454 protein-coding genes, 1 tRNA gene, 3 pseudogenes, 5 riboswitches and 1 other annotated feature (2 of these 464 cut by a window edge) are annotated in these 461373 nt (G+C 44.9%); of the genes and pseudogenes, 323 read left to right on the top strand and 135 right to left on the bottom strand.

The genetic code is table 11. The annotated features are described in order from the left end of the window. The 10 genes from ACSFXN_RS04585 to ACSFXN_RS04540 all read left to right on the top strand — a co-directional run. A protein-coding gene (locus ACSFXN_RS04585) for a b(o/a)3-type cytochrome-c oxidase subunit 1 (RefSeq protein ID WP_437148999.1) crosses the window boundary here: on the top strand, positions 1–1401 show its 3' portion. Its footprint begins 252 nt before the window's first position; only the last 1401 of its 1653 coding nucleotides appear in the window; its start codon lies off the left edge, out of view; its stop codon occupies positions 1399–1401. 231 nt (positions 1402–1632) lie between these two features. Then, the gene (locus ACSFXN_RS04580; RefSeq protein WP_437148998.1) at positions 1633–2115 is read left to right on the top strand and encodes a GNAT family N-acetyltransferase; all 483 of its coding nucleotides are present in this window, start codon (positions 1633–1635) and stop codon (positions 2113–2115) included. Next, positions 2115–2255 carry a hypothetical protein gene (locus ACSFXN_RS04575; RefSeq protein ID WP_437148997.1) on the top strand — a complete coding sequence of 47 codons (141 nt, stop codon included), beginning with the start codon at positions 2115–2117 and terminating at the stop codon, positions 2253–2255. Before ACSFXN_RS04580 ends, ACSFXN_RS04575 begins: the two co-directional genes overlap by 1 nt. Positions 2256–2371: 116 nt before the next feature. Then, positions 2372–2563 (top strand): DUF3934 domain-containing protein, encoded by a 192-nt coding sequence (locus ACSFXN_RS04570; RefSeq protein ID WP_437148996.1) that lies wholly within the window; start codon positions 2372–2374, stop codon positions 2561–2563. Between the two features lie 128 nt (positions 2564–2691). Then, positions 2692–3111 carry an organic hydroperoxide resistance protein gene (locus ACSFXN_RS04565; protein ID WP_300990694.1) on the top strand — a complete coding sequence of 140 codons (420 nt, stop codon included), beginning with the start codon at positions 2692–2694 and terminating at the stop codon, positions 3109–3111. A gap of 22 nt (positions 3112–3133) precedes the next feature. Beyond that, a complete protein-coding gene (locus ACSFXN_RS04560; RefSeq protein ID WP_437148995.1) occupies positions 3134–3571 on the top strand; it encodes a MarR family winged helix-turn-helix transcriptional regulator in 438 nt (145 codons plus the stop codon). A 31-nt stretch (positions 3572–3602) separates the two neighbouring features. Beyond that, complete coding sequence (locus ACSFXN_RS04555; RefSeq protein WP_437148994.1) at positions 3603–4079, top strand: glutathione peroxidase; 477 nt, start codon at positions 3603–3605, stop codon at positions 4077–4079. 180 nt (positions 4080–4259) lie between these two features. Next, the gene (locus tag ACSFXN_RS04550; RefSeq protein ID WP_437148993.1) at positions 4260–4817 is read left to right on the top strand and encodes a cysteine hydrolase family protein; all 558 of its coding nucleotides are present in this window, start codon (positions 4260–4262) and stop codon (positions 4815–4817) included. Positions 4818–4916: 99 nt separating this feature from the next. Beyond that, positions 4917–5657: a class I SAM-dependent methyltransferase gene (locus tag ACSFXN_RS04545; RefSeq protein ID WP_437148992.1), complete on the top strand. Its 741-nt coding sequence runs from the start codon at positions 4917–4919 to the stop codon at positions 5655–5657. A gap of 38 nt (positions 5658–5695) precedes the next feature. Continuing rightward, positions 5696–5977 carry a GNAT family N-acetyltransferase gene (locus ACSFXN_RS04540; RefSeq protein ID WP_437148991.1) on the top strand — a complete coding sequence of 94 codons (282 nt, stop codon included), beginning with the start codon at positions 5696–5698 and terminating at the stop codon, positions 5975–5977. Positions 5978–6232: 255 nt separating this feature from the next. Here ACSFXN_RS04540 and ACSFXN_RS04535 read toward each other — a convergent pair whose 3' ends face one another. Continuing rightward, complete coding sequence (locus ACSFXN_RS04535; protein WP_437148990.1) at positions 6233–7534, bottom strand: MFS transporter; 1302 nt, start codon at positions 7532–7534, stop codon at positions 6233–6235. Positions 7535–8002: 468 nt separating this feature from the next. Here ACSFXN_RS04535 and ACSFXN_RS04530 point away from each other — a divergent pair, with 468 nt between their 5' ends. From ACSFXN_RS04530 to ACSFXN_RS04500, 7 genes are all read left to right on the top strand, one after another. Further along, positions 8003–8830 (top strand): undecaprenyl-diphosphate phosphatase, encoded by an 828-nt coding sequence (locus ACSFXN_RS04530; RefSeq protein ID WP_300990686.1) that lies wholly within the window; start codon positions 8003–8005, stop codon positions 8828–8830. Positions 8831–9122: 292 nt separating this feature from the next. After that, positions 9123–10394 (top strand): Nramp family divalent metal transporter, encoded by a 1272-nt coding sequence (locus ACSFXN_RS04525; RefSeq protein ID WP_437148989.1) that lies wholly within the window; start codon positions 9123–9125, stop codon positions 10392–10394. A gap of 199 nt (positions 10395–10593) precedes the next feature. Further along, a riboswitch (cobalamin riboswitch) is annotated at positions 10594–10776 on the top strand. A gap of 155 nt (positions 10777–10931) precedes the next feature. Further along, entirely contained in the window at positions 10932–11417 is a 486-nt protein-coding gene (locus ACSFXN_RS04520) for an acyl-CoA thioesterase (protein WP_437148988.1), read from the top strand. 1 nt (position 11418) lies between these two features. Further along, on the top strand, positions 11419–13701 hold the full coding sequence (locus tag ACSFXN_RS04515; protein WP_437148987.1) for a ribonucleoside-diphosphate reductase subunit alpha: 2283 nt from the start codon (positions 11419–11421) through the stop codon (positions 13699–13701). A 12-nt stretch (positions 13702–13713) separates the two neighbouring features. Then, a complete protein-coding gene (locus ACSFXN_RS04510) occupies positions 13714–14760 on the top strand; it encodes a ribonucleotide-diphosphate reductase subunit beta (protein ID WP_437148986.1) in 1047 nt (348 codons plus the stop codon). Beyond that, the gene (locus ACSFXN_RS04505; RefSeq protein ID WP_437148985.1) at positions 14741–15229 is read left to right on the top strand and encodes a flavodoxin domain-containing protein; all 489 of its coding nucleotides are present in this window, start codon (positions 14741–14743) and stop codon (positions 15227–15229) included. Before ACSFXN_RS04510 ends, ACSFXN_RS04505 begins: the two co-directional genes overlap by 20 nt. A gap of 29 nt (positions 15230–15258) precedes the next feature. Beyond that, entirely contained in the window at positions 15259–15453 is a 195-nt protein-coding gene (locus ACSFXN_RS04500) for a hypothetical protein (protein ID WP_437148984.1), read from the top strand. 330 nt (positions 15454–15783) lie between these two features. Here the strand turns inward: ACSFXN_RS04500 and ACSFXN_RS04495 are convergent, their stop codons facing one another. From ACSFXN_RS04495 to ACSFXN_RS04460, 8 genes are all read right to left on the bottom strand, one after another. Next, entirely contained in the window at positions 15784–16977 is a 1194-nt protein-coding gene (locus ACSFXN_RS04495; RefSeq protein WP_437148983.1) for a thiolase family protein, read from the bottom strand. Then, positions 16974–18113 (bottom strand): muconate cycloisomerase family protein, encoded by a 1140-nt coding sequence (locus ACSFXN_RS04490; protein ID WP_437148982.1) that lies wholly within the window; start codon positions 18111–18113, stop codon positions 16974–16976. Before ACSFXN_RS04490 ends, ACSFXN_RS04495 begins: the two co-directional genes overlap by 4 nt. A 46-nt stretch (positions 18114–18159) precedes the next feature. Then, a complete protein-coding gene (locus tag ACSFXN_RS04485) occupies positions 18160–18804 on the bottom strand; it encodes a 3-oxoacid CoA-transferase subunit B (protein ID WP_437148981.1) in 645 nt (214 codons plus the stop codon). Beyond that, on the bottom strand, positions 18801–19487 hold the full coding sequence (locus ACSFXN_RS04480; protein WP_437148980.1) for a CoA transferase subunit A: 687 nt from the start codon (positions 19485–19487) through the stop codon (positions 18801–18803). Before ACSFXN_RS04480 ends, ACSFXN_RS04485 begins: the two co-directional genes overlap by 4 nt. Before the next feature lie 20 nt (positions 19488–19507). Next, positions 19508–20227, bottom strand: a complete 720-nt coding sequence (locus tag ACSFXN_RS04475; RefSeq protein WP_437148979.1) for a carboxymuconolactone decarboxylase family protein — start codon at positions 20225–20227, stop codon at positions 19508–19510. Positions 20228–20248: 21 nt separating this feature from the next. Then, positions 20249–21910, bottom strand: coding sequence for an SLC13 family permease (locus ACSFXN_RS04470; protein ID WP_437148978.1), 1662 nt, complete (start codon positions 21908–21910; stop codon positions 20249–20251). Positions 21911–21942: 32 nt separating this feature from the next. Next, a complete protein-coding gene (locus ACSFXN_RS04465) occupies positions 21943–22776 on the bottom strand; it encodes an alpha/beta fold hydrolase (RefSeq protein ID WP_437148977.1) in 834 nt (277 codons plus the stop codon). A gap of 80 nt (positions 22777–22856) precedes the next feature. After that, positions 22857–23624, bottom strand: a complete 768-nt coding sequence (locus tag ACSFXN_RS04460; protein ID WP_437148976.1) for a dioxygenase — start codon at positions 23622–23624, stop codon at positions 22857–22859. Positions 23625–23826: 202 nt separating this feature from the next. On the opposite strand from ACSFXN_RS04460, the gene ACSFXN_RS04455 reads away from it, so the two are divergent. The 24 genes from ACSFXN_RS04455 to ACSFXN_RS04340 all read left to right on the top strand — a co-directional run bounded on the left by ACSFXN_RS04455 (position 23827) and on the right by ACSFXN_RS04340 (position 44026). Next, complete coding sequence (locus tag ACSFXN_RS04455; RefSeq protein WP_437148975.1) at positions 23827–24636, top strand: IclR family transcriptional regulator; 810 nt, start codon at positions 23827–23829, stop codon at positions 24634–24636. A 231-nt stretch (positions 24637–24867) separates the two neighbouring features. Continuing rightward, positions 24868–25470 carry an anthranilate synthase component II gene (locus ACSFXN_RS04450; RefSeq protein ID WP_437148974.1) on the top strand — a complete coding sequence of 201 codons (603 nt, stop codon included), beginning with the start codon at positions 24868–24870 and terminating at the stop codon, positions 25468–25470. Further along, entirely contained in the window at positions 25470–27206 is a 1737-nt protein-coding gene (gene pabB / locus ACSFXN_RS04445; RefSeq protein ID WP_437148973.1) for an aminodeoxychorismate synthase component I, read from the top strand. Before ACSFXN_RS04450 ends, pabB begins: the two co-directional genes overlap by 1 nt. 360 nt (positions 27207–27566) lie before the next feature. Beyond that, positions 27567–27764: a hypothetical protein gene (locus ACSFXN_RS04440; RefSeq protein WP_300990668.1), complete on the top strand. Its 198-nt coding sequence runs from the start codon at positions 27567–27569 to the stop codon at positions 27762–27764. A gap of 42 nt (positions 27765–27806) precedes the next feature. Continuing rightward, positions 27807–28223 carry a DUF1259 domain-containing protein gene (locus tag ACSFXN_RS04435; RefSeq protein WP_437148972.1) on the top strand — a complete coding sequence of 139 codons (417 nt, stop codon included), beginning with the start codon at positions 27807–27809 and terminating at the stop codon, positions 28221–28223. 44 nt (positions 28224–28267) lie between these two features. Next, positions 28268–28636, top strand: a complete 369-nt coding sequence (locus ACSFXN_RS04430) for a GNAT family N-acetyltransferase (protein WP_437148971.1) — start codon at positions 28268–28270, stop codon at positions 28634–28636. 137 nt (positions 28637–28773) lie between these two features. Then, positions 28774–29517, top strand: a complete 744-nt coding sequence (locus tag ACSFXN_RS04425) for an SDR family NAD(P)-dependent oxidoreductase (RefSeq protein WP_437148970.1) — start codon at positions 28774–28776, stop codon at positions 29515–29517. A gap of 319 nt (positions 29518–29836) precedes the next feature. After that, positions 29837–30574, top strand: coding sequence for an SDR family oxidoreductase (locus ACSFXN_RS04420; RefSeq protein WP_437148969.1), 738 nt, complete (start codon positions 29837–29839; stop codon positions 30572–30574). A 92-nt stretch (positions 30575–30666) separates the two neighbouring features. Continuing rightward, a complete protein-coding gene (locus ACSFXN_RS04415) occupies positions 30667–31413 on the top strand; it encodes a GntR family transcriptional regulator (protein ID WP_437148968.1) in 747 nt (248 codons plus the stop codon). Positions 31414–31710: 297 nt separating this feature from the next. Next, positions 31711–32133: a phosphonate C-P lyase system protein PhnG gene (gene phnG, locus ACSFXN_RS04410; RefSeq protein WP_437148967.1), complete on the top strand. Its 423-nt coding sequence runs from the start codon at positions 31711–31713 to the stop codon at positions 32131–32133. Between the two features lie 36 nt (positions 32134–32169). Beyond that, positions 32170–32763 carry a phosphonate C-P lyase system protein PhnH gene (gene phnH, locus ACSFXN_RS04405; RefSeq protein WP_437148966.1) on the top strand — a complete coding sequence of 198 codons (594 nt, stop codon included), beginning with the start codon at positions 32170–32172 and terminating at the stop codon, positions 32761–32763. Then, positions 32764–33879, top strand: coding sequence for a carbon-phosphorus lyase complex subunit PhnI (locus ACSFXN_RS04400; RefSeq protein WP_437148965.1), 1116 nt, complete (start codon positions 32764–32766; stop codon positions 33877–33879). Next, complete coding sequence (locus ACSFXN_RS04395; RefSeq protein WP_437148964.1) at positions 33869–34735, top strand: alpha-D-ribose 1-methylphosphonate 5-phosphate C-P-lyase PhnJ; 867 nt, start codon at positions 33869–33871, stop codon at positions 34733–34735. Before ACSFXN_RS04400 ends, ACSFXN_RS04395 begins: the two co-directional genes overlap by 11 nt. Next, positions 34728–35567 carry an ATP-binding cassette domain-containing protein gene (locus tag ACSFXN_RS04390; protein WP_437148963.1) on the top strand — a complete coding sequence of 280 codons (840 nt, stop codon included), beginning with the start codon at positions 34728–34730 and terminating at the stop codon, positions 35565–35567. Before ACSFXN_RS04395 ends, ACSFXN_RS04390 begins: the two co-directional genes overlap by 8 nt. Positions 35568–35580: 13 nt before the next feature. Beyond that, on the top strand, positions 35581–36762 hold the full coding sequence (gene phnM, locus ACSFXN_RS04385; protein ID WP_437148962.1) for a phosphonate metabolism protein PhnM: 1182 nt from the start codon (positions 35581–35583) through the stop codon (positions 36760–36762). 24 nt (positions 36763–36786) lie between these two features. Beyond that, entirely contained in the window at positions 36787–37515 is a 729-nt protein-coding gene (gene phnL / locus ACSFXN_RS04380) for a phosphonate C-P lyase system protein PhnL (RefSeq protein WP_437148961.1), read from the top strand. Then, positions 37505–38320: a PHP domain-containing protein gene (locus ACSFXN_RS04375; RefSeq protein WP_437149162.1), complete on the top strand. Its 816-nt coding sequence runs from the start codon at positions 37505–37507 to the stop codon at positions 38318–38320. The genes phnL and ACSFXN_RS04375 overlap by 11 nt, the downstream gene beginning before the upstream one ends. Positions 38321–38423: 103 nt before the next feature. Then, positions 38424–39467: a PhnD/SsuA/transferrin family substrate-binding protein gene (locus tag ACSFXN_RS04370; protein ID WP_437148960.1), complete on the top strand. Its 1044-nt coding sequence runs from the start codon at positions 38424–38426 to the stop codon at positions 39465–39467. 76 nt (positions 39468–39543) lie between these two features. Further along, positions 39544–40326 (top strand): phosphonate ABC transporter ATP-binding protein, encoded by a 783-nt coding sequence (gene phnC / locus ACSFXN_RS04365; RefSeq protein ID WP_437148959.1) that lies wholly within the window; start codon positions 39544–39546, stop codon positions 40324–40326. Between the two features lie 81 nt (positions 40327–40407). After that, positions 40408–41127, top strand: coding sequence for a PhnE/PtxC family ABC transporter permease (locus tag ACSFXN_RS04360; protein ID WP_437149161.1), 720 nt, complete (start codon positions 40408–40410; stop codon positions 41125–41127). Beyond that, on the top strand, positions 41127–41975 hold the full coding sequence (locus ACSFXN_RS04355) for an ABC transporter permease subunit (protein WP_437148958.1): 849 nt from the start codon (positions 41127–41129) through the stop codon (positions 41973–41975). Before ACSFXN_RS04360 ends, ACSFXN_RS04355 begins: the two co-directional genes overlap by 1 nt. Before the next feature lie 129 nt (positions 41976–42104). Continuing rightward, positions 42105–42803: an aspartate/glutamate racemase family protein gene (locus ACSFXN_RS04350; protein WP_437148957.1), complete on the top strand. Its 699-nt coding sequence runs from the start codon at positions 42105–42107 to the stop codon at positions 42801–42803. Between the two features lie 115 nt (positions 42804–42918). Continuing rightward, a complete protein-coding gene (locus tag ACSFXN_RS04345) occupies positions 42919–43596 on the top strand; it encodes a hypothetical protein (protein WP_437148956.1) in 678 nt (225 codons plus the stop codon). A 226-nt stretch (positions 43597–43822) separates the two neighbouring features. Then, a complete protein-coding gene (locus tag ACSFXN_RS04340; protein ID WP_437148955.1) occupies positions 43823–44026 on the top strand; it encodes a thioredoxin family protein in 204 nt (67 codons plus the stop codon). A gap of 119 nt (positions 44027–44145) precedes the next feature. Here ACSFXN_RS04340 and ACSFXN_RS04335 read toward each other — a convergent pair whose 3' ends face one another. Further along, positions 44146–44964, bottom strand: coding sequence for a squalene/phytoene synthase family protein (locus tag ACSFXN_RS04335; RefSeq protein WP_437148954.1), 819 nt, complete (start codon positions 44962–44964; stop codon positions 44146–44148). A 165-nt stretch (positions 44965–45129) separates the two neighbouring features. Next, positions 45130–45486, bottom strand: a complete 357-nt coding sequence (locus ACSFXN_RS04330; protein WP_437148953.1) for a winged helix-turn-helix transcriptional regulator — start codon at positions 45484–45486, stop codon at positions 45130–45132. Positions 45487–45621: 135 nt separating this feature from the next. Between ACSFXN_RS04330 and ACSFXN_RS04325 the strand changes: the two genes are divergently transcribed. Next, entirely contained in the window at positions 45622–46179 is a 558-nt protein-coding gene (locus tag ACSFXN_RS04325; RefSeq protein WP_437148952.1) for an NADPH-dependent FMN reductase, read from the top strand. A 544-nt stretch (positions 46180–46723) separates the two neighbouring features. Here ACSFXN_RS04325 and ACSFXN_RS04320 read toward each other — a convergent pair. The 7 genes from ACSFXN_RS04320 to ACSFXN_RS04290 all read right to left on the bottom strand — a co-directional run bounded on the left by ACSFXN_RS04320 (position 46724) and on the right by ACSFXN_RS04290 (position 52289). Beyond that, on the bottom strand, positions 46724–47323 hold the full coding sequence (locus ACSFXN_RS04320; protein ID WP_437148951.1) for a polysaccharide deacetylase family protein: 600 nt from the start codon (positions 47321–47323) through the stop codon (positions 46724–46726). A gap of 60 nt (positions 47324–47383) precedes the next feature. Continuing rightward, a complete protein-coding gene (gene phnC / locus ACSFXN_RS04315; RefSeq protein ID WP_437148950.1) occupies positions 47384–48154 on the bottom strand; it encodes a phosphonate ABC transporter ATP-binding protein in 771 nt (256 codons plus the stop codon). A gap of 14 nt (positions 48155–48168) precedes the next feature. Next, positions 48169–48924 carry a phosphonate ABC transporter, permease protein PhnE gene (gene phnE / locus ACSFXN_RS04310; protein WP_437148949.1) on the bottom strand — a complete coding sequence of 252 codons (756 nt, stop codon included), beginning with the start codon at positions 48922–48924 and terminating at the stop codon, positions 48169–48171. A gap of 12 nt (positions 48925–48936) precedes the next feature. Continuing rightward, on the bottom strand, positions 48937–49842 hold the full coding sequence (phnD, locus tag ACSFXN_RS04305; protein ID WP_437148948.1) for a phosphate/phosphite/phosphonate ABC transporter substrate-binding protein: 906 nt from the start codon (positions 49840–49842) through the stop codon (positions 48937–48939). 69 nt (positions 49843–49911) lie between these two features. After that, positions 49912–50961, bottom strand: coding sequence for a selenide, water dikinase SelD (gene selD / locus ACSFXN_RS04300; protein ID WP_437148947.1), 1050 nt, complete (start codon positions 50959–50961; stop codon positions 49912–49914). A 57-nt stretch (positions 50962–51018) separates the two neighbouring features. Continuing rightward, positions 51019–52008, bottom strand: a complete 990-nt coding sequence (locus ACSFXN_RS04295; protein WP_437148946.1) for a glycosyltransferase family 4 protein — start codon at positions 52006–52008, stop codon at positions 51019–51021. Between the two features lie 184 nt (positions 52009–52192). Further along, positions 52193–52289, bottom strand: a tRNA-Sec gene (locus tag ACSFXN_RS04290). 188 nt (positions 52290–52477) lie between these two features. On the opposite strand from ACSFXN_RS04290, the gene selB reads away from it, so the two are divergent. From selB to selA, 3 genes and pseudogenes are all read left to right on the top strand, one after another. After that, positions 52478–54388, top strand: a complete 1911-nt coding sequence (gene selB / locus ACSFXN_RS04285) for a selenocysteine-specific translation elongation factor (protein WP_437148945.1) — start codon at positions 52478–52480, stop codon at positions 54386–54388. A 77-nt stretch (positions 54389–54465) separates the two neighbouring features. Beyond that, positions 54466–54648: pseudogene (locus ACSFXN_RS04280) on the top strand (Rdx family protein); the annotation flags it as partial. Positions 54649–54709: 61 nt separating this feature from the next. Then, positions 54710–56122: an L-seryl-tRNA(Sec) selenium transferase gene (selA, locus tag ACSFXN_RS04275; protein ID WP_437148944.1), complete on the top strand. Its 1413-nt coding sequence runs from the start codon at positions 54710–54712 to the stop codon at positions 56120–56122. A 53-nt stretch (positions 56123–56175) separates the two neighbouring features. On the opposite strand, the gene ACSFXN_RS04270 is transcribed toward selA, so the two are convergent. After that, on the bottom strand, positions 56176–56619 hold the full coding sequence (locus tag ACSFXN_RS04270) for an NUDIX hydrolase (protein WP_437148943.1): 444 nt from the start codon (positions 56617–56619) through the stop codon (positions 56176–56178). 563 nt (positions 56620–57182) lie between these two features. Between ACSFXN_RS04270 and ACSFXN_RS04265 the strand changes: the two genes are divergently transcribed. Beyond that, positions 57183–57839 (top strand): potassium channel family protein, encoded by a 657-nt coding sequence (locus ACSFXN_RS04265; protein WP_437148942.1) that lies wholly within the window; start codon positions 57183–57185, stop codon positions 57837–57839. A 58-nt stretch (positions 57840–57897) separates the two neighbouring features. On the opposite strand, the gene ACSFXN_RS04260 is transcribed toward ACSFXN_RS04265, so the two are convergent. After that, entirely contained in the window at positions 57898–58293 is a 396-nt protein-coding gene (locus ACSFXN_RS04260) for an SRPBCC family protein (RefSeq protein WP_437148941.1), read from the bottom strand. A 242-nt stretch (positions 58294–58535) separates the two neighbouring features. Between ACSFXN_RS04260 and ACSFXN_RS04255 the strand changes: the two genes are divergently transcribed. From ACSFXN_RS04255 to ACSFXN_RS04245, 3 genes are all read left to right on the top strand, one after another. After that, positions 58536–59195, top strand: a complete 660-nt coding sequence (locus ACSFXN_RS04255; protein WP_437148940.1) for a GntR family transcriptional regulator — start codon at positions 58536–58538, stop codon at positions 59193–59195. Continuing rightward, complete coding sequence (locus tag ACSFXN_RS04250) at positions 59192–60541, top strand: MmgE/PrpD family protein (RefSeq protein WP_437148939.1); 1350 nt, start codon at positions 59192–59194, stop codon at positions 60539–60541. The genes ACSFXN_RS04255 and ACSFXN_RS04250 overlap by 4 nt, the downstream gene beginning before the upstream one ends. Before the next feature lie 619 nt (positions 60542–61160). After that, a complete protein-coding gene (locus tag ACSFXN_RS04245; RefSeq protein ID WP_437148938.1) occupies positions 61161–61721 on the top strand; it encodes a maltose acetyltransferase domain-containing protein in 561 nt (186 codons plus the stop codon). Between the two features lie 85 nt (positions 61722–61806). Here ACSFXN_RS04245 and ACSFXN_RS04240 read toward each other — a convergent pair whose 3' ends face one another. After that, the gene (locus tag ACSFXN_RS04240; RefSeq protein WP_437149160.1) at positions 61807–62355 is read right to left on the bottom strand and encodes a GNAT family N-acetyltransferase; all 549 of its coding nucleotides are present in this window, start codon (positions 62353–62355) and stop codon (positions 61807–61809) included. Between the two features lie 322 nt (positions 62356–62677). After that, positions 62678–62784: riboswitch (SAM riboswitch) on the top strand. 121 nt (positions 62785–62905) lie between these two features. Between ACSFXN_RS04240 and ACSFXN_RS04235 the strand changes: the two genes are divergently transcribed. Further along, positions 62906–64297: an LLM class flavin-dependent oxidoreductase gene (locus tag ACSFXN_RS04235; protein WP_437148937.1), complete on the top strand. Its 1392-nt coding sequence runs from the start codon at positions 62906–62908 to the stop codon at positions 64295–64297. Positions 64298–64414: 117 nt separating this feature from the next. After that, positions 64415–65920 (top strand): sodium:solute symporter family transporter, encoded by a 1506-nt coding sequence (locus ACSFXN_RS04230; protein WP_437148936.1) that lies wholly within the window; start codon positions 64415–64417, stop codon positions 65918–65920. Between the two features lie 59 nt (positions 65921–65979). Here ACSFXN_RS04230 and ACSFXN_RS04225 read toward each other — a convergent pair whose 3' ends face one another. Further along, a complete protein-coding gene (locus tag ACSFXN_RS04225) occupies positions 65980–66339 on the bottom strand; it encodes a hypothetical protein (RefSeq protein WP_437148935.1) in 360 nt (119 codons plus the stop codon). 148 nt (positions 66340–66487) lie between these two features. Then, entirely contained in the window at positions 66488–67150 is a 663-nt protein-coding gene (locus ACSFXN_RS04220; protein ID WP_437148934.1) for a TetR/AcrR family transcriptional regulator, read from the bottom strand. A gap of 146 nt (positions 67151–67296) precedes the next feature. Here ACSFXN_RS04220 and ACSFXN_RS04215 point away from each other — a divergent pair, with 146 nt between their 5' ends. The 4 genes from ACSFXN_RS04215 (at position 67297) to ACSFXN_RS04200 (ending at position 71872) form a co-directional block, all read left to right on the top strand. Continuing rightward, positions 67297–68907 carry a BCCT family transporter gene (locus ACSFXN_RS04215; protein ID WP_437148933.1) on the top strand — a complete coding sequence of 537 codons (1611 nt, stop codon included), beginning with the start codon at positions 67297–67299 and terminating at the stop codon, positions 68905–68907. After that, on the top strand, positions 68907–70952 hold the full coding sequence (locus tag ACSFXN_RS04210; protein ID WP_437148932.1) for a CocE/NonD family hydrolase: 2046 nt from the start codon (positions 68907–68909) through the stop codon (positions 70950–70952). Before ACSFXN_RS04215 ends, ACSFXN_RS04210 begins: the two co-directional genes overlap by 1 nt. A gap of 30 nt (positions 70953–70982) precedes the next feature. Beyond that, complete coding sequence (locus ACSFXN_RS04205; RefSeq protein WP_437148931.1) at positions 70983–71522, top strand: DUF2179 domain-containing protein; 540 nt, start codon at positions 70983–70985, stop codon at positions 71520–71522. Positions 71523–71635: 113 nt separating this feature from the next. Continuing rightward, positions 71636–71872 (top strand): hypothetical protein, encoded by a 237-nt coding sequence (locus ACSFXN_RS04200; protein WP_437148930.1) that lies wholly within the window; start codon positions 71636–71638, stop codon positions 71870–71872. Between the two features lie 83 nt (positions 71873–71955). On the opposite strand, the gene ACSFXN_RS04195 is transcribed toward ACSFXN_RS04200, so the two are convergent. Further along, positions 71956–73665 carry a sigma-54 interaction domain-containing protein gene (locus tag ACSFXN_RS04195; RefSeq protein WP_437148929.1) on the bottom strand — a complete coding sequence of 570 codons (1710 nt, stop codon included), beginning with the start codon at positions 73663–73665 and terminating at the stop codon, positions 71956–71958. A 432-nt stretch (positions 73666–74097) separates the two neighbouring features. Here ACSFXN_RS04195 and hutU point away from each other — a divergent pair, with 432 nt between their 5' ends. From hutU to hutH, 6 genes are all read left to right on the top strand, one after another. Next, positions 74098–75816: a urocanate hydratase gene (hutU, locus tag ACSFXN_RS04190; protein ID WP_437148928.1), complete on the top strand. Its 1719-nt coding sequence runs from the start codon at positions 74098–74100 to the stop codon at positions 75814–75816. A gap of 204 nt (positions 75817–76020) precedes the next feature. Beyond that, the gene (locus ACSFXN_RS04185; protein ID WP_437149159.1) at positions 76021–77352 is read left to right on the top strand and encodes a YjiH family protein; all 1332 of its coding nucleotides are present in this window, start codon (positions 76021–76023) and stop codon (positions 77350–77352) included. A 41-nt stretch (positions 77353–77393) separates the two neighbouring features. Then, entirely contained in the window at positions 77394–78692 is a 1299-nt protein-coding gene (gene hutI, locus ACSFXN_RS04180) for an imidazolonepropionase (protein ID WP_437148927.1), read from the top strand. Next, positions 78661–79824 (top strand): M20/M25/M40 family metallo-hydrolase, encoded by a 1164-nt coding sequence (locus tag ACSFXN_RS04175; RefSeq protein WP_437148926.1) that lies wholly within the window; start codon positions 78661–78663, stop codon positions 79822–79824. The genes hutI and ACSFXN_RS04175 overlap by 32 nt, the downstream gene beginning before the upstream one ends. A 168-nt stretch (positions 79825–79992) precedes the next feature. Beyond that, entirely contained in the window at positions 79993–81336 is a 1344-nt protein-coding gene (locus ACSFXN_RS04170) for a Na+/H+ antiporter family protein (RefSeq protein WP_437148925.1), read from the top strand. A 112-nt stretch (positions 81337–81448) separates the two neighbouring features. After that, positions 81449–83002 carry a histidine ammonia-lyase gene (hutH, locus tag ACSFXN_RS04165; protein ID WP_437148924.1) on the top strand — a complete coding sequence of 518 codons (1554 nt, stop codon included), beginning with the start codon at positions 81449–81451 and terminating at the stop codon, positions 83000–83002. A gap of 209 nt (positions 83003–83211) precedes the next feature. Here hutH and ACSFXN_RS04160 read toward each other — a convergent pair whose 3' ends face one another. After that, positions 83212–84084 carry a DMT family transporter gene (locus ACSFXN_RS04160; RefSeq protein WP_437148923.1) on the bottom strand — a complete coding sequence of 291 codons (873 nt, stop codon included), beginning with the start codon at positions 84082–84084 and terminating at the stop codon, positions 83212–83214. A 403-nt stretch (positions 84085–84487) separates the two neighbouring features. On the opposite strand from ACSFXN_RS04160, the gene ACSFXN_RS04155 reads away from it, so the two are divergent. The 8 genes from ACSFXN_RS04155 (at position 84488) to ACSFXN_RS04120 (ending at position 90088) form a co-directional block, all read left to right on the top strand. After that, positions 84488–84790: an urease subunit gamma gene (locus ACSFXN_RS04155; protein ID WP_437148922.1), complete on the top strand. Its 303-nt coding sequence runs from the start codon at positions 84488–84490 to the stop codon at positions 84788–84790. Between the two features lie 24 nt (positions 84791–84814). Next, entirely contained in the window at positions 84815–85138 is a 324-nt protein-coding gene (locus tag ACSFXN_RS04150) for an urease subunit beta (protein WP_437148921.1), read from the top strand. Then, on the top strand, positions 85135–86847 hold the full coding sequence (gene ureC, locus ACSFXN_RS04145) for an urease subunit alpha (RefSeq protein ID WP_437148920.1): 1713 nt from the start codon (positions 85135–85137) through the stop codon (positions 86845–86847). Before ACSFXN_RS04150 ends, ureC begins: the two co-directional genes overlap by 4 nt. An 11-nt stretch (positions 86848–86858) precedes the next feature. Beyond that, the gene (gene ureE, locus ACSFXN_RS04140) at positions 86859–87314 is read left to right on the top strand and encodes an urease accessory protein UreE (RefSeq protein WP_437148919.1); all 456 of its coding nucleotides are present in this window, start codon (positions 86859–86861) and stop codon (positions 87312–87314) included. Further along, entirely contained in the window at positions 87307–87993 is a 687-nt protein-coding gene (locus ACSFXN_RS04135; RefSeq protein WP_437148918.1) for an urease accessory protein UreF, read from the top strand. Before ureE ends, ACSFXN_RS04135 begins: the two co-directional genes overlap by 8 nt. Before the next feature lie 35 nt (positions 87994–88028). Continuing rightward, positions 88029–88640, top strand: a complete 612-nt coding sequence (gene ureG / locus ACSFXN_RS04130) for an urease accessory protein UreG (protein WP_437148917.1) — start codon at positions 88029–88031, stop codon at positions 88638–88640. Position 88641: 1 nt separating this feature from the next. Then, complete coding sequence (locus ACSFXN_RS04125; RefSeq protein WP_437148916.1) at positions 88642–89466, top strand: urease accessory protein UreD; 825 nt, start codon at positions 88642–88644, stop codon at positions 89464–89466. Positions 89467–89614: 148 nt separating this feature from the next. Further along, positions 89615–90088: a hypothetical protein gene (locus ACSFXN_RS04120; protein WP_437148915.1), complete on the top strand. Its 474-nt coding sequence runs from the start codon at positions 89615–89617 to the stop codon at positions 90086–90088. A gap of 239 nt (positions 90089–90327) precedes the next feature. Here ACSFXN_RS04120 and ACSFXN_RS04115 read toward each other — a convergent pair whose 3' ends face one another. The 5 genes from ACSFXN_RS04115 to rpoN form a co-directional block, all read right to left on the bottom strand. Further along, on the bottom strand, positions 90328–91896 hold the full coding sequence (locus ACSFXN_RS04115; RefSeq protein ID WP_437148914.1) for an ABC transporter substrate-binding protein: 1569 nt from the start codon (positions 91894–91896) through the stop codon (positions 90328–90330). Then, complete coding sequence (locus ACSFXN_RS04110; RefSeq protein ID WP_437148913.1) at positions 91889–93487, bottom strand: ATP-binding cassette domain-containing protein; 1599 nt, start codon at positions 93485–93487, stop codon at positions 91889–91891. Before ACSFXN_RS04110 ends, ACSFXN_RS04115 begins: the two co-directional genes overlap by 8 nt. Then, complete coding sequence (locus tag ACSFXN_RS04105) at positions 93468–94316, bottom strand: ABC transporter permease (protein WP_437148912.1); 849 nt, start codon at positions 94314–94316, stop codon at positions 93468–93470. Before ACSFXN_RS04105 ends, ACSFXN_RS04110 begins: the two co-directional genes overlap by 20 nt. Then, entirely contained in the window at positions 94316–95269 is a 954-nt protein-coding gene (locus ACSFXN_RS04100) for an ABC transporter permease (RefSeq protein WP_437148911.1), read from the bottom strand. The genes ACSFXN_RS04105 and ACSFXN_RS04100 overlap by 1 nt, the downstream gene beginning before the upstream one ends. A 344-nt stretch (positions 95270–95613) precedes the next feature. Next, entirely contained in the window at positions 95614–96918 is a 1305-nt protein-coding gene (gene rpoN, locus ACSFXN_RS04095) for an RNA polymerase factor sigma-54 (protein WP_437148910.1), read from the bottom strand. A gap of 212 nt (positions 96919–97130) precedes the next feature. Here rpoN and ACSFXN_RS04090 point away from each other — a divergent pair, with 212 nt between their 5' ends. The 4 genes from ACSFXN_RS04090 to ACSFXN_RS04075 all read left to right on the top strand — a co-directional run bounded on the left by ACSFXN_RS04090 (position 97131) and on the right by ACSFXN_RS04075 (position 100144). Next, positions 97131–98492 carry a copper amine oxidase gene (locus tag ACSFXN_RS04090; protein ID WP_437148909.1) on the top strand — a complete coding sequence of 454 codons (1362 nt, stop codon included), beginning with the start codon at positions 97131–97133 and terminating at the stop codon, positions 98490–98492. A 317-nt stretch (positions 98493–98809) separates the two neighbouring features. Then, a complete protein-coding gene (locus ACSFXN_RS04085; protein ID WP_437148908.1) occupies positions 98810–99256 on the top strand; it encodes an Ohr family peroxiredoxin in 447 nt (148 codons plus the stop codon). A gap of 157 nt (positions 99257–99413) precedes the next feature. Further along, positions 99414–99890 (top strand): quercetin 2,3-dioxygenase, encoded by a 477-nt coding sequence (locus ACSFXN_RS04080; protein WP_437148907.1) that lies wholly within the window; start codon positions 99414–99416, stop codon positions 99888–99890. Between the two features lie 50 nt (positions 99891–99940). Beyond that, entirely contained in the window at positions 99941–100144 is a 204-nt protein-coding gene (locus ACSFXN_RS04075; RefSeq protein WP_437148906.1) for a hypothetical protein, read from the top strand. Between the two features lie 385 nt (positions 100145–100529). On the opposite strand, the gene ACSFXN_RS04070 is transcribed toward ACSFXN_RS04075, so the two are convergent. The 4 genes from ACSFXN_RS04070 to ACSFXN_RS04055 form a co-directional block, all read right to left on the bottom strand. Next, positions 100530–101303 carry an NADPH-dependent F420 reductase gene (locus ACSFXN_RS04070; protein WP_437149158.1) on the bottom strand — a complete coding sequence of 258 codons (774 nt, stop codon included), beginning with the start codon at positions 101301–101303 and terminating at the stop codon, positions 100530–100532. Between the two features lie 118 nt (positions 101304–101421). Further along, entirely contained in the window at positions 101422–102165 is a 744-nt protein-coding gene (locus tag ACSFXN_RS04065) for a glucose 1-dehydrogenase (RefSeq protein WP_437148905.1), read from the bottom strand. 58 nt (positions 102166–102223) lie between these two features. Beyond that, complete coding sequence (locus tag ACSFXN_RS04060; RefSeq protein ID WP_437148904.1) at positions 102224–102982, bottom strand: SDR family NAD(P)-dependent oxidoreductase; 759 nt, start codon at positions 102980–102982, stop codon at positions 102224–102226. A gap of 81 nt (positions 102983–103063) precedes the next feature. Beyond that, on the bottom strand, positions 103064–103834 hold the full coding sequence (locus tag ACSFXN_RS04055; RefSeq protein ID WP_437148903.1) for an SDR family NAD(P)-dependent oxidoreductase: 771 nt from the start codon (positions 103832–103834) through the stop codon (positions 103064–103066). A 174-nt stretch (positions 103835–104008) separates the two neighbouring features. Here ACSFXN_RS04055 and ACSFXN_RS04050 point away from each other — a divergent pair, with 174 nt between their 5' ends. Then, on the top strand, positions 104009–104623 hold the full coding sequence (locus ACSFXN_RS04050) for a TetR/AcrR family transcriptional regulator (protein WP_437148902.1): 615 nt from the start codon (positions 104009–104011) through the stop codon (positions 104621–104623). A 246-nt stretch (positions 104624–104869) separates the two neighbouring features. Here the strand turns inward: ACSFXN_RS04050 and ACSFXN_RS04045 are convergent, their stop codons facing one another. Then, positions 104870–106525, bottom strand: a complete 1656-nt coding sequence (locus tag ACSFXN_RS04045) for an alkaline phosphatase (protein WP_437148901.1) — start codon at positions 106523–106525, stop codon at positions 104870–104872. 252 nt (positions 106526–106777) lie between these two features. Between ACSFXN_RS04045 and ACSFXN_RS04040 the strand changes: the two genes are divergently transcribed. After that, a complete protein-coding gene (locus tag ACSFXN_RS04040; protein ID WP_437148900.1) occupies positions 106778–107296 on the top strand; it encodes an N-acetyltransferase family protein in 519 nt (172 codons plus the stop codon). Between the two features lie 90 nt (positions 107297–107386). On the opposite strand, the gene ACSFXN_RS04035 is transcribed toward ACSFXN_RS04040, so the two are convergent. Next, on the bottom strand, positions 107387–107698 hold the full coding sequence (locus tag ACSFXN_RS04035) for a hypothetical protein (protein WP_437148899.1): 312 nt from the start codon (positions 107696–107698) through the stop codon (positions 107387–107389). Positions 107699–107995: 297 nt separating this feature from the next. On the opposite strand from ACSFXN_RS04035, the gene ACSFXN_RS04030 reads away from it, so the two are divergent. Together ACSFXN_RS04030 and ACSFXN_RS04025 are read left to right on the top strand one after the other, a co-directional pair. Beyond that, complete coding sequence (locus tag ACSFXN_RS04030; protein WP_437148898.1) at positions 107996–108478, top strand: DUF2975 domain-containing protein; 483 nt, start codon at positions 107996–107998, stop codon at positions 108476–108478. Positions 108479–108493: 15 nt separating this feature from the next. After that, complete coding sequence (locus ACSFXN_RS04025) at positions 108494–108715, top strand: helix-turn-helix domain-containing protein (RefSeq protein ID WP_437148897.1); 222 nt, start codon at positions 108494–108496, stop codon at positions 108713–108715. Between the two features lie 184 nt (positions 108716–108899). Here ACSFXN_RS04025 and ACSFXN_RS04020 read toward each other — a convergent pair whose 3' ends face one another. Beyond that, a complete protein-coding gene (locus ACSFXN_RS04020; protein ID WP_437148896.1) occupies positions 108900–109727 on the bottom strand; it encodes an alpha/beta fold hydrolase in 828 nt (275 codons plus the stop codon). Positions 109728–110035: 308 nt separating this feature from the next. Here ACSFXN_RS04020 and ACSFXN_RS04015 point away from each other — a divergent pair, with 308 nt between their 5' ends. After that, positions 110036–111289, top strand: a complete 1254-nt coding sequence (locus ACSFXN_RS04015) for an MFS transporter (RefSeq protein ID WP_437148895.1) — start codon at positions 110036–110038, stop codon at positions 111287–111289. A gap of 94 nt (positions 111290–111383) precedes the next feature. Here the strand turns inward: ACSFXN_RS04015 and ACSFXN_RS04010 are convergent, their stop codons facing one another. Then, on the bottom strand, positions 111384–112145 hold the full coding sequence (locus ACSFXN_RS04010; RefSeq protein ID WP_437148894.1) for an IclR family transcriptional regulator: 762 nt from the start codon (positions 112143–112145) through the stop codon (positions 111384–111386). A 145-nt stretch (positions 112146–112290) separates the two neighbouring features. On the opposite strand from ACSFXN_RS04010, the gene ACSFXN_RS04005 reads away from it, so the two are divergent. From ACSFXN_RS04005 to ACSFXN_RS03990, 4 genes are read left to right on the top strand one after another with little or no spacing between them, the layout of a single operon-like run. Next, positions 112291–113196 carry a dimethylarginine dimethylaminohydrolase family protein gene (locus ACSFXN_RS04005; RefSeq protein ID WP_437148893.1) on the top strand — a complete coding sequence of 302 codons (906 nt, stop codon included), beginning with the start codon at positions 112291–112293 and terminating at the stop codon, positions 113194–113196. Next, on the top strand, positions 113189–113950 hold the full coding sequence (locus ACSFXN_RS04000; RefSeq protein WP_437148892.1) for a dimethylarginine dimethylaminohydrolase family protein: 762 nt from the start codon (positions 113189–113191) through the stop codon (positions 113948–113950). Before ACSFXN_RS04005 ends, ACSFXN_RS04000 begins: the two co-directional genes overlap by 8 nt. A 48-nt stretch (positions 113951–113998) precedes the next feature. Then, a complete protein-coding gene (locus ACSFXN_RS03995; protein WP_437148891.1) occupies positions 113999–115417 on the top strand; it encodes an amino acid permease in 1419 nt (472 codons plus the stop codon). A 13-nt stretch (positions 115418–115430) separates the two neighbouring features. Then, positions 115431–117050: a M20/M25/M40 family metallo-hydrolase gene (locus tag ACSFXN_RS03990; protein WP_437148890.1), complete on the top strand. Its 1620-nt coding sequence runs from the start codon at positions 115431–115433 to the stop codon at positions 117048–117050. 77 nt (positions 117051–117127) lie between these two features. Here the strand turns inward: ACSFXN_RS03990 and ACSFXN_RS03985 are convergent, their stop codons facing one another. The 3 genes from ACSFXN_RS03985 to ACSFXN_RS03975 all read right to left on the bottom strand — a co-directional run bounded on the left by ACSFXN_RS03985 (position 117128) and on the right by ACSFXN_RS03975 (position 120643). Further along, positions 117128–117871, bottom strand: coding sequence for an ABC transporter ATP-binding protein (locus ACSFXN_RS03985; protein WP_437148889.1), 744 nt, complete (start codon positions 117869–117871; stop codon positions 117128–117130). Position 117872: 1 nt separating this feature from the next. Continuing rightward, positions 117873–119504, bottom strand: a complete 1632-nt coding sequence (locus tag ACSFXN_RS03980; RefSeq protein WP_437148888.1) for an ABC transporter permease — start codon at positions 119502–119504, stop codon at positions 117873–117875. Between the two features lie 71 nt (positions 119505–119575). Beyond that, a complete protein-coding gene (locus ACSFXN_RS03975; protein WP_437148887.1) occupies positions 119576–120643 on the bottom strand; it encodes a Fe(3+) ABC transporter substrate-binding protein in 1068 nt (355 codons plus the stop codon). Positions 120644–121353: 710 nt separating this feature from the next. On the opposite strand from ACSFXN_RS03975, the gene ACSFXN_RS03970 reads away from it, so the two are divergent. The 4 genes from ACSFXN_RS03970 to ACSFXN_RS03955 all read left to right on the top strand — a co-directional run bounded on the left by ACSFXN_RS03970 (position 121354) and on the right by ACSFXN_RS03955 (position 124322). Then, positions 121354–122556: a CaiB/BaiF CoA transferase family protein gene (locus ACSFXN_RS03970; RefSeq protein ID WP_437148886.1), complete on the top strand. Its 1203-nt coding sequence runs from the start codon at positions 121354–121356 to the stop codon at positions 122554–122556. A 15-nt stretch (positions 122557–122571) separates the two neighbouring features. Next, positions 122572–123420 carry an HpcH/HpaI aldolase/citrate lyase family protein gene (locus ACSFXN_RS03965; protein WP_437148885.1) on the top strand — a complete coding sequence of 283 codons (849 nt, stop codon included), beginning with the start codon at positions 122572–122574 and terminating at the stop codon, positions 123418–123420. A 199-nt stretch (positions 123421–123619) separates the two neighbouring features. Next, positions 123620–124099, top strand: coding sequence for a DUF2975 domain-containing protein (locus tag ACSFXN_RS03960; protein WP_437148884.1), 480 nt, complete (start codon positions 123620–123622; stop codon positions 124097–124099). Positions 124100–124109: 10 nt separating this feature from the next. After that, positions 124110–124322, top strand: coding sequence for a helix-turn-helix domain-containing protein (locus ACSFXN_RS03955; RefSeq protein ID WP_300990585.1), 213 nt, complete (start codon positions 124110–124112; stop codon positions 124320–124322). Between the two features lie 80 nt (positions 124323–124402). On the opposite strand, the gene helD is transcribed toward ACSFXN_RS03955, so the two are convergent. Both helD and ACSFXN_RS03945 read right to left on the bottom strand, forming a co-directional pair. Further along, positions 124403–126739, bottom strand: a complete 2337-nt coding sequence (helD, locus tag ACSFXN_RS03950) for an RNA polymerase recycling motor HelD (RefSeq protein ID WP_437148883.1) — start codon at positions 126737–126739, stop codon at positions 124403–124405. 302 nt (positions 126740–127041) lie between these two features. Then, positions 127042–127386: a hypothetical protein gene (locus ACSFXN_RS03945; protein ID WP_437148882.1), complete on the bottom strand. Its 345-nt coding sequence runs from the start codon at positions 127384–127386 to the stop codon at positions 127042–127044. Positions 127387–127655: 269 nt separating this feature from the next. Here ACSFXN_RS03945 and ACSFXN_RS03940 point away from each other — a divergent pair, with 269 nt between their 5' ends. Beyond that, positions 127656–127952, top strand: a complete 297-nt coding sequence (locus ACSFXN_RS03940; RefSeq protein ID WP_437148881.1) for an antibiotic biosynthesis monooxygenase family protein — start codon at positions 127656–127658, stop codon at positions 127950–127952. A gap of 229 nt (positions 127953–128181) precedes the next feature. On the opposite strand, the gene ACSFXN_RS03935 is transcribed toward ACSFXN_RS03940, so the two are convergent. Genes ACSFXN_RS03935 through ACSFXN_RS03915 form a run of 5 tightly spaced genes read right to left on the bottom strand, consistent with a single transcriptional unit; the run spans position 128182 to position 132161 of the window. Beyond that, positions 128182–128964 (bottom strand): adenylyltransferase/cytidyltransferase family protein, encoded by a 783-nt coding sequence (locus ACSFXN_RS03935; protein WP_437148880.1) that lies wholly within the window; start codon positions 128962–128964, stop codon positions 128182–128184. A gap of 21 nt (positions 128965–128985) precedes the next feature. Continuing rightward, on the bottom strand, positions 128986–129993 hold the full coding sequence (dmpG, locus tag ACSFXN_RS03930; protein WP_437148879.1) for a 4-hydroxy-2-oxovalerate aldolase: 1008 nt from the start codon (positions 129991–129993) through the stop codon (positions 128986–128988). A 12-nt stretch (positions 129994–130005) separates the two neighbouring features. After that, entirely contained in the window at positions 130006–130887 is an 882-nt protein-coding gene (locus ACSFXN_RS03925; protein ID WP_437148878.1) for an acetaldehyde dehydrogenase (acetylating), read from the bottom strand. Continuing rightward, positions 130884–131675: a 2-keto-4-pentenoate hydratase gene (locus ACSFXN_RS03920; protein WP_437148877.1), complete on the bottom strand. Its 792-nt coding sequence runs from the start codon at positions 131673–131675 to the stop codon at positions 130884–130886. Before ACSFXN_RS03920 ends, ACSFXN_RS03925 begins: the two co-directional genes overlap by 4 nt. A gap of 12 nt (positions 131676–131687) precedes the next feature. Further along, a complete protein-coding gene (locus ACSFXN_RS03915; RefSeq protein ID WP_437148876.1) occupies positions 131688–132161 on the bottom strand; it encodes a flavin reductase family protein in 474 nt (157 codons plus the stop codon). Positions 132162–132572: 411 nt separating this feature from the next. Here ACSFXN_RS03915 and ACSFXN_RS03910 point away from each other — a divergent pair, with 411 nt between their 5' ends. The 5 genes from ACSFXN_RS03910 (at position 132573) to ACSFXN_RS03890 (ending at position 139571) form a co-directional block, all read left to right on the top strand. Further along, positions 132573–134393: a XylR N-terminal domain-containing protein gene (locus tag ACSFXN_RS03910; protein WP_437148875.1), complete on the top strand. Its 1821-nt coding sequence runs from the start codon at positions 132573–132575 to the stop codon at positions 134391–134393. Between the two features lie 329 nt (positions 134394–134722). Further along, entirely contained in the window at positions 134723–135928 is a 1206-nt protein-coding gene (locus ACSFXN_RS03905) for an acyl-CoA dehydrogenase (protein WP_437148874.1), read from the top strand. 23 nt (positions 135929–135951) lie between these two features. Continuing rightward, the gene (locus ACSFXN_RS03900) at positions 135952–136929 is read left to right on the top strand and encodes a catechol 2,3-dioxygenase (protein ID WP_437148873.1); all 978 of its coding nucleotides are present in this window, start codon (positions 135952–135954) and stop codon (positions 136927–136929) included. A 98-nt stretch (positions 136930–137027) separates the two neighbouring features. After that, positions 137028–137858, top strand: a complete 831-nt coding sequence (locus ACSFXN_RS03895) for an alpha/beta fold hydrolase (protein ID WP_437148872.1) — start codon at positions 137028–137030, stop codon at positions 137856–137858. Between the two features lie 213 nt (positions 137859–138071). After that, positions 138072–139571 (top strand): BCCT family transporter, encoded by a 1500-nt coding sequence (locus ACSFXN_RS03890; RefSeq protein ID WP_437148871.1) that lies wholly within the window; start codon positions 138072–138074, stop codon positions 139569–139571. 150 nt (positions 139572–139721) lie between these two features. Here ACSFXN_RS03890 and ACSFXN_RS03885 read toward each other — a convergent pair whose 3' ends face one another. The 4 genes from ACSFXN_RS03885 to ACSFXN_RS03870 form a co-directional block, all read right to left on the bottom strand. Further along, positions 139722–139847: a hypothetical protein gene (locus tag ACSFXN_RS03885; protein WP_437148870.1), complete on the bottom strand. Its 126-nt coding sequence runs from the start codon at positions 139845–139847 to the stop codon at positions 139722–139724. A gap of 93 nt (positions 139848–139940) precedes the next feature. Next, positions 139941–140081, bottom strand: a complete 141-nt coding sequence (locus tag ACSFXN_RS03880) for a hypothetical protein (protein WP_437148869.1) — start codon at positions 140079–140081, stop codon at positions 139941–139943. 67 nt (positions 140082–140148) lie between these two features. Further along, entirely contained in the window at positions 140149–140652 is a 504-nt protein-coding gene (locus tag ACSFXN_RS03875; protein WP_437148868.1) for a DUF6241 domain-containing protein, read from the bottom strand. Positions 140653–140708: 56 nt separating this feature from the next. Continuing rightward, positions 140709–140924: a hypothetical protein gene (locus tag ACSFXN_RS03870; protein WP_437148867.1), complete on the bottom strand. Its 216-nt coding sequence runs from the start codon at positions 140922–140924 to the stop codon at positions 140709–140711. Between the two features lie 125 nt (positions 140925–141049). Here ACSFXN_RS03870 and ACSFXN_RS03865 point away from each other — a divergent pair, with 125 nt between their 5' ends. The 13 genes from ACSFXN_RS03865 to ACSFXN_RS03805 all read left to right on the top strand — a co-directional run bounded on the left by ACSFXN_RS03865 (position 141050) and on the right by ACSFXN_RS03805 (position 154628). Then, positions 141050–141736: a FusB/FusC family EF-G-binding protein gene (locus ACSFXN_RS03865; RefSeq protein WP_437148866.1), complete on the top strand. Its 687-nt coding sequence runs from the start codon at positions 141050–141052 to the stop codon at positions 141734–141736. A 211-nt stretch (positions 141737–141947) separates the two neighbouring features. After that, positions 141948–142844: an AEC family transporter gene (locus tag ACSFXN_RS03860; RefSeq protein ID WP_437148865.1), complete on the top strand. Its 897-nt coding sequence runs from the start codon at positions 141948–141950 to the stop codon at positions 142842–142844. A 113-nt stretch (positions 142845–142957) separates the two neighbouring features. After that, positions 142958–143710, top strand: a complete 753-nt coding sequence (locus tag ACSFXN_RS03855) for a sigma-70 family RNA polymerase sigma factor (protein WP_437148864.1) — start codon at positions 142958–142960, stop codon at positions 143708–143710. Between the two features lie 419 nt (positions 143711–144129). After that, positions 144130–145161, top strand: coding sequence for a TRAP transporter substrate-binding protein (locus ACSFXN_RS03850; protein WP_437149157.1), 1032 nt, complete (start codon positions 144130–144132; stop codon positions 145159–145161). After that, the gene (locus tag ACSFXN_RS03845) at positions 145161–145628 is read left to right on the top strand and encodes a TRAP transporter small permease (RefSeq protein ID WP_437148863.1); all 468 of its coding nucleotides are present in this window, start codon (positions 145161–145163) and stop codon (positions 145626–145628) included. The genes ACSFXN_RS03850 and ACSFXN_RS03845 overlap by 1 nt, the downstream gene beginning before the upstream one ends. A gap of 4 nt (positions 145629–145632) precedes the next feature. Next, positions 145633–146925 (top strand): TRAP transporter large permease, encoded by a 1293-nt coding sequence (locus ACSFXN_RS03840; protein WP_437148862.1) that lies wholly within the window; start codon positions 145633–145635, stop codon positions 146923–146925. Between the two features lie 57 nt (positions 146926–146982). Beyond that, positions 146983–147714 (top strand): FadR/GntR family transcriptional regulator, encoded by a 732-nt coding sequence (locus ACSFXN_RS03835; RefSeq protein ID WP_437148861.1) that lies wholly within the window; start codon positions 146983–146985, stop codon positions 147712–147714. Continuing rightward, positions 147711–148676, top strand: a complete 966-nt coding sequence (meaB, locus tag ACSFXN_RS03830) for a methylmalonyl Co-A mutase-associated GTPase MeaB (RefSeq protein WP_437148860.1) — start codon at positions 147711–147713, stop codon at positions 148674–148676. Before ACSFXN_RS03835 ends, meaB begins: the two co-directional genes overlap by 4 nt. 20 nt (positions 148677–148696) lie before the next feature. Further along, a complete protein-coding gene (locus tag ACSFXN_RS03825; protein ID WP_437148859.1) occupies positions 148697–150409 on the top strand; it encodes an acyl-CoA mutase large subunit family protein in 1713 nt (570 codons plus the stop codon). Between the two features lie 29 nt (positions 150410–150438). Next, positions 150439–150831, top strand: a complete 393-nt coding sequence (locus tag ACSFXN_RS03820; RefSeq protein WP_437148858.1) for a cobalamin B12-binding domain-containing protein — start codon at positions 150439–150441, stop codon at positions 150829–150831. A gap of 75 nt (positions 150832–150906) precedes the next feature. Continuing rightward, complete coding sequence (locus tag ACSFXN_RS03815; RefSeq protein WP_437148857.1) at positions 150907–152298, top strand: phenylacetate--CoA ligase family protein; 1392 nt, start codon at positions 150907–150909, stop codon at positions 152296–152298. Positions 152299–152327: 29 nt separating this feature from the next. Continuing rightward, positions 152328–153065: a 3-oxoacyl-[acyl-carrier-protein] reductase gene (fabG, locus tag ACSFXN_RS03810; protein ID WP_437148856.1), complete on the top strand. Its 738-nt coding sequence runs from the start codon at positions 152328–152330 to the stop codon at positions 153063–153065. Between the two features lie 372 nt (positions 153066–153437). Continuing rightward, on the top strand, positions 153438–154628 hold the full coding sequence (locus tag ACSFXN_RS03805; RefSeq protein WP_437148855.1) for a CaiB/BaiF CoA transferase family protein: 1191 nt from the start codon (positions 153438–153440) through the stop codon (positions 154626–154628). A 250-nt stretch (positions 154629–154878) separates the two neighbouring features. On the opposite strand, the gene ACSFXN_RS03800 is transcribed toward ACSFXN_RS03805, so the two are convergent. Next, a complete protein-coding gene (locus tag ACSFXN_RS03800; RefSeq protein WP_437148854.1) occupies positions 154879–156006 on the bottom strand; it encodes a 2-methylaconitate cis-trans isomerase PrpF family protein in 1128 nt (375 codons plus the stop codon). A 130-nt stretch (positions 156007–156136) separates the two neighbouring features. On the opposite strand from ACSFXN_RS03800, the gene ACSFXN_RS03795 reads away from it, so the two are divergent. After that, positions 156137–157000 (top strand): LysR family transcriptional regulator, encoded by an 864-nt coding sequence (locus tag ACSFXN_RS03795; RefSeq protein ID WP_437148853.1) that lies wholly within the window; start codon positions 156137–156139, stop codon positions 156998–157000. Positions 157001–157187: 187 nt separating this feature from the next. After that, a complete protein-coding gene (locus tag ACSFXN_RS03790) occupies positions 157188–158495 on the top strand; it encodes a CitMHS family transporter (RefSeq protein ID WP_437149156.1) in 1308 nt (435 codons plus the stop codon). A gap of 45 nt (positions 158496–158540) precedes the next feature. Here the strand turns inward: ACSFXN_RS03790 and yyaC are convergent, their stop codons facing one another. After that, complete coding sequence (gene yyaC, locus ACSFXN_RS03785; protein WP_437148852.1) at positions 158541–159131, bottom strand: spore protease YyaC; 591 nt, start codon at positions 159129–159131, stop codon at positions 158541–158543. A gap of 252 nt (positions 159132–159383) precedes the next feature. On the opposite strand from yyaC, the gene tcuA reads away from it, so the two are divergent. After that, positions 159384–160880, top strand: coding sequence for an FAD-dependent tricarballylate dehydrogenase TcuA (gene tcuA / locus ACSFXN_RS03780; protein WP_437148851.1), 1497 nt, complete (start codon positions 159384–159386; stop codon positions 160878–160880). Positions 160881–160944: 64 nt separating this feature from the next. Here the strand turns inward: tcuA and ACSFXN_RS03775 are convergent, their stop codons facing one another. Next, positions 160945–161841 (bottom strand): LysR family transcriptional regulator, encoded by an 897-nt coding sequence (locus ACSFXN_RS03775; protein WP_437148850.1) that lies wholly within the window; start codon positions 161839–161841, stop codon positions 160945–160947. A 132-nt stretch (positions 161842–161973) separates the two neighbouring features. Between ACSFXN_RS03775 and ACSFXN_RS03770 the strand changes: the two are divergent. The 5 genes and pseudogenes from ACSFXN_RS03770 to ACSFXN_RS03750 all read left to right on the top strand — a co-directional run. After that, positions 161974–162243 (top strand): annotated as a pseudogene (locus tag ACSFXN_RS03770) (HU family DNA-binding protein); the annotation flags it as partial. A 498-nt stretch (positions 162244–162741) separates the two neighbouring features. Beyond that, positions 162742–163404: a GntR family transcriptional regulator gene (locus ACSFXN_RS03765; protein WP_437148849.1), complete on the top strand. Its 663-nt coding sequence runs from the start codon at positions 162742–162744 to the stop codon at positions 163402–163404. A gap of 168 nt (positions 163405–163572) precedes the next feature. After that, positions 163573–164676 carry a tartrate dehydrogenase gene (locus tag ACSFXN_RS03760; RefSeq protein WP_437148848.1) on the top strand — a complete coding sequence of 368 codons (1104 nt, stop codon included), beginning with the start codon at positions 163573–163575 and terminating at the stop codon, positions 164674–164676. Between the two features lie 136 nt (positions 164677–164812). Further along, on the top strand, positions 164813–166180 hold the full coding sequence (locus ACSFXN_RS03755) for a 2-hydroxycarboxylate transporter family protein (RefSeq protein WP_437148847.1): 1368 nt from the start codon (positions 164813–164815) through the stop codon (positions 166178–166180). A gap of 92 nt (positions 166181–166272) precedes the next feature. Beyond that, positions 166273–167439 carry a glycerate kinase gene (locus ACSFXN_RS03750; protein ID WP_437148846.1) on the top strand — a complete coding sequence of 389 codons (1167 nt, stop codon included), beginning with the start codon at positions 166273–166275 and terminating at the stop codon, positions 167437–167439. Positions 167440–167590: 151 nt separating this feature from the next. Here ACSFXN_RS03750 and ACSFXN_RS03745 read toward each other — a convergent pair whose 3' ends face one another. Beyond that, positions 167591–168028, bottom strand: coding sequence for a hypothetical protein (locus ACSFXN_RS03745; RefSeq protein ID WP_437148845.1), 438 nt, complete (start codon positions 168026–168028; stop codon positions 167591–167593). Positions 168029–168206: 178 nt separating this feature from the next. Between ACSFXN_RS03745 and ACSFXN_RS03740 the strand changes: the two genes are divergently transcribed. The 19 genes from ACSFXN_RS03740 to ACSFXN_RS03650 all read left to right on the top strand — a co-directional run bounded on the left by ACSFXN_RS03740 (position 168207) and on the right by ACSFXN_RS03650 (position 194488). Next, positions 168207–168611: a (deoxy)nucleoside triphosphate pyrophosphohydrolase gene (locus ACSFXN_RS03740; protein WP_437148844.1), complete on the top strand. Its 405-nt coding sequence runs from the start codon at positions 168207–168209 to the stop codon at positions 168609–168611. Between the two features lie 24 nt (positions 168612–168635). After that, a complete protein-coding gene (locus ACSFXN_RS03735; RefSeq protein ID WP_437148843.1) occupies positions 168636–171527 on the top strand; it encodes a DUF3427 domain-containing protein in 2892 nt (963 codons plus the stop codon). Between the two features lie 26 nt (positions 171528–171553). Beyond that, positions 171554–171880, top strand: a complete 327-nt coding sequence (locus tag ACSFXN_RS03730; RefSeq protein ID WP_437148842.1) for a nucleoside triphosphate pyrophosphohydrolase — start codon at positions 171554–171556, stop codon at positions 171878–171880. A 680-nt stretch (positions 171881–172560) separates the two neighbouring features. Beyond that, entirely contained in the window at positions 172561–174735 is a 2175-nt protein-coding gene (locus tag ACSFXN_RS03725; RefSeq protein ID WP_437148841.1) for a DEAD/DEAH box helicase family protein, read from the top strand. Then, a complete protein-coding gene (locus ACSFXN_RS03720) occupies positions 174722–174895 on the top strand; it encodes a hypothetical protein (RefSeq protein WP_437148840.1) in 174 nt (57 codons plus the stop codon). The genes ACSFXN_RS03725 and ACSFXN_RS03720 overlap by 14 nt, the downstream gene beginning before the upstream one ends. Positions 174896–174907: 12 nt before the next feature. Beyond that, entirely contained in the window at positions 174908–176893 is a 1986-nt protein-coding gene (locus ACSFXN_RS03715) for an AAA family ATPase (RefSeq protein WP_437148839.1), read from the top strand. Beyond that, positions 176894–177412: a hypothetical protein gene (locus ACSFXN_RS03710; protein WP_437148838.1), complete on the top strand. Its 519-nt coding sequence runs from the start codon at positions 176894–176896 to the stop codon at positions 177410–177412. Positions 177413–177486: 74 nt separating this feature from the next. Then, entirely contained in the window at positions 177487–178374 is an 888-nt protein-coding gene (locus ACSFXN_RS03705; RefSeq protein ID WP_437148837.1) for a DUF4007 family protein, read from the top strand. After that, a complete protein-coding gene (locus tag ACSFXN_RS03700; RefSeq protein ID WP_437148836.1) occupies positions 178358–181789 on the top strand; it encodes a hypothetical protein in 3432 nt (1143 codons plus the stop codon). The genes ACSFXN_RS03705 and ACSFXN_RS03700 overlap by 17 nt, the downstream gene beginning before the upstream one ends. 11 nt (positions 181790–181800) lie before the next feature. After that, positions 181801–182604 carry a hypothetical protein gene (locus ACSFXN_RS03695; protein WP_437148835.1) on the top strand — a complete coding sequence of 268 codons (804 nt, stop codon included), beginning with the start codon at positions 181801–181803 and terminating at the stop codon, positions 182602–182604. 142 nt (positions 182605–182746) lie between these two features. Then, positions 182747–184675, top strand: a complete 1929-nt coding sequence (locus tag ACSFXN_RS03690; protein WP_437148834.1) for a hypothetical protein — start codon at positions 182747–182749, stop codon at positions 184673–184675. Between the two features lie 696 nt (positions 184676–185371). Further along, entirely contained in the window at positions 185372–185764 is a 393-nt protein-coding gene (locus tag ACSFXN_RS03685) for a hypothetical protein (protein WP_437148833.1), read from the top strand. Between the two features lie 152 nt (positions 185765–185916). Next, positions 185917–187374 (top strand): excalibur calcium-binding domain-containing protein, encoded by a 1458-nt coding sequence (locus ACSFXN_RS03680; RefSeq protein WP_437148832.1) that lies wholly within the window; start codon positions 185917–185919, stop codon positions 187372–187374. 422 nt (positions 187375–187796) lie between these two features. Beyond that, positions 187797–187898: riboswitch (purine riboswitch) on the top strand. A 242-nt stretch (positions 187899–188140) separates the two neighbouring features. After that, positions 188141–189076: a nucleoside hydrolase gene (locus ACSFXN_RS03675; protein WP_300990529.1), complete on the top strand. Its 936-nt coding sequence runs from the start codon at positions 188141–188143 to the stop codon at positions 189074–189076. A 48-nt stretch (positions 189077–189124) separates the two neighbouring features. Further along, positions 189125–190390 (top strand): nucleoside permease, encoded by a 1266-nt coding sequence (locus ACSFXN_RS03670; protein ID WP_437148831.1) that lies wholly within the window; start codon positions 189125–189127, stop codon positions 190388–190390. Between the two features lie 261 nt (positions 190391–190651). After that, complete coding sequence (locus ACSFXN_RS03665; RefSeq protein ID WP_437148830.1) at positions 190652–191602, top strand: ribose-phosphate diphosphokinase; 951 nt, start codon at positions 190652–190654, stop codon at positions 191600–191602. 243 nt (positions 191603–191845) lie between these two features. Continuing rightward, positions 191846–192535, top strand: a complete 690-nt coding sequence (locus ACSFXN_RS03660; protein WP_437148829.1) for a GntR family transcriptional regulator — start codon at positions 191846–191848, stop codon at positions 192533–192535. 95 nt (positions 192536–192630) lie between these two features. Further along, complete coding sequence (locus tag ACSFXN_RS03655; protein ID WP_437148828.1) at positions 192631–193059, top strand: isocitrate lyase/phosphoenolpyruvate mutase family protein; 429 nt, start codon at positions 192631–192633, stop codon at positions 193057–193059. Between the two features lie 118 nt (positions 193060–193177). After that, positions 193178–194488, top strand: coding sequence for an MFS transporter (locus tag ACSFXN_RS03650; RefSeq protein ID WP_437148827.1), 1311 nt, complete (start codon positions 193178–193180; stop codon positions 194486–194488). A 310-nt stretch (positions 194489–194798) separates the two neighbouring features. Here the strand turns inward: ACSFXN_RS03650 and ACSFXN_RS03645 are convergent, their stop codons facing one another. The 4 genes from ACSFXN_RS03645 to ACSFXN_RS03630 form a co-directional block, all read right to left on the bottom strand. Continuing rightward, positions 194799–195149 (bottom strand): DUF2178 domain-containing protein, encoded by a 351-nt coding sequence (locus ACSFXN_RS03645; RefSeq protein ID WP_437148826.1) that lies wholly within the window; start codon positions 195147–195149, stop codon positions 194799–194801. Beyond that, entirely contained in the window at positions 195139–195378 is a 240-nt protein-coding gene (locus tag ACSFXN_RS03640; RefSeq protein ID WP_437148825.1) for a helix-turn-helix transcriptional regulator, read from the bottom strand. Before ACSFXN_RS03640 ends, ACSFXN_RS03645 begins: the two co-directional genes overlap by 11 nt. Before the next feature lie 214 nt (positions 195379–195592). Continuing rightward, complete coding sequence (locus tag ACSFXN_RS03635) at positions 195593–196543, bottom strand: SDR family NAD(P)-dependent oxidoreductase (protein WP_437148824.1); 951 nt, start codon at positions 196541–196543, stop codon at positions 195593–195595. Next, entirely contained in the window at positions 196540–197145 is a 606-nt protein-coding gene (locus ACSFXN_RS03630; RefSeq protein ID WP_437148823.1) for a hypothetical protein, read from the bottom strand. The genes ACSFXN_RS03635 and ACSFXN_RS03630 overlap by 4 nt, the downstream gene beginning before the upstream one ends. A 144-nt stretch (positions 197146–197289) precedes the next feature. On the opposite strand from ACSFXN_RS03630, the gene ACSFXN_RS03625 reads away from it, so the two are divergent. Together ACSFXN_RS03625 and ACSFXN_RS03620 are read left to right on the top strand one after the other, a co-directional pair. Then, positions 197290–197961: an HAD family hydrolase gene (locus ACSFXN_RS03625; RefSeq protein WP_437148822.1), complete on the top strand. Its 672-nt coding sequence runs from the start codon at positions 197290–197292 to the stop codon at positions 197959–197961. 265 nt (positions 197962–198226) lie between these two features. Beyond that, positions 198227–198298, top strand: a complete 72-nt coding sequence (locus ACSFXN_RS03620; protein WP_437149155.1) for a hypothetical protein — start codon at positions 198227–198229, stop codon at positions 198296–198298. Positions 198299–198355: 57 nt separating this feature from the next. On the opposite strand, the gene ACSFXN_RS03615 is transcribed toward ACSFXN_RS03620, so the two are convergent. Beyond that, positions 198356–198940 (bottom strand): TetR/AcrR family transcriptional regulator, encoded by a 585-nt coding sequence (locus ACSFXN_RS03615; RefSeq protein WP_437148821.1) that lies wholly within the window; start codon positions 198938–198940, stop codon positions 198356–198358. Between the two features lie 147 nt (positions 198941–199087). On the opposite strand from ACSFXN_RS03615, the gene ACSFXN_RS03610 reads away from it, so the two are divergent. Beyond that, the gene (locus ACSFXN_RS03610; protein WP_437148820.1) at positions 199088–199822 is read left to right on the top strand and encodes a glucose 1-dehydrogenase; all 735 of its coding nucleotides are present in this window, start codon (positions 199088–199090) and stop codon (positions 199820–199822) included. 328 nt (positions 199823–200150) lie between these two features. On the opposite strand, the gene ACSFXN_RS03605 is transcribed toward ACSFXN_RS03610, so the two are convergent. Further along, a complete protein-coding gene (locus tag ACSFXN_RS03605; protein ID WP_437149154.1) occupies positions 200151–201500 on the bottom strand; it encodes a sigma-54 interaction domain-containing protein in 1350 nt (449 codons plus the stop codon). Between the two features lie 276 nt (positions 201501–201776). Here ACSFXN_RS03605 and ACSFXN_RS03600 point away from each other — a divergent pair, with 276 nt between their 5' ends. The 6 genes from ACSFXN_RS03600 (at position 201777) to ACSFXN_RS03575 (ending at position 208506) form a co-directional block, all read left to right on the top strand. Beyond that, positions 201777–202796 carry an NAD(P)/FAD-dependent oxidoreductase gene (locus ACSFXN_RS03600; protein ID WP_437148819.1) on the top strand — a complete coding sequence of 340 codons (1020 nt, stop codon included), beginning with the start codon at positions 201777–201779 and terminating at the stop codon, positions 202794–202796. A 42-nt stretch (positions 202797–202838) separates the two neighbouring features. Continuing rightward, positions 202839–203087 carry a ferredoxin gene (locus ACSFXN_RS03595; protein WP_437148818.1) on the top strand — a complete coding sequence of 83 codons (249 nt, stop codon included), beginning with the start codon at positions 202839–202841 and terminating at the stop codon, positions 203085–203087. A 43-nt stretch (positions 203088–203130) separates the two neighbouring features. After that, positions 203131–204213, top strand: a complete 1083-nt coding sequence (locus ACSFXN_RS03590; RefSeq protein ID WP_437148817.1) for an aromatic ring-hydroxylating oxygenase subunit alpha — start codon at positions 203131–203133, stop codon at positions 204211–204213. Then, positions 204206–205657, top strand: a complete 1452-nt coding sequence (locus tag ACSFXN_RS03585; protein WP_437148816.1) for an aldehyde dehydrogenase family protein — start codon at positions 204206–204208, stop codon at positions 205655–205657. The genes ACSFXN_RS03590 and ACSFXN_RS03585 overlap by 8 nt, the downstream gene beginning before the upstream one ends. A 20-nt stretch (positions 205658–205677) precedes the next feature. Beyond that, on the top strand, positions 205678–206769 hold the full coding sequence (locus tag ACSFXN_RS03580; RefSeq protein WP_437148815.1) for a tartrate dehydrogenase: 1092 nt from the start codon (positions 205678–205680) through the stop codon (positions 206767–206769). Positions 206770–206949: 180 nt separating this feature from the next. Continuing rightward, positions 206950–208506: a BCCT family transporter gene (locus ACSFXN_RS03575; RefSeq protein WP_437148814.1), complete on the top strand. Its 1557-nt coding sequence runs from the start codon at positions 206950–206952 to the stop codon at positions 208504–208506. A gap of 76 nt (positions 208507–208582) precedes the next feature. Here ACSFXN_RS03575 and brnQ read toward each other — a convergent pair whose 3' ends face one another. Genes brnQ through ACSFXN_RS03560 form a run of 3 tightly spaced genes read right to left on the bottom strand, consistent with a single transcriptional unit; the run spans position 208583 to position 211969 of the window. Next, positions 208583–209947, bottom strand: coding sequence for a branched-chain amino acid transport system II carrier protein (gene brnQ / locus ACSFXN_RS03570; protein WP_437148813.1), 1365 nt, complete (start codon positions 209945–209947; stop codon positions 208583–208585). A 39-nt stretch (positions 209948–209986) separates the two neighbouring features. Continuing rightward, on the bottom strand, positions 209987–210970 hold the full coding sequence (locus ACSFXN_RS03565; protein WP_437148812.1) for a proline dehydrogenase family protein: 984 nt from the start codon (positions 210968–210970) through the stop codon (positions 209987–209989). Between the two features lie 15 nt (positions 210971–210985). Then, positions 210986–211969, bottom strand: a complete 984-nt coding sequence (locus tag ACSFXN_RS03560; protein WP_437148811.1) for a proline racemase family protein — start codon at positions 211967–211969, stop codon at positions 210986–210988. A gap of 182 nt (positions 211970–212151) precedes the next feature. Between ACSFXN_RS03560 and ACSFXN_RS03555 the strand changes: the two genes are divergently transcribed. Next, positions 212152–213525, top strand: a complete 1374-nt coding sequence (locus tag ACSFXN_RS03555; RefSeq protein WP_437148810.1) for a sigma-54 interaction domain-containing protein — start codon at positions 212152–212154, stop codon at positions 213523–213525. Positions 213526–213775: 250 nt separating this feature from the next. Here ACSFXN_RS03555 and ACSFXN_RS03550 read toward each other — a convergent pair whose 3' ends face one another. The 3 genes from ACSFXN_RS03550 to ACSFXN_RS03540 all read right to left on the bottom strand — a co-directional run bounded on the left by ACSFXN_RS03550 (position 213776) and on the right by ACSFXN_RS03540 (position 216631). Continuing rightward, positions 213776–214831 (bottom strand): hemolysin family protein, encoded by a 1056-nt coding sequence (locus ACSFXN_RS03550; RefSeq protein WP_437148809.1) that lies wholly within the window; start codon positions 214829–214831, stop codon positions 213776–213778. Positions 214832–214901: 70 nt separating this feature from the next. After that, entirely contained in the window at positions 214902–216206 is a 1305-nt protein-coding gene (locus ACSFXN_RS03545; RefSeq protein WP_437148808.1) for a hemolysin family protein, read from the bottom strand. Between the two features lie 38 nt (positions 216207–216244). Further along, positions 216245–216631, bottom strand: a complete 387-nt coding sequence (locus ACSFXN_RS03540; protein ID WP_437148807.1) for a MerR family transcriptional regulator — start codon at positions 216629–216631, stop codon at positions 216245–216247. A 332-nt stretch (positions 216632–216963) separates the two neighbouring features. On the opposite strand from ACSFXN_RS03540, the pseudogene ACSFXN_RS03535 reads away from it, so the two are divergent. The 3 genes and pseudogenes from ACSFXN_RS03535 to ACSFXN_RS03525 all read left to right on the top strand — a co-directional run bounded on the left by ACSFXN_RS03535 (position 216964) and on the right by ACSFXN_RS03525 (position 218216). Further along, positions 216964–217289, top strand: a pseudogene (locus tag ACSFXN_RS03535) (YnfA family protein). Between the two features lie 95 nt (positions 217290–217384). Continuing rightward, positions 217385–217690, top strand: coding sequence for a hypothetical protein (locus ACSFXN_RS03530; RefSeq protein ID WP_437148806.1), 306 nt, complete (start codon positions 217385–217387; stop codon positions 217688–217690). Between the two features lie 79 nt (positions 217691–217769). Then, entirely contained in the window at positions 217770–218216 is a 447-nt protein-coding gene (locus ACSFXN_RS03525; RefSeq protein WP_437148805.1) for a methionine sulfoxide reductase, read from the top strand. Between the two features lie 61 nt (positions 218217–218277). Here the strand turns inward: ACSFXN_RS03525 and ACSFXN_RS03520 are convergent, their stop codons facing one another. Beyond that, positions 218278–219132, bottom strand: coding sequence for a metallophosphoesterase family protein (locus ACSFXN_RS03520; protein WP_437148804.1), 855 nt, complete (start codon positions 219130–219132; stop codon positions 218278–218280). A 156-nt stretch (positions 219133–219288) separates the two neighbouring features. Between ACSFXN_RS03520 and ACSFXN_RS03515 the strand changes: the two genes are divergently transcribed. The 10 genes from ACSFXN_RS03515 to ACSFXN_RS03470 all read left to right on the top strand — a co-directional run bounded on the left by ACSFXN_RS03515 (position 219289) and on the right by ACSFXN_RS03470 (position 228538). Continuing rightward, positions 219289–219903, top strand: coding sequence for a glycerol-3-phosphate responsive antiterminator (locus ACSFXN_RS03515; RefSeq protein WP_437148803.1), 615 nt, complete (start codon positions 219289–219291; stop codon positions 219901–219903). A gap of 184 nt (positions 219904–220087) precedes the next feature. Further along, on the top strand, positions 220088–221383 hold the full coding sequence (locus tag ACSFXN_RS03510; protein ID WP_437148802.1) for an extracellular solute-binding protein: 1296 nt from the start codon (positions 220088–220090) through the stop codon (positions 221381–221383). 68 nt (positions 221384–221451) lie between these two features. After that, positions 221452–222300 (top strand): HAD family hydrolase, encoded by an 849-nt coding sequence (locus ACSFXN_RS03505; protein ID WP_437148801.1) that lies wholly within the window; start codon positions 221452–221454, stop codon positions 222298–222300. Then, positions 222293–223372 (top strand): ABC transporter ATP-binding protein, encoded by a 1080-nt coding sequence (locus tag ACSFXN_RS03500; RefSeq protein WP_437148800.1) that lies wholly within the window; start codon positions 222293–222295, stop codon positions 223370–223372. Before ACSFXN_RS03505 ends, ACSFXN_RS03500 begins: the two co-directional genes overlap by 8 nt. Continuing rightward, positions 223359–224288 carry a carbohydrate ABC transporter permease gene (locus ACSFXN_RS03495; protein ID WP_437148799.1) on the top strand — a complete coding sequence of 310 codons (930 nt, stop codon included), beginning with the start codon at positions 223359–223361 and terminating at the stop codon, positions 224286–224288. The genes ACSFXN_RS03500 and ACSFXN_RS03495 overlap by 14 nt, the downstream gene beginning before the upstream one ends. A 17-nt stretch (positions 224289–224305) precedes the next feature. Beyond that, positions 224306–225130, top strand: coding sequence for a carbohydrate ABC transporter permease (locus tag ACSFXN_RS03490; RefSeq protein ID WP_300990486.1), 825 nt, complete (start codon positions 224306–224308; stop codon positions 225128–225130). Positions 225131–225431: 301 nt separating this feature from the next. Then, on the top strand, positions 225432–226145 hold the full coding sequence (locus ACSFXN_RS03485) for a glycerophosphodiester phosphodiesterase (protein ID WP_437148798.1): 714 nt from the start codon (positions 225432–225434) through the stop codon (positions 226143–226145). Between the two features lie 45 nt (positions 226146–226190). After that, entirely contained in the window at positions 226191–227267 is a 1077-nt protein-coding gene (locus ACSFXN_RS03480; protein WP_437148797.1) for an acyltransferase family protein, read from the top strand. Between the two features lie 152 nt (positions 227268–227419). Beyond that, complete coding sequence (locus tag ACSFXN_RS03475; RefSeq protein ID WP_437148796.1) at positions 227420–227770, top strand: DUF4181 domain-containing protein; 351 nt, start codon at positions 227420–227422, stop codon at positions 227768–227770. 90 nt (positions 227771–227860) lie between these two features. After that, the gene (locus tag ACSFXN_RS03470) at positions 227861–228538 is read left to right on the top strand and encodes a serine/threonine protein kinase (RefSeq protein ID WP_437148795.1); all 678 of its coding nucleotides are present in this window, start codon (positions 227861–227863) and stop codon (positions 228536–228538) included. 122 nt (positions 228539–228660) lie between these two features. On the opposite strand, the gene ACSFXN_RS03465 is transcribed toward ACSFXN_RS03470, so the two are convergent. Next, a complete protein-coding gene (locus ACSFXN_RS03465) occupies positions 228661–231096 on the bottom strand; it encodes a DUF4084 domain-containing protein (protein ID WP_437149153.1) in 2436 nt (811 codons plus the stop codon). Between the two features lie 398 nt (positions 231097–231494). Between ACSFXN_RS03465 and ACSFXN_RS03460 the strand changes: the two genes are divergently transcribed. Further along, complete coding sequence (locus ACSFXN_RS03460; RefSeq protein WP_437148794.1) at positions 231495–232553, top strand: LLM class flavin-dependent oxidoreductase; 1059 nt, start codon at positions 231495–231497, stop codon at positions 232551–232553. Between the two features lie 151 nt (positions 232554–232704). Here the strand turns inward: ACSFXN_RS03460 and ACSFXN_RS03455 are convergent, their stop codons facing one another. Further along, complete coding sequence (locus tag ACSFXN_RS03455) at positions 232705–233988, bottom strand: hypothetical protein (RefSeq protein ID WP_437148793.1); 1284 nt, start codon at positions 233986–233988, stop codon at positions 232705–232707. 369 nt (positions 233989–234357) lie between these two features. Next, a complete protein-coding gene (locus ACSFXN_RS03450; RefSeq protein WP_437148792.1) occupies positions 234358–235218 on the bottom strand; it encodes an alpha/beta fold hydrolase in 861 nt (286 codons plus the stop codon). Between the two features lie 341 nt (positions 235219–235559). Here ACSFXN_RS03450 and ACSFXN_RS03445 point away from each other — a divergent pair, with 341 nt between their 5' ends. Further along, positions 235560–236288, top strand: coding sequence for a class I SAM-dependent methyltransferase (locus ACSFXN_RS03445; RefSeq protein WP_437148791.1), 729 nt, complete (start codon positions 235560–235562; stop codon positions 236286–236288). 54 nt (positions 236289–236342) lie between these two features. Here the strand turns inward: ACSFXN_RS03445 and ACSFXN_RS03440 are convergent, their stop codons facing one another. Further along, positions 236343–237236 (bottom strand): DUF2382 domain-containing protein, encoded by an 894-nt coding sequence (locus tag ACSFXN_RS03440; RefSeq protein WP_437148790.1) that lies wholly within the window; start codon positions 237234–237236, stop codon positions 236343–236345. A gap of 323 nt (positions 237237–237559) precedes the next feature. Between ACSFXN_RS03440 and ACSFXN_RS03435 the strand changes: the two genes are divergently transcribed. The 8 genes from ACSFXN_RS03435 to ACSFXN_RS03400 all read left to right on the top strand — a co-directional run bounded on the left by ACSFXN_RS03435 (position 237560) and on the right by ACSFXN_RS03400 (position 244742). Then, the gene (locus tag ACSFXN_RS03435) at positions 237560–237751 is read left to right on the top strand and encodes a hypothetical protein (RefSeq protein WP_437148789.1); all 192 of its coding nucleotides are present in this window, start codon (positions 237560–237562) and stop codon (positions 237749–237751) included. A 170-nt stretch (positions 237752–237921) separates the two neighbouring features. Then, positions 237922–238839 carry an SDR family NAD(P)-dependent oxidoreductase gene (locus ACSFXN_RS03430; RefSeq protein WP_437148788.1) on the top strand — a complete coding sequence of 306 codons (918 nt, stop codon included), beginning with the start codon at positions 237922–237924 and terminating at the stop codon, positions 238837–238839. 39 nt (positions 238840–238878) lie between these two features. Continuing rightward, a complete protein-coding gene (locus ACSFXN_RS03425) occupies positions 238879–239793 on the top strand; it encodes an SDR family NAD(P)-dependent oxidoreductase (protein ID WP_437148787.1) in 915 nt (304 codons plus the stop codon). Positions 239794–239832: 39 nt separating this feature from the next. Continuing rightward, positions 239833–240741, top strand: a complete 909-nt coding sequence (locus ACSFXN_RS03420; RefSeq protein ID WP_437148786.1) for an SDR family NAD(P)-dependent oxidoreductase — start codon at positions 239833–239835, stop codon at positions 240739–240741. Between the two features lie 307 nt (positions 240742–241048). Then, complete coding sequence (locus ACSFXN_RS03415) at positions 241049–241849, top strand: alpha/beta fold hydrolase (RefSeq protein ID WP_437148785.1); 801 nt, start codon at positions 241049–241051, stop codon at positions 241847–241849. Positions 241850–241864: 15 nt separating this feature from the next. Beyond that, a complete protein-coding gene (locus ACSFXN_RS03410) occupies positions 241865–242806 on the top strand; it encodes a GGDEF domain-containing protein (RefSeq protein WP_437148784.1) in 942 nt (313 codons plus the stop codon). 177 nt (positions 242807–242983) lie between these two features. Next, the gene (locus tag ACSFXN_RS03405; RefSeq protein WP_437148783.1) at positions 242984–243829 is read left to right on the top strand and encodes an alpha/beta fold hydrolase; all 846 of its coding nucleotides are present in this window, start codon (positions 242984–242986) and stop codon (positions 243827–243829) included. Between the two features lie 70 nt (positions 243830–243899). Further along, on the top strand, positions 243900–244742 hold the full coding sequence (locus ACSFXN_RS03400) for an STAS domain-containing protein (RefSeq protein WP_437148782.1): 843 nt from the start codon (positions 243900–243902) through the stop codon (positions 244740–244742). A gap of 520 nt (positions 244743–245262) precedes the next feature. Here ACSFXN_RS03400 and dapA read toward each other — a convergent pair. Then, complete coding sequence (gene dapA / locus ACSFXN_RS03395; protein ID WP_437148781.1) at positions 245263–246144, bottom strand: 4-hydroxy-tetrahydrodipicolinate synthase; 882 nt, start codon at positions 246142–246144, stop codon at positions 245263–245265. Between the two features lie 133 nt (positions 246145–246277). After that, positions 246278–246456: riboswitch (Lysine riboswitch) on the bottom strand. A 107-nt stretch (positions 246457–246563) separates the two neighbouring features. On the opposite strand from dapA, the gene ACSFXN_RS03390 reads away from it, so the two are divergent. The 6 genes from ACSFXN_RS03390 (at position 246564) to ACSFXN_RS03365 (ending at position 252808) form a co-directional block, all read left to right on the top strand. Next, positions 246564–247166 (top strand): SAM-dependent methyltransferase, encoded by a 603-nt coding sequence (locus tag ACSFXN_RS03390; RefSeq protein WP_437149152.1) that lies wholly within the window; start codon positions 246564–246566, stop codon positions 247164–247166. A gap of 66 nt (positions 247167–247232) precedes the next feature. Continuing rightward, the gene (gene ypfJ / locus ACSFXN_RS03385) at positions 247233–248081 is read left to right on the top strand and encodes a KPN_02809 family neutral zinc metallopeptidase (protein ID WP_437148780.1); all 849 of its coding nucleotides are present in this window, start codon (positions 247233–247235) and stop codon (positions 248079–248081) included. A 134-nt stretch (positions 248082–248215) separates the two neighbouring features. Further along, the gene (locus tag ACSFXN_RS03380; RefSeq protein ID WP_300990466.1) at positions 248216–249382 is read left to right on the top strand and encodes a TraB/GumN family protein; all 1167 of its coding nucleotides are present in this window, start codon (positions 248216–248218) and stop codon (positions 249380–249382) included. A gap of 178 nt (positions 249383–249560) precedes the next feature. Next, positions 249561–249809, top strand: a complete 249-nt coding sequence (locus ACSFXN_RS03375) for a hypothetical protein (protein WP_437148779.1) — start codon at positions 249561–249563, stop codon at positions 249807–249809. A gap of 176 nt (positions 249810–249985) precedes the next feature. Continuing rightward, on the top strand, positions 249986–251401 hold the full coding sequence (locus ACSFXN_RS03370; RefSeq protein ID WP_437148778.1) for an MDR family MFS transporter: 1416 nt from the start codon (positions 249986–249988) through the stop codon (positions 251399–251401). 192 nt (positions 251402–251593) lie between these two features. Then, positions 251594–252808 (top strand): NupC/NupG family nucleoside CNT transporter, encoded by a 1215-nt coding sequence (locus tag ACSFXN_RS03365; RefSeq protein ID WP_437148777.1) that lies wholly within the window; start codon positions 251594–251596, stop codon positions 252806–252808. 351 nt (positions 252809–253159) lie between these two features. Here the strand turns inward: ACSFXN_RS03365 and ACSFXN_RS03360 are convergent, their stop codons facing one another. Continuing rightward, positions 253160–254119, bottom strand: a complete 960-nt coding sequence (locus ACSFXN_RS03360; RefSeq protein ID WP_437148776.1) for a nuclease-related domain-containing protein — start codon at positions 254117–254119, stop codon at positions 253160–253162. 210 nt (positions 254120–254329) lie between these two features. On the opposite strand from ACSFXN_RS03360, the gene ACSFXN_RS03355 reads away from it, so the two are divergent. Further along, positions 254330–255628, top strand: coding sequence for an NCS2 family permease (locus tag ACSFXN_RS03355; protein WP_437148775.1), 1299 nt, complete (start codon positions 254330–254332; stop codon positions 255626–255628). Positions 255629–255881: 253 nt separating this feature from the next. Then, positions 255882–256067, top strand: a complete 186-nt coding sequence (locus ACSFXN_RS03350) for a hypothetical protein (RefSeq protein ID WP_300990459.1) — start codon at positions 255882–255884, stop codon at positions 256065–256067. Positions 256068–256426: 359 nt separating this feature from the next. On the opposite strand, the gene ACSFXN_RS03345 is transcribed toward ACSFXN_RS03350, so the two are convergent. The 4 genes from ACSFXN_RS03345 to ACSFXN_RS03330 form a co-directional block, all read right to left on the bottom strand. Then, positions 256427–257335 carry a MerR family transcriptional regulator gene (locus ACSFXN_RS03345; RefSeq protein WP_437148774.1) on the bottom strand — a complete coding sequence of 303 codons (909 nt, stop codon included), beginning with the start codon at positions 257333–257335 and terminating at the stop codon, positions 256427–256429. Positions 257336–257481: 146 nt separating this feature from the next. After that, a complete protein-coding gene (locus tag ACSFXN_RS03340) occupies positions 257482–258681 on the bottom strand; it encodes an MFS transporter (RefSeq protein ID WP_437148773.1) in 1200 nt (399 codons plus the stop codon). 155 nt (positions 258682–258836) lie between these two features. Then, a complete protein-coding gene (locus ACSFXN_RS03335) occupies positions 258837–260069 on the bottom strand; it encodes an MFS transporter (RefSeq protein WP_437148772.1) in 1233 nt (410 codons plus the stop codon). A 123-nt stretch (positions 260070–260192) separates the two neighbouring features. Continuing rightward, on the bottom strand, positions 260193–260318 hold the full coding sequence (locus ACSFXN_RS03330) for a hypothetical protein (protein ID WP_437148771.1): 126 nt from the start codon (positions 260316–260318) through the stop codon (positions 260193–260195). A gap of 443 nt (positions 260319–260761) precedes the next feature. Here ACSFXN_RS03330 and ACSFXN_RS03325 point away from each other — a divergent pair, with 443 nt between their 5' ends. From ACSFXN_RS03325 to ACSFXN_RS03315, 3 genes are all read left to right on the top strand, one after another. After that, a complete protein-coding gene (locus ACSFXN_RS03325) occupies positions 260762–262255 on the top strand; it encodes an acetyl-CoA hydrolase/transferase family protein (RefSeq protein WP_437148770.1) in 1494 nt (497 codons plus the stop codon). A gap of 118 nt (positions 262256–262373) precedes the next feature. Next, positions 262374–263018 (top strand): LytTR family DNA-binding domain-containing protein, encoded by a 645-nt coding sequence (locus ACSFXN_RS03320; protein WP_437148769.1) that lies wholly within the window; start codon positions 262374–262376, stop codon positions 263016–263018. A 123-nt stretch (positions 263019–263141) separates the two neighbouring features. Next, the gene (locus ACSFXN_RS03315) at positions 263142–264656 is read left to right on the top strand and encodes an acetyl-CoA hydrolase/transferase family protein (protein ID WP_437148768.1); all 1515 of its coding nucleotides are present in this window, start codon (positions 263142–263144) and stop codon (positions 264654–264656) included. A gap of 259 nt (positions 264657–264915) precedes the next feature. Here ACSFXN_RS03315 and ACSFXN_RS03310 read toward each other — a convergent pair whose 3' ends face one another. Then, a complete protein-coding gene (locus tag ACSFXN_RS03310) occupies positions 264916–265386 on the bottom strand; it encodes a VOC family protein (protein ID WP_437148767.1) in 471 nt (156 codons plus the stop codon). Between the two features lie 157 nt (positions 265387–265543). On the opposite strand from ACSFXN_RS03310, the gene rlmN reads away from it, so the two are divergent. Further along, a complete protein-coding gene (rlmN, locus tag ACSFXN_RS03305; protein WP_300990450.1) occupies positions 265544–266614 on the top strand; it encodes a 23S rRNA (adenine(2503)-C(2))-methyltransferase RlmN in 1071 nt (356 codons plus the stop codon). Between the two features lie 381 nt (positions 266615–266995). Here rlmN and ACSFXN_RS03300 read toward each other — a convergent pair whose 3' ends face one another. Genes ACSFXN_RS03300 through ACSFXN_RS03290 form a run of 3 tightly spaced genes read right to left on the bottom strand, consistent with a single transcriptional unit; the run spans position 266996 to position 270173 of the window. Next, a complete protein-coding gene (locus tag ACSFXN_RS03300; RefSeq protein ID WP_437148766.1) occupies positions 266996–267922 on the bottom strand; it encodes a carbohydrate ABC transporter permease in 927 nt (308 codons plus the stop codon). Beyond that, complete coding sequence (locus ACSFXN_RS03295) at positions 267923–268834, bottom strand: carbohydrate ABC transporter permease (RefSeq protein ID WP_437148765.1); 912 nt, start codon at positions 268832–268834, stop codon at positions 267923–267925. A gap of 16 nt (positions 268835–268850) precedes the next feature. Further along, the gene (locus ACSFXN_RS03290; RefSeq protein ID WP_437148764.1) at positions 268851–270173 is read right to left on the bottom strand and encodes an ABC transporter substrate-binding protein; all 1323 of its coding nucleotides are present in this window, start codon (positions 270171–270173) and stop codon (positions 268851–268853) included. A gap of 335 nt (positions 270174–270508) precedes the next feature. Here ACSFXN_RS03290 and ACSFXN_RS03285 point away from each other — a divergent pair, with 335 nt between their 5' ends. The 7 genes from ACSFXN_RS03285 (at position 270509) to ACSFXN_RS03255 (ending at position 276259) form a co-directional block, all read left to right on the top strand. Continuing rightward, positions 270509–271615: an ABC transporter ATP-binding protein gene (locus ACSFXN_RS03285; RefSeq protein ID WP_437148763.1), complete on the top strand. Its 1107-nt coding sequence runs from the start codon at positions 270509–270511 to the stop codon at positions 271613–271615. A gap of 59 nt (positions 271616–271674) precedes the next feature. After that, a riboswitch (TPP riboswitch) is annotated at positions 271675–271778 on the top strand. 151 nt (positions 271779–271929) lie between these two features. Further along, complete coding sequence (gene tenA, locus ACSFXN_RS03280) at positions 271930–272613, top strand: thiaminase II (RefSeq protein ID WP_437148762.1); 684 nt, start codon at positions 271930–271932, stop codon at positions 272611–272613. A 1-nt stretch (position 272614) separates the two neighbouring features. Next, positions 272615–273403 carry a hydroxyethylthiazole kinase gene (thiM, locus tag ACSFXN_RS03275; RefSeq protein WP_437148761.1) on the top strand — a complete coding sequence of 263 codons (789 nt, stop codon included), beginning with the start codon at positions 272615–272617 and terminating at the stop codon, positions 273401–273403. After that, on the top strand, positions 273400–274239 hold the full coding sequence (thiD, locus tag ACSFXN_RS03270) for a bifunctional hydroxymethylpyrimidine kinase/phosphomethylpyrimidine kinase (RefSeq protein ID WP_437148760.1): 840 nt from the start codon (positions 273400–273402) through the stop codon (positions 274237–274239). Before thiM ends, thiD begins: the two co-directional genes overlap by 4 nt. After that, positions 274220–274876: a thiamine phosphate synthase gene (gene thiE / locus ACSFXN_RS03265; protein ID WP_437148759.1), complete on the top strand. Its 657-nt coding sequence runs from the start codon at positions 274220–274222 to the stop codon at positions 274874–274876. The genes thiD and thiE overlap by 20 nt, the downstream gene beginning before the upstream one ends. Beyond that, on the top strand, positions 274873–275361 hold the full coding sequence (gene thiW, locus ACSFXN_RS03260; RefSeq protein WP_437148758.1) for an energy coupling factor transporter S component ThiW: 489 nt from the start codon (positions 274873–274875) through the stop codon (positions 275359–275361). The genes thiE and thiW overlap by 4 nt, the downstream gene beginning before the upstream one ends. A gap of 91 nt (positions 275362–275452) precedes the next feature. After that, positions 275453–276259: a YkuS family protein gene (locus ACSFXN_RS03255; RefSeq protein ID WP_437148757.1), complete on the top strand. Its 807-nt coding sequence runs from the start codon at positions 275453–275455 to the stop codon at positions 276257–276259. A 164-nt stretch (positions 276260–276423) separates the two neighbouring features. Here the strand turns inward: ACSFXN_RS03255 and ACSFXN_RS03250 are convergent, their stop codons facing one another. Together ACSFXN_RS03250 and ACSFXN_RS03245 are read right to left on the bottom strand one after the other, a co-directional pair. After that, a complete protein-coding gene (locus ACSFXN_RS03250) occupies positions 276424–277365 on the bottom strand; it encodes a nuclease-related domain-containing protein (protein WP_437148756.1) in 942 nt (313 codons plus the stop codon). 204 nt (positions 277366–277569) lie between these two features. After that, the gene (locus ACSFXN_RS03245; RefSeq protein WP_437148755.1) at positions 277570–278847 is read right to left on the bottom strand and encodes an MFS transporter; all 1278 of its coding nucleotides are present in this window, start codon (positions 278845–278847) and stop codon (positions 277570–277572) included. Between the two features lie 253 nt (positions 278848–279100). Here ACSFXN_RS03245 and ACSFXN_RS03240 point away from each other — a divergent pair, with 253 nt between their 5' ends. Continuing rightward, entirely contained in the window at positions 279101–279856 is a 756-nt protein-coding gene (locus ACSFXN_RS03240) for an exodeoxyribonuclease III (RefSeq protein WP_437148754.1), read from the top strand. 57 nt (positions 279857–279913) lie between these two features. Here ACSFXN_RS03240 and ACSFXN_RS03235 read toward each other — a convergent pair whose 3' ends face one another. Continuing rightward, positions 279914–280624: an alanyl-tRNA editing protein gene (locus ACSFXN_RS03235; protein WP_437148753.1), complete on the bottom strand. Its 711-nt coding sequence runs from the start codon at positions 280622–280624 to the stop codon at positions 279914–279916. 238 nt (positions 280625–280862) lie between these two features. Here ACSFXN_RS03235 and ilvA point away from each other — a divergent pair, with 238 nt between their 5' ends. Continuing rightward, a complete protein-coding gene (ilvA, locus tag ACSFXN_RS03230; RefSeq protein ID WP_437148752.1) occupies positions 280863–281837 on the top strand; it encodes a threonine ammonia-lyase in 975 nt (324 codons plus the stop codon). A gap of 86 nt (positions 281838–281923) precedes the next feature. Here the strand turns inward: ilvA and ACSFXN_RS03225 are convergent, their stop codons facing one another. Then, positions 281924–283111: a CDP-glycerol glycerophosphotransferase family protein gene (locus tag ACSFXN_RS03225; protein ID WP_437148751.1), complete on the bottom strand. Its 1188-nt coding sequence runs from the start codon at positions 283109–283111 to the stop codon at positions 281924–281926. Between the two features lie 176 nt (positions 283112–283287). Between ACSFXN_RS03225 and ACSFXN_RS03220 the strand changes: the two genes are divergently transcribed. Further along, the gene (locus ACSFXN_RS03220) at positions 283288–284904 is read left to right on the top strand and encodes a catalase (protein ID WP_437148750.1); all 1617 of its coding nucleotides are present in this window, start codon (positions 283288–283290) and stop codon (positions 284902–284904) included. An 864-nt stretch (positions 284905–285768) separates the two neighbouring features. Here the strand turns inward: ACSFXN_RS03220 and ACSFXN_RS03215 are convergent. From ACSFXN_RS03215 to ACSFXN_RS03170, 10 genes are all read right to left on the bottom strand, one after another. Further along, positions 285769–286470 (bottom strand): P-II family nitrogen regulator, encoded by a 702-nt coding sequence (locus tag ACSFXN_RS03215; protein ID WP_437148749.1) that lies wholly within the window; start codon positions 286468–286470, stop codon positions 285769–285771. Continuing rightward, positions 286454–287197, bottom strand: a complete 744-nt coding sequence (locus tag ACSFXN_RS03210) for a DUF1538 domain-containing protein (protein ID WP_437148748.1) — start codon at positions 287195–287197, stop codon at positions 286454–286456. The genes ACSFXN_RS03215 and ACSFXN_RS03210 overlap by 17 nt, the downstream gene beginning before the upstream one ends. Next, positions 287194–287889: a DUF1538 domain-containing protein gene (locus ACSFXN_RS03205; RefSeq protein ID WP_437148747.1), complete on the bottom strand. Its 696-nt coding sequence runs from the start codon at positions 287887–287889 to the stop codon at positions 287194–287196. Before ACSFXN_RS03205 ends, ACSFXN_RS03210 begins: the two co-directional genes overlap by 4 nt. Positions 287890–288000: 111 nt before the next feature. Then, a complete protein-coding gene (locus ACSFXN_RS03200) occupies positions 288001–288363 on the bottom strand; it encodes a Na+/H+ antiporter subunit G (protein ID WP_437148746.1) in 363 nt (120 codons plus the stop codon). Next, positions 288341–288625 carry a Na(+)/H(+) antiporter subunit F1 gene (locus ACSFXN_RS03195; RefSeq protein ID WP_437148745.1) on the bottom strand — a complete coding sequence of 95 codons (285 nt, stop codon included), beginning with the start codon at positions 288623–288625 and terminating at the stop codon, positions 288341–288343. Before ACSFXN_RS03195 ends, ACSFXN_RS03200 begins: the two co-directional genes overlap by 23 nt. Next, positions 288622–289107 carry a Na+/H+ antiporter subunit E gene (locus ACSFXN_RS03190; RefSeq protein ID WP_300990427.1) on the bottom strand — a complete coding sequence of 162 codons (486 nt, stop codon included), beginning with the start codon at positions 289105–289107 and terminating at the stop codon, positions 288622–288624. Before ACSFXN_RS03190 ends, ACSFXN_RS03195 begins: the two co-directional genes overlap by 4 nt. Positions 289108–289156: 49 nt before the next feature. Beyond that, positions 289157–290644, bottom strand: coding sequence for a Na+/H+ antiporter subunit D (locus ACSFXN_RS03185; RefSeq protein WP_437148744.1), 1488 nt, complete (start codon positions 290642–290644; stop codon positions 289157–289159). Next, the gene (locus ACSFXN_RS03180; protein ID WP_300990425.1) at positions 290637–290975 is read right to left on the bottom strand and encodes a Na(+)/H(+) antiporter subunit C; all 339 of its coding nucleotides are present in this window, start codon (positions 290973–290975) and stop codon (positions 290637–290639) included. Before ACSFXN_RS03180 ends, ACSFXN_RS03185 begins: the two co-directional genes overlap by 8 nt. A 2-nt stretch (positions 290976–290977) precedes the next feature. Beyond that, positions 290978–291400 carry a Na(+)/H(+) antiporter subunit B gene (locus tag ACSFXN_RS03175; RefSeq protein WP_437148743.1) on the bottom strand — a complete coding sequence of 141 codons (423 nt, stop codon included), beginning with the start codon at positions 291398–291400 and terminating at the stop codon, positions 290978–290980. Continuing rightward, positions 291390–293789, bottom strand: coding sequence for a Na+/H+ antiporter subunit A (locus ACSFXN_RS03170; protein ID WP_437148742.1), 2400 nt, complete (start codon positions 293787–293789; stop codon positions 291390–291392). Before ACSFXN_RS03170 ends, ACSFXN_RS03175 begins: the two co-directional genes overlap by 11 nt. A gap of 313 nt (positions 293790–294102) precedes the next feature. Between ACSFXN_RS03170 and ACSFXN_RS03165 the strand changes: the two genes are divergently transcribed. Continuing rightward, a complete protein-coding gene (locus ACSFXN_RS03165) occupies positions 294103–294792 on the top strand; it encodes a universal stress protein (RefSeq protein WP_300990422.1) in 690 nt (229 codons plus the stop codon). A 70-nt stretch (positions 294793–294862) separates the two neighbouring features. Further along, positions 294863–295504 (top strand): pentapeptide repeat-containing protein, encoded by a 642-nt coding sequence (locus ACSFXN_RS03160; RefSeq protein WP_437148741.1) that lies wholly within the window; start codon positions 294863–294865, stop codon positions 295502–295504. 292 nt (positions 295505–295796) lie between these two features. On the opposite strand, the gene ACSFXN_RS03155 is transcribed toward ACSFXN_RS03160, so the two are convergent. Beyond that, positions 295797–297293, bottom strand: coding sequence for a peptide MFS transporter (locus tag ACSFXN_RS03155; RefSeq protein ID WP_437148740.1), 1497 nt, complete (start codon positions 297291–297293; stop codon positions 295797–295799). 412 nt (positions 297294–297705) lie between these two features. Here ACSFXN_RS03155 and ACSFXN_RS03150 point away from each other — a divergent pair, with 412 nt between their 5' ends. The 13 genes from ACSFXN_RS03150 (at position 297706) to ACSFXN_RS03090 (ending at position 316104) form a co-directional block, all read left to right on the top strand. After that, positions 297706–298047 (top strand): helix-turn-helix domain-containing protein, encoded by a 342-nt coding sequence (locus ACSFXN_RS03150; RefSeq protein ID WP_437148739.1) that lies wholly within the window; start codon positions 297706–297708, stop codon positions 298045–298047. 259 nt (positions 298048–298306) lie between these two features. Then, the gene (locus ACSFXN_RS03145; RefSeq protein WP_437148738.1) at positions 298307–298819 is read left to right on the top strand and encodes a hypothetical protein; all 513 of its coding nucleotides are present in this window, start codon (positions 298307–298309) and stop codon (positions 298817–298819) included. Positions 298820–299021: 202 nt separating this feature from the next. After that, positions 299022–299519 (top strand): DUF4334 domain-containing protein, encoded by a 498-nt coding sequence (locus tag ACSFXN_RS03140; protein ID WP_300990417.1) that lies wholly within the window; start codon positions 299022–299024, stop codon positions 299517–299519. A gap of 114 nt (positions 299520–299633) precedes the next feature. After that, positions 299634–301415, top strand: coding sequence for a DNA helicase RecQ (gene recQ, locus ACSFXN_RS03135; protein WP_437148737.1), 1782 nt, complete (start codon positions 299634–299636; stop codon positions 301413–301415). 243 nt (positions 301416–301658) lie between these two features. Beyond that, positions 301659–306251 carry a glutamate synthase large subunit gene (gltB, locus tag ACSFXN_RS03130; RefSeq protein WP_437148736.1) on the top strand — a complete coding sequence of 1531 codons (4593 nt, stop codon included), beginning with the start codon at positions 301659–301661 and terminating at the stop codon, positions 306249–306251. 18 nt (positions 306252–306269) lie between these two features. Beyond that, positions 306270–307757: a glutamate synthase subunit beta gene (locus ACSFXN_RS03125; protein ID WP_437148735.1), complete on the top strand. Its 1488-nt coding sequence runs from the start codon at positions 306270–306272 to the stop codon at positions 307755–307757. 247 nt (positions 307758–308004) lie between these two features. Further along, entirely contained in the window at positions 308005–308439 is a 435-nt protein-coding gene (locus tag ACSFXN_RS03120; RefSeq protein ID WP_437148734.1) for a hypothetical protein, read from the top strand. An 88-nt stretch (positions 308440–308527) separates the two neighbouring features. Beyond that, positions 308528–309433 carry an HD domain-containing phosphohydrolase gene (locus ACSFXN_RS03115; protein WP_437148733.1) on the top strand — a complete coding sequence of 302 codons (906 nt, stop codon included), beginning with the start codon at positions 308528–308530 and terminating at the stop codon, positions 309431–309433. A 134-nt stretch (positions 309434–309567) separates the two neighbouring features. Beyond that, complete coding sequence (locus ACSFXN_RS03110) at positions 309568–310230, top strand: hypothetical protein (RefSeq protein WP_437148732.1); 663 nt, start codon at positions 309568–309570, stop codon at positions 310228–310230. Between the two features lie 112 nt (positions 310231–310342). After that, on the top strand, positions 310343–311800 hold the full coding sequence (locus ACSFXN_RS03105; protein ID WP_437148731.1) for a circularly permuted type 2 ATP-grasp protein: 1458 nt from the start codon (positions 310343–310345) through the stop codon (positions 311798–311800). Beyond that, on the top strand, positions 311800–313683 hold the full coding sequence (locus tag ACSFXN_RS03100; RefSeq protein WP_437148730.1) for an alpha-E domain-containing protein: 1884 nt from the start codon (positions 311800–311802) through the stop codon (positions 313681–313683). The genes ACSFXN_RS03105 and ACSFXN_RS03100 overlap by 1 nt, the downstream gene beginning before the upstream one ends. A gap of 140 nt (positions 313684–313823) precedes the next feature. Beyond that, positions 313824–315269 (top strand): DEAD/DEAH box helicase, encoded by a 1446-nt coding sequence (locus ACSFXN_RS03095; protein WP_437148729.1) that lies wholly within the window; start codon positions 313824–313826, stop codon positions 315267–315269. 268 nt (positions 315270–315537) lie between these two features. Further along, the gene (locus tag ACSFXN_RS03090; RefSeq protein WP_437148728.1) at positions 315538–316104 is read left to right on the top strand and encodes a 3D domain-containing protein; all 567 of its coding nucleotides are present in this window, start codon (positions 315538–315540) and stop codon (positions 316102–316104) included. Positions 316105–316169: 65 nt separating this feature from the next. Here ACSFXN_RS03090 and ACSFXN_RS03085 read toward each other — a convergent pair whose 3' ends face one another. After that, entirely contained in the window at positions 316170–316403 is a 234-nt protein-coding gene (locus tag ACSFXN_RS03085; protein WP_437148727.1) for a DUF378 domain-containing protein, read from the bottom strand. Positions 316404–316849: 446 nt separating this feature from the next. On the opposite strand from ACSFXN_RS03085, the gene ACSFXN_RS03080 reads away from it, so the two are divergent. The 5 genes from ACSFXN_RS03080 (at position 316850) to ACSFXN_RS03060 (ending at position 320678) form a co-directional block, all read left to right on the top strand. Then, positions 316850–317692: a MurR/RpiR family transcriptional regulator gene (locus tag ACSFXN_RS03080; RefSeq protein ID WP_437148726.1), complete on the top strand. Its 843-nt coding sequence runs from the start codon at positions 316850–316852 to the stop codon at positions 317690–317692. A 79-nt stretch (positions 317693–317771) separates the two neighbouring features. Further along, positions 317772–318608: a transporter substrate-binding domain-containing protein gene (locus tag ACSFXN_RS03075; RefSeq protein WP_300990404.1), complete on the top strand. Its 837-nt coding sequence runs from the start codon at positions 317772–317774 to the stop codon at positions 318606–318608. 20 nt (positions 318609–318628) lie between these two features. After that, complete coding sequence (locus ACSFXN_RS03070) at positions 318629–319294, top strand: amino acid ABC transporter permease (RefSeq protein ID WP_300990403.1); 666 nt, start codon at positions 318629–318631, stop codon at positions 319292–319294. Positions 319295–319308: 14 nt separating this feature from the next. Next, entirely contained in the window at positions 319309–320031 is a 723-nt protein-coding gene (locus ACSFXN_RS03065) for an amino acid ABC transporter ATP-binding protein (protein WP_437148725.1), read from the top strand. A gap of 221 nt (positions 320032–320252) precedes the next feature. Beyond that, on the top strand, positions 320253–320678 hold the full coding sequence (locus tag ACSFXN_RS03060) for a CBS domain-containing protein (RefSeq protein ID WP_437148724.1): 426 nt from the start codon (positions 320253–320255) through the stop codon (positions 320676–320678). A 71-nt stretch (positions 320679–320749) separates the two neighbouring features. On the opposite strand, the gene ACSFXN_RS03055 is transcribed toward ACSFXN_RS03060, so the two are convergent. Further along, positions 320750–321160 carry a hypothetical protein gene (locus ACSFXN_RS03055; protein WP_437148723.1) on the bottom strand — a complete coding sequence of 137 codons (411 nt, stop codon included), beginning with the start codon at positions 321158–321160 and terminating at the stop codon, positions 320750–320752. 197 nt (positions 321161–321357) lie between these two features. Between ACSFXN_RS03055 and ACSFXN_RS03050 the strand changes: the two genes are divergently transcribed. Then, complete coding sequence (locus ACSFXN_RS03050; protein WP_437148722.1) at positions 321358–321657, top strand: hypothetical protein; 300 nt, start codon at positions 321358–321360, stop codon at positions 321655–321657. Positions 321658–321696: 39 nt separating this feature from the next. Here the strand turns inward: ACSFXN_RS03050 and ACSFXN_RS03045 are convergent, their stop codons facing one another. Then, on the bottom strand, positions 321697–322413 hold the full coding sequence (locus ACSFXN_RS03045; protein ID WP_301855594.1) for a DUF6904 family protein: 717 nt from the start codon (positions 322411–322413) through the stop codon (positions 321697–321699). 11 nt (positions 322414–322424) lie between these two features. Further along, the gene (rluF, locus tag ACSFXN_RS03040) at positions 322425–323132 is read right to left on the bottom strand and encodes a 23S rRNA pseudouridine(2604) synthase RluF (RefSeq protein ID WP_437148721.1); all 708 of its coding nucleotides are present in this window, start codon (positions 323130–323132) and stop codon (positions 322425–322427) included. Positions 323133–323359: 227 nt separating this feature from the next. Between rluF and adh the strand changes: the two genes are divergently transcribed. The 4 genes from adh to ACSFXN_RS03020 all read left to right on the top strand — a co-directional run bounded on the left by adh (position 323360) and on the right by ACSFXN_RS03020 (position 326379). Then, entirely contained in the window at positions 323360–324883 is a 1524-nt protein-coding gene (gene adh / locus ACSFXN_RS03035) for an aldehyde dehydrogenase (protein WP_437148720.1), read from the top strand. Between the two features lie 223 nt (positions 324884–325106). After that, positions 325107–325469 carry a DUF779 domain-containing protein gene (locus ACSFXN_RS03030; RefSeq protein WP_437148719.1) on the top strand — a complete coding sequence of 121 codons (363 nt, stop codon included), beginning with the start codon at positions 325107–325109 and terminating at the stop codon, positions 325467–325469. Between the two features lie 135 nt (positions 325470–325604). Next, complete coding sequence (locus tag ACSFXN_RS03025; RefSeq protein WP_437148718.1) at positions 325605–325799, top strand: hypothetical protein; 195 nt, start codon at positions 325605–325607, stop codon at positions 325797–325799. Then, on the top strand, positions 325792–326379 hold the full coding sequence (locus ACSFXN_RS03020) for a Fic/DOC family protein (protein ID WP_437148717.1): 588 nt from the start codon (positions 325792–325794) through the stop codon (positions 326377–326379). Before ACSFXN_RS03025 ends, ACSFXN_RS03020 begins: the two co-directional genes overlap by 8 nt. Before the next feature lie 43 nt (positions 326380–326422). Here the strand turns inward: ACSFXN_RS03020 and ACSFXN_RS03015 are convergent, their stop codons facing one another. Next, positions 326423–327235 carry an aminoglycoside N(3)-acetyltransferase gene (locus tag ACSFXN_RS03015; protein WP_437148716.1) on the bottom strand — a complete coding sequence of 271 codons (813 nt, stop codon included), beginning with the start codon at positions 327233–327235 and terminating at the stop codon, positions 326423–326425. A 91-nt stretch (positions 327236–327326) separates the two neighbouring features. Between ACSFXN_RS03015 and ACSFXN_RS03010 the strand changes: the two genes are divergently transcribed. Next, the gene (locus ACSFXN_RS03010; protein WP_301855590.1) at positions 327327–327809 is read left to right on the top strand and encodes an acyl-CoA thioesterase; all 483 of its coding nucleotides are present in this window, start codon (positions 327327–327329) and stop codon (positions 327807–327809) included. Positions 327810–328038: 229 nt separating this feature from the next. Next, the gene (locus ACSFXN_RS03005; protein WP_437148715.1) at positions 328039–328251 is read left to right on the top strand and encodes a hypothetical protein; all 213 of its coding nucleotides are present in this window, start codon (positions 328039–328041) and stop codon (positions 328249–328251) included. A gap of 78 nt (positions 328252–328329) precedes the next feature. On the opposite strand, the gene ACSFXN_RS03000 is transcribed toward ACSFXN_RS03005, so the two are convergent. The 3 genes from ACSFXN_RS03000 to ACSFXN_RS02990 are packed head-to-tail and all read right to left on the bottom strand — an operon-like array spanning position 328330 to position 330837. Further along, on the bottom strand, positions 328330–329349 hold the full coding sequence (locus tag ACSFXN_RS03000) for an SEC-C metal-binding domain-containing protein (protein ID WP_437148714.1): 1020 nt from the start codon (positions 329347–329349) through the stop codon (positions 328330–328332). A 49-nt stretch (positions 329350–329398) separates the two neighbouring features. Next, complete coding sequence (locus ACSFXN_RS02995; RefSeq protein WP_437148713.1) at positions 329399–329923, bottom strand: GNAT family N-acetyltransferase; 525 nt, start codon at positions 329921–329923, stop codon at positions 329399–329401. A gap of 11 nt (positions 329924–329934) precedes the next feature. After that, positions 329935–330837 (bottom strand): acetamidase/formamidase family protein, encoded by a 903-nt coding sequence (locus ACSFXN_RS02990; protein ID WP_437148712.1) that lies wholly within the window; start codon positions 330835–330837, stop codon positions 329935–329937. A gap of 132 nt (positions 330838–330969) precedes the next feature. Here ACSFXN_RS02990 and lepB point away from each other — a divergent pair, with 132 nt between their 5' ends. Then, positions 330970–331503, top strand: a complete 534-nt coding sequence (gene lepB, locus ACSFXN_RS02985) for a signal peptidase I (RefSeq protein WP_437148711.1) — start codon at positions 330970–330972, stop codon at positions 331501–331503. 463 nt (positions 331504–331966) lie between these two features. Continuing rightward, entirely contained in the window at positions 331967–334339 is a 2373-nt protein-coding gene (locus ACSFXN_RS02980; protein WP_437148710.1) for a metallophosphoesterase, read from the top strand. 704 nt (positions 334340–335043) lie between these two features. On the opposite strand, the gene ACSFXN_RS02975 is transcribed toward ACSFXN_RS02980, so the two are convergent. Then, the gene (locus tag ACSFXN_RS02975; protein WP_437148709.1) at positions 335044–336207 is read right to left on the bottom strand and encodes a pyridoxal phosphate-dependent aminotransferase; all 1164 of its coding nucleotides are present in this window, start codon (positions 336205–336207) and stop codon (positions 335044–335046) included. 87 nt (positions 336208–336294) lie between these two features. Here ACSFXN_RS02975 and ACSFXN_RS02970 point away from each other — a divergent pair, with 87 nt between their 5' ends. After that, a complete protein-coding gene (locus ACSFXN_RS02970; RefSeq protein ID WP_437148708.1) occupies positions 336295–337095 on the top strand; it encodes a carbon-nitrogen family hydrolase in 801 nt (266 codons plus the stop codon). Between the two features lie 43 nt (positions 337096–337138). On the opposite strand, the gene ACSFXN_RS02965 is transcribed toward ACSFXN_RS02970, so the two are convergent. After that, complete coding sequence (locus ACSFXN_RS02965) at positions 337139–337720, bottom strand: N-acetyltransferase family protein (protein ID WP_437148707.1); 582 nt, start codon at positions 337718–337720, stop codon at positions 337139–337141. A gap of 152 nt (positions 337721–337872) precedes the next feature. Here ACSFXN_RS02965 and ACSFXN_RS02960 point away from each other — a divergent pair, with 152 nt between their 5' ends. The 4 genes from ACSFXN_RS02960 to ACSFXN_RS02945 all read left to right on the top strand — a co-directional run bounded on the left by ACSFXN_RS02960 (position 337873) and on the right by ACSFXN_RS02945 (position 342152). Further along, the gene (locus ACSFXN_RS02960) at positions 337873–338811 is read left to right on the top strand and encodes a carbohydrate kinase family protein (RefSeq protein ID WP_437148706.1); all 939 of its coding nucleotides are present in this window, start codon (positions 337873–337875) and stop codon (positions 338809–338811) included. Between the two features lie 29 nt (positions 338812–338840). Then, positions 338841–339290, top strand: coding sequence for an OsmC family protein (locus tag ACSFXN_RS02955; protein WP_437148705.1), 450 nt, complete (start codon positions 338841–338843; stop codon positions 339288–339290). 359 nt (positions 339291–339649) lie between these two features. After that, positions 339650–340651, top strand: a complete 1002-nt coding sequence (locus ACSFXN_RS02950) for a M14 family zinc carboxypeptidase (RefSeq protein WP_437149151.1) — start codon at positions 339650–339652, stop codon at positions 340649–340651. 73 nt (positions 340652–340724) lie between these two features. Beyond that, the gene (locus tag ACSFXN_RS02945; protein ID WP_437148704.1) at positions 340725–342152 is read left to right on the top strand and encodes a M20/M25/M40 family metallo-hydrolase; all 1428 of its coding nucleotides are present in this window, start codon (positions 340725–340727) and stop codon (positions 342150–342152) included. 85 nt (positions 342153–342237) lie between these two features. On the opposite strand, the gene ACSFXN_RS02940 is transcribed toward ACSFXN_RS02945, so the two are convergent. Next, the gene (locus tag ACSFXN_RS02940; protein WP_437148703.1) at positions 342238–342930 is read right to left on the bottom strand and encodes an oxidoreductase; all 693 of its coding nucleotides are present in this window, start codon (positions 342928–342930) and stop codon (positions 342238–342240) included. A gap of 235 nt (positions 342931–343165) precedes the next feature. On the opposite strand from ACSFXN_RS02940, the gene ACSFXN_RS02935 reads away from it, so the two are divergent. The 4 genes from ACSFXN_RS02935 to ACSFXN_RS02920 all read left to right on the top strand — a co-directional run bounded on the left by ACSFXN_RS02935 (position 343166) and on the right by ACSFXN_RS02920 (position 346771). After that, positions 343166–343846 carry a TrkA C-terminal domain-containing protein gene (locus tag ACSFXN_RS02935; RefSeq protein WP_437148702.1) on the top strand — a complete coding sequence of 227 codons (681 nt, stop codon included), beginning with the start codon at positions 343166–343168 and terminating at the stop codon, positions 343844–343846. A 93-nt stretch (positions 343847–343939) separates the two neighbouring features. After that, the gene (locus tag ACSFXN_RS02930) at positions 343940–346048 is read left to right on the top strand and encodes a DNA topoisomerase 3 (protein ID WP_437148701.1); all 2109 of its coding nucleotides are present in this window, start codon (positions 343940–343942) and stop codon (positions 346046–346048) included. 79 nt (positions 346049–346127) lie between these two features. Further along, positions 346128–346334 (top strand): heavy-metal-associated domain-containing protein, encoded by a 207-nt coding sequence (locus tag ACSFXN_RS02925; RefSeq protein ID WP_437148700.1) that lies wholly within the window; start codon positions 346128–346130, stop codon positions 346332–346334. A 251-nt stretch (positions 346335–346585) separates the two neighbouring features. Next, on the top strand, positions 346586–346771 hold the full coding sequence (locus ACSFXN_RS02920) for a hypothetical protein (RefSeq protein ID WP_437148699.1): 186 nt from the start codon (positions 346586–346588) through the stop codon (positions 346769–346771). A gap of 316 nt (positions 346772–347087) precedes the next feature. Here the strand turns inward: ACSFXN_RS02920 and ACSFXN_RS02915 are convergent, their stop codons facing one another. The 3 genes from ACSFXN_RS02915 to ACSFXN_RS02905 are packed head-to-tail and all read right to left on the bottom strand — an operon-like array spanning position 347088 to position 347791. Continuing rightward, positions 347088–347258, bottom strand: coding sequence for a hypothetical protein (locus tag ACSFXN_RS02915; protein WP_437148698.1), 171 nt, complete (start codon positions 347256–347258; stop codon positions 347088–347090). 14 nt (positions 347259–347272) lie between these two features. Next, on the bottom strand, positions 347273–347581 hold the full coding sequence (locus tag ACSFXN_RS02910) for a hypothetical protein (protein ID WP_437148697.1): 309 nt from the start codon (positions 347579–347581) through the stop codon (positions 347273–347275). A gap of 39 nt (positions 347582–347620) precedes the next feature. Then, complete coding sequence (locus tag ACSFXN_RS02905) at positions 347621–347791, bottom strand: Na-translocating system protein MpsC family protein (RefSeq protein ID WP_437148696.1); 171 nt, start codon at positions 347789–347791, stop codon at positions 347621–347623. Between the two features lie 210 nt (positions 347792–348001). On the opposite strand from ACSFXN_RS02905, the gene ACSFXN_RS02900 reads away from it, so the two are divergent. Together ACSFXN_RS02900 and ACSFXN_RS02895 are read left to right on the top strand one after the other, a co-directional pair. Further along, positions 348002–348502 carry a DUF2243 domain-containing protein gene (locus tag ACSFXN_RS02900; RefSeq protein WP_437148695.1) on the top strand — a complete coding sequence of 167 codons (501 nt, stop codon included), beginning with the start codon at positions 348002–348004 and terminating at the stop codon, positions 348500–348502. Next, complete coding sequence (locus tag ACSFXN_RS02895) at positions 348503–349291, top strand: cytochrome c oxidase assembly protein (RefSeq protein ID WP_437148694.1); 789 nt, start codon at positions 348503–348505, stop codon at positions 349289–349291. 48 nt (positions 349292–349339) lie between these two features. Here the strand turns inward: ACSFXN_RS02895 and ACSFXN_RS02890 are convergent, their stop codons facing one another. Further along, positions 349340–349921, bottom strand: coding sequence for a protein-L-isoaspartate(D-aspartate) O-methyltransferase (locus tag ACSFXN_RS02890; RefSeq protein ID WP_437148693.1), 582 nt, complete (start codon positions 349919–349921; stop codon positions 349340–349342). A gap of 160 nt (positions 349922–350081) precedes the next feature. Here ACSFXN_RS02890 and msrA point away from each other — a divergent pair, with 160 nt between their 5' ends. The 12 genes from msrA (at position 350082) to ACSFXN_RS02830 (ending at position 358624) form a co-directional block, all read left to right on the top strand. After that, on the top strand, positions 350082–350759 hold the full coding sequence (msrA, locus tag ACSFXN_RS02885; protein WP_437148692.1) for a peptide-methionine (S)-S-oxide reductase MsrA: 678 nt from the start codon (positions 350082–350084) through the stop codon (positions 350757–350759). A gap of 113 nt (positions 350760–350872) precedes the next feature. Then, a complete protein-coding gene (locus ACSFXN_RS02880) occupies positions 350873–351568 on the top strand; it encodes an MgtC/SapB family protein (protein ID WP_437148691.1) in 696 nt (231 codons plus the stop codon). Between the two features lie 131 nt (positions 351569–351699). After that, on the top strand, positions 351700–352089 hold the full coding sequence (locus tag ACSFXN_RS02875) for a GntR family transcriptional regulator (RefSeq protein WP_437148690.1): 390 nt from the start codon (positions 351700–351702) through the stop codon (positions 352087–352089). Continuing rightward, on the top strand, positions 352086–353183 hold the full coding sequence (locus ACSFXN_RS02870; RefSeq protein WP_437148689.1) for a DUF1648 domain-containing protein: 1098 nt from the start codon (positions 352086–352088) through the stop codon (positions 353181–353183). Before ACSFXN_RS02875 ends, ACSFXN_RS02870 begins: the two co-directional genes overlap by 4 nt. A 22-nt stretch (positions 353184–353205) precedes the next feature. Further along, on the top strand, positions 353206–353400 hold the full coding sequence (locus ACSFXN_RS02865; protein ID WP_437148688.1) for a PLD nuclease N-terminal domain-containing protein: 195 nt from the start codon (positions 353206–353208) through the stop codon (positions 353398–353400). Then, positions 353397–354278: an ABC transporter ATP-binding protein gene (locus ACSFXN_RS02860; RefSeq protein ID WP_437148687.1), complete on the top strand. Its 882-nt coding sequence runs from the start codon at positions 353397–353399 to the stop codon at positions 354276–354278. The genes ACSFXN_RS02865 and ACSFXN_RS02860 overlap by 4 nt, the downstream gene beginning before the upstream one ends. Continuing rightward, positions 354275–355060, top strand: a complete 786-nt coding sequence (locus tag ACSFXN_RS02855) for an ABC transporter permease (RefSeq protein ID WP_437148686.1) — start codon at positions 354275–354277, stop codon at positions 355058–355060. Before ACSFXN_RS02860 ends, ACSFXN_RS02855 begins: the two co-directional genes overlap by 4 nt. A 570-nt stretch (positions 355061–355630) precedes the next feature. Continuing rightward, positions 355631–356035, top strand: coding sequence for a VOC family protein (locus ACSFXN_RS02850; protein ID WP_437148685.1), 405 nt, complete (start codon positions 355631–355633; stop codon positions 356033–356035). Next, on the top strand, positions 356028–356732 hold the full coding sequence (locus ACSFXN_RS02845; protein ID WP_437148684.1) for a CBS domain-containing protein: 705 nt from the start codon (positions 356028–356030) through the stop codon (positions 356730–356732). Before ACSFXN_RS02850 ends, ACSFXN_RS02845 begins: the two co-directional genes overlap by 8 nt. Before the next feature lie 13 nt (positions 356733–356745). Then, positions 356746–357570 (top strand): metallophosphoesterase, encoded by an 825-nt coding sequence (locus ACSFXN_RS02840; RefSeq protein ID WP_437148683.1) that lies wholly within the window; start codon positions 356746–356748, stop codon positions 357568–357570. A 10-nt stretch (positions 357571–357580) separates the two neighbouring features. Next, complete coding sequence (locus ACSFXN_RS02835) at positions 357581–358048, top strand: NUDIX hydrolase (RefSeq protein WP_437148682.1); 468 nt, start codon at positions 357581–357583, stop codon at positions 358046–358048. Positions 358049–358126: 78 nt separating this feature from the next. Next, on the top strand, positions 358127–358624 hold the full coding sequence (locus ACSFXN_RS02830) for a GNAT family N-acetyltransferase (protein WP_437148681.1): 498 nt from the start codon (positions 358127–358129) through the stop codon (positions 358622–358624). Positions 358625–358695: 71 nt separating this feature from the next. Here the strand turns inward: ACSFXN_RS02830 and ACSFXN_RS02825 are convergent, their stop codons facing one another. Continuing rightward, a complete protein-coding gene (locus tag ACSFXN_RS02825) occupies positions 358696–359019 on the bottom strand; it encodes a CHY zinc finger protein (RefSeq protein ID WP_437148680.1) in 324 nt (107 codons plus the stop codon). 720 nt (positions 359020–359739) lie between these two features. Between ACSFXN_RS02825 and ribE the strand changes: the two genes are divergently transcribed. The 11 genes from ribE to ACSFXN_RS02770 all read left to right on the top strand — a co-directional run bounded on the left by ribE (position 359740) and on the right by ACSFXN_RS02770 (position 371753). Next, on the top strand, positions 359740–360369 hold the full coding sequence (gene ribE / locus ACSFXN_RS02820) for a riboflavin synthase (RefSeq protein WP_300990357.1): 630 nt from the start codon (positions 359740–359742) through the stop codon (positions 360367–360369). 14 nt (positions 360370–360383) lie between these two features. Beyond that, positions 360384–361577 carry a bifunctional 3,4-dihydroxy-2-butanone-4-phosphate synthase/GTP cyclohydrolase II gene (locus ACSFXN_RS02815; protein ID WP_437148679.1) on the top strand — a complete coding sequence of 398 codons (1194 nt, stop codon included), beginning with the start codon at positions 360384–360386 and terminating at the stop codon, positions 361575–361577. 13 nt (positions 361578–361590) lie between these two features. Continuing rightward, complete coding sequence (gene ribH, locus ACSFXN_RS02810) at positions 361591–362055, top strand: 6,7-dimethyl-8-ribityllumazine synthase (protein ID WP_437148678.1); 465 nt, start codon at positions 361591–361593, stop codon at positions 362053–362055. 112 nt (positions 362056–362167) lie between these two features. After that, the gene (locus ACSFXN_RS02805; RefSeq protein WP_437148677.1) at positions 362168–362875 is read left to right on the top strand and encodes a DUF421 domain-containing protein; all 708 of its coding nucleotides are present in this window, start codon (positions 362168–362170) and stop codon (positions 362873–362875) included. A 9-nt stretch (positions 362876–362884) separates the two neighbouring features. Continuing rightward, on the top strand, positions 362885–363415 hold the full coding sequence (locus tag ACSFXN_RS02800) for a histidine phosphatase family protein (protein ID WP_437148676.1): 531 nt from the start codon (positions 362885–362887) through the stop codon (positions 363413–363415). Positions 363416–363580: 165 nt separating this feature from the next. Next, positions 363581–365401 (top strand): LTA synthase family protein, encoded by a 1821-nt coding sequence (locus tag ACSFXN_RS02795; protein ID WP_437148675.1) that lies wholly within the window; start codon positions 363581–363583, stop codon positions 365399–365401. A gap of 65 nt (positions 365402–365466) precedes the next feature. After that, entirely contained in the window at positions 365467–366480 is a 1014-nt protein-coding gene (locus tag ACSFXN_RS02790) for a GTPase (RefSeq protein ID WP_437148674.1), read from the top strand. A gap of 959 nt (positions 366481–367439) precedes the next feature. Further along, positions 367440–368120 (top strand): response regulator transcription factor, encoded by a 681-nt coding sequence (locus tag ACSFXN_RS02785; RefSeq protein ID WP_437148673.1) that lies wholly within the window; start codon positions 367440–367442, stop codon positions 368118–368120. After that, positions 368110–369531 (top strand): ATP-binding protein, encoded by a 1422-nt coding sequence (locus ACSFXN_RS02780; RefSeq protein WP_437149150.1) that lies wholly within the window; start codon positions 368110–368112, stop codon positions 369529–369531. Before ACSFXN_RS02785 ends, ACSFXN_RS02780 begins: the two co-directional genes overlap by 11 nt. Positions 369532–369687: 156 nt before the next feature. Then, positions 369688–370551 carry a foldase protein PrsA gene (locus tag ACSFXN_RS02775; protein WP_437148672.1) on the top strand — a complete coding sequence of 288 codons (864 nt, stop codon included), beginning with the start codon at positions 369688–369690 and terminating at the stop codon, positions 370549–370551. A gap of 14 nt (positions 370552–370565) precedes the next feature. Continuing rightward, positions 370566–371753: a S1C family serine protease gene (locus ACSFXN_RS02770; RefSeq protein WP_437148671.1), complete on the top strand. Its 1188-nt coding sequence runs from the start codon at positions 370566–370568 to the stop codon at positions 371751–371753. Between the two features lie 80 nt (positions 371754–371833). On the opposite strand, the gene ACSFXN_RS02765 is transcribed toward ACSFXN_RS02770, so the two are convergent. Together ACSFXN_RS02765 and ACSFXN_RS02760 are read right to left on the bottom strand one after the other, a co-directional pair. After that, positions 371834–372040, bottom strand: coding sequence for a hypothetical protein (locus ACSFXN_RS02765; RefSeq protein WP_437148670.1), 207 nt, complete (start codon positions 372038–372040; stop codon positions 371834–371836). Positions 372041–372094: 54 nt separating this feature from the next. Then, entirely contained in the window at positions 372095–372799 is a 705-nt protein-coding gene (locus tag ACSFXN_RS02760; RefSeq protein ID WP_437148669.1) for a type 1 glutamine amidotransferase domain-containing protein, read from the bottom strand. 199 nt (positions 372800–372998) lie between these two features. Here ACSFXN_RS02760 and ACSFXN_RS02755 point away from each other — a divergent pair, with 199 nt between their 5' ends. From ACSFXN_RS02755 to ACSFXN_RS02740, 4 genes are all read left to right on the top strand, one after another. Beyond that, complete coding sequence (locus tag ACSFXN_RS02755; RefSeq protein WP_437148668.1) at positions 372999–373415, top strand: organic hydroperoxide resistance protein; 417 nt, start codon at positions 372999–373001, stop codon at positions 373413–373415. Positions 373416–373584: 169 nt separating this feature from the next. After that, on the top strand, positions 373585–373815 hold the full coding sequence (locus tag ACSFXN_RS02750; protein ID WP_437148667.1) for a hypothetical protein: 231 nt from the start codon (positions 373585–373587) through the stop codon (positions 373813–373815). 83 nt (positions 373816–373898) lie between these two features. Continuing rightward, positions 373899–374723, top strand: coding sequence for a manganese catalase family protein (locus tag ACSFXN_RS02745; RefSeq protein ID WP_437148666.1), 825 nt, complete (start codon positions 373899–373901; stop codon positions 374721–374723). Positions 374724–374783: 60 nt separating this feature from the next. Next, positions 374784–375479, top strand: coding sequence for a YqjF family protein (locus tag ACSFXN_RS02740; protein ID WP_437148665.1), 696 nt, complete (start codon positions 374784–374786; stop codon positions 375477–375479). Between the two features lie 49 nt (positions 375480–375528). Here the strand turns inward: ACSFXN_RS02740 and ACSFXN_RS02735 are convergent, their stop codons facing one another. The 6 genes from ACSFXN_RS02735 to ACSFXN_RS02710 form a co-directional block, all read right to left on the bottom strand. Further along, a complete protein-coding gene (locus tag ACSFXN_RS02735; RefSeq protein ID WP_437148664.1) occupies positions 375529–375921 on the bottom strand; it encodes a DUF2512 family protein in 393 nt (130 codons plus the stop codon). A 138-nt stretch (positions 375922–376059) separates the two neighbouring features. After that, on the bottom strand, positions 376060–376938 hold the full coding sequence (locus ACSFXN_RS02730) for an SDR family oxidoreductase (protein ID WP_437148663.1): 879 nt from the start codon (positions 376936–376938) through the stop codon (positions 376060–376062). A 422-nt stretch (positions 376939–377360) separates the two neighbouring features. Beyond that, positions 377361–377936 (bottom strand): superoxide dismutase family protein, encoded by a 576-nt coding sequence (locus ACSFXN_RS02725; RefSeq protein ID WP_437148662.1) that lies wholly within the window; start codon positions 377934–377936, stop codon positions 377361–377363. A 127-nt stretch (positions 377937–378063) separates the two neighbouring features. After that, positions 378064–380640 carry a YfhO family protein gene (locus ACSFXN_RS02720; RefSeq protein ID WP_437148661.1) on the bottom strand — a complete coding sequence of 859 codons (2577 nt, stop codon included), beginning with the start codon at positions 380638–380640 and terminating at the stop codon, positions 378064–378066. Positions 380641–380644: 4 nt separating this feature from the next. Continuing rightward, complete coding sequence (locus ACSFXN_RS02715; protein ID WP_300993492.1) at positions 380645–381055, bottom strand: GtrA family protein; 411 nt, start codon at positions 381053–381055, stop codon at positions 380645–380647. Continuing rightward, positions 381045–381983, bottom strand: coding sequence for a glycosyltransferase family 2 protein (locus ACSFXN_RS02710; RefSeq protein WP_300990337.1), 939 nt, complete (start codon positions 381981–381983; stop codon positions 381045–381047). Before ACSFXN_RS02710 ends, ACSFXN_RS02715 begins: the two co-directional genes overlap by 11 nt. A gap of 343 nt (positions 381984–382326) precedes the next feature. Here ACSFXN_RS02710 and ACSFXN_RS02705 point away from each other — a divergent pair, with 343 nt between their 5' ends. The 9 genes from ACSFXN_RS02705 (at position 382327) to ACSFXN_RS02665 (ending at position 391344) form a co-directional block, all read left to right on the top strand. Continuing rightward, positions 382327–382941 (top strand): TerD family protein, encoded by a 615-nt coding sequence (locus tag ACSFXN_RS02705; protein ID WP_437148660.1) that lies wholly within the window; start codon positions 382327–382329, stop codon positions 382939–382941. A 14-nt stretch (positions 382942–382955) separates the two neighbouring features. After that, positions 382956–383534 carry a TerD family protein gene (locus ACSFXN_RS02700; RefSeq protein WP_437148659.1) on the top strand — a complete coding sequence of 193 codons (579 nt, stop codon included), beginning with the start codon at positions 382956–382958 and terminating at the stop codon, positions 383532–383534. A 111-nt stretch (positions 383535–383645) separates the two neighbouring features. After that, on the top strand, positions 383646–384791 hold the full coding sequence (locus tag ACSFXN_RS02695; protein ID WP_437148658.1) for an HpcH/HpaI aldolase/citrate lyase family protein: 1146 nt from the start codon (positions 383646–383648) through the stop codon (positions 384789–384791). Then, a complete protein-coding gene (locus tag ACSFXN_RS02690; protein ID WP_437148657.1) occupies positions 384724–386091 on the top strand; it encodes a phosphoribosyltransferase domain-containing protein in 1368 nt (455 codons plus the stop codon). The genes ACSFXN_RS02695 and ACSFXN_RS02690 overlap by 68 nt, the downstream gene beginning before the upstream one ends. Before the next feature lie 5 nt (positions 386092–386096). Beyond that, entirely contained in the window at positions 386097–387206 is a 1110-nt protein-coding gene (locus ACSFXN_RS02685; RefSeq protein ID WP_437148656.1) for a cysteine protease StiP family protein, read from the top strand. Beyond that, entirely contained in the window at positions 387203–388018 is an 816-nt protein-coding gene (locus tag ACSFXN_RS02680; protein WP_437148655.1) for a hypothetical protein, read from the top strand. Before ACSFXN_RS02685 ends, ACSFXN_RS02680 begins: the two co-directional genes overlap by 4 nt. A gap of 12 nt (positions 388019–388030) precedes the next feature. Beyond that, positions 388031–389644 carry a YceG family protein gene (locus tag ACSFXN_RS02675; protein ID WP_437148654.1) on the top strand — a complete coding sequence of 538 codons (1614 nt, stop codon included), beginning with the start codon at positions 388031–388033 and terminating at the stop codon, positions 389642–389644. Between the two features lie 20 nt (positions 389645–389664). Then, the gene (locus ACSFXN_RS02670) at positions 389665–390747 is read left to right on the top strand and encodes a toxic anion resistance protein (protein ID WP_300990329.1); all 1083 of its coding nucleotides are present in this window, start codon (positions 389665–389667) and stop codon (positions 390745–390747) included. A gap of 18 nt (positions 390748–390765) precedes the next feature. Continuing rightward, a complete protein-coding gene (locus tag ACSFXN_RS02665; protein ID WP_300990328.1) occupies positions 390766–391344 on the top strand; it encodes a TerD family protein in 579 nt (192 codons plus the stop codon). A 116-nt stretch (positions 391345–391460) separates the two neighbouring features. Here ACSFXN_RS02665 and ACSFXN_RS02660 read toward each other — a convergent pair whose 3' ends face one another. Then, the gene (locus tag ACSFXN_RS02660) at positions 391461–392723 is read right to left on the bottom strand and encodes a TRAP transporter large permease (RefSeq protein ID WP_437148653.1); all 1263 of its coding nucleotides are present in this window, start codon (positions 392721–392723) and stop codon (positions 391461–391463) included. After that, on the bottom strand, positions 392711–393217 hold the full coding sequence (locus ACSFXN_RS02655; protein ID WP_437148652.1) for a TRAP transporter small permease: 507 nt from the start codon (positions 393215–393217) through the stop codon (positions 392711–392713). Before ACSFXN_RS02655 ends, ACSFXN_RS02660 begins: the two co-directional genes overlap by 13 nt. 414 nt (positions 393218–393631) lie before the next feature. Here ACSFXN_RS02655 and ACSFXN_RS02650 point away from each other — a divergent pair, with 414 nt between their 5' ends. The 17 genes from ACSFXN_RS02650 to serA all read left to right on the top strand — a co-directional run bounded on the left by ACSFXN_RS02650 (position 393632) and on the right by serA (position 411791). Next, the gene (locus ACSFXN_RS02650; RefSeq protein ID WP_437148651.1) at positions 393632–394660 is read left to right on the top strand and encodes a DctP family TRAP transporter solute-binding subunit; all 1029 of its coding nucleotides are present in this window, start codon (positions 393632–393634) and stop codon (positions 394658–394660) included. A gap of 122 nt (positions 394661–394782) precedes the next feature. Beyond that, positions 394783–395178 carry a 4-carboxymuconolactone decarboxylase gene (gene pcaC, locus ACSFXN_RS02645; protein WP_301855520.1) on the top strand — a complete coding sequence of 132 codons (396 nt, stop codon included), beginning with the start codon at positions 394783–394785 and terminating at the stop codon, positions 395176–395178. A gap of 265 nt (positions 395179–395443) precedes the next feature. Next, positions 395444–396370 carry a hydroxymethylglutaryl-CoA lyase gene (locus tag ACSFXN_RS02640; protein ID WP_437148650.1) on the top strand — a complete coding sequence of 309 codons (927 nt, stop codon included), beginning with the start codon at positions 395444–395446 and terminating at the stop codon, positions 396368–396370. A gap of 52 nt (positions 396371–396422) precedes the next feature. After that, positions 396423–397217: an enoyl-CoA hydratase/isomerase family protein gene (locus ACSFXN_RS02635; protein ID WP_437148649.1), complete on the top strand. Its 795-nt coding sequence runs from the start codon at positions 396423–396425 to the stop codon at positions 397215–397217. 79 nt (positions 397218–397296) lie between these two features. After that, entirely contained in the window at positions 397297–398637 is a 1341-nt protein-coding gene (locus tag ACSFXN_RS02630; RefSeq protein WP_437148648.1) for an MmgE/PrpD family protein, read from the top strand. A 29-nt stretch (positions 398638–398666) separates the two neighbouring features. Continuing rightward, positions 398667–399194, top strand: coding sequence for a PaaI family thioesterase (locus ACSFXN_RS02625; protein WP_437148647.1), 528 nt, complete (start codon positions 398667–398669; stop codon positions 399192–399194). Beyond that, positions 399191–400036, top strand: coding sequence for a fumarate hydratase (locus ACSFXN_RS02620; protein WP_437148646.1), 846 nt, complete (start codon positions 399191–399193; stop codon positions 400034–400036). Before ACSFXN_RS02625 ends, ACSFXN_RS02620 begins: the two co-directional genes overlap by 4 nt. A 12-nt stretch (positions 400037–400048) precedes the next feature. Next, complete coding sequence (locus ACSFXN_RS02615; protein ID WP_367281322.1) at positions 400049–400603, top strand: Fe-S-containing hydro-lyase; 555 nt, start codon at positions 400049–400051, stop codon at positions 400601–400603. A 36-nt stretch (positions 400604–400639) separates the two neighbouring features. Continuing rightward, a complete protein-coding gene (locus ACSFXN_RS02610; RefSeq protein WP_437148645.1) occupies positions 400640–401527 on the top strand; it encodes an NAD(P)-dependent oxidoreductase in 888 nt (295 codons plus the stop codon). A gap of 88 nt (positions 401528–401615) precedes the next feature. Continuing rightward, entirely contained in the window at positions 401616–402281 is a 666-nt protein-coding gene (locus ACSFXN_RS02605) for a GntR family transcriptional regulator (RefSeq protein ID WP_437148644.1), read from the top strand. 44 nt (positions 402282–402325) lie between these two features. After that, positions 402326–403393, top strand: coding sequence for a tartrate dehydrogenase (locus tag ACSFXN_RS02600; protein ID WP_437148643.1), 1068 nt, complete (start codon positions 402326–402328; stop codon positions 403391–403393). A 462-nt stretch (positions 403394–403855) separates the two neighbouring features. Further along, positions 403856–404548: a class I SAM-dependent methyltransferase gene (locus ACSFXN_RS02595; RefSeq protein WP_437148642.1), complete on the top strand. Its 693-nt coding sequence runs from the start codon at positions 403856–403858 to the stop codon at positions 404546–404548. A 111-nt stretch (positions 404549–404659) separates the two neighbouring features. Further along, positions 404660–406081, top strand: a complete 1422-nt coding sequence (locus ACSFXN_RS02590; RefSeq protein ID WP_437148641.1) for an SLC13 family permease — start codon at positions 404660–404662, stop codon at positions 406079–406081. A 42-nt stretch (positions 406082–406123) separates the two neighbouring features. After that, entirely contained in the window at positions 406124–407314 is a 1191-nt protein-coding gene (locus tag ACSFXN_RS02585; RefSeq protein WP_437148640.1) for a CaiB/BaiF CoA transferase family protein, read from the top strand. 47 nt (positions 407315–407361) lie between these two features. Beyond that, on the top strand, positions 407362–408537 hold the full coding sequence (locus ACSFXN_RS02580; RefSeq protein WP_437148639.1) for an acyl-CoA dehydrogenase family protein: 1176 nt from the start codon (positions 407362–407364) through the stop codon (positions 408535–408537). A 210-nt stretch (positions 408538–408747) separates the two neighbouring features. Then, positions 408748–408977: a binding site (T-box leader), on the top strand. Between the two features lie 67 nt (positions 408978–409044). Continuing rightward, positions 409045–410199, top strand: a complete 1155-nt coding sequence (locus ACSFXN_RS02575; RefSeq protein WP_437148638.1) for a pyridoxal-phosphate-dependent aminotransferase family protein — start codon at positions 409045–409047, stop codon at positions 410197–410199. Between the two features lie 5 nt (positions 410200–410204). Continuing rightward, positions 410205–411791 carry a phosphoglycerate dehydrogenase gene (gene serA / locus ACSFXN_RS02570; protein ID WP_437148637.1) on the top strand — a complete coding sequence of 529 codons (1587 nt, stop codon included), beginning with the start codon at positions 410205–410207 and terminating at the stop codon, positions 411789–411791. A 45-nt stretch (positions 411792–411836) separates the two neighbouring features. Here the strand turns inward: serA and ACSFXN_RS02565 are convergent, their stop codons facing one another. Next, the gene (locus tag ACSFXN_RS02565) at positions 411837–412622 is read right to left on the bottom strand and encodes an HAD family hydrolase (RefSeq protein ID WP_437148636.1); all 786 of its coding nucleotides are present in this window, start codon (positions 412620–412622) and stop codon (positions 411837–411839) included. A gap of 137 nt (positions 412623–412759) precedes the next feature. Here ACSFXN_RS02565 and ACSFXN_RS02560 point away from each other — a divergent pair, with 137 nt between their 5' ends. Together ACSFXN_RS02560 and ACSFXN_RS02555 are read left to right on the top strand one after the other, a co-directional pair. Then, on the top strand, positions 412760–413863 hold the full coding sequence (locus ACSFXN_RS02560; protein WP_437148635.1) for a nitric oxide synthase oxygenase: 1104 nt from the start codon (positions 412760–412762) through the stop codon (positions 413861–413863). Between the two features lie 13 nt (positions 413864–413876). Next, complete coding sequence (locus tag ACSFXN_RS02555; protein WP_437148634.1) at positions 413877–414116, top strand: hypothetical protein; 240 nt, start codon at positions 413877–413879, stop codon at positions 414114–414116. Between the two features lie 29 nt (positions 414117–414145). Here the strand turns inward: ACSFXN_RS02555 and ACSFXN_RS02550 are convergent, their stop codons facing one another. Continuing rightward, on the bottom strand, positions 414146–414889 hold the full coding sequence (locus ACSFXN_RS02550) for an SDR family NAD(P)-dependent oxidoreductase (RefSeq protein ID WP_437148633.1): 744 nt from the start codon (positions 414887–414889) through the stop codon (positions 414146–414148). A gap of 183 nt (positions 414890–415072) precedes the next feature. On the opposite strand from ACSFXN_RS02550, the gene ACSFXN_RS02545 reads away from it, so the two are divergent. From ACSFXN_RS02545 to ACSFXN_RS02475, 15 genes are all read left to right on the top strand, one after another. Further along, on the top strand, positions 415073–415792 hold the full coding sequence (locus ACSFXN_RS02545) for a YebC/PmpR family DNA-binding transcriptional regulator (RefSeq protein WP_437148632.1): 720 nt from the start codon (positions 415073–415075) through the stop codon (positions 415790–415792). A gap of 151 nt (positions 415793–415943) precedes the next feature. Further along, a complete protein-coding gene (locus ACSFXN_RS02540; RefSeq protein WP_437148631.1) occupies positions 415944–416528 on the top strand; it encodes a TetR/AcrR family transcriptional regulator in 585 nt (194 codons plus the stop codon). Positions 416529–416550: 22 nt separating this feature from the next. Next, positions 416551–417537: a quinone oxidoreductase family protein gene (locus ACSFXN_RS02535; RefSeq protein ID WP_437148630.1), complete on the top strand. Its 987-nt coding sequence runs from the start codon at positions 416551–416553 to the stop codon at positions 417535–417537. Positions 417538–417787: 250 nt separating this feature from the next. Next, a complete protein-coding gene (locus tag ACSFXN_RS02530; RefSeq protein WP_437148629.1) occupies positions 417788–419032 on the top strand; it encodes a dicarboxylate/amino acid:cation symporter in 1245 nt (414 codons plus the stop codon). Positions 419033–419170: 138 nt separating this feature from the next. Continuing rightward, entirely contained in the window at positions 419171–420154 is a 984-nt protein-coding gene (locus tag ACSFXN_RS02525) for a LacI family DNA-binding transcriptional regulator (protein ID WP_437148628.1), read from the top strand. Next, positions 420151–421032: a ribokinase gene (rbsK, locus tag ACSFXN_RS02520; RefSeq protein ID WP_437148627.1), complete on the top strand. Its 882-nt coding sequence runs from the start codon at positions 420151–420153 to the stop codon at positions 421030–421032. The genes ACSFXN_RS02525 and rbsK overlap by 4 nt, the downstream gene beginning before the upstream one ends. After that, positions 421029–421415, top strand: a complete 387-nt coding sequence (rbsD, locus tag ACSFXN_RS02515) for a D-ribose pyranase (RefSeq protein ID WP_437148626.1) — start codon at positions 421029–421031, stop codon at positions 421413–421415. Before rbsK ends, rbsD begins: the two co-directional genes overlap by 4 nt. A 17-nt stretch (positions 421416–421432) precedes the next feature. Further along, the gene (locus ACSFXN_RS02510) at positions 421433–422935 is read left to right on the top strand and encodes a sugar ABC transporter ATP-binding protein (protein WP_437148625.1); all 1503 of its coding nucleotides are present in this window, start codon (positions 421433–421435) and stop codon (positions 422933–422935) included. Beyond that, positions 422916–423860 carry an ABC transporter permease subunit gene (locus tag ACSFXN_RS02505; RefSeq protein ID WP_301855469.1) on the top strand — a complete coding sequence of 315 codons (945 nt, stop codon included), beginning with the start codon at positions 422916–422918 and terminating at the stop codon, positions 423858–423860. Before ACSFXN_RS02510 ends, ACSFXN_RS02505 begins: the two co-directional genes overlap by 20 nt. Positions 423861–423873: 13 nt before the next feature. Then, complete coding sequence (gene rbsB, locus ACSFXN_RS02500; RefSeq protein WP_437148624.1) at positions 423874–424797, top strand: ribose ABC transporter substrate-binding protein RbsB; 924 nt, start codon at positions 423874–423876, stop codon at positions 424795–424797. An 85-nt stretch (positions 424798–424882) separates the two neighbouring features. Next, complete coding sequence (locus ACSFXN_RS02495) at positions 424883–425152, top strand: hypothetical protein (RefSeq protein WP_437148623.1); 270 nt, start codon at positions 424883–424885, stop codon at positions 425150–425152. Between the two features lie 373 nt (positions 425153–425525). Beyond that, positions 425526–426956: a D-alanyl-D-alanine carboxypeptidase/D-alanyl-D-alanine endopeptidase gene (gene dacB / locus ACSFXN_RS02490; protein WP_437149149.1), complete on the top strand. Its 1431-nt coding sequence runs from the start codon at positions 425526–425528 to the stop codon at positions 426954–426956. 147 nt (positions 426957–427103) lie between these two features. Next, on the top strand, positions 427104–427826 hold the full coding sequence (locus tag ACSFXN_RS02485; RefSeq protein ID WP_437148622.1) for a gamma-glutamyl-gamma-aminobutyrate hydrolase family protein: 723 nt from the start codon (positions 427104–427106) through the stop codon (positions 427824–427826). Further along, a complete protein-coding gene (locus tag ACSFXN_RS02480; protein ID WP_437148621.1) occupies positions 427827–428852 on the top strand; it encodes a dipeptidase in 1026 nt (341 codons plus the stop codon). Further along, positions 428800–429570, top strand: coding sequence for a class I SAM-dependent methyltransferase (locus ACSFXN_RS02475; RefSeq protein WP_437148620.1), 771 nt, complete (start codon positions 428800–428802; stop codon positions 429568–429570). The genes ACSFXN_RS02480 and ACSFXN_RS02475 overlap by 53 nt, the downstream gene beginning before the upstream one ends. Positions 429571–429609: 39 nt before the next feature. Here ACSFXN_RS02475 and ACSFXN_RS02470 read toward each other — a convergent pair whose 3' ends face one another. From ACSFXN_RS02470 to ACSFXN_RS02455, 4 genes are all read right to left on the bottom strand, one after another. After that, positions 429610–430458: a YihY/virulence factor BrkB family protein gene (locus ACSFXN_RS02470; protein WP_437148619.1), complete on the bottom strand. Its 849-nt coding sequence runs from the start codon at positions 430456–430458 to the stop codon at positions 429610–429612. Positions 430459–430576: 118 nt separating this feature from the next. Next, positions 430577–430936 carry a YolD-like family protein gene (locus ACSFXN_RS02465; RefSeq protein ID WP_437148618.1) on the bottom strand — a complete coding sequence of 120 codons (360 nt, stop codon included), beginning with the start codon at positions 430934–430936 and terminating at the stop codon, positions 430577–430579. Between the two features lie 134 nt (positions 430937–431070). Continuing rightward, on the bottom strand, positions 431071–432354 hold the full coding sequence (locus tag ACSFXN_RS02460) for a hemolysin family protein (protein WP_437148617.1): 1284 nt from the start codon (positions 432352–432354) through the stop codon (positions 431071–431073). A gap of 111 nt (positions 432355–432465) precedes the next feature. Continuing rightward, complete coding sequence (locus ACSFXN_RS02455) at positions 432466–433092, bottom strand: YfbR-like 5'-deoxynucleotidase (protein ID WP_437148616.1); 627 nt, start codon at positions 433090–433092, stop codon at positions 432466–432468. Positions 433093–433185: 93 nt separating this feature from the next. Here ACSFXN_RS02455 and ACSFXN_RS02450 point away from each other — a divergent pair, with 93 nt between their 5' ends. Together ACSFXN_RS02450 and ACSFXN_RS02445 are read left to right on the top strand one after the other, a co-directional pair. Next, positions 433186–433665, top strand: a complete 480-nt coding sequence (locus ACSFXN_RS02450; protein ID WP_437148615.1) for a metal-dependent hydrolase — start codon at positions 433186–433188, stop codon at positions 433663–433665. A 71-nt stretch (positions 433666–433736) separates the two neighbouring features. Continuing rightward, the gene (locus ACSFXN_RS02445) at positions 433737–433931 is read left to right on the top strand and encodes a hypothetical protein (protein WP_437148614.1); all 195 of its coding nucleotides are present in this window, start codon (positions 433737–433739) and stop codon (positions 433929–433931) included. A gap of 15 nt (positions 433932–433946) precedes the next feature. Here the strand turns inward: ACSFXN_RS02445 and ACSFXN_RS02440 are convergent, their stop codons facing one another. After that, the gene (locus ACSFXN_RS02440; RefSeq protein WP_437148613.1) at positions 433947–435146 is read right to left on the bottom strand and encodes an MFS transporter; all 1200 of its coding nucleotides are present in this window, start codon (positions 435144–435146) and stop codon (positions 433947–433949) included. A 121-nt stretch (positions 435147–435267) separates the two neighbouring features. Beyond that, complete coding sequence (locus ACSFXN_RS02435) at positions 435268–435699, bottom strand: hypothetical protein (protein ID WP_300990284.1); 432 nt, start codon at positions 435697–435699, stop codon at positions 435268–435270. A 289-nt stretch (positions 435700–435988) separates the two neighbouring features. Between ACSFXN_RS02435 and ACSFXN_RS02430 the strand changes: the two genes are divergently transcribed. From ACSFXN_RS02430 to ACSFXN_RS02340, 19 genes are all read left to right on the top strand, one after another. Next, positions 435989–436681 carry an aspartate/glutamate racemase family protein gene (locus tag ACSFXN_RS02430; RefSeq protein ID WP_437148612.1) on the top strand — a complete coding sequence of 231 codons (693 nt, stop codon included), beginning with the start codon at positions 435989–435991 and terminating at the stop codon, positions 436679–436681. Positions 436682–436750: 69 nt separating this feature from the next. Next, positions 436751–437428, top strand: a complete 678-nt coding sequence (locus tag ACSFXN_RS02425) for an SOS response-associated peptidase (protein WP_437148611.1) — start codon at positions 436751–436753, stop codon at positions 437426–437428. A gap of 144 nt (positions 437429–437572) precedes the next feature. Further along, positions 437573–438421, top strand: a complete 849-nt coding sequence (locus tag ACSFXN_RS02420) for a patatin-like phospholipase family protein (RefSeq protein WP_437148610.1) — start codon at positions 437573–437575, stop codon at positions 438419–438421. Between the two features lie 33 nt (positions 438422–438454). Continuing rightward, positions 438455–439306 carry a pirin family protein gene (locus ACSFXN_RS02415; protein ID WP_437148609.1) on the top strand — a complete coding sequence of 284 codons (852 nt, stop codon included), beginning with the start codon at positions 438455–438457 and terminating at the stop codon, positions 439304–439306. Positions 439307–439407: 101 nt separating this feature from the next. Further along, a complete protein-coding gene (locus tag ACSFXN_RS02410) occupies positions 439408–439854 on the top strand; it encodes a GNAT family N-acetyltransferase (RefSeq protein WP_437148608.1) in 447 nt (148 codons plus the stop codon). A 106-nt stretch (positions 439855–439960) separates the two neighbouring features. Beyond that, complete coding sequence (locus tag ACSFXN_RS02405) at positions 439961–440410, top strand: Lrp/AsnC family transcriptional regulator (RefSeq protein WP_437148607.1); 450 nt, start codon at positions 439961–439963, stop codon at positions 440408–440410. 294 nt (positions 440411–440704) lie between these two features. Then, positions 440705–441646 (top strand): nickel ABC transporter permease, encoded by a 942-nt coding sequence (nikB, locus tag ACSFXN_RS02400; protein WP_437148606.1) that lies wholly within the window; start codon positions 440705–440707, stop codon positions 441644–441646. Positions 441647–441660: 14 nt separating this feature from the next. Next, positions 441661–442548, top strand: coding sequence for an ABC transporter permease (locus ACSFXN_RS02395; RefSeq protein WP_437148605.1), 888 nt, complete (start codon positions 441661–441663; stop codon positions 442546–442548). An 18-nt stretch (positions 442549–442566) separates the two neighbouring features. After that, positions 442567–444123, top strand: a complete 1557-nt coding sequence (locus ACSFXN_RS02390; RefSeq protein WP_437148604.1) for a glutathione ABC transporter substrate-binding protein — start codon at positions 442567–442569, stop codon at positions 444121–444123. Between the two features lie 7 nt (positions 444124–444130). Beyond that, positions 444131–445144, top strand: a complete 1014-nt coding sequence (locus ACSFXN_RS02385) for an ABC transporter ATP-binding protein (RefSeq protein WP_437148603.1) — start codon at positions 444131–444133, stop codon at positions 445142–445144. Next, entirely contained in the window at positions 445110–446129 is a 1020-nt protein-coding gene (locus ACSFXN_RS02380; RefSeq protein WP_437148602.1) for an ABC transporter ATP-binding protein, read from the top strand. Before ACSFXN_RS02385 ends, ACSFXN_RS02380 begins: the two co-directional genes overlap by 35 nt. A 42-nt stretch (positions 446130–446171) precedes the next feature. Then, positions 446172–447776 (top strand): gamma-glutamyltransferase family protein, encoded by a 1605-nt coding sequence (locus ACSFXN_RS02375; protein ID WP_437148601.1) that lies wholly within the window; start codon positions 446172–446174, stop codon positions 447774–447776. 11 nt (positions 447777–447787) lie between these two features. After that, positions 447788–448369, top strand: a complete 582-nt coding sequence (locus ACSFXN_RS02370; RefSeq protein ID WP_437148600.1) for a chromate transporter — start codon at positions 447788–447790, stop codon at positions 448367–448369. Beyond that, positions 448366–448899 carry a chromate transporter gene (locus ACSFXN_RS02365; protein WP_437148599.1) on the top strand — a complete coding sequence of 178 codons (534 nt, stop codon included), beginning with the start codon at positions 448366–448368 and terminating at the stop codon, positions 448897–448899. Before ACSFXN_RS02370 ends, ACSFXN_RS02365 begins: the two co-directional genes overlap by 4 nt. Positions 448900–449039: 140 nt before the next feature. Beyond that, positions 449040–449522 carry an RrF2 family transcriptional regulator gene (locus ACSFXN_RS02360; protein ID WP_437148598.1) on the top strand — a complete coding sequence of 161 codons (483 nt, stop codon included), beginning with the start codon at positions 449040–449042 and terminating at the stop codon, positions 449520–449522. A gap of 26 nt (positions 449523–449548) precedes the next feature. Then, positions 449549–449773: a DUF896 domain-containing protein gene (locus ACSFXN_RS02355; protein WP_300993484.1), complete on the top strand. Its 225-nt coding sequence runs from the start codon at positions 449549–449551 to the stop codon at positions 449771–449773. A gap of 86 nt (positions 449774–449859) precedes the next feature. Next, positions 449860–450738 (top strand): Hsp33 family molecular chaperone HslO, encoded by an 879-nt coding sequence (hslO, locus tag ACSFXN_RS02350; RefSeq protein ID WP_437148597.1) that lies wholly within the window; start codon positions 449860–449862, stop codon positions 450736–450738. A gap of 384 nt (positions 450739–451122) precedes the next feature. Further along, a complete protein-coding gene (locus ACSFXN_RS02345; protein ID WP_437148596.1) occupies positions 451123–451725 on the top strand; it encodes an alpha/beta hydrolase in 603 nt (200 codons plus the stop codon). Between the two features lie 118 nt (positions 451726–451843). Beyond that, a complete protein-coding gene (locus ACSFXN_RS02340) occupies positions 451844–452809 on the top strand; it encodes a glutaminase (RefSeq protein ID WP_300990267.1) in 966 nt (321 codons plus the stop codon). A 26-nt stretch (positions 452810–452835) separates the two neighbouring features. Here ACSFXN_RS02340 and ACSFXN_RS02335 read toward each other — a convergent pair whose 3' ends face one another. Next, positions 452836–453417, bottom strand: coding sequence for a hypothetical protein (locus ACSFXN_RS02335; RefSeq protein WP_437148595.1), 582 nt, complete (start codon positions 453415–453417; stop codon positions 452836–452838). A 262-nt stretch (positions 453418–453679) separates the two neighbouring features. Between ACSFXN_RS02335 and ACSFXN_RS02330 the strand changes: the two genes are divergently transcribed. From ACSFXN_RS02330 to ACSFXN_RS02315, 4 genes are all read left to right on the top strand, one after another. Beyond that, positions 453680–454978 carry a DUF2382 domain-containing protein gene (locus ACSFXN_RS02330; protein WP_437148594.1) on the top strand — a complete coding sequence of 433 codons (1299 nt, stop codon included), beginning with the start codon at positions 453680–453682 and terminating at the stop codon, positions 454976–454978. 97 nt (positions 454979–455075) lie between these two features. After that, the gene (locus tag ACSFXN_RS02325; RefSeq protein WP_301855413.1) at positions 455076–455279 is read left to right on the top strand and encodes a YwbE family protein; all 204 of its coding nucleotides are present in this window, start codon (positions 455076–455078) and stop codon (positions 455277–455279) included. A gap of 308 nt (positions 455280–455587) precedes the next feature. Then, the gene (locus tag ACSFXN_RS02320; protein WP_437148593.1) at positions 455588–457714 is read left to right on the top strand and encodes an ATP-dependent helicase; all 2127 of its coding nucleotides are present in this window, start codon (positions 455588–455590) and stop codon (positions 457712–457714) included. A gap of 41 nt (positions 457715–457755) precedes the next feature. Continuing rightward, entirely contained in the window at positions 457756–459024 is a 1269-nt protein-coding gene (locus ACSFXN_RS02315; RefSeq protein ID WP_437148592.1) for an MDR family MFS transporter, read from the top strand. A 645-nt stretch (positions 459025–459669) separates the two neighbouring features. On the opposite strand, the gene ACSFXN_RS02310 is transcribed toward ACSFXN_RS02315, so the two are convergent. Further along, a complete protein-coding gene (locus tag ACSFXN_RS02310; protein ID WP_300990262.1) occupies positions 459670–459981 on the bottom strand; it encodes a DUF3243 domain-containing protein in 312 nt (103 codons plus the stop codon). A 161-nt stretch (positions 459982–460142) separates the two neighbouring features. Here ACSFXN_RS02310 and ACSFXN_RS02305 point away from each other — a divergent pair, with 161 nt between their 5' ends. Next, complete coding sequence (locus ACSFXN_RS02305) at positions 460143–460982, top strand: VLRF1 family aeRF1-type release factor (protein ID WP_300990261.1); 840 nt, start codon at positions 460143–460145, stop codon at positions 460980–460982. A 40-nt stretch (positions 460983–461022) separates the two neighbouring features. On the opposite strand, the gene ACSFXN_RS02300 is transcribed toward ACSFXN_RS02305, so the two are convergent. Next, positions 461023–461373, bottom strand: the 3' portion of a protein-coding gene (locus ACSFXN_RS02300) for a hypothetical protein (RefSeq protein ID WP_437148591.1). Its footprint extends 330 nt past the window's final position; the window shows 351 of its 681 coding nt (coding positions 331–681); its start codon lies off the right edge, out of view — the gene reads right to left on this strand; it ends in the stop codon at positions 461023–461025.

The raw sequence follows: 461373 nt of genomic DNA, 5'->3' as shown, positions 1-461373 counted from the left end.
AAAGTCCGGCTGTTTTCCTGGATTGGTTTCTGGGTGACATTGATCGGTACAGTGATGGCAACCGTCATGATTGTAATCGGGGAAGCTTCCGTGCTTTATACATTCTATGCACCATTGAAAGCAAGCGGCTGGTATTATGTCGGACTTGCCCTATATGTGGTCGGAACGTGGATCAGCAGCTTTGCCTTGATTGGGCATTACCTGGTATGGCGCAAAAAGCATAAAGGTGAAATGAGCCCGTTGTTCGCTTTCATGACCATCGCGACGCTCGTTTTATGGCTCATTGCTTGTCTTGGAGTAGTAGCAACGGTTCTTTTCCAGTACATTCCTTGGGCGTTCGGCTGGACAGATACCATCAACGTTGAACTGAGCCGCTCGCTGTTCTGGTATTTTGGGCATCCGCTTGTGTACTTCTGGCTGCTGCCGGCTTATATGGCCTGGTATTTGATCGTGCCGAAACTTCTCGGCGTGAAAGTATTCAGTGATTCACTGGCACGTTTGTCATTTGTCTTGTTCATTCTGTTCTCGATTCCGGTGGGTTTCCACCACCAACTGACTGAACCCGGCATTTCGAACTTCTGGAAGTTCCTGCAGGTTGTGCTGACATTCATGGTTATTGTTCCGTCACTCATGACTGCCTTCTCAATGTTTGCAACGTTTGAAACATCTGGACGCAAAAAAGGCGCAAAAGGTCTGTTTGGCTGGTTCAAAATGCTGCCATGGAAAGACGTCCGCTTTACATCGATTTTCATCGCAATGGCGTTCTTTATTCCCGGCGGCGCCGGCGGTATTATTAATGCAAGTTTCCAATTGAACGAAGTCGTCCACAACACACTCTGGATTGTCGGCCACTTCCACATCACAGTCGGCACACCCGTGGCGATGACGTTCATGGGAATGACGTTCTGGCTGATTCCCTATCTGGCCGGACGCCAATTCACGAAGTCGATGCAGACACTCGGTTTTGTCCAGATCATCACTTGGACGATCGGCATGCTGCTGATGTCGACTGCCCAGCACATACTCGGGCTTCTGGGTGCACCACGCCGGACAGCTTATTCAGCTTACAACAACCATCCTTCTGCATTGGAATGGTTTGACGGCATAGTGACAAGCCATGTCACCATGGCGATCGGGGGCAGCATCTTGTTCCTGTCGGCAATGATATTAATATATATTGTTGTCATGACAATGTTCCTTTCACCGAAAGCTGTAAAACCGGAAGACATCGTCGAGTTTCCATTGGCTGAAAGTGACAGAGAAAGCTCACCGAAGTTTTTGGAAAACTGGAAGATTTGGATCGGCATTGCGTTTGCGCTGATTTTCATCGCTTATGCGATTCCGCTTAGCAGTATGATCCAGCACGCACCGCCTGGCTCTGAAGGATTCAAAACATGGTAGGAGATGAGGAAAATGTTCGTAACATTGCTGTCGTTGATGGTAATCTTTATCGTATTTACTGCAATGCTCGTTGAAACCAGCACGGAAGAATATTAAGAGCAAAGCACGACTGCCTGCGCCGGAGAAATTCGGAGCAGGCAGTTTTTTAATTTACGAAAATTAATGATGGAATTTTCGAAATTATGGTATCCTACAATTCATTAGTATGGCTAAAAGAAGCGAGGCAACGAGATGAAAATAAAACTGGTAAAAGCAAAGGAATCGGATGCAAAATCCATTTTCAACCTGCAAGTGGCAGCTTTCCGGCCGCTGCTGGAGAAATATCAGGATTATGACACCAGTCCGGCAAATGAATCTGTAGAAAAAGTGGCTTCTCGCATCATCCGTCCCGATAGCGAGTTTTTCAAAATTTTTGTAGATGGCGAGTTCTGCGGAGCAATACGCGTCCATTGGAAAGAAGAAAGCCGATTCTGGATCAGCCCCTTGTTTATTCATCCGGATTTTCAAGGTCGGGGAATTGCGCAGGAAGCGATGAAGCTGGCCGAAGGTTCATTTCCGCAAGCCGGCACATGGGAGCTTGCGACCTTACTTGAAGAGGAAGGCAATTGTTATTTATATGAAAAGGCGGGGTATGTCCGGACAGGCGTCAGCCGTAAATTGAACAGCAAGGCGACGCTCGTCTATTTTACAAAGACGCAGAAGGAAGTGGAATGATGGAGTATACGATAAAGCCGCTGGCGGGATTCAATGGTCTACTCTATGCTGGAGCAGGAACGGCGAATCAGGCAACAATGAAGAAAACTGCACTTTTCGAGTTTGCCGATTTTGCCAATTGGACTTTTACTTCTTCTTAAAGGGGCTAACAAACTGCGCTGATTCCGAGGCGGAGAAAAAAGTTCACTCTTAGTGCCGGATGTGATAAGCTTTATGTCATCGCGCTAGAATAGTGCAACAGTACGGGAGTGATAACATGACTAAAAAAGACAAAGCAAAAAGCGGCATCGGAAGAGGGACCGGCAAAAAAGGCTGGACTCGCTGGCAAGCGGGCGCCAACAAAGCGAAAAGCGCTAAGCCATACAACAGCAAAAATAAAAAAGCGAACGAGCCAAAAATCGACAGGCAGCCTAAAGAAGAAGGATCAGGCTGGGTTGATATGGATTAATTAAGAGCTGCCTCTGATGGCAGCTTTTTTTTGTGGCAAAATTAAAAGCCAAACACATCATTTTACATCGCCTGCGATTTATTTTATTATAAATCGTGTACGATACAAATGTGTGGGAGGAATGAAAAATGAAATCACTTTACGAAACAACCATCATCAATACGGGCGGCAGACAAGGGGAAGTCTATTCGGAGGATAATATCTTCTACATGGACGTCGCAAAACCGCAGGCACTTGGAGGAGAAGCTACAACAGCCACTAATCCTGAACAGCTGTTTGCGGCAGGTTATAGCGCTTGCTTTAATAGCGCGCTGGAATTGGTATTGGAACAAGACAAGGTGAAAGTGGAAAAAAGCGAAGTTAAAGCCACGATCTCCCTCATTGGAGACAAAGAAAACGGCGGTGTCAAATTGGCAGCTAAACTCGAAGTGGACATTACAGGCATAGATGATGAATTGAAACACAAATACGTGGAAAAAGCTCATCAATATTGCCCGTATTCCAAAGCGATTAAAGATTCCGTCGATGTGGAGATTGTTGTTATCTAAATAGATGGTGGGTGTGATCAAAATGGACAAGCCTTCAAAGCTTGAACAGCAATTATGTTTTGAAGTCTATAAAGCATCAAGCAATTTCACGAAAATGTATGCCAGGGTGCTCGAACCGTTCAATTTGACGTTCCCCCAATACCTCGTGCTGCTCGTTTTATGGGATGAAGACCAGTTGCTGATGAAAGACATCGGAGGCAGGCTCGGCCTTGGAACGGGAACGCTGAATCCAATCATCAACCGGATGATTGAACGGGGGCGGCTTGTGAAGGAACAGTCGCCTGATGATAAACGGGCATCCATTATTTCACTGACGGAGAAAGCGAAAAGCGAGCAGCAGCCGATTGAGCAGGCTGTTGTGGAAAAACTCACGAGCTGCAACTTCCTGGATGTCAACGCTATTACTCTAATGAAAAACCTCAAGGAATTGAATACGTTTTTCGGCGAAATGGACTTGTAGGATGACAGTGCCAAGAAAAGGAGCGATTGCAATGAGCATATTTGATTTAACTGTAACGGATTCAAACGGAAAAACTTATCCAATGAGCGAATACAAAGGAAAAACGATGCTGATTGTCAATACAGCGACCAAATGCGGTCTCAGTGATCAATTCGAAAGTCTCGAGAATTTATATGCGACTTATAAAGATCAAGGGCTTGTCGTTCTTGGTTTTCCATCCGATCAGTTTGCCCAGGAACTGGCAAACGCGAAAGAAGCGGAACAAGCATGCCGAATGAGCTATGGCGTGACTTTTCCGATGCATGAAATCATCAAAGTCAATGGCAAAGAAGCCCATCCCTTGTTCAAATACTTAACAGAGCACAGCAAAGGGTTTCTGGGCAGCAGCATCAAATGGAACTTCACAAAATTCCTGGTGGACTCAGAAGGACATGTTACTGGAAGATATTCGCCAAAAGACAAACCGGAATCATTTGAAAGCGATATTCAAAATATGCTGGCAAAATGAAACTCGGCAAATTAACGCCTCGGAGCAATCGCTGCTCCGGGGTTTTTTGTCGTGTTATATGCCAATAGAAATGAGTATCTGGGCAAGCTATTTGGAAACAGCTGCTTTGGCAAATAAAAAGGATTTTAATACTGAAAAGAAGAAAGGATAAAAGCACTAAGCTTTTTAGGGGGAAGACAGATGGAAAATGAAAAAACCGCTTTGATTTTAGTTGACGTACAAAAAGCTTTTGACGATCCAAAATGGGGCCAGCGAAACAATCCGGAAGCAGAAGAAAATATGGAGAGAATTTTAAAAAGGTGGCGAAAAAAAGGGGGCTTCACGATCCATATTCAACACCAATCGGAAAATCCCGAGTCCCTCTTCCATCCGGCTAAAGAGAGTTTCGCTATAAAAAAATCGGTGCTGCCAGTTAATGATGAGCTGGTCATTATTAAGAAAGTGAACAGTGCATTTATCGGAACGGATCTGGAACAGCAATTGAAAACGAACAAAATCACTGCTGTCATCATTGCCGGTTTAACCACGCCGCATTGTGTCTCCACCACGACGAGAATGAGCGGCAATCTAGGGTTTAACACCTACCTTATTTCGGATGCCACGGCAGCATTCGCCATGACAGACCAACACGGCGTCCACTATGACGCCGAAACGGTGCATGCTGTTTCGCTGGCTACTTTGCATGAGGAATTCGCGACAGTTCTGACAACGGAACAATTAATAGAAAGGCTGGGTTAAATCAAGGCAAAATGAAGGTGGAAAGATAACAAAAGCGAACTTTTCCGTAACTCCTTTATGAACAACTGCAAAAAAAACTAGCTGAAGGAGCTCATTAAAATGACAGAACAAGAATTCTATGACAAAGTGGGCAAAACAAATGGGTGGAATTTCAGCAGCATCCAATGCCTTTCGGAAGGCATCGGCTGGGATTTTTATGAAGAGGTTGTGAAAAGGGCTTCAGTTTCAGACATTCTTCTCGATATCGGCACCGGAGGAGGAGAAAAGGTTCTGGACATCGCTTCTTCTTTTTCTTTGGTGATCGGCATCGACAATTCAAAGGAAATGGTTCAGACGGCCCGTGCTAATCTGATGAAATCTTCTGCACAAAACGTCCGATTTCTCCAACAGCCAGCAGAAGATCTCCAGTTCCCGAATGGCTTTTTTGACATAGCATCAAGCAGGCATTGTTCGTTTGATTCCAACCAAGTCGGCAAAGTATTGAAAAAGGGAGGCTGGTTCTTGACCCAGCAAGTCAGCGAAGGCGACAAATCAAACTTGAAACAGGCATTCGGACGTGGCCAATGTTTTGGAGAACAAGACGGAACCTTAAAAGAGAACTGCCTAAAAGAACTGCAGGCAGCCGGTTTTTCCAAGGTCGAGGCCTATGATTACGACTCTGATGAATACTTCCGAACGCCGGAAGACTTAATTTTCCTTTTAACCCATACGCCGATCATCCCCGGCTTTGGAGAACAAGAAGGCGACTTGGAATCTTTGAATGCCTTTATTGAAAATAACCGAACCGAAAAAGGAATCCGCACCAATTCCAAGCGGTTTCTGGTGATTGCGAAAAGATAAGTTGAACCAATCGTGGCTTTTACGAACAATAGGTTTCGTTGAAAGAAGCTTTAAAAGAACTGGTTTCTGCTATTATTTCCCGGGAAATAAAAGAATTACTGGGTTATGCAGATTCTATGGAAAGGATAGAATCCGAATACGTAAAATATTTGGATGCAGCTAACCAGAAGTTATATGGCTTTAAACTGAAAGGAGAAATTGTCAGCTGTCTGGGGGTAGAATTCAAAGACGGAAACCAGATTGAAATTAAACACATAGCGGTTATGCCGGATGTAAGGGGGGAAACTAATCGGCAGCACTATGATTCAAGCGGCCTTTGACAAACGTTCACCCTATGTCATTGTTGCGGAAACAGATCAGCATGCAGTGAAATTTACCGAAAAATGGTTTTTGTGTGAAAGAAAAATGATAGTGGAACAAACGCCGAAGTCCTGACGTCCATTCAAAATGGTTTTACAGAGAGTTTGCTGAATTGCCGATTGGGCCGGAACAAATGGAGTGCTGAATGCGTCAACTGTAGGTTGAATCGCTGCTTTGCGTTGCAGCAATTTTTAGGGTTGATGTGAAAAACACCTTTACTTTAAAAGTAAAGGTGCAGCTTGTTCAGGGATTTTCAATTTTTCCGGCTGTTCTTGGCTAGTTGGCTTCACCGGTGGGCTCGCCGCTAAAGCAGCGAACATGCCCAGCACGGGAAAGAGCATGATTATCCATAAAATCCCGGTATAACCGCCGAACTGATCGAACGCAATAGCAAGCGGCATCGGCCCCAGTGCTGAACCGGTAACAATCATTGCGACTGAAATGCCGCTGATGCTGCCGATATGCTTCCGGCCGAAGTAATTGGGCCATACGACTGCCATGACAATCCGCTCGATCCCCATGCTGACTCCCCAGATGATGCCGAAGACAATGGCGGCGGAAAGCGCGGAAGTGTTTTGCAGCAGCAGCAGCGATACAATTTCACCTGCAAACACCACGGCCAGCATATATTGCACTTTGATCTTTTCGAGGAGGATACCGGTCAGGAAAGTGACCGGAAGACCAATGAGTGCCGTTAAACTTAATACACTCGCGGCTGCTTCAAGTGACAGGGATTTTTCAGAGAAAATCGAAACCAAATGGAACGTCAGGCCGGAATTGACAATTCCGGGAATGACAGCGCAGAGGAGAAGCAGCCAGAATGCTTTTGTTTTTGAAGCTTCTTTCACGGTCCAGCTGGTTTCCACAATCGGCGTGCTATTTTTCCCGCCTTTTGCGGAGCTGCCGTTATCCGGCAGCAATCCCATGTCTTCCGGAGAGTTTTGGATGAGGAAGAAAGCAAGAGGAGTAAAGCAGACCACGATGATTACTCCAAGGATCAGCCACGAAGCGCGCCATCCGAAAGCGTCGATCAGCCAAACATTTAATAACGGAAATGCCGCGGAACTGACCAAACCGCCAATTGCTGCAATGCTGATGGCTCGCCCTCTTTTTTTGACAAACCATTGAGGGATAAGCGAGCTTGAAATAAGGCCCATGGACCCCTGGCCGAGCAGCCGGATAAAAAAGAAACCGATGAACAGCATGACGAGACTGGTGACAAAACTATTGAAAAAACAAGCAACAGCCAGGGCCAGTGAAACAATGACCGCCATTTTTCTCGAGCCGTTTCTGTCAATCAGCCGGCCGATAAAAAACAGCAGAAACCCTGCTGCTAGTGTGGCGGAGGAGTAAACAGCAGTAACCGTTGAACGGCTCCAGCCGAATTCGCTTATATAGTAATCGATGAAAATCGCGTTGGAATAGGTTTGTCCGGGGCCTGAAAAAAACTGGGACAGCGCAGCAAGCGCGATGATTACCCAGCCGTAATGAAAAGAGTAGCCTGTCTGTTGTTTCATTGTGCATCTCCATTTTTAAACCTCTAAATAAGGCCGTTTTATTGAAAGTGAAAGTAATAAATATATCAAAATCACAATTTATTATCATAGCATAATTGAAATATATTAAAAGTATTTGGTTTTATTTAAGATAAAGTAAAATGATTCAGAAATTTAATATTTTTAAATAACGTTCATATACTTCTCATAAATGTTTTTATAACATGCACATTTTGAGTTGCTCGATGTAAATGACTTTAAAAAAGTGTATGATTAAACAGATTAACCGTTTAAAATAATTAAGAGTGAACACAGCGGCATCATCATTGTAAAAGAAGGTTTGGGCTGCGAATAAAGTTTTAAGGCTAAAAAGGCGGCCTGGATTGGAAGCTTTGAGACTTCCATATTTTTTCGGCAATTTTCCACCAGTTGCCTGATTTCACAGTTTATATACAGCATTAATCATTTGATTTTAAAGGAGAAAAGAACATGCAGTTATGGGAATTAGTTGTTGCAATGATATTAGGGATTGTTGAAGGGCTGACAGAATTTGCTCCGGTTTCTTCAACGGGTCACATGATCATCGTCGATGACATTTGGCTACAGTCAAAAGAGCTGTACACAGAGCCGGTAGCGAATACATTTAAAGTAGTCATTCAATTAGGTTCAATTTTAGCGGTAGTCATCGTTTTTAAAGACCGATTTAAAGATTTGCTTGGACTGGATAGAAAAGCGACAGCAGGAAAAAAGCAGCGCCTTAGTTTAACAAAAGTGATTGTTGGATTAATCCCTGCCGGCGTACTGGGACTGTTATTTGAAGATTACATAGATGAGTATTTGTTTTCTGTAGAAACGGTCGTGATCGGACTTGTTGTTGGAGCGATTCTCATGTTGATCGCAGATTTTGTCACGAAAAAGAAGCCTCATCATACTGAAACGGTTGATAAAATGACATACAAGCAAGCATTAGGTATGGGTCTTTTCCAATGTCTTGGACTATGGCCTGGATTCTCGCGTTCCGGTTCTACAATTTCCGGAGGTGTTTTGCTGAGAATGAGCCACCATTCGGCAGCTGACTTTACGTTCATCATGGCGGTGCCGATCATGCTTGGCGCCAGCGGTTTGTCACTGATTAAAAACTGGCAATATTTCACGATGGACGCGTTGCCGTTCTTTACTGTCGGCTTTGTCAGTGCCTTCATCGTCGCGCTGGTCGTCGTTAAATTTTTCCTGAAATTGATCGACAAAATCAAATTGGTGCCTTTTGCGATTTACCGCCTGGTGCTTGCAGCATTGATTTATATATTCTTTCTGTAAGGGCTGCCGGACAACAGTCCTCTACGGCTCAAAAAAACCTAATCTTCTCTTTGAGAAGGTTAGGTTTTTTATTGCGAAAAAGTTGAAGAAGCCCTTTCCTATGTGGAGAAAACAGCTCGCTTTTCCTTTCATATAAAATTTTTGAAAATTCTTTCAATTAAGCACATAGTTGTCTATAATGAATTCAATCAACCAACTGAATGTCTATTCATTACTAAAAGCCAACCAGTAGTATTTTCAGCTAAGAAATTTTTTGTTTACTGAAAACTATAATGTATAGGGAGGTTTTTGAATGTCTACAGTTCAAAGCACTGAAAAATCAGTACCTGCTATACCACGTACGTTGAAAGAGAAAGCCAAAATGGTCGGACCGGGATTTGTAACCGCTGCAACAGGAGTGGGGACCGGCGATTTGATTGCGGCTCTTGTCGCTGGAGCGGCTTTTGGCATGACCCTTGGATGGGCTATTCTGCTCGGCTCTTTGTTCAAGTTTTACTTTACAGAAGGAATGGGACGGTGGCAGCTGGCAACAGGAAAGACCATTCTGGAAGGCTGGCATTCGCTTGGAAAGTGGGCAACGGGTTATTTCGGCGTCTATTCCATCATTTGGGGATTCAGTTACGGGGCAGCTGCCATGTCGACGAGCGCCCTCATGATGGTAACCATGTTTCCCATTATGCCTCTATGGGCTTGGGCAGTCATTCATGGATTAGCCGGTCTTGCACTGGTGCTGTTCGGCCATTATGAACTTTTTGAAAAAGTGATGACCCTTATGGTCGGTCTTATGTTTGTTACGGTTGTCGGGTCAGCGGTAATTCTTCTTCCGGATATCGGAAATATCGTGAGCGGTTTTGTTCCACGAACCGGCGGCAGTTCGCTGCTGCTTGTTTTAGGGCTGCTCGGCGGTGTGGGTGGAACGATTACGATGGCGTCGTACGGCTATTGGATCCGCGAAAAAAATTGGGTGGGCAAATCCTGGATTCCGATGATGAGAGTGGATTCCGCTACCGGCTACATCATTACAGCGATTTTCACCTTATCTCTACTAGTCGTCGGAGCGGAATTCCTGTTCGGTACCGGCATTGAAATTAATGGAGAAGAAGGGTTAGTGGCATTATCCGGTCTATATAGCGATCAATTTGGTTCTTTTGCCCGCTGGCTGTTCTTGATCGGCGCCTGGTCTGCCGCATTTTCATCCTTATTGGGTGTTTGGAACGGCGTGCCTTACCTGTTTGCTGACTTTGTCCGGATGGTGCGCAAAAAGGGGACAGATTCTGATGAGCCGGTTTCTAAGAAAGATCCGGCATACCGTTTTTACCTTCTATGGCTAACATTCCCACCGATGCTGCTGCTGTTTTTCGGCCAGCCGGTGCTTCTTGTTATCTTATATGGTGCGCTCGGCGCTTTGTTCATGCCGTTTCTAGCAATCAGCCTAATGCTTCTGCTCAATTCGAAACGAGTGGACCCGGGATTCAAGAACGGCTGGGTCACCAATACCGTTTTAACAGCCTGTGTCATTGTCTTTGTTTACCTGGGGACCGTTGAGCTGCTTAAATTGTTTTAACTGAAAAACAGAATCTTGCCTCGAGTAGGGGTTTATAGATAGCGGGGGAGTAATTAAGAAGGTCCGAAAGCTGATATGGATGCTTTCGGACTTTTTTTGCATTTTTGCTCTGGATTATGGGCTTGTAAAAGAAAAAGATCTGGTTTATAGTTTATAAATACAGTATTTAGTAAATTGTATAAATAACAACACTATATGTAGTAAAACCAATAACAATGGTGCCTGAAAAGGCTTAATAGGGAATCCGATGAAAAACCGGAGCTGTACCCGCAACTGTAAGTGCTGACGAACTATGGCAATCCACTGTCCAATCAATGGACGGGAAGGACATAGTGTAGGAAGACGCATGAGCCAGGAGACCTGCCATCGTTATAAGTTAATGACCTTCTCCGGGAGCTGGGAGGTATAACGAAGGTACTCTGCGCGGAACACGGTCTTTTGCCGGTTTCCGCTGGATTATTTACGTTTATCCAACCCATCCTCTCGCCTGAGAAGATGGGTTTTTTGTTTGCCCAAATACCGACTGGAGGATGAAAGATGACACAGCAAATTACAGCAAGCAGATCGCGGACGATTCAGACCAAATTGGTGCTGCCGCCGGATACCAATCATATGGGAACGATTTTCGGCGGGACGGTGCTTAGCTTTATCGACGAAATTGCCGCCATTACGGCCATGAAACACAGCGGAAAAGCCGTGGTGACTGCCTCAATTGATACGGTGAATTTCCTGTCGTCCGCCCGGGTCGGCAATGTGCTGCTTCTGGAAGGGGTTGTGATTTCCACCGGACGGACTTCGATGGAAGTTTATGTGAAAGCGGAATGCCAAAACATTGAAACAGGGGAGAAAACTTTGACGACGACCGCCATCCTGACAATGGTGGCAGTAAGCGAAGATGGAAAACCGACGCCGGTTCCCGGTGTAGTTCCGGAAACGGAAAATGAGAAGCAGTTGTTCCAAAGTGCGCAAGAACGCAAGCAGCGCCGCATGAAAATCAATGAATTTGCAAAGGAGCTGGTTTGATATGAATACAACAATCCATTCGAAAACAGATGCAGTCACGAAAGCCTTATTGCGGGCGAGAGATGTCTATAAATTGGAGACAGCCGATATGCTTGAGAAAGTGGAAAGCATGGATGGGCCAGTTAAAGGGGAACAATCCCTGATTTATGCACTCAACCGCATCTCCATGGCAGAACCGGATTGGACATTCGTCGCGGCGGAACTTTATTTAAACGATTTATACGAAAAAGCTGCGAAAAATCGGGGTTTTCAGGCGGAACTGAAGTACGGGGATTTCTATGGGCTGGTGAAAACTCTTAGTGAAATCGGCATTTATTCAGGAGACTTGCTGAAGCGCTATTCGGAAGAAGAAATCGAAGTGCTCGGGAAAGAAATCAATGCGGAACGGGATTTTTTGTTTAATTACATCGGCTTGTTTTTACTCGCGGACCGCTATTTGGCAAAGGATTACGAGGGGAATTTGTATGAGCTGCCGCAGGAACGTTTTCTGGTCATTGCAATGACTTTGATGCAGAACGAGCCAAAAAACAAACGGCTGGATCTGGTGAAAGAAGCTTATTGGGCGATGAGCAATCTCTATATGACGGTTGCGACGCCGACGCTGTCCAATGCCGGCAAGAGCTTCGGCCAGCTGTCTTCCTGCTTTATCGATACGGTGGATGATTCGCTTGACGGCATTTACTTGAACAACTGGGACATCGCGCGCCTCAGCAAAGACGGCGGCGGCATCGGCGTCTATTACGGCAAAGTGCGGGCGCTCGGATCCGATATCAAAAAGTTCAAAGGCAACTCGTCCGGCGTCATTCCGTGGATCCGCTTGGTCAACGACACGGCGGTCAGCGTCGACCAGCTCGGACAGCGCCAAGGCGCCGTAGCGATTTACTTGGATGTGTTCCACAAAGACATCATGAACGGGTTCTTGGATTTGAAAACGAACAACGGCGACGAGCGCCGGAAAGCGCATGATATTTTCACAGGCGTTGCGATTCCGGATCTGTTCATGGAAAAACTGAAGGAAACCGACGACAGCGGCCGCAGCACCGGTGAATGGCATACATTCTGCCCGCATCAGGTAAAACAGATAATGGGCTGGAAAGACGAAGCGGGGACGGCGCTTGGACTGGAAGATTTCTATGACGAAAGCGACGTGAAGCATTTCACGGAGAAATACGAAGAAGCGCTTGCCAATCCTTTATTGCCAAGGAAGACCTACCGGGCGATGGACATCATGGCGCGCATCATGGTGTCGCAGCTTGAAACCGGCACGCCGTATATGTTCTACCGCGATGAAGTCAACCGCCAGAACCCGAACAAGCACCTGCGCGGCAAAGGGCACACGTCGATTTACTGCAGCAATTTGTGTACAGAAATAATGCAAAATATGTCAGCGACAACGATTATGAAAGAATACACCGATGAAGACGGCAACTTGGTGATGATCCGCAAACCGGGCGATTTTGTCGTCTGCAACTTGTCGTCGATCAACTTGCCGCGTGCGGTGAAAGCGGAAGTGTTGGAGCGGTTGATTCCAATCCAGATGCGCATGCTCGATAACGTCATCGACTTAAACACGATTTCCGTAGGCCAGGCCGATGCGACGAATAAAAAATATCGCGCGGTGGGGAGCGGAACTTTCGGATGGGCACATTTACTCGCGCTTGAAGGCATCCACTGGGAAACAGACGAAGCGGTGGCATTTGCCGATAAATTATACGAGGAAATTGCTTACCATACGATCCGCTCTTCGATGGAGCTCGCCAAGGAAAAAGGCGCTTACCGCGAATTTACCGGATCGGAATGGCATACCGGCGAATATTTTGAACGCAAAAATTACACCAGCGAACGCTGGAATGAACTGCAACAAGAAATCACAGAACACGGCGTCCGAAACGGCTGGATGATGGCAGTGGCGCCAAATTCATCGACTGCAAAAATCGGCGGCTCGACAGATGGCATCGACCCGCTTTATGCCGTTGAATACGCCGAAGAAAAGAAAAACTTCAAATTTAAAGTGACGGCACCGGATTTGGACCATAACACATACGATTACTACCGCCGCTCGCGCCACGTGCTCGACCAGAACTGGAGCATCCGCCAGAACGCGGCCCGCCAGCGCCATATCGACCAGTCAGTCAGCTTCAATTTCTATGTGCCGCATACCATCAAAGCGAAAGAATTGCTGGGGCTGCATTTTAAGGCATGGCAGCAGGGCCTGAAGACGACGTACTACGTGCGCAGCACATCCCAGGCCGAAATTGAAGAATGCGAAGCATGCCAAAGCTAAGGAGGAATCATTATGTCGATACACGCACCATTGCAAAAAATTAAGCTGCTCAATCCGGAGCAGCCGAATAAATCCACAGGCATCATCAACGGGGAATCGTCCGGTTTATTAAACTGGAACGATATCGCTTATCCGCAGATGTACGACTTGTACCAGACGCTGCTGGCGAACTTCTGGAAAGCGCAGGAAATCAATATGCAGGACGACATCAAGCAATGGGACCACTTGACGGACGTTGAACGCGACGTCTTTCTGCGCATCAATACGCAGCTGGCGTCGCTCGACAGCCTGCAGACACCAACGATGAGCCAGGTCATGGACTATGTCACCGATTCCAGCTTCAAGGCGATTTTTGCCGTCATTTCCCAGCAGGAAGCGGTCCATAACGAGTCATATTCGTATATCCTGAGTTCACTCGTGTCAATCAGCGAACAAAACGCCCGCTTCAACCAGGCGAAAAGCGATCCAATTGTGCGAAAGCGCAATGAACTGATTTTGGATGCTTACGAAGCGTTCCGACAAGACCCGACGCCGCAAAGTTTATTCCGCTTGAGCGTTAATTCGATCAACCTTGAAGGCATTTATTTCTACGCCGGCTTTGCTTTTTTCTATCACCTGGCGCGCCAGCAGAAAATGCTGAAGACGAGCACGATGATCAGCTACATCCAGCGCGATGAAATGCAGCATGCGTATTTCATTTCCCAGTTTATCCGCATCATGCTGACGGAAAATCCGGAGTTGAATACGGAGGAAAACATCCAATATGTGTACGGTGCGGTCAATCAGGCGGTCCAGCTGGAAAAAGAATGGGCACATCACATTCTGGCGGATATCCAGGGGCTGGACTTGGAAGAATTCGAGGGCTACGTCGAATACTTGGCCAATAAACGGCTGCGCCAGCTTGGGCTTGATAATCTATACGCAGAACAAAGCAACCCGATGCCGTGGATCCAGGTATTCGGCGATGACATGATGAACGACACGAAATCGGACTTTTTCGAGCAGAAATCCCGGACCTATTCGAAGGTGTCACAGTCGAATGGCTTTGACGAATTATGAACCGCGGATTGCCATCGTCTATGCATCTGTCACTGGGAATACGAAAGCGGTGGCGGAGATTTTACAGGAAATCTGCGCTGCCAAGGAGCTGGAAGTGGAGTTATGGCCAATAAACGGCTTTCCGCTTTCTAAACTCTCACGTTACGATGTGGTTTTGATTGGCACGTACACATGGGGCAATGGCGAGATTCCAAAAGAAATGCGCGGCTTGTTTGGAGAGTTTGAGCGCTTCGACCGTAAAGACATAGTGACAGCAGTTTTCGGAACCGGCGACAGCTTTTTCGCAGACTTCTGCGGAGCCGTCGACCGTTTCCGGGACATGCTGTATGTGCACACAGATTTGGCGGCTACCTTGAAAATCGAATTGGCGCCGCAGGAGAAGGATGCCGCACGCTGTGAGAAATTGATTGCCAGCGTCCTCACTAGGCTATCGGTGTTTTCCCTAAAAATAGAAGGGTATAATCCGTAGGGGAAGATAACTACTGAGGAGGTACTTGGATGATAGTGAATAAATGGTGGAAGCTGGGTGCAGCAGTCTTTTTATCCGCAGGCATGCTGGCGGCATGTGGAGGAAACAGTGGCGACTCAGAGAACGAGACAGAATCCGAAGTGAATGAAAACGAAAATGAAGGAAATGAAAACGAGTCAGGCGAGAACGAAGCCGATGAGGATGAAGATGACGAGAACAATTAATGTAGTTGAATAAATAGTTTTAAAGCAGATCGGTTGTTTTCAACCGGCCTGCTTTTTTGTTGAATAATGCCGTTTGAAAGTGGAGAAGTGGCGGGGGAATAAGATTTACTTGGTGAATATAGAACTTTATTTGCGATAAATGAGTTTTACTTGCGGAAAAGAAAGCATTACTTGCGATAAATGTTATTAACTTGCGGAAAACAGGGATTTACTTGCGTTTCAACAATTTCTTTTCCTCTTTTTCACTTTTTCTGATGCAGCAGAAACCCTTCCAATAAAAAAGCAGAATCCGCTGACAATCAGCAGACCCTGCGCTTCAATCTTAAACAATTAAACTCTCAAATTCTCAACAACCGCTGCAATGCCCATACCGCCGGCAATGCACAGAGTCACAACACCGTATTTCTTGCCGGTGCGCTCGAGTTCATGCGTCAGCTTGGTCAACAGGATTGCGCCTGTTGCGCCGATCGGATGGCCCATCGCGATGGCGCCGCCGTTCGGGTTCACCCGGCTGCGGTCCGCACCAAGTTCATTGATGCAAGCGACTGACTGGGAAGCGAAAGCTTCGTTCAGTTCAATGATGTCGATGTCTTCAATCTTCAAATCGACTTGCTTCAGCGCTTTGAATGTTGCATGGACAGGACCCATTCCCATGATTTCCGGGGAACAGCCGACCGCAGCTTGTGCAATAACACGTGCTTTCGGCTGGTAGCCGCGCTTCAACGCTTCGTCTTCAGACATAACCAGTAAAGCGGCAGCTCCGTCGTTGCGTCCGCTGGCGTTGCCAGCCGTTACTGTTCCGCCTTCTTTAAAGACCGGCTTCAGCGCCGCCAGTTTTTCCAAAGAAGTCTGGCGCGGGTGCTCGTCCGTTTTAAACTCAATCACGCCTTTGCGCGTTTTCACCGGATAAGGGACAATCTGGGAATCGAACAAGCCTTTTTCAATGGCGTTCGCTGCCCGTTCCTGGCTTTCCAGCGCAAATTCATCTTGTTCTTCACGCGAAATGCCGTATCTCTCAGCGACATTTTCGGCAGTGATGCCCATATTCAAATCGCCGTATGTTTCCACCGGCTGCGAACCGGGCTGGCTTGCCGTATTCGGGTCTTTCAATAACACATCGCCCGACTTTGTTCCGAAGCGTACATTGTTGACGTAATATGGCGCAGTACTCATGGATTCGGCGCCGCCTGCAATGATGATATCGCTCAGGCCGGTCTGGATTTGCTGGGCAGCGGAATTGACTGCCTGAACGCCTGAACCGCATTGGCGGTGCAAGGTATAACCCGGCACTTCAACCGGGATTCCTGCGCGAAGCAAGGCAACGCGCGCCATGTTTGAAACATCCGCACTTTGCTTCGCCTGCCCCATGATCACTTCTTCTACAGAAGCGGGATCCAGCTCGGTACGGCGGAGCAATTCTTCAATCACGTGGGCGCCGATCAAATCGACGGTTTCATTGCCGATTGTGCCGCCCAGTTTTCCAATGGCGGTTCTGACAGAATCTACGATTACTACATTTTTCAATTCATCATCTCCTGTTTCCCGGAAAATTCTCTTGCGTAATGTTTTACTTTTTCCTTATCAATTTCCATGCCAAACCCTGGACCGTCCGGAACAACTACTTCAAAATTCTCGAATTTGATTTCATTGACCGTAACATTGTCTTTGAATAGCAGGGGACCAAAAATTTCGGTGCCGAATTTCATATCGGAAATCGTTGAGTAGAGCTGGGCACATGCCGCTGTCCCAAGGCTTGACTCAATCATCGTGCCGCCGTATAAGCCGAGACCCGCCGCTTCTGCAATGCCGACCACTTTTTTCGTCTGCGTCATGCCGCCATGCTTGCACGGTTTCAAAGCAATCGAGTTGCCGGCGCGGGTTTTGGCGATCCGGAAGACATCCTGGATGCTTGTTGCCGCTTCATCTGCCATGATCGGCACATTGAATTTAGCTGTCAGCCTGGCCATGCCCTCAAAATCCCAGGCTTGCAGCGGCTGTTCGACCATCGAAACGCCTCCGGCTTCAAGCGCTGCGATGCAATAGTTCGCAGTATCTTCATCCCATGCCTGATTGACATCGACTGTCAGGCGTGCCGCATCGCCGAGTGCTTCCTTGATTTTGCGGACATGCTCGACATTCTTGAAAGGATCGCCTTTGCCGATTTTCAGTTTGAAAATATTATGGCGTTTCTGCTGAAGAAGTTCTTGTGCTTCTTCGATATCTTTTTCGGTGTTGCCACTGGCCAATGTCCAGGCAATCGGCAATGATTTGTGGATCTGGCCGCCGAACAATTCGAAAGCGGGAATGCCTTTCGCTTTCGCTGCCAAATCGATAATGGCATTTTCCACAACGGTTTTGGCGAAATAATTGCCCCGGACAAGTTTTGCGACATCATCCATGATTTTATCGAAATGAATCGGGTCCTGTCCGATGATCAAAGGGGTGATATACGTGTCGATATTCGCTTTGATGGCTTCCGGCGTCGATTCGCCGTAGGAAGCGCCGCCAATCGTTGCCACTTCTGACCAGCCTTCACGGCCTTCTTCATCCATCACACGGCCGAGAACAATCGTCTGCACCGTAATGGTATGCATCGCTAGCTGATGGGGACGGATGGTCGGCAAATCCAATATATAAACTTCAAAAGAACGTATCTTCATGCAAATAAACCTACTTTCTTTAGTTGATCCCGCATTAAAAGGGCTGTTATAGAGCGATAAATGAAGCTTCGGTTTTCTCTTTTACGTCTTCAAGCGTTGCACCTGGCATCAAATCTACCAGTTTCAATTGATTGCCGGTAACTTCAAATACCGCAAGTTCCGTAAAAATCATATCCACTTGGCGTGTTGATGTGATCGGATAGGTGCATTCTTTCAATAACTTGGAACTGCCATCTTTAGACGTATGGTTCATCGTCACAAAGACTTTCTTTGCGCCGACAAGCAAATCCATCGCACCGCCGACGCCCATGATGTTCTTGCCGGGAACCGCCCAGTTGGCGATTACGCCGGTTTCATCGACTTGTAGCGCGCCGAGTATCGCGACATCGACATGTCCACCGCGGATCATCGCAAACGAATCCGAGCTGTTGAAGAATGAGGCGCCGACCGCTTCACCGACCGGCAATTTACCGGCATTGACGAGGTTCGGATCAATATCCGCTTCCTCGACATCCGTAACGCCGAGAAGGCCGTTTTCCGTGTGGAGATATATATTGTCTTCGGTCATGTATTCCGCAACCAGTGTCGGAATGCCGATTCCAAGGTTAACGGTGCAAGGGCCTTTCAATTCAAGGGCAACGCGTTTCGCAATCATATGCTGAGTTTCTGATTTGCTCATTTGGACTGTCATACGCTCACCACACCTTCTTTCGTTAGAACTTGCTGTGCTTTCACGATGAAATCGACATAGATGAAAGGAGTCACGACTTCTTCCGGATTCAACTCACCCGGTTCGACGATTTCATCCACTTCCACAATGACTGTTTCGGCAGCGGTCGCCATCAACGGATTAAAGTTTCGTGCAGTTTTGTAGTAAACCAAATTCCCCAGTGTATCCGCCTTATGGGCGCGGATCAAAGCAACGTCCGCACGGATCGCTTTTTCCAGAATATACTTCACTCCATCAATTTCGCGTTCTTCTTTACCTTTGGCGAGGTCAGTACCGACACCTGTTGTCGTATAATAGCCGCCAATTCCGGCGCCGCCTGCGCGCAAAGACTCCGCCAAGGTGCCCTGCGGCAAAAGCTCAAGTTCGATTTCGCCTTTTTGGTATTTGTCGCCGACATCACGGTTGCTGGTGAAATAAGAACCGATGCCTTTTTTGATTTTGTTTTGGTTCAATAAAATTCCGAGCCCTTTTCCGGACTCTCCAAGATTATTGCTGACAATCGTCAAATCTTTGACATCTTTTTCAGTTAACCCATCTATTAAAGTAAGGGGAGCACCGATCAATCCGAATCCTCCGACCAGCACAGTGTCTCCTGTTTTTACATATGATAATGCTTCTTGTATGTCATGCTGTATTTTTGACATCGTGTTCCTCCGTTCTGTGTTTATTCCACAGTTTTTAATGAATCACTCAGTTCAAACCAAGCCGGAATGCCGGCAGTCAAGATGCAGATATAGCCAATGTCCGCCAAGTCGGCTTCTGAAGCTCCCGCGCTGCGTGCTTTTTCCATCCAGGGTGCGGCACCGCTGCCGTCAAGTTCGACAATGAAGTTGCCGGCCATATTCAAATGCTTCAGCCGTGCAGAAATTCTGCCGTCTGAAAGAATCACAGCGGATATTTTTTCCGCGTCTCCTTGCTTGATTGCAGCTGCCACTTGTTCAAGGTATGAAGTGTCTTCTTCTGCCAGCCAGCCAATCATGGTGCCGAGCAGATCGTCAGCCGTTTCCGGAGTGGCTTCTGGAAGAACAACATTTTTGCCGCTTAATTCGAGTGCGTAAGGCACCGCTTCAAACGCTTTTTTCAATGCTGCATCTCCTTTATAAAGGTAAGCGGTAAGGAAAAACTCCATCAATTCAGGTACGGAATAGCCGAAATCGATGGCGCCTTTTGTATGGAACATCATGCTCCGTGAGTACAGGCGGGCAGCGTTCATGCTGGCGATCAACGCGTCTTTTTCTTTGCGTGACAACGAACCGTCCTGCATGATTTCTCCGCGGATGCCCGTATATTTATCCAAGACTTCAGGGCTGTAATCGTGCATTTTCTGTACCCAGCCCGGAACGACGTCATAAACTTCTTTGAAATATTCTAATGCTTTGCTCATAACTACACTCCTAAGAAAAAATTATTTTAAATTTGCCGGATATTCAAACTGATTGATGCCGAATACGGCTGGAAGAACAAAGTAGACGAATACAATAATCAAGACAAGTGCCAAGATCGTTAATCCGCTTCCTTTGCGAAGCATGTCCATCATCGTGATTTTGCCGGTAGCAAAAATAATGGCGTTTGATGGTGTGCCAATTGGCAGCATGAATGCGAATCCAGCTCCCATGGCCACTGCTGTCATCAGCGGAAGCGGGTGGACATCAATAGCCAGGGCCAACGCTGCAGCAATCGGGACCAGAATCGTCACCGTAGCGGTATTCGGGGTCATTTGTGTCATGCCGATTCCGAGCAATGTCGTAATCAGCAGCACCAGCAGGTAAGGAGCTCCGTCAAGCAGCATCAATTGGCTGCCTATCCAGGAAGCTAAGTCCGTACCGTTAAAGCCAGATGCCAACGCAAGTCCGCCGCCGACTAATAACAGTACTCCCCACGGCATGTTTTTCAGAGAGTCAGCACCAAGCAGGCGTTCGCCTGAATTGCCGGAAGCAGGGATGGCATGCAACAGCACGGCTGCAACCATCGCAATCATCGTATCGCTCAGTCCTGGAATCAAATCGCTCCACAGGAATGTCCGCGTCATCCAGAAAAATCCGGTTAAGACAAAGATAGCTAGGACGACTTTTTCTTCATATCCCAGTTTTCCGAGTTCTTTTTTGCGGTCCATTACAAATTGTCGTCCATTGGCGATTTTTTTAACTTTCATTGGATAAGCGATTTTCGTAATGTAGAAAATCGAGAAAATCATCAATAATACAGTCAAGGGAAATGCGAAAAGGAAGAATTGTGCGAAAGAGATTTCAATTCCGAATAGCTCTTTTGCAAGGCCAGCAAGTACAAGGTTCGTCGGTGTGCCGATCAAAGTGGCACTTCCGCCGATCGTACCACCGAAGCCAATTGCAAAAACAATCGATTTCGTGAATTTCTGTTCTTCTTCTATCGTATAGACATCGTCTTCTTTCATCAGTGTGACGACTTTTGTGATAATGGCAAGGCCGATTGGAATCATCAGCATGACAGTGGCCATATTGGACACCCACATGGAGATAAAGCCGGTCGCAATCATAAAGCCAAGGACAAGGCCGGAAGTACTTGCACCAACAGCGCTTAAAACGGTGATTGCGATCCGTTCATGAAGATTCCATCGCTCGAGTGCCAAAGCCAATGCAAATCCGCCGATAAATAAGAAAATCAGTGAATCCCCGTAGCTTGAAGCGGCAGTGTTTCCATCAACAGCGCCCATTAATGGCAGCAATATCAGCGGCATGAGAGAAGTGATGCCAAGCGGAATCGCTTCTGTCAGCCACCAGACTGCCATCCAGGCCGTAATAGCCAAAACTGCGCGTCCTGGATCACTTAGTCCTGGAAGCGGCAAGGCAAAGAGGACCAGCAGAAACAGGATTGGCCCTAAAAAGAGCCCAATCAATTGCATAGAGCTGTATGATTTCTTACGGTCTGTCTGTTCTTTTCCAGCAGCTGCCGTTTTTTCTTTTCCGTGCATTTCAGCAGTTGCCACCCCGGCATTGCTCTGCGTCCGGAGCTCCGCCATGGTCACCAGATCTTTTGTTTCTTTGTGTGATTTCCACATACTTTGATTCAGCTTCTTAAATGAAAAATTCACTTATTTTCCCCCGTCCAACCCTTGCTGGTAGATTATAATGTCTCTAGAAAAGCATCGATTTCTTTTTGAATATCTTCCCGTTGTTCAAATACCATTGTGTAATGATTGCAATCGGAAACGACTGTTTTGATTTGATTGATTGAAGCCTGCGTTTCTTTGTAATCGTCTAAATAGAACAGCGGAGGCATAGAGCCGATGTTTCCTTCGGCGTATACAAGCAATGTCGGGCACTCAATATCCTTGCCGATCTGTGCCGGGTCGAATGTATAGAAGCTTTCGAAATCAGCGACAATCCGTGACTCATCGGCTTTGTTTTCCCAATGGTCGCCGGCTGGTCCGACTTCATATTCAGCCGTTTCCTGCAAAACATCCGTCCATTCGATTCCGAGGTTCGCGTAGATTTTCTTAATTTCTTCTGCGTAATGTTCCTTAGAGTCGAAATGGCGGCTGATGCGGCCAAGAGAAGGTTGAATAATGCCGCGTTGATGTTCTGAAGTTTTAGCAGCTCCGTCCAATAAAATCAATGCTTTTATGGACTTCAAGCGGCTTGCCACAATCGCGGAGATGAATCCTCCCATCGAATAGCCTAGTAAAATTGGATTTTCAAGTTTCAGTTCTTTAATCAGTCCGAGAATATCTTCTGCATGCTTGAAAATGGAAGTATCCGGATCAGTTTCCGAGCTGTTTCCGCGTCCCCGAAGGTCCACAGCGATAAAACGGTATTCGCCTTTCAATCTCTCAGCATAATAATGCATGTTTTTATGAGTGCCAGTTAGTCCGTGGATCGCGATGATCGGACCTTTTTCTCCTGGATAATCAGCTACTTGAATGTCATTTCCATTGACATTGACTTTGTATAATTCCATTCATTCCACCCCAATTCAAAAATTAGCAGTACTATTAGAAGAAGCTGCCAAGATTTCCTCGACAGCCATAGGATTATTACTTATTCAGTTCTCATGATAAAGTTCAATGATGCTTCTTTATGGTCGCCTTTATCGATCAATTTAGTCAATAAAGTTGAGCGGACACCGCTGGCAACGTCAGTTTCCAGCCACTTGTCACCTTCAAAGAATACTTGAGTGATTAATGTCTCATGGCCTTCGTGTTCAAATTTGATATGGATGTGTGCAGGGCGGTAAGCATGGTATCCTGCTGCGAACGTAAACTCGCCAGTCGGCCCGCTAGTTGGGATCTGGTAAGGGATTGGCACGATTGAATGCACTTCGAAATCGCCGTTTTCATCTGTATGGAACTGGCCGCGGAGGTTGAAGTCCGGTGCAGTTGAATCAAAGTTTGAATACAGGCCATCTGCATCATCCTGCCACCATTCCACTCTCGTGTTCTTAAGAGGTCCATTAACGGAACTGACATTTCCGAAGAATACCAGCTTATCGCCTGGTTCGTTTTCGCGTTGCGGTATAACGAAAGGTGCTTCTTCTAGTAATGGCGGGTTTTCTACGTAATATGGTCCAAGAAGGGAAGGCTCGGTGCCTGGAGAATTTTTGTATTTCGCTTCCAGCACATAAGATTCAACAAAAACGTCCAAGAATAACGGAATTTCTCCGCTGCGTCCAAGGCGGTCAGCCCATTTTACAAAGTTTGTGTACTCTTCGTGATTGAATTGCTGCTCATCCAAAAAGTTTTTAAGGTGTTTCACAAAGCCTTCATAAGCTGATAGTACACGGTCGTTTTTCACTGTTTTTTCTGTCATGCAGATTCCCCCTAATAGATAGTATGGTAATGCGAGCTTGCTTATTACTAGTTTTGAAATTAAATAATGTAAACGCATTCATGAACCTGTAAAAAAGAAAAGATCCAGTCAAAACGCTTGCAATGTTAATAAGACTATTGTACGATATACGTACAATAATTCGTTATACGTACAATCTCATCTTACACAGGGGGTAAAGCAATTGTCAACAAAAGAATTAGACAATTTTAAGAAATCGGGGGACTATATTCAGTCACTGGAGCGGGGACTGCAAGTCATACAGGCTTTTTCACAGCATAATTCTTCAATGACTGTCAGTGAAGTTGCTAAACAAACAGGACTTAGCAGGCCGGCAGCCCGGCGAATCCTTTTGACGCTTGAAGCTCTTGGCTTTGCGGAATCGAAAAATGGAAGCTACTCATTAACTGCCCGAACCTTATCCTTAGGTTATGCATATTTGTCTTCCAATAATAGCTGGAGTATCGCGCATCCATTCATGAAGCAATTCGTGGACCGGACAGGGGAATCGTGTTCGATTTCGATATTGGACGGCATGCACATCCTCTATGTAGCCCGTGTATCAACCAAACGCATCATGTCCATCAATCTGGGTGTCGGTTCGCGGCTTCCGGCTTATGCCACCTCCATGGGACATGTGCTTCTCGCCAATTTGCCGCCGGCAGAGCTGGAAGCATACCTGGAAAAAATGGATTTCGAGAAATACACCGATAAAACGATTACAGATAAAGAAGAGCTTTTCAAGGTGCTGGAAGAAGTACGCCAGAAAAATTGGGGGGGCGTAGATCAGCAGTTTGAAGAAGGGCTGCGTTCCATTGCGGTGCCGATCCGAAATGCAAATGGCAAAGTCATCGCTGCCATGAACTGTTCAGTACACGCCGGCCGCATCAGCAAAGACATGCTGCGCGACGATTTTCTGCCATTGCTGCAAGAAGCAGCTGAACAAATAGGCCAAGCGCTTGCGGCGGCCAATAGCTCCACTTACGAGCAATAGAAGAAACTTCGCTCAGTGAAGATTTTCTTCATCTCTCACTGATTGATAAAGCGGGACAAATAAAATAAAACAAAGCCCAGCCATCAAGTGGCTGGGCTTTGTTTATGGAAAACCGAAATCGACAGATAATCAGCAGGAGAGCTGCGATTTTTATTGCGTAAATCACACAGCTGCAGCGCAACCAAGTATAATAAAAACCAACTAATAGATTTCGAATAAAGAGGTGCACCTATGATCGTCATCATCGATAACCAAGATTCGTTTACTTATAATCTGGTCCATTACCTGGAACAGTTCGACTCTGACGTTGCTGTCTTTCAAAATGAACAAATCACAGCCCAGGAAGTAAGGGAATTATCTCCTGACCTGATTGTCTTGTCACCAGGACCGGGCCGTCCGGTACAGTCCGGGGCAACCAAGGAAATTCTGCTTTCGCTCAGCTGTGAGTTTCCAATTTTAGGTGTTTGTCTCGGCCATCAGACCATTGTTGAACATTTTGGCGGCCGCATCGTCAAAGGAAAACAGCCGATGCATGGAAAAGTTTCCTTAATGGCGCATAACGGCAAGGGTGTATTTGAGGGAGTCGCTTCTCCGGCAAACGTAACGCGTTATCATTCCTTAGTTGCGGATAAAACGGCAATGCCGGATTGCCTCCAGGTTACTGCTGAAACAGAAGACGGTGTAGTGATGGGCGTGCAGCATAAAATACTGCCGGTAACTGGGATCCAGTTTCATCCGGAATCGATTTTAACAACCGATGGATTTCAGATGCTGAAAAATTGCTATGAAGATGCACGGGCATGGAAGAACAAACAGGCAAGGAGGATGGCGTAATGACAAACCCTTACCTAATGTTCGAGTTTCAAAATGACAGCGGCAAAGTTGAGCCGATTGCATTCCAAAATCCGATAAAAGTGCTGGAGACAGTAAAGATAGAAGAAGTGCCCGCAATCATGGAAAGTGTGGAACAGGCTGTCCAAGAAGGATTTTATGCAGCCGGGTATGTATCTTACGAAGCAGCACCTGCGTTTCACCCGGAAATGAAGGTACGGGCAGGAGCAAAAATGCCGCTTGTCTGGTTCGGCATTTTTGAGCAGCCCGTTTCTCCTGAACAAGAGCTTCAAGAAGAGCCGTACCAAGTGTCGGACTGGAAAATTGCCAGTTCAATAGAGCAGTACAAAAACGGCATAGAGCGGATCAAAGACGCCATTGAAGAAGGGCATACGTATCAAGTGAATTATACCGACAGGCTCCATGCAAACTTTACCGGAAGCGACCGGTCGTTTTATCGCCAGTTAGCGAGAAATCAGCAAGCCGGCTACAGCGCTTATTTGAACTTGGGCAAGTACCGGGTCCTTTCCGCTTCCCCTGAACTGTTCTTCCGGGTGAAAGATGGAAAACTGACAACCAAACCGATGAAAGGCACAGCGCCAAGAGGCCGGAATATATCAGAGGATAAAGCAAATACAGACCGGCTGCTGGCTTCTGAAAAAGAGCGGGCAGAAAATCTGATGATCGTCGATTTGCTTCGCAATGACCTCAGCCGGCTGGCCAAACCGGGAACCGTCACTGCTGCAAAACTGTTCGAAGTGGAGACGTATCCGACAGTTCTTCAGCTGACATCAACTGTGGAAGCGGAACTGGATTCTAAGGCAACCGTGCTGGCCTGGTTCCAGGCATTATTTCCATGTGGTTCCATCACCGGAGCTCCAAAAATCAGCACCATGAAAACAATCGCAGCACTCGAGCAATCCCCTCGAGAAGTGTATTGCGGGGCAATCGGCTTTATCACCCCTGAAAAAAATGCGATCTTCAATGTTCCTATCCGAACAGTCGTCGTTGATGCAGAAGAGAAAAACGCCCATTACGGAGTTGGCGGAGGCATAACATGGGATTCAACTTCGGAAGGCGAGTATCAGGAACTGTCTACAAAAGCGCAAGTGCTGACAGCGAGGCGGCCAGATTTTGATCTGCTGGAGTCACTGAAACTGGAAGATGGAAAGTATCCGCTGCTGTCTTATCATTTAAATCGGCTGAAGGATTCTTCCCATTATTTTAATTTCCCGGGAAATACCGGCCAAGTCGAGCGAGCGTTGGAGAGTTTAGCGAAAGAGCATCCGAAGGGCATTTTTAAAGTAAGGCTGTTGATGGATAAAGCAGGAACTGTTTCCGTAGAAGCCCAAGAAACGGCGCCAATAGCGGAACCGGTCAACTGTGAGCTGGCGGCTTCTCCGATAGACAGCACGAATCCTTTCCTATTCCATAAAACCACTTATAGAAAAATGTACGATGAGCAAAAAAGTAGTGGAAATCATATTTTTTCAGTATTATTATGGAATGAAAAAGAAGAGCTGACCGAATTTACAATCGGCAATGCAGTGTTTGAAAAAGCAGGGAAGTTCTTTACGCCTCCAGTAAGCTGTGGCTTATTACCGGGAACATTTCGGCAATATTTGCTGGACCGGGAGGAGATCGAAGAAAAAGTAATTCATAAAAAAGATTTACGGGATTTCGAAGCAGTGTGGTTTATCAATAGTGTCAGAGGCTGGCTGAAGGTTGAAATTCATTGAAAAAGCAGGTTCCGTTGGCTGCCTGCATTTCTGCTCATTGGTTTAGTCCAAAATAGAGGCGGGTATAATAGAATATCTGCATTTCCAGAAATCATTTTTTTATCAATATGTTAAATTTTGTAGAAAGAAGTAGGTCAAAAGATTTTACATTTATACGAGCACGCTGTAGGATATAAGTAATCAGAAAAAACTGGCGTTTCTGGGTTGAATAAAACTTAAAAGCTGTGCGCTTATTTATAAAAAAATTAAATACACATGGTTGGATGTTTCAGACGATAGAGCTGAAAACAACGCCGAAAAGAATTGAACCATTCTTTTCGGCGTTTTTGTATGTTTTAACCGGTAAAAGGAGCGGAATGGATGAAGTATTTTATTGATCACAACAAAAAAAGCATTCATCAGCAAAAGTTTGCGGGGGATCGCTGTGGTTTTGTAGGCACGCCAATTACAAGCAGAGAATTTACGAACTGCCCCAATTACGTAAAGCAGCTTATACAAGAGAAAAATTATAAAGATTGTTCTCATTGCGTATCTGTTCAAACGACTTTATTCGGTTAAAAACGAAGCAGCATTAAATAAAGACGGAAGGGGAGAATTAAGATGGAGCGACTGGAACAAGTGGCGGAAAAAGTGGGCATGCTGATGAAATCGGAAGTCGAGCTGCAGCATGGGGGATGTATCGTCAATAAGAAAAGAACACTGGTGATTCATGCTAATACTTCTTTCTTCAGCTGCACCTTGGATTTGGATATTTCTTTTACTAATCTAAAAGAAGATGGCACCGCCCACAACAAAGCGGAAATCTACCTGCTGCCTGAAGAATTTCCATGCTTCTCCTTCAATTTTAAAGAGTACCCGATTCCATTGCCGACAGACTTTCAACAGCGTTTGATATCAAATCCGAATATTGTCTGTGTGCACTTGGAATCGAAAGAGCGCCCTGAGGATTTTGCTGAGCGCCTTTCAGCGGCATTGGAAGTCATTGAGCAACTGGATGGGAAAGTTTATATGAATTGAAAAATAACACGGACAAGAAATAAGAATGAAGCGAGGATGGGCTTATGTTAGTCAGATACAAGAAATCATGTCAAAAGATTGCGATGGGTTTATTGTCCTTCATGCCACAAGAGAGAAACCTGAAAAGTTTATGCCAGACCATCACACGTTATGCGGAAGATCCGGCTTGGCAATTGTACTTGCTGAAAAATGAGGAAGACTATATAGGACTGATCGGAGTGGAAGTGGCCGATACTTATTTCACAGTCCATCATATTTCAGTGCTTCCGTCATTCCGGGGCGAAGGGCTAGGCCGGAAAATGATTGAGAAAATACAGGTGCTGATGCAGGACCGGGAAATGCGCAGCACAAAAGAAACAGAAGCTTTGCTTAACCATTGCTTAGAAAAAGTGCAAACTAAATTGATCGGATGAAATTGCGGAAACAGGATTTTCTATAGGGAACAAACTGGAAATCCTTTTATATATTAATGATTAAGATATTAGAATTTTCTGATATTAATTGCTATAATTGTGTGGAGAAGTATATCCAATACAAGGAGGCAATTTAAATGGAATTGACCGGGAAAGTGGCAGTGGTCACTGGCGCTGCATCAGGCATCGGCTTAGCTGCTGCTAAAGCGCTGCTGGACAAAGGAGCTAAAGTAGTCGTCGCTGACATTAATGTGGAAGGCGGAGAAGCGGCTGCCAAGCAATTTAAAGGCACTGGAGCAGAGGTTGTATTTATTGAATTCGACGCTTCCCAAGAAGATTCCGTTGCCAACCTTGTAGCAGAAACTGTCAAACAGTTTGGCCGGATTGATATTATGGTCAATAATGCAGGAGTTCGCGCACTTAGTGAAACGCATGAGCTTTCTTACGAAGATTATCGGAAAGTAATTGCGGTCAATCAAGACGGGGTCTTCTTTGGATCAAAACATGCCATCCGCGAAATGCTGAAAACCGGTGGCGGTGTCATTGTCAACACGGCATCCATATTGGGAAGCGTGGGAGAAGCGAATGCTTTTGCGGTTACCGCTTCTAAAGGGGCCGTCAATTTAATGACAAAATCGTTGGCTCTCAAATATGCAGACAAAAACATTCGCGTAAATGCGGTAAGCCCTGGCTATATTGAGACAGGGATGTCAAATCGAAATACCTTAAAACCCGAACTTTATGCCAAAGCAGTAGCGAAACATCCGATTGGACGCTTAGGCCGTCCGGAAGAAGTAGCGCATGCGATCATCTTCCTTTGCGAAAACGATTTTGTGACAGGCAGCACGGTAATGGTTGACGGTGGATATACAGCACAATAATTGCAAAGTGAATCTAATTTTTAAAAAGCAGACGGCTGGAATTCAGCTGTTTGCTTTTTTATGGTTTCTTCCTTGAGATAAAGCCCGCATGCCGGCAGAGGATTGAACAAAGCAGGAAAACAGAAAGTATGCGGCGAAGGAAACAAGATAGAACTCAAACTACTGCCAGACAATCCTGAAAAGATGCTGAACAAAGGGAAAATATGCGGCTACAGAACAAAGTGAAAAATTTACTTAATGAAGACTTTCTTTATCCTTGTTGACTGTTAAGACGGGATAGAACTGCAAAATCGCTGGGTACTTATGAAGGAGGAAACTTATGTCTATTGTTAAAGGGAAAGTCATTGTCATTACGGGTGCTTCAAGTGGAATCGGTGAAGCTACAGCAAAAAAGTTTGCACGCGAAGGCAGTAAAGTCGTGCTCGCTGCAAGGCGCGAAGACCGGCTTCAGAAACTGAAAGAAGCAATTGAGTTAGAAGGTGGAGAAGCGGTAATCAAAGTGACGGACGTTACTTCCTACCAGGAAGTTGAGGAACTGGCGGAATTTGCAATCGATACATTCGGGCAAATCGACGTCATGTTCAACAACGCAGGGCTCATGCCCTTGTCGTTCATGGACAAGCTGAAAATAGATGAATGGGACCGTATGGTTGATGTGAATGTGAAAGGCGTGCTGTACGGCATCGCGGCTGTCCTGCCGCATATGCAGGAGCGCAACAGCGGACATATTATCACCACTGCATCTGTTGCAGGGCACGGGGTATTTCCTTCTGGAACAGTTTATTGCGGTACGAAATTCGCAGCCCGCATCTTTATGGAAGGCTTGAGCAAAGAACTGGCACAGACAAATATCAAAACCACCAGCATTTCACCGGGAGTCGTCCAGACAGAGCTGGCGTCTTTTATTACAGATCCGGACATCAAGCCGAGATTCGAAGATCCGAATATTCCTTCACTGACGAGTGAAGATGTGGCAAATGCCGTTTATTACGCAGCCTCACAGCCGGAAGGTGTAGCGGTCAACGAAGTGATTGTCCGGCCGACCCATCAGGGATAAGCACGATGAGGAGAATCCTTAAGGTTCTCCTCTATTTTTATGGACAGTATCCAAACGAAAAATGATATCATACTAATAAAATGAGGAAACCCATGGCCTGGAAGCGAGAGGGGGAGATTTCAATTTCTGAAGACAAAGAAACACAGATACTCGATGATTTGATGCAGAAAATCACCTCTAAAGCTTTTAAATCCGGTGAGAAACTGCCTTCGGAAAATGAGCTTGCCGAAAAATATGGGGTACCCCGCATGACTGTCCGAAATGCCTTGTTAAAGCTCGAGGAACGGGGCTATATTTATTCGAAGCAAGGAAAAGGACGGTATTTGAAAGAAGAGTCGATGCAAATCCAATTGCACTTAACGGCTAAAACAAGCTTTACGGAAAAAATGGAACAAGCAGGCTATAATTTGGAGACGCGCAACATCAATTGCGAAAAAATCGGTTTTGACGCACGGATCTATAGAATTTTAAATGTGCCGGAAAACGGTACAGTTTATAAAATTTCACGTCTGCGGCTGCTTGACGGCGAGCCGATTGCCATCCACAGTTCATATGTCAATGGAGCGATGTTTCCGGACATCGGGGATGATGGCCATCAAATCGGTTCCATGTTCGCCTATTATCGAAAGCTTGGCTATACGGAATTTGCCAGCCGCAAGTCTCTTTTAAGCATTACTTTCCCGTCTTCAAAAGAACAGCAGCTCCTGTCCTGTAAAAGTCTGGTGCCGCTCATTGTAGTGGAAAGTGATTGTGTCGATGCCAAGGAAGGGAATATATTAGAACATACGAAAATCCTATACCGCAGTGATAAGTTTAAATACGATATCACAATGGATTAAGCCAAGCAGGCGACAGAATTTTTCTGTCGCCTGCTTTTTTCATGCTTCAGAATATAAAAAATTATGAGCTTGCGCTTTTCTTTATGTCCAGACTCCAGCGCCCAGATTCTCGCATAAGCCAACCCAGCTGTGTGGCAAAGACCTCCACTTCGCTGGTCTGTCTTATGCCCGTCGAATCTACCCGGGCGCTTGCGCTTTTCTTATTGTGAAGATGCTTTACACAAGCTTTACCGTACCTTAAAACACGGCAACTTGGCGACAAGTTACGATGAGTTTACAGCGAAGGAGGCAGCGAATATGAAAAGACGCAGAAGAACTGAAATTCTGATTCAAGGAAATGAGCAGCTGGCCAGGGGATTTGCAGAAACGATTGCTCAGAAATATGAATGCCGGGAAATCTCTGCTCCGCAATATGGAATGACCATGATCAAAATGAGGGAATCGGCAAAAAACTCCCTATTCTATATCGGTGAAGTTCTTGTCACCGAAGCGAAAGTGGAAATCGGCGGCCAGATCGGCATCGGCATCGTCGCAGGCATGAAAGAAGAGCTGGCCCGGAACCTTGCCATAATTGATGCCGCTTATAAAGCGGCTTTGCCTGAAATAGCCGAATGGCAGCAGCCTCTATTGGAAATGGAAAAGGACATAGCGCAAGCAAAATCGCGTGAGCAGGCAGAGCTGTTTGAGACGAAAGTCAGTTTTGAAACAATGGAAGTTTAATCCGACAAACTACATTACAAGTTCAGGAGAGATAATATGGCGATTGATCAAATACATGACATACAGCAAGTCTACCGAAAAATTTTACATAGCATGTCACGGCCAGGCACCATTTCCTTTCTGGAAGAAGCAAAACAGCTGGATTATGAGCTGCCTTGCAAAAAATCAACGATGCTGTGTGCGATGACAGTCCTGGATGCGGAAGTCACGTTCCACATCTTACCGGGAAATCAGCAAAAGCTGATCGAGAAAATTTCTGAATATACTTCAGCTAGATATGCACCGATTGAAGAAGCAGATTTTGTTATCGTTTTAAAAAACGCCAGCAAAGAAGATGTGCTTGAGGCAATGCGGCAATGCAAGATCGGCAGCCTTATCGATCCCCAGCTATCTTCAACATGGATTATCGAAAGTGAAGGGCTGGCTGAAGCAGGAAATTTGAGTTTATCAGGACCGGGCATCGAAAGCCATGCCAGCCTCCATGCCGGAATGCCGGAGTCTTTTTGGAAAGCCCGCAGCAGCCGGATCAAGGAATATCCGATGGGCGTCGACTTGATCTTTGTGGATGATGAGTCACGTATGGTCTGCATTCCCCGGACAACTCGAGTAATTATGACGGAGGTGGAGTAAATGGGCTATGTACCCGTAAAAGGTGGTACTCATGCAATTGAAGCTTCCATTAACCGCTTGAAATATGAGCGTCTGAAGGACGAAGAGATATTGGAGATTAAAGTGATTCTATCTTCCATGCGCGGCATGATCGACCAGGTAATGTCAGAAGCGAGCTTGTATTCGCCCGAATTGGCTGCGCTGGCGATCAAACAGGCAGAAGGCAGCATGGAAGAAGCCGTATTTTTGATGCGTGCCCACCGTTCCACTTTGCCGCGCCAATATTACAGCCGGACAGTCGAGGCGGAATCGATGTTTGTCGAACGGAGAATTTCTGCAAGCTTTAAGGACATTCCGGGCGGCCAGCTCCTTGGAGCAACGCATGACTACACTCACCGTTTGCTCGATTTCGATCTGTTGGAAGAAGAACCAGAAGAAATCAGCAGATGGCTGACCGATTACAAAAAGCAATTGGAAAGCGCAGAAACGGCTCAGGATGTGATTTATTTTCCGAAAGTGGTCGATTATCTCCGAGAAGAAGGCTTGTTTGAAGTTTATGAAAAAAACGATGCCGCACCGGATGATGTTACCAAGAAAAGTTTGCAATTTCCGTCCAGCCGCAGCGCGAGGCTGCAAATCCTGACACGCGGCCAGACCGGAGCAGTCACAGCACTTGGCTATGCATCACTTCGGGGATACGGCCAAGTCCATCCGAATGTCGGAGAAGTACGTGTCGGCAGAATGCCGATTTACGTGGACCATCCGAATGAAGCAGAACAGGACCACGGCGACGAATTTTACATCGGCGACATCCGTATCACCGAAGTGGAATCGTTTGTGCCGGTAAAAGTGAAAAACGACCGCAATGAAGACGACTTGGAGTTCGAAATCGGCTACGGCATCTGTTACGGGCAAAACGAGACAAAAGCCATTGCCATGAGTATTCTGGATCAATGCCTGGAGCATACAGAAGCTGATTTCCCGACCCATGATGAAGAATTTGTCTTATTGCACATCGATTCGGTAGAATCCACCGGATTTATCTCCCACTTGAAAATGCCACATTACGTGACATTCCAATCCAAGCTCGACAGTATCCGGCAAGTGAAGAAAGGAGTGCAGCCGATTGAAAGCTAATACACATTTCGCCTTTTTTGATGAAGGCTCAAAAAAAGAAATCCGCCGTGCCACTTTAAAGGCCGTCGCAATTCCCGGCTACCAGGTGCCCTTTGCTTCAAGAGAGATGCCAATCGCACGCGGCTGGGGAACTGGAGGGCTTCAGCTGACACTTTCATTAATTGGCAAAACGGATGTCTTAAAAGTGATTGACCAGGGAGCCGATGAATCCGTCAACGCCGTCAGCATCAAAAAGCTGGTCCAGGAAACAACCGGAGTCGAAGTGACCGAACAAACCGAAAAAGCTGATGTGATCCAGTCACGCCATCGCATTCCGGAAGTTCCATTGACCAAAGACCAGATCCTGGTGCTGCAAGTGCCGATGCCGGAACCTCTCCGGCCGGTCGAAGCCCGGGAATATATGACAAAGCGGATGCATTCCGAAGACGATTACAGCGGAGCATGGCTCATGCTGTTTGAACAGATTATGAAATACGGAAAAACTGCAACAGCGGCAGACCATCCGGTTTACGTCAATGGGCGCTATGTGATGGCTCCGAGCCCGATTCCACGCTTTGACAACCCGAAAATGCATCAGTCGGAAGCGTTGATTCTGCTTGGCGCTGGACGGGAGAAAAAAATCTATGCCGTTCCTCCGTACACAGATGTTGCATCGCTCGCTTTCGAGGATTATCCATTCCAAATAGAATCGTTTGAAGGTATACAATGCCATCTTTGTGGCGCTCAAGATGTGTTCATGGACGAACTGGTGGACCAGGAAACCGGCAAAACCACTCATCAATGCAATGACACCAGTTTCTGCATGGAGCAACTGAACAATAACGAGAAAGCCGAGGTGGAAAGCGCCTATGCATGAAACACCGATTTTACAAGTGCGGAATCTGCGCAAACAATTCGGTCCGGGATGTTCCCGCTGCGCCACTTTAGACGCTGGCCAATTAGAAAAAAACTATTGCACATCCTGCGGAACGGTTTATGCTGTACGCGATGTGTCACTGGATTTATATGCCGGTGAAATCCTGGGGGTTGTCGGGGAAAGCGGCAGCGGCAAGTCGACGATGATGCAATGCCTTTATTTCGACACTGACGTAACGTCAGGAGAGGCATATATCAATGTGCCGCATCTTGCCGGTGAAAATGTCTTTGGTTTATCTTCCCAGCAAAAACGCGCCATCCGTAACCACGATTTCGGCATGGTATATCAGAATCCGATCCATGGACTGAAAATGGACTTCTCCTCTATCGGGAATATCGCCGAAAAGCTGATTGCCGCCGGCAGCCGCCGCGTAGGAGAGATGGAAGAAACAGGTAAGAGGCTGTTGGAAAATGTCCACATCCCGCTTCATCGCATGAAAGAAGAACCGCGAAATTTCTCGGGCGGCATGCAGCAGCGCGTACAAATTGCGAAGGCTCTATCGAACAATCCACCAATCCTGTTTTTGGATGAAGTGACTACCGGGCTCGATCTGTCAGTGCAGGCCAACGTTCTGGACTTGATCAAGAATATCCAGCGGGATCTAGGCATCAGCATGGTTGTGGTTTCCCATGATCTGGCTGTGATTCGAATGCTTGCAGACCGCACCGTGGTCATGCTGAATGGCGAAATCATTGAACAAGGGCTGACGGACCAAGTGCTGGAAGATCCGCAGCATCCGTATACGCAGCAATTGGTGTATTCATTACTTTAGGAGGTTCGGTACTTTGTATATTATCCATAATGGGAAAATCATAACGGAAACCACAATTTTAGAAGGCCACGCCGTCGTGGTGGAAGGCGAGACGATTCAAGAGATCATTCTTGAACAGCAAGTGAGAAACTATCCGGATGCCCAATTGATTGATGCCAACGGAGGTTTTATTTCACCGGGTTTTATCGATATCCATTCCGACTATATTGAAACGATTGCCTCTCCCCGTCCAACCAGCATGATGAATTTTGACATCAGTCTACGGGAAGCGGAAAAAATCCTGATCAGCCACGGCATTACGACGATGTTCCATTCGCTGTCATTTTACAAAGAAGATATATTTTCCCATAAACCGATGCGCAATCCAAATAACATTCAGCGCATGGTGGACGCCATCGATGCCACGCATAACCGGCTGCACCTGATCCGCCACCGGCTCCATGCCCGTTTTGAAATCGACAATATCGACGAAGTCGGCCAGCTAGTAAGAAATATCGAAGACGGCAAAGTCCATTTGCTGTCGTTCATGGACCATACGCCGGGTCAAGGGCAATACCGCAATCTGGAAGTCTACCGTGATACTTTAAAAGGCTACCGCGACATTTCCGATGCAGACGTCAATGTCCTGATTGCCGAGCGCCAGAGTACTGAATTCCTGACAACTGAAAAAATCAAGGAAGTGGCGGACATCGCTTTGGCAAGAGGCATCGCTGTAGCGTCCCATGATGACGATGATTTCAAGAAACTGGATTTGGTGAAGAGCTTCGGAACCACAATCAGTGAGTTTCCAATCACGCTGGAAGTGGCAATGAAAGCGAAACAGCTCGGACTCTACACCATTGCAGGAGCACCTAACGTCATGCTTGGCGGATCGCATTCCGGGAACTTGTCAGCAGCGGAAGCCATCGGGCACGGCTGCATGGACATCCTGTGCAGCGATTATTATCCGTCTGCTTTGCTGCATGCTGTTTTTGACCTCCACGAGAAATACGGCAATGACTTGCACGCCATGTTCATGATGGTTACGTTGAACCCGGCAAAAGCGGTGCAGCTGGACCACGAACTGGGCTCGATTCAGCCAGGAAAGAAAGCAGACATTCTGGTGATTGAACGGATGGAAGACGGCTATCCGATGCTGACTGCCACAATGGTCAACGGTGTACTGATTACAACAACCAATTATCGGGTGAAATAACTCAAAATGAGAGGAGGCAACACCATGTCAATGTTGGAAATAGCAGGATTTGGCAAGAGATTCACCATCCATCATTTAAACAAAACCATGCCGGCCATTGAAGACATCTCCTTTTCTTTAGAAGCCGGGGAATTTATCGGCATCGTCGGCAAAAGCGGCAGTGGCAAATCCACCATTCTGAAAAGCATTTACCGCACTTATTTGCCGGATATTGGGCGGATCCTTTACGACTCCGAGAAATTTGGGTTAGTTGATCTCTCTCAAATATCTGAAAGGCAGATGCTGTATTTGCGCAAATACGAAATCGGCTACGTCTCCCAGTTTTTGAATGTCATGCCAAGAACAACATGCCGCCAATTGGTGACAAACGCCTTGCATGAGATGGGTGAAAGTGAGGAACTGGCAGCGCTGGAAGCGGAAAAAGCGCTGACGCATTTCGAACTGGATCCGAAGCTATGGGACAGCTATCCGAATACGTTTTCCGGCGGAGAAAAGCTGCGCTTGAATATCGCCATGGCAACGGTCAAGAAACCGCGGTTATTGCTGCTTGATGAGCCGACGGCAAGCCTTGACCAGCAATCCAAGGTCAAAGTGCGTGAAATCATTGAAAAGCTTAAGCGAAACGGCACGACACTGGTGGGGATTTTCCATGACATCGAGTTCATGGAAGGGCTGTGCGACAAAGTATATGATATGCAGTCAAGAACATTGACAGTGGCCGAAGAAAAAGTGGGTGTTGGCGCTGAAAGCTGATCTTCACGTTCATAGCCATTATTCCGACGGTTCGGATTCAGTCGCGGATGTATTGCAGCGGGCAAAAGCTTCCGGCGTAGAAACGATCAGTTTTGTTGACCACGATACAGTGGCCGGCTGGCCTGTAGTCAAAGTGTTGGCATCGGGAAACGGGATTAAAGCGATTCCAGGAATCGAGATATCGGCATACGACTTTAAGCGGAACCGGAAAGTGCATATTCTCGGCTATAACTATAATCCGGAGGCAAAGCATATAAAACCGCTTTGTGATAAGTTATCAGAAAAACGCCACCGCCATTCCCTTTGGCAAATCGAACAGATCAAAGCGGCCGGATTCGAACTGGACCTGGAAGCAATCATCGTTTCGGCGCTGCCCTCAAGAACCGTTTACAAACAGCACATCATGAAAGGGCTGACTGCTGCGGAGTATTCCTCTGTCGAATATCAGCAGCTTTATAAGCGCTTGTTTAAAGGGCAAGGCCCTGCGGCAGGCGATATTGAATATATCGATGCACTGGAAGCGGTAAAGGCAATCAAGGCGGACGACGGGCTTGCTGTTGTCGCCCATCCCGGCCAGCTTGATTCTTTTGATTTGATTCCCGAGCTTGTTGATGCAGGCCTTGACGGCATTGAACGCAACCATCCGGATCATTCCGCGGAAGACCATCAGAAAATAGAGAAGCTCGCTGAGAAATATGGTTTAGTGCTGACCGGCGGCACCGATTACCACGGAGCATTCGGCACATCCATCGAAATTGGGAGCATCATTTGCCCCGTTGCTGTAAATAGTTTTAAGAGTCTATGAAATTCCTGTAAATTATGATTCTTTCGCCCTGGATTATGTTCTAATGAAACAAGCGAAGCAGGAGCGCCTGCTCATATTAGTTAAAAAGGAGAATTAACCAACCATGAAGAAGAAAAATTCGGTAATGGCAATGTTTTTGGGAGCGGCTTTACTATTGTCAGCATGTTCGGATGGCAGCGCAGAAGCAGGGAAAACAGAAGTAGATGATGTCATTAAAGTGGTCTGGTATCCAAATGAGTCAGGGACAGACATGAAATCATCCCGCGATGAAATAGGGCGGGTCATTGAAGAAGCGACAGGCAAAGAAGTGGAGCATCAATTGACAACGGATTATGCCATCGCCATTGAGACGATGGTCAACAATAACGCCGATCTGGCCTTTATGGGCGCACAAGGCTACATTGAAGCGAAAAACGGCAACGATGCGATTGAACCACTAGTCGTGCCTACCGGCGAATCTGGAACTTTGGAAGACGCCATCTACCATAGCTGGTTGGCTGTAAACTCCGATGACCAGGAGAAGTTCAAAGTTGATGGAGAATTTTCACTTGATACATTGGAACAGAAAAGCATGTCTTTCGTGTCGAATAGTTCAACATCAGGATTTGTAGTTCCTTCTTCTACAATCATCGAGCATTTTTCAAAGAAATCAGGCTATGAAGATTTGAAGCCGGAAGATTTAATGGAAGGCGGACCACTATTCTCTCAAGTTTTGTTCGGAAACTCGCATCAGGGATCAGCAGTCAACCTGTTGAATGACAGTTCTGAAGTGGCTGCATTCTGCGATACTTGCGTAGAAAATTACGTGGAAGTGGCGGAAGGCGAAGCCAATACAGTGGGCTCAGTTTATAAAGTGAAAGACGATGCGGCAGAGCCATTCAATACGGTTACTGGCAGCGAATTCGCTTTAATGGGCGTTACTCCGGTACTGAATGCACCATTCGCAGCCAATATGGAAGTGCTTGGGCAGGAAGACTACGACAAATTAAAAGAAGTGCTTACTTCAGATGAAATTGCCAATAACGAAAAGATTTTTGTCCCTGAAGATTCGGGTGAACCAGGTCTATTCTTCAAATCAGCAAAAGAACGCTTTGCGCCGGTTGAAGACGAGTGGTTCAATCCAATCCGTGAACTTTCAAAAAAATAGCCATGGCCCATAGAGTATGCAGCCGTCACTGTGCATGCTCTGTATGACTTAATTTGACGGAAAAGGAGCGGATAAAATGTCTTTATTGCAAATCGAAAATCTCGGAAAATCATATAATACCCAAACAAAAGTACTTCAAAACTTAAGTTTCGAAGTCCAATCAGGAGAATTCGTATCGGTAATCGGCCCGTCCGGCGCAGGAAAGTCGACGCTTCTCCGCTGCATCAACCGGATGGTTGAAATTGATGAAGGAAAAGTCTTATTTGATGGCCAGGATGTAGGAGCTTTGAACAAAAAGGAATTGCGGAAAGTGCGCACCAACATTGGCATGATCTTTCAGCACTACAATCTGGTGCCTCGCTTGACGGTTATTGAAAATGTGCTTCACGGTCGTTTTGGCTACAAGACGACCCTGCAAGGTATTTTAGGGAGATTCACTGAGAAGGAAAAAGAGCATGCCTTCTTTTTGCTGAAAAAACTGGGCATCGAAGAACATGCCTATAAGCGCTGCGATCAGCTGAGCGGCGGCCAGCAGCAGCGGGTGGGCATTGCTCGTTCACTGATTCAGGAACCGAAGATTGTTTTATGCGACGAACCGATTGCTTCACTTGATCCGAACGCCTCAAAAGTCATCATGGATCATTTAAAATCGATCACACAAGAACTTGGAATCACTTGCATTGTCAATCTTCACCAAGTAGATGTGGCGCGGGATTATTCTGACCGGATTATCGGCTTAAACAAGGGGGGCATCGTCTTTGACGGTCCAAGCTTCCTGCTGCAGGATTATCACACAGACGCCATTTACGGCACAAAAACCCAATCCACTCCGGAAATCCGGGAACTAATTACGGTTTAAGGAGCTATCATTGTGAATCAAAACCATTTGAGAACCAAGCGAAGAAGTCAGACGATTCTTTTTATCCTGTTAATCATCGGAATGACGGCTGCTTCTTCCGCAATCACAGGCTTCAACATCCTCTATGGCCTAGCCACTTTACCTGAAGCGCTGGGCTGGATTTTCTCCAATCTGTTTATTACGCAGGAATCGCTGGAGCGGTTGCCGGGAATTGTGGAAAAACTGCTTGAAACCGTTCTGATGTCTGTTGCCGCAACCACTACGGGAACCATTGTCGCTTTCTTTTTAAGCTTGATGGGTTCCAAGAGCACCGGGACGAATCGGACGATTGGAGCGTTTGCGCGCTTTGTTGCTTCTGTTTCACGGAACATTCCGGTTGTCGCCTGGGCATTGATCTTGCTGCTGTCATTCGGGCAAAACTCAGTAACCGGCTATTTGGCCCTGTTTGTGGGGTCGGTCGGCTTTTTGACCCGTGCATTCATCGAATCGATCGACGAAACGAGCCAAAGTGCAGTGGAAGCGCTGCAGGCAACGGGAGCAACGTATTTCCAAATTATTTTTAAAGCGGTTTTGCCACAAAGCATGCCACAGATGATCAGCTGGATTTTGTTCATGATTGAAACGAATATCCGCAGCGCCACGCTGGTGGGGATTTTAACAGGAACGGGAATCGGCTATTCATTCGACCTGTACTATAAAACACTCAATTACAATGCCGTCGCGCTTGTCACGTTCAGCATTGTTCTGGCAGTCATCCTGATTGAACTGATATCAAACCATATCCGGAAGGTGATTCTGTAATGGAAGCAAGTACACACATTAAACGCAAAGCGGACGGCCGGATCACCATCAAGTCCGGAAGCCATTCAGAGCGTGTCATCGCCTGGACTATCGCATCTCTTACAGCTTTGACGATTTTGGCTTTTCTGTTCTTTGACTATACGGGCCTCGATTTGGCGAAAGCGATCCCGGAAACGCTCTATAATCTGAAAACGATGTTCCTGGAACCGGCTCTTACGCATTTTACCTGGGGAGAAGCCTTCTATCAAGTAGGCATTACACTTGGCCTCGCATTTCTGTCAACCATTCTTGGGGCGGTCATCGCCTTTTTCCTGGCATTGATGGCTGCTGCCAATCTATCAAAACCTTGGATTTCTAAAGGGGTACGGATGGCTGTCGCCTTTATCCGTGCTGTGCCGACTGTCCTATGGGTGCTGATTTTTGCTATCGCAGCAGGGCTCGGCAGTGAAGCAGCGGTTCTCGGCATGCTGTTCCACTCCATCGCATATTTGGTCAAAGCCTTTTCGGAAGCTTTCGAGGAAGTGGACAAAGGCATCATCGAAGCGCTGCGGGCGACTGGCGCCAGCTGGTGGCATATCGTCGTGCACGCTGTCCTGCCATCGACATTCACGTACCTTTTGTCCTGGACGTTCCTGCGCTTTGAAATCAATTTCTCTGTAGCCGTCGCAATGGGCGCCGCGGCTGGAGCAGGAGGAATCGGATTTGAATTGTTCATGGCTTCCGGATTCTATTTTGACTTGCGTGAAGTCGGAATGATTACGTATATGATTTTGGTTTTCGCCATCGTGCTGGAAATCATCTCTACACGAATGAAAGGCCGGTATTTCCCGGCAGCTGCAAAAAATTGATTTCAGAAGCTTTCCATTTCTGTGGAAGGCTTTTTTGAATGGATGAAAACAGAAAAGAGATTAAGGCAGTCGGGATAATGGGTATAGTAGGGGTTAAATGGATTTCGTTTATCAAAGGAGAGAAGTCTTATGCGTAAATTAGGCCTTATTGGCGGGACAGGTCCGGAATCGACTGTCGATTATTATCAGGCAATTATCGCCAAGTATCAGGAAAAGACAGGGAATAATGAAGAACTGCCCGAATTCCTGATCAATAGCATCAATATGTATAAAATTTTTGAGCTGCTGGAAAAAGGGGAGACAGAAGATCTCACCGATTATTTGGCATTGGCTGTGCTAGCGCTCGAAAAAGCGGGAGCTGAGTACGCGGTATTGACCGCTAATACGGCACATATCGTATTTGAAGAAGTGCAGAAAGAAGTCGGGATTCCGCTGATCAGTATTGTAGAAGAAACAGCCCGTACCGCTGGGAAAATGAAGTTGGAGAAAATTGGTCTATTGGGCACTAAATTCACGATGGAAAATGATTTTTTCCAAAAAATCTTTACTGCTGCCCAAAAAGAAATCGTCGTACCAAATCAGCAGGAGCAGGATTTCATCCATGAGAAAATTGTAGAAGAATTGGAAAAAGGCATCGTTGAACCTGAAACGAAAGATGCGTTTTTAAAAATTGTGTCACGGATGGCAGAGCAGGAGGGTATCCAAGGAGTCATACTGGGCTGCACGGAGCTGCCGATGCTGATCAAACCGGAAGATTCGGCTATTCCTCAGATGAATACAACGGAAATCCATGTGGAAGCGATTGTCGAAGCGATGCTGAAAGAATAAGGCCATTGTGGGAGCTGACCGAGATGTCTGCTCTTTGAAAAAGTTCTTTTTGCTGTAACCAATTATTTCCTGGAAGCGTCTACTCCATAAAGCGCGAATCAATGGAGGCAGATTTATGAAAAGACTAGTAATCCTGGCATTGGTTTGCCTCAGTTTAGCGGCTTGCCAATCACATACGGTCATCGATTGGGTGGACTTTATCCAATTTGAAGGCAAGCATTACACTTCGGTAGACTCTGCAGTCATCAAAGAGGAGAGCGGCATTGGAAAAAAGGCAGGGGAAGTAAATTTTAAAGTGGCAGATAACATCAGCAACCCCAATTACCAAGTCAAAAACGGCGATGCGGCTTTTTGGGAAAAAGACACCGGTCTTTTTGAAGTTATTGGATTTCCCGAGTTGCTGGCTGTAGCGGATGAGCATGAAGTGAATGGCTATCGCCTATACGTGGAAGAACAGGCAGGGAAAGATTTTCCGCACCATTTCAAAGACGTGGAGCTGGAGCAGGTAAAGAGTATCGAAATTTACACAGGAGAAAATGTCCCGGAACTGTTAAACCGCATTACCGATGCCGGAGAACTTGAGGAATTTAAAAGACTTTTGACTGAAGCTTATATACCTCCGCCGGAAGGAAAGGCGGAGCAACAGGACCCGGATATCTATCAAATGGTATTATACACCGATGCAAAATTGGCCCATTCCTTTTATCTTTACAAAGAAAACGGGCAATGGCTATGGTATCCATGGGAGCAGCAGTTTCTGCCGGATGAGATTGGGAAGCTGATCAAGCCTTAAGCCAATAAAATTGGGGAAAGCTTTTCTGCTGCCATCCCGAGAGCAGATAGTTTGATGGAAAAAACGCCAGCCCTTACACTGGACAAGTACCGATAAAGAGCTACTAAGAGGGGGATTGAATATGGTTAAATCCATTAGCACAGAAGAATACAATACACTGGTGAAAAACGCCAATAAACCGTTTGTCCTTGATTTTACAGCAGACTGGTGACCAAGCTGCCGTTTTTTGGGGCCGGTGGTCTCAAGCGTAGCTGAACAACTTGATTCAGTTGATTTTTATAAGGTGGACGTCGATGAAGCGCCGGAGCTGGTTAAACAATTCGGTGTCCAAAGCCTCCCGACTTTGATTTTGATTAAAGACGGCAAGGAAGCAAATCGCTCGCTCGGATTTATTCCGGAAGAACCGATAAAAGAATTCGCACAATCATAATGCAAAAAAAGGACCCTTCTAAAAGGGCCCTCAAACTGTAGGCAGACTCGAGAAATGGGAGTTGTCTACGGTTTTTTTAATTTCTGAAGGATTTTAAGAAATCCTCTTGTTTTTACCTGCTAATCCACCTGAATTTCTTCTACGGTTTGTTCCACTTCTGCACGTGTTATTTTTTCACGTCCGTCTTTCATCGCTTTTAATGATTTATGGGCCAACGCCAGTGGCAGACGGCAGAACAATAGAATACTTCGCTTAGTAAGCGACTTCATATAGTCATCTGCTTTCGCTAAATTTTCATCCGCATAGTCAAATAATTCTGCACGGGTCCAGCCATCCGGAACGAAGCTTACCCCGCGCTCCTCTAAATCCTCCTGCTCATTGCGCAGAATGTTGACAGCCTGCAGTCCGCGCCCATAACCGATGGCAAGGTCCCGGTCAGTTTTGACACCGGCACATAGCTCCCATAATTCTGAAAGCATAACTCCAACAAGCCCTGCTACGTAATATGTATAGTCATCTAAATCATCACGTGTATGGATTTGCCAGTTGGCTTTCGCCCATTTCGCCATGCCAAAGGCCATTTCACTAGCCGAGTCCATCACGATTTCGAGCGTGGTCTCTGGGCACGCCTCTATCCACTCACCTAAACGAAGCGTCACTTCAGGCATTGCCTCTTTTACCGGCTCCAGAATCTGTAAATATTTCTCTTCATTGAAAGGATGTTTGAACAGTTCACTCAATTGCATGAGGATTGCGTATTTTACCTCGTTGGCTGTTTCTTCATGATCTTCGATTTCATCAATTGCCCGAAAGATTAAATAAGCGGATGCAACCGAATGCTTTAAGTCTTTTTGTAAAAAAGTGATCGGGATATAAAATGTGCGGCTTGTTTCTTTTAATACACGGATAGCTTCCTTCGGGAACTTCTTTTCATTCATATGATTCATCTCCTCTATCTTTACTTGTTGATATTCCGCAAAACAGCTCCATATCTAAGTATACAATCATCAAAAAGCGCTCTCAATGACCTTCTCTTTTCTAGAAAGTTTCTTCAGCGGAAGCCCTGCCCATAGTGGCCGAAGCGGAAATAAAAGTTATCCTTCTTAATCCAACTTATCTAGTTTTTTCAGGTTTTCAATATGCTGCAGGTGATTTTTTCCCCAGTCATGTAAAGTGTTCATAAGAGGCTCAATCGTTTTGCCGTATTCCGTTAATGAGTATTCTACTTTTGGCGGAACTTGCGGATACACCACACGTTTGACCAGGTCCTGAGCTTCTAATTCACGCAGATGAAGCGTCAGCATTCTTTGTGTAATATCAGGAATACGTTTTTTCAGCTCATTGAACCTAAGGGTGCCTTCTGCTAATAAATGCTGTAGAATAATGGGTTTCCATTTCCCGAGAAGGGTATTGAGGGAACTTACTACCTGACATTGTTCGGGATTGATGTTTTCTTTCAAGTTCTTCACTTCCTTCTAAGTACCTTTTTTGATACTATGAAACATTTTTGTGCCTACTTACATTAATGCTATATATACATCATAATGTAATTGGAACCATTTTTCATTATAACTAACTAAAGGACGTGGACGGAAATGAAAGTAGTGGCAATCGTAGGCAGTGTTCGTGAAGATTCTTATAATAAAAAATTGGCGAAGTACGTACAAAAAAGATACGCAGACAAATTTGATCTGGAGATTTTAGATCTATCCGGTTTGCCTTTATACAACCAAGATATCGAAAACAACCCGCCGGAAGCAGTGACAAATTTTAAATCGCAAGTCAAAGCTGCGGACGCTGTACTCTGGGTCACACCTGAATATAACGCAACCATTCCCGGTGTACTGGGCAACGCCATTGACTGGTTATCGCGCGTTGAAAAAGTGATGATCGGCAAGCCGTCTTGGATTATGGGAGCTTCAATGGGGAACCTTGGCACAGTAAAAGCACAGGCCCATTTACGTGATATTCTGTTTGCAGTTGGACTGCAGTCTCCAGTTCTTATGGGCAATGAAGTATATGTCGGAGCCGTTCATACGAAAATGGACGAAGCAGGAGATATTACGGATGAAGCAACCATCGCATTTTTAGACTTAGTGGTTGCTAACTTTTTACAATGGATGGAACAATCGGCAAAAACCCAATATGCGTGAGCTTAAAGGTTTTTATAGATTAAACTTTATGTTTATTACATAAAGTTCTCAAATTGATACGGTAAAACAAAAAGAGGTTTCGGAATGAGTTCATTCCGAAACCTCAGGCTGTCGAGAAAATTTGACAGCTTTTTTCATTTCGCTCCAGGGCGGACGCTTTTCGCGGGGTGCGGCCTGAGCCTCCTCGCTCGCTGGCGCTCCCTGCGGGGTCTAAGGGCTCGCACTGTTCCCGCAGAAGTCGCCGCCTTCCGCTGCATTTCACTTCCTTTTATTACTTTTAGAAACTCTCTAAAATCAGGAATATTTGAGTAAATTCTCTTTTATTATTTCCTGCTCTCTCGATATGGAGCCAAACAGCGGAGACGCCTGCGGGATAGCGAGACAGCCGAGACCCTGCAGGAGCGAAGCGACGAAGCGGCTTGGCGCTCGCCCGCGGCAAGCGTAGCTGGTTGGCGGAATATCGGTTAAGGGATGATAACTGATACAATTTCAACTATTTCAACAAGCTGAGGTTTTGGAATGAGTCTATTCCAAAGCCTCTTTTCTATTCAGCCGGCAATCCGCTAAAGCTATAGCCTTTTTCCCGGATCGCTTTAATCAGATCCGGAAGAATATCCGCGGTATGCTGCAGTTCATGGAGCAGGATAACGGCGCCGTCTTCGAGATTATCCCGGACAGTGCACACTATTTGCTGAGGGCTTTTTTTCAGCTCCCAGTCCATGGAAGCCACTCTCCACATCACCGGCGTCACATCCAGCGCTTTTGCTGCTTGAAGAGTGTCCTCATTAAACTGACCAAACGGCGGGCGGAAATACTTCACATCAGAACCGGTCACTTGTTCAATTTTCGTGATGCTGTTTTTGATATCCCGGTACTGTTCTTCAAAAGAAAGATTCACTAAGTTCAGATGCTTGGTCGTATGTGAACCGATTTGATGGCCTTCTTCGAGAACCCGTTTCCAGGGTCTTGCTGGATGCAAGAGGCGAGTCTGCCAAAAGAAAGCGGCAGGAATATCTTCCTGTTTCAGCACATCCAGAATTTGCGGCAATGCCCGGCTGGGGCCATCGTCAAATGTAAGGACGACGGATTTTTCTCCAGCTTTCGGATTAACGGTTACAATATCGGGGTTAGAAGAGCCGTACACGACTCTGGAACTATCAACTGCTCAAGGACTTTTAATCATGCTGATCTTCTCCTTGTAAATTCAGATTTCAGCGCCGAAGAAATAATCCTGGGATTTTGATTCGTAGGTTTCCCGGTATTCGGTTTCCATAAAATTCTCGGGAAGGCCGTCAAAAATAACTTTTCCATCTTTTAAAGCAATGATGCGGGTAGCATAGCGCTTGGCAAGTTCAATGTCATGTACATTGATGACAGTCAGCAAACCGAGGCGCTCGTGCATTTCTTTCAGCAAAGTGAAAATATGGTTCGACGTGCCGGGATCAAGACTTGCCACCGGTTCATCACCGAGCAGCACACGCGGCTGTTGAACCAGTGCGCGCGCTATGCCGACACGCTGTTTCTGCCCGCCGCTCAGCTGCTCTACCCGGCGGTCAATCATTTCGGACAGCCCGACTTCTGCAATGACGCTTTTCGCAAAGTCCAATTCTTCCGCTGTGAACCAGCCAATCAGATTTTTAAGGGAAGATCGGTAACCGAATGTGCCGGTCAACACGTTCTGCAGAACGCTGAGCCGGGGAATCAAATTGAAATGCTGAAAGATCATGCCCATTTCCCGCCTGATTTTCCGCAATTCGTCTTCACTGGCGTTTGTGATGGTCTTGCCATCCAGATAAATTTCACCGGATGTGGGTTTTTGCAAGCCGTTGATGCAGCGGATAAATGTGGATTTCCCAGCGCCGCTTTTTCCCAGCACGCAGATAAAATCGTCTTTCTGGAGTGACAAATTTACATCAGAAAGAGATTCTGCAGTGTTTCCATCGTAAAGGACAGATAAATTTTTTATCTCGATCATGGAGCCTGCCTCCTTCATATAATCCGTTTCCGGACATAGCTGGCTAAAAAGTCGATGATAATCACCATGATCATGATGATCAATACATCAAGCGAAACGGATGAGTATTGGAACGTTTTAAAGTCGTTGAACAAGCGCTGCCCAATTCCGCCTCCGCCGATAAAGCCCAAAACCAGAGAAGTTCGGATGGCCACTTCGAAACGATAGAAAAACTGGGACAGGACGTTCGGCCAAATCTGCGGCAGAATACTGAACAGATTGGCAATCCAGGTTTTCGATCCAACGGCTTTCATCGCTTCCTGAGGTCCCGGGTCGGCCGCTTCGATCAATTCAGAAATCAATTTGCCAAACACCCCGACATTATGGAACATGATGGCAATCACTGCCGGAAAAGGACCAAGCCCGAGTGTCGTCAGCAAAATCAAACCAAAGACAATTTCCGGAATAGAACGGACAAAGCTCAGCACGATTCTTGAAGACTGGAACAAAAAGGGCGAAGGCGATGTGTTCCGGGCCGCGATAAAGCTGATCGGCAAAGCGATCAAGAGACCCAGGAAACTCCCCAAAAAAGCCATTGCCAAAGTTTCAAGCGTATCCTGCACCATGTCCGGCAGCAAAGAAAAGTCCATAGGGAACCATTGCGACAGGAAATCGATCATGTTGCGGAAATCCTTGAATTTCGACAGATCGAATTCAGTCAGCCTCATGCTGAGAAAGACGAATAGAATCAATATAGCCAATGTCAGTAAATTTCTTCTTTTAAACCACACCCAAAATCAACTCTATTCTTTAATGATGCCCTGTTTGATTGCTGCTTGTCTGATGCTTTCATAATCTTCGTTGCTTGCTTCTGTAAAGCCGCTTGCCCCAAAAGCGTCAAGGATTTCCGGATCATCGATCGCCAGGAAAGCCTGCTGCAGTTTTTCGATCGTGTCTTGATCGGTGCTTTCAAGAACAGCCCAAGGATACTGGAAAAGTTCTTCCGATTCCCAAATGATTTTCAATTGGGAGTCATCGATTTTTCCGGCTTCAACCAATTGGTTGTAAATGGCGCTGTCGATTGCACCTGCATGGACTTGTTTGTTCTGGACAGCCAAAGCGGTCGCATCATGCGATCCGGTATAGCGCACAGAATTGAATTGATGGTCATCTTCCGACTTATAGACACCGCGGTCCTGCAATTCAATAGAAGGAATCAAAGAACCGGAAGTGGAATTGGGGTCGCCGAACGCAAAATCGACTTCTCCGGAATCTTTAAGCATATCGTCTATAGAAGTCCACGGGTTGTCTTTGTGGGTGATGATGTACGAGTGATAGAATGGTTCACCGTCAACCAGTTGAGTGATAATCGCTTTTGCACCGCTGTTTTCCTGTGCAATAACAAAAGTCAAAGGCCCTAAATAAGACATATCGATTTGATCATAGTTCATCGCTTCAACGACGCCGTTATAATCAGGATAGACTTCAATTTCCACTTCGCGTCCAAGTTCGTCGCTCAGAATGGTTTGCAATTTGTCCATAGCCCCTTGCATAGAGCCTTCTGTCTGGGCTGGAATGACTCCAATCGTAAAGGCATCTTGTTCTGCTTCACCGCCGGAAGTCGGATTTTCTTCTTTTGGATTGCTACCGCATGCAGCCAATAAGAGTGTCAGGACCAAGAGGATCGCTGCTATTTTCAAGTTTTTCAATGGTGGCACCTCGCTTTAAGTTTTTATTTTTCCATTATGTAAAACAAGGACTCAAGCAGAGTCCTTGTTTTAGATGACGTGGATTCTTCCAGCGTTTTCGCTGGTCACTTTTCCGATAATTGAAGACTGTACATTTCTTGCCTGTAAATCGCGAAGCAATGCTTCGGCTTCGACTTCCGGAACAGAGATCAATAACCCGCCGGAAGTCACGGCATCACAAAGGATCAATTGATCAAGCTTGCTGATGCTGCTGTCATAATCGATATCTGCAGCCAGCCAGCTGTGGTTTTTGTAAGTGCCGCCAGGGATGACATGCTTTTCAGCAAGCTCTTTCGCTTTTGACAGAACAGGAACGTCTTTATTGGAGATGATGATGCCAACATTGCCGCCTTTAGCGATTTCCATCGTGTGGCCAAGCAAGCCGAATCCTGTGATATCGGTACAAGCATTGACCGAATAATTTTCCATGACTTCAGCTGCATCTTTGTTCAAGGCCGCCATGACTGCCATGACTTCGTTCAAATCCTCAGTTTCCAGAATGCCTTGTTTGATGGCAGTCGTTAAAATGCCGACGCCGATCGGTTTCGTTAAAATGAGGCGATCGCCCGGTTTTGCGCCAGCATTCGAGCGGATACGGTCGGGATGGATGGTTCCAGTGACGGAAAGCCCGAACTTCGGCTCCTGGTCATCGATGGAATGCCCTCCAACCAGGGTGGCGCCGGACTCTTTCACTTTATCGGAAGCGCCGGCTAAAATTTCAGCCAGGATGCTTTTGTCCAGAGTGTTGATCGGGAAAGCGACAATGTTCATGACGGTCAGCGGCTTGCCGCCCATCGCATAAACATCGCTGAGTGAATTCGCAGCACCGATTTGCCCGAACATATAAGGATCATCCACAATAGGCGTGAAGAAATCCAAAGTCTGGACAAGCGCGACTTCATCGCTGATTTTATAAACTCCTGCATCATCGGCTGTATCCAGTCCGACAAGGAGGTTTGGGTCTTCTACATTTCTCGGTAAATGACGCAGAACCTGCGCCAGGTCCTCAGGACCAATTTTGCAGCCTCAACCACCTTTAGATGATAAAGACGTTAACCTGACCATATCTTTTTCAGTCATTTGGAATCCCTCCTTTTAATCAAATAAATCTTTGCTGCAGCACAGAAAAAGCTGAGCTTACTGCAATAGGCTCTTGTAGATCTTCAGCAAAGCTTCCGCTTCACGGATGCTGGAATGCTGTTCAGCGGCATACTGTTTCGCCCGCTGTCCAAGCCGCTGCCTTGCTTCCTCATCATTTATCAGCTGTTCCGCATACTCAAGAAATTCCTGTTCGTCATTGTACAGATACCCCGTACTGCCATTTTCAACCATGCCGCTATTTCCTTGGACATTTGACACCAGGACGGGCAAGCCATAGCTCATCGCTTCCAAAATGGCAGCGGGCTGGCCTTCCGACAAGGAAGTATTGAGCACGGCGTCCGCTTTTTCGTAAACTGCCCCCATTTTTGGGTGGGGCAATTCGCCGATGTAGCGGATCCATTTGGAATGCCGCTCAACCAGATCCAGGACAATTTCAGCTTCCGCTTCTTCAAGGACAGGCCCTACAAGCCAGAGCCGGAGATGAGGATACTTTTCATGCAGCTTGCCAAGCGCTGAAATAGCGGAAGGGATATTCTTCACTTTTCTGATTCCGGCAGGCAGCACATATAAAAAAGTACCGGCTTCTTTTTCCAGCGGCAGACCGGCCGGAGGAAAACCAGCCGCTCCTTGCGCAATCGGAAAAACCTTATCTTCAAACTCAGGAGCTTCCTTCAGCAGGATGGTTTTTGCAGCTTCGTCAAAAACGTGAATTGCTTTTGCCTCTCTCAAAACAGAAAGAACGCCTCCGCGCTTTTGCGGATGGAATAAATCGACGTTCAAATCTGTGCCGGTCATAGTGACGATATAAGGATCCGGGTGCTCCGCCAGTTTCTGCATAAACTGATAAAAGTAAAAGGCGTGGAAACCATGGACCAAATCACCAAACGGTAGAGGCTTGACTTCTTCGGTTGTTGAGACAATCTCTGTCTGAACACCCAACTTCTCTAAATGAGCGGCAATCCTCCGGACCGTCACGGTATTGCCGCGCGGCTGCGGAAAGTTAGGCGCTGCCAATATAATCTTCATGGGTTTTCAATCCTTTGGCAACTCTGGCAGGCAGAGGGTTTTGGCAACACGCTGGAGAAAAACGAATCTCTTTTTTAATTATCATGAACCTAGTGGAATTTGTCACTTATCGTGCCTGAAACCGCGGGATTATTTTTCAAGAAAAAAAGGATGCCTGACAGGCACCCTTTGCGGATTGTATGTATGGCGGGATTGTGTGGGAATCGAACCCACCGAGCCTGGCACGCAGGCCCCTCAGGGTTTTGAAGACCCAGGAAGACACCAGTCACCCATCCAACCCCATTATAGCTGGTTCTGTATAAGTCTATAGTGAAAAAAGAGGAAGTGCAAGAAAGGTGCTTTATAATTTGGAACAGAACCAATTAAAAAGAATGGCAGTATTTAGGGGAATTAATGCCATTCGCTTGAAACACTCCTTCCTGAAGATTAAAGTAGAGGTACTAACGATCTTAGAAAGCGTGTGAGCGGAATGGACAATACTTATTTTACGATTGGAATGGCCGGGCATATTGACCATGGCAAGACGACATTGACAAAAAAGCTGACGAATGTCGATACGGACCGTTTAAAGGAAGAAAAAGAACGCGGCATTTCAATTGAATTGGGGTATGCGCCGCTTCAGACGGAAGATGGCACCCATGTATCAATTGTAGATGTTCCAGGACACGAGCGCTTTATCCGCCAAATGATTGCCGGAGTGGCGGGAATCGATTTGGTGGTTCTGGTGGTGGCAGCGGACGAAGGGGTGATGCCGCAGACCGAAGAACATCTGGAGATTCTTCAGTTTCTCGGCATCGAGCATTGCATCGTCGCCATCTCTAAGATTGACCGGGTTGATGAAGAAATGCTCGAACTGGTGGCCGATGACATCCAGGAACGCCTCGAAGGCACGATTTTTGACGGCGCTCCGTGTGTCTTGGTGGATAGCTTATCCGGCAAAGGCATCAGTGAATTAAAAGAAACGATTTTCAACGAATTGAAAAAAGTGAAGTTCCGTGATGCGTACGGTTCGTTCCGGCTGCCAATTGATCAGGTTTTTACGGTGCAGGGGCAAGGTACGGTCATACGGGGAACGATATACGAGGGGATTGTCCAGCAGGGCAGCCAGCTGACACTGCTTCCAAAAGGGCATAAAGTAAAGGCTCGGCAAATTCAAGTTCACCATCAGGAACAGTTTCAGGCAAGAGCAGGGCAGCGGACAGCGATTAACCTGGGCGGCATTGACAAAGCAGACGTAACCAGGGGCGATGTGCTTGTGGCGTCAGACCATTTTATGGTGACCGATACGATTGATGTGGCGCTTCAGCTGATTGACAAGGATTTTTCGCCGCTCAAGCAGCGGGCGCCTGTGAAAGTCCATGTAGGAACTTCTGAAGTAATGGGCCAAATCGTCTTTTTTGACCGCAACGAACTTGCAGCGACAAAAGACGAAGTGCTGTGCCAGATCCGGCTGGAAGAGGAAATTGTGGTGCGGCGCGGCGACCGCTTTATTTTGAGGCGGCCGACTCCGGTGAAAACGCTGGGCGGCGGCTGGGTCATTCAGCCGAAAGGCGCCAAATACCGGTTCGGTGAAGAAACGATGGCCATGCTGCGTGCTATAAAAGAAGGGACACCGCAGGATTTAATAGAAGATGTTTTGGACAAGCACATCGTGCTGGATGTTCAACAACTGATTCAGCAGACCTCGCTTGATGGCCATGTGCTGCAGGAAACCCTCTTGAAAGGGTTGGAAGAAGGCCGATTGCTGGAAATATCTCCTGGAAAATACAGCCTGGCAAAAACATATGCAAAAATAACAGACGAAATGTCGGACCGGCTCGCCAGCTATCATGAAGAATTTCCGATGAGGACAGGCATGAGCAAAGCAGAACTTGTGCAGTCGCTCAGCGGTGCTTATCCGAAATTGTTCATTGAATACAGCTTAAATGCTTTGACCGGACAAGAGAAGTTCAAGAAAATCGAGCAATTTATCGCCCTGGATTCTTTTGAACCGCATTTGCCGAAGAAGTGGAAGACCCGGATGGAAGGCATTATTGCCGCCTTGGAAAAGGATGGCCTGCAAGTGAAGAAATGGAATGAGTATTTTGAAGGGACTCCAGTGCCGAAAAATGACATCCCCGAATTGACGCTTTATCTGCTGAACACCGGCCAGGCTTACCGGCTGCTCGAAGATACGCTGATCCACCATAAAGCATTTGAACAGGCGTTAGCCAAACTGAAAAGCGGGACGGATGAAGCATTCGGATTAAAAGAAGCAAAAGAGGCGCTCGATGTCTCGAGAAAATACTTGATTCCGCTTCTGGAATTGCTCGACGGGATGAATCTTACCACCCGTTTGGAAGAACAGCGCCACTGGACGGCTGAAGTAAAATTAAAATAATAAAAGAGCTAAGAGGAGGAAGGATCATGGGCTACAAAATTTCAATCGAATTTTGCATGCAGTGAAACTATGCCCCAAGAGCCGCAAGTTTTGCGGAACAGTTGTTTAATCATTTTAAATCGGACATTGCTTCGCTCGAACTGATTCCAAGTTCAGGAGGAGCTTTCGAAGTAACGGTAGACGGAAAGAAAGTCCATTCTAAGCTCGCCACCAGAAAACACCCGGACATCAACGAGATCATCCGGCTCATAGAAAAATAGAGATTGCGGAAAGCTTGCCTGCGGAAACCGCGGAGTTCCGCAAGCAGATAGGGGAATTGAGATGAAACAATATTTGCGCCAGCTGCCGCCGGTACATGAATTGCAGAAAGATAAACGCTTTGAAGAGTTCCGCGAAGAGTTTCACTTGACTACTGGACAGGCAACGAAGTTTATTCAGCAGGAACTTCGTAATTTGCGCGAAGAAGTGCTGAGTGGCCAGTTGCCTTTTTCGCCGTCTCATCAAAATTTCACCAATATGATTTTTGGGAATGCCGCCCATAAGGCAAGTCAGTGGAACGAAGATCGCTTAATGCGTGTCATCAACGGAACCGGTACCATTCTGCATACCAATCTGGGGCGTTCAAGATTGAGTGAACGGGCGGTTGCCCATATCACAAGAGCTGCACGCAATTACTCAAATCTGGAATACCGGATTTCAGAAGGCAAGCGCGGATCCCGGCATGAAATCATCGAAGATCTTCTGAAAGAAGCTACAGGCGCTGAAGCAGCTATGGTTGTAAACAATAACGCCGCGGCAGTGTTCTTGGTATTAAGTGCATTAGCAAAACACAAAGAAGTCATTGTCTCCCGCGGGCAGCTTGTTGAAATCGGAGGTTCTTTCCGGATTTCTTCCATTATGGAAGAAAGCGGAGCTAAACTTGTAGAAGTGGGGACAACCAATAAAACGCATTTATTTGATTATGAAAAGGCATTGAATGAAGAAACAGCGATGATTATGAAAGTCCATACCAGCAATTTTCTGATGGTAGGCTTCACTGAGACGGTGGAAACCGAAAAGCTTGTTAAACTGAAGAACGATCACGATGGAGTAGTGTTTTACGAAGATCTTGGAAGCGGTGCGTTATATGATTTTAAAAAATATGGCATTGGTGATGAACCGCTTGTCCGGGAAGTGATTGCTTCAGGCGCAGATGTGGTTTCATTCAGCGGCGATAAACTGCTTGGCGGACCTCAGGCGGGAATTATCGCCGGGAAAAAGGAATTTATTGACCGCTTGAAAAACCATCAATTGGCCCGGGTGCTGAGAGTTGATAAATTGACTTTTGCTGCTTTGGAAGAAACATTGAAGGCTTACGTGATCGGTGAAGGAGCAGCAATGGAATTGCCGACTGTCCGTGACGTGATCCGGCCGATTGAGGAAATCCGCCAGCAAGCGGAAAAGTTCATTTCTGAAATAGAGTCGCAGACGGCAATGTACAAACTTGATTTAAAAGAAAGCACATCGCAAATCGGCGGCGGTACGATGCCAGGTGTAGAATTGCCGACATTCATGGCTAGCGTGACCCATGTCAAATTGTCGGCACAGGAACTTGCAGAAAAGATGAGGGGCTGCCGGCCGGCAATCATCGCCAGAATTCAAGGCGAACGGGTCTGCATCGACTTCCGGACGATTGAAGAGAGCGAAATGCCCGAAGTGGTAAAAGGCTTGTTGGAGATTGAACAGGGAGAATGACGGTTTGGAATCAATAAAAAAGCAGGAAGCCGCATGCTTCCTGCTTTTTATGATTACAGCTGCTTTTTCAAGCCTTCCTTGACTGCCCAAATATGGTGCTCGTGGAAAAGCAGTTTATCCGCTTCACTGACAGGAATCCATTTCAGCAGATGGTCTTCTTCAATAGGTTCCTGCACTTTATCGCCAATTTCCGCCAGATAAAAATAGCCGTCATTGAGCATGGCGATGTTGGTCCTGCTGGAATAATAAAGTTGCTGGGCATTGCCGATATAAGGGCCGATCACTAATCCGTATCCCGTCTCTTCCAGCATTTCACGCTTGAGGCATTCTTCGGGCGATTCATTGTCTTCAAGGCCGCCGCCAGGAAGGAAATACGAGCCGCGCGTTAATTGCACAGTCGCCACTTGGTTTTTTTGCGGACTGAAAATAATGGCATAAACCCCTTTTCTAAGCTGATAATCAATGCCTTCTATTTTTTCACCGAATATTTTTTGCATGATGATTCTCCTTTGTGTAGCCCGGCTGTCGGAAGGGAATGGAGTTTATGGCTTTATACATGATTTGCTGCAAGACGGCGGCATTCCTTTTAGGAATAGAGGAAAAATAGAAAAAGAGGCCGAAATGGGCCTCTTTTTCAGAATCAGTCAAAATTCAATTTATAGTCTTCGGCTTTGATCATTCTCAGCTTGCGGGCGAATACATAAATCAACGCGACATTCAAAAGAATTGGAAAAACCTTAGCTGAAACTGTAACCCCTATTGAAGAAGACTTTATTAGAACGGCGACGCTTGAGCAGTAATTGTGAAATAAGATGGACGGAATTTTCGCCAGATAATAGATCTGGCGTAACTCAAAGAGGATTCGTCGTAATTCAACCCCTATTCGTCGAAACTCATTGCCAATTGGTTGCCACTCGCTGCAAAAAGGTCGCAACTCAAGCGGCTGCAAGAAAAAGCCTGCTTGATTTCACTGATATAAAATGAAACACTTCAACTCCTGAAAGCGGGAGGCTATACTATATGCAAAGAGTTTTCATTGTTGCAGAAAAGAGGGAAAGTCATGAAAAAACAAGTCGTGGTAATCGGACTGGGGAGATTCGGCACCAGTGTTTGCAAAGAGCTTTACCGCCTGGGCCATGAAGTGCTAGCGATTGATACAAAAGCGGACCGGGTGGATGGCCTAAGGGATTATGCGTCCCACGCCGTTGTCGCCAATGCCACTGACGAAAGTGAGCTGAAGTCGCTCGGCGTACGGAACTTCGATCATGCGATTGTGGCGATTGGAGATAATTTGCAAGCAAGCGTTTTGTGCACACTCATGCTGAAAGAAATCGGAATCGCGAAAGTTTGGGTCAAAGCGCGGGACTTGCAGCACCAGAAGATATTGGAGAAAGTAGGCGCGGATAAAGTCATCCAGCCCGAAAACGAGATGGGAATTCGGGTTGCACAGCATATGAATTCTGAAAAAATCATCGACTATATCGACTTGTCCAATGAATACAGCATCATTGAACTGGTCGCATCCGCAAAAGTAGCTGATAAAACCTTAAACCAATTAAATATCCGCGAAAAATACAAATGCATCGTGCTAGCAATCAAACGCGTGGAAGAGGTGAATATTGCCCCGCTTCCAAATGACCGAATTGAGCTTGGGGACATACTGGTTGTCATGGGCCATAGAGATGACCTGAAACGGCTGGAAGACAGAGGCATCTAAATTCAGCAAATTGAAAAAGCAGCTGTTCCATTTGGAACGGCTGCTTTTTTGTCTGCACTTAAATATTCGGAAGTTCCCGCCCTTCTGCAAAAGCCTTTAAATTCTCAAGGCTGAGCTGAAAGCCGTCCATGTTGACGGTCACGCGGGTGCCGGCGTTTTCCGGCCGCAGATCAAAGATGAAATGGAGCTGGTCTTCATCTGCAGTATAGGAAAAGCGGCTGTGCGGCACGACTTCCGTGATTGTAAAGCTCATGTCCACATGTTCGCCTTCTTCCAGCTGGTTGTGCTCACTCGGCATCAGCGTAAACAGCGCCTTGCAGCCGACTTCGAGCTCCGGTATCCTCCACACCGAACCAGGTGCATACCAGGCCGAAAAATTCTCGTCATTTGTCAGCGCCATCCAGACAGTTTCAGGGTCGGCTTCAATAAAAACCGAGCGGGTTTCATCGTTCATCTCTTCAACCTCCTCGTTTTTCTTTTATCGTATTGAATAAGAGACCAATAAACAAGCAGAGAAAACAGATTTCTGCATTAAAGCGCTGCTGAATTGCAGCGCCGAAAGGACGATAAGTCACTCATTAACGAAGGATTGGTATACAATACAGAATATTGAAATTTAAAATTGACGAAATTAACTTATTTATCTATACTTTATTAACAAATGGTATACCATCTTAAAGAGACAGGAGTCAATCCATGATTCATATCACTGAAGTAAAAAAGAACTCTGTCTATGATTATCTGTATAACGCTATCCGCACCGGGGACATCAAATCAGGGCAGACACTGACGGAAAGAGAGCTGGCAGAAAAAATCGGCGTGAGCCGGACACCGGTCCGGGAAGCGATCCGGAAGCTTGAAGAGCAGGGACTGGTGACGCATGTGCCCCATAAAGGCGTGAAAGTTGCTACGCTGACGGTGGAAAAAGTGGCGCAGCTGTATGAAGTGAGGGAAGTGCTGGAAGGACTGGCGGCTCGGACGCTTTCCCAAATCCAGACACCGGAAATCATCGATGAGTTAAACAGCTACGTCGCAAAGGCGGAAAAAGAAGCGGCCGTCAACAATGTCAAAGAATTGGCCGACATCAATTCGGACTTCCATTTGGCGCTGGCGCGGCTGTCTGAAAACTTTTATCTGGAAGCCATCATGACAATGCTGCAGACGCAAATCGGCTTGATGATGTCGACGTCTCTGTCTCAAGCCGGACGTCCGCTGCAGAATGTGGAAGAACACAAGATGATGATCGGCGCAATCCAATCGGGGGATGGGGATTTTGCGGAAAGCATGGCAAGGTTCCATGTGCGAAAAGCGAAAGAAAACGCATTTAAAAAAATAGCAGAGGGTGGAAACGGATGATGGAAACGAAAACATTGGTGCAAAATGTATTGAAGACAAAAATGAGCGACATTCCAGAAGAAGTAAAGCTCCACGGCAAAAGAAGCTTGTTCAATTGGATGGGCGTGGCGATTGGTGCATCAAAGCATCCATCGGTCGATATGGTGCTTGGCTTGAAAGAAGACATCAATTCTTCTGAACAGGTATCCATTTTCGGCCGTACGGAAAAAGTCGATCTGCTGCTTGGCAGCTTGATCAATGGCATGTCTTCGCATATTTTTGACTATGACGATACACATCTCGATACCATTCACCATCCGAGCGGCCCGGTGGCTCCGGTCGTGCTGGCACTTGCAGAGAAACTGAACCTGACAGGCGAGCAGGTCCTTCACGCTTTTATTCTCGGCTGCGAGGCGGAACTGCGCATTGCGAATGCGGTATATCCAAGCCATTATCATCTTGGCTACCACATCACGAGCTCTACGGGTGTTTTCGGGGCGGCTGTTGCAGCGGGAATCCTGCTTGAACTGGACGAAGAACAACTGACGTGGGCGCTTGGCATCGCGGGGACGCAATCCTTCGGCCTTCGGGAAATGTTCGGCACAATGACCAAACCGTTTCATCCGGGGAAAGCGGCGCAAAATGGCTTGATGGCGGCATTGCTTGCCAAAAAGAACTTCACGAGTTCAACGGAAGTGCTGGAAGCGAAACGCGGGTTTGCCAATGTCCTGGCTCCTGAACATGACTTGTCGAAAGTGAACATCAATTGGGGCGAGCAGTGGGAGCTATTGAAGAACGCTTTTAAACCCTATGCATGCGGCATAGTTCTGCATCCGTCCATCGACGCTTGCATTGCACTTGGCAAGCAAGTGGCGGCGGAAGATGTAGAACGCATCGAATTGACCGTCAACCAATACGTGCTGGAGCTGACCGGGAAACCGACTCCGCCGACCGGACTTGCCGGCAAATTCAGCATCTACCATACAGGAGCCGTCGCATTCCTTGAAGGCGATGCAGGTGAAGCGCAATACGCAGACGCTAAAGTCGTTGATCCTAAAGTGGTCGAATTCCGTTCGAAAATTTCCCCGAAAGTCGATGACAGCGTTAAAGAAGAAGAAGTGTATGCGAAGGCTTTCCTGAAAGACGGCAGCACAATCGAGCATATCGTGAAAAATGCGACAGGCAGCATTGAAAACCCGATGACCGACGAAGACTTGGCCAGAAAGTTCAATAACCTGACCCATCCGATCATCGGCGCTGAACGTGCGAACAAACTTCGGACAGCGATGTACATCATCGATGAAAAAGCGGATTTGTCGGAATTGATCGAATTGACGAAAGCCGATACTGAAAAAATATACAATTGATACAAAAAGAGAAAGATAGAACTTCTATGGGTGATAATCCCTTAACCGATATTCCGCTAACCAGATGGGAAGACATTGGCCGAGGTTTGTGAAGCCAAGTCTTTGCGACGAAGCAGCGAAGCGATGCAGGAGCAGTACGGTTTTCTCCGCTGGTTGGCTCCATATCTAAGGAGCAGGAACAAACATTAAAGAGCTTTCCGAATCAGCTCCCTATTCCAGAGAATCTCTAAAGGTAACAAAAGGAAGCTGAATGTAGCGGAAGGCGGCGACTCCTGTGGGAATAGGGCGAGTCCTGAGACCCCGCAGGGAATGAACGGGGCAAAAGCAATTTGCCCCGTTCATTTGCGACGAAGCTAGCGCAGCGATGCAGGAGCACAAGGTCTTCGCCAGCGAGCGAGGAGGCTTAGGGCCGCACCCCACGGAAAGCGTCCGTCCTAGAGCGAAATGAAAAAAGAGAATAAGAGTTTCTCGACAGCCTAAGAAAGAGCCTTTAAAACAAAGGCTCTTTCTTAGGCTGTCTCCGAGGTTCATTTATCTATGGCAATTGATTTTTTTCTGTAGCCATTTGGCTGGAGAAGTAAGATGATATAAAAAAGAGCCATAGATGGGAGAGGATCACATGAGAAGCGAGAAAGAGAAAATGCTGCTAGGTGCGCTTTACGATGCGACTGACCCTGAACTGCTGAGTGACAGACTCCAGGCGCGGAGATTGACCCGGCTGTTCAATCAGTCATTGGAAACGGATGCCAACAGAAGAACCGGCTTATTAAAGGAACTGTTTGGGTCAACGGGAAACAAACTGGAAGTCGAACCGGTATTCCACTGCAATTACGGCTATAACATCCATGTTGGCGAGAATTTCTACGCTAATTTTGACTGCGTCTTATTGGATGTCTGCGAAATCCGGATCGGAGCAAACTGTATGATGGGGCCGGGCGTCCATATTTACACAGCGACACATTCGCTGAATGCGAAAGAACGAAACGCAGGATTGGAGTTCGGGAAGCCGGTTGCGATCGGAGCAAATGTCTGGATCGGCGGACGGGCTGTGATTAATCCTGGCATAACAATCGGGGACAACACCGTCATCGCTTCCGGTGCGGTTGTTACGAAAGACGTGCCGGCGGGTGTCTTTGTCGGAGGAAATCCGGCAAGAGTCATCAAACAACTGGAACAATAGCCAGTGAAAAATACTAATAAAACTGCAGCAATTTCTGCAACATTAAAACAGTCCAGCATCTCACTCGATGCCGGACTGTTGGTATTCAGTTTTCAAAATGAATTGCTTCCCATTCCGGGCGCAAAGTGCCCATCACGATGACGTCAAAGCGTTTGCCATCGCGGTACACCATCGAGCGTTTGCGGCCCTCCACTTGAAAACCTGCTTTCTCATAAGCCCGGATACCGCCTTTATTGTACTCGATCACTTCCAGGCCGACCCGATCCAGGTTCAATTCATGAAAAGCGTAGCGGAGAATCAGCTTTAGCGCATCCGATCCGTAGCCTTTGCTGCGGTCTGCAGCATCCCCGATGCCGATGGCCATCATCCCGGCGCGGTTATTCCATTCAATCGAATGGATGACGGTAAAGCCGATCAAACGGTCCCCGTCAATTGTTCTTAGCCGGAAATAGGCTTCATTAGGATTTGGCGCACCTTCGCTTGCCAGTTGCTCCCGGTTGCGGGGAAGGGCGAACTCCGTATCGATATTCCGCATATAGTCAGCGTCTTCTCCCCATTTCAGCATAATGTCTGTGTCTTCTTCTCGCGGCAGTGAAAGCTTCAGCTTTTCTCCGGTAAAAAGGTTTGAAGTAATGGTTGTCATGTCAGCCTCCTTAGCGTTTGTGATTTTTGCACACCTCATTTATTGAAAACCTGCCTATTGTACGCAATAACCTCAACCCCTTAACCTCTAGTACTTTCATCTTAGAGTTTTTGAAAATGGATGGCAATAAACAATGTGAAAAAAGTTTGCAGTAAAATAAAAAGATTGAGAATTTTTGAAAGCGCTTTAAAAGGCGCAAGGAAAAGGTTTCATAGATAATCTGTAAATGAATACCATAAAAATAGTCGAACAATTTAAAATGTTTGGTTGACTTCTTGATTTCCTAGTATTATGATTGGATTTAAATTTAATAATCTTATCCAGAGAAGCCGAGGGACTGGCCCGTTGACGCTTCAGCAACCTCTGACATTTGTCAGAAAGGTGCTAATTCCAGCAAGATTTTTTCTTGGGAGATAAGAGAGCGGATCCTGTCCATTTATGCAGCCCTCTTTTCTCGTTCGTTGAGAAAAAGAGGGCTTTTTATATTTTTCAGCAGACGGCACCGCACAAATTTAATGAATAAAAATGAGGAGGAATATATATGACGAAGAAACGGATTTACTTGAACGCATTTGAAATGGTGTGTGCGGGTGGGCATCAGTCCCCTGGATTATGGGTGCATGAAGACGATCGTTCCCATACCTACACTGACAGTGAATACTGGATTGAACTTGCCAAGCTGTTGGAAAAAGGGAAATTCGATGCGGTGTTCCTGGCGGACGTGCTGGGTACTTATGATGTTTATAATGGCTCCCGGGATGCTGCGCTTCGCAACGCGGTCCAGTCTCCAGTCAATGATCCGCTGCTGGTCGTGCCGCTGATGTCATCGGTCACCAAACATTTGAGTTTCGGTGTTACCGCTTCGGTCAGTCATGAACATCCTTATACATTTGCGCGGCGCATGTCGACATTGGATCATTTGACGAAAGGGCGCATCGGTTGGAATGTCGTGACTTCCTATCTGAAAAGCGCGGCACTCAATATTGGGCTCGAAGACCAGATGAACCACGATCAGCGCTACGATTTTGCAGCGGAGTACTTGGAAGTCTGCTATAAGCTATGGGAAGGAAGCTGGGAAGACGGCGCCGTCGTCCGTGATAAACAGGCGAAAGTATACACCGACCCGTCAAAAGTGCACGACATCCGGCATGAAGGGGAATATTTCAAAGTTCCTGGAGCTCATTTGTCGGAACCGTCGCCGCAGCGTACGCCGGTTCTGTTCCAGGCAGGCGCTTCACCGCGCGGCCGTGAGTTTGCGGCAAAGCATGCGGAATCGGTGTTCACAGCCGGCCCGACCACCCAAGTCGTGAAAAAAGGGGTAACCGCATTGCGTGAACGCATCCAGGCAAACGGCCGCAATCCAGAAGACGTCATCGTCTACACAACGTTCACCGCCATCGTTGGAAAAACAGAAGCGGAAGCGCAAGCGAAATACGAGGAACTGAAAAGCTATGTCAGCTATGAAGGGGCCCTTGCACTTCTCGGCGGCTGGACGGGCATCGATTTTTCCGGATACGATCCAGACGAAACTTTGGAATATATCCAAAGCAACGCCATGCAATCGGCAGTCGAAGTGTTTACGCGCGCCGACCCGGACCGCAAATGGACCATCCGTGAACTTGCCACGTTTGTCGGAATTGGCGGCAGAGGGCCGGTTGCAGTAGGGACGCCGGAACAAATCGCGGATGAAATCGAACATTGGGTGGAAGAAACAGGTGTCGATGGCTTCAACCTTGCTTATACCCTTGCCCCTGGAAGTTTCGTGGACTTTGTCGAACTTGTCATTCCGGTCTTGCAGGAGCGCGGCCTTGTCCAAAAAGAATATGCAGAAGGCACGTACCGCGAAAAAATTTACGGCAAAGGCCAGACCGGATTGAAAGAAACGCATCCTGGTGCCAGCTATAAGCAATTGCATCAGCCAATTGAAAACTAGAAGGGGGAATGGACATGATTACAGCTTACTGGATCAGTGTCGCGGTTTTCTGGATCGCCGGACTGACTCTATGGAATAAAATCTATCCAAAACCGAAACGGAAAGGAGAAGATGGCAATGCGTGAAGACACAACATGGTTGCTTCCATTTATCATCGTAATGCTTATTGGCTATTTTGCATGGACGACTTGGCTCGGTAAGAAAGGCGCTGTTCACAGCGGTTCGATGAAAGGCTTCGCTCTTGCCAAAGGCAAGATAAGCCCGGCGCTTGTCGGCATGAGCTTCGGCACCTCTTACGCGAGTGCGAATTTATTTCTTGGGGTTCCCGGCTGGGCCTATACATATGGATTATCGACATTATGGTATACCATTGGCTGTTTTGGCGTGACATGGCTCGGTTTGCTGCTGTTCACGAAGACTTTCTGGCGCTATGGCCAGAAGAATGGCGGCAGCCTGACGCTTCCGCAATGGCTAGGCAACCGCTACAACAGCAAAACATTGCAGGTGATCGTGGCGCTTCTAGTATTGTTCAATATCTACTATATTGTGGGCCAGAATGTCGGGCTCGCTACAATGTTTGAAACGGTCATCGGCATCCCATATATGTGGGGCATCGCAATCGGTGTCGGCATCACCATTGTCTACGTCAGCCTCGGCGGCGCGTTTGCCCAAATTGTCAGTGACGGCGTACAGGGCGCGGCGATGGCAGCCGTTTCAATCCTGTTGTTCGTGTCACTGCTGTGGACAATTGGCGGCGGCTGGAATGTCTTCGGCACGCTCCACTCGGAACTCCGGGCAATTGATCCTTCGCTAGTGGCACCCCTTTCAAACGGCGGGCCCTTCTATAGCGGCTTTGCCATCTTAAGCATCCAGTGGCTGTTGTTTTCTTTCGTGCTGCTGCCGCATCTGATGAATAAAGTGCTGACAGTCGAAAAGGAAGAGGATTTGCGGACTTTCACTTTATCTGCCGGGCTTTCTCTTTTCGTCTTGTCCGTCTTTTCGGTATTTGCCGGCCTTGCTGCACGCGTCATCCTGCCGGGTCTAGCTTCAGCGGACAGCGCCATTCCGGCGTATATCATGGAAGCCTTCCCGGTAGTCATCGTTGCGTTGCTCGTGATGGGATTGATTTCTGCCATTCTGTCGACGACTGATAGCCTGTATCTTGGCATCACCAACAGCATCGGCAATGACCTCTATAAAGTTTTGGCGGTGCCATTGCTGTATAAAAACAAAAACCTGTCTGAACAGGAACTTGATGGAAAAGTGCTCAAAGCCTCGAAAATTTCCTTGGTTTTTATTGGACTGGTTTCGCTGTTCATGTCACTCAACCGGCCGGAATCATTGGCCTTATTGACCAATTTCGGTACATCGGCTATCATCAGCGGCATCGCAGCGCCGATCAGTCTCGGCTATTTCTGGAAGCATGCCAATAAAACCGGGGCCATCGCTTCGGTCATCAGCGGAGCAGGCTGCTATATGTTCCTGACAAGTTCTGGAACTGTCAGCCATGTATTTCAGGCTATGTTTTTCAGTTCGATACTTGGCTTCTTCTTCATGATTTCAGGAAGCCTGCTTGCAGAAGCGACCAAGAAAAGGGATAAAACAGCGCAACAAGCCATTTGAATATGTGCAAAATATGCAAAAAGAAGAACCTTCCTAATGCTAGGAGGTTCTTCTTTTAGTTAAAACGCATATTGGAACAGGCCGTAATACAAAGGCCCGAGCAAAATGATTGTTGAGATTGCCATAAACAGGGTGCCTGCAACACCGGTTGCCGCTTCCGGCTCTTGTGCCTCAAACTGATTTTTCAATTTAAAAGCGAACAGGATATCCCAAAGCAAAGCGCCGAAAAAGACGATTTTCCATACAAGCGGATCAAGAATTTGATTATTGGTCACAAAACCGAACAATCCGATCCATGTCACCACGGATACAGCCAAGTCGAATTTGATTGGGAAATCCGCATGGCGGCTGTGGATCAAAAAACCAATAGTGGTCGTGCCTAAAAGTGCTGCGTAAATAAACCATAACGTTTGTTCCATATTTCATTTCCTTCTTTAGTCAGACTTCCTTCATTATAGAAGAATTGATAGTAGAAGAAAACATTTTTCATCTCTAATCTGCCGGTTCAAGGTTATCAACGTTTAACAGTCAGTGAATCAGGAAAGTCCCGCTGAATGGAGTTTCTCTTTATTGTTTCACAGCAATTCTGGTTTCTACGATTTCCCGGATGTATTTCATGGTACGCTCATGTGCTTTTTCAGCGGAATAATGATTGCGGTTGTTCAGTACGTTGGTAAACATGCCTTGCCAAATCAGGTTGGTGAGTTCGTTCAGTTCTTCTGCCTGTACTTCATCGAGCAATCCTGCTCTGACAATGGCATTGATGGCAAAGCGTCCCCGGTTATCGATGCTTCGTTCCATCAAAGCAGGCTGCAGTTCTTCCGGAACGGCCAGTAAATCTGAAGGATATAGCTCATAATAATGGACCAGCAGATTTTCAGGGTGCTCGCCAAGGTCCATGAGGAAAACTGAATGGAAGATATCAGGGATTTTAAACGAGTATTCACTGAAAATTTCCCAAGCGATCAAGTATTTTTCTATGGGATCGTCCGTTTTCTTCATTTCCAAAGTAACCATATCAATATAAGGCTTTAGAAACTTTAATGATGCAAAAAACAACAGATGTGATAATTCACCGAAATAATTATAAATGGTTGCGCTATTATAGCCTGCTTTATCCGCCACTTTGCGAATTGTCACCTGCTGCAGACCTTCCGATTTTATCAACTCTTCCGTGGCATCGATAAAATACGTCCACATCCGGCGTTTTTTTATTTCTTTTTTATCCATAAAGCTTCACATCCTTGAAAAAATAAATATTTTTAAAAAATATTGATTATTCTTATAACACCATGCTAACATAAACAACAATAAAAGGTAATCATGATTACAAAATAATCACGGTTACCTTTTTGGAAGAAAAAGGGGGAGAAATGATGGGGAAAGTGAAAATTGATCCAACGGTTTTCTGGTCTTCGCTGGTGGTGATTTTTATCGCGACACTGACATTGGTCATTTTCCGGAATTCGGCAGAACCGGTAATGAGCAAGATGATGACAGACATTACATACAATCTGGACTGGGCATTCCAGTTCCTGACTTTCGGCTTGTTCATTCTATTGATTTGGCTGGTTTTCGGCAAATACGGCAAAATCCGGCTGGGGGATGAAGCACCGGAATTCTCGACTTTCAGTTGGGGCGCCATGCTGTTCTGCGCCGGGATGGGCACAAGCATCATGTTCTGGTCGATGATGGAGCCAATGTACTACTATATGGGACCACCTTTTGGGATAGAGCCTAACAGCACTCAGGCAGCGGAATGGGCAGTAGCATACGGCATGTTCCATTGGGGCATCTCCGCATGGTCACTTTACGCCCTGCCGACAGTGGTCATCGCTTATTCGTTTTTCGTAAAGAAAAACCGTTCGTTGAAAATCAGTACAGCCTGCAGAGGCATTTTAGGAAAACATGCAGATGGACCGATTGGGAAAATCATCGACATCATGGTCATTTGGAGCCTTGTTGGCGGGCTTGGAACTTCACTCGGACTTGGGGTGCCGATGGTGTCGGCAGTCATCGGGGAAATTTTCGGAGTCCAGCAATCTTTGCAGCTGAGCATCATCATCATTGTCATTTGGACAGTCATTTATGGCGCCAGTGCTTATATGGGCTTGTACAAGGGAATACGCAAACTCAGTGACTGGAATGTTTATTTGGCACTGGGGTTGGCATTGTTTGTATTGATCACCGGACCTACTTTATTTATCTTGTCGAACTTCACCAATAGTTTCGGGCTGATGCTACAGAACTTCGCATTGATGAGCTTTTCAACCGATCCGATTGCAAAAGGCGGATTCCCGCAGGCATGGACGGTTTTCTATTGGGCATGGTTTGCGGCTACCGCCCCGTTTATCGGCTTGTTCGTGGCACGAATTTCCAGAGGGCGCACCATTCGTGAACTGATCATGCACATTTTGCTGTGGGGCTCGCTTGGAAGCTGGATTTATTTCGGTATATTCGGCGGCTATACGATGAACCTGCAGTTGACGAATAAATTGAATGTCATCGAAGTATTGAACAGCAGCGGGGGACCAGCTGCCATCGTGGAAATTTTAAAATCAATGCCGCTCGACTTCCTGGTCTTGCCATTCTTTGCAGTGCTCGCTTTTATCTTCTTGGCAACTTCTCTCGATTCGGCGACTTATATTTTATCGGCGATTGCCACAAAAGAATTGATAGGCGAACAGGAACCTGCACGCTGGCACCGTATGCTGTGGGGAGCGGTTCTTGCCATCCTGGCAGTTTCACTATTGATGATTGGCGGACTTGAAGTGATTCAGACCTCTTCTGTTATTGTATCCGTGCCGGTCATTATCCTTTATCTGCTTCTGACGCTTTCGCTCTTGAGATGGCTGAAGCAGGATTATCCGGACGTTCCTGCGGGGAATGAAGCAATAGTTCAGGAGGTTCCAGCATCAGGTAAACTTGTAATAGAACAAAAAGCCGCTAAGGTTTTATTGAAAAATGCTAAAGAGGTGAAAGAGTAATGGTTTTTAACGTTCGGGAAAGCACGCGAGGGGTCAAACAAGAATTCCCGCATGAAGTGGAAGTGACGGACCATGTCTGGATACCGATGTCGGACGGCACACGCCTGTCCGCAAAATTATGGATTCCAAGAGGTGCCACGGCTAATCCGGTCCCCGTGATCTTGGAATATCTTCCTTACAGGAAAAACGAATTCACCGCATTGCGCGATTCAATCCGGCATCCTTACTTTGCCGGGCATGGCTATGCCGGCATCCGTGTGGATATGCGCGGCTGCGGCGACTCCGAAGGCATCATTTACGACGAATATGCCCAACAGGAGCAGGATGATGCGCTTGAAGTGCTCGACTGGATCGAGAAACAGGACTGGTCAACAGGTTCGGTTGGCATGATTGGGAAATCCTGGGGCGGATTTAACGGGCTGCAAGTCGCGGCATTGCAGCATCCTGCGCTGAAGGCCATCATTACACTGTGCTCGACGGATGACCGTTATGCGGACGACGTCCATTATAAAGGCGGCGCTTTGCTCGCCTCGGACATGCTGTGGTGGGCTTCGACGATGCTCGTCTATAACGCACGTCCAGCAGATCCAGAACATGTAGGGGAGGCATGGCGTGAAAATTGGCTGGAGCGTCTGGAAAAGACACCGCCGTTTGTTGAAGAATGGATGCGCCATCAGCGCCGGGATGGTTACTGGAAACATGGCTCGGTTTGCGAGAATTACGATGACATCAAGATTCCGGTTTATGCCGTCGGCGGCTGGGCGGATGGCTACACGAACGCCGTGTTCCGCCTGATACAGAATTTGAAAGGGCCGAAAAAAGGATTGATCGGCCCATGGGCGCATGAATATCCGGAAGTGGCGGTGCCTGGCCCTCAAATCGGTTTCTTGCAGGAATGCCTGCGCTGGTGGGATCAGTGGCTGAAAGAAGAAGAAACCGGCATCATGGATGAACCGGTGCTGCGCATATGGCTGCAGGATGCAGTTCCGCCGAAGACGGATTATGCTGTCCGTCCTGGAGAGTGGGTGCTTGAAGACAGCTGGCCGACTCCAAATACCGAAGAAAAAAGCTTCTACCTGGGCGACCGGCAATTGATTCAACAACCTGTCGGCGCCAAGGAAAACTTGATGACGCATCAGCAGCACGGGTTGTACGCCGGCGTTTACTGCCCATTTGGACAGGAAGGGGATATGGCTTCCGATCAGGCGATTGAAAATGGTTTATCAAATACCTTTACGGGTAAAGAGCTGCAGGAAGAACTGGCAATCCTCGGTTTCCCGAAAATGCAGATTAAACTCCAGTGCGACAAAAAACGGGCGAATCTGGCAGTGCGATTGTGCGACCTTTCACCTTTTGGAACTTCCAAGCTGATCAGTTGGGGTCAACTCAATTTGACTCATCGCAACAGCCATGAATTTCCGGAGGATGTGCCGGTAGGGGAAGAGGTTACCGTGACTGTTGAACTTGATGCCATCGGATATAAAGTGCCGAAGGGTCACCGTCTGCAATTATCAGTGGCTCCGACTTACTGGCCGCATGCGTGGCCTGCTGCAGAAGAAGCGCAAATACAAATCATCAAAGATGAGGATACGAAGCTGATTCTGCCTGCATACAGCAACAAGACGAGGCCAGAAGACATCATTCCGTTCAAACATCCGGAAACAGCGGCGGTCATGGAACGCGAAGTGCTGCGTGAATCAGGACGGACGCGGGAAATCCGCCATAATACGGTGACGAATGAATGGGTCCTGGATGACTTTTCAGATGAGGGATGCCGGCGGCTTCCGTCTAATGGCCTTGAATACGGCAGTACTAATAAAAACGTCTACCGCATTACAGAAGGAGATCCGCTGTCCGCTTCGGTCCAATGCGACTGGACATTGACAGTCGGCCGAAAAGATTGGCAGACACGCCTGGAATCTAGCAGCACAATGGTTTCTGATGCACAGAAATTCTATATCACCAGCCAATTGAAAGCGCTCGAAGGAGACAAAGTGGTTTACGATACATGCAGAACCTTTGAAGTTGATCGCGATTTTATGTGATCGGCTATCCTAACGACAGGCGGGGACCTTGTGAATTCAATTCTATTGCTCATTATCCTTATCAACGTTGCTTACATGACACTTTTTACATTGCGGATGATTTTGGTCATTAAAGGTTACCGGAAAGTTGCTGCAGTTTTGTCCATGGCAGAAGTGTTCATCTATTTAATGGGATTGACCATCGTTCTTGATAACTTGGATAAGCCGCTGAATGTTGCCGCCTATTGTGCTGGCTGGGGACTGGGAGTTTATCTCGGAGGCATTATCGAAAATCGTTTGGCGCTTGGCTATATCGTTTTTGATATTATTGTCGATGCCTTGGAATTGGAACTGCCGCTTCAAGTTCGAGAGAAAGGCTATGGAGTCACTTCCTGGATGGCGGAAGGCAAAGACGGAGCAAGGCTTTGCATGAAAGTCCTGGCAAAGCGGAAAAATGAGAAAAAATTGCGTGATTTTGTGACAGGATTATCACCGAAGGCTTTCATCATTTCCTACGAACCAAACCGGTATAATGGTGGCTTTCTCACAAATCCGATTAAATCTGCAGGTGGGATTAATCGAAGAGCATGAAAACTTTTTGAGCAGACGCGAATGCGTCTGCTTTTTTCATTGCTAGTCGTTATAATGGATAAAACGAGACGAAAATTTCTTCGCCGTTTTGAATCCGCTAAGGAGGTGTAGCCATGGGCAACAAAAGCCACGGCCTGAAACACGGCTGGACATTGATCGCGCATAAATCATTCACGCTGTTTTCAAATGCCAATACCTACATCGTCATTGACGACGAGCACGACACCGTCATGCACTTCAAAGTCACGGATTCTGAATTTGAAGTCATCTCCGCCAATTGGGGACTCAATTATAAAGTCATTCTGGGTTTCAAGACGATAAAAATTTTGGATGTGCCGGAAGAAGAATGATAGTATTCAAGCAAAGGAGTTGTCCCAAAAGTAATTTGGGACAACTCCTTTGCTGTTTTTATGAAATTCATCTCACATTATTCTCAAAAAGGTGATGAAAGGCCATATTTCTTGAGATGGTATTGCAGGCTCTGGCGGGTAATCCCTAGCTTTTTAGCTGCTTGAGATACATTCCCATTAACCTCGCGCAAAGTTGCTTCTATATAATATTTCTGGGAATTACTGAATATCTCTTTTAACGGTCTATTAACGCTGTTTAACTGTTCTCGTTCCACAGTTGTCTGAGAATGAATCAATTTTCTTTTCATATAAGACGGCAAGTGTTCTAAATCAATTTTTTCAGCAGTCTCCGGCACCCGTATCACCAGATTTTCAATCAAATGTTCAAGTTCGCGTGTGTTGCCTGGCCAGTTATAGTTCAGCAGAGCCGCCGTTAAAGCGGCCGATAAGCCGGGAACTGTTTTGCCTAATTTGGTTTGGTAGGCTTTTAGGAAATAATCCAGAAAATAATGGATATCTTCCGTGCGTTCTCTTAAAGGCGGTATATATAAGCTGGCATGGGCAATCCGATAAAATAGGTCTATCCGCATTTTGTTAGCTTCAATCAAAAGTTCCGGATCTTCATTTGAAGCACTGATAATAGTGCATTTTACCGGTATAAGCTTATTTGATCCAACTTTCCGGACGGCCCGTTCCTGAAGAGCGCGCATCAATTTTGCTTGCAGAGAAACTGGCATGGAATTTATTTCATCTAAAAAGAGAGTGCCATCCTGTGCATATTCAAATAGGCCGGTCTGATCTGCAGCTCCTGTAAACGCTCCTTTTACAGTGCCGAATAATGTGCTCTCTAAGAGGTTTTCGGGAATGGCTGCACAGTTTATAGCAACAAAAGGTTTTGAAGCTCGAAGACTGTGATTGTGCATGCTTTGTGCAAACAATTCTTTTCCAGTTCCCGTTTCCCCGACAAGCAGTGTGTCAGAATTGTAGAGAGAAACATTCTGAGCTTCCTTAATCAAATCTTTAAGGATCAGGCTTTTTCCTTTGATGTCATTAAAAGTAAAAATTGTGCCATTCTCATAGACGATTTTCTTGCTGTCGTCGGATTTTCTCTGCCTTTTTACTTCTATTGTTTGATGCAGCATGTCTTTTAGCTTTGATTCATTGGTACTGATGGAAAAAACTCCGATTGTGTCGCCATCTCTCTTGACAGGGTAAGTACTGTAATTCACATATCGCGGAACGCCGTTGATGGTTGCATGGGCTTTGTATCTTGAAAAAATCGGCTTTCCTGTTTTAAAAGTATGTTTATGCTCAGAATGCTGAGGATTGTAATTGTAAACAGACCATAGCGTTTTTCCAAGAATATCGTAACTATTCAATCCTTCCATTTTTTCCTGAGCGCTATTATATAAAATTATTTCCCCTTCAGAATTGCTCATCATCACTCCTTCTTCAAGAGAATCGATGATTTTCTTCAAACAATATACTTCGGTCTCTAAATTTTTGATATCTTCTCGAAATTCATTGATGCATAAAAAGATGAATGAGGGTTCAATGCTGAACTTTTTCAATTCAATTGCTACTTTTTTTCCATTCAACAAATAGTCGGTCGGTCCAGTCTGGTCAAAGTCGATTGAGCTGCAATCTAACAAATTGCGTATATGCTGTCCATGCTGCACAAGTAATCCGAACTTTTCAGAGATTTCATGCCATACAACTTCGTAATGTTCGTTCAAAACAATGACGCCATCTACGAAGCTTCTAATTATCGTTCCCAATGATTTAGCTGACAAAACATTCCACTCCTTTATAAGAAAAACTTCCTCTGTGCCCCGTATTCTGCACTTCATCTGCTATTTAAAAGCAATAAATTAAAGCATATAAAAGCAGTTTAACACTTTTTGACTGTTTTGAATATTTCGAATGCAAAATTTATCTGCATTTCCAAAAAACCTTTTTAGCCAAGAAATAAAGGGTTTTTTAAAAAAACTATAAGTTTCTTTAAAACAAGCGTTAATTTATCTGCACTTTTATAGAGAACTGAAACATGGAGGAAAGTTTTTAATACGCTTTTTCCAATTAAAAGAATAAATTGAAGTACAAAACAAGCAATTTTACTGGCTTTTTATAATTCTTTTTGCATTTTTCTAAATTTGGCACGCTTATTGCAATATAAATAAACGAACCACTAAAACTAACTTAAGAGAAAGTAGGAGGAATGCGTAATGACACAACCGGAAATTTTGTATTCAGTGAAAGCACAAAGAGGATCTACACTTCGTTGTAAAGGATGGAGACAAGAATCGATTTTAAGAATGCTGGAAAACAATATGGAAAACGCAGAAAAACCGGAAGAGCTTGTCATCTACGGCGGCATTGGCAAAGCGGCGCGCAACTGGGAATCTTATCATGCGATTGTGAAAACTTTAAAGGAACTTGAAGATGACGAAACATTGGTTGTCCAGTCGGGGATGCCGGTTGCCGTTTTCAAAACACATAAATATGCGCCAACGGTAGTTATGGCTACCACTAACATTATGAAAGCGGACTGGCCGACTTTCTATGATTTGCAAGACAAAAACCTGACAATTTACGCCAACTATACAGCGGCTCCTTGGGAATATATCGGCACACAAGGCGTTATCCAAGGAACATTTGAGACATTGTCGGCAATTGCCCGGCTGCATTATAACGATTCGCTTGTCGGCAAAATTCTGTTGACGGCAGGTGCAGGGGGCATGGGCGGGAATCAGACACGCGCAATGACAATGCATGGAGGGGTAGCGATTCTGGTTGACGCAAACGTTGAGATCATCAACCGCCGCATTGAAAAAGGATTTATCGACGAATTAGCTGGTTCATTGGATGAAGCGATTGCTAAAGCGAAAGAATATGCTGCTGAAGGAAAGTCTCTCGGCATTGCAGTAGTTGGAAACGCTGCAGATGTTTTTGAAGAAGTGCTCGAAAAAGGTTGGCTTCCGGATATCTCGACTTCAATGACACCGGGACATGATCCGATTTCCTATCTGCCATCCGGCTACACAGTTCAAGAAGCGGAAGAGCTTCGCGATACGGACCGCGACCTGTATTTGGAAAAAGGACGCGAAACGATGGTCCGTGAATTGAAAGCGCTAATTAAATTTATGGATCTTGGAGTTCATTCGTTTGAATATGGAACTAGCCACCGCAAAGAATGCATTGATGCAGGCATGGATGAAAAAGAAGCAAAACGGCTGCCAGGTTTCGTAGCGGAATATATCCGCCCACTTTTCTGTGAAGGACGCGGGCCATTCCGGTGGATTTGCATGTCAGGAGAAGCTGAAGACCTCCGCAAAATCGATGACATGATTCTAGAGAAATTCAGTGACGACCATTTAGTGACTCGCTGGATCAAGCTTGCGAAAGAACATATCCCGATTGAAGCTCTTCCGGCACGCATCTGTTATATGGGCTTTGGCCAGCGGAAAGCTTTCGCATTGGAAGTCAATGACATGATTCGCCGCGGGGAACTTGCCGGACCGGTTGCTTTCTCCCGAGATAACTTGGATTCGGGATCAATTGTCAACCCGACCTTCGAATCAGAAAATATGAAAGACGGCAGCGATTTAATCTCTGACTGGCCGATGCTGAATGGTCTTTTAAACGCTGTCGGCATGTGCGACCTTATTGCTATCCAGGCGAACTACTCAATGGGCGAAGCGGTTCATACCGGTGTAACGATGATCGCTGACGGAACGGCTGAATCCGATATGCGCCTTGAAGTGGCGATGACTGTCGATTCAGGAATCGGGGTTGTCCGTCATGCACAAGCAGGTTACGAAATTGCCCAGGACGTAGCAAATGGAAAAGGTAAATTAACAGATGAAAGCATCCAGATTCCGCTTTGGTGGAAAAAAGAAGCGACGTTCGGCCCGAAAGATTTGAAAAAGCAAGTTACTAATTGATAAGCCATAAATTTTCTGTATAGAAAACCCATTTTAGCTGAAGAATTCTTATTCGGAGGAAGTTAGCCATTCAGGACTCCTCCTTTCCTTTTTAGGGCTTGATGCTGGGATTTTGGAAGACTCTTTTTCTGAAAAGGCTGTTCTGGCAGTTAGCAGTGCCAACAGGAAACGAGAGGGGGGAAAGAGTTGATTGAACAAAAAGAGATGTCGAAAAGCCGGCAACTTGTTGAAGCGGAAACGCTTAATATTTATTCAATCCGCAACGCTTTCAAATTCTTCTTTTTCAGCGTTATCGGGATATTCATGTTTTTTATCCCCATAGAATTGAATGGTAAAAGCTCCATCCCGTTAGATCATCTTGTGACATGGATTCGGACGGTAACTGGTACGGCTGCTGCTTATTATACGATGATTATTGTGGCTCTAGGAGCTGTTTATCCGTTCTATACAAAAACCTGGCGCAAGAGCAAGGTAGAAACGGTATTGTCCGGTTTTAAAGTATTAGGGGCCGTTGCGGCTTTTCTTGTTTTATTTGAAGCAGGCCCTGTTTGGCTCATGGCGGAAGATATGGGTCCTTACTGGTTTTATAACCTGCTCATCCCCATCGGTGTTCTAGTGCCGATAGGAGCCGTTTTTTTGGCTTTGCTGGTAGGCTATGGCTTACTGGAATTTATCGGTGTCTTTATGCAGCCAATCATGAGGCCGCTTTGGAGAACGCCTGGAAGGTCTGCAATTGATGCTGTTGCCTCGTTTGTTGGCAGCTACTCAATCGGTTTGCTGATTACCAACCGCATCTACAAAGAAGGGAAATATACGCAGAAAGAAGCGACGATTATTGCCACCGGTTTTTCTACCGTTTCTGCTACATTTATGATAGTCGTGGCTAAAACCCTGGATTTGATGCATATCTGGAATCTGTACTTCTGGCTTACGTTTTTAGTCACTTTTGCGGTAACCGCAGTTACTGTAAGAATTTGGCCCATCAATAAAATCAGCGACGATTATTACACAGATAAAGGGTTTCCTGAAGAGATGATCAAGACGAAACGCATTCGATACGCATGGAAAGAGGCAATGGCCACAGCGCATAATGCACCGGGATTAAAAAACAATATAACAGCCAACGTAAAGGATGGATTAGTAATGGCGATGGGCATATTGCCATCCATCATGTCAATTGGATTGATGGGATTGATACTTGTCAATTACACGCCGATTTTTGACTATTTGGCCTATCTTTTTTATCCGTTAACATGGCTGCTTCAAATTCCAGAACCATTGCTGGCGGCAAAAGCTGCAGCCATTAACTTGATTGACATGTTTTTGCCTTCATTAGTTGTGCTCGAAGCCGATCTGCATACCCGTTTTATCATCGGTTCGTTATCAATATCAACCATCTTGTTTTTTTCTGCATTGATACCCTGCATTCTTTCAACGGAAATACCGATTAAAATGAGTCATTTGCTTAGCATTTGGCTGATCAGAACCGTATTGACATTAATCATGATCACACCGCTTGCATTTTTGTTTCTTTAATCTGAAAGATTTTGAGAAAGTAACCGAATGAAAAAGGAGGAATGATCAGTTTGCCTGGCATTGAAGTGGATTTAATCATCAAAAATGCGGCGGAAGTCGTAACGTGCAAAGGGGCGGGAAACGCCGACCTTGGAGTGGAACTGGGTTCTTGGATTGCTGTGAAAGAAGGGATAATCGTCGGCATCGGGACGGAGGAACAATTCAAATCGGAATTTAGCATGGAGAAAGCCCAACAGATTGATGCCAGCGGAAAAGTGGTGGCTCCTGGATTTGTGGATTGCCATACTCACCTGGTCTTTTATGGAACACGGGTCGAAGAGTACGCCAACAAAGTGGCAGGATACGGTCCTGAAGAACTAAAGAAATTGGGGATCAAGACAGGACCGAACCGCACCATTGAGCTGACCCGCGATTCAGAAGCGGAAGAGCTGTTCCGGCAGGCTAAGAAAAGAGTGGAGACCATGCTGGACTATGGCATTACCACTATTGAAAGCAAAAGCGGTTACGGTTTGACGACTGACAGCGAGATAAAGATTTTGGAAATAGGGAGAAGGTTGGCGGAAGAAACACCTGCTGATATTCTGAATACTTTTTTAGGAGCTCATGGCTTTCCTGAAGGCATGTCGAAAGAAGTATATCTGGACATTATTATTGAAGAAATGATTCCGGAAATCGGAAAACTCGGACTTGCCGAATTCTGCGACGCTTGGTGTGATGAAGGGTATTTCACAGCAGAGGATTCGGAAAAGATTTTAAAAGCAGGCATGGCTTATGGGATGAAACCGAAGCTCCATGCCGATGCCTATTCTTATATCGGCGGGTCTGATCTGGCACTCAGTTTAGACATGGTCTCACTTGACCATATGAATTATACTCCGGTGGAAGTGATGGAAAAACTTGCGAAAACTAACGTAACGGCAGTGCTGATGCCTGCGCTGGATTTTGCGGTCGGCCACAAAAAGCCTTTTGATGCCAGAAAAATGCTGGATTTGGGATTGGAAGTCGCACTTGCTACGGATCTTTGCCCTGCCAGCTATACTCAGTCGATGCAATTTGTCATCAATCTGGCATGCCGCCAATATCAATTTTCAGTAGAAGAAGCCATTAAAGCGGCCACTTCTGGAGGAGCACGGGCCTTGGATCTGGATGACCGGGGAGTGATAGAAGCCGGAAAAATAGCAGATCTGCAAATTTGGGATGTTCCGACATACAAGCATATAGCTTATGAACTTGGCACGAATGCTGTGGAGACTGTTATAAAGAATGGACAAGTCATCAGAAGCAGAAACAATATGGAGGTGCTAATATATGACGCAGACTCAAAAGAGTACAGCCGCTGAGCAGGTAGATGAACAGCGTTTACTGGAACTTTTTCTGGAACTCGCAAAAATAAATGGCCCGAGCACAAAAGAGAGGCTTGTGGCAGATTATTTGGTAAAAGTGCTTCCGGAACTGGGATTCACTATGGAGTTTGATGAAGCCCATAAAAATTTCGCTGGCGAAGTGGGCAACCTTATAGCTTGGAAAGAAGGGACGGATCCTTCGATTCCCCCTTTATTTTTCTCCACCCATATGGATACCGTGCTGCCAACAGAAGGCTTGAAACCGGTCATCAAAGACGGCGTCATCCATTCTGACGGAACTACAATTTTAGGGGCTGATGACCGCGCTGCACTCGCTTCTTACCTGGAAGCGGTGCGCGCTATTATAGAAAGTGGTACGCCGCACGGGCCGATTGAATTCATATTGACCGTCAACGAACAGCCGGGACTTGTCGGAGCCCGCCATATGGATTACAGCAAAGCGAAAAGTAAGGCAGGCTATATTTTCGACAGCAGCGGTGATGTCGGGCAAATCATTTTGAAAGGGCCCTACAGCAGCCGGATCTGGATGGAAGTGAAAGGGAATGCTGCTCATATCGCCTTGAACGCAGAAGAGGGAAACAGTGCTTTTCTTATAGCTGCGGAAGGGCTGTCGGCTATGAAACTTGGCAAGATCAGTGAAGAAACCTTAGCGAATATCGGGGTTATTGAAGGCGGGGAACTTACATCGATTATTCCAGGAAGTGTTACCATTGGAGGCGAAGTGCGCAGCTTTTCGAAAGACAAGCTTGATAAACAATTGAGTGAAATGGCAAAAGAAATGCAGGAAGCGGCCAAAAAACACGGCGGAACTGTTGAAGTCCGGTTAGAGAAAAAATACAGCGGTTTTGATATTCCGGAGGACCATATCCTGACAAAAACCGCTTTGCTGTCCGGACAGCAAATTGGCGTCCAAACATATTTAACCGAAACACTTGGCGGAGCAGACACCAATGTATTAAACGAAAACGGACTCACTTGCCTAACTTTGGGCAATGGCTTTCAGAACATCCATTCCTTCAGGGAATGCATCAGCATCGAAAATCTCATCAACACAGGCCGAATGACTGCGGCTCTTATTGAACAATGGTATATCAATCATAAGAAATAAGATGCTTTTTAGAACAGATTAAGATGAAAACGGTTGCAATGAATTTGGGCGAAGAAAAACTAAATGGCCATAGATGAGAGAATTTCATGCTGTCTTTGGCCCATTTCAAACCGGAAAGACCTTGAAAGCAATTCTCTAAGCAGGAATAAATCCAAAAGGGGGCGCTGTATGTTAACGAATCCGGTCGTATTGTCAGTTATTGTCCTGACCATCTTAAGTTTGATGAGAGTCCATGTTATTTTTGCTTTGCTGATCGCTGCCTGCGTAGCGGGCCTTGCGGCGAATCTGTCTTTATCGGATACGGTATCACTCTTCCTTGGCGGCATGGGCGGACAATCAGAAACAGCTATGAGTTATATATTATTAGGGATATTTGCGGCGATGATCGCTTACTCAGGGATTACCACAACATTGATCGATAAACTGCTCGCTATGAAAAAAACAAAGAAAGTGGTACTTCTGCTGCTGATTGCCGGACTCACTTGTTTATCGGGGAATTTGATTCCGGTCCATATAGCGTTTATCCCAATTCTAATACCGCCTTTGCTCATTTTCTTTAATTATTTAAAGATAGACCGGCGAGCTGTTGCCTGTTCACTTACCTTCGGTTTGAAAATGCCTTATCTGCTAATCCCAGCTGGCTATGGACTTATCTTCCATGGAATCATTGCCGGGGAGATGAAAGCGAGTGGTATGGAGATTTCCATGTCCCAAATTCCTTTGGCAATGGCGATTCCTTCTATCGGAATGTTTGTCGGGCTGTTTATAGCCCTCTTCATCACGTATCGGAAGCCGCGGAAGTATGACGATGGCCAGACAAAAGAAGAGCTTGTCGAGCCAACTGAAGCGACAGCCCCTGCAGGAAATGTTCTTGGAATTGTGAAGCAACCGACAATGAATCCCAAAACCTTGGTCACGTTATTGGCCATCGCAGTAGCTCTGGTTACGCAAATTTCCTTTGGCTCGCTTGTCGTGGGAGCAATGGCTGGGATTATTGTCATGTTCATCGGCCGTATTGTCACGTTAAAAGAAGGGGAAGAAGTGGTCCAGGAAGGCGTGAAATTGATGGGAGCAATTGCTTTTATCATGCTGATCGCTTCAGGTTATGCAACCATCTTGAAAGAGACTGGAGCAGTGACGGAACTCGTGACCTCAGTTGGATCGATTCTTGGCGACAGCAAGTTATTGGCTGCCACCATCCTGCTTTTGATTGGCCTTTTGGTGACGATGGGTATTGGAACCTCTTTCGGCACGGTGCCGATTTTAGCTGCTGTATTTGTTCCTCTGTGCCTGTTAATGGGATTCAGCCCTTTAGCGACAGCCGCTTTGATCGGAACGGCAGGAGCATTGGGAGATGCGGGCTCTCCAGCTTCGGATTCTACATTAGGGCCGACCTCGGGATTGAATGCGGATGGCCAACACAATCATATTTGGGATACTTGCGTACCGACATTCCTTCACTATAATATCCCGTTGTTTATCTTCGGATTGGTTGCAGCGATGGTTTTATAAGGTTATCCAAATTCAGGAGGAAAAGTTCCGGCGGAAGCATAAAACATAGATAGGCAATACAAGGGAATAGTGATATTTTTAAAGGGATTGAACAGTCAGGGGAGTGGAGAAAATGACCAATGAAAAAACGATTGAAAGTGAAACTTCAACAATAGCTTACAGTTTGATAATTGAATTGGACGGAAAAACACTGGACAGGCATAAAATCGAAAGGGTGGTATACAGCGATGCTAAAGTGGTTGTGCCTGAATCAGACTTAAAGAGAGTGCGGGCAAGCCGGGAACGGATTGAAGCGCAGCTGCGAAACGGAAAAGTGATTTACGGAGTGAACACCGGATTCGGGAAATTAAGCGATATCGTCATTGACGAAGAAGATATTGCCAAGTTGCAGCTGAATTTATTGCGGGCAGATGCAGTGGGGGTCGGAGATCCTCTTCCGACTCCGGTTGTCAGAGCCATGATGGTACTGCGGGCGAATGCACTCGCCAAAGGGTTTTCCGGCATCAGAGAAGAAACGTTGCTATTGCTGACTGAAATGATCAACCGAAAGGTGCATCCGATTGTTCCTTGTAAAGGTTCAGTTGGCGCCAGCGGTGATTTGGCGCCACTTGCCCATATCGCCATCGTTTTGATTGGCGAAGGAAAGGCGGAATATGGGGGAGAAGTGCTGAGCGGTGCAGAAGCACTCAGCCGTGCTGGGCTAAAGCCGGTTGCGCTGGAAGCAAAGGAAGGCCTCGCTTTGATCAATGGCACTCAAGCCATGACAGGAGTAGGAGTTGTGGCGCTTAACGAGGCAGAACGTCTCGGTCTTGCCGCAGATATGGCGGCCTGTCTGACGATGGAAGCGCTGCAGGGCATCATTTCAGCATTCGATAGTGAATTGTTGGCAGTGCGTCCGCATCCGGAACTTGAAATTGTAGCTTCAAGGATGCGCAATTGGCTGGAAGGGAGCAAGCGAATTACCCATCAAGGGGAGATTCGCATGCAGGATGCTTATTCCATCCGTTGTATTCCCCAAGTGCACGGCGCTTCTTGGCAGGCGTTCAATTATGTGGAGGACCGCCTGAAAATTGAAATCAATTCCGCAACAGACAATCCAATTATTCTGGAAAACGGTGAAATCATTTCCGGCGGCCATTTCCACGGCCAGCCGATTGCCTTGGCTATGGATTTTATGAAAGTTGGTGCGGCAGAATGGGCCAATATTTCTGAGCGCCGAACAGAGCGGCTGGTGAACCCTCAGTTGAGCGGCTTGTCTCCGTTCCTTGCGACAGATCCAGGATTGGAATGCGGATTAATGGTTGTGCAGTACGCGGCAGCGGCCCTCGTATCTGAAAACAAAGTACTGGCCCATCCTGCAAGCGTAGATTCCATTCCGACATCCGCCAACCAGGAAGACCATGTCAGCATGGGGACAATCGGCTCACGTCAAGCACGAGAAATCATCCATAATAGCGCACGTGTCATTGCTATTGAATTAATCTGCGCTTCACAGGCAATTTACCTTGAGCAAGCGGAAAATCAATTGGCACCTGCTACACGGGCTTATATGGAAAAAGTCAGAGAAATTTGTCCGCCACTGAAAGAAGACCGTGCCATCTCAGATCAGATGGAAGAACTGGCGCAATTTATTTTGCGCGACGACACATTGAAACAGCTGCCTTAAACGTACATGAACAATAAAAACGGCCACCTTTTCCTGTAATTCCGGTTAAGGGCGGCCGTTTAATTTTGAAGGAGAAACATATCGTATTTCAATCTCTTGTCTCATGTAGGCTTGTGATATTCAATTTTTGATTGGTGATTTTTCGATATAAAAATTTCCTTCCAGGCATTCAAAATTTTCGGTTAAAGCCTCTCCAATTGGAGAGGCTTCTATTTTGTCCGAAGAGAAATGGCAACGCCGACAAGAATGATAGTTGCTCCAACTACTTGAAGCATTTGAATGGCCTGACCCAAAATCATCAAACTGAAAAGCATCGCGATAAAGGGTTCTAAATTCAGCAAAAGGGAGGCTTTTGAAGCGCCTACCTTTTGGATGGAATTGTTCCATAAGAGCGTACATAAGCCGTGCATAATAACGGCTGTCGCAATCAGCAGCAGCCAATAAGGAATCGGGATTGCCCAGATTTGGCTGGCATTTTCCCAAGGGATAAAAGGGATCAATCCGATGACACCGAAAACATTGCTGTACCAAGTAATAACAGCAGGGTGGATTGTCTTGGACAAATGCTGGACGAAAATCAAAAATACCGAAAAAGACAGCATCGTCAGCGCAATCAATAATTCGCCTTTGCCGATGCTTGGAATCAGCAGGCTGCCATTTGAAATGACCAGCCAGACGCCTGTTAACGCAATAAAGGAACCGAACCAGAAACGTGCGGTTTTCTTTTCATTAAACCAGTAAGAAGAAAGAAGCGAAGTCACAATGGGAGAGAGCGCAAGGATTAAAGCAGCCGTTACCGGCTCAGTGAATTGAAGGCTTGCATAAAAGCTCCATTGGTTTAAAGAGACGCCTATAAATCCGGCAATTGCCAGGAAGATATAATTGTGAACGGTCAGTTTCTGGACTTTTACAGCCCGGAACGTCACGAAGAAAAGAAAAATCAAGATAAAGATCAAACGCAGAACAGCGATGATGCTGGGATCGAAAACTGCTACTAAAATGGCGCCAAAGACAAAATTGCTGCCCCAGGCGATAACACAAAACAAAAGGATTGCATAAGTGAACCATATTTTATTCCTCAAAACCAAAATTCCTGCCTTTCTGCTAATCAAAAAGAAAAAAGAAAGAGAGAGGCTCTTTCTTTTATTGTTCCTATCCGCAATACTGCGGTTTAAAGAATTTCTTCTTATTGCGGCTGTTCCATTCCACAGTTTAGCATACGGCCAAGCGGCTGTCTCTCTTTGCGGAATGGGACCTTATACCAACTTTCAGTAGTTATATATAACTGCTTTGCACAAGGACTCTTTACCTTTAAATTTCCCTATGCTAAGTTCGTTTAGATAGGGAGTTTAAAAGCCGGAGGCTCAGGGAAAAGAAAAGGCGTATAGTTTGCTAAAAATTCAGAAATTTACAATTCGTTCTTACTTGAAAGTCTCTGAGAGGGCTTTTTTTACTTTCTGAGAAAAATTGAGAGGAGGTATCACCATGCATTTATTGCCTCGGGAAATTGATAAATTGATGATCGTAGTAGCTGCAGACCTTGCAAAAAGGCGCAGAGAAAGAGGGTTGAAGCTTAACCATCCGGAAGCGATGGCTCTCATCACTTATGAAGTAGTAGAAGGAGCGAGAGATGGAAAGACGGTTGCGGAATTGATGGAATACGGAGCCACCATCTTATCGCGGGATGACGTTATGGAAGGCATCCCTGAAATGATCAAAGACATTCAAGTAGAGGCCACATTCCCTGATGGAACAAAACTGGTGACTGTCCACAGCCCCATTCGTTAACTTGATCATAGGAGGAATCGACATATGGAACCAGGACAATACGTATTAAGAGATGAAGATATCATTTGCAATGAAGGAAGAGAAGTTTCTACCATTTTCGTTGTTAATACAGGAGACCGGCCCGTACAGGTAGGTTCGCATTTTCATTTTTATGAAGTGAATCCAGCTCTTCAGTTCAACCGGGAAGAAGCTTACGGAAAGCGCTTGGATATTCCTGCAGGCGCGGCGGTGCGGTTTGAGCCGGGAGACGAAAAAGAAATACAGCTGATTCAGTTTGTTGGAGAACGCCGGGTATATGGTTTCAATAACAAAGTGGACGGACCACTGGAAAGCAGGGATGAATCATGAGCTTCAAAATGTCCAGAAAGCAATATGCCGAAATGTTCGGCCCTACTACTGGCGATGCGGTACGTCTTGCTGATACCAATCTATTTATACAAATCGAAAAGGATTTTACGACATATGGTGAAGAAATGGTATTCGGCGGCGGGAAAGTCATCCGTGATGGAATGGGGCAGCATCCTCTTGCGGCACGTGAAGACGGAGTGGCCGATGTCGTCATCACGAACGTTATTATCTTTGACTACACCGGAATTGTGAAAGCCGATCTTGCTATCCGTGACGGCAAAATATTCGGCATCGGCAAAAGCGGAAATCCGCTAATCATGGACAATGTCGATATCATCGTCGGAGCAGCAACAGAAGTGATTGCAGGTGAAGGGCTGATTGTCACCGCAGGCGCCGTCGATACACACGTGCATTTCGTGAATCCTGAACAGGTCCAAGTGGCACTTTCAGCCGGAACGACTACATTGATCGGCGGCGGCATGGGTCCGGGAGCCGGATCGAAAGCCACAACCGTTACCCCGGGTGAATGGAATATCCACCGGATGCTTGAAGCGGCAGAAGGATTGCCTATCAATATCGGATTCACAGGAAAAGGACATGCCGCAACTGCCGCACCTTTAGTAGAACAAGTAAAAGCCGGAGTCATTGGCTTAAAAGTGCATGAAGACTGGGGCGCAACCGGCTCTTCTCTTGACCACGCGCTAAGTGTTGCCGAGGAATACGACATCCAAGTGGCTCTCCATGCCGACACCTTAAACGAGAGCGGATTCATGGAACAGACAATGGCGGCAGTGAAAGATCGCGTCCTCCATATGTACCATACAGAAGGAGCAGGCGGCGGACATGCGCCAGACTTGATCAAATCAGCAGGCTATCACAATATATTACCGTCTTCAACCAACCCCACCCTCCCCTACACCGTCAATACAATTGATGAACATTTAGATATGGTGATGGTTTGCCATCACTTGAATCCTTCAGTGCCAGAAGATATAGCTTTTGCCGATTCCAGAATACGCCGTGAAACAATTGCGGCAGAAGACATCCTGCAAGACATGGGTGTATTCAGCATGGTCAGCTCCGACTCCCAAGCTATGGGACGAGTAGGGGAAGTAGTCATACGAACATGGCAAGTAGCAGACAAAATGAAGATGCAGCGTGGTGTCATGCATGGAGACAGTGAATATGCGGACAACAACCGGGCAAAACGTTATATTGCGAAATATACGATCAATCCGGCGATTACCCATGGCATTTCAGCTCATGTCGGCTCGATTGAAGTAGGGAAAATGGCGGATCTGGTTTTATGGAACCCAGCGTTCTTTGGGGTGAAACCTGAAATGGTGCTGAAAAACGGGATGGCTGTAGTCGGCTTGATGGGAGATGCCAATGCATCGATTCCAACGCCGCAGCCGTATATTTCACGTCCGATGTATGCCCAGCACGGCAAGGCGTTATCAAAAAACTCTGCTACGTTCATTTCTCAAGCGGCTTTTGACGGCGGCGTCCATGACATGCTCGGGCTGCAAAAAATCATTTTGCCTGTTGGAGGCATCCGCACGCTATCGAAAAAAGACATGAAACTAAATTCGGAAACGCCTGATATCACAGTGGATCCGCAAACATATGAAGTGAAAATAAACGGAGAACTGCTGACTTGTGCGCCGGTAGACAAGGTGCCGATGGGGCAGCGATATTTCTTATTCTGAGGTGAAGGGCATTGATTATAGAAAAAGTAATTACGAATATAGAAGATATGGACGAACAGGAGATCAACAAACGCCATATCGAAAAAGTGTATTTGGAGAGCGCTTATTTGCTTAAACGGATTCAGCGCGTCAAAACGGATCACGGGAACGAACTCGGAATCCGCTTAAAAGAAGTGCGCGAGCTTGTGGCAGGCGATGTCCTGTTCATGGACGACAAAAACATGATTGTAGTAGACGTGCTATCCGATGATTTGATCGTCATCAGCCCCAACACGATAGGGGAAATGGGCAACATCGCCCATCAGCTTGGAAACCGTCACCTGCCCGCCCAGTTTGAAGGCAACGATATGCTTGTCCAATACGATTACCTGGTGGTGGAGCTCCTGCAGGAATTGGGGATTCCTTTTAGACGGGAAGACCGCAAAGTGAAAAAAGCCTTTCGCCACATCGGCCACAGCCATGAATAAAAACCTGCTTTCACTGTTTCAACTATGTGATTCCGGCTTACCGACTGGAGCGTTCAGCCATTCGTTTGGTTTGGAAAGCTATATACAAGCGGATGTGATAAAAGATCAAAAAACCTTCTTTGATTGGCTCAAAGTTTATGTTCATGATCAATTGATCTACACGGACGGGCTGGTGTGCCGAATGGTATACGATGCGCTTGAGAAGCAGGATTTGCAGGAAATATGGAAATGGGACCGTATGCTGATGGTACAGAATTTACCGAGGGAAACACGGGAAGGCACTCAAATGATTGGTGACCGCTTGTTGAAAATTGCCCAATCGCTATATGATTTCCCGGTGCTCGCACAATACAGGGAACGCATTAGAAATAAGCAGGCGTTTGCCCACCCTTCGATTGTTTTTACGATGATTGCCCACGGGCTGAATGTCTCGAAGGAAGATGCCGTTTTGTACTATCTGTATTCTGCTTCTTCAAGCCTTATACAAAATGCTGTCCGCGCAATTCCTTTAGGACAGACGGCTGGAATCATGATCACCCATGAATTCCATCCCGAACTGCAATTGGCTGCACAGAAGATTATGCAGTTGACAGAAGATGATTTCGGAATTGCTTCACCTGGGATTGAACTTTCCCAAATGCAGCATGAACGCGTGAATATCCGGATTTTTATGTCATAACGATGAAATTTTTATAAAGAAAAGGAAGTGTTTGAATGGGACCGATTAAAATTGGTGTCGGCGGGCCAGTAGGAGCAGGAAAAACCATGCTCGTTGAAAAAATTACCCGCACTTTAGAACATGAAATTGATATGGCTGTCGTTACAAACGACATATACACGAAAGAAGATGCAAAGTTTCTGATGGAAAATGGTGTACTGCCGGAAGACCGCATCATTGGAGTTGAAACGGGGGGATGTCCGCATACGGCAATCCGCGAAGACGCTTCGATGAACTTTGCGGCAATCGACGAATTGGTGAAGCGCCATCCAGAAGTCGAGCTTATTTTCGTTGAAAGCGGCGGCGACAACCTGGCCGCAACGTTCAGCCCTGAACTCGTCGATTTTTCAATTTACATCATTGATGTGGCACAAGGCGAAAAGATTCCGAGAAAAGGCGGCCAGGGAATGATCAAATCTGATTTATTCGTCATCAACAAAACCGACCTGGCTCCTTATGTGGGCGCCCGCTTGGATGTTATGGCTTCAGATACTAAAGTATTCCGCGGTGACAAACCGTTTGTGTTTACAAACCTGAAAACCGAGGAAGGGCTTGATGAAGTCATCGAATGGCTGAAAACCCATGTGCTGTTAAAAGGGCTGGAATAAGATGACCCTATGGACAGGCGAGCTATCGCTGGATTTAGAAGAAAGAAAAGGAAAGACGGTAGCGAAGAACGTATTTTTCCAAGGTGCCTTCAAAGTGATGCGGCCGATTTACCATGACAATACAGGCAAGGTCTGCTATTACTTATTGAATCCGGGCGGCGGCTATTTAGACGGAGACCGCTACCGGATGAAAATAACAGCCACTGAAGGCGCTAAAGTTACTTTAACGACGCAATCAGCAACGAAAGTGTATAAGACGCCGAAAGGCCATGCTTATCAAGAAACGGACATCCTATTAGAAAAAGGCAGTTATCTGGAATTTCTTCCCGATCCATTGATTGCTTATGAGAATGCACGTTACCGGCAAAAAAATACTGTCCGCATGGAGACCGGTGCGGTATTTCTTTATACCGATATCCTCACTCCCGGCTGGTCGCCGAATGGCGGGAAATTCACCTATCACACTGTCCAATTGATCAATGAAATCTATGTCGATGGCGAACTTGCTGTATTTGACCATATTAAACTGTCGCCGGAAAAGCAGAGCATCACGGGTTTAGGATTCATGGAAGGATACAGCCATATCGGTTCGATGATTGTCGTCGGCGAACAAACGGATAGTGAACTGCTCAATGATCTGTATGAAGCGATCCTTGCCCAAGGAGCCGATGTGAAATTCGGTTTATCGCAATTGGTCGTTTCAGGTTTCAGCATTCGTATATTGGCGAACTCAACGCAAGTAATCGAAAGAATAATTGCCGAATGCCATCGATTGATCCATGAACGGTGGTTCGGCATAACGCCCAATTCATTAAGAAAGTATTAACCATTAAAAATCTATCGGTTCGGAAAGCTGATAGATTTTTTAATAAAAAGCGCGTGAAAGTGATAGCATTCTTTCGTAAAAGCAGGACACTTACTTTATAATGAGGGGGAATTATTAAAGTAGAAAATGTTTTAAGGAGGACATGAACATGTTTGAAGAAAAGAGGGATGAACCAGTACTGAAAGATTTTGAAGTGAAGTCGGTGTTTGAAGACCGGATACATGAAAGATACGCGTTTACATTCAAGATAGAGGATCAGGAATTCAAAGGCCATTTTCATGAAGACCAAATTCACTGGCTGCACCCGCATCCAAAGCAGATAATTGGCGAAGAAAAAATAGACGCGATTGAATCCATAATCCATAAGCTGATGGTGCAATACGGGATTTCGACTGATACAAAGGAATTGGAAGTAAAGCCGGTGTTCGAAGACAAATCCTACAAACGCCACCAATTCACATTGAAAGTACAAGGCGAGCAATACAAAGGGTTCGTCCATGAAGATGAAATTCAATGGTTCCATCCGCAGCCAAAGCAAAAGCTGGAAGACGAACAAGTGCAGGCAATCGAAGCGGAAATCCATGAGAAATATGCAGATTTTAAGAAAGAAGAAGATAAATAAAAGAAAGCTGAAAATCGGTTTTATAACTCACTAAACCGATATTCCGCCAATGGCCTTGCGACGAAGCAGTGAAGCGATGCAGGAGCACACGGTCTTCGCCAGTGAGCGAGGAGACTTAAGCCACACCCCGCGGAAAGCGTCCGCCTGAAGCGAAATGAATAAAAACAACCAAAAATTTCTCAACAGCAAAAAAGAAAGTCCTGCTTAATTGCAGGACTTTCTTTTTTTTAATCTCACCCTTACTCTATCTTCTTATCCCATTCCTCGATATTCCACAACACGCCGAAGCCGTGGTGGCCGAGCGTACGTGTGCTGATTCCTGTCACGTTTTCGTTGACGCCGTATAAAGCTTGAAGGTAAACAAGGAAATTATACGGCGGGTCATTCGTCAGTTCTTCTTGGAATTGATGGTAATAAGCTTTTCTTTCATCGACATCTGCCGTTGTTCTTGCTTTCATCAGCAATTCGTCGACTTTGTCATTCTGGTAGGAACCGAAATTGTATTGGCCGTCGCCAATTTCACTGCTGTGGAATAAGCGGTACGTATGGTCATCCGGATCGAATTCACTGCCCCAGCCAATGATTAGCGCGTCTTCACCGTCGTAGTCGATGGCATTCTGGTCGACCGGTTTCGGCTTGGCCACGATGCCAAACGGTTTAAGCTGTTCCGACACAACATTGGCAAGAGCTACACGCACAGTGTCCTGAATTGGAGAGACGAGCTCAAATTCAAAACGCTGGCCGTCTTTTACAAGCACGCCGTCAGAACCTTTAACCCATCCGGCTTCTGCCAAAAGCTGCTCCGCTTTTTCAGGGTTATAAGTATAACCTTCTTCATCAGCGGTTCCGGCCCAGGATTTTTGCAAAGGCCCATATGCCGGTTCGCCTTTGCCGGCCAAAATCCCTTTCACCAATTCATCCCGGTTGATTGCATGATTCATCGCTTGGCGGACCCGTTTGTCCTGGAACAAAGGCAAGTCGAAATTATACAGGACTGCCCGGTAGTCGGCTGTCGGTATTTCATGCACCGAATAGGGGTCGCTTTCTTTAGTGCTGGCCAATTGGTTGGGCTCGATAAGAGCCAGATCGATTTCACCGGTTTTCAATTGGAGGATTCGCGTGTTCGCATCCGGCACTGCTTTAAAAACAACTTCGTCGAGTTTAGGGGCAGGGCCGTAATAGTTATCATTTCGTTCTAATGTAATGGTATGGTCGCTGTCCCATTTCTTCAACTTGAAAGGGCCATTGCCGACAGGATTCTGATTGAACGCTGTCGTATGGAGGTCTTCGCCGCGCAGCAGGTGTTCAGGAACAATGCCGATTTTCAGCTTATCCAGAAGAGGCGGAAAGGGCCGGTGCAAAGTCATGGTTATTTCATAGTCACCTGTCACTTCCACTGACGCAATTTCATTGAATTCACCGGCAATGGGAGTATTCGTTTCCGGATTCTGGATCTGATCGAACGTGAATTTCACGTCTTTTGCGGTTACCGTTTCCCCGTCTTGCCATGTCGCGTCTTGCCGAAGGGTAAAGACATAAGTCAATTGGTCATCTGAAATTTCCCAGCTCTCTGCCAAGTCGGGTGTTACCTGGTTTTCTGCATCAGGTTTTGTTAATCCCCTAAAAAGAAGGGCATCGATTTCTTGGCTCTTGTCCAGGACCGGATTGACTTTCTCGATTTCTGAAGCCATTCCGTAAACGAGCTGTTTCATTCCTGATGAATCTGCCGATGTGTCGCTTTCCTGGCTGCATCCTGCCAGCCCAATCAAAGCGGCAGCCAGCAAGAATTTCCATGTTTTTTTATTCATAAACTTCCACCTTTATTTTATCGTTTAGTAACTTTCTGCGAGCATCGTATCCTGGCATGCAGGATAAAAGCTGCTTTGTATAGGGATTAGTCGTCAAAAGTAGTTCATTGGCGTCGGCTGCTTCTGCAATAGCCCCTTTTTCCATTACGTAAATCCGCTGGCAGATTGCCAAGGCAACTTGGATGTCATGCGTAATGAATAAAACGGCCAAATTTTCTTCCTCGTTAATAGACTGAATCAGCGAAATCAGTTTTGCTTGCGAACTCATATCCAAACTGGCAAACGGTTCATCCAAAATGATCAGTTCAGGCTCCATCAGTAAGGCGCGGGCCATTGCAGCGCGCTGTCTCATGCCTCCTGACAATTGATGAGGATATAATCGGCCATCAGAGGCAGACAAGCCGACTTGCTGGAGTGCCGTCTGAACCCGTTCTTTTTTAGCCTCTTTTTCTTCTTTTCTGTAATCCAGTCCTTCTCCGACAATCTTTTCGATGGTCCAGCGCTGATCGAATGAAGCAAGAGGGTCTTGATGCACCCATTGAATGCCTTGGCGGAAAGGCTGGTTTCCAAACCACCGGACCTGTCCGTTCGTACATGTCTCCAGCTGGAGCATCAACCGCGATAAGGTGCTTTTGCCGCCGCCGCTTTCGCCGATCAACCCGACGATTTCTCCTTGCGCTATATGTAGGGATACATCTGTCACTGCAGGGATTACTTCTTGCTGAAACCAATTCTTCTTTAAATACTGTTTCGTCACATGCTCAACTTTCATGATGAGTTTACTGCTGGAACGGTTTATCGTCCGGCGAGAACTGGAAAGCAGCAAATAATCTGCCAGCAATTGCTTGGCTTGAGGGGAACGGGGAGCGGTTAATAACTTATCGGCCGGGGACCATTCTGCTATTTTTCCCTTGCTCATGACAATCACTTCATCAGCGATTTGGGATACTACTCCAAGGTCGTGCGAGATGAATAAAACCGAGCTCCCCGATTGCTGCCGCCAGTCTTTGATCAATTGGATCATCTCGGCTTGGATCTGTAGATCGAGCGCGGTCGTCGGTTCGTCAGCAATCAGTAACGAAGGATTCATCGCAATGGCAAGAGCTAATTGGACCCTTTGCCGCATACCTCCTGAAATCTCATGGGGATAAGAGCGGAAAACCGTTTCGGCATCAGTCATTTTCATTTGGCGAAGCAAGTGCAATGCCTGGTCTTTGGCAGCTTTTTTCGATAACGAAGAATGGGCGGCAAATAACTCTAAGAAATGGCGGCCAATTGTTTGGATCGGGTCAAAAGTCTGCCAGGTATCTTGAAAAACAATGCCGATTTCTTTCCCGAGATAATGCCTTCTCCTTTTCTTATCCATTGAAAATACGGATTCTCCGGAAAACCGGACAGAGCCGGATCCGATAGAGAGGCCATCCGGCAGCAGATCAATGAGAGCCCGCGCAGTCAAACTTTTTCCGGAGCCGCTCTCCCCGATGATGGCGGTTATGGCACCTTTTCGAACGGAGAAAGAGAGATCTGAAACGATTGCTTGTTGCTGTTGGACAATCGTCAGCCGGTCGACTTCAAGAAGAAATCCACTCATCTTTATTCCCCTTTCTGAACTGCGGTGCCGCTAGGCGGTCCTGCAGCTTGTCTCCTAAGATATTGATAACCAAAATGGTGTACATGATACATCCGGCAGGAAACACTGCCAGCCACCAGGCCCCTGAAAGCAAATGGCTTTGGGCGCCCATCAGCATATTGCCCCATGAAGGTTCTTGCGGTGGGATGCCGATGCCCAGAAAGCTGAGTGTAGCTTCTGCAAGAATGGCATGGCTGATTCCGCTGACGGCAAGCACAATAATGGTCGGAATGCACTGCGGCAGCATATGCCGGCGCAGCAATTGAAACGAAGAAGCTCCTACCACTGTGGAAGCCTGTATAAAAACATCTTTTTTCATAGCGATAAGTTCTGTGCGGATCAAGCGAGCAATAGGCATCCAACTCGTCAGGCTGATCACTAAAATCACCGCCAGCAAGCTTGATGGAAACACAAGCTGCAGCCCGATCATCAATAAGAGAGAGGGGATGCTTAAAAGTGCGTCGATCAGGCGCATCATCAGCCGGTCAATTCCGCCTCCGGCCAATCCACTGATGGCGCCATAAATGACTCCCGCTGCAACGGACACGAGCATGGCCGCTGCCCCGACAGCCATGGAAATTCGGCCGCCATATAAGAGCCGGGAAAACACATCTCTGCCCAGTTCATCGGTTCCAAGCAAATGAGCGAAACTTGGAGGCTGGAGGATGCTGTTCATTTGAACTGCAAGTGGATCATGGACTGTCAGCAAAGGAGCAAACAGAATGGCAGTGAGAAGCGCAGTAAATGAGGAAACGGTAAAAATTATAAACCAATGGCGTCTTATGCCCATCATTTCCCCTCCCCGAGCACTTGATGGCGAAGCCGTGGGTCAATCCAGGCGCAAAGAAGATCCACAAATAAGTTAACCAGGATGACGAATACCATGCTCAACATGAGAATGGCCAATAACACCGGATAATCATGGGCAAGTGCTGATTTCAAGGCCAGGCGGCCAAGGCCTGGCCAAGAAAAAATGGTTTCCACTACAACCGAGCTGGCCAAAGAAACCGCGAGCGACATGCCGGCGTAGGACAATAAGGGAATGGAGACATTAGGCAGCAGATGGTTTTTTAAGATGCTCCATTGTGAAAAACCGCGTGCTTTTAAAGCAAAGATAAATCCAGTGTCTTTCGTAATAATGATGTGATTGCGCAAAAGCCGGATATAATAACCGGCATGTGATAAAGCGAGGACGAGCGATGGCAGCAGGATATAGCGAAGTTGTCCGTCTCCCATTCCGGATGTAGGTAAAATGCCCAGGTAAACGGAGAAGAAAATCATGAGCATCAAAGCGAACCAGAAAGGAGGAATGGACAGAAAGATGAAACTGACAGCAGTGACTGCATGATCATACAGCGAACGGTGTTTTAAGCCGGTGGAGACACCGAACAATACAGCCACCAAAAGCAGCAGAAACTGGGAAGACAGCAATAATAGGAAGGTCGGCTGCAAAGATCCGGCGACTACTGCAGCGGCATCCATTCCGGAAATGGTGGAGTGTCCCCAATTACCTTGAAAAACCTGGCCAAGCCATTTGGCATACTGGATAGGCAATGCTTCATTCAGCCCCAAATTTTCTATAATGCGGAGCCGGTCCGCTTCACTCAGTTTCTGCAGCTGATCTCCATACATAGCTGCAGCCGGATCACCAGGAAGAGCACGGATAAAGGCAAAGCAAAGCATGCTGCCAATAACTAACACAAAAAGCGATTCAACGATGCGCTTTACAATAAAACGTCCCATTTTCTTCCTGCTTTCTATAAAAAATAGTGGATTTTTGATGGAAAAGCATCAAACACCACGTTCCATTTTAGCATACGGCCAATTCTTTTTAAATCTTAACGCATGCCGTCTCAAGTATTGATTTAATAGGCTTTACCGGCGTTTTTTATGAGGGGACACGGAGAATCGATCAATGGCAGAATAAGAAACTACATTTTCAGAATCAATGGAAAAAATAGTTAAATAGTCTTATCCTGGTGAAAAGCTGAAAAAGCTTCTTTAACCTTTTCATACACAAACAGATAAAAGGCCGTTTCACCTGAATCTTCTCAGGGAAAACGGCCTTTATTTTGAGGGGAAATGGGTTATACCTGAATGTCTTTTCGTTTGCCGGCCGGCGGGATGTTCAAATCTTCCCGGTATTTGCTGACCGTGCGCCGGGAAATGGCGATGCCTTTTTCGGTGTTGAAATACTCGGCGATTTTCTGGTCCGAATACGGCTTATATTTGTTTTCCTGTGTGATGAATTCCTGCAATAAGTTCTTCACCTGTGTCTGGGAAACACTGCTGCCATCTGCGGTTTCGAGCTTGGTTGTGAAAAGCAGCCGGAGCTCGAAAGAACCGAATGCCGTCTGGACCACTTTGTTGGCCGTAGCGCGGCTCACAGTAGATTCATGCATGCCGATTTCTTCAGCGACATCCTTTAGAATCAAGGGATTCAAATGACGAAATCCATATTTAAAGAAGTTTTCCTGTTTAATCAGCAGGACATCAATAATTTTAATGATGGTATTCCGGCGCTGCTCAATGCTGCTGAGAAGCCATTGGTACTTTTCGTAATGTCCATTGATGTACTTGGACAGTTCGTCTTTTGCACGCGGCCGGATTTCATAGTCGCTCGACATGCGGATCCCCGGCAGATACCCGTCATTCAGGCTGAACGAAAGCTTCCCATCCTGGTGTTCAACAATGATGTCCGGGGTTACGTATTCCGTTTCACTCATGCCTGTTAAAGAGCAAGGCCGGGGCTGCAGCATTTTGATGAAATCGACCAACTCTTTCACTTCCTGCATAGAAATCCCCATGCAGGATGCAAGCTCTTTCCATTTATGGTCAGCTACGAGTTGCAGGTGGTTCTTAACCAATTTTTCCGCCAAGCGGTTTTCCGGGTAGAGGTGCTGAATCTGTAAAAGCAAGCATTCTTTCAGGTTTTTCGCGCCTATCCCGATTGGTCCGATTTGCTGCAGCAGGAGCACTCCTTTTTCGATTTCCTCTTCGCTGTATGGAAGCGGAGGTTCATCCTGAACAGCCAGATAGCCATTGTCGTCCAAATTGTAAATGAGGAACTTTAATAGTTGTTGGGTCTCGGCATCCGGAAAAGCCAGTTTGGCCAGTTCAGCTAATTCATCTTTTTTGTTTTTATGGTCCACAGGCTCCAAACCAGCTGCAGATTCGGGTTCTTTAAAACTTCGGCTCTTCCGGTGCAGGCGTTCCTGGTAAACGGAAGAAGTCTCTTTTTCGTCTAATTCGATCAAAGGATTCTCGAGCTGCTGTGCCCGTATGTACTGATCCAGTTCATACGTCGAGTATTGCAGCAATTCAATTGCCTGGCGCAGCTCGACAGTCATGGAAAGCTTAATTTCCTGCCGCTGCTGAAGTGAATAGTTCATGATAAACCTCCTTCTATCCAATAAAATGAAAACGCTTGCAATTTTCTGTTTTATTATAGCATGGAGCGATTCGCATTTGGCCCAATAAAAAATAATGAAATGCAATAGATATAAAAGATTTAAAAACTTTTCTGAAAAAAGTAATCTAAAACATTCCTTGTTCCGTTTAGTAGTCAGAACTAAATTAAAACAGGAAAAAGGAGATGTTTTTGATGAAAATCAACAAATTATTGGTAGCTCTTCCATTAACGCTTTCTCTACTCGTACCGACTGCTGCACTAGCGGATAGCCACGGAGCACATTCTTCAAACGAAGCTTCGATGGAAAGCAGCACTACGACACCGGCAGCTGAACTCCGGATTGCATTGGATACGGTTTTAACCGAACATGCCTTTTTAGCAGTTGAAGCGATGAGAAAAGGTGTGGACGGAGCAGAAGATTTTGACCAGGCATCCGGAGCGTTATTGGCAAACGCGGATGATTTGAAAGCGGCAGTTGCTTCCGTTTACGGCGAAGAAGGAGCGGCACAGTTTGATGAAATCTGGAAATCGCATATCGGTTATTTCGTTAATTATGTAACCGCGACTGCTAAAGAGGATCAGGCAAAAAAAGACAAGGCACTGGCGGATCTGGAAGAATACAAGAAAACACAATCCGAGTTCTTCGATGCTGCAACTGAAGGCGGCTTGCCAGCAGCAGCTGTCCAGGAAGGTCTGGACATGCACGTCGACCAGCTGGTCGAAGCATTTGACGCTTACGTTGCGGGAGACTTTGAAACGGCATACGGATTGGAACGGGAATCTATTCATCATATGAGCATGTTCGCTGAAAGCTTGTCGATTGCCATCACCAACCAATTCCCGGAGAAATTCGACAACACGAATCCGGATACACCGGCTGTCGACCTTCGCGCTCAATTGAATATGACGTTCACCGAACATGCTGGGCTCGCGGCAATGGCGATGCAGGACGGCGCTGATGGAGCAGAGAGTTTTGAACAGGCATCAGCCGCTTTAATTGCCAATGCAGATGATTTATCTGCAGCGGTTGCTTCAGTATACGGTGAAGAAGCTGGAGCGCAGTTTGCTGAAGTCTGGAAATCGCATATCGGCTACTTCGTAGATTATGTGGTGGCAACGGGAGAAGGCAATGCTGAAGGACAGGAACAGGCAAAAGCGGATTTGGATGCCTATATCGTTGAACAAGCGGCACTTCTTGACGCTGCAACTGAAGGGCGTGTACCGGCCGCTGCTCTGGAAGAAGGGTTAACTGCCCACGTTGATCAATTGCTTGTCGCTTTTGATTCATACGCAGCCGGCGATTACGACACAACTTACAACTCAATCCGCGAGGCTTATGCGCATATGACTATGCCTGCAGCCGGTTTATCCGCTGCCATTGTTGACCAATTCCCGGACCAGTTTGGTGCTGCAGAAATGCCTTCCGAAATGCCGAAAACCGGAATGGGTGGAACAGCAGACCAGTCTTCAATGCCGTTCATGTGGATTCTGGGCGGATTGATGCTGGCTGGATTGACGACAACGATTGCTCTGCGCACACGCAAGCAAAGCTGATCTGAAAGGCGAAAAGCCTGGATATAAACCGTTCGTGAAAATATGTGAAAAAAAGAACGTTCGTAAAATGTTTTAGGACATTTACGAACGTTTTTATGTATTTCCAGCGAGAGGTTCGGTGAAATGATCTCTGTCCTCTAAACAACGTGTGGCACGGGACTGGCCGATTTATAAAATTGATTCAAATAATTCAAAGATTATTTTTATTTTGTTTCAATGTGTAATAAAAAACGGAATATTCTGATAAAATGATAGAAATCAGTTCACAAAAGGCGTATAATAAATGCGAATTTAAAAGGTATAAGGAGATGTGGAAAATGGCTGGCGCTGATTTTTTATTTCAGACATCGGCAACTAATGTCGGCGGGCCGGAGGGAAGTAGTTTTTTAGCAGATGGTTCATTTTCAACTAAAGTATCCCACCCACCAGAATTAGGAGGAACCGGGGAAGGATTTACTCCAGGCCACTTTTTGGCGCTTGGATACAGTACCAGTTTCAACTTCGTATTGGCCAGAATAATGAAAACGAAAGGAGTCGCTGGGGAACCAATGACCACTACGACCGTTGAGCTTCATCCGGATCCATCAGACAATAGCTTTAAATTGGCATTGCAATTGGAAGTGGCGATTAAAGGAATGGAGAAGGAGGAGGTGCAAGCACTGGCAGACAAAACACATGCAGTATGCCCTTTTTCAAAAGCGATGAAAAACAATGTTGACATAACCGTAACCGCAGCTGTTTACGAGTCCCTTGCCGAAAGTTAAAAGTTTTGGTGATGCAATTTGTGAAAAGAGTAGATGACGCCTCATGAAAAATGGCTCTGGAAAATTCCGGGGCTTTCAGGAAAGTCTCTTCTGCATCTGCCAAAACATGAATTGCAATGGCCAATTATTTGGTTTAACGAATTGGGAGGTAAGGAAGATGGAACAGCAACTGAACAATGCTTTTGCATTTGCTCAGGGCGAAGGCAAAGCATACTGGTTTATAGGCACGTTACTGGAAATGAAGGCAACAGCTGAGGATACAAAAGGCGTATTTAGTTTAGTTGAATCTCTGCATCCCCCTGGCTATGCGACGCCAATGCACGTCCACCAAAATGAAGATGAAATCTTTTACGTTTTGGAAGGGGAAGTAGCATTCACGGTCGGCGAAAAAACCATCATGGCCAAACCGGGTACTTTTCTTTATGCACCACGGGGCATTGCCCATATGTACAAGAGTGAAGGAACGGTTCCTTCGAGAATCTTGATTATGCTGACACCTGCTGGAATGGAACAATTTTTTGTCGAAGCAAGTGTGCCTGCAGAAGAGTTTAAGCTGCCGCCGGATACTGTCGTTCCTGATATGGACAAATTGATGGCAGCTGCCCAAAAACACGGTATTGAAATACTGAGCTAGTTGAAGATGTTGAATAAAGCTTTTCACCATAACTGCTCGGGGTAAGGAAGATGGAACAGCAACTGAACAATGCTTTTGCATTTGCTCAGGGCGATGGAAAAACGTATTGGTTTCTCGGCAGCTTGTTGGAAATGAAGGCAACGTCTGAAGATACAGGTAGTGCATTCGGCATGGTTGAATTAACGCATCCTCCGGATAAAGATAAAATTATGGAGGCTGCTCAGAAATATAATTTTGAAGAACTGCTGGAATAATTGAAGACGCTCAACAAACCCCTTCACTTTATAAGTGAAGGGGTTAGGTGTTTCAATCAGCAGAGTTTCTTTTGAAATTTCTTACAGGACTCCTGAAACAAAAATGAATTAGTTTACACATGATGAATTTTCAGAAGCGTTTTCTCTAAATAAAATACGCATGAAAAAGGAAGACTGCCAGCTAAATTTTCAGCTGGCAGTCTTCTTTTTTATATTAATCATTCTTATTAACGATTAAAAAGTAGTTGAAGAAGAAAGTAAGTTGTAAATGCCTAGTGCTGCTTGCTTCTCTAATGGATTCATCCATGAAATGCGATGATTTCAGTCTGCAGGTAAGTCAATTCGATTATCTGAGAATGTCAAATGAATCTAATGGGTTACTGAATTAAGAATTATACGTCTCCCTATTAAGATTCACAATATCTTTATGTGATAATTCAGCTGAAAACTTTTCCATTACCTTGTCCCGCAGGAAGGGGGCTTTCTCTTTATCTGCTTTTTTCAAAGCTTCCGCCAGCTCTTCTTTCGTCAGTTCGGTACAGTAGGCAGGAGTTCCCGGCTGCAGCTTCCAGGAATCACTTAACAAGCCACTATCCACTGCATCGAAACCTGCCTCATTAACGAGAGCCATGATTCGTTGTTTTTGGGAGGGGTCATCGCCTGCAACCGCCATGGCAATACGCCCGCTCGCACCTTCGGGGGTTCCTTTATGTTCTAAGGTATACGCCAGTTGATTGCTGAAGGCTTTGATGACCGGTTTGCCTAACTGCTGTGACACCCAGACACTTTCCACCATGCCGTTCTCAATTTCTTCAATCTTGTTATCTCTGAAAGGGTAGTAGTTGGACGTGTCTGCAATAATTACTTCCTCGCCAACTTGATCTGTAAGGTGGCGGATGCCCGGAATTGCATGAAGAGGCAGTGACAGCAAAAGAACATCAATTTCTTTGGTAACATCTTCTGCACTCACTGGTGTTCCCGCGATATCCTTTCCTTCTAAACGTCCAATGTCCCGTGCATCTGCAATTTTGACATCATGGCCAACTTCAACCAATTTTCTTGAAATGCTCGCTCCTATTGGTCCCGCACCTATAATTCCAATTCTCATATTCTTCCTCCTAATTTTAAGCTGGTTTGATGATGATTTAGCAACTGCTATGGAATGTTTGAATGCCTTAACGAAAAATTGCCTGCATGAGAGTAAATCGTGCAGACAATTTCAATAGCATATATTCAATTAAAACAAGAGTTAACACCCAAAATCAATTTTAAGGATTTCAGATGATTTGCGTTAAACCACCATCAGCAATAAATTCAGCTGCAGTTGAAAAGCTGGACTCATCAGAAGCTAAATAAAGCACTAAATTCGTAATTTCTTCCGGTTCAGCCAATCGTTTAAGAGGCACATCTTCTATCATGGCTTTAATCAGTTCTCGATTGCTGTCTTGGTCAGTCATTGGTGTCCGAATGTTGCCTGGGTGCACGGAGTTCACACGAATATTATCTGGAGCAAACTCAGCAGCAGCAGCTTTTGTTAATCCTCTAACCGCAAATTTCGCAGCTACGTAAGGACTGTGAGAAGCCCCGCCAGCGATTCCCGATGCTGAAGAAATATTGACGATTGAACCGCTTTTTGTTTTTTTCATCGAAGGGTAAACATATTTCATGCCCAAAAATATACTGTCTTGGTTAATGGCAATCGTTTTTTTATATTCTTCATACGTAGTATCTTCAATGGAATTGATGGAAATATACCCGGCATTATTGACTAAGACATCAATAGGGCCGAATGTATTTTCAGTTTGCTCCACAAGACTTTTCCAACTCAATTCATCTGTAACGTCCAATTCGATAAAAACAGCATGATCTCCTAACTTTTCAGCCAGGTCAGCTCCGTTGCTTATTCCCAGATCGGCAATAACAACTTTGGCGCCTTCTTCTACAAAGCGTTTAGCATGAGTGGTCCCCATACCTCCTGCGCCACCTGTAATAACAGCCACTTTACCATTCAGTCTTGCCATTTTCATTCCTCCTAATACAGACATCTTCGTGTCTGCTTTAGATATTGTAATATCCGGTTTATTTATTGATCGTCGCTCTTGCTCCGTCGATTACATAGTCGCCGCCGCTGATGTAACTCGCTTTATCAGACGCCAGGAATACGACCAGTTCGGAAACTTCTTTTGGATCTGCGAACCGTTTCATCGGAAGCAGAGTGTTCGATACTTCATCAATTTGCTCTTTCGTTAACGTAGCTTCCGCCATCGGTGTGAGAATTGCTCCTGGCAGAATCGCATTGACGCGGATGTTTTTATCCGCAAATTCATATGCCGCCTGTTTTGTCAGGCCTCTGACGGCAAATTTTGAAGCTGTATAAGCCGGATTCACGGTGATGTCGTGTCGCAACCCAGCAAGAGAAGAAATGTTGATAATTGAACCGTTATTTTTCTCAACCATTGTCGGCAGGACTGCCCGCATGCCATAAAACGTACCGTTTTGGTTAATATCGATTATTTTTTTGTACAAGCCTTCTTCGATATCCAACAGTCCTGTGATCGCACCGGCAAGACCTGCATTATTCACCAGAATATCGATGGTGCCAAACCTGTCTTTCGTTGTCTGAACAATGTTAGCCCAACTTTTTGGGTCTGTTACGTCCAGCTTCACAAAAATCGCCTTGTCTTCCCCGATGTCTTTTGCAAGTTTCTCGCCATTTTCGGCATCCAGATCTCCGATGACAACTTTGGCGCCTTCGTCAGCAAGCTTTCTTGTGTGGAATTCGCCCATTCCTTTTGCGCCGCCCGTAATAATCGCTACTTTACCTTCTAATAGTTTCATCTCATCTCATCCTTTGTTAGTTAATTAAGTGGAAATCAAGTAAATTCATCCTTTTAGGGTTGAGGGTCAATCAATAACTAATTATCTTGTTGAGGTAGCTCCGCCGTCGATTACAAATTCACTGCCGGTAGCAAACTTGGATTCATCGGATGCCAAAAACAACACCATGTAGGCAAGATCTTTCGGATCGCCCAAATGCGGCGGAAGCGGGAAATTGGTTTCGATTGTTTCTCTCAATTCGGGATACTCATTTAACGATTTTTCTACCATTGGGGTGTTAATGACACCAGGATGGACAGAGTTCACCCGAATATTATCAGGAGCCAGTACTTTTGCCGCGTGTTTGGTCATCGACCGAACAGCCCCTTTTGAAGCACTGTAGGCGACATCATAACCATCAGGAGCACCTCCGACAATGCCGCCGATGGATGACATGTTAATGATGGATCCCTTGCCGTTTTCCTGCATTGGAGGAATAACCGTTTGCATCCCCAGAAATACGCTGGTTGCGTTTATTGCCAGCACTTTGTTCCATTCTTCTAATGTTGCTTCCTTCACACTTTTTCCTATTTGAATCGCTGCATTATTGACTAACACATCGATCTTTCCGTATTTTTTAACCGTCTCATCAATCGCGCTTTTCCATTCATCAGGAGAAGTCACGTCGAGTTTCAAAGCCAGTGCATCTCCGCCCGAAGCGTTAATTTCATTTACACCTTTTTGTAGAAGTTCGAATTGGACATCCACCGCAACCACTTTTGCTCCTTCTTCGGCAAACGTCTGTGCCATCGTCAGCCCCATGCCGCCTGCAGCGCCTGTAATGATCGCTACTTTCCCGTCTAATCTTGCCATGTTTATAACCTCCTATGTTAAATTGCTGAAACCGGTTCGATTTCCGCTCAGTAGTTGTTTACGCTTTCAGTTTAACAAAATAGTATACTTACATCGATGGATAGAAAAACAGAGAATGTTCACTACTGGACAAATCCTGGATAAATGTATAAAAAAACTTTGAGGGGGAAAATTATGATTGAATTCGAGTATTTGGATAAAAGAGTACGCCGAACAAAACTGGATTTTTATAATGCCTTCATTGAATTATTAAAACAAAAGAAATATGAACAAATTACCGTCAAGGACATTATCGGCTTGGCCGGGTATAGCAGGGGCTCCTTTTATAATCACTATAAGGAGAAAGATGATTTATTGAATGAGATCATCGATTCGCTTTTTCATGAAGCGAGCAGGGCCCAACGAGCTCCCTATATTAACGAGGATTCAATTGATGTTCTGAGTTTAGAGAATGAGGCTATCTTTATTCTTAGCCATTTTAAGGAATACGGGAACTATTACCAAACCCTATTGGGGGAAAACATACGCATTGATTTTCGCGGCCAATTATCGAATCAGGTGGTTGCTATCTTTTTAGAGGATTTTGATATGGAGGACACAACGGAAGGGAATAATTTAGATAAGGATCTGCTGAATAAATATTATGGCTACGGATTAATCGGAGTCATCCTGGATTGGGTTATAGAGGATTTTCCTTCAGATACGGAAGACTTCTCAAAAGAATTAGGGAAGATATTTAAATATTCGCACGGGACCACCCGAATAAAAAATAGAAGACGTTCACATTGAATAAGTTATCTTCAGCTGTTAAAAGTCTAATAAGATTTTTGGTTTACATGTCATCGGAATACCGGAAACTGCTTAAATACGAAGGGAGAAAAGAGGCTGGTCAAAGCACATCTTATCTCTCTTTTGTCTGTAAAACTGGACTTTTACAACACTATGTTTTAAAAAGATTCTCTTTTTTCTCTATGTAAATAAAAAGTGCTTTCTTCCAAGTTGAAATAACTGGAAGAAAGCACCGCGTTCTCTGTTTTATTTTGATAGATTCAAGGCATCTTTTGATACATAGAAATCTTTTCCGTTATAAACGGTGATGCCTTCAAGCGTCTTAGTATATGCTTTTTTGTTTTGTGTTACATGGGCAATGTTTTTGTTGATCGGCAATTTGATTGTGATCTTATTCTTTTCTGCAATAAATACAGGGTTGTTCGCATCTGTTACATCAATGCGCGTTGTGTATCCTTTGTTTTCAAAAGACTCTTTCGCATTGACGAATAATTTGTCAGTTGTTTTTCCTAGATCAAATTCCATATACTCTGCCATTGTTTTTGCAATGTCCGTATTGTCTAGCAAACCAAACGGCTTGGATGGGCCGTAAGCGTATAAGAAGACGTCTTCACCCGTATGGCCGCCAGTCGTAAAGCCAATGTTCGCGCGTTCTGCAAGCATTTTCGTCATATCAGCCTGCAAGCTTTTCGATTGTTTTAATGCACTGAGTTCCTCTTCAGTTAAGTTGTCCAAACCGTAAAGTTCTGCGGCTTCTTTCATGTTGGAGCGGTCAGGTTTCAACGTCTTCAAAGCCCCTTCAACAGTCATTGATGCTTTCTTCAAAGGATCGATGTAACTGGACACCGGGATTTCAGGGTAATTTGAATTGGTATTCATGTTCCCCATGGTGATCCCGCTGTTTCCGTGGTCGCTGACTGCAATAACCATCGTATTGCCATCCGCTTTCGCAAAGTCTACCGCTTCTTTTACTGCTGCATCAAAAGCCAGTACATCGCTTATAATTCCAATTGTATCATTCGCATGTGCGGCCCAGTCCACTTTGCTTCCTTCGACAAACATGAAGAATCCGTCCTCATCTTTTGACAAGGTATCAATTCCTTTTTTCGTCATTTCAGCAAGAGAAGGCTGCTCGTCATTTGTTTCTTGGCGGTCAAATTCATAGGCAAGAGCCGAAGGTGCAAAAGCTCCCCATAGCTTATCCGAGTTTGAATTCAAAAGCTCCTCTTTTGTTTCCACAAAATCATAGCCATTTTCATCGATCACTTCTATTAAGTTTTCACCATCAACCCGTGCATTTTTTGTTGTTCCCGGCAATAGGGATTCTTTTCCTCCTCCGAGGACAACATCGATTTCTTGATACACCTGCTGTTCAGCGATATCTTGATAGTTGCTGCGGTGAACTGCATGAGCAGAGAAGCCGGCAGGCGTGGCATGCTGGATCTCTGAAGTAGAGATGATTCCAGTAGCTTTCCCGCGTAATTGTGCGCCCTCTAAAACATTGGCTACCGGTTTATATGTATCTTCAGGGTCGACTGGATCAACGCCCGGCGTATTCACGATTTTAGGGAGAAGGCCAACAACTTTATCGTTCGATTTGTTTCCAGTCGCTAAAGCAGTAGCAGCAGGCGCGGAATCAGTGATTGCAGATTCTGCAGAATGGGTGCGCATACCTCCGACAAGAATCTGATCCATTGCCAAATCTTCGCCTTTATACCATCTTGCCAAGTTGATGGCACCGGCACTTGTTCCATCCATCACCATCATAATAACGTTGGTCGGCTCATTTTTCTTGTCCTTCGCTTCAGTGACCGTTCCATTTGCGGCCAAGCCTAAAGAAGAAATAGCGACAGCGGCAGCGATTGATATCCCGGCGGCCTTCTTTTTAAAATTGCGATTCATGTTCATGTTCCTCCTCTAAAGTAATATCAGCCTGTTAGGTTAGTTCACTAATAGTTTAGTGTGTAAATATTTCACTAGTGTGAATTTGTTGAAATATTTATGTAAAATCATGTAAATAACATTTACAAAGAGTGATAAGTTCATTTTTGTTTTCATTATTCATCATAGATAACGGAGAAGACCCTGTATCCTTATTTGGTATGCCATAATAAGTTTTGTTATTCTTTTGCTTGATCATTGGAGGTATTTAATTTGCAAATCAGAAAAGCAACGAAAGAAGATATTAAGTACATAGCAAAGATTTATGTTGATAGTTGGAGGACTACTTATCGCGGTTTGGTACCGGACGAATATCTGGCAGGATTATCGTATGAAGAGGCACAAGAAAATTGGAATGATTTTTTAATTGGCGGAAATGAAGCTTTTATTTATGTAGCCATAGACGATAGAAGGAAAATCATAGGTTTTGCCTCGGGCAAAAGAATTGAAGAGAGGAATTTTGATGGAGAACTATATTCGCTGTATCTCTTACAGGAATGTAGAGGATTAGGTGCTGGAAAGCGGCTTGTTTCAGTCATTGCAAAGCATTTTCAAGAAAACGGCATCCATTCTATGATGGTCTGGGTCATGAAACGAAATAAATCAGGACTCGATTTTTATGAACGCATAGGAGGAAAAGAATATAATCACAGAACCAGTTCATTTGGCGGAACCGAAGTACAGGATGTGTCGTATGGATGGCACGATCTTCCAGCCTTATATGTGAAATAAAAGTAAAAAGTGTTAATGAGGCATAGCTGAGAGCCTAGAGATATGGTTCTTTGCCATAGCATCTCTGAATTATTTTCCATAAACGACTGGTCATTCATCAATATAGTGTTCGACGCCGTCTTCGGTATAGGATTCCAGAATCACTTCGCTTTGGCTGTTTTTATAGTAAAAATACGATTTATCGTCATGTTTCAATTTAACGGCAACCATCCAATTTCTTTCACCGGACAGGTTGGCAATAAACCCTTCCGCTAGCTGTATCCGGTCTGCCGGCACTTTTTCCTCGTTTATCAAATGAGCCAGCACAGCTTTTTCCACGCTTTGCATTTTGTAGTTGAAGGCAGCATAGCCACTTGCTGCAATGATCAATAGAATAATTAGTGCGATTCCTGCTTTTTTCATTTCTTAGTTCCTCCTGCAAGCTCGAGTTTACCTGAATATTAACATAAATTCCCTGAATGCCGATTACCGCTGAAGGAAAATAAAGCAGTAAAACCTTTCTTCACGTTAGAATTTGATGTTCATTTTAGCTTGATCTAATGGCATTTATGTCGTGGACTTTACGGTCTGCTAGTTTAATCTGGCAGAAAAAGTAACTTTCCAACAATAATAATATGGCATTAAGCAATAAATATTTATTGTAAAACGATAAAAATGATGATAGAATCAAAATAACAATAAATAAGTGAGGTGCTTTTTATGAAACGTGGTTCAACAATCTTTTTGAAAATAGCTATTTTTCTTCTCGGGCTCCCCATACTTGCCATATGCATATACGGATTGACGAGATTCGATCCCAATTCACCGTATTGGCAAGGGCCGGAACTGGCCAGTCTGCAATATCCTTTATTAATCGGGATGTATGCTGCCATGATTCCCTTTTTCTTTGCTCTGTATCAGACTTTAAAGCTTTTAAGTTATATTGATAAGAATGAGGCTTTCTCGGAAGCATCGGTAAAGGCTTTGAAGAGGATCAAATACAGTGCCATCGCTATCGTTATTTTGTTTGTATTGGAACTGCCGTTCTTATACATCCTGACAAAAGTGGACGATGCGCCGGGCGTATTGATGGGATTATTCGTTATCTTTGCTTCAACGGTGATCGCGGTCTTTGCCGCCGTTCTCCAAAGGCTTTTACAGGATGCCATCAATATAAAAGCGGAAAATGATTTAATAGTCTGAGCTGAGGTGAATAATATGGCAATAATCATCAACATTGACGTGATGCTCGCTAAACGGAAAATGAGCGTCACTGAACTTTCGGAACGGGTGGGCATCACGATGGCAAACCTTTCCATATTGAAGAACGGAAAAGCGAAAGCGGTTCGACTCACCACTTTAGAAGCGATCTGCAAAGCGCTGGACTGCCAGCCTGGAGATGTCCTCGAGTACAAAAGGGAAGAAGACAGCCAATCATAATTATAGAAGACCATCGACTTTGATGGTCTTTTTCTGTCTCTTTATCAACCTCCAGATGCAGAGCAAAAAAGGTTCTTCCAAAACGGAAGAACCTTTTTAAATTCCCGGCATGAGTCTGAAATTCCAATGATTATCGAAGGCCGGAACCAAAAATGCGGAGCTTCTAATTGAACCTTCATTGCGATTATTCCGCTCTTTTGACACCAGAGCTCTTTAAGAATCTGATCATTTCCTCATTGAATCTGTCGGGCTCATCGCCATTGATGCCGTGGCCGCTGTATTTGAACGGTACAAGGACAGAGTTTGGAATTTGCTTTTCCAGTTCTTCTCCAAGTTCATAACGACAGATCTGGTCTTTCTGGCCATGGAAAATCGCAGTAGGAAGAGAAATGCCAGCCAGTTCATCCCGCAGATCTTCATCGCGAAGCGCGATGGCGGAATTGATGGTCGAGTGGGCAGCCGCTTCAAGACCGAGCGACTTGAACCAGTCCAAAAATTCATCCGATTTTTTCTGTTCAAAGAACATATTAGCGAACAGGGCAAGAAAAGCAGGGCGGTCTTTTTTGACTTGTGAGATAATGTCATCCACTTCCGCCGGTCTTAAGCCAATCTTGAAATCATCCCGCTGCGTGAACAAAGGAGCAGCAGCGCCCATCAGCAAAAGTTTATCTACGCCTTGTTCACCGTACTTGGTCAAATACCGGATGGCAATCGGCCCGCCCATGGAAAAGCCGGCGAGCACGATGTTTTCAAGCCCGAGATGATCGACTACTGCTTTAACGTCGCTCGCTTGTGTACTATAATCGTAGCCTGCCCACGGCTTATCCGATTTTCCGTAGCCCCGCAGGTCAATGCCGATAAACCGGAAGCCGTGTAACGCCAGTTCGCTGATCTGCATTTCAAACGCTTTGCTGTTCAATGGCCAGCCATGGATAAAAACAATCGGTTGTCCGATGCCCACATCTTCAACGTATACTTTGACGCCAGTTTCCACTTCCACATAATGTCCCAAATTTTTTCCTCCTTTGATTTAATGCTGTCTATTCCTAATAGTTAAGATTCCCTCCTTGATAGTTGTTAAACAATTCGGAAAATAATAACCTGCATGAATTGAGGGAAATCATTTTTACAAGCAGCTCGGGTTCTGTCTATCACAGACCAATAAAAACATGCTACCTGCAAAACAAGGAACTTCATAGCCTGTATAGAATTCATTCTATACAGGTTTTTTATATTGTCCGCTTTGCCTAGTTGGAAAAAAAATCACTTGCTTAAATGGCAGGGAAGTTGCCGCTTAAGCTTGAAAAAGAGATGAAGCATATGAACAAAACAATCATTCATAACGGTGCAGCAATGCCGCTCAATCCGTGGCATATGCTGATATGGCTGCTCATCGCCCAGATCATGGTGGCTTTTGTCGGCAGAAGCCTGGCGCCTCTTGGTGTCTTGATCGGAGACGACTTGTCTTTGACGAAAGCGCAGATTGGCATGCTGCCGGCGGCGCTGTTTTTAGGGCAGTCGCTCGTAGCGATTCCGGCCGGCTTTTTAGTTGACCGGGTTGGATCGAAAAAACTGCTTTTCCTGCTGTCGCTGTGTCTCGGCCTGTCTTTTATCTTGATGGCTGTGACTTCTTTCTATTGGCTGATGCTGCTTTTGGTGGTGCTCGGCGGTGCGGGATACGGTGCCATGCATCCAACTTCAAACAAAGGCATCATCTATTGGTTTTCCGAAAAGCGCGGGACCGCCATGGGCATCAAGCAGATGGGGGTTACGCTCGGTTCCGCACTGGCAGCGCTGCTGTTGCTGCCGGCTGCTGCTGCATGGGGATGGCGGCCGGTAATGATTGGGGCCTGCCTGCTTTTGATCCTGACCGGCATCTTTGCCTATAAATTCTATTTCGATCCGCCGGATGAAGCAGAAAAAGGGAATGCTGCCGATAAACCGGTCCAGCTGTTCGCTTCAGTTTTGCAGCTGTTCAAGGAAAAGCCCCTTGTTCTGGTCAGCTTCGGCGCTATGGGCTTAACCGGCAGCCAGCTGATTCTGAACACGTACATTGTGTTATACGCCTACGAATATCTTGGCATCAGCCTGGTGCTGGCCGGGATGCTGCTCGTCATTTCCGAAGTCAGCGGTTCGTTCGGCCGGGTGGCATGGGGAATAATCAGTGACAATGTGTTTCAGGGAAAACGGATCATTGTGCTGGTGATTGTCGCGGCTTTCTCCATCGCAGCGTCAATCACCATCGCGCTGCTGCCTCCGGGTACTCCGTTTTGGGTGCTTGTCCCGATTACGGTGCTGTTCGGCTTCTGCATTTCGGGCTTCAACGGCATCTGGATGAACGCCGCGACCGAACTGGTGCCGATTGAACAGGCAGGGATTGCCAGCGGCTTCAGTTTGATGCTCGGTTCATGGGGCGTCATCATCGGCCCGCCGCTGTTCGGCTATATCGTCGATGCGACGGGATCTTTTACATACGGCTGGCTGTTCATGGCCGGTATATTGATTGGCGTCATCGTGCTGCTGCTCGTTGCAATGGGCATTGTGAAAAAAGAGTCCCAGGAAGCTGGAGAATAAATTGCAAGCAGATATCGAGGCAGCCCTGATGCTGGTTTATGAAAAAAGACTGGAGAGTTCTAGGTTAATAGAACTCTCCAGTCTTTTTTGTGATTCATTTTCTGTGACGCCGTTCCTGCACTTCGCTGTACCCGAGTTTAGCGGAAATCCGCCTGCCGGTTTCACGGACACTGTCGACCAGAAATTCGAGCCGCTCTTCGGTGAGGTTATAGCTGACGACTCCCACGCTGACCGCCCCTTGCACCTGGCCGAAATGGTTCAGGATCGGAGCACCAATGCCGACGGTGCCTTCCGTCCGTTCCCCGTGGCTGATGGCGTAGCCTCGTTGTTTGATGGTCTCGAGCAAATCCCAGAACGCCGGCTGCTGTTCTTTAGAAACATATTGATTGAGGATTTTTTTCACTTCAGCAGTGGGCATATGGGCAAGCATCGCTTTGTTTGCTGCGCCGATATTCATGGGAATGCGCGAACCGAGCTTGTCATAGACACGGATGGCATGTTTCTCATTATCGATGCGCTCGATGATCAGCGATTCAGAACCCATCGGCTGGCTCAAGTAGACGCTTTCTTCTGTTTCATCGGTCAAGCGCACAAGTTCCGGCCGGATTTTGCTGGTGTAGTCCATCGTGTCATACATATGCAAGCCGTATTCAAGCCAGATATTCCCAAGGTTATAGCGTTTCGTCTTAGGATCCTGCTGAATCATGCCGTGCTGCGACATGGATTTCAATACGCGGTGCATTGAACTGACGGGCAAATCGCATTCATTGGACAGCTCGGTAATGGACATGCCGTCTTCGGCTGCCTGATCCACCAGAATCTTTATAACGCCCATTGCGCGGTCGATTGATTGCATAGAGTCTCCACCTATCTGCATAAAAATTTATATTATCAAAACACTTTAAAGATATTGACATTATAACATGGTTATCTTATATTACTAAAAATAACTTTTCACATAACGGAATCATTTTCCGTAATGCGGAAAAAGGAGAATGGCCATGAAGTACAGTTCCTCGATGTATCAACCGCTGGAGCGGGTAATCGTCAAGCATCCTGCTGACGCTTTTATCAGCCAGGAGCATATCGGAAAAGAATGGCGGAAAGTCAATTACCTGTCAGAACCCGATTACGAAGAAGCGCAGAAAGAATATGCTGAATTTATTGCGTTATTGGAGCAGCACGTGCCGACAATCGATTATCTTCCGAAGTCTGAAGAAGTCAGCATGGATTCGATTTATGCGCACGATCCGGTAAAATTCACGCCGGAAGGGGCGATCATCCTGAAATCCGGCAAAGCGCTGCGCCAGCCGGAAGCGGAAGTGTATAAGAAGTTCCTTGCGGAAAAAGGGATTCCGATTATCGGTGAACTGACGGGAGACGCGACTTCGGATGGAGGCGACATCGTCTGGCTCGATGACCGCGTATTGGCGGTTGGAAACGGTTACAGAACCAATGCGGAAGCCATCAGACAGATAAAAGCAATGACGGCACATATGGTCGATGAATTTATTGAAGTCCAGCTGCCGCATGCCGACGGGGAAGAGGAATGCCTTCATTTGATGTCATTCATCAGCATGGTTGACCAGGACCTCGCCGTCGTTTACTCGCCGCTGATGCCGGTCGCTTTCCGGAAGCTGCTGCTTTCCCGCGGCATCCAGCTCATCGAAGTGCCAAAAGCGGAATACGATCTGCTCGGCTGCAATGTGCTGGCGGTTGCGCCGCGCGTCTGCATCATGGTGGCCGGCAATGAGTCGACCAAGCAGCAGTTGGAGCAGGCAGGGGCAACGGTATACGAATACAAAGGTGAAGAAATCAGCGTCAAAGGAACAGGAGGGCCAACGTGCCTGACAAGCCCGGCAGTACGGGTACCAATTTCAGAAAAGAGGAGCTTATCACATGTTTAAAAATGTCATCGTAAAAACACCTGGAAAAAGCTATGTTAACGGATTAACCACTTCAGATCTTGGCACACCGGATTATGAGCGCCTGCTTGAGCAGCATGCCGCTTATGTTGAAGCATTGAAAGCGTGTGGCGTTGAAGTGACGCATTTGCCGGAAAGCGAGGAATATCCCGATTCGACATTCGTCGAAGACGCGGCAGTCTTAACGCCGGAATTTGCCATTATCGCCAATCCGGGCGCAGACAGCCGGAACGGCGAAAAAGAAGAAATCGAAGCGGTCCTGAAAAAGTTCTACTCGAAATTCCACTACATCACCTCGCCCGGCACGCTTGACGGAGGAGATGTTCTGCAAGTGGACAAGCATTTTTATGTCGGCATTTCAGAACGCACCAACCGTGAAGGGGCAGAGCAATTCAAGAACATTGTCGAAACGGAAGGGTACACGGCCACGATTGTGGAATTGCAGGAGTTTTTCCACCTGAAAACAGGCATCGCTTATCTTGGAAACAACACGATTGCAGCAGCCGGAGAATTTTTAGGACATCCGGATTTTGAGCAGTATGAAAAAGTGGAAATTCCCGATGCAGACGAGTATTCGGCGAACTGCATCAAAGTCAACGACTACGTCATCATTCCAAAAGGCTTTGATGACACGAAACGCAAACTCGCAGAACGCGGGCTGGAAACCATTGAACTTGAAATGTCGGAATTCCAGAAACATGACGGAGGACTCAGCTGCCTGTCGCTGCGCTTTTAAAAGGGATATGGGGTGTTCAAAAAATAACAACGGGGAAGGGGAACTTTTATGATCAAAACACCGGAAGTGCCAGCTGCGAACCAGTTGAACCGTTCCATGAAAAGCCGCCATCTGTTTATGCTTTCGCTTGGAGGGGTCATCGGCACCGGCCTGTTTTTAAATGTAGGGTATACGATTAACCAATCTGGTGCTGGAGGGGCATTGATCGGTTACCTGATCGGCGGCCTCATTTTATACATGGTCATGGTCTGTCTGGGTGAACTTGCCGTCCATATGCCGGTCACCGGTTCTTTCCAGACATATGCATCGAAATACATCAGCCCGTCAGCCGGCTTTTCGCTGGGATGGATGTATTTTGTAGGATCAGCTGCCACAGCGGGAGTCGAATTTACCGCTGCCGGCATTCTGATGAAGTACTGGTTCCCGGAAACACCGGTCTGGATCTGGTGTGCGATCTTCGTGGTTCTCTTGTTCGCGCTGAACGCATTGACGACAAGAGGTTTCGCGGAAGCGGAGTTCTGGTTTGCGGGCATTAAAGTGGTGGCACTTCTGCTGTTTATCGTCATTGGAGCCGCTGCTATTTTCGGCCTGATTCCGCTTGCGGACCGTCCGGCGCCGTTTATGGAAAACCTGGCCCCTGCAGGTTTGTTCCCGGCAGGCATCGCCATTATATTCGTCACGATGATGAACGTCATTTTCTCGTATCAGGGATCTGAGTTGGTGGGGATTGCCGCCGGAGAAACAGAAAATCCGGAAAAGAATATCCCGAAAGCCATCCGCAATATTTTGTTCCGCATTATTGTCTTTTATATCGCATCCATCATTATCCTGTCAGCCATTTTCCCTGCTTCTGAACTGGGGCTATTGGCCAGCCCGTTTGTAACCTTGATGGATGTAGCCGGGATTCCTTACGCAGCAGGCATCATGAACTTTGTCATTCTGACGGCCATCCTGTCAGTGGGCAACTCATGCCTGTACGCTTCAACCCGGCTTCTATGGGCGATGGCCAATGAGGGCATGGCACCACGGGTGTTCAGTACACTGACGAAACGTAAGGTACCGCTCGCGGCATTGATCTTTACCATGATGTTTTCATTGCTGTCGCTGTTGACCAGCGTCATGGAAGCGGACACGGTCTTCATCTTGCTGATGTCGATCGCCGGCATTTCAGTGACAATTTCGTGGATGGGAATTGCGGCTTCCCAATTGATGTTCCGCTACCGCTATGTAAAAGCGGGAGGAAATACAGCGGATCTGAAATTCAAAGTGCCTTTTTATCCATTCGTCCCGATCTTCTGCATCGCATTTTGCCTGCTCATTCTTGGGTTCTTGGCATTTGACCCGACACAGAGAATCGGGCTGTTATACGGCATTGGATTTTTCATCGCCTGCATGGTCTTCTATAAAGTAAAACTTGAAAAAAGAAACTCTGCCCCGGCAGAAGTGGAAGTGGAACCGGTCAAATAAGGAGGAATATGGAGTGGAAAAATTGTTGTGGGGAACGCCTGCCCGTCTACGATCGCTGTTATGTGAATTGGTCAGCTGGGAAAGCCGGACGCTGACTGAAGGAGAAAAGGATTTTCCTTTTAAAGTGAGGGAGAAATTGCGGAAACTTGCTTATTTTCAGCAGCATCCCGACTTTTTGGCTCTTCACGAAGCGGATACGGGACGAAATTTGCTGATGGCGCTTTATGAACATCCGGAAGCGGTGGACACCATTGTGCTCATCAGCCATTTTGACACTGTCCAGACGGAGGAATACGGCGACTTGGAAGTGCTCGCGTGCCGTCCGGAAGAACTGACGCAAAAGCTTTTCGAACGGAAGCACGAGCTGCCCGATGAAGCGCGCCTTGATCTCGAATCCGGCCAGTACCTGTTCGGCCGCGGCACGATGGATATGAAAATGGGGCTGGCTCTCCATATGGCACTCCTTGAAAAAGCAAGCACCGAACAATGGCCGCTCAATCTGGTGCTGTTGACGGTGCCGGATGAAGAAGTCAATTCGACTGGCATGCGGGCAGCAGTGGAGGAACTGGTGAAACTGCGTGACCGGCGCGGCTTGTCCTACAAAATGTTCTTCAACAGCGAACCGGCGTTTTCTCAAAAGCCGGGTGATGAGAAGCATTACATTTATTCCGGAACGCTCGGGAAAATCATGCCGGCTGCTTTGTTTTACGGCAAAGAAACACATGTCGGCGAACCGCTGAAAGGCATGACCGCCAACTTCATCGCTTCATTTTTGACACAGGCGATGGAGTGGAACTCCTTATTCCATGAAAATGACTTGGGGGAAAGTACGCCGCTGCCGGTGTCGCTCCAGCAAAAAGACCTGAAAATGCAATACTCGACCCAGACACCTTACCGGGCAACTGCCTTGTACAATATCTTCCTGATGAAACGCAATGCGGCGGAAGTGATGGAACTGTTTGAGCAAACAGCAAAGCAGGCGGCTGCGATGTGCAACACAGCGTATGCGGAACTCTGCAAACGCGAAGAGATTGAAGGGATCGGCGAAGTAAGGGTGCTGCGCTATGAGCAATTGCTTGCTTACGCGGAAGTCAAACGGGGGAGCGACTTTGTAGCGCATCTGAAAGCGGAAATCCTGGACCATCCGGAATGGGATGAACGCGAGAAATCGCTGCGCATTGCCGATAAACTGATGATCCAGTGCCATGAGCTGGCGCCGGCCATCGTCCTTTTGTTCGCACCGCCTTATTACCCGGCGGTCAATTCATCTGAAGATCCGCTCATTGTAGAATGCGTCGCGACCGTCAAAGAAGCGGCAGCGGAGTTTGGCGTCGAAGTTGACCAGATTCATTATTTCAATGGCCTGTGCGATTTGAGCTATGTAAATTATCAAGACAGCGGAAACGGCTGGAGTTCCTATGAACGCAATACGCCGGTGTGGGGGAAAACATACAGCATCCCGTTTGCCGGCATGCTGGAGCTGCAGGCTCCCGTACTGAACGTCGGGCCGTTCGGAAAAGACGCCCATCAGTATACGGAACGGCTCCATATCGACAGCGCGTTCGTCCAGACGCCTTATATGCTCGAAAGTTTGATGAAGAGTTTATGCAAGCAAGTGCTTGAAACGGTTTAACGGCATCATTATGGAATAAATGAATGAAGAAAACCAGCAAAAAACACCGTCCAGCCTGGAGCGGTGTTTTTTTGTGTTCAGATGCGCAGCAATTCCGGGGATTCCGTAATTTTTGCCGCTGTTTTCGCTTCCTGGCGGTATACATCAAGCAAGTCGCACGGGCGGCCGATAAAGTCGGTGCAGCCGTCGCGAATTTTGACGATCCGGTCGGCCAGGATATGTGCGTCTTTTTCATCATGCGTCACAAAGATGGAAGTGATGTCTGCTTTTTTCAGCAAATCCCGTAAATCTTTCCGGATTTTTTCCTGCAGTTCCGCATCCAGGTTGCTGAAAGGCTCATCGAGCAGAAGCAGGTGGGGGTTCGGCGCGAGAGCTCTGGCAATCGCCACCCGCTGCTGCTGGCCGCCGCTCAATTGATGCGGATAGCGTTTTTCATACCCCTGCAATTCCACCAGCTCCATTACTTCCTGCAGGCGCTTCTTTTTTTCCGGCCGCTTCAGGCGGAACAGCCCGAACAGGATGTTTTCCGCAACGGTCATATGAGGGAACAGCGCATAATCCTGAAACACCATGCCGATGCCGCGTTTTTCGGGCTGCAAAAATATCTGGTCATCCACCAGAATCTGGTCTTTGATCGCCACTTTCCCGGCAGACGGTTTTTCCAGTCCGGCAAGCAGGCGCAGGATGGTGCTTTTTCCGCTGCCGCTCCGGCCAAGGATCGAAATCACTTCGCCTTTTTCAATATGAAGAGAGAATTTATCAAGGGCTGCAGTTTTTGTATGGGAATAGGAAAAGCAAAGATTTTCAATCGATACGAACAAATTAGTCCAACTCCTTTTCCAGAAACTTATAAAAGACCACAATCGCCAAGGCACTGATGCCGACGATCAACAAGGAAGCCTGGGAAGCCTCCATGATTTTTTCATCGCTGGCATATTGGAATGCCTTGGTGGACAAGGTATCAAAATTAAACGGACGCAAAATCAAGGTTAAAGGAATTTCTTTCAATACATCGATAAAGACCAGGATAAAGCCGCTGATGATTGCACTTTTCATCATGGGCAGATCCACTTTGAAGAAAGTTTTCGTCAGCCCGGCTCCCAGCAGCCGGGAGGCATCCCGGAAATCGGTTCCGATTTTGTCATAGCCCGTCTCGATGGAACTGTAGCCGATGGCGAAAAACCGGATGATGTAAGCTGCCAGGAGCAGCACGATGCTGACACTGAGCACGAGTGTCGCCTCGAGGCCTGCCATCGCATAAAGCGGTGACAGGAACTCATCCAAGGCGATAAAAGCCGTGACGACTGCTACCGCAATGACCGCGCCGGGAATCGAATAGCCGAGCACCGTCAGCTTCGGCAGCAGCTTTGCCATCCTGCCCCGGACAAGCCGGGTGAAATTGCCGACAATCAAGGAGAAGACGATAATGGCTGAAGCGCTGATTGCTGCTACGGAGACGGAATTTCTGATATAAGCCATAAATTCATCCATCGGAATGGTTCCGAAAGTTAAAACCGTCCAGTCAATCAATTGGGCAACAGGGATGAAGAATCCAAGAGAAAGGATGGTAAAGCCGTACCCTGCCGCCGCAACAGCTTTCCAGCCAGTCAGCCGGATAAGCGGCAGCGGACGGACTTTTGTGGACGAATAACTGTATTGGCGCCTGCCGCGCAGAATTTTTTCAAGCAGCAGGATCAAAATGACAAAGCCCATCAAAGAAGCCGCCAGCTTGATGGATGATTCGATGTCGCCCAAGCCGAACCAGGTTTGAAAAATCGCCGTCGTGAATGTTTGGATGCCATAATATTTCACAACGCCATAGTCGTTCAGCACTTCAAGGACGACCAGGCTGGCGCCGGCTATGATGGAAATGCGGGATATTGGGACGACGACCTGGAAAAACGTGCGCCATGGTCCTTTCCCGAGCAGCCGTGTGCTTTCAATCAGTGAAGCGGACTGCCGGGACAGGAATACTTGGGTAATCGTATAAACATAAGGGTATAAGAACAGCGTATAAATGAATATCGCACCCGGTAAGTTCATGATATCAAAATGAGCAGGATTCAATTTCATTCCAAAACCCTCACGCAGCGTTGTCTGAATAATTCCAGTGTAATTGACAATCCCGTGATAAGTATAGGCGCCGATAAAAGGCGGGATGGAAAGCGGAAGAATCAGCGCCCATTTCAGGAATCGCCTGAAAGGGAACTGGTACTGGGCAATGAGCCAAGCCAGGCTCAATCCGATAAAAATAGTCGAAATGGCAGTAGCTGCAACCAGGATCAGCGAAGTCCTGACAAACGACCACAGCACAAACTCTTTCATATGTTCCCAGTTTTCATTTGAAGGGGAGAACAGGCCTGCCACAATCGTTAAGTTCGGCAAAAACAATGCGGCAATGATGACGATGGCTGCAATCGTCCAGGTATTGAAATTTGCCAATCTTCTTTGCATGTTTCAGGTCACTCCTTCCTAGAGCAAGAAATCCCTTGCCGCAAACACGCGGCAAGGGTTGTTCTGACAGATTATTTCCAGCCTACTTCGTTAAAGATCAGAATTGACTTGGCGTTGTTTTCGCCTAGAACAGACAACGGAATGTCCTGTTCTTTAAAGTCGCCCCATGATTTCAGCAATTCAGTCGGTTCGACTTCTTCATTTACAGGGTACTCGTAGTTCGCTTCCGCAAATGTTCCTTGCGCTTCAGGAGCGGATAGGAATTCAAGCAATTTGATGGCATTCTCTTTATTCTTCGATGTTTTGACAACGCCGGCACCGCTTACGTTTACGTGAGTCCCAGTCGTTTCCTGATTAGGGAAGAAAACGCCGAGGCCTTTTGCCACTTCCACTTCAGCCGGGTCTTCAGAATTCAGCAATTGCCCGAAGTAATAAGTGTTCATGATTGCAACATCGCCGACACCGGCCATGATGGCTTTCGCCTGGTCGCGGTCTCCGCCTTCAGGGTCGCGGGCGAAATTATTTACAAGACCTGCCGCCCATTCTTTTGCTTGCTGTTCACCATTGATTTCGATGAAAGAAGCCAGCAAAGACTGGTTATAGACGTTTTCTGAACCGCGGATCAAGACGCGGCCTTTCCACTGGTCTTCTGTCAATGCTTCGTAAGTCGATAATTCTTCCGGCTTCACTGTTTCTTTATTATAGACAATGACGCGTGCGCGCTTGGTCAAGCCGTACCACATTTGGTCCGTGTCACGGAAGTTTTCGGGAATTTGCTTGTCCAGCACGTCACTTGAGACAGCCTGCAGCAAACCTTCCTCTTTCGCACGGAATAGGCGCCCGGCATCAGCAGTCAAAAACAGATCGGCTTCGGTTCCATCCCCTTCGCGTTTGATGCGTTCAAGCAGTTCGTCCGCTTCCCCTTTGATGACGTTCACTTTCACACCGGTTTCTTCTTCAAATTTCTTGTATAGTTCATCGTCCACGTCGTAATGGCGCGCTGTATATAAATTGACTTCCGTACTTTCCGGTGTTTCCTCAGGTGCATCTCCTGCTGCAGGTTGGGATGCCGTGCTGCTTCCACAAGCCGATAGGACAAGAAGTACAAAAGCTAAAACGAGATAAAAAAGTTTATTCATCGATGTCTCTCCCTTTGTTTATGTAGTTGAGAAGCTAATTGAAAACAATTCTCAATCTCAATTATAGGGAGGCAATTGAGAAAGTCAATGGCATTTCGTTAAGTTTATTAAAAATTTTCTATTTTGAATCGAATTCCATAGGGTGAATAGGTCTATGAGACTGCGAATAAAATAAATGGGACTGGCTGAAAAATAGCAGGATGAAACTGGAACATCACCGGTTCTTGGAGAGAAAAAAGTGCAGGGTAAAATGCTGAAAAATTCTTGAATAATACATTAATTTCAAGAATTTTCTGTGTTTATTGTTGCGAATTAGGGTATATTTAATCCATGCAGTGGTTACAGAAACGTGGCAGTGCCGGTTACGCGAGCTGCTACACGATATGGCTGCTGCATGCCAATTGAAATAAGATGAATAACCATATAAAAAAGGAAAAGGCCTCCGACTGGAAGGCTTTTTTCTTGTGGAAAGGAAAGCTTGAAGTATGACGTAAGGTTATCAAAGATTTCGTATTTGCCGGGTACAACCCGCAACAAAGAAGCTTTTGCTGATTCTTCATGCGGGGATTACTTTGCTTCTAGAAGCAGGAGTGACCTGCCTGGCTCTTAATAGTCCCTTTGTTTACATTATTCGCAATAAAATATATGATTAACGAAATATTCGAAAATGTTTGCAACAACCTGCGGATTAACGAAAGGAGCTGATAGCGATGGAACAACAGAACAAACTGCCGCTCGAAGGGCTTCGGGTTATTGATGCCTCAACCGTGCTGGCAGGTCCCATGCTTGCTACATATCTGGGTGATTTCGGGGCTGAAGTGATCAAAGTGGAGCATCCGGCGGGAGATCCGCTAAGAAACGCCGGCCGGCATAAGGGCGGAGAATCGCTTGAATGGAAACTGGTGTCCCGCAACAAAAAACCGATCACTCTCAACTTCAGTACGCCGAAAGGACAGGAACTGTTCCATAAGCTTGCGGAAACGGCGGATGTGGTGATCACGAATTTCCGGCCGAAAACGCTGGAAAAATGGAATATCACCTATGAATCACTGTCCAAAAACAATCCCGGTTTGATTGTCGTGAAGGTATCAGGCTTCGGGGAAGAAGGGCCTTACAAGGAACGGCCAGGCTTCGGCACGCTTGCTGAAGCGATGTCGGGCTTTGCACAAGTCAATGGCTTCCCGGACAGGGGGCCGGTGCTGCCCAGTTTTGCGCTTGCCGATTACGCCACAGCACTCATGGGAGCCTACGCAACGATGGTGGCGATTTTCGAGCGCGATCATTCGGAAGAAAAACGGGGACAGTATATCGACTTGCCGATTTACGAAGCACTTATGGGAATGCTTGGCAACCAAGTGATGGAATACGACCAGCTTGGCGTTATTCCAGGAAGGAAAGGGAACCGTACCGGCTGGACAGTGCCGCGGAATCTGTACGAAACGAAAGACCATAAATGGCTGGCCATCTCCGGAACATCGCAGCCGATTGTGGAGCGGATTTTCAAAGCCATCGGCCGGGAGGATTTGATCGCCAACCCTAAATTCGCCACCAACCAGAAGCGCTTGGAACACATCGACGAACTGGAAGCGATCATCGCCGACTGGATGAAGCAGTATACGCAAGATGAAATCCTGGAGCGCTTTATCCGGTTCGAAGCGACGATTGCGCCGGTCTATACAGTCGAGGATATTGTCAAAGACCCGCATTTTAATCACCGTGAAAATATCACGGACGTGCCGGATGAGCATTTCGGAACGGTGAAGATGCTCAATGTGGCTCCGAAACTGTCCCGTACACCAGGAGGAATCCGTCATACCGGGCAGGAATTGGGATCATACAACGAAAGCCTGTACGGAGAACTGGGATTGAGCACAGAAGACATTGAACAGTTGAAAAAAGAAGGAATCATTTAACGAGGGGGCAAAAAGATGATTTATCGAAGTTTGATGTTTACACCGGGGACGAAAAAAGAGCGTTTATTGAAATCGGTCAATAGCGAGGCGGATGCGCTTCTCTGGGATTTGGAAGATGCCGTCCATCCTGATGACAAAGATGGAGCCCGAGCCGTTATCAAGGAAGCGCTGGATGAACTGGGCGACAAGCCCGCCAAACCCATTTTCCTGAGAGTCAACCAGTATGATACTGAATGGTATGAAGAAGACGTCAAACTGGCGCGGCATGAAAACGTCACCGGCATCATGCTGCCGAAAACGGAAAGCAGCGAACAGGCAGCGGAAACCTGGGAAGGGATGGGGAGTGAAGGGGAACTCATTGCGCTGATCGAGACGGCGGCCGGGATCATCCGCCTGGAAGACATCTTCAGCAATCCGAACATCAGCGGAGTGGCGTTCGGCGCCATCGACTATGCGGTGGATGTGGATCTGACGTTGACGGAAGCGGGCCTTGAGGCGCTTTACGCGCGTTCCCGGATCGTCACTTATGCAAAGGCGGCAGGCATCAGCGGAATCTACGATACCGTTTTTCCAGACGTCCACAACGAAGAAAGCCTGCAGAAACGGGCAAGGTCTGCCCGGGCACTCGGCTTCAACGGCCAAATGGCGGTCCATCCAAAACAGCTGGGAATCATCCACGAAGTCTACAGTCCGTCCCGCGAAGAAATCGATTGGGCAGTGAAAGTGCTGCTGTATGTAGAGAACGAAGCAAAAGGCCAAGGGGTTTTCATGTTCGAAGGCAAAATGGTCGACCGTCCGGTTATTGAAAAAGCACGGCAAATCTATAATGCCGCCGAACGCTATCAGCTCGTAATCGGCGGCTGACGCCTTTAATTACACGATGGACTTTCAAAGCTTAAAGTAATGGAGCATTCCCGTGCAACCGGGAATGCTTTTTGGTTTGCCTGAAATCGAGAAAACAGAAATAAGAATAACAATATAACAAAAATCGATATTTGTTTATTGATAAACGATAAATAACGTGATAGAATCAAAATGAAAACAAATAAGCGAGGTGCTTTAGATGAAACGTGAAACACTCTTTTTAAAGGCAGTTATTATTCTTATGGCAATTCCGATTCTGGCGATCTGCATATTCGTGGTGCCTCCGCTGTCTTCGTTTGTAGCAGAGATTATTCCGCAATGGGCTTTTTTGCAATACTTCTTTGGAATCGCCATGTATATCTCGGCAATTGCGTATTTTACGGCGCTGTATCAGTCGCTGAAGCTGCTGGGCTATATTGACAAGAACATCGCTTTCTCGGAATTATCGGTGAAGGCGCTGAAGAACATCAAATACTGCGCCATCACGATCACCGTCCTGTACGTTCTGTGCCTGCCGATCATCCTGCACATGGCGCAAGTGGACGATGCGCCGGGCCTAGGCGGAATCGGCATGATCATTACATTCAGTTCCATTGTGATTGCTGTCTTCGCGGCAGTCCTTCAAAAACTGCTGCAGAATGCCATCGATATAAAATCTGAAAACGATTTAACGGTCTGAGGTGAATGATATGGCGATTATAATCAATATTGACGTTATGCTGGCAAAACGGAAAATGAGCGTTACCGAACTTTCAGAACGGGTGGGCATCACGATGGCGAACTTGTCCATCCTGAAAAACGGCAAGGCGAAAGCGGTCCGGCTGTCCACGCTAGAAGCAATCTGCAAAGCACTGGACTGCCAGCCGGGGGATATTCTGGAATACAGAAGCGAAGAATCCTGAGCAGCAGATTGATCCATCCGAAAAGAAAAGAACGTCCGTCAAGTGGCTGCCACTTTGCGGACGTTCTTTTTGCCGTTGACTCAATCTTGGACTGAACTTTCCTGCAGGACGTTTTGCAGCAGCGGCATCGGTTCACCAACACTGTAAAGCTGCAGCTCATGCATCGCCCGGGTGCAGGCAGTATAAAACACTCGGCGGAGGCTGTCATCGCCGTAAACCTGGCGGGATGCGTCATAAATGATGACCGCATCGAATTCGATGCCTTTGGCCAAATACGACGGGATGACCACAATTCCCTGCTCGTATTCAGCCGTGCCGCTCTTTAAAAGCTTGATACTTTCAATACCAGACAGAGCTTCGTAGGCGCGTTTGCTTTCCTCGAGCGATTTGCAGATGATGGCGATGCTGTTATAACGGAGCTTCCGCAGAGCCGCGACTTTAGAGGCAATGCAGCGATGCAGTTCGGCATGATCGGCTACTTGTGTCAGTACGGGCCGCTCGCCGTCGCGTTCGAAAGGGATAATCCGGTCGCCATTCGGGATGAGCCGGCGTGTAAATTCAATAATCGGCTTGGTGGAGCGGTAGCTGCGCGCCATGTTGATCACTTCCGTTTCCTCCGGTCCGTATAAATTCATCAGCATGTGAAAGTCATCCGTTTCGCTTGCATGGACAAATATCGCCTGGTTAAAGTCGCCAAGCACCGTCATTTTTGCCGATGGAAATAAACGCTTCAGAAACTCGAATTGAAACGGGGAATAATCCTGCGCTTCGTCGACAACCACGTGTTTGATTGAGCTATTGGCCTGAAAGCCCTGGATCAATTCCTTTATCAGCAAAAACGGCGTAGCATCTTCGTAAGACAGTTTTCTTTCATCGAGCATTTCCAATGTCGCCTGGCAAATCTCCGGCCATTCCGCCGGAGTTTCCCCGTCTATCCACTGGCTGATTTGCTTGGGATCGGCAAACAGCTGCCGGTACAGCCCTTTAATGTCAATAAAGCCAAACGCCCGGACGCGTTTGCGCAATGGCTTGAATTTCTGCTGGACAATCAACCGGGCAAGAGCTTCTGGTTTAACCTCGAAATCGGCCATCTCTTCACTTTGGAGTCCTTGTTTTTTTGCTAAATAGACCCGGGCTTTATGGTAATCATCATTGCTGAGCAGCTCGATTCTGTCCTGTACCCAGGGTTCATCAACTTCGTCCTTTTGCCGGTCATTTATTTTCTTCAGCAGCCAGCCCTTCAATTTTTCAAGGCGGTTATGGAAACGGAGGGAAGTGTCGCTGCTGTAAAAGCGGTCCGCTATTTGCTGGGCGCTGACAACCGGCTTTCCTCTGAAAGTGATGTCTTTGAATTGCATACCGGAACTTTCCAGCGACTTCCGATAAGATTCGAGCGCTTCGAAAAAAGAGCGGGAGGCTTTAAAGCGGATGCCCGCAACTCTGGATTGATAGGCAGGAGTGTGTGCAGCCGTGAAGACATATTCCAATTGTGCATAGGGATTTTCAAGCTGAAACTCTTCGCCTAGCCGGTGGTCCAGGTATTCCTGGAAGGTCACTTGCTGCATATTTTCTTCGCCGAGTTCCGGCAGCACGTTGGAGACGTAACTATTGAACATCGAATTCGGCGAAAACAGAATGATTTGATCCGGATTCAGATGGGTCCGGTATTTATAGAGCAAATAAGCGATCCGCTGCAGGGCGGCCGATGTCTTGCCGCTGCCGGCTGCGCCTTGGACAATGAGCAGCTTGCCGTGGTCATGGCGGATGATCCGGTTTTGCTCCTGCTGAATGGTCGCTACGATACTGTGCATCTGTTTGTCGGTGCCTTTGCCAAGCACCTGCTGCAGAATCTCGTCTCCAATGGTCAGGCTCGTATCGAACATCGATTGCAGAACACCGCCGCGGATCAGGTATTGCACCTTTTTCTCCAATGCCCCTTCGACTTCGCCGCCAGGGGTTGAATAGCTGGCCGGTCCTGTCTGGTATTCATAGTAGACACTCGAGACCGGCGCTCTCCAGTCATGAACAAGAAAATTTTCACCGCTGGCATCCATCAGCGTGGAAATTCCAATATAAATCTGTTCCGCAGCAGCTTCTCCTTGTTCCAGGAAATCGATGCGGCCAAAGTAAGGAACTTCCCGCATACGCCGAAGCTTGGCCAGTTTCTGCGACGCCAGCCGTTCTGTGCTTTGGTTTGTCGATAAAATTTGCGCTTCTTGCCTCAAGCCGATAATGGTTTCCAAATAATCGTCGAAGCTGTCAACATTCACTTTGATTTCATCCCAGAAATGCCTGCGTGTATTCACCAGTTCGTTCCGGCGCTGAGACGTTTCTTTCTCTAAACTGCTGATCTGGTCCGCGATGGTCCCGATGACACCGTCCACTCGTTTTTGTTCCTGCTGAAACTCTGAATCCATAGCTCCCACTCCTTAAAAAATCGGGTTTGACAAACTGAAAAGCATCGGATATAATATAAATTAGGGATATTCTACGTAATAATAATATTTGGCGTATATCTATATAAATTTACCATAAAACTCCGTTTGTTTCAATGTATTTAGAACGGGGATGTTATGTGGTCTGCTGATATCCAGCAAATCCAACAACCTGACAATGCTCATAAAACCCCGAATGATACCCGCTTCAAAGGGTTGTCATTCGGGGTTTTCTCATGGTAATGATACGTGCGATCCGATTGAACCGGTTAGGGGGAAAACTTCTAATTTGCATCTAAAATTTCGTTGAAAACCTGTCCTTCATCTTTTAGATTGATAATCTTTAAGCGGCTGGTATTTTTGATGAAAATCGTTTTGTATTGTTCTGTGCCGCTTTTATCGGCTAACAGCAAGATGCGTTTATCTTCATTGTCTGCCGTGGTTTGGAAGTGGTATTCTTCGCTGCCGGTCTGTTCAATAATAGATTGATATTCAGGCAATGAAGCCCATTGCTCAGAACTTGCGCTTTTTACAGATGGATTTTGACCAGCTGTTTGTCCTTCTTCCTTATTATTGCAAGCCGTCAGGATCAGAGCCGCAGCCATCAATGCCATAATCAATTTGTACATTTTCTCCACCTCAGATTCATGATTTTTGCCATGCACATAAACTTTAAACCAGTTACATTTCGTCCTTCTTATCCCGAAACACTGTAACATGAAAAAATGGGCCAGTAAAATGCCCAAAGACAGACTGAAATTTTTGATCTGCTGAAAAGGCAATGCAGTACTCAAATTCTATTACCTTTTCTAACAGGAATCAGTGGAGTTAAACAGAATTATTATATAGAGGTAATCGTATTGTTCAGAAAGATAAGATTTAACTGAGGAGTGATTAGATGATTTTAGAAGCCGCAGCGCTTTACGTCAAACCGGGAATGGAAAAAGAATACGAGAAGGCCTTCAGACAGGCATCTTCCATCATTTCTTCGATGAAAGGTTATGTGTCACATGAGCTGCAGCGATGTATAGAAGCGGAAGGGAAATATTTGCTGTTAGTGGAATGGGAAAGATTAGAAGACCATACAGTCGGTTTTAGGCAGTCAGCGGAATACCTGGAATGGAAACAGTTATTGCATCATTTTTATGAACCGTTTCCGGTGGTAGAGCATTTTGAGAAAGTAGATCTTGCCTAAAATGCAATAGCGGGCAATTTTTGAATAATAAAATTGAGAAAAGGCTGCAAACTCATTATTGAATTTGCAGCCTTTTTATCTGTCTTCTTGAATCCGAATTCCGTCAAAAGGACAAAATAAGAAAAGAAAAAAGCTGGGTAATCAACCCAAGCTCTTTTTTCGCAATGAGGTATTGCTTATGAATGAAAAAACCCTTGATTTCCAAGCGGTAAAAGGCTGGAAGCACTCGCTAAAGAGTTTCCACCGCCCGGATCCATTCGATTTTAACCCCGTGGCTCCAGCGGCTGAAATCGTAAGTGAACTTCGCTTCCTTGTCATTCAGCACCTGTGCTTTGCACACGACGGTTTCATCGTTATGGTACAGCTTTACTTCGTATTTCCCAGGCGCTGGCAAGGAATAGAAGGGAAGCAAGCCGTTTTTGGGACACCAATTCACGGAATAGAATTTCCCCAAAAGCTTGCGCACGATGGAAATGTTTCCTTGTGCCAACGCTTGTCGGATGCGGGTGGAGCTGATTTTTTCTCCGCCGTATTCGACCAGCTCGACGACGGATACGTTGAAATGCCCTTCGCCTTGTTCGGCGAGTGACTGCGTATTTCCGCTGCCCCGCGCACCGTAGTGGAAATCACCGCCGCATACCACATGGATGGCGTTCAGCCCGGTCAAAAAAGTTTCGACAAAATCAGCAGGGGGGATGCCGGCGATGTCATGGTCAAAATGGACCAGAAACAACGTATCAATGCCAAGCTCCTCAAGCACCGCCTGTTTTTCTTCAAGCGGCATCAAGTACTGGAACGGAGCCGCCCCTTTGGACAAGACCGTTTTTGGATGGGGGAAAAAGCTCATGACCGCAGCTGAAACCCCGTAATCATCCGCTAAACGTTTCGCTTCTTGAATGACGGACAAGTGGCCTTTATGCAAACCATCAAAAAAACCGATCGCAACTGTCTGCTGTGGAAAGTGATTTTGCCATTGCTGCATGTTTTGGCTTGTTAAATGAATTGTTTGCATAAAAAGCCCTCCCGAACCGTACTATTTTTGAACTGCTATTCCTTGGGCAACGTCATAGATCAAATCTTCCTGGCCACCGACCGCTTTCATGCGGCCAAGTTCCACCAGGATATCGCGTTCGTCAACGCCGAAGCGTTTCGCGGCCACTTGTGTATGCAAAAGGAAACTTGAATAAACGCCTGAATAGCCCATCACCAGGCTGGAGCCGGTGATTTCCTGAGGCCGCGGCATGAATGGGGTGACGACATCATTGGCAGCATCCATGATCTTATAAAGATCGATGCCGGTCTGATAGCCGAGGCGTTCAAGCACAGCGACCATCACTTCCGTCTGGGTGTTGCCGCTGCCGGCACCTAATGCGCGTAGGCTGCCGTCGATATAGGTGGCACCCGCTTCAACAGCCGCAATCGTATTGGCCATGGCCATCGACAGATTATTATGGCCATGGAAGCCGATTTCACAGCCGACGGATTGCTTCAAGGCGGAAATGCGCTCGGTGACATCCTGCGGCAGCATATACCCTGCCGAGTCCGTGACATAAATGACTTCCGCACCGTAGCTTTCAAACAGCTTGGCTTGTTCAACGATTTTCTGGACGTCAGCCATATGGGACATCATCAGAAAACCGACCGTCTTCAAGCCCAGTTCGCGCCCGAGCGCAATGTGCTGCGCTGCGACGTCCGCTTCCGTGACATGCGTCGCGACGCGCACCATCTTGGCTCCGGCTTTTACCGCATCCTGCAAATCGCCTTTGACACCGATGCCGGGGATCAATAAGACGGAAACTTCCGCCTGCTTGCATTCATCCGCTGCAATTTCGATCAGCTCGAGCTCGTCATGGGCAGACAAACCGTATTGCAAAGACGATCCGCCAAGGCCGTCCCCGTGGGAAACTTCGAAATAGCGGACGCCTGCCGCGTCCAGCCCTCTTGCTGTATCACGCACTTGCTGTGGCGTGAACGCATGGGACATCGCATGGCTTCCGTCACGGAGTGTTACATCTAAGATTTCAAATGATTTCTTTTTCATTAGTCCCTCTCCTTACGCGTTTGCCGCGATTAGCTCTTTTGCCATTTCGTTTGCCACTTTTGCCGCAGCAGCGGTCATGATATCCAAGTTGCCGGAATAGGCAGGGAAGAAATCGCCCGCACCTTCAACTTCCAAAAACACCGATACACGCTGTCCGTCAAACTGCGGCGCTCCCCGCAAACGGTAGCCCGGAACATATTCCTGAACTGAAGCTACCATTTTTTCGATTGAAGCGGTCACTTCCGCTTTATCGAAATCTGCGTCTTTGATCAATGCATTGACCGTGTCACGCATAATAACCGGCGGCTCGGCAGGGTTCAAAATAATGATCGCTTTTCCTTTTTCAGCTCCGCCGACTTTTTCGATGGCACGAGCAGTGGTGTGGGTGAATTCGTCGATGTTGGCGCGTGTTCCCGGACCGGCGCTTTTGCTGGCAACCGTTGCCACGATTTCCGCATACGCCACCGGCACAACCCGGCTGATGGCATGGACAATCGGAATCGTTGCCTGTCCGCCGCATGTCACCATATTGACATTCGGCGATTCGAAATTCGCCTTCAAGTTGACAGGAGGAACCGTAAACGGCCCGATTGCCGCCGGCGTCAAATCAATGACTTTCTTTCCGGCAGCCGTCAATAGATCGTTATGCGCTTTATGGGCATAGGCACTCGTCGCATCAAAAACGATATCGATCAGATCGAGCTGCTCCATCAACCCGTCAATGCCGTTGGAAATGGCGGTATAGCCAGCGTCCTTTGCGCGTTTCAGGCCTTCAGAATCAGGGTCGATCCCGACCATGACACTCATTTGGAGCGAATCGCAGCGCTCGATTTTATACATGAGATCCGTTCCGATATTTCCAGAACCGATGATTCCTACTTTTAATTTGCTCATTTTGTCACCTCTGCCGGTTGGAATGAAATACTGACATCGCCAAGTTCCCCGAAATCCGCCGTGAAACGGTCGCCGGCTGAAAACGGCAGGGCTTTGGATAACGCGCCGGATAACACGAACATGCCTGGCTCGATTGCGATATCATAGCGGCCCACTTCATTGGCCAGCCAGACGACAGCATTCAGCGGATTGCCGAGCACCGCGCTGCTTGACGCTTGGTCGATCGCTTCACCGTTTTTATAGACCGTCATGCCGATATTGGCGATATCGATATCCGCTAACGCCGTTTGTTTGGACCCCAACAGTGCGCCGGCCGAGGAACCGTTGTCGGCCACGGTGTCTTCAAACTTGATGCGCCAGTCTTCGATCCGGCTGTCGATGATCTCGATGGACGGAACGACGTAATCCGTCGCGCGGATCACATCTTCGATCGTCACATCCGGTCCTTTCAGCGCTTCCTTGAAGACGAAGGCGATTTCAAATTCCACTTTTGGCTGGATAAACCGTTCTGCATCGATTGCGCGGGCTTCTTCAAACACCATCGAATCGAGGACGAATCCGTAATCCGGTGTATGGACATTCAGCATTTCCTGCATCACTTTGCTCGTCAAGCCGATTTTCAAGCCTTTGACTTCGGCGCCTTCGTTCTTTTTCTGTTGAATCTGATGCAATTGAATCCGGTAGGCGTCATCGGCTGTAATACCCGCTTCCGTTTCCGTTAAAGGAGCGATGGGGCGCTTATCTATTTCTGCATCCCGCAATTTCTGTGCGATTTTCTCGAGTTCCATTGTCTCACCTACTTATGCTTTATTTGTTTCAAGAGTGGTTACTTCACGGTATTTCCCGGAATAAAAGAGCAGCGGATTTTTTTCTTCCAGCTGGATAGCGGTCACTTTCCCGATAAATAAGGTATGGTCGCCTTCCACGTAAGTCGAGGCGACATCACATGTTATTTGTGCAACTGCACCGTCGAGTACCGGCAGGCCATCCAAAGAGGCAAACTGTACATCTCCTTGCGGCTTTCCAGCAAAATGGTTGGAAAGGTATTCTTGGTCCTCAGCTAAAATATTGACCGCAAATCGATTTGACTGAGTTACTTTTTCTAAAAACCGTGCCTTGTGTCCGATAGAAATCACGACCAGCTTCGGATCCAGTGACACCGACATGAATGCATTCGCGGTCATTCCGTGGATATCCCCTTCATGAGCCGTCGTTAAGACCGTGACCCCCGTTGCGAATTTCCCCATTGCTTGTCTGAATAACAAATCATCCATTTTCATTCTCCTCTGCATTATGATATGTTGGCTTAAGCCCGGCTTATTGTAACCGCTTACTTTTTTATTTCCAGCGGTTTCTTGATGGCTGGATGCAATTGGATTGGTGAACAGTGAAAATCTTACACCTTGAGAATATCAGCTCTGGAATGCTAAAAATACAAACGAACAGTAGCAATTCTCTGTTTATTTTAGCGCAAAAAATCTAAAAGGTTTCCTAATATAACGATTTATCGGAAAATTAGGAGTTGTTAAAATATTAATTTTGTATTTTAATAATATAGAAACTCAGTTGTGAATGCCTTTCTAAATATATCGATTTACTATATTCAATAAACGATATTCCGGAATGATAATAAGGAAAGATTTGAAAGTTAGAAGCTTGCAACATTTAGATGAGGGGGAATGGGAATGAAATCTAAGCAGTTAAAATTGAGTGACGTATTTAACTCCCAGAAAGAAACCGCTGTAACTGAATTATATGACCGGGTGATCACCATCCCGATTGAAGCAAGAACTGCATTGAAAAAAGAACTCTTCAACGTCATCGGCAAAGACCGGACGAAAGGAGTCTTTACCCGATATGGTTGGCATTGCGGGGTAAGTGACGGTGAAAAAGCGAAACTGTTTGAATGGGAAGACGTTTGGGAAGCCGTATATGCCGGGGCAAAATTCCACATGCTGCATGGCTATCTGGATAAAGTGGAAGTTCTGGAAGTGCGTACGGAACAGGAGCAGCTGGAGTTTATTGAGGTGCTATGGGTCAATACATTCGAGGCGGAGCAATATTTAAAAGCAAATGATTTAAGCACCGAGCCGGTTTGCCATACATTATGCGGCTATGCCAGCGGCTACCTGTCAACCGTCTTGCAGCAGCCGGTCCTGGTAAAAGAAATAGAGTGCCGGGCGATGGGCCATGAGCAATGCAAATCCATCTGCATGCCGATTGAAAAATGGGGAGAAGAAATTACGAGTGAACAAGGCTATTACCAGGGCACCAGCATCATTAAGGAACTGGATGAAGTGACTGAGAAATTGAAGGCTGAGCGCGACCATCTGACCAAAGCGAATGACATCCATCAGCGTTTGATTGAGGAATTGCTGTCAAAACAGGGAATCCAGAAGATTGTTGACATTTTATATGAAACTACGGGATTGACGGCCTTTATAGAAGATGAGAATCATCAAATCCTTGTGCAGGCGGGGCATTTGGATACGCCGCTTGATCTGCAAAAGTTCCAGTCAAAACACACCGTTTTTACCCGTTATTCCGAAGGCATTTCACTGCTGCGCACGCCTGTTTTCTATGAACAGAGAATAAAAGGTTATTGCTCATTCGCTTATAGTGGGGAAGAGGAGCCCACCGAACTCGATTATATGGTCATTGAAAAAGCAGGGCTGACGTCTTCGATTATCCTGCTGAATGAGAACATTAAGATTAATACCGAGCAGAACATCAAACGCAGTTTCTTGGACGATATTCTGGAACGCCGTTTAACGGAAGAAGAAATGTACAAAGTCTCTTATTATTTGAATTTCGATTCCTCTTCGTCTTACTGGATGCTGACGATTGACCGCGACCGAAAGGAAATCGAAAACGAGATCGCCTTTAATGAAGAATTGATTCGCTCCATCTACCTTTTTTTGAATGAACGCAATATCAATGCAATCGTTTCGCAAAAACTCGACAAAATCATTATTTTGATTGAATATCCTTCTTTTGAGAATTTGAACATTTCGCAAGCCAAATTTATTGATCACTTGTTCAAATATTGCCTGCGGCGCTTCTCCAAATACAAATTCTGCATCGGCGTCAGCACGGTGATCGAGAAGTTTATGGATATCGCGCTGCTTTACAATGAAACATTGGCTGCATTGCGCGCCACAAACGAAGAAACACATGTTTCTTATTTTAAAAAACTCGGACTTGAAAGCGTGCTGTTCCAAATACAGGATGAAGTTCTGATTGAGCGCTTTGTTGACCAGCATATCGGCAAATTGCTCGCGATTGATAAAGAATTCGATTTAATCAGGACCCTTTATGCATATATAAGTAATGGCAACAGCATAAACAATACGTCGAAGAAGACCTCGAGGTCCATCAGTGGGCTCCGTTACCGGCTCGCTAAAATTAGTGAAATTTTGAACCAGGATTTAACGGATACGGAAGCTCTGTTCTCCATTTACTTGGCCATCAACATCCTTAAATCAAAAGGAACGATTACAATTTAAAGCTATGCAGCCTTGCCGCTCTTTGGAGTGGCAAGGCTTTTTTATATAGGCATCGGAAAATATGTGGCGTATTACTGAAGTATAAAACTATATTTATAAGAATTGTAATAACGTCTATTCTTTTTAAAACATTGACAGTAAGCTATTAAAAGGTTTTTTAGTCTTCTTGAAAAGTATAGTGAAAAAGTATTTGAAAGGAAACGGGTGAAAACATTTGAATTTTCCGAAGATTTCATCTCTATTTTCTGATTTCTCTGCCAGTTATGCTGTATTTAATTCTTACCGCTGCGACAGGGGTTTGAAAGCGCTTACCAAAAGGAGGAATTGTCATGTTAATCAATCAAGTAGAAGCCCGAAAAACGGCAGCCAACCGAGATGAGCTGATTGAAAAAGCGAAGCAGATCGGATTAATTGCTGAAAAGTATGCTTCAGAAGCTGAACAAAATGCCAAACTTTCCGACGTGGTTATTGAAAAAATCAGAGAAGCGGAATTCCATAAATTGCTGCGGCCGAAAGCCTACGGTGGACAGGACCTGGATTACTTTACATTCGGTGAAATGATCCGGACGATTGCCTACCACAGTGTGCCAGCAGCCTGGTTAAGCTACTTTTTTGTCATCCATGAAACCTGGCCGGCGTTTTTGCCGAAAGAAAGCCGTGAAGAATTATTCGGCAGCGGTGAATTGATGGCGGACGTATTCGCCCCTGTCGGAAAAGTGACCGACGACGGAGAAGGCTACCGTTTGTCCGGCCAATGGAACTTCTGCAGCGGTGTGCTGTGGAGCGACTGGATTGCGCTCGGTGCCGTAGCGAAGCTGAAAGACGGCGATGCGCCGGAGTACAGCATGTACATCGTCCACAAAAAAGACGTCGAAATCGTCAACAATTGGGACACTTTAGGACTCCGCGGCACTGGCAGCAACGGCGTACTCGTGGACAATGTCTACATCCCCCCGAACCGGGTGTTCAAAATGGCCCGCGTACTGGCCGGCCAAGGGCTCGGGGAAGACAATTACGAGCCGGAATACCAAATCGCGAATGTGCCGTATATGCAATTCTTCCTAATGGGCTTCCAGTTTATCCAGATCGGCGGCGTTGAACGGCTTCTGGATATTTTCCAGAACAAAACGGAAAACCGCATCCGCATTTTCAACAATGGCCAGAACGAAAAAGAAGCGGCGAGCAGCCAGCGCGTCCTCGCGGAGATGAAAATCCAGCTAAGTTCGCTGAAAGGCTTGTCGAACGAGTATTTGGAGCGGCTGACGCATTACCAGGAAAACAGCATGACGACTTTGGACGAGGAAGAGCGCGAAAAGCTGTTTGCGATCCGCGGCTACGTCTCGAAAAATGCGGCGGAAATGGCGCTGCGCGTTTTATTGACACTTGGCGGCAACTCGATTTTCAAAACCGACCCGACTGAAATGTTCGTCCGCGACATCATGACGGTGGCGGTCCACCCGACGCATCTGTACGAAGATTCACTGGCAGCATACGGCAAATCGATTTTCGGCTTTAAAGGAAACCCAACGTGGTAAAAAAATCTGAGGAGGCAACTACAATGACAAAAGAACCGATTTTGGATGTAGCACAACTGGCGCACGTGGAGATTTACAGCACGGACCTTGAAGGATCCGTCAAGTTTTTCAGAGAAATTTTAGGGATGGAAGAATCCCACCGCGAAGGCAATTCCGTTTACATGCGCGCTTACGAAGATTTTTATCACAATACGTTGATCATCACGGCAAATGACGAAGCGGGCCTTGGGCATGTTGCTTGGCGCGCCACTTCGCCGCAGGCTTTGGAACGCCGTGCCCAAGCGATTGAAGCAACGGGCTATGGCCTTGGCTGGATCGATGGGGACATCGGGCACGGACGTGCTTACCAGTTCACATTGCCGGATGGCCATAAGATGGAAATCCTGTGGGACGTGGAATATTACGAGGCACCGGAAGACCAGAAAACGCCATTATTGAACCGTCCGCAAAAGCGTCCGAACCGGGGAGTGCCGGTGCGCCGCATTGACCATGTCAATTTGGCAGCCAGCGAAACCAACAAAAATGTTGAGTTCCTCGAAGAAGCGCTCGGCTTCAAGGTGCGCGAACGTATTCTGGATGAGGATAACAAAGATATAGCTGCATGGTTAAGTGTCAGTAATTTAGTGCATGACATCGCAATTACGGGAGATGGTTTAGGTGAAACAGGGCGCCTTCACCATATTTGCTACTGGTACGGCTATCCACAACATTTAGCGGATGTTGCCGATTTATTAATTGAAGCTGGATTTACTATTGAAGCAGGTCCAGGAAAGCATGGGGTAACACAAGCTAACTTCCTCTACGTAATCGAACCAGGTGGCAATCGAGTGGAATTGTTCGGCGACTCAGGCTACCAGATTTTCGATCCGGCCTGGAAAACGGTCGAATGGAAAGGCGCAGATCTGGAGCATGCGATCATCTGGCACGGCTCGAACCTGCCGGCGGAGTTCTTCGAATATGCAACACCGGTCAGAACAAAAGCACCAGTGGAAAATGCGTAATAAATAAAATGAATTTCCCGGCATCGACTGATAAGGGGCTGGAGGAAACTAGCAATAGTTTCTTCTGGCCTGTTTACTAGAATGGAAGGAGAATGATGATGACAACAACTGCAAACATCGCTTCAAAATTCATCGACATCAACGGCATCAACACGCATTACCACGAGGAAGGCACGGGGGAAGAAACGATTATCCTCATCCACGGCTCCGGCCCCGGCGTTTCTGCTTTTGCGAACTGGCGCCTCGTCATCCCGACGCTGAGCGAGAAGTACCATGTGTTCGCTCCGGACATCATCGGCTTCGGTGAAACGGATAAACGGGAAAGCAACGACTATCCCGTGGATTTATGGGTCGAGCATCTGATCGGCTTTATCGAAGCAGTATCGGATGGCCCGGTCTATCTGGTGGGCAATTCGATGGGCGGCGCCCTGTCGCTGCATGTCGCTTTACAAAGGGCGGAATTAGTGAAAAAACTCATACTGATGGGAAGTGCAGGTATCCAATTCCCTGTTTCAGAAGGATTAGAAAAGGTATGGGGCTATAAAGCAAGCCTGGAGTCTATGCGCGAACTGATCAAAATATTCTCTTATAATCAGGAAGCCGCGAACAACGAAGAACTTGTCCGCCTGCGCTACGAAGCGAGCATACGCCCGGACGTCAAGCAGTCATTCGAAGCGATGTTCCCGGAACCGCGCCAGAACAAGCTCGATGAACTGGCGCTGACGCACGACGAACTCCGCCAGATCCAGATCCCGGCACTTCTGTTCCACGGCCTGAACGACCAAGTTATTCCAATCGAAAAAACAAGCTACAAACTTATCGAACTGCTGCCGCATGCGGAGCTGCACGTTTTCAACGAATGCGGGCACTGGACGCAGATCGAGAAGACCGAACCGTTTGTGGAGCATATTTTGACGTTTATTAAATAAAGAGAAAAATGAAGAGAAGATGCCGGTTAGCGGCATCTTCTTTTTTGTGTAATTATTGCATAGCTAATTTTAATTATTATTTAGAAATAATAGCTAATTTTGGAGGAATAAAAAAGATAAAACCTGTCAAAGCGGTCCAACCTTGATTTGACGCATCTTTCTCTTTACGTTATGGTTAAATCTGCGCAAATTTTTGATATAAAAGGAGACTACATGAAGAAAGTTACTAAAGTATTCTATATTACCATATCACTTGTCATTATCGCAGTGTTAACTGCAGCACTCATGCCGGAAGCCTATGAACGGGTGACAGGCAACGTTACCGCATTACTCAGTACGGTATTCGGCTGGTATTATATGCTGGCCATGACGATTGTGCTGTTCGTCGCGTTTTTCCTGGTCATCAGCCCTTATGGGAAAATCCGGCTCGGCAAAACCGAAGATAAGCCTGAATTCAGTACACCTACTTGGGTGGCCATGCTCTTTTCAGCAGGACTTGGAATCGGCCTCGTGTTTTACGGCTCCTATGAACCACTCTCCCATTTTGCTATCCAAACGGCATCTACGGAACCTGGAACGGAAGCGGCATTCCAGGAATCCATGCAGCGCACTTTCCTGCATTACGGCTTCAATGCTTGGGCCATGTATGGGATGGTCGCTTTGGCGCTCGCCTATTTCCAGTTCCGCAAAGGGGAACGCGGCTTGATCTCCAGCACATTAAAGCCGATTTTCGGAAACAAAATGAACGGCGGCTGGGGAACACTGATTGACGTCATCGCTGTTTTTGCGACGGTGTTCGGCGTGGCCAGTTCACTCGGTTTCGGCGCCGCCCAGATCAATGGCGGGCTCAGCTATCTGTTCGGCATCCCCAACAATAACTGGAGCCAGCTGATCATCATCGCTGTCATCACCGTCTTGTTCATCATGTCGGCATGGTCCGGACTGTCAAAAGGCATCAAGTATCTGTCCAATATCAACATGGTACTGGCCGCGGTCCTGCTCGTGCTGGTGCTCATTTTAGGCCCGACAATCCTTATTTTGAATGTCTTTACCCAGTCGTTCGGTGAATACATCCAGAATCTGATAAGCCTGAGCATGAACACCGAAGCCTTCAATGCAGGCAACCGGGAATGGCTGGATACCTGGACGATCTTTTACTGGGCATGGTGGATTTCCTGGTCGCCATTCGTCAGTATGTTCATCGCGCGGGTTTCCAGAGGAAGGACGATCCGCGAATTTCTCATCTATGTCGTCATCGTGCCGACTGTGCTGTGTGCAATCTGGTTTTCCGCTTTTGGGGCAACCGCGATCAACATCCAGCAAGGCGGAATTATCGACTTGACGGCCGGAGCGGCGGAAACCACGCTGTTCATGATGTTCAATGAAATGCCGTTCGGTTTCGGGCTGTCCATCATCGCCATCTTGCTGCTGATTACATTCTTTATCTCATCTGCTGACTCGGCGACTTTTGTGCTTGGCATGCAGTCAACGAATGGCTCATTAATGCCGGCCAACAGCGTCAAAGTCGTCTGGGGCATACTGCAGTCTTCCATTGCTGCCATCTTGCTGTCTGTCGGTGGGTTGGCCGCAATCCAAAACACCATCATCATTGCAGCACTGCCGTTTTCCATTGTCATGCTGCTGATGGTCTGGTCACTGCTGAAAGCGTTGAAAGCAGATTCGAAGCACCATACAGTGAAAAAGAAAGCATAAGATTTCCGGTTGCGCAGCCGGAATGAAGTATAGAAAATGAACAAAGCCTCCGGCAATTCCTTAGATGGAATGCCGGAGGCTTTGCTGTTTATGTATGGCGATCTGTTTAAGGCAGAGGCTTTTTTATGAATTACGCTTCTATCGGCTACATCATTTTTGATAGTTGAGAATTTCCTCATCCGTAAATGCATTGGTCGCCAGGCGTTTCACTTTATCCCAGCATTCTTTTTTAAACCTGCTGTATTCCAGCCCTTGCTGCTCGATAAATTCAACCAAACTTCCACCGGTAGAGAATAGCTGGGTTTTTGGATATTTGGCGCCCTAATAGATGTTTGCCCAGAGATTTAATTCATTTTCGGTTCCTTTAGCCTAAAGCTTAATGATAACCGCACAGCGAAGCCTCGGCTGCCTGCCATCATGCCCTTGACCTTTGCCGGTGATGAACATTTCGGCCACATAATCCTTGTTTTCAGAAATCATTTCATTTTCATCGATTTTAAACTGCATCATTTCCAATTCCTCCGGTTTTCGATTATTATGGGTAAGTTTTGGCTGACAAGAAACATCAGAGCAGCAATCAGAAGTTCGTCCGGATATAAGCCTGCTCTTCTTCTTTCGTCATCAACCGGGTCGCTTTGCCGATGGAGCCGTTATGCCAGTGCCAAATGGTATTGTGGACATCCACGGCATTAGAAAAGTCGCCTTTCTGCCAATCCTGCAATGTATTGCGGTAAAAGGCTTTTTCAGAAAAATCACTGGCTTCAACAATGGCCAGCAGCTTTTCGATGTCGGACTGAGTGGTCGGCCTTGCAGCTCCCCATTTGTCTTCAGCGTAGACTTTGCTGTGAGTCATTTCGTGGAGATAGAACTGCAGCCGTGCTTCGTTCATCTCCTCGGGGATCTTGGTGTCGGCTATCTCCAGATCATCCATGATTTTCTGTGCTTCCGGATTTTTGATGTCAGCAGTTACTTCAGGTTCTCCGCCTTTTGCTGCTTCACGCTGGATAAACCAGTAGCTGCCTGCGGCAAATAAAGCGATGACAGCAAAACTGATGAATGTGGTGGTCAAAATCTGTTTCACTTGAAAACTCCTTTACAATAATTCGTTTACAGTTGGTTCTTCTTTACCATTATCCCCTACCATATATTGGATGGCAATAATACTTCATGAAAAGATATGCGGGTGAGACCAATAGCAGCTTGGTTGAAGCGGTTTTTAAAATTCTTCAAATGGAAAATGACAGTCAATTCGAGTATGATAAACCCATGAGGGAGCAATCCCTGTTTTCGAAGGGAAGTGGTATCAGATGGCAATGAAACTTCGATTGTCAGCGTCAGTAAAAACTCATGCAAAGCCTGGTATTCCGAATGGCGATACTTTGCGTGGGGCAAGAGAGATTTAAATCGCCCGTAAATGTGTCATTCCCCTTACACGGCTTCCTTATAAGCATTCAACTTAATAATAAGGAGTGACTCTGATGATACATGTAAAAGAAACATCCGATCGAACAGGAAACACTGGTGAACGTCCGGAAGCATTCATCCGGAACGACCAGTTTAACTTTATCAAGGACCAGACGCGGATTTTGATCACCGGACAGGCGACCAGCAACGACGCCGAAGTGCTGAACGTCCTTCGTCACTTGGCGCACGAAAAAGTCTTCAAGCTGTTTCCGTCGCTGAACGACGAACAGAAAGCGGTCCTTAATCCACTGACAAACGTCAAGGAAACGGCCGACGCTGAAGCGTTTCTCGAAGGGCTTGAGCCGTACATCATCCCGTTCAAAGCCGTCACCGATGCGGCCCTGAAAAAACTGTTCCCGAAAGCCAAAAAGCTGAAAGGACCGAAACTGGAGGGGGTCGACTTCAGGAAAATGTCTTATCTTGCCTGGACCGAAAGTTCGAACCTGATGTACCTCGTCTACGAAAAAGACGGGCGCTTGGAAGGCATCCACGGAACTCTTGCGCGCAGCCACAAAAAAGGCATCTGTTCAATCTGCAACCGCCACAGCGACATCGGCATGTTCACCGCCAAGACAAAAGGCTCCGGACAGGACAACTACATCAAGCGCGGCAACTATATCTGCCAGGATGCGGATGTCTGCAATAGCCAATTGAATTCGCTGGAGCGGCTGGAGGAATTTGTGGAAATGATTCAGAAGTAAGGATAGTAGGGAAAGGGGTTTTCTGGTTTTCCAGAAAGCCCCTTTTTTATGTGGAGTTTTAGAAGGAAGAAGAGAAAATATAGGAAGATGCCCGGTTTAGCATTTTAGAAAATAGCCATTTTTAAGTTATTGAATATTCTGATAAAAAATGAATATTGTTTTAAACAATGTTATAGTTTCATAAAAATGGTTTAGGGAGGAGGGATAATGAATGATGATTTTCACTGAAGTGGTTCTTCCGGTTTTGCTGATATTTTTAGCGGGATTTGGGTTGCAGAAATGGAAAAGGCTTGATATAAAGCCTTTTTCTACAGTTGCCATCTATATTTTAACCCCTATGCTTGTTTTTCAGAATGTTTATACAGCTAGCTTGGATCAGCAATACGCAAATATGGTGATATTCTCTTTAATTCTTTTGGCGCTGCTCATTTTCTTAAGCAAGCTTTATTGCTTTGTACGGAAAAAAGGAAGATCAACTGAAAGTGCTTTGATTTTATCAACAGCGTTCATGAATTCAGGGAATTATGGCGCCCCAATTGTATTGTTTGCTTATGGTCAACAAGCATTTGGGTATGCCATTTCATTAATGGTCATCCACATTATTTTTATGAATTTCTTTGGTATATATTATGCAGCCAGAGGAGCGGGTGGAGTTAAGACGGCAATGAAAGCGGTGTTTGAAATGCCGCCCACTTACGCCGTTCTACTAGCAGTATTTTTTAAACTATTCGACTATCAAGTGCCAGAAAATATTTTATCGGTGGTCGACTTGCTTGCACCTGCAACCGTTCCTGTAATTATGGTTATTTTGGGAATGCAGCTGGCTGAAATCAATTTGTCTAAATTGGAATGGGAGAAAGTTTCCTTTGCTGTTATTCTCCGATTGTTTATTTCTCCAGCAATCGCTTTTGGAATTTTACTTGTCATGCCGATGGATCCCTTGCTTGCGAAAGTGTTGATTTTGATTTCAGCGATGCCTTCAGCTGCGAATACAGTTATTTATGCTGTACAGTATGACAGCGAACCCAATCTTGTTTCCAGCATAACGTTAATCACCACGTTGCTAAGTATCCTGACAGTTACCTGGATGTTGATCTTATTAGGTTGAAAGCATTTATTTATATAAAAAATCAAAAACGAATTGACTTATCTGATAATTGTGTATATTCTAAAATCAATGGAATTTAAGGCAAATATAGGGAGAGGTGAGAGTGAACAATCATGAAGTTAAGAGACAAAGAGCTGTTGCGAGAAGCGCAGCATGATGAGCACGTGATGGAAGAGTTACTGCAGACAGAAGACGCGAAGAAGTTTATCCAGTATGTTATTAAATCATTTACTAAAAGGCCGGCGCTGTTTATGCAGCATCACAAAGTAGAATGGGAAGACTTGTACCAAAGCTGTTTATTCGGATTATATAACGGCATCAAGAAAACAGACCTCAACCTAGACCCCAATGAATGGATCCGCTATTTGTACTTAAGTATACAAGGTGAGATAAAGAGTTTTTCAAGGTCCAACGATTCAAACTCCATGAAAATTAGCCAAAGAATCAGAGGATTGTATCCAAAGTATTTGGTTTTCCACAAAAAACATTTCGAAACACATAAAAAAGACCCCACCATAAGAGAAACAATGGATGCCTTTGGCATTTCACAAGAAGACGCATTCGACTTAGTTTATGGTATTCAGGAATTGTTAAGCCTTGATCAGCCATATGGTCATGGGGAAATAAGCCAAGCTATGTCCAATTACGTTAAAGATCCAATTCAGAGCGTAGAGAAAAATGTTATCACTAAAGTGACGGTAGAGGCGTATTTCGCCAGCATTACTGAAGTTCAGAAAAAGGTGATTTATATGTATTACTTCGAAGGCTACAACAAAACAGAAATCGCAAAGGCTCTTGGTGTATCGGATGTGATGATACACAAGCACATTAAAAAGGCTTTGGTAACGATAAAGAATATTGCATAACAAAAGGCAAATAAGTTTGTCGGACAAACATACTTGATCAAGCGAACTTACTCGTCTTATTGAAAAGAGAAGAACTAAGAAAATGCACCGCTCAAGAAGTGAAAATTTCTTCAAGAGACTAGTCACGGGAATCAAGAAAGAAAGTAAAATTTTTTTATCAAGTTTGTCGGACAAACATACTTGTTAAAAAAATTTACCTCAAAATGAAAGCGCTAACAAAATGATTGCCACTTTAGTGAAGTTGCAATCCTCTCACGATTGTGAGGAATTCTATCCACCTTATACATTGAAGTATTTTGAAAAAAATCGAACCAGTTTTTCTTTTTTTATTAAAAAAATATAAAAACAATAAAAATCCAGTACCAAGCAGCTTTGCTTTCTACGAAACTACAATCATTCAAGGAGGAATTACTTTGAAAATGAATCGAAAAAGTATTTTATTTTTCATGATCATGATGACTCTTGTAATGGCAGGATGCGGTGGCGGCGGTAATGAAGCGGGAGGAGGAGAAACAGAAGCGGTCACTTTGAAACTCGGTCACGTCGGCCCTGCTGAAGCAGATCATCCGTGGGAGAAATACGCTTTGGAATTTGGAAAGCAAGTTGAAGAACAAACCAATGGAGAAGTGAAGATTGACACGTATCCTTCTTCTCAATTGGGGGCTGATCGTGTAATGGCTGAGTCCATCCAACAAGGAACTTTGGAAATGGGCTTGATCAGCACGATTGCCATGGGAAATTTCGTTCCTGAATTACAAGTATGGGATTTGCCATATATCTTCCCGGCAGATAACGCCAAAGTAGACGAAATCCTGAATGGGCCGGTTGGAGAACAATTAGCAGAAGCTGCACTGGAAAAGAGGCTGGTTATTCTCGCATATTGGGAAAATGACTGGCGAGCAATGACAAACTCCACACGTCCTATAAATACCCAAGATGATTTAAAAGGCCTTAAAATGCGGGTAGTGGAAAATCAGCCTTCGCTGGATTGGTTTGGACGGATTGGGGCAACACCTACACCTATGGCTTTCAATGAACTTTACACAGGATTGCAGCAAGGAACGGTAGATGGTCAGGACAACGGACCCATTTTGTCCTATGGATCCAAATTGCATGAGACTCAAAAATATTTCACTGCCACGAATCACATGTATGCACCTTTAGCAATGGTAATGAGTGTGCAGGCTTGGGAAGGCCTTTCTGAAGAATCTCAGAAAGCGATGAAAGATCTTGCTGTTTCTATTGGAAATGAGCAACGAAAATACAACCGTGAAGTGGCAAAAGAATATACTCAGCTGATTAAAGATTCAGGAGTGGAAGTTGTGGAAGAATTAACGCCTGAAGGTTATGAATCATTCCAGCAAAGTGCCCAAGAAACATACGAAAAATTGGCACCTGTAGTAGGGCAGGACCTAATCAACCAAATGCTTGAGTATAAGGAAGCAGAATGATGAGAAAGATTGCTGATATGGAAGAATGGGCAGCTGCTGTTTTGCTCATAGCAGTTTCCTTGTTAACGTTGCTGCAGGTTATCATGCGCTATTTTTTCAGCCTGCCGCTGCCATGGGTTGAAGAGGCTGCCCGCTATTTGATGATTTTTATGATTTTCATTGCGAGCGCTGCTGCACTATACAGAAAAGAACATCTCAATATTGAAATTCTAGATTTTTTCTTGTCAGATAAAAATCTGAAAGTCTTAAGTATCTTTCATCAAATCATTGTTACGTTATTTACAGCGGTACTGGCATATGTCGCGTATCAGTTTGTAATGATGCAGATAGAGATTGGCCAGAAAAGCCCGGCATTGCAACTGCCAATGGCCGCTCCAATGAGCGCTGTTTTCATCGGGGCTATATTAATGATGATCAGCGGCATCGGATCAATTTATATGATTTTTACTGCAAAGAAGGGGGGATAATTCGTTGAGCGTAGTCGGTTTTATCTTATTGTTTTTTGTGTTAGTGGTAGTTGGAATTCCGATTGCCTTCAGTTTCGGTATAAGTGCACTCCTCTACTTATTGCTCGAAATGCCGAACAATCTGACAATACTGGTCAGCCAGTCTTTCAGTGCGTTGGATTCGTTTGTATTGCTGGCGATTCCTCTCTTTGTTTTCGCTGGGGACGTAATGAAAAGAGGAGGAATTTCAAGAACGATTGTCGACTTCACTTATTTCTTTGTTAAAAAAATAAAAGGCGGGCTTGCCCATGTGACAGTCATTGCCAGCGGATTTTTCGGTGCTATCTCCGGTTCTTCCGCAGCGACGGTAGCGGCGATCGGTGGCATCATGATCCCTGAAATGATGAAACGTGGCTATGACAGAAAATACGCAGTGGCAGTCAGCTCTGCTGCGGGAATACTTGGCATTATCATCCCGCCGAGTATTCCCATGATTATATATGCGATGGCGACAAATGTATCGGTTGCCAGGTTATTTTTGGCAGGAATTATTCCCGGTCTGATGCTAATAGTCGCTTTTGTCATCGTCAATATATTTATGGAGTCAAAATACCGTACAGAAGAAATTCCGGAAGAAGTGGTTGTGGAAACAGACAAGAAAAAGAAAAAACCATGGCATGCGGTGCCTGCTCTTTTCATGCCGGTCCTTGTACTAGGGGGGATTTACTTGGGAATTTTCACTCCTACGGAAGCCGGTGCGGTGGCACTTATCTATGGAGTGATTGTGGGAATTTTCTATTACAAAGAACTGAATTTTAAGAACTTGATGCAAACAAGCAGAGAATCCGCTTATACGAGCGCCTTAATCATGCTCATCATCAGTATGGCCGGCATTTTTGGCTGGCTCATTACGACTCAAAGGATTCCTGAACTGTTTACAGCCTTCATCATGAGCATAACAGATGAAAAGTTCCTTATTCTTCTCATATTAAATATTTTTTATTTGATCTTAGGCTCATTCCTGGAAACTATTACAGCAATTTTGATCACCACGCCCATTTTCCTGCCACTGATTGTCATGTTAGATATCGATTTAATCCATTTTGGAATCATTCAGACCTTGAATCTGGCTATTGGTCTGATTACGCCGCCAATGGCATTGAATTTGCTTGTTGCCTCCAGAATTAGCGGAGTTCCAATGCTGGATGCTGTCAAACCTTTACTGCCGTATTTATTGGCTACTCTGATTGTTCTTCAGCTAGTTACCTATGTTCCGGAAATATCCCTTTTCTTACCTAACCTTTTAATGGGTGAATAAAAGGCTTTGTTTTTCTTCTCTTGTCCGACAAACATACAAACTGAAAGGAAACCAATCATGTTCAAAAAAATTAGGAAGAAAAAGAAGTTTGAAGAAGTGTTGGACCAATTCCGCTACCTTTTGATGTCTAACAATTTGGTGAAGGGACAGCGTCTGCCAAATGAGGTAGAACTGTCGAAATCAATGGGCATCAGCCGTTCATCGTTACGCGAATCACTAAAAATCCTTAATCTCCTTGGAATTATTGATGGGCGGCCGGGAGAAGGAACAATTATCAAAGAAGCGGAACCTGAAAATTTAAAGAGCATCATCTCACTTGTTCTTGTCTCAAAAGAAATGAATACGCAAGAATTGTTTGAAGTACGTGTCATTTTGGAATCTTCCGCCACAGGATATGCAGCCAAGCGAAGAACGGAGGCAGATTTAAAACGCCTCCATAGCATCCTTACTAATCTGGATCAAAGTTATAAAGACGGCAATGAAAAAGCGGCGACCACATATGACATGCTATTTCACCAGTCCATTGCTCTGGCATCACAGAATAAAGTGCTGATTATGCTTGAGGAAATGATTGCTGATTTGCTCGAAGAACAGATTACAATGACGCGTACTGTGCTGGCTTCTACGCCGATGATTCTAAATCGATTCCAAAAAGAACATTGGGAAATTTACAATGCCATCGAGCAATCAGATCATCAAAAGGCAGAAACGCTGATGAAAGCTCATCTCGAAAACTCACAGACAGAAGTGAAAGTGGAAATTGAAGGAGGGGAGGAAGGAGTCGTATGAAAAGCAGGGAGGTTGAGAAATTGGAAGATTTAAGTAGGATGTTTGATGAAAAAAGTGATGTCGCATTAGGGAAATTTCTAAAAGAAGTGGAAAACCAAACCTCGCGGAGGGTCGAAATATTAAAAGAAAGCGCGACACGTGTGGGAAAAGCCCACATTATCGGAATTACAGGCCCACCTGGTGGAGGGAAAAGCACACTTGTCAGCAAAATCTGCAAAGAGCTCGCAAAACAAGATCTCCAGATTGCGGTTGTTTGTGTCGATCCCACCAGTCCCTTTACCCAAGGGGCGTTGCTCGGTGACCGCGTCCGTATGCTGGAATTAGCGAAATTCCCGAATGTATTCATCAAAAGCTTGGCGACAAGGGGAAACCTTGGGGGACTGGCAGCCTCCACGTCTGAAATCGTCCAAGTATTCGATGCTTTCGATAAAGACATCATCCTCATTGAAACTGTGGGGGTGGGACAAATAGAGTTCGATGTACTCGAAGTCGCAGACACCGTAGTCCTTGTCAATGTACCGGGCCTTGGTGATTCCATGCAAACCATGAAGGCAGGCATCATGGAAGTTGCCGATGTCTTCGTTATCAATCAGGCAGACCGGCCGGGTTCAGATGAAAGCGTCAAAGACTTAAGAATGATGATTAACGAATCCCAGAAAAAGGACTGGAAGCCACCCATTCTAAAAACCATTGCTACTTTGGAAGAAGGAATCACGGAATTGATAAGCAAGGTAGAAGAGCATAAGAAATATTTGCAAGATTCCGGAAAATTCAAAGAAATCCGGGAGACGAGAAATTTAAAAATGTTCCATGAACAGCTTATTCACCGGATTGCTGAAATTGTCGAAAGCTATATCCATTCCGAGGAATCGATACAGATGGAAATAGAAGAAGTAAAGCGCGGCACTAGAGATCCGTTCACCCTGGCTGAAAAAATCGGAGACAAAGTAACAATAAAATAAAACATAAACCGGAGGTTATTATGACAAAAAACGCGAACGTACCCAACGAATCTAAAGCCCTGTTCAATGAAGAAGTCATTCAGGAAATTTCAAGACAGAAAAAAAGATGGGAAGAGCAAACAGCGAAAGGCAAAGTGACTGAAGAAGAATATAGATCGGATTCGGGAATTCCAATTAACCTTCTTTATACACCGGAAGATGTCAAAGACATTGATTACTTAAAAGATATTGGATTGCCAGGGGAAGCGCCGTATGTGCGTGGCGTATATCCGAATATGTACCGTGGCCGTTTGTTTACTGTGCGCCAAATCGCGGGTTATGGAACGCCGGAAGACACAAACGCACGCTTTAAGTTCCTACTGAAAAACGGAGCGACCGGGACGAGCGTTGTGCTTGATCTTCCGACTATACGTGGCTATGACTCGGACGATCCGGAAGGCGAAGGCCATGTCGGAGCTGCGGGCGTTGCCATCGATTCGCTCGAAGATATCGAAGCTTTGTATGATGGAATCCCGATTGACGAAGTTTCAAGCAATATCGTGACGCATCTTCCGAGCACAACGGTGGTTTTGATGGCCATGTTCACTGCCATGGCGGAGAAAAAAGGGGTTCCTTTGGAAAAGCTTTCGGGCACCAACCAAAACGACTTTTTAATGGAAACAACCATTGGCAGTTCACTCGAAGTACTGCCACCGAAAGCTTCTTTCCGGCTCCAATGTGACGCCATCGAATTTGCCAGCAAGAATCTGCCAAGATGGAACCCAGTCAGTTTTAACGGTTATAACTTGCGTGAAGCTGGAACAACGGCCGTCCAGGAAGTTGCCTGCGCGATTGCCAATGCTATCGCAACCAGTGAAGAGTTAATACGGAGAGGCAATAAAGTAGACGACTTTGCAAAGCGATTGTCTTTCTTCTGGAACCTGTTCAATGACTTTTTTGAAGAAATTGCGAAATGCAGAGCTTCACGGCTTGTATGGCATGAAGTGATGAAAGACCGTTTCAAAGCCCAGGAAGCAAAGTCGCATTTGATGCGCTTCCACGTCCAGACGGCAGGCATTACACTGACAAAAGTTGAGCCGCTCAACAACATCGCCCGTTCTGCTATCCAGGGCTTGGCAGCAGTATTGGGCGGGGCACAGTCATTGCATGTGGATTCCTATGATGAAGCATACTCAGCTCCGACAGAAGAATCTGCATTGATTTCCATCCGAACCCAGCAAATTATTCAGACTGAAACAAATGTCATCAATACAGTCGATCCGTTGGCAGGATCTTATTTCGTTGAAAAGCTGACGCAGGAAATGGCGCAGCGCATCCGGGATTATGTCGCATTAATCGAATCGAAAGGCGGACTGGTATCGGTTGTGGAAACCGGATGGCTGCATCGTGAAATTTCTGATTTTGCCTACAACACACAAAAGGATATCGAGAGCGGAAAACAAAAAATTGTCGGATTGAATTATTTCCCGTCGGAAAACAATGAAGCGAAAGTGGAAGTGTTCCGTTATCCGGAAACAGCTGAAAAGCGTCAGAGAGAAAAGTTGGAAAAGCTGCGTGCCCGCCGAGACAATGCAAAAGTTGAAGAGACGCTCAAAGCGTTGAGAGAGAAATGCCATGAAGATATCAACCTGATGCCTTACATCAAAGATGCTGTTTCCGCATACGCCACATTAGGGGAAGTTGCGGAAGTATTCCGTGAAGAGTTCGGCCTTTGGCAGTTCCCATTAGCTTGAAAAATAGAAATTACAAGGAGGAATACTGAATGCAGGTAAAAGTGGTAATGGCTAAATTAGGGTTGGATATACATTGGCGAGGTGCGCTTGTCGTTTCCCGAATGTTGCGGGATGAAGGGATGGAAGTGGTTTATATCGGAAACCAGTTCCCTGAACAAATTGTGGATGTCGCAATTCAAGAAGGCGCGGATGTTATCGGCTTAAGCACATTAGGTGGAAATCATTTGACGCTCGGGCCGAAAGTCGTCCAGATTGCCAGAGAACGCGGGGTGGATGCGCTTGTCATCATGGGCGGCGTCATCCCGGAAGACGATATTCCACTGCTTAAAGAAGCAGGGATTGTGTCCGTCTTCGGTCCCGAGACGCGGATCGAAAGCATAGCGGATTTCATCCGAGATCAAGTGAAGAATAAAATTTCGTAAGATGCCGGGGAGAAGCGGACCGTTTCTACTTCTCTTTTCAATCGGCAATCCGACAAATCTCAGAGGAGGAGAAATATGGTTAAAAAGTTCACGGCTCCAGCATGGCCGCCTATATACGACAGTAATTATATCCCGCATGAAGATGAAAAATACTGGGATAAGGAAGTTGAGACGGCCTCCCGGGAGGAATTGGATCAAATTATCTTCCATAAAGTAAAGAATGTGTTGAATTATGCCCAGGAAAAATCCAGGTTTTATCAGCGCAAGTGGAGGAAAGAAGGCTTTCATCCGGAAGACGTCAAGAGTCTAGAGCAGTTTGAGCAAGTGCCCATTACCACGAAGGACGATCTGCGGGAAGACATGGAACAATATGCTCCGTTCGGTTCGAATGTCTGCATCCCTACTTCCGAAGTGCACCGGATTCAAGGAACTTCCGGCACGACTGGCAAGCCGACTGTCTTTTCGTTCGGAAAAGCGGACTGGGAACGGATCGCTTATCAACATGCCCGCATCATGTGGAGTTTCGGGATGAGACCTGATGATCTGGTGTTTATCGGCTCACCGCTCAGCTTATATATCGGCAGCTGGGGCGCGCTGATCGGGGCGGAACGGCTGGGTGCCCGGACCTTCCCGTTCGGAGCGGGGCAAGCCGGCCAAACGGAAAAAGCGGTCGCCTGGCTAAAAGAAATAAAAGCCACTGTCTTTTACGGAACGCCTTCCTACGCCCTGTACCTGGCTGAAAAAGCAAAAGGAATGGGTGTGGACCCGAAAGAATTCGGCTTCAAAATCCTGTTCTTCTCCGGCGAACCGGGAGCCGGCGTGCCTTCGACCAAAAAGAGAATTGAAGACATATACGGCGGTATTTGCATCGACTCCGGCACGATGGCTGAGGTGACGCCATGGATGAGCAACACGGAATGCGAGCACCGCCAAGGCGTGCACTTATGGCAGGATGTGGTTTATACGGAAGTCATCGATCCGCAGACTAAGTTGAAAGTGCCTTACGGAAGCGAAGGCGTACCGGTTTATACACCGCTTGAACGAACGTCCCAGCCGGTCATCCGTTACTGGTCGGGGGATTTAGCGACATGGACCGATGAACCCTGCCCATGCGGCAGAGTCTATCCAAGGCTGCCAAAAGGCATATACGGAAGAATCGATGACATGGTGACAATCCGCGGCGTGAACGTCTACGCAAGCCTGGTTGAAAACATCGTTAGAAGAATCGATGGGCTAAGTGAAGAGTTCAAACTGATCGTTACACGGCCGCACATCATGGATGAAATTACGGTGCAATGTGAAACGTTAGGGACTAGAAGCGAAGAAGAGCTGCTTAAACAGATTTCCCAGGACTTAAAAAATGAAACGGGTGTTACGTTCAAGATTGAATTATTGCCGGCAGGAACATTGGAAAGAACGCATTTCAAGGCCAAGCGCGTTGTCGACAAGAGAAACTTCAAAGAATGATGAAGGTCTTCGGAAAGAGGGATGAGTGAATGAGATTAGAAGGAAAAGTGGCATTAATCACCGGCGGGGCCGGCGGCATTGGAAAAGTGACGGCAGAGCGTTTTTTGAAAGAAGGAGCGGCCGTTGCCATCAGCGACTTTAACGAACAGGCAGGCAAAGCAACAGAAGAGGAATTAAAGCAATATGGAGAAATCGTCTTTTTCCAGGCAGACGTCTCAAAGACCGCCCAAATCGAACCGATGGTCGGAGCGGTTCTAGAAAAGTTTAAAAAAATCGATATCCTCATCAATAATGCCGGAATTACGATTGATGGCTTGTTAACAAAGATGGACGAGGAGTCATGGGAAAAAGTGCTGTCCGTCAACTTATCGGGCGTCTTCAAATGCACGAAAGCCGTTGTTCCATCAATGCTTGAACAAGGCTCAGGGGTCATTTTGAACGCTTCATCCGTCGTCGGGATCCATGGTAATATTGGGCAAACCAACTACGCGGCGACAAAAGCCGGTGTCATCGGCTTGACGAAAAGTTGGGCAAAAGAATTCGGTCCTAAAGGAATTCGGGTGAATGCTGTAGCCCCTGGTTTCATAGCGACAGACATGACCGCTAAAGTTCCACAAAAGATACTGGACATGATGGAATCGAAAACGCCTCTTAAAAGGCTGGGGGAAGCAGATGATATTGCCTCAGCGTACTTATACTTAGCTTCAGATGACGCTAGCTACGTGAATGGAACTGTTTTAAGTGTTGATGGCGGTTTGGTTGTTTGAAAGGAAAGCTCCGGACAGGACAACTACATCAAGCGCGGCAACTATATCTGTCAGGATGCGGATGTCTGCAATAGCAACTTGAATTCATTGGAGCGGCTTGAGGAATTTACGGAAATGATTCAGAAGTAATAAGGTATAAGTTTTTTGACACGACATTAATTGAAATCCGCAGTTTAGAATTTGCCAGAATCTAAACTGCGGATTTTTCAATTTGTCTATTAGAAAAGGTTATTATCAAAGCATTGATTTTTTCAAAAGACTAAGATAAAGTCGTGGATATCGAAAAAATAAAAAATTCAGATTATAATTGTGAGCACTGTCCATCAAGCCTTTAATGATATTTATTTTTAATAGGGAAAGAGGTTAGATTATATGACTAAACCACTTGAAGGAGTGAAAGTTCTTGAGTTGGGCAGTTTAATAGCTGGTCCATTCGCGGCAAGAATTATGGCTGAATTTGGTGCGGAAGTTATTAAAGTAGAGCCTCCTGGCAAAGGAGATCCGATTAGAAATTGGAGGATTGTACATGAAGGAACTTCTTTATGGTGGTATGTACAATCGAGAAATAAAAAGTGTATTACGCTGGATTTAAAATCCTTAGAAGGAAAAGAGATAATACAAAAGCTTGCTGAGGAAGTAGATATTGTAGTGGAAAATTTCAGGCCGGGAACCTTGGAAAAATGGGGGATTGGCTATGAAGACTTGAAAAAGATTAACCAGAAAATAATTTTCGTGAGAATTTCGGGTTACGGACAAGACGGCCCTTATAAAGACAAGCCGGGTTTTGGCAGTATCGGCGAAGCCGTCGGAGGCATCCGCCATCTTACTGGATATCCGGAGCTGCCGCCTACTCGTGTTGGAATAAGCCTCGGTGACTCTGTTGCGTCCTTGTATGGAGTGATTGGGGCTTTGATGGCTTTAAGGCATCGAGACATAAGCGGAGAAGGGCAAATAGTCGATGTGGCTTTATATGAAGCTGTTTTTAGCTTAATGGAAAGTATGGTGCCAGAATACGATCATTCAAAAATAATCAGGGAGCGGACCGGGAGTACACTGCCAGGCATAACGCCTTCCAATATCTATCTTTGCAAAGACGGAAAATATGTGGTGATCGGAGCAAATGGAGACAGTATATTCAAGCGGTTATGCAAATGTATGAATCGCGAAGATTTATCTGCTGACGAAAGATTTCAAACAAATGAAGGGCGTTCCAACGATGCAGAATACCTGGATGGAGAAATTACGAAATGGACAAGCCAACATGATTTAAAAGAAATTCTAATAAAACTGGATGACCACAGTATTCCTTCCGGCCCGATATATAACGTAGCAGATATGATGGCAGATCCTCATTTTTTAGCAAGAAAGATGATTGAAGAAGTGGAGGTGGAAGGGATAGGGAAATTAAAATTTCCAGGAATCATCCCCAAATTAAGCCTCACTCCAGGAACGACAGAATGGTCCGGTCCGGCTCTAGGGAAGCATAACATGGAAATTTATAAAGATTTAGTAGGTTTAAGCGAAGAAAGAATCAAATCTCTGAAAGAGCAAGGAAAGATTTGATTTTTAATGGAGAGACTCGTATTTGCATCATCAATCTTCCTTCTATTTTAAATCATCAATTTAAGCTGATGGCGGCAATTGCATCTGCCAGGACGCGGATGTCTGCAATAGCAATTTGAATTCCTTGGAGCGGCTGGAGGAATTTACGGACATGATGCAGAAATAAATAATTAAGAAAAGGGCTTTCCGGGAGACTGGAAAACCCTTTTGTTATTCTGCTTCAAAACCTCAAGCTTTAAGAGGCATTTCCTCAAGCCAAAGATTTGCTGTAAGCGTAATTATGTTTCGTATAGACATACCCTTCCAAGATCATTCGGGCTGTGCGGACGACTTTGATATTGCCGATGTGGCCGGCAATCATGTCCACTTTTGTCTCGATGATTCCGGACGGATGACCTAAGCGCAAGACCGTATTTTCGACTTGGATGACGTCGTTTAAAATAGTGTCTTTTAAAAAGGCCCCGGCAGTTGTGCAGATGGCGCCTGTAATTGCCAATGCCTGGTGAGGTTTTTGCATGGACATCATTCGGATTCGACAATCCATATCCTCTGCTTTCCGTTCGATGCCGTTAACGTCCAAATAAGATTCAGGAGAAGCGATAATCGTGAGTTTAGGCACTGCCGGCGATTTAACGGTCGCTTCTTCTTTAGTTGAAAACAAGCACATTTCAGCTGCGGCTGAGCGGATTTCTTCCAATTCCGCCAGTTTTTCCGCCGTGAACTCATGCGGCAATTCCGACCCGGTCAATCCGACATCTTCTGCCCTCACAAAAACGAGGGGATTGGCGACATCAATGATGGATACGTCAATCGGACCGTTTCTTGTTTCAATCCGGTCAATCGGATTTTCAGTCGGGAACAGCTTTCCGGTGACGGCGCCTTGCGCATCTGTAAAAGACAAATAGATAGGAGAACCGGTCCCTGGAACCCCGGGGATTTCGCATTGACCTTCTGTTTTCACCTGTCCATTTTCCACTTCGACTTCCGCGATGATCACTTTCTGTGTGTTGGTATTGAAGATTCTCACGGCTGTTATCGGCGCAACTGCTGCAACCAGCCCTTGTTCAATGGCATACGGACCCACTGCAGAAGAGATGTTCCCGCAATTCCCCTTAAAATCCACCAATTGATTTTCAATGCTGACTTGTGCAAAAGTATATTCCACATCAATTTCGTCCATCTCCGACTTTCTGATGATTGCAGCTTTGCTCGTCAGGGAATTTCCTCCTCCGAGGCCATCGATTTGCCGCTGATCGGGGCTTCCCATAATGTCCAGCAGGAAGCTGTCCCAAAGGACACGGTCCTCCGGCATTTCCTCATAATTGATAAATACTCCTTTGCTGGTTCCGCCGCGCATCACGGCAATCGGTACTTTCATCGGATGAACCACCTTTCTGAAAATTCTATTGCTTCTAAAAATAGATTATGGTAATTTGAGTCATAAGTGAAATAGATATTTTGTTCGGTACCTTATCAAAAATACTTATAACATAAACGGAGTGATTGAAATGGATGAAAAAGATTGGGAAGCCATGCAAGTTCTATATGAAGAAAAAAACATCAGCCGAGCTTCGGAGCGCTTATACATTTCGCAGCCGGCATTAACGTACCGCTTAAAAAATCTGGAGAGAGAAGTCGGAACAAAACTTTTTTTCAAAACAAAAAAAGGGGTAGAACTGACAGCTGAAGGAATCTATTTAGCCCAATACGCGGAAGAAATGATTACAAAGCTTCAAAACACTAAAGATTATCTTCAAAATATGCAGCAGGAAATTCGAGGGACAATCCGTTTAGGTGTTTCGAGCAATTTTGCACAATACAAATTGCCTCCATTGCTGAAGGAGTTTTTGACGACTCATCCAAATGTCCAGTTCAGTGTAAATACGGGATGGAGTGCGGATGTAATGGGGCTGCTCAATTCATCAGAAGTGCATCTCGGCATTCTGCGCGGCGATTACAATTGGACGGGGTCGAAGACCTTGCTGCAGACTGAGCAATTATTTTTGATTTCGAAAAAAGAAGTGGATTTGGAGAAAGTACCAGAATTGCCTTTCATCAATTACAAGACGGATAGTTCTTTAAAAGACATCATCAACAAATGGTGGCATAACCGTTATATCGAACCGCCGAAGATTACCATGGAAACAGACCGGCAAGAAACCTGCAAAGAAATGGTTAAAAACGATTTAGGCATTGCCATTTTGCCTGAAATTTGCCTTCGTCCTTCAGATCAGCTTTATAAATACCCTTTATTTTATGAAAATGGGGAACCTGTAACACGGGATACGTGGTTAATGTACAACCAGGAATTTTTGAAATTATCTACAGTGCGAAAATTCATAGATTTTCTGAATGACCACCCTTCCTTTTAGAGTTTGGCCGATTTTATAAATAAATGATGGGTTATAAGTTTTTTTATTCATTTCTAATAAAATTTATCTATTTTACTTATTTAACTAGATGAAATATTCTTATAACTAATTCAATTCGTTATGGAATCGGGGATGCGCAGCAATTCTTCTGGAATTGTAAGCGAATACATTAAAAGGGGGAATTCTTATTCTTACATTTTTAGGAGTGTCGATGGTTGTTGTATTTACGTATCTGATCATGGCGAAAAAGATATCAGCGGTGGCAGCGTTGGTAGTGGTTCCGATTTTCTTTGCTTTGATTGGAGGGTTTTGGTCGGGTTTAGGGGACATGATGATGGAAGGATTGAAACAGGTTGCTCCATCAGCTGCTTTACTGTTATTCGCGATTTTGTTCTTTGGCATTTTGATAGATGCCGGCCTGTTTGATCCATTGATCAACAAAGTCATGAAAATCGTCAAAGGGGACCCGGTGAAGATTGCACTGGGTACAGCGGTCATTGCAATGATTGTAGCCCTAGACGGCGATGGAACAACTACCCATATGATCACCATTTCAGCTATGTTGGCGCTTTATCTGCGCTTAGGGATGAATCCTTTGGTTTTGGCAACAATCTCTATTTTGTCCGTAAGTATTGTCAGCGGCATGACGCCGTGGGGCGGACCGGCCACACGGGCTATTGCATCGCTTGGTCTGGATGCCAATGAATTCTTCGTTCCAATCGTACCGACGATGCTGGCAGGGATGCTTAGCGTATTAGGTGTGGCGTATCTGATGGGCAAAAAAGAACGGGCCCGGCTTGGCATCATTAATGTGGAAAAAATTCCAGCGGCCTCAGAAAGCATGCTTCAAGTAGCCGCCACTCACGCGGTGGAAAATGACTTGAAACGGCCTAAACTGATTTGGGTCAACTTAATCTTGGTAGTGACAATCATGACGGTTTTAGTGATGGGATTATTGCCAGCTCCAATAAGTTTTTTAATTGGTTTTGTAATAGCAGCAACCATCAACTATCCTAATTTAAACCTTCAAAAAGAGCGGATCCTGGCTCATTCCGGAAATGCCATTACCGTTGTCGTTCTGGTATTTGCAGCGGGAATCTTCTCCGGTATTTTCTCGGGGACTCAAATGGTCGATGCCATCTCCAATTCGTTGATTTCCATTATTCCGGCTTCCGTCGGCTCGTTTTATCCGCTAGTGGTGGCAATTACCAGCATGCCATTTACGTTTGCACTTTCAAACGATGCCTATTATTTCGGCGTCTTGCCAATCTTGGCAGAAGCGGGAGCCGCTTATGGCGTCAGCCCTTTGGAAATAGCCCGGGCATCTGTTTTGGGACAGCCCATCCATTTCCTGAGCCCGCTTGTCGCTTCAACTCTTTTGGTTGCCGGTATGGTTCAAAAGGATATTGGAGAACTGCAGAAGTTTGCTTTTAAATGGGCATTTATCTGCTGTATCGTAATCATTGCAGTTGCGTTTATTACAGGAGCGATATAAACCATAAAGGGATTCCGCCATTCATAGCGGAATCCCTTTTGCTTTTTACTGTTCTTTATCGCTGTCCAGAATGATTTGCGTAATTAGCTTAGCCAGTTTCATGACCGTATGGAGGCGTGTATCGTTCAGAAACTGGGAGCTGGGAAGCGGATCGAGGTAATTGACGATGCCTTGGAAGTGATAGTCGCCTACTTCCGGAAGCATTTTTTCAAGGGCTTTTCCGGGAACCAGAGGCCCTTCGTTGAACAGCACATCCCCGACTTGTTCTTTTGTTCCTAGACTGGCGTCAATACTGATGAGCACTGGATTTTCACTTTTCCTGTAAATATCTTTTAAAGCGATTTTCAAATTAAAGGCATGAACCGGTTCTTCCAAAGTGCCATATACAGGACGGGAAATGCCGTTCTCCACCATCATGCTGCCGATCAGCGGGCCAAGCGAATCCCCGATATAGCGGTCCGAGCCGATGCACAAGAAAACGACTTCGCGCTGCTGCTGCTTCGCTTCCAAAAAGATTTCCTTAAGCTTCATGACCAGCAAAGCCATTTCTTCGGCTTTTGTGTGCTCGTTGAATTGCAAGGAAGCCCTGACCGGCACTTGTAAATGTGTATTTTTATATTTCCGAAAAGTATGCATAGACTCATACCACCTTCGAGTGTATTTGCCATTAAACTATGCCTTTATTATAGCGTTACAACCGCCCGGATTGGTAGAAAACCGCTTTTATTTCCAAAAGCTTAGCAGATAGGAAAGCATAATAAAAAAATACTATCTAGATTCAGTATTAAGATAAAATTTGCTTATGATTAACTATAGATTTTTTTGATTTTATTTTCAGACAATTTCCGCCTATCATTAAAGCAAGAAGAATTTTAAGGAGGAATCACGATGACAGAGAAAACGTATGATGTAGTAGTGGTAGGAGCGGGGAATGCGGCGCTTTGTGCAGCGATTTCTGCCCACGAATCCGGGGCGAATGTGCTGGTGCTGGAAAAAGGGCCGAAAGAAAAAAGAGGCGGCAATTCTTTCTTTACAGACGGTGCGATCCGTTTTGCTTATAATGGTCTGGATTCCATTAAGAATATTGTGGCCATCACTGAAGAAGAGGCGGAAAAGATCGAGATGCCGAATTACAGTGAGGAAGATTATTATAATGACTTGATGCGTGTAACAGGCAACCGGAGCGAACCTGGCCTGGCACGACAACTCGTTTCCAAATCGTATGAAACGATTTCCTGGATGAAAGACAACGAAATCACCTTTGAACTGATTTATGACAACCAGTCATTCGAGAAGGAAGGCAAGCGGCATTTCTGGGGAGGGCTGCCAGTAAAAACGGCGGATAAAGGGGTTGGCCTGATCAAGCAATTGAACGAACGCGTCAATAAACTCGGCATCGACGTCTGGTATGAATCAGCGGCAACCGGCTTGAAAAAAGAAGCGGACCGGATCACCGGAATCACCGTCAGCCGGCAAGGGCAGGAGCTGACTGTAAACACGAAAGCTGTGGTACTCGCTTGCGGCGGCTTTGAAGCGAACAAGAAAATGCGGATGGAGCATTTAGGCGAAGAATGGGAAGCGGCCATTGTCAGAGGGACGGAATTCAATACGGGCGACGGACTTTCTATGGCAGTGGAAGCAGGCGCAGCGACGTTCGGCCAGTGGTCAGGCTGCCACTCGATCGGCACCGATTACAACGCGCCGAAAGTCGGCGACTTCACAAAACCGGGGGACATCTTCAAAAAGCACTCGTATCCACTCGGAATCATGCTGAATAAGGATGGCGAGCGCTTTGTCGATGAAGGCGCGGACCTGAGAAACTATACGTACGCCAAATACGGCCGCGAAATCCTGAAGCAGCCAGACCAGATGGCGGTCCAAATCTATGACGCAAAGGTTCGGCCGATGCTGCGGAAAGAATATAATCTGGAAGAGACGACGGAATACAAAGCAGACACGCTGGAAGAACTGATTGCGCAATTGCCGGTTGACCAAGAGCAGTTTTTGAAGACAATCCAGGAATACAATGCGGCTGTTCAGGAAGGCGAGTACAGCCCGAACGAGAAAGACGGTAAAGGCACACAAGGCATTACGCCACCGAAATCGAATTGGGCGTTAAAAATCGAGCAAGGCCCGTTCTATGCGTACCCGGTCACGTGCGGCGTCACGTTCTCGTTCGGCGGACTGCATGTGAATCCGGACGGCGAAGTGTTGGATGAAGGCGGACAGGCGATTGATGGGCTGTTTGCGGCAGGCGAAATGATCGGCGGCATTTTCTACGACAACTACCCTGGCGGATCGGGACTGATGTCCGGTGCCGTTTTCGGAAAAATTGCCGGCGCAACTGCGGCGACGCGTTCGAAGCAAGCGAAAGTCAATGCATAAAGAAAAGGCGAAACCCCTTGGCTGTAAATTAGCCAAGGGGTTTTACCTTTCCCGAGAAAGCCGTTTACAACGACGGGTTATCCGCTGATTCCGTTTCATCAGCGGCGGAAGAGGCGATCAGAAAGTCGATGAAGTTCTGGACTGCGGGATACAGGACATCCGTTTCTTTGTAGATCAGCCAAGTGGGCCGGTCGAAGGGCTGCCCGTTTTGGTCTCGCAAGGTCACTTTGTGTAAATCGGCCATATCGGTTACGGCAAGTTCTGGGACAATGGCGTAGCCAAGGCCTCTCGAGACAAGCTTCGTGCACGTCTCGATATTATCAATTTCCATATTGATGGACGGAGGCTGCGAGTAGTTGCTGTACCACCAGCTGTCCATCATCTGCTGGAGCTTCGGATCGGTATTGAACACGATGCGCGGCTCTTTCGGAAGGCTCGGCAAGTCGATGGGATTCTTGGAGATGATGCACAGATTCTCCCGGTTCAACAGCACTTTATTGCTTTGCCAGTAGATATCGCCACGCACAATCCCAAGGACAATATTGTCCTGTTCCATTTCCTTCAGCACTTCATAGCTCCAGCCGGTAAACACTTTGAACTGGACGTTGCTGTATTTCTCGGAAAACTCCTTCAAGACATCGGGCAGGATGAAGCGGGCATAATTGCTGGATACGCCCAAGCGGATCATGCCGGCAAATTCTTCGTTCGTGTTGAGCAGGTAATCTTTCGTCTGCTGGAGTTTCATCAGCATTTCCTTGGCGTATTGCACCACGTATTCCCCTTGGGGCGTGAATTTGATGCCTTTCTTATGGCGCCAGATGAGGCGCACGCCGACTTCCTCCTCCAGCTGGTTCAACCGGTACGTAATCGCCGGCTGGGAAGTGAAGAGTTTGTTCGCCGCTTTCGTAATGTTCTTTTCCTCATAGATGGTCGTAATGATCAGCCAGTCTTTTTCATCCATAGCAAGCAACTCCTTAACCGAATTATACTACATCCGGAAAGCCCTTATTTCCACAATTCCCATATTTAAAATTGTATAATAAAGGATAGTAGAAAAAGGCAGCATGCGCCTTTATAAACAGGGGGGAACACGATGAACAAAAAAGAACTGATCCAAGCCGTTTCACATAAAAGCGGAATCACGAAAGACCAGGCAGCAAAAGTGGTCAATGAAATCACCAGCAGCATCACCCAAGCTTTAACAAAAGGCCAGGAAGTAAAAATCAACGACTTCGGCGCTTTTGGAGTTGCCGAAAAGAAAGAGCGCAAAGGCCGTAATCCGCAAACAGGAGAAGAAATCACCATCGCCGCTTCAAAAGCACCTCAGTTTAAAGCAGCGAAAGTTCTGAAAGACATCATCAACCAAAAAAGCTTTATCGAGAACTTCGTTTCGACGGGCAAGCTCAATGAAGAAGAAGCCAGTGTCCTGACTTATGTATTTGAAGAAAGCAAAAAGGCGAAGGCAGCCGGCGGAAATCCGGAAGAATTGACCATTGTGGAAGTAAAGAAAATTGCAGAAGATCTGGATTTGGATTTCAGGGAAGCTGAAATGATTGTCAACCGGCTGATCGGGAAAAAGATTTTGAATACGAAGGTCTTTACGAGCCAGATTGAAGAAGTGTTTTTGAGAGGGAATTACCGGAAGTATCTATGATTTGTCAAAAAGAAGCCAGAGCAGAGGATGTTTCAGACGCTCCTCTATACCTGTACAGGATGAAATTTATGCTTAATTGTAGAACACTATAAAGAATGATAAGATTTAAAGTAAATTAAGAATCTTCAAGGATGTTTACAAGTGATTGTAAACATCCTTTGTTTAAAAAAATGATAGACGCCGCAAAATGCAGAAGAAGGTGAATGTATGAGCAATTTTATGATAGAAAAACCGGTCCCTTATTATGAACAGTTTTATCATTCCATCAAAGCGATGATTTTCGAAGGGAAATTCAAGCCGGGAGACCGAATCGTCGAAAATCAGCTGGCGAAGGAATTCAACGTCAGCAAAAGCCCGGTACGGGAAGCTATCAGAATGCTGGAACAAGAAGGCTTGATTGTAACAGATGAAAAGTCGAGGATGATCGTCTACCAGCCTACGTTAAAAGATGTTGAAGAAATTTACTTTTGCCGAAAAGCATTGGAATCGTTTGCGATAAAACTGATGGTTCAAAAAGCCACAGATGACGAAGTGGTTGAAATTGAAAATCTGCTAAGAGAAACGGAAGCAGCAATTCAAGAATCACAGGACGCCAATGCCATTATCTCAATGAACGAAGCTTTTCATAATTTGATCATTGAGTACACAAAAAACGATCGTTTAAAGAAGCAAGTGAAAGATTTAAAGTCTTTGATGTACTTTTTCCGAATCATGAATTTCCAGGGAGAAAATCGTGCCAATGAGATTTTGAAACAGCATTCCAATATCTTTGTCCATATTAAAAATAGAGACGAAGAAAAAGCGTATCAGGCCATGCTGGAACATTTGCAGATGGACGTAGATCATTTGATGGAAGTATTAAAGCAATAATCAAAGCTGTAAAGCGTGTGGAAATTTTCCTCACGCTTTTTATTTATGGATTATATTTTGAATATTTGGGAAAAGGTATTGCTTTTAACAGTTTTGTTTAGTAGTATTCAAGTTAGTGAAACGGTCGACCAGATACGGTCGACCAAAATTAAAGAAGGATGGTGCCAAATGAAAACGTTAAAAATCGCTAATATTCCTGGAGATGGAGTAGGCAAAGAAGTAGTGCCTGCAGCCACAGAAGTTCTGCATGCAATTGCAGAACTGCACGGAAACCTGAAGTTTGAATTCACAGAGTTTCCATGGAGCTGCGAGTATTATCTGGAACATAATGTCATGATGCCGGAAGACGGGTTGGACACATTAAAAGAATTTGACGCCATCTTTTTAGGGGCAGTCGGAAATTTAGAATTGGTGCCGGACCATGTATCGTTATGGGGCATGCTGATTAAAATCCGCCGCGAATTTGAACAGGTGATCAACATACGGCCGGCAAAACTATTAAAAGGTGTTCGCTCGCCTTTAGTGAATCCCAAAGATTTTGATATGATGGTTGTCCGTGAGAACAGCGAAGGAGAATACAGCTCCATCGGCGGGAACATTTACAAAGATGAAGATGAAATCGCCATTCAAAACGCTGTATTTTCAAGAAAAGCATCAGAAAGAGCGATGCGGTATGCCTTTGAACTGGCGGCCAAACGAGGCAAACATGTCACAAGCGCCACAAAATCAAACGGAATTATCTATTCAATGCCTTTCTGGGACAAAGTATTTAAAGAAGTATCGAAAGATTATCCGGATATCACAACCGATTCTCAGCATATCGATGCACTTGCAGCTTTCTTCGTCACACATCCCGATAAATTTGATGTCATTGTAGCAAGCAATTTATTTGGTGACATTTTGACTGATTTAGGAGCTGCCATAATGGGAAGCGTCGGAATCGCACCAGCAGCAAATATTAACGTCAACGGGAAATATCCATCGATGTTCGAGCCGGTCCACGGATCTGCACCTGACATTATCGGCAAAGGGATTGCCAATCCAATCGGACAAATCTGGACGGCCAAAATGATGCTAGACCATTTCGGAGAAGAAGAATTGGGATCGACTTTGCTGGATATCGTAGAGAGCGTGACAAATGATGGATTCTTGACTCCGGACATCGGCGGTACGAATACCACGAAAGAAGTGACGGATGAAATCGTCAAGCGGATAAAAAACTATAAAGCTAAAGCAGTGAAAGAAGAAACCAACGGAGTTGCCAAGGTTTAAAAGGAAAGGAAATAACTCCACCTGACACGGAGGGGTTATAGGCTTTCTGTTTCTTTAGCTCATAGGTGTAAACGCTTACTTGAATTATTCTGGATTTAATTTAATGTTTTTCATTAAAAGAATAGGGGTGAAATGAATGAGCAGTAAAAATATCGAAGAAGTCAGCGCTACCGGTGCTTTAGTCAAGGAACGCAAAAGTTTCAGTTTAAGAGGGGTAAAAATTTCGGGGATTGAGGCGCCTGTATTTTTAGCGATTGCCGCGGTCGTATTAATCGGTATGTACATGGAACTCTTGCCCGGCAACATTGTCAGCGGCCTGGCAGTGACAATGGTTTTAGGCGGGTTATTGATGTGGATCGGCAACAGCATACCGGTCTTCGGAACTTTCGGCGGGGGACCTATTCTCTGCATCCTGATCCCGGCATTATTCTTGTATTGGGGATTAATCCCCGAGAGTTTTGCAGTGTTGGCCGACAATTTCTACAATGAGTGGGGATTTGCTGAACTGGTTGTAACCGGTTTGATCGTCGGCAGCATCTTGAGCATGGACCGGAAAATGTTATTGAAGACTGGACCAAGATTTTTCGTGCCGCTTCTAGGGGGAGTATTTGCTGCTCTGTTAATCGGAGGAGGAGTCGGACACTTAATCGGATTCGGATTTTCGGAAACTGTTTTCTTTGTGGTAGGCCCGATTATGGGCGGCGGAATGGCTGCGGGAGCTGTGCCGATGGCTGAAATCTATGCTGCAAGCGGCAGCGGAGATCCAGCTTCTTATTTAGCCTTACTTGCTCCAGCAGTTATGGTCGGCAATATGATCTGTATTCTGATTGCGGGTGGATTGAATGGCTTAGGGAAACGAAAAAAACCGCTTTCCGCTAAGTTCACAGGGCACGGGGAATTGTTAAGAACACCTACTGCAAATTCCGGGAAAAAATCCAAAGAAGATAAAGAAAGCATTTTGCCGCTGTCCTTGAAGAACTTGGCTATTGGTTTGCTTTTGGCATCAGGGCTGTTTGTATTCGGGGAAATTATAAATTCCTTCGTGCCGAGCCTCCATGCTTATGTTTGGATCATCTTAGGAGCAGCAGCATTAAAACTCTTCAATGTATTGCCGGAGAGTATTGAGAAATCTTCTGAAGACTGGTACGAATTCATCTCGATTGCTTGGGTTCCGGCAGTATTGGTAACCATCAGTGCGGGGATGATTGACTTCAAAAGCGTCCTTGGAATCGTAACAGATCCAAGTTACATGGCATTAACATTACTGACAGTTGTCCTCGCTACATTAGGAGCCGGTTTTATCGGATTGCTTATTGGTTTTTACTTTGTTGAATCTGCCATTTCTGCAGGTCTTGGCATGGCCGATATGGGCGGATCCGGTGATATCGCGGTACTAAGTGCAAGTGAACGGATGGAGTTAATGCCATTCCTGCAAATCTCCTCTCGGATTGGCGGAGCATTGATGTTGATCATCCTGTCCATATTAGCTCCAATCTTGCTTTAAATTAACGGAATCTTGTGAATAGAAAAAGCTCAAATCTTATCTCCTAAGGTTTGAGCTTTTTTAACAGCAAATGAAAAAGGAAGGTGTTCATCGTGAAAGTGTTAATAGCTATCGATTCTTTTAAAGGAAGCCTTTCTTCTATAGAAGCCAGCAGAGCGGTTGAACTGGGAATAAAAGAAGTTTACCCTCAAGCGGAAATTGTCACATTGCCTTTGGCGGACGGCGGCGAAGGAACAGTGGAAGCGTTGTTGCATGCAGTTGGAGGAGACTCTATCGAAACTATAGTATCGGGACCTCTATCAGTCCCAAAAAATGCCCGTTACGGGATTTTAACAAACGGGAATACAGCCGTAATTGAAGTGGCGGAAGCATGCGGGCTGGTGCATGTGCCTTTAGATCAGCGAAACCCTCTTCTTGCCACTACATTCGGCGTAGGGCAACTCATTTTGGATGCGATAGAAAAAGGATGCCGGGAGTTTATCATCGGTTTAGGGGGCAGTGCTACAAATGACGGAGGCGTCGGGATGCTGCAAGCGCTCGGGTTCCGTTTCCTGGATGAGGAAAACAAAGAAGTGGGAAGCGGGGGCAAAGAGCTGAAGAAGATCCGGTCTGTCGATTTAAGCCAAGTGATTCCGGAACTGGCAACTTGCCATTTCAGAATCGCTTGTGATGTCAATAACGTGCTGTACGGCCCGACCGGTGCTGCCCCCATATTCGGACCCCAAAAAGGGGCGACTCCGGAAATGGTGGAATCTCTGGACGCGGGGCTTAGGAATTTTGCGGAGGTCGTATGGGAGCAGCTCGGTATCGACTTACAGAACTTGCCCGGGGCAGGAGCTGCCGGAGGGCTGGGTGCAGCTTTTTCCGGGTTCCTGCAAGCGGATCTTGAATCGGGTATTGAACTCATCTTAGATCTCACCGCCATGGAAGAGAAAATGCAAGGTGCTGATTTTGTCATTACCGGAGAAGGCAAATTGGATGACCAGACCGCTATGGGCAAAGCGCCACTTGGTGTGGCCCAACTGGCAGCGAAAAAAGGCATATCGGTCATCGCGCTGGCGGGGGCAGTTCCTGCAGATGCCAGTATATTGAACGGACTTGGAATCACTGCTTGTTTTTCCATTTCGAATGCCCCAATGTCTCTGGAGGAAGCGATGGATTCTGAAGTGGCTTTTGATAATTTAAAAGGCACGGCGAAGCAACTTTTTGGGTTGATTCAGGGCGTAGTTAAAAAAGAGAGAAATCTGCAAAATTGGTAGAGGCATTCCGGCACACTAACTAATACAAGATTGAGATACTCTAATTAGATCCTGATTACTGATGATGTAATCGAATCGGTATAGAGATAAGGTGTTCCAATAGTAAAGCGCATCAGGGCTTCCCTGATGCGCTATTTATATAGAAGAAAGCTTAAGCTCTTTTATTGATCAAGTCTTGTAATTGTTTTACAGAGAATTCTCGTACTGGATAAGCTTTAGTGGAATTTTGCTGATTGATTATGTAATGAGTTGAATTTGAAAATTTTATATTGAATTTCCAGTGCGGACGACCGGAACTGGGGAGAACATATAGGTCTGCTGGCATCATTTCACGAATGAAGCGGTCTAGGTCAGCCACTAAGAACTTATTAAAGAAGCGAATAACCAAAAATCCTTTGTACGATTTTTCTTGATAACGGTCAATATTCACTTTACTCAAGTCAAACCAATTATGCTGATTTTGAGCGGATGGGGAAAGTACAAAAAAACGGTCTCTCAGAAAGACAGCTGTATTTGAAAGCTGCTTCAAGTTTAGATCATGTGTTAGTACTTGTTTATTAACGCTCATGGAACTTTGCTTGTCATTCATTTGATATGCTCCTTTATAATTAGAGTAGATATCCTAGAATAAAACGCGTAGATTATAACTAGATGGAGTAGGTTAGGTTAGATCTAATTATAAGTATAAATTCAAATAAATGGAACTAGAGTTATATAATGAATTAAGAAAAGTATTAATATAAGTTGATGAAATGAGGGAAGAATTTATGAAGAAGAATATCCATGTAGTAGGAGCAGTCATCACAGACGGCGATAAAATTCTCTGCGCGCAGCGAGGGACAGAAAAAGCGTTACCAGGGCTTTGGGAATTCCCAGGAGGCAAAATCGAACAAGGCGAATCACCGCAAGAAGCGTTGCAGCGTGAAATTAAAGAAGAAATGCATTGTGAAATCGAAATCGGCGAACAAGTAGAACATACCGTATATGAATATGATTTTGGTAATGTGCATTTGACCACATTCTATTGCAAGTTATTACAAGGGAAGCCGGTATTAACAGAACATATAGCAATCAAATGGTTGGGACCTGATGAATTAGAACAACTTGAATGGGCACCTGCCGATATTCCAGCGATTGAAAAAATAGCGAAGACTTTTGTGGAACAGAACTAAGAAGAAAACGAATGGTGGTCGACAATGAATTTATTGCAGAATTTACAAGACTCTTTATATAAAGGTTTTATCGATCAAACTCAACATAGTGGAGAACGCTTTAAGCCAACGTTGCTAGTTAACAATGCCAAAGAAAATGTTTTAAACGCCTTGCTTGAAGAGCTTGATCATTGTCAGTCTTTTCTTTTCTCAGTCGCTTTCGTGACAGAAAGTGGCTTGGCTACATTGAAATCGCATTTTTTAGATCTGGAGCGAAAAGGAATAAAAGGTCGTATTTTAACGTCTACTTTTCTGAACTTTAATCAGCCAAAAGTATTTAAAGAACTTCTAAAAATCACGAATGTCGAAGTTCGTTTGGCGAATAAAAAAGGTTTTCATTCTAAAGGATATATTTTCAATCACGAAACCCATCATTCGTTAATCGTAGGCAGCTCTAATCTAACGGCTAACGCGTTAAAAGTGAATTACGAATGGAACGTAAAACTAACTTCACTCGAAAATGGCGAAATCGTCAATCATTTCAACGATCAATTTGAAGAAGTCTGGGGAACTGCAATTCCATTAACAGACGAGTGGATCGAACGCTATGAATCTTCATATGTGCCGCCTACAAATAATCGTGAAGCAAGCCTAGTCACAGACTTTCCGGCAGTGTATGAAACAAACGCTATTGAAGAGGCTTTGAAAATTAGGCCAAATAAAATGCAGCAAGCAGCGCTGCAAGAAATTCAACTCGTACGAGAAGCAGGTAATGATAAAGGTCTGGTCATTTCTGCAACGGGAACCGGGAAGACGTATTTATCGGCATTTGATGTCCGCAGCTTTGCGCCAAAACGGATGTTATTTATCGTTCATCGCGAGCAAATTTTGCAAAAAGCTAAATCTGATTTTCTTCAAATACTAGGTGGTGTGGAAGAAGATTTCGGCATTTTATCCGGTTCTTCGAGACAAACCGATGCTCGGTATTTGTTCGCGACCATTCAAACCATTTCAAAAGAAGATACACTTCGACAACTGGATCCCGAAGCGTTTGATTATATCTTAATTGATGAAGTACATAAAGCAGGGGCCAAGTCCTATCAAAAAGTAATCGATTACTTTAAACCAAAATTTTTAATGGGTATGACCGCTACGCCTGAACGAACAGACGATTTTAATATTTATGAACTATTCGATTACAATGTCGCTTATGAAATCCGCCTTCAAGAAGCGCTCGAAGAAGATATGCTTTGTCCATTTCATTATTTCGGAGTCACCGATATTGAATATGAAGAAGGCGTCATTGATGAAACGACTGCTTTTTCAAAACTCGTAACCGAAGAACGAGTAGAACATATTCTCCAGAAAATTTATTATTATGGTCATTCCGGTGACCAAGTAAGAGGATTAATGTTCTGCAGCAGAAAAGACGAAGCAGAAAAGCTGTCGGTAGAGTTGAATAAGAGAGGACTTCGAACGGTGGCCTTAACAGGCGATCATTCTCAAGAAGAGCGCGTCCGCCAAGTTGAGCGTTTAGAACAAGGACAACTCGATTATATTTTAACCGTGGATATTTTCAATGAAGGAATCGATATTCCGAGTGTCAATCAAGTGGTCATGCTGCGTCAAACGCAATCGAGCATCATCTTTATCCAACAATTAGGTCGTGGATTGCGAAAGCACGGATCGAAAGAATATGTAACGATCATCGATTTCATTGGGAATTATAAAAACAATTACCTCATTCCAGTCGCTTTATCCGGAGATCGCTCTCAAAACAAAGACAATATCCGTCGACATATGAAAGATACCAGTTATATCAAAGGTGTTTCTACGGTGAACTTTGAAGAAATCGCAAAAAAACGTGTCTTTAATGCCATCAAGCGCAGTAATTTAACCGATATGAAGCTATTGCGCGATGCTTATATCGAACTCAAGAATAGAATTGGGGAAATTCCAAAACTACAAGACTTTATCATTCATAACTCTCTAGATCCGCTTGTGATCGTACAAAAGTATGTGAATTACTATAAATTCTTAGTGAAGTTAAAAGAAATCGAACCGATCTTGTCAACTTATGAAGAACAAGTCATTACGATGCTTTCTCAGGAACTATTAAACGGTAAGCGGAAGCATGAAGTGGTGTTACTGGATTTACTTCTAAATGAAGGAAGTATATCAAGAGAGAAGTATCTCGAGAAGTTAAAGGCGCAAGGGGGCATTACAAATGAAGAAACGATTAGATCAGTAGAACGTATTTTAGATCTTTCGTTTTACACTGAAGCAACTCAGAAGAAGTATGGAAACAAACCACTCGTCTTATTTGAATCAGCAGATATCTTGTCTTTTAACTTAGAAATTGCAGAGCGTTTAAATGCTAATCCTACATTTAAAGAGATGCTGATCGATATCGTAAACAGTGCAGCAACTCTTAGTGAACAGTATTCCTGTGAGAAACCATTAACTCTGTATAAAAAGTACACAAGAAAAGATGCTTGCCGATTATTAAACTGGCCAAATGACGAAAGCTCTACAATCTATGGTTACAAAACCAAGCATGGCACGTGTCCAATCTTCGTTACTTACCATAAACACGACGAAGTCGAATCCAGTGTTGCGTACACCGAGGGTTTTATCAATCCAGAGGTCTTTAAATGGTCGACAAGAAGTAACCGGACTTTAGCATCTGAAGAAGTCATTAAAATTATCAATGCAAAAGAACAAGGCATTGCTCTGCATCTATTTGTGAAAAAAGACGATGATGAAGGCGGAGATTTCTACTACTTAGGAGAAGTTGTTCCTGATAAAAACATGACTGAGCAGAGTACGATGGAAGATAAGAATGGGAAAGAGATTCCTGTGGTGCATATGAATATGGTGTTGGAGAGGAGTTTGGAGAGTAAGTTGTATCATTATATTACTAGTGAAGAAAATTAAAGTTTTATAAAGAGAGGAAAAACTGTATGCCTATTTATAATAAGTTAGTCCGTGATGCTATACCTGAAGTGATTGAGAAGACTGGAAAAGAGTTTTCGATACGTACTCTAGGAGAAGAAGAATACAAAATCGAGTTGAAAAAGAAATTAAGAGAAGAACTAATGGAGTATGAAGAAGCAAAAACTAACGAAGAAGGAATTGAGGAATTAGCTGATATTCTTGAACTCATTCATGCAGCTACAAAAATCCATGGTTCTTCTTTTGAGGAATTAGAAAATGTCCGCATAGCAAAAGCAGAAAAACGTGGAGGTTTCGAAAAACGCATATTCCTAATCGAGGTTGAAGATAACTAAGTTGGAACTGGTCACTTTACGATTTGTATGTATTTGAAGTGAAAGTCGAAAAAGTGATTGATACCTATTAGATTACTATATAGTCCGGAATTAAGAAAATATCCTTGTATAATAGCTATTGAAAAATAAGTCTTGTTTAAATTGCTTGCCAGTGATAATCCCTATGTCAAGTAAACTAAAGCGTTTAAAAAGTTTTTTGAACAATCATTATTTGTAAATTCTACATTCGAAAGAATGGAGGAAGATTATTCCAATCTTAAAATGCTAGTTTACAGGGTCGGAAAAGCAGATAAACTTTTTAAATATTCACAATCACTTTTGTTACTTAATTAAAAATAGTAAAGTTTGTTGATATAAGAAGAGATAAGAAAGAAAAACTTTAAATCCAGGAAAGAAGCATTTTAGAAATTTGATAATTTTTAAAAAAGACAATCATTATTGATTGTCTTTTTTATTAAATAAATTAGCACTCTTAAAAATAAAAAATAATTAAATATTACAAAGAATACTTTTAAAAGTATTCAGTATATAGGATAATGAAAATGTAAATAATTACTATAATTCGAAAAAAGAACTATTATTAATAAAATCAGTGTAATACATATTTCATAAATATAAAGTATTTTTCTATCTAATAACCTAGTTAAAATGAATTTATTCTATGTAAAGAGGTTTTTCAAATGAACTTACAAGATATCAACATCAAAAACGAATATCGCTCTTTCACAGATAATATGGTTAATGATTTTTACATACCGGTTCTTGAAAAGGCGGTTAGGTATGACAGAGCTGTAGGTTTCTTTTCTTCCACTGCTTTAATAGAAATTACTCGTGGTCTTGCTGGTTTAATTCGCAACAAAGGGAAAGTGCGAATTATTGCTTCCCCTCGATTATCAGAAGAAGATATTGAAGCGATTCACTTTGGATATAAGAGCAGAGAAGAAGTGATAGAAGAGAAACTCTTAGTTTCATTGAATACAGAAACAGACTACTTTGCAAAAAAGCGTTTAAATTTATTAGCAAACTTAATTTCAGATGGAGTCATTGATATTAAAATTGCCTTAATAAAAGACAATAAAAGTATAGGGATATTTCATGAAAAAATGGGGATTGTAGAGGACTCTGATGGACATAAAATCGCGTTTTCAGGTTCCTTAAATGAAACTGGCACTGCATTCTCACATAATTACGAATCTATAGATGTTTTTCGTTCTTGGACGCACGAAAAAGATAGGGTCGAAGCTAAAGACGAAGCATTTGATCAAATTTGGAACAGCAAAGCTAAAAATATTGAAACTATAGACTTTCCAGACATCGCAAAAGAAAAATTAGAGAGCTATAAAGTTGAAGAGATTGATTTAGTTCTAGACGCCCAAGAAGAATATGTTATAAAGAGTGCTTTAAAAGAGCGAAAAGAAATTAACGGGCCAATTGTTCCTGACGAGGTACATCTGCGTGAATACCAATTAGAAGCGATAAAAAAATGGGAGATTCATGGATATAACGGTGTTTTCGATATGGCCACCGGCACTGGAAAAACAATAACCGGATTAGGGGCCGTGGCAGAACTAGCAAAAAGTCTAAGGTATAAGTTAGCTGTAGTGATAGTGTGCCCATATCAGCACTTGGTGGATCAATGGGTCGAAGATATTGAACTATTCAATATGAAGCCCATAGTTGCTCATTCGGCGTCTAAACAAAAATCATGGAAAAAGAGGCTTGAGCAGCAAATCGAGTCTTTTAATTTGGAAGTGACAGACCACTTTTGTTTAGTAACTACTAATGCAACTTTTTCTTCTGATTATGTACAGAAGCTCCTGAAATCAGTAAAAGGTAATCTGTTGCTTATGGTGGATGAGGCTCATAATTTTGGTGCAGAGCATTTGCAAACGAAGTTATTACCCAATGCGCATTACAGGTTAGCGCTGTCAGCAACCATCAATAGACATAACGATGAAGAAGGAACACAAAGTCTCTTCAATTATTTTGGCGAAAAGTGCATAGAATATACTTTAGAAATGGCCATCAACAATGGCATGCTAACACCTTATTACTATCATCCGATCCCGGTATTCCTTACTCCCGATGAATTACTGGAGTATCAAGAACTCACTTCACAAATTGCTAAAGCGGTACGAAAAGATAAAAGTGGAAAAGTTACTTTTTCTGAATCAGCAAAGTTCTTGTTGCTAAAAAGAGCAAGAATTGTTGCAGGCGCCCAAGAGAAAATTTTGAAACTTGAGAATGAAATTAAGAAGTATAAAGACGATTCCCATATTCTGGTTTATTGTGGAGCAACGACAATAAATGATCCTGACTATCGTGAAGGAAGCAGTGATGAAGAAGAACGGCGCCAAATTGATGTTGTAACAAATCTTTTAGGGAATAAATTAGACTTTAAAGTTTCAAAGTTCACTTCAGAGGAGCCGGCAGAAGAACGGGAAGAATTGAAGAAAGCGTTTTCTCGGGGAGATCATCTTCAAAGTTTGATTGCAATACGTTGTTTGGACGAAGGTGTGAATATACCAAGTATAAAAACTGCATTCATTTTGGCAAGCAGTACAAACCCTAAAGAATATATTCAACGAAGAGGCCGCGTTCTTAGAAAATTTAAAGGGAAAAAGCATGCTGTAATATATGATTTTATTACTCTGCCACTTCCTTTTGAACTGATAGGAGATTTGTCTCCAGAAGAAATTCAATCGATGCAATCTTTGCCATTAAGAGAAATTGAGCGGATGAAAGATTTTGCTGCAATTGCTGAAAATTCATCTGTAGCTGATACGCTTATTAGTGAAATAAAAGAAAATTACAATTTAAATAAGGAGGAGGAAGAATATAATGAATTCATTTGACCTTAATGAATTTTCAATTGATAAAAAGAGATTAGAAATAATGAAAATAAGAATCATAAGAGCTGAAAAAAATAATGTAAAAACTAAAGAAAACCCTAAAGAATTAATGGTAGAAGAATTGAGGAAAATCATTATTGAGGAAGTAAACAAGAAGTATTAAGGAGGTAATATTATGATTGTAAACAGTATAGAAATAAAGAACTTTAGACAGTTTAAAAATACAAAAAAGATTGAATTTTCTACATTGGAAGAAGAAAACATCACTTTAATCCTAGGAGACAATACAAGCGGTAAAACCACTCTTTTACAATCTTTTTTGTGGTGTTTATATGGTCAAGCAAATTTCAAGAGTAAAGACGCATTGATAAATACGATAGCTGCTTATGATATGTTGGCTTCAAAAAAGGATGATGAAGTAAAAGTTTCTATTGAATTACAACATCACGGAATAACTTACTTCATTACTAGAACCCTTAAGTTTAGTGTAAAGAACAATGAAGTTAAACCAGTAGGTGGCAGTACAGTCAGCATGTCGTATAAACAAAAAGATGGACAAAGCCAAACAATTTCTGTTCATGATATAGAACAAAAAATAGGAGAAATTTTACCAGAAAGTCTTTCGTCTTATTTTTTATACGATACCGAAAGATTTGGTAATATAACTACTAAATCAGACGTGACAGATGCGGTAAAGGGAATACTAGGACTAACTGTTCTAGAGAACACGCTTAATCATATTGGAAAAGAAACTCAAAGCTATACTTTGCTAGGAAAACTTAATGCAAGTTTAAACCTAAAAGGAAATCAATCAGCTAATAAGGCTTTAATTATCATGCAAGAAGCTGAAGATAAAAAGGGGAATTTGAATCATCAACATAAAGAAAAAACTAAAGAGTTAGAGCATTATATTGCAGCTAAAGCGAGAATTGAGGAAACGTTAAGAGGATTGGAATCTAGTGCGAAATTACAAAAAGAGCGCGATGAAAAGCAACGGGAATTAGGCTATGAAAAGAGCTTTTTAATTGATGAAAATACACAATTCTTGAGTAATTTCAAAGCGAATACCTATATACATTTAGCTACACCTTTGATGAAACAAGCATTAACAGACTTACATGATGCAAAAGTAGATGATAAAGGGATTAAAGATATGAACGCAAATTCTATCAAAGACATTATTCTTAGAGGAAAATGCGTGTGTGGAGCTGAGGTTACTGAAGGAAATGGCGCGCATTCTCATTTACTAGAGGAAATCAACTTCTTACCGCCAGAGTCAATCGGAAACTTAATTAGAAACTTTAAAGATAAAACGGAAATAATGATCAGTTCTTCCGAAAATTATTATTCTAACTTAGAATCAAGTTATAAAAACGTTGTGCAGAGAAATGGCAGGATTGCTCGATTAGTTGATGAACTAGAAAAGATCAAGTCAAGTCTAGTTAATCAAGATTCAGCAAAAAAACATCAAGAGGACTTAACTGATACTGAATACAAGATAAGAAAACTAGAGCAACAACTACAAGGAATATTAAAACAAATTTGGGAGCAAGATCGACTAATAGAAGAGAATACGAAAATTTATAACAATAATGTTCGGGCAACTGAAAAAAACAATGAAATATTAGAGTACATGGCATATGCTAATGCTATAAAAGACTGGGTAGAAAAACGGTACAAATCTAGAGAAAATGATATAAGAATACAACTTGAAGAAAAAGTAAATGAATACTTTTCTAGAATTTATCACGGCCAGAGGAAAGTTAAGGTAGATGATAGATACAGAGTGACTTTAATAACTACAAGTTCAGAGCAGGAATTAATTACAGATGAATCGCAAGGTTTGGAGACAGTTAAAAACTTTGCTTTTATTTCAGGCTTAGTAGATATGGCAAAAGAAAAATTAAATGATGATGTTAACTCAAGCGAAAAGGATGCAGAAGATTATCCATTAATTTTAGATGCTCCTTTTTCAAATGCAGACGAAAGACATGTAGAAAATATATCAAAAGTATTGCCAGAGGTAACTAGTCAGCTAGTGCTTATTGTTATGGCCAAAGACTGGAACTATGCTGAAAAATCTATGGGACAAAAAGTTGGTAAGAGATATTACTTGGATAAAAAATCTGAAGTCCTTACTGAAATAAAAGAGGTGAAATAAATGTTTACAGATGACATAAACCTTCATGGGAAACATGCTCAATATGTTAAAGAACTGGCAAATACAGAACTTAAACTATTTAATCGAAACTTGGATGTATTTATGAATGCAGCTATTATAGGCTTAATCTATAATGTTAGAGAAGAGAGAGATAAGGACTCGCAATACAAAGATATACAGACGAATATATTAGCGGCAGCTATTAATAAAGAAAGAGCGAACTTAGATTATATTTTTCGCTTAATTATGATTTTGGATGATTCTGCCGATTTATCTCTTGAAGATAAGATAAATCGTGCTTTTAGAGATGACTCTAATAGCGATGTTTCTGACCGACATGAGAAAAACTTGGAATTATTTAAATCCTATGCTTTGGGAGGAATTACCATACTTTATGATAAAATTATTGGAAATGGTATTACTCTAGAAGATTTTATGAAAAATGCTTTTGAATTTATGAAAAGCAGAAACGAAGAAATAGAACCCGATACTGCTGATCATTTAATAGATACTCTATAGAAAAAAGACAATAAGTCTTTTTTCTTTAAAAAATTTTTACTGGAGACTCGCTCCACTGAAAGAAGGTTGCATAGATGGGTTACAGTCAACATCAAAGTTTCTATTTGCGTGATAGATGGCTTAGTAAAGCTATTAAAAATATAGAGGTAAATAATTCCTTTTTCTTTGAAAAGGATGCTTTTGAAAAAATGGGATTAGGGAAGAATATGGTTCAATCATTGAAGCATTGGATAATAGCGACAAAACTATTCGAGGAAGTCCGCGATAATAATCAGAAATATCATCAAATTACTTCCTTAGGAAAATTTATTAAAGAAAAAGATCGAGCTATAAAATACTACAATACTGCAGGACTGCTGCACCGCTCTTTAGCCACAAATAGAGATGTCAGCACTACTTGGTATTGGTTTTTCAATATATATACGGAAACCGCTTTCACTCGGGAGGACGTTCTAGCTGAACTTATTAATTGGGTTCAGAAACGTGAAAAACGTGTGATATCCGAGAATTCTTTGAAACGGGATATTGACTGCTTAATTAAGGTCTACACGAGTGGTGGAAGTACAGCAGATCCCGAGGAAGTCATATTAAGTCCATTATACAAGCTAAACTTACTAGAAGAACATAATGGAGTTATCTATAAAAAAGAGGCAAAAATGGATGAAAGTAACTTATTGTTAGTAGGGTATACTTTGCTTAAGTATATGCAAGGACGAAACTTAAGTGCTATCAGCATCGACGATTTGGTACATAAAGAAGAGCTATTAGGAAAATTATTTAATATGAAGAGATCTTCGATTGTAAGCCTAATCAGTGAATGGACAGAGCATCCAGAATATCCAGCAGTTTTTACAAGAACTAATAATTTAGATACACTTCGTCTTCCTGAAGTTTCGCCGGAAGAATTTATTTATTATGAGCACGAGCGAAAGGTAGAAAAATTTTATGATTACTCAAAGTAAAAAAGCATTCACTACCAGTATTAATTTAAAATTTGACATTGGAAATAAAGAATTTGTTCAACGCTATTTGCCTACCCCTTCTCATGCAGAATTTTTGAAAGGTATTATTGGGGGGTTCTTGGGTGAAAGAAAAAATAATGCTCATATTATGATAGGACCTTACGGGAGTGGAAAATCATTAGCAGCTACTATTGTAGCTGATATTTTCTCGAGAAAAATCAATGATCAGGATTTTAATAAGTTAATAGATAGATTTAAAGATGTGGATCAGGAAGTTTTTGAAAAACTAAATGCGGCTAAACAATCGAATGCGTTATTTGTCCCAGTTGTCCTTTCAGGGAATGAAGGTCCATTTAGCAGGACGATTATAAATTCTATTGTCAAGTCAGTAAAAAATGAAGGCTTCCAAATAGATATCCCTGGAGAAATTGAAGAAATTCATAGCATATTAGAAAACTGGGAGTTAGTATTCCCGAAAACTCTTAGCCTGTTTAAAAAATCTTTAAAGAACCGTGGCTATACATTGATTCAATGGAAAAAAGAACTCAATGCCAATAACCAAGAAGAGATAGAATGGTTCGTAGAAGAATACTCTGTCTTAAGCGCAGGCGCAAAATTCCAAGTGGACCATGAAGCTAATTTTATCGATAAAATTACTCATATTATTGCTCAATTAAAAGAAAAAAATATTAAAATCTTCATTGTATACGATGAATTTGGCCGCTTTCTCCAGTCATTGGAAATGTCGCAAATTTATAACACGATGCAAGATTTACAAGATTTAGCTGAAGTGGCTAACCGGAGTGAGAATACCCTTCAACTTCTGCTTATATCGCATAAAAACATGTCTCAATATATGTTAGGGCATAATGAAGAATTTAAAGCGGAATTTCAAAGGATTGAAAAGCGATTTAAAACGTATTTCGTAGAAAGTGATAAAGCCACCTTTTACCGTATTGCTCAAGAATATACAAAAAATATGCAAGAAGAATTGATGTTGCTTAATCTTGAATCGGCGGATTCCAAGTGGATTTTGAAGAAATATAATTTATTCAGTGAACTAAATCATCAGGAAACAGAGAAATTGATTGTAGAAGGTTCTTATCCTTTACATCCGTTGGCATTATTTTTGCTTCCAAGACTGTCAAGTGTGTTTGGGCAAAACGAACGTACATTGTTCACTTTCCTTGAGAGTGAAGAAACAGGCGGTTTAACTAATTTCGTAGCGAAAGAAACAGAGGGAATGTATTACCCTCATATGCTTTTTGATTACTTCTTTCAAAATTCAATGAATGAGTTTCTAGGAGATGAATCCTTTGGATCTTTGAAGACGTTTGCTAAAATTACCAACAAAATGAGAACAACCAAACAGAACAAAGGACAAATGGATTTGCTCAAAATAATTACCTTATGGGATTTATCGGGCGCAACTAATGTTGTGAAGTTAAATGATGAACTATTGATGTTTGGAACTGGCCAAACTTTAGAAGAGTTGAAGTTGAATTTAGATCGATTAGTGCAGCAGAAAATGCTTCGTTTTAATCGCATTCTTGGGCAATGGGAACTGAATGAGGGCAGCTCTGTTCTAGTTGATGAATTGCTGAATGAGGAAAGAACGGTATTAAAAGTTACAAATGAAAATCGTTTAGAAGCATTAAAAAAACTTCTCGAAAAGAAATTTTACCTTGCAACAGATTATAACGATGAGATAAATATTACTCGCTTTATGCAAGTTAATCTTTTAACGTCAGAGCAATTACTAGAAGAAGGTTTTTTAGAAAAAATTACGTTTGATGCAGATGGTTATATTTATTACGTAATTCCTGCTGATGAAGTTTCCTATTCTAAATCCATCTCTACAATTGAATCTATTAAAGACAAGCGAATCATTTTCTCTATAACTAATAAGGAGTTTAAATCTATTAGAACTTCTTTAGACAGATTGATTGGTTTACAATCCATTTATTCGAACAAAAAGCTGCTTTCCGAGCATACTCGTTTAGATGAGGAAATTAGTATTTTGTTGGCAGAAACTCAATTTGAAATTAGAGAGTTCCTTAAGGATTTTGAAAATTTCCAAGAGAATATAAAGTGGTTCTATGAGGGTGCTCAACTAGCTGTAAATCATCAAGTTCGATTAGAGAATAAGATAAGTGAAATAATGTATGAAATGTATCCGCACACTCCTGAAATTAGAAATGATTCTATAAATAGAAGAAATTTAAATGGAATGCAGACTAAAGCAATGTATACGGTGTTGAATAATGTTATAAGAAATCCGAATTTTGAACGGTTAGGAATCGAAGGCCAAGGACCTGACTATTTAATCTATGCCACAGTATTTAAAAACAATAATCTTGATTTAAGTAATTTAAACCAAGTTACTTATGAACCGTATAGAATGCTCAGACAATCATTAGTCGAGTTTATCAATAACAATAAGGAAGCCTCTATTCTTGATATAGAAAACATTTTCACTTCTCATCCTTTCGGTATTCGTAAGCCACTAATTCCTTTGTTATTTGCTGGGTTATTAAGAGATGTATGGGAACAATTGATGTTCTACAGAAACGGCATGTACGTGACAGCGGTGGATGCCGATAAATTATATGGAATGTTTAAAGAACCGGCGGAATATCAGTACGTTTTCAATGATTATTCGGCAGAATTTTTAAGCTTCGTAAAAGGTGTGCAAAAGACATTCCAGCCTTATGAAAGTGAGTATGTACAAGAGCAAACGCTTGTCATCAAAGCTAGCAGCGGTCTATTAAACTGGTTAAGACAGTTACCACGCCATACTCAAACTACAGATAAACTAGACGCTGATTTGCTAGAATTTAAAAATATAGTTAGAAAAATTGAAGTAAATCCGATTAATAGTTTGGAAATGCTTAAGGATAAGTTTATGAAATCTGAAGCATTAATATTAAGGAAAGAGGAACTAGAAGCACATTTTGCACAATTTGAAAATGAAGTGACTGCTAAATTGTTTGAAACCTTTAATGTCGATTCGTTAGAGGGATTAACAGAGAAACGCAAGACCTTTTCTGCAAATCTAGGGAAACGAAACCGGTTGCTAAAGTCTATAGGTGCAGAGGTTGATAAATTTATACAAAACTTTGCTCTTAGTTACACAGGTGTAGAATTAGGAAATTGGTCAGACACAACATTTGATTTATTTGAACGACAGATGCAGAATGACTATAGGGATATGGAAATGTCTTCCGATGATAGTGACACGATTTTGTTAGGTTACAGTGATTCACAAAAGTCCATCAAAAAAGTAGAACTATCCAACAAAGCGAAGACAGTATATGAAAACGTAAACCGGATCATAAACAATGCTGGAAGAAGTGTTCCTAGAGAAGAAATAGAATACCTTGTCTTCAAGTTGCTTGACGAGTATATAGAGTAGTAGGAGGGGTCATGGTGGAAAGACAAAAAGTGCATGTTGCTATGTATAGCGGTGGAGCTTCAAGCGCATATGTGGCTTATCAAATGGTTCAGGCCCACGGGAAAGAAAATTGTATCTTATTCTTTACAAATACCCTTTGGGAAGATGAAGACAATTACCGCTTCATGTATGAAGTAGCAGACTATATCGGAGTAGAAATTACAGAGCGGGTAGACGGCAGAACACCTGAAGAAGTCTTTTACGATTATCGTTTTTTAGGGAACTCACGTTTAGCTAAATGCTCAGAAGAATTGAAAGTCCAACAAACTATTGTATTCCTTGAAGAATTAAGGGATATTCATAATTTGGAACCTGTTCTTTATTTCGGTATTGGACCACATGAAACTCACCGGTCTGATAACTTAAGAGAATTTTATTCTCATCGCCCGTTAGAGCCGATTGAGACTAGATTCCCGATGATAGAAACTTTTAGAGAAGATATAGATGTAAAGTCTATTATTGAAGAGGAATGGGGCATTAAGCTTCCGAGAATGTATGCTATGGGATTCTCCCATGCAAACTGTGGAGGACGCTGTGTACGTGGAGGCTTCCAGCATTATGCACAACTTTACAACGTATGGCCAGAACGTTATGCATTACAAGAAGAAATGGAAGAGAATTTCCGAAGAGACTTTGAAAAAAATGTTTCTATTTTGAAAAAAGACGGTGGCCCTTATACCTTACGTGAATATAGGGAGCGTATGGATCGTGAAGGTGTCGAGAACTTCTTGAAAATTCCTGATGAAACTGTTCCATGTGTATGTTCATTTTCCTGAAAAATTGATTTTGTAGAAATTGTATTAGCCACACTATTGTAGTTTTAAATTACATAGGGTGGCTATAAATTTATCTAAGGGTGTAACAAGTTTAGTAAAACTAAAAGAAAAAAATAAATAGATGTATTAAGGAGGAGATTTTTTGACGAAAAAAAAGAATCATATCGCTGCAAAAGTAAAAGAAATTATTAGCTTTAATTGTATTTTAATTAATTCGGATAGTTTTAAAGAACTATATGAAGAATTGAATAATTTTTTAGTTAAAGAAAAACTAAAAGAACCCTATAATAAATTACTGCAAGAATTATCTCAGCTGCCACCAGATGTTTTCTATACTTATAAAAATAAATCAGTCATTGAAGTGGACAAAAAAATCTTTAAAGATTTTTATGATTCATCTATTAAAAATCAAATTTCAACGGGTCAGATTAAAGATATAAAGATATATCTTATTAATGTTGGATTACTTAATGAAATTTCATATGATACTTTAGCTAACGAATATCTAGGAAGTAACAATCTCGACTATTTGAGATTGAAACCAAAAAAAATAAAACAAGATACTTACTTAATTATTGAGAAATTAGATGAGCAATTATTGAATCGTTTATCAAGAGAAGTAGAGATTAAAAATAAAGATATATCAAAAATCGAAAATACTAAAGATAATGATGAAATTATAGAGAAAGAAGTAATTCGAAACTCAATTCAGAATAATTTACAGACTAAAGAAGGATTTTATGAAACTTTAAGTTTTTTAAATGAAGAAGTTAAAAAACTGAAGAAGTTAGACAAGAATAATAAATTCTACCGGTTTTTTAACGATACTGAATTAATTTATACTTACTCATTATTAGTTTCACAGTGTAGATTACATAAAGAAGTAGATCTTAGTTTAACTGTTGGTAGGCCGGCCTTTCTATGGAGGCATGATCATTTAAAAGTAAAGTTTAAAAGAATGCATCCTTTAAAAAATGAATCTTTTTATATAGAGAGAATAGATGACCTAGTTAAACTAGGTCTAATAGAAAGAGTAAGATTTGAGCTTATCGATACTAAGTTATTAAAGTTTATAGATGAAAAAGAAAAAAAGAAAGAACCAATTTTATATGTATTTCCACACATTGATGCGAAAATGCTTATTGATATTAAATTGGATGATAGCTCTTTGATAAATAGAATAACCTCACTAAAGAATAGTATAGGAGAAATCGATAGAAATTTTAGCGATGAAAAAAACGCAATAGCAATAAAAGAAGAGGAATTTTCTTTTTCGAATCTTCCATCTGTTATTGAACACGAAAAAACCTTAGCCGATATAGGAAGTGAAAGACAAAACTATATAAAATGGGATAATAAATGGAAAGATAATTTTAGAGAACGAATCAATTATAATTTGAATAAAATTAAATCTGAATTCTTTGTAGAAATCTATAAGCCTATAGATGAGTATTTAGTTAATAACCATCTTAAAAATTTCTATGTAGAAATCTTAAGAAGAATTATGGAACCTAAAAACAACTATTTTATTGAGAGTAAAAACAAATCAATTTTTTATATAGATGAAGAAACTCTTAAATATATATACAAGGATGTGTTTTTTCCTCTAATAAATGAAGAAGAGCCTCAAGTGCTATTTTGTACTTTAATAGAAATAGGTTTATTTGAAAAGATTTCTATTCAAAACATTGCTTCTGAACTAGGCTTAACTCTTAAAGAATTAGAAGATGATATAAGGAATATTTTTCCAAATAAATATATTAATGGAGAGGATTTATATGTTTTACTAAGATTAAATGAAGGTGTGTTAAAAGGAATTTACAATAATATAAAAGAAAAGTATACTTACAATCCTTTAGAAGATGAGAAAGAAAGTAACAACGAATTAAAAAAAGTCGAAAAGAGCAATTCAGAAGATACTAAAAATCTCCCGGCAATTGATTATTCAATTACGGAAAGTGCTTTAGATATTCTAATAGAATCTGAAATAGAAGGGAATAAAGTTATCATTAATAAATACTACTTTGATAAACTTATAAAAGCGATTCTAGGAGAAGTGCCAGACATCTAATTACAATTTTATCTAGAAAGCTGCTATATACTTGTATAAAATAGAATTGGAATTTTGGGAAGATTACTACATCTACCTTCTACTTTCAAAGTTATAAGATGAGCCCATCTAAGCTATATAAATGCTAAATTAAAATTTTGACACTAAGCAACCTATCAAATTAAAAACACTCCTTAACTATTGGTTGTTATTTGAGCAAAAGGTTATTATAAAGGGAACTGGAACAGATTAAACAATAGTTATTACATTCATAATGAACACCTAGCTTTCATGTTTCATAAAATAAACCTTTTCAAGGGAGGACCACACATTACTTTATCAATTAAGATGAAACTTTAAGCTTTTTATATTAAATTCAAATCCGGAATTGGCCCGGGAAATTGCCGATGTGCTCGGCTGTGAGCTGGGCAAAAGCTTCATCACGCGTTTAGCGACGGGGAAGTCCAAATCAATCTGGAAGAAAATGTCCGGGGGGCGGAAGTCTTTTTCGTCCAGTTGACGTTCCAGCGGAGCTGGATATGTCATGGAACCGCTGATTACAATAGATGTACTGTGTTTCATATGCCTGTTAGCCGCTTCTTTTTCTTATTCAATTGTCGAAAGAATTACGTATGTCTATTAGATATCTCTCATACAGTCCATGTAAATCATTTGATAATAGACTCTTGTCATCGGATTAAAAAAAAAGATTATAAAATGGTTGTCTTAAGTTATATGCTTTCAAAAGGAACGGACACATGGCTTGAGCCGATTACTCCGGAAGAAGCGGCGCAGTTCTTTCATACTTACTTAACTCAAAAGGAATACCGGATGAATATCGACTTCAGCGATGGACAGGGGAAGAGGCTTCGGAAGTTTGATCAAAAGAAAATAGCGGATTTAATTTCGCAGATGCCAATGACCAAGTGGAGCGGCAGTGCGAAAGACGGCATTGTTTCTTTTGAGAAGGGCATCTTTGAATTCAAATTGGAACCATCTTACGAAGAAAATGAAATCTTTTATAAATGGACACAAGAGGTAGCAGAGTATCGACTGCATGCTTATTTTGAAAGAAAAGCGAGTAAAATAGTTCTTAATTATTTCACCTGAAACCTTGAAGCCAAGAAGATATCTAATCTTCCGCTGTCTTCAAGGTTTTTTATGTGAAATAGCAAATAATTTTTAAAAACCTCTTAAAAAAGTAAAGATATGGTAGTATAATCAGTTGGTTAGTATTGTATTTTTTAGGAGGAAAAATGGAAATGGAAAAGATGATAGGCAATAAACCGACTTCGGATCAGAAGTTAATGGTTTCTCTTCACAAAAAGCTTTTGCAGCAAGCGCAGACAATGATTTTGGCAACAGATGAAAAAGTGCTAAAAGCGATAGCGGTTGATGTAAGTCAATTGAACAGCCAGAAGAGAACGGGAGTTTTGGTGCTGTCGACCAACGCAGTTTCGTTTGTGTCGAACAGCGATCAATGGATGTACGACTACCAAAACATCAGCCATGTGGCTTTGAAAACAATCGATAAAGGAAAAGATAAAAAGAATTTGCATGACCAGCAGCTTACGATTGAATTTGGATATTCAAGCAGCGCTTCTTTTAACTTCAATAAAAACGAAGATACCCAGGAATTCATTGAAATTCTTGAATTGAAGAAGAACAATCCGAATCAAGAAGTCCTGTCAACCGCGACCCATAACTTTGATTATTTCCTGCATGCAGACCGTTTAAAGGATTTGCGTGAAAGCAACGTGAAAACGACGTTTTTCCTTATGAAGCGCGATGATATGGGCTTCTCGAAGAATGGCAGAAGGCTTTTGCAGGAACGGCATAAAGGTGCTTTGTTGATTGTTGAAGGATATTTTAAGGAGAAGAAAAAAACAAACGACTTTATTGTAGTCGACAACAGCATCTTCGTTTATAAGTATGACAATGAAGAAAGAAAAGCGAAGTTGGTGAAGAAGTGGCCGCTCCTGTTTTTTGCAGATGCCGAACTTGATCATTTTGCAATTAAAACAGAAGTTGTAACTGGTGAAGGCAAATTGGTGCTGAACGGGTCCGGAAAGAAATTCGAAGAGATTTTGACCAATGTACAAGTGCCATTTTCAAAGAAAAAACGAAAAGTACACCAAAAAGCGATTGGTTTTCGCAGTGGGAAACGCTGGAAGAAAGCCATTGCTTCCATCGCTTATGCTTTTGCTTTGTTTATCGTCTTAATGATGGTATTTGGCGAAGGTGAGCCGAAGCAAGAGTCGGCGAAAGAAATCAATACCGTGGTCTCTGTTGAAGCTGAAGAAAAGAGCGAAGAAACTACTGTAACTGCAGATCAGCAAAAAGCGAAAGAAGTCAGACTTGCTGAGGAAGCACGTAAAGCAGAAGAGATACGATTGGCTGAAGAAAAGAAAAAAGAGGAAGCACGTATAGCCGAAGAGCAACGTCTGGCAGAAGAAGCGCGCTTGGCTGAGGAAGCACGTAAAGCGGAAGAAGCTCGTAAAGCAGAAGAAGCGCGTTTAGCGGAAGAAGCAAGAGTTGCAGAAGTACAGCGTCAGCAAGAAGAGGCAGCACGCGTGGCTGCAGAACAGCAGCAGACAACGAACGTTTTCTATAAAAACTGTTCAGCTGTCCGTGCGGCAGGAGCGGCTCCAATTCGGACAGGAGATCCCGGCTACTCTAGAAAATTAGATCGTGATGGCGACGGAATTGCTTGTGAATAAGAGAGATAGATAATTGAAAGAGAAGCTCTTACTTCGAAATGAAGTAAGAGCTTTTCTTGTACAGAATTTAAAACTTGAAGGGGGTATAAAAAAGGAGATTGTCTTTGAAGTCCTGGTTCTCTTTTTTTCTAAATGAATAGAGTGGAATTTCACTTTCTAAAATATTAAGGGATGTCGCTTTGGTTCAAATTTGGGGTTAATCAAAATCTTCACGACGGAGCAGGACTTGGGAATTTTGATTTTAAATTGTACTGAATGCAGTACTAAAGGAATTTACATCTATTCCTAAATAAAGAAAAAATGTAATAATATCAAAGAAAAAGTAATGAAAACTCTTTAAAATACGAACAAAGTTAATATTAAGCATTACAATTGTTTGCTTTTTAATTGACCTCAAGCGAAATTCTTGTTATCATTAACTCGAATTTAATATCGAATAATGTCGTATAAGATTGGGGATATGGCCCAATAGTTTCTACCAAGCCGCCGTAAAGGGTTTGACTACGAGGTAAGTGTTCAGCGGAAGAAGCGATCGATTCTTCCCTTATTTACACGTTCCCTAGTCAATGCTCCGGTAGCCGCCGGAGCATTTTTTTGTGTTTTAAGAGGCAAAGTTCTACTTTATGATGAGAAGCAACAAGCCAGGAGAATTTTGATGGCTATTGGTGTGGAAGCGGATATGGCGTTATTCGAACGGTTCAATAAGAAATAATTAGGCGAATGGCAAGCAATCTAAAACATTCACCACGGAGGGAACGGAAAAATAATGAAAGAAAAAATTTACTTTAACCATGATGGCGGAGTCGACGATTTAGTTTCGCTATTTTTACTATTAAAAATGGACACAGTTGAGCTAACAGGCGTTTCAGTCATTCCAGCGGATTGTTATTTAGAACCGGCAATGTTCGCGAGCCGGAAAATTATTGACCGCTTTGGAAACGGCGGCCTGGATGTAGCTGAGTCCAACTCACGCCCTAAAAATCCTTTTCCGAAAGATTGGCGCATGCATGCATTTTATGTGGATGCCCTGCCGATTCTGAATGAATCTGGAACAGTTGTGACGCCCGTAGCTGATCAGCCGGCACATCTCCATTTAGCAGAGACGGTTTTGGCAACGGAAGAAAAAACGACTTTATTGTTTACGGGCCCGCTGACGGATCTTGCCCGCGCATTGGACGCAGCGCCTGAAATCGAAGAGAAAATTGAACGGCTTGTCTGGATGGGTGGCACATTCCGTGAAGCCGGAAACGTCCATGAACCGGAACATGATGGAACAGCAGAGTGGAACGTGTTCTGGGATCCTGAAGCAGCAGCCCGTGTCTGGGACAGCAGCATAAAAATCGATCTGGTGGCACTTGAAAGCACCAACCAGGTACCGCTGACACTGGATGTGCGTGAGCGCTGGGCGAAAGACCGCAAACACCTCGGCGTGGATTTCCTTGGGCAATGCTATGCGATGGTGCCGCCGCTTGTCCATTTCTCGACGAACTCGACCTATTATTTATGGGATGTGCTGACCACCGCATTTGTCGGCAATTCTGATCTGGTGAAAGTGCAGACCATCAACAGCATCGTGCACACAGACGGCCCAAGCCAAGGGCGTACAGCTGAAACCGCTGATGGACGGCCTGTGAATGTCGTGTATGACGTTGACCGCGATGCATTCTTTGACTATATGACGGAACTGGCTAAAAAAGCGTAACAACTGTAACTAAGCCGCATGGACACTAAAAATAGGAAGAGGATAACAATGACTATAAAATTTCGCCTTAAAATTATGATTTTTCTCCAGTTTTTCATTTGGGGAAGCTGGCTCGTGACCCTTGGCTCGTATATGATCAATACCTTAGGTTTTTCCGGCGCACAAGTCGGGACCATTTATGGCGCATCCGGACTGGCTTCTCTTATCATGCCAAGTCTGGTCGGGATTATCGCTGACCGGTGGATAAAAGCGAACAGACTGTATGGCATCTGCCATTTTCTCGGTGCGATTTCCTTGCTTATAGCCGCACAAGTTTCAGACCCGACGGCTATGTTTTGGGTGATGTTCTTTAACGCGGTGGTTTTCGTGCCGACGATTTCATTATCTTATACCATTTCCTATATTAGTTTGGAAAAAGCAGGGCTCAATACGACGAAAGAATTCCCGGGCGTTCGTGTCTATGGAACCGTCAGTTTCATTTTTGCCATGTGGCTCATCAGCCTTGGCGGATTTGAGTTGAGCAATATGCAGTTGTACATTGCAGCAGGGGCTGCCGTCTTGCTGGCTCTCTTTTCATTGGTCCTGCCGGATTGCCCGACATCAAATGACAAGACTGACAAGTCGTGGACAAGCCGCTTGGGACTCGACGCTTTTGTCCTGTTCAAACAAAAGAGAATGGCCATCTTTTTCTTGTTTGCCATGCTGATCGGGGCTGCGCTGCAGATCAACTTGGCATTTGCCAACCCGTTTCTTCATGACTTTGCATTGAATCCTGCCTATGAAGATAGCCTGGCTGTGAAATATCCATCGATTTTATTGTCGCTTGGGCAATTTTCAGAAATCATCTTTATTCTTGCCATTCCGTTTTTCCTGCGTAAATTCGGGATCAAGACGGTCATGCTGTTGAGTATGGCGGCTTGGACATTGCGGTTTGTTCTATTAGGTTTTGGAGACCCGACTGGATTAGGGTTTGCCTTTTTGCTGCTATCGATGATCGTCTACGGTGTAGCATTTGACTTCTTTAATATTTCCGGATCGATGTTTGTCGATAAAGAAGTGGACCGCCGGATTCGCGGGAGTGCCCAGGGCTTATTCATGACCATGGTGAACGGGCTCGGTGCTTATCTCGGAGCGGTGATCAGCGGAAGAGTAGTGGATTATTTAACGGTGGACGGCATCAAAGACTGGCAGAGCATCTGGCTGGTTTTCGCAGCCTACACTCTCGTTCTTGGCATCCTGTTTGCGGTAAGTTTCAAATCCAAAAAAAGCCCGGATACAGTGGACGATGTAGATAAAGCTGTACAGTCTGTATGATTTAAAGTCTGATTAGAGTATAAGCTATAGAAAAAGCAGTCAATTTCTCCTTCTGTGGAGAAAGGCTGCTTTTTTGAATTTCAGAGGAAACAGCTTATTCCAATTCACCAAAGCAAAATAAATTTTAACTATTGGCTATTACCCCATCAAAAAGGTATCATAAAACTAACTGCTGCAGGCATATGCCAGTTGGTTAACCGGCATAATAGCCAGTCAGCTTTCACTTGTACAAACAATTTTTTTTGCGGAGGGGACTATACATTGCCTTATCAATTAAGAAAAAACTTTAAACTTTTCACATTGAATTCAAATCCGGAATTGGCTAAGGAAATCGCCGATTTACTGGGCTGTGAGCTGGGCAAAAGTTCCATTACGCGCTTCAGCGACGGGGAAGTCCAGATCAACCTGGAAGAAAGTGTCCGGGGGGCAGAAGTCTTTTTGGTCCAGTCGACATCCCAGCCGGGAAATGAGCACATCATGGAACTGCTGATCATGATTGATGCGCTGAAGCGGGCATCCGCGGAAAGCATCGCTGTAGTCATTCCGTATTACGGCTATGCGCGTCAGGACCGGAAAGCGAGTTCGCGTGAGCCGATCACCGCAAAACTGGTGGCCAATATGCTGGAAAAAGCAGGGGCTACCCGCATCATCACGATGGATCTTCACGCTCCGCAGCTCCAGGGATTCTTCGATATTCCGGTAGATCAGCTGCTGGGCGGAACGATTTTAGCAGAACATCTCCATGACAAGGGATTGGAAAATGCGATTGTCGTAGCGCCGGACAACGGAGGTCTGGGAAGAGCCCGTAAGCTGGCAGACCATCTGGATGTTCCGATCGGCTTTCTTGATAAACGCCGGATGCAGCCGGGCAAACCCGAAGTGGTGAATATTGTCGGGGACATCCAAGACAAGAACGTCATCATCATTGTGGATATCATCGATACCGCGGCCACTATTTCTTTAGCTGCCAATGTTCTGGTGGAGAATGGTGCTAAAGCGGTCTATGCCTGCTGCACACACGGGGTCTTATCTGGCCAGGCGATTCAAAGAATCGAAGAGTCGGCCGTCACGGAGCTGGTTGTTACCAATACAATCCATCTGCCTGAGGAGAAACGCATTCCGAAAATGACGATTCTTTCAGTGGCGCCTTTATTGGCTGAAGCGATTGAACACGTCCATAATGAAAAACCGGTAAGTCCTTTGTTTGAATAAATTTTGGTTGCCGGTAGCAGAAGGGAAGCTCTTTTGTTTTTTATTGAGCACACGATCTTTCTAGTTTATGAACAATTACATTACGCAAACCAAAAGGCACCGCTCCATGCGGTGCCTTTTATTGTTAATTAATAATTTGAATCAAGTTATCAGAAAATTATTGACATTCAATTTAAATGGTTGTTTAATTGCATTAAGGTATAAATGTATACAATTATGCTCTAAAAAGAGAGGAGATTGACCATGGATCTTTCCTCAGTGGATAACAAGAGGTACTCGGCAAAAGATTTTGTTTATATGGAACTGAAAAAGCTCATTATTTCGGGAGATTTGGAGCCTTCCCAGCAGATCAATGAAAAAGCGCTGGCTGAAAAGCTCAGCATCAGCCGGACGCCGATCCGTGAAGCACTGAACCGGATCGAATTGGAAGAATTGATCGTACGGATGCCGAACGGCCGGATCCGAGTGGCACCCGTATCCGTAGAAGAGGCAAAAGAGATTTTTACCGTGCGGAGCTTGCTGGAAGGGGTGGTTGCCAAAGAAGCGGCGATGAAAATCACTTCCGGTGAACTGGGCGAACTGAAATTCCTGACCGAACTGTTGATCCGCTCTGCCGAACAAGGCGACAGTGAAAAAGTGATTTTCTACGGGGACAAATTCCACCATATGCTGTACGATGTCAGCGGCAACCGTACGGTGGTGAAAATCCTGAACAATATGAATGACCACATTATGCGCTATCGCAGCCTTGGCCCGAAAACCAGCAAATCCCGCAGTTCCGCGGCAGCTGAAGAACATTTGGCCCTTTATAAAGTCATCGAACAAAAAGACGGGGAACAAGCTGAAATCCTGATGAGGGAGCATATCCGGAACAGCTTGGAAGCAGCGGTCCATTCCATTCAGCGCCATCTTAAACTGGTAGAGAAACCTTAACAAAACGACAATAAGAACGTCATTTCCAAAGAAGGTATGTTGAACAAGATTCGTGCAAACATGTAAATCTTGTGATCATTGCCAGGACAGACGCATTGGCTGTTAATGGGCTGGACGATGCGCTTGACCGGGCAAGCGTGTATAAAGAAGCTGGCGCTGGTGTGTTATTCATCGAAGTTCCGACTTCTTTGGGAGAAATGAAAGCGATTACAACTTCGCTGCAAGGGATTCCCCAACTGATCAATTTGGTTGAAGGAGCCAAGACGCCGCTGATCAGCCTGACAGAAGCGGAAGATCTGGGCTATCAGATCGTGCTTTGTGCTAATACCGCTTTACGGGCATCGATCCAAGGAATGAAACAGGCATTAAGCATATTGCATGCCGATGGCTCCCAGAAAAACTTGAATGAGGCTATTTGTTCCTGGGAAGACCGCCAAAAGTTGTTTAAACTGAGCCAAATAAATGAGTGGGAAGAAAAATACTTGTCTATTGAAGCTAAGGAAGAAGTCAAAATACCGGAATAGCGCTTAAAACTGGAAAGCGGCAATCTGATCTCGCAGTAAAAATTCATACATTCAGCCATGACATACACCATAGAGGGCATGCGTATTTTCTATAAACCAATTATAGGGAGGCTCGTTTATGACAAGCAGCGTTCAACCGCAAAACGAAAAAATGGATAAAGCGAAGTACAAAATTTTCTTTGGTGCTTATATTGGCTGGATCTTTGATTATTACGAAATATTTGTTTTGAGCTTCCTCGTCATCCCGATGGCAGCGGCATTGGACTTATCAACTGCACAAGTGGCTGCTGTTTTTTCTGTTCAATTGGCTTTCTTAGCCGTTGGCGGCGTTGTCTTCGGCTATTTGGGGGACCGGATAGGGCGGAAGAAAATCCTGATCGCCACTTTGGTGATTTTCTGTTTAGCGACATTGATGCGCGGATTTACATTCGATTATGAATGGCTGATTTTCTGGACAGCCATTGCCGGATTTGGCTTAGGCGGGGAATACGGTGCGGCGCAGGCGCTTGTCAGTGAGTCTGTCCCTTCCAGACAGCGCGGATTCTGGAGCAGTATGCTGTATGGCGGCGCTTATATGGGGATTTTCCTGGGGGCTACAGTTGGAGGGTTCATCCTTCCTTTGATCGGCTGGCGCATGACCTTCATCATTTCTGCCCTGCCGATTCTATTTGCTCTTTGGCTCAGGAGAGATGTAGAAGAGTCGAAGGTATGGGAAGCCGATGTGAAAAAGCAGAAATCGCTCGAAAAAGTGGATTGGCGCAAAAAATACGGCCTCAGAAGATTTTGGAAGCCATTCACCATTGCGTTAATAGCAGCGGTGCTGCAATATTTCGCTTACTATGGCATCACCAATTTCCTGCCGACCTACTTAGTGAAATACGAAGGATTCGAAATGGGGGCTGCCGGCTGGTGGCTGTTCTTTACAGCCTTTGCAGGTCTGGTCGGTTCCTTCATTGCGGGCTATACAACCGATAAATGGGGCCGGAAAATCACATTGAGCTATTTGGCGTTTGTCGCGGCACTTGGCGGGCTGGCCCTTTACTTTACTTGGGCAAGCTTGATTAACTCCTTGTGGATTCTCGTGCCTATCTTCTTCCTGTATTTCGGTTCCAATGGTGCTTCTGTATTCGGCTCGCTGTTCAGTGAAATTTTCCCGACCGATGTACGGGCCACGGGGATTTCATGGGCTTTGCAGATCGGACGCGGATTGTCCGCCTTCCCGCCGTTGATCACGGCAGCGGTATTTCCGGTCTACGGCTATCAGCCGATTATACTGGGCGGTGCAGGATTGTTCATGCTGCTGGCGATATGGGCCTGGGTCTTCCCGGAAACGAAAAACCGGCGCTTGGATCACCTCGATGATGTGACGAAGACCGCTAAAAATCCAGCGGAAAATCCGGAACTGCAGCCGGAGACTTCCGCGCCTTGATATCAATTTAAGATTCAAATAAAGAAGGAAGTCGTTGAAGTTTTATGCAGCAATTTTAGTTGTGTTAATTTTGGTTACTTATATTCCTTGGATTTCTTCGTATTTACCATCATTAGCCGGGTATTGATATTTTTTAAGAAGGTGAATAGATTAGTTAGGGAATTGATTGATTTTAGGCATCTCCACAATGAAATGCCAGTTAGACTTCTATTGAATAAGCGTTAGACCGGTAGCTATAAAAAGAGCGCCTTTGTTGTGTTAAATTAAACAACAAAGGCGCTCTTTTTAATTTTAGAGTATTACATTTTGGTCAACTTAGAAAATCTTTTTGGTACCGAATAGCTAGGTAAATGCCTGCAGCGAGAATCGCAAACGAATATTTGTACAAAAAGAAAATTTGCCACATATATTCTTTCGGGAAAATCATATCGCATAAAATGACGACACATAAAATGATAAATGCACTGTTCAACGATATTTGCTTTGTTCTTTCATCCTCTCTACCGATTTTCTGGTGGAATACGTAGGTCAGGATACAGGCGATAAAAAGCAGGATGAAACCGCTGCCAATAAGAATATTCCAATTTCCAGCAGATTGTTCGGCCCAGGACTTTAACGGATGAAAAATGGCGTTAGAGATAGCTTCAAAATTATTCGTCAATTTGGTCACTTCCTTTCACATAAGTAAAAATGTCGTTTACATCAACTTCGAAAAAATCGGCGATCCGAAATGCCAATAGGAGAGTCGGAACATAATTTCCTTTTTCCATGACGAAGATGGTTTGTTTGGAAACTCCGACTTTTTCTGCTAATTCCTGCTGAGACATTCTGGCAAGTACTCGATATTCATACACTTTATTTGAAATCGAATCACCAAAATTCTTCTTCATAACCATCACCTCTTAACAAGACTATAAATTAATTAGTTATAAAAGTAAAGTAAACTTATAATTTTTTAAAGTAAAGCATATTTTGTTCCGTCTAATTTGAGGTATTTGCTGCTTGAAATAATAAAAATGCTTAAGGGATGGTTCCCATAAGCATTTTTCCTTTGTCGTATTTTGGAAGTGAAGCGCTCTATTTCCATTCCCATAAATTCGGGCATTACCCCTGAAGCTTCCCAGCCGTAAACCCGCCATCGATCGGCAGCATAACACCGCTGATTTGACCGGCGAGATCCGAACAAAGGAACACGGCCGCATTGCCCACGTCTTCCGGGGAGGCAAGCTTGCCGGAAGGGAGTGTGGCCTTGATGGCTTCCGCTTGTTCCGGTGCCGCGGCGAACCAGTCTTCGACAGCAGGCGTCGAGGTGATGCCGGGGCAGAGGGCATTCACGCGGATGCCTTGCCGGCCATATTCCAGCGCCACGGTTTTGGTCATGCCATTGATTCCGAATTTTGACGCGACATAGTCGACGATGTTCTGCACGCCTTCGAGCCCGGCACCGGAAGAGGTGTTGACGATGGATCCTCCGCCGGTTTTCAGCATCGCTCTCACTTCGTGCTTCATCGAATAATAAGTGCCGTACAGATTGGTCTTCATGACCCGGTCAAAGTCGGCGCTGTCGGATTCCGCAATGGGAGCGATTGAAGCGGTGATGCCTGCATTATTGTGGGCGAAATCCAGCTTGCCGAATACGTCTACTGTGGCATCGATCAGCGCTTTCACGTCGTCTTCGCTCGACACGTCGCAAAGGAAGAACGCCGCCGCACCACCCGCTTCTTCGATCATGCGGACCGTTTCCTTGCCGCTTTCTCCGTTGATATCCGAGACCATGACTTTTGCGCCTTCCCGTGCAAATGCCAGCGAACTGGCGCGGCCAATTCCCGATCCTGCTCCTGTCACCAGTCCCGCTTTGCCTTCCATCAATTTCATCACTCCAATTCCTCCTTTTGGTTTTGATCTCCTATATCCCATTATAATCCGAGGCGAAATCAATAAGAATAATATAACGGAAAATTCGAATAATTTATTACGTGTGCAAACTGAATAGGCAAAAACAGCACGCAGCTTCATCAGGTCCTTGATGAATCCGCGTGCTGTTTTTATTTTCAAGATGAATTTTTCTTATTCATCCACATCACGAGCAATGGCCCGAGAATCGGAATCCATGCAAGCCCTTTAGCTTTCGCCTTTGGGCAGTACCGGTTGACGGCATAGACGGACAAGCCCCACAGGACAAACCAGTCGACGGTCATGACGGACACCAGACTGGAGGCGAAGAAAGCCTCACGGTAAGCTTCCGGCGAAAATCCCTGGAGCAGTGTCAGAAGGATGCCTGCCCAAATCAGCATCAGGACGAGGAGCCAGAACCGGGAAGACAGGAACTGCATGAGCCAGCGCGGCGTCCGGACAGTGGTGCTGCTTTTCGCCGGCCGGTCGCCGAACGCGAAATACGGCAGGAGTGAGAACGCGCCGATCCCAAAAGACAGCAGAGCGAACGGCCACGCTGGCCACCTTTGGCGGTCGTGCAAAAGCAGAATGGTCAGGAATACGAGCGGGAACAGGCCGAGTGAATTGAAGACGGCAAGAACCAATGGATCGATTCCGTTCCAATCTCCACGCAGTATAGCAGAAAGTATAGGGTCAGGGTCTTCACCGGGTGCCAGAAATGCAGCGTAGCCGATCAGGACAAGCCAGACAATCAGGAAGATCATGTCATCACTCCTTCTTTCCATCATACAGTAGAAGTAGGGGAAGTTATAATTCAATGGAGACTGTTTTAACGTAATGGTTTTGGTGAATGGTAATAGTAAAGAGAATGCAAAGAATAGATTTCTCAACAGAAAGGAAGCTGCACCATGATAAAAGGAATCATTTTCGACTTTGACGGACTCATACTCGACACCGAAACGCACCATTACCGGATTTTGCAGGACATGTTTGCTGAATACGGGAGCGAATTGCCGATTGAGCGCTGGCAGCAGGAGATCGGGACGCAGACCGGCTTTTCACCGTTTCATTATCTCGAAGAACTGATTGAGCAGGAAATCGAGCACAAAGAATTGCAGGAACGGTTAGTAGAAAAGTTTCACGTGAAACTAATGAAGGAAAAAGCGCGCGACGGCGTAGAGGATTATTTGAAGGCCGCAAAAGAGCTCGGCTTGAAAATCGGGCTTGCTTCCAGCTCCGATTATGAATGGGTTTCCAAATACCTGAAAAACCTCGGGCTGTTCGGCTATTTTGAGTGCATCCGGACATCAGACGATGTCGAGAAAGTGAAACCGGATCCTGCCCTTTACATTAAAGCGGCAGAATGTCTGGGGCTTCGTCCGGAAGAATGCGTGGCATTCGAAGATTCGGCGAATGGCGCGATGGCCGCGAAACGGGCCGGCATGGGCTGTGTCATTGTACCGAACGAAGTGACCCATACAATGGATTTCTGTGAAGTTGAACACCGCTTGTCTTCAATGGCGGACATGCCGCTTGAAGAGCTGATCGAGCATTTGAACGGCTTGAAAGTTTCAAAATAAAAAACCCGGAGGCTAAGAACTGCGGGTTTTTGTACATAAGCTGTGGATAGGAATGGATTCTTTCCAATCCGGGTTATCCACATGTGGATAACCATAAAAGACTGACGAAACAGGAAAGTTATCCCCGTTTACGGATGAAACTGTCCACATATCCAGTGCCCGCCAAGGAAATCGGCGGGTTTTTATCGTTATGCAAAGTTTTTGGGGGTAAGGGGAATTCTATGCTCAGATTTTTTTCAAATTAATCACCTAAACCACTCTTTGGCTGGCATCTGACGCTTCTTCTTACGTGACAGGCACGACCATCCATGCAGATGCAGGCTATACATCCAGATAAATTTCTTGAAAAACCCGCCGATCTTTCTGATTGGCGGGTTTTTCATTTTATTAACAATTAGTCGTTGATGACAACTGCTCCACCATACATCCTGCCATGCAGATCCGCCAGTTTTTTAGCCATCGCTTCAGGGGAATCCTTGAAATCTTCCTTCAGCCAGTGGATGAAAAATCCGAGGCTGCCATACGTCATGAAGTAATTCAATGCAGGCACTTCCGTGTCGCTCGCTTCTTCCAGCCGGAGTTCGGTGGCCGAAATCTGTACCAGGCTTTCGCAGAACTGGTTTTGCGACCCCGGCAGCACTTCCCCTTTGATGACAAGGGAGGAGATAAACTGGTTTTGATAGATGAATTCAAAAATGGGGAGATGGCGCTGTGCATCGGTGGATGAAAAGCGCTCCAGATACTGAAAGCTTTTGCGGAAATAAGACTGAAGCTCCTGCAGATAATCATCGACGATCGCAGCCAACAGCTCCTGCAGGTCTTTGTAATGCGAATAGAATGTCACGCGGTTGCATCCGGCCTGTTGTGTGACTTCAGTGATCGACAGGCTGTTCAGCTCTTTTTTTTTCAATAAGGCCAGTAACGCCGTTTTCAGCTTTTTTTGGGTGCGCAGGATACGCCGGTCTTCGCTAATTGTCATGTTGTAGCCCCCTGTTTTGTCCAGAAAAGAAAGGATTATTGAATTTATTATGACATCAATGCATTTGGATGGACAAGTATATAATTTATCTGTAAATTTACAGATGTAGTTTAATTTAATCCATTTGAATTTCAGGAGGAATAAAACATGGCTCGTTTAGAAGGAAAAGTCGCCATTATCACAGGAGCGGCACAAGGAATGGGTGCGGCGCATGCGAAAAAATTCATCAAAGAAGGTGCAAAAGTCGTTTTGACAGACTTGAACGAAGAAAAAGGGCAGGCCTTTGCAGCAGAACTTGGCGCCAATGCATTGTTCATCAAGCAGAATGTCACCAGTGAAGCGGACTGGACAACAGTTGTGGAACAGGCTGAAAACGCATTCGGCCCGGTCAATGTATTGGTCAACAATGCCGGCATTACGATGGCCAAATCGATTCTGCAGATGACAGAAGAGGAATACCGCCGCATCGTCGATATCAACCAGGTGTCCGTGTTCCTCGGCATGAAAACGGTCATCCCGTCCATGCAGCAAGCGGGCAGCGGCTCGATTGTCAATATTTCATCGATGAACGGACTGGTAGCCGGCGCCATCGGCTACACCGACACGAAATTTGCGGTACGCGGCATGACGAAAGCTGCTGCGGTGGAATGCGCGAACTACGGCATCCGTGTAAACTCGGTGCATCCAGGCGTGATTGCGACGCCTATGGTCGTACAGGAAGATACCAAAGCAGCTGTAGAGGAATTTGCCAAGCACATCCCGCTGAAGCGCGTCGCGCAATCGGAAGAAGTATCGAATCTCGTCCTTTATCTGGCGTCTGATGAATCGAGCTATTCTACGGGATCTGAATTCGTCGTGGACGGCGGCTTGACAGCGCAGTAATCGTTAACAAGAATCAAAACAGATAGGCCCGCCGATCATTTCCTGATCGGCGGGCCTATCTGTTTTTCCTGCGAGTTTCAGATCATTTCTTTCGTTATCAGAAACGTTCTTTCAGTTTTTGACAGTGGCTGCTTCATTTGACTGGAATTTCTTTTCGTCTGCTGATGGAAGAATCTTCAGTTCTTCCCTGTAATTGCTGATGGCACGTTTGGAAATGGGAATTCCTTTGCAAGAAGCAAGATACTCTTCTATTTTTGATCGGAATAGGGGTTGCATTTATTTTACTGGGAATAAAGGACAAGAACTGGTTGAGCAGGGCAGGGCAAGTTTATTGCACAGAGCCGGAAATTAAATCCGCACAGTATTCCCTGATCAATTTAGATGCTTTTGTTTGGCTTAGCCCCAAATCGGACGCCACTTTTCTTGACGAACTGTGTTTTTGGTAAGACTTTCTGACAAGAATCTTTGTTGTTTCCTCAAGAGCTTCGCTGAGTTTGGCGGGCATTGGGTGAGTTGAAAAATGCTCCACACTTTCTTTAATAATATCCGGCAAATCGGATACTTGGATGATTGAATCGCTTACTACAACCAAACGTTCCACTAAATTCTCCAGTTGTCTCACATTGCCCGGCCATAAATAATCCATAAAAATGTTCAGACATTCCTCTGAGATCATTTTATTTTCGTTGTATTTGTCGTTAAATTTATTTAAAAAATTATAAGTCAGTGGAATAATGTCCCCTTTTCTTTCGCGGAGAGGGGGAAGGTGAATATCAATGACATTTAAACGGTAAAATAAGTCTTCCCGAAACTGTTTATTCTCCACCATTTCCAACAAGTTCCGGTTTGTTGCAGTGATAATGCGGATATCCACTTTCTTTGTTTCATTGCTGCCGACAGGAATGAACTGCTTTTCCTGAATGACTTGAAGGAGTTTGGCCTGTACAGTCAGCGGGATTTCTCCTATTTCATCCAGGAAAATCGTGCCTCCGTTCGCTGCTTCGATCAGGCCCTGTTTCCCTGCCTTGCTGGCTCCCGTAAAAGCGCCTTTTGTATAGCCGAACAGTTCTGATTCCAATAATTCTTCCGGTATTGCTGCACAGTTGATTTTTACGAACGGCTTATTTTTCCGTTTGCTAATTTCATGGATAAATTGGGCAAGCACGCCTTTTCCTGTACCGGACTCTCCGAGAATCAAAATGGTCGATTCGGTAGGCGCTACCTTTTTGCAAAAACTCAGGATTTTTATGATTGCACTGCTGTTTGTAATCATTTTGCTTTCTTCTTTTAATAACTGAGTCGAATTTGACTCATTTCCTTCCTTTTTTGCTTCAAGCATTTTATAAGTCTGGGTTTCTGCGGATGTAATGACGACGAGGTCGATTTCTCCCTGGTCATTCAATATGGGAATCGCTGACGTTGTCAGTTCAGCACCGATGTAAGTTTGCTGTTTCATATAGCAAGGTTCTTTTTTATCATAAACTTCAGGAACAATCGTCGGAGTCCAATAGCCTTTTTCAAACAGATCCATGCTGTAATTCCCGATGACATCGGAAGGCTTGAGTCCATAATGCTTTTCACAAGTGCGATTTACGTAAAGAATTCGCTTATCTCCATCAAGTACAAAGATTTCATCAGAAGAATGATTGAGAATCTTTAGGAGAGTTTGCAAAGTCATTTCCACATTTTCATTTTCCTCTTCCAATTTTTTCAATAAAAGCGCCTCCTTTTTAAAGTGAGTTGTATTTGACTAATAATTTTTTATTTTGAGTCAACTATAACTCGAAATGAAGATGCTTTCAGTATCTATTTTAATTAAATGCTTAGATAGCAATGATTTTCAAGGTTGGCATGGGAATTGCTTATATTAAGTGAACACCTTAAAGAAAAGCTTCTCGTCAATTGCCGAGCTGCCAGCATGCTCGAAAAAGAAAAGTATTCAGGAGGTATGCATATGCAAAAACAAGTTGAAGTATTCGATATCACAATCATTGGAGGAGGTCCTGTAGGTTTGTTTACCGCCTTTTATGCAGGAATGCGGCAAACATCGGTGAAGATTATCGAAAGCCTTCCGCAACTGGGCGGCCAGCTGTCTGCCTTATACCCTGAAAAATACATTTATGATATTGCAGGGTTTCCTAAAGTAAGAGCGCAAGAGTTGGTAGACAGTCTCCTGAAACAGATGGACCAATTTGAAAATACGGTCTGCCTTGGGCAATCAGTGGAAAACATCGCTCGTACTTCTGATGGAATGCTTGCGATTATGACCGATAAAGAAATCCATTATACAAAAGCCATCATCATTACTGCGGGAAATGGAGCTTTTCAGCCGAAAACGATGAAAATGGAAGGCGAGAAAAAGTTCGAAGATACGAATCTACATTATTCCGTCCGGAATTTAAATCAATTCGCAGGCAAGAAAGTGGCCGTATTCGGCGGCGGCGATTCAGCGGTGGACTGGACATTGATGCTTGAACCGATTGCTGAGCAGGTGACGCTGATTCACCGCCGGGATAAATTCCGGGCGCATGAACACAGCGTCGAGTTATTGAAGAAATCTAAAGCGAAAATCTTAACGCCTTATATTCCGGCTGAGTTGATTGGTGCCGAAAAAATTGAGAAAGTGGCCGTAAAAGAAGCGAAGACGGAGAAAAGACTGGAAATTGAAGTGGATGACGTCTTGGTCAATTACGGCTTTGTTTCCTCGCTAGGTCCGATCAAAGAATGGGGACTCGAAATCGAAAACAATTCAATCGTTGTGAATTCCAGAATGGAAACAAACATTGAAGGCATTTATGCTGCAGGGGATATTTGTACGTATGACGGAAAAGTGAAATTGATTGCCAGCGGCTTCGGTGAAGCGCCGACGGCAGTAAGCAACGCAAAAGTGTACGTCGATCCGAGCGCGAAAGTACAGCCGCTCCACAGCACGAGTGTCATGGGCGAAAAAGAAAAAAGCGGTTTGCCTGTTTAAGGTGGGTCTCTTCATTCACATATGGAAAAAGGAGGTTTTAAAATGGCGAAGTATACAACAGTTGACCGGGAAACTTGCATCGCTTGCGGTGCTTGCGGAGAAACAGCGCCTGAACTCTTTGATTACGATCACGAGGGGCTTGCCTATGCTCTCCTTGACGACAACGCCGGTGTAACAGAAGTGCCGGAAGAATACGAAGAAGATCTGGAAGATGCTTTTGACGGCTGTCCTACAGATTCCATTAAAATGGCGAGTACACCTTTTGCCTGCAAAGCGATGCAAGCAGGCTGAACGAACGAAAAATTCTATTATCCAATTTGGAGGAGGAAAAATTATGGCTTACAATCCAGTACAGAATACAACCACTCGGACTTTCGAAAGAACATTGACTTACGACAAATACACAGACCCGAAAATACACGATTTGGAGATGGACCTGGTCTTCTCAAAAAGCTGGCAGCTGGTCGGGCACACCAGCCAATTAGAAAAAGTGGGGGCGTTTTTCACTACAGAAGTGGCGGGAGAGCCAATTCTTGTTACACGCGGCAAAGACGATATCATTCGCGCTTTTTACAATGTTTGTCCTCACCGTGCAACAAAACTTGAAAAAGCGGATGCCGGAAACAAGAAAATTCTTCAGTGCAGCTATCATGGGTGGACATTCAAGCTTGATGGAAAATTGAATAAAGCGGCTAATTTCCGAGGCGAAGATGCGGCTTGTGTGCAGGATGCATGCTTGCGTTCTGTCCGGATGGAAATCCAGGAATCGTTGATTTTTGTGAACCTGGACGATGAAGCAGCACCTTTGATGAATTCCTACGGCGACTTTTTTGAAAAGCTAAGCAAATTCCCGTTTTTGGGTGAGTTGAAAAGAACTCATCAAAAAACCCGTGCCATCAAAGCAAACTGGAAAGCCTATATCGACAATTACCTGGAATGCGACCATTGCCATGTAGCGCATCCGGATTTCGTAGCGACGCTTGATATGAACGATTACCAAATTATCACTTGCGACAATTATTCAATACAAGGAACAGTGGTGAAGCAAGACAAAAATTACGGGACAGTAAACTTGAATGACGCGGAGATGCAAGGAGGTTCATTCTACTGGTTATGGCCGAACTTGATGGTGACAATTTATCCTGGACCCGGCAATATGGCAACCATCCAAATGGTTCCGGTTGATGCTAACAACTCCATTGCTGTTTACACCTATTACTTCCGTGATGAAAATCTGTCGCAGGACGAAAAAGATTTGATGACTTTCGCGGAACAAGTTCGCCAGGAAGACATTGAACTGATCGAAATGGAACAAATCGGATTCCGTTCCCGCGCATTCAAGCATGGCAGATATTCAGCTTCGGAAAAAGCGATTTTGCAGTTTCACGAAATGGTATTGGAGGCCCTCGATGAATAAATTATTAAATGAAGTAAAACAGAAAAAACAGTCGCTATGGATTAACGGAAAAAAAGTCGAGACAAAAACGCATGCTCCTCTGTATTCGCCTTATTCCGGTGAAGAAATTGCACAGATAGCCATTGCGGATAAAGAATGGGTTGAGCAGGCGATTGGAGCGGCTTACCAGGCCCGGGGGACAATGGCTGCTATGCCGGCTTACAGACGAGCGGAAATTCTGGAAAAAGTCGTTGAAATCTTAAAAGACAGAGCAGAAGAAGCGGCAATGATTATTGCATGCGAATCATCAAAACCCATTATGTTCGCAAGAGCGGAAGTGGATCGTACCATTGAAACTTACAAGTTTTCTGCCGAGGAAGCAAAACGGATTACAGGGGAAACCATTCCATTTGACGCAGCGAAAGGCGGAGTGGGACGAGTTGGCTATACAACGAGAGAACCGATTGGTGTCATTGGCGCCATTACACCTTTCAATTTTCCTTTCAATCTTGTGGCTCATAAAGTCGGTCCGGCTATCGCAGCAGGCAATACTGTTGTATTAAAGCCGGCTTCTCAAACACCGCTGTCCGCTTTGTTTATCGCGGAAGTCTTCGATGAAGCAGGACTTCCGGCAGGCGCACTGAATGTCGTAACAGGACCAGGTGGAATAGTAGGGGACGCGATTGTCGAATCTGAGCGGGTGAGCATGGTGACATTTACCGGAAGCCCGGGCGTCGGCATCGGCATCCGCAATAAAGCTGGATTGAAAAAGACGACGCTTGAACTTGGCTCCAATTCGGCGCTGATTATTGATAAAGGGGTGGAAATTGATCAAATCATTGACCGTTGCATCATGGGTGCTTTTTCCAATCAGGGGCAAGTCTGCATTTCCATACAGCGAATTTACGCGCACGCGGATGTATATGATGAGTTCTTAGAGAAATTTACAGAAGCTGCAAAAAAGCTGAAAATCGGCAATCCTCTTGAAGATGATACTTATGTTTCCGCCATGATCAGCAAAAGGGAATCCGAGCGGATAACAAGCTGGATTGAAGAGACGAAAGAAGGCAGCGCTGTGTTGGCGTCAGGAGGAGAAATTCAAGACGGCATTTTGAAACCTACTATTATTACAGGAGCAAGCAGCGAGTTAAACGTTTGCTGTCAAGAAGCGTTTGCGCCTGTTGTTGTTGTCAACAAAGTGGACAACGTAGATCAAGCGATTGAGCAAGTGAACGATTCCCGCTTTGGTCTGCAAGCAGGGATCTACACGAATAACGTCAGCAATGCCCTGTCTGCATCACAAAAATTACATGTAGGTGCGGTCATCATCAATGACGTGCCGACTTACCGTGTAGACCAAATGCCTTACGGCGGTGTGAAAGAAAGCGGAACGGGGCGTGAAGGCATTAAGTATGCGGTAGAAGAAATGACTGAAATGAAATTGGTTGTGTGGAATCACAACTGAAGAATGAGGGAGGCCATAGAATGAAAGAATTTAAAATAGCAGTCATAGCGGGTGACGGCGTCGGTCCCGAAGTAATTGGCGAAGGCATCAAAATATTAAATAAGGTGGCCGAGCTCTCATCCGAAATGAAGTTTACCTTCACTTATTTTCCATGGGGATGTCAGTTTTACGCGGAAAATGCTAAGATGATGGACGATGATGGGATTGAACAATTAAAAGAGTTTGATGCGATTTATCTGGGAGCAGTCGGATTTCCAGGGGTTCCTGACCATATTTCACTTTGGGAACTGCTGCTGAAAATTCGTAAAGACTTTGATCAATACGTCAACATCCGGCCTGTCAAACTGTTGAAAGGCGCCTATTTGCCGCTTGCGGACACGAAGCGCGAAGATATCGATATGCTGTTTATCCGTGAGAATACAGAAGGTGAATATGCTGGAGCGGGTGATTGGCTATTTAAAGACCAAGCGCACGAAGTGGTAATGCAAAACAGCATATTTTCCAGAATAGGGACAGAACGGATTATCCGCTATGCATTTGAAGTTGCAAAAAAGGAACGACGTTCATTGATAAGCATTTCCAAAGCGAACGCGCTCAATTATTCCATGGTATTCTGGGATCAAGTCTTTGAAGAAGTCAGCGCGGATTACCCGGAAGTTGAAACAGCTTCTTATTTAGTCGATGCGGCTGCGATGCTGATGATCAAAGATCCAAAGCGTTTTGAAGTGGTGGTTACATCTAATCTGTTCGGTGACATTTTGACGGATTTAGGCGCGGCTCTTGCAGGAGGCATCGGCCTTGCCGCAGGAGCCAATATTAATCCAGAAAGGAAATATCCTTCGATGTTTGAACCGATTCATGGCTCTGCTCCTGACATTGCAGGGAGAGGAATTGCCAATCCGCTTGCAGCCATCTGGTCGGCGAGCCAGATGCTCGACTTTTTCGGGTATGAGGATTACGGGAGAATGGTATTGGAAGCCATGGAGCAGCTCTTGGAGGAAAAGGAAATATTGACCCCGGATATGGGGGGGGCGGCTTCCACTTCTGAAGTGGGGGATAAAGTGGTTGATCTTATCGGCTCGGCCGTTGCTTCCTTCAGTTTGAAAATGTAAAATGGCTTAAAGAGTGTGGCAAAAGGTCTTCTGCCACACTTTATTATTCCTGGAATACTCGTTACTGTTTGTTCATGGATAATAAAATCAAATTTTTCACAAAAAGAGGAAAGCGCTTACAGTTTTCTTTGTTGTAGATAACTTATAAAAATAATAATTTGATTTATAAGGAGAGATTTGATGAATGGAAAAAAGACTGTATTTTATGTCTCTTTAGCCCTTAGTCTACTGTTAATAAGTATCGGTGTTTTTATGCCGGACCAATTAGAGCAATTTTCTGCTTCGTCATTAAGTTTTATCTATAATAATTTGGGTTGGTTCATTCTTGGAAGTGTATTTATCTTCTTTGCATTTTGCATGTATATTGGGCTTTCAAAATTCGGCCATATTCGTTTAGGCAAAGATTCTGATCGCCCTGAGTATAAAACAGCCACTTGGATTGCCATGCTGTTCAGCGCCTCCATCGGAATCAGTCTTGTTTTCTGGGGTGTTGCAGAACCCGTTTCCTACTATACTGATCCTCCATTTGGAAAAGGGTCTTCTGAAGAGTCAGCAAAACTCGCCATGCAGTTTGTTTATCTGCATTGGGGCGTATCTGCTTGGGCTTGTTATGCTCTTGTAGGAGTGTCTTTGGCATTCTTCCATTACAGAAAGAATCTTCCGTTTTCATTAAGTTCTGTTTTTTATCCATTGCTTGGAGACAAAATCAAAGGTTCTTTCGGGAAAGCGATTGATATTATCGTTATTCTTTCAGTTGTGATCGGCATTGCCACGTCACTTGGTTTCGGTACGCTGCAAGTCAATAGCGGGATGAACTTCTTATGGGGCATACCGGTGAATATCAGTACCCAAGCCATTATTATTTTGGTTGTTTCCGGTATTTACATTGCCTCTACCATTTCAGGGCTTCAAGGAGGAATGAAACATTTATCCAATCTGAATATGCTGCTGGCATTTGCTTTATTGGGATTCGTTCTATTTCTTGGACCGACTCAAACTATATTCAAGATTTTTTTCCAGGGAGTCGGCGATTATGCTCAAAACTTTCTTTATATGTCTTTCCGGACAGAACCCTATAGCGACGGTTCTTGGATTGCCAATTGGACATTGTTTTATTTTGGCTGGTGGATTGCATGGTCTCCGCTTGTCGGCAGCTTTGTAGCCAGAATTTCCAAAGGCAGAACGATTAAAGAATTCATGATGGGAGCAATCTTTATACCTGTTCTGGGGTCTTTCTTCTGGTTTGCCGTTATGGGCGGTTCAGCCATTCATATTATCCAGAACATGGGGAATACCGAGCTCGCAACAGCTGTATCAACTGATGTAACATCCGCTCTATTCAAGTTTTTTGAGTACTTCCCGATGAGTGTATTTTTGAGTGTTCTAGCGATGGTACTTGTACTTATTTTCTTCATTACCTCAGCAAACTCGGCAGTTTTCGTGTTGGGTATGATCAGTGAGAATGGAAATCCCAACCCCTCCCATATGACTAAAATTATTTGGGGAGTTGTCATTGCAGCAATCTCCATGGTACTTATCATGACTGGCGGCTTGTCCGGCCTTCAATCAGCACTTGTAGCAACAGCCATTCCTTTAGCTATTTTGATGCTGGTTATGTGTTATTCGACATTTAAAGGGTTGAGGCAGGAGTTTGTAGTTTCTGAAAAGGGACAAAGCATAGAAATTGAACAGAAAATTATCGTTATAGAGAAAAAGGCAGAAGCTAAAAAAGCATGACGTTACAGGAATTTAAAAAGGCCCACCGATTTGAAACAAATCGGTGGGCCTTTGCATATCTATTAAACAATTACAATTAGTTTAAGTTTACGTTTTCGCTTGTCGTAGCCGGTATCAATTCGCTGTCTTCCTGACGCATTTTTGCAATCAGGAATCCGACGGCAAACCCGACAGCGCCGGTGGCAATCCAGCCGGCCCCGTTTTCAAACAGCGGGATAAAGCCGAATGCCTGGTTAATGGCATCAGGTGCAATGCCTGCTTCCTTCAAAGCATCCAGTACCGCGATGATGCCGACGCCGATCATGGTCCCGACATAGACGGAACGGCGGCCTTTAAACAGGTTGTTCGCAAAGATCAGAACGATCAAGGCGATGGCCAGCGGATACAGCAGCAGCAGGACCGGGGAAGCCATCGTTAGAATCGTTGTTAGGCCAAAATTCGTAATAATAAGTCCCATCAATGAAAAAACGATCAGCCATTTTTTATACGAAATAGATGGCATCAGGCGTTCAAAATATTCAGCGACCGCTGACAGGCAAGCGACATTGGTCGTGATGCCTGTCAGGAAAATGACGGTACCGATAATGAAGATGCCGAGTTGGCCGAACAGCACAACCGCGCTTTGCGCGAGCACTTCGCCGCCATTTTCTTTATAGCCGATCTGATCAAGACTTGTTGCGCCGAGCCAGGCCATTGACACCTGCAGCAGGACAAGGCCTATGATGGTAATAATGCCAGCTTGGATGAATACTTTTGAAACCATCTTCGGTGACTTGATGCCGATGGCACCGATCGACTTGATGAAAATGCCGCCGAAGACGAAAGCGGCAAGTACATCCATCGTGTAATAGCCTTGTGTGAAGCCTTCCAGGAAAGCGCCGCTTGCGGTTACATATTCGCCAAGCGGCTTGCCGAATCCGCCCATCGGCGTAATCAGCGATTTCGCAATCAATACAACCAACAGTACCCCGAATATTGGCGTGATGATTTTTCCGAGCCGGTCGACGAATTTTGTCGTGTTCCACGACAAGATGACCGTCAGAATGATGAAAAGCAATGAGAAAACGAACAGGAACAGGGCAGTATTCGTGCTGTCGGGCAATAGCGGAAAGACCGCGATTTCATAGACCACGGAAGTTGTCCGCGGGATAACGTAAATCGGCCCCAGCGTCAGAAACAGCAAGACAGAAAAGACGATGGCGAAAACCGGGTGAACACGCGAAGCCAGTTTTTCCACGGTCCCCCCTCCGCGTGTCAATGCGATGATAGCAAGCAGCACGAGCCCGACGCCGGTTACCAAAAATCCTGCCATGGCAATCCACGTGTTGGTTCCTGCCTGCTGGCCAACCATCGGAGCGAAAATGACGTTCCCTGCACCGAGGAACATGGCGAATAACATAAATCCGATTGCGAAAATCTGACTGAATTTAACTGATTCCATCTTAACCTTCCCCCTTGTATGTGTAATATGGAGCTTTGGTTATCCTTTTGTCGATCCTTTGCTTAAACGGCCAAGCAGGAACATGCCCATTCCCATGCCGATCAGGGTGTTGGTTTTTTTATTGAACGCTTGTTTGGCGACCAGGTTTAAATTCTGCGGGCGTTCTGCCAACCGGCGCATGAAGTAGCCATACCAGTCATTGCCAAAAGGCACGTATGTACAGAAATGATATCCTTTTCTTGCCAGCTCCAACTGCAGGTCTTTGCGGAAGCCGTACAGCATCTGGAATTCGAACTTGCTGTTCGGGATATTATGTTCTTTTACGAACTTCACGACATGGTTGATGACGTGATGGTCATGCGTCGCAATCGAAGTGAATTTTCCATCTAGCAGATGAGATTCAATCAGCTTGATGTAATTGGCGTCAATTTCCGCTTTTTCCTGATAAGCAAGTTCCGCGGGTTCTTTATAGGCGCCTTTAACGATGCGGAGCCGGTAATCGTTGTACTTGTCCAAGTCTTCTTCCGCGCGGAAGAAGTACGCTTGGATGACCGTCCCGATGTTGTCATAGTCCCGGTAAAGTTCTTCAAGAATGTCGAATGACGGCTGCAGATGCGAATGGTCTTCCATATCGAAATTGACGAAAATGCCGTACTCATGAGATTTTGCTACAATTTCGCGCAGATTCTCCAGGCAGAAAGCGTAATCGATGTCCAATCCGAGCTGACTTGGTTTCAATGAAATATGGGCGTCCAGTTGATAATGGTGAATGGCTTTGATCACTTCAAGAATCTGTTCTTTCGCCTGGAGCGCTTCTTCTTTTTCAAAGACGAATTCTCCGAGGTTATCAATGGTTGCGGAAATTCCTTCTGCATTCAATTTGCGGATGCTCTCCACCATTTCGTCAATTGTTGTGCCGGCAACGACCGACTGGGCTCCAAGTTTCAAGCCCCAGCGTTTTGCTGCACTGTTCAATGCTCTGTTTTGCGATAACATGATAAAGAAATTCTTCGTTGCATTCATTTTTTCAGCCTCCGTTTATTTTAATAGAAAACCTTCTGTAAAAGGGTCTGTTTTGTCCAAAGAAAACTGGTGCCTGCCGGTTACCCAGGCAGAGCCGGTAATTTTAGGGATGATCGCTTTGTAATCGCCGACTTGTGCGTCTGCCATGATCGCTCCCCTGAATGTGGAGCCGATAATGCTTTCCTGGATGATTTCTTCGTTTTTCCCTAGCGGCAAAGTAGCCAGTTTGGCACACGTGCCGGTTCCGCAAGGGGAACGGTCGAGCTGGCCATCTCCGAAAACCACTGTGTTCTTGTAATGATTCTTTCCGCGCTTCAAACTGAATTCCACCAAGTCTACGGTTGTAATCTCGGGGATTTCCGGATGAGTAATGGTCAGCTGTTCATTTGCCGCGTTGCGTATGGCGACTCCGAGGCGGGTGATTTGATCTTGTTCGTCGATTGTCAGCTGAAGGCTGAACTGTGCCGCATCTACGATCGAAAAGAAGCTTCCGCCAAAAGCGATATCCATCCGGACCGGACCGATTCCCTCCACTTCGACACTAACGTCCTTCATCAGCAAAAAGGAAGGGACATTGATGAAAGAAACTTCTTTAACCCGGCCATTTTCATAGCTGACAAAGCAAGTGACAATGCCGGCGGCCGTGTCCAGCAGCAGCTTATCTTTTTTCTCCGTGATTCCATTATCAATAGCTACTGTCACTGCCGCAATGGTGCCATGGCCGCACATATTCAAGTAACCGCCGGAATCCATGAACAGGAGCCCTAAATCACAGCCGCTGCTGCACGGTTCTGTCAATACTGCGCCGAACATATTCAAGTGGCCTCTTGGCTCATGCATTAAAAGTTTTCGGATGGAATCCATATGCTTGTGCATATACTGTTTTTTCTGCATCATGGTGTCACCATGGATTTCCGGGATACCGCCGATGACAATGCGGGCTGCTTCACCCATGGTATGGGCATCTATTGTTTGAATCAGTTGTTCGGAAACAATCATTCGGTTACCTCCTCTGAAATGTAAATGCTTACATTTTTATAAATAAGCAAGAACCGTGCCAACTTTTAAAACATGCAGAGACATAAGGTTTAAAGAATACTCTGTTATATCGTGTGTACATTATCTTTACAAAAGTGTAAACTGTATTTTACTAATTAATTTACAAAGTGCAGGTGAACCGATTGACTGAAAAAGTAAGAAAAGACGAATCCTTTTATTTGAAGGCTCTGCTGAGTATCAGCTCCGAAGCTGTCTCCATTGTCAATGCAGCAGGGGAAGTACAGTACTGGAGCAGACAAGCGGAAAAGTTATACGGCATTCCCATCAGCGAAATTTTAGGCCAGAAGATAAATGACTTTTTTGAAAAAGAGGACCTGAAGATCCTGGAAATCTTGGAGTTGCAAGAACCAGTTTTCAATATCTATCATCAGCCGAAACCGGACAAGCATGTCCGAATCAGTTCTGCCCCGATTTTTGACTCCGAAGGAAAGCTTGTCGGCGCCATTGCCATCGACCAGGACATTTCAAATATCGTGGAACTGAATGAGAAATTGTCGTTGACGACAACGGAACTACAGAAAATAAAACAGCAATATAATTTAAAGGCGCAGAACGGTCCGTTATCCAACGTCAAAGGGCATAGTGCGGCATTGCAGACAGTGAAAACCCTGACCCTCAAAGTAGCCAAAACAAATGCCACCGTATTGATACAAGGGGAAAGCGGAGTGGGCAAGGAACTTTTTGCACAAGGCATCCACGAAGCAAGCAGCCGAAGCGGCGAACCTTTTATCCCGATCAATTGCGGCGCTATTCCGGAAGCCCTTTTCGAAAGTGAATTTTTCGGCTATGAAAAAGGTTCTTTTACCGGAGCGGATAAGAACGGCAAAGCAGGGAAAGTCGAAAAAGCTGACGGAGGAACTTTATTTCTGGATGAAATCGGCATGCTGCCACTTGATATGCAGGTCAAATTGCTGCGGGTTCTACAGGAACGGGAAGTGTACCGGATAGGCGGCCATGCACCGATGAACGTCGATATCCGGATTGTTGCAGCGACAAACAGCGATTTGGAGGAGATGGTGAGGGAAGGGCAGTTCCGGGAAGATTTGTATTACCGGCTGAACGTCGTCACCTTGAACATTCCACCGCTTCGTAAACGGTCAGAGGATATTCCAGTTCTAATGAAGACGTTCATCCAGGAGTTCGCATATAACTATCACCAAGAGCCTCCGGTTCTGTCGGAAGAAGCGCTGGAAATGTGCAAAAGCTATCATTGGCCTGGAAATATCCGTGAACTGCGGAATGTTGCAGAGCGCATGGTCATTCTGATCGATGCGCCGACCATCCAGCCTGAAGACCTCCGGCAAATCATGCCGCATCTAAAGGAAAGAGTTGAACCGAGGCCAGGCGGTCTGGCACAGGAAAAGGACCATTTGGAAAAACAGCGCATTGCGGACGCCTTGTTGGAAACCTATGGAAATAAAAGCGCAGCGGCCAAACTGCTCGGGATTTCCCGCGTCAGCCTGTATAAGAAAATTAGCCAGTATGGTCTGGAGTAGATCTGTCAGAATTCCGATTTGATTTCAATCCAGAGATAAAAAGGGTATACGCTGTGATTCTATTTGAGGATATTTTCAACGAATCGGAATTTAGTAATATTCCATTGGAAAGGGATAGCTATTAAAGAGCTGAAAGAAATTAAGCCTTTGCAATTGGAAACTTGAAGTGAAGATGGAACATAAGATAGAAAGCAAAAAAGAAGAGGCTGCCAATCGGCAATCTCTTCTTTTTAGTGTATAAAAATAGATTTTAAGCAGGGTCAATGCTGATGGATTCATCGCTGATTTCACCGACGATTTCCTCTAAAATATCTTCCATCGTAACGAGTCCAACAGTGCTGCCGTCTTTGCCTGTTACAACTGCCATGTGAATCCGGCTTTGCTGCATTTTCGTCAGGACTTTCTGGATCGGTGTGGTTTCCGGGAAACTCGTCATTTTGTGGATGAACGACTCCGGCTCCTGTGTTCTTCCGGCAGCCATGCTGGTCAGCAGCTCTTTCGTATTGATAAAGCCGAGAATGCGGTCTTTGTTGCCGCCTTCAGTGACCGGGTAGCGTGTGTATTCGTGCTCATCCAGTGCTTCAAAAAATTCCATGCGTGACAGTCCTTGATCAACCGTCACCATTTGATCGCGCGGAATCATGATGTTTTTGACAATGCGGTCATCAAACGCGAAAATGTTCTTTAAATACGTCAATTCGGTTTGGTTGATCTCGCCGCTTTTGTAGCTTTCCGCCATGATGAGCTTCAGTTCTTCTTCCGAATGGGCTTCCTCATGTCCTGATGGCTCGACTTTGAAAAGTTTTAATAACAAACGGGCAGACCCGTTCATCAGCCAGATAAACGGATTCATGATTTTTCCGAACCAGTAAAGCGGAGGAGCGAGCAGCAAAGTCATCCGTTCAGCAAACTGAATCGCTAAAGTTTTCGGCGCCAGTTCTCCGATGACCACGTGCAAGAATGTCACAATTCCTAGAGCGATTGCGTAAGAGAGGGCAGTAGCCAAAGCTTCCGGCACCGCAAAGTACTCAAATGCCGGATGCAGCAGGCGTTCTACTGTCGGTTCCCCTAATGCCCCGAGTATCAGGGCCGTTATGGTAATGCCGATCTGGCAGGCTGACAAATAGTAATCAAGTTCGTTTGCCACTTCTTTGGCACGTACTGCTTTTTTATTGCCTTCTATAATCAGTTGGTCGATCCTGGACATGCGCACCTTCAAGATGGCGAACTCGGCACCGACGAAGAACGCGGTCGCGAGAATCATCAATACGATGAGCAGTAAGTTGATTGTTATTTGTCCATCCAATATGGTTCCCTCGCAATGAGGGATTCACCTCCAATTATTAATTCATTCCATTTATAAGCTGTTTCCAAACTTAAGAGAGTTCCTGATGGAACATGACCTGCTTGATCTGCTGGTGGTCCATTTCGGTGACGGTCCATAAGGTGTTGTCTTTGCTGAGCGTATCGCCGGGTTGGACTTCACCCATGCTTCTGTAATGAATCCAGCCGCCGATGGTGTCGATGTCTTCGCTTTCATCAAAGATTAAGCCGAAACGCTCCTCCAGATCTTTCAGCAAGACCCGTCCATTGATCAAGTACTGGTCTTCACTGACTTGGCTGATATCCGGCTGTTCATCGGCATCAAATTCGTCGCGGATTTCGCCGACAATTTCTTCCAGGATGTCTTCCAAAGTAATCATCCCCGCGGTGCCGCCGTATTCATCGGCCACTACGGCGATATGGACATGGGCATGCTGCATTCTCAAAAGAGCGTTCTGGAGGCCAGTTTGTTCAAAAACCGTCGGCAATTCCCGGACAAAATCCGCAAGCTGCCAGTGCCGGCCGGCCACGATATGGGGGAGCATCTTTTTGGCGCTGACAAAACCGATGATGCGGTCTTTGTCGCCATCTTCTGTAACCGGGTAGCGCGTATAATTATTTTCATCCAGTACTTGGATGATTTCTTCCTGCGGCATATCCTTGTCGAGTGTCACCAGTTCCGTACGGGGCACCATGATTTCCTTGGCAGCGCGTTCGTCAAATGTGAAGACGTTCTCCATATAGGACAGTTCAGTTTCGTTGATGGCCCCGCCTTCGTGGCTTTGGGCCATGACAATTTTCAGTTCATCTTCCGAATAAGCCTGTTCCTGCCCGGCCGGCTGTACGCCAAAGGCTCTCAACAGAACTTGGGCGGCACCATTCAGCGCCCAGATGAATGGCTTCATGATTTTCCCGAACCAGTAAAGGGGAGGGGCGAGAAGCAAAGACATTTTTTCGGCGTACTCGATTGCCAATGTTTTCGGCGCCATCTCGCCGACCACGACGTGCAAATACGTGACAAGCAAAAACGCGATGGCGTAGGAAGCCGCCGATGCCACTGAGTCGGAAACGGCGAAGAATTCGAATATCGGATACATCAGACGTTCGACTGTCGGTTTCCCGAGCGCCCCGAGTCCAAGGGCTGTTACCGTGATTCCCAGCTGGCAGGCGGACAAGTAATAGTCCAAGTTGCCGGCTACTTTTTTGGCCGTTATCGCTTTTTTGTTTCCTTCTGCTATCAGTTGGTCAAGGCGCGACATGCGGATTTTGACAACCGCAAATTCGGCTCCGACGAAAAAGGCGGTCAGACCGATTAATATGACCAATAACGCTAAATTCAGTATTGTAATTATATCCACTAATCTTCCCTGTAAAAGGGATTCACCTCCAAAATTAATTACAGCAAAGTGAGCAATGCGGTGATCGCCGCCATTTTATTCTCCAGCGCCTTGCTGGTTTGCACTTTCACCTGAATGGGTGCGTCTTTCAATTGTTCTTCCAGCCGCGTAATCTTGCGCTGCAGGCAGTCAAATTCTTCAATGACATCTTCCATTAACTTTTCTGTTTCCGGCATGCCGCCTAATTTCAGAACTTCTTGGATCTCGGCAATGGACATGCGCTGTTTTTTTAAAAACTGAATCCGTTCGAGGGTGTGCAGAACAGTGTCAGGGTAGAGCCGGTAATTGGCTTCAGACCGTTCAACAGCCAACAGCCCGCAATTTGTGTAATAGTCAATGGTTCTCGTGGACACACCACTCAATTTTGCGACTTCACCAATTTTCATCAATCCCTTCCCAATGCACACACCTCCTTTTTTGTTAAGAATATCCTACCACATTCAATTTCCAAGCATACAGCAATACGTGATGGTTTAAAGCGTCATTTGTAAATTGACTGAAAAGTCCGCCATGGTTTCGACAAATTTTAGGGATTTAACTGCGTATCGCGTTATTTTCTTTGGAGGCTTAACTGCTTTTCAGTGGCGGTCTCAATTACCGTTGAAAAATTTTAATGAAATAGTATTTTCTGAATTAAATGTTACGATTAAAGCAGAGTGAAATTCAGATGACCAGACGTTTACCGATAGAGCTGGCAGACTGGGGGGAAGCATCAGCAATGATTATTACGATTTTCTTGTTTGTCATCGCGGGGCTCGCTGAAATAGGCGGCGGATATTTAATCTGGCTATGGCTGCGGGAAGGAAAGCCGTTGTATTTGGGGATCTTCGGCGGCATAGCGCTGGCTTTATACGAAGTCATTGCGACTTTCCAGTCCTTTTCTTCATTCGGCCGGATTTTCGCTGCCTATGGCGGCATTTTCATTGTCCTCTCCGTTTTATGGGATGGGGAATCGATAAAAAAACACCCGATCTGTATGACTGGATCGGGGCGGGCATTTGCTTGGTCGGTGTTTCCGTGATGCTATGGGCTCCACGGGGATAGCGGAAGTTATTGCATACATATGAACATTTCTCGGAAAGAGCTTGGAATAGAGACAATGTTGGTCCGAATAAAAATCCTTTCGATAGAGGTGGAAAATGAAAAATACGTGGATTGCCTATCAAACAGCCGTGCTGCTGCTCCTGGTTGCTGTGATTCTTCTGGGGCTGCTCGTTAACCAAGGGGACAGTATAGAAACTAAAAGCATTATTTTTGCCCAGGCGGCTATTTTGTTAAGTGTTTTTAATATTGTCATAGCGATGCCGGTTTGGCTGATTGTGCTGGTGATAAATAGAAGGAAGATGGATAAAAAAGCGTGGGGAATCGGGTTATTGCTGTTTCTGCTTTTTGCCGGGCTGGCTGTTATTCCTTTTGTGGAAATGCTTGGCTATATGTACTTCTAAAACAAATCACCTAGTTGTCTCTTTTCCTTCAGGAACTTTCTATATCTATCATAAAGACCTGATAGAGGGAGGATTGAAAATGGGGAAAGAGTTATATTTGAAAAAAATCGTCCATGACATTTACGGGGAATTGTATCAATTCCTTGAGATGGACGCAGAAACCGGGCAGGAACAAGTGATCAACCCTTTCGCTACGGGGGTGTTCCTGGAAACTGTCCAAGAGCCAGAGCCGGAACTGCTTTACATCAAGTCGAAGCGCGGTGCGGATGCCAGCGGCTATTATAAAGGCAGCCGCTTTGTCGTCAAGCAAGGCTCCAAATTTGCCAGCACCACTTCGCCGAAATGTCCGAAAAAGTATATAATTTCCCGGGAAATACTGATGCTTCAAAAACGGGTCATTCCTTTTGGGGAACAGCTTCTGGTCATGGAGGATATTGAATTTGATTCGCCGGCAGCAGCGATGGGTGCGGCAATCGGCGGCTGGGTGAGAGGGGCGCACGACTGGAAAGAACAGCAGATGAAATGACCGTAAATATAAGAATCCCCCGTTCAACTCGAACGGGGGATTTCTATATGGCCATAATCTGTTAGACTTTCTCAGGCTCCTCGGAAACAGAAACCGGAAGCGGAATCAGGTGCTTCATATCGCTGTCTGTGCCAAGCGGATGCGGGTTCAGCTGGAAGTGATTGATGGCGTCGCCGACCACTTGCGCGTGCTTATTGAGTTCGGGATCGTACAGGTCGACCGTGTCGATGGAGATATGCGAGTCGGACACTTCGATGACACGCACAGCCTGTTCATCAAGCACCGCCGCAATCTGCAGAAAGTTCCATTGCTCTCTTTCAGCGACGGAATTGAAGTGGTTGTGGCCGTTGACATAAAGGCCGCAGCCTTGTTTTTTGCTTAACAGTTCCCATACCGGGATATCCGGATGGATGCTGAGCATGGCCTGATTTGAATTTGTGGTAGTGGCATGGACCGGATGATGGGCAAAGACAAGCAGCGGAAGCTCTCCGCTTTCTTCAATAACCCCTTCCAGCCAATCGAGCTGTTCCGCATCAAGCGTGCCGCCCCAGTCTTCAAAGTCCTGTTCTTTTGCTGTATCGAGAAAGACGAGTGCCGCGGAATCGGTCCGGAAGGCGCGGAATCGCTGCTGCTTCGTGACCATAAGGACTTCTTCGCGAGTTGACCCGTAAATATCATGATTTCCTAAAACGTGGACGAATGGTTTCTGATGCTGATCGATGATGGCGTAGACTTCTTCCAGTTCCTCTTTCCATCCGTAATTCGTCAAATCCCCAATGGATACATACAAATCTGCCGGAATCGAAAAAAAGCGCTCCAGAAATGTTTCATAAAACACTTTCCGGTCTTCCTCGATAAACGCATAACCATCCTCTAATGCCGGGTAATGCAAGTCGCCGATTACTGCAATCTTCAAAGTCTCCATCTCCTCTCATTCGCTTACCTTCCCAAGTATTGCAGACGATTGATAAGCTGCTTTTAAGAAGTTGTTAAGGTTTGTAAAATTTCCGTTTTGCGGGAATTCGAACTTCTATAATAGGAAAGGAATAGAACATCGAGAGGGGCCGAACAGATGAAAAGCCAATGGAATAAGGAAGAACTGCTTCGCCGGCTGCACCGGCATAAAAAAATCGCTGCCGTCAAATCCCCAAAAGGAATCGAAAAAGCGCTGGCCAATAAGGAAGACATTGCGGCAGTATTTCTTCTGATGGGTTCCATCCTGAACATCAAACGCTATGTCGACGCCTTTCAGGACGAAGGCATCCCGGTCCTGATCCATGCCGAGAAAATCGGAGGGCTGCTGTTGAACAGCGAAGGCCTGGATTTCATCGCCAATTACGTCAAGCCGTTCGGAATTGTCACGACGAAGCCCGCACTGATCAAAAAAGCGAAAGAGCGGAACTTGTTTGTGGTGCAGCGCGTGTTCATGATCGATTCGGAAGTATACCACAATGTTCTGGACAACAAGCAGAAACCGGGGCCGGACATTATTGAAATCATGCCTGCCACTTTATATGGCGTCATCCGTTCCTATTCGGAACAGCTGGACATCCCGGTCATCACGGGAGGGCTGCTGTCTACTGCAGACCATGTGAAAGCTTCGCTCGAAGCCGGGGCACTCGCCATCAGCACATCCAATGAGTCGCTGTGGGCAGAAGATTTTTCAACGGCTGAATTGTTAAAGTGATTTTTACATCTTTTACATACTGGGTTAACAACCGGCAGATACAATCAATTATGAAAAGTAGATAGCTAACTGGGTGCACTAAGAGAGACCTCAAATACCTTCCGGGCTGCCGGAGGACTATTTGAGGTCTTTTTGCGCGGCGCTAGAGCAGCTGTCCCTTAAAAAAGAAAACGGAGGCAGGAAAATGAAAAAACTCGGCTTGTTTTTGGTAATGGCAATTGCACTTATGGTACTGGCGGCTTGCGGAAGCGAAGAAAGCAAAGATACATCTTCAGGATCTGCGGAAGCGGCAAGCGACAAAATTGAGCTTACATACTGGTATGCCTGGGGAGATAAAATTGGCGAAAATAACGAGAATCTGGTGAAACAGTTTAACGAATCCCAGGACAAGATCCATGTGACTGCGGAATTCCAGGGAACTTATGATGAATTGCATGCGAAGACACAAGCGGCATTCGCTGCCGGCAATGCACCTGAAGTGACACAGAACGAAATCGCTTCAATGGGCGTTTTCGCGAAATCAGGCATGACACAGGATCTGACTTCTTTCATTGAAAACGACAAGGAAATTAATATGGACGACTTTAACCCAGGACTTATGGGGAATTCATATGTGGACGACAAGGTGTATGGACTGCCTTATTTGAGAAGTACACCGATCCTCTACATGAACGCCACAATGGCTGAAGAAGTCGGATTGGATCCGGCAGGACCGAAAACATGGGAAGAGTTCGAAGAATACGCGAAAGCTTTTACCAATGGTGAAGGACGTGTCGGCATGTCTTTGCCGATCGACATTTGGTTCTATGAAGCGCATGTTGCACAGGCTGGAGGCACTATGATGAACGAAGACAATACGGAAGTTGCTTTTAACAGCCCGGAAGGCGCAGCAGCTTTTGATTTTTGGAGAAACATGTCTAATGAAGGAACGATGAAATTATCATCAGGAACAGAAGCGGGCGACAAAGCGAAACAAGACTTTGTCAATGGCCATTCCGGCATGTTGTTCTCTTCAACTGCTGATTTGTCCTACCTGCTGCAGCTTGCTGAGGAAAAAGGATTTGATTTGCAAACTTACTTCATGCCAAAAGGAAAAGAAGCGAAAGTTCCGACTGGCGGGGCCAACCTGGTCATGACGAGCGGCTTGGATGAAGAAAAACAACAGGCAGCATGGGAATTCATCAAATTCATGACGGCTACAGAACAAACAGCCTACGCATCAGAATACACAGGCTACTTGCCAAGCCGTCTGTCTGCTGCGGAATCCGAGAAAATGCAGACGTTGTACAAAGAAAAGCCGCAATTCAAAGTAGCTGTTGATCAGCTTGAAAACGGCATCGCACGTCCAATGGCCGAAAACTATCCGGAAGTCGTCAAAATCCTGATCGATGAAATGACACGCGGCATCCTGGATGAAAGCATCCCGACAGAAGAAGTACTGGATACGGCGGCTGAAAAAGCGAATGCCGTACTGAAATAAGCATTTTATAACAGAAGAAGAAAGCACTGAAAGGTGCTTTCTTTTCAAATGATGGGGGAGAAAGCAGCGTGCAATGGCTAAAAGACATCAACGTATTGATTTTCGACATGGACGGAACACTTTATCAGGACTATACATTCATGGGCCGCTATATCGCCAAGATGATGAACGGGAACTTCCCGGAAGCTGAAATAGAAGAGACAGTGGCTCTCGCTTATGACATTTTGGAAGGCAACAAGCATTTCAAACTGGGATTCATGTATGACCCGGAAAAATTGGTCTTCTACCGCCAGCAGGACTTGCTTCCGGTAACGTCCTACGACTGGGACGGACTGGAATTGGAAATCGCGGAAAATGGGGACAGCGCACTTTCCTATATTGGGGACCCGTGGGGAATCGCCCAGCTGATCGCTGTCTGGAAGAACATCCCGGCTGAATCGGTGAAAAAAGCGTTCGATGACGTACGCAGCGAAATGCTGACAGAAGCTTATTGCATCATCAAACGGACGGATCTGTTTGATGAAATCAAAAAGCTTGAAAACAAGCGCGTGATTCTGATGACCAATTCGCCGGTGCCGACAGCCCAGGAATTCGTCGATTTTCTGGAAATCAATGAAGTTTTCGATGAGTTTTACTTTGACGGGAAAAAACCGAACGGCATCAAAGAGCTTGTTGCAAAGCTAGAGGCGGAAGGCTATAAGCCGCATGAAATCCTGTCCATCGGCGATCATCCATGGAATGACCTGTACCCGGTGCATAAAATAGGCGGCCATACCTGCCTGATCAGCGAGTACAAGCATGACGATGCGACAGAGTGGTCGGTTTCGGTGGAATCGATTGATGAATTGGTCGATTTGGTCCGGATGTTGAATGAAGAATCCATGATTGCAACTGGAAAGGAAGAGACGTATGGCTGAAATCAGACTTGATAATATTTCAAAGACGTTCAATGAAGACCGCGTCGTCAAAAATATTTCATTGACCATTAAAGATGGCTCATTCACTGTTTTGGTCGGCCCTTCCGGCTGCGGGAAATCCACTATTCTGCGGATGCTCGCGGGCTTTGAAAAGCAGACGGAAGGGGACATCTGGATTGACGGCAAGCTGGTCAATGACCTGGCGCCGAGCAAGCGCGATATTGCGATGGTTTTTCAGAACTATGCGCTGTACCCGACAATGACCGTAAAAGGCAATATCGAATTCGGCCTCGCGAACCGCAAAGTGCCGAAAAAAGAACGGCAGCAATTGATCGAAGAAATCGCGGGAATCGTCGGCTTGACGGAGCATCTGAACAAAAAGCCGGATAAACTGTCTGGCGGCCAGCGCCAGCGCGTTGCTCTCGCGCGCGCCATGGTCAAAAAGCCGAAAGTCTTTATCCTCGATGAACCGCTGTCGAACTTGGATGCTAAACTGCGCACGCAGATGCGGACGGAACTGATCCAGTTGCATGAAAAACTGGGCACCACTTTTGTTTACGTGACGCACGACCAAGTCGAAGCGATGTCGATGGGCGATGAAATCATCATCCTGAACAAAGGCGTCGTCCAGCAAAAAGACGCGCCGATCGAAGTCTATCAGAATCCGGGGAATATGTTCGCGGCCGAGTTTATCGGGCAGCCGCCGATGAACGTATTTGAACGGCAGGCCTTTAAAGGAGTTCTGGATTCGGTGTCGGAAGAAGTAAGTTATATCGGGTTCCGTCCGGAGCATGCCGGCATTGCGATAAAAGCCGCAAGCGTCCCGCATACCATCGAACTGGAAAGCGAGATTCTGACGCTTGAAACCTTGGGGGCGGAAACGGTCTATAAAGTGAAAAACAGCCTCGGTACGATGAACATCCGCAGTTTCGACTTGCCGCTGCCAAAGCACAGCAGCTGTTTCATAACGATTCCGTTGGAGAAATTGTATCCGTTTGACGCTGAAAAGAACGCCATTACGGAATTCAATGTGTCGGTGAAAAAGGAGGCGGTATTGAATGGCGTTCGCTAAAGTCCAGATGGACATGGATGAACAGAAAACAGGGCGGCAAAGCTTCCTTTCCTGGGCAAACGTGCGCCCGTACGCCATGATTTCCCCGGCAGTGCTCGTTTTTTGCCTGTTTTTCATCTATCCGATCGGCTATATGATTTATCTGAGTTTCCATGACTGGAACTTTGTCAGTCCAACAAAGGATTTTGTCGGGACTGCGAACTTCAGTCACCTGCTGACCGACCGGGATTTCCGTGAAGTTATTTCCAACTCATTTATCTATACGTTCTTCACCGTGTCTTTGACCATCGGCCTGTCTATGCTGCTGGCGCTATGGCTGAACCGGACAGGAGCAGTCTACTCGTTTATGCAGGCATCGATTTTCAGCCCTCATATCATTTCTCTTGTATCCGTTTCGATGCTTTGGATGTGGATTATGGATGCGGATTATGGCTTGCTGAATTGGGCATTGAATCTGGTTGGCATCGAGTCGGTCGCCTGGCTGACAAGCCCGGATTATGCGCTCGCTTCACTGATCATGGTAGCGGTATGGAAAGGAATCGGTTTTAATACCTTGGTCTTTATCGCAGGCCTGCAAAGCATTCCGAAGGATTTGTACGAAGCGGCCGAGCTTGACGATACACCGCCGTGGAGAAGGTTTATGAAAATCACGGTGCCGATGCTGTCGCCGACGCTGTTTTTCCTGACCATCATCGGCGTCATTAACTCTTTCCAGGTGTTTGAGACCATCAACCTGATGACAGCCGGTGGCCCCATCAATTCAACGAATACATTTGTCTACTATATTTATCAATACGGCTTCCAGTTCTTTAAAATCGGTTATGCTTCAGCGGCCGGCGTCATTTTGCTTGTCATCCTGAGTGTGCTGACCGTTGTTTACTTTAAAGTATTGAGCAAACGAGTACATTATAGATAAAAAGTGAGGGGAAATAGATGAAATCATCACCAATTTTTAAAGTCATCAATGCATTAGGGCTGATCCTGCTGTTCTTCATCTTCGCCATCCCGTTTCTTTGGATGGCGAGTACCGCATTCAAAACGCTTGGGGAGACGATGACATTCCCGCCGGTCTGGATTCCGGAAACGCTGCAATGGCAAAACTTTGTGGACGCCTGGAATTCCGGCCCGTTCCTGAAATATTTTGTCAACAGCGTCGTGGTGACGTTTATGATTCTGATTCTGCAATTTGCCACCATCATTCCGGCTGCTTACGCGTTTGCGCGCTATGACTTTCCTTTGAAGAACTTTTTCTTCGCGCTGACGATGATCTGCCTGATGATTCCGAGCCAGCTGATTTTCTTGCCGGTGTATTTGAACTTGAGTTCCTGGGGGATTCTCGACACCATCTGGGGGCTGATTCTTCCGTTCGCGACCAGTGCGTTCGGTATTTTCCTGCTGCGCCAGTCGTTCATGCAGGTGCCGGAAGAGCTGCTCGAGGCGGCCCGGCTGGACGATGCCACAGAATGGCAGATCATCCGCAAAATCATGTTGCCGCTTGCGAAACCGGTCCTGATTACGCTCGCTCTATTCAGCTTCATCGCCCATTGGAACGATTATTTCTGGCCGCTGGTTATGACAACAAGTGAAAATGCCCGCACCTTGCCGCTTGGCATCGCGATGCTGCGCCAAGTGGAAGGCGGGGCTTCCTGGAATATCGTGATGGCCGGGAACCTGCTTCTGGTGCTGCCGATTCTGGTCATCTTCTTTTTTGCCCAAAAGCATATCATCCGCGCTTTTGTTTATACGGGAGTGAAGTAATAATTCCCATCTGCTGATGTCTTTGCTGTTTTGCTCCATACCTAAGCAAGCAATCAGCAACCAGCAAACTGAGTGATCATTTCCTTTATAGAAAGCCTCTCCAGCGAAGGCGCGTCCAAGGGCGAGGCGGAGCAATAAGGTGACCAAAGCTCTTTTGGGCACCTCATTAGCGACGAGCTTGTGCAGGAGCACGAGTCTTTGCCCTGCCCAAAGCGTCCGAAGCGTTGTTTTAAAAAAATCATTTCTATAGTTCAACTTTTATACTAGATATCCGCCAATGAATCAAAGAGGAGGAATTTTCATGGGACAACTTATCGCACACCGGGGATGGTCAGGCAAAGCTCCGGAAAATACATTGAGCGCCATCCAGCTTGCGCTTGAAGAACCGAAAATCGACAGCATTGAAATCGATGTACATCTGACAAAAGACGGCGTTCCAGTAGTCATCCATGACCACAAAGTCGACCGCACCACCAATGGCTCCGGTTACGTGAAAGACATGACGGCCGCTGAAATCCGTGCTTTGGATGCAGGAAGCTGGTTCGGCCCGGAATTTGCCGGTGAAAAGGTTCCGACGCTGGAAGAAGTGCTCGAACTTACGAGCGGCGGGAAAAAACTGCTGATCGAACTCAAGCAAACCGCCGGAGTATATGCGGGGCTGGAAGAAAAAGTGATTGTGCTCATTCAAAAATATGGAGCACAAGAGCAATGCCATCTGATTTCGTTTGACCATAAAAGCCTGCAAACTTGCCGGGAATTTGATGCACAGGTAAAGCGTACGCTCGTGATGTCCGGCTCTCCTTTGCTGCTGATTGATCAAGTCAATGAAATCGGGGCTTCCGCAGTGTCCGTCAATCATCAATACGTCGATTCCGAAATGGTAGAAAGCCTGCACGGAAACGGAACCGACATTATCGTCTGGACCGTCGACCACAAAGCGGAAGCCGAAAGAATCCAGGAGTTGGACGGAAGCATCGCTTTGACAACCAATCATCCGGAGCGTTTGTGGATTTAAGGCGGAAAGAGTTTCGAATTCCCACATGAAAAATGAGGTGCTTTTTTGATTCAGACTCAACTGAAGGCCGGCAAGCGGCAAAGAGATCCCTTTTTTGACAATGCCCGGTTTATTCTGGTGGCGCTTGTCGTGCTTGGCCATTTAATAAGCCCGGTCCGTGAAGGGAATGGGGCTCTTTTCTTTGCCAATAATTTTCTTACTTCTTTTCGGATGCCCGCGCTTATCCTTCTTACGGGCTTTTTTACAAAGCATTTTTGCCGTGACCCGAAGCGCTATATCAAGAAGCTCCTCATCGGTATTTTCATCCCTTATCTGCTGTTCCAGATTTTCTATTTACGGATGGACGGCCTGGCAGAAAACGGAGAGCAGCTGATGGCCAACTTGTTCGCGCCGAACTTCGGCATGTGGTTTTTATTGAGTTTGCTGGCTTGGAACTTGCTTCTTTTTCCATTCTCCAAGCTGAAACACCCGATTTTGACAGCTTTCTTCATCGGCGTTGCGATCGGATGGGTGGATTGGGCAGGCGAGTTTTTAAGCATATCGCGAACCTTTGTCTTTTTTCCATTATTCCTGATTGGCCATTACCTGCAAAGGGAGCAAATGGAATGGTTCAAGAAAAAGAAAGCCAAAATAGCAGCGGTGTGCAGCATGGCGGTAAGCTGGATGATTTTGTCTTTCTTTTCGCTGGAACAGGCTCGCAATGCGCTGTTGGCCAGACAGCCCTATGCAGAAATTGCCGGTTCGGCATTAGAAGGCACGGCTGTCCGCCTGGTTTTCTATGGGCTGATGTTCCTCGGCATCCTGTCTTTCCTGCCTTGGGTGCCGAAAAAGGAATTTGCCTTTACCTATCTTGGCAGGCGCACTGCCTATGTCTATCTGCTTCACCTTTTCTTTATAAAGGTTTTTACCGGAATGGGCCTTTTCCCAAGCGAGCCGGGAATTTGGTTTTTCGCGGCGCTGCCTATGGTGTGGCTGGCTATCGTTTTTTGGACCAGCTCAAATGCTGTGGTTTTCTTTGCAAAGCCGGCAGTGGAAGGGAAATTTGCTGCTCCTTTATTACAGGGATCTCCGTCCGTTATGAAGACAATCAATCAGCTGACTTGGCTGGCCCATAAGAAATAAGGCGTCCATCAGATAAAAGCGTCTCAAAATAAACAAAGAAAAATAAAGGCATGAAAAGCGATTTAGCGAGCACTGGCTGAAGCGCTTTTTTGATTTAGGAACTTTCAACCATTTCATCCGTATGAATAGAAATGGATAAAGGGGGAAGGCCGATGGCGTTTTTTCTGGTGGCAATTGCGCTTTTTGCATTGTTGTTTGGGTTGGAAATGGTTTTGAGAAAAGGACTTGGCATCAAAAAGGCCAGCCTTTCTGATACTCCTGCGAAAAAGTATGGTCAATGGGGGCAGGGGAGTATTTTTATTGCTGTCCTAATTTCTATTTCTTTGATCACTACTGGAAACAGCAGCTGGATTGTCTGGTTATGGATTGTGTTTGCCTTGGCATTGCAAAGTTTTGTTGCTTTTTTACAGTGGAAGTATATGAAAGAATCAAAAGAGCATTTGCTGACCCTTATAACGATTCCGGTTTTGATCGTGCTGCTGCTTGCCATTGGCTCTGCATAATTCATGATGCTGTCAGTTCCAGTAGAATTAAATTATACTGAAACAGGAGCAAATACATATTTTCAGCAAGCACCAAAGAGGAGAGATGGCATGGAGCATACATGGCAAGTGGCAGCAGATGCCCTGTCCAACATTACAGTAACGTCAAACCCCGACAATGAACCGGTCACGATCCGGGGGACGTCTGAAGACATGCGCTGCATCGGGGTCGGAACGGATGCTGCTGTATTTCAGTCATTGTCGGCGCCCGGTTACGCGTTCAAAGTTTATGCGGAAACCAAAATGGCTAAATTGGAAGCGGAAGCGGAGGTTTATAAGAGACTCGGACCGTCGCCTTATTTTTCGGATTGTTTTGGTGCCGGTGACCGCTTTCTTGTCTTGAAATACGAGGAAGGCCCCACGCTCTTCGACTGCCTGCTGCAAGGGATCCATGTTCCGGAACAGGTCATTGAAGACGTGGAAGCGGCGCGGCAGTTTGTCCGCGAGCGCGGGCTGAATCCGCGTGACATCCACTTGAAGAATATTCTGCTGCAAGACGGGCGCGCGAAGCTCCTGGACGTTTCAGAATACATCAAAGCCGGCAACGATTTCAGATGGGAGCATTTGAAAAAAGCGCACGCTGAATACTACGGTCTGATCGATGGGGCCCCGATGCCTTTCTGGCTGCTCGATACCATCCGGAAATGGTATCATCATTGGAATAACTATTCCTCGTCAATCGATGAATTTATGCAGATCATTTCAAAGCAGCTGAATATCCGGAGGTAAAGGTAACAATCCGGAAATGCTTATCCATAGAAAAATCCCCTGCCAGTTTTGCAGCTCAAAACTGGCAGGGGATTTTTTCGGTTATTTAACAGCATTTATTCGATTCAGCTCTTTGTCCGGCTTTAACGGCCAGGATGAAGAACTCCTGCTGATTGAAGTTTCTCTTTATCCAGCATCTCCGTGAATGCCTCCACAGTCAGCGGCTGGCTGAAGAGATAACCTTGAACTTCATTGCAATCCAGGTTCTCGAGAAACGCAAGCTGCTCATTTGTTTCCACTCCTTCGGCGATAACCGACATGCCAAGGCTATGGGCAATCGAAATCATGGCTTCTACAAGCGCCATGTCATCGGGATCTGTTGCCATGTCCTGGATAAACGGCTGCGCAATTTTGATGTGATTGATCGGGAAGCGCTTCAGGTAAATGAGCGATGAATAGCCGATGCCAAAATCATCTATGGCAATCTGTATACCGAGTTCCCTTAGTTCCTGCATCCGTGCAATGGCTTTTTTAACATCAAAAACCGCGACGCCTTCGGTGATTTCAAGTTCCAGCAAAGAAGCGGGAAAGCCGGTTTTCTCCAGTACCCTTTGAAGCGTCTCCATCAGATTATCATGCAAAAATTGCCGCGGAGAAAGGTTCACAGCCAGTTTTAAATGGGGATGGCCTTCATCATGCCAAGCTTTAGCCTGCCTGCAGGCGTTATAAAGCACCCATTCATCGATTTGCAGGATCAGCCGTGTTTCCTCCGCCAATGGAATGAATTTTCCAGGGGATATGGTATTTCCATCGCTCGTTTCCCAGCGGATCAAGGTTTCCATTCCGATAACTTCGCCGGTTTGGGTATGGATCTGCGGCTGATAATGCAAAACAAATTCTTCATTGGCAATGGCCTGCCGCAAGTCTTTTTCAAGCTGTATTTTTGTCAAGAGGGTCGATTTCATGTCACTGGAGAAGAACTGATAATTGTTTTCTCCTTTTTCTTTTGCATGATACATGGCGATATCGGCGTGCTTCATCAATTCATCCGTAGTATTCCCATCCTCGGGATAGACTGCGATGCCGATGCTCATGGATACATGCAATTCCTGCCCTTTGATGGTTACCGGTTTGTCTATAATTGACTGAATCCGCTCCACTAAAGGCACAATGTCTTCCCGTGAGTTGAGTTCATTCAGTATGATGGTGAACTCATCGCCGCCTTGCCTGGAAATGGTGTCGATCTGGCGCAGGCTTTCGGTCATTTTTCGCGAAAAGCCTTTCAGCAATAAATCCCCGAACTCGTGGCCGAAGGTATCATTGATATTTTTAAAGCGGTCCAAATCGATAAACACGACGGCTACTTGACGCCCATTGCGATCTGCGCTCGCCATGGCTAATTTCAGCTTGTCGAGAAACAGCCTCCGGTTCGGCAAACCGCTCAAAACGTCATGGTAAGCCATATGTTTCATTTTTTTAACAACGTCTTCAAGCTGTTCGTTTTTTGTGCTGAGTTCCAAGGTTCGCTGCTCGATTCTATGCTCCAGCATTGAAGTCAATTGATGGTAGCTGATCAGCAGTTTCTGGTTTTCCAAAGTCGTGTAGAGCTGCCTTGAAATAAGCAGCAGAACCGAGATTCCGGCTCCGGCAATCAGCCCGTTCATTTCACCTTTGTGTTCAAAGATCATGACGATAAAAAGCAGAACCAGGCTGAAATAAGGCAATAATAGACGCAGGGAAAGCCCCTTTTCGGCAGCCGGGCTTTTTTCAAGCGAAGGCTTTATTCCGATTGGCATCTTCTGTTGTTCATCCAAGGCGTATAAACCAGCAAGAGCGGTTAGGAAAAGTCCGAGAGACCAAAGCGGGTCATAGAAGGTGCCGGGGATGTAATTCTCTGCCGTTGCGGAATAGTAGAGAAGGGCTGTGTCCGCTACAATCCGTGCAGCCAAACTTCCGCATATCAACGCTAAAACAGGACGGGAGAAAAAGCGGTCCCTGCCAAAGTAAAAACTGATGGCGCAGAATAAGAGAAGCAGATCCCCCACAGGATAACCGATTGATATCGTCAGCAAGAGTGGAGAAAGAGTGTCTTCGGAAAAAATATGCTGAATGATAAAATGCCAGCTGAGGGCGATAAAGACAGCCATGATAATGCACATATCAAATAGGAATTTTACTTGGTCGGCGCTATTTTTTTTATGCCCGACATAATAGAGGAACGCGGCAATATAAAAAAGGATTTGAAGAAAATAAAACAAGTCCGGCCATCCCGGAAACGGCACTTCCCCTTTCAGGGAATACTGATAATAAAACCGGAGACTTTCGGCGATCGTATAGCTTAAGCAGCCCAAAAAAGACAGCAGCCAGAAATACTTTCCCGGCCCTTTGATTTTTGAATAGACATAGAAAAGAGCGATGGCCGCAATAATTGAAGCAAACGATGAAGTAATATCAGTGCCCAACACATGAGGAGACTCCGCACTTTTACCATAAAAAACCCAAGCATAGTAAACGGCAATATGAAGAATTAAGTAATAGGTAAACATTTTTTTCGTCGAAACGCTAGTGATGGTGGTCACCTCATTCAAAGTAAGAAATTCCTATGGCCTGACCAATAGGGGATAGGCTGCAACAGACAGGTAATGGGCGGTATACGTATCCGGGATTGAGTTTTTGAACAGCTCTTTTACTCATTATAGATAGTTATTGTAAATAAAGAAACATATATATTACAAAATATAACATTTATTTGTAATATATATACCAATATTGAAGATTGAATAGATTGAATGAACAGATAATTAAGGCTGGTAAATTGTCGGTACTCTTGTTGTTTTTTCGTTTATTTGCAGAACAAGACCGAAGAAGGTTAATGCCATATAAGCGCCTTGTTTACTATCCGTCTCATTGAAAGATATACTGAAGTCAGGATGTTATCTTCAGGAACCATTAGAGCCAACATGGAGGGATTGAGAACATGGAAAAATACCGCATCAACCAAAAAGACGGCATGGAATTCGGCCTGTATACACTCGGAGACCATATTCCCGACCCGCAAACCGGCGAACGGATTTCTGCCGGAGAGCGCATCACGCAAATCATTGAACTGGCAAAACTTGCGGAACAAGCCGGCATCGACTTTTTCAGCGTCGGTGAAAGCCATCAGGAGTATTTTGCAACCCAGGCCCATGCGATAGTGCTTGCGGCAATCGCACAAGCGACCGACAAGATTAAAATTTCCAGTTCCTCGACCATCATCAGCACATCGGACCCTGTTCGTGTCTATGAAGACTTCGCGACCATCGACCTCATCTCGAAAGGGCGCGCGGAAATCATCGCTGGGCGGGCATCGCGCATCGGCCTTTTCGAACTGCTTGGCTATGATGTTCAGGACTACGAAGAATTGTATGAAGAAAAGTTTGCGCTGCTGCTGCAGATCAATGAGCAGGAAACGGTCAATTGGAACGGCCAGTTCCGTGCTCCTCTCCGCAATGCACGGGTGATTCCTCGTCCCTTGAACGGCTCTTTGCCGATTTGGCGGGCGGTCGGCGGACATCCGGCAAGTGCCATCAAAGCCGGGCATGTAGGAGTCCCGATGATGCTTGCCACTCTTGGCGGACCGGCGCAAAGTTTTAAGCATACGGTGGACGTTTACCGGGAAGCGGCCGCAGAAAGCGGTTTTGATCCGGCGGCACTACCGGTTGCCACTGCAGGGTTTTTCCATGCTGCTGAAACCACGCAGCAGGCATTCGAGGAAATTCATCCCCATGTGGACAAAGGCATGATGCTGACAAACGGCCGGGGTTATCCAAAGCCCCACTTTTTCCAAGGTGCCCATCCGCATGATGTCATGAATATCGGCAGCCCGCAGCAAATTATTGAGAAAATCCTTTACCAGCATGAACTGTTCGGCCATCAGCGCTATATCGCCCAGATGGATTTCGGCGGAGTGCCGTTTGGCCGCTTGATGCGGAATATTGAAATGATCGGCAATGAGATTCTGCCGGCAGTTAAGAAGTATACCGCCAAACAGTGAAAGACATGGAAAACAGGCTGCCTTCGGAGGCAGCCTGTTTTGAGATGCGCGGAGAATTGGCGTTTATCCCACTTTACCGGGACAGTCAAAGTCTGAATGGTCAACTAACAATCAGCAGTGATGAGAACAATCCCGCTAATTGAAGTTTTCTTTATTCATATACCGGATTTTCAATGGGGCGGTATTTCACCAAAGTCATGTCACGGCCTTCGGACGAGATAATCTGCAGTTTATTGTAAAGGGTTTCGATGGTCTCGTGGAGTGCTTCCAATGAATCTTCGGCAATATTGAATCTGCCAAACATTTGAGCATAGGATCCTGTCTGGCTGACTTCATCTCCCACTTCTCTATTGATGACAGCAGTGAGAACACCGGGCATCGACAAGATTTCATCCAGTCCATTGATTTCAGCAATAACGCCATCCGTCAGCAAAATAGGCAGATTGCAGGACGGAAAAGGCATATAGCTATTGTCAAATGAAGAGATATCGTATTTGCTGATATCTTCGCCAACGGCATAGTCAAGCATCATTTCGAGCAAGTTGACTCCAGTCTGCTTTTCAACAATGGTGTAATGCTGCGATCCGCTGATGCGGAAACCCATTTCATAGATATAAAACTCATCGTCTTCAAAAAGTGCTTGAATCAGCAAGACGCCGTTTTCGATTTCCATTGCCCGGATCATCTCGCGCACTTGAGGATCCACTTTTTCCAGATATAGTTCTTTATGGCGCGAGGGGAATGCAACTGCAATCGGCAAAGGAGGATGCTCTTTTGCCTGTTTATGAACATGTCTGTCAGTGACGGCCGATAAATAAACTTCACCGTTTTGTACGGTATAGTACATCATTGTTCCATATGGAGTATCGATAAATGGTTCGACAATCGCTTTTTGGGATTTCGAATAGCTTAGTGCTTTTTCATAACCTGCCACGAGTTCCTCGAGATTGTAGCAAACCGTAATGCCTTGGCTGGCATAGCTGTCAACTGGTTTAACAATGACCGGGTACTTTAGATTATCAAATCCGTCATTTGTTAAGCTTTCATCAATCGCATACTCCTCAATGACTGGCACATTAAAGCTGCGGCAGAACGTTTTAAACTGGTCTTTATTCGAGCAAATTTCCAATTGTTCTTTTGTAGCGTAATAACGGAGGCCTAATTTTTCGCACAGTGCCAGTGCATTCCATGTATTCAAATCATCAAAGCCGTTGAATACACCATCAATTTGTTCTTCCTGTGCGATTTCTGCCAGGCGGTCCATGTCGGCCGTGCTGACATCGTAGGATTTATCAGCATAGGCTTTTGCTGGTGAACCGGGAGCTTTATCGGTCACGATTGTATAAAAGCCCATTTTTTTCGCTGTTTCCACCACGTCAATCATGTGAGAAATTCCGCTGAGAATTAAAATCTTTTTGTTGTTTGATTTTTTCATTTGATAACCTCCTATGGGTTTCGTTTTATGGTCTAAGAAATTTTGAATGTACGAACTTCTGGATGAAGGGAAAGCGAATCGGACTCTATAGTGGTTAAATAGAATTAGTTCTTCTTGCAAACTTAATTCAAAAATACCAATACTATTAGCATGTGTCAATCTAAATATCTGAATTTTACGAAAATGAAATATAATCAAATCCAGAAGCAGGCGCAGTAAAAAAAGGCTGACCGTTTGCTGGCCAGCCTTATGATTGCGGAAATTTAACAAGCAGTGAAGTTGCCTCATCTTTCAGCATGACAGTTAGCGTTTCTCAAAACAGCGCCGAAGAATCGCATGCTTTTTTGTTTCGGTATGGCATTTCCTCTATCAATTTTTCAAGAAACGTAAAAGTTCCTCATATGTTTCTTCCGGTGCTTCCTCTGCCAAGTAATGGCCGCAGCCGATGCCGCGCCCATTTACATCGTCAGCCCATTCACGCCACACCTCCAGTACGTCGTACCATTTCGGCAAAGAGCCTTTGTCCCCCCATAACACGAGATTGGGGCAGGCGATTTTACGGGTTCCCCGGTCCTGTTCATCGATTTCACTGTCGATGGAGGCTGCCGCCCGGTAATCTTCGCACATCGCATGGATGGTGCCGGGCTTATGGATGGCGCGCCAGTATTCGGCGAGTGCTTCAGGGTGAAACAAATGCCGCGTGCCCTGGAAATAGAAGTTAGCCGGATTCTGGCCGATGACGCGTTCCGGGAAATCGAACGGCTGAGCGAGGAAAAACCAGTGCCAATAACCCATGGCAAAATCCTTGTCAGTCCGCCGGAACGTTTCACCGGTCGGAATGATGTCCATCACCGCCAGCTTTTCCACAGCATCCGGAAAATCAAGTGCCAGCCGGTAAGCGCAGCGCGCTCCCCGGTCATGCCCGGCAACGGAAAATCGCTCGAATCCCAACTCTTTCATAACGGCGATTTGGTCTTTCGCCATTTCCCTTTTGGAGTAAGTGGAATGGTCTTCGGCTGATTCCGGTTTGGAACTGTCGCCGTAACCTCTGAGGTCGGGCATAACCACAGTAAAATCTTTGGCAAGAAGAGGAGCGATCAAATACCACATGACGTGAGTTTGCGGATGTCCATGAAGCAGCAGAAGCGGCGGACCTTCACCTCCATAGCGAAGATTGATCTGCACATCGCCATTATTGATTGTGGTCTGCCGGAAGTTTTCAAACAGCATGAAATCCACTCCTTTTCCAGGTTATCTTCTACTTTAAAATCCCGTTGGATCAACTAGCAATCAGCGGGAAGAACCTCCGCTGATTGAGTTTCTCTTTACCCCGCTTTAACGGGCAGTAAGGCTCCCGCTTCTCCGAGCGGAATCCACTGTCCGTAAAAGTCCGATTGGATCAACTAGCAATCAGCGGGAAGAACCCACTGATTGAGTTTCTCTTTACCCCCATGATTCCCTAAAAACTCATTCTCAATCCATAAAAGCGGGGCTTTCATGCGGTATTGACAAGCAGAAGAAATGGCCTTATAGTTCAATCAATTTTAAAATGGAAGGCGGAGGAGCAAGCGATGAAACTGTACAAGGAATTGGCAGAGTGGTGGCCGTTGATGTCTCCCCATACAGAATACGAAGAAGAAGCTTCGCTTTACCTGGAAATTCTCCGGCGCTATCATCCAAATATTAAAACGGCATTGGAGTTCGGGGCCGGAGGCGGCAGCAACGCCTCTTATCTGAAACAGCAGTTTTCCATGACCTTGACTGATTTATCTCCGGATATGATTGAAGTCAGCCGGAAGTTGAATCCGGAGTGCGAACATTTTCAAGGAGATATGCGGAATTTGGCATTGGATGCCAAGTTCGATCTCGTATTCATCCATGACGCGATTATGTATTTAACGACCAAAGAGGATTTGCTGGAAGTGATGCGCAATGCAAAAAGACACCTGAACGAAAACGGCATCCTGTTCATTATGACGGACCAGTTCAAGGAAACTTTCCGGCCGGAAACGAGCCACGGGGGAGTGGATAAAGACGGACGTGGCATGCGTTATTTGGAGTGGACCCATGACAGCGACCCTGAGGATCATATAACAGAAACCGAATACGCCTATATCATGAGAGATGAGAATGGAAATGTATTCAGGGAATACGATCATGCGAAGTCCGGCTTATTTTCTATGGGAGAGTGGGAAGAGTTGCTAAGCGAAGCCGGGTTTAAGGCCATATTTGAACAGATCAACTATACGTCTGTCGATGGCATTTATTACGGCATCGTTGCTATTCAGACGAAAACCTAATAGAAACGAAAAAAAGGCAGCCGTTGAAGGCTGCCTTTTTATTAATATATTGGATTAGAAACGGTCTTTGTTTTTATCTTTTCTTTTGATCTGGCCGGTTTCATCGATATCCGCTTCTTCACGGCGCACCGTTTCGTTAACTGTTTCAGTGTCTTGGACTTTACGTTTGCCGACAACAATTTCTTCAGTCACGACGTCTTTTTTCGTCACTTCCACACGTTCTTCAGAAAGTGGAACATGGATTGTATCGTTAGTATCTTCGTAAGCAGCAGTACCCGTTACTTCTTCGTTTACTGGGCGGCGCTCGATATACACTTCTTCACGTTCTACTGGAACTTCGATTGACTGGTTGCTTTCCACGACGTGTTTGCCGACATTCACTTCACCGGTTTGCACCCGTTCCGTATTGACATTCAAGCGTTCTTCGTGAAGGCGCAGCCGTTCATCTTCAGTTTCTCCGGTTGTACCAAATCTGCTGTCTGTTGAGTCATAAGTAGAATCCGTTGTTCTGCCTGTAGCAAACGGTGCATCAGTTGCTGTGCCCGTCACTGCTGAATCGCGGCGAGATCTATCGCTGTAGTTTTGGTAAGAATCACTATATTCGTCGTCTACATAAAGCAGGATTTTCCCGTTTTCCACTTGATGGTAATACGCGTCTCTGTCCGCAGGATCAAGTCCCATATTGTCGAAGACGCTGCGCGTATTGTCGTCGCCTGAAAGGAAGTTTACGAATTTCCCCATAAATCCTTCATCTTGCTGTTGGCTGGTTCCCTGTGTATCCAGGTTTACATCAGTCTGTCTCCGGATCATGTTCAATTGATCATTGTCCCGAGCCACAACATACATATGATCTTCATTATGGCCTTGAGCTTTCAATTCGTTTACTTGGCTTAATACCTCTGCCTGTACATCGTATACACCTATAAGTTTGTTACCTCTTTTTTCCATTACGAATTCCTCCTTGTGGTGATGAATCCCTTTTAAAAGCAAGGTACTTTTTATGTACCCCATGACCCAAGAGCTAAACATTCTTAATAATGAGGCAACTTAAAAATAGCGATAAAGAAGCATCTTGAATTGAATTCCTTCTATAAAATTACATGCATCGGAATTGCCAGGATATTATGAGCATTTTTCTTACAGGCACTAGGAAAAGATGGTTTAATAAAAGAAGAAACAAGGAATAGAAAAGTAATTTAATAGAAAAGTCTGAAAAATTCAAAGTAATGCATTATAATGGGTTTCACAATCACGAAAGGGAGGCTGTGAAGATGGAAATGATCAAAGGGTCAAGCATGGTAATAAAGATGACGCGTGTTCTTATTGAAGACGGATGGTCTTTCATTCAGGATGAATTCGATGTCATCATTCGGGCAGAAAATAAGCTTACCGGTGAAGCCGTCTCTTTCCCATCAGTTGGCAATTTAAAAAGATGGCTGTATGAGAAAGCGCTGAGTTATTAATTGAGCAATTATAGAAATAATGCAGAAGTAAGAGAGCTGGCCTGAATGTTTGGCCGGCTTTATTTTTTGCACTAAAACCTGCTGATTCTAGTAATATCAAAACGTTTTACTGAAGTGGTGGGTTTTCGAAACACCTGAAACTATTCGAACCGTCAATGGAGGGATTCCTGATGACGAGGAAGAAATCACGCCAAGGCCTGACAATTGTCATTACTGGAGCATCGAGCGGATTTGGCAAAGGAGTCGCGCAGAAGCTTGCGGCACAAGGGGCAAATGTAGTGCTGGCCGCCCGCCGCACGGACCTGATTGAAGAATTGGCAGCGGAATGCGGGTCGAATGCGACGGCGGTGACAACTGATATCAGCAATGAAAAAGAGATGGTGGAGTTGATGGAAACGGCTTTGTCAAAGTTCGGAACGGTCGATGTCTGGTTCAATAACGCTGGGCTTGGCATTCTCGGTTCGTTTACGGACACGCCCTTGAAAGACTTAAACAGGCTCGTAGATATCAATATGATTGGGACGATGTACGGCAGCCACTTGGCACTTCGGCAGTTCAAGAGCCAGGGATACGGTACGCTCATCAATATGTCTTCTTTTGTCAGCAAAGTCCCGCTGCCTTTCGGGGCGGCTTACACCGCCACCAAATTCGGCATCACCGGGATGAGCGCCGGGTTATACCAGGAGATGGAGCTGGAAAAACACAGCGATATCCATGTCTGCACAGTCCATCCATGGGTTACGGATACGCCGTGGGTGGAACATCTTGCCAATTACAGCGGCCATGAAATCATACTCGGGCCAGTGGACGATCCGGAAAAAGTCATTGAGGTGATCATCGGGCTGATCGACAAGCCGCAGCCGAATGTGGATGTCGGCTTCAAGTCAAAAACTGCGGTCGCTTCCTATGAATTAATGCCGAAGGTGGTGGAATACTTGAACGGCAGGTCATTGCTTGCCATGCTTCGGTCAGCACCGCAAGCGGAAAGGACATCCGGCAGCCTGCATGAACCGAAACCGATCGGCACGGAAGTTTCAGGGAGAATGCGTGAACGGCTAAAGAGAAAGTTAAAAGATGAAGAGAAATGACAATCTGAAAACAAGACATCGATAAGAGGAGGGATTCGCATGGCAGATGAACAGTCTCGCAGCGGGTTGACAGTGGTCATTACAGGAGCTTCAAGCGGCATCGGCAAAGGCGTAGCCAGGCAGCTGGCAAGAGAAGGGGCGAACTTGGTGGTTGCCGCCCGCAGAACAAATTTAATCGAAGCGCTGGCAAAGGAATGCGGTCCAAATACGGTTGCTGTAACGGCCGATGTCAGCAAACAACAAGACGTCGCCCGGCTGTTTGAAACGGCGATGTCGTCATTCGGAAAAATTGATGTCTGGATCAATAATGCCGGCATCGGGACATTCGGCTCGTTTACCGATACACCGCTCAAAGACCTCAACCGCACTATTGAAATCAATTTGCTGGGCACTTTCTATGGCAGCCATTTTGCGCTGAGCCAATTCAAGAAACAGAAATACGGCACGCTTATCAATGTTTCGTCTTTTGCCAGTAAAGTTCCCTTGGCTTTCGGAGCCGCCTACACCGCAAGCAAATACGGTGTATCAGGGGTCAGCAACGGGCTGCATCAGGAGATGGGGCTGGAAGATTTCAAAGACATCCATATTTGTTCCGTGGATCCATGGGTTACCGATACACCATGGACTGCCCATGCCGGCAATTACAGCGGCCATGAAATTGCCATAGGGCCGGCAGATGATCCGCAGCAGGTAGTAGATGCCATCATCAGCCAGATTGACAGTCCCCAGCAAACCTTGGAAGTGGGAGCAAAAGTAAAAGGGTCAGCCTTTTCAAGTGGTGTATTGCCAAAAACCACCCGTAAAATGAACAGCGAACTGTTCGGCAAAATGCTTTACGAGGCACCTCCCGCTCCCGCAACTTCAGGCAGTTTGTTTGAACCGAGCCAAGAAGGGACTGATGTAATGGGTGATTTGCGTGAACGCTTCGAAAAGAATATGTCTGATCGGAAATAAATGCAGCACAGAATTGTTGAAGAGAGGGAGGAATTGATCATGCCTAAAAAAACGTCCCGTGAAGGGATGACGGTGGTCATTACAGGCGCTTCCAGCGGCATCGGCAAAGGAGTTGCCAGGCAGATGGCAGATGAAGGTGCTAATGTGGTGCTGGCAGCACGGCGTACCGGTTTAATCGAAGCGCTTGCGGAAGAGTTGGGGCCGCGGGCGATTGCGGTTACAACCGATGTCAGCAACGAACAGGACATTGCCCATTTGTTTGAACAGGCGCTTGAGGCATTCGGCAAGATTGATGTGTGGATCAACAATGCCGGCATCGGTGCCATCGGACCCTTTACCGACATCCCGACGGAAGATTTAAAGCGCGTCATTGAAGTTAATGTCAAAGGCACCATTAACGGCAGCCATTTTGCGCTGCGCCATTTCAAGGAGACCGGGCAGGGCATCCTTATCAACCTCGGTTCGGTTACCAGCGAAATAGCCTTTCCTTATTACACCGGCTACAGCGCCGCCAAACATGCCGTAGCCGGATTGAGTGCTGCATTGAACGAAGAAATGAAACTGGAAGGCTTTGAAAACATCCATGTCTGCAACGTTATGCCATGGGCAACGGATACGCCGTGGTTTATCCATACCGGGAATTATACCGGGCACGCCGCTGAAATGAAGCCGATGGACGATCCTCAGCTGGTCATCGATGCTATCGTCGGCTTGCTCGACAATCCAAAAGAGTCGGTGGCGGTCGGCGCCAAATCGAAAGCTTCAGTCTTATCAAGCCATTTAATGCCAGGAACCACCGAGTCCTTGAATGCCAAGTTTGTGCAGAAAGTCATTGAAGATGCACCGCACATGGAGCCGAATTCCGGTTCTTTATATGAACCGATGAAAGCTGGTACGGAAGTGGAAGGCGGGATTCGCGAACGGATGAAGCGGGAAGAGCATTCTTGAAATCAGTCATTTTGCGATTCTGGTAAAAGAAGAAATCAGCCGGTGAGTGATGCGGCTGGTTTTTTTGTATCATCAATTTAACGAGTCAAGAGAAGAAAACGTAAAAAACGATGGCTGAAAATGACTCAGTCATATTTTCATCGGTTTTTCGTCGAACTTTATGAAACTTTCTATTCAATTTTTACGTTTTCATCCAGTAAAATAGATATAAATGTTAGCAGTTTCCTTATTTGATTGATATTATTGAAGCTAATGCAATGATGGATATGGAATAGATTTTTGGGTTTGCCGGAGGAGTGAATACAGGATGTATGAAGAAATCATCAAACGCAACAATGTCCGGGTGTTCGGACAAGGAAAACAAATGCTGGTGTTCGGCCACGGGTTTGGCTGCGACCAGTATGTCTGGAGTGAAATTGCACCAGCTTTTGAAGATAAATACCGTGTTGTGCTCTTTGATTACGTTGGATCGGGAAAAAGCGACAAGTCCGCTTATTCGACTGAGCGCTATGGTACATTGCACGGCTATAAACAGGATTTACTCGATTTATGCGATGCTCTTAACTTGGAAAATATCGTTTTTATTGGACATTCAGTCAGCAGTATGATCGGCGCGCTGGCATCCATCGAGCGTCCGGAAATGATTGATAAGCTGGTCATGATCGGACCTTCTCCCTATTATCTAAACGAATCGGATTACTACGGCGGTTTTGAGAAGTCCGATATTGATGAACTGCTGGATATGATGGAAGTCAATTATAAAGAATGGGCAAAATACTTGGCGCCTGTAGTGATGCAAAATGAAGACCGCCCGCATTTAGCGGAGGAATTCGAGCAGATCCTGTGTTCCAATGACCCGGTGATTGCACGGAATTTCGCGGAAGTGACGTTTACATCGGATGTCCGTTCTGAACTGTCCAAAGTTACGGTTCCGACGCTGATTCTCCAGCCGCAGTTTGATGCCATTGCGCCGCTGGAAGTGGGCCGGTTTGTCCATGAACAAATCAAAGACAGTCAGCTGATTGTGATGGATGCGGCAGGGCATAACCCGCACATCAGCCATTCGGAAGAAACGGTGAAACTGATACAGGCATATTTGGACAGCTAGAGAGGGGATTTGGGAATGGAAGAGCAATTGAATTTGGCGCCATTCTGCTATTTGGTGATTGAAGAAAGCTACCGCATTGTCGAGATGAACTTGGCTATGCGGGAATTGATCGGTACAGAACGCCCCATGCCGACACATGTCCACGAATTGCTGACGACCGCTTCCCGTGTATATTTTCAAACATACTTTATGCCTTCCATCACACTTCACGGGAAAGTCAACGAGATGTTCTTGACGATAAAAGGTGCCGCGGGACCGGTTCCGGTACTGATGAATACGGCAAAAAGGAATGGGCATTTCGAATGCGCGCTGATTCCGATGACCGAGCGGGGCGAATACGAAAAAGAATTGCTGCTGGCGAAACGCAATGCGGAAAAAATTCATCAGGAAACGGCTGAAGCCTACGCGAAACTCCAAAGTTTGATGGATGAAGTAGAGCAAAAACAGCGCGAACTAGAAGAATTGAACGCCAGCCTGCAGCAGATGACTACAACCGATCCGCTGACCGGCTTGAAAAACCGCCGGTATCTGGAAGAGGTCCTGTCCGAAATGACGGGACAGGCGGAGGCTGGAAGGCCGCTGTCTCTTCTTGTGATCGATATAGATTTTTTCAAACGGATCAACGATACATATGGCCACCAGATGGGAGATGCAGTGTTGCAGGAACTTTCCTGGAAGCTGCTGAATGAAACCGGTGCACAAGGGATTGTCTCCCGAATGGGTGGTGAGGAATTTGTCATCTTATTGCCGGACGCCGGTAAAGGCGAGGCTCATAGTTTTGCAGAACAGCTCCGCCGCCAAATTGAGCATGCCGAATGGCTCCATGTCCCGGTGACAGTGAGCATTGGCGTCGCGGTTTTTGAGAATGAAGACAATGCGGATTCTTTGTTCGCGCGTGCAGACGAAGCATTATATACTTCCAAAAATTCAGGCCGCAATCGGGTTACAGTAACGTAAGGGTGTTGCTTCCGAACCGCTTTTTCCATGAAGCCTTTTCAGTTCTTTCAGCAGAAAAGGCTTTTCTAATGCCTTCTTCTTTTTAATTCCGCTGAAGTTCGGTAGAATGAAAAGATGGCGTAAATAATAATTTTTTAAAGAAAATGATTTTTTTATGTCCAGGAGGTGGAGTAGAAATTGGATTTGAACATCAACAAACGAAATAATGTACGATGCTCTGGACAAGGTGATAAAGTATTGGTGTTTGCCCACGGTTTTGGCTGTGACCAATATGTCTGGGATGATATTGCTCCAGCCTTTGAAACGAAATACCGGGTCGTGTTGTTTGATTACGTAGGATCTGGTCGAAGCGATAAGAAAGCATATTCAAAAGAACGCTATAGTACATTGCATGGCTACAAACAGGATCTGATCGAGCTTTGTGATGCCTTGAATCTTAAAAATGTTGTCTTTATCGGGCATTCGGTCAGCAGCATGATCGGCGCTTTAGCAGCAATCGACCGGCCGGAACTGATAAAAGATTTAATCATGATTGGGCCTTCTGCCCATTATTTGAATGAACCCGGCTATCAAGGCGGTTTTGAACGGGCGGATATTGAAGGAATGCTTAAGATGATGGAAACGGATTACAAAGAATGGGCAAATTATTTAGCACCGGTAGTCCTGCAGAACGGAGACCGGCCGGAATTGGCCCAAGAGTTCGAACAGATTTTATGCTCGAACGACCCGGACATTATGCGGCAGTTTGCTGAAGCGACATTTTTGTCTGATGTGCGCAGCGATCTCCAAAAAGTATCAGTGCCTACGTTGATTCTTCAGATGAAGAATGATGCGATCGCTCCTGAAACAGCGGGGGAATTTGTGCATAGCCAGATACCGGAAAGCGAATATGTGGTCATGAATGCTACGGGCCATAATCCGCATGTCAGCCATGCAGAAGAAACGATTGAGAAAATTCTTGCCTACTTAAGGAAGCCTGTGGGAAACAGCGATACTTCTGCAATCGAAAAATTATCGATATAACAGTACCCGAATGCATCTCCGGCGGTTATAATAAATTCAACTAATATGAACGATAGCTATGGAGGTACTGATGGAGAAAGAGATTAGATTGCTCGGTTCACGCGTGATTGAAGATAAAAACCTGATTGCCGAGTTAATACAAGAAGAAGCAATCAAAGATGCCAGCAAGGAAGAGCTGGAACAATATAAAGATATTCTCGAAGCAGTCCTTCATTTTCGAATGGACTTTATCGGGCTTTTAGGGGAATCCCTTCAAAATTTCCTGGACCCTGAAACGGTTTTCAAGGGAATAGCGCAATGGGGAGACGTGACTGGGAATTATTTTCTGAAAGAGGGCATGTCGCTTGCAGACGCATTGGGGGAAACGTCCCTTTATCGGAAACATATCGGCAAAGTGATCAAAACCGAAGCTGTGCGCAAGGAAATGCCGCTTGAGATCCTTTTTGAAGCAATGGAATTTTTCCATTCATTGCTGGACCACGCTGCCTATTCGTACAGCTCGACTTACATCAATTCTTATCAGAAGAACTTGGCTGCTGCCAGAAAAGAATTTCTCGAGTTGTCATCGCCGGTTGTTCCCGTAAATGACCAAATTGCAATCCTTCCGATTGTAGGCGCCATTGAAGTGGACCGGGCACAGCATATTTTGGAACAATCGCTGTTTGCGGCTGGACGCTTAAAGGTTTCCACGCTTATTATTGATTTATCGGGCGTAGTAAAAGTCGACACGATGGTGGCAGAACAAATTATTAAATTGACGCAGTCACTGAAGCTTGTCGGCGTCCAGGCAGTGTTGACCGGCATCCGGCCGGAAATCGCGCAGACCATGATTCAGCTGGGCATTGACGTCAGCCAGCTGGCACTTGGCGGAAGCTTGAAGCAGGCTTTCAAGAGATTGGCCGAAGCAAAATAGAGTATATGAAAAACCCGCTGAAGCCTTGGCTTCAGCGGGTTTTTGTAAGTTTGTTGAGAAAGCTAAAAAATTGTTTTAATATTAATTCATTAAACCGATATTCCGCAAAACAGCTGCAAAACAATCGGCCGAATCATTTCGGCCGATTGCTTTGTGATGAGCTTGCGCAGGAGCAGCGCACTTTCATGTCTCGAAGCTAGCGCAGCGATGCAGAGACAGTATGTTTTCCTCCGCCGTTTGGCTCCATATCTGGAGAGTAGGAACAAATATTTTAGAGAGCTTTCCAAAACAATTACACTTTTAGAGAGTCTTTAAAAGTAGTAAAAGGAAGCTGAAGACCCTGGACTGAGCGCAGCGAATGTTTTTTCAATTTGCGACGAGTAATCGCGGGAGCAAAGGAAGCGGCTGAAGCCGTGCCCGCGGAAAGCGTTCGCCTGGAGCGAAATGAGAAAATAACAAAAGTTTCTTTACAAGATCAAAACCGCTGAAGTCCTGGCTTCAGCGGTTTTGTATCAATCTATTAAGAATTCACAGTACGGGCTGATAAAACCTCTTGCAAGGTTAGGGTTTCTTGCTCGTTCAAAGGAATCATTGGCAAACGGACACCGCCGACTTGGACGCCTGAGAGGTTTAAAGCAGTTTTTACCGGAACCGGATTCGGAGCGGCAAACAAGGCATTCATGACGGGCAGCAATTTGCGGTGTGCCGCTGCAGCCGCTTGGGTATTGCCATTCCGGAAGTTCGAGATCATATTTTTCATGTCATTGCCGATGATATGGGCAGCGACCGATACGATGCCGTTTCCGCCGATTGCAAGAATCGGCAAAGTTAAACTGTCATCACCGCTGTAGAGCGTGAAGGAATCCGGTGTGCGTTCGATAATTTCCGCGGCAGCATCCAAATTGCCGCTCGCTTCTTTGATAGAGACGATATTATCGATTGCTGAAAGACGGACGACTGTATCGACGGATAAATTGACGACGCTGCGCCCTGGAATATTGTAGAGCATAATTGGCAGGCGGGTAGACGCGGCGATCGCTTCAAAATGTTGGAACATGCCTTCTTGTGAAGGTTTGTTATAATACGGCGTAACGAGCATGATGCCATCGACTCCGATGTCTTCCGCTTGCCGAGTCAAGGCGATAGATGCACGAGTGTTGTTCGAACCCGTTCCTGCGATGACCGGAATTCGGCCTTTCACAGTTTCCACTACGAATTTAAATAGTTTCACTTTTTCTTCTGATGACAAAGTCGGCGATTCTCCAGTCGTGCCGGCAATTACTAATCCATCTGAACCGTTTTCGATTAAGTGCTCCACTAGGTTTTTAGTTGCGGGAAAGTCGATTTCCCCGTTTGCGTCAAACGGAGTAACCATTGCTGTGATGATTTGGCCGAAATTCATAATACCACCCTTTTCTTAGTTTTTTGTCATAGAATCAGAGGTGATGGACCAGTCGCATAATAAAAAGAAACAAAAAAGCAGCAACGAGGGTCTCGTTGCTGCCGTAGAAACAATGTTTATCCACCGTTTCTTTGCGTCAGATAGCCCTCCATATAGTCGCCTATATGACAGTCCTGCATTTATTAGATGCAGACCCAGCGGAGTCGACTATGAGTGTCTAACCGCTTCGGCAAATCCCCCTTTCCATAAACGTCATCGGAGCTCATACTCCTCGATTTATATACTGATGGTTTTTGCACCTCTATCCTCACTCCATAAAATCTGGAGCAAGAAAATATTGAATTAGCTTCACCATACCAAACTCTTTGCGCGATTGCAAGAGCCGGAATTATTATTTTATTGGAATGGAGTGGATGACAGTGAACGAACGCCAATACGACGAAATGTTGAATATCCGGACTTCCGAAAACCAGCAAGGCTTCCATGAGTCGCTTCACCACAACCGCTATGAGCCGACGCCTTATGCCTTACTGGAAATCCTTTTTAGCCATTACAGGCTGTCCAAGGAAGACCGGCTCGTTGACTACGGCTGCGGCAAGGGCCGTCTGAATTTTTACGTTCAATATTTATTCGGAGCGGAAACGGTGGGAGTCGAGATGGACGAAACCTTTTACAAGGAAGCACTCGATAACCGGACGGCTTACGAGAAAAAGCGGAAAAATGCTAAAGGGAAAATCGACTTTTGCTGCTGCCTGGCACAAGACTATAAAGTTGAAGCAAGAGACAACCGGTTTTATTTTTTTAATCCGTTTTCGGTTCAGATCTTCATGGCCGCTATCAACAATATCTTGAAGTCCGTGGAGCAGGTGCAGCGTCCGGTTGATGTGATTCTGTTTTTCCCGTCGGACGATTATATCGATTATTTGGAGCATCAGACTCTTTTTGAACTGCTGGAAGAGATTTTGCTGCCGGGAGCAAGCTGCGATATTCGCGAACGTTTTTTAGTTTACCGCCTCGAATAAGTGGGATTAGAGTTTCTATGAATTGGGGTATAGGCTTAAAAAGTGCAATTCGCGAGGAGAGATTTTATGAAATGGAAAGGCAGGCAAGGCAGCAGAAACGTCGAGGACCGGCGGGGTTCATCAGGCGGCAAGATGATAGCGGGAGGCGGAATCGGAGGACTGCTTATCGTCCTGCTGGTGGCATTTCTTGGCGGGGACCCGGGTGTCCTTCTGAACGAACTTGGCACCGGCGCAGGCACACAGTCGAGCGAACCTTATGTCAAAACCGAGCAGGAGCAGGAACTGGCAAATTTCGTTTCGGTTGTGCTGGCGGATACCGAAGCCGTGTGGTCTGAAGTTTTTGCCGAGCAGGGCTTGGAGTATGTCGAGCCGACACTCGTGCTTTTTAATGGCAGCGTTGACTCTGCTTGCGGTACAGCAGGCGCAGCCGTCGGACCGTTCTATTGTCCCGGCGATCAGAAGCTTTATATTGACTTAAGTTTTTATAATGAGCTGCAGCAGCAATTCCAGGCGCCGGGCGACTTTGCGATGGCTTACGTCATTGCGCATGAAGTCGGGCACCATGTGCAAAACCTGCTCGGCATTATGGAGCAGGTCCAGCCGCTCCGCAATCAATTAAGTGAAGAGGATTACAATAAACTGCAGGTAAGGCTCGAATTGCAGGCCGATTATTATGCGGGTGTCTGGGCGCACCATGCCCAAGGGATGAATCTCCTGGAAACAGGGGATCTGGAAGAAGCATTGACGGCGGCAAGTGCAGTGGGAGACGATACCATCCAGGAACGGGCGCGCGGCTATGTGGTGCCGGAAAGCTTTACGCACGGAACGTCCGAACAGCGCAAGAGCTGGTTCTATAAAGGCTTCGAGGCGGGGACGATCCAAGGCGGCGATACGTTCAATGCGAAAAACCTGTAACCGTTTCTGCTGAAAAAAACAGCGGAACGAAGAGTGTTGCATTGATATTTTTGGCATTGTGATTCATTATTGAAATAGACAGTCTTTTCGTGTGAAAACGGAAAGAAATTAAGTTCTATGAAGGAAGAAAATTTATGCATGAAGATAATATTACACGCATACAACTTGATGGGCGCGAACTGATCCTGATCGGCACGGCACACGTTTCCCGCCAAAGCGCCGAGCAGGTCAAACAAGTCATAGAAGCGGAACGGCCGGACTCGGTATGCATTGAGCTTGATGCCCAGCGCTATCAGTCCGTTACCGAAAACAGCAAGTGGAAAGAAACCGATATTTTTAAAGTGATCAAAGAAAAGAAATCAAGTCTGCTGCTGATGAACCTGGCGATTTCCTCTTTCCAGAACCGCATAGCGGATCAATTCGGCATCAAACCGGGCCAGGAAATGATTCAAGGAATTGAATCCGCCAAGGAAACAGGGGCTGAACTGGTGCTCGCGGACCGCAATATCCAAGTGACGTTTTCACGGATTTGGAGCAATATCGGTTTTATGGGGAAAGCCCAGCTATTGACCTCTGTCATCTTCAGCATTTTCAGCAAAGAAACGATTTCTGAGGAAGATCTTGAAAAGATGAAATCACAGGATACATTGAATGCGGTGCTCAACGATTTCACCCAGTCATTCCCGAAATTGAAAAAGCCGCTGATTGATGAACGCGACCAGTACTTGGCGCAGAAAATCAAAGATGCACCCGGCAATAAAGTGGTCGCCGTTCTCGGCGCTGCTCATGTGCCGGGCATTACAAAAGAAATTCATAACGAGCATGACTTAAAAGCGCTGTCTGAAGTGCCGCCGAAGTCGAAATGGCCGAAAATTCTTGGCTGGGCTCTGCCGATTTTATTGATTGCTTTACTGGCGATCACGTTCTATAACAATCCGCAGGCCGGCATTGATGGCACCATCAGCTGGATTTTGTGGACGGCTTCGCTGGGAGCAATTGGGGCGGCGCTGGCATTCGGCCATCCGCTGGCAATTCTTACGGCATTCGTCGGAGGGCCGGTTGGCGCCTTGCATCCGCTTCTTGCGGCGGGGTGGTTCTCGGGACTCATGCAGGCTTATATCCGCCGTCCGAATGTCGGCGACTTTGAGACCTTGTCGAAAGATGTGTTTACCATTAAAGGCTTTTGGGACAATAAAGTCACCCGTGTCCTGCTGGTGGTCGTCTTGACGAATCTCGGAACAGCAGCCGGCAATATTATTGGCAGCGCCGATGTCATTCGCCTGTTTTTAAAAAATCTATAGGAAATCCGCTAAGCCGAACGTCTTCACGCCGTTCGGCTTTTTTCTTTTTAAAAGGCGTTGAATTAGGAATGAAATGGGTATAGAAAAGTAAATAACTAGAGAAACTTCACTCAGCGGGAAAGTTTTTCAGCCTCTTGAGTGCAGGAGCGGGAAAAATAAGGTTGGGGAGGAACAACGGATGAGTCTCTTTTTAATGGGGATTCTGCTCTGGTCGCTGGTCATTGCCTCGGTCATCTTGTTTGTCTACGGATTATGGAAAAGTTCATGGAAAGCGCTTATGTGGAGCGGAACCGCCATTCTGCTGCCAACAATCCTGATTTTTATGGGTGATGATGGCATTTGGTTCCGGTTCAGTATTTTAGTGCCGATTGCTATCTTTGCGGCAGCGTATTACATGAAACACAAAACGACGCATCAGCCTTTATAGCCAATGGACCGGAGAAATCCGGTCCGTCTTTTTGGTTAAAGCTTTCTTCTCATAAATTCTCGAACCCTTAAATAAAGAAGTTTTCGCAGCTGAAAAGCTGTACGTTTTTTTACAGTGTCACAGGCTATTCAGCAGTACGGGTGGATTTCCACTTCAACTTGCGGAGGTGAGGGGCAATGAGAAATGCCCAGCAATCGGTGCTGGATAAAGATTTCCGCAAAGGACCGTTTCTGGCCGTTTTGATGGCCGGTGTTTTTGTAGCGATATTGAATCAAACTTTGCTTGCCACCGCTTTGCCTCACATCATGCGGGATTTGGATATTAATGCAAACATCGCACAATGGCTGACAACGGTTTTCATGCTCGTAAACGGGGTTATGATTCCCATTACGGCATTTTTAATCGGCAAGTTTTCAACGCGCCGCCTGTTTTTGACGGCCATCGGCTTGTTTGCTGCAGGCACCATCATTTGCGCATTTGCTCCAGGTTTTCCGCTTTTGATGGTTGGACGCATTATCCAGGCTTCTGGTGCAGGGATTATGATGCCGTTGACCCAGACCATCCTTTTTATTATTTATCCGGTCGAAAAGCGAGGGCAGGCAATGGGCTTGTTCGGTCTGGTCATTTCCTTTGCGCCGGCGCTCGGTCCGACTTTATCAGGGTGGATCGTGGAGCAATACCCATGGCGTGCACTTTTCTATATCGTTATTCCAATTGCGGTCATTGATTTTGTTCTTGGATATTTTCTCTTGCGCAATGTCACCAAGCAAACTTTTCCGGCCCTCGACATTCCGTCTATTATCTTATCGACATTCGGCTTTGGCGGGATTCTGTATGGCTTTTCAAGTGCCGGCAATAACGGGTGGGGCAGCTGGCCGGTCATCTTGTCGATTGCAGTCGGAGTCATTTCGCTGTTCTTCTTTATCCACCGCCAATTCCAATTGAAGAAGCCGCTGCTTGAATTCCGGGTATTTTCTTATGGCATTTTTACACTTTCAACAATATTGAGTATTATCGTTTTTGTCTCAATGATCGGCAGTGCTACGATTTTGCCGATCTATATGCAGAACATGCATGGCTTTACAGCTTTTGAATCGGGTTTGATGCTGTTGCCGGGTGCAATCGTCATGGGAGCCATGAATCCGGTCACGGGAAAAATATTCGATGCGGTCGGAGGGAAATGGCTGGCGGTCGTCGGATTATTGATTGTCACGGTCTCAACTTTCCAGTTTTCCGTGTTGACGACCACTACTTCTTTTACTTATTTAACCGTGATGCACGCCATTCGGATGTTCGGTGTGTCGATGGTCATGATGCCTGTTATAACTGCCGGACTCAATCAGTTGCCTGAGCGCCTCATTCCTCATGGCACCGCTATGAGCAACACGATGCGCCAAGTATCCGGTTCGATCGGCACTGCGCTGCTTGTCACCATCATGACGGGAACAGCACTTGATCCTCAGCAATATGGCGCCGAAGGGCTGGTGCGGGGCGTTAATATTTCTTTTGCAGTAGTAGGAGTTTTAAGCGCTATTGGTGTAATAATGGCTTTTTTTCTTAAAAAAGCAGAACCGTCTAAGAAAAAAGCCTAAGAGGATTTTCAGCTTGAACTTGTTAGAATTTTCATTGCATTATAACAATATTTTGGATAATAATTTGTCACAGGATAGCCATTTACTTCTTTTTATAGATTTGGTAAGATGTCTGACGACAGTAAAAAAATAAATTAACTGCCGGGCTGAAATGTAAGCGTTTCAAGCTGAAAAAACTAATGAGGTGAAGTTGTGAATTTATTGTGGGGCATCTTTGGTGTATTCGTTGTTTTGGGAATCGCCTTTCTATTATCAAGTGGCAAGAAGTCCATCAAGCCAAGAACCATTCTTGGCGGTTTAGCTATCCAAGTTACATTTGCATTTATCGTTCTTGAATGGGAAGCGGGAAGAGCCGGTCTTTTATGGTTCTCAGGTCTCGTACAGAACGTCATTGACTACGCTGGAGAAGGGATCGCTTTCGTATTCGGCCCAGCTGCTGATGTCGGAGGATTCGGTTTTGTATTCGCGTTTCAGGTATTGACGATTATCATTTTCTTCTCGTCTTTGATTTCGGTGCTTTACTATTTGGGTATCATGCAGGTGGTTATTAAAATAATAGGTGGCGCATTATCAAAACTTCTTGGCACCAGTAAAGCGGAATCGATTTCAGCTGCAGCGAATATTTTCGTTGGCCAGACGGAAGCGCCGCTTGTCATCCGTCCGTTTATCGCGGGAATGACCAGATCTGAGTTGTTTGCTGTAATGACCGGGGGTCTGGCATCAGTAGCCGGTTCAACTTTAGCTGGTTATGCACTTCTAGGAGTGCCTCTCGAATATTTATTGGCGGCAAGTTTCATGGCTGCACCAGCCGGTTTAATCATGGCTAAAATCATGATTCCGGAAACAGAAGATGTTTCAGAACGAGAAGACGTGGTGATGGAAAAAGACAACGCCTCGGTAAACGTTGTTGACGCTGCTGCACGCGGCGCGGCTGACGGGTTGCAATTGGCCTTGAACGTCGGCGCAATGCTGCTTGCGTTCATCGCTTTGATCGCTTTGTTGAACGGCATGCTTGGCGGAATCGGCTCTTGGTTTGGTACTGAAGGTTTGACCATCCAAGCGATTCTGGGTGTTATCTTCGCACCACTTGCTTGGGCCATTGGTGTGCCTTGGGCGGAAGCGGTACAAGCTGGTAGCTTTATCGGACAAAAATTGGTGCTCAACGAATTTGTTGCGTACACTTCTTTTGCTCCTCAAATTCCAGACTTATCGCCTAAGACGGTAATCGTTGTCAGCTTTGCCCTATGTGGTTTCGCTAACTTGAGCTCATTGGCTATTTTGCTTGGCGGACTTGGTGCATTGGCGCCTAGCCGACGTCCTGATATCGCGCGTTTAGGTATCCGTGCGGTTGCGGCAGGGATGCTCGCTTCACTTTTGAGTGCAGCCATTGCCGGAATGTTTATGTAAGCATATATTGATTTGAAAGAAAACCTTCGTCTGCGGGCGGAGGTTTTCTTTTTTGGTGTTTTTCGTAAACGAAAAACACCTCTTTTTAGGAAGCAATCGCGGAGTCGATTGCTTTTTCCATTTGTGGGTTTGTTTTCGAATGGGAAAGAGCTGGATATACGTTCAAAAGTCGGGGGAAGGACGGAAATGCGATGGAGGGCTGTGGCGGACCGGTTTATTTGCGTTTAAATTTTTTTATTTGCATTCGTGGAGTTTTATTTGCGCTTAAAAACTTTTATTTGCGTTCAGAATGGCTTTATTTGCGTTCAACAAAATTCGACATAAAAAAGCTTCTTGCCCAAGGCAAAAAGCTTACTCAATTTCCTTCAATTTATATGAACGCATTTTCAATTTGCCTATTGTCTCCAAGTCGAGCTGACTCAGGAGACGTGAAGCCACAAAAGGCGATTCTATCCTGCAAAAACGCCTGAACTCTTGATTGGTCAGCACACTGCTCACGAGCGTAAAGTATTCCTGTGCCGCGAGAAAATGCGCTGTGCTGTCGCGTTCTCCGCAATGCCGGCATTGCCAGCTCCGCTTAACCCGCTGCATTCCATACGACTGGCACACGCGGCAATACACCCCGGTTTTTAAATCGTCTGCTTGAATAAAATACCTATTGCATAATGGAATTTGCTTAAAAGGGGTTTGGTTAGAGAGAAGTATTTTTTTGATTTTCGAAAGTTTATGGCTTGGAGTTTGTGGGGGAGAAGCGCTCCAGATCTTCAAAAGGGTCTCGGACATCTGATAGGTTTTGCAAATTGGAGCGTCTGGTGGTTTGGCGATAAACTCACATTTTTTTGCGGTGAACACGATCAAGCCGCGAACCGGCAAGATGATTTTTCGAAGTTTAAACCATGCCGTTAAAAAACGGATATGTTTGTTCAGCTGGACACGGGGATCTTCCATCACGGTCTTTGAACCGTTTTCATCAAACCGGTAAAACTCGCTGGTCTGTTCATCAAAATGAATGTTGCCGCTGATGTTTTTCGATTCAATGATGATGGCACAGCGCCCAGTCAGTAGAAGGCCATCCATCTGAACCGGCCAATTATCCATTTTCAAGTTCACGTCCCACAACATAAAGAACGGCTCTTCCAGTTGAAATTCTTTGAATTGGGAAGCGAGCCGCCCTTCGCCTCTTTGTCCCGAAGCGGAACGATGCCACTCGCTTTGGATAAGCTTCAATTCGGGATGGTTTGCAGGAAGCCTGCCAAGCAGCCGCTCTAATCCTTCTGTTTTTGTCAGCATGCAGATGGCCATTTTGTCCATATAACACCTCTTTTATTTGGAATAAAAGAAGTATAGCATTTAAATTCTCGAGGGATTTAATAAATCACCAAGCAGAACGCCTGAATCCTTCTTTATAAGGCTCTATCCCTTGACAGCGCTCGTTTTTTAGCTTACACTCCTATTTTGGCTCACCTATTTATTTGGGAAGAGCGGGTTGGGAGAGGGCTAATTTAATAGAAGGTTTTATATATGTCTAATTGGATGGACCGCTTTTTTGGTCTTCAAACAAATGGGACTTCGGTGAAACGGGAAATGTCGGCAGGTGTGATCGGCTTTTTTACGGTCGTTTACATCATTGCGGTCAATTCGCTGATTTTGTCGGAATCGGGCATGCCGCTTGAAGCAGCGATTGTGGCAACGATTGCAGCATCGGTTTTTGGCTGCCTCGTCATGGGCTTCTGGGGCAACGCGCCGATTCTGCTTGTGCCGGGCATGGGCATCAACGCCTTGTTTTCATACACGCTGGTTCAGTCAATGGGCTTGTCGTGGCCGGAAGCACTGGCTGTGGTCTTTATCTCGGGGCTCATTTTTGTAGTGATCGCTTTTACACGTCTTGCGAAACTGCTCAATGCGGCAGTGCCGTACTCGTTGAAAGAAGCGATTATGGTAGGGCTTGGCTTATTCCTGATGCTGATCGGCCTTGAAAAAGGCGGCATTGTCGAACGCGGGACTTCTTCGATTCTGGCACTCGGTTCACTTGGTGAACCGCATGTGCTGGCGACAGTTTTGACTTTCGTCGTGGCAATTGTGCTGTTTATCCGCAATGTGCCAGGGAATTTCCTGTTTACGATTGTGGCCGGAACGGTCATTGCTTCGTTTTTCGGCTTGATCGATATGAGTGCGATGAGCGGGTCGTCAATCAATGCTTCCGAAGCATTTGCGGTATTTGGTGCGTTGTCGTTCGACGGACTTTTGTCGATGGGCTTCTGGATTGCCGTTTTCTCTTTGACAATGGTGATCGTTTTTGAGAATATCGGAACCGTCCAGGGCCAAGTGTCGTTTGTGGAACGCCCTGAAAAATTCGGACGCGCGTTCCAGGCGACTTCTGTATCATCAATGATGTCCGGCATCTTTGGCACAAGCCCTACTGTAGCAAGTGCTGAAAGTATGGCAGCCATGGCGGCTGGCGGACGGACTGGCTTGACGGCTGTAACGACTGGATTGCTGTTTGTGGTTTCCGTGTTTTTTATTCCGGTCATCAAACTGATTCCGGACAGCGCCATTGCTCCGATATTGATCATCGTCGGCGGCTTGATGGTGCAGAACATCCGCAATCTGGATATGAAAGACATGAGCGAAAGCTTCCCGGCGCTATTGATTGTGGCATTGATTCCATTTACGTACAGCATTGCAGATGGCATCGCCATCGGCTTTATCCTGTACCCGATCTTGAAAATCGCGATCGGAAAATGGCGCGAAGTGTCGATGACGCTTTATGTCATCGCGGGACTGTTTCTCATGAATTTTGTTTTTCACGTCATCAGCTAATCGTTAGTTGAAAACGCATTTGCTTCTGGCAAATGCGTTTTTTTTATGGGACGCGGCAGATTTCCTTCAAACGGCCCGACGATGGTATAATAAACAGAAGCGCCGCGGAAGCGGAAAGGCGTTCAGCTTGTTAAGTGCTTATTAATCTAAATAGAATTTTGCGGCCAATTGATTTCCCGCTTATTGAAGTGGGGGTCTCGTGTCAATTTGAATGATATAGATTAAAAAGATTGGAAAGGAGTTGGCAATTTACATGAAATACACCAAATCAAAAATGGAGCAGCTTGTAAGCGAGCATCCTGAATTGAAGAAGCGCATGAAAACGCTGATGAAGGATATGGAACTGGAGAAAAACTTTGCGTTGAAAGCTCTATACCATTCTGAAGTCACAGACAACGGACCGTACCAGAAAGATTATCAGGACTTGGATCTGCAATAAACTGCAGGTCTTTTTTTATTGCCCGAAAAAATTATAAAAAAATTATATAAAAGGTTTGAAAGTATTTATAAAGGTTATATTATATCTATTCAAAACGTATACAAGAAGATGCCGGAATATGAGAAAGTGAAAGGCTACGGCACTTTTATTGATTAGTATCGGAGGATTGAACTGGCTGCTTGCCGGTTTGCTCTATTGGGTGGCACGGACAGCGTCAGCGCACGGTTTAAAAGCAATCGTCAGGCAGTGGGGCTTATTCCTGCTGCCTTTTTGTGCAATCCGGCTTGTTCGGCCAGCAGAAAGTTTTGCCTCGCTGGGTAACTTTTTGGTCGTAAAGCAGGTTCATATAAAAAATCCCTTTAAGCTCTGCTTAAAGGGATTTCTTTTTGTTCATCTAGCCATTGCTGCCAGGATTCATAGGACTCGCCGAGATACCAGGCCTGGCCTTGATGAAGCTGTTTTTCGACTCCTTGCCCGCCAATGAGGAAGCGCAGGCGAGGATTCTCTTGTGACAATTGTTCAATGTAATGGTCCACCGCTTGCCGCAGATCGGGATCCGAAATCGACATGCAGACGATTTCGGTTTGTTGCTGGCTTGCTGTTTCTGCTAAGCCTTCGAGCGGGGTGTCTTGGCCGAAATACATAACCGGAAAACCATTTTCCCGAAGGAACAGCGTGAACAGCAGCAAGCCCAGTTGATGGTGTTCGCCGCTCGGGCACAACGCCATGACTTTCGGCAGTTCAGCTGAAGTCGGGAAAACACGGAAAAAATGGGCAAAGCGCTGGTGGACAATATGGCTGATCATATGTTCATGAGCAACCGTCAGCGAGCCGTTTTTCCATTCGTCTCCAATGCGAATCATCAGCGGTATGATAAGCGAGAAAAAAACGGTCCGGTAATGGAATAAGGAAAAGTTCAAGTCGAGCAGATAATTGAACCGTTCGGTATCCATTTCCGAAGCGGCTAAGTAAAGCTCTTGGATTTGCTTGCTGAACGGTTCAGCATCCAGTGGGTTTTCAGGAACCACAACTTTTTCGGCAGGCTTCCTTTTTGAAGCATGGAGCTGTTTAACAGCTTCGCTGATTTTAATGCCTCTATCTTGCACTTGTATTTTAAGCCATTTTAAATCTTCCAGATTCTGATCCGAATACAGCCGGTGTCCGGATTCAGTACGTGCAGGTGTTATGGCATTATACCGGGTTTCCCAGGAACGGATGGTCACTTTTGGCATATCTAAAAGTTTGGCAGCTGCTTTAATATTATACATAGCATTACCCCCGTCTCTTTGGTTTTATTGTATAATAATTATACAACTTTTTAGAGCATTCAGTAAAGCCGGAACCTCTTTTTTGGGAGGTTCAAGAAAAGCATAAAAAAACTGGAACCTTTTCAACAGGTTCCAGTTTTTCTTTATTAAACAGCCGGAGTCGCTTTGGCTGCGCGTGAACGCTGCCAGCTGACTGTGATGAACATGGTGATCATCAGCATGACGAGCCCGAGAATGAACGGATAGGAGATGTTGATGTCATAAAGAGCGCCTGCAAGCAGCGGCCCGATGACATTGCCGATGCTCATATAGGCATTGTTCATGCCCATGGCGAAACCGACTTCACCATCAGCCATTTTGGAAATCAGCGTATTGAGCACTGGACGCAAAATGGATGTGGCCATAAAGATAATCAGCGACACTGTAAAGAACATCGCATAACTGCCTGCGAACAGCGACAGCAGGAAGCCGGCCGCCGCGACGCCGATAAAGGCGATCAATACAGCAACTTCGCCGTAGCGGCGAACGATGCGGTCCACGATGAACAATTGGACAATGACACTGACTACGCCTGTTGCAGTAATCATAAAGGCGATGTCTTTAGCGGTCGACTGGAACTGGTTGTCGAGGTAAAGGCCGACGACCGATTCATACGCCAGCAAACCGAAGCTCATGACCAATGTGATGATCAGCGGAATGAAATACGGCATCGTAACCGATCGCCCGATTTTTTTGAACATCGATTCCTCGTCGGTCAGGGTAGCGGCTAAAGCCGGATCTGCTTTGACGGCGTCGCTTTCTTTCAATAGCACGACAGAAAATATAACCGCGACAAGAGAGACGAGTGCGGATACCAGAAATGGCAGCTTCATGCTGAAATCTGCCAGGAATCCGCCGATTCCAGGTCCGACAACAATGCCGAGTGACATCGCTGCAGAAACCAGGCTGTTTCCTTTTGCCCGCTGATCATAGGTGGTGATGTCGGCGATATAAGCGAAAATGGCTGGAACCAGCATCGCGGCCCCGATTCCGCCGATAACGCGAGACAAGTACAAGATCCAAATAGAATCAGATACATAGAACACGAACATCGACAATGTTAGGCCGGCAAGCCCGTAGATGATCATTTTCCGGCGGCCATACTGGTCTGCCCATTTTCCCGCAATCGGAGAAAACAGGAATTGCGCCGCGGCGAATATAGCGATCATCAACCCTGCTGCCATGCCGCCTTGATTGATCGATTCAAGGTAAGAAGGCAGAATCGGGATGATGATGCCGAAGCTTCCGATGGCAATAAACATATTGATCATTAAGATATAAATTTTCTTTCTTTGGTCCGCAGACATGGGCGATACCCTCTTTTCATCTATATACTGGTACGGAGTTTTTTGCTCAGCTTACCTATACTATTTGAGCAGCCAGTTTTTGTCAATACAACGGAACTGGCTTTGATAAATTTTATTTCGGCAGTTGAAATTTCTATTCAAAAAAACCGAACCTCTTATATAAGAGGTTCAGCTTCAAGTTCTTCATGGCGCATAACTGCGACAGTTTTGGCGGCGCGGGAGCTGCGCCATGCCACTGCAATCGACAGTGTGATGATCAATAAGCCAAGACCGAGGATGAACGGGTAGTTGATATTCACATCAAACAACAAACCTGCCGATAGCGGTCCGAGTACATTCCCTAGGCTCATATAGGAAGTGTTCATGCCCATCGCAAAGCCGACTTCGCCTTGCGCCATTTTGGAAATCAGGATATTGAGCACCGGTCGAAGAATTGCCATCGCCAGGAAAATGACGAGCGATACGCCGAAGAAAGCAGCGTAGCTTCCGGCAACAAGCGACAGCAGAAACCCGACAGTCGCAAGGCCGAGAAACGAGATCAAAACCGGAACTTCGCCAAAGCGGCGGATCAGCCGGTCGACGACAAATACTTGGACGATTACGCTGACAAGCCCGGTAGCGGTGATCATCATGGCGATATCTTTGGATGTGGAGCCGTATTCATTCGTTAAATACATGCCGATGACCGATTCATAAGCGACCAGTCCGAAACTCATCACAAATGTGATGATCAGTGGAATGAAGTACGGCATTTTGACCGAACGGCCGATTTGCTGGAGCATCGACTCATCTTTTGCAAATTCCTCTGCCTGCTTTGTGCTGTCGGCAGTCGGCTTGATTTCTTTCAGTAACACAAGGGAGAACAAGACGGCGGTGAATGTCACAATCGCCGATACAAGGAACGGCAATTTCAAGTCGACTTCTGCTAAGAAGCCGCCGATTCCGGGTCCGATGACCAGTCCAAGTGACATCGAAGCAGTGACGAGGCCGGTGCCTTTCGCACGCTGTGCTGCTGTCGTGATGCCCGCTACATAAGTGAAGATGCCGGGGACCAGGAAAGCGTCGCCGATTCCGCCGACGATGCGTGAAGCGTAAAGAATCCAGATTGAATCGGTTGCATAAAACATCAGCATGGAAATCGTCAGCAGCGACAATCCCAGGATAATGACTTTGCGCGGCCCGTAAACATCGGCCCATTTCCCGCCAAGCGGGGAAAACAGAAGCTGTGCACCGGCGAAGATAGCGATCATCAATCCGGCAGCAGTTCCGCCTTGGTTGATTGATACGAGATAAGCCGGCAAGATCGGGACGATAATTCCAAAACTGGCGATGGCAATAAACATATTCACCATTAAAATGGTGATTTTTTTGCGTTGTTCAGCAGACATTACAGTAAAGCCTCATTTCTATAAAGTAAATTTCATTCCGCAAAAGCAGGGCGTCAGAAACGGTAAAGTTAAATTAGAAAGCTGAATCCTTAAACGGCGGATTCAGCTTCAAGTGAGAGAGTTTCAGCCGGCGAAGATGGCGATAATTATTCCTGACGCCATTCTGCCTTGATTGATCGATTCCAGATAAGCGGGAATCACCGGACCGGTAAGCCCAAAACTTGCTATATTAATAAATATTGTAATCATTAAAATGCTGATTTTTTTGAGTTGGATTGAAGACGTTAAGTGATGCTTTGCTCTGATTTAAGTTATTGTACAAACGCTGTTTATTTTAACAACTTTCATATATTATGATGATTAAACCTTAAAGTCAATGTGTTTTTAATAAAAATTTATCATTATTCCAAAGTAATTTGTTATTTCATAATATAAATATTCTCATAATTTTTAAAGCCTGATGCAGAGAGGTTTATACTAGTTTTAAGATAATAATTATTTGAAAATCACTGTATCTAAATGCAAATAAACCGCTTACAATACAGAAAACGATTGGTTGATTTGTTACAGCGATGTGAATAAAACGCTTAATATAGTTGAAACAGAGAGCTGGGGTTTAATGGCGGCCTGGCGAGGTGAGGTATAATTATAGGTAAGCAAGGAAGACAATCAAGCTACGAAAGGTGACAGTGATGGAACAAACCCTAGAACGGATTAGAGCAATTCAATTGCAAGATCGAGTTATTGATGCGGACGTTGCGGCTTCTTGGATTCAGGACGGAATGACGCTCGGACTCAGCGGATTTACGCGGGCAGGAGATGCAAAAGCGGTTCCTTTTGCGCTGATCAGACGGGCCGAAACCGAAAGTTTTAAAGTGAATGTGTTTACCGGCGCTTCTTTAGGCTCGGATATTGATAAATTATTTGCGGAAGCGGGCATCGTCAACAAACGCTTGCCGTTTCAGGCAGATCCCGTTATGCGCAGAAAAATTAATGAAGGTGAAATGCTGTTTGTCGACCACCATTTGTCCCAGACTGCGGAATGGATCAAAGCCGGTGTCATCGAACCGATTGATTTTGCCATTATTGAAGCATTGTCGATAACAGAAGACGGATTAATCATTCCGACAACATCGGTCGGCAACTCGGCTCTTTTTGTCCAGTATGCGAAAAATGTCATTGTGGAAATCAATACGGCCCAGCCGGCATTGTTTGAAGGGATTCATGATATCTACGATACCGGCAAGCAAGGGGACCGCCCGCCCATTCCACTGACAGAAGTGGATGATCGCATTGGCGTACCTGGCATACCAGTTGATTTGGAAAAAATACGAGGCATTGTGTTTACCGAGCAAAAGGATTCGCCTTCCACAATTGTGCCATCGGATGAAGAAACAGAAATCATGGCGGACCATCTGCTGGAATTCCTGCGCTCGGAAGTGCGGGCAGGACGCTTGACGAAAAAACTGGCGCCGCTGCAGTCCGGTATCGGGTCGGTTGCAAATTCGGTCCTGCAAGGTTTGATCGACTCGGAATTTGAAGATTTGGAAGTCTATTCAGAGGTGCTGCAGGACGCCGTATTCGATTTGATCGATGCGGGGAAAGTAAGGTTCGCATCGAGTTCGTCAATTACATTGTCGCAGCAGAAGATGGAGCGGGTATTCGGCGATTTTGAAAAATACCGCGATAAAATCATTTTGCGACCACAGGAGATTTCCAACCATCCGGAAATCATCCGCCGCCTCGGGTTGATTTCCATCAACACCGCGTTGGAATTTGATATTTACGGCAACGTCAACTCAACGCATGTGTCCGGAACAAAAATGATGAACGGCATCGGTGGTTCCGGCGATTTCGCCCGCAATGCACGGTTGTCCATTTTTGTTACGAAGTCGATTGCCAAAGGCGGAAGGATTTCCAGTGTGGTGCCGTTTGCTACGCATATTGACCATACCGAACACGATGTCGACATCGTAGTGACGGAGCAGGGCTATGCGGATCTCCGCGGACTGGCTCCCCGTGAACGCGCCGCGTTGATTATCGAGAATTGTGTGCATCCAATGTACAAAGAACAAATGCGCGCTTATTACGCAGAAGCATTGACACGCGGCGGCCAGACGCCGCATGTGCTGGAAAAAGCTTTTTCCTGGCATGCCAAATTGGCCCAGACGGGCACGATGCTTTAAAATATGTCTGAAAATCGAACAGCCGCCCTGTTACGGGGCGGCTGTTTTCATTTGAAGTGGGAAGCCGCTCATTGAGTAGGCTATAATTTATAGAAGGAAAGAAAACAGGGGGTCCGTTATGGATAAGTTTTTACATGGTTCGCTGCTGGATGTCATCGGGAAATTATTTTCAGATGAAATCTCGATTGCGGTATCCAATACAAAAGAATACATCTATTATCGTCCAAGCAAACGGATTGATTTGAAAATCCAAGAGGGTGATCCGGTGATAGAAGGAACTATTGCTTTTAAGGCATTGGCGACCCGGCAGAAAGCCTCTGAATTTATCGATAAGGAGATCTTCGGCGTACCGTACCATGGCATGGCGGTGCCGTTTGAACAAGACGGGGAAGTGCAGGGCGTCGTGATGGCGATTTATCCGGCGTTTACGGAAGGCAAATCGGTGGTGACGGTGAAAAGTGCCGATGGCTGGAAGCCGATTCCGTTCAGCGACGTGAAATACCTGGAAGTGAAAGACCGCAAAACCCATGTGCACGCTGACGGCTTTTGGGGAACCAATAAAAACTCGCTTCAGGAATTCGAGTATTTGCTGCCGCGGGACTTATTCATCCGCTGCCATCGGTCGTTTATCGTAAATGTCCATCATATCGAGGAGATTTATCCGGACACGCATTCCACTTTTTTGCTGGCAATGAACAATGGAGCACGCATCCCGGTCAGCCAATCGTACTCGAGTTATTTCCGGAAATTGCTCGGATTTTAAAAATGCTGCTTCAGGTACGGAATTTGCTGCTTTAGCCAGCAACTGTGTTTTCCGTTCCATATAACTCAAAACTCTCTCTAACTACGATAAAATTATCTAAAAAGTTAGAGAGAGTGATAAAGTATGGAAAAGCAATTTGATCGGATTAAAGCCATGCAACTGCAAGACCGTGTTGTGTCACCGGAAGAAGCAGCTTCATGGATCAGCGACGGCATGACTCTAGGGCTCAGCGGATTTACACGGGCGGGAGACGTGAAAGCGGTTCCTTTTGCATTAGTGAAACGTGCAGAGACAGAAGAATTTAAAGTGAACGTCTTTACGGGAGCTTCTTTAGGGTCCGACATTGATCGGTTGTTCGCGGAAGCGGGCATTGTGAACAAACGCTTGCCATTCCAGGCAGAACCGGCAATGCGCAAAAAAATCAACAATGGCGAAATGCTGTTTGTCGATCATCATTTATCGCATACAGCAGAATGGATTCGCGCTAACGTAATTGAAGCTATTGACTTTGCAATCGTGGAAGCGCTTTCGATAACCGAAGATGGAATGATCATCCCGACGACGTCTGTCGGCAACTCGGCAATCTTTGCAAAACATGCGAAAAACATTATCGTTGAAATCAATATGGCCCAGCCTGAACTGTTTGAAGGAGTTCATGATATTTACGATACTGGCAAGCAAGGAGAGCGCATGCCAATTCCACTGACAAAGGTGGATGATCGCATCGGCGTACCTGGCATTCCTGTGGATTTGGAAAAAATCCGCGGCATCGTGTTTACCGAGCAAAAAGATTCGCCTTCCACAATTGTACCGCCGGATGCGGAAACGAAAATCATGGCGGATCACTTGCTGGAATTCCTGCGTTCGGAAATCCGGGCAGGTCGTTTGACCGAAGAATTAGCGCCGCTGCAGTCGGGCATCGGGTCAGTTGCGAACGCGGTTTTGCATGGCATGGTCGATTCCGAGTTTGAAAATTTGGAAGTTTACTCCGAAGTGCTGCAGGACGCCGTATTCGATTTGATGGATGCAGGCAAAGTCAATTTCGCTTCATGCTGCTCGATCACGTTATCGGAGCCGAAAATGGAGCAGGTTTACAGTGATTTTGAGAAGTACCGAGATAAAATCATCATGCGCCCGCAAGAAATTTCCAACCATCCGGAAATCATCCGCCGCCTCGGATTGATTTCAATCAATACGGCATTGGAATTCGACATCTACGGCAACGTCAACTCGACGCATGTGTCGGGGACGAAAATGATGAACGGCATCGGTGGCTCTGGGGATTTCGCGCGCAATGCACGCCTCGCGGTCTTTGTTACAAAATCGATTGCGAAAGAAGGAAAAATCTCAAGCATTGTTCCTTTCGTCACTCATGTAGATCATACTGAGCACGATGTGGATGTTGTGGTAACAGAGCAAGGGTATGCGGATTTGCGTGGACTTGCCCCTCGTGAACGCGCAAGCTTGATCATCGAGAATTGCATGCACCCGATGTACAAAGAACAAATGCGTGCCTATTACGCAGAAGCATTGACACGCGGAGGCCAGACGCCGCATGTGCTGGAAAAGGCTTTCTCTTGGCACGCTGATTTGGCGCAGCAAGGCACGATGCTTCAGAAAAAAGAGCAATTGGTGTAAAACCATAGAAAACCAGCCGATCCGGATTTGCGGAAAGGCTGGTTTTTTGGAATTATGGATTTTTAAATTTACATAGAAATGGTAGATTGCGGGTTTCCATGTCCAAGACTTCATTTTTTGGCGCTTGCGCTTTTCTAAATGTCCAGACTCCAGCGCCCAGATTCTAGGGTCATAAGCCAACCCGGCTGTGCGGCTGAAAACATGCCGCTTCGCCGGTTTGTCTTATGCCCGTCGAATCTACACAGGCGCTTGCGCTTTTCTATTTCCCGCTGTACATTTCAGATGTGTTGCGGGTATACAATTCAATGATATTGCCGAACGGGTCCTCGGTGTAAACCAGATAATGAGGTTTGTCTTTTGAAGTTTTCCATATTTTGCTGCGCTGTTTGCCGCCATGCTGAACGATCCTTTCAATGGTCTCGATCAGGTTATCGACAATCAGGCAGATATGGAAAAATCCCTTATGAGGAAATGCTGCCTCGCCTTTAAATTGGGGCTCCTGAAACTCGAATAGTTCAATGCCGATTCCACCGAGGGACATCAAGTGCACATTGCGCATTTTTTTCACTTCAGGCCCTTGCAAATCTTGTGTCATATTGTCCGGTTCATCGCTTTCTGCATCGAATTCAAATGGCCCGGCCAATATGTAAAAACCGAAGACTTTGCCGTACCAGTCCACTGCTTTGTCCAGGTCGGGGACCGCCAGCCCGACATGTGTGATTTCGCCCATCTAATCGCCTCCTTCATATACAGCTTTACCCATAACCGCTCTATTTAATCCGGAATTAAAAACAGATTTTTCTGTATAAACAAAAATAGTTGTTGTCAAGGAGGATTTTTAGTAATATAATAAGCAATTGTGAAATTCTGAAATGAGGGTACTAATAATGAAAAATTCCATCTATGGATTGACGATAGATCAATTAAAAGAATGGTTTTTAGAAAATGGACAGAAGAAGTACCGTGCTGAACAAGTATGGGACTGGTTATATATTAAACGCGTTACTGAATTTTCCCAGATGAACAACCTGAGCAAAGAAGTTATTGGGTTGCTGGAAGATAATTTTGCAATCCGTACACTTACAGAAGCGGTCAAGCAAGAATCTGCTGACGGTACGATCAAATTCCTTTTCCGTCTTCAGGATGGCAATTTGATTGAGACCGTATTAATGCGCTTTAAATACGGAAACTCGGTCTGTGTCACTACACAGGTCGGCTGTAACATCGGCTGCAGTTTCTGCGCAAGCGGACTTTTGAAAAAAAGCCGCGATTTAAACGCGGGCGAAATCGTTGAGCAGATCATGCAAGTGCAGGCCCATTTTGATGCACAGCAAAAAGACGAGCGTGTCAGCCATATCGTGGTCATGGGAATCGGCGAACCGTTCGATAACTACACGAATTTGATGGACTTCCTGACAGTCGTCAATTCACAAAAAGGATTGGCAATCGGAGCTCGCCATATTACTGTTTCAACCAGTGGCATCGTACCGAAAATCTACGATTACGCGGATGAAGGCCTGCAAGTCAACTTGGCAATTTCCATCCATGCTCCAACGAACGAATTGCGTTCACGCATTATGAAAATCAACAAAGCCTATCCGATCGAGAAATTGATGGCGGCAATCGATTACTATTTGGAAAAATCCAACCGCCGCATCACGTTTGAATATATTTTATTGCGCGACGTCAACGACCATGTTGAAGAAGCAAATCTATTGGCGAAACTGCTTGAAGACAAGCGCCACTTGTCTTACGTCAACTTGATCCCGTACAACTCGGTCAGCGAACATGACCAGTATCAGCAAAGCACGCCGGAAGCGATCAGCGCTTTCTACGACGCTTTGAAGAAAAAAGGCATCAACTGCGGCGTCCGCCACGAGCAAGGCGCCGATATCGACGCAGCTTGCGGACAATTGCGAAGCAAACAAATCAAAAAAGAAAAAACAGCGGCTCTTTAATTTGGAGCGGATTGTTAGAAAGGGCATCCTGCAAGAGGATGCCCTTTTTTCGTGTCGAATTTTGTTGAACGCAAATAGCAGCAGCCCGAACGCAAATAAAAGATTTTAAACGCAAATAAAACCCCGTGAACGCAAATTAAAATTTCTAAGCGCAAATAAACCAGCACTTTCAGCAGTTCGCTTGCGAAATGCATGAATTCAGCACTTAATTCTCAGCATGTTTTCTCCAATAAGACTTGAAAAACAGAAGAAGGAGGCTTTTCGCCAGCGAAAAGCCTTTAATTAAGATAACCAAAGCAAGTTACGAAGAAAATGCGGCAAACTTTTGCCTCAAAAAACAAAAACACGCTCTGCGGATTTTCGCAGAGCGTGTTTCTTTCTTTATTTTCCTCCAGACTGGAGATTGATGCCTTGGATGAAGTATTTCTGGAAAATGAAGAAAATCAGGATGACTGGCAGCAGCACAAGCAGCGAGCCGGCCATCAAATAGTTCCATTGTGTGCTGAGCTGCCCTTTGAAGACCTGTAAGCCGATTTGAAGCGTATACAGTTTCTCGTCGTTCAAATACAGCAGCGGTCCAAGGAAATCGTTCCAAGCGCCGTTAAACGAGAAGATGGCGACCGTGGCAATCGCCGGCTTGGTGAGCGGCAGCCCGATTTTCCACCAGATATAGAAATGGTTGGCGCCTTCCATTTTCGCGGCTTCGATCAGCTCAGTCGGAATCGTCATGTAAAACTGGCGCAGCAGGAAAATGTTGAATGCACTGCCGAAAAACGAAGGTACAATCAACGGGTAATAAGTATTGACCCATCCAAGATTCGCAAACAGTACGTATTGCGGAATCAAGGTGACAAATCCGGGAATCATCATGGTCGCCAAGACAATCGCAAACAGGATATTTTTTCCGCGGAACGGGATTTTAGCAAAACCGTAAGCGATAAATGAATTGGACAATACATTTCCGATGACCACGATGATCGTGATGGTCAGCGTGTTGATGGTATAGCGGGTGAAAGGCGCCGCTTCCCACGTCTTGATGTAGTTTGAGAACAGCCAGTTCTCTGGCCAAAATGATGGCGGGAAAGACATGACTTCCGCCATTGTTTTAAGGGACGTCGCGAACATCCACCAGAGAGGGGAAAGGATCAGCAGGCTCCCGATTGCCAGCAAGATAAAATTGAAGACAACCAGAAGATTCTTGCGGTTTCCTCTGTGCTCAAAGAAACTGGGATTTTCATTCGCCTTATCAAGGGTCTTCAGATCATCTGCACTGTCCAAATAATCAAGGTTATCCGTTGTTTTGGCCATTTACTTCTCCTCCCCTTCGTAATGCACCCAGCGGGGAGCGAGTTTCAGATTAATCATAGTCATGATGAATACAATAACGAACAGAATCCAGGACATCGCCATCGCATACCCCATATTGAAGTTGGTGAATGCTTGCTTCCACATGTATAGATTATAGAACAGCAATGAGTTGGCCGGTCCGCCTTCGCCGTTATTGGACATGACATAGGCTTCCTGGAAAATCTGGAATCCGCCAATCAGGCTTGTTACAACGTCAAAGAAAATAACTGGCGTAATCATAGGGAGCGTGATATGGAAAAACTTTTTCCATGTATTGGCTCCGTCAATTTCAGCTGCTTCGTAGAGTGATTTGGAGACACCCTGCATACTGGCTAAATAGAGGAGCATGGATCCGCCGACACTCCATAATTTCATGAATATGAGGGACGGTTTGGTCCAGTCGGGATCAAACAGCCAGTTGGGGCCATCAATGCCAAACCAGCTTAAAACCAGGTTGACCATTCCGGTGCCCGGATCAAGCAGCTGCATCCAAAGCATATAAACGCCGACCCCTGACAGGACAGCCGGCAAATAGTAAAGTGTACGGAAATATCGGATGCCAGGAATATCCTGGTTCAGTAGAGCCGACAGGAAAATGGCTCCGATTGTTGTCAATGGAACAGAAAAGATGACGAAATACAAGGTATTCCAAAGTGAGGTCCAAAAAAGACTGTCCTCTGTTAAGAGACCTTTATAGTTTTCTCCGCCGACGAAGTCCATCTGAGATGTAATATTATAATTTGTGAAACTTGCCACAAAGGAAAATACCAAAGGCCCCGCAGTGAAAGCGAGAAATCCGATGATCCACGGCATTACAAAAATATAGCCATAAATGCTCTCCTTGCGCCTCATGGTCATTCTTCTCTTCCCCAAATTGGCTCCTCCTTGCTTACTGGTTTTTCTTGATCAGATTTTCAACATCGGTCTGGGATTTTTCCAACGCTTCTTTAGCCGTCATGGAACCGAGGAAGAATTCATCCATATTCGGGTTGATCAAACTGCTGAAATCAGGTGCGATTACCGGCACTGGAGTCAATAAAGTTTGCTCCATGTTTTCTACTGCCATTTCGTAAACCATCGTTCCGTCTTCCGTAAATTCATCAGATTTTGCTGCTGATTCAGCCGCTTCGATATTGGCAATGTTGTCAAAGTTTTTCACTGCCCAATACTCCTGTGCCTCAACATCCGTTAAATATTTAATGAATTCCCATGCTGCTTCAGCGTTTTTCGATCCTTCAGGGATTTCAGCGACAAATCCGCCGCCCCAGCTTGTGTTGCCATTGCCTTCTTCATATTCTGGCAGTTCCACCACACCGAAATTCAAATCAGGTGCATAATCGCGGATTTGAGTATAGAACGTCGGAGCCTGGGCAATCATGGCAAGGTCTCCGTTGAAGAAAGGGTGTCCTTGCTGGCTGTCAATCTGTGCTTGGTAAGAGTTGACTACATCTTCGCCGTATCTGTCTTTCCAAGTTTTAAGCCAGTTTAATACTTCTTCATTTTTAGGTGTATCGATTTCGAAATTGTTCTGATCGTCGAAATAGCTTTGTCCGTTGGCGTTTAAGAGCCATACGTCATAGCCGATGCCCCATAATGGATAGAAACCGACGCGGTCATAGTCTTGTCCCGCTTTTTTATCCAATTTCTTCGCGTATTCTTCCAGTTCAGCCCATGTTGTGGGAGGCTTTTCGGGATCCAGTCCCACTTCTTTGAAGGCGTCTTTGTTATAGAAAAGTACGCGTGTATCGGTATTGAAAGGAATGCCGTATGAATCACCTTCGTAAAGAGTAGCGTCCCAAAGCTCTGGATAGAAGCGTTTCGAAATATCATCCTTTTCCAGGAACTGTGACAAGTTCATCGCTTGCTTGTTCTGTCCGCGAAGAGCGGTGGCATTGATATCGTTGATTACGACATCAGGCGGATCTCCAGCTGCAATAGCTGCAAGTTCTTTTGTCCAGATGTCACCGAATGGCAGATACGTGTGTTTCACTTCAATCTCATCTTGAGATTCGTTGAAGTCGGTGATGATTTGTTCAATAATCGGGCGGCGGATTTCAGATCCCCAGAATGTCCAGAAATCGATGACGGTTTTGCCGTCTTCATTTACCGCTGCTTCTTCATTGTTGCTGTTGCTGGTCTGGAATCCCGAACAGCCGCTGAGAAACAGGGCTAACGCAGCAATCAACATAATAAAAACTTTCAATTTGTTCATCCAGTTTCACTCCTCTTTTTTTATGGTATAAATGAATGCGAAAATATCTTCGACAGTCGAAGTAAAATACCCGAATTCGCCTGAATTTCATCAGAATCGGGCCTGTTTCTCTGTAAAAGAGTAGAACAAAATATTCCAGCTTCTCTTGTCTAGTAGAAGTATATAACAACTTCTCCTTCTTTTCAAAGCGTAATCAAAATATACTGACAATGGGTATTTTTGCCGAGTTTAAGCGCTAAATGAACTGGGTATGGCTCTACTAATTTGTGGTTTCAATTTGTAATATACAGAAAACTGTTTATAATTAAGAGTAAAAAAGAATGGGGAGAGGCATAATGGCAGAAATTCTGATTAATAATTTAGGGAAAACCTATGACAATGGTGCTACCGCCGTAACCGATTTTAACCTTCACATAAAAAACGAAGAATTTATTGTCTTTGTCGGTCCCTCAGGCTGCGGAAAATCCACCACTCTGCGAATGATTGCGGGACTTGAAGAGATAACAGATGGTGAATTTTTCATCGACGGCAAACGGATGAATGACGTCCAGCCGAAAGAACGGGATATTGCAATGGTGTTTCAGAACTATGCTTTATATCCCCATATGACGGTATATGAAAACATGGCGTTCGGACTAAAGCTGCGCAAATTTAAAAAAGATGAAATCAAAAGACGGGTAAACGAAGCCGCTGCTATTCTTGGCCTGGAAGAATACCTGGACCGGAAACCGAAAGCGCTGTCAGGCGGCCAGCGCCAGCGGGTTGCTCTTGGGCGGGCGATTGTACGCGACGCCAAAGTATTCCTGATGGATGAGCCTTTATCCAACTTGGATGCGAAATTGCGTGTCCAGATGCGCGCTGAAATAGCAAAACTCCATCACCGCTTGAAAACGACAACCATTTACGTAACGCACGACCAGACAGAAGCGATGACGATGGCTACGCGGATTGTCATCATGAAAAGCGGCCTCATCCAGCAGGTCGGCAGCCCGAAAGAAGTGTATGACTTCCCGGCAAACCGCTTTGTCGGCGGATTTATCGGTTCGCCTGCGATGAACTTTTTTGACGGCAAATTAGAAAAAGGCGCTTTCGTCATGGGAGACCGGATTATCGACATTCCATCAGAAACTTTGAGCATGCTGAAGAGCCAGGGCTATGACGGTTCACCGATTACGCTTGGCATCCGTCCTGAACATATCCACGTTAACAGTGAAGATCTGACTGGCATCAAACACAGCGACATCGACGCGGTCATCACCGTTTCAGAGCTGACGGGTGCTGAAACGATTATTTATGCTGTATACGGCGACCAGGAGTTTATTGCCCGAGTGGATGCCAATACAACGATTGAGCCGGGGCACACTGCACGTCTCGCGTTTGATATGTCGCGTGTCCATTTCTTTGACCCGACAAGCGGGGAACGCGTAAAACCTGAAAAATAAGAAAAACCGGTTGCGGTTTCCTGAATCTGTGTTAAAGTGATTTTGACAACTTGAATATTAAACACCACTAGGGGAGCCGGATATCGGCTGAGACGAGCATAAGCTCGGACCCTTTGAACCTGATCTGGATCATACCAGCGGAGGGAAGTGGCGGAACGCATGCTATTTCCTTTTTGATTGCATACGCCGCTTTCCTTTACTGGAAAGCGGCGTTTTTTATTTGTCGAACAAAAGTGGAAGTGCTGGTTCAGATTTGGTTCCACAAGGATGAGAGGCACTGAAACTCGGATCACCATTAAAAAGGAGATGGAGAAATGACGTTTTGTAAAGAAGTGCGTTTTGAATGCAATGATTTGTGGCAGGCAAGTTTTGATCATCCGTTTGTAAAAGGGATTGCCGATGGCACGCTGCCGCTGGATAAATTCCGGGATTACGTTATGCAGGATGCCTACTACCTGTCCCATTTCGCCAAAGTCCAGGCGATTGGAGCAGTAAAAGCCACCGATCTGGAGACCACAAAACGCTTCGCTTTTCATTCGGAACATACATGTGCTGCCGAGTTGGCTTTGCACGAGTCGTTTATGGAACTGCTTGGCGTCACGGAAGATGATTGGGCGGATTTTGAACCTTCACCGAGCGCCTATGCTTACGTCTCTCATATGTACCGCGCGTCTGAAGGCGATTTGGCGGATGTCGTGGCCTCGATTCTGCCTTGTTACTGGCTGTATTGCGAAATCGGGGAGCGGCTGAAAAGCGCTGTACCCAATCATCCGATTTATGACCGCTGGATCGGCACATACGGTTCGGAAGAATTTAGCGCTTTGGTTAAAGAGCAGATGGAGCGGATGGATCAGCTTGCAGAAGGATTGCCGGAAAAACGCCGCACGGAACTGAAAGACCGTTTCCGCCGCAGCAGTTATTACGAATGGAATTTCTGGGAACAGGCATGGGTGCGGGAATCGTGGACAGTCAAAATATATGATCAGGCAGGTGTTTAACATGCTGGAAAAACTGCGTTCAGAAAAACCGATCATCCATTGCATCACCAATCACGTTGTGTCGAATTTCCAGTCCAATGGGCTGCTTGCACTCGGTGCCTCTCCCATCATGGGCGAAGCGCCGGAAGAAGCTGCCGAGCTGGCTGCTTTGGCGGATGCCGTGTCGCTCAATATCGGAACATTGAACAGCCAGAGCCTGAACAGCATGCTGATTGCCGGGAAAAAGGCCAACGAGCTGGGAGTGCCGGTCGTGTTGGACCCGGTCGGAGTGGGGGCAACGGCGTTTCGGGCAGCTGCCGTCAATAAAATTCTGGCGGAAGTGGACGTCGCGGTTCTGCGCTGCAATGCCGGTGAACTCGCGGCTATTGCTGGAGCCGACTGGCAGGCTAAAGGAGTCGATGCCGGCGAAGGCGAAGCGGATATCCATGAACTGGCCCGGAATACAGCGAAGAGATTGAAATTGATTGTTGCGGTATCCGGGGAACTGGATATTATCACTGATGGAAAACGGCTGGCTGAAATACCGTTCGGCCATAGGGTCATGGCTTCTGTCACGGGAACCGGCTGCTTGCTCAGCAGCGTCGTGGCGGCGTTTCTCACAGTGCATCCAGAAGACAGCTTTGAAGCGGCGGCAGCATCCATGCGCTATTATGCCATCGTTGGTGAACAGGCAAGCGAGCATTCAGAACTTCCGGGGGATTTCCAAACCGCTTTCTTAAATCAATTAAATGCCATGGGACAAAATGATATTGACGGTGTAATCCGTCAAAAGGAAGGTGTGCCACGATGATTCCACAAGTACTGACCATTGCCGGCTCTGATTCTGGAGGAGGGGCGGGCATCCAGGCCGATATTAAGACGTTTCAGGAACTCGGGGTTTATTCGACATCAGTGGTTACTGCGGTGACTGCCCAGAATACACTTGGCGTTTCGGAGATTTATCCGATGGCGCCGGAGGCTGTGAAGGCACAGCTGATTGCGGTAGGTGAGGACTTTGATATCGCTGCACTGAAAACAGGCATGCTGTTTGATGCGGAAATCATTGGAGAGACGGCATCTGGCATTCGCCAGTTCGGCTGGAAAAACGTCGTGGTGGATCCGGTGATGATCGCCAAAGGAGGAGCAAGTCTTCTGCAGCAGGCAGCGGTTGAAGCCTTAAAAGAGCATTTACTGCCGCTGGCGCTCGTTGTAACGCCGAATATCCCGGAAGCGGAAGTGATCAGCGGCATGGAGGTTGAAGATACAGTTTCGCGGCGGCAAGCGGCAGCAAAGATTTTGTCATTTGGCGCTGATTCCGTCGTCATTAAAGGGGGCCACGGCACAGATCCCCATATGGCGGAAGACTTTTATCTGAATCAAAACGGGGAAGAACTTCTTTTCCGTTCCCCTCGAATTTCTACGGCCCAAACGCATGGAACCGGCTGCACATTTGCGGCCGCTTTGACAGCGGGATTGGCAAAAGGCCAGTCGCTGTACGAGGCCATTTACACCGCAAAGCAATTTATCCAGGCTGCTCTCAGTGAAGAGCTTCACATCGGTGCCGGGCATGGACCGACCAACCATGCGGCTTATCAAAACATTCAGCGCCGGAAGGGAGGCGTCCATCATGTCGAAGTTGTTCGATAAACCTTCAATCTATTTCATCATGGGAACGCAAAATACAGCCGGCCGCGAACCGCTGATGGTTTTGGAACAGGCACTGGCAGGAGGAATCAATCATTTTCAATTGAGGGAAAAAGGATCGGGCGCACTCACGGGAGATGCGTTGATGAAATTTGCGATTGAATGCAAATGGCTCTGTCGCCAGTATGACGTGCCGTTTATCGTGAATGACCACATAGAACTTGCACAGGCGATTGATGCGGATGGAATCCATGTCGGGCAGCAAGATGCGGCAGCAACTAAGGTCCGCCGCATAATGGGGGCGGATAAAATCCTTGGGGTATCGGTGCATTCATTGACAGAAGCCAAGAACGCCATAGACAGCGGTGCCGACTATGTAGGAATGGGACCGGTCTTTAATACGCAAACAAAAGAGGATGCCAAAAGCCCGGCAGGAGTATCCGGCATCGCAGCAGTGAAAAAGCTGCATCCGGAACTTCCGGTAATCGGAATCGGAGGCATCACTCCGGACAATGCGGCACAAGTCTGGTCGGCGGGAGCTGACGGAGTGGCAGTGATTTCTTCAATTGCCCAAGCTGAAAATATCGCCTCGCAAGTCATTCGCTTTAAAACCAATTTAAAGGCAGGTGCCGGAAAATGAAAACCCGCAAAATGATGCTGATCGCCATGTTCGTCGCCCTGTGTGTTGCCGGTTCAGCATTCGTTTCTTTTCCTGTCGGCATTGCGCGCGCCTACCCAATCCAGCATGCGATCAATGTGATTGCAGCGGTGCTGCTCGGTCCGGGTCCGGCATTGTTGATAGCGTTTCTAACAGCGATTGTCCGGATATTGACAGGGACCGGGTCATTGCTGGCTTTTCCTGGAGGCATGTTTGGCGCGCTGGTTGCCGGGCTGATGTATGCAAAATTCGGGAAGATATGGCTTGCAGCCATAGGGGAAATAATCGGCACAGGCATCATCGCTTCATTTGTGGCAGTGCCTTATGCTCATATTTTAATGGGCACTGACCTGGCCGCGTTCTTCTTTTTGCCGCCATTTTTGGTCTCCAGTTTATCTGGCGCCTTACTGGGAGCAGTGATTGCCAGGAAATTGGAGAAAGAAAAAAGAATATTACAAATACATTAAAAATATTTCATTCCCAAGTTGGCGTTTATTGTAGGTCAAAGTAGGGGAAATAAGTACATAAACACAATTTGAAAAGGGAGTGGACAAGAATATGGTGAAAATTGCAGTAGAAGAACCGTTTACATCCGTAAAAGACGCACTTGAAAAAAGAGGCTATGAAGCTGAAATGCTGGATGACAAAACAGAATCGATGGACTATGACTGTGTAGTGGTCAGAGACAAAGAGGATTTAGCTGATTTTCACATGAATGTCCCTCTAGTCGAAGCAAAAGGCCGAACATTAGAAGAGATTGTAGAAGAAGTGGAAGAACGTTTGGTTCGAAGCGGCAAGATTCCTGCTCCGGCCCCGAGCGGCGGAATTACCAGCAGCTCATTCATTAAAGGTGCCGCAACAGGCGCAATCGTCGGCGCAGCTGCAGGACTTCTACTGACTCCGAAGAGCGGTAAAGAAATGCAGGCAGTGGTTAAAGAAAAAACTTCCGGCACGAAAGAAAAACTTGGCGGCGTAACTGAAAAAGCAAAAGGCACATTAGGCCAAGTAAAAGAAAAGACCAGCGGCGTGACTGAAAAAGCCAAAGGAACAGTTGGCCAGGTAAAGGAAAAAACCAGTGGCACAGTAGATAATTTAAAAGCAAAACGCCAAGAGATGCAGGAAAGCAAAGAACTGAAAAAGCAGGAAAAAGCAGTAAAGCAAGAAGCAAAAGCTGAAGAAAAAGCGCAAAAAGAGCATGAAAAAGCTGAAAAACAAGCTGAAAAAGAAATGAAAAAAGCTGAAAAAGAAGCAGCTCAAGATAAAGGCTCTATTGAAGTCGTGGAATTGGGCGAAGCGGATGTTATTACAAACGCATCCGGTGGAGCAACAGTTGTTTCCAAAGAGACGGATAAGAGCAATAAATAAGAAGTTAAAAGCCAGACAGCCGTTATCCAACGGCCGTCTGGCTTTTTCATGGAGAGATTTTGAAAATATGCCCAACTTACAGCGGTTTATGCCCAACTCAGACATGGTTATGCCCAACTTTCAATGGTTTATGCCCAACTTCAACCAGACTATGCCCAACTCGCCTAAAATACGTAGTTTGTCCCTTTTAAGTGCCCTTGTTTTATTAGATTCATCTCCGTTAACAGCCTTGTCGTCAAACGGCGGTCTTCTATCTGCAAAAATTCCCGGCAAATCTTATTTGTCATCGGTTTCCCCGTCAACTGATGCCAATCCTTGATGCTCTGGATATGGGCATTCTTGTCAGATTCACCGCAACTTGGACAATGCCAGGTGCCGTATTTCCTTTTCATGCCGATCCGGTCGCATGCGGCGCACCAGACGCCTCGGATCATCGCCTGAATCGGATAAGCGGGATTGGAACAGATGGGTTTTGGAACATAGTAAGAATGAGCAGCCAGAATTTCATTTGCCAGCCCGGTCATTTCAATAAAATCTAAAATTTCTTTTTCACTTTTGATTTTATTAAGAAACATCGGAAGCTGATGGGAAAAGAGGACGGTATGGGTAGCAGGGACATTTTCAGGGATTTGTTTTGGGTAGGAGAGCACGAGAACGGAGCGCAGAGGCAAATGAACGCCTGAAGCACGAAGCCATTCTTCGAGCAGCCACTCGTTGGTGTCGATTTGCTCGATGGGGCTTTTGCGCCCGATAATGGTGCCGTCTTCTTTGGTTTGGATGAGCTGCAATGGCGATTGTTCGAAACGAAGGCGCCCCGACATGTTCTTGACTTCAAACACATAAATGCACCAAGGGGTAATCATCAAGGAATCCAGTTGAAAAGGCAGTAAAGATTTTAAAGAGACATTGTGCAGAAAAATATGAGGGAACGGCAATCGGCTGGCGGCCACGTAATCATCGAAGCGCTGTTCACCGCCAATTCCGGCGGAGTCGTTGTAAAAATCCTCTTTTACTTCTTTGTATAAAGCATGAGTCCTTGGCAGCCGCCGGAGCAGCACTTCAAGCCGCTCCCTTTCGAGCGACGTCCCTCTCGGTTTCAGTATCAAAGCCATTCCTCCATTTTTTAAGTAAAACCATAGCACGCGAGATGCCGTCTAGCTATACTTCTTCCTATAATAAATATTTAAAGCCGCCTGAAGCGGCGAATATGGAATTTGAAAGATACGAATTTACTTTATGCCCAACTCCAGCTCAAATATGCCCAACCAACAAAAAAGCTGACCCGGCAACCGCCGGATCAGCTTTCTTAATTATTCAGGAGCTACTTCGTCGACTGGAGCATGTGGCACCGGTTCAGGAACCCGCGACAAGATGATGAGGCCGATGACGAACAAGATGACGAGGCTGAAAACCCCCATGCTCGAATTCCCCGTCACTTGGGAAGTCACGGCTACAAGGAGCGGCCCCAGAATAGCGGCGAATTTGCCGAAGATATTGTAGAACCCGAAAAATTCGTTGGAGTTTTCTTTTGGCACCAGCTTGCCAAAATACGACCGGCTGAGCGCCTGGATGCCGCCTTGGCTGGTGGCGACCAGCATCGCCAGAATCCAGAAATCGACGATGGTTTCCAAAAAGAATGCATAAATACAGACGACGATGTACACGCAGATACCGACATACAGCATTTTTTTGCCGGTGAACCGTTCAGACAAGCGGCCGTATAAAATGGCAAAAGGTGCGGCCACTACTTGAGTGGCGAATAAAACAATCAGCAGACTGGTTGATGACAGTCCCAGATCCGTTCCGTAGGCCGTGGACATCGAAATGATGGTGCCGACACCGTCAATATAGAAAAAGTAAGCCAATAAAAACAAGAACAGCGCACGGTACTGGCGAATTTCACGGATTGTTTTACTCAAGCGCTTGAAGCTTTGTGAAACAGGGTTCGGTTCTTTCTCGATAAAATAGCGCTGGCGGACATTGCGGAACAGCGGAATCGAGAACGATACCCACCAAAGGGCCGTAATCAAAAATGCGATGCGGCTCGCGTTAATGGTGGAAATGGGTAGCACGCCATTGCTTGCCAGCAGAATAATGGCAATCGCCAGGATGAACGGGATTGTCGACCCGATATAACCGAGGCCATATCCAAATGCGGAAACGTTGTTCATCCGTTTTTCCGTCGTCACATCGACGATAAAAGCATCGTAAAAGACATTCGCGCCGGTAGCACCAAGAGCCGCAAAGGTAAAGCATACCAATAGCATCAGCCAATTATCGCTCGGAACAAAAGCCAGCATCGCCGTTGAAATGGTGCCAAGCAGGAAGAATGAGGTGAAAAACTTGCGTTTCATGCCTTCATAATCGGCAAGCGTTCCCAAAATAGGGCCGATCAACGCCAGAATAAAGGTGAAAATGGCGATGGTGTATCCCAGATAAGCGGTGGAATCAGACAAACTGACACCGGCTTCAGTCGCCGCATTTTTATAATACAGTGGAAAAACAGCCGTCGTGATGATGATGGAATAGGCGGAGCTTCCCCAGTCATAAAATGCCCAGCTTTTCTCTTCTTTCGTGAATTTTTTCATGTCTCTATCCCCTTAAGCGCCATATAAATTCATTGTACAAGAAGACCGGAAAAAATGATGCTGTATTTTTAAAATTCACTGAAAGTTTACATAATTTTATTAGAGATGGCAATAAAGTGAAACTGTATTTTCTCCAGCCGCCAAGCAGGCTGTCGACTTTTATGGATTTTGATTACGGAACAGACCGCTCTGTTTGAGCAGAACCGGATTTTCAAGTAGACTGAAGCTATCAGATAGAAAGTAGGGACAGGTTTTGAAGCTTATCTCATGGAACGTCAACGGCTTGCGGGCCGTTATGAAAAAAGGGTTTATGGAATTTTTTGCAGCCGTGGATGCAGATGTGTTTTGCCTCCAGGAAATAAAACTGCAGGAAGGCCAGATTGAAATGGATCTTCCGGGTTATCATACCTATTGGAATTATGCGCATAAAAAAGGGTATTCCGGTACAGCAATTTTTACGAAAAAAGAGCCGCTGTCTGTTCAGTACGGGCTGGGGATCGAAGAGCATGATACGGAAGGGCGCCTCATCACATTGGAATACGAAACGCATTTCGTGGTGACGGTTTACACACCGAATTCCCAGCATGGGCTGCTGCGCCTCGGTTACCGCCTGCTTTGGGAAGAGGCGCTGCTTTCCTATATAAAAGACCTGGATCAGCAAAAGCCGGTTATTTTATGCGGGGACTTGAATGTAGCCCATCAGGAAATCGATTTGAAAAACCCGAAATCGAATTTAAAAAATTCCGGGTTTACACCAGAAGAACGAGGCAAAATGACACAGTTTTTGAACAGCGGTTTTGTCGACACGTTCCGCCATTTTTATCCGGAACAGACTGGCAGTTATTCCTGGTGGTCGTACCGGTCAAACTGCCGGGAGAAAAATATTGGATGGCGCATTGATTACTTCATTGCGTCCCGGACACTGGCTTCTAAACTGGCGGATGCGAAAATCCATTCAGGTATCTGGGGCTCTGATCATTGTCCGGTTGAATTAACGCTCCATATATAACCCGGAAAAATCAAAAGCAAGCTCTCACGTTAAGTGAGGGCTTGCTTTATTTGTGCTTTAAATGACATGCACTTCAAGGCGTGTAATGCCTTTGCCTTTGTTTTTCGTTTTATCCAGCACGAATTGGCCGACGCTCCCGGTTTCATTGACGTGGGTGCCGCCGCAGGCCTGCTCGTCGATGTCCCCGATTTTGACAAGGCGGATGTCTTTCACCGATCCGGGAATCAAATTGACGATGGTCTTGATCATGCCTGAGATGTTTTCCGCTTCTTCCCGCGGTACGGTCCGGACGGTCACTTTATGATTTCGTGCAAGTTCTTCGTTGGCCTTGGCAATCAGCGCATCAAGCTCTTCGCTGCTGAGGTCAGTGATGCCTGTCAGGTCGATTCGGGCTTTATCCGGATAAATTTGGTTGCCGGTGCAAAGGGAATCGTGCTGTTGATGGAAAACGGCAGAAATCACATGCAGCAAAGTGTGGTGCTTCATCAGATTCTCTCGGCGTTCCCAGTCAACTGTCGCTGTCACCGGCCCCAAAACCAGTTTTTCCGGAGTGTTGACATAATGATAGATTTCCTTGCCTTCTTTTTTAACCTTCGTTACTTGGACTTTCTGTCCGTTTTGGATCAATATACCGCTATCCGCTTCCTGGCCGCCGCCTCCTGGATAGAAAACAGTCTGGTTCAAAGCCACTTTGTCTCCATCGATTGAAGTTATTTCAGCCTCGCATGTTTTCAAATAGCTGTCTTCCAAGAACAATTCTTTAGTCATCATATCCACCCTTTATTTAAAGACTGATTTGATTGATTTAATGAATGCGAATGATCTGCCTTCTTTTTTAAACATTAAAGCCACTATATCATAAAAATATTGAATTGAATGAAAGTTTTGACATAGAATGAAACCAGGCAAAATAAACAATAGTTGAAGGAGCAAAATTTAAATTAGCTGCTTTTCCGCTGGAAAGTGAAATGAAGGCAGAAACCTTAAACCAGAAGGGAGTTCTCTCATGTACGTCACATTGCAGCAAATCCATCAAGCACAAGCAAATCTGGCAGGAGTGATTGTCCCGACTCCGTTGCAGGAGAGCCGTACGTTTTCTAAACTCACCGGAAACGACGTTTACTTGAAAACTGAAAATCTCCAAAAAACCGGATCTTTTAAAATCCGAGGCGCCTACAATAAAATCGCCAATCTGACCGAACAGGAAAAGGAAAATGGCATCGTCGCATTTTCTGCAGGAAATCATGGTGCAGGAACAGCTTATGCTGCGCAGCAGCTTGGCATAAGCGCTACAGTAGTCATGCCGACAAATCCGGTGGCGAGCAAAAAGAATGCCATCATACAGTACGGAGCCGAGGCCATTGAATACGGCACCACGTCGATTGATATGTATGAAAAAGCGCTCGAACTACATCGTGTAGAAGGGCGGACGATGATTCATCCATTCGAAGATCCTTATGTGATTGCCGGGCAAGGGACGATTGGGCTGGAGATTTTGCATGACTTGCCTGAAACGGAAGCCGTGATTGTGCCGGTCAGCGGCGGCGGATTGATTTCCGGGGTGGCTGCAGCTTTAAAGGAAATCAAACCGACGCTGAAAGTAATCGGTGTGAATACGGAAGGTGCAATGGCGATGTACATGTCTTTGCAGCACGGAAAGCCGATAGAAGTAGAGAAAGTGGAAACGATTGCAGACGGGTTAATGGCGAAAAAACCAGGAGACCTGACGTTCGCGCATACGCAGCGCTATGTTGATGATTTGGTGCTGGTTTCGGAAGAAGCAATCGCTAATTGTGTAGCGTTTATGGCAGAGCGGACAAAACTGGTTGTAGAGCCATCGGGTGCCGCTGCAATGGCAGCCATGCTGAGAGGAAATATAAAGTTGAAAGGGAAAAAAGCAGTCGTTATGGTCAGCGGCGGGAATATCAGCTTTGAGTTGTACCAATCGCTGATTCAGCAGTATAACGAAAAAAACTATTGAGACCGAAATGGCTTAGATACGAATACCGCATTGAAACAAAAGCACCCGCCCAAAATTATTTTTGGGCAGGTGCTTTTTCAAAGCGATTAAACCCCCAGCACTTTTTCAGCGAGGCGTTTGCAATTCTGGTGGTCGTAATAATCAATGTATTGGGTGGCTTTCGGATACCAGTCATTTGTTGTGATGTTTTCTTCAACAATCTTCTTCAAGTAAACATACACTTCTTCGACGGTATCGGCTTTATAGCCGTACAAGTCCGTTTCGAGGCTGAGATAAGTGCCGCGTTTTTCCAGGTACTCTTCCCGGTCGAACATATTGAAAATGATGGGTTTATTCAAATAGAGAAAATCCCATGACACGCTGGTAATATCTGTCAGCAGCATGTCGTTTTCTTCAATTGCCCGTGTAATGGACGGGTTGGTTGAAGAAAGAAATTCGATGCCGCTTTTCGGATCGGCCAGCCCGGTAAAATGTTTTTTAAATTTCTTCATAAATGGATGGAGGGTAATCTGCATCGTCATATCGTTTCGGATAATCAATTCACGGATTCCAGGATGGCTGATCAAGCCGATTGTATTGAGGAAATAAGCGCTTTCGACGAATTCCTCCTCGCTCAAGTCAAACAGCCATTCCCGCCAAGTCATCATCATCAGGATTTTCTTGACTTTTTTGACCGGCTTATTCTCCGCATAGCGGTCAAAACGAGGCAATCCAGTAATGATCAATTTATGTTCTGGAATTTTCCATTCTTTCAGTTTCAACTCTTTTTCATATTCAGAAGCACAGTTGAAATAATTGGTCCGTTTCAGCAAGGGTACGTCTTCTTTTTGAATCAGGATTTTTTTGAAGCCTTCAATGCCATGGCTGACATGGGTAATGATCGTTTTTCGGTTGAGGAATAAAAACTTGTCAACAGAAGGGGCGATGTCATACATCAATGAATGCCCGTGGAACGTGTAATCCGCTTTAAAAAAAAGAAGATAGTTGCGGAAGCTGCCAAGCGGCACAGCATTCGGGATGCTGCCATCTTTTGCATAGGAAGTCTTCGGATCATACATCCAGTATGCGGTTACCTGATCCCGGTGGTTATTGACCAGGTAAGCGTGGAAAACAGCAGCGTTGTCTTCATATTTCTCGCCGAGATTGCCTCCGATCAGCGCAATTTTTTTATGTTCTTTTTTAAAAGAGAAGACGGAAACCAAAAAAGCGGCAGTTACTTTCAAAAACACTTTTAACGGGTCCAGTTTCCCTTTTTCTTTCAATGTTACACTCATTCCAAGCCCTGCTTTCTCTATATAGTCCTTCTTCAAGTTTTTCACATTCTTCCGGTTTTGTCCATCTGGAAAAAATAGACTAAAGATTCTCTTTGTTTATGGAAGGTGAAAGATGTTTAATTATTTGGAAAATGGGAACAGTAAAGGGTGATAGACTATTGTGAAGGAGGATATTCATGACTGGAAAAAATGAAGACTTCAAAAACAAAATGGGGACAGGCGAAAGCGAAGAAACGCTGACGACCCGCCAAGGGCATCCGGTAAAAGACAACCAGAATCTACGGACGGTTGGTAACCGCGGGCCAGCAACTTTGGAAAACTACCATTTCATTGAAAAAATTTCACATTTCGACCGTGAAGAAATTCCTGAACGAATTGTTCATGCACGCGGCGCTGGTGCATTTGGATATTTTGAAACTTATGGCAAAGTCGGCAACGAGCCGGTAGAAAAGTTTACGCGTGCGAAAGTATTTTCAGGAGCTGGCAAACAGACACCACTTCTGGCACGCTTCTCGACAGTTGCAGGCTCAAGGCATTCTCCTGAAACTGCACGTGATCCGCGCGGTTTTGCAATTAAAATGTATACGGAAGACGGAAACTGGGATTTAGTAGGGAACAACCTTAAAATCTTCTTTATCCGTGATGCGATGAAATTTCCAGACATGATCCATGCATTTAAAAACGACCCGGTATCAAATGTGCCGGATCCGCAGCGTATGTTCGACTTTGTTGCCCGCAGTCCGGAAGCGACCCATATGATTACGTTCTTGTTCTCACCATGGGGCATCCCGGCAACGTATCGCCATATGCAAGGATCTGGCGTAAACACGTATAAATGGGTAAACAATAAAGGCGAAGCAGTTCTCGTCAAATACCACTGGGAGCCAAAACAGGGCATCCGCAACTTGACGCAGGCAGAAGCCAATGAAATCCAGGCAGAAAACGTTGGGCATGCTACACAGGACTTGTTTGAATCAATCGAACGCGGAGACTATCCGGAATGGGAATTATTCGTTCAGATGATGAGCGATGATGAGCATCCGGAGCTTGATTTCGATCCATTGGATAATACAAAACTATGGCCGCAGGACAAATTCCCATTCCTTCCTGTCGGAAAAATGGTGTTGAACCGCAACCCGGAAAACTACCATGCAGAAATTGAACAGGCCGCATTCGGTACTGGGGTTCTTGTGGATGGGCTCGACTTTTCAGACGACAAGATGCTCCAAGGGCGTACGTTCTCGTATTCCGATACGCAGCGTTACCGTGTAGGGGCTAACTATTTGCAGCTGCCGGTCAACGCACCGAAAAAACGTGTAGCGACAAACCAGTACGGCGGTATGATGGATCGCCCATCTGAACACGTGCCGAATCCGCATATCAATTACGAGCCATCTGTTCTCGGCGGCGTGAAGGAAGCCGAGAAAGTCGCACCGCCTCATGAACCGGCATATAATAATGCCAAAGTGGTGAGCCAGCCGATTGACCGTACCAATAATTATGGCCAGGCGGGAGAAACTTACCGCAGCTTTGAAGATTGGGAACGCGAAGAGCTGATCAACAACTTGGGAGATGCATTATCTGCTTGTGATCCAAGAATCCAGGAAGAAATGATCTACCACTTCACACAGGCGGATGAAGATTATGGCCGCCGTGTCCGAGAAAACATGGAACAGAAGATTAAAGCGAATGAAGAAATGAAAGACAGCGATCCTAAAGTATACGGCAAGCCTGCTGCCAACAAAGTGGCGCAAGGTGCTGCTGCAAAAGGACATGAAGCTGGACCATATTGATAAAACCCGGAATGCCGGCAAGCTGAACAAGCTTGCCGGTATTTTTTATTGTCTAGAATTTCAAGGCATCCCGAAATATATTATTTTCTTGAAACGCGTTAGCTCATTCATCCGTTACCTTAATGAATAAAGAAAATTTTTGAATTTACGTAAACAGAAATAAAAGAAGTGCAGGAATTGAAAGATTCCTGCACTTCTCCAGCTTGTTGAGAAAGGTAAAACTTGTATTGGTGATCATCCCTTAACCGATATTCCGCCAACCAGCTGCGAAGACATTGGCCGAGGGTTGTGAGGCCATGTCTTTGCGACGAAGCGCACAGCGCTGCAGGAGCATAAGTTTTCAACCGCGGGCGAGCGCCAAGCCGCTTCGTCGCTTACGCTCCTGCAGGGTCTCGGCTGTCTCGCTATCCCGCAGGCGTCTCCGCTGGTTGGCTCCATATCTGGAGAGCAGGTACAAACATTCGAGAGCTTTCCGAATCATCTCTCTATTCCAGAGAATCTCTAAAGGTGACAAAAGAGAGCTGAAGGCAGCGGAAGGCGGCGAAGGGCAAAGATGTGCTCCTGCAGCGCCAGGCGCTTCGTCGCAAAGGCACCACCCAACTATGGTTGGCTGATGCCTTTCCTGCGGGAATAGGGCGAGTCCTGAGACCCCGCAGGGAATGAATGGGGCAAAAGCAGTTTGCCCCGTTCATTTGCGACGAAGCTAGCGCAGCGATGCAGGAGCACACGGGTTTCGCCAGCGAGCGAGGAGGCTTAGGCCGCCCCTCGCGAAAAGCGTCCGCCCTGGAGCGAAATGAAAAAAGAGAATAAGAGTTTCTCGACAGCCTGAAGAAGTGCAGGAATTGAAAGATTCCAGCACTTCTTTTACGTATTATGCCGATTTAAAGAAGAATGGTTGACGCCGAATACTTTTTCCACATCAATCAAAAAAGCGATGCCTCTGCCGGGAGCGTAAAGATCGATGGCATCTTCAATGCTTTGGATAACGGCATCCGTATAGCTTTCAGGAATCAGTGTCAGGACAATATCTTTCTCCGGATCAATCGTGAAATTCATAAACTTCTTCTGTTCATTGACACCTGTGCCTCTGCCGGTCAGGATAGTGCCGCCTTCAGCTCCAGCTTTTGCAGCGGCTGCGACCACTTTTTCCGAATCGCCGCTGTTTACAATCGTAACAATCAATTGGAATTGTTCAGAAATTGATTTCATAGGCCGCTCACCTTTCTTGGGTTTAACGTAATTTATCCGATTCGACAGATGCCGAACACCCAGCAGTTTACTCAAATGGACTGTGAATCCAAGGCCATGACCTGGAATCCCTAATTTTCCAGCTCGGGAGACAGCGTCAGCGACGGCATCTTCAAGACTGCCATCAATAGCAATAAGCACGACATCTTTTTCATGCGTAGCGGGCAAGCCGAAAAAAGTCGGTTTCTCATTTCGGCCAATTCCTTCCGCATAAAGAATGGTGGCTCCATCCGCCCCCGCTTTTTTAGCTTCCGCGATGACCGCTCTCGAATGACCGCGTTTTACAATGGCTATCATCAATCTATGATTCAGATTCATCGTTTTCAGCCCCACCTTTTCTTGTGAAAATCAGCCCCAGTATAAGCACTGCCAGAATGGGAGTCAGTGCTACTAATGCGATAAGGCCAAAACCGTCAGCTAGCGGGTCACGCCCGGCCGTAGCAGAGGCTACCCCGACAGCCATTGCGGAAATGAAGGTAACAGTCATCGGGCCTGTGGAAACGCCTCCCGAATCGAACGCTATAGCAATAAAGATGGCTCTCGAATAAAAGGTCAAAATAAAGGCAAGCAAATAACCAGGGATAATGAAGTACCAAAGCGAAATCCCAAAAAGGATCCGGAACATGGATAACGCCACCGAAATTCCTACACCTGTAGAGACGGTATACAGCATTAATTTTGCAGAAATGTATCCTCCTGTTACCCGGTCGACTTCGTCATTCATGATGCTGACAGCAGGTTCTGCAAAAGTAGCGACAAACCCGAGAATAAAACCGATCGGGATCATGATCCACGGGAAAGACATTTCTCCAAACGTTTCGCCCATCATTTGCCCGATTGGAAAAAAACCGACATGGACTCCCTGCAGGAAAAAAGCCAATCCTAAAAATGTTAAAACAAAGCCAAGTAGTATTTGAAATACCCGTTGCCTGGGCAATTTAAGCATGAAAACCTGGAACAAAGCAAAGAAGATAAACAAGGGGATGAGCGCAACACCGACTTCGCGGAGGATATCCAAAAAACCGTCAAACACATGAATGTTCATTGGAATAACACCCCTAAAAGCATAATGGCCAGGATGGGGCCAATAGAAGCAAGGCCGATTAAACCGAAACCTTCACTGGAATCAGCGGTTGGGGAACGCAGCACGGAAGCCACCCCGACGCCAAGAGCCAGTATGAAAGGTACAGCCATTGGACCTGTAGTAACGCCTCCGGCATCGAAAGAAATCGATACAAAATCTTCAGGGACGAATATGGATAAGGTGAAGACCAATGCATAGCCGCCAATCAGCATATAGTGGATGGGAATACTGAAGATTGTACGGACCATTGCGGCGGCAACGAAAATGGCTAATCCAAGAGCGACGGCCATTACCAATATGCCCGAGCTGATTTCTCCGCCGGAAACTTGGTCGATTTGTTTAGCGAGCACCCGGACATCCGGTTCCGCTATTGTTACCGCTAAACCGAGAAGGAATCCGGTTCCGATGATGAGCCAGGATTTTTTGGTCTGGGGCAGCCGTTTGCCGATCAATTCGCCAACGGGTAACAGCCCTGCGGTAACTCCTAATAGGAACAGAAAAAATCCAATGCTGACAAAAGCAACGCCGACTAAAAACTGGAGCAGGGCTTCGAGGGGAAGGCGCATCAACGTCACTTGGAGGATAATGACTACGGTTGTAACAGGCAAGATAGCAGCGGCAACTTCTTTGAAAGTATCTTTGATGTTTTCCATCTCCAAACTCCTTCAACCGCTTTTTTCCTGCTATTCCCTTTGCATTTTTAACATAAACCTGACAATAAAAAAGGTGACAGAAAATTTAAATAATTTCCCGTCACCTTTTGATTAATCTTGCTCTTTTTTATGAATAACCTCTTTTAATGCATCTTCGGTAGAAATATCAGCAAGCTTTACATTGGAGCGGTAAGCGGCCCGCGTGATCAAATGGCCTGAAACAGGCGCTGTTAAGAACACGAAAGAGATTCCGAGTAAAAGCCGGACGCTGATAAAGTTTTCCGTAGCCCAAAAATAGATGAAAGTGCCGCTTAAGGACAATAGAACCGCGAGCGTAGAACTTTTAGTGGCGGCATGTGAACGCGTATAGACATCAGGCAAGCGAAGGATACCGAAAGCACTGATAACTGCCATAATGGAGCCGAGTAAAATGAGAATAACACCTGCCCATTCAATAATCTCTCTTATGCTCAACGATATCCCCCCTCTCAACAAAGCGGGCAAAGGCAATCGTACTGATAAAAGCCAGAATACCGACAATCAAAATTACTTCCAGATACGCGTGAGTGCTGAGCACTACTGAAAATACAGCAACTCCTGAAATAAGGTTCACGCCAATCATATCAAGTGCGACGACGCGGTCCGGCATCGAGGGGCCTCTGATAATGCGGTAAAGAGCCAGAAGAATGGCCAGGCAGAATAGGGACAAGGAAATAGTTAGTATTATATTGATCATCCTCTTGTCACCTCCATGATTGCTTTTTCGAAAACCTTTATAGAACGCAGCAAGGTATCTCTTGACTCTTCAACATCCATTGCATGGATGTAAAAAACTTTTCCGTCCGGTGATACTTCCATGACCACAGAGCCCGGAGTCAAGGTTAATAAAAGAGCAAGAGTCGTCAGCTCGTAAGGCCCTTGCATGCTATGTTCATAAGTGAAAATCCCGGGCTTGATATTGAGCCGGGGGCTCAGAATTTGTTTGATGATCAGCAAGCTGGATTGAGCCAGCTCTGAAATGAAAATAAATAGCAATCTAATGGTGGAATAAATTCTCAGCAAATAAAACTTGGTGCCGAAAAAACGGTGCATCATGAACAAGATACCGATACCGATCAAGTAACCGCCAATGAAAGTGGATAAGTAAAAGGCATCTTCGTCCATCAGCAAGGTCCAAAGAAGTGCAATCATTATATTTATCAGGAATTGGGCGGGCATCAGCTAACATTCCTTTCTTCGCTGCCGTTTATGAGCAGTTTATAAAGATTCATGGCTGGGCACCTTCCAGTACCGCATCAATGTAAATATCAGGATTCAATAAAGTTTCCGCCGCATCTGTGACGTAAACAGAAAGCCCTTCCGTTCCGACGCCGATGGCGATAGTGAGGAGCACAAGCAGCAGACAAGGAACCAGGAAACGGTTGTTCAATGGCACTTGATCTTCCTTGCTGATGATGGTTTCTCCCCAGAAACTGTTTTTAAAGATGCGGAGCAGTGAATACAGCACGAATAAGCTTGACAGCAATGACAATGTTAAAAGCATATAAGCTCCGCTTTCAATAGCTCCTTCTGATATAAGAACTTTTCCGATAAACCCGCTGAGAGGCGGAACTCCTGCCAGCGAAAGCATGGTGATAAAGAATGACCAGCCGAGCAGGGGATAGTTCTTCATCAACCCGCTCATTTTGTTAAGCTGAGCGGTGCCCGTAAGTGTTATCACTGTTCCAACTACCAGGAAGAGCAGAGCTTTTGCGACCATATCATGGATTAGATAGTAAATCGCTCCTTCTATGGCATTCGGCGTAGAAACAGCAAGACCGACAAGGATAAAGCCGACAGCAATGACGACATTGTATGCAGCGATCTTGCGGATATCATTATGGGCCACAGCGCCCAGGCTTCCGCCGATCAGTGTTAAGGCAGCCATGACACTGATGATGGTATGAGTGATTTCGGGCTGTTGATTGAATATCAATGAAAATACCCGGAATAGGGCATAGATTCCGACTTTCGTCAGCAAGGCCCCAAAAAGAGCGGAAGTTACCGCAGGAGGTGTGCTGTAGGAGCCTGGCAGCCAATAATACAGCAGCAAGCCAGCTTTTAGACTGAAAACGATCATGAAGACGATGCTGATTGTCGTAAGAAGCGGCCCTTGCCCGGCTTCAGCTACACGGACAGAAAGGTGGGCCATATTCAATGTTCCAACAGCTCCGTATAAATAGGCTAGGCCCACTAAAAAGAACCAGGAAGAAACAATATTGATGACAACATACTTAATGGCTTCACGAAGCTGTCTTTTCGAGCCGCCGAGCGTCAACAGAACATAGGATGACAGCAGCATTACTTCAAAACAAACGAATAAATTGAACAAGTCGCCGGTCAAAAAAGATCCATTTACTCCGGCGACCAAAAACAGCACGGAAGGGTAATAATACATCGACTGCAGGAGCTTGCCAGTAGAGAATAAGGCATACATCAAGCAGATGAGCGCTACAATACTAGTGGTCAGCACCAGCAAAAGAGAAAACGAATCGGCGACAAATGAAATGCCGAAAGGCGGCGCCCAGCCGCCAAAATCGAGCCGCTGGATTCCTTCATGCTGGACTTTTTCCAAAAGATAAAAGGCGATTCCAGCTGTCAGAGCCATGGTAGCGATGCTGAACCAGGCTTGTGTCCTTCCGAAATAACGCAGGAAAATCAATAAAATTCCAACCATAATCGGAATTAAAACTGGAAGCAATATAATATTATTCATCGTTTACACCTCTCATTTCATTTAGGTCATCTGTGCCAAGTTCTTGATAAGCACGGTATGCCAAAACAAGAATGAAAGCTGTAACAGCAAAACTGATGACAATGGCTGTCAAAATCAATGCCTGCGGCAATGCATCAACATAGCTCTCCGCCTCTTCGCCAAGCAGTGGAACAGTGCCTTCTTTTAAACCGCCCATCGTAAGAATCAGCAAATGCACAGCATGCGACAAAATAGCAGTTCCGAGGATGACGCGAATCAAGCTTTTAGCCAATAATAAGTAGATGGCCACTGATGTGAGAACACCAACCAACAATATGATTATAGTTTCCATCGCTACTCATCCTCACTTATACTTGTAATAATATTTACGACTACCCCGATTACCGTCAGAGCTACTCCGGTTTCAAAAATTGTCACTGTAGCCAATTCAGTTTTGCCGAAAATCGGAAGATCAAAATAGCCGAATGACTGGCTCATGAAAGGCTGCCCGAAAAACATAGGAACTGTGCTGCTCGAGAAAGCCAGCAAAACGCCGATGGCCGATATTTTTTTGAAATCGAACGGGATGGCTTTGTTGACGGTATCCGAGTCAAATGTTAAAAACATCAGCACGAAAGCCGTAGCCAGAACCAAACCGCCGATAAATCCTCCACCTGGCTGATTATGGCCAGATAAGAAAAGGTAGACGCCGAATGTTAATATGATCAGCACGCCGGCTTGAGAAACCGTTTTTAAAATCACGTCGTTAATCTTCATTTTTTCGTGTCTCCTTTCCGCCTTTTATCCGGATTAACGTATAGACTCCAAGGCCGGCTATGAAAAGGACAAGCGATTCAAGCATGGTATCAAAGCCGCGGAAATCTCCTAAAATAGCGTTAACGATGTTTTTCCCGCCAGCCAGTTCATAGGAATCTTCGTAATAACCGGAAATGGATTCAAATAATTTGCCGGAGCGTACAGATAAAGCGATCAATGTTACAGTCGCCCCTCCGGCGACAGCGATCATCGCGTTTCTGATTTTAACGTTTCTCGAAGAATTTTCAGGTTTCCATTCCGGCAGGAAGTAAAAGCACAACAGGAACAATGCCGTCGTTACGGTTTCAATAACAAGCTGTGTCAAAGCCAAATCTGGCGCCCGGAATAAAACAAAGAAAATGGCGATGGAGTATCCGAGCACTCCGTTCAGCAACACTGAAGTCAAGCGGGATTTTGCGAACAAAATGCCCACAGCTGCAACTGCCATAACGATGACTAGGATAAGCTCATAACTTGGAATGGCTGCATCAGTTGAAAAGTCGAATGAAAATGCGCCTGTCAGGAACAATGTTCCTCCAGCAACCAAGATGAAAAAGCTGAAAATATAAGCGAAGTAATGAGGCAGGTAGCCCGTCATATATCTATTTGTCAGCAAGCTGGAGTTGTCTTCAACCGAATCCAGCAGTTTATTGTAAAGGACATTGAAGGTCCAATCCTCCGGCAAAATCGTATAGATCTTTTTCCAGTGGCGCAGGAATATAAAGAGAAGCGAGCCGGCAACGACGATGCCAATTGTCATCCAGAGTTCAGTATTAAAGCCGTGCCATGCTGTAATATGGGGCGCGGCGCCGGTTATGCCCGGCAATACGCCATTGAGTGCAGGGCGCAGCAAGTGGTCTCCTAATAAGTTCGGGAAAAAGAACAATCCGACAATCAATAAAGATAAAATAGCTGGTGGAATCAGCATGCCAATCGAAGGCTCCGCCGGTCTTTTGTCCAATTTTTCGGGTTTATGCTTGCCGAAGAATGTTTTAAAGACAATGATCATGCAATACACGAAAGTTAACGCGCTAGCAGTCCAGGCGATTACCGGAATAATCCATCCCCAGCTATCTGCAGAAAAAATGGGAAGGCTGACGGCATTGAGAGAAGCAGTGAAGAACATTTCCTTACTCAAGAACCCGTTGAATAATGGCAAGCCTGCCATTGAAAAACTTCCGATAACTGCGAAAGTGAAGGTAATTGGCAAAAACGCCATCAAACCGCCGAGACGGCGGATATCCCGTGTGCCGACCTGGTGATCCACAATTCCTACGACCATGAAAAGAGCACCTTTAAAAGTCGAGTGGTTGACCAAATGGAACAATGCGGCAAAAGATGCCAAGCCGTACAAAGCGCCTTCGTTCCCATCTCCGAAATGGATGGCTGCAGATCCCATGCCGAACAGGCTCATGATCAAACCGAGCTGGCTGACCGTAGAGTAGGCCAGCAGGGCTTTTAAATCTGTCTGTCGAACTGCGCAGAAAGAACCCCAGAATAATGTGACTAGACCAACCAGTGTAACCGTCCAGAACCAGGCAGAGGTGCCGCCGAATATTGGGGTAAAACGTGCAACCAGATAAATTCCGGCTTTTACCATAGTGGCGGAGTGCAGATAAGCACTAACGGGTGTTGGAGCTTCCATTGCATCCGGAAGCCAAATGTGGAAAGGAAATTGCGCAGATTTTGTGAATGCTCCCAGCAGTACCAGGAACATGGCAGGATAAAACAAGGCATGGTCTGAATATTGCCCAATTGTTGACACGATTTCACGGACGCTGAATGTGCCAGTCATCGTATGCAGCATCAAAAATCCGGCAAGCATCCCGAAGCCGCCGAAAACCGTGATCAATAACGACTTCTGTGCCCCGTAGCGTGAATTTTTCCGGTGGAACCAGAAAGCGATCAATAGGAATGAAGAAATGCTTGTCAGTTCCCAAAAAACATACAGAACCAATAAATTATCTGACAGCACAACGCCGAGCATTGCACCCATGAACAAGAGCAAGTAAGCATAGAAATGCGGCAATGAATCCGCTGGAGACAAATAATAGATGGAATAGAGAATGACAAGAGTTCCCATACCCGTAATCAGCAAAGCGAGAATCAGGCTGAGCCCGTCTAAATAGATGGTAAAATTGATACCCAGAGACGGAATCCAATTCAACGTTGCAGTTACAGTATCTCCCGAGGAAATAACCGGAATTTGCATGGCGAAAATCACAAACAGCACAAATGGTATCACCAAAACAAGCCAACCGATGTTCACTGGCCCAAGGCGCCTATGTATAAAAGGAATAAGAGCGGCAGCTAAAAATGGAACTAAAATTGCTAAAATCAATAAATGCACAGCAAGACCTCCTGAATCAGAATAGAAAAATATAAAAAGGGAATAACATAATATATAGAATAATGGCAATCTAGTACGGCGAAAAAAGATAAAAGCTCGATAAATCAAAGCATAAGCATATACATTAAATTATACAGTAAAAAAGGGTTGCTTTCATTTGTGAAGTCGGCTATGGTCTAAATTAAGCAATTCAAATCATAGAGCAAGCAACTATAGAAAGTCTCAATTCCTTGATTTTTACTGGAATCCGCAGTATAATTTCATAGTTTTGAGATAACGGCTTATGAATAACAATCCCTGGAGGGGTAATACAATGAAAAAAATTAGAGGTCGGATGGATGAAAGCATATTGGTTTGTGTATTCTACGGACCGAATGGTGAGCGCCTGATCAATCGAGGCAATAAACTCGCGAACATGCTGGATTGCCCCCTGTATATCTTGACAGTGGATGCACTTCCATTTGATGAGTTTGACGCGGAAAAATCTGCTTATGTCGAGCGCTGGAAAGAAATGGCTGAAGAATATGGAGCAGAGGAATTCATTATCCGTGATAATGAAAGACGCCCCTCGGCAAAAGTCATTGCGGAAGTGGCTCATGAGTTGAACATCACGCAGATTATTGTCGGTCAAACAGCAAGAAGCCGCTGGGAAGAAATCACAAAAGGTTCCTTTATGAACACGCTGTTGCGTGAAATCCCATTTGTCGATTTCCATGTCGTTTCAGTAGATCGCAGCATCAAAGGGGAAGACCATGAAGAATTTGAAAAAGGCGTTCGTTGTTATTTAGTGAGAGACGGAGAGACCTATAAAATCAATTTTTCACAAACGAAAGAATGCCAATACGAGGGAATCTTCTTTAAAGACATCGGGACAGATTTCAATAACGGGATTTTCAAATTTATGCATAACAATAAATTGTACCAAGTGGAAGTGACAGACGACCGTATTACTCAGCCAACAGTTGTCAGCTCATGCCTGGGCAAAGAATTAGTAAGTAAATAATAGATTTGTGCAATAACGGCTGCTTTTTAAAAAAAGCAGCCGTTTACTTGTATTAAGGGAGAAATGAATAATGAAAAAGACGAATCGGGCAGCACCGTCAATCTCGAAACAGCTGGAAACCCAGCCGTTCCTTTCGGCAGTCGATGATACTTACATCAGCAATTGCAAGATTGTGCAGGAAACTGTTGATTATGGGAGAGATGAGGCTCTGCACATCGATCAAGTGGTTTTTGAAAATGTGAATTTCTTAGAAGTGGTATGGCCGCGCAGCGAGTTTGTCGATGTGCTGTTTCTTAATTGTGATTTGTCGAATGCCGATTTCAGCCGCGCGGTTTTTCATCGGACTGAATTCCATGATTCGAAATTAGTCGGCACTAACTTTGCCGAAGCCGGAATCCGTCATACTCTGTTTAAAGAGTGTGTGCTCAATTATGCAACATTCGGCTTTTCCCTTTGCAATACGGCGCGCTTTGAAAATTCATCATTGCGCTATGCTGATTTTTACGAAGCGGAACTAAAAAATACGGAATTCTACAAATGCGATATGAACGATGCGAATTTTGTCGAAACTAGTTTAAAAGGCGTCGATTTAAGCAGCAATTCGTTCGAGACCATCCAAGTGACGACAGAAAAACTGGCAGGCTGCCAAGTATCAACCGAACAGGCACTGGCATTTGCGAGGCAGATGGGGCTTGTGGTTAAAGAAGGATGATATATAGATAGAAAGAAAAAAGGCCCGGAAGCAGTTTGCTTCCGGGCCTTCAGATTTTTCATTATGGTTTAATTGATCAAGTGCTTCCGCTTTTCGTTGTTGTCTAGCTGCGGCGGCCAGATTCTCGGGTCATAAGCCAACCCAGCTGTGCGGCAAAGAGCGCCACTTCGCTGGTCTGTTTAAACCCTTATTGCTCCTGCAGCACTTTGTGCTTCGTCGCAAAGAGATGGACCAAAGTTATTTGGTCCATCTCTTGCCTGTCGAAAGGGAACGGCCGCTTTCGCTTTTCGTGTTACCTTACGCCTCTCATATAGCGTTGGATCGTTGGTGCGAAAAGGAACAGGATAATACTTAGGACGATGGATGCGCCACCGATTAATCCGAAGTACATCATTTCGTTTTCAACTGTATAAAATTTCACGAGCTGTGCGTTGATTGCTTGTGCAGCTGCGTTTGACAAGAACCATAAACTCATGGTTTGTGCAGAGAATGCGGCAGGTGCCAGTTTGGTCGTAGCTGATAAGCCGACCGGTGATAAGCACAATTCACCCAATACAACGATGAGGTAGCTGAGAACCAGCCATAATGGATTTACCAATGTTTCTGTACCGCCAAAATAAGCAGGCAGCAGAATTACAAGGAACGAAATCCCGGCAAATAGCAAGCCAAGAGAGAATTTTTGCGGAATGGATGGTTGGCGGCTGCCTAAGCGTACCCATAACCATGCAAAAACCGGAGCTAAAGTAATGATAAAGAGTGGGTTCAATGACTGGAACCAGGCAGGGGAAATGGTGATTCCTGCAAATTCCAGATCAGTCCGTGTGTCGGCATATGCTGCCAAGATGGTAGAACCTTGTTCCTGGATTGCCCAAAACATGACAGATGCGATAAACAACGGAATATACGCTAAAATGCGTGAACGTTCTACTTCTGTCGTTTTTTTGCTTCGATACATTACGATGAAGTAAGCTGTCGGAATTAATAATCCGAAGATACCGACAGTGGCGATAAAGCTGTTGAAGGTCAAGAATCCATATTCAAGGCCAAAATAAACAGCTGCCGCGATGATTATAGCAGCGATCGAGAAGATTTTTATAGTCCGAGACTTTTCCGTTGGAGACAAAGGATTGGGAACGATTGTTCCAGCAAGGCCAAGGTTTTTCTTTTTCGTTGCGACAAAAAGAATTAAACCGAGGAACATCCCGACAGCCGCAATACTAAAGCCTAGGTGGAAGTTGACTTCCATGCCGACTGTACCAACAATCAATGGAGCTAGGAAAGCTCCCAAGTTAATGCCCATATAGAAGATGCTGAAACCGGCATCCCGGCGGTTGTCATTTTCTGCGTAAATCTCCCCGACAACACTCGAGACGTTGGGTTTTAACAAACCGGTTCCGAGTACAATCAGAACCATGGAGACGAAGAACAGTGGCAAGCTGCCTGGAATCGCAAGTGCAATATGGCCAAGCATGATCAGAATACCGCCATAGAATACGGCTTTTGATGTACCGAATATTCGATCGGCCAACCAGCCCCCGATAATGCCCGACATGTACACAAGTGAACCATAAATGGACATAATGGAAAGGGCAACTGTTTGGTCAAGGCCTAATCCACCTTGCGAAAGTTCGTAGTACATATAGTAAACAAGGATCGCTCTCATTCCATAATATGAGAAACGTTCCCAAAACTCTGTAGAGAATAATGTAAACAACCCTTTAGGATGGCCGAAAAATCCTTTTTGCGGCACGCTATTTACGATGTCTTGTCGATTATATTTGTCAGACATCTTACAACCTCCTTTTTATGTATGTTACTATAATACTTTTTCTGTAGTTGAAAATCAAAATAAATTTAAAAATTAGTAATATAGGCACTGCGTAAAAAGAGGATAAGAATTTTTAAAGAGAGAATATTCATTAAAGTTTGATTGAAATAATAGTCTGGAATAAAAGAAGAACTGTTGAGCTATATGGGTTCTGTTTCCATTTGTCAGAAAACATAGGTATTCGGTAATTGAGAGAACTATGAAAATAAGAAAAAATAACCATTAAATGACCCTCGGGTCGAAATATGTCGAAGTTGTTCACTAAATTATCGAAAATTTAGTCGAATATTATAGAAATATATTGTATAATATTCTAAGATACAGTATATTTTAAATAGTTAGAAATATACCTACAAAAGGAGCAGGAAGAAAAATGAAAGATTTAGGGAAAAAAATCAGAGATTTAAGAGAAGCAAGAGAGCTATCCCCGGAACAATTGGCTGAAAAAGTCGGTTTTGCAAAAAGCACCGTTTGGGCTTATGAAAGTGGGAAAAAGCAAATCTCTGTTAGCCATCTTTCAGTGCTTGCCGATTTCTTTGATGTATCGGTTGACGGTCTACTGGATCGGACTGAGAAAGTCATTGATTTATCCACTATAAATGACTATAAAATATTGCTCGACAATAAGCCGCTTGATGAAACAGAAATTGCCGAAGCGGCGTCATATATTCAAGTGAAACGCCGGATGGGAAGTTACGGAGCCGTCAATTCTTAATTTATTATTTTATAAAAACTATGATAAAAGCCCATTCGTTTCAGGAATGGGCTTTTATTTTTCGGTGTTGCTTGTTAACACTTTATTTATCAGCCCTCTTATAATAATGGAAAGAAGCATAAAAGAATCAGGAGATAAAAAAGAGGACAGGGCAAGGGTTCATAGATACTGCTTTACTTAAAAGTTTTGTATGATATTTATATAGATAGAGAATCAATCACACATTGTATGAAATTTAAGTGAAGCGGGCGATGATGCTATGGACAGAACCATTTTATATGAAACATACCGGCTGGCTATGCTGATTGATTTAATCAAGCCTGAGGACTTAATCCAGAAAATTGATGAGTATATAACAGAAAAGCCGATTGAAGAGATTCCTCATGTGTTTTATGTATTATCCCTTTCAAGCAACCGCCGCCGCATGCTTGAATTATTGACCGATTTATCAAAAGGCGTCGATCAAGATCTTCCAAGCTGCATTGTGGCTGGCCTGCTTCACCGTGAACAAGAACGTTTTGAGACGGAAGAGTTATATCGGAAAGCGGGAATGCTTGCTTCTTTATTAGCTGATCAGGACGAGGAAGTGGCTGTAGAATTCACTCATTTAAAAGCGGCAAACGATGCAGCCCAGCAAGCATATGGCATGCGGTTCAAACGCAAAAAAGCGCGAGAGCGAATGCTCGCTAAAAATGAGAAGGATTTGAAAGATGCCCTGGCAAAGTACGAAAAGTATACTGGGTTTTTCAATGATCAAGATTGGGGAAAGTAAACTGCAATTATTTTACCGGCTTTGCCGCTCTCTTTTTGGTAGTACATCGCCGCGGAATGTATATTATAGAAGAAAGCCGAACAATGAATTACTGTCGCCGCTTCAAAAAGAAAGTGGAAATCAGAGAATTACCAGTATAAGGAATCTTCACAAACCCTTTTCCATGGCTGCTGTTAAAAAGTTGAAAAAAGGAGTGTCTTCGATGAAAGCTGCGGCAGAATTCTGGATGATAAAAGAGCGCGGGGAAACGGACACCCATACTGCCTGCAGAATTTTTGACGAGCTTCCTCCAGTAGGACTCGAAGAGCTGCTCGGTACATGGGAAGGCAGCGAATTTCGCACCGGGCATCCGCTGGATGGTGTATTGAAGAAACTAAATTGGTACGGAAAAGCATTTCATGATGCGGAAAATGTAGATCCTTTATTATTCAGAGGGCTAAACGGAGACATATTTGCCGTTGATCCGGTTCCAATCATGGACTTGCGAAAACTGATAAAAGCAGAAGGCGGCAAAGCCCGGATGCGGCAAGTGGCCCATCGCGGAAAGGCTAGCGCAGCAATGGTCTATGACAATTTACCGATTATCGACCATTTCCGTAAAGTGGACAATCAGGTGTTGATGGGCATGATGGACCGCAAAGGCGATAAGGAACCTTATTTTTTTGTGTTGGAAAAAGTGGAAACTGTTTCAGAAGCATAGGCTTTTGAAGCAGTTTTTTTTATTTCACTGCTGCCAGTGAATTCGGAAAGAGAAAAATTAGCCGGAAATATGATAAGCTACTCAGTACGAGACGAGTTTTGGGAGTGTTTAATTTTGTTGGAAGAAGCAAGAAAATTATTGCAGTCGTATTTTGGATATGAGACGTTCCGGAAGGGTCAAGAACAAGCGATTACACAAGTGTTTGAAGGCCACAATTCGATTTGTGTCATGCCCACTGGCGGAGGGAAATCGATGTGCTACCAGATTCCTGCGCTTGTGATGGAAGGCACGACCATTGTAATATCTCCGTTGATCTCTTTGATGAAAGATCAAGTGGATTCACTTTTGGCTGCCGGGATACCAGCGGCCTATATAAACAGTTCCCTGGGTTTTGACGAAGTACGGGAAACTATGTATGACGTCCAGCGGGGTGCGGTGAAACTTTTGTATATTGCGCCGGAACGCCTGGATTCCGAAATGTTCCTGAACGAATTGCAAGGCGTTCATGTGCCGTTGATCGCTGTTGATGAAGCGCATTGTATTTCACAATGGGGACATGATTTTCGCCCAAGTTACCGCTTGATCAGCCGCATGGCGGGCTTGTTTCCGAACAATCCTACTGTGCTTGCGCTGACAGCGACAGCAACGCCGCAAGTACGGGAAGATATATGCCGTATTTTAGATATTGAAGAACAGCATACCGTTATGACTGGATTTGAACGTTCTAATTTAACTTTTTCGGTGATCCAGGGACAAGACCGCGAACGTTTTGTAAAAGAGTATGTGCAAAAGAATGATAAAGAAGCAGGAATCATCTATGCCGCTACTCGGAAAACAGTCGATTCCGTTTACGATATGCTGGTGAAAAAAGGCGTGAAAGCTGCCAGATATCATGCAGGAATGCCGGATGCGGAACGTAAAAACGGACAGGAGCAGTTCCTGAACGATGAAGTGACCGTGATGGTGGCTACCAATGCCTTTGGAATGGGTATAAATAAATCCAATATAAGATATGTTATCCACTACCAGTTGCCTAAAAATATGGAGAGCTATTATCAGGAAGCCGGCCGTGCTGGACGTGACGGATTGCCAAGTGAATGCATGGTTCTGTATGCCTCCCAGGACGTCCAGACCCAGCGTTTTTTAATCGATCAAGCGCAAGATCCAAGCCGGATTCCCGGAGAATTGGTGAAATTGCAGGCAATGGTCGATTATTGCCATACCGAAAGCTGCCTGCAGCAATTCATCATTCATTATTTTGGTGATTTAGCTGCTGAACCATGCGGCCATTGCGGAAGCTGCAATGATGAGCGGGAAAGCATGGATGTTACAAAAGACGTACAGATGGTGCTGTCCTGCGTCATTCGCATGGGCCAGAAATTCGGGAAGATGATGACGGCGCAAGTGCTGACGGGTTCCCGCAATAAAAAAATCCTGGATTTCGGCTTTGATAAATTATCGACTTACGGCATTCTAAAACATCAGTCCGCTAAAGAAGTGTCAAACTTAATGGAATTTATGATTTCCCAGGAACTGCTGGCAGTAGAGCAAGGGGCATACCCGACAATCTATGTGCCAGACGGTGGGCGGGATGTGCTGCTTGGCAAGCGGAAAGTAATGAGAAAAGGTGCCGTTGTAACGAAGCGGATAGCAGAAAACGATCCATTGTTCGAAGAACTCCGAAAAATTCGGAAAGAACTGGCCGATAAAGGAGGAGTGCCGCCTTTTGTTATTTTTTCGGATAAAACATTGCAAGATATGTGTGCCCGCCGTCCGAAAAATGCTGAAGACTTCCTGGAAGTGAATGGAGTCGGAGCTAATAAATTGGAGAAATACGGAGAGGATTTTCTTGAGGCGATCCGTGTTTTTGAAGCAACCACTAATTCAATAGGATAAACTGAAAAGCCCCTGTTTCAACTGACAGGGGCTTTTTGCTGCCTTGATGTATAATTATGCATTAAATTAGATAAATAGAGAGGCAGTTAGAGGATGGTTTTTGAAAGCGTTTACAGCAACTACGTTGACATTTCCTATAAAAAATCTTGAAATTTCTGCTTATTTTTGTTGTATATATATTCATCTCTTGTGTTATAATATTCTGACATTCCGACACTTTAATGTGTTGAAGGAGGCGATTTGATGAGAATGAAAGAATATCCATCACAACAGGGGCTTTATCATCCCGATCAAGAGCATGAGGCATGCGGCATCGGTATGATCGCCAATATCAACGGTGAAAAATCGCATGCGATTGTGCAAAATGCCATAAATATCCTTTGCAATCTTGAGCACCGTGGCGGCCAATCTTCAGATACAAGTACAGGAGATGGAGCAGGCATCCTTACGCAAATCCCCCATAGATTTTTTCTGAAACAATGTGATAAAGAAGGAATAGAATTGCCTGCTGAAGGCAGATACGGAATCGGCATGCTTTTTATGCCGCAAGATTACGATTTGCGCATGGAGATAAAAGATATCATTCTCCGAATTGTGAAGGAGGAAGGGCAAAAATGCCTTGGATGGCGACCGGTTCCTGTAAATGATTCTTTTGTCGGCAAAGTGGCTTCAAAAACAAAGCCGGTGATTCGCCAAGTCTTCATTGGGGCTTCTGATGATTTAACAAACCACATGGATTTGGAACGCCGTCTGTATATCATTCGCAAACGGATTGAACAGGAAGTAAGCTGCGAAGAAAAATATAAAGATGTATATTTTAGCAGTCTTTCATCCAGCACCATTGTTTATAAAGGAATGCTGATTCCGGAACAGCTGGATTCGTTTTATATTGACCTCAATCATCCCGAATTTAAATCGGCAGTTGCACTTGTCCACTCCCGTTTTAGTACGAACACATTCCCCAGCTGGCAGCGATCCCATCCAAACCGGTACTCGATCCACAATGGCGAGTTCAATACGCTAAGAGGCAATGTCAATTGGATGCGGGCCCGCCAGCTGCTTTGCACGTCGCCGTACTTTAATGAAGAAGATTTGAAGAAAGTATTGCCGGTCATCGATGAAACCGGAAGTGACTCGTCCATGTTTGACAATTGCTTTGAATTTTTGCATTTATCAGGTAGATCCCTTGCGCACACGGCCATGATGATGGTTCCGGAGCCTTGGGTGAACGATCCGACGATCAAGCAAGAGAAAAAGGATTTTTATGAATATCACAGTACGCTGATGGAGCCTTGGGACGGCCCGGCTGCTTTAGTCTTTACGGATGGGCGGCAGATTGCGGCATGTCTGGACCGCAACGGTTTGCGGCCTGCCCGCTACTATGTCACCAAAAGCGGCATGATCGTCCTTGGTTCTGAAGTAGGGGCACTGGATATTTTTGCGGATGACATCATCTATAAAGAACGGCTGCATCCGGGTAAAATGCTTTTAGTAGATCTGGAAGCCGGAAAAATCATTCCAGATGAGGAAATTAAGCTGCAAATCGCAGCAGAGCTTCCTTACAAAGACTGGCTTGGAGAAAATATGGTGAATCTGGACGACCTGCCTGAACCCGATATGAACGCGAATAACAACACTGACCTAGCGTCTGTGTTGCTGGAGCAGCAATTGGCTTTCGGCTATACAACGGAAGAACTGCAGAAAATCATTAAACCACTGGCTACAGAAGGAAAAGATCCGGTTGGTTCAATGGGCTACGATTCTCCTTTAGCTGTTTTGTCCAAAAAGCCGCAGCTTTTGTATAACTATTTCAAGCAGCTGTTTGCGCAAGTGACAAACCCGCCGATCGATGCGATCCGGGAGCATATCATTACTTCTGCACGCACGACGATCGGAGCGGAAGGAAACCTGGTGCAGCCTGTACCGGAAAGCAGCCGGCATATCCGCTTGGAAACGCCTATTTTGACCAATCTTCAATTGGAAAAGCTGCGCCAGCAAAAGCATGCTGAATTCAAGGCAGTGACGCTTCCGATTTTATTCCCCAAATCAGGAGGTCCTTCAGCGATGAAACAAGAGCTGGAGGCATTGTTCCTGAAAGCGGACCAGGCGTTTGAAGAAGGGGCTACTTTGCTGATTTTGTCGGACCGCGGCGTTAATAAGGAATATGCAGCGCTACCGGCATTATTGGCAGTTTCCGGGCTGCATCATCACCTGATCCGCCAAGGCACACGGACGAGAGTAAGCCTCTTGATCGAATCTGGGGAACCACGTGAAGTGCACCATTTCGCAGCGCTATTAGGGTACGGCGCAGAAGGGATTAACCCTTATCTGGCTTTCCGCTCAATCAAAGAATTAATAGTAATAGAAGATATTGCAGGCGTGACTTACGAAGAAGCGGAAGAGACCTATGTCAATGCGGTGACGGATGGCATCATCAAAGTGCTTTCGAAGATGGGAATCTCGACGATTCAAAGTTACCGGGGAGCGCAGATCTTTGAAGCAGTCGGCATTCACATGGATGTTATTGACCGCTATTTCACCCGTACTTCCTCACGACTTGGAGGCATCGGACTTGAAATCATTGCCAAAGAAGTGCTGATGCGCCATGAACAGGGCTATCCGGAGCGTAAAGCAGGAGACCAGTCACTGCAAACGGGCGATGAATTTCAATACCGGGCAAATGGGGAGACCCATCAATACAATCCGGTTACGATTCATACATTGCAGCATGCCTGCCGCACCAATAATTATGAAGTCTTTAAGAAGTATACAGGGCTTTTAACGAAAGAAACTTCGAATGTCCAGTCGCTTCGCGGTTTGATGGCATTTAAAGAACGGACGCCTGTACCGATCGAGGAAGTAGAGTCGATCGAAGAAATTTGTGCACGCTTCAAAACCGGTGCTATGTCATTTGGTTCCATCAGCCAAGAAGCGCATGAAGCCTTGGCTATTGCCATGAACCGGATTGGCGGCCGAAGCAATTCAGGAGAAGGCGGCGAGCAAGTTTCACGCTTTATACCGGATGCCAACGGCGACAACCGCCGAAGTGCGATCAAGCAAGTGGCATCCGGCCGTTTCGGTGTGACGAGCCATTATTTGGTCAACGCTGATGAAATCCAGATTAAAGTAGCTCAAGGCGCGAAACCCGGAGAAGGCGGCCACTTGCCAGGCAAAAAAGTTTATCCGTGGGTTGCTGAAGTACGCGGCTCGACACCGGGTGTGGAACTGATTTCTCCGCCGCCGCATCATGATATCTACTCAATTGAAGATTTGGCGGAGTTGATCTTTAACTTGAAGAATGCCAATCCGACGGCCCGCATCAGCGTTAAGCTTGTATCTGCTGTTGGGGTAGGGACGATTGCAGCAGGCGTTGCCAAAGGACGGGCAGATCTCGTGCTGATCAGCGGCTATGACGGAGGAACGGGGGCAGCACCGAAAACCAGCTTGAAGCATACTGGGCTGCCTTGGGAAATCGGTTTGGCAGAAACGCACCAGACATTGATGCTGAACGGATTGCGTGACCGGATTGTCGTCGAGACCGATGGCAAAATGATGACTGGGCGCGATGTCGTGATTGCCGCACTTTTAGGGGCGGAAGAATATGGCTTTTCCACTGCGCCGCTTGTCGTTCTCGGCTGTATCATGATGCGCGTATGCCATTTGGATACGTGTCCGGTCGGCATTGCGACGCAAAACCCGGAACTTCGGAAAAAGTATATGGGAGACCCTGAACATGTGGCTAATTTTATGCGCTTTATTGCAAGAGAAGCCCGTGAATTGATGGCAGAGCTCGGATTCCGTACGATCAATGAAATGATTGGCCGCACAGATGTCCTTGAAGCCAATAAAGCGATTGACCATTGGAAAGCGGAAGGTATTGATTTGTCCGCATTGCTTTATCAGCCGGACTTGCCGGAAAAAGTCGGGCGCTATGCAACAATCAAACAAAACCACGGCTTGGAGCAGACTCTGGATTGCCAGGAATTGCTGCCGCGCTGTGAAAAAGCGATCGAAACCGGAGAACGCGTCGAAGTGACTACTGCCATCCGCAATATCCACCGCGCTACAGGAACGATTGTCGGAAGTGCCATCTCCAAGAAATACGGGGCAGAAGGATTGCCGGAAGACACCATCAACTTGAATTTCAAGGGATCGGCGGGACAAGCTTTTGGGGCATTTACACCGAAAGGGATGACATTGAAATTGGTCGGAGATGCGAATGACTTTGTCGGCAAAGGCTTGTCAGGAGGCAAAATTATCACCTACCCTGCAAGTGATTCAACGTTCCTGCCGGAAAATAATATTATTATCGGCAATGTCGCCTTTTACGGTGCCTCTGCCGGCGAAGCCTATATTTACGGTTTGGCGGGAGAGCGTTTTGCCGTTCGAAACAGCGGCGCGAAAATTGTTGTTGAAGGCGTCGGCGACCACGGCTGCGAATACATGACCGGCGGCCGTGTTGCCATTCTCGGCAAGACAGGCAAGAACTTTGCTGCCGGGATGTCCGGCGGAATCGCTTATGTATTGGACGAAGAAGGAACTTTCGGAAACCGCTGCAATGCAGAGATGGTCCACCTGCAGCCCATGGCCGATCCTGCGGAAATCGAAGAACTGCGAGAAATGATTACGAAACATGTCGATTATACCAAAAGTAAGAACGGCAAACGCCTCTTGGCAAATTGGGATATTTACTCGGCGAAGTTCGTGCGGGTCATTCCAAAAGCTTACCTTAAAATCAATGAACGAATCAGCAATCTGCAAAATAGCGGCATGTCTAAATTTGATGCTGAAATGGCGGCATTTGAAGAAAGTAAAATGGCTGGAGCAGGAAAATAAGCGAATTGGGGGGATACGATGGGAAAAGCGACTGGATTTATGGAATACAACCGCCAGACACTGAAAGAACGCAATCCAGCGGAGCGGACGAAAGACTGGTCTGATTACACGATTCCGTTGTCAGATGAAGAAGTGAGAAAGCAAGGCGCACGCTGCATGGATTGTGGCGTGCCGACTTGCCAGTCGGGAATGGAGCTTAACGGAGTGACAACCGGTTGTCCAGTTTATCACCTGATTCCCGAATGGAACGACCTTGTTTACCGCGGACAATGGAAAGAGGCGCTTCGCCGTGAACACGTCATGAATAATTTCCCGGAATTTACAGGCATCGCTTGTCCGGCTCCATGCGAAGGGGCTTGTGTGCTGGGGATCAACGAACCGCCAGTTGCCATCCGGACGGTTGAACGCTCCATTATTGAGCGCGGCTTTGCAGAAGGCTGGGTTGTTCCGGAACCGCCAGAAACACGCACTGGCAAAAAAGTGGCGGTCATCGGCTCAGGACCTGCGGGGCTCGCGGCAGCTGCTCAGCTCAACAAGGCGGGGCATCTGGTGACAGTGTTTGAAAGAAGCGACCGTGTAGGCGGCCTTCTGACATACGGCATTCCTGAAATGAAATTGTCTTACGATGTGGTCATGCGCCGTGTCCGCATTTTGGAGCAGGAAGGCATCACATTCGTCACCAATACCGAAGTCGGAAAAGATTACCCGGTTTCAGCGCTTCGTTCAGACTTTGATGCAGTTATCATGTGTGCAGGCGCTACCATTCATCGGGATCTTCAAGTAGAAGGAAGAGAGCTAAAAGGAGTCCATTATGCGATGGATTTTCTTCATGCCAATACCAAAAGCCTGCTCGATTCCAATCTAGAAGACGGACAGTATATCTCGGCAGAAGGAAAGAATGTAATTGTCATCGGTGGTGGAGATACCGGAACAGACTGTTTAGCAACAGCCGTCCGGCATAATTGCGACAGCCTCGTCCAATTCGATGTATATGATAAAAAAGGAGCCCTCCGCGACGAAGCCGGCAATCCATGGCCTCAATATCCGCGTATTCACCGTGTAGAATACGGCCAAAAAGAAGCGGCTGCTGCATTTGGTGATGATCCAAGAGCTTATGCTGTTATGACAAAGAAATTTGTCGGTAATGAAGAAGGCCATGTAAAAGAAGTCCATACTATCAACGTTAAGCTGAAAATCGACGAAGATGGCAAGCGGATTCGTGAAGAAATCCCAGGGACAGAAAAAGTATGGAAAGCGGACTTGGTCCTGCTCGCTATCGGTTTTAGCGGACCCGATCAAAGCCTGATTCAAAAGCTGGACGTAGAAACGAAAGCCAATTCCACCGTAAAAGCTGAATATGGCAAATATGCTACCAATATAGAAGGCATATTTGCAGCAGGTGATATGCGCCGGGGGCAAAGTTTAATAGTCTGGGCAATCAACGAAGGACGGGAAGCGGCAAGAGAATGCGACCGCTTTTTAATGGGATCAACAGTATTGCCATAAAAGTGAGAAAAGCCGGGGGTAAATCCCCGGCTTTTTTATTTTAGTAATTTGAATGATTTAATTGCCTAAAATTGTTAAAAATATTAGAATTACATTGTACCAAGTGCCTAGTTCGTATATACTAAATAAAGTGGAGTAGCCTTTTTTGAGAGTTTTTTACAGTTTGAAGACAATAGTGGAGTCTTTGACCAATGCATCTCAAGTTTGGTTTCTTCACTATAATAAAAGAATGACAGGAGGAAATAAAATGTTTAAGAAAAGTTTAATCGCCGCATTTGTTGCTATGATGGTCATCATGATGATCAGCACTTCAGCATTTGCTTCAGAAAAGACAATCATGACCCCAGAAATAGCCCAGGCGTTTACAGATGTAGAAACAGTCAATGCTAAGATTTATTCAGAAGTTGCTAAAGCTCAAGAGAAGGCTGAAAGAATGTATACGAAATATCTGGAAGATTTCGCGAATGAAGACGATGTGGCGAAACAAGCAGAGTTAACGTCGAAATATAATGAAAAAATTAATAAGTTAATTGCAAAGTTGGATAGTAAAACTCAAGAAATAACTCGAAAAGGCGCTGAAAAAGCTACTGCAGGGGGTATTACTGTAGAAGTTGAATGGGTTTTATTCCAATTTGGTGACCGTTCGGCTTTGATTGATCCGCTAATAGTTATCGGTTGGTAAGAATGGTTGTCTACTACTAGAATGATAGAGTACTATGGGAGTATAGAAAATCTATACTCCCATAGTTTGTTTGGAAGGAAGTGTGTTTGTGGAAGGGTTGAACATCTTGAAAAATGGCTATTTAGAAACTGTCCAGAATGGGGCAACTTCTCTTAGCCTTTTAGGTCGCGGCGGTGGAATTGAGATGATGAAACAGACAGTTGTGAAAGGTAAATTAGTGGTCCTTTTTCCTGGAGAGGACGCTAGTGTTCAAGAGTTCTTTTATATATTATCGGGAGAAATGGATGTAGAAGTGGACGGCGAAATAAGCACCATTGGACCAAATGACTTTTTTTCAGCGAGAAATTTAAAAGAAACGGTCTCTTTAAATGCAAAAACTGACGTGACCTTATTATATGTCTCGACGCATCCAACTTTTCATACGTTAAGCAATGAAATAAATGATTTACGTAAAATTGGAGAACAAGTGGAACGAAAAGATAGATATACATTTAAACATAGCTCTCGGGTAGCTAACTATGCTGTCAAAACTGCTGCGAAATTAGATTTAGAGAGAGAGAGGGTTCATAACCTCTTTATCGCTTCAATCCTCCATGATATTGGAAAAATCAATATCCCGGAAGATGTACTGAAAAAACCGGATAAATTGACAGATGAGGAGTTTGAATTAATTAAAAAGCACCCAGGTGACGGAGCCGACATGTTACGTAAAACGGCATACGCTGATTTAGCGGAAATTGTGGAGCAGCATCATGAACGGGTAAATGGCCGGGGATATCCTTTTGGATTGAAAGGCGAAGAAATATTAGTCGAAGCGAAAATTATCGGTGTTTGTGATACTTTTGATGCAATGACCGAAGACCGCGCATACCGCAAAGCTTTTACAGCGCAGTATGCGATAGATGAAATCAAACGGCTGGCCGGCATCCAATACGATCCGGAAGTTGTAAAGGCATTTGAACAGGTGATGCTTGAAGAAGGCAGACTTTCCTAAAACTGAATCTAACCCTTAAGACACCTAAGATGCCAAAAGGTGTCTTTTATTTTTTTCTGAAAGGTTTGAAAATGGCTGAATTAGTCAATAATAAGAGCACAGTATATTTTAAAACTGAGAAGGAGTGAATCAATATGGCTAGAGGTTCAGGTGGAGTATTCGGAAAATTGTTATTACTGGGAGTCGGGGCAGTAATTGGTGCAGCTATGACCCAGAAAAAAGTAGAGTCGGATGGCACCTCCACTTCACAGGCAAGCAACTTGAAAGAGAACGTGAAAAAAGGTCTAGAGCGGTTCAATGAACAGTCAGGCGGTATGGTCGACAAGGTGAAACCTACTGTCAACAAAGCTGTGGAAAGCGTAAAAAGCGCCATCGACAGCCAGCAAAAGATGATGGATAAAGAGAAGGATATGCTGGATAAAGCGAACCAGACTTTGCAGGATGAAGTGGGCAGTACTTCGGGTGGAAGTTCGACCGGATCATCTTCGACAAGTACAGGAACGACGGGCACAAGTTCTACAAACCCAAATGCAGGGTTATCCAGCTCTGACGCTGCCGGCAGCGGAACATCGGGCACAGCGGGTGGTTCAGCAGGGTCTGTAGGATCTACAACTGGCTCTTCAACAACGGGTGCCGGTGCGACAGGAGCAACAAGCGGAAGTGATGCTATCGATTCTACTCCGGCAGGCGGCATTTATGGCGGCAGCACAGAGTATACCGATTCCTTAAAAAAGGATTTAGACAAGGATGATACATCAAAAAGCAAATCTTCAAAAAATTCCACATTTGACAAATAAAATAAGTTAAAATAAAAACATGGAAAAGCTATTGCTCGTTTCCGACAGAGCCATAGCTTTTTTGTAACTTCAAAATTAACAGAAAATTATAAAAACCTGAGGGAGGGTTTCCATGTTTAAATCGTATGATGTAAAACCATTTTTTGATGAGATGTTCACTGCTGAAGGTTTGCCGAAGCCCCATTACCAGAAATTTTATGAGATGCTCACCCGATTTTCAAAAGATGATTTAAAAGAAAAACATGAAACGGCTCAACTTTCCTTTTTGCGCCAAGGCATTACGTTTACAGTGTACAACAATAATGTAGGCACTGAGAGGACGATGCCTTTCGATTTTGTTCCGATCATTATTTCACCTGAAGAATGGAAAATGATTGAAAAAGGGATGATTCAGCGGACAGAAGCCCTCAACCGTTTTTTAGACGATGTTTACCACGATCAGCAAATCCTCGAAGACGGCGTGGTTCCCCGAAGACTGGTCGAAGAAAACCCCTATTATTATGCGAAGCAAGTGAAAGGAATCGATATCCCACTGAAAAACCACATCTTCTTAGCAGGCATCGATTTAATCCGCGACGAGAATGGAAAATACCATGTTCTCGAAGACAATTTGCGGAACCCTTCAGGGATGTCCTACGTTTATCAGAACCGTTATGTGATGCGCCAAGTATATCCTGAATTCTTTTCCAAACATTCGGTCCATGCCCTTGAACATCAGCTGTCTCATTTGCATGAGGCGATTTTGGATCATGCGCCTAAAGCGACGGGAGATAAAGCTTTTGCGGTGCTGCTGACTCCTGGAATGTACAATTCTGCCTATTACGACCATGTCTTTTTAGCGCAGCAAATGGGCATCGATTTGGTTGAAGGACGGGATTTGGTGGTCAGAAATAATATTGTGTATATGAAGTCTATCCGGGGGCTGAAGCGGGTAGATATTATTTATCGCCGCATTGATGATGACTTTTTGGATCCCGAGGCTTTCCGGGAAGATTCTGCTCTTGGAGTTCCGGGACTGGTGAACGCTTACCGCCACGGCAATGTGGCTATTCTAAACGGCATTGGCAACGGAGTTGCAGACGATAAAGCGATTTATGCCTATGTTCCTGAAATGATCCGCTACTATTTGAAGGAAGAACCGATTATCGACAATGTGAAGACTTATATACTAGACAACCCTGAAGAGCGTGAATGGGTGCTTGAACATTTGGAAGAACTGGTAGTAAAGAATGTCGGAGCATCTGGAGGCTATGACATGCTTGTTGGCCCGCATGCCTCCAAAGAGCTTATTGAAAAATTCCGGCAGAAAATCATAGAAGCCCCGCACCAGTATATTGCTCAGCCGACCATTAAATTATCAAGAGCTCCGGCGTATCAAGGAGAAGAATTCTATCCTTGCCACGTAGATTTGCGGGTCTTTGTGATGAGAGGGGCCGAAACCCGCGTGCTTCCAGGAGGGTTGTCCCGTGTCGCATTGAAAAAAGGTTCGCTCGTCGTCAACTCTTCTCAAGGCGGAGGCGGAAAAGATACCTGGGTATATAAAGAAAAAGAAGAGAGGGGGGCTCTTTAATGCTAAGCCGTGTAGCGAACTCATTATATTGGATGTCACGAAATGCGGAACGCGCTGAAAATAATGCCCGCATTCTGGATGTACAATTGCTGCAGATGATTGAAGCATCTGATGAAGAACTGGTCCGGGAAAGTGACTGGAAACTGACGTATGAAATTTGTTCGTCGTGGCAGGAGTTGAATCAGCTCAAGTCTTTGTCGCCTTATAATGATGATCAACTGATTCATTATTTGGCCATGTCGGATAATAACTGGAATTCGATTGCCAATTGTGTTCGGTTAATAAGAGAAAATGCACGGGTCAGCAGAGACCATATAACGGATGATTACTGGGAAGTTTGGAACAGCTGTTATTTAGCGTTGCAGAACATTGATACTCAACAATGTTTGACAAGCGAGATCCGGGAGTTTCTGGATTTGGTGAGAACCACTTCCCTGACTTCACAAGGTATTATTGAATCCGCCATGCAGCGGGGTGTGGAGTATCAGATTATCAAAATCGGCAAATGGCTGGAGCGGGCTGAAAAAACGGCGCGAATACTAAATGTCGTCTGTGAGCGGACTTATGAACAGCAGCTGCAGGAACAAACTGAAGATTATTATTATTGGCTGTCAGCTTTAAGGATGACTAAAGGCTATGAAGCTTATTTAAAAGCCCATCTGCCTAAAATGGATCCGCGCCAGGTTCTGAGTTTCCTGATTTCCGATAAGTCTTTCCCACGCTCAATCCGCTACTGTCTGGATCACGTAAGAGATGCGGTGGATGAATTGGAAGAAGGGAAAGTTTCTCATTATTCTTGGGAGCTTTTTGCGAAGCTTGATGAAGTAAGGACTGAATTTGATGAAATCGATATAGACCAGCTTTCTACCGATGAAATGATGGATTTCTTAAATCATTTCCAGGATGGCTGCAATGAAATTGGCCAGCTTTTCTCACAGACTTATTATTTGATTGATCCTTCAACAGAAGAAGAAGCCAACAGCCAAACCCAAACTCAATTTCAATCTAATAGTCCGAAGGGAATTACCACTATGAAGTATAAAGTCGAGCATGCGAATATATTCAAATACGAAACGATCGTTGACCAGAGCATGAATTCCATCCGATTGAAACCGAAGACAGATGAAACGCAGCGCCTATTATCTTATCGGGCTGACATCACTCCGGCTACGCTTACGAAAGAGCATATCGATATCTGGGGAAATGATGTAGAGACGTTTTTCATTGCAGAGCACCATGAGAACCTGGAAGTTAAGACGACGAGTATTGTCAGTATCCAGAAAAGCCCGTTTATCCACCGCATTGAGTATTCGCCGGAAATGAATGCCATTTTCCATTCCAAATTATTCAGTGAGCAATATATGGCTTACTTAAGCAATACATCGTATACGTATTTGAGTCCTGAGCAAATCGAGCAGATTGGAAGAGACTTAGGCGAAATGACGAATCCGGTGCAATTCTCAATTGATGTGATGGGGTATCTGCACGACCGCTTTACTTATGACGGCGAGTCGACGACGGTCTCAACAAAAGCGGAGGAATCGTATGATCTGATGAAAGGCGTGTGCCAGGATATCACCCATGTCATGCTCGGAATTTTGCGCGGCAATCAAATTCCAGCCCGCTATGTCAGCGGTTATTTATATGTCGGAGAAAATTCGGCGCTTGTCGGTGATGCCGCCAGCCATGCCTGGGTGGAAGTAATGGTGCCTGGGATCGGCTGGGTAGGGCTTGATCCGACAAATAATGTAGAAGCTCTTGAACACCATATACGCGTTGGAGTTGGCCGTGACTACAACGACGTCAGCCCTGTGCAAGGTGTATACAGAGGGGGCAGCCAATCGCTCGACGTCAAAGTCTCTGTCAGCTTGTTGGATCAATAACTTGTTTGAAGATCAGCGGTGATTTTTCCGCTGATTTTTTATTAAATAAAAACTTAATAATTGTTTAATAGAAGAAACAGGCTCATCCATGGCATAATATAACGACGTATAGATTTTTTGAGCGGAGAAGGAGCAAGAACATGAATACAATACAATTTAATCAATATAAAATCAGTGAATCGATTTTAAGAGCGCTGGAAGGTTTGGGCTATACGAAGCCGACTGAAGTGCAGGAAAAAGTGATCCCGGCAGCACTTTCAAAGACTGACGTTGCTGTTAAGTCCCAAACAGGCAGCGGGAAAACCGCAGCATTTGGGATACCGATCTGTGAATTGGTCGATTGGGAAGAAAACAAACCGCAGGCTCTTATTTTGACACCGACACGGGAACTGGCAGATCAAGTAAAAGAAGATATTACAAACATTGGCCGCTTTAAACGCATTAAAGCAGCGGCAGTTTACGGCAAACAGCCATTTGCCTACCAGCAGGCGGAACTAAAGCAGAAATGCCATGTGGTCGTAGGAACTCCGGGGCGTGTGTTTGACCATATCGAACGCGGAACGCTGGACTTGAGCCGCATTGAATACTTGGTACTTGATGAAGCGGATGAAATGCTGAATATGGGCTTTATCGAACAAGTGGAAGCCATTATCAACAAATTGCCAAAACAGCGGACAACCATGCTTTTTTCCGCTACATTGCCTGAAAATGTAGAAAATCTTCAACGCAAATACATGAAGAATCCAAAGCATATTGAAATTGCCTCAACAGAGACCTTGACAGACCGGATTGAACATTCGCTCTACACAGTTGAAGAAAAAAAGAAATTTTCTTTGCTGCGCGATGTGACGATTGTTGAAAATCCGGATAGCTGCATCATTTTCTGCCGTACGAAAGACAATGTCGATTTTGTGGTAGAACAACTTGAAAAACATCATTATACCTGTGATAAACTGCACGGTGGAATGATGCAGGAAGACCGCTTTGCGGTAATGAATGAATTCAAGCGCGGCGAGTTCCGTTATTTAGTTGCGACGGATGTAGCTGCACGGGGAATCGACATTGACAGCATAACTCATGTCATAAATTTTGATATTCCTTTAGAGAAAGAAAGTTACGTGCACCGTTCGGGAAGAACAGGCCGTGCCGGCAAAAAAGGGAAAGCCATCACTTTTGTAACACCGCACGAAGACAAATTTTTAAATGAAATTGAATCTTATATCGGCTTTGAAATTCCGCAGCACACTTCCCCTTCAGCACAAGAAGTAAGCGCTGCTGAACCTGCTTTTGTTGAAAAGCTGGAAAGCCTGCCCCAACTGAAAAAGAATAAAAACGAGCAAGTGAATAAAGATATCATGAAACTGTATTTCAACGGCGGAAAGAAAAAGAAGTTGCGCGCTTTTGATTTCGTGGGCACCTTAACGAGCATTCCGGGAGTTACAGCGGAGGATATTGGGATTATTAAAATCCAAGACACCGTTACTTATATTGATATCTTAAACGGCAAAGGACCCATGGTGCTGAAAGCTATGAAAGACAAGACAATAAAGGGCAAAACCTTGAAAGTCCATAAAGCGAATAAATGATTTGGAAGCGGATGCCGTGTAAAATGGCATCCGCTTTTTTGCGTTTAAGAGATAAAACCGAAGTAAAAAAAGGAATTATCATACAAAAGTAATGTCTTTTGTCCCGTATAAATAAACCATTATGAGCAGGTTTATTACGAAAGAAAAGTACCTATGTCATAAAAAACAGTCAAACTGTAATGAAACAGGCTACTAATTGTTACATGACTGTAATGTTATCGTGCTATTTTGTTTGTATTGAAAAAACACAAACGAAGGAGAGAACAGATTGAAAAAACTATTGATTATTCTAAGTTTTGCACTGGTTTTGTTCCTTGGCACCTCACTTGAAAGCTCGGCAGCAGCAAGTACATACACAGTTAAAAGTGGAGACACCTTATATAAAATTTCTAAAATGCATAAAGTATCGGTCAGCAATTTAAAGTCATGGAACAAGCTAAAGTCCGATGTCATCAAACCGAAACAAAAGTTGAAAGTTACAGGATCTAAGGTGAAAAAGGCCTCTAAAGCAAAAACACCATCACGGTCATCTGCTGGATCAGTAGTCAAAGAATTCACAGTTTCCTCCACGGCGTATACAGCCTCATGCAAAGGGTGTTCAGGAATTACCAGAACCGGCATTAACCTGAAGAAAAACCCTGGGTTAAAAGTTATTGCAGTAGATCCAAGAGTGATTAAACTGGGTACGAAAGTCCATGTTGAAGGCTACGGCTACGCAATTGCTGGAGATACTGGCGGTGCCATCAAAGGCAATAAGATCGATGTATTCATTCCGACGAAAAGCGCAGCCCTTAAATGGGGAAGAAAGAACGTTAAAATTAAAATATTAAAATAATACGAATTTAAATCCTCCATGCCTAAAACACGGCATGGAGGATTTTTGTGTTGAGTAAGAACCATTTAACGGCGTACATCGCTTTGCCGATGATCATGGTTTACCATTGGCAAGAATCTTAAAGCATAAAGAGCGCAAAGGCCGACAATAACATAAATGATTCGGGAGAATGCCGATTTAGTTCCAACTTCTCCGCCGAAAATAGCTGCTACTAAATCAAATTGGAACAACCCGACGAGCAGCCAGTTTACGCCTCCAATGATTAACAAAATAAGGGCAATAGAATTCAAGGCTTTCATTGATTCTCTCCTCCTTCCCTTTATTTACAGATGTTGTTAATTGAATAATACCCCTCTAAGAAAAAGAAGAAACCTGAAAAAACAGAATAATTACAAACGAGAAATATTTCATTATTGTTTCAAAATAGCGTTTAGTGCATAAAGGACTAGGGAATATTTTAATACTGTCAAAGAAAATCCTGCATAATTCCACTTTTCCCTTTTCTTTGTAAAAGTTTTTATGTCTTTTATCTATCAAATTACACAAACTTACTTAGGTTGAGGAAGGGCAAGAAACCTCTAAATACATATTAAAAATATAGCATTCCAAAATAGGTAATAAATATTCGAAATATTTATAAGTAATTATTTATGGGGAAAATTCAAAGAACTATTGCAGGAATTCCTGCATAAATGTATACTTTTTATAAGTATTTGAGTAAGTTGTCGTTTTGGAGGCGTGATAGATGCAGGATTTACTGCGAAGTGTTTCGGATGCGTATAAGGGTTTTAGTACTGGACAAAAGAAAGTTGGAGACCTTTTTTTCCGAGAACCTATTTTTTTGGCGTTTTCATCTGCCTTAGAGGTAGGAAGAAGAGTAAATGTCAGTGAATCTACCGTCATTCGCTGGACTCAGAAGTTAGGCTATAAAGGTTATGCCGAATTTCAGCAAGTAGTTCAGCGGAAGCTGGCTGAAGAACGGTTTGAACAGGCTGAACAAAAAACACTGGAACCGAACGCCGACCAATCTTTTTTAGAAAACTTACTTGATGCGGAAATCAGTAGCATCATAAAGTTAAAGCAGTCGATGAATGAAGACGATCTTCTGCAAGCTGTTGATTTGATTAGTTCTGCCAAGCACCTCTACATTGCCAGTGATTTTTTTGATTACGGTCTGGCCCATTGGTTTTCAGGATGGCTGGATATGACAATTGGCTCTACGGAAATGATTTATCCAGCAGATGGACATTATTACAGCCAGTTATCCAAAATAGGGCCCGGAGATACTCTTATTGCATTTGTGTTTCCCCGTTATACGAGAATGGTTGTCGAAACAGTCCAATCTGCTAAAGAACGGGGAGCAAAAGTGATTTTGTTAACTGATTCACTTGAATCACCAGCTTTAGCATCTGCTGATATCACAATTAAAGTCTCATTGAACACAAACTTAAATATTGATTCGTATACAGCGGTCCATGCACTCTTGACTTCGATTATGCGATTTGTATATGTGAAAGAGCATGCCAAAGTAAAAGAGAACTTGGCGAGGATCGAAGCAGTATATAAAGAGAAGAATATTTTTTACTAAAAAGCGCTCACACTACTGGCAAGTCCCGAAACGCTTCGGCGCTTTGGTCAATTATATAAATCGAAAAGGGGAGAATAAGATGAAAAAGAAATTATCATTTTTAAGTGTAATTTTGTCAGCAGGTTTGGTTTTGGCAGCTTGCGGAGGATCAGAAGACTCAACCGGTTCGGAAGGATCAAGCACTGAAGGCGGCGGAAATGAGCTGGGATTATTGGAGGAAGGTAAATTCACTACTGCAGCCAGCGGACTTTATAAACCATTCAATTATGAAGAAGGCGGAAAACTGACAGGCTTTGATATTGAAATCGGTGCAGCCCTTGCGGAAGAAATGGGATTGGAACATAATCCGGTAACTAACCCGTTTGAAACAATTATCCAGGGCTTGATCGGTAAAAAGTATGATGCGGTTATCGGATCAATGGCAATTACAGATGAACGTGCGAAAACGGTTGCGTTCTCAGATCCTTACTATCTATCGGGCGGTAAAATTTGGGTAGCTGAAGGAAATACAGAAATTCAGGAACCGGCTGACCTTGAAGGCAAGAAAATTGGGATTGTTGCCCAAACAACATATGAACCGGCTGCAAAAGAGTTTACAGACGACATCCAGTATTATAATAGTGATGTTGTAGCTTTGCAGGAATTAGTGCCAGGACGCGTAGATGCAGTTATCACAGCTGATGTTGTTGGCTTTGAAGCGCAGAAGGCCGGCCTTGAAATTAAAGATATCGGCGAAAATTTATGGATTGAAGAAGCGGCAATTGCTGTACGTCCGGAAGATAAAGCGTTGCTGGAAGAAATCAACAGAGCATTGGATGCCATCATTGAGAATGGAACTTATGCGGAGATTTCTGAAAAATGGTTCGGTACTAACCTCCTCGAAGTGGAGACAGAAGGAATCGAAGTTCTGCGCTAAGCTGAGAGAGGGGAATCGCCATGGAGAGTATTCGAACGATAATTGATATTTTTCTAACCACATATCCGGGATTTTTGGAAGCCGTTGTCATCACCTTGCAATTGACTGCAATTTCGGTGATTCTCGGTACGGTGCTGGGCTTATTCTTTGCCCTGATGAAAATTTCGAAATCCAAGATTCTGCAAGGCATTGCGAATCTTTATATTACAATTATCCGGGGAACGCCATTATTGGTGCAGATTATGTTCCTGTATTTCGGGATTACACAAATTATTGTCCTGGATAATTTCTGGGCAGGAGCTATTGCCCTTGCGGTTCATAACGGGGCCTACATCGCAGAGATTTTCCGCGGTGCCATTCAAGGGATTGACCAGGGACAGACAGAAGCGAGCCGGGCGCTCGGCATGACGAACAACCAGACCATGCGGAGAATTGTTTTCCCGCAGGCGCTTCGCCGTTCCATTCCGCCGCTTGGCAACCAATTCATCATCACACTAAAAGATTCATCTCTGGTATGGATGATCGGGGTAGCGGAGCTATTTTCGGTGGCGAACCGGGCGGCAGCAAGTTCGTTTAAGCAATTTGAGACATTCATAGTCGTAGGTTTCTATTATTTAGTGCTGGTTATGATTTTCACTTATATCGTCAGATGGTATGAAAACAGACTGGATGTAGACAAAGCGTAAAGGGGGGACAAATCATGATCATTGGAGAAAACATCTATAAGTCCTTCGGGGATTTAGAAGTGTTAAAAGGCATCGATTTAGAAGTGAAACCCCAGGAGGTTGTGGTACTTGTCGGTGTCAGTGGATCAGGAAAAAGCACGCTTTTACGCTGCTTTAACTTTTTGGAGGAAATGAACAGCGGAAAAATCACAATTGACGGCCATGTCGTTAATCCCAAGAAAGATAAATTAGCGGATATCCGTGCCGAAGTGGGAATGGTGTTTCAGCATTTCAATCTTTTCCCGCACAAAACAGCGCTGGAAAACGTCATCGAAGCGCCGGTCACTGTGAAAAAGATGGACAAAGAAAAAGCGAAGCAGCTCGGGATGGCACTTCTTGAAAAAGTAGGGCTTGCGGAAAAAGCAAATGTTTATCCAAGCAAGCTATCAGGCGGCCAAAAACAACGGGTGGCTATTGCTCGTGCCTTAGCGATGGAACCGAAGGTCCTGCTGTTTGATGAGCCTACATCGGCACTTGACCCGGAACTGGTGGGCGAAGTGCTGCAAGTTATGAAGCAGCTCGCTGAAGAAGGGATGACGATGGTAGTCGTCACGCATGAAATGAAGTTTGCCAAGGAAGTGGCGGATCGTGTAATTATGCTCGATAAAGGCGTCATCGTCGAATCAGCTGATCCAAAAACCTTTTTCGAGAATCCAAAGCATGAACGGACACGCCAATTTATTCAACTGGTGGAATGATAAAAAGACTAAAAGGGATCCGATTTTTGAATCGGATCCCTTTTTCTTTTCCGTTAAGGTGTTTTTAATTCAGAAAATCGGTTAAAGAGTAATAGACGCTTTTGAAAGGAGGCAAGTCCACGGGGATTAGTGATTGAATGTAGCAGATCAGGAAAATTGGATAAAGCTTCGTTAAGACTGTAAGTTAACAAAATAACTTTTCTAAAACGGAGGAATAAACCATGAAAGTTACAGAAATTATGACCAGCAATGTGGATACTTGCTCCACTCAAACTTCTTTGCAGGAAATTGCAGCAAAAATGAAAGACTTGGATGTCGGATCGATTCCTATCGTCGATAATGATAAACTAGTGGGCATCATAACGGATCGAGATATCGTCACACGCGGAATAGCTGAACAAAAATCATTGGACAGCCCGGTATCGGACATTCTTTCTTCCGACCCAGTGACTGCGAGCACGGATATGGATGTTGAAGATGCAGCAAATTTAATGGCACAGCATCAAATTCGGCGGTTGCCAGTTGTAGAAGGTGATAAAATCGTAGGGATTGTTTCTTTGGGCGATATCGCGGTGAAAGACAAATCCTATGATAATGCAGAAATCGCATTGGATGATGTATCTGAGCCAGCTGAACCTGAACGATGAACTTTATTGAACATGAAAAAAACCAGCTCTTCTGTGAGCTGGTTTTTTATATCCAGAATGGACAACAGCGGTTATTCAGTCTCAATAACAGATGCAGAAATGAGGGGCAACTCTTCTTCAGCTACTCCGTCATAGATGCCATGCACAGCTACAGAATCTCCTGCTTCAACTAAAGTTTCAGCCATATTTCGGATAAATACTTGGTTTTCCCCATCCGTTAAGATGAAAGCAGGAAAAGCGCCGTCATCTGTCAATTCTTCAACTTCTCCTGATAAAATGACCGCAGTTCCTTCAGCCACTTCCCCATCCCTTAAAGCAGTAAAGGTGGTGGGCTTCGCTTCATCTACTGCTTCAGGAGCGGTTGGATCAAGTTCTCCTTCAGGAGCGGTGACTTCTGTTTCGCCTTCCTCAGTAAGTTCCGCATTTCCTCCACAAGCCGCCAAACATAAAATGAGCATGAGTGGGACTAACTTTTTCACCATACCAGATCAACTCCCGACCATAATAAAAGATGTCTTGTAAAAAATATACCCTATGCTGTACTAAGGCTAAACAGAAACAACTTCTGCTTTAGATAAAAACCTTTAGCGGGCTAAAAAGTAAAGAGGAAATGTAAATGATTTACAGGCTGCATATGAGGGTATAGTAAATAACACTGTTTTATAAAGGAGAGAGAATGATGGAGTTAATGAATACGCCTTATTATATAAAAGATAAAGCAAAACATATTCAGCAAGTTCTCAACTTTGAAAAAACAAAAATCATCAATATACAATTGCAGCAAGGCGAGACGATTCCGGAACATGAAGTCGACGCGGATGTTGCGATCATTGTAAAAAGCGGGAAAGTAAACTTTACTGTCGAGGGACAACCAGCAGAAGTCTCGACTGAACGCATTCTTTACATGGCTCCACATGAAAAACACAGCTTGACTGCAATTGAAGCAAGTGACTTAATAGTGATGCAAATTAAACGATAAAAAAGCTGGCGCTACGAATTCGAAGCGCCAGCTTTTTAACTACCACTCAATTTCCTCAGGGTACTCAGTTTGCAGCCTGATTTCATGAATCGGCACTTTGTTGGGGGTGGCCGCTGCCAGGACCTGGTTTCGGAAAGCGACGTAATCTTTATCTTGCATAGCAATTTTCAAAGCGATGACGCCCAAGCTTTTCTCGCGCTGTTTTTTAGGCATGTCTATATATTTTATATTTAAGAAATCGATGTATTGGATGGCGTATTCTTCCCCTGGAACCGCTTGTTGAAAAGCTTTTAAGATCTGCTGATATTCTTCTTCAGGCACTTGTCCGTGGAGGCAGTCGAGGACGAGTGACTGGAACCGGGCAATGACATGCAAATGGACGTCCCAGTCCGGAAATTTGGCATCTTCCCGGTGAAGCCGGACAAAATCTTTCAGCGCGATAGCTGCATACAGAACTTCGGGCCATAGAACTTCGGTTGAAAAATAGATGTTCTTGTCTGGAGCGATAAAACTATGCTGCTTTTTCATATGGTCATGCAGGCCGTTGAAAACAGATTCGACATTGCGGTCTCCTTGTGCAGCATGACGGATCTCATAGGAAATCCCGAGAATGCGCGTACGTGCGCCTGCATAATCATAATATTTGTTTTCGTCGCCGATTACGTGGTAAAAAGCCTGATTCAGCTCGTCCAAATCAAAGTAATCGCCGCTGATTTTGACGCCTGTGTGGTTCGGAGTATTCGTCATTGTAAGCATGCCTGATTCTCCTATCGTTTCGGTTTATAGTCCAGTTGAGCGAATAATTCGTTCCGTTCTTTATCGGTCAAATCCCGCCACTCTCCGACGGGCAAATCTCCAAGCTGAATGTTCATGATACGGATTCGTTTTAAGCCGCGAACTTCGTATCCCAAAGCGCTGCACATACGGCGGATTTGGCGGTTCAGCCCTTGGCGCAAAATAATGCGGAAAGAGTATTTGGATAATTTTTCGGTTGTCGTAGGGAGCGTCTTCGTATCGAGAATCTCTACTCCTTCCGACATTTTCTTAAGGAAAGATTCGGTTACTGGCATATCCACTTTGACGATATACTCTTTCTCATGTTCGTTTTCTGCACGCAGAATTTCGTTGACGATATCTCCATCATTCGTCAGTAAAATCAACCCTTCCGAATCTTTGTCCAGCCGTCCGACATGGAATATGCGAAGCGGATGGTTAACAAAGTCGACAATATTCCCTTCAATATGGCGTTCTGTCGTACTGGTGATGCCTACAGGTTTATTAAGCGCGATATAAACGTATTGCTGCTTCGGCTGTTCAATGAGATTGCCATCTACCCGCACTTCGTCCCCAGGTTGCACTTTGCTTCCGAGTTCAGCCCTCTCACCGTTGATGGTCACCCGTCCGTCTTCTATAAATTTATCCGCACCGCGTCTTGAAGTAATGCCTGTTTCACTTAAAAACTTATTGATTCTCATAAAAAAATCCCTTCGAATGTATATTTCATTGATATATCCTATTATACCCTGATAAAACCTTAAACAAAACGGAGGATAGGGAAGAGAAGAGAATTTACAATAAAAGGGTTGCAATTTTTAGATTAGTTTGACAATATAGAAGGGAAGCTGTCTCTTGGAATAGTCTGCTGGATTTGCGTGATGTAAGCGGATACATAGAGGCGAAAAAAGATAAGGGAGGAAACAAAATGGTATTGTATTCAGCTCCAAACACGGAAGGTGCGAAAAGTAGATTTAAAGAGAGATATGAAAATTATATAAATGGTGAATGGCGGGCGCCGGCAAAAGGCCAGTATTTCGACAATGTATCGCCGGTAAACGGAAAAAAATTCACAGAAATCGCCCGTTCAACAGCGGAAGATGTAGAAGCGGCACTCGATGCAGCGCATGCGGCGAAAATAGCATGGGGCAAAACTTCCACCACGGAACGTTCGAATATCCTGCTTAAAATTGCAGACCGGATGGAACAGAATTTAGAGATGCTGGCTGTTGCAGAAACATGGGACAACGGAAAAGCGGTCCGGGAAACACTGAATGCCGATTTGCCTTTGGCGATTGACCATTTCCGTTATTTTGCAGGAGTCATCCGTGCGCAGGAAGGTTCCATCAGCCAAATTGACGAAGATACAGTTGCTTATCATTTCCATGAACCGCTTGGTGTGGTGGGACAGATCATTCCTTGGAACTTTCCGCTTCTTATGGCGACTTGGAAAATGGCACCTGCTTTGGCAGCGGGCAACTGTATTGTCTTGAAACCGGCTGAGCAGACACCTGCCAGTATTTTGGTCTGGGCTGAACTGATTGGAGATCTCTTGCCGCCGGGCGTATTGAATATTGTAAACGGATTCGGCTTGGAAGCCGGAAAACCACTTGCTTCGAGCCCGCGCATCAGCAAAATTGCCTTTACAGGCGAAACAACAACGGGCCGTATGATTATGCAATACGCTTCTCAGAACCTGATTCCGGTTACATTGGAACTGGGTGGGAAATCACCGAACATTTTCTTTAAAGATATTATGGACCAGGATGATGCATTCCTTGATAAAGCAATCGAAGGTTTCGTCATGTTCGCTTTGAACCAAGGTGAAGTTTGTACGTGTCCTTCACGTGTGCTGATTCAGGAAGATATATATGAAGAATTTATGGAGCGAGCATTGAAACGGGTAGCAGCTATCAAAATCGGCAACCCGCTTGATCCTGAAACAATGATGGGTGCCCAGGCTTCACAAGAGCAGATGGAAAAAATCATGTCGTATTTGGATATTGGAAAGCAGGAAGGCGCTGAAGTATTGATCGGCGGTGACCGCAATATTTTAGAAGGCGATTTGGCAGAAGGCTATTACATCAAGCCAACTGTTTTCAAAGGCGACAACAAAATGCGGATCTTCCAGGAAGAAATTTTTGGGCCGGTCGTATCAGTGACAACGTTTAAAACAAAAGAAGAAGCACTTGAAATCGCTAATGACACCTTGTATGGATTAGGAGCGGGCATCTGGACACGCGACACGAATACCGCTTATCGTTTCGGCCGCGGCATTCAGGCAGGGCGCATCTGGACAAACTGCTACCACCAGTATCCGGCTCATGCTGCATTCGGCGGTTACAAAATGTCGGGCGTTGGCCGCGAGAACCACAAAATGATGCTGGACCACTACCAGCAGACAAAGAATATGCTTGTCAGCTATAGTGACAACAAACAAGGATTCTTTTGATCCGCTTTAACGGCCAGTAAGAAAATCAACTGACCGTAAAAGCCCGAATGGATCAACTAATAATCTGCAGGATGAACCCTTGCAGATTAAGTTTTTCTTTATCCCGCTTTAACGGTCAGTAAGAAAATCAACTGACCGTAAAAGCCCGAATGGATCAACTAATAATCTGCAGGATGAACCCCTGCAGATTAAGTTTCTCTTTACCAGGAAAGAAGGGATACCTATGGTCGAACGTGTAACGGCAACGGATGCGGCACTCGAGCTGATAGAATTGCTGAAACAACAGCACGGGCCAGTCATGTTCCATCAGTCGGGAGGCTGCTGTGACGGCAGTTCACCTATGTGTTACCCAGAAGGCGATTTGTTCATCGGTGATCAGGATGTGATGCTCGGTGAAATCGGCGGCAGCAAATTCTATATGCATAAAAACCAGTTTGACTACTGGAGCCATACGCAGCTGATCATTGATGTAGTCGCAGGACGGGGTGGCATGTTTTCTCTTGAAGGAGTGGAAGGCAAGCGTTTTTTGACAAGATCGAGGGCATTTACTCCGGAAGAAACAAAAGAATTACAGCAGCAGATATAAGAAAAGCCGGGTGTTTCCGCACCTGGCTTTTCTTATTTTTTTATAGGGTTTTTTAGTTTAAAAAGCGCTTAAATCCAGTGTTCACAATGGAAAGAGGGGGTAGGAAATGCTATAATAAAAGAATGAAAGGTGGTAATGATTTTGACGAAATTAGTGAACCGGGTTACCCGTGAACAAGCCAACCATGCGATTTCCTATGCGTCACATTCGCTCACCACTGAAGGGTTTAACGTGACAAATGATGATCGGAATTTTGTTCGGTCGGTCTTGACTGGTGAACAGACGGAAGCACAATTCCACCGGGCCATTAAGACGAAATTCAATGTCTAAGTATCAGCATTCTTCGTTGTATTGCTATCCGGATTCGGACGTATTGATCAACAACTTTAACTTGATGGATGATGAGAAATTGAAAGAGCTGGAAAAAGTCTATACTCTTTTCCGTCTTTCTGAGCTGAAAATTAATAAGCCTGCAAATCCCGTGGATATGGAAGCTTTTTTAGCGATCCATCAATACATTCTTCAGGATGTGTATCCCTTTGCAGGGGAGTTGCGAAAAGAGATGATTTCAAAAGGATCTTCTTCTTTTGCCCATCCAAAGTTTATCGAGCCTGAACTTCATAAGATTTTTACAGAGCTGGCTGCTGAAAACTATCTAAAAGATTTACCGCGCGAAAGATTCATTCCGCGACTCGCTTATTTTTTAGCGGAATTAAATGCGCTTCATCCTTTTCGGGAAGGCAATGGGCGCACCGTCCGGGAATTTGCCCGGCAGCTGGCAATTAATGCAGGTTATCAGCTCGAATGGGAAAAGATTCCGGAACCTGCTGAAATCATTAATGCATTCGTGGACTCATTTAACGCTAATAATAACAGGCTCGAAAATTTACTGGATGAAATTATCTCTTAAGAAAAGCCGGTCCCTTCATTAATGGGATCGGCTTTTCTTAATGCTATTTTTCAACCGGTGCCGGATGTTTCTGGAGCCATTCGATGCCAAACTCGACGAGCGGCCGCATTTCGACCAGCTTCACTTCCGCTTGTCCAAGGGTGCCGGCAATAATTTCGCCTGGATAGTCTTTGGCCAGTTCGGGAAAACGGTCAGCGTCCATATCTACACAGTCATAAGTTTGCCAGACGCGTTTTCCGTCAATCATCATAGCGGCGCCTTGCGGAGAAGTAGTCCGCGTTTCCTGGACAAATTCAGCGTAATGCAAAGCCGTACAGGAATCAAAACCGGTTCCAATAAAGAGAATCTTCACATCCGCTTTCATCATTTTACCAAGCGGCGAGTTTTGTCCGAACGAATCGTCGATTGGCTGTTCGCTCATCCATTCGGCTGCTTGTTTTCCTAAAGCCAAAAATGAATGAGAGGGATGAGGGCTGCGAATGGTATCAGGATGGCGATGAAAACATTCCGCAATTTTTCCCATTCCCCGGAGCTCGGTTAAATGGGGATCATAAGCCGGCGAATTTTCACGGAATGGCTGATGCCAGTTTTCAGGTATGGGCGGATTCATCCAGTAAACAGGATCAGAGTTGTCTGTAGACTGTGAAGGCATGATGAGAGTGCCTTCGGCCGTTATGGTCTCTATTAAGGCTTCTGCAACGGCTTGAGCGCCTCCTGCTATCCATCCCATCGATTTTAACGAGGAATGGACCATAAGAGAGTCTCCGGCTGTTATGCCCAACATTTTAAGCTGCTGTTTTAACGTTTCTTTTGATTGGAATTCCGGTGTGTTTAAAATATGCAGAAATTCAGTCATCTTTACTCCCCCTTAATGTAAATATACCATAGCAGCAAAGCTTGCCGTTTTCCTTTTCACAAGTTAGCATTAATTGAAAGGAGTGTTGAAAATGGAAGCAAAGCCAATGAAAGAATCCAGAACAATCCAGACAAAATTGGTGCTGCCGCCGGATACGAATCACATGAATTCGATTTTTGGCGGAAAGGTACTGGCGTATATAGATGAAATAGCAGGCATCGCGGCCATGAAACATTCACGCCGCCATGTCGTGGTCACGGCTTCTATCGATTCTGTCGACTTCTTATCCTCAGCCCATGTCGGGGAAGTGCTGGAATTGGAAGCAAATGTGACTTCTACAGGACGCACATCGATGGAAGTCTACGTCCGTGTAAAATCTCAAAATCTGCAGACCGGTGAAGAAAAACTGACTACTGAATCATTTTTGACGATGGTGGCAATGGGCGATAATGGAAAACCGGTGCCGGTTCCTGGAGTGATTCCAGAATCCGAGGGAGAGAAACTGTTTTTCAACTCTGCGCCAGCACGGCGGGAGCATCGGAAAATGAGAGTAAAAACTCCTCGTACGACTTAAAAAAAAATAAGATATTCAAGGTTTTGAGAGAAGATGAAAATGTAAACCTGTGGATAAAAAGATGTCAGAAAAGTTATCCACATGTGAATAAACATCTTTTTCACTAGTAGTCCACAGAAAAGAAGGATAACTTTTTGATTTTGTGCATAAACTGCTATTAAATTTCTATTTTTCAATAAATACCTGTTAATTAAATTCCCGGTGTTTCTGTGATAAAGGAGTTGAGACGATGGAAGTTTTTCTTAATTTTATAAAAGGGATTTCCTTGCTTTTCTTTGCCGCAGGAATTATTTTATCGGTTTTGGTTCTCTTGAATTATGGCTTGGGATTTTCAGGAGGCGAGTGGATGGCCATCCGTTTTTTGCGGCTGTATTTATTTTTGGCTGTAACTGGAATCCTGGTTTATATGCTGATTCGGTTCCGGAGAAGAAAAGGGGAGTAGAAGGATGTCATGCAGTAGAGTCATTCTCTATTGAAATGAAAAGGAAAAGAGCAGCCGCGGCTGCTCTTTTTTCTTGGTTTAATTTTTAGCTAGCAATTCTTCGAAATAAGAACCGAATTCTTTTGAACGTTTCAAGATAGTGCTTGATGAAACATTGAACTTTTCACTCAAGTCTTTCGGAGCGAGCATTGGCCCTTTGATCAATTCATGGTCCTGCAGGAAGCGCCAATAACCTGCAACAAGTGCTTCCGGTTTTTGGACAGTTGGCTGCTGGCTGACCAGGTAGCTGTTCATGATGCTGGTCACGTTATCTACAGTTTCATCATCAAAGTCAGCTTGCTCGATGTGTTTGTTAAGCTCTGTCATAACCAACCCGTGTTCCGGGGAAAGCTCGATGCTTTCTTCTACGGTACCGGTTGAATACTTCACAATTTGTTCAACGACTTCCAGATAATGCTCATGCACATATTGGTTGCCATCTACAGCTTTTTCAGCTTCCATCTTGGCTTTCAATTGCTCAAAGAATGGATTGAAATCGCCGACTACGGTCAAGTAGCCGTTCAAGAACAATGCGCCTTTTTCTCCGATGCGGGAATCAGGAAGCAAAATTGCCAATAAGCCTTGGCCATCCTGCATATCAGTCGGAGGCTGGTCAGTCATTTCGTAAATATCACCGGTGAAAGCATCTTTAAACTGAGCGGATGCCTCATTGCCTTTGATGAATTGTCCAAGGAAAACCCGGACATTCTTCCAGTTTTCAAGAACTTCTTTAGTAGTTGGGCGTTGAGCAAGCTCAATATGCTTCACTAAGAAATTCTGCCATAATTCCGGTTTTTTCATAAACAAAAAGTTTTCAATGACAAATGCTTGCGCATCATTTTCTGCCATCGATTCCATTAACTGAGGCTGCCATTCCTGTTGAAGCTGACGGAAATCCGGCAGTTGTTCCTGGTTCGGGTTTTCTGAAAAGAATTGCTGGCGAACTTTGAAAAGTTCGTCATTCACTAAGTCATTAATGGAAACGGATTGTTGTTTTCCGTGACACTTTTTGTATTTCTTGCCGCTGCCGCATGGGCACGGATCATTTCTTCCTACCATTCTTATCACCTACATTTTTTCTTGAGTGTAACACAGAATGGCGTTTCGCTCAAAAGTCGGACGATTCTGACGTCAATTTGCCGTATAAATACATGTCATGCCGCTTTCCGTCACGCTGTAAAAACTCCCGATAAACGCCTTCTTTTTGAAAACCCAATCGCTCATACATTGCGATTGCAGGCTGATTATAATCAAAAACAGTGAGCTGCAGCCGGTGCAAGTTCAATTCATTCCAGGCGTAATTCATCAGTATAGCCATCGCTTCTGTGCCATATCCATGGCCTTGGAAATCAGGACCAAGCGCAATGGATACCCAGCCGACCCGGTGTGGCCACTCAATATCTTCAATGGCGCAGACGCCCATAAAGGTATCGAGCCCGACCGGACGGATGGCAAAGCGAAAATCCCGCTCCGTATTTTCCTGGAACCAGTCGTTTGCCTGCTTCTCGGAAATTTCACGTATCGGGCTGGAATTGTAATTTCGGCCGAATCCCGCTTCGCCGTTCCATTTTCGATAGTCGGGTAAATCTTCAGCACGCATTGCCGTTAAACAAACTTTTTCTCCTTTAAACATAATGGCCTCCTTTAACTGAATAATTGAATGTCCAAGGAATCCAGCACATGCTGGGGCACGAAAAAGCGGACAGTGACAAGCGGATCCACCACTTGGCTGATTTGAGTTTCACCTGCTGCGCTCATCAGCATGGTAATTTCACTGACACTCATGTCGGTATAAGGAAGCAGCAAGTCAATTGTTTCTTCGACAGCCGTCTTCACCGCTTCATCAAGAGTCATTGCCGAAACAAGCATGGCGAATCCCTCACTGTTTTGAAGAATCGGGAATTTGGAATGCTTTCCTTTGATGACATCAAAGGTGACGGTGGCACGCCCAGGAACTTCAATTCCGGAAACGCTGACCTCTCCGTCTCCCATCGCCGCATGAAAATCGCCTAAGGCAAAAAGAGCGCCTTCTGTAAAGACAGGAAAGTACAGCGTCGCGCCTTTCGTAATGAGTTTTGTATCCATATTGCCTCCATGCGGCCCGGGGGTGCCGCATGATACAGGTTTTCCTTCAGGGGCTACTCCGATTACGCCAATCATGGGATTCAAAGGCAGATGCAGGCGTTCATTGAATATGGCTTTACCGTCTTTGATCGGAATAATCTTCGATTCCATTTGTTCGAGCCGATGACCCATCACACCAAGTTCCGGTCCAGTTACCATAACTCCTTGAGTGCCGATTTCCAATTCATCAATCGTCACTTTCAAAAGGTCCCCATATTCCGCTCCTTCAATAAAAATCGGTCCGGTTGCAGGATTGATTTCATTCCAATCGATTGCAGCGACTTCCTGATCGGCGGACTGGATCTGGTTTTTAAAGCAATCATAGGTTTCAATTGCCACAGTATCCCCGGGACGGATATGCAGCACAGGCGGATTTAAGGTGGAGAAACTGTAAATGACCTCTTTAGCGGGCAAAGTTTTCAAAAGTTCCATCTCCTTTTCGGAATATTTACATAATTGTAGCAAGACCATAAAGGAATAGCAAAAGTCAAAGTGCAAGCAGGCGGGCACTGTAGTAAGATTGAATGGAGAAAAAATAACAAGAGGGGGATGCCTGTGGATGAAGAAGCATTGAATGGCCTTATTAATTGGATGAAAATTATTATTCTTACTGCCGCCATTGTTCTGGTATCCCGTCAATTTTTGTTTGAACCGGTTTCGGTCCACGGGCAATCCATGATGCCAACTTTTGAAGAAGACGATAAAGTAGTCTTGAGTAAAATCAGCCGGATTGACAATTTTGATATGATTGTTTTTGTAGCACCCGATAAGAAAAATTACATCAAACGCGTGATTGGTATTCCGGGAGACCGGGTGGAGATGAAAGATGATCAATTGTACTTGAATGGGAAGCGGGTTGCTGAACCTTACCTCGAAGAAAACCGGAAATGGGCAAAAGAAAATGGCTATCCGGAACTGACAGCCGATTTTGGAGAGTTTATAGTGCCTGGAGACTGTTATTTTGTTTTAGGGGACAATCGGTTAAACAGCGTCGATTCCCGGATAATTGGTTTTATTTTAGAAGAAGCAGTCATTGGGGAAGTGAAGTTCCGCTTGTCGCCGGTAGAGAACATCGGCATCGTCAAATAAGGGGAGCGGCCTATTTGGCCCCGGATCGGAACTTAATAGTTTGGGCAGAGATTCTTGATAGGAACAAAATATATTGAGCTTGAAATTCCAGTGAGAAACAGATTTAAAATGCTTCGGCTGGAATTCGTTTGGATGTAAAGCGGACAGCTAAGCCAGAAAACAAGGCAGGATTAATAAAAATAAGAAGCCCGGAATTATTCCGCGCTTCTTATTTTTATGCTGCTGAATATTTCTGGCTCTATAGATTGAGAATGTCCATTTTGTCATGTTTTGTCAAAAAAATTATGTTACATGGAACCTATTTACAGCTTTCTTTTCGCTATTTTTCATGTATAATAAGAAAAATCAGAAAGCTTTTTAAGATTTAGGAAGCTGAGATTCTACACAGCTTGCATGAGAAAAAGATGTATGGTGCATCTTAACAGCTTCAAAACAATAGGAATTAGGCATGGGAGTGATAATAATGGCTCATTCAATGGGAAACTCGAAAACATGGAAGAACTTATCTCTAGCGGCCATTGGACTTTTTATAGCATTTTCTCCTTTGAGTGCAAATACCGGTACGGCAGCAGCAAATGGAGCGGCTGAAGCGAAAGCAATCAGCACTTTAAGCGGTCAGGATTTCCCGGAGGACACGGTAATGGATACATATGGCCTTGCCGGAAAACTGGTGGATGAACAAAAGCGCACTTATCAGGATAAAATGTATAGTTCGTTGAAAATCTGGGATAAAGAATTTCTGGCCCGCTACAACAATCCAGACGTTTATCCTGCAATAGCAATAGCATTCGCGCCTGGAGCGGATGAAACCAGCTTTAATTTTTCCTGGTACTCCCCAAAGACCAACTTTCCCGGTGTCATTCAATACGCCAAAATTACAGAAGGAGTGCCTGCAGAATTTCCGGAAAATGCTGAAGTTGTAGCTGCAGAATTGGACAAGGCATCATTCGGTTTTGCTGCTCACGAGGCGACAATCACCGGCATTGAACAGGCCTCCGAGTATGTTTACAGGCTGGGTGACGGCAAAGGGAAATGGTCGGAAATGTACAGTTTCAAAACGCGCAATGCAGATGCTTATAATTTTCTGTTAATGGGTGACCCGCAAATCGGTGCTTCCGGTGATGTGGCGGAAGACAGGAAGGGCTGGGAGAATACACTGAACATAGCGATTGAAAAATTCCCGGATGCCAGTTTTATTCAATCGGCGGGGGACCAAGTGGATTACAGAAGCTCGGAAAAAGAATTTGTTGCTTATTTTGCTCCTGATGCCTTGCGGCAATACCCGACCGCCACAACCATTGGGAACCATGACTACAATAAATATTATGAATATCATTTCAATGTGCCGAACCAGAACCCTGAATTAGGCAATTACGACAAATCCGGCGGAGATTATTATTTCACTTACGGCGACACGTTGATCATGAATTTAAATTCGAACAATGAAAAGGCAGAAGAACATATCCAGTTTATGAATGAAACGATCGAAGCAACGGCTGACCGTGACTTCAAATGGAAGTTTGTCGTATTCCATCATTCCATTTACAGTGCAGCCGCCCATTCGGATTCAGAAAAGATCCTCAAATTGCGGGAAAGCCTTGTGCCGGCAATAGATGCGCTGGATATTGATGCTGTATTGATGGGACATGACCATAGCTATGTCCGCACCTATCAAATGAAGGCGCTGCAGCCGCTGAAAAACCATATGGTTCAAAATGGCAGTGTTGTGAATCCGGAAGGAACGGTTTATTTTACAGCCAATTCATCCAGCGGCAGTAAATATTACGCAATTGAACCTAACCCTGAGCCGTATGCAGCGGTGAGGAACCAGCTGGAAACGACCACTTTTACAAATGTGGCGGTTACTCCGACGAGCCTGGAGTTTACTACTTACCGCGTTGATACAATGGAGGCAGTGGATTCTTATAAGATCATAAAGGACCCCGCAATTCCCGTAGTGATTCCAGCGCTGGAGAAAGTGAATCTGGAAGTTACCGGTAATGTATTGCCTGTTAAACCCATTTCCCTTTACCCGGAAGTGGTGCTGAAGGTGAAGGGGACAAATGTGGAAGGGGCGCAGTATGATATCCTTCCGGAACAAGTCGAATACAAAGCAGACCGGGAAGGGCAAGTCTCTTTCGCAGCTGATGGCAAGGTTTCTCTGACTGAAAATGCAGAATTAGGAGAAGTCAAGGTTTGGGCAGAAGTGGCAATTGAAGGAGAGACGTTCAAAACGGAAGAAACCACTCTTTCCATCGTTGATCAGGAAGAGCAACAGTTCATTGAAAAAAACAGTGAATGGTCTTATCTCGATGACGGTTCTGACCAAGGAACGGAATGGAGAGAACCAGAATTCGATGACAGCGACTGGGACACTGGAAACGCTCCTTTAGGTTATCCGGAAGATGAAGAACATGAACGATTTGGAAAAATTGAAACGGAAATAGGCTATGGATCCAAAGAATCCGATAAATTCGCTACCTCTTATTTCCGAACCGAGTTTGAAGTGGAAGATTTAGATTCGATTGGGGATTTAGGCTTTATCGATTTTACTGTGGATGACAGTGTAATCCTTTATTTGAACGGACAGGAAATCGGGCGCTTCAATTTGCCTGAAGGCGATATCTCCTTTGACGATTATTTATATGATGTAGCCGATAAAAATCTGTCAGAAGAAGGCAAAGTGGAAAGAATTCGGTTGGATGAAAACCAATTGGAACACTTGGTGGAGGGACGAAATGTCCTGGCAGCAGAAGTGCACCAAGACGATGCCCAAAGTTCTGATCTGTATTGGGATATGGAATTAATAACTGCTATAAAATCTGAAAACGAATAATCGAACCCTTACGGTCAATGGAACTCTTGCTTGAAGGAGCTGGATAAAAGAAGCCAGCTGAAACGCCCAACAAATTGATGTGATTTGTTGGGCATTTTTTATGGGAAGAGTGGAATCTTTCATCTTTTAAATTGCAAACGGTGGCATTTAAGAGGCGTAAATAGTTGACTGAAATAAAAAAGCTCAGCCGATTATAGGCTGAGCTTTTTTCAGACTGTAGACAAAGTCAAAGGCTGATGACTATGGTTGAATAAAACCAACCTGGCCGGCCACTTCGCTTTCCGTGGGCTCGGCTTCAGCCTCCTCGTCACTGGAAAACCCGGTGCTCCTACATCGCTGCGCTAGCTAGCTTCGTCGCAAACGAATCGTGCAAGCACAATTCGCTTCCTGCGGGGTCTTCAGCTGCAGCATTTGTTCCTGGTGGACGCTTGGTTCCAGGATCCGGAGCGCAAGCCGGCGACTCCTGCGGGGCAGCGAAGTGCCGAAATCCACTCGGGCATCAGTCAAGACTTGACCGAGGCTGGCGAGGACAAGTCTTTGCGACGAGCTAGCGCAGGAGCACAGGTTTTCGTTAGTTCGGCGCGAGCCCGCGGAAAGCGTCCGGCTGGAGCACAGGATCCGGCATTGCGCCAATAAAAGAGGGATGTTTATTCCGTTAGCATGATAAATATACTTTTTTCTAATGCTATTGAACAGAGCCGGCATCAAAACAAATTCAATTTCTCGATCCGTCCAATCGCTTCTGCGATGCGTGCTTCGTCCACCAAGAGGCCGACACGGATATAGCCTTCGCCGCTTTCTCCAAAGCCGCTGCCGGCAGCTGTTGAAATATTGGCGTGTTCCAATAGATAATCCGCAAACTCGACACTGGTAAAGCCTTTAGGAACAGGCAGCCAAGCAAAGAAAGAGCCTTTCGGGGCGTCAATCTTCCAGCCGATGCGCTCACACTCTCTCTTAAGGACAGTCCGGCGTTTTTCGTAAGTTTCGACCAGGCTGATGACGCATTGCTGGTCGCCTGTCAATGCTTCTGCCGCTGCCAGCTGAAGAGCTGGCGAAAGACCGGCAAAAAGATGATCCTGTATCAGGTTCAGTGCTTCGATAATTTTAGGATTGCCTACTGCAAAACCGATGCGCCATCCGGCCATATTGTATGTCTTCGACAAGGTGTACATTTCGACACCCACTTCTTTCGCGCCTTCGGATTGCAGAAAACTTGGCGGTTTTATCCCGTCAAATCCAACAGCTCCGTAAGCAAAGTCATGGACGACTGCAATATTGTTTTCTTTCGCGAATGCTACCGTATCATCGAAAAAGCTTGGATTGGCGACAGCGCCTGTCGGGTTGTTCGGGTAGTTTAAATAGATGAGTTTTGCCCGTTCTTTGGCCGATTCGGGCATTTCTGCAAAGTTTGGCAAAAAACCATTTTCCACTTTAAGAGGGAACGTTTCAAACTGGGCTTCCGCTAAAGGAGCACCGGATAAATAATCAGGATACCCGGGATCGGGAAGAAGCATCAAATCGCCGGGATTTAGAAAAGCGAGCGGCAGTTCAACTAAGCCGATTTTTGTGCCAGCAAGCACTGCAACTTCCGTATTTGGGTCGATATCAACATCATATTCGCGTTTATAGAATTCAGCAGCTGCTTGACGCATTTCTGAAATGCCGCGAAAAGGCGAGTACTTATGATTTTTCGGGTCAGCTACTGCTTCCTGCATTGCTTTGATGATATGTAACGGCGTTGGCTGATCAGGATTTCCTTGTCCGAGATTGATAATGTCACGGCCTTCTGCCAATGCATCGCTTGTTTTCGCCGCAAGTTTCGAGAAGAATTGTGGCGGCAATTGTTGTAATCGATTTGAAAATTCCATTATTGCGTCCCTCATTTTCTAAATAATTGCACTTCTACTCCAAATCTTATAGAGTTTAAGTAGAATTGTCTACTGGAGGAGAAAAATATGAGAATTGCTTGTGTTCAGATGGATATTGTATTTGGGGAACCGGAAGCCAACTTTAACCAAGTTTCAGCGTACTTGGAAGAAGCTGCCAGAAACGGGGCAGATACAATCGTACTGCCTGAAATGTGGAATACCGGCTATGCTTTGACAGAATTGGAAACACTGGCGGACGGCTCGAACCGCACAGTCAACTTTCTGAAGGAATTTGCGAAAGCCAATCAGGTTAATATTGTCGGTGGGTCTGTTTCAATCATAAAAGACAGCGGTTTTTATAATACGATGTTTGTGGTGAATAAAGACGGAGAACTGGTATCTGAATACGATAAAGCCCACCGTTTCGGGCTGATGGATGAACATATTCATTTGGAAGAAGGCAATGGGCTTGGCACTTTTGAATTGGAAGGCATGACTTGCGGCGGGGTGATTTGTTATGATATCCGTTTTCCTGAGTGGATCCGTGCCCAGGCGTTAAACGGAGCTAAGGTCATTTTCGTTCCTGCAGAATGGCCAGAAGCCCGTATTGATCACTGGAGAATCTTATTGCAAGCCCGGGCGATTGAAAACCAATGCTTTATTGTCGCCGTCAATCGTGTTGGCAGCGATCCGAAAAATGCTTTTGGCGGAAGTTCAATGGTTATTGCCCCATGGGGAGAACTCCGTTTGGATATGGCAATGCAAGAAGGCATCGGCTATGCGGACATTGACCTGGATGAAGTGGAAGAAGTGCGCAAGCGCATTCCGGTATTTACAGATCGCCGTGAAGCGCTATACAGCAGCTTTCAGCCATCAAAGAAACAATAAAAAAAAACTGCCGCCCCCGGGAAAAACGGAGGCGGCAGTTGTTTTATTGCATCGAAGCAGTGGCGCTTACTTTTTTAACCATATGGTGGAATGGCTCGCCAATAATGGTCCAGGGTTCGGAAATAACAAAGCCCAGCTGCTCATACAAGCGAATAGCTCCTTCCTTTTCAACGTCAACATTAAGGGACAGCTTTCCTCCATCGGCCTTCAGAACTAAAAGGTCTGCATAAGAAAGCAGTTTGGTTCCGATTTTCTGCCCTTGGAATTGAGGGGCTACAGAAACTGTATCGATATACCATTCATCAAGGTGGGCTTCCGGTTCAATCGTCCGGTGATGGCCTTCGGTTTCGAGCAGGTTAATCAGGTATTGATCCAGTTCCTGTGCTTTACTGCCATGATAAAGTACCAGTGTTCCTGCAACTGCTTCACCCATTTCGGCGACCCAAGTGAAAAGATGGCTGTGCCGGGTATTGCAGCCGCGGATCATTGCCTCGACTTTATGCAAAATGGCTTCGGGATCAGATTCAGCTGTCATATGAGCTGCGATATCGCCGATCGCATTGATGATCAGCGGAGCTACAGCTTCTGCATCTTCAGGCATAGCCTGACGTATCGTTAGGTTCATGCAATGTCACTCCTTTTACTTGCTTAATTATAACAGTGCCTGAAATAATGGAAGAAGTAAATGAAATGCATAAGCTTAATCAAAGTGAAGAAACTATCATTTGCTGATTAAATACCTAGCGCTGCTGAGCGTTAAAACCAGGAGGCAATTTTATGGTAAACCCAAAGCACATCCTTACTTATGGAGATGCTTTTGTCGATTATATTGCATTAGACACTAAAAATGATTCATTTAACAGGCATTTGGGAGGGGCAACCGTCAATGTGGCTGCTGGTGTCAGCCGGCTTGGCCTGCCTTCCAAGTTCATCACCATTACCGGAGATGATGATACTTCTGCATTTGTGCGTGGAGAACTTGAAAAAGAAGGAGTCGATTTAAGCTATTCCATTATTGTGCCGGAAAAAAGGGTGAGCGGTGTTTATGTCCACTTTACTCCAGAATATGATCGCATATTTGCCAATTACGAAAATGAGACGCCCGATCTTCAAGTAGCAGCACATGATTTGAAAGGCGAAGCATTCAAGAATGCAAGTATATTTCATATGTGTACGGGCACAATGTTCCATCCGGAAGCCTTGAAGACCACGGTTGAAGCAGTCCGGCTTGCAAAAGAACAGGGAGTGCTTTGTTCCTTCGATGTCAATATCCGTCCGCTTAGATGGGAAAGCGAAGAGCAATGCCGGGACACTGTTTTTAAATTTCTGGCCAATGTTGATATATTGAAATTGACAACAGATGAATTGATTTTTTTAATGGAAACTGATTCTGTTGAAGAAGGGATAAAGCAGCTGTCAAAATTCAACATACCGCTGGTGTTGTTGACGGATGGAGAAAACGGGACGCATGCCTTGTTTGAAGGAGAGGATTTCCACGTGCCGGTCATTCCGGTCCAACCGGTGGATACAACCGGGGCGGGAGATGCCTTTGTAGCGGGGACCCTCCGCTATATCCATTTGAACGGGATGCCTAAAACAAGGGCGGAAGTGATTGATTGCACCTTATTCGCTAATAAATTAGGGGCACTTTGCACCACTAAACCCGGAGCGCTTACGGCGATGCCGAAGCTGGGTGAATTAGAAGAGTTGTCTTAATAAGCATAAATAGTAAAGGGGAGAGGAAATTGGCAAAACACAGTTTTCATTTAACAGCGCAATGGCCGGGGCTTCGCAATGATGTGGGAGAAATCGAAGCAGGTAACTTAAAAACCGAAATTTCGATTCCGCCGGAAATGGACGGACCCGGAGTCGGGACGAATCCCGATGAAATGCTGCTGGGAGCTGCAGCGACCTGCTACATCATTACGCTAGCGGCTATGTTGGAGCGCAGCAAGCTGAACAAGGAATCCCTGACGATGGAATCTGAAGGCATCGTGGACGTTACGAACGGCGTTTTTACGTATCAAAAGATCATCCATCGACCAAAACTGGTACTGGGCAAAGAAGCATCGGAAAAAGATTCTTCCCTCGCTCGGAAACTTGCTGAAAAAGCAGAGTCATCCTGCATGATTAGCCGGGCAATTAAAGGCAATGTAGAGATTGAATTGCAGGCAGATATATCTATTGCCCAATAATAACTAGTTACTTAAACCATCCGTCTCTGAATTTCAGAGGCGGATGTTTTTTTTAGATGGGATGTTTAATTAATTCAATTGGTCCTAATGACCCTAATAAATAGAATATTACAAAACTATCTTCCTGTTTTGGATTTTTTAGAAGGATTTTACAAAGCTTGAAATGAATAACCCTTAGGGATGCGAAACTTTCTGAGGGACAGCTTGTTCATTTCTTTTGCGCGCATCCAGAACCGGAAAATTTTTATAAAATCAGAGGGAGTGGTGGATGAATGGTCAACGGATTCACAAAACAGAAGGATGGGAAACAGAATCGTGCAAGGAAGAAGCTGGTGGCATTTTCAGTTGCCGGGGCGTTAATGCTAAGTGCTTCACCGTTTACAGCCCCTACGGCAGAAGCTGTTGGCAATGGACCAGGATATGGCGGCAACGAAACCATCAACACATCAATTTTGCACACGTATGATGAAATGGTAAATTTCTTAAAGAAACAGGAAGGAAAGCAAAAGAATATGGAACTGGAAGTAATCGGCCAAAGCGTTAAAGGGCGAGATCTATATTTGGTGAAATATTTGACGGATCCTGAAAATCCCACCATCCTGTTTTTGACCCAGCAGCATGGCAACGAACAGCTGACTACGGAAGGTGCTCTTGAATTTATCAAGCATTTAGGGACAGGGAAAATGAAAGGGATTACAGACGGGGTCAATATCCTGATTGTGCCAATGCTCAACGCAGACGGAGCGATGGGAGATGTCGATTTTTCTTTGGAGGATTATGTGGCCAGCGGAGACCGCCATTTAACGCGCTATAATGCCCGTGAAGTGGATTTGAATCGCGACCACGTCAACAAAATACAGCCGGAAACCCAGGCGCTCCATAATAACGTGATGCGCAAATACGATATTGATTACATGATTGACCTTCATCATCAGGGCACACAGAGTGAGCGCGACGGCAAGCTTGTGTCGGGATCTATTCTTTATCCGACTACTCCCAATGTTGATCCGGACGTTTTACTGAAATCCAAACAGCTTGGCGCCGTAGTCTTTAATGCCGTTGACCCTACAGGATGGGGCCATATCGCCAAATACAGCGGAGGCGATGCAGAAACCATCAGCCGCAACGGAATTGCTGTAGAATATGGCATTTCAACGCTGTTATTTGAAATGAGAGGTATGTCCGACCATGAATACGAACCGTATGTCCTTGGGCAGAAAAGCAATGGCTACCTGATTAAGCAGACCATTACGACACTTGATGCTGCAGTGCGCGCGATAGCGGACGGTTCCATTGCAGACGCTGATATTTCATTCTGGGATACACTTGCCACGCAAACCACACGCTCGTCCGAAGAATAAAAACAGGAACCTGAAATTTATGCATTGTTTTTTCCGTACAACTATAAAATTTCTAAAGGAGTGTTAGAAAATAATGAAGAAATTTTTATTCAAGGATGACAGCCAGCCCGCTAAAATAAAAAAATCCATTTTAAGCTATGCGTTAGCAGGAGCCTTGGTGTTTAGCGCTTCTCCACTCGCCATTCCTGTGGCAGAAGCAGGCAGTGTTTCGGCTGCAAATAATGCGGCTCAAGATCAGAAAATAGTGAAGCGGGTAGAAGCTGAACGGGCTATTGAGCACGTCCGCTACTTGTCAGAAGAAATAGGGTCAAGACCGGGCGGACTGGAAGCGGAAAAGCAGGCAGCAGAATACGTAGCCAGAACCTTGAAGGGCTATGGCTATGATGTGGAGTATCAATACTTTCCGGTAGCCGACCAATACATTGCGGACGTTTCTTTTGAAGATGGAACAGCCTGGGAAATGGGAGCTGCACCTAATGGACAAATAAGTGATGAAGCTGTTTCAGGAGATGTGATTTATGTTAAAGGGGGCCTCAGTCCATCTGATTTCCCTGCAGAAATAAAAGGGGAAATCGTCCTTTTGACCAGAGAATCTACGACAGCCAATTATCGCATCCAAGTCGATAACGCAGTCAAAGCCGGTGCTGCGGGCGTCATCCTTCAAAGTGTAGTGGGAAGCCGTGGGAACTACGGATCGGCATTTAATCCGAGCTTAACGGCTTCTTATGACGTTCCGGTATACGGGGCGGCATATGTGCAGGGCGAGTGGCTGAAAGAACAGCTTGAAGAAGGAGCGGTGAAGCTTGAACTTACTGCTGCCCGTTATACGGATTTGAAGTCGGTCAATGTGATCGGCACGAAAAAAGCGAAGAACCAAAAAGCGGATAACAAAGAAGTTCTATTGACTGCTCATATGGATAGTGTAGTAGGTGCTCCCGGGGCTAACGACAATGCTTCTGGCGTAGGACTGATGCTGGAATTGGCACGTGTATACAAAGGCTATAATACAGACAAAGAATTGAAATTCATTGCATTCGGGTCAGAAGAAAGAGGATTGCTTGGAGCCAGATACTATGTCGATCAATTATCACAGCCTGAAAGAGAGAACATAGAAGCAGTATTCAATCCGGATATGGTCGCTACTAAATACGAACAGGCCAAAAATTTATATGCCATGACGGTTGATGGCAGCAAAAACATTGTGACGGATTCCACAGTGGCAGCTGGAGCGCGTCTTGGGAATTCGGATATACTGCCAGGACAGTTCGGATCGAGCGATCACGTGCCATTCCATAATGCAGGCATTCCGGCAGCACTGTTCATCTGGATGGGAATAGACAGCTGGGATCCGCTTGTCTACCATATTGAAAAAGTTTACCATACGCCGGAAGATACCATTGAAGACAATATTTCTGAAGAACGCATGCAATCAGCATTGGATATTATCGGCGCGGGCTTGTTTGACGTTATCCGGAAAGACGTGCCAGCAGCAAAGAAATAACTGGACATCTAAGAGTGTTAAACAGGACCGGATAACAATATCGGACCTGGAGTGAAATGAAAAAATGACATCGGATTCCCCGATGTCATTTTTTTTGTTGCGCTGTTTTGGAGCGGCTGATTTCATAAATCCGGTTGGACGGATAAGTGAAATGGCCGCTGTAATCCGTCTGGCCGACCTGGTACATCGCATAAGCCACACGCCGTGCGCTTACAGGCTTATACTTCTTCAGCTTCCCAAACAACAGCGGACTGAACACTGGAACTAAGAAACTGGCAATTTTTTCGCCAAGCCGAAATTCCTGCCGGTCACCCAGCAAGAGCGAAGGCTGGAAAATATGCAGTGCATATAAATCCAAGTTTTTCAGCTGTTTTTCCACTTCACCTTTGGTACGGCTGTAAAAGACTTTTGAATGCGGATCGGCACCTAGCGCTGATACAATCAGGAAATTTTCAGCGTTGTGCTTTTTTGCCAACTCAGCCATCTTTAATGGATATTCATAGTCCACTTTCCTGAATGCTTCTTGTGAACCGGCTTTTTTGATAGTGGTGCCTAGACAACAGTAAATATCATTCACATTAAAATATTCTTCATAATTTTCAAGCCGGTTATAATCAACCAATACCTGCTCTAATTTTGGATGTTTGATTTCCAGTCGTTTTCGGACGAAAATCTTTACTTCTTCATATTTCGGACTTTCCAGCAGTATATGCAATAATTCGGTACCGACCAATCCGCTGGCTCCTGCGAGCAAAGCAGTTTTGCTATCAATTGTCATAGTATGCTCCTCATCCTTTTCTATAGAACGGCCCGGGTCTTGAGGCAGCCGGGTTATCTCTGTAAAACCTTGATATCCTATTAAAGCACATTGGCAACTGTTCAGGGAATAGCAATATTTTAAAGAAATAGTAAAACTTTTTTTTATTATACTACTCAGGATTTCCTTGTGCAGAGGATTTTAAATTTATAAGAAAGGGAATATTATTTTTAATGCTGGGAACGGAGGAACTAATATGACGGAAATCCTGTTCATCCTATTATATTCTGTCATTATGTGGCTAGTTATTGAAATTGCAGTCGTCCTTTTTGCAGCCACCGGCCTTAAAAAACCCATTGCCCGCTATCAAGTCATTTCAATGCTTACTGCTACGGGATTTACTACAGACGAGTCTTCATTGATCATCGATCATCCCATTCGAAGAAGGATTAGTGCTGCTGTTATTTTGTTCGGATATTTCTCTCTCGCAGTGATGATTTCCTCAATTGCATCTATACTGTCGAATGATTTACGCACAAATTTGCTATTCGTCGTTATCGTAGTGTTTTTTGCTGTCTTAATGTTATTAAAAAATAAAGTCATCTCAGCATTTTTAACGAATAAATTTGAACACGAGATGGATGAAGAATACGATTTGGAAGATTGGCCGCTTAAAACAGCATTGTCCTTGAAGGAAAACGATATGGTAGCAGAAGTGGAAATAAGAGAAGACTCCAAGTATACAGGCCAGGCATGTGAACAAATGATTTTGAGGGATGATGATATCCATTTGCTGTTCATCAAAAGGGGAAATATCATTTTACGGAAATCATTACTCGAGGAAAAATTGCAGCTTGGTGACCGGATTATGATTTTTGGAGATAAAGAAGTAATAAAAAATAAGTTCTCAGGCATGCTGGTGGATGAAAGAGCTTAAAGGGATAACCAAATGGGATAGCTATCAAAATGCTATGTTTTTCAGTGTGACAGGGTACAATATAGAGAAAGGAAAAGCGAAAGGACGGAATGTATGAAACCAGTTATAGTGGCTGAAAAACCAAGCCAGGCAAAAGCATATGCTGAAGCCTTCAAGACGACGAAGCGTGAAGGTTATATGGAAGTGGCTCCGGATCCAATATTTCCGGAAGGCGCCTACATTACCTGGGGCATCGGCCATCTAGTGGAATTGAAAGAGCCAAAGTCCTATGACCCGAAATGGGGCAAGTGGAAACTTGATGCTTTGCCGATTCTGCCTGAGCAATATCAATTTCAAGTGGCGAGAGGGAAAGCCCAGCAATTTGGCATTATTAAAAAACTTATCCACCAAACCGATACCGTAATTAACGCATGCGATGTGGATCGGGAAGGATCTAATATATTTTACAGCATCTATTATCAGACAGGCGCTAAAGGCAAGAAAATCCAACGGTTATGGATCAACTCGCTTGAAGTGGATGAAGTACGCAAAGGTTTTAAGGAATTGCGTGATAATCGCCAGGACTTATTACTGTATCAAGAGGCGAAAGCCCGCCAAATCAGTGATTGGCTGGTCGGCATGAATGGCTCCAGGCTTTACTCATTGCTGCTCCAGGAAAAAGGAATCCGTGAAGTGTTCGCCATTGGCCGAGTCCAGACTCCTACAGTATTTCTGATTTATCAACGGGAAAAAGAAATTGAGGAATTTGTGCCGGAACCGTTTTATGAAATTGAAGGCGTATTTCAAGCCGGAAAAGGCAAATATAAAGGGAAAGCGAAGATCAAAGCGAAAGAGCGCAAAGAAGCGGAAGAGTTGCTGGCCAAACATAAAATCCTGAAAAAAGCGGACGGTTTAGTGGCCCAACTGAAAACGACGGAAAAGCGCGTACCGCCGCCTTTATTGCATTCGCTGTCTACCTTGCAGGCCGCTGCCAACCGGAAGTGGAAATATAGTCCGGCAAAAGTGCTGTCTGTCATGCAGGGCTTGTACGAGAAAAAACTTGTCAGCTATCCGCGGACAGATGCCCAGCACATTACACCAGGTGAATTCAGCTATCTGGCAGGACAAGTGGAGAAGTACCAGCAATTGATTGGTGCCGAGTTTCCGATTGCGTCAAAAGCCCCGAAAAAGCGCTTTGTCGACAGTGCGAAAGTGCAGGAGCACTACGCAATCATCCCGACGAAAACCATTCCGACGGCACGGAAACTGGAAGGACTTGCTCCGGATGAACGCAATTTATACGAAGAAGTGCTGCGCACGGCACTCGCTATGTTCCATAGGGACTATCGCTATGCCGAAACGAAAGTAACAACCGATGTCCAAGGGCTGCCGTTTTTCACGACTGGCAAGACTGATCTCGAACAGGGCTGGAAAGAACTGTTTCCGCCTGCCAAAGAAGCAAAACAGGAGCCTTCTCTTCCGGAACTTCAGGACCAGGAACCGGTAAAAGGTGATATTGCGATTAAAGAAGGCATGACCACTCCGCCGAAACCGTATACTGAAGGCCAACTGATTGCCATGATGAAAACATGCGGGAAATTTGTCGACGATGTGGAAGACACAGAAATCCTGAAGGAAATTGAAGGGCTGGGAACAGAAGCGACTCGCAGTGGGATTATTGAGACCATTAAGCGGCATGAATATATTACAGTAAATAAAAACATTGTCTCAATTACTGATAAAGGACGTATTCTATGCCAGGCGATTGAAGGGAATTTATTGTCAAGCCCATCGATGACGGCAAAATGGGAAACCTATCTGAAGAAAATTGGCCAAGGCGAAGGGTCTCCAGAAGTTTTTCTTGCCACAATCGGCAAGTTCATCCGTAAATTATTGGACGAAGTGCCGGCGCAGATGAAGAAAAATGGCTTGCCCGAACAGATGATTACACCGGATGCAAAAGATGAAATAGCGCTGTGCCCCCGGTGCAAAAAAGGCATGATTGTTTCACGCAAAGGATTTTACAGCTGCACGGAATATGCCAACGGCTGCAAGCAGTCGTTTCCGGCAACTTTCCTTAAAAAGCGGCTCACTGCAAAACAAATTGAGTATTTGTGCACAAAAGGGAAAACACCTGTGATTAAAGGATTTGTCTCTAAAAATGGCAAAAAGTTCAATGCGAAATTGGTGCTTGAAGAAGGAAAACTAAAGATGGAGTTTTGACTTCTGAACACAATTCCTTTTAATTATCCGATTTTGGGGTATAGACTAGAGAATTGGATATTTGAAAGGATGATTTTTAATGGCGACAATGACTGTCAATGTAAAAGAAGCGACATCTGAAAATTCTATTCAAGCATTAGAAGGCCTTTTAATGAAAATGAGCGAAGTGGAACGCGCACTTGTCGACGTCGAAGAAGGCAGCCTCAAAATCACTTATGATGAAAACCAAATAGATGAAGATCAAATTATTAAAAGGATCCAGTTGGAAGGCTTTCATCTCGTTTAAGAAACAGGAACAAAGTTTCTTTACGGTACTGGAAAAGGAACATAAAATGAATTTATTTGGAAAACAATAGTATTTCCGACTTATAATGATTAATTGCTTTTTAAAGTAAATAATTTTAATCGTATGTAATTTAATTTGTTATATGATTTGGTATTGTGTTTTAGACAATTGAGCTGTTAACAAAGCCGAAAAGAATCCGAGGGATTCTTTTCGGCTTTGTTCGGCTTTTATTAGAAAAGGAGGTGGGTTCTATGCAATATTTCATTGATCATAAGCGCAAGCAGATTCATCAAAGACAATATGCCGGAGACCGTTGTGGCTTTACGGAGACACCAGTCGAGAAAAGAGAATTTACAAATTCCTTTTCCTACATTGAGCAGCTTGAAGAGGAGGCCATTATGAATCGCAAAGAGTTAATAGCAGAACGCGGATATTAGCATGGCCAGATAATTAAACAGCTGGAGTGCCAACAAATGATAAAAGGGTTTACTAAGAAAGCACAAAAGGTTCCGGGCTTGATAGAAACTTCCTGCCTGAATAAACGGACTATCATAATCAGACGGTCAGGAATTTTTATCCATATTGAAAAAGCTGGATCTCCAGCCAATCTTGAATAGAAATATGCATGAAGTATTTTTAGACTGGAATTTCGGGGACGACAAAGCTTATAACGTATTAATTTTGGAACCCGACAATACATAAAGTGAAACAGCAAAAAACCCTCGTCTTTCTTTTAAGGCGGGGGTTTGCTTATTAATGTGAGATGTCAATTGCGTCTAGAATTAAGACCATGTATCCTTTATCTCCATTAAAATTCCAGTCCACAAAAGTCTCCAGAACTTCTCTTTTTAAGATCTTCCGTAATTCGGATTCTTCCACCAGTCGGTATTCCAATGGCCGTTTTGCGAGTTTTAATTGTTCCATAAAGCCGCTCTTGATCAGTTCTTTTTCAATTTGAATGAAAACCCTGCACGTTCAACCACTATCGTCCGGTTGTTTAACCAATAAGATTCTGTTGTCTCGGGTTCCTTTTGTCCTTTTATGCTTATTTCTATCATTTCTTTATCAAAAACTTCATGGTCAATTTCAGCTGGCCACTTAAAATCCTGGCAATCTGCGTCCTCGTGCAAAATCGCTAAAATCAAACCTGATTGGTTTTCAGGATGCCAATCCGCATAAATTTCTTTTACATCAAATTCTCCAATTCCTCGTAAATTCAGCTTGATTTCAGATGTAAGTTCACTCATTACCAAATCCCTGGTCTCCAAAACGCGTTGTCTTTGATTTTAGTTAAGTAGAGACTTTTCAGTAGGCTCTAAAAATCCTCTTATATGGACCGGAATGAACGGAAATTTAATAGTAACGAATACAGAAGTCGGACCTTTGCCGAAATGCATTCGCAATAATGTGGAAATGTAACCACCAATTTCCGTTTGGACCGATTTTGAATGCAGCATTATAATGTCCTCCAAACCAAATAATTAGCAATCCATTCTAGTTACCTTAAGTTTAAGCCTATACAACAATAATAGATGGAAAATTCAATCTCCCAACGGGTGCGAGGTTTTAATTGATAGAAATGCGGGTATCATTTTCCAACAATGTTAATAGATCATAATTTCATCTAAATAAGAAGATGATATTAAGGCATAGAGGAGGCAGGCATTATGTTCGCCACTAATGATGGTGCAAAAACTTACGTTAATGGCAAAAACCGCAAGCTATATTCAACACGCAACTTGTGGTCCGGCGTTCTCTTTGGTCTTGGTTTAGCTGCTTTTGTTGATGAAACAGTCTTCCATCAGCTTTTGCACTGGCATCATTTTTACGATCAATCAACAAGCAATATCGGTTTGGTCTCGGATGGCTTGTTTCATGCATTTAGCTGGTTTGCCACCATAGCATCGCTGTTTCTGTTTGCGGACTTAAGAAGAAGGGACGCTTTATGGCTAAAGCGATGGCTGGGAGGCTTGTTTTTCGGAACCGGTGCTTTCCAGCTCTACGATGGGACAATTCAGCATAAGTTGCTGAGGCTGCATCAAATCCGTTATAACGTTGATATACTTCCATATGATGTGGCTTGGAATATTATTGCACTTATCCTGCTTATAATCGGCGGCATATTGCTCTGGAAAACACGCAAGCTTCCAGAAAGAACAGGCAGTTAAATGGAACACGGGCTGCACTCGGAGGTTACCGCAGCAGAATTTGGGACAGCATTGTTGATGCTGACAGCTATTGTGATTTACGTGAACGCATCCGTTATGTCAGGGAAGAGATATAGGAAATGGCCGCTGTACCGGATTTTCTTATGGATTTTGGGTGTTTTAGCTATTGGAGCCGTATGTATTGGCCCGTTAGCGAGCCGTGCCCATAGCGATTTCACTGTGCATATGCTCAATCATCTATTGATTGGTATGCTGGCTCCGTTGTTGATGGTGCTGTCGTCACCGGTAGCGCTTCTTTTAAGATCGCTTTCAGTAGTGTCAGCAAGAAAAGTGGCAAGAATATTGAAGAGCAGGCTGGTCTGTTTTATGGGCCATCCCATTACAGCGGCCTTCCTGAATACAGGCGGGTTATTTGTGTTGTATACGACGGACTTGTTCTTCTTGATGCATGAACATTTGCTGTTGTATGTGCTTGTGCACTTCCACTTTTTTGCTGCTGGTTATTTATTCACTGCTTCCATCATTTACATTGATCCGGTGGCACATAGAGTCACTTTTCTTTACCGCTCAGCAGTGTTGGTATTGGCGCTCGCAGGCCATGGGATTTTAGCGAAACTGATTTATGCCGATCCGCCGGAAACGGTTTTAAAAAGCCAGGCAGAGGCTGGAAGCATGCTGATGTATTATGGCGGCGATGCCATTGATGCGGTTCTGATTATCGTGTTTTGTTATCAATGGTTTATCTCCGCCCGTCAGCGCCAAACGGTGCCGGAGGGCGGGTTTAAATAGAAGTCTGTGCTTCAGGTCAAAATATCCGACGCTGAAGCACAGACTTTTTTATTCGTACTTCCCTTTCAGCGGTACAAATCTCACATAGTTCAAAATTTTAGAAGTTACATTTCCATTTTCGTCTTTTTCGATAAGAGTTAATTCCTGCATAGCAGATGAACCGACAGGTATTAGCATTTTTCCATTATTCTTCAGCTGCTCCACCAGTTCGGTCGGCACCAAGGAAGCAGCGGCTGTAACCATAATGCGGTCATATGGGGAAAATTCTTCCCACCCAAAGCTGCCGTCATCAAGTTTGAAATGGATATTGGTGAATCCTGCTTCAGCGAGCCGCTCTTTAGCGCGATTATGCAACTCCTTAATGCGTTCAACTGTATAGACTTCTTCTGAAAACTCAGCTAATAAGGCGGTTTGAAATCCGGATCCTGTTCCGATTTCGAGTACTCTCGAATCAGACTGGAGATCCAGGGCTAGTGTCATTTCCAGGACAAGGGAAGGCTGTGAGATCGTTTGCTCAAATCCAATGGGAAGGGCTTCATCAAGACCCGCCAATTCCTTATGCGAATCCATGAAAAAGCGCCGGTCCAATTCTTGGAAGTAAGAAATGATTTGTTTTTTACGGCTTTTCATGGTTTCCACTCACTTTCAATATCAAGATTGTTAGTATTATTTCTTGTCTCCATTTTAATAAAATTCAATGCCGCTTGCCTACTATTTTAGCTGGGTAAGCTTTCAAACTTTCTATGTCTTTTTAGGTGTGTTTTACTAAAATTAAATGGAGGGAACTGCAATGGAACAACAGCTCACAATTAGAGATTTGGAAAAAGAGATGGGAGATTCTCAGCGAACTGCAGAAACAGCGACCTTTGGAATGGGCTGCTTCTGGGGGCCGGAAGCGCGGTTTGGAAGTTTGCCGGGCGTCCTTCGGACAAGAGTCGGCTTTTCAGGAGGCACAACTCCCAATCCTGCTTACCGCAACATGGGTGACCATACAGAAACGGTCCAAATTGATTTCGACCCGGAACTCATCCCTTTTGAAGAAGTGCTCAAACAGTTCTGGAGAAACCATTACCCAAATAGGGACGAATATAAAGGAAGACAGTATATTTCACTGCTGTGTTTTCACAGCGATGCTCAAGCAGAAACTATCGAGCGGGTGAAAAAAGAAATGGAAGCGGAACTGGGCGAAGGAATTGAGACAGAAATCGCTTCTTATACGCAGTTCGCACTGGCAGAAGAACGCCATCAGAAATATTACCTGAAGCGCTATCCAAAAGCTTTAGAACAATTGGAGACATTTTATCCGAACCCTGATTTACTGGTAGACTCTACATTTGCTGCCCGTTTAAACGGTTTTGTTAAAGGCTTCGGAACCAGGGAAAGCTTAAAAAAGGAAATTATGGGATGGAACATCAAAAAGGCGAATCGACAGATACTGGCGGATAAATTAATGAAACTTAAATGGTAAGGTTTCAGTAAAAATGTTTTGGTCATGCTGCTTAATTTGAGACTGATAAAAAAATATTTGGGTAAACTTTAGTAAACGAAAAAAGTGAAATAAGACGGTCAGGAGGAAAGCTGATGGATTTTCTGCCTGGAGATTATTTGAGTATCATCATTCGCTTGCTGATTGCCGCTTTTTTGAGTGGATTAATCGGAATCGAACGGGAAGCGCAACAGCAGCCCGCGGGTCTTCGGACGCATTTGCTCGTTGGGACCGGCTCTTGTTTAATGATGATCTTGTCGGTCACTGGATTTGATGCATTTTTGGCACGGGACAGCGATGCCATTCGTTTTGACCCTTCGAGGATCCCATCTTATGTAATTAGCGGCATCGGTTTTTTAGGAGCTGGAACAATTATTGTGCATCGTGGCTCTGTAAAGGGCCTGACGACAGCGGCATCGGTTTGGGTAGCAGCAGGGCTTGGCTTGGTTGTAGGGATCGGCATGTATTTTGTCGCTATTTTAACCACAGTCATTGTGCTGGTTGCGCTATCGATTCTTGGGAAGCTTGAAGCAAAATACCTTCCTTCCCATAATCCAAAAGAAATTTTAGTAATTGCAGAAGACCGGGAAGATGTTTTTTCATCCATCAGTGGACTTTTTGAAGAAAATAAAGTAGTTATCATGGATTTCCACATTGAGACTGTCGAAGCCCATAGTGATAAAAACGTTTCGGCTTATCGGTTTATTATTAGAGATGAAAATATAAAAAATGAAATTGAACTCGTAAAAAAACTTCAACAGCATAAATCTGTTTACAAAGTAACAAAATAATATTCTATGAAAAGCTTTGGCAATTTAATGCCTCAGCTTTTTTTATTGTTCAGAGATTGACGGTGAGGCATTTCTGTTATATGATGTGCATAACAGCTGTTCTATAGTAAGTAGAACAAAGAGGTGAGCAAATGTATATTGAAATTGAACCGCAATCGGAAGTGCCGATTTATCTGCAGCTGGCTCAGCAAATAATGGAAGGGGTAGCAAATGGACAACTGCTTCCAGGCTCTCCTTTGCCTTCAGGAAGGGCTTTTGCGGCTGATCTCGGCATGAACATGCATACGGTCAATAAAGCCTATCATTATTTAGAAGAGAAAAAAATAATCGAAATCATTCCGAAAAAAGGGGTTTTCATTCATGCGGATGGTGTGCGTGAAGCGACAGCAGAGGAAAAAGAGCGGATTGAGCAGGAATTGAGGCCAATCCTGGCAGAAGCTTTATGCCTTAAGCTAAGTAAAGAGGAAATGGCACAAATGATCGAAAAATTGATGCGCAATATACAGGGGGGAGTAAAATGACAGTTTTTCTTATGGCTGCCATCATGATTCTAATTATCGGGGTTCAGGCTTTCGTTCCTTTTTTAGTGAAGAAAACAGAAGTGTTTGGAGTTTATGTGCCGCAGGAGTACACACAGAAAAAGACACTTGAACTATTGAAAAAAAGGTATGCAACGATGGTGGTGTTTGCGGGAATCGTGGCTGCTGCCATTTATGCCATTCTGCTCAGCGTGACAGAAGCCACTGAAGAAGCCGCTGCCTTCTGGGGCCTCGGGCTTCAACTGGCCCTAATATTATTCAGTATGGCTTTATATCTCATCAATCATCTGAAAGTGAAAAATGAAAAGCAGCAAGAAGGATGGACAGTGGGAAAGAAAGAAAAAGTGGTAGTGGACTTGCAGTTCCGGAATGATTTGGAGATGGTGTCTGGAATTGCCTTTTTGCTGCCCATGCTAATCACTGCTGGATTGATTTTTTATACCATCAGCCAGTATGGCAGCCTGCCTCATCAGATTCCAGTCCATTGGGGGCCAGGTGGAACACCTGACCGTTTTACAGATAAAACCGCCTTCTCCAGCATTTCACTCTTGTTGGTGCTGTTGATGATGCAAGCGCTGTTTTATTTCTTGAACCAGGCAAGAAAGACAAGCGGGGCCAAAATCATGGCCAGCCAGAAACAGCAGTCACGGGAAAGGGAATTGGCTTCCCGGAAATACGGCAGCTGGCTGTTGTTCATTACCACTGTTTCTGCGACGCTGCTGCTAGGCAGTTTTCAATTGTCCATTATTCATCCGGAACTTGGCAGCGCTCTCTGGAACATGGCGTTGATCATAGGTTTTCTCATCTTGGTGCTGGGTGGAACAGCGCTTTATACTTTCAAAGTGGTCAAAAGCGGTCTAGCTGCTGCTGAACAACAGCCGCCATCTGGAATTATTGATGCGGACAGAGATGAACACTGGAAAGCGGGAATTTTTTATGTAAATAAAGAAGATCCTTCGGTGATGGTGGACAAGCGCTTCGGAGTTGGATGGACCGTTAATTTCGGAAATCCGAAAAGCTGGCTTTATGTGTTGTTGCCGTTCGTCGTGCTGTTAGCTATTGCATTATTGATATAAGCGAAAAGGGGGATGAGGGAGAATGGACCAAACTACTTTACTGATGCTGCTGTTGCCGGTTTTAGTGATTCAATTGGGATTGATGGTTTTCACATTAATCGACTTGATCAAAAATCCGAATCCGAAAGGGCCTAAATGGCTATGGGGAGTCATTATTGTGTTCATCAATATTTTAGGGCCGATTTTGTATTTGGCAATCGGGAGGCGGAATTATTGAGCATACTGGAAACCGCAAACCTAACGAAACGTTATGGTGAAGAATTAGCTGTCGAGGATCTTTCTTTTTCGTTGAAAGAATGCACCTCCACTGCTTTAATTGGACCAAACGGAGCTGGAAAAACCACTACTTTATCGATCCTTGCAGGATTACTGAAGCAAACGAGCGGTTCAGTTCAATTGAATCATGAATCAGGCATCGGTTTTTTGCCTCAGCACCCACAGCTGTTTCCGTGGCTGACTGCTCTGGAGTTTCTCGAGATGGCGGCGCGGCTTAGCGGAGTGAGAGCCAAAGATGTCAGGCGTCAATCAATTAAAACCTTGGAGATTGTGGGATTGGGTTCTGCTGCGAACAAAAAAACAGGGACTTTTTCGGGAGGCATGAAGCAGCGCCTTGGGTTGGCTCAAGCAATTATCCACCAGCCGAAACTTCTGCTATTGGACGAGCCGGTCTCTGCGCTGGATCCGGCAGGACGCAGAGAAATTATGGATCTGTTGAAATCTTTACAGCATAATACAACCATTCTGTATTCAACGCATATTCTGAATGATGCGGAAGAAATGACCGATCAATTGCTGTTCCTGCAGCATGGCCGACTGGTTGAACAGGGGTCATTGGCAGAAGTCAAAGAACGGTACGCAGAACCAAGCATCCGCATTCGTTTTCAGGATGCCGCCTCTGCCGGCATATTTGCTGGAGGAAACAGGTGGCATGCAATTACAGAAGGAGCTTCTGTTGTTTTACCGATTGATGAAAATGGACCGCAGATGAAGGAGATCTTATCAGTTCTTGCATTGAATGCAGACGGAGTTATTGGCGTGGAACGGCAAAAGGCTACGCTTGAAGAAATCTTTTTGAAGGTGGCGGGTGCAGAGTGAATCAATTCGGCGTTTTACTGAAAAAAGAATGGCGGGAAAACCTCAGGAACTATAAATTATTCTGGATACCGGTTGTTTTTATCCTGTTTGGCATTATCGAACCCCTTACAAACTACTTTTTGCCGCAAATCCTGGATTCTGTCGGCAATTTGCCTGAAGGAGCGGTAATCGATATCCCGCCGCCTGAGCCTGAACAGATTTTGGCAGCCATTATGGGACAATATCAATTGGTTGGTCTGCTGGTTCTGGTTCTTGCCTACATGGGGGCTATTGCTGGAGAACGGAAAAATGGCACTGCTACTCTTTTATATGTAAGGCCGTTATCGTTTACTGCTTATTTCCTAAGCAAGTGGATCCTGGCAAGTGTGGTTGGGCTGTTGAGTGTCTGGCTTGGGTTGATCACGGCTTATTACTACACGATATTGTTGTTTGAGAGGATTGACTTTACAAAATTCCTGCAGTTTGCAGGCACCTACAGTTTATGGATTTTATTAGTAATAACTTTTGTGCTACTGCTAAGTGCAGCCATGCCTAATGCCGGGCTGGCAGCGGCAGCTTCGTTGCTTCTTATTATTATCTTTCAACTTGCAGATGGACTGTTTGGTGCCTATTGGACAGTTTCGCCACTGAAAATTCCGGGTTATGCCGTCTCGTGGTTGTTGGATAGCCCAGGATACACGGAGTTCTGGGGGACAATGGGAGTCAGTGTGTTCCTGATTTTGGCCATGCTCGGTTCCGGTATTTGGATGTCTAAATACAATGCCTCAAAAACAAAAGTATAATATTTCAAGCCATAGCCTTTAAGGCTGTGGCTTGAGCTTTTAGACAAAAGAATACACTTTCAATCAAGTGAATAACTATCAAAAAAGGTTCTTCCCCCGGTTCCTGCGCTCCAACCGGACGCTTTCCGCGGGCTCGCGCCGAACTAACTCGGGACTGGCGCCCGAGTGGATTTCGGCACTTCGCTATCCCGCAGGAGACGCCGCTTTCCGCTGCGGAACCTGGCGTGAAGTGAAAACCGGATGCCGCTTCTCCTCACTTATCTGAAAAGCGACATCCCCAACCGGACCGGCCACGAGACTCCTGTGGAATCAGCTCGAGCTGAAGACCCCGCAGGAACGCCAGTGACGAGGAGGCTGAAGCCGAGCCCACGGAAAGCGAAGTGGCCGGACCGGTTGGGGCTTATACCGTCTTATTCATTTCAAGCACACTTTGTCTGCAGTCTGAGCCATAGCCTTTAAGGCTATGGCTTTTATATTGCAGTGAGTTTTAAGTGAGCCTAAAAGAAGCATTATTGAGACTCGAACTTTTCGGTTTCAGTCTGTTAAACTGAAAAAAAGGAGGCGGTGACTTTGCTGCATCATGTAGAAATAAACGTTTCAGATTTGGATGCGTCAAGAAAATTTTACAGCGCCCTGCTTTCGGAACTTGGATATGTGGAATATCAGAACTGGCCGCTTGGATTCAGCTATAAAAGCGGTTCTGCTTATCTTATATTTGTCCAAACAGAAACGCACTATCTACATCTGCCTTATCACCGCAAAGCGACTGGATTGAACCATGTGGCTTTTCATGCGGAATCCCGCGGGAAAGTGGACAGCTTGACTGAAAAAATGAGAAGATTAGGGGTACAAATTTTATACGAAGACCGCCATCCTTATGCTGGTGGTCCGGAACATTACGCGGTTTTTATGGAAGATCCTGATCGGGTGAAAATTGAAATTGCAGCTGCTGAAGGTGGTGGCCATTTTGCCTAGCCAGAACTCGGCACGCTTTATCGTGGCCTTTAATAAAATTGAAAAAGCTCTGAAGGAAATAATCGGAGGCGCAAGCTATCTTACCTTTTTCAAAGCGATTGATTTAGCGAAAAAAGACAATGCTACGGTGAGGAAATATGAAGATGACCTTCGGGAATTCGCCGACCTTCGCAACGCCATTGTCCATCATCGTACGGCTGCTGAGTATGTAATTGCCGAACCGCACCTTGAAGTTGTAGAATTAATAGAGCATATTGAGCTGTTGCTGTCACAGCCTGTCACTGTCGGTACGATGTTTGCGAGGACAGTGCATACTTTTGATGCGACAGATAGTTTGGCAAAAGTCTTACGTATTGTAAAGGTACGTAACTTTATGCAGTTGCCGATTTACCGGGAAGAAGAGTTCATTGGATTAATTACCGCTGCAGGAATTGCACGCTGGCTTGCTCAGACTGTTGAAGAGAAAATCATTTCCCGGGAAATGATCACGATGAATGATATTTTAAAGCACGAAAAAGATGGAGAAAACCATCGTTTTATCGCTTCAAATACGTCTGTTTATGAAGCGGAAGAAATATTTAAGCAATCCGTGATGGAAGGCGGACGTCTAGAAGCGCTTCTCATAACGAGAACTGGAAAGAAAGAGGAAAAATTGACGGGCATAATCACGCCTATTGATTTGATCAAGATCGAATAGAGGTAAGGTATAGATGAAAAAAGTAATTGTATTTATGGCCTTGGTCTTTTTTGTTTGGGGCTTTGTCTGGGTCAATAATAAATGGGTTGTGACAACGGAATACACAGTAGCGTCAGAAGAATTGCCAGCAGCTTTTGACGGAAAGAAAATTATACAGATTTCAGATTTGCATAATGCCAGCTTTGGCAAGGACCAATCTTCACTGATTGAAAAAGTGGAAATAGAAAAGCCGGATGTAATTTTTATAACCGGTGATTTGATTGATAGTGACCGTTACAATTTAGATGTCAGTTTAACTTTGGTGGAAGCGCTGGTAGAAATGAGTGAAGTTTATTTTGTGATCGGAAACCATGAAATATCGGTGAATAAACTTGATGAAATTACAGCAGCATTAGAAGAAAGAGGCGTAAACGTTTTAATGAACGAAACTGCCCCCTGGGAAGTTGAAGGAGAAACGATTCAAATTGCAGGAATCAATGATCCGCTAATGGATGTGGATCTTTCAGAAGAAGATTTCACCCGTCAAGCAATTGATGAGGCGGAGCTGACAGATGCCTTTACTTTATTGCTGGCGCATCGTCCTGAAATGTTCAGCACTTACGTAAAGGAAGAAATCGATGTGGTGTTTTCTGGTCATGCCCATGGCGGGCAGCTGCGCATACCAGGTCTGGGCGGCTTGATTGCACCGGGACAAGGATGGTTTCCAACAATGACTGAAGGTGTTTTTCGCAAAAACGATACACAGCTGGTTTTAAGCAGGGGACTTGGAAACAGCGGATTCCCTGTAAGACTATTCAACTTGCCGGAAATTGTGGCAATCACCTTGGAAAAAGCATAAGAGGTGTGTAATGGACACAACGTTTAAACTTGATCATCAGGTATTTAATTACCGGGTAGCGGCGGTTTGGATAGAAAATGGTCACGTATTGCTGCATAAGCAGACAAAAGAATCCCACTGGGCGCTTCCAGGAGGGCGCGCGCAGATGCTGGAAAATTCTAAAGCCTGTGTGCAGCGGGAACTGAGAGAAGAACTGGATGCAGAAGTAGAGGTGGAGCGTATGTTATGGGTAACAGAAAACTTTTTTACATACGATCAAAAACAATACCATGAGTTAGGTTTTTACTACCTGGTACATAGTAAAACAGGAGAAAAATTTTATCGTCCTGAACCGTTTTTTGGACCGGAAGGCGATCATCTGACATACCAATGGATTCCGCTTGAAGAGGTTTGCACTGTAAATCTTTATCCTCATTTTCTGAGAGAGGCGTTGCAAAAAATGCCGCAAGTAACGGAACATTTAATCTTAGCAGATTAAAAACTTTGGAAAATGTACAGAGAAGTTCTATAACTAGTAGGGGATAAATATCAGCAATTTTGTTAGGAGGCGCTTAAAGTGATTAAAAAGAAGGAAGTCACTCTTCATCCTTATTCATCGAAAGTGACTGTCGAATATAGCTTGCCGTCAGACCAATTAAAATTTACAGGTTTGCCGCAGGACATAATCGAACGGGATGCCAAAAATCCGGATAAGCACTTGATCGTCATAAGAGCGCGCGATGAAGTGGCCGGTTTTTTTGAACTGGATGAATCAGATGACCGGAAATTGTATTCGAATAATCCAAAAGCGCTGCTGCTCCGCGGATATTCGGTTAACCCGAAATACCAGGGCCGCGGGATTGCTACTGGCTCGATTTACGCTTTGCCTGACTTTATCCGAAAAGAATTTCCGGAATTCAATGAAGTTGTGCTTGGTGTGAACGCGAGTAATCCGGCAGCTCAGCGGGTCTACCAGAAAGCAGGATTTGAAGATACCGGCAGGCGGCTGATGCGATCTAAAGGCGAGCAGATTGTTATGTGCTTAAGAGTGGATACGAAACAAGGGGACAGCTGATGCTCTCTTGTTTTTTATGTGGGTCAATATAAAAAAACTGATTTCACGGGTATTGCTGCGGTACTTAATAATTACCCGAAATACAAATGCTTATGCAAGCTGCAGCCCGGATTGAAACCTACACTGCACACTGGACACGATGACGAACAGTCCAAATACTCCTGAACAGTCATTTCATGACCGCATGCACCGCATAAAACGGCTTTTTCATCGAAACGATCTTTTGGCCAGACTTGGGGATTTCCACAACCCACGGTTTGATGGCATTCAAAGCAAGGATAATAGATGCCACAGCAGAAAAACTTGATGGCAATGCGATCGTTTTCTGAATGATAATGCGCGCAGCGTGTTTCATCGTCAACACCGATTCCTTTTACTGCTAAAGAATGTGCCATTTTTTCAACCTCCATTGTGAATAAAGCAAATATTTACTGACTATTCTTCTATTTATGCTACTATTAATTGAACGAATAATCGAATCAATTCTTCGGGGCAAGGTGAAATTCCTTACCGGCGGTGAGCAGGAAACTGTAAGTCCGTGACCCGATCTATGAAAATGAGCAGCAGAGTAAACATGCGCCCGCGCTTTTCAATGTCCAGCTCCGGCGCATAGCCCCTCAAGGTCGCTTTGGTCTTGATGGTCACGGCAAAAACCGTCGTGTCCTTCAAGCCCTTCAGCGCTTGTCGGGGCTTGATATGCGCCTGCGCTTTTCATTTTTCATAGACGGTGGAGCTGGTGTAATTCCGGCACCGACAGTTAAAGTCTGGATGGGAGAAGAAGTTGAAACGTTTTCGTTATGCATTTTTTTCTGATTGGTGAAAATTTATTATTGCTGTAAAAAGATCCGGCTTTTTAAAGCACATTATAATAGTGAACCCAGAACTAAAGTGCATTCTCAATAATTTAATTACATCCTCTTTATTACCCTTTCCTAACCACCCGTCTGCCCCTTGGTGGAAAGAACCCATTTTGTTTTACTTTTTGACGGCTTACATGCCGAATAACGCGTTCAGCTGCTTGGCTGTAGTCTGTCGAAGAAATTGTTACATACAATTTAATAAGGTCTCATGACCAGACAAAAGCTTTTGGCTTTTTCAAAGGAGCGTGATTACAAGTGTTTACTGGAATAGTGGAGGAAGTGGGGAAAGTTGCCTCACTCCGTGCGAAGCCGCAGGCAATGGAACTGACAATCGCCTGTTCGCTTATTTTAGAAGATGTAAAACGAGGAGACAGCATTTCGATAAACGGAGTCTGTCTGACCGTTTCAACTTTTACGCACGATACGTTTACGGTCGATGTTATTCCTGAAACGGTCAAATCTTCTACGATGTCGGAACTGAGAAGCGGTTCCCGTGTGAATTTGGAACGAGCTATGCCGGCTAATGGCCGTTTTGGCGGCCATTTTGTCAGTGGCCACATTGATGGCGTTGGGGTCATCCGTTCTGTAAAAACAGAATCGAATGCTTTAACGAAAGTAATTGAAGTGGAGCCGGAACTGATGAAATATATGATGCACAAAGGATCGGTTGCAGTAGACGGTACTTCGCTCACCATATTTGAACTTGGCAAGAACACGATAACCATTTCCTTGATTCCGACTACACAGGAAGATTCTCTTTTAGGGGAAAAAGGCATTGGCGCACGCGTCAATATCGAATGTGATTTGCTTGCGAAATACACAGAACGGATTCAAACAGCGAAGCCAGCAATGACTCGCAGCTGGCTGGCTGAAAACGGATTTTGATGGAGGCGAAAGAGATGTTCTATACTGTAGAAGAAGCTGTGCGCGATTTGAAGAATGGCAAAGCCGTTATTGTTATTGATGATGAGAACCGCGAAAATGAAGGTGACTTTGTCGCATTGGCAGAGCATGCAACACCGGAAATCATTAACTTGATGGCAACCGAAGGACGCGGATTGATTTGTGTGCCGGTTGAAGAAGCAATCGCGAAAAGGCTGAAAATCGGTTTAATGACTGATAACAACACGGATGAATATGGAACAGCTTTCACCATAAGTGTCGATCACAGAGATACAACTACAGGAATCAGTGCTTTTGAACGGTCGCATACGATACTAAGTATGCTGGATCCAGATGCCAAAGCGGCGGACTTTAAGCGTCCCGGCCACATCTTTCCGTTGATTGCCAAAAAAGGCGGTGTATTGCGCCGTGCAGGCCATACAGAAGCAGCAGTGGATTTAGCGAAACTGGCTGGCTCTGCTCCGGCAGGCGTGATCTGTGAAATTATGAATCCGGACGGCACTATGGCCCGCGTTGACGATCTGCAGAAAGTGGCAGAACGCCTAGGCTTGGGAATATTGACCATCCAGGATTTGATCGCTTATAAACGCAAGAATGAAAAATTGATCAAACGGGAAGTGGAAGTGACCCTTCCGACTGAATACGGGGAATTCCGGGCAGTAGGCTATACGGAACTGCTGACTGGGCAGGACCACGTAGCCTTTGTAAAAGGAGACATTGATCCGGAACACCCGGTACTGGTCCGCGTCCATTCCGAGTGCTTGACCGGAGACGTCTTCGGATCCCATAAATGCGACTGCGGCCCACAGCTGCACTTAGCATTGGAACAAATTAATGCAGCAGGATCCGGCGTTTTATTGTATATGCGCCAAGAAGGTCGCGGCATTGGCTTGATCAATAAATTGAAAGCCTATGAGCTCCAGTCCCAAGGGTATGACACGGTAGAAGCCAACCAAAAACTAGGATTTGCAGATGATTTGCGTGATTATGGAATCGGGGCGCAAATATTGCGGGATTTGGGAATTGTAAAAATGAAGCTTTTAACGAATAACCCAAGAAAGATTGCCGGCATTGGCGGATATGGATTGGAAGTCGTCGAACGGCTGCCAATCGAAATGCCGACCAATAAAGATAATGAAGCTTATATGAAAACCAAAAAATCGAAACTCGGCCATTTGCTGAATTTCTAAAGGAGAACTGGACATGACGGTACATTTTGAAGGATATTTAAACGGTGAAGGGTTACGCATCGGCATTGTGGTCGGGCGTTTCAATGAATTTATCACCAGCAAATTACTAAGCGGAGCACAAGATGCATTAAAACGCCATGGCGTAATTGACTCGGACGTTTCGGTTGCCTGGGTGCCGGGAGCATTTGAAATTCCACTGGTTGCTAAGAAGATGGCGACAAGCGGCAATTACGATGCGGTCATTACACTGGGCACGGTCATCAGAGGCGCTACGCCGCATTTCGATTTTGTCTGCAGCGAAGTGGCGAAAGGCGTTTCAAGAGCAAGCGACCAAGCGAATATCCCCGTTATTTTCGGCGTTTTGACTACAGATTCAATTGAACAGGCAATTGAACGTGCAGGAACAAAAGCCGGCAACAAAGGCTGGGAATCGGCAGCAGGCGCAATTGAAATGGCAAACTTGATGAAAAAACTGTAAAGCACAACCCGGGACTTTAGGTCCTGGGTTTTTTTATTTAGCTTAAACGCTATAGAAAGGGGAATGGGGATAATGTAGAAGAACATAGAGAATTGACTGGAGGAGAAGGGTATTGACTTATTTTGATATTGGGATGAAATTGATTTTCGGGCTTGTGGCATTGCTGGTGGTGACACGGCTGCTCGGGAAAAAAGAGATGTCCCAGCTTACTCCTTTTGATTTTATCTACTCTATTGTTTTGGGCGGAATTTTAGAAGAAAGTATTTACGATGATAAAGTTTCAGGGCTGCATGTATGGTTTGCAGCAGCTGTCTGGGGACTTATGCTGTTTGGCATTGAAAAACTTTCGAAAAAATATGATAGAGTGCGGGTATTGCTTAAAGGAGATGCATCCATTCTGATTCAAGACGGGGAGTTTATGGTAGATGAATTGAATAAAAACCATTTGGAAATGGAGCAGCTCAGAACCATGCTTCGTGAACATGGGGTATTTTCGCTGCGGGAAGTGCGCGATCTGTATTTGGAGCCAGGCGGTACCGTCAGTTTGCGCAAATATACCGAAAAGGACAACGTCACTCCTGAAATGCTCGGGATTAAACCGAAAGATGATTCCTTGACCTTCTTGTTCATTGACGAAGGCGAGATCAATGAAGGGATTTTAAAGTATGTCGGAAAATCGAAGGAATGGCTTTATTCGGAGCTGGAAAAGGAAGGATTTGAAGACATTGAAGAAATCTTGTATGCTGAATGGTCTAAAACAGACGGATTTTTCATAAAGACTTATAATGAATCTAAAGAAGGCGCCGCAAAAGGGAATTAGGAGGAGTATATGAAAAAAGTGATTTTTTTAGTTCGGCATTGTAAAGCAGACGGCCAGGATCCGAGTGCTGAATTGACTCCGGAAGGTAATGTCCAGGCACAAGAACTCGCACGTTTTTTTGAAAGCCAGGAAATCAATCGTATTATATCCAGCCCGTACACACGGGCTATTCAATCCATTGATCCAACAGCGGAAAAGCTTGGCATTCGTCTTGAAATTGATGACCGCCTGGCTGAACGTGTATTAAGTTCTGGAGAAATGCCTGATTGGATGGAGCGGTTAAGGGAGTCTTCCCGTGATTTGGATTTGAAGTTTTCAGGAGGAGAATCCGGCCTCGAAGCGACTGAGAGAGGCATGGAAGTACTGAGAGACGCTTCTGACGGCACTGTCCTAGTAACGCATGGCAATTTGATGGGGCTGATATTAAAACGAATCGACGAATCCTATGGATACGAGGAGTGGGTGAAGCTTTCGAATCCAGATGTTTACAAATTGGAAATTGAAGAGAGAACCCATCAAGTGATGAGAGTATGGGAGTAAAATAATAGCCTGTTGCTAAAGGACTTTGTTTTAGATTCTGATTCAATGCAGTTATAATAAATTTATAAAAGGTGGCCGGATTCTTAGTCCGGCTTTTATTTCACGTTCCGTAAAATCATGACATACTTAACTGGTTCAATTGCCAACTAAAGGGAGGTGAAACTCATGAACACAGCAAAGGCAGTTCCCTATCTATTGCTCTTTCTCTTCCTGTTCATCAAAGTAAGTGCGTTTCGAATGCTAATCTTTGACACGAAGTCCATCGGGCATATTGCTTTTGTCGAGTTTCCGGTATGGGCACTCCTTTTGGCGATAGGACTTTTGATTTTTAAAAAGCATAGATGGCTTACCGTTTGGATCTACAGTTTTCTTGTCTCCGGCATTTTCTTTGCGGTGACATTATACAGCCGCTATTATACAACCATCCCCTCTTATTATGATTTGCAGCAGGCAACGCAGTCAAGTACGGTGGGAACAACGATTCTGCTATTGATCAATCCCCTGGATTTTTTATTTTTCTCAGACCTGATCCTGTTGGCTATTATAGGACGCAGATGGCGTAGGCTGCCACGGACGAATGCGCTCAAATACGCTGTCATCGGATTTTTAGTTATCAGCGCCATTACAACCGCCTATGCAATCAAACAGCCAATTATAGACATTTCATATTTTGCAAAAGAAAATGGGTATGCACAATCTCAGCTTGTTCAAATGTATCAGCAGACAACTGAGAAAGCTCATGCCTCTTCAATAGAACTGTCCCCCAAAAAACTGGAAGAATTAAAAGGGAATGAATTCATCCCCGTTCATAGCCATGAAAATTTCGGGTTAGCAGAAGGCCGCCATTTATTTGTCGTGCAAGTTGAATCAATGCAAAATTTTGTGGTCGGGAAATCATTGGATGGGCAGGAGATCACTCCGAACATCAACGCTTTGTTGGATGAAAGCGCTTATTTCTCCAATGTTTTTCAACAAATTGGCGCCGGCACAACTTCTGACGCCGAATGGATTGCCAACACCGGGTTATACACTGAAGGAATGGTGCCAATCGTAAATCAGCTGAACGGCGATAAAGTGCCTTCACTCGCTTATTCACTTAAAGATAAGGGCTATGGTTCAGCTACTTATCATGCTGATGATATAGAGTTCTGGAACCGGGATGTACTGTATCCTGCCCTTGGGTTTGATGAAGTGTTTTCAATTGAAGATATGCCGGACATCAACCAAGTCGGTTTTGGACCTGCAGATGAAGTACTGTTTGATTTTGCCCTTGGCGAACTTCCGCGTCAATTAAAAACCTACGACCGCATTTACTCCAACATCGTCATGATGACCAGCCATACTCCGTTCCTGATGCCTGAAGACATGCAGTTTCTAAAGTTGCCGGCTGAATATGAAGGCACGCATGTCGGCAATTATCTGCAGGCGGCCCGATATGCCGATGAACAAGTGGGCGTCTTTATCCAGGAGCTTAAAGATCAAGGGTTATTTGACGAATCACTGATTGTCATATTCGGAGATCATTCGGGAATCCATGGTTCTCCGCTAGCTTTAGAAGACGAAGTGCTGCTGAATGATTTTCTTGGGCATCCGTATTCCATGAAAGAACGGTATACCATTCCGCTTGTCATGACTGGCGGGGGCTTGTTTGAAGGAATGGAAATGAAACGGCTGGGCGGCCAAGTGGATATTATGCCGACTGTGCTGGCGCTGCTTGGAATTGAATTCGAAGATCCATTAATGGGCCATAATCTGTTCCAGTATGAAAAGAATTTGTTAGGCATGCGCTACTACATGCCAGGCGGATCGTTTATCCAATCGGAACAACTGTATAAAGCGCCGGGAGCGAAACTGCCGGACATGCTTTATAATTTGAAAACGATGGAAAAGCGAGGGAAAAACAGCGAGACCAAAAAACATATCCGTGATGTGCAAGTGATCTTGGAGTATGGGGATAGCTTGCTTAAACCCTATATCCAAGACTGAATATCACACGGCGGCATAGAAATTGATTATAATGGTCAGTAAAGATCGAAAAGGGGGAACGCCATATGGTAAAAGAGTTTGAACAAGAAGTTAGCCAAATGATGGATGCAATGTTTGAAAATGAAATGAAAAAAGTGAACGATATGCTCGAACAGGACTTGCTCATTTCGTTAATTGGGGAAGTGAACGCTGGAAAGTCATCGACAGTCAATAAAATCATCGGGGAAAATATCGCCAGCACAAACCCGATGCCTGGAGAGACAATCAGCGTGGATCCTTATAATATTCGCGGACTAGAAAATATCAAATTCATGGATACGCCTGGCCTCAACGACCCGAACGATGAAAATCCGAAAAAGACACTTGAATTTGTTCAGAAATCAGATGTTGTGCTGTTTTTCTTGAATGCAGCAGGAACGGTCTTTTCGGAAAGCGAAAAAGAAAAATTTACAGCAATCGAAAAACACAATAAAGATATTCTGATTGTGTTAAACAAAATCGATGCTGCTGAAGATATACCATCGATCGTCCAGTTCGTTAAAGATCATACAAAAAATAAATACAAAGTCATCGCCATTTCTTCAAAAACAGGTGAAAACCTTGAAAACTTGAAGAAGGAAATTCTTTTTTTGCTCGAAAAGAAGGGAAAAGACCTGCTCTTCGCTAAAAGCATGAAAGAGAAATCTTCTGCCGCCAACCGCTGGATTATCGGTTCCGGTGTCTCAGCAGGGGTAATCGGAGCATCACCGATTCCAGGGTCTGATGTGATCCCTCTTACTTCTTTACAAGTGGGGCTAATCATTAAATTGTCGAAGTTATATGATAAGCCTCTTAGCAAAAAAGCGGCGAAAGACATGATTGTCATTACGGCAACACAGACAATCGGCCATACACTTTACCGCCAAGCCTTGAAATTCATCCCGGGTGCCGGTTCAGTCATAGGCGGAACAGTCGCTTCAGCAATGACGCTGGCGCTTGGCTATGGTGTGAAGTACGCTTATGAAAACAATATTGCCATTGATTACGATATGATCGGCGAATTGTTTGAAAAATACCGGACGCGTGAGAAAAAAGCGTGAAGTGAATGAATGGAGACCGCTCTTTTTAGAGAGCGGTTTTCAGACTGTCGAGAAACTCTCAGCAGCCTTGTTCATTTCGCTCCAGGGCGGACGCTTTTCGCGGGGTGCGGCCTAAGCCTCCTCGCTCGCTGGCGAAACCCGTGTGCTCCTGCATCGCTGCGCTAGCTTCGTCGCAAATGAACGGGGCAAATGCTTTTGCCCCATTCATTCCCTGCGGGGTCTCAGGACTCGTCCTATTCCCGCAGAAGTCGCCGCCTTCCGCTGCATTCAGCTCGCTTTCACCACTTTTAGAGACTCTCTAAAAGAGTGACGGTTCAAGAAAACCTTCTCCTATTTGTTCCTGCTCTCCAGATATGGAGCCAACCAGCGGAGAAAACATACTGCTCCTGCGCAAGCTCGTCGCAAAGACTTAGCCTCGCAGGCGTCGGCTAATGTCTTGCCTGCGGGAAAGCGAGACAGCCGAGATCCTGCAACGCCCTTTCATGTTTCGAAGCTAGCGCAGCGATGCAGAAACAGGAGCGTAAGCGACGAAGCGGCTTGGCGCTCGCCCGCGGCTGAAAACCTATGCTCCTGCAGCGCTGCGCGCTTCGTCGCAAAGACTTGGCCTCGCAGGCTTCGGCTAATGTCTTCGCAGCTGGTTGGCGGAATATCGGTTAAATGATGAAAACTAAAACGTTCACAACAAGTTAGAAACCGCTCTTTTTAAAGAGCGGTCTTTTATTTTTCTTGAATTCAGCGCTTGTCGGGGCTGCACGGACGCGTCCGCTTTTCCATATTGTTCAGCTCCAGCGCCCAGATTCTAGGGTCATAAGCCAACCCATCTGCACGGCAGAAACACGCCGTTTCGATGGTCCGTCTTATGCCCGTCGAATCTACATGGGCACTTGCGCTTTTCCTAATGGCTTGCGTCTTATTAAAATGTGTTTTACTTTTATAGAAAGAAGAGACGGAGGTTGGATATGAAAATTTTGGTAGTGGAAGACAACCCGAGTGTAAGTTCGATGCTGGAATTATTTTTCTCGAAAGAAGGAATAACGGGAGAGTTTGCAGCAGATGGACTTGAAGGATATCAGAAATACCAACAGGGAAATTACGATTTGCTGATTCTCGACTGGATGCTGCCAGGGATGGACGGCATTGCACTTTGCCGGAAAATACGGGAAGAAGGAAATCTTGTTCCCATCATCATGCTGACAGCCAAAGACAGCGAATCGGATCAGGTGATCGGGTTTGAAATGGGGGCAGATGATTATGTGACGAAACCGTTCAGTCCGCTGACTTTGATGGCACGCATCAAAGCGGTTATGCGGAGATCCCAAAAAGCGGAGCCGATATCGGATACAATTCAAACAAAGCATTTCCTGGTCAATAAAGAAACAAGAGATGTACAGAAAGACGGAGAACAGGTTCAAAGTCTGACGCCGAAGGAATTCGATTTGCTTGTGTTTTTCCTGCAGCATCCAAAGCAGGTTTTCAGCCGGGAACAGCTGCTTGAGCAAGTATGGGGCTATCAATTTTACGGGGATGAACGGACAGTCGATGTCCATATCAAGCGGCTCCGCAAGAAAATATCCGGCGGTGACACTTTGTTCCATACCGTTTGGGGAGTAGGGTATAAATTTGAAGAACATGCGGATTAAATATTTCTATCAGCTTATTGCCAGCCATTTGAGCATCTTGCTCATCGCTTTTTTGGTTTTGAGTTTATTGTTTGTCCAATATGTAGAGGATTTTGCTTATGAGGAAAAAGCGGAAGAGCTCGAAAGTTATGGGCAAAAAATTCTCGAAGTGCTAGAAAGTCCGCGGCCAGGTTCAGGGTTGCAGTCCTATGTATCGATATTGGAGGCAAGAAACATCAATTTCATTGTCTTTGACCAACAAAGCCGGATTCTTTATCCATCTTCCGGTAATTTTCCGCCGGTCGTACTGACACAGGAAGAGTGGAGCGTCATTGAACAAGGAGAAACCTTGGTCGTCAACCGTGATGTCCAGCGTTTTGAATATACCGTTACATTTGTGGCATTGCCTTATGTAGAAAATGGCCGGTTGATCGGAGGCGTGCTTTTGGCCTCGCCCATCAGTGGGACAAGTGAAATGATTTCAGAACTCAATAAATCACTTTTGACTACCATACTGATTGCACTGGCCGTAGCATTGCTGCTGAGCTTATTGCTGTCGAAACTGCACGTTAGCCGGCTTCAGCGCATGCAAAAAGCCGTGGCAATGATCAGTGAAGGCAATTATGCAGTTAACTTGCCGGAATCTCATTTTGATGAATTTGGTGACTTGGCAAAAGATTTCAATAAAATGGCAACTAAACTGCAGCGATCCAATGAAGAAATAGAGCGGCTGGAAAATAGAAGGCGCCAATTCATGGCAGACGTCTCCCACGAAATGCGCACGCCATTGACAACGATTGCCGGAGTGATCGAAGGCCTGCGCAATAATATGATTGAGGAAGACCAGCGGGAAAAAGGGATCCGATTGGTGAGTGATGAAACAAAGCGCCTGATGCGGCTGGTTAATGAAAATTTGGATTACGAAAAGATCCGCTCGAACCAAGTGACGCTGACAAAAGAAGAAATTGAAGCAGATGAACTTTTGGAAATCATCCAGGAACAATTGCAGATGCAGGCAGCTGAGAAAGGAAATGTTATTGAAGTGCAAACAGAGCCTGACCAAGTGATTTTTGGAGATATGGATCGCTTGATTCAGATACTGACGAATATCGTGAAAAATAGCATCCAGTTTACAGAGAATGGCCGGATTTTATTGAAGGCATTCCATGAACCGCGATTTATGGTCATCGAAGTGCAAGACAGCGGTACTGGTATTGATGTGGAAGAAATCGATATGATTTGGCGGCGCTTTTACAAATCGGATTTGTCGAGAGGGAGCGGCCAATTTGGCCTTGGGCTATCGATTGTGAAACAGTTGGTCACACTGCACGACGGCGACATCCGGGTGGAAAGTGAAAAAGGCAAAGGCACGAAGTTTACCATTCACTTGCCGCATAAAGCAAAATCTGCAGATGCACCAGAAATAGTGTGAAGTTATTAAAAGACCTGAAGGCATTTTTTTGCTTTCAGGTTTTTTCTAATTACTCTTATTTGACCAAACTTTACATATCTCTTAAAAGTTTGGTCATAGTTTATTCATATTTGCTTGTTAAGATTAATTTAACGAGATGAAGGAAGAGGGTTGAGGATGAAAAAAGCAGTGTATATAGCAATCGGAGCAGTGATTGCCTCAGCAGTGTTCTTGGCAGCAAGCTTTGCGCCGAGCGAAGCAGTAGCAACGGTAAACGGGCAAGAAATTGAACGGGATGCGCTTTATGGAGAAATGGTGCAAGCATCAGGGGCTGAAACGCTCGATTCAATGATTACAAATGAAATCATTGAACAAGAAGCTGAAAAAGCGGAAATTGAAGTGACGCAAGAAGATCTTACTAAAGAGATGGCAGTATATGAAGAAGCTTATGGCGGAAAAGAAGCCCTCGCATCCGTATTGAAAGCAAGCGGCCTGTCAATGGATGATTTAAAACAGGAAATAGAAATGTATACGAAAATCAAAAAGCTGATCGGTCCTGAGATCGAAATAACAGATGAGCAAATCAAGACCTTTTTTGAAGAAAACAAAGAAAGTCTGGCTCAGCCTGCTCAAGTCGAAGCGAGCCATATCTTAGTGGAGACAAAAGAAAAAGCGGATGAAGTTGCGTCGAAGTTAGCAGATGGCGGAGATTTTGCTGAATTGGCTAAAGAATATTCAACGGATGCAGCTACTGCAGACAACGGCGGTGAACTTGGCTGGTTTGGTGCAGGGAAAATGGCACCTGAATTTGAAAAAGCGGCTTTTGCCATGAAAGCAGATGAAATCAGTGAGCCGGTAGAAACGGAATTCGGTTTTCATATTATTAAAGTAACGGATAAAAAAGAAGCGCAAAAAGCCACTTTAGAAAACAGTAAAGAAAAAATCGAAGAAACTTTATTCAATGAAGCTTTAAACATCAGATTTGCTTCTTGGCTGACTGAGAAAAAAGAGTCATATGAAATCGAAAGTAAATTAACTTAAGGAGAGAAAACATTATGGGATATTATAAATCAAGCGAACCAAAGAAAAAGCGTTCAGGTTATTTTGCTTCTAGTTTTACGGGATTGATTGCTGGGGCAGTGCTGGTCGGAGTAGTAGTTCCTGAATTTGCGGATATGGAGGCATCGGCAGAAATTCAGCCGAGAACCGTAGAAACTGCCAGTGGAGTGCAAAGTGTTTCCGATATCGTCACAACGGATGTTACGGAAATTGTAGAAGCCACTTCAGCAGCGGTAGTAGGGATAACCAATATGAAAACAGCACAGCAGAATCCACTCGTGTCAGCCGCTGATTCAGAAGCAAAAGAAGCAGGCACAGGGTCCGGAGTAATTTATAAAAAAGACAATGGGTCTGCGTATATTGTCACCAATAACCATGTAGTAGAAGGCGCAGAGAAAGTGAAAGTAACATTAGCGGATGAAACTGAACTGGACGCAGAAGTTCTCGGGACAGATGTCTGGACGGATCTGGCAGTATTGAAAGTTGACGGCGACAGCATTTCAACAGTTGCTGAATTTGGAGACTCTTCTGTACTGAAAGCAGGGGAACCGGTCATTGCAATTGGTAATCCGCTTGGCCTTCAATTCTCGGGGTCGGTAACCACCGGCGTCATTTCCGGAACTGAACGTTTGGTTCCTATTGATATCAATGGGGATGGAACTGAAGACTGGCAGGCTGAAGTTCTTCAAACGGACGCAGCAATCAACCCGGGGAATAGTGGTGGTGCGCTGATCAACAGCCAAGGCCAAGTAATCGGGATTAACTCGATGAAAATAGCCCAGGACGCTGTAGAAGGCATCGGTCTTGCGATTCCAATCAATACTGCTGTTCCAATCATCGAAGACCTGGAAAAAGAAGGCGAAGTTGAACGTCCATCTATTGGCATCAGCATTATGGATTTAGCAGGTATCCCGAAGCAATACTGGAACACTGAACTGTCTTTGCCGGCTAATGTAACAGAAGGCGTTGTAGTAAGTGAAGTAGCTCCAGATTCGGGTGCTGACAAAGCGGGAATTCAGCCATATGATGTAATCATCGAAATGGATGGAGAACCTGTGAACTCGGTATTGGAACTTCGCCAGCATCTTTATAATGAAACTAAGATCGGTGAAACCTTGAAAGTGAAAGTTTACCGTGGTGGAGAATTGGTGGAAGCTGAGATTGAATTAACAGAAAGCCTATAAAAAAGAAGCTTTTCGCAGCGCTGCGAAAAGCTTCTTTTTACTTATAGCTGAACCATAGAAAACTGATTGCTTACAAGCAATCAGCCAAAAAGTCCCCACATATTTGAACTGATTCCAATGATTATAATAATTAGCACAATAATAACGAAGACAACGATACCGATTTGAATGGGTTTATAACCGGTGACTCTCGGTTCTTCCAAACCTTCTTTCTTATCGGGTGGATGTTTTAAGGTTTCCTTACTGGCTTTCATATATTCTTTTTCTTTCGGTTCCTTATCGCTCATGCCATTACCTCCCCGTTTTACTCTATACAATTTACATACCCTAAAGTTATCGGGTTAATCAAAAAACTTCTCTTCCTCTTTTTTCTCAATGCTTGTCAGCTTTTTCGCCAATTCCTTGCCAAATTGCGGTGAGGACTGCGGATCCCGGCCGGTCAAAATTTGGTCACTTCCCCATACGACGTACTCCTTTTCGTGGGTTTCAGCTTTGTAATTAGCAATTTTACGCAGCTCATCTTCCAGGCTGAATGGAAGCAAGCCGCGGACTTCTTTCGGTTCCATGCTGTTCGGATATCCCGTGACATTCAATCCTTCCAGAATGCCGCGCCCATTTGGAAGTTTGGTGTAGACCAGAGGAGCGGGTCCATGGCAGACCGCTGCTACAATGCCGCCGAGTCCGTAAACAATATTGATGATGGCGTGCAAATCTTCATTATGGGCCAAATCAAACATGGCACCATGTCCGCCGACGATGAAAATGGCATCATAATCACTTGCTTTAACGTCTACAATAGGCGTGGTTTTATCGGCAATGCCGGATTCGTACAGTTTTTTATATTTGCCTTCGGGATCATAATCTTCACTGAGGCTTACTGGATCTACAACAGGTTTGCCGCCTTTAGGCGAAGCAAGGCCTACTGTATGCCCTTCCTCCTGTAAGGCAAGAATAGGTGCGAATAATTCTTCAGCCCACCAGCCTGTTACATAATTGTTTTCTTCATCTGCATATCCACTTGATAAAACTGCCATCACTTTTGCCATAAGATCTTCCTCCTTAACGTAACTAATTGTCTATTTGTTCATTTACCCTCTCCGATAAACCTGAAACTTAGAAGGAAGAACGCTTCTTTTGGACTAACTTGACCACAGACAGCCAAAACTATTGACTAGCGGGCGCAAAACTAGTACGTTTGAATTGTTCGTCTAATTATTTGAAAATTAAAAATAAGGAGATGGTAAAATGAGAGAATTATTCAAGACATCAGCAATAGCTACCGGAGGACGAGAAGGAAGAGTGGTTTCGGAAGATAATATGATCGATATTAAACTTGAAACACCGAAAGAAATGGGAGGTCCTGGAGGAGGAACAAATCCTGAACAGCTTTTTGCAGCTGGATACGCCGCTTGTTTCGATGGCATGTTAAACGCTATCGCCAAAAAGGAAAAAACAGAGCTGACTAGCACTTCAGTTAAAGCGGACGTTAGCTTTCTGAAGGATGAAGCCGATAACGGCTTTAAACTTGCCGCTGTTCTAAATGTTTCAGTAAAGGGAGTGGACGAAGAGAAAGCCAGAGAGCTGGTAGAGAAAGCTCATGAAGCATGCCCTTACTCGAAAGCGACAAAAGGAAACATCGAGGTAGAATTGAAAGTGGATTAATTCAATAACAAACAAGAAGGTTGTTAATTTACCTTCTTGTTTTTTTATGGCAATAAAATTACAAGACTTTTGTACGATTCAACTAAGGGTATACAGAAAATGGTTTTAAGTGAAAATGGAGGGGTATTCAGATAATATGCATTCATTTGACAGAAAGGAGGAAAATAAGATGGATAAGGAACAAAGAGAACACGAAGCGAAAATGAAGAAGATGGAAGACGACAGAAGAGAGTCGGGAGAGAACAGATATAGTTCTGAAGCTGACAAAACAAATTCCGGCAATAATAGAGAACAACCAATAAATACTTCCTCTAAAGAAACCGTGAACAAGAAAACAAGCAATAAAAAATTCAATGCCGGTGGAAACGATTCTGACTACGACGGCGGTCATCCAGGATAAAAGGAATCGGGCAGCGATGGCCGCATTAATCCCCGTTCAACGAAATCCAGTAAAAACTAAAAAATATCCAGGAGGTTATGTCTATGTTTTTTCACAGAAGCGAACTTCAATATCATGCTAAACCGGAGTCTCCGGATCCGGTATTCGCCAAGCAAGTCCAGGAATTGATCGGTGGACAATTTGGTGAAATGACAGTAGCAATGCAATACTTATTCCAAGGGTGGAGCACAAGAGGAAACGAGAAATACAGAGATTTGCTGATGGATACCGGCACACAGGAGCTTGGCCATATCGAGCTATTGGCAACTTTAGTTGCACGTCTGCTTGAAGGCGCTCCGGTTTATGAGCAGGAAAAAGCTGCAGCGGATCCGATTGTCGGCGCCATCATGGGCGGCATGAACCCGCAGCATGCGATTGTGCACGGCCTCGGGGCTTCGCCGAAAGACAGCAATGGAGTTCCGTGGAACGCTGGATATATTGTAGCAAGCGGAAACTTATTGGCTGACTTCCGGGCTAACGTCAATGCTGAATCACAGGGGCGCCTGCAAGTAGCGCGTTTGTACAGCATGACGGATGACCGCGGCGTAAAAGATCTATTCTCTTTCCTTTTAGCGCGAGATACAATGCACCAGAACCAGTGGCTTGCTGCCATCAAGGACATGGAAGCCAAAGAAGGCCCAATTGTACCAGCAACGCTGCCGCCTGAATGGGAAGCAACAGAGTTCTCACATATTCTTTACACGAATACCGAAACCAGCACCGCTTCACAATTGCCATGGGTAAGCCAGCCGGCTCCGGATGGCCATCCGATTACAGTTCAAAAGCCTGAACCATTAAGTGAAAGACCGCTCTTAAAACCAGCTCCACCGGAAGCGCATAACACGTTGCCGGAAGAAGAGTTAAAATAAAAAACAAAAATAAGCCTCTTCCAGTAAGAGGCTTATTTCTTTTGCGGATGAGGTGATGTGATGGGAAAAAAGCCTTGGGCAATGACACAGGAATGGCATGATGTGGTTTTTTTACACTGGCCGGTAAAAGAAGAGTGGATGCGAGCACACCTTCCTGCTGACCTGGAACTTGATTTGTATGACGGTTTTGCCTGGATTGGCGTCGTCTTATTTGAAGCAAAAGGAACTCGCCTGCGATTTACTCCGCCTATTCCAGGCGTCAGGTCTTACTTGGAGCTGAATGTAAGGACGTATGTAAAATATAAGGGGCGTCCAGGAGTTTACTTTTTTTCATTGGATGCAGACAGCATGCTAGCCGTGAAAACAGCGAATACAGGAGGTTTTCTGCCTTACCGCCATGCTCGGATGAAAATGAACAAGCAAAACGGGAAATATGCTTTCACAAGCAGAAGAACCCATAAAAATTCATTTCCCGAATCATTAAGATTAACTTATGAAATAACATCCGGTCCCATTCAGCGGACTTATCTGGAGCATTGGCTGACGGAACGTTACTGTTTATGGACAAGACCGGCAAATCGCTTAATTCGAGTGGATATTGAGCACTCGCCTTGGAAGCTTCAGTACATCAAAGGGGAAATTTATAAAAACTCAATGGCCATTTTTTTGCCGGATAATCTGCATCTTAAGCGTCCTATCGCTCATTACGGAGGAAACCAGAAGGTGCGTTTTTTCCCTCCGGTGCCTGAAGTTTAAAAGCAAAAAGAAGTGCGGAGGCTAGAGCCTCCACACTTCTTTTTTGGAACTATTTACGATTTGGCTCCTGTTTCAGTGTATGGGATGTTTCTTTATGCTCCCATAAGCGTTTAGACAAGTAAATGTGGTAAAACCATTCTCCGGCTGCTAGAAGCACGGCAGAGTAAATAGAGGCCATTACAATCGAAAAGTCGGGATTCTCGATCCATAGCGCCGCTAATAGCCATATGAGGATAAAGTCGAGAACAAGATCACCGGCAGTCGCGACTTTGTTAGAAGTACGAGGATAGACGATTAAATCACCAATAAATCCAACGGCTGTGATAACAAGGCTAATTAGGAAAATATCAAAAACTCCTGTGCCATAGGTAAGTCCGAAAATCATAAATAATACAGCGAATACCATCGCGAATTTCATGAGTAATACTTCAATAAATTTCATAATTGCCCACCTCCTTGTGTATAGATTTATATTTAACCTATACCCGAATTCAAACGGCAAAACCGCAAAAAGCGGAAGAAAATATTGGAGTTATCAAAAAAACCAGAACCTGAAAAACGGTTCTGGTTTTATTGCAGATTAAGATGTAATGAAATCCCCGCCATTGACATGAATCGCTTGTCCTGTGACGTAAGTAGAATCTTTTGAAGCAAAATAAACGTATGCAGGGGCTACTTCTGAAGGCTGTCCGCGTCGTTCCATAGGAGTATCGCTTCCATGCTTGCCAACTTTTTCAGCGTCAAAGGTAGATGGAATCAGCGGTGTCCAAATCGGTCCCGGTGCAACTGAATTGACCCGGATTCCTTTCTCGATCAAGCTTTGTGAAAGCGAACGGGTGAATGACGTAATGGCACCTTTAGTCGACGAATAATCAATAAGGGATGAAGAACCTCTATACGCTGTCACGGAAGAAGTATTGATGATGGAATCACCTTTTTGCATATGAGGGACAGCTGCTTGAGATAAATAGAACATGCTAAAAATATTCGTTGTGAATGTCTCCATCAATTGGTCGGGAGTAATATCCAAGAAATCATTTTGCGGAAATTGCTTTCCGGCATTATTCACTAGAATGTTCAGCTGGCCAAATTCAGAAATTACATCAACGATCAACTGATTGCAATTTTCGACGTCGCTAATATCAACGGCGGATTTAAAACCTTTCACTCCATAGGATTCCACTGCTTTGATTGTTTCCTCGGCGTCTTCGTGTTCATCAAGATAAGCAATTGCGACATTGGCACCTTCTTTAGCGTAGGCCACTGCCACTGCCCGTCCTATTCCACTGTCGCCTCCAGTAATTAATGCCACTTTTCCTTCCAGCTTGCCGGAACCTTTATAGTCCTTATCGTCATAAATCGGTTCAGGAGCCATTTCAGACTCGTGGCCCGGCTGTTCCGGTTGCTCCTGAGGTTCTACTTGCTCATCAATCTTTTCAAATTTGTCTTCATTTGACATTATATCGTCCTCCTTGTAAATAAGCGTCTAAAGGTTTTATTCCCGGTAAAGCCGTGACTAAACTTGGAAAAAGGAAAGGAGAAGGTGGAAGCCAAAAATGAATAAAAAAAAGCGGACAGATGCCCGCTTCAGACTGTAGACAAAGTCTAATATAGATGAATCGGGAGGTATGACCCCAACCGGTCCGGCCACTTCGCTTTCCGTGTGCTCGGCTTCAGTCTCCTCGTTCCTGAAAACCATGCTCCTGCATTGCACCTGCATCGCTGCGCTAGCTTCGGTGCAGAAAAAACCGCCGCTGCGCTAGCTTCGTCGCAAAGACTTAGCCTCGCAGGCTTCGGCCAATGCCTTTGCTTCTGCATTACTGTGCTAGCTTTGTCGCATCGACTTGCCTTCACCGGCTTCGGCCAATGCCTTTGCTGCTGTTATTGCTGCGCGGTGATAACGCCGCACGCCACCGACTCACTATTGTCAGTTCCTTGGATAAAAAGGGAAGCTCCGCCTTCTTTCAGCAAAGAATTCTCTTCTCCTGTTTTCAGCGTGACGCCTTCCACTACAAATTCTTCGGCAACGGTACCGTCATCTCCGGCTTCAATATCCGGTATATCGCCGCCGAAAGGTTCTCCTGTAGTTTCAAAATCCGGAGCTTCACATTTGCCGGCATCCCGGAATTCCACAGAATGTGGACCGGTTTCAAGTCCTTCCAAGTTAAGGGCTACTCCAACGCCGCTGCTTTCTGTACTCAATTCTGCAGTTCCTGCAGCATTGCCATCGCTGTCCATCATTTCCACAGTAACGAACATAAGATCTTCGCTTGAGCCTTCATCGGAGTTGTCTTCCGCTTCTTCACCACTTGGCGGATCTTCTCCGCCTTCATTTACATTTTCATCTTCGACTTCCGTAGCACCGTCGGTTTCTGTAGGTGGATCTTCGGCATTGCCGCAAGCAGCAAGTAATAGAAGTAAAAAAATTGCCAATACAAGCACAGGCCATCGCTTCATCACTTTCATCTCCCCGTCTGAATTTAGTGTTATTCTCTCATTACACTTTTTAGACTGAAAATAAACGCAATTCAAACAAAGGGAAACTTTTGTAGGAGTCTTTTGGAGATGCCATCCAAATGCCTCTTTAATGCTTTTTACGGTAAACAAATAGGATGCCTATAATCAGCGATAAAACACTCACAATCAGAGAAATCTTAAAAAATGGGGGGTGGTATGTAAACCTGATTTCATTGCTGCCTTCTGCCAGTGGAACAGCAGCAAAAGCATAATTGGCTTTTAGCACATCCACTTCTTCGCCATTTACGGAAGCTTCCCACCCGCGTTCAAATGGGATGTTCACGGTCAAATAATCGTCTTTTTCTGTGTTATTATATTCCAACTGAACTTGGCTTCCGTCGATATTCAGCTTTTTCAATCCGGTATTTCCTCCGCTTTGTTCTTGGAGAACTTGATAAGGCTCCTCAAAAACTTGAAGTTCTGTAAGATGATATTTTCCTTTTGGCATGCGGATCTTCACTGTGTCTTCTGCAGGAATACGTATGGTAATATCGTCAACAAAGGTTCTATAAATTGAAGAGTTTGATTTTCGTGTAGTTTGATAATCATTAACAGCTAAAGGGAAGCCTTCATCCGGTTCAATATGCTCCAAATGGAACGATACGTATAAATCACCTTCAGTAAAAGATGAATCTTGCCGAACAAGGTCAATGCCGCCGCTTTCTCCGTATACTGTCAATAAACCATCCTCGTAGGAAGCATCTGCTTCTTGAACTTTGAAGGCACTGGTCTGTTCTTCAACAGAAGGAAGGGGATGGGCAGCCTCACTGCCATCAAGTACGATTCCGGTAAGCATAGCATGTTCCCTGACAATGGCGGGCTCAGCGGACAATTGCTGTTCGTGGTAAACAGTTGAAGCAGCACGTGCGAAAGGCAAAGTGTTTTGATTTTCATACACAATGTAGTTTTCAGAAGACAAAATCTCTGTAAAACCGAACGGAACGTTCGAGTCTCCTTTTTCTTTTATCGAGTATTTGCCTTGCAGCAACCCATGGAGATTGGCGCGGTTGCCTAGAGTCGCGTAGCGGCTGACGCTCTCGCGCCCCATATCGATTTCCAAGTCGTATAAATAAAAATACAGCAGATTTTTATTCAAGATGCTGGAATACGCACTTAGACCGCGAAAGTCCTGTACAATCGGGGTGTTATTCCGAACGTCTTCCATCCAGTCAATGCGGTAAGTGACGCCGTCTTCCAGTTTATGAATTTCCTCGATAAGACCCTGGACTTCAGGGTCATTATATCCAGCGCTAGTCAGCAATACTTCATTTACATGCTCGATCCGGCCAGCTTTAAGGAGTTTTTCAACTTGATAAAAGTTAACAAAAACAAGAATTGAAAAGATTAAAAATCCGGTAAGCAGCAATTTAAAGCGGATCTGCTTAAACTGCAGAACAGCCAGTACAAGCAGCCAGGTAATCAGCAAACTGCTGATGGTGAACAGAGCGGACAGCGACTTCAATTCGAAAGTCTTGTCCGTCATTGCTGCAATCAAATAAATTGCAGCAGTCAAAGCTCCAGCAGCCGCAAATTGGCGGCGCGACAGTTTATGGAGATGATCCATGCCGACAGCCACCGCTCCTCCGGCAACCAGTGACAAGAAGTATTCCCAGCGGTACTGGGGAGCTGAAAAGCCGTTAAAGATACTGCCTGCTACCGGGCTGTAGTGAAGCATGATCCCGATGACCCCCAATGCGGCAAACAGCTGGAAGGCTTTGTAGCGGTATAGGGAAACTGAAAAGAGAAATAACACAAAAATGGCTGGGAGCACAATGAACCGGCTTGTAAAAAGGATATTGTCGGTTAAATCAATCCAAGGTATTTCCTGTTCAAAAGCAGGGCGATGATTATTTAAAAATGCATAAACCGCCGGAACAAATGACACAGCACTAATGCCAAAGCCGATAATTCCAGTAATCAAAAAAGTGGCAATGGCTTTTAACCAGCCGGTTTCCTGAGGGGACAACCGGATAACTAAACGTACGAGTATGTATATTCCTGCTAAAAGAAAATTGATATAGGAAAAGTAGAAATTATCGATTAAAGAAATTGATACTGCAAAAAGAAACCAGCCGGGTTTTTGTTCCCGCATGATTTTCTCAATCCCGAAAATCAGGAGCGGCAGCCAAAGAAAAGCATCCGCAAAAAATTCCCAATAAACGGTATGGCGAAAATACATTCCGGATATCCCATAGATGCTGGCTCCGAGAAAAGCGGAAAGCCGGGAAATCTTCATGTACATAAACAAGTGGGAAGTGATGAATAAGACAAAGCTTAAACGGATTATACTGATGAATACAGCAGCATTTGCCCAAAACAGCACATCCGCGGAGTGGATGGCATTCAGTGATTCTAAAATAAAAACAATAACTACACTGATTAAAAACACAATAGAAGTTGAAAAATAATAGGACAGTTCACTGAATGTTCCTGCCCCAAGTCCGAAATCGAACGAATAGAAAAATTCTCCGCTTGTGTATTGTTCATAAAGCAAATGTTTAAACGGCAGCATTTGCGAGCTGCCGTCGTCGATTCCGACCATATAATGCTGCCGGGTCCACTGGTAGAGAAAAACCAAATGGGCTGCAGCAGCTAGCATGAAACAAGAAAGAAACAATATGATATTAGAGGATTTCCTGCTCATAAATTCACCGTCTTTTAGCTTCAGCCGTTCTGACCGAGCCTTTTAAAATTTTGCTGGAGATAACAAAGGTAATTGGAATGGTAAACAAAACCGCCGCAAATGGAGCAATATTGCTGTTTAAATGCAAATATTCCACGAAAATAAAAATCAATGCAGTGGAAACAGACATATTGACCACTTGGGTCAAAGGGAAATACAAATACTTTTTCAGCGTTGGTTTAGTCCTGTACGTAACGTAACAGTTCAAGAAAAACGAGATATTCAAAGAAATGATAAAGCCGACAATATGGGCAAGCAAATAAGGCAGTGAGAAAATATTGTGCAAGACCAGGTAAATGGAATAGTAAGTGGCTGTGTTAATGACACCGACAAAGATAAAGCGGGTAAACTCTGTGTTTAATGCGTTAAGACTCATCATAATCATCCGCATTGCTAATATCGATTAAAAAGTTAGGACGTCTTTTGGTTTCATTATAAATCCGCCCTATGTATTCTCCGATGACTCCCAAGCTGATCAATTGAATTCCTCCTAAAAATAAAATAGCGGTGATGGTGGTGAAATAACCCGGAGCACCTACACCTTCTTTTAGTATTTCATAAAAGGTCACACCGATGTAGATAAGTGAGAGAAGCAAGACGAGAAACCCCGTATAAAAACAAACTCGCAGCGGCTTTAAGTTAAAAGAAATAATGCCGTCAATCCCGTAATTGACGAGACTCCAGAAAGACCATTTGGATGTTCCGGCAACACGCTGAACGTTTTCATAGCTAATAATCTTTTTGCTTAAACCAATCCAGGAATACAGGCCTTTTGAAAAGCGGTTGCTTTCGCTTAGAAGCAAAATGGAATTGATGGCTTTTCGGCTGAGTAACCTGAAATCACCTTCACCATCTACAAAATCCACATCCGTAACGGAATTCACAAACTTATAATATAAGGAAGATAAAAAGCTTCGCAGCTTTGAATCCCCTGTCCGGGACCGTTTAGCCACCACTTGATGGAAGCCTTCTTCAAATCCGTCAATCAGCTGGCCGATCAATTCAGGAGGATGCTGCAAATCGCTGTCCATTAAAATAGCCGCATCTCCTTTGATGCGGTGGAGTCCTGCCAGGATAGCGGATTCTTTGCCGAAATTCCGGGTCAGGGAAATATATTTAACGTCGGCATGGGTTTTGGCGAGCTTCAGAATTTCCTGCAGGGTGCCGTCACTGCTGCCGTCATTGATAAACATGATTTCATACTCGTATGGAAGCGGGTGAAATTCCTGGACCAACTTTTCATACATAGATAAAATATTTGCTTCTTCGTTGTAAGCTGGTACAACAATTGAAATCAGCTTCATCTTTACTTCACCTCTTACTGTTTTTTGCCGCGCAGTTAAAAAAGGTCATTTGGTTTTGTTTACCCTGCTTCGCACTGAAATATGCTGGAACAGCGTGCTAATGAATAAAGAAGTGTAACTTCTGTGACAAACGAAACTTATTGAAATATTAATCGTATATATTTATATCAGGATTTTTTCAACATTTCCATGGTTAAACGTTTCCTTATCATGATGGGACGCTAGAAGAGGCAGCATGGTTTCATTTCAAGGCTGCTGGCCATAACCCTTAATGATTGAAATTTTCCGGATTTACAAATACTATTAAAACTAAGTACATATCGATGAATGGAGAGTGCGAAGAATGGCTATCAATCTTGTAAAAGGTCAGAAAATCGATTTAACTAAAGGACGTTCATCGCTTTCAAGCTTAATGGTCGGCCTCGGATGGGATCCGATTGCCCCTAAAAAAAGCGGCGGATTTTTAGGCGGCCTGCTTGGAGGCGGCGGCGGTGGAGCTGATGTTGACTGTGACGCATCGGTCATCCTGCTTGATGAAAATGGCAAGTTAAAAGGGAAAGAAAACCTGATTTACTTCGGCAACAAAAAAAGCAAAGATGGCAGTGTTGTCCACTCTGGAGATAACTTGACCGGTGCAGGCGAAGGGGACGATGAAACGATTCAAATCAATTTGAAGGATATCTCTCCATCAGTTCATCGCCTGGTTTTTGTTGTAAACATTTATAATGCAAAACAAAAGAAGCAGGATTTCGGCATGATCCAAAATGCTTTCATTCGTTTGGTCGACAATCAATCCAAAGAAGAACTGATTCATTATAACTTAACTGACAACTATGCTGGCAAAATGTCGTTGATTCTTGGTGAACTTTACCGCCAAGGAACTGAATGGAAATTCTCAGCTGTCGGTGAAGGTACTATTGACCCTGATATTGGTTCAATCGCAAACAAATACGCATAAGGAGTGGTAGAAGAATGGCAATCAATTTATCTAAAGGACAAAAAGTAGACTTAACAAAATCAAACCCGGGATTAACCAATGTAATCGTAGGTCTTGGATGGGATACGAATAAGTACGATGGAGGGCAGGATTTTGACCTTGACTCATCAGTATTCCTATTAAACTCAAGCGGCAAAGCATCTTCTGAAGCTGACTTTGTCTTCTATAACAATACAGTAGGTGCTGCTGGCGCCGTTGAACATACAGGCGATAACAAAACCGGAGAAGGTGAAGGAGACGACGAGCAAGTAAAAGTGAACTTGTCATCAGTCCCTTCTTCAATCGAGCGCGTGACATTTGCCATTACGATCCACGACGCAGAAACACGCAGCCAAAACTTTGGCCAAGTCAGCAACTCTTATGTACGCATCGTAAATGGTGATACTAATGAAGAATTGATCCGTTACGATTTAGGAGAAGACTTTTCAATTGAAACAGCGATTGTGGTAGGAGAGCTTTACCGCCACAACAATGAATGGAAATTTAATGCTATTGGCAGTGGTTATCAAGGTGGGCTAGGCGCACTTGTTCGGGACTTTGGATTAGAAGGCTAATTATAAGAGAAAAAGCAAGGAGCACACCTCCTTGCTTTTTTAGCCTTTATTTACTTAAGTAAATATTAATTTTTTGGGACTTGCTTTTTAGCGGTGCCGGGAGGAACAATAATGAGACATTTTGACGTATTAACTGATTCTGAGCTAAATACTTTTTTTAAATATTCCCCGGCAGAATTCAATCGTGATACGGAACGGGAAACTTTAGGATTGGCACTGGGTGCTGCCCTTTATACCCCGGGTTCCAGACCTGATTTGGGAAACAAGATTCTATCAGGGCAATACAGACGCGGCGCTTTTTCAGGATTGGCCACGCTGATCATCTGTCTGGAAGATGCAGTGGCAGATTCGGAATTGCCACAGGCGGAAGCTAATGTTATAAAAGAGCTAAAATTGTTGGAAAGGGCAAGAACCCTTCAGCCGGAAGCCGGACCGGCGCTTTTTTTGCGTATCCGAAATGCTGCCCAGCTTGATAAACTGATTGCAGCTGCCGGTGCCGCTTTAGGGGTCTTAACCGGAATTGTCTTTCCGAAAAGCAGACCTGAAAATCTTCCTTCTTTTTTTGCCGCATTGGACCGGGCAAGCGAAGCCGCAGGACGAAAGCTTTTTGCCTTGCCTTTGCTTGAAACCAGAGAAGTGTTGTATTCAGAACTGCGTGATCAGACACTCCGGGAAATTCATCAGATTCTGCTGGCTGAAGTGGATCGGGTGTTGACTGTCCGGGTTGGAGCTACTGATTTTTCCAGTCTTTACGGATTGCGCCGTCCTGCGGAGCGGACCATTTACGATGTCCACGTCATCCGGGATGGATTAACTGCCATTCTGAATCGATTTGGCAGAGCAGAAGACGGCTTTATCGTTTCAGGGCCAGTATATGAACATTTTACTTCGGGGCAAGGAAATTTGCTTCCGTCGAAACCGGAACAAGTATTATGGCAGGAAGTGCAGTTGGATGCTTTAAACGGCTTTAAAGGGAAAACATGCATCCACCCTTCCCAAATCCAGATTGTCAATGCAGGTTACATCGTTTCCCATGAGTCTTTTGAGGATGCATCGCTGATTGTGTCTGAAAGCTTTAAGCGCAACGGCGTTCTGCAGAGTCCGAAGCGCAACAAAATGAATGAAGTAAAACCGCATTTAAGCTGGGCAAAGAAAGTACTAGCCCAGGCGGAAGTATACGGGGTGCTAAATGAAAACTACAAACCGATCGATGTCCTCAACTATATTGGATCAACCCAATTATCAAATCAACTATAAACTTTGGCAGCAGCTGGATCTCTCGATTGCTGTTAATTACACATATAAAGGGCTTCCAGTGGAATCCCTTTTCTCTATGGCCCTCCGCGTGAACAAAAAGCGCCAGTTTTTATTTGTCAGCCCCTTGATTGCTAAACATTTAGCCGTCAGTCCAGCCATTGCGCTTGGCACAGGTACTTTACTGGCTTATTTATTGATGGAAGATGCCGAAATCGACTTTCCTTCTCATGCAGAAGAACTGGTTCAACTTATAAAAACTGGAGAAGCAGATCCGGAAAATATCAAGGAAGCTTTTGCTTATAAAACAGCATTGCCTAAAAAAACAATTTTTATTGGAATGGCTGAAACAGCTACAGGACTCGGCCATGCAGTATTCCAGCATTTTGAAGATGCGGCATATATTCATACAACCCGTGAAAACATTAAAGGGTTGACCCCTTCTTTTGTCTTCGAAGAAGAACATTCCCACGCGACTTCCCATATCGTATATGCTCCGAAAGGAATGTTTGAAGAAGCGGAAACCATTGTGCTGATTGACGACGAAATTTCGACCGGCAATACTTTTGTGAATTTGATCAAAGCACTGGATGACCAGTTTCCTGGCAAGAAATATAAAGCATTATCGATTTTGGACTGGCGAAGCCAAGAGCAGCAGGAAAAGTTCAGAGAATTGGCAGAAAGCCGCAAAATTCAAGTGGATGTTCTTGCTTTGGTAAAAGGGCAGTTTAACTTGCATCATAGCGAGTCGCCGAATGAAGCTGCAATAGAGCATTTAACAGGCAGCCATGGGGTTTCACTGCAGGAACTAGCAAAAGCGCGGCAGCTTTCGCATAAATCAGCAACCGGCCAAGGTTATCTTTCTTTGACAGGGAGATTTGGTCTGACAAGCAGTGAACATACGGAAGTCAGCCGATGGGCCGAGCAGATGGCCCAAGCAGTCGGAGGAGCCAAGGACGGTGAAAAACCGCTGATCATCGGTATTGGAGAAAATATGTATCTGCCGATTCGCTTTGCGTATGCTTTGAGCAGCAATGCATTGGTGCAAACCACTACAAGAAGTCCGATTTTTGCCTCGACTAACGAAGATTACCCAATAAAAGAAAAAGTGAAATTCCGCTTGCCTGATTCAGAAGGAGTCGACCAATTCCTGTACAATTTGAAGGAACTGGATATAAACAAAATCTACTTGCTTGCTGAATCTGTAGTGGATGAATCTGCCTGGCAGCCGCTGCTTGCTTATCTTGAGGAAAAGGCACCAGTTGAATGGATATCATTAACGACAGCAAAAAGGAGAGATTGAGCCCAATGATTGCAACCGGATTGGTGAAAACAAGCTATCCAAAAGAAGACATCATATTTTTGTTGAAAGATGTGACAGAAGAATTTGCGGAAAGTACATTAGAGGAACGTGAAAAAGCGGTACGGACAGGCGCTCATTATTCAGAACGACTGCCAATGGAGTATCGTCCATCCGCGGAATATACGGCTCTGTATCACAAAACGGTCGCAAAAACGAAACAGCGTCTGGGTTTTTTAATCGGACTTTTAACGCGCCGAATCGCATTGAATGCCGAAACTGAAGATATTGTGCTTGTTTCCTTGGCTCGTGCCGGAAGCCCGATCGGCATTTTAATCCGCCGGTACGCAGAACAAGTGCTTGGTTTTGACTGGCCACATTATAGTGTATCGATTCTGCGTGGAAAGGGAATCGATGAAAATGCTATTGAAGCCATTCGTGAAGTGCATCCCGCAAGCCGAATTCAGTTTGTCGATGGCTGGACTGGAAAAGGTGCCATTCAAAAAGAGCTGACTCAATCAGTCGGCAGGTTGAATGCCCGCAGTGGGCTGGACTTGCATGATGATATGGCGGTGCTTGCAGACCCTGGCGCGTGTGCGGTTTTATTCGGGACGCGTGAAGATTTTCTGATTCCAAGCGCCTGCTTAAATGCTACCGTATCCGGACTTATAAGCAGAACCATTTTAAACGGACGATTTATCGGTAAAGATGATTTCCACGGGGCAAAATTTTATGGCGATTTGCTTAATGAAGATTTATCCAATGATTTTGTTGACCAAGTCACGGCCTGCTTTATGGATACTGTAGAGGAAGTGGAAAAAGCCGCCTCCTCGGCTCCCGCAAAAGCAGAACGGACGTGGCAAGGCATGAAAGAAGTGGAAGAAATAGGTCAAAAGATGTATAATGAAAGCGACTATACATTGATTAAACCAGGAGTCGGAGAAACCACGCGTGTATTGCTTCGGAGAAGTCCTTGGAAAGTGCTTGTAAACGATTTGGAGCATCCGGATGTCCAGCATTTGCTTGTTTTAGCCAAGGAAAAAAATGTGCCTGTAGAACTTGTGCCGGGATTATTTTACCGTGCAATCGGGCTGATCAGATCGGGGAAAGAAATATGACGATTTTATTTGCCAGTGACTTGGATCAGACATTGATTTATTCGCGCAGAACGATAGGGACCGAAGTTTTGGAATCGGAATTGGTGGAAGTGGAGCGCATTGAAGGCAAGCCACAGTCGTACATGACAGAAAAAAGCCAGTCCGCATTATGGAATCTTGATTCTTCTATTTGTTTTTTGCCAGTGACCACAAGAACCCAGGCGCAGTATGAGCGTGTAACAGGTATTTTTGAAGGGGATGGACGCCCTCGTTTTGCAATTGTCTCTAACGGCGCAGTCATCCTTGAAAATGGCTTGCCAATCCGGGAATGGTCGGATAATATCCGCCAGCAATGTGTTAGCCGGAATACAATCATTCATGAATTGCTGCCTGAAATCGAGCGCCATTTCATAGAGGAATGGGTACTTGATGTTCGGGAAGCGGATGATTGGTTTGTCTATATGATTGTGGACCGTGAACGTTTCCCGGAAGAAAAACTCGGTTTTTATACTCAGACGTTCCGAAAAATCGGCTGGTCGCTGTCGCTTCAGGGAAGAAAGCTTTATTTCATGCCTGAAAGCATCACTAAAGCCGGCGCCATGGAATATGTGAAAAATCGCATCAACGCGGAATATGTGGTAGCAGCTGGGGATTCACTTCTGGATCTTGGACTGCTTGAAAAGGCGGATCTCGGTTTATTGGCTGCCCATGGAGAAGCTGTAAAAAGCAAAGTTCCGTTATCCGGGCATATCCGAATAACAGATAAAAAAGGAATTAAAGCCGGAGAAGAAATACTGGGAAAAGTTTCTAGTATTTCCCTTCAGCATCGATGAGGAGGGAATCCCATGGTTCAATTGCATCCGGTACGCGTGAGAACGTGGGATCCGGAAAAATTGGGAGAATGGCTGACAAAGCCGATTGTTAATCATCCAGAAACAAAAATCGAAGAAGAAACCATTACGTACCCGCAGCTGCTTGGCCAATTTGTAGGAATGCCGCTGGATGCCGATGATTACTTTGCTTCGATATATGATTTGATGGAAGAAGCGGAAGGCCGGCTGATCCGTCTTTCCGGCAATTTGAACAAACAGATCACTCAAGATCGCTTGCGCCATTTGCAGGATCTGTTTGATATGAACAATAAAGAGCGTGGACTGTCCCCTAACCGGATTGTGGCTTTCCTGGATGGCAAAGGTTTGCTGCCCAGGCTGAAAGATGCGGGATTGAATCGCCGCATTCGCTTGGTGATGATTGATATTCTGAAAGCTTTTCAAGCACAATCTGGAGGAAGCACGACCCATTCTTCTTTCAGGCGCATCGCGACAGACCTTATTAAATGGACTTTTAACCATATTGAACCGGAGCTTGAGAAATTGGATCTTGAAAAAGGGCTGCCGGCGTTTTTATGGTACGGAAACACTACTGAGAGTGAAAAATGGTTCTTAAAATTTTCTGCTGCTTTCGGGTTTCACATTATCGTATTTGATCCGACCGGAAAACACTGGCTTGAGACTGTTTTGGAAGAGAAAGACTTGCCAACCCATAGTTTTCAAGTGACCGGGGAAGCGGTCCTGCCGTTTCCAGAAGAAAAGCCGGAGCGTGTCGGAACAGTGGCATACCGGGCGACCCAGGAAGTAGACCGGTTATTGCACCATGATGATTCCGGCCTCTATAAGCCGTATCAATTCAAGTCTTACTTAACAAAATCCATTCGATTGAAAACGACCATTGACGAAGCATTTATGCTGGCTAAAGAGCGGGCGATGGTGCGGCCGTCATTCGGCGTAGAGCGTGGAAGCGTCATCATTCCAGTGGTTTTTGCCAAAGTGATGGGGATTGAGAAAGACCGGAAGCGTTTTTGGGATAATATTCACAATTTAACTGAACGGGAAGATACGCTGTTGATCCGAAGCTTTCCTTTTATCGAAGAGCGAAAAGGAAATCAGCAGTTCCATTACCGTGGAGCGCTTGGAAAAGACGGGCGCCTCGATCCTGAGAAGATGAAAGTGGCAAACTGGTGGAAATACGGCAGATTGCCAGATGGCCTGCAAATAGCGCTTTGTGAAGCCATCGCGCGGCATGTAGAAAAGCCGATGCTGATTCCACAGGCCGGTGAATCTTTCGAAGACTTGCAGCTTTATCAATTTTCCCAGTCGATGTCAATGCCAGATGCGGTCATTCAGCTAATCCAGCAATTCGATTATCCGCAATTTGTGCCGACACTGCTGTTCTACAATGAAGAAAAGGACGGCGAACTGAGCAGGGGAGATGCTAATGCCATCGCATTGATCCATACATTCGGGCTGGATGTCATTATTATCAATCCGCAAGGGCATCAGGATATTGAACGTTGGATTGACGCAGAATCGATTGATACTCACTGGCTCGATGACAGAAGCTATAATGAACCTTATCGTGAACCGTCAGTGGTCAAAAAATTGTTTAGAAAATGGCTTTAACCATTAAGGGAGGGATACCGATGAGCACAATGCCAAATCAAATCGAACAGCAAGAGTTGGTCATGCAAGATGAAAATAACTTGAAAGTCCAGTTGAAGAAAGATCCGGAAGTTCTGGCACTGGCTTCAAAGATCAACCCGAAAAACCAGATTGAATTACTGGAGTTCGGGCGTGAACCCGCAAATGAAATCTCCGCCTTTACCGGAAAAGTCCTGAACTCTGTCCAGGCAAATAGCATGGAAGAATCCAGCGAACTTTTAAAACAGCTTGGCAAAATCATGGATAAATTTGATAAAAAGGATTTTGTTGAAAAGAAGGGCTTCCTCAATAAAATCTTCAATAAAGGCAATAAAGTGATTGAGCAATTGTTCAATAAGTACCAGACAATGGGTACTGAAATTGATAAAGTGTATGTTGAAATCACGAAATACGAAACGGAAATGAAAAAATCGACATCGACTTTGGAAGAATTATACGATCAGAACTTCCATTACTTCATGGAACTTGAAAAGTACATCGCAGCAGGAGACATCAAGGTTCAGGAGCTGAAAGCGCAGGAACCGGAAGTACGCAAAAGAGCAGAGTCCGGCAACCAGATGGCTTTAATGGAATTGAATTCCTTGCAAAATGCCATCGAATTGCTTGAACAGCGGGTGTATGACCTGGAAATGGCAAAACAAGTGTCTTATCAGTCAGCGCCGCAAATCCGTATGCTTCAGCGAGGCAATACAAAACTGATCGGAAAAATCAATTCCGCTTTTGTTACAACTATCCCTATTTTTAAAACGGGCTTGATCAATGCCATCGCTGCCAAACGCCAGAATTTAGTGGCAGAAGGCATGAATGAACTGGACCGCCGCACAAATGAAATGCTGCTCAACAATGCCAATGACATCTCACGCCAAAGCGTTGATATTGCACGGATGTCAGGCCAGCCAAGCATCAAGATTGAAACGATTGAACAAACATGGGAAACTATTATGCAGGGCATGAATGACACGCGTGAAATCGAAGCGGAAAACCGCAAGATGCGTGAACAAGGCCGTCTGCGCATTGAAGAATTGCAGAAGAAATACGAAGATACTCAACGAAAAGCGAATTAATTGGGGGAGGAAATTAGTATGTCGACTATCAATTTAACAAAAGGCCAGAAAATCGATTTAACAAAAACAAATCCAGGGCTGACAAAAGTGCTTGTCGGACTTGGCTGGGATACAAATAAGTACAGCGGCGGCGGAGATTTCGACTTGGATGCTTCCATTTTCCTGGTAGCTGAAAACGGCAAATCACGTGGTCCGGAAGATTTTGTCTTCTATAATAACCTGACTGGCGGCAACGGTTCCGTTGTGCATGCGGGAGACAATTTAACAGGAGAAGGCGATGGAGACGATGAACAAGTGATCGTCGACTTGCCGAATGTGCCTGCAGATATTCATAAAGTTGTCTTTACAGTAACCATCCATGAAGGTGAAAGCCGTGGACAGAACTTCGGCCAAGTATCGAACGCTTTTATCCGTGTATTAAACGAGAGCACAAACGAGGAAATTTTGCGCTACGATTTAGGCGAAGATTTCTCGATTGAAACGGCGCTTGTGGTAGGGGAATTATACCGCCATGCCGGTCAGTGGAAGTTCAATGCCATCGGAAGCGGTTATCAAGGCGGCTTAGCAGCGCTTGTGAGCGATTTCGGCTTGAGCTGAAACTAAATATAACGAAAACGTCCATCAGAAATTGATGGACGTTTTTTATATGTCTTTAAGATAAAAAAAGATGGGAAGCAGTCTCCCCATCTTTTGATGCATTGATTTTATATTGATTAAGTGAGATATAAAGAAAGTTGTGGGAAGACAATGACAATCACAAGGACAATAATGAAAATCGCGAAAAACGGCACGACGCCTTTGATGACTTCTTCCACTTTTTCGCCGGATATCCCACTAACCACGAACAGGTTCAGCCCAACAGGCGGGGTGATCATCCCGAGTTCCATGTTTACTACCATAATAATGGCGAAGTGAATGACGTCAATTTCCAATGCAGTGATGATCGGCAAAAGAATCGGCAAGGTGATTAAAATGATGGCCGTCGGTTCCAGGAACATGCCGAGTACAAAAAACAGCAGTGAAACAATCAGCAGGAATGTCCACTTATTAAATCCGCTGTCACTGACCCATTGGGCAAAATCCTGTGGAACTTGCTCTGTCGTTAAGAAAGTCCCAAGAACAAGAGCAGCAGCGATGATTAGGAAAATCATAGCAGTTGTATTGATCGACTCCGACAAGATGCTTCTAAACTGGAATAAATTTAGTTCTCTGTACACAAAAACGGAGATGATGAGTGCATATAATACCGCCAGGAATGAAGCTTCCGTAGGTGTTACAACTCCACTGTAAATCCCTCCTAAAATAACGACTGGCATAATGAGTCCCCAGAAGGATTTGATTGTCGGTCTAATTCGATCTTTTATAGGAACTTTAGGCAAACCGCCGTAACCTTTTCGATGTGCAACAATAACCGCATAGATAATCAATGCAAGACCTAATACCAGTCCTGGCAGGATGCCGGCAGAAAATAGCTTTCCGGTTGACTGTTCCGATACGGATCCATAAAGGATTAAAGGGATGGAAGGCGGAATCAGAATTCCAAGTGTCCCGGCTGAAGCAACTAAGCCCATAGAATACTTTTTATCGTACCCAGCCTTAACCATCATCGGAATCATAATAGCACCGATAGCAGCTGCAGTTGCAGGGCTTGACCCCGAAATTGCTGCGAATATCATACAAGTAAGTACGGTAACAACGGATAATCCGCCTTTTGTATGGCCGACCCAGGAACGGATGGCTTCAATCAGGTATTTCGATATCCCACCTTGCGCCATGATTAATCCGGCAAATACAAATCCTGGAATTGCCATCAATGTTGTGCTGTTGACGCCGGTGAACATTCTTTGGATAACCGTATTAAGAGAAAAATCAACCAGGTAGAGCCCGATAATACTTGAAACAGCCAAGCTTATTGCGATAGGCACCCGCAATAAAGCAAGAATAAATAATAGCCCAATGACGATTACTGTTTCCATAGAATATCATCTCCCCCAGTGTCATCTTCTTTTTTAACAAAATACCTATATGCTTTTTCACAGAAACGAATAAATAATAAAAGGCCTGCGAGCGGCATAATCAAGTAGTTGATCCAAATTGGGAAACCGAGATCTATTGTTTTGATTTGCTGATCATAGGCCGTCATCACCATATCCATGCCTGTCCAAAAAATGAATACACTAAAAAAGAGTCCTACTAAGAGTGTGATTGTTTGAGATATCTTTCGGAATGTTGGGCCTGATCTGTCGTACAAAATGTCAATGGCAATATGCTTGTTTTCTTTAAGTGCTGTAGAAAAGCCGATAAAAATTGCCCAAACCAAAAGCATTGTATAAATTTCAGTAGCCCAGCTTTGGGATTGCCCTAAAACATACCTCATGAAAACCGAGTATAGACTGATAGCGATGCCGGCCATAAAGAATAAGGCAGAGAAAGCGCTTTCAACTAAATCCAAAGCCCTCAATACTTTCATTTCTATTTCCTCCTTCACATAATAATGTATTTTGGATACGAGATTACTTCTTAAATCATAATATAAGATTTAGGTGATAACAAGAGCAAATATTTAAATAATTTAAAAAAAACGAACTCTCCATAATATTTCTATAGAAACAAAAATTAATGCAAAAACGTTTTTTAAAATAAAATTATATTAATATACATAATAATTGGAAGATTAAATTTTTTCTTTACATTGGGTTTTTTCTATGCTAATTTTGGGGTGAGTTGTATCCAAAAATCAAGATGGTAGGAATTCGACTCTGATTCAGCCATGAAATTCAATTTAGCAGGAGGGATGCGAATTGAAATGAAAACCCTTTCAAAATGAAGCGTCTTTTAAAGAATTAATTTTATGCACAAAAAACAAACAAGGGGGAAATAGTGTATGAAGAAATGGACCTTATCTTTATTTTTACTGACGTCCAGTGCTTTCTTGGCTGCGTGTGGAAGTGACGAACCAGCTTCAGGTGGTGGAGGAGCAGACGGCGTTGAAGAAATGACGATTAAATTCTCTCACGTAGTTGCGGAAAATACGCCTAAGCATCAAGGAGCTTTGGCAATGAAAGAGTATATTGAATCAGAGTCGGATGGCAAGATTGAAGTGGAAATTTACCCGAACTCTTCACTATTTGGGGATCAGGATGAATATCAAAACTTAGTTTCCAATAATGTTCAGTTCATCGCACCCGATTTAACAAAGTTCGTTGGGAATAACCCACAATTCAACGTTCCGGCATTGCCATTTATGTTTGATAATGACGAAGAAGCGATCGCTTTCTGGGATGGGGAAAAAGGCCAGGAAATCTTAAGCAGCCTTGAGCCTGACGGTGTTCTTGGATTGAAGATGTGGCCAAATGGCGGTAAACACTTGACTAATAATGAACGTCCAATTGATTCTCCGGATGATCTTAAAGGATTGAAATTCCGTACTCAAGGTGGACAGGTTCTGGAAGAGGTTTACTCTACACTTGGAGCAGGTTCAGAATCAATTCCTTTCTCTGAATTATATACAGCACTTGACCAAGGTGTAGTAGACGGTCAAGAAAACACATTCAGCAACATCGAGTCCAGAAAGTTTGATGAAGTTCAAAAGTACATGACTGTGATGAACCACACGCGTGTTGACTATGCGGTATTCACAAACACAGAATTCTGGGAAGGCATGAACGATGCCACTAGAGAGATTGTTGAAGCTGGATTGGAAGAAGGAACAAAAGTAGCACGGGAAGAAGCGATCACGTTGAACGAAAAAGCATATGAGCTCATTAAAGAACGTGGCGAAGTTGAAATCATAGAATTGACTCCGGAACAAACTGAGGAATTCAAAACAGCGTTGGAGCCGATCTATGAAGAGTACGAAGATGAAATTGGTGCAGACGTTTATGAAGCAGCACGTGAAGCAGCTGGCCAATAATTGATTTTTATACGTTTGAATTGAAAAAGTTGGCTATTTTTTGTAGCCAGCTTTTTCAGTTTAATGGGATTTTAAGTCCGCTGCCTTAAATTTATTCAAATAAAATAATGAGGAGAATGATGATGAACAAAGAGAAATTTGAACAAGGGCTGGAAATTCGCAAAAGTGTTTTAGGAGCAGAATACGTCGACAAATCCATTCAAAATGCAACGGATTTTAATATGCCCATGCAGGAACTAGTGACAGAATATTGCTGGGGAGAAATTTGGTCAAGACCAGGTTTATCAAGAAAAACGCGGAGCATTATAAACCTTGCGATGATCACGGCACTTAATCGGCCGCATGAATTAAAGCTTCATGTAAGAGGAGCTATCAATAACGGTCTGACAAAAGAAGAAATTCAGGAAGTGTTCTTACAAACAGCAATCTACTGCGGAGTGCCGGCTGCCATCGATAGCTTTAGAACCGCGAAAGAAGTACTGGATGAGATAGAGCAAGAAGAAATTAATCCTTCTTAAAGAACATCCTAAAGTATCGTTGAAATAAATGAAGAATGCCTGGTTTTAAATACATTTAGAGACAAGTCCTTTATTTTATTTTGGATACAAAATACGGAAAGGTTTTTAAAATATTTTTAACCAGGAATTTTTGTGAAATCAATTATTTGATAACCTATTATCAAAAATATCTAATTTTTAATAAAGTAAAATAGACAGCTTAAATTGGATACGATATCCTGTAAGTGAAAAGAAAACGGTTTCATTAAAGTGGAGGAGGATTTTCATGAAATTCCCAAAACGCGTGCAAATCAATGAAGTAGTCTTAAGAGATGGATTACAGCTTGAAGCGAAAATTCTCAGTTTAGAAGAAAAGAAGTCTTTATATAACTTATTAATTGATGCGAACGTTAAAACCATTGAATTCGGTTCCTTTGTACATCCTAAACTAGTTCCTCAAATGGCCAATAGCGGCGAGCTTTATTCAGCTGTTTCAACAGAGCCTGATCACCCCACTTTAATTGCGTTGATTCCAAATTTAAAAGGTGCTGAAAATGCCCATCTTCATAATGTGGATCAAGTGAATTTTGTTTTTTCCGCCAGCGATACCCATAATCAGCAAAACGTGCGCAAAAATACAGAAGAATCGCTCGAAGATCTTGAAGCGATACTGAAATTTTGCCGCTCCCATGAAATTGCATTGAATGTCTCCATAGCAACGACATTCGGCTGTCCCTTTGAAGGTGAAGTGCCGGTGGAAAGAATCCAGAAGCTGGTGAGTCGATTGGCCGAGTGGAAAATCGACACGATTACATTGGCAGACACCACTGGAATGGCAAACCCAAAACAAGTCTTTGATTTGCTGAGCTTGCTGCGGGAAAAATTTCCGTCTCAAAAATTCAATCTCCATTTCCATAATACAAGGGGGATGGGGCTTTCAAATATTCTGGCGAGCCTGCAAGCGGGCATTGACAGCTTTGATACTTCGCTTGGTGGACTTGGCGGCTGTCCATTTGCCCCAGGAGCAACTGGAAATGTCTGTACAGAAGATGTTGTCCATATGCTTCACAATATGGGAATCGAGACCGGCTTATCGCTTGCTGGCTTATTAAAAGCTTCTTCAGCTCTGGAAAAGATTGTAGAGCATCGAACATCGAGCTATCTCTTGAAAGCTGGACCTTCTGACCGCAAATATCCGGTGCCGAGCAGCTGAAAAATAATTGCAAATGAAATAGTTCAACTAAATAAATACGGGAGGCTGAATTATGGCAGACTGGCAGACGATTTTACTGAACGAGGAATACGTTTCTGAAAACGTGTATATCCTGGAACTGAACCGCCCTGACGCAATGAACTCATTAAATACATTGATGGGCATTGAACTAATTGAATGCCTGAAGTTTTTGCAGACAAAGCCTGATTTACGTGTCTTGGTTTTAACCGCCTCCGGAGAAAAAAGTTTCTGTGCGGGAGCGGATTTAAAAGAACGAAAAGGAATGACCAATGAGCAATGGAAACAGCAGCACGACATCTTTGAAGATGCCTACGGGCAGCTTCGGAATTTCCCGTACCCGGTCATAGCGGCAGTAAATGGCTTTGCTTTGGGCGGCGGTATGGAGATGCTCTTAAGCTGTGACCTGCGGTACGCCGCAGACCATGCGAAAATGGGTCTGCCTGAAGTGACACTGGGAATTATCCCGGGAGTTGGAGGAACTCAGCTTTTGCCGAGAGCAATTCCTGTCGGCCTGGCCAAAGAATTTTTGTTTAGAGGAAATCAGATAACAGCTGACAAAGCACTGGCGGCCGGAATTTTGAACGGGGTCTTCACGAAAGAAGAATTGCTCCAGGGCACTTTGGAAATTGCCAAAGAAATCGCGAAAAATGCACCTCTTTCACTGAAATCCATTAAGAAATCAATCAATACCGGACTTGAAACAGACCTCAATACAGCTTTGGTCATCGAACTCGACCAGTACTATAAATGTGCTAATTCAGAAGACCGGCAAGAAGGGGTTCTTGCGTTCAACGAAAAACGGAAACCGCAATGGCAAGGGAAATAAATGGATAAAATGCTGGTTAAGCAGGAAACTTCTAAGAGGTGCTGAAGATCCTTGCTTAATTAGAAAAGGAGCCGAAAAAATGGAGCTTAGCAAAAAATTAGCGGAATACAGCTTAGGGCTGACGTATGAAAAGTTACCGGCAGAAGTAGTGGAGTTTACGAAACTCTGCATTCTGGACTATTTTGGATCAGCTATTGCAGGTTCGGAGAAAGTGCCCGTTCAAATGATCAGCGAGCTAGCGAAGGAAATGGGGGGAGCGGAACAGGCTCACCTTGTGACCGGAGGCCGGTCATCTATTTTAAACGCGGCATTGGTAAACGGAGCTGCAAGCCATGTGGTGGAGTTGGACGACATTCATAAAGGGTCGATTATCCATGCTGCGACAGTTGTTATTCCAGCCGCACTTGCAGTGGCAGAGTGGAAAGAAAAATCTGGAAAAGAGCTGATTGCGGCGGTCGTTGCCGGTTATGAAGTTTGCTTCAGAATTGGGGAAGCCGTTTCGCCTTCACATTATTATTATTGGCATAACACGGCAACATGCGGAACTTTCGGTGCGGCAATCGCCGCTGCCAAGCTTCTGGATTTAACAGTCGAGCAGACAATTGCGGCTCTTGGAAATGCAGGCACCCAGGCAGCCGGTCTATGGGAATTTATCGAAGATGGTGCTATGACGAAACAGCTTCACACGGGCAAAGCCGCAATGAATGGGTTATTGGCGGCGCTATTGGCACAAAAAGGCTTTACTGGCCCGCAGAAAATTCTGGAAGGCAACCGTGGATTTTTCAAGGCGATGAGTGAGGAATACGATGTTTCTCGTATTACAGAAGGATTGGGTGAAGAATTTAAGATCATGGAAAATTCATTCAAGATCCATGCTTCTTGCCGCCATACTCACCATGCGGTCGATTTATTGATTGACATTTTTAATGAACGCCATCCTGCGCTTGAAGAAATTGAGTCGGTTACCGTACAGTCTTACCAAGTGGCCCTTAATATTACGGACAATGATAACCCGAAAACGCAGTATGCAGCAAAGTTCAGCCTGCAATTCTGTTCAGCGCTTGCGTTATTGAAAGGAAGCGCCACTTTGGATGATTTCAGCGACTCCATGTTGTGGAACGAAGAAATCCGCCAGTTATTGAAAAAAGTCAAAGTGGTTACCGATCCGCAAATCGATGCCAGTTATCCAAAGCAGTGGGGAGCGGCCGTTGAAGTTTGCTTGGTTAATGGAGAAACGCTCAAGAAACAAACGGATTTTCCAAAAGGAGATCCGGAAAACGCAGTAACAGCCGAAGAACTCCGGGACAAGTTTTTGAATATGACAAACAAATATCCACAGGAAAAGAGACAGCAAATTGCTGCTGATTTATTGAAGCTTGAAAGTATTGAAAATATCGAAAAAGTAATGGTCACTTTATAACATATCCCAACGGCAAAGAGGGAGAACCGATGATTGATAAAAGAAATGAACAATTAAAATCGATACAAAAAAAATTAAATTCATTGAAAGATCACGAACTCAATGAAATGGCTCATATCCTGTCCCTTTATCAGGAACAGGAAATTTCGCAAGATCATCCAAATGCCGTACCGATGCATTTTTTAGGCAGGTTTCTGGGGATTTCCCAAAATCAGGACGGCACTTCCGAAATGAAGCTAGGTCTGCAAAACGCTAATACTTATGGCGTTGCTCAAGGAGGAGCTATCTACACACTGGCAGATGTGGCAATTGGTTTTAGCATTTTACAAGATGTAGAAGAAGGACAAAAAGTACTGACATTGGAACTGAAAGTCAATTTCATAGAAAAAGGGCAAGGTTCCCGGCTGATTGCTTCTCCAATAATTTTACGGCGTGGAAAAAGCACTGTAGTCTCTGAATGTGCAGTGACGGATGAACAAGGGAAACTAGTTGCAAAAGCTCTTGGCACTTTTTATATCACCAGCTCCCGGAAAAGGCAAGAGGAGGAGAAACCATGAGAGAAATTCAGTACCAGGCAATTGTAGATGAAGTCAGTGATATGTGTAAAAGAGCCAATTACGACCTTGGAGATGATGTCTACAGTGCTTTCAAAAAAGCATTGTCAGCCGAAAAGTCAGAAACCGGGAAAGAAGTTCTGACCCAGCTGATTGAAAACGCTGATATTGCAAAAACCGAGCGTGTTCCGATGTGCCAGGATACGGGAACGGCCGTTTTTATTGTAAAGCTGGGACAGGACTGCCATGTGACGGGCGGCAGCTTAGTCGACGCAATTAACGAAGGGGTAGCAAAAGGCTACGATGAAGGGTATTTGCGGAATTCCATGATCTACAATCCGCTGAACAGGAAAAATACAGGCAATAATACACCGGCAATTGTCCATATTGAATTGGTGGAAGGCGATGAATTGACCCTTCACATGACTGCAAAAGGCGGAGGGGCGGAAAATATGAGTGCGATGAAGATGCTTAAACCTTCCGATGGCATCGAAGGGGCTAAAGACTATATCTTATCAATCGTCAAAGTGGCCGGGCCAAATGCCTGTCCGCCGCTGGTAGTAGGAATTGGAATCGGAGGGAACTTCGAGCGCTGTACGTATCTGGCAAAAAAATCATTGTTCCGCCCAGTCGGGGAACGGCACGAAGACCCGGCTATCGCTGAACTCGAAGAAGAGCTGCTGAACGAAATCAACCGGCTCGGAATCGGTCCACAAGGAATGGGGGGAAGCACGACAGCATTGGATGTGAAAGTGGAAGTGGAGTCCTGCCACATCGCGGCTTTGCCGGTGGCCGTGAATTTGAACTGCCATGCAAGCCGCCATCAAACGACTACGATGAAGTGAGGAGAGTGTATTTTGCAAAAGAAAATAACACTTCCATTGACGGATGCTGACATTGATTCGCTGAAAGCAGGAGACCGCGTGCTATTGTCCGGCACTGTTTTCACAGCGAGAGACGCGGCACATAAACGGATGATTGAACAAGAAAAAGAAGGCATTCCATTTCCGATTGATGTAGAAGGCCAAGTCATTTACTATACGGGGCCGACGCCCGCTAAGCCGGGAGAAGTGATTGGCTCGGCGGGCCCCACCACAAGCGGAAGAATGGATTTATACACGCCGAGGCTTTTGGAAAAAGGATTAAAGGGCATGATTGGGAAAGGCTATCGGAATGAAGAAGTGAAAGCTGCCATAAAGCAGCACCGAGCGGTTTACTTCGGAGCTGTGGGAGGCGCGGCGGCTTTGATTGCACGTTCGATAAAATCAGTTGAAGTGATTGCGTATGAGGATTTGGGGACAGAAGCGATCCGCAAACTGACGATTGAGAACTTTCCGGTGTTTGTCGTCAATGATGCGCATGGCGGTGATATTTACCAGGAAGGCGTTGCCCAGTTTAGACAAGAGCAGTAGCGCAAGGAAATTATTGCAAAAGGGGGCAGATCATTAATGAGAGCAGGAATTATTGGGCTGGGCAATATGGGAGGCAGAATGGCTAAAAGGTTGCTGGAACAAGGGGTGGAAGTCGGCATTTTCGATTTGAATAAAGATTTTGTGCGGTCTTTCGTGGAATTAGGAGCGGAAGAAGCGGAAAGCCCTGCTGATCTGGCTTCGAAATTCCAGTACATCATCACCGTTTTGCCGAACGTCTTTATTGTCAAAGAGACGCTGACAGGGTCTGAAGGATTGATGAAAGGCTTGAAACCGGACAGCCTGTTAATCGAAATGACGACTTCCATCCCTTCTGTCACTAAGGAACTAAGTGGTATGTTGAGAAAAGAAGGCTTCCGTATGATTGATGCGCCGGTAAGCGGCGGAGTGAAAAAAGCTGAAGATGGTACTTTGTCCATCATGGTTGGAGGAGAAGAGCGTGATTTCGATGAAGCGAAGCCACTTCTCTCCTTAATTGGCCAAAATATTTTTCATGTCGGAGAATCAGGAGCGGGCCATACCATTAAGGCATTGAACAACATGATTTCTGCTACCACTTTAGCTGCGACAGGTGAGGCGATGGCACTTGGGGTAAAACTCGGGTTGGATCCGAATAAAATGCTGGATGTTATCAATTCTAGCACTGGCAGAAGCTTCTCAAGTGATTTTAAATTTCCGAACCAAGTGCTGACGAGAAATTTTGAAGTTGGATTCACGCTTGATTTGATGGTCAAAGATTTGAAAATTGCGATGAGCATGGCAGAAGAAGAGAAAGTTCCGATGTTTATCTCCAGCGCTTCCTTCCAATTATGGAAACATGCATGGTCCCAAGGAGGAGGAAGCCAAGACCATACAGCCATCGTAAAATATATTGAAGAGATGTTTGGTGTCGAAATAAAAGGATGAACAGTTCATCCGTGCCCAACGCTTAGAAACAATGATAAAATTACTTCATTCTTTCTTTTCGTGGTAGAAAAGTATTAAGGGGTGCAGCATGGAGAAGTTCAGATTAACCGAACAGGACAGAGCAACATTACAATTTAAAGTGACAACAAAATTAAGGGAATTGATTTTAAAAGGCGAATTCAAAATGGGTGAACGCCTTATGCAAGAAGAATGGGCACATAAGTTAGGCGTAAGCCGCATGCCTTTACGGGAAGCCTTACGCCAGCTTGAAGTGGAAGGTTTAGTGCGCATTGAGCCAAGAAGAGGAGCAGTGGTGACTCCGGTCTCTGTCGATGACATTGAAGAGATTTACCAGTTGCGTGCTCTCTTGGAAGGCGAAGCTGTGGTAAAATCCCTTCCGTTTTTAGACACGGAAGATATCGAAGAGCTGGAAACAATCTATAAAAAAATGCTCCAGCTCAAAGCGGATGAAACCGATATGGAAGCTTACATGAAATTGAATGCAGAATTTCACCGTATTATACGGGAAGGCTGTCCGTGGAGAAGAATTCAAGGGTTTATTGAAACCTTATGGAAAGGGATTCCTCCATACACTCCAAGCCTTCTTGCTAACCATCTGCCGGAATCTCATAAAGAGCACGGCTTGATGCTGCAATATATCAAAGAAAAAGAGGCAGAAAAACTCAGAGAAGTAACGGTAAAACATATTATCCGCACAAAAGAAAATTTGATTAAAATGATTGGCGATAAGTAAGCATTAACCAATTGGCAGTAGACAGGCAAAGGGGAGATCTGTTGATGAAGACATTGGACTTAGCCGTCATACCGGGTGACGGAATTGGAAAAGAAGTAGTGCCGGAAGCACTTCGTGTACTGGATGCTATAGCAGAAATTCATGGAGGGCTGGCATTTAATTACACCCATTATCCATGGAGTTCAGAATATTACATTGAACATGGACGAATGATGCCCGAAAACGGATTAGAGCTGATAAAAGAAAGCGATGCCATTTTCCTCGGAGCTGTAGGAGATCCTTCTTTAGTGCCGGATCATGTTTCTTTGGGGGGCTTATTATTAAAAATCCGCCGTGAATTCGAACAAGTCATCAATGTGCGGCCTGCTAAACAACTTAGAGGAATGGTCTCGCCATTATCAAATCCGAAAAACTTCGATATCCTGATTATTCGAGAAAACAGTGAAGGCGAATACAGCAGCATCGGGGGCAGAGTCCATAGCGGGATGGATGAAGTAGTGGTTCAGAATGCGGTATTTACCAAAAGAGGCGTTTCCCGTGTAATGGAGTATGGCTTTGAAATTGCTCGTAAAAGAGGCAGCCATCTGACTAGTGCCACAAAATCAAATGGGATTGCCCATTCGATGCCATTTTGGGATGAAGTATTCAAAGAAACGGCTGCTGGCTATCCGGATATCAAAACGAACAGTGAACACATTGACGCGCTGTCTGCATTTTTTGTGACCCGTCCGGAAACGCTTGACGTAGTCGTCGCCAGCAACCTGTTCGGTGATATTCTCAGCGATCTCGGAGCCGCTATTATGGGCAGCATTGGAATCGCTCCAGCCGGGAACATTAATTTGAATGGAAAGTTTCCATCAATGTTTGAACCGGTCCATGGTTCGGCACCGGATATTTACGGGCGCGGCATTGCCAATCCTATCGGCCAAATCTGGACAGCGAAAATGATGCTCGACCATTTAGGAGAACCGGAATTGGGAGAAATCATCCTGAATGCGATTGAAACCACATTAGAAGCAGGCATCAAAACTGGAGACATCGGTGGCAAATCCAATACGGTTGAAGTAACGGATGCGATTATTGCTGCTATGAAAAAACAAGCAGGAAAATAATGCGTAATTTCATTCAGTAGAGAGCGCCTTCCACTAACCGTCAGGGCGAGATAAAAAAGCGGGGAATCGGATTAGAAATTTATCAGCGAAGCATGATTGGTTTCATTCCATATTCCCTTTTTTATATTTACAATTGTCGGAATTTTTAGTAGTATTGGAATTAATAATAAATTGTATCCAATATCCCATGCAAATGAGGCTGGAAAATTATTGTTATTCATTTAGAGTTTTCCGTTTTATAGATGTGGAGAAAGAGGAAAGCAGTTTCAATGATAAGATCACAGACTCTGAACTAATCTCGTATGAAGAGGCAGGGAATCCACTGGAATATCATCTGCAGGTGGAACTATCCAAGCATTATCCGTATGCCATCGCGAAAGGAGAGAACTTGTTCTCTTTGCAAGATGCTGCGAACCTGATCCAATCAAGCATTCTATATTATAAATGCCTGGAGTTGATAAGATGGCTGAAAAGATGGAGTTTGATTCTGGAATTGCTCAAGAATACGACAAAGGCGTTCGGCGGACACTTCCAACATACGATCCGATGCTCCGGCTTTCGCAGACGTTCCTGCGTGCTAATGTGACTAAAGACGCTTCTCTTCTAATTATTGGAGGAGGCGGTGGAAATGAGCTGAAAGCGTTCGGTCCGTTAAATCCAGGTTGGACTTTCACCGCGGTGGATCCGGCAAAAGCGATGCTTGAAGTGGCAAAGTTGAAAACACAGGAGCTGGATATGGAAAAGCGGGTGGAATTCATCCATGGGACTATAGCCGATGTGCCTGATGAAGCAGTTTTTGACGGTGCAACTTGCATCCTTGTTCTCCACTTTATTGTCAAAGTTGAAGACAAGCTTGCGCTTCTTAAGAAATTGAGATCGCATTTAAAGCCGGGTTCCCCTTTTGTGCTGGTCTCAAAGGTCGGGGATGCAGAAGATCCTGAGTTCAAGGAGCTGGTTTCGTTATGGAAAAATTACTGGCTCGATACGACCCGTATGACGGAAGAACAGGTGGAGGCTTTGATGAAAGGAACACTGACGGAATCGGTTATTCCCGAAGAAAAGCTGAGGGAAGTGCTGATAGAAGCCGGGTTCCACCGGATTGCAAACTTTTTCAAAACCAATCATTTTGGCGGCTGGATTTGCTACGCCAAGTAAAAAAGGAAATTTAATATAAGAATTTTAAAGCAGAAAAGCGGATGTGAAACAGGTTAAATTCTTCTCTGTTTTCACGGCAAAAAAGTCGTAGATCCGGAAAGGCTGGAAGCCATGAAAATATTTGAAAACGAAGATTTTAAAATCTATGCGTCTTTTGCATTCGCTCTTCTGGCCTTTGCTGTTGTTTATTACGGTTTGCCGGATGCCTTCTCCTATTCGGGGAAAATCATGACGGGCATTATTGTTGCCGGGGTAATTTTGTGGGCTTTAGAGCCGGTTTCATTAGGGTTGACGGCATTGATGATTTTACTGGCGATGCTGCTGTTTAATGTAGCCGATGCTGCTGTCATTTTCAGCGGTTTTGCTTCTCCGGCTACTTACCTTATTGTTGCCGGCATGATGCTCGCAACCGCTGTAAATGAAACAGCGCTTATTAAAAGGATGACCTATAAAATCCTAAAGCGCTGGGGAAGTCATTCTAACGGGCTTCTTGGCAGTATAATTATCATTCAGCAGCTGCAGGCTTTCTTTATCCCTTCTACTGCTGTCCGTTCCGCCCTTATTTTACCGGTCTCATTTATGATTATTGAAACGACAGGAGCGAAAGCCGGCAGCAATCTCAGGAAAATGATCATGCTCGGCGTAGCTTTCGGCGGCATCATCAGCGGTACATCGGTCATGACAGCAGCAATCGGCAATATCTTGACGGTTGAGCTGCTCAATCGGTTTGCCGGGATAAAAATCACGTATTTCCAGTGGTTTTTCTATACCTTTCCTTTATGGGCTATTCTTATTCCAGCCATATGGATCATGTTAATAAAAGTATTTCCTTTACCAAAAGATCAGCAGTATTTTCCAAAGATTGAAGAAGAGATGGAAGGTAAGCTAGCGGAGCTCGGTCCCATCAATCAACGGGAAGTCCGCTGCTTCGGTATCTTGCTGTTCATAGTCGCCTTATGGCTGGCTGAACCGCTCCACGGGATGCACCCGAGTATTCCCGCTTTAATCGGTGTAGTACTGATGACTTTGCCAAAAATCGGAGTGGCCGATTGGGAGCCGGTTGTAAAGATTAACTATAATACAATTTTGCTGATTAGCGTCACGCTGTCGATGGGCTATTCGTTCGTCGATTCCGGCGCTGCAGACACCATCAGCCAATACTTGAGCGTAAACTGGTTTATGTCTTTAATCCAAAACCCGTTATTAGCTGTCATTATTGTTACTTTCCTGGCTCAAGTATTCCATAAATTGATTTCAAACGTTGCAACAGCAGTGGTGGTGCTTGTGCCCATTATTATAAGTGTTGCGCAGAATGCTGGAATTGATCCTCTGGTCACCGGTTTTGCGACAGGGTTGAGCTGCCTGTTCGGATTTGTGTTGATTGTGGAGTCGATGCCTAATCTATTAGCTCACAGCACTGGAATGATTGCCCAGAAAGACTTTTTAAAACCGGGTTTGTATGCCACGGCTATTTCAATTGCCGCCACAATCCTGGTTGCTTCTACTTGGTGGAGCTGGATCGGTTTGGTATAAAAGCAAATAAACATCAATCAATTTCAAGAAGGAGGGAATTTTATGTTGCCATTGGAAGGAATAACCGTTGTCTCATTGGAACAAGCTGTTGCAGCTCCTTTTGCTACCAGACAGCTTGCGGACTTAGGCGCCAGAGTCATCAAAGTGGAGCGGCCGGGTCCGGGAGATTTCGCGCGCGGCTATGACAAAACAGTTAAAGGAATGTCCAGCCATTTTGTCTGGATAAACCGTTCAAAGGAATCGCTTGCACTTGATCTCAAGCAGGAAGAGGCAAAAAAAGTTTTGGAAGAACTATTGGCCAAAGCGGATGTATTTATCCATAATTTGGCGCCAGGTGCTGTTGACCGGCTCGGATTTAGTGCGGCGGAACTGAAAGAGAAATACCCGCAGCTGATTATTTGCTCTATCTCCGGTTATGGCACTTTCGGTCCTTATACGAATAAAAAAGCTTATGATCTCTTGATTCAATGTGAAGCGGGCCTTGTTTCGGTAACCGGAACAGAAGAGACACCGTCAAAAGCAGGAATTTCCATCGCGGATATTGCAGCTGGAATGTACACCTATACGGGGGTATTAACAGCATTGATCGCCCGTTCTAAAACCGGCAAAGGCGCCATCCTAGAAGTATCGATGCTTGAAGCCTTGGCAGAGTGGATGGGATATCCGCTGTATTATTCCGCTTATGGAGAAGAAGAACCGAAGCGGACCGGTGCCAGCCATGCCACCATTTATCCTTACGGGCCGTTCATGGCAGGAGACCAAAAATTTGTTTTCATGGGAATCCAGAACGAACGCGAGTGGGTGCGTTTCTGCGAGGAAGTTCTGAAGAACGCGGAGATTGCGACAGATGTCCGGTTCAACAACAATTCCAACCGTGTCGCTAACAAAGAGGCGTTAAAAAGCATCATTGAAGACGTTTTCCAGCAGCAGGAGGCGAATCAGATCATTGAGCTGCTGGAAGAAGCGAAAATTGCCAACGCCCGGCTCAATACGATGAAGGAATTGGAAGATCATCCTCAGTTAAAAGCCCGTAACCGCTGGAGCGAAGTGGATTCACCGGCAGGCCGTTTAAAAGCTTTGCTGCCGCCGGTAACGTCTGATGAATTTGATTCTGTTATGAAGCCGATTCCGGAAGTCGGGGAACATACGGAAGCGATATTGAAAGAGTTCGGATTTGATCCGGGTAAAATGCAGCAGTTTACAACAATAGATGGTGCTGGAAAAACCACATGAGGAGCATTTAAAAAAGACGATCCATATTTGAAAGGACGGAGAAGCTAGTGGCCAAGTTAAATGTGCAGGAAAGAGAACGATTAAGAGAAGAAATACGCCAATTATGTTCGCAATTTCCAAACGAGTATTGGAGAAAGCTGGATTTAGAGCGCGAATATCCTTATGAATTTGTAGATGCCTTAACGAAAAGCGGCTACTTGTCTGCTTTAATCCCAGAGGAATATGGTGGGAAAGGCTATGGCATGACGGAAGCGACAATTATTCTGGAAGAAATCAACCGCTCTGGCGGCCATGCGGCAGGATGCCATGCCCAGATGTATACAATGGGAGCTCTATTGAAACATGGCAGCGAAGAGCAGAAGCGCAAGTATTTGCCCGAAATTGCTACAGGCAGCCTCCGCTTCCAGGCTTTTTCAGTCACGGAGGAATCGGCAGGGTCCAACACGACAGCTATCGAGACGTTTGCTGAAAAAGTGGATGGCGGCTATATTGTCAATGGCCATAAAAACTGGACGAGCCGGGTGCTGCAGTCGGATTTGCTGATGCTGCTTGCAAGAACCACTCCTATCGACCAATTGGGTGCAAAGAAAACCGAGGGACTCAGTTTGTTCCTAGTGGACTTGCGTGAGGTACGGGAAAAACAGCCGGAAACTTTCGTCGTCGAACCTGTCCGCACAATGTTCAATTATGCCACCAACCAGGTTTATTATAAGAATATGAAAATACCATCGGAATGCCTGATCGGGGAAGAAGGAAAAGGATTCCGTTACGTGCTCGACGGCATGAATGCAGAACGGACTTTGCTTGCTGCCGAAGCCATTGGCGACGGATATTTTTTCATTGAAAAAGCGGTTAATTATGCCAATGAACGGGAAGTGTTTGATCGGAAAATCGGCACAAACCAAGGGATTCAATTTCCGATTTCCCAAGCATATGCAGCCATCAAAGCAGCGGATTTGATGCGCTATGAAGCAGCCCGGAAATACGACGAAGGTGAAAAATACGGGGAACAAGCCAATTTAGCAAAGTATTTAGCAAGTGAAGCCAGCTGGAAGGCTGCCAATGTTTGCTTGGATACACACGGCGGCTACGGTTTTGTTGATCAGTATGACGTGGAGAGAAAGTTCAGGGAAACCCGCATGTACCAAGTAGCGCCAGTCAGCAATAACATGATTTTGGCTTTCTTGGGACAGAATGTGCTTGGCATGCCAAGATCTTATTGAAAATATGAATGGTGAATGAAAAAGGTTGCTGATATGTTTCGGCAATCTTTTTTATAGAGATAAGAAAAAGTGGAAATAATTTAATTACTTCTAGAACCGTAAAGGATAAAGGTTTTCTGAAAATGAAAACGGTTCCATAATAATCTAAAAATTTTTTATATATTGACAACTTTTTTGAATTTGTTATGATGGACTCAATTAAAAAATAAATTAACTATTTTGACGAAGATAAGCTTTATGCACAGGAATCTTCAGAGAGCTGATGGGTGGTGAAAATCAGCGATTCCAGCATTTGGCAGCACTTCTGAATAGATGGATTGAAACTAAGTAGGTCCATCCGGCTCGTGCCCGTTACGCATGTGAACCAATGAGACTGTTTCTGAAAACTGAAGCAGTGAATTAGGGTGGTACCGCGAATCGAAAGACTCTTCGCCCCTTGCATTTTATGTGAGGAGGTGTGGAGTCTTTTTTATTGCTGCTTCCGGATACGAAAGGGGAAATACCATTATGCTGACTGACCAACAAATTTTACGAATCCCAGGACCGACGCCAATCCCGCCGAGCGTCAACCGGGCCATGAGCCAGCCGATGATCGGCCATAGAGGGCAAAGCACTTCTGACATGATCGGTGATATCCGTCCGAAATTGAAACGCGTTTTCGGCACACAGCAGGAAGTGATGATTTTAACGGGCAGTGGAACGGCAGGCCTTGAAACGGCAGTCGTCAATACAGTATCGCCAGGCGAAGAAGTATTAGTTGTAGTAACAGGGGCTTTTGGAGAGCGCTTTGTGAAAATCTGTAAGGCTTATGATATAAAAACCCATGTGCTGGAAGTGGAGTGGGGGCAAGCAGCAGACCCGGAAACAGTAAAAGCATTCTTACAGAAGCATCCTGAAGTAAAAGTGGTGCTATCGACTTTTTGCGAAACATCAACCGGTGTATTAAACCCGGTGAAAGAAATGGCAGCAGCCGTGAAAGAAGTGTCCGAAGCATTGTTTATTGTTGACGGTGTATCTTGTGTTGGAGGAACAGAAACGAAAATGGATGAGTGGGAAATTGATGTCGTTGTGACCGGTTCCCAAAAAGCCTTTATGCTTCCTGCAGGGCTCTCCTTCGTAGCGGCAAGCGAACGTGCCTGGGCTAAAATCGAAGCGAACCCGCAGCCGCGTTTTTATCTGGACTTGAAAAAGCACCGCGACAATATTTTAAAAGATACGACACCATTCACGCCGGCATTATCGATTTTGTTCGGCTTGCAGCAAGTGCTTGAATTGCTGGAAGAAGAGGGGTTGGAGCAGGTCTATAGCCGGCACCAGCTGATGATGAATATGACACGCGCTGCATTTAAAGCGTTGGACATCCCGCTTCTGACAAACGACGAAGCAGCTTCCCCTACCGTTACAGCGGTTAAACCGGCGGATTTCGATTCAGAAGCGTTCCGGAAAATCATGAAGAAAGAGTTTGGCCTTGAAGTTGCGGGCGGTCAGCAGCATTTGGCAAAAACCATCTTCCGCATCGGCCATATGGGGTATTGTTCTCCAGCCGATATGCTGCAGGCGATTGCTGCTATGGAAATTGGCTTGATTAAAATAGGGAAAGAAATTGAACTGGGCAAAGGTGTTCAAGCTGCACAACAAATTTACTTGAATGAAGGGAAGTAATCACAATGACATATAATATCTTAATCAGCGATCCATTAAGTGAAGATGGAATTTATCCATTGCGCCAGGCCGATGGCTTTAATCTTGTCATGGAAACGAATCTGACTCCGGAACAATTGGGAGAACGAATCAAAGATTTTGATGCCTTGCTTGTTCGAAGCCAGACACAAGTCACACGAGACATAATTGAAAAAGCGACGCATTTGAAGATCATTGGCCGAGCCGGAGTGGGGGTCGACAATATTGATCTGGAAGCGGCCACGGAACACGGCGTCATCGTCGTCAATGCGCCGGATGGCAATACAAATTCGGCTGCTGAACATACCATTGCGATGCTGATGTCGATGGCGCGTAAAATCCCGCAGGCTTTTTATGCCTTGCGCAACCAGAATTGGGACCGGAAATCGTATGTCGGAGTGGAACTTAAAAACAAGACACTCGGCGTTATCGGACTTGGGCGGATTGGTACGGAAGTAGCGGCGCGGGCAAAAGGGCAGCGCATGAATGTCATTGCTTATGACCCATTCCTGACAGCTGAAAAAGCGGGGAAAATGGGCGTTGATTTCGGTTCAGTAGAAGATGTATTGAAGGCGGCGGATTTTATCACAGTCCATACCCCTTTATTGAAGGAAACGCGCCACTTGATCAATGCGGAAGCATTTAAAATTATGAAAGACGGCGTCCAAATCATTAACTGCGCACGCGGCGGCATCATTGATGAAAATGCGCTGTATGATGCCATCAAAGGCGGAAAAGTGGCTGGAGCTGCGCTTGACGTTTTTGAACAGGAACCGATGGTGGATTTCCGCTTATTGGATTTGCCGGAAGTTGTAGCCACACCGCATTTAGGGGCCAGCACAATTGAAGCGCAGGAAAGCGTCGCAGTGGATGTCAGCAAAGACGTCATCAGCTATTTCACAACCGGTATTGTCCGCAACTCCGTCAACTTGCCGTCTGTTCCAAAAGAAATTATGGCGAAAATCGAGCCCTATTTCGATTTGGCTGAACGCCTTGGAAGATTCCTGACAGATTTGAGTGAAGGCACTGCCGAAGAAGTTCATATCCATTATTCAGGGGATTTGGCGAACGTAGAAGTAGGCCCGCTAACGCGTAATGCCTTAAAAGGCTTGCTGAAGCGCCATCTCGGGGAAAACGTTAATGACGTCAATGCTTTGTATTTGGCCAATCAAAAAGGAATCACGGTCAATGAAAGCAAGTCGACCACTGCAAAAGGCTTTACTAATTTGATCACAATGGAAGTGAAATCAGCTAACGGTACAAGAACAGCGGCCGGCACATTGCTGAATGGACAAGGGGCCCGTATCGTCAAAGTGGACAATTACCTGGTGGATATCGTGCCTCAAGGGCATCTGGTCTTTATCCGCCATAATGACCGGCCGGGCGTGATCGGGCGTGTTGGAACTTTGCTTGGCGAAGAAGGAGTCAATATCGCAACGATGCAGGTATTCCGTTCAAATGCAGGCGGAGACGCCATCATGATGCTGTCAATTGATAAAATGGCTGAAGACAGCGGCTTAGCGCAATTGGCAAGCATGGCGGAGATCGAACATGTAACAGCTATTAATATGTGAATGAAAACGGAAAGAGACCCTTATCGAAGGGTCTCTTTTGTGTTTCTAAAGCTTCTCTAGAATCGGAAACAGTTCTTCAAGATGTGTGATTTCGTATGTAGGAATGATGCTTTCGTTTGGCGCTTTTTGTTCCCGGTTGATCCATACTGAGCGGATGCCGGCTTTTTCGGCTCCGATGATGTCGGTCATTAAATTGTCGCCAACCATTAATACATCGTCTGCCTGATAGCCGAATTTGGCCAGTGCATGTTTAAATATCGCAGGATCGGGCTTTCCTTTACCGAATGCTCCTGAAATGACAATGTGGTCGAAATAAGGGGCAATTTCCGGAGTGATTTCAAGTTTGATATTCTGCAAAGTTGGAGAACCGTTCGTCAACAGCAAAAGTTCATAGTTTCCTTTCAACTGATCAAGTACGGAGAGTGTTTCTTCATATAGCACAGGGCTCTGTCTGCGGGCTTCAGGGAAATATTCAGCAAGCTCCTGGCCCAAGTTCGGGTCATCGATGCCGATTCTTTTTAAACCGCGTGTCCACGCATCACGCCGGTATTCGGGAACGATTTTTTTCATTTCCTGAAAATCAGCGCCTTCGTCCTCAAAAGTTCCCCATAACCCTTCAAAGGGATTAATGCCAATCATCTGGGTGAAAGGATAAGTTGCATATGCCGCATAAAGGCCGCTTGCTTCCTGGCGAACGGCTTCTTCAAGCTCGGCGCAATCTTTCCCGCTTTTGTCCGCTGCCAATTCACAAGTTTTCTGGAATGCCGAAGCAACACTTTTTTTGTCCCATAATAACGTGTCATCCAAATCAAAAAAAATAGCCTTTACCATCAATAATTCTCCTTGTGACTGTATTTTCGCTCAATTCAAGTGTACTGCACCTGTTCTCAAAAAACAAAGTGCGTAAAGGTTCTGCAAGTGAAAAAAATGAATAGATGATGATATGATGTTGACGAGGAGTGATGAAGTTGAACGCTGTGGGGACACCCAATGCTTTACTCGACGAAGCGATAGAGTTTTTATCCGGTTGCTACTATGAATTAGGGAAGAATGAGCAACAACTGAATGATAGAATTGCTGAAATTGCCACTGAAATTGAAACTACTGATACGTATCGACATACATTTGAAGAGCTTGAACATGGTGCCCGGATGGCATGGCGCAATAATAACCGCTGCATCGGCCGCCTTTTCTGGAACTCATTGACCATTTTTGATGAACGCCGGCAAACCACTGCCGAAGGGGTTTATGACGCTTTGGTGAATCACATTGAATTTGCGGCGAATAACGGTAAGATCCGGCCAACGCTCACTGTTTTTCCGCCAGCTGCAATTGGCGAAGACGCGATGAGAATCTGGAATCACCAATTGATCCGGTACGCCGGTTATGAAAAAGACGGAGAAATTATAGGAGATTCGACTTCCATCGAGTTCACTAAGCAATGCGAAAAATTAGGCTGGCAAGGTGAAAGGACGCATTTCGACTTACTGCCCTTGGTCATTCAAGTGAAAGGGGAAGAGCCCCGTTATTTTGAAATGCCTAAAGAATCTGTAATCGAAGTAGAACTGGAGCATCCGGAATTTGACGGTTTTGCAGAGCTGCAGGCCAAATGGTATGGCGTTCCGATTATTTCCGACATGAAATTGGAAATAGGCGGTATCCATTATCCGATGGCACCGTTCAATGGATGGTATATGGGGACGGAAATAGGAGCCCGCAACTTAGCTGATGAAGACCGTTATAACCTGCTGCCGGCTGTCGCGGAAGTGATGGGCTTGAATACCGAGTCCAATCGTTCGTTGTGGAAAGACAAGGCGTTGGTGGAGCTGAATATTGCGGTTCTGGATTCATTCCAGAAGGCCGGTGTTACCATTGTGGATCATCATACCGCTGCCAAGCAGTTTAAAAGTTTTGAAAAAAAAGAAGATGCGGCGGGCAGAGATCTGACCGGCAACTGGGCATGGCTGATTCCGCCGATGTCGCCAGCGACCACGCATATTTTCCATAAGCCGTATAAAAATGATGTAGTCAAACCGAATTACTTTTCTCAAAAGGCTCCGTATTCTAAATAAGGGGATGGATGCTTTGAAGGAATTCAAAATTACGTATTTTTTTGATGAAGAACATTACATCCGCAGATTTATCCATGTGGAGTCACAGGGAAAAGCGGAAGCGCTGGTTCGCAGTGAACGCGGTCAGTATGTATCGTTTACAGACAGCAGAGGAATTTACCATGAACTGCATACGGGAAACGTCCGAGTCGTACAAATTTCCGAGTACTTCCGAGTAGATAAAAGCAAAACCAAAAAAGCTGCCTTTGACTGAAGGCAGCTTTTTTCTAGTTGAAGATTTCTTTATTTAAAGCTGAGGAATCCGTCATCTACCGCTACAGTTGAACCGTTGATAGCAGATGCTTCTTCAGAGAACAAAAACTTCACGACATTCGCCACTTTCTCGGGCTGAATCAGTTTATTATGCATATGAAGCGCGGACAAGGCTTTTTTCATCTCCTCATTGTCTCCAAGAATCGGAGTATCAATGAATCCAGGAGCAACTCCGACTACACGGATGCCATGTTCGGCAAGTTCAAGGGCTCCGGATTTGGACATCATCACGACTGCGGCTTTTGCGGCGTTGTAGTTGAAGCTGCCTCTTGCAGCCATTGAGCCGTAAATGGAAGCGGTGTTGACGATTGTCCCTTTGGCTCCGAGTTCTACCATTTTCTTCGCCCCATAATAAATGCCGTAGTAGACGCTGTGCTGATCGACATCAATTACTTTATGGTAAGAAGCAGGGTCCATTTCAAGCAATGGCTTGACCAGCCCGATGCCAGCGTTGTTGAATAGGCCATTCAATGTACCGAATGTGTCAACCGCGAAATCAACCATCGCTTCTACTTCTTCCGCTTTTGATACATCGACTTTAAAAGCAGCAGCTTTGCCGCCTTGCGCTTCGATATTCGATACAGTTTCTTTTGCGCCTTCCTCGTTAAAATCGGCTACCACAATTGCATTTCCTGCTTTGGCTAATTGATAAGCAGCCTCGCGCCCGATGCCGCTAGCTCCGCCTGTAATAATGATTGCTTTGTTTTCTGCCATCTGGAATTCCTCCTTTTAAATTTAATTCATCCTTCTCTTATAGTGTCTTGCCTTCAAGATAACGGTTTAAACCAGTTGATGAAGTTTTTGAGTATATAAGTCGATAGAAATGCGGAGTTTATTATATAATGGAAGTTAGTGAACGTTCTTCACATTCAAAGTTGAAAGAAAGTGGGAAACCATATGGGACGTAAGTGGAATAATATTAAAGAGAAAAAAGCTTCCAAAGACGCGAATACAAGCCGTATTTATGCGAAGTTCGGCCGGGAAATCTACGTTGCCGCTAAACAAGGCGAGCCGGATCCGGAATCGAATCAGGCGCTGAAAGTGGTACTTGAACGTGCGAAAACATATAGTGTGCCAAAAGCCATCATTGACCGGGCCATTGAAAAAGCTAAAGGCGGTTCAGAAGAAAGCTACGACGAACTTCGCTATGAAGGCTTTGGCCCCAATGGTTCAATGGTGATTGTCGATACATTGACAAACAACGTGAACCGCACTGCTTCAGATGTTCGTGCGGCTTTCGGCAAGAACGGCGGAAATATGGGCGTCAGCGGATCGGTTTCGTATATGTTCGACCATATAGCGGTGTTCGGCATTGAAGGCAAAACAGCTGATGAAGTGCTTGAATTGTTAATGGAAGCAGATGTGGACGTACGTGATATCATCGAAGAAGAAGAGTCCGTGATTGTTTACGCCGAACCGGACCAATTCCACGTTGTGCAGGAAGCATTCAAGAATTCAGGCATCACTGAATTCAGTGTTGCTGAATTGACGATGCTGGCACAGAACGAGTTGGAACTGCCAGAAGATGCACAAGTGCAGTTCGAGAAAATGATTGATGCAATCGAAGATTTGGAAGACGTGCAACAGGTTTATCATAACGTTGATTTAGGTGAATAATAGAGATTGAAAGCTCTTCATTTTATAATGAAGGGCTTATTTTTTATTTGCTTAATTTCATCGAACATTCAAAATTGTTTCGGTAATTTATAATAGGGAAAAAGCATAAGAAAGCAGGCAAGGAGAAAATTAAGAAGTATGAGGTGCTGCGATGAATCTAAGAGAAAAAAAAGCGGTTAAGAAAAGAGAAGATATCCTTCGTTCAGCTAGTTTGGTCATTTCAAGAAAAGGATTCCATAATACGACAATGGAAGATATTGCAGCTGAACTGCTGATGACTAAGGGATCACTTTATTATTATTTTAAGAACAAAGAAGAATTGCTGTTTCAATGCCATGATTTAATCCTGTCTAATGCTTTTAATCAGTTGGAAGGCATATATGGAAAGGAAATTTCCTCCGGGGAAAAAATGAAGGCAGCCATAAAAGTTCATTTGGATATTGCCATACAGGAGAAAGAAATTTTCAATCTGACGGTAAAACCGGAGCAGATTTTCTCGAAAGAATACATCGATCCGATTGTAAAAAAGAGAGATGCATATGCGGGGCTTTTCGATCAAATGATTCAGCAGGGAATTCAAAAAGGGGAGTTCACGGTAAACCAAAAAAAAATGGCCAGGATGATTATTTTAGGTGCGGCCAATTGGATTCAAGTCTGGTATTCGCCAGAAGGAGAATTCAGCAAAGAGGAAATTGAACAGATTTATGCGGATTATCTACTTAAAATCTTAACCTGAAAAATTTTAGGGGGGTGGGCGAATGAAAGCAATCGTCGTGAAGGAACTGGGGGCGCCTGAAGTCATGCAGCTTAAAGAAGTGGAGGAACCAAAAATTGCCCCAAATCAGGTGCTGATACAAGTGCAGGCAATCAGCGTGAATTTTGCAGACATTAAAGCACGCCAAGGTCAATACCATGGTACAGCATCGGGAACAGCGTTTACTCCGGGACTTGACTGTGCGGGAGAAATTATCGAAGTAGGCAGTGAAGTAACGAAGTTTAAGCCGGGGCAGCGGGTGATGGCATTTCCGAAAGAAGGGTCTTACGCCGAGTATGCGGCAGCGGATGAAGATTTGACTTATATGGTTCCGGATGAGCTGGATATCGAAACAGCCGCCGCTTCTTTGACGGTGGGAATTACAGCATACAATGTCATCCGGAAAATGGCGCGGCTCACTCCGGGAGAAACCATCCTGATTCATGCGGCGGCAGGCGGCATCGGCTTGACGGCGATTCAGTTAGCCAAAATCTTCGGTGCAGGAACGGTCATCGGAACGGTTGGCAGTGATGAAAAAAAGGAAGTAGCCAAAAACTTCGGGGCTGGCCATGTGATCAACTATGTGACAGAGGATTTTGCAGCAGAAGTGAAAAAACTGACGGGCGGCAAGGGAGCGGACGTCATTCTGGATACTGTCGCTGGAGAAAACTTTGAGAAAAGCATGAAATGCCTGGCTCCTTTTGGCAGAATCATTTCTTTTGGCCATGGCAATACAGGATCTGTGCCTGGTAATATCACAACCGCGGATCTGCATTCCAGCTGCCGCTCAGTCATCGGCTACAGCACAGGAACCTACCGCAAACAACGTCCGGAATTTCTGCAGGAAGCTGCAGAAAAAATAACAGAATTCTTGCTTGAGAAAAAGCTCGAAATGGCCATTTCGAAACGCTTTCCATTAGCGGAAGCTTCAAAAGCGCATGCCCATATTGAAAGCAGGAAAAGCATCGGCAAAATTTTGCTAGTGCCTTGAGTCCAAAAAATAACCGGCTTTCCTCCTGAAGGAAGGCGGGTTATTATTATGACTTTCATCCCGCTTCATTGCCTCTTCTTTTTCAATTTTTTGAACACTATGAGATTGGATAGGGTAAAATGTCTATGCCGCTTAATGCTATAGAAGTATATTAATTAATATTATTGGCAGAATACATTTAAAACTTGTATATCTTTTTATGTTTCAGTTAAACTAATGCTTAAGTCAAAATAGAAAGAGGAAGAGATGCATGAAAAAAACGAGTTTAACTGTGAAAGTATTAACCGGACTTGTTACAGGTGCTATTGTAGGATTACTTATTAATCTATTTGCACCTGGAGCTTTCGGAAATTTAAATACATTTTTATTTGTGCCGCTTGGCCAGCTATTTTTGAGCATGATTAATATGCTTGTAGTCCCGCTTGTCCTATTTTCCCTTATTTTGGGGACAGCCGGACTTGGCGATCCAGCAAAACTGGGACGCATCGGGTTTAAGACGGTTACATATTTCTTAGTGACTACGACAATAGCAATAGTAATTGGGCTTAGTCTGGCAGCAGTCATCCAGCCGGGTCTTGCCGGAGATTTTGATCTTGGTAGTGCTTCATTCGAAAGTGAGGAAGCTCCTTCGGTAGCTGATACTCTTTTAAATATTATACCGGACAATCCGTTGGCAGCTATGACAGAAGGCAATATGCTTCAAATTATCGTATTTGCCGTATTTATTGGATTAGCATTGACAGCTCTTGGCGAAAAGACAAAAGGCATCGTCAGTTTGGTAGAACAGGGAAATGAAATTATGATGTATCTGGTTGGTCTGGTCATGAAGTTTGCGCCTTATGGGACATTTGGATTGATTGCGACAGCAGTGGGATCGCAAGGATTTTCAGCGATGAAAGCAATGGGATCTTATATGGTGGTTATTTTAGCAGCACTTCTTATTCATGCTTTGTTTACATATGGAGGAACGGTTGCGTTTCTGGCCAAGAAAAATCCAATCTGGTTCTTCAAGAAGTTTGCACCGGCCATGAGTGTAGCTTTTAGTACATCCAGCAGCAACGCGACATTACCGGTATCGATGGAAGTAGCACAGAAAGAATTAGGCGTGCCAAAGTCCATCAGTTCATTTGTTCAGCCGCTTGGGGCGACAATCAATATGGACGGCACTGCAATCATGCAAGGTGTTGCGACGATGTTTATCGCACAGGCCTTTGGAATTGAACTGACATTGGTAGAGCTTGCTACAGTTGTTTTGACGGCGGTATTGGCTAGTGTCGGTACAGCAGGAGTTCCGGGTGTCGGGCTTATCATGCTGGCAATGGTACTTGGCAGCGTTGGATTGCCAGTTGAAGGAATTGGTTTAATTATCGGTATTGACCGCTTGCTTGATATGGCAAGAACCGCTATCAATATTACAGGCGATGCAGCGTGTGCTGTTTATGTAGCAGAAACAGAAGGCAAGCGAATACAGGAAACTGAAGAAGTTAACGCTTAAAATTGATACAAGAACCGAGTAAAACAGACTTTCATTGAAAGTCTGTTTTTTTATTGCAAAAATTCATATTGACAGTTTTTATGGAACGATGTATATTTTGTGTAACCGGTTACATATTTGCGAGAACGGAGCATGATTATGACGACAATTAGAGACGTGGCAAAAAAAGCAGGAGTTTCTGTAGCGACTGTGTCCCGTTATTTGAATGACAGCGGATATGTCAGCGCAGAAGCAGCGAAAGCGGTTGCCGACGCTGTGAAAGAGTTGAAATATGAGCTGAATCCAGTTGCCCGCTCTCTCAACACGAAAAAGACGAACATCATCGGACTTATTGTGCCCGACATTACCAACCCTTTTTTTCCGGAATTGGCCCGCGCCGTTGAAGATGTGGCATTGACATATGGCTATACGGTCATTTTATGCAATTCGGATGAAAATCCTGAAAAGGAAAAAAATTATATTGAAACATTAAGGAAAAAATACATTGATGGATTTATCGTGACCTCCAACCAGTTGGATGCTCCCCATTATGCTAATATTCCTTTGCCAATCGTAGCGCTCGACCGGGCGATCAATGCGAATATTCCTACGGTAGCTTCCAATAACCGGGAAGGCGCTGGAATCGGAACCCGCGCGTTGTTGGAGAGAGGCTGCAAGAAGATTCTCTTTCTGCGGGGACCGGAAGAATTGAACCCGGCTAATGACCGCTATGAAGGATTTATGGATGCAATCCGCCTTTCCGGCATCGATTACCACGTGGCAATCTGTCCGTTCCATTTTACGGAATCAGAAAAAATAGTGGAAAGAATCCTACAGGACCAAAAAAATATTGATGGCATATTCGCCAGCAGCGATGTGTCTGCAGCAGGCGCTTTAAAGGCTGCGAATACGCTTGGCATCAGCGTGCCGGATAAGCTGCAGATCGTCGGTTTTGACGGAATCGCGATGGGGGAAATGCTGTCACCCGGATTGACGACAGTAGCACAGGACGTTTATAAAATGGGCGCTATCGCTACCCGAGTTTTGATCAAACGGATAGAAAATCAAACGGAGAAACAGCATTTTTACGAAGTGCCGGTGGAACTGAAAATCCGGGGAACTACAAGGAGCGTGGAAGAATGATTACAGTAGTGGGAAGCATTAACATGGACTTGGTCGTGCGCACCAGCCGTTTTCCAAAACAAGGAGAAACGGCTTTGGGCGATCTGTATACGACAGTACCTGGAGGGAAAGGTGCCAACCAGGCCGTTGCAGCCGCTCGGCTTGGAAGTGAAGTGCATATGATTGGAGCGGTTGGCACTGATGCTTTCGGCGATGAGCTACTTGCTGGATTGAAAATGGAATCCGTCCACATAGAAGCGGTGAAACGGATGCCGGGAACAAGCGGCATTGCCAACATCCTATTGTCTGAAGGCGACAACCGGATTATCGTCGTTCCGGGAGCGAATCATGGTCTGAAAGCGGAAGAAATGGATGCCTTTGAATCGCAGTTGTCACGAAGCAGCATGGTGATCATGCAATTGGAAATGCCGATTCCGGTTATTCAGCGGACATTGGAAATTTGTCATCAGCAGGGGGTGCCGACTATTTTGAATCCGGCTCCGGCAACAGGTTTTACAGATGATTTCCTGCCCTACGTAACGTATTTAACGCCGAATGAAACAGAGGCGGAAGAGATGTTTGGCAAAGATTGGGAAAAAGCGCTCGAACAATATCCAAACCGGCTTATCGTCACAATTGGCCAACAAGGGGCGCGCTATTTTGATGGCTCCCGCCACGTCATAGTTGAAGGATTCACAACCGAAGCTGTTGATACAACGGGTGCTGGAGATACATTCAATGGTGCGCTCGGTGTGGCGCTGGCTGAAGCTATGCCGTTTGAAGAAGCGGTGCGTTTCGCTAATGCGGCAGCTTCCTTGTCTGTTGAAAAATTCGGTGCCCAAGGCGGAATGCCTAAAAGGGAAGAAGTATTGGCACGCTTGAAAGAGGAACGGCTATGAAGAAATTGGGAATGATCAACCGGGATATTGCAGCTTCTCTCGCATCATTCGGCCATACAGACTTATTGGTAATAGGCGACTGCGGATTGCCGATTCCGAAAGGCGTACCATGCATTGATTTATCATACCGCATCGGAGAGCCTTCTTTCTTAACGGTTCTAGGCGCAGTCCTGGAAGATTTCCAAATAGAAGCTGCTTTCATTGCCCTGGAAATAACAGAAGGGAATCCGGAAGTGGAAACTGGAATTCAGGAACAAATCGAAGCCGGCTACATATCGCATGAGGAACTGAAAGAACAAAGCAAGCAAGCAAAACTGATTATACGCACAGGGGAAGCGACTCCTTATGCGAATATCATTCTTCGTTCAGGAGTAATTTTTTAACAGGGAGGTGAGCCGCCATGATAAAAATGAATAATATATCAAAATCGTTCAGTGGAAACCAGGTGTTGAAGGATGTCCAGTTTTCTTTGGAAAAAGGAGAAATTCATGCATTGATGGGCGAGAACGGTGCCGGGAAGTCAACGCTGATGAAAATTTTGACCGGCATTTATTCCCGCGATAGCGGAACCGTTGAAGTAAAAGGGAAAGAAATCCACTTCACCTCGCCTAAGCAAGCAGAAGAAGCCGGAATTGCAGTGATTCATCAAGAATTGAACATTCTGCCGCATTTGTCGATTACCGATAATCTCTTCTTGGGGAAGGAAGAAACATTCGGACGCAGCGGGGTTTTAAAAACTAAAGATATGCGGGAAAAGACCCGAAAAGCTTTGACAGAGCTCGGATTGAATGTTGACCCATCCCAGCCGGCCAGCACGCTTTCGGTAGGGCAGCAGCAAATCGTGGAAATTGCAAAAGCACTGTCTGCTGAAGCTGAAGTGATTGTCATGGATGAACCAACCGCCGCTTTAACAGACCGGGAGATTGACACGCTGTTTGCGACGATCCGCAATTTGCAGAGCAAAGGTGTTTCGTTCATCTACATATCTCACCGAATGGAAGAGATTTTCTCTTTATGTGACCGCATTACTATATTGCGGGACGGCCAGTATGTTGGAGACCGGAATATCAGTGAAACTTCTTTTGAAGAAATTGTCCAAATGATGGTTGGGCGTGAACTGGGTGAACGCTTTCCTGAGCGCAATGCAAAGATTGGGGAAGTTAAGTTGGCAGTCAAAGGCTTGTCGCGGAAAAATTGCTTTGAAAATGTCTCATTTGAAATCCGGAAAGGGGAAGTCCTGTCCATTGCCGGACTCATGGGAGCGGGCCGGACGGAAGTCGCCCAATCCTTATTCGGTTACAAGAAAGCGGATGCAGGGACGCTTGAGCTGGATGGCCGCCAAGTCAAAATCGATAAGCCAAAGACTGCAAAAGAACTGGGAATCGGTTACGTAACAGAAGACCGGAAATCCGAAGGGTTGATTGTCGATTTTAGCGTAGAAGAGAATGTCAGCATGACCAACTTTTCTTCTATTTCCAAGAATGGATTGATTTCGAAAGATAAAGAGCGTTCGCTATATGACCGGATGGTCAAACGCTTGGGGATCCGGACTTCGGGGCCAACACAGACAGCGAAATCGCTAAGCGGCGGGAATCAGCAGAAAGTGGTAATTGCTAAATGGCTTGGCATTGAACCGGAACTGCTGATTCTGGATGAACCGACACGGGGTGTCGATGTCGGAGCAAAAAAAGAAATTTACTCGATCATCAACGAACTGGCCGAACGCGGCGTAGCCATCTTAATGATTTCATCTGAATTGCCGGAAGTGATCGGCATGGCCGACCGGGTCATCGTCATGCATGAAGGAAAAGTGACGGCCGACTTGCCGAAAAACGAAATGACGCAAGAACGAATCATGCATTTTGCTACAGGAGGTGGAAAACTTGCAGTTGAAAACAGGTAATCAGTCGGTGCTTCAAAAAATCGCTCCATTTATCGGATTGATTTTAATCATTATTATTATCTCTATTCTAGAGCCGAGATTTCTAGCAGCCAATAATTTGTTGAACGTACTTCGGCAAGTTTCAATGAATGCGCTGATCGCATTCGGGATGACTTTTGTCATTTTGACGGGAGGAATCGATTTATCGGTCGGTTCGATATTAGCTCTTACGGGAGCCGTTACAGCCGGAATGATGGCGAGCGGGATGGACCCGATTCTGGCCATGCTGCTAGGATTATTGCTCGGAGCTGTTTTAGGGGCGATAAATGGAATCATCATTGCCAAAGGAAAAGTGGCACCGTTTATTGCGACACTTGCCACAATGACGATTTATCGTGGCTTAACGCTGGTTTATACAGAAGGCCGTCCGATTTCCGGGCTAGGGGACAGTATGGCTTTCCAGATGCTTGGGAAAGGTTATTTTCTAGGGATTCCAATTCCTGTGGTGACGATGCTCATCAGTTTCGGGATTCTGTACTTTATCTTGAAAAAGACCACATTTGGCAGGCGTGTGTTTGCAGTAGGAGGCAATGAAGAAGCATCTATTCTTTCAGGCATCAATGCCGACCGCATTAAAATCTATGTATATGCATTGGTTGGTCTGCTTGCCGGACTTGCTTCTTTAATCCTGACTTCACGGTTGAACTCAGCTCAGCCTACAGCAGGGGAAATGTTTGAACTGGATGCCATTGCGGCGGTTGTCCTTGGCGGCACCAGCTTGACCGGCGGCCGGGGCTGGATTGTTGGCACTTTGATCGGTGCATTGATCATCGGCGTCTTGAATAATGGGTTGAATTTGATCGGGGTTTCATCCTTTTTCCAGCAAGTAGTCAAAGGTGCAGTAATATTATTAGCGGTTCTCCTGGACCGTAAAAAAACAGCATAAGGGGTGTAAGAAAATGAAAAAAATGTTTTTACTGTTGGTAATGGCGGCAATGATGATTTTGGCAGCATGTTCAATGGAAGCGCCTGGTTCTGAATCAGAGGATGCTGGAGGCGGTGGAGAGTCGGGTGGAGATTACAAAATCGGTTTCTCTATTTCTACATTGAATAACCCGTTCTTTGTCACATTGAGTGAAGGTGCTGAAGCGAAAGCGAAAGAACTGGGCGCAACGATTTCTGTAGTAGATGCCCAAGATGATGCAGCAAAGCAGGCAAGTGACGTAGAAGATTTAATCCAGCAAGGTGTGGATTTAATCATGATCAACCCTGTGGATTCTGAAGCGGTGGCTGCAGCAGTTGAATCTGCCAATTCAGCCAACATTCCTGTGATTACAGTTGACCGAAGCGCAGCAGGCGGAGAAGTTGTTTCCCATATTGCATCAGACAACATTGCCGGTGGGGAAATGGCAGGAGAATACTTATTGTCGCTTGTTGGGGATGGCGCACAGGTAGCTGAACTGGAAGGCGTGCCAGGAGCTTCTGCAGCACGTGAACGCGGAGAAGGCTTCAACAAAGTAGCAACGGAAAGTTTAGAAGTAATAGCAAAACAAACGGCTAATTTTGACCGTGCAGAAGGTTTGACGGTTATGGAAAACATTCTTCAAGGGAACCCTGACATTAAGGGAGTGTTTGCGCACAACGACGAAATGGCATTGGGTGCTCTTGAAGCGATTGAAGCAGCAGGAAAAGACATTACAGTAGTTGGCTTCGATGCAACAGAAGACGCGGTTAAAGCAGTAGAAGAAGGCCGCTTGGCTGGAACCATTGCCCAAAAACCGGAACTGATCGGGCAGACAGCGGTCGAAACTGCTGTAAAAGCATTGGATGGCGAAGAAGTGGAAGCATCGATTCCGGTTGAATTGGAATTGGTGAAACCATAATTAGAAAACGAGGCATTGCGGAAACGCAATGCCTTTTCTATTTCTGCTATACTGGCTTTAACAGTAACGAGCGGGAGGCGATGGTATGAGGCATGTCTGGAAGTTGAAGTACGGATCGCACACAATTCAAATAGAGAAAACCTTATCAAGTGAAAAGCTTTTTGTGGATGGCGTTTTGCAAGATGAACAATTGGGGTTCCATTGGAGTTCACGGCTGTTCGGGAAAGTGCAAAATGATGAAGGCGAGACTGAAGACATCAAAGTCTCGATCGGTTTGTTCCTTTTTAAAGTGCAATGCCGGATTTTTGTCGGGGAACGGCTTGTCCATTCGACGGATATCCAGTGGGAAGGCTGAAAATTAAAGCCGGTGTATGAAGAGAGGCAGAACATGCCTCTCTTTTTTTTGTTTTATGCTCTACTTCAAGCCGATTATGCCCAACTCTGGATGCTTTATGCCCATCTAGGAAGGTAATATGCCCAACTTCGGTTCCGATATGCTCAACTGCCATTTCCTGCGATTATTTTTTAATATTGAATGGATAATATTACTATTAAAGATAAAAATTATATGTTCATTGATTCATTTGTATAAAAATCGGAATATTCTTTCTTTTAATATGCTACGCTTCTGTTATTACACGATTGAAGGAGATGGGCGAGTGGATAAGAAGCGGTCTTGGAAGTGGGGAGTTCTTTTATTTTTAGCAGCGGCATTGGCTTTTTCGCCAATGCAATGGGGCGATCGCAACCAGTCGGCGGGGGCGGATGAAGACTATGCCGGGCTGGTTAATGACATCAATGGAATTTTACAGGATAAGCGGCTGGATGGTGCGACCACCGGTGTCAGTGTTCGAAAAGCTGATTCAGGGGAAGTGATTTACGACCATTTCGGCGATGTTCGCCTAAAACCGGCGTCGAACACGAAATTGTTCAGCAGCATGGCTGCACTTGAAACGCTTGGGGAAGACTATCAGTTCACCACGGAAATACATACAGATGGACAGCTTAAAGGAAAAGTTTTGCAAGGCAATTTATATTTGAAAGGCAAAGGAGATCCGACTTTGCTGCAGGAAGACTTTGAACAGTTTGCTGCCGAATTGAAAAGCCAGGGCATTCAGAAAGTGAAAGGCAATTTGATCGGCGATGATACTTGGTATGACGACGAGCGATTGTCTGAAGACATCACCTGGAAAGATGAAATCTATTATTACGGAGCGCAAGTATCTGCCCTGACCGCTTCACCAAATGAAGACTATGACGCCGGGTCAGTCATTGTGGAAGTCAACTCAGGAGATAAAGTAGGAACCGAAACAAAAGTGACACTCACGCCGCATACGGATTATGTAAATGTCATCAATAAAACAACGACAGTGCCGGCAGGACAAAAGAAAACTGTTTCCATCACACGAGACCACGGAACGAATGATGTCATTATCGAAGGGGAAATGCCGCTTGAAGGATCGCGCACGCGCGAGTGGATTGCGGTATCGGAGCCTGCCGGTTATGCGCTTGATTTGTTTGAGAACGCATTGCTGGCAGAAGGTATCCAGTTGATTGGCAATCACAGTCTGGAGATGGGGAAAACTCCAGAAGGCACAACTTTGCTTGCTGAGCGGAAATCCATGCCATTGCGCGATCTTTTTATTCCGTTCATGAAGCTGAGCAATAATGGGCACGCGGAAATTTTGGCCAAAGAGATGGGGCAGGTGGTATCCAGTGAAGGCAGCTGGGACGCTGGCCTTGATGTAATTGAAGAAGTAGCAGCAGGGCTGGGCGTCGATACGGGCACTATTCAATTGCGCGACGCTTCAGGTATGTCTCATGTGAATTTGATTCCAGCCAATGAAATTTCCCAGCTGCTTTATGCGGCACAGCCAAAAGAGTGGCATGACACTTTCTTGACTTCACTCCCAGTAGCTGGTGCAGCAGACCGCATGGTCGGAGGAACGCTTCGCAATCGGTTGAAAACAGGGGAAGCAACAGGGAATGTCATAGCTAAAACCGGAAGCCTGACAGCTGTTTCCTCATTATCGGGATATGCCACCACGAAAGAGGGAGAGAAGTTGGCCTTTTCGATTGTCATCAACAATGATTTAGCCACCGTTACGCCAATTGAAGATGCTATTGCCACAGCGATTGCAGCATATGACGGCGAATAACTGATACAAGCCCCGAAAAGTAAACTTCTTTTCGGGGCTTGTGCTGATTTGGAGAAAAATCGAATAACTTTATAGAGCTCTCTAGTAATTTCACTCTCAATTCTGTATGTTTATGGTATTCAGAAAATAAACAAGGAGGAATTACATATGAAACCGATCATCGGTGTTACTTCATCAAAGGAGTTAGGAAAAGAAAAATACCAGATCCAACTGGCGGATACAGAAGCGATTTTGCAGGCAGGCGGATTGCCCATCATGCTTGGGCATTTAAGGGAAGAAGCAGACATAGATCAAATAGCTGAACACATTGATGGGCTGTTTGCAGCAGGCGGTTATGATGTCGATCCGACTCTTTTCGGAGAAGAGCCCCATCCGAATCTAGGCACCATTATTCCTTCAAGAGATGCTTTTGAACTGGCGCTGATCCAAAAAGTCCTGGAGCTTGGCAAACCAATTTTAGGCGTATGCCGCGGAGCGCAAATTTTGAATGTTGCAGTGGGAGGAGATATGTATCAAGACATTCCTGCTCAAAAAGAAGGCGATGTGCTTCAGCATCAGCAAAAGGCGCCAGTGGAACATGGCAGCCACTTCGTTCACGTGGAAGAAGGTTCGTTGCTTCATCGTTTGACTGGAACTGAAAAACTGAGAGTCAACAGCCGCCATCATCAGGCGAACCGGCATGTTCCTGAATCATTTCTGGTCAGCGGAACCGCAAGCGACGGCGTAATAGAAGCGATTGAAAGCAAGCAACATCATTTTGTCTTGGGGCTGCAATGGCATCCCGAAAATATGGCGATCGCATCCGATGAGCCTTCTCAGAAAATTTTCAAAGGATTCGTTGAAGCTTGCGTGGAAGAAGGAGATGAATAAATGAAAATCATCGATACACATTGTGATGCTTTGCTGAAATTGCAGTTAGCTAAAAGAGGAAGTTTTTTTCAACAAGAACCATTGAATTTTACCGACTCTGAGGCACTGGATACCAATTATCAACGCCTCCATTCAGGCGGAGTAAAAGTCCAGTTTTTCGCTATTTTCCTTTATCCGGATGTACCGTCAGACGAAAAATGGCAGCATGCACTGGAGCAAGTGGATCTATTCTACACCGAAGTTCTCAGTAAAAATCCGGCGATAAAGCACATAAAAAAATGGGAAGACATTGACCGCTTAAAAGACAATGAAATTGGCGCTGTTTTGACGCTTGAAGGAGCGGATGCATTCGGAAACGACTTGATGAAACTGCGTCAATTATACCGCTTGGGTGTACTGTCAATTGGACTGACGTGGAACAACGCAAATTTATGCGCAGACGGCGCAGGAGAACCGCGTGGAGGCGGCTTGACGCTGCTAGGGAAAGAAGTGGTGCGCCTGAACAATGAACACCGGGTTTTCACGGATGTTTCTCATTTATCCGTAAAAGGCTTTTGGGATGTCATAGAACTTGCGGATTATCCGCTGGCGAGCCATTCCAATGCCCGCGCGCTCCGTGATCATCCGCGCAACCTCGACGACGATCAGGCTAAAGCGATGTTTGCGAAGAACGGTTTGATCGACGTGGTATTTTGTCTGGACTTTATTAAAGAAGATACGTCCAAGGTCACCATTCCGGATTTGATCAAGCACATCGACCACTTCTGCGGACTTGGCGGCGTCCAGAATATCGGAATCGGTTCCGATTTTGACGGCATCGGTGCGTATATAGAGGATTTGGAAAATGCCTCGAAATTCCAGAATCTTGTCAATGAACTGCAAAAGCGTTATTCGGAAGAGGAAGTTGCCGGTTTCGCCTACCGGAACTTTTTAGAGCATCGGCCTGGCATCCAAGCATTAAGGGGGATAAATAATGGAAGAACAAGTGAAAAACAAAGTGAAGTCGGTATTTGGCAAAAACGCTGACAAGTATGTAACAAGCGATATCCATGCGAAAGGGGACGATCTTCCGCTCTTAGCTGAGTGGTTGCACCCTGAAAAAACATGGACCATCCTGGATATTGCGACAGGCGGCGGGCATGTCTCCAGAGTACTGGCACCGCGAGTCGGTACAGTCGTTTCAATCGATTTGACAGAGGCGATGCTGGAAAACACAGCAAAGCATCTCCAAAAGGATTTTGACAATATTCTTTATGTGGTAGCAGATGCTGAAGCTTTGCCTTTTTTAGCAGATAGCTTTGATGCAGCAGTTTGCAGAATCGCGCCGCATCATTTTCCGCATCCTGAAAAATTCATCCAGGAAACAGCACGTGTATTAAAGCCGGGCGGAAAACTTATTTTGATTGATAATGTTGCACCAGAAGATGCTGAATTGGGCATTTTCATGAATACCACAGAAAAACTGAGAGATGACAGCCATGCGCGTTGTTTGTCCAAAAGGGAATGGCGCCAATTGCTGGAGGCGAATGCACTGGAGGAAATCCAATCACTGGACCGCAAAAAAACGTTCAAGTATCCAACATGGGTAAGACGGACGGCTGACAGCGAAGAACAAATTGAACGTGTCACCCGGCATTTACTGGAGGCAGATGGCGCAGCCAAAGATTATTTTAAAATCGCTGTCCAAAACGGAGAAATTCAGACTTTTGAGATTGATGAATGGATGGTTATGTACCAAAAATAAAACCAGCGCACTGATTTTTATCAGTGCGCTGGTTTTTTGCTACTCTTCAAATACTTGAGCAGGTGCATTTTTTGTGTGTTTTCGTTTATGCAGAATGGCATTTATTTCCGCACCGACGACCAGGATTAGACCGGTCAGGAAAAACCACAGCATCAGAACGATAATAGCACCGAGGCTGCCGTAAGTGGCAGAATAGCTGCCGAAGTTTGAAACGTAAAACGAGAAGCCGAGTGACACGACTTGCCACAGAATAGTAGCAATAACCGCACCAATGATTACTTCTTTAAATGGAAAATGCTTATTCGGCGCAAATTTGTAAAGGAATGCCAATACAATACTCATAACCGCAATAGAAATGACCCAGCGAAGCACTTGGAAGATAATTTCGGTTTGCGGCGGCAAACTCAGGATTGAACTGACTACGTCGATAATAGTGCCACCGAAAATCGGAAGAACCAGCGCCACAATAACGGCCACTAGCATAAAGAGAGTCAAGATGATTGCCATGCCTTTCAATTTGAAGAAAGAACGCGTTTCTTCTACATCATATGCCTGATTGGTGGCTTCGATAAAAGCTGTCATGGCATTAGATGCTGACCATAATGTACCTAAAATACCGAATGTCAGTAAACCGCCGGATGGGACAGTCACCACACTGACAATTGTATCCTGGAACGTGGCAGCCATTTCTCCGGGAAGAATAGTGCCTACTAAATCCATTACCCGTTGTGGGTCGAGCTGTAAATACGGAAGAATTGCTAGTAATAAGATTAATAATGGAACAATAGCTAATAAATAATAATAAGCTTGTGCAGCAGCCAGTGTCGTGGCCCTGTCTCTTTTAATTTCGCCGACCAAATCTTTGGCGACGGCCTTCGCTTTGCTCATAAATCCAACCTCCTTAGTTAATGTTGCTTATCTTTTATATGCCCCGTAATGCTGTGCTTTAATCCTCTAAACGGAAAGAAGCGGACATGCAGATGGGCATGCCGCTTCTTTTTCCTGTTTAATCTAAGGTTTTAGCACCTATAATTTCTGCAAATGAAAGCTTTTGGGTATGGAGTCCGGTATCGAGATGGAGCTTCTGCAGGCGCAAGTCAATAACAGTGATAATACCCGTGAAAGTTTGCGCGTCTCCACGCCAGACGCGGATTTCAATATCACATTGCCGTTTATAGGCGAGTTGGATTTCTTCGTAAATAGCTTCCAAGTCAAATTCGTCCAGATCGGGCTTCGTGTTGTAGCGGTCTTCTTTCTGCCATTCGCGAAGCATTTGCACATGCTCCGGCAGCATCATAGCAGTCCATTTAATGCTTCCACGGTCTTTAATGTGCCCTTTTACCGATAAATGTTTGTTTAGCTTCATCATGACCCTCCTTCTAGCAAGAACGTTTGTTCTAATTTTATATAAGAGATGACTAAAGGTCAATCCTAAGCCGAAATAATTGGGTTTTATAGACAAAAAGAAAGGCATTCCAACTTAGGAATGCCCTTTTTTTATTAATTGTTGACGATTTCAACCGCCACTTTCAAGATATGGTGGTTCTCCATGTCAATAATTGACCAGCGGTGGCCTTCTTTTTCGACAACATCTCCAGTTTCAGCCTCAATCAACTGGTGTTGAATCCAGCCGGCTATCGTGTCGATGTCTTCGCTATCTTCAAATTCCATGTTAAAGCGCTCTTCCAAGTCTTTTAAAAGAACGCGCCCGTTTATAAGATAACGGTCTTCACTTTCTTTAATAATTTCAGCTTCTTCTTCATCGTCAAATTCATCGCGTATTTCACCAACGATTTCTTCTAAAATATCTTCCATCGTAATGATGCCGGATGTTCCGCCGTATTCGTCAATAACAAGCGCGATATGTGTACGGTCCTTTTGCATTTTCATGAGCGCCGTTTGAAGCGGCGTAGTTTCATGGAAATAAGGAAGTTCATGGATGAAGTCAACCATGTTGACACTGCCATTAACCGCATAATGCGTTAAAATTTCCTTCGCATTAATAAACCCGATCAAATCGTCTTTATCTCCGTTATTCGCAATTGGATAGCGGGTATACCGGTGCTCCCGAAGCTCCGCCAGCAATTCGTCGCTGTTCAAATCCTGCGGGAATGCAATGATTTGCGTGCGGGGAACCATGACGTCCTTCGCACTTCGCTCATCGAATGCAAAGATGTTTTGCATATAGGAAAGCTCAGTCTGATTGATTTCACCGCTTTGAAAACTTTGAGCCATGATGATTTTCAGTTCTTCTTCTGAATGGGCCTGATCTTCTTTGACCTGCTGTACGCCGAAGATCCGCAGAAACACTCGAGCGGAGCCATTTAAAATGAAGATAAAAGGTGCCATGATTTTACCGAACCAGTAAAGCGGGGGAGCCAAAGACAAAGTCATGCGCTCCGCAAATTGCAGCGCCAACGATTTTGGAGCCATTTCACCGACTACAACATGCAGGAAAGTCACAAGGGAGAATGCCAGAACAAACGAAATGATCAAGGAAACAGAAGCAGGAACGCCTAAAAGTTCAAACAAAGGATGCAGCAGGCGTTCAATTGTCGGTTCTCCGAGCCATCCGAGCCCGAGCGCTGTCACTGTGATGCCAAGCTGGCAAGCCGATAAATAATAATCCAAATCGCCGACTACTTTTTTTACAAGCACAGCTTTTTTATTTCCTTCTTCAATCAGCTGATCAATGCGCGAAATGCGGACTTTGACAACAGCAAACTCTGCACCGACGAAAAAGGCAGTCAACGCGATTAGTAAAACGAGTAAAGCTAAATTCATTAAAAGTATGGGGTCCAATAAATTCCCTTAAATAAGGGATTCACCTCCGGGTTATTTTATATAGTAATAAATTTACCATAAATTTAAGATAAAACATATAGCAAACGCTTGTTAGCCCTTCAATACCTCGTAGGTAATTTCCCTGATATCAATAATGGTCTCTTCGCTGATGACATCTTCAAGCACAACTTCTCTAAAATAAGTGACACTTGCTTTTAGCGGGATGGCCAGCAATTTTTTCAATGCAATCCGGTACATCGCCACAAATTCTTGGTCAGCGTTGCCTCGTTTCAGTTCTGCAAAAGATTCGTAAAACTGATCCAGTTTGTCCGCCATTTCAAGCAGCCGGCCTTCAATAGTCGCATCTTTGCCTTCTTTCATCCGATCGAAAAAGACTTCCTGAAAATCTTCCGGGATTTCCCGTAGAATGAACTTTTCCATCATGCCTTCTTCAACTTTTGCAATCATTTCCTTCAATTCAGGAGATGAATGCTTGACGGGGGTTTTGATATCTCCGATAAAGACTTCTGCAAAGTCATGATTGATGGTTTTTTCATACAGGGATTTCCAATCGATGGTCTGTCCAGCCCGCTCTTCAATTGTTGCAAAGAATAAGGCATACTGGCTGACTTTCCAAGAGTGCGCTGCCACGTTATGTTCTTCGAATTTAAATCTTCCAGGAGCCCGAATAATACGCTCCAAATCATTCAATGAAGTAAAAAACTTATGAATTCCCATTCCCTCGACTCCTTTTACGTAATTTCTCTAACAACACCATACCCTATTTTGCGTATAATAAAAGATGGAACAATAAAAAAGGAGACAATTCGCATGACAGGAAAAACACACATCACAGGCGGTATCGCAGCAAGCCTTGCTTTTGCTCAAATCACCCATTACGATCCGGTGATCTTGCTGGGCGCCGGAGTGGTCGGGGCTATACTTCCCGACATTTGCCACGGCGGCAGCAAAATCGGAAGAACTCTTCCGATGTTGTCGAAAATTATTAATACATTATTTGGGCACCGTACATTCACTCATAGTCTGCTGTTTTTAATATTGATTGGCGTTTTATTAAATGCTGTTTCTGTAAACGAAGCGGTAACTGCTGGAATCTTAGTAGGGATGGTGAGCCATTACATATTGGATATGGCGACAAAAAACGGCATCAAGCTGCTGTTTCCCCTTAAAATTACAGTTCGTTTCCCTATAACCACCAAAACTGGAAGCATAGCCGAATATGCAGTATTTGCTGCCTTGTCTCTCTTGTCGGTTTATTTCGGCTACGAAGCTTTCTCTTTCTATTTTTGATTGCCGAAATGATGTTTTATAAAAGGCAATAAGGGAATATGTTCCTTAAAAGAGATAGGGAGGCAGGTTTGATGGGGAAAGACGACTTTTCAACTGAAAGACAGCCGAATTCGAATGGTACAGAAGATCGGCGGCAGCGGGAAGAATTTGAAACCATTGAGCAGGAATCCAATGAGGATGGCATGGAAATGGGGAAAAAAGGCGCTCACAGCAACTTAGGAATCGGGGATGAACAAAATCCGATTAAAGAGCGTGAAGAAGGTTGAAAAGGAAAAGCATCTTTAGGTGCTTTTCCTTTTTTCTATGCGTCTGTACAAAGTGACCGCAAATAAGTAAAGCAATGGCAGAAAAGCCGTAAAGAGCACCAATCCGGTCCAGCCGCTGACTAACCATAACGGGCTTAATAATGAACTTCCGGCAGCGACGCCAATATAATAAGAAACCAAGTAAAGGCTTGAAGCACTGCCTTTATGGTGGGCCGCTTGCTGGCCGACAGAAGCGGCAGTCAGAGAATGGGCTGTGAAAAAACCGAGACAGGTAATACATAAACCGGCCACGACTACCCAGAGAAAAGGGCTTAAAGTTAAAAGGATGCCGAGGGAAAGAATCACGACGCCGGCTCTGCGGATTTCCCGCAAGCCAAACTTTTCTGCAGCCCGTCCGGCCAGTGGCGAACCGATCACGCCGATTCCGTAAACAAAAAACAAATAGGAAATTGACTGAAGGGACATGGAGAAAGGCGGGTTTTCCATGTGAAACGGCAAATACGTCCAAATGCCTGTAAAGGAGATTTGAAGAACGGCACCCAGCCCGAAGACAACCAGCAATGATGGATTTTTCAAATGAAACCAAAAACCTTCAAGGTCTTTTGCAAAAGAAACATCGCCTGGCTGAAAATGGTGGGATTTTGGCAGCAGAAACAAAACCGCTATGAATAAGAAGAGGCCCGTGACACCAAAAAGGACAAAAGCGGCTTGCCAGGAAAAGCGATCAGCCAAAAAACCTGCAAGCACTCGCCCAATCATGCCGCCAAGAGCATTGCTGGAAATGTATAAAGCTGTCGCATAACCGATATGTTTAGGAGCGATTTCCTCACTTATGTAAGCAAGCGCTGCGGCTGGTACGCCGGCAAGCGCAAATCCCTGGACAAAACGGAGCAGTAAAAACCAAGTATACGATTCAACCAGCGGAAGCAGAAAAAAAGGGAGCGCTGAACCCAGCAGGGAAAAAATGATATAAGTCCGTCTGCCGCTGCGGTCTGAAAAAAAGCCTAAGACAACCAAACCGATGATGAGCCCGATTGTAGTCAGTGACATGGCTAAGCTTGCAGCAGAGACCGACACTTTGAATTCAGTTACGAACAGCGGCAATAACGGCTGGACAGCATAAAGGTTAGCAAAGATAAAAAGAGAAGCCAGCAGCAGGCTGAACATGATTTTCCAGAATTCGTGATTTTCTGTTGTATACTTTTCTGCCTCCATAAAACCACTTCCGTTCGTTTAGCAATACGTTCATATTACCATTAAACAGAAAATTCCGGAGGTTAACAAAGCAATTATCCCCATTAAAAAATCCCGCAATAAAAGTCATTGCGGGAGTCGTTTATATTTTTTTAAAGAAAGCAATGATTTGTTTTTTTGAAGGTTCTTGTAGACGGTAACGAAGTTCTTTGTTCTGAGTGTTTACCAGATGGTATGCAGGGTTTTCCGCGACGGTAAACTTCCAATGCGGTTTGGTATTTTTCTTCTTGATTTGCAGTTCAGGCGGCATCATCTTTTTTTGAAAACTTTCCAGCTTAGCCATTAAAAAGGTGTCCATATACCGTACGATCAAAAAGCCTTGCTGACGTTCCGGATCAAATTTCGCCAAATTGAACTCGCTGATATCGAACCCCTTCTCATAACGCTGAACCGATGGGGACAGCACAAAACAATCCTCGTTTGTAAAGACCGTAGAATTGCCCTGTTGTTTCAGCCCTAATTCTTCAACCAGAAAATCTTTGTTAACCAGACTCATTTCTCGCGCCGTAGCCATGTAATTCCTCCTAATGAAACATATTATACTTTTATTATAACACTCTTCCGACAATAAAGGGGCTAAGATGAGCTGTTGCATTTTCGTGTCCTCTAAAAAACTTATATCGGACAAAAGCTTTGGAGAGGAGATGGCAATAAAGAGAAACTCAATCAATAGAAGATCTTCATTCCTCACTAAGTAAAAGCGGACATAGGCTGAGAGTCTTTAAAGATGAACAAAACGGGAATAGTGGTGAGAAGTGCTGGCTATTGTTTGGAAAACGAAATACAGGAAAGGAAGGAACTCCATGAAAACAATCGGAATGATCGGTGGCATGAGCTGGGAATCTTCGGCTGAATACTACCGGCTGATAAACGAAGAAGTGAGAAACCGCTTAGGCGGCCTGCATTCAGCGAAATCCATCCTTTTCAGTGTGGATTTTGAAGAAGTGGAGCGCTGGCAGGCAACCGGGGACTGGGAGAAAGCCGGGAATTTACTGGGCCAAGCAGCAGCGGCGCTTGAAAAAGCGGGAGCTGATTTTATTGTCATCTGCACCAATACAATGCATAAAGTAATAAGCGACATTGAAGAAAATATCTCAATTCCGGTTCTGCATATTGGAGATGCAACTGCCAACAGGATTCATGACAATCAAATTCGAAAAGTGGGATTGCTGGGCACAACATACACGATGGAAATGGATTTCTATAAGTCCCGCTTGATTACAAGCGGTTTAGAAGTACTGATTCCGGAAGAAAAGGAACGGGAAGAAATTAACCGAATTATTTTCGAGGAATTGTGCATGGGTAAAGCGGTACCGTCATCGAGGGGATTTTTTCAGGAAACGATTCGGAAATTGGCAAGCAAAGGGGCAGAAGGAATTGTGCTTGGCTGCACGGAAATCGGCTTGCTGATTCAAGAAAAGCATGCAGCTATTCCTTTGTTTGATACCACCGCCATCCACGCGCAAGCAGCCGTAGAACAAGCGCTCAGCAAATAATCGGCATTGCGGGAAAGGTTCTGCTATATTAAAGATAATAACAAGCCAGCTTCGGAAAGGATGGTCACGATGTGTGGAAGATACTCATTGTATGCAGATTACAGCGTCATACTGGAACGCTTTGACATTGATGAAGTGACGTTTGGAGAAGAAGAATATTCGGAGAGCTATAATATTGCCCCTTCCCAGCAAGTGGTGGCAGTGGTCAATGACGGAACCAAGAACCGTTTAGGATTTTTGAAATGGGGACTCGTTCCGCCATGGGCAAAAGATGAGAAAATCGGCTACAAAATGATCAATGCACGCGCAGAAACAGCGGCTGAAAAGCCAAGTTTCCGGAATGCCTTCAAGAAAAAGCGCTGTCTCGTTGTAGCTGATTCTTTTTATGAATGGAAACGGACCGATGACGGAAAAACACCGATGCGCATCAAATTGAAATCGGATGAGCCTTTCGCTTTCGCAGCATTATGGGAATCCTGGAAGTCGCCCGAAGGCAAGACAGTCAATACTTGTTCCATTTTGACAACTAAAGCAAATGAGTTGATGGGTTCTATTCATGACCGAATGCCGGTGATTTTATCGAAAGAAGCGGAAAAAGTTTGGCTTGATCCGAAAGTGCAGGATGAAGAAGTGCTTGGAAATCTATTAAAGCCATTTGATTCCGCACAATTAGAAGCATACGAAGTTTCGGATGCAGTCAACTCTCCAAAAAACAACGGGCCCGAATTGATCCAGAAAGTAGGCTGACGGGAAGCTGGCGGAAATGATCCGGCCAGCTTTTCTTGCCTTCTTCATTCGCAAGGAGAATTTAGAGAAAAAGACAATGAAGACAAATACCGGCTTTTGAAAAACCCATATGGGCAATGTGCTTATAAAAGAGGGGGATTTCGAATGAAAAGCGGTCTGATATTAGAAGGCGGAGGCATGCGGGGTGTTTACACAGGAGGTGTCCTCGAGAAATTCTTGGAAGAAGAGATTTTCGTGGACTATATCATCGGGGTTTCGGCCGGTGCCTGCAATGCTTCTTCTTATGTGTCGCGGCAGACGGGGCGCAATCATAAAGTGACCATCGGCTCTGTGCATCATCCGGATTATATTTCTGTAAAGAATTTATTGTTGAAAAGAGAACTGTTCGGGATGAATTTGATTTTTGACGACATCCCGAATCGGCTGGTGCCTTTCGATTATGACAGTTTCCATAATGCAACTGAAGAATTTGTTATAGGGACCACGGATTGCCTGACCGGGGAAGCGCTCTATTTTGAAAAACGCCAGCATGCCAAGGATGTCTTGTCCCTCGTTCGGGCTTCCAGTTCACTGCCTTTTATGGCGAAGCCGGTTGAATTCAAAGGCAGACTCCTGATGGACGGCGGAGTGGCAGACCCTATTCCAATCCGTAAAGCTCTCGAAGATGGTGTAACAAAGCCTATAATCGTCTTGACTAAAGAAAAAGGATACCGGAAAAAGAAAAATTCTTTTGCCAAATTGATGCCGGCTTTTTATCGCCAATTTCCTGGCATCGTGAAAAGCATGGAAAGCTGGTATTCAAGGTATAACGAAACGGTGGAGTTTATCGAAGAACTGGAAGTTGAAGGTAAAGTGCTTGTCATTCAACCTTCCAGATTTTTCAAAATGAACGGGATGGAACGTGATACTGAAAAGTTAACGGAATTGTATAACCAGGGCTATCATGATGCAGAAGCAAAAATGCTGGAAATCAAAAAGTTCATCTCGCTTTAACGGTTGTCAGGAAAAATAAGGAGTGGTATAGAAATGGCTGGAGTAAAACGGATAGAAGCAATATTAAGCGGTTCTGAACCGTTTAAAGTAATCGACATGGAAGTGAAAAATTATCTGCCGATTTTTTCAGATTATCAGCGCATGAGCCCGTTCTTTATGCTGGACCATGGACCGCCGAAAAGATTCTCTCCGATTTCAGGGGAAGGAAGAGTCGACGGGCTTCATCCACACCGTGGATTAGAGACAGTGACGGTTGTCTATGAAGGGGCAATTACGCATTATGACACGAAAGGCAATGGAGGAACAATCCATAAAGATGAAGCTCAGTGGATGACAGCGGGTGCAGGGATTCAGCACACTGAATTTCCAGAGCTTCCTGAAGGCGGCTTGTCTGAAATGATTCAACTATGGGTGCTGCTTCCGCGAGCGCATAAAATGACAGAGCCGAAGTACCAGCCGTTGACCCGGGAAACGATAAAGTCTGTTCCTGTCCGGGATGGGGAAGTCCGGATCATTGCGGGAAATTATTCAGGAGTAACCGGCCCTGCAACTTCCTTTACGCCGATTCATCTTTTGGATGTCCGGCTGGAAATAGGCGGCGAGGCGGAATTGGCATTTCCAGCGCATTTCAATACCGGTGTTTTCGTAGTGAAAGGCGAAGTGGAAGTGAATGGCGAAACCGCTGTGGCATCCGGCAACTTTATTCTCTTTGAAAATGCAGGAGAAGATTTGATGTTGAAGTCCCTCAGTGACCGTACGGTTTTGCTTGTCTTGAGCGGCCAGCCGCTGCAAGAACCGATTGCGCACCGGGGGCCATTTGTGATGAACACACCAGAAGAACTCGACGAGGCATACCAGGATTTTTGGAGCGGAAAATTCGACTGACTTTAGAACTGCCCCGATTCATATAGGAAACCTGAAGTTTCCTATATAGAGGCATTACTTTTTTCAGTAGATATAAGTTAAATCAGCGAGGAGTGTTCTTCATGATTGTACGGCTAGACCATTATTTGGAAAAAACAGCGCAGGCCATTCAAAAAATTCAGCAGCCGGCATATAAAGTTGAAGCGGCATTGATGGGGTTTGAAGGAATCCCTCAACTGCATGAAACGGTTGAGAAAATCCAAGACAGCCAAGAGATTTTTATGGGCTTTTTGGAAGGAGAATTAAAGGGCTTTATTTCTTATAAAGAAGAAGGCTGTACAATCGATATACATAGATTAGTAGTCGCACCTTCCTATTTTCGCCAAGGCATCGGCAGAGCATTGCTGAGGTGCTTATTAGAGCAATATAAGGGCCATGACTTTATCGTAAGCACTGGGACCGCCAATGAACCGGCTAAAAAACTATACGAATCGCATGGTTTTATTGAGCAGGATTGCTTTGAAGTCGCGCCTGGAGTTTTTTGTAGCCGCTTTCTAAAGAGGAAGTAAAAAGTTCTATTTTCTTTCTAAAGGGAACCAAAAATAATTTATGTATTCCAAAACGTAATCAAATGTCGTATAATCATCTTCAAACTTATAGTACTGAGGTGGCTTTATGAAAATAGATGAAATCGATAAGAAGATTTTAGAATTGTTGACGGTGAACGGCCGCAGTTCTTATGTAGATATCGGAAAAGAGTTAAACCTTTCGCGTGTAGCGGTTCGAGAACGGGTCCACCAATTGACAGAGGCTGGAATTATTGAAAAGTTCACGGTGGTGATCAACAGTGAAAAAGTCGGGAAGCAAGTATCCGGATTTTTCGAAGTCGATTGCGACCCTTCTTCACTTGTCGAAGTGGCTCAAGCCTTGGCAGACAATCCAAACGTAGCCAGCTGTTATCAAATGACTGGTCCGTCCACTCTCCATATGCATGTTTTAGTAGATGACTTTCAGGGATTAGAGAAATTTATCAATGAAGAGTTGTACGCACTTGATGGCATCACCCGTGTAGAAAGCCATATTCTGCTGCGTCGCTTCAAAAGCAGAAATGGTTTAAAACTATAAAAGCCAACAGCAAATCTATTTTGCTATTGGCTTTTTCTTTTTGTTTAAATTTTTCATTATAAAAACCTGGCGAAAATAAACAAAAAGAATTAGAAAAAAGGATAAGGCAGACGAAAAGAAAGTGCGGTGATATTATTTCAGTGTTTTTGTTCGTTTAAACTGAGTAAATAGTACTTTTTTGAAAATTCTTATAGATTTTTATTTTTACTTAAATTATAATCAGATTAATTAAAATATTTCATTTGTTAAGAAGATATCGATTTCTTCTTAACAAATGTAAGGGGAGGTGTAGAGTTGGTTGCTTTAATTATTCGTCGTGCATTGCAATTAGTGTTCTTGCTTTTGGGAATATCTTTCCTCGTATTTTCTTCCATGTATATTGCTCCTGGAGATCCGGCATCAATCATCGGGGGGCCGACTGCGACCGCTGAGGATATTGCAGCGATTGAATCCAATCTCGGATTGGACCGGCCGTTTCTTGTGCAGTATGCCAATTATTTAGCTAATGCGGTGCAAGGCGACTTTGGCTATTCTTATCAGACGGCTCAGCCGGTTGCGGACGCCATTGCAGTCCGTTTCCCGAATACCTTGAAGCTGGCGATCGCCAGTATGATTGTTGCGGTCATCATCGGAATCATCACCGGTCTTGTATCCGCATTGAAGCAAAACTCTTTATTGGATGTATCTGCTACAACATTTGCACTGGCAGGAATTTCGATTCCGAACTTCTGGTTAGGGGCGCTCCTGATTTTGGTTTTCTCAGTAAATCTTCAATGGCTTCCGGTTGGCGGAATGTCTCATCCATTTTATACAGTGGACGGCATCAAAGAACTGATTTTGCCGGCCATCACTTTGGGTACCGGTTCTGCTGCGATGATTGCCCGTATGACCCGGTCTTCGATGCTTGAAGTTATCCGGGCAGATTATGTGCGGACGGCACGCGCAAAAGGAGTAAAGGAAAGAAACGTAATCTGGATCCATACACTGAAAAATGCAATGATCCCAATCATTACAGTCATTGGTTTGAACTTCGGCTTCCTTCTTGGCGGAACCATCATTACAGAAAAGGTTTTCGCAATCAACGGAGTAGGGCGTTTGATGATTGATGCAATCGCCGCACGGGATTTTCCGATGGTGCAAGGCTCTGTTTTACTCGTAGCCACATTGTTTGTTCTCGTTAATTTGATTGTTGATATTATCTATACCTATATTGATCCTCGCATTAAATATGACTGAAGGGAGGAAATGCTATGGCAACGGCTGAATCGGTAGAGTTGAAACCAAAGAAAAAGGAAAAAGCCTGGCAGACGACATTAAGGCGGTTGTTAAAAAATAAAATGGCCGTAGTCGGGTTAATCATTGTACTCCTCCAAATACTAATGGCCATTTTTGCACCCGTCATCACGGTGCATGATCCCATCCGGCAAAATCTGGGCAGCAGTGAGTTGCCGATGTTCAGCGAAGGGCATTGGCTTGGAACGGACAATTATGGCCGTGATGTTTGGAGCCGGATTGTCTATGGTGCCCGAATTTCGCTGGTTGTAGGTGCAGTGGCTGTTTCACTTGGACTGTTCGGTGGAGTCGTACTAGGCATGTTGGCAGGATACTACCGGAAATTGGATGCCGTCATCATGCGCTTTGTTGACTTGCTGTTTTCCTTCCCCGGCATTTTGCTGGCGATGCTAATTATCGCTATTCTAGGCACTAGTTTAGTAAACGTTGCAATTGCAATCAGTATTTGGTCAATTCCGACATGTGCCCGGATTGTCCGGGGGTCGGTGCTGTCGGTCAAAGAAAAAGAATACATTATGGCGATGCGCTCAATGGGTGCTTCCAATTTGCGGATTATGGTGAAGCACATTTTGCCGAATGTTACGGCACCGATTATTGTCTTTGCCACCATGCGGATGGCAACAGCGATTCTTTCCACAGCGGCCTTAAGTTATTTAGGACTTGGCGCACAGCCTCCTACACCTGAATGGGGCGCCATGATTTCTCAAGGGCAGGATTTTATGTGGACTTCCCCACATTTAACAATTGTTCCAGGGATTGCAATTATGTTGACGGTTTTTGCTTTTAACGTACTTGGTGATGGCTTGCGTGATGCACTTGATCCAAATATGGATATTGGACAATAAAACATTGGAGGAATATAAATGAAGAAACAATGGCTGTTTTTATTATCATTAATCGTTATGTTAATTTTAAGCGCATGTTCAGGAAGTACAATTCCTGAAGAAGCGGAAAGCGGAGGATCAGGCAGTGAACCTGCTTCAGACGCAGAACAAGAAGTTATTTACGCCTCTACTTCAGATGCAGTTGGACTTTCTCCTACGATGACAAATGATTCGGTCTCTTCAAATGTTATGACACAAATTTATGAAAACTTGTTTGAAAGAAACCCGGAAACCATGGAATTGGAGCCTAAATTAGCTGAATCCTATGAAAACCCGGATGATTTGACTTGGGTGATCAAGTTAAAAGAAGGCATCAAGTTCCAGGATGGCACAGACTTCGATGCAGAAGCTGTAAAATACTCGTTTGATAAATTGCGCGACCCGGCAACTGCAGCACCGCGGGCGTCTCTTTTAGAACCGGTGGATACAGTGAATGTAATCGATGAAAAAACTGTTGAGATTAAAACTAAATATCCATACGGGCCATTGCTTGCAGCATTATCACATTCCAACGCTGCTATTATTAGCCCGACAGCGGACCAAAAACAAGATTTGATGCAGAATCCTGTAGGTACAGGGCCATTCAAGTTTGTCAGTTGGAACCAAGGAGACGAAATCGTGCTTGAAAAGAATCCGGATTACTGGAACGGAGAAGTTGCTCTTAACCAAGTAAGATTTAAAGTCGTTCCTGAAATCTCTACTGCCATTTCAATGCTGCAAACAGGAGAAGTTAACTTCCTGGATGCTTTGCCGCCAGAACAGATTTCCCGTATTGAATCACTGGAAAATGTAGAAGTGACGAAACAGGAAGGAACGCCGGTCTACTATTTGACGTTCAACCATTCCAGAGAGCGAAACCAAAATCCGGATTTCCGCAAAGCTGTAGCCAGTGCGGTCGACCGTGATGCGTTCGTTGAAAAATTGAACGGCTTAGGAGTCAGAAGCGACAGCATTCTAGGGCCAAAAGTATTTGGCTATAACGAAGAAGCGGATAACGCGGGAACTCCATATGATCCGGAACTGGCAAAACAATTGGTGCAAGAAAATGGTTTTGGCAATGAACCGATCAAGCTGCTTGCTGCTAACCGCGACAACTTTATCCTGATGGCTGAAATTGTCCAATCTCAATTAACTGAAGCTGGATTCAATGTAGAAATTGAAACAATGGAATGGGCGACTTTCCTGGACACCGCACGTGCCGGAGAATATGACATGACATTCCTAAGCTGGTCCAACGTAACAAGTGACGGTTCTGAAATGTTCTACCCGAACTTCCATTCAGACAACGTCGGAAACTCGAACCGTGCACAATACAGCAATCCGGAATTCGATAAATTGGTAGAAGCGTCACGCACGACGATTGTACCGGAAGAACGCGAGAAATTCTTAGCAGAAGCTAATCAGTTTATGCTGGATGACAATGCGGCTATCGTGATGTACCACGGGGTAGTCACTTCTGCCACTGATAACGCCATTAAAGGCTTAAAATTAGACCCGAATGGCCAATGGAGCTTAGCAAACGTATCGAGAGAGTAGGGAGAATATGGCGCAGACATTACTTGAAGTAAAAAATTTAGTCACCTCGTTTCGTACATCTGAGGGTACAGTGCAGGCGGTCAAAGGAATCTCTTTTCATGTTGAAAAAGGAGAAACGCTTTGTATTGTAGGAGAGTCGGGTTGCGGAAAAAGTATTACATCATTGTCTGTGATGGGGTTGCTGCCTTCAAATGGATCAATTGAAAGCGGAGAGATTCGGCTGAACGATAAGCCGCTCCAAAATCTTTCACAGGAACAGTTGCGAAAACTTCGGGGAAACCAAATGTCGATGATTTTCCAAGAACCGATGACGGCTTTGAACCCCGTATTGACTATTGGATATCAATTGCGGGAGCCATTAATGCTCCATCATAAATTATCGAAATCCGAAGCGTCAAAACAAGGTGTGGAATTGCTTAACCAAGTCGGGATTCCGAATCCGGGCAAGCGGCTAAACCAATATCCGCATGAATTGAGCGGCGGAATGCGGCAGCGGGTCATGATTGCGATGGCCCTAGCATGCCACCCGAGCTTATTGATCGCAGACGAACCGACAACTGCATTGGATGTAACGATTCAAGCGCAAATTCTGGATTTAATCAATGACTTGAAAGAAAAGCTGGATATGGGTGTTTTATTGATTACACACGATATGGGCGTTGTAGCAGAAGTAGCGGACCGGGTGATGGTAATGTACGCCGGACAAAAGATAGAAGAAGGCCCAGTGGAACAGATTTTTAATAACCCAAGCCATCCGTACACGATCGGATTATTGAATTCAGTGCCGAATGTAGACGATCCGGAATTTGAGCTCGAACCGATTCCTGGCAATATGCCTGGATTAAATGAAAAAATCCCGGGATGCCGTTTCCATCCGCGCTGTAAATTTGCGATGGATAAGTGCAAAGTAATGGTGCCTCCTGAATTTCAGGTATCCGAAGGCCATTCTGCAACTTGCTGGCTGAACGAAAAGGAGGCCGAGAAAGATGAGAACAATGGAAGAGTCACCATCGAAGCCTGAAATACTTCTGGAATTAAACGGAGTTAAAAAATACTTCCCTATTAAAGGCGGCATCTTAAAGAGAGTACAAGGAAATGTTAAAGCTGTTGAATCGGTATCTTTGAAACTGTATAAAGGTGAAAGCCTTGGAGTTGTCGGAGAATCCGGGTGTGGAAAATCCACGCTCGGCCGCACAATTCTTGGACTTGAAGAACTGACAGAAGGTAAAATAAAGTTTAATGAGCAGGAGATTCAAGATTTAAAGCGAAAAGAGAAGAAGAAGTTCGTAAAAGAAATGCAAATGATTTTTCAGGATCCCTATGCTTCTTTAAATCCGAGGCAGCGGATTGGCCATGCATTGGATGAAGTATTTAGAATGCATACGAAAATGCCGGCAAACGAAAGGAAAGAGGCCGTACTGGATTTATTGAAAGAAGTTGGATTGAAAGCCGAGCATTATGACCGCTATCCGCATGAATTCAGTGGCGGCCAGCGCCAGCGCATTGGCATTGCAAGAGCTATTGCGCTTAACCCTTCGTTCATCATTTGCGATGAAGCGGTCTCCGCCTTGGACGTTTCAGTTCAAGCGCAAGTTTTGAAATTATTGAAGACATTGCAGGAGAAGTATCATTTATCTTATCTGTTCATTTCCCACGACCTAGGTGTGGTCCGTTATTTCTGTGACCGCGTCCTGGTCATGTACTTGGGGCATACAATGGAAATGAGCGATGTTTCAAGGATCTTCAATAATCCGCTCCATCCATATACACGAGCATTATTATCGGCGATTCCAAGACCGACTATGAATGCGAAAAGAGAACGGATCCGCTTGGTCGGTGATATGCCGAATCCGTCGAATCCGCCGAGTGGATGTGTATTCCATACACGCTGCCCAATGGCGCAGGAAATCTGCAAAGTTGATAAACCGGCATTTATCGAGCATGAGAAAGACCATTTTGCGGCATGCCATTTCGCAGGCGAATCATTGAGCCGGGTGCTGGAGTAATTTCCAGCAGTCGGCTCTTATTTTGAAACTGGAGGTATTTCAATGGACTATTTACAGCATCCGTTTGACGCCAAACGGCATACAGCATTTTCAAGAAAAGGCATGGTGGCGACATCGCAGCCTTTAGCAGCACAAGCAGGGATTGAAGTTATGCAAAATGGGGGCAATGCGATTGATGCTGCAATAGCGACAGCTGCCACTTTGACAGTTGTGGAGCCGACTTCAAACGGCATTGGAGGAGATGCTTTTGCGCTTGTCTGGGTAAAAGATAAATTGCATGGGCTGAACAGTTCCGGTCCTGCTCCTGCAAGCATTTCAGTGGAGGCGGTGAAAGAACGCGGGCATGATAAAATGCCAGTTCATGGCGTTGTGCCGGTTACGGTTCCAGGAGTGCCGGCTGCATGGGCTGAGCTGTCCCGGAAATTTGGAAAGTTGCCTCTTTCCGAAGCTTTAAAACCGGCAATCCGATATGCGGAAGAAGGTTATCCGCTTACGCCGATTCTGGGGAAGTACTGGAAACTTGCCTATGACAAATTCAAAACCTCCTTTACTACAGAAGAGTATCAAGCATGGTTCGATACTTTTGCGCCGAACGGCAAAGCGCCGGAAATCGGTGAAATGTGGTCATCACCCGGACACGCCTCGACTTTAAGGGAAATTGCTGAAACAGAATCGCGGTCATTCTACGAAGGCGCGCTTGCTGATAAAATCAGCGATTTTATGAAACAGCACAATGGTTTTTTGGCGAAAGAAGATCTTGCTGCCTTTAAACCGGAATGGGTTGAACCGGTTTCGACCAATTACCGCGGCTATGAGGTATGGGAGATCCCGCCGAATGGTCAAGGAATGGTAGCACTTATGGCTTTGAATATTTTCAAGAATTTAAGCGAACCGAAATGGCAATCGGCAGAAACCTATCACGAACAGATTGAAGCGATGAAGCTTGCTTTTACAGATGGCAAGGCATTCATTACCGAACCTGAAGCCATGCCGGTAAGTGTGGAACACCTCCTCTCGGATGATTATGCAAAGCAGCGGGCTGCCGTTATTGAAGATACTGCTTCCGAGCCGGCTCCATATGAATTGCCGAAAGGCGGAACGGTTTATTTAGCTGCTGCTGATGAAGAAGGAAATATGGTTTCCTATATTCAAAGCAATTATATGGGATTTGGATCCGGCATTGTTATACCCGGGACTGGTATTGCACTTCAGAACCGCGGTGCTGATTTTTCATTGGATGAACAGCACCCCAATGTATTAAAAGGTGGAAAACGGACCTATCACACCATCATTCCCGGCTTCATGACAAAAGACGGCAAAGCAGTCGGGCCGTTCGGAGTCATGGGAGGCTATATGCAGCCGCAAGGGCATTTCCAAGTTGTTGCCAATACTGTAGATTATTTATTGAATCCACAAGCGGCGCTTGATATGCCAAGGTGGCAATGGATGGAAGGCAAAACGATATTAGTGGAACCGAATTTCCCAAATTATTTGGCACAAGCTTTGGCTCGCAAGGGACACACTATTCAAATTGCTACTGATGGCGGCGCTTTTGGCCGAGGCCAGATTATTTGGCGCAATCCAGAGACGGGTGTATTGTCGGGCGGCACAGAATCCCGTACGGATGGATCGGTCGCAGTGTGGTAACGGATAGAAAAATGCGGAATAAGACGACCAAAACCTCCAACTTAAAGGCGAATGCCGATATTTTTGCCGCCTTTTTCCGTGTCGGCATTTTAGGATTTGGAGGAGGTCCGTCAGCCATTCCGCTCTTTCATGCCGAAGCTGTGAAGAGATATAAGTGGATGACAGAAGATGAATTCGGGGATACATTGGCGCTTGGCAATACCATGCCCGGACCCATTGCCACTAAAATGGCTGGTTATATCGGGTATCGGGTGAATGGCGTTATTGGCAGTATTGTCGCATTAGTGGCAGTGGTGGTTCCTACCGTCCTGCTGATGATTCTGTTGCTCGGAACTTTGCAGCAATTCAAAGGAGTCGAGTGGGTCAATAGCATGTCAGCGGCAGTTGTGCCGGTGGTTGGGGTAATGCTTGGTGTCATGACTTGGGATTTCCTGAAAAAATCAGGGCAGTCGCTGGGTTGGCCACGTGGCATTCTTTTTACCGTGATAGCCGCTATATTAATGGAGGGATTGAACCTTCATCCGGTAATTTTAATCGTTGGAATCCTTTTAATTTCCTTACTATCGTTTAAGAAAGGGGGAGGGAAAGCGTGATTTACTGGTACATTTTTCTGGCGTTTTTCATTCCCGGCATATTAGGCTACGGCGGAGGGCCGGCTTCAATTCCGCTTGTTGAAAAAGAAGTGGTTGACCGGTATGGCTGGATGACGACTCAGGAATTCGGGGAAGTACTGGCGCTCGGGAATGCCCTTCCTGGACCGATTGCGACAAAAATGGCAGGCTATATCGGTTATATGGAAGGCGGGATTCTTGGTTCCGTCATAGCGTTATTTGCTTCTGTAGCCCCTTCCCTTATTTTGATGATCCTTATGATGGTGACGCTATTGAAATACAAAGACTCCCCTAAAGTAAAAAACATCACGAAGCTGATCCGTCCCGTGATTGCGGTGCTGCTCGGGGCCATGACTCTTCAGTTTTTCATGACTTCCATTGATACTTCCGGCAGTATGCAGACAATTATCCTGATTGTTGTTAGTTACTGGATGCTTGAAATAAGAAAAATCCATCCGGCATTCGTTATTTTGCTTGCGCTTGCCTATGGTGGCATCTCCGCGTTTCTATAGCTAACCAAAACCATCCGTCGATTTACTGCGGATGGTTTTTTTCATGGAGTTAAAATTCTTTACTTTCTTTCTTCCAGCACTTATTATATGACAATGCGGATAAATGTTATCCGCATTAGGAATGGATTGAGGTGAACTCCATGCACATGAAAACAGGTGTCGAACAATCGGTTTATGCCATATTGCTATTAAATATGCTACCCGATAAAGCGGTATTGCCGGGTGAAGCAATCAGCCAGCAATTAAATACTTCACCGACTTATTTCCAGAAGCTATTAAGAAAATTAGTGAATGCGGATTTAATTGCATCCGTGCCTGGAGTAAAAGGCGGCTTTAAATTAAAGAAAAAACCGGAAGAAATTTGTGTTTATGATATATATCTGGCGATTGAAGGGCGGCAGTCGCTTTATTCGCCAAGTGGGATTTTAGGAGACATGCTGGAGCTGGAGCAAGAAGATGCTTGCTGTCTGCTGTCCGACTTGATGGATGAAGCTGAAAACGCCTGGAAGTCGGTCATGAAAAGGGAAACAATAGCCACTTTAGCTGACAAAATGAAGCAACAGCGTTTCCTGATGAAGACAGAAACGCTCCAACAGTGGATACAGAAAAAGATGGTTGCCTAACAAAGAGAAACGAAAGGATGGGGACAATGATTGCCAGCATCACACGCATTAATGAATTAGCAAAGAAAGCTCGAGAAGCTGGATTGACGCCAGCCGAAAAAGTAGAGCAGCAAGTATTGCGGGAAGACTATCTGCGGGAAATCCGGGGACAAATCGAGAATACGGTGACGAGCCTTAAAGTGCTCGATCCTTTAGGAAACGACGTTACACCGGACAAAGTAAAAAACGAAAAAGAAATGCGGAAACAATAAAGTGAAACTTCACTCAGTGGGGGCTTCATCCCCAGTGAGTGTTAGTTGAAGTCGGAAAAACTATTATAGAAAGAACGTGAAAATAGATGAACGATTATTTAGTGAAAGCTTTGGCTTACGATGGACAAGTACGTGCTTACGCAGCCCGGACAACTGAAACAGTAGGAGAAGCACAGCGCCGCCATTACACATGGCCGACTGCTTCAGCTGCTCTAGGCCGTTCCATGACAGCAAGTGTCATGCTGGGTGCCATGATGAAAGGCGAAGAGAAACTGACCATCAAAATCAACGGCGGCGGTCCGCTGGGAACAATTTTAGTGGATGCTAATGCAAAAGGTGAAGTAAGAGGATATGTTTCAAATCCCCAAACTCATTTCGATTTAAACCCCCAAGGAAAACTGGATGTCAGAAGAGCGGTCGGAACCGACGGAACTCTCTCGGTTTCCAAAGACATCGGTTTAATGCAGCCGTTTGTCGGACAGGTACCGATCGTATCGGGTGAACTTGGTGAAGATTTTACTCACTATATTGTAACTTCTGAACAAATACCGTCGTCTGTCGGTGTCGGAGTAATTGTCAATCCGGATAATACTATTCAGGCATCTGGCGGATTTATCATTCAAGTATTGCCGGGTACAGGCGAAGAAGTCATTACTCAAATTGAGCAGCGGTTATCGGAAATCCCGACGATTTCGAATATGGTTCGACAAGGCATGACGCCGGAGGAAATTCTTGATGAAGTACTGGGAAGCGGTCATGTCAAAGTGCTGGACACTATGCCGGTTCAATTCCAATGCCAGTGTTCAAGAGAGCGAATCCATAATGCAATCATCAGCCTTGGAACAGAAGAAATCAAAGACATGATCGTAACTGATGGCCAAGCTGAAGCGCAATGCCATTTCTGTAATGAAAATTATCTTTTTACAAAAGAAAATTTAGAAGACATGCTTGAAACAGCAAAATAACTTACTTTAAACCATCCGCTGATTTTTCAGTGGGTGGTTTTTATATGATATCATCTTTTATTTGAAGAAAAGCTAGAACGCGTGCGCTATATAAGTTGGACTAATAATTACAGCTGGATACTTCGGTCGGCAGCTTTGCGATGAGCACTTGTCTTTGCCTTACTCCGAAGCGGTATAGTAAAGGATGACTCTTTAGTGCAACTTATTTAAGCTTGCGCATTTAATGGAGCTTCTTGAAGAATAACGGAGAAGAACTCAAAGGGTTACGATTGGAATTCAATCGCTTCTATGTTATTATTATCTTGAATTCGAGATAAGTTTCACTGATCTGTAAAGAGGGAAACTAATCAAATAGGCAAACTCACCATTAGGAGGTATTTTGTAATGAAACATATTTTCCAACCAGGTTCAAATCCAGCTAAACCGACTTTTCTTGTATTGCATGGGACAGGGGGCAATGAAAACGATTTGTTGCCGATTGCTGCACATATTGATCCCGAAGCTTCTGTACTGAGTGTCCGGGGGAATGTTTCTGAAAATGGAATGCCCCGTTTTTTCAAGCGCTTATCAGAAGGTGTCTTCGATATGGAAGATTTGAAAGCCCGTACAGAGGAGCTCAATGACTTTGTAAATAAGGCGGCAAAAGAACATGGTTTTGATCGCAGCAATGTCATTGCTATTGGTTATTCGAACGGAGCAAACATAGCGGCCAATTTATTATTTACTGACGCAGCTGCTTTAAAAGGAGCCATTTTACATCATCCAATGGTACCGAACCGCGAAACGGCGTTGCCTGATTTGTCAGGTGTGGGCGTCTTTATCGCAGCGGGAACCAACGATCCAATCTGTCCTGCAGAAGAGTCGACTGATTTGGAACAATTGTTAAAGAACGCTGGTGCAAATGTGAAATTGCATTGGGAAAGTTATGGACACCAATTGACAATGCCGGAAGTGGAAGCGGCAAAAGCTTGGTATGATAACCTATAAAAGACTAATCCCCTTGTGAAGACGAGGGGAATTTTTATAAAGGGAAACTTCAATTAGCGAAAGTATCTTCACCACGTCTGACTGTTAAAGTACGATAAAGCTTGCGAGGAGAGATGGTATGCAAAATAATCCGTTAATCCAACAACAATTGGAAGCATGGGTACAAGAAAACAAAGGACATGCTATTTTAGGGACGACTGCACAGTATATACCGGCACTTGGGAAAGTAGATCCAAGCCTGCTTGGTATTTGTATGGTTGATGAAGATGGCCAGTACTATTGTGCAGGAGACACTGACAAAGAATTTACGCTTCAAAGTATTTCCAAAGCACTGACTTTTATTGCCTTGTGCTGCCATTACGGATTGGAATTTGTTCTTGAACGCGTGGACGTGGAACCGACCGGAGAAGCTTTCAACTCAATTATTCCATTTGAAATACACCGTCCAAACAAGCCATTCAACCCTTTCATCAATGCGGGAGCAATTACGATTTCAGCTTTGCTGCCAGGACCCACAAGTCAAAAGAAGTACGAGCATCTGCTGTCGTTTCTGGAAACCCTCGTGGGCCATCCGCTTGAGATGGACCGTGAAGTCTACGATTCTGAATGGAAGACTTCCCATCGCAACCGGGCACTTGCCTACTATTTAAAAGAAGCGAATTTTTTGGAAATAGAAGTGGAAGAAGCGTTGGATATATATATCCGCCAGTGTTCCATCAAAATCAGTGTAAAAGATTTGGCATTGATCGGATTAATCATTGCGTATGATGGCTTTAATCCCATCACGAATGTGAAACATTTTTCAGATGAAATTGCTCAAGTAGCTAAAGTGCTAATGGTGACATGCGGTATGTACAATTCTTCAGGAAATTTTGCAGCACATGTCGGCATTCCCGCAAAAAGCGGTGTATCCGGCGGCATCCTGGCCGCCGTTCCGCCTAAGCTCCATTCCCAGACCTATGAATTCAGGGCAGGAGCAGGCATTGGTGTCTATGGCCCTGCCATAGACGTAACCGGAAACAGTGCAGCAGGAACGATGATGCTTCGCCAAATTTCGAAAGAATGGGACTTGAGTATCTTTTGAAACAAAACCCGTGAGCCTTAATCAGCTCACGGGTTTTGTTTTGAGGTTAAGTAAGGAATTTCCTTTACTTGAAAGTCCATACTTTTTATATTTACAATGCATTCGAATTTCCGTTTATCTGCCAAATCTCTGAACTGCAAAGTAATCAGCTGGGCGCTGACTGATTTGATTTCCAAAGCCATAATGTCTCCTATCTCCTGATTGAGCAGCACATGGTTAATGGCTTGGCTGATAAGCTGGCTTTTTTCATCTTCATGCCGCATGAGAGACAACAAGATTCCTTTTTGAGGGAAGTTGCCGGTCGTTTGCTTGCTGGCTGTTAAAGACACTAGGTCTCCTGGATGCAAATCCTCTGGATGGAGATTGGAACCTGTAGAATTAGCCAGCGCTGAGGCAGAAGTGATTTCGTAATATGTGTCACCAATCAATAAACTTGTATCAGTAGGCTGTTGAATAACAGCGACAGAACTATAGTCTGGCATCGTTGTATTTTTAATTGTGTCCGATTGTGGAGGAGTCTGGCTTTTAGAGGAAACAGGATGCGACGAACAGCTTCCAAGTATTAATGAAGCCAAACAAATAAATAGAAATATTTTCATTTTTCTCATACCTCTTCCTCCTCCTTAAAATACCCCATAATAAGCTAGACGAAAAAATGGAAGAAAAGTTCCAGTAAATACAGAAGAAAAAGAAAAGTTTAGATTTATCTTTTATTGAATCAACAAAAGGATTTAATTGACTGTCAATTCAAAATATTTTAGTTTTATCGGCCGATTCAATTCCCAAATATGTTTGAGAAAGTATCGGCGGGGTATTTCTTGAGTAGTAAGATTTTTCAAGGACACATATCAAAAATTGGAGGTATCGAAAATGGCTAGCAATAACTTTATGGGCACGTTCGACAGCGAAACAGAAGTGTTGAGAAAAATCGAAGAACTGAAATCGCAGGGAATATCGGAAGACCACATGTACGTCATGGCTCATGACAAAGATCAGATTTCTATGGTCCGAGGGCGCACGGATGTAGATTACAAATCTGCTGAAGGCGGAGGCTGGATGGATAAGTTTATGGGCTTTATGTCCGGAAATGAACCTATACGCCAAGCTTTTAACGACATGGGTGTTGATGGCCAGGAAGCCGACCGTTACTATCAGGAAGTGCAGAACGGAAAAATCTTGCTGTTTGTTGATAAGGAAATTGGAGATTCTTATGACAACAGACCAAGAAGCGGCAGTTCCGCATATGGAGATCCTACAGGCAATACCTCAAGAACAGGCATTGTGGGAGCTGAGGATACTTCCCGTTATACGGGAGAAGACTCAGGCATGGTTGGACGCGATGGTTTAACCGTGGATACAAATGAAGCTAACGACGTGAATTTCCATTCAGGCCATAACTTGGTGGATGCTGATGAAACTTCAGCTTCTTCCAGACTTGATGACAGCGAGTCAGCCGGAGTCGGCAGAAATGCAGGTACAGGCTTCGGTTTAGGAACGGGCAGTTCGGTAAACGACGTTCCATCTCCAAGCCGGGACACCGGAGATTTTACAGCTACAAATGAAAGCCGGTACAATGACGCGGACCGTGATAGATTGACTGACAGAGATCGGACAGACCGCGGCTTTATGGATACGGATCGTGATCGGACAGACCGTGGCTTTATGGATACGGATCGTGACCGGACCGACCGCGATTTTGTAGACACCGACCGAAATCGGATGGACACAGACCATGACCGAGCTGATGATACAGAGGAAGACCGCCTTCGTCTTCACGAAGAAAGACTGCAAGTTGACAAAAATCGTGTGCAAACCGGTGAAGTGAATGTCGGCAAGCGTGTGGTTGAAGATAATCAGACAATTGAAGTGCCGGTTGAGAGGGAAGAAGTATATATTGAACGCCGCCCAGTAAACGAAGAAGTGACAGATGACTCCCGGATAGGCAGAGATGCTTATCAAGAAGGAGATGACATCCACATTCCGTTAACGGAAGAACGTGTGAATGTCACAAAAACAGATGTGGTAAGCGAAGAAATTGTAGTAGGCAAACGGAAAGTCCAGGATACAGAAGTCGTCAACGAAACAGTTCGCCGTGAAGAAGCGGATATTGATGATGATTCAGATCTAGGCACCGATGATTTTGATCGTAACCGGACAAAACGTCGCTAATGGCAAAGAGAAAATGAGGCGGGGAGCAATCCCTGCCTTTTTGTGTGGAAAAAAGCAAGGAATAGCGTATTATGAAAGAAAGGCAGGAGGAGTTTTAATGGACGGCAAAAAAAGAAGCGATATAAAACCAGGCTTAGAAGTGAATATTGTCTTGAAGCAGGACCAAAGGACGGGCAAGAAAACCCGCGGCATCGTTAAAGATCTTTTAACAAATTCGCCTTCACATCCCCATGGCATTAAAGTGAGGCTTGCAGATGGCCAAGTAGGGCGCGTTTGTGAAATTCTTAGCTCTGATAAATAAGTTTATAGGTGAAAAAAGGACCCTTCATTTTGGGTCCTTTTTTGTCGAGCGTTAATGGATGGCAGGATCCTGATTCTTCAAGAAGAAAATCAATAGACAATCAGTGAAGATTGCAGAAAAACTCGACTGATTGAACCAACTCTTTGTGCTAAAATAAAGTGAACTTTATTCTGGAAAAACAAAACCTTTTAACTATGGATTGATCTAATGGACTTTAACGTCCGGTTGATTTTAGCTCTCAGCAGCTAAGGGCTTTACTGAATATGTAAGGTGTAGATAAAGGAACTGAAAATGCGAAGGAGTATCGTATGAGCAACTTTTTTGAACGCAAACAAAAGCAACTCGGAGTTGAACTAAATAAAATCCAGCGAAAAGCTGTTGAACGCACGGATGGCCCGTTATTGCTCTTGGCATGTCCAGGATCAGGGAAAACGACTACCATGATCATGCGCATCGGTTATTTGATTGAAGAAAAAGGTGTGCAGCCACACCGTATAAAAGCCATTACATTCAGTAAGGCGTCTGCGACCGATATGCAGGAACGCTACAAACGCTTTTTCCCAAAGCTGGCACCGGTAGATTTCTCGACCATTCACAGCTTGGCTTTTCAAATCACACGGGAGTATTTTGCCAATTCGCGCTACGTGATGATTGAAGGAAGCGAATCCAACGGCCTTCATAAAAAGCGGCTGTTGCGTGAAATGTATGAAACAGAGGTCGGGGAGCCAATTACCGATGACCAGTTGGATGAGTTGACGTCATTCATCAGTTTTGTGAAAAACAAAATGACTCCTCGAGAACAATGGAAAAAGCTGAATGCACCTTTTGAAGGGGCAATTGAGATATTGAAGACGTATGAAGCATTTAAAGAGAACTATGACGTTAGGTTAGTTGATTTTGATGATATGCTGTCGCTTGCCAATGAAGCACTGGAAAAAGATGAGCCATTGCTTTCGAAGTATCAGCAGCGCTGGGATTACGTCATGACTGATGAAAGCCAAGACACGTCTATGGTTCAGCACGCTATCGTTGAGAAATTAGTGGCACGCCACCAGAACCTCTGCGTCGTTGCAGACGATGACCAGTCTATTTATACATGGCGTGCCGCTGAGCCTACGTATTTATTGAAGTTCAAAAATGTCTATCCCGATGCCTATGTGATGAAAATGGAACGCAATTATCGGTCTTCAAAAAATATTGTGGATGCGGCGAATTTATTCATTAAGACGAATAAAAAACGGCATGACAAAAATATGTTTACAAAACAGCCAGAGGGAGACCCCATCGTTATCCGGAGGCTTGCTTCAGAAGAAGCGCAGCTAAAGTATGTGATGAAAGAATTGAAAGAATTGAGCCATTTTGGAGAAGTGGCCATCCTCTATCGCAACAACTCGTCTTCGACGTTGCTGATCAGCGAATTGAATCGGCTGGGAATTCCTTTCTATATGAAAGATGCGGATAACCGGTTTTTCTCGCATTGGATTGTAGAAGATATGCTCAATTTTATGCGTTTCAGTTTGAAACCGGAGCGTGTTGATGTTTATGCGAAAATCGCATCGAAAACCAATGCTTATTGGTCAGGAAGCCAATTAAAAGCGCTGAGCCGTATGAAGCCGTCCACAATCAATGCTTTTGATGAGATTAACCGCAGCATCACATTGAAGGATTACCAAATCAACATACTGAACGAACAGAAAAAATGGTTCGAGGCATTAAATCACATGAAGCCGCTAAAAGTCATCCGGACAATTCGCGGAGAACTCGGGTATGACCAGATGCTTTCAAGCCGTGCTGAAAAATTCGGTATGCGGATGCAGTATTTGGAGCAAATCCTAATCACGCTGGAACAAATAGCCGGGCCGCTGTCGAGCATGACCGAGTTTGCCAAGAGGCTGAAAGAACTGGAGCAAGTCACGCAAAATGCGAAAGCTGAAAAAACAGATGATATGCTGACATTGTCGACATTTCATAGCTCCAAAGGATTGGAATTTGAGCGTGTTTATATGATTGATTTAAATGAAGGAATTATCCCCGCTGAGGAAGATACGGAAAAACCGGATGCCTTGGAAGAAGCACGGCGTTTATTCTATGTCGGAATGACACGTGCTAAAAAACATTTGGAATTGATCAGCTATGACAGTGAATCCCGGTTTGTTGATGAAGTAAGGGATATTACCATTCCTGAAAAACCAGCTGTTCGGCCGCAACGGGCTGCAGCGTCAAAAGCAGTCCAAGTAAAGGTGCCGGATAATCCGAAAGCAGTAAAAAGAGATGACGAACTTTTAGAGGGAGTCAAAGTGCGCCATCGGGTTTTTGGGACAGGAAGAATTGTAGAACGGGATCACGAACGGCTATCGATTCAATTTGCCAAGGAACGCAAAGACTTGATGATTGATATTTGCTTAAGCTATAAGTTATTGGAAGTGCTGGAATGATAATCGAATAGGAAAAGTTTGCAGAACGCGGGGAAATGATGATGAGGATTAGGGATTGGGATCGAAGTTTAAAAGTTCGCCTGGTAGGCGAATTTTTTATGAACACAAGTTATTGGATGGTTTTTCCGTTTTTAGCGATTTACTTTGCCGAAGAATTTGGAAAAGGGATGGCGGGCCTTTTGCTCGTCACCTCTCAAGTTTTTTCAGTTGCTGCGAATTTGATCGGCGGTTATTGCGCAGATCGGTTTGGCCGGCGCACGATGCTCGTTTTTGCCTCAATTGCTCAAGGGGCGGCTTTTTTGCTATTTGCATTCGCCAACTCTCCTTGGCTTGAATCACCTGAACTTGGGTTTGTTTCCTTTACATTGGCGGGCATGTGCAGTTCGCTTTATTGGCCAGCCAGCCAGGCGATGATTGCAGATGTCATCCCGGAGAAATACAGAAGCGATGTATTTGCTATTTTTTACACGACATTGAATATAGCCGTGGTAGTGGGGCCTTTGGTCGGAGCAGTGCTATTTTTCTCGTATCGTTTTGAGCTGCTGCTGATTGTTACGGTTATTTCTATGCTGCTTGGTCTCGTTCTTAGGCTCTACACAAACGAGACTTTATCCCACGAATTAAAAGGTAAATGGGAGACAGCAGAAGCAATCGGATGGACAGGAGCAGTCGCTAAGCAATTCAAAGAGTACGGGTTGATTTTTAAAGATCGGCTGTTTCTTCTTTTTGTCATTGCGGGAGTGCTGGCAGCACAAACGTTCATGCAATTGGACTTGCTTATTCCTGTATACTTAAAAGAAACCATCGATGTACAGACAATCGCTTCTTTCTGGGGAAGGGAGTGGACGGTTACCGGAGAGACTTCTTTTGGGTTCCTGCTTTCTGAAAATGGGCTGCTGGTTGCTTTGTTTACCGTGATAGTCACTCGTTGGATGACAAGCTTTCCTGAAAAATGGGTCTTTTTCCTATCGACCATTCTATATGCTGTAGCGATGCTTCTGTTCCCGGTAACATCGTGGTTCTGGATGTTTGTAGGAGCGATAGCGATTTTCACTTTTGCAGAACTGATGGTAGTAGGGGTGCAGCAGAGCTTTATCTCGAAACTTGCTCCGGAAGATAAGCGTGGCCAGTATTTTGCGGCAGCGAGCATGCGTTATACAATCGGACGTATGATTGCGCCAATTTCAATTCCCATGACTGCATGGTTTGGCTTCGGCTGGACGTTTTCCATTTTAGCTGCTTTATCTGTTGTGAGCGGATTTGTTTATCTTTCGATGTTTAAACTGTTTGAAAAAAGGCCTTCCCATTGAGGGAAGGTTTTTTCAGTTTGTTGAGGAAGTTAAAGTTTCTAATAGTGATCCTTCCTTAACCGATATTCCGCCGACCAGCTGCGAAGACATTGGCCGAAGTTTGTGAGGCCAAGTCTTTGCGACGAAGCGCACAGCGCTGCAGGAGCACAGGTTTTCAGCCGCGGGCGAGCGCCAAGACGCTTCGTCGCTTACGCTCCTGTTTCTGCATCGCTGCGCTAGCTTCGAAACATGAAAGAGCGTTGCAGGGTCTCGGCTGTCTCGTCGCTTACGCTGCCCCGCAGGCAAGACATTAGCCGACGCCTGCGAGGCTAAGTCTTTGCGACGAGCTTGCGCAGGAGCAGTATGTTTTCTCCGCTGTTTGGCTCCATATCTGGAGAGCAGGTACAAACATTCGAGAGCTTTCCGAATCATCTCCCTATTCCAGAGAATCACTAAAGGTAACAAAAGAGAGTTGAATGCAGCGGAAGGTGGGCGACTCCAGCGGAAATAACATGAGCTGAAGACCCTGGACTGAGCAAAGCGAAGGAAGCGGCTGAAGCCATGTCCGCGGAAAGCGTCCTGCCTGGAGCGAAATGAGAAAAGGCTATCAAGAGTTTCTCGACAGCTTGAAAAAGGCCTTCCCATTGAGGGAAGGCCTTTGGCATTTTACGAATCTTTTTTAACTAAGCGCAGAAGCATATGGGCAAGCATATGGCGTTCTTCTTTTTCACCGACACTCCATAATTGTTGCAGTACATATTCTTCTCGATTTTTTGGATCTTCATTTTTGGCCAAGTAGTTCGCTACCTTTTCAGTGATTTGAGCAAGACGCTCTTCGCTCAATCCCATTTTCTCACCAAGCTCGACTTTGCCGCCTAAGTATTGTTTGAAGTTTTCAAAATTGGCTAAAATGTCTTCTTTCTTTTCTTGATCAAATGTTTTTAGTTTTTCGTCTACTTTTTTATCGATATTCTCCACGTTTCTTCACACTCCTTTAATTTTCATTGCACTATCTGTTTACCTCGTGTACCTTTTTTTAAACGTCAGAATTATTAAAAAAGTAAATAGTTCCCTGTTTAATGTAAACGACTTAGGGTATTGAATTAAGTAGTATGGATTTTAAGGAGGATGATGGATGTATGACATTATACGATGAAATTCAGAAACTTAAGGCTTTTAGCTGCGAAGAACGCTGTGTTTTGAGTGTGTATTTAAATACCAATCCGGCTGACTTGAACGCCCAAAGCGGGGCTTGGAGAATTCATCTGAAAAACGGTTTGAAGCGCATCGAGGAATACTTGACGGCTTCTCAGAATGAGAAAGAGCTGAAATCCTACCAAACCTTAAAGAAAAAAGTTGAAAGAGAAATTATGGACCACCAAGACGACCTCCATAAGGGTGTCGTTATTTTTGCCTCTCCTAAAGACGATCTTTGGTTTGTCCATTATGTGCAAGTTGCTGTAAAGACAAGTTTCCACTGGGAAAACGCACCTGTATTGGACGAATTGAGATATATGTATAAAGCTTATCCATACGCTGGAATTATTTTGCCAAGCTTCAAAGGAGTTCGCATTCTGGATACTTCGATGGGAATGGTCAATGAAGAAGTGTTTTATGAATTTGACTCAGGCTTAGATGTCTGGAATGAACAGCAAGGTGTCCATTCCGCCTCGCATACTGCAGGCAGCAACACTGGCGGATTTGGCCAAGCAAGCCATGTTGGAGGGAACTCTGGCAGTGCAGCAGATGATTTCAACTGGCGGATGAAAGAGAACCTCGAACGCTTCTATAAAGACTTAGGAAGCAAAATTGAACAGTTGAAAAAAGAACGCCACTGGGATGAAGTGCATATCGTTGGAGAAACTGAACAAGCAAAATCTTTTGCAAAGGGATTGCAGAAGAAACCGGCGAGCTGCATTTATAAAAACTTGACGAATGCCAGTCCGAGCCAGATTATACATGAAGTGTTTGAGAAATAACGAAAAAGCCTCAGCAGAAGCTGAGGCTTTTTCATTGAGATTAATGCGGTTGTGGACAGAAGGTGCAAGTAGCAAAAGCAGGCAATTCTTTGTACAAGCAGCATGTCTTTCGAAGAGGGCCGGAAACCGCCTGTTCAAGTGAGGCCGTTCCCATTAATTTGTATAGATAAGAGGCTTTGATCGGCTCCCAGTTGGCCGGTTCAAGCAGCCATTCGATATCTTCAGCAGCTCTCCTCGGTGCATGTTGTTGCAAAGTGGCATAAAACCAAAGGACTGAGCCAAGGACATTTTCCCATAATATAATAGGAGAAATCTTTACATGTTTTCGGAACTCATCAATTAAGTCAGCTACTTGGCGGCATAGTATAAAATGCATCGCTTCAAACCGGTT

The organism is Planococcus sp. 1R117A (assembly GCF_051417975.1).
Taxonomy (GTDB): Bacteria; Bacillota; Bacilli; order Bacillales_A; family Planococcaceae; genus Planococcus; species Planococcus shenhongbingii.
The sequence above is the reverse complement of the archived record's forward strand: the minus strand, read 5'-3'. Positions and strand labels throughout refer to the sequence as shown.

What these genes read in the sequence shown, in the direction of transcription:
- ACSFXN_RS02835 (WP_437148682.1), top strand. Translation starts at nt 357,581, where the DNA reads ATGGACACAACGTTTAAACTTGATCATCAGGTATTTAATTACCGGGTA.
- ACSFXN_RS02540 (WP_437148631.1), top strand. Translation starts at nt 415,944, where the DNA reads ATGAATCTAAGAGAAAAAAAAGCGGTTAAGAAAAGAGAAGATATCCTT.
- ACSFXN_RS03800 (WP_437148854.1), bottom strand. Translation starts at nt 156,006, where the DNA reads ATGAAAGTACCGATTGCCGTGATGCGCGGCGGAACCAGCAAAGGAGTA.
- ACSFXN_RS02725 (WP_437148662.1), bottom strand. Translation starts at nt 377,936, where the DNA reads ATGAAGCGATGGCCTGTGCTTGTATTGGCAATTTTTTTACTTCTATTA.
- ACSFXN_RS02495 (WP_437148623.1), top strand. Translation starts at nt 424,883, where the DNA reads ATGAGGCATGTCTGGAAGTTGAAGTACGGATCGCACACAATTCAAATA.
- ACSFXN_RS04580 (WP_437148998.1), top strand. Translation starts at nt 1,633, where the DNA reads ATGAAAATAAAACTGGTAAAAGCAAAGGAATCGGATGCAAAATCCATT.
- gltB (WP_437148736.1), top strand. Translation starts at nt 301,659, where the DNA reads ATGAGAATGAAAGAATATCCATCACAACAGGGGCTTTATCATCCCGAT.
- ACSFXN_RS04065 (WP_437148905.1), bottom strand. Translation starts at nt 102,165, where the DNA reads ATGGCAAGACTGAATGGTAAAGTGGCTGTTATTACAGGTGGCGCAGGA.
- thiW (WP_437148758.1), top strand. Translation starts at nt 274,873, where the DNA reads ATGAAAACCCGCAAAATGATGCTGATCGCCATGTTCGTCGCCCTGTGT.
- ACSFXN_RS03345 (WP_437148774.1), bottom strand. Translation starts at nt 257,335, where the DNA reads ATGTATAATATTAAAGCAGCTGCCAAACTTTTAGATATGCCAAAAGTG.
- ACSFXN_RS03515 (WP_437148803.1), top strand. Translation starts at nt 219,289, where the DNA reads ATGAAAAGCCAATGGAATAAGGAAGAACTGCTTCGCCGGCTGCACCGG.
- ACSFXN_RS03415 (WP_437148785.1), top strand. Translation starts at nt 241,049, where the DNA reads ATGTATGAAGAAATCATCAAACGCAACAATGTCCGGGTGTTCGGACAA.
- ACSFXN_RS02755 (WP_437148668.1), top strand. Translation starts at nt 372,999, where the DNA reads ATGAGAGAATTATTCAAGACATCAGCAATAGCTACCGGAGGACGAGAA.
- ACSFXN_RS03715 (WP_437148839.1), top strand. Translation starts at nt 174,908, where the DNA reads ATGATTGTAAACAGTATAGAAATAAAGAACTTTAGACAGTTTAAAAAT.
- dapA (WP_437148781.1), bottom strand. Translation starts at nt 246,144, where the DNA reads ATGAATTTCGGCCAAATCATCACAGCAATGGTTACTCCGTTTGACGCA.
- ACSFXN_RS03585 (WP_437148816.1), top strand. Translation starts at nt 204,206, where the DNA reads ATGAATAAATTATTAAATGAAGTAAAACAGAAAAAACAGTCGCTATGG.
- ACSFXN_RS03355 (WP_437148775.1), top strand. Translation starts at nt 254,330, where the DNA reads ATGTCTAATTGGATGGACCGCTTTTTTGGTCTTCAAACAAATGGGACT.
- ACSFXN_RS03890 (WP_437148871.1), top strand. Translation starts at nt 138,072, where the DNA reads ATGAAGAAAGTTACTAAAGTATTCTATATTACCATATCACTTGTCATT.
- ACSFXN_RS03610 (WP_437148820.1), top strand. Translation starts at nt 199,088, where the DNA reads ATGGCTCGTTTAGAAGGAAAAGTCGCCATTATCACAGGAGCGGCACAA.
- ACSFXN_RS04575 (WP_437148997.1), top strand. Translation starts at nt 2,115, where the DNA reads ATGGAGTATACGATAAAGCCGCTGGCGGGATTCAATGGTCTACTCTAT.
- ACSFXN_RS03730 (WP_437148842.1), top strand. Translation starts at nt 171,554, where the DNA reads ATGCCTATTTATAATAAGTTAGTCCGTGATGCTATACCTGAAGTGATT.
- thiD (WP_437148760.1), top strand. Translation starts at nt 273,400, where the DNA reads ATGATTCCACAAGTACTGACCATTGCCGGCTCTGATTCTGGAGGAGGG.
- ACSFXN_RS03495 (WP_437148799.1), top strand. Translation starts at nt 223,359, where the DNA reads ATGGCGTTCGCTAAAGTCCAGATGGACATGGATGAACAGAAAACAGGG.
- phnC (WP_437148950.1), bottom strand. Translation starts at nt 48,154, where the DNA reads ATGATCGAGATAAAAAATTTATCTGTCCTTTACGATGGAAACACTGCA.
- ACSFXN_RS02465 (WP_437148618.1), bottom strand. Translation starts at nt 430,936, where the DNA reads ATGAAGCTAAACAAACATTTATCGGTAAAAGGGCACATTAAAGACCGT.
- ACSFXN_RS02545 (WP_437148632.1), top strand. Translation starts at nt 415,073, where the DNA reads ATGGGACGTAAGTGGAATAATATTAAAGAGAAAAAAGCTTCCAAAGAC.
- ACSFXN_RS03000 (WP_437148714.1), bottom strand. Translation starts at nt 329,349, where the DNA reads ATGGTAGGAAGAAATGATCCGTGCCCATGCGGCAGCGGCAAGAAATAC.
- hutU (WP_437148928.1), top strand. Translation starts at nt 74,098, where the DNA reads ATGACACAACCGGAAATTTTGTATTCAGTGAAAGCACAAAGAGGATCT.
- ACSFXN_RS04265 (WP_437148942.1), top strand. Translation starts at nt 57,183, where the DNA reads ATGAAAAAACAAGTCGTGGTAATCGGACTGGGGAGATTCGGCACCAGT.
- ACSFXN_RS02665 (WP_300990328.1), top strand. Translation starts at nt 390,766, where the DNA reads ATGTCGACTATCAATTTAACAAAAGGCCAGAAAATCGATTTAACAAAA.
- ACSFXN_RS04115 (WP_437148914.1), bottom strand. Translation starts at nt 91,896, where the DNA reads ATGAATAAAAAAACATGGAAATTCTTGCTGGCTGCCGCTTTGATTGGG.
- ACSFXN_RS03175 (WP_437148743.1), bottom strand. Translation starts at nt 291,400, where the DNA reads ATGAAGATTAACGACGTGATTTTAAAAACGGTTTCTCAAGCCGGCGTG.
- ACSFXN_RS02770 (WP_437148671.1), top strand. Translation starts at nt 370,566, where the DNA reads ATGGGATATTATAAATCAAGCGAACCAAAGAAAAAGCGTTCAGGTTAT.
- ACSFXN_RS03995 (WP_437148891.1), top strand. Translation starts at nt 113,999, where the DNA reads ATGATCAAAACACCGGAAGTGCCAGCTGCGAACCAGTTGAACCGTTCC.
- ACSFXN_RS03815 (WP_437148857.1), top strand. Translation starts at nt 150,907, where the DNA reads ATGGTTAAAAAGTTCACGGCTCCAGCATGGCCGCCTATATACGACAGT.
- ACSFXN_RS02575 (WP_437148638.1), top strand. Translation starts at nt 409,045, where the DNA reads ATGCTGACTGACCAACAAATTTTACGAATCCCAGGACCGACGCCAATC.
- ACSFXN_RS02590 (WP_437148641.1), top strand. Translation starts at nt 404,660, where the DNA reads ATGAAAATATTTGAAAACGAAGATTTTAAAATCTATGCGTCTTTTGCA.
- hutI (WP_437148927.1), top strand. Translation starts at nt 77,394, where the DNA reads ATGATCAGTTTGCCTGGCATTGAAGTGGATTTAATCATCAAAAATGCG.
- ACSFXN_RS03530 (WP_437148806.1), top strand. Translation starts at nt 217,385, where the DNA reads ATGAAAAATACGTGGATTGCCTATCAAACAGCCGTGCTGCTGCTCCTG.
- ACSFXN_RS02960 (WP_437148706.1), top strand. Translation starts at nt 337,873, where the DNA reads ATGGTAAACCCAAAGCACATCCTTACTTATGGAGATGCTTTTGTCGAT.
- ACSFXN_RS03325 (WP_437148770.1), top strand. Translation starts at nt 260,762, where the DNA reads ATGGAACAAACCCTAGAACGGATTAGAGCAATTCAATTGCAAGATCGA.
- ACSFXN_RS03640 (WP_437148825.1), bottom strand. Translation starts at nt 195,378, where the DNA reads ATGAAGAAGAATTTTGGTGATTCGATTTCAAATAAAGTGTATGAATAT.
- ACSFXN_RS02415 (WP_437148609.1), top strand. Translation starts at nt 438,455, where the DNA reads ATGGCTGGAGTAAAACGGATAGAAGCAATATTAAGCGGTTCTGAACCG.
- ACSFXN_RS02685 (WP_437148656.1), top strand. Translation starts at nt 386,097, where the DNA reads ATGATTGCAACCGGATTGGTGAAAACAAGCTATCCAAAAGAAGACATC.
- ACSFXN_RS02935 (WP_437148702.1), top strand. Translation starts at nt 343,166, where the DNA reads ATGACGGAAATCCTGTTCATCCTATTATATTCTGTCATTATGTGGCTA.
- ACSFXN_RS03700 (WP_437148836.1), top strand. Translation starts at nt 178,358, where the DNA reads ATGATTACTCAAAGTAAAAAAGCATTCACTACCAGTATTAATTTAAAA.
- ACSFXN_RS03720 (WP_437148840.1), top strand. Translation starts at nt 174,722, where the DNA reads ATGAATTCATTTGACCTTAATGAATTTTCAATTGATAAAAAGAGATTA.
- ACSFXN_RS04480 (WP_437148980.1), bottom strand. Translation starts at nt 19,487, where the DNA reads ATGTCAAAAATACAGCATGACATACAAGAAGCATTATCATATGTAAAA.
- ACSFXN_RS02630 (WP_437148648.1), top strand. Translation starts at nt 397,297, where the DNA reads ATGGAGCTTAGCAAAAAATTAGCGGAATACAGCTTAGGGCTGACGTAT.
- ACSFXN_RS02460 (WP_437148617.1), bottom strand. Translation starts at nt 432,354, where the DNA reads ATGAATTTAGCTTTACTCGTTTTACTAATCGCGTTGACTGCCTTTTTC.
- ACSFXN_RS02525 (WP_437148628.1), top strand. Translation starts at nt 419,171, where the DNA reads ATGACGACAATTAGAGACGTGGCAAAAAAAGCAGGAGTTTCTGTAGCG.
- ACSFXN_RS03315 (WP_437148768.1), top strand. Translation starts at nt 263,142, where the DNA reads ATGGAAAAGCAATTTGATCGGATTAAAGCCATGCAACTGCAAGACCGT.
- ACSFXN_RS03880 (WP_437148869.1), bottom strand. Translation starts at nt 140,081, where the DNA reads ATGATGCAGTTTAAAATCGATGAAAATGAAATGATTTCTGAAAACAAG.
- ACSFXN_RS02335 (WP_437148595.1), bottom strand. Translation starts at nt 453,417, where the DNA reads ATGAGAAAAATGAAAATATTTCTATTTATTTGTTTGGCTTCATTAATA.
- ACSFXN_RS03375 (WP_437148779.1), top strand. Translation starts at nt 249,561, where the DNA reads ATGAGTCTCTTTTTAATGGGGATTCTGCTCTGGTCGCTGGTCATTGCC.
- ACSFXN_RS03195 (WP_437148745.1), bottom strand. Translation starts at nt 288,625, where the DNA reads ATGATCAATATAATACTAACTATTTCCTTGTCCCTATTCTGCCTGGCC.
- ACSFXN_RS04545 (WP_437148992.1), top strand. Translation starts at nt 4,917, where the DNA reads ATGACAGAACAAGAATTCTATGACAAAGTGGGCAAAACAAATGGGTGG.
- ACSFXN_RS03845 (WP_437148863.1), top strand. Translation starts at nt 145,161, where the DNA reads ATGAGAAAGATTGCTGATATGGAAGAATGGGCAGCTGCTGTTTTGCTC.
- ACSFXN_RS02585 (WP_437148640.1), top strand. Translation starts at nt 406,124, where the DNA reads ATGTTGCCATTGGAAGGAATAACCGTTGTCTCATTGGAACAAGCTGTT.
- ACSFXN_RS02950 (WP_437149151.1), top strand. Translation starts at nt 339,650, where the DNA reads ATGCTAAGTGCTTCACCGTTTACAGCCCCTACGGCAGAAGCTGTTGGC.
- ACSFXN_RS04185 (WP_437149159.1), top strand. Translation starts at nt 76,021, where the DNA reads ATGTCGAAAAGCCGGCAACTTGTTGAAGCGGAAACGCTTAATATTTAT.
- ACSFXN_RS04485 (WP_437148981.1), bottom strand. Translation starts at nt 18,804, where the DNA reads ATGACAGTCCAAATGAGCAAATCAGAAACTCAGCATATGATTGCGAAA.
- ACSFXN_RS03410 (WP_437148784.1), top strand. Translation starts at nt 241,865, where the DNA reads ATGGAAGAGCAATTGAATTTGGCGCCATTCTGCTATTTGGTGATTGAA.
- ACSFXN_RS03310 (WP_437148767.1), bottom strand. Translation starts at nt 265,386, where the DNA reads ATGGGCGAAATCACACATGTCGGGCTGGCGGTCCCCGACCTGGACAAA.
- ACSFXN_RS04045 (WP_437148901.1), bottom strand. Translation starts at nt 106,525, where the DNA reads ATGAATCGCAATTTTAAAAAGAAGGCCGCCGGGATATCAATCGCTGCC.
- ACSFXN_RS02735 (WP_437148664.1), bottom strand. Translation starts at nt 375,921, where the DNA reads ATGAAATTTATTGAAGTATTACTCATGAAATTCGCGATGGTATTCGCT.
- ACSFXN_RS03725 (WP_437148841.1), top strand. Translation starts at nt 172,561, where the DNA reads ATGAACTTACAAGATATCAACATCAAAAACGAATATCGCTCTTTCACA.
- ACSFXN_RS03430 (WP_437148788.1), top strand. Translation starts at nt 237,922, where the DNA reads ATGACGAGGAAGAAATCACGCCAAGGCCTGACAATTGTCATTACTGGA.
- ACSFXN_RS03680 (WP_437148832.1), top strand. Translation starts at nt 185,917, where the DNA reads ATGGAAAAGATGATAGGCAATAAACCGACTTCGGATCAGAAGTTAATG.
- meaB (WP_437148860.1), top strand. Translation starts at nt 147,711, where the DNA reads ATGAAAAGCAGGGAGGTTGAGAAATTGGAAGATTTAAGTAGGATGTTT.
- ACSFXN_RS04325 (WP_437148952.1), top strand. Translation starts at nt 45,622, where the DNA reads ATGAAAGTAGTGGCAATCGTAGGCAGTGTTCGTGAAGATTCTTATAAT.
- ACSFXN_RS04200 (WP_437148930.1), top strand. Translation starts at nt 71,636, where the DNA reads ATGGGCAACAAAAGCCACGGCCTGAAACACGGCTGGACATTGATCGCG.
- ACSFXN_RS03425 (WP_437148787.1), top strand. Translation starts at nt 238,879, where the DNA reads ATGGCAGATGAACAGTCTCGCAGCGGGTTGACAGTGGTCATTACAGGA.
- ACSFXN_RS04525 (WP_437148989.1), top strand. Translation starts at nt 9,123, where the DNA reads ATGTCTACAGTTCAAAGCACTGAAAAATCAGTACCTGCTATACCACGT.
- ACSFXN_RS03835 (WP_437148861.1), top strand. Translation starts at nt 146,983, where the DNA reads ATGTTCAAAAAAATTAGGAAGAAAAAGAAGTTTGAAGAAGTGTTGGAC.
- ACSFXN_RS03740 (WP_437148844.1), top strand. Translation starts at nt 168,207, where the DNA reads ATGAAGAAGAATATCCATGTAGTAGGAGCAGTCATCACAGACGGCGAT.
- ACSFXN_RS02480 (WP_437148621.1), top strand. Translation starts at nt 427,827, where the DNA reads ATGAAAATCATCGATACACATTGTGATGCTTTGCTGAAATTGCAGTTA.
- ACSFXN_RS02925 (WP_437148700.1), top strand. Translation starts at nt 346,128, where the DNA reads ATGGCGACAATGACTGTCAATGTAAAAGAAGCGACATCTGAAAATTCT.
- ACSFXN_RS04450 (WP_437148974.1), top strand. Translation starts at nt 24,868, where the DNA reads ATGATCGTCATCATCGATAACCAAGATTCGTTTACTTATAATCTGGTC.
- ACSFXN_RS03895 (WP_437148872.1), top strand. Translation starts at nt 137,028, where the DNA reads ATGACAACAACTGCAAACATCGCTTCAAAATTCATCGACATCAACGGC.
- ACSFXN_RS03850 (WP_437149157.1), top strand. Translation starts at nt 144,130, where the DNA reads ATGAATCGAAAAAGTATTTTATTTTTCATGATCATGATGACTCTTGTA.
- ACSFXN_RS03360 (WP_437148776.1), bottom strand. Translation starts at nt 254,119, where the DNA reads ATGGACAAAATGGCCATCTGCATGCTGACAAAAACAGAAGGATTAGAG.
- ACSFXN_RS03600 (WP_437148819.1), top strand. Translation starts at nt 201,777, where the DNA reads ATGCAAAAACAAGTTGAAGTATTCGATATCACAATCATTGGAGGAGGT.
- selA (WP_437148944.1), top strand. Translation starts at nt 54,710, where the DNA reads ATGAAACAATATTTGCGCCAGCTGCCGCCGGTACATGAATTGCAGAAA.
- ACSFXN_RS04565 (WP_300990694.1), top strand. Translation starts at nt 2,692, where the DNA reads ATGAAATCACTTTACGAAACAACCATCATCAATACGGGCGGCAGACAA.
- ACSFXN_RS04500 (WP_437148984.1), top strand. Translation starts at nt 15,259, where the DNA reads ATGATAGTGAATAAATGGTGGAAGCTGGGTGCAGCAGTCTTTTTATCC.
- ACSFXN_RS03765 (WP_437148849.1), top strand. Translation starts at nt 162,742, where the DNA reads ATGAGCAATTTTATGATAGAAAAACCGGTCCCTTATTATGAACAGTTT.
- ACSFXN_RS03340 (WP_437148773.1), bottom strand. Translation starts at nt 258,681, where the DNA reads ATGTCTGCGGACCAAAGAAAGAAAATTTATATCTTAATGATCAATATG.
- ACSFXN_RS02315 (WP_437148592.1), top strand. Translation starts at nt 457,756, where the DNA reads ATGAGGATTAGGGATTGGGATCGAAGTTTAAAAGTTCGCCTGGTAGGC.
- ACSFXN_RS04075 (WP_437148906.1), top strand. Translation starts at nt 99,941, where the DNA reads ATGGAACAGCAACTGAACAATGCTTTTGCATTTGCTCAGGGCGATGGA.
- ACSFXN_RS04520 (WP_437148988.1), top strand. Translation starts at nt 10,932, where the DNA reads ATGACACAGCAAATTACAGCAAGCAGATCGCGGACGATTCAGACCAAA.
- ACSFXN_RS03660 (WP_437148829.1), top strand. Translation starts at nt 191,846, where the DNA reads ATGGATCTTTCCTCAGTGGATAACAAGAGGTACTCGGCAAAAGATTTT.
- ACSFXN_RS02945 (WP_437148704.1), top strand. Translation starts at nt 340,725, where the DNA reads ATGAAGAAATTTTTATTCAAGGATGACAGCCAGCCCGCTAAAATAAAA.
- ACSFXN_RS03335 (WP_437148772.1), bottom strand. Translation starts at nt 260,069, where the DNA reads ATGTCTGCTGAACAACGCAAAAAAATCACCATTTTAATGGTGAATATG.
- ACSFXN_RS03525 (WP_437148805.1), top strand. Translation starts at nt 217,770, where the DNA reads ATGGGGAAAGAGTTATATTTGAAAAAAATCGTCCATGACATTTACGGG.
- ACSFXN_RS02600 (WP_437148643.1), top strand. Translation starts at nt 402,326, where the DNA reads ATGAAGACATTGGACTTAGCCGTCATACCGGGTGACGGAATTGGAAAA.
- ACSFXN_RS03100 (WP_437148730.1), top strand. Translation starts at nt 311,800, where the DNA reads ATGCTAAGCCGTGTAGCGAACTCATTATATTGGATGTCACGAAATGCG.
- ACSFXN_RS03615 (WP_437148821.1), bottom strand. Translation starts at nt 198,940, where the DNA reads ATGACAATTAGCGAAGACCGGCGTATCCTGCGCACCCAAAAAAAGCTG.
- ACSFXN_RS03290 (WP_437148764.1), bottom strand. Translation starts at nt 270,173, where the DNA reads ATGAACAAATTGAAAGTTTTTATTATGTTGATTGCTGCGTTAGCCCTG.
- ACSFXN_RS02905 (WP_437148696.1), bottom strand. Translation starts at nt 347,791, where the DNA reads ATGCTGCATTCAAAATCGGTCCAAACGGAAATTGGTGGTTACATTTCC.
- ACSFXN_RS03015 (WP_437148716.1), bottom strand. Translation starts at nt 327,235, where the DNA reads ATGACTGAATTTCTGCATATTTTAAACACACCGGAATTCCAATCAAAA.
- ACSFXN_RS02715 (WP_300993492.1), bottom strand. Translation starts at nt 381,055, where the DNA reads ATGAGTCTTAACGCATTAAACACAGAGTTTACCCGCTTTATCTTTGTC.
- ACSFXN_RS03920 (WP_437148877.1), bottom strand. Translation starts at nt 131,675, where the DNA reads ATGGAACTCGAGAAAATCGCACAGAAATTGCGGGATGCAGAAATAGAT.
- ACSFXN_RS03705 (WP_437148837.1), top strand. Translation starts at nt 177,487, where the DNA reads ATGGGTTACAGTCAACATCAAAGTTTCTATTTGCGTGATAGATGGCTT.
- ACSFXN_RS03595 (WP_437148818.1), top strand. Translation starts at nt 202,839, where the DNA reads ATGGCGAAGTATACAACAGTTGACCGGGAAACTTGCATCGCTTGCGGT.
- ACSFXN_RS04560 (WP_437148995.1), top strand. Translation starts at nt 3,134, where the DNA reads ATGGACAAGCCTTCAAAGCTTGAACAGCAATTATGTTTTGAAGTCTAT.
- ACSFXN_RS02865 (WP_437148688.1), top strand. Translation starts at nt 353,206, where the DNA reads ATGGACCAAACTACTTTACTGATGCTGCTGTTGCCGGTTTTAGTGATT.
- ACSFXN_RS04060 (WP_437148904.1), bottom strand. Translation starts at nt 102,982, where the DNA reads ATGAAACTATTAGAAGGTAAAGTAGCGATTATTACGGGCGGCGCAAAA.
- ACSFXN_RS04245 (WP_437148938.1), top strand. Translation starts at nt 61,161, where the DNA reads ATGAGAAGCGAGAAAGAGAAAATGCTGCTAGGTGCGCTTTACGATGCG.
- ACSFXN_RS02390 (WP_437148604.1), top strand. Translation starts at nt 442,567, where the DNA reads ATGAAGAAACAATGGCTGTTTTTATTATCATTAATCGTTATGTTAATT.
- ACSFXN_RS03670 (WP_437148831.1), top strand. Translation starts at nt 189,125, where the DNA reads ATGACTATAAAATTTCGCCTTAAAATTATGATTTTTCTCCAGTTTTTC.
- ACSFXN_RS02675 (WP_437148654.1), top strand. Translation starts at nt 388,031, where the DNA reads ATGGTTCAATTGCATCCGGTACGCGTGAGAACGTGGGATCCGGAAAAA.
- ACSFXN_RS03435 (WP_437148789.1), top strand. Translation starts at nt 237,560, where the DNA reads ATGGAAATGATCAAAGGGTCAAGCATGGTAATAAAGATGACGCGTGTT.
- ACSFXN_RS03805 (WP_437148855.1), top strand. Translation starts at nt 153,438, where the DNA reads ATGACTAAACCACTTGAAGGAGTGAAAGTTCTTGAGTTGGGCAGTTTA.
- ACSFXN_RS03455 (WP_437148793.1), bottom strand. Translation starts at nt 233,988, where the DNA reads ATGAAAAAATCAAACAACAAAAAGATTTTAATTCTCAGCGGAATTTCT.
- rlmN (WP_300990450.1), top strand. Translation starts at nt 265,544, where the DNA reads ATGAAAAATTCCATCTATGGATTGACGATAGATCAATTAAAAGAATGG.
- ACSFXN_RS04460 (WP_437148976.1), bottom strand. Translation starts at nt 23,624, where the DNA reads ATGACAGAAAAAACAGTGAAAAACGACCGTGTACTATCAGCTTATGAA.
- ACSFXN_RS02975 (WP_437148709.1), bottom strand. Translation starts at nt 336,207, where the DNA reads ATGGAATTTTCAAATCGATTACAACAATTGCCGCCACAATTCTTCTCG.
- ACSFXN_RS02435 (WP_300990284.1), bottom strand. Translation starts at nt 435,699, where the DNA reads ATGGCTACGGCGCGAGAAATGAGTCTGGTTAACAAAGATTTTCTGGTT.
- ACSFXN_RS04510 (WP_437148986.1), top strand. Translation starts at nt 13,714, where the DNA reads ATGTCGATACACGCACCATTGCAAAAAATTAAGCTGCTCAATCCGGAG.
- ACSFXN_RS03860 (WP_437148865.1), top strand. Translation starts at nt 141,948, where the DNA reads ATGATGATTTTCACTGAAGTGGTTCTTCCGGTTTTGCTGATATTTTTA.
- ACSFXN_RS03760 (WP_437148848.1), top strand. Translation starts at nt 163,573, where the DNA reads ATGAAAACGTTAAAAATCGCTAATATTCCTGGAGATGGAGTAGGCAAA.
- ACSFXN_RS04225 (WP_437148935.1), bottom strand. Translation starts at nt 66,339, where the DNA reads ATGGAACAAACGTTATGGTTTATTTACGCAGCACTTTTAGGCACGACC.
- ACSFXN_RS03685 (WP_437148833.1), top strand. Translation starts at nt 185,372, where the DNA reads ATGGTTGTCTTAAGTTATATGCTTTCAAAAGGAACGGACACATGGCTT.
- ACSFXN_RS02445 (WP_437148614.1), top strand. Translation starts at nt 433,737, where the DNA reads ATGGGGAAAGACGACTTTTCAACTGAAAGACAGCCGAATTCGAATGGT.
- ACSFXN_RS03580 (WP_437148815.1), top strand. Translation starts at nt 205,678, where the DNA reads ATGAAAGAATTTAAAATAGCAGTCATAGCGGGTGACGGCGTCGGTCCC.
- rbsK (WP_437148627.1), top strand. Translation starts at nt 420,151, where the DNA reads ATGATTACAGTAGTGGGAAGCATTAACATGGACTTGGTCGTGCGCACC.
- yyaC (WP_437148852.1), bottom strand. Translation starts at nt 159,131, where the DNA reads ATGCATACTTTTCGGAAATATAAAAATACACATTTACAAGTGCCGGTC.
- ACSFXN_RS03350 (WP_300990459.1), top strand. Translation starts at nt 255,882, where the DNA reads ATGAAATACACCAAATCAAAAATGGAGCAGCTTGTAAGCGAGCATCCT.
- ACSFXN_RS04105 (WP_437148912.1), bottom strand. Translation starts at nt 94,316, where the DNA reads ATGGGCATAAGACGCCATTGGTTTATAATTTTTACCGTTTCCTCATTT.
- ACSFXN_RS02690 (WP_437148657.1), top strand. Translation starts at nt 384,724, where the DNA reads ATGAAAACTACAAACCGATCGATGTCCTCAACTATATTGGATCAACCC.
- ACSFXN_RS02605 (WP_437148644.1), top strand. Translation starts at nt 401,616, where the DNA reads ATGGAGAAGTTCAGATTAACCGAACAGGACAGAGCAACATTACAATTT.
- ACSFXN_RS03540 (WP_437148807.1), bottom strand. Translation starts at nt 216,631, where the DNA reads ATGAAAATTGGTGAAGTCGCAAAATTGAGTGGTGTGTCCACGAGAACC.
- ACSFXN_RS03475 (WP_437148796.1), top strand. Translation starts at nt 227,420, where the DNA reads ATGGCGTTTTTTCTGGTGGCAATTGCGCTTTTTGCATTGTTGTTTGGG.
- ACSFXN_RS03460 (WP_437148794.1), top strand. Translation starts at nt 231,495, where the DNA reads ATGGAAAAATACCGCATCAACCAAAAAGACGGCATGGAATTCGGCCTG.
- ACSFXN_RS03285 (WP_437148763.1), top strand. Translation starts at nt 270,509, where the DNA reads ATGGCAGAAATTCTGATTAATAATTTAGGGAAAACCTATGACAATGGT.
- tcuA (WP_437148851.1), top strand. Translation starts at nt 159,384, where the DNA reads ATGACAGAGAAAACGTATGATGTAGTAGTGGTAGGAGCGGGGAATGCG.
- ACSFXN_RS03070 (WP_300990403.1), top strand. Translation starts at nt 318,629, where the DNA reads ATGGAGAGTATTCGAACGATAATTGATATTTTTCTAACCACATATCCG.
- ACSFXN_RS04055 (WP_437148903.1), bottom strand. Translation starts at nt 103,834, where the DNA reads ATGGCAAGATTAGACGGGAAAGTAGCGATCATTACAGGCGCTGCAGGC.
- ACSFXN_RS04465 (WP_437148977.1), bottom strand. Translation starts at nt 22,776, where the DNA reads ATGGAATTATACAAAGTCAATGTCAATGGAAATGACATTCAAGTAGCT.
- ACSFXN_RS03490 (WP_300990486.1), top strand. Translation starts at nt 224,306, where the DNA reads ATGAAATCATCACCAATTTTTAAAGTCATCAATGCATTAGGGCTGATC.
- ACSFXN_RS02995 (WP_437148713.1), bottom strand. Translation starts at nt 329,923, where the DNA reads ATGTTTAAAGGAGAAAAAGTTTGTTTAACGGCAATGCGTGCTGAAGAT.
- ACSFXN_RS02475 (WP_437148620.1), top strand. Translation starts at nt 428,800, where the DNA reads ATGGAAGAACAAGTGAAAAACAAAGTGAAGTCGGTATTTGGCAAAAAC.
- ACSFXN_RS02780 (WP_437149150.1), top strand. Translation starts at nt 368,110, where the DNA reads ATGCGGATTAAATATTTCTATCAGCTTATTGCCAGCCATTTGAGCATC.
- ACSFXN_RS02760 (WP_437148669.1), bottom strand. Translation starts at nt 372,799, where the DNA reads ATGGCAAAAGTGATGGCAGTTTTATCAAGTGGATATGCAGATGAAGAA.
- ACSFXN_RS03155 (WP_437148740.1), bottom strand. Translation starts at nt 297,293, where the DNA reads ATGTCTGACAAATATAATCGACAAGACATCGTAAATAGCGTGCCGCAA.
- ACSFXN_RS02375 (WP_437148601.1), top strand. Translation starts at nt 446,172, where the DNA reads ATGGACTATTTACAGCATCCGTTTGACGCCAAACGGCATACAGCATTT.
- ACSFXN_RS03675 (WP_300990529.1), top strand. Translation starts at nt 188,141, where the DNA reads ATGAAAGAAAAAATTTACTTTAACCATGATGGCGGAGTCGACGATTTA.
- ACSFXN_RS03945 (WP_437148882.1), bottom strand. Translation starts at nt 127,386, where the DNA reads ATGTACAAATTGATTATGGCATTGATGGCTGCGGCTCTGATCCTGACG.
- ACSFXN_RS04210 (WP_437148932.1), top strand. Translation starts at nt 68,907, where the DNA reads ATGGTTTTTAACGTTCGGGAAAGCACGCGAGGGGTCAAACAAGAATTC.
- ACSFXN_RS03220 (WP_437148750.1), top strand. Translation starts at nt 283,288, where the DNA reads ATGACTGGAAAAAATGAAGACTTCAAAAACAAAATGGGGACAGGCGAA.
- ACSFXN_RS03400 (WP_437148782.1), top strand. Translation starts at nt 243,900, where the DNA reads ATGGAGAAAGAGATTAGATTGCTCGGTTCACGCGTGATTGAAGATAAA.
- thiE (WP_437148759.1), top strand. Translation starts at nt 274,220, where the DNA reads ATGTCGAAGTTGTTCGATAAACCTTCAATCTATTTCATCATGGGAACG.
- ACSFXN_RS04025 (WP_437148897.1), top strand. Translation starts at nt 108,494, where the DNA reads ATGGCAATAATCATCAACATTGACGTGATGCTCGCTAAACGGAAAATG.
- ACSFXN_RS04490 (WP_437148982.1), bottom strand. Translation starts at nt 18,113, where the DNA reads ATGAAGATACGTTCTTTTGAAGTTTATATATTGGATTTGCCGACCATC.
- ACSFXN_RS02485 (WP_437148622.1), top strand. Translation starts at nt 427,104, where the DNA reads ATGAAACCGATCATCGGTGTTACTTCATCAAAGGAGTTAGGAAAAGAA.
- ACSFXN_RS03050 (WP_437148722.1), top strand. Translation starts at nt 321,358, where the DNA reads ATGGAGTTAATGAATACGCCTTATTATATAAAAGATAAAGCAAAACAT.
- ACSFXN_RS02670 (WP_300990329.1), top strand. Translation starts at nt 389,665, where the DNA reads ATGAGCACAATGCCAAATCAAATCGAACAGCAAGAGTTGGTCATGCAA.
- ACSFXN_RS02910 (WP_437148697.1), bottom strand. Translation starts at nt 347,581, where the DNA reads ATGAGTGAACTTACATCTGAAATCAAGCTGAATTTACGAGGAATTGGA.
- ACSFXN_RS04230 (WP_437148936.1), top strand. Translation starts at nt 64,415, where the DNA reads ATGCGTGAAGACACAACATGGTTGCTTCCATTTATCATCGTAATGCTT.
- ACSFXN_RS03235 (WP_437148753.1), bottom strand. Translation starts at nt 280,624, where the DNA reads ATGACTAAAGAATTGTTCTTGGAAGACAGCTATTTGAAAACATGCGAG.
- ACSFXN_RS04360 (WP_437149161.1), top strand. Translation starts at nt 40,408, where the DNA reads ATGACGGCTGCTTCTTCCGCAATCACAGGCTTCAACATCCTCTATGGC.
- ACSFXN_RS02385 (WP_437148603.1), top strand. Translation starts at nt 444,131, where the DNA reads ATGGCGCAGACATTACTTGAAGTAAAAAATTTAGTCACCTCGTTTCGT.
- ACSFXN_RS04080 (WP_437148907.1), top strand. Translation starts at nt 99,414, where the DNA reads ATGGAACAGCAACTGAACAATGCTTTTGCATTTGCTCAGGGCGAAGGC.
- ACSFXN_RS03910 (WP_437148875.1), top strand. Translation starts at nt 132,573, where the DNA reads ATGAAATCTAAGCAGTTAAAATTGAGTGACGTATTTAACTCCCAGAAA.
- ACSFXN_RS02900 (WP_437148695.1), top strand. Translation starts at nt 348,002, where the DNA reads ATGTTCGCCACTAATGATGGTGCAAAAACTTACGTTAATGGCAAAAAC.
- ACSFXN_RS03820 (WP_437148858.1), top strand. Translation starts at nt 150,439, where the DNA reads ATGCAGGTAAAAGTGGTAATGGCTAAATTAGGGTTGGATATACATTGG.
- ACSFXN_RS02710 (WP_300990337.1), bottom strand. Translation starts at nt 381,983, where the DNA reads ATGAAGCTGATTTCAATTGTTGTACCAGCTTACAACGAAGAAGCAAAT.
- ACSFXN_RS03370 (WP_437148778.1), top strand. Translation starts at nt 249,986, where the DNA reads ATGAGAAATGCCCAGCAATCGGTGCTGGATAAAGATTTCCGCAAAGGA.
- ACSFXN_RS04550 (WP_437148993.1), top strand. Translation starts at nt 4,260, where the DNA reads ATGGAAAATGAAAAAACCGCTTTGATTTTAGTTGACGTACAAAAAGCT.
- ACSFXN_RS02360 (WP_437148598.1), top strand. Translation starts at nt 449,040, where the DNA reads ATGCACATGAAAACAGGTGTCGAACAATCGGTTTATGCCATATTGCTA.
- ACSFXN_RS03205 (WP_437148747.1), bottom strand. Translation starts at nt 287,889, where the DNA reads ATGGAAAACATCAAAGATACTTTCAAAGAAGTTGCCGCTGCTATCTTG.
- ACSFXN_RS03745 (WP_437148845.1), bottom strand. Translation starts at nt 168,028, where the DNA reads ATGAATGACAAGCAAAGTTCCATGAGCGTTAATAAACAAGTACTAACA.
- ACSFXN_RS02705 (WP_437148660.1), top strand. Translation starts at nt 382,327, where the DNA reads ATGGCTATCAATCTTGTAAAAGGTCAGAAAATCGATTTAACTAAAGGA.
- ACSFXN_RS04435 (WP_437148972.1), top strand. Translation starts at nt 27,807, where the DNA reads ATGGAGCGACTGGAACAAGTGGCGGAAAAAGTGGGCATGCTGATGAAA.
- ilvA (WP_437148752.1), top strand. Translation starts at nt 280,863, where the DNA reads ATGTACGTCACATTGCAGCAAATCCATCAAGCACAAGCAAATCTGGCA.
- ACSFXN_RS02450 (WP_437148615.1), top strand. Translation starts at nt 433,186, where the DNA reads ATGACAGGAAAAACACACATCACAGGCGGTATCGCAGCAAGCCTTGCT.
- ACSFXN_RS04250 (WP_437148939.1), top strand. Translation starts at nt 59,192, where the DNA reads ATGATGGAAACGAAAACATTGGTGCAAAATGTATTGAAGACAAAAATG.
- ACSFXN_RS03500 (WP_437148800.1), top strand. Translation starts at nt 222,293, where the DNA reads ATGGCTGAAATCAGACTTGATAATATTTCAAAGACGTTCAATGAAGAC.
- ACSFXN_RS02510 (WP_437148625.1), top strand. Translation starts at nt 421,433, where the DNA reads ATGATAAAAATGAATAATATATCAAAATCGTTCAGTGGAAACCAGGTG.
- ribH (WP_437148678.1), top strand. Translation starts at nt 361,591, where the DNA reads ATGACGGTACATTTTGAAGGATATTTAAACGGTGAAGGGTTACGCATC.
- phnH (WP_437148966.1), top strand. Translation starts at nt 32,170, where the DNA reads ATGGCGATTGATCAAATACATGACATACAGCAAGTCTACCGAAAAATT.
- ACSFXN_RS04420 (WP_437148969.1), top strand. Translation starts at nt 29,837, where the DNA reads ATGTCTATTGTTAAAGGGAAAGTCATTGTCATTACGGGTGCTTCAAGT.
- ACSFXN_RS02745 (WP_437148666.1), top strand. Translation starts at nt 373,899, where the DNA reads ATGTTTTTTCACAGAAGCGAACTTCAATATCATGCTAAACCGGAGTCT.
- ACSFXN_RS04035 (WP_437148899.1), bottom strand. Translation starts at nt 107,698, where the DNA reads ATGAAAAAAGCAGGAATCGCACTAATTATTCTATTGATCATTGCAGCA.
- ACSFXN_RS04355 (WP_437148958.1), top strand. Translation starts at nt 41,127, where the DNA reads ATGGAAGCAAGTACACACATTAAACGCAAAGCGGACGGCCGGATCACC.
- ACSFXN_RS04135 (WP_437148918.1), top strand. Translation starts at nt 87,307, where the DNA reads ATGAATAAAAACCTGCTTTCACTGTTTCAACTATGTGATTCCGGCTTA.
- ACSFXN_RS03065 (WP_437148725.1), top strand. Translation starts at nt 319,309, where the DNA reads ATGATCATTGGAGAAAACATCTATAAGTCCTTCGGGGATTTAGAAGTG.
- ACSFXN_RS02915 (WP_437148698.1), bottom strand. Translation starts at nt 347,258, where the DNA reads ATGGAACAATTAAAACTCGCAAAACGGCCATTGGAATACCGACTGGTG.
- ACSFXN_RS02720 (WP_437148661.1), bottom strand. Translation starts at nt 380,640, where the DNA reads ATGAGCAGGAAATCCTCTAATATCATATTGTTTCTTTCTTGTTTCATG.
- ACSFXN_RS02610 (WP_437148645.1), top strand. Translation starts at nt 400,640, where the DNA reads ATGAGAGCAGGAATTATTGGGCTGGGCAATATGGGAGGCAGAATGGCT.
- ACSFXN_RS03440 (WP_437148790.1), bottom strand. Translation starts at nt 237,236, where the DNA reads ATGGAAAAAAGAGGTAACAAACTTATAGGTGTATACGATGTACAGGCA.
- ACSFXN_RS03125 (WP_437148735.1), top strand. Translation starts at nt 306,270, where the DNA reads ATGGGAAAAGCGACTGGATTTATGGAATACAACCGCCAGACACTGAAA.
- ACSFXN_RS03965 (WP_437148885.1), top strand. Translation starts at nt 122,572, where the DNA reads ATGATTTATCGAAGTTTGATGTTTACACCGGGGACGAAAAAAGAGCGT.
- ACSFXN_RS03940 (WP_437148881.1), top strand. Translation starts at nt 127,656, where the DNA reads ATGATTTTAGAAGCCGCAGCGCTTTACGTCAAACCGGGAATGGAAAAA.
- ACSFXN_RS04150 (WP_437148921.1), top strand. Translation starts at nt 84,815, where the DNA reads ATGGAACCAGGACAATACGTATTAAGAGATGAAGATATCATTTGCAAT.
- rbsB (WP_437148624.1), top strand. Translation starts at nt 423,874, where the DNA reads ATGAAAAAAATGTTTTTACTGTTGGTAATGGCGGCAATGATGATTTTG.
- ACSFXN_RS02430 (WP_437148612.1), top strand. Translation starts at nt 435,989, where the DNA reads ATGAAAACAATCGGAATGATCGGTGGCATGAGCTGGGAATCTTCGGCT.
- ureG (WP_437148917.1), top strand. Translation starts at nt 88,029, where the DNA reads ATGGGACCGATTAAAATTGGTGTCGGCGGGCCAGTAGGAGCAGGAAAA.
- ACSFXN_RS04390 (WP_437148963.1), top strand. Translation starts at nt 34,728, where the DNA reads ATGCATGAAACACCGATTTTACAAGTGCGGAATCTGCGCAAACAATTC.
- ACSFXN_RS02970 (WP_437148708.1), top strand. Translation starts at nt 336,295, where the DNA reads ATGAGAATTGCTTGTGTTCAGATGGATATTGTATTTGGGGAACCGGAA.
- ACSFXN_RS02340 (WP_300990267.1), top strand. Translation starts at nt 451,844, where the DNA reads ATGCAAAATAATCCGTTAATCCAACAACAATTGGAAGCATGGGTACAA.
- ACSFXN_RS02635 (WP_437148649.1), top strand. Translation starts at nt 396,423, where the DNA reads ATGGCAGACTGGCAGACGATTTTACTGAACGAGGAATACGTTTCTGAA.
- ACSFXN_RS03045 (WP_301855594.1), bottom strand. Translation starts at nt 322,413, where the DNA reads ATGCTTACAATGACGAATACTCCGAACCACACAGGCGTCAAAATCAGC.
- rpoN (WP_437148910.1), bottom strand. Translation starts at nt 96,918, where the DNA reads ATGAACTATTCACTTCAGCAGCGGCAGGAAATTAAGCTTTCCATGACT.
- ACSFXN_RS03935 (WP_437148880.1), bottom strand. Translation starts at nt 128,964, where the DNA reads ATGCAAACAATTCATTTAACAAGCCAAAACATGCAGCAATGGCAAAAT.
- ACSFXN_RS04515 (WP_437148987.1), top strand. Translation starts at nt 11,419, where the DNA reads ATGAATACAACAATCCATTCGAAAACAGATGCAGTCACGAAAGCCTTA.
- ACSFXN_RS02345 (WP_437148596.1), top strand. Translation starts at nt 451,123, where the DNA reads ATGAAACATATTTTCCAACCAGGTTCAAATCCAGCTAAACCGACTTTT.
- ACSFXN_RS03605 (WP_437149154.1), bottom strand. Translation starts at nt 201,500, where the DNA reads ATGACTTTGCAAACTCTCCTAAAGATTCTCAATCATTCTTCTGATGAA.
- ACSFXN_RS03020 (WP_437148717.1), top strand. Translation starts at nt 325,792, where the DNA reads ATGTCTAAGTATCAGCATTCTTCGTTGTATTGCTATCCGGATTCGGAC.
- ACSFXN_RS03510 (WP_437148802.1), top strand. Translation starts at nt 220,088, where the DNA reads ATGAAAAAACTCGGCTTGTTTTTGGTAATGGCAATTGCACTTATGGTA.
- helD (WP_437148883.1), bottom strand. Translation starts at nt 126,739, where the DNA reads ATGGATTCAGAGTTTCAGCAGGAACAAAAACGAGTGGACGGTGTCATC.
- ACSFXN_RS04110 (WP_437148913.1), bottom strand. Translation starts at nt 93,487, where the DNA reads ATGAGTGGATTTCTTCTTGAAGTCGACCGGCTGACGATTGTCCAACAG.
- ureC (WP_437148920.1), top strand. Translation starts at nt 85,135, where the DNA reads ATGAGCTTCAAAATGTCCAGAAAGCAATATGCCGAAATGTTCGGCCCT.
- ACSFXN_RS02325 (WP_301855413.1), top strand. Translation starts at nt 455,076, where the DNA reads ATGGACGGCAAAAAAAGAAGCGATATAAAACCAGGCTTAGAAGTGAAT.
- ACSFXN_RS02660 (WP_437148653.1), bottom strand. Translation starts at nt 392,723, where the DNA reads ATGGAAACAGTAATCGTCATTGGGCTATTATTTATTCTTGCTTTATTG.
- ACSFXN_RS04015 (WP_437148895.1), top strand. Translation starts at nt 110,036, where the DNA reads ATGAACAAAACAATCATTCATAACGGTGCAGCAATGCCGCTCAATCCG.
- phnC (WP_437148959.1), top strand. Translation starts at nt 39,544, where the DNA reads ATGTCTTTATTGCAAATCGAAAATCTCGGAAAATCATATAATACCCAA.
- ACSFXN_RS02680 (WP_437148655.1), top strand. Translation starts at nt 387,203, where the DNA reads ATGACGATTTTATTTGCCAGTGACTTGGATCAGACATTGATTTATTCG.
- ACSFXN_RS02795 (WP_437148675.1), top strand. Translation starts at nt 363,581, where the DNA reads ATGAACACAGCAAAGGCAGTTCCCTATCTATTGCTCTTTCTCTTCCTG.
- ACSFXN_RS04335 (WP_437148954.1), bottom strand. Translation starts at nt 44,964, where the DNA reads ATGAATGAAAAGAAGTTCCCGAAGGAAGCTATCCGTGTATTAAAAGAA.
- ACSFXN_RS04475 (WP_437148979.1), bottom strand. Translation starts at nt 20,227, where the DNA reads ATGAGCAAAGCATTAGAATATTTCAAAGAAGTTTATGACGTCGTTCCG.
- pcaC (WP_301855520.1), top strand. Translation starts at nt 394,783, where the DNA reads ATGAACAAAGAGAAATTTGAACAAGGGCTGGAAATTCGCAAAAGTGTT.
- ACSFXN_RS03190 (WP_300990427.1), bottom strand. Translation starts at nt 289,107, where the DNA reads ATGCCCGCCCAATTCCTGATAAATATAATGATTGCACTTCTTTGGACC.
- ACSFXN_RS03420 (WP_437148786.1), top strand. Translation starts at nt 239,833, where the DNA reads ATGCCTAAAAAAACGTCCCGTGAAGGGATGACGGTGGTCATTACAGGC.
- ACSFXN_RS03185 (WP_437148744.1), bottom strand. Translation starts at nt 290,644, where the DNA reads ATGAATAATATTATATTGCTTCCAGTTTTAATTCCGATTATGGTTGGA.
- pabB (WP_437148973.1), top strand. Translation starts at nt 25,470, where the DNA reads ATGACAAACCCTTACCTAATGTTCGAGTTTCAAAATGACAGCGGCAAA.
- ACSFXN_RS04370 (WP_437148960.1), top strand. Translation starts at nt 38,424, where the DNA reads ATGAAGAAGAAAAATTCGGTAATGGCAATGTTTTTGGGAGCGGCTTTA.
- ACSFXN_RS02330 (WP_437148594.1), top strand. Translation starts at nt 453,680, where the DNA reads ATGGCTAGCAATAACTTTATGGGCACGTTCGACAGCGAAACAGAAGTG.
- ACSFXN_RS03380 (WP_300990466.1), top strand. Translation starts at nt 248,216, where the DNA reads ATGCATGAAGATAATATTACACGCATACAACTTGATGGGCGCGAACTG.
- ACSFXN_RS03110 (WP_437148732.1), top strand. Translation starts at nt 309,568, where the DNA reads ATGGCTAGAGGTTCAGGTGGAGTATTCGGAAAATTGTTATTACTGGGA.
- ACSFXN_RS02655 (WP_437148652.1), bottom strand. Translation starts at nt 393,217, where the DNA reads ATGAAAGTATTGAGGGCTTTGGATTTAGTTGAAAGCGCTTTCTCTGCC.
- ACSFXN_RS02740 (WP_437148665.1), top strand. Translation starts at nt 374,784, where the DNA reads ATGGGAAAAAAGCCTTGGGCAATGACACAGGAATGGCATGATGTGGTT.
- ACSFXN_RS02625 (WP_437148647.1), top strand. Translation starts at nt 398,667, where the DNA reads ATGATTGATAAAAGAAATGAACAATTAAAATCGATACAAAAAAAATTA.
- rluF (WP_437148721.1), bottom strand. Translation starts at nt 323,132, where the DNA reads ATGAGAATCAATAAGTTTTTAAGTGAAACAGGCATTACTTCAAGACGC.
- adh (WP_437148720.1), top strand. Translation starts at nt 323,360, where the DNA reads ATGGTATTGTATTCAGCTCCAAACACGGAAGGTGCGAAAAGTAGATTT.
- ACSFXN_RS03960 (WP_437148884.1), top strand. Translation starts at nt 123,620, where the DNA reads ATGAAACGTGAAACACTCTTTTTAAAGGCAGTTATTATTCTTATGGCA.
- ACSFXN_RS03160 (WP_437148741.1), top strand. Translation starts at nt 294,863, where the DNA reads ATGAAAAAGACGAATCGGGCAGCACCGTCAATCTCGAAACAGCTGGAA.
- ACSFXN_RS02355 (WP_300993484.1), top strand. Translation starts at nt 449,549, where the DNA reads ATGATTGCCAGCATCACACGCATTAATGAATTAGCAAAGAAAGCTCGA.
- ACSFXN_RS04270 (WP_437148943.1), bottom strand. Translation starts at nt 56,619, where the DNA reads ATGCAAAAAATATTCGGTGAAAAAATAGAAGGCATTGATTATCAGCTT.
- dmpG (WP_437148879.1), bottom strand. Translation starts at nt 129,993, where the DNA reads ATGAAAAAGAAATCATTTGAAATCTTAGATGTAACACTCCGTGACGGA.
- ACSFXN_RS04555 (WP_437148994.1), top strand. Translation starts at nt 3,603, where the DNA reads ATGAGCATATTTGATTTAACTGTAACGGATTCAAACGGAAAAACTTAT.
- ACSFXN_RS03080 (WP_437148726.1), top strand. Translation starts at nt 316,850, where the DNA reads ATGCAGGATTTACTGCGAAGTGTTTCGGATGCGTATAAGGGTTTTAGT.
- ACSFXN_RS03970 (WP_437148886.1), top strand. Translation starts at nt 121,354, where the DNA reads ATGGAACAACAGAACAAACTGCCGCTCGAAGGGCTTCGGGTTATTGAT.
- ACSFXN_RS02395 (WP_437148605.1), top strand. Translation starts at nt 441,661, where the DNA reads ATGGCAACGGCTGAATCGGTAGAGTTGAAACCAAAGAAAAAGGAAAAA.
- ACSFXN_RS03215 (WP_437148749.1), bottom strand. Translation starts at nt 286,470, where the DNA reads ATGAATCTGAATCATAGATTGATGATAGCCATTGTAAAACGCGGTCAT.
- ACSFXN_RS03755 (WP_437148847.1), top strand. Translation starts at nt 164,813, where the DNA reads ATGAGCAGTAAAAATATCGAAGAAGTCAGCGCTACCGGTGCTTTAGTC.
- ACSFXN_RS03450 (WP_437148792.1), bottom strand. Translation starts at nt 235,218, where the DNA reads ATGCTGTTTGAAAACTTCCGGCAGACCACAATCAATAATGGCGATGTG.
- ACSFXN_RS03320 (WP_437148769.1), top strand. Translation starts at nt 262,374, where the DNA reads ATGGATAAGTTTTTACATGGTTCGCTGCTGGATGTCATCGGGAAATTA.
- ACSFXN_RS02840 (WP_437148683.1), top strand. Translation starts at nt 356,746, where the DNA reads ATGAAAAAAGTAATTGTATTTATGGCCTTGGTCTTTTTTGTTTGGGGC.
- brnQ (WP_437148813.1), bottom strand. Translation starts at nt 209,947, where the DNA reads ATGGAATCAGTTAAATTCAGTCAGATTTTCGCAATCGGATTTATGTTA.
- ACSFXN_RS03650 (WP_437148827.1), top strand. Translation starts at nt 193,178, where the DNA reads ATGACAAGCAGCGTTCAACCGCAAAACGAAAAAATGGATAAAGCGAAG.
- ACSFXN_RS03565 (WP_437148812.1), bottom strand. Translation starts at nt 210,970, where the DNA reads ATGAATGCAACGAAGAATTTCTTTATCATGTTATCGCAAAACAGAGCA.
- ACSFXN_RS03210 (WP_437148748.1), bottom strand. Translation starts at nt 287,197, where the DNA reads ATGAACATTCATGTGTTTGACGGTTTTTTGGATATCCTCCGCGAAGTC.
- ACSFXN_RS04085 (WP_437148908.1), top strand. Translation starts at nt 98,810, where the DNA reads ATGGCTGGCGCTGATTTTTTATTTCAGACATCGGCAACTAATGTCGGC.
- ACSFXN_RS03010 (WP_301855590.1), top strand. Translation starts at nt 327,327, where the DNA reads ATGGAAGCAAAGCCAATGAAAGAATCCAGAACAATCCAGACAAAATTG.
- ACSFXN_RS02920 (WP_437148699.1), top strand. Translation starts at nt 346,586, where the DNA reads ATGCAATATTTCATTGATCATAAGCGCAAGCAGATTCATCAAAGACAA.
- ACSFXN_RS04570 (WP_437148996.1), top strand. Translation starts at nt 2,372, where the DNA reads ATGACTAAAAAAGACAAAGCAAAAAGCGGCATCGGAAGAGGGACCGGC.
- ACSFXN_RS02565 (WP_437148636.1), bottom strand. Translation starts at nt 412,622, where the DNA reads ATGGTAAAGGCTATTTTTTTTGATTTGGATGACACGTTATTATGGGAC.
- ACSFXN_RS04255 (WP_437148940.1), top strand. Translation starts at nt 58,536, where the DNA reads ATGATTCATATCACTGAAGTAAAAAAGAACTCTGTCTATGATTATCTG.
- ACSFXN_RS03865 (WP_437148866.1), top strand. Translation starts at nt 141,050, where the DNA reads ATGATACATGTAAAAGAAACATCCGATCGAACAGGAAACACTGGTGAA.
- ACSFXN_RS03825 (WP_437148859.1), top strand. Translation starts at nt 148,697, where the DNA reads ATGACAAAAAACGCGAACGTACCCAACGAATCTAAAGCCCTGTTCAAT.
- ACSFXN_RS02700 (WP_437148659.1), top strand. Translation starts at nt 382,956, where the DNA reads ATGGCAATCAATTTATCTAAAGGACAAAAAGTAGACTTAACAAAATCA.
- ACSFXN_RS04220 (WP_437148934.1), bottom strand. Translation starts at nt 67,150, where the DNA reads ATGGATAAAAAAGAAATAAAAAAACGCCGGATGTGGACGTATTTTATC.
- ACSFXN_RS02930 (WP_437148701.1), top strand. Translation starts at nt 343,940, where the DNA reads ATGAAACCAGTTATAGTGGCTGAAAAACCAAGCCAGGCAAAAGCATAT.
- ACSFXN_RS02410 (WP_437148608.1), top strand. Translation starts at nt 439,408, where the DNA reads ATGATTGTACGGCTAGACCATTATTTGGAAAAAACAGCGCAGGCCATT.
- ACSFXN_RS02425 (WP_437148611.1), top strand. Translation starts at nt 436,751, where the DNA reads ATGTGTGGAAGATACTCATTGTATGCAGATTACAGCGTCATACTGGAA.
- ACSFXN_RS02535 (WP_437148630.1), top strand. Translation starts at nt 416,551, where the DNA reads ATGAAAGCAATCGTCGTGAAGGAACTGGGGGCGCCTGAAGTCATGCAG.
- ACSFXN_RS03120 (WP_437148734.1), top strand. Translation starts at nt 308,005, where the DNA reads ATGTTTAAGAAAAGTTTAATCGCCGCATTTGTTGCTATGATGGTCATC.
- ACSFXN_RS03980 (WP_437148888.1), bottom strand. Translation starts at nt 119,504, where the DNA reads ATGCAAAGAAGATTGGCAAATTTCAATACCTGGACGATTGCAGCCATC.
- ACSFXN_RS03575 (WP_437148814.1), top strand. Translation starts at nt 206,950, where the DNA reads ATGAATGGAAAAAAGACTGTATTTTATGTCTCTTTAGCCCTTAGTCTA.
- selB (WP_437148945.1), top strand. Translation starts at nt 52,478, where the DNA reads ATGGACAATACTTATTTTACGATTGGAATGGCCGGGCATATTGACCAT.
- ACSFXN_RS04535 (WP_437148990.1), bottom strand. Translation starts at nt 7,534, where the DNA reads ATGAAACAACAGACAGGCTACTCTTTTCATTACGGCTGGGTAATCATC.
- ACSFXN_RS03055 (WP_437148723.1), bottom strand. Translation starts at nt 321,160, where the DNA reads ATGGTGAAAAAGTTAGTCCCACTCATGCTCATTTTATGTTTGGCGGCT.
- ACSFXN_RS02815 (WP_437148679.1), top strand. Translation starts at nt 360,384, where the DNA reads ATGTTCTATACTGTAGAAGAAGCTGTGCGCGATTTGAAGAATGGCAAA.
- phnG (WP_437148967.1), top strand. Translation starts at nt 31,711, where the DNA reads ATGAAAAGACGCAGAAGAACTGAAATTCTGATTCAAGGAAATGAGCAG.
- dacB (WP_437149149.1), top strand. Translation starts at nt 425,526, where the DNA reads ATGCAATGGGGCGATCGCAACCAGTCGGCGGGGGCGGATGAAGACTAT.
- phnL (WP_437148961.1), top strand. Translation starts at nt 36,787, where the DNA reads ATGTCAATGTTGGAAATAGCAGGATTTGGCAAGAGATTCACCATCCAT.
- ACSFXN_RS03245 (WP_437148755.1), bottom strand. Translation starts at nt 278,847, where the DNA reads ATGAAAAAATTCACGAAAGAAGAGAAAAGCTGGGCATTTTATGACTGG.
- ACSFXN_RS02640 (WP_437148650.1), top strand. Translation starts at nt 395,444, where the DNA reads ATGAAATTCCCAAAACGCGTGCAAATCAATGAAGTAGTCTTAAGAGAT.
- ACSFXN_RS04010 (WP_437148894.1), bottom strand. Translation starts at nt 112,145, where the DNA reads ATGCAATCAATCGACCGCGCAATGGGCGTTATAAAGATTCTGGTGGAT.
- ACSFXN_RS03560 (WP_437148811.1), bottom strand. Translation starts at nt 211,969, where the DNA reads ATGATTGTTTCCGAACAACTGATTCAAACAATAGATGCCCATACCATG.
- ACSFXN_RS03735 (WP_437148843.1), top strand. Translation starts at nt 168,636, where the DNA reads ATGAATTTATTGCAGAATTTACAAGACTCTTTATATAAAGGTTTTATC.
- ACSFXN_RS03925 (WP_437148878.1), bottom strand. Translation starts at nt 130,887, where the DNA reads ATGAGCAAATTAAAAGTAGGAATCATCGGTTCTGGAAATATCGGAACG.
- ACSFXN_RS02695 (WP_437148658.1), top strand. Translation starts at nt 383,646, where the DNA reads ATGAGACATTTTGACGTATTAACTGATTCTGAGCTAAATACTTTTTTT.
- ACSFXN_RS04505 (WP_437148985.1), top strand. Translation starts at nt 14,741, where the DNA reads ATGGCTTTGACGAATTATGAACCGCGGATTGCCATCGTCTATGCATCT.
- ACSFXN_RS03165 (WP_300990422.1), top strand. Translation starts at nt 294,103, where the DNA reads ATGAAAAAAATTAGAGGTCGGATGGATGAAAGCATATTGGTTTGTGTA.
- ACSFXN_RS03140 (WP_300990417.1), top strand. Translation starts at nt 299,022, where the DNA reads ATGAAAGCTGCGGCAGAATTCTGGATGATAAAAGAGCGCGGGGAAACG.
- ACSFXN_RS03005 (WP_437148715.1), top strand. Translation starts at nt 328,039, where the DNA reads ATGGAAGTTTTTCTTAATTTTATAAAAGGGATTTCCTTGCTTTTCTTT.
- ACSFXN_RS02320 (WP_437148593.1), top strand. Translation starts at nt 455,588, where the DNA reads ATGAGCAACTTTTTTGAACGCAAACAAAAGCAACTCGGAGTTGAACTA.
- ACSFXN_RS04345 (WP_437148956.1), top strand. Translation starts at nt 42,919, where the DNA reads ATGAAAAGACTAGTAATCCTGGCATTGGTTTGCCTCAGTTTAGCGGCT.
- ACSFXN_RS02440 (WP_437148613.1), bottom strand. Translation starts at nt 435,146, where the DNA reads ATGGAGGCAGAAAAGTATACAACAGAAAATCACGAATTCTGGAAAATC.
- ACSFXN_RS02765 (WP_437148670.1), bottom strand. Translation starts at nt 372,040, where the DNA reads ATGAGCGATAAGGAACCGAAAGAAAAAGAATATATGAAAGCCAGTAAG.
- ACSFXN_RS03300 (WP_437148766.1), bottom strand. Translation starts at nt 267,922, where the DNA reads ATGGCCAAAACAACGGATAACCTTGATTATTTGGACAGTGCAGATGAT.
- ACSFXN_RS03630 (WP_437148823.1), bottom strand. Translation starts at nt 197,145, where the DNA reads ATGATCTTCCTGATTGTCTGGCTTGTCCTGATCGGCTACGCTGCATTT.
- fabG (WP_437148856.1), top strand. Translation starts at nt 152,328, where the DNA reads ATGAGATTAGAAGGAAAAGTGGCATTAATCACCGGCGGGGCCGGCGGC.
- ACSFXN_RS03025 (WP_437148718.1), top strand. Translation starts at nt 325,605, where the DNA reads ATGATTTTGACGAAATTAGTGAACCGGGTTACCCGTGAACAAGCCAAC.
- ACSFXN_RS04125 (WP_437148916.1), top strand. Translation starts at nt 88,642, where the DNA reads ATGACCCTATGGACAGGCGAGCTATCGCTGGATTTAGAAGAAAGAAAA.
- ACSFXN_RS02870 (WP_437148689.1), top strand. Translation starts at nt 352,086, where the DNA reads ATGACAGTTTTTCTTATGGCTGCCATCATGATTCTAATTATCGGGGTT.
- serA (WP_437148637.1), top strand. Translation starts at nt 410,205, where the DNA reads ATGACATATAATATCTTAATCAGCGATCCATTAAGTGAAGATGGAATT.
- ACSFXN_RS03330 (WP_437148771.1), bottom strand. Translation starts at nt 260,318, where the DNA reads ATGATTACAATATTTATTAATATAGCAAGTTTTGGGCTTACCGGTCCG.
- ACSFXN_RS02380 (WP_437148602.1), top strand. Translation starts at nt 445,110, where the DNA reads ATGAGAACAATGGAAGAGTCACCATCGAAGCCTGAAATACTTCTGGAA.
- ACSFXN_RS02595 (WP_437148642.1), top strand. Translation starts at nt 403,856, where the DNA reads ATGGCTGAAAAGATGGAGTTTGATTCTGGAATTGCTCAAGAATACGAC.
- ACSFXN_RS03060 (WP_437148724.1), top strand. Translation starts at nt 320,253, where the DNA reads ATGAAAGTTACAGAAATTATGACCAGCAATGTGGATACTTGCTCCACT.
- ACSFXN_RS04415 (WP_437148968.1), top strand. Translation starts at nt 30,667, where the DNA reads ATGGCCTGGAAGCGAGAGGGGGAGATTTCAATTTCTGAAGACAAAGAA.
- ACSFXN_RS03915 (WP_437148876.1), bottom strand. Translation starts at nt 132,161, where the DNA reads ATGGATGATTTGTTATTCAGACAAGCAATGGGGAAATTCGCAACGGGG.
- ACSFXN_RS02455 (WP_437148616.1), bottom strand. Translation starts at nt 433,092, where the DNA reads ATGGGAATTCATAAGTTTTTTACTTCATTGAATGATTTGGAGCGTATT.
- ACSFXN_RS02895 (WP_437148694.1), top strand. Translation starts at nt 348,503, where the DNA reads ATGGAACACGGGCTGCACTCGGAGGTTACCGCAGCAGAATTTGGGACA.
- ACSFXN_RS03145 (WP_437148738.1), top strand. Translation starts at nt 298,307, where the DNA reads ATGGACAGAACCATTTTATATGAAACATACCGGCTGGCTATGCTGATT.
- ACSFXN_RS02370 (WP_437148600.1), top strand. Translation starts at nt 447,788, where the DNA reads ATGCGGAATAAGACGACCAAAACCTCCAACTTAAAGGCGAATGCCGAT.
- ACSFXN_RS03900 (WP_437148873.1), top strand. Translation starts at nt 135,952, where the DNA reads ATGACAAAAGAACCGATTTTGGATGTAGCACAACTGGCGCACGTGGAG.
- ACSFXN_RS02965 (WP_437148707.1), bottom strand. Translation starts at nt 337,720, where the DNA reads ATGAACCTAACGATACGTCAGGCTATGCCTGAAGATGCAGAAGCTGTA.
- ACSFXN_RS03955 (WP_300990585.1), top strand. Translation starts at nt 124,110, where the DNA reads ATGGCGATTATAATCAATATTGACGTTATGCTGGCAAAACGGAAAATG.
- ACSFXN_RS02880 (WP_437148691.1), top strand. Translation starts at nt 350,873, where the DNA reads ATGGATTTTCTGCCTGGAGATTATTTGAGTATCATCATTCGCTTGCTG.
- ACSFXN_RS02785 (WP_437148673.1), top strand. Translation starts at nt 367,440, where the DNA reads ATGAAAATTTTGGTAGTGGAAGACAACCCGAGTGTAAGTTCGATGCTG.
- ACSFXN_RS04120 (WP_437148915.1), top strand. Translation starts at nt 89,615, where the DNA reads ATGTTTGAAGAAAAGAGGGATGAACCAGTACTGAAAGATTTTGAAGTG.
- rbsD (WP_437148626.1), top strand. Translation starts at nt 421,029, where the DNA reads ATGAAGAAATTGGGAATGATCAACCGGGATATTGCAGCTTCTCTCGCA.
- ACSFXN_RS03150 (WP_437148739.1), top strand. Translation starts at nt 297,706, where the DNA reads ATGAAAGATTTAGGGAAAAAAATCAGAGATTTAAGAGAAGCAAGAGAG.
- ACSFXN_RS04000 (WP_437148892.1), top strand. Translation starts at nt 113,189, where the DNA reads ATGTTTAAAAATGTCATCGTAAAAACACCTGGAAAAAGCTATGTTAAC.
- ACSFXN_RS04090 (WP_437148909.1), top strand. Translation starts at nt 97,131, where the DNA reads ATGAAAATCAACAAATTATTGGTAGCTCTTCCATTAACGCTTTCTCTA.
- ACSFXN_RS03590 (WP_437148817.1), top strand. Translation starts at nt 203,131, where the DNA reads ATGGCTTACAATCCAGTACAGAATACAACCACTCGGACTTTCGAAAGA.
- ACSFXN_RS02980 (WP_437148710.1), top strand. Translation starts at nt 331,967, where the DNA reads ATGGCTCATTCAATGGGAAACTCGAAAACATGGAAGAACTTATCTCTA.
- hslO (WP_437148597.1), top strand. Translation starts at nt 449,860, where the DNA reads ATGAACGATTATTTAGTGAAAGCTTTGGCTTACGATGGACAAGTACGT.
- ACSFXN_RS03445 (WP_437148791.1), top strand. Translation starts at nt 235,560, where the DNA reads ATGAAACTGTACAAGGAATTGGCAGAGTGGTGGCCGTTGATGTCTCCC.
- ACSFXN_RS04155 (WP_437148922.1), top strand. Translation starts at nt 84,488, where the DNA reads ATGCATTTATTGCCTCGGGAAATTGATAAATTGATGATCGTAGTAGCT.
- ACSFXN_RS02790 (WP_437148674.1), top strand. Translation starts at nt 365,467, where the DNA reads ATGGTAAAAGAGTTTGAACAAGAAGTTAGCCAAATGATGGATGCAATG.
- ACSFXN_RS02470 (WP_437148619.1), bottom strand. Translation starts at nt 430,458, where the DNA reads ATGAGCAAAGCGAAGGCCGTCGCCAAAGATTTGGTCGGCGAAATTAAA.
- ACSFXN_RS03470 (WP_437148795.1), top strand. Translation starts at nt 227,861, where the DNA reads ATGGAGCATACATGGCAAGTGGCAGCAGATGCCCTGTCCAACATTACA.
- ACSFXN_RS03975 (WP_437148887.1), bottom strand. Translation starts at nt 120,643, where the DNA reads ATGAATAAACTTTTTTATCTCGTTTTAGCTTTTGTACTTCTTGTCCTA.
- ACSFXN_RS03075 (WP_300990404.1), top strand. Translation starts at nt 317,772, where the DNA reads ATGAAAAAGAAATTATCATTTTTAAGTGTAATTTTGTCAGCAGGTTTG.
- ACSFXN_RS02405 (WP_437148607.1), top strand. Translation starts at nt 439,961, where the DNA reads ATGAAAATAGATGAAATCGATAAGAAGATTTTAGAATTGTTGACGGTG.
- ACSFXN_RS02530 (WP_437148629.1), top strand. Translation starts at nt 417,788, where the DNA reads ATGAAAAAAACGAGTTTAACTGTGAAAGTATTAACCGGACTTGTTACA.
- ACSFXN_RS03710 (WP_437148838.1), top strand. Translation starts at nt 176,894, where the DNA reads ATGTTTACAGATGACATAAACCTTCATGGGAAACATGCTCAATATGTT.
- ACSFXN_RS02800 (WP_437148676.1), top strand. Translation starts at nt 362,885, where the DNA reads ATGAAAAAAGTGATTTTTTTAGTTCGGCATTGTAAAGCAGACGGCCAG.
- ACSFXN_RS03795 (WP_437148853.1), top strand. Translation starts at nt 156,137, where the DNA reads ATGGATGAAAAAGATTGGGAAGCCATGCAAGTTCTATATGAAGAAAAA.
- ypfJ (WP_437148780.1), top strand. Translation starts at nt 247,233, where the DNA reads ATGAAATGGAAAGGCAGGCAAGGCAGCAGAAACGTCGAGGACCGGCGG.
- ACSFXN_RS02890 (WP_437148693.1), bottom strand. Translation starts at nt 349,921, where the DNA reads ATGAAAAGCCGTAAAAAACAAATCATTTCTTACTTCCAAGAATTGGAC.
- ACSFXN_RS04005 (WP_437148893.1), top strand. Translation starts at nt 112,291, where the DNA reads ATGAAGTACAGTTCCTCGATGTATCAACCGCTGGAGCGGGTAATCGTC.
- tenA (WP_437148762.1), top strand. Translation starts at nt 271,930, where the DNA reads ATGACGTTTTGTAAAGAAGTGCGTTTTGAATGCAATGATTTGTGGCAG.
- ACSFXN_RS03180 (WP_300990425.1), bottom strand. Translation starts at nt 290,975, where the DNA reads ATGGAAACTATAATCATATTGTTGGTTGGTGTTCTCACATCAGTGGCC.
- ACSFXN_RS03085 (WP_437148727.1), bottom strand. Translation starts at nt 316,403, where the DNA reads ATGAAAGCCTTGAATTCTATTGCCCTTATTTTGTTAATCATTGGAGGC.
- ACSFXN_RS02620 (WP_437148646.1), top strand. Translation starts at nt 399,191, where the DNA reads ATGAGAGAAATTCAGTACCAGGCAATTGTAGATGAAGTCAGTGATATG.
- ACSFXN_RS03625 (WP_437148822.1), top strand. Translation starts at nt 197,290, where the DNA reads ATGATAAAAGGAATCATTTTCGACTTTGACGGACTCATACTCGACACC.
- ACSFXN_RS03105 (WP_437148731.1), top strand. Translation starts at nt 310,343, where the DNA reads ATGTTTAAATCGTATGATGTAAAACCATTTTTTGATGAGATGTTCACT.
- ACSFXN_RS03255 (WP_437148757.1), top strand. Translation starts at nt 275,453, where the DNA reads ATGGTGAAAATTGCAGTAGAAGAACCGTTTACATCCGTAAAAGACGCA.
- ACSFXN_RS02420 (WP_437148610.1), top strand. Translation starts at nt 437,573, where the DNA reads ATGAAAAGCGGTCTGATATTAGAAGGCGGAGGCATGCGGGGTGTTTAC.
- ACSFXN_RS04050 (WP_437148902.1), top strand. Translation starts at nt 104,009, where the DNA reads ATGATTGAATTCGAGTATTTGGATAAAAGAGTACGCCGAACAAAACTG.
- ACSFXN_RS02750 (WP_437148667.1), top strand. Translation starts at nt 373,585, where the DNA reads ATGGATAAGGAACAAAGAGAACACGAAGCGAAAATGAAGAAGATGGAA.
- ACSFXN_RS04425 (WP_437148970.1), top strand. Translation starts at nt 28,774, where the DNA reads ATGGAATTGACCGGGAAAGTGGCAGTGGTCACTGGCGCTGCATCAGGC.
- ACSFXN_RS04530 (WP_300990686.1), top strand. Translation starts at nt 8,003, where the DNA reads ATGCAGTTATGGGAATTAGTTGTTGCAATGATATTAGGGATTGTTGAA.
- ACSFXN_RS03485 (WP_437148798.1), top strand. Translation starts at nt 225,432, where the DNA reads ATGGGACAACTTATCGCACACCGGGGATGGTCAGGCAAAGCTCCGGAA.
- ACSFXN_RS04440 (WP_300990668.1), top strand. Translation starts at nt 27,567, where the DNA reads ATGAAGTATTTTATTGATCACAACAAAAAAAGCATTCATCAGCAAAAG.
- ACSFXN_RS04260 (WP_437148941.1), bottom strand. Translation starts at nt 58,293, where the DNA reads ATGAACGATGAAACCCGCTCGGTTTTTATTGAAGCCGACCCTGAAACT.
- ACSFXN_RS04400 (WP_437148965.1), top strand. Translation starts at nt 32,764, where the DNA reads ATGGGCTATGTACCCGTAAAAGGTGGTACTCATGCAATTGAAGCTTCC.
- thiM (WP_437148761.1), top strand. Translation starts at nt 272,615, where the DNA reads ATGCTGGAAAAACTGCGTTCAGAAAAACCGATCATCCATTGCATCACC.
- ACSFXN_RS04295 (WP_437148946.1), bottom strand. Translation starts at nt 52,008, where the DNA reads ATGAAGATTATATTGGCAGCGCCTAACTTTCCGCAGCCGCGCGGCAAT.
- ACSFXN_RS02940 (WP_437148703.1), bottom strand. Translation starts at nt 342,930, where the DNA reads ATGACAATTGATAGCAAAACTGCTTTGCTCGCAGGAGCCAGCGGATTG.
- ACSFXN_RS04430 (WP_437148971.1), top strand. Translation starts at nt 28,268, where the DNA reads ATGTTAGTCAGATACAAGAAATCATGTCAAAAGATTGCGATGGGTTTA.
- ACSFXN_RS03905 (WP_437148874.1), top strand. Translation starts at nt 134,723, where the DNA reads ATGTTAATCAATCAAGTAGAAGCCCGAAAAACGGCAGCCAACCGAGAT.
- ACSFXN_RS02875 (WP_437148690.1), top strand. Translation starts at nt 351,700, where the DNA reads ATGTATATTGAAATTGAACCGCAATCGGAAGTGCCGATTTATCTGCAG.
- ACSFXN_RS02825 (WP_437148680.1), bottom strand. Translation starts at nt 359,019, where the DNA reads ATGGCACATTCTTTAGCAGTAAAAGGAATCGGTGTTGACGATGAAACA.
- ACSFXN_RS03855 (WP_437148864.1), top strand. Translation starts at nt 142,958, where the DNA reads ATGAAGTTAAGAGACAAAGAGCTGTTGCGAGAAGCGCAGCATGATGAG.
- ACSFXN_RS02550 (WP_437148633.1), bottom strand. Translation starts at nt 414,889, where the DNA reads ATGGCAGAAAACAAAGCAATCATTATTACAGGCGGAGCTAGCGGCATC.
- ACSFXN_RS02775 (WP_437148672.1), top strand. Translation starts at nt 369,688, where the DNA reads ATGAAAAAAGCAGTGTATATAGCAATCGGAGCAGTGATTGCCTCAGCA.
- ACSFXN_RS04215 (WP_437148933.1), top strand. Translation starts at nt 67,297, where the DNA reads ATGGGGAAAGTGAAAATTGATCCAACGGTTTTCTGGTCTTCGCTGGTG.
- hutH (WP_437148924.1), top strand. Translation starts at nt 81,449, where the DNA reads ATGACCAATGAAAAAACGATTGAAAGTGAAACTTCAACAATAGCTTAC.
- ACSFXN_RS02305 (WP_300990261.1), top strand. Translation starts at nt 460,143, where the DNA reads ATGACATTATACGATGAAATTCAGAAACTTAAGGCTTTTAGCTGCGAA.
- ACSFXN_RS04170 (WP_437148925.1), top strand. Translation starts at nt 79,993, where the DNA reads ATGTTAACGAATCCGGTCGTATTGTCAGTTATTGTCCTGACCATCTTA.
- ACSFXN_RS04350 (WP_437148957.1), top strand. Translation starts at nt 42,105, where the DNA reads ATGCGTAAATTAGGCCTTATTGGCGGGACAGGTCCGGAATCGACTGTC.
- ACSFXN_RS03775 (WP_437148850.1), bottom strand. Translation starts at nt 161,841, where the DNA reads ATGGATGAAAAAGACTGGCTGATCATTACGACCATCTATGAGGAAAAG.
- ACSFXN_RS03695 (WP_437148835.1), top strand. Translation starts at nt 181,801, where the DNA reads ATGGTGGAAAGACAAAAAGTGCATGTTGCTATGTATAGCGGTGGAGCT.
- ACSFXN_RS03095 (WP_437148729.1), top strand. Translation starts at nt 313,824, where the DNA reads ATGAATACAATACAATTTAATCAATATAAAATCAGTGAATCGATTTTA.
- msrA (WP_437148692.1), top strand. Translation starts at nt 350,082, where the DNA reads ATGGAACAACAGCTCACAATTAGAGATTTGGAAAAAGAGATGGGAGAT.
- ACSFXN_RS03030 (WP_437148719.1), top strand. Translation starts at nt 325,107, where the DNA reads ATGGTCGAACGTGTAACGGCAACGGATGCGGCACTCGAGCTGATAGAA.
- ACSFXN_RS03225 (WP_437148751.1), bottom strand. Translation starts at nt 283,111, where the DNA reads ATGAGTGTAACATTGAAAGAAAAAGGGAAACTGGACCCGTTAAAAGTG.
- ACSFXN_RS04175 (WP_437148926.1), top strand. Translation starts at nt 78,661, where the DNA reads ATGACGCAGACTCAAAAGAGTACAGCCGCTGAGCAGGTAGATGAACAG.
- ACSFXN_RS04100 (WP_437148911.1), bottom strand. Translation starts at nt 95,269, where the DNA reads ATGGGACGTTTTATTGTAAAGCGCATCGTTGAATCGCTTTTTGTGTTA.
- ACSFXN_RS04235 (WP_437148937.1), top strand. Translation starts at nt 62,906, where the DNA reads ATGACGAAGAAACGGATTTACTTGAACGCATTTGAAATGGTGTGTGCG.
- ACSFXN_RS04030 (WP_437148898.1), top strand. Translation starts at nt 107,996, where the DNA reads ATGAAACGTGGTTCAACAATCTTTTTGAAAATAGCTATTTTTCTTCTC.
- ACSFXN_RS02730 (WP_437148663.1), bottom strand. Translation starts at nt 376,938, where the DNA reads ATGTCAAATGAAGACAAATTTGAAAAGATTGATGAGCAAGTAGAACCT.
- ACSFXN_RS02650 (WP_437148651.1), top strand. Translation starts at nt 393,632, where the DNA reads ATGAAGAAATGGACCTTATCTTTATTTTTACTGACGTCCAGTGCTTTC.